Source organism: Azospirillum thermophilum (genome assembly GCF_003130795.1).
Lineage (GTDB): Bacteria > Pseudomonadota > Alphaproteobacteria > Azospirillales > Azospirillaceae > Azospirillum > Azospirillum thermophilum.
Map to the genome: position 1 here is coordinate 57,672 of NZ_CP029353.1, position 412,329 is coordinate 470,000.

General features: G+C 69.6%; 377 protein-coding genes, 3 tRNA genes, 22 pseudogenes and 1 riboswitch (2 of these 403 running past the window's edge). Of the genes and pseudogenes, 230 read left to right on the forward strand and 172 right to left on the reverse strand.

All coding sequences use genetic code 11. The features are described from left to right. Together DEW08_RS06325 and trpS are read right to left on the reverse strand one after the other, a co-directional pair. Positions 1-227: the 5' end (the start) of a pyroglutamyl-peptidase I gene (locus DEW08_RS06325; protein WP_109325400.1), read on the reverse strand. It extends 418 nt beyond the left edge of the window; only the first 227 of its 645 coding nucleotides appear in the window; it begins with the start codon at positions 225-227; its stop codon lies beyond the left edge, outside the window. 34 nt (positions 228-261) lie between these two features. Beyond that, positions 262-1,260, reverse strand: coding sequence for a tryptophan--tRNA ligase (gene trpS / locus DEW08_RS06330; protein ID WP_109325402.1), 999 nt, complete (start codon positions 1,258-1,260; stop codon positions 262-264). 219 nt (positions 1,261-1,479) lie between these two features. On the opposite strand from trpS, the gene DEW08_RS06335 reads away from it, so the two are divergent. Beyond that, the gene (locus DEW08_RS06335) at positions 1,480-1,677 is read left to right on the forward strand and encodes a type II toxin-antitoxin system MqsR family toxin (RefSeq protein ID WP_109325404.1); all 198 of its coding nucleotides are present in this window, start codon (positions 1,480-1,482) and stop codon (positions 1,675-1,677) included. Then, complete coding sequence (locus DEW08_RS06340) at positions 1,674-2,111, forward strand: type II toxin-antitoxin system MqsA family antitoxin (RefSeq protein WP_109325406.1); 438 nt, start codon at positions 1,674-1,676, stop codon at positions 2,109-2,111. Before DEW08_RS06335 ends, DEW08_RS06340 begins: the two co-directional genes overlap by 4 nt. Positions 2,112-2,239: 128 nt before the next feature. Here DEW08_RS06340 and DEW08_RS06345 read toward each other — a convergent pair whose 3' ends face one another. Further along, positions 2,240-2,494, reverse strand: coding sequence for a hypothetical protein (locus DEW08_RS06345; RefSeq protein ID WP_109325408.1), 255 nt, complete (start codon positions 2,492-2,494; stop codon positions 2,240-2,242). A 218-nt stretch (positions 2,495-2,712) separates the two neighbouring features. Between DEW08_RS06345 and icmH the strand changes: the two genes are divergently transcribed. From icmH to tagF, 3 genes are read left to right on the forward strand one after another with little or no spacing between them, the layout of a single operon-like run. Next, positions 2,713-4,074 carry a type IVB secretion system protein IcmH/DotU gene (gene icmH, locus DEW08_RS06350; RefSeq protein WP_245986433.1) on the forward strand — a complete coding sequence of 454 codons (1,362 nt, stop codon included), beginning with the start codon at positions 2,713-2,715 and terminating at the stop codon, positions 4,072-4,074. Positions 4,075-4,087: 13 nt separating this feature from the next. Next, positions 4,088-6,196, forward strand: coding sequence for a type VI secretion system membrane subunit TssM (gene tssM / locus DEW08_RS06355; RefSeq protein ID WP_245986435.1), 2,109 nt, complete (start codon positions 4,088-4,090; stop codon positions 6,194-6,196). Positions 6,197-6,239: 43 nt separating this feature from the next. After that, the gene (tagF, locus tag DEW08_RS06360) at positions 6,240-6,887 is read left to right on the forward strand and encodes a type VI secretion system-associated protein TagF (protein WP_109325428.1); all 648 of its coding nucleotides are present in this window, start codon (positions 6,240-6,242) and stop codon (positions 6,885-6,887) included. Between the two features lie 47 nt (positions 6,888-6,934). Here tagF and ybaK read toward each other — a convergent pair whose 3' ends face one another. After that, positions 6,935-7,414: a Cys-tRNA(Pro) deacylase gene (gene ybaK, locus DEW08_RS06365; RefSeq protein WP_109325430.1), complete on the reverse strand. Its 480-nt coding sequence runs from the start codon at positions 7,412-7,414 to the stop codon at positions 6,935-6,937. A 222-nt stretch (positions 7,415-7,636) separates the two neighbouring features. Between ybaK and DEW08_RS32090 the strand changes: the two genes are divergently transcribed. Beyond that, positions 7,637-8,230, forward strand: coding sequence for a helix-turn-helix domain-containing protein (locus DEW08_RS32090; protein ID WP_168220296.1), 594 nt, complete (start codon positions 7,637-7,639; stop codon positions 8,228-8,230). A gap of 15 nt (positions 8,231-8,245) precedes the next feature. Here DEW08_RS32090 and folE read toward each other — a convergent pair whose 3' ends face one another. Next, entirely contained in the window at positions 8,246-8,872 is a 627-nt protein-coding gene (gene folE, locus DEW08_RS06375; RefSeq protein ID WP_109329586.1) for a GTP cyclohydrolase I FolE, read from the reverse strand. A 314-nt stretch (positions 8,873-9,186) separates the two neighbouring features. Then, positions 9,187-9,579: a Co2+/Mg2+ efflux protein ApaG gene (gene apaG, locus DEW08_RS06380; RefSeq protein WP_109325463.1), complete on the reverse strand. Its 393-nt coding sequence runs from the start codon at positions 9,577-9,579 to the stop codon at positions 9,187-9,189. Between the two features lie 414 nt (positions 9,580-9,993). Here apaG and DEW08_RS06385 point away from each other — a divergent pair, with 414 nt between their 5' ends. The 3 genes from DEW08_RS06385 (at position 9,994) to DEW08_RS06395 (ending at position 11,928) form a co-directional block, all read left to right on the forward strand. After that, on the forward strand, positions 9,994-10,593 hold the full coding sequence (locus DEW08_RS06385; protein WP_109325477.1) for a GNAT family N-acetyltransferase: 600 nt from the start codon (positions 9,994-9,996) through the stop codon (positions 10,591-10,593). Positions 10,594-10,725: 132 nt separating this feature from the next. Next, positions 10,726-10,799, forward strand: a tRNA-Gly gene (locus DEW08_RS06390). Between the two features lie 58 nt (positions 10,800-10,857). After that, a complete protein-coding gene (locus DEW08_RS06395; RefSeq protein WP_109325479.1) occupies positions 10,858-11,928 on the forward strand; it encodes a site-specific integrase in 1,071 nt (356 codons plus the stop codon). An 8-nt stretch (positions 11,929-11,936) separates the two neighbouring features. Here the strand turns inward: DEW08_RS06395 and DEW08_RS06400 are convergent, their stop codons facing one another. From DEW08_RS06400 to DEW08_RS06415, 6 genes are all read right to left on the reverse strand, one after another. Then, the gene (locus DEW08_RS06400; RefSeq protein WP_109325489.1) at positions 11,937-12,434 is read right to left on the reverse strand and encodes a PIN domain-containing protein; all 498 of its coding nucleotides are present in this window, start codon (positions 12,432-12,434) and stop codon (positions 11,937-11,939) included. Beyond that, on the reverse strand, positions 12,435-14,936 hold the full coding sequence (locus tag DEW08_RS06405) for an N-6 DNA methylase (protein WP_109325491.1): 2,502 nt from the start codon (positions 14,934-14,936) through the stop codon (positions 12,435-12,437). It abuts the gene before it with no gap. Next, entirely contained in the window at positions 14,933-15,439 is a 507-nt protein-coding gene (locus DEW08_RS06410) for a hypothetical protein (protein ID WP_146214644.1), read from the reverse strand. Before DEW08_RS06410 ends, DEW08_RS06405 begins: the two co-directional genes overlap by 4 nt. Positions 15,440-15,620: 181 nt before the next feature. Beyond that, a complete protein-coding gene (locus DEW08_RS30635) occupies positions 15,621-15,884 on the reverse strand; it encodes a MerR family transcriptional regulator (protein ID WP_146214645.1) in 264 nt (87 codons plus the stop codon). Positions 15,885-16,317: 433 nt separating this feature from the next. Then, positions 16,318-16,962, reverse strand: coding sequence for a hypothetical protein (locus DEW08_RS30640; RefSeq protein ID WP_146214646.1), 645 nt, complete (start codon positions 16,960-16,962; stop codon positions 16,318-16,320). Between the two features lie 142 nt (positions 16,963-17,104). After that, a complete protein-coding gene (locus tag DEW08_RS06415; RefSeq protein WP_168220297.1) occupies positions 17,105-18,106 on the reverse strand; it encodes a M48 family metalloprotease in 1,002 nt (333 codons plus the stop codon). Between the two features lie 513 nt (positions 18,107-18,619). On the opposite strand from DEW08_RS06415, the gene DEW08_RS31060 reads away from it, so the two are divergent. The 3 genes and pseudogenes from DEW08_RS31060 (at position 18,620) to DEW08_RS06430 (ending at position 23,694) form a co-directional block, all read left to right on the forward strand. Further along, positions 18,620-19,144: a GGDEF domain-containing protein gene (locus DEW08_RS31060; protein WP_168220298.1), complete on the forward strand. Its 525-nt coding sequence runs from the start codon at positions 18,620-18,622 to the stop codon at positions 19,142-19,144. An 81-nt stretch (positions 19,145-19,225) separates the two neighbouring features. Next, positions 19,226-19,492: pseudogene (locus tag DEW08_RS06425) on the forward strand (transposase); the annotation flags it as partial. Positions 19,493-19,689: 197 nt separating this feature from the next. After that, complete coding sequence (locus DEW08_RS06430) at positions 19,690-23,694, forward strand: hybrid sensor histidine kinase/response regulator (RefSeq protein ID WP_109325496.1); 4,005 nt, start codon at positions 19,690-19,692, stop codon at positions 23,692-23,694. Positions 23,695-23,930: 236 nt separating this feature from the next. Here DEW08_RS06430 and DEW08_RS06435 read toward each other — a convergent pair. Next, a pseudogene (locus DEW08_RS06435) lies at positions 23,931-24,116 on the reverse strand (transposase); the annotation flags it as partial. A gap of 382 nt (positions 24,117-24,498) precedes the next feature. Between DEW08_RS06435 and DEW08_RS06440 the strand changes: the two are divergent. The 11 genes from DEW08_RS06440 to DEW08_RS06490 all read left to right on the forward strand — a co-directional run bounded on the left by DEW08_RS06440 (position 24,499) and on the right by DEW08_RS06490 (position 38,272). Beyond that, complete coding sequence (locus DEW08_RS06440) at positions 24,499-26,406, forward strand: PAS domain-containing protein (protein WP_168220299.1); 1,908 nt, start codon at positions 24,499-24,501, stop codon at positions 26,404-26,406. 1,054 nt (positions 26,407-27,460) lie between these two features. Next, complete coding sequence (locus DEW08_RS06445) at positions 27,461-29,161, forward strand: methyl-accepting chemotaxis protein (protein ID WP_109329592.1); 1,701 nt, start codon at positions 27,461-27,463, stop codon at positions 29,159-29,161. 14 nt (positions 29,162-29,175) lie between these two features. Continuing rightward, on the forward strand, positions 29,176-29,700 hold the full coding sequence (locus DEW08_RS06450) for a PAS domain-containing protein (protein WP_109325498.1): 525 nt from the start codon (positions 29,176-29,178) through the stop codon (positions 29,698-29,700). A 7-nt stretch (positions 29,701-29,707) separates the two neighbouring features. Further along, positions 29,708-30,040 (forward strand): hypothetical protein, encoded by a 333-nt coding sequence (locus DEW08_RS06455; RefSeq protein WP_181449431.1) that lies wholly within the window; start codon positions 29,708-29,710, stop codon positions 30,038-30,040. 114 nt (positions 30,041-30,154) lie between these two features. Further along, on the forward strand, positions 30,155-30,430 hold the full coding sequence (locus tag DEW08_RS06460; RefSeq protein ID WP_109325501.1) for a hypothetical protein: 276 nt from the start codon (positions 30,155-30,157) through the stop codon (positions 30,428-30,430). Between the two features lie 339 nt (positions 30,431-30,769). Next, positions 30,770-32,350, forward strand: a complete 1,581-nt coding sequence (locus DEW08_RS06465; RefSeq protein WP_168220301.1) for a diguanylate cyclase — start codon at positions 30,770-30,772, stop codon at positions 32,348-32,350. A gap of 988 nt (positions 32,351-33,338) precedes the next feature. Continuing rightward, positions 33,339-35,120: a ParB/RepB/Spo0J family partition protein gene (locus tag DEW08_RS06470; protein WP_109325503.1), complete on the forward strand. Its 1,782-nt coding sequence runs from the start codon at positions 33,339-33,341 to the stop codon at positions 35,118-35,120. A gap of 145 nt (positions 35,121-35,265) precedes the next feature. Continuing rightward, positions 35,266-35,820, forward strand: coding sequence for a hypothetical protein (locus tag DEW08_RS06475; protein ID WP_109325504.1), 555 nt, complete (start codon positions 35,266-35,268; stop codon positions 35,818-35,820). Between the two features lie 324 nt (positions 35,821-36,144). Then, positions 36,145-36,342 (forward strand): hypothetical protein, encoded by a 198-nt coding sequence (locus tag DEW08_RS06480; protein WP_109325505.1) that lies wholly within the window; start codon positions 36,145-36,147, stop codon positions 36,340-36,342. Next, positions 36,342-37,832 carry a methyl-accepting chemotaxis protein gene (locus tag DEW08_RS06485; protein WP_109325506.1) on the forward strand — a complete coding sequence of 497 codons (1,491 nt, stop codon included), beginning with the start codon at positions 36,342-36,344 and terminating at the stop codon, positions 37,830-37,832. Before DEW08_RS06480 ends, DEW08_RS06485 begins: the two co-directional genes overlap by 1 nt. Positions 37,833-37,936: 104 nt before the next feature. Continuing rightward, complete coding sequence (locus tag DEW08_RS06490; RefSeq protein WP_109325507.1) at positions 37,937-38,272, forward strand: hypothetical protein; 336 nt, start codon at positions 37,937-37,939, stop codon at positions 38,270-38,272. Positions 38,273-38,591: 319 nt separating this feature from the next. On the opposite strand, the gene DEW08_RS06495 is transcribed toward DEW08_RS06490, so the two are convergent. The 3 genes from DEW08_RS06495 to DEW08_RS06505 form a co-directional block, all read right to left on the reverse strand. Further along, positions 38,592-38,831: a hypothetical protein gene (locus DEW08_RS06495; RefSeq protein ID WP_109325508.1), complete on the reverse strand. Its 240-nt coding sequence runs from the start codon at positions 38,829-38,831 to the stop codon at positions 38,592-38,594. Beyond that, on the reverse strand, positions 38,828-41,284 hold the full coding sequence (locus DEW08_RS33120) for a bacteriohemerythrin (RefSeq protein WP_109325513.1): 2,457 nt from the start codon (positions 41,282-41,284) through the stop codon (positions 38,828-38,830). Before DEW08_RS33120 ends, DEW08_RS06495 begins: the two co-directional genes overlap by 4 nt. Before the next feature lie 731 nt (positions 41,285-42,015). Next, complete coding sequence (locus DEW08_RS06505) at positions 42,016-42,216, reverse strand: helix-turn-helix domain-containing protein (protein ID WP_342760757.1); 201 nt, start codon at positions 42,214-42,216, stop codon at positions 42,016-42,018. Positions 42,217-42,399: 183 nt separating this feature from the next. Here DEW08_RS06505 and DEW08_RS06510 point away from each other — a divergent pair, with 183 nt between their 5' ends. From DEW08_RS06510 to DEW08_RS06520, 3 genes are all read left to right on the forward strand, one after another. Beyond that, complete coding sequence (locus DEW08_RS06510) at positions 42,400-42,867, forward strand: helix-turn-helix domain-containing protein (protein WP_245986437.1); 468 nt, start codon at positions 42,400-42,402, stop codon at positions 42,865-42,867. A gap of 75 nt (positions 42,868-42,942) precedes the next feature. Beyond that, positions 42,943-43,557, forward strand: a complete 615-nt coding sequence (locus tag DEW08_RS06515; RefSeq protein WP_245986439.1) for a hypothetical protein — start codon at positions 42,943-42,945, stop codon at positions 43,555-43,557. Between the two features lie 99 nt (positions 43,558-43,656). Further along, positions 43,657-45,582, forward strand: coding sequence for a bifunctional diguanylate cyclase/phosphodiesterase (locus DEW08_RS06520; RefSeq protein ID WP_146214647.1), 1,926 nt, complete (start codon positions 43,657-43,659; stop codon positions 45,580-45,582). Positions 45,583-45,620: 38 nt separating this feature from the next. Here DEW08_RS06520 and DEW08_RS06525 read toward each other — a convergent pair whose 3' ends face one another. Together DEW08_RS06525 and DEW08_RS06530 are read right to left on the reverse strand one after the other, a co-directional pair. Next, entirely contained in the window at positions 45,621-46,025 is a 405-nt protein-coding gene (locus DEW08_RS06525) for a Ros/MucR family transcriptional regulator (RefSeq protein ID WP_109325526.1), read from the reverse strand. A 150-nt stretch (positions 46,026-46,175) separates the two neighbouring features. Further along, the gene (locus tag DEW08_RS06530; protein ID WP_109329594.1) at positions 46,176-46,559 is read right to left on the reverse strand and encodes a response regulator transcription factor; all 384 of its coding nucleotides are present in this window, start codon (positions 46,557-46,559) and stop codon (positions 46,176-46,178) included. A gap of 230 nt (positions 46,560-46,789) precedes the next feature. On the opposite strand from DEW08_RS06530, the gene DEW08_RS06535 reads away from it, so the two are divergent. The 4 genes from DEW08_RS06535 (at position 46,790) to DEW08_RS06550 (ending at position 51,525) form a co-directional block, all read left to right on the forward strand. Then, a complete protein-coding gene (locus tag DEW08_RS06535) occupies positions 46,790-47,077 on the forward strand; it encodes a helix-turn-helix domain-containing protein (protein WP_109325527.1) in 288 nt (95 codons plus the stop codon). A gap of 547 nt (positions 47,078-47,624) precedes the next feature. Next, positions 47,625-48,401 (forward strand): response regulator, encoded by a 777-nt coding sequence (locus DEW08_RS06540; RefSeq protein WP_168220302.1) that lies wholly within the window; start codon positions 47,625-47,627, stop codon positions 48,399-48,401. Continuing rightward, the gene (locus tag DEW08_RS06545) at positions 48,401-50,362 is read left to right on the forward strand and encodes a PAS domain-containing sensor histidine kinase (protein ID WP_168220303.1); all 1,962 of its coding nucleotides are present in this window, start codon (positions 48,401-48,403) and stop codon (positions 50,360-50,362) included. The genes DEW08_RS06540 and DEW08_RS06545 overlap by 1 nt, the downstream gene beginning before the upstream one ends. Positions 50,363-50,388: 26 nt before the next feature. After that, the gene (locus DEW08_RS06550) at positions 50,389-51,525 is read left to right on the forward strand and encodes an ATP-binding response regulator (RefSeq protein ID WP_109325531.1); all 1,137 of its coding nucleotides are present in this window, start codon (positions 50,389-50,391) and stop codon (positions 51,523-51,525) included. A 264-nt stretch (positions 51,526-51,789) separates the two neighbouring features. On the opposite strand, the pseudogene DEW08_RS06555 reads toward DEW08_RS06550, so the two are convergent. After that, positions 51,790-52,759: pseudogene (locus DEW08_RS06555) on the reverse strand (IS1595 family transposase). A gap of 113 nt (positions 52,760-52,872) precedes the next feature. Here DEW08_RS06555 and DEW08_RS06560 point away from each other — a divergent pair. The 3 genes from DEW08_RS06560 (at position 52,873) to DEW08_RS06565 (ending at position 54,399) form a co-directional block, all read left to right on the forward strand. Further along, a complete protein-coding gene (locus DEW08_RS06560; RefSeq protein ID WP_109325532.1) occupies positions 52,873-53,103 on the forward strand; it encodes a DUF6471 domain-containing protein in 231 nt (76 codons plus the stop codon). Between the two features lie 116 nt (positions 53,104-53,219). Next, the gene (locus DEW08_RS30645; protein ID WP_146214648.1) at positions 53,220-53,402 is read left to right on the forward strand and encodes a hypothetical protein; all 183 of its coding nucleotides are present in this window, start codon (positions 53,220-53,222) and stop codon (positions 53,400-53,402) included. Next, positions 53,389-54,399 (forward strand): DNA-methyltransferase, encoded by a 1,011-nt coding sequence (locus tag DEW08_RS06565; protein WP_109325541.1) that lies wholly within the window; start codon positions 53,389-53,391, stop codon positions 54,397-54,399. Before DEW08_RS30645 ends, DEW08_RS06565 begins: the two co-directional genes overlap by 14 nt. A 16-nt stretch (positions 54,400-54,415) precedes the next feature. On the opposite strand, the gene DEW08_RS06570 is transcribed toward DEW08_RS06565, so the two are convergent. After that, positions 54,416-55,075: a hypothetical protein gene (locus DEW08_RS06570; protein WP_181449432.1), complete on the reverse strand. Its 660-nt coding sequence runs from the start codon at positions 55,073-55,075 to the stop codon at positions 54,416-54,418. Positions 55,076-55,398: 323 nt separating this feature from the next. On the opposite strand from DEW08_RS06570, the pseudogene tnpA (DEW08_RS33715) reads away from it, so the two are divergent. Further along, positions 55,399-55,704: pseudogene (gene tnpA, locus DEW08_RS33715) on the forward strand (IS66-like element accessory protein TnpA); the annotation flags it as partial. A 118-nt stretch (positions 55,705-55,822) separates the two neighbouring features. Here the strand turns inward: tnpA (DEW08_RS33715) and DEW08_RS32115 are convergent. The 4 genes and pseudogenes from DEW08_RS32115 to DEW08_RS30655 all read right to left on the reverse strand — a co-directional run. Next, positions 55,823-55,990 (reverse strand): annotated as a pseudogene (locus DEW08_RS32115) (transposase); the annotation flags it as partial. 331 nt (positions 55,991-56,321) lie between these two features. Further along, the gene (locus tag DEW08_RS06585) at positions 56,322-56,762 is read right to left on the reverse strand and encodes a GyrI-like domain-containing protein (RefSeq protein WP_109325542.1); all 441 of its coding nucleotides are present in this window, start codon (positions 56,760-56,762) and stop codon (positions 56,322-56,324) included. An 894-nt stretch (positions 56,763-57,656) separates the two neighbouring features. Then, a complete protein-coding gene (locus tag DEW08_RS31065; protein WP_168220304.1) occupies positions 57,657-57,815 on the reverse strand; it encodes a hypothetical protein in 159 nt (52 codons plus the stop codon). 34 nt (positions 57,816-57,849) lie between these two features. Continuing rightward, complete coding sequence (locus DEW08_RS30655) at positions 57,850-58,263, reverse strand: DUF2288 domain-containing protein (RefSeq protein ID WP_146214650.1); 414 nt, start codon at positions 58,261-58,263, stop codon at positions 57,850-57,852. Positions 58,264-58,359: 96 nt separating this feature from the next. Here DEW08_RS30655 and DEW08_RS06600 point away from each other — a divergent pair. From DEW08_RS06600 to DEW08_RS06635, 8 genes and pseudogenes are all read left to right on the forward strand, one after another. Continuing rightward, positions 58,360-58,506, forward strand: a pseudogene (locus DEW08_RS06600) (transposase); the annotation flags it as partial. Positions 58,507-59,245: 739 nt separating this feature from the next. Next, positions 59,246-59,605, forward strand: a complete 360-nt coding sequence (gene tnpA / locus DEW08_RS06605; protein WP_146214651.1) for an IS66-like element accessory protein TnpA — start codon at positions 59,246-59,248, stop codon at positions 59,603-59,605. After that, a complete protein-coding gene (tnpB, locus tag DEW08_RS06610; RefSeq protein ID WP_109325547.1) occupies positions 59,602-59,955 on the forward strand; it encodes an IS66 family insertion sequence element accessory protein TnpB in 354 nt (117 codons plus the stop codon). The genes tnpA (DEW08_RS06605) and tnpB overlap by 4 nt, the downstream gene beginning before the upstream one ends. A gap of 58 nt (positions 59,956-60,013) precedes the next feature. Then, positions 60,014-61,399 (forward strand): annotated as a pseudogene (gene tnpC, locus DEW08_RS06615) (IS66 family transposase); the annotation flags it as partial. Between the two features lie 506 nt (positions 61,400-61,905). Further along, on the forward strand, positions 61,906-62,763 hold the full coding sequence (locus DEW08_RS06620) for a site-specific integrase (protein WP_168220306.1): 858 nt from the start codon (positions 61,906-61,908) through the stop codon (positions 62,761-62,763). Continuing rightward, positions 62,760-63,716, forward strand: coding sequence for a tyrosine-type recombinase/integrase (locus DEW08_RS06625; protein ID WP_109325550.1), 957 nt, complete (start codon positions 62,760-62,762; stop codon positions 63,714-63,716). The genes DEW08_RS06620 and DEW08_RS06625 overlap by 4 nt, the downstream gene beginning before the upstream one ends. A 258-nt stretch (positions 63,717-63,974) precedes the next feature. Then, a complete protein-coding gene (locus tag DEW08_RS06630) occupies positions 63,975-64,727 on the forward strand; it encodes a tyrosine-type recombinase/integrase (RefSeq protein ID WP_211107168.1) in 753 nt (250 codons plus the stop codon). Positions 64,728-64,848: 121 nt separating this feature from the next. After that, positions 64,849-65,058 (forward strand): annotated as a pseudogene (locus tag DEW08_RS06635) (transposase domain-containing protein); the annotation flags it as partial. Between the two features lie 125 nt (positions 65,059-65,183). Here DEW08_RS06635 and DEW08_RS06640 read toward each other — a convergent pair. Next, a protein-coding gene (locus tag DEW08_RS06640; protein ID WP_109325560.1) for an IS5-like element ISAzba5 family transposase occupies positions 65,184-65,941 on the reverse strand; the annotation gives its coding sequence in 2 pieces (ribosomal slippage) (positions 65,184-65,608 and positions 65,608-65,941; 759 coding nt in all). A gap of 233 nt (positions 65,942-66,174) precedes the next feature. On the opposite strand from DEW08_RS06640, the gene DEW08_RS06645 reads away from it, so the two are divergent. Further along, a complete protein-coding gene (locus tag DEW08_RS06645; protein WP_109325561.1) occupies positions 66,175-66,549 on the forward strand; it encodes a response regulator in 375 nt (124 codons plus the stop codon). Between the two features lie 323 nt (positions 66,550-66,872). Here the strand turns inward: DEW08_RS06645 and DEW08_RS06650 are convergent, their stop codons facing one another. Beyond that, a complete protein-coding gene (locus DEW08_RS06650; protein WP_168220307.1) occupies positions 66,873-67,238 on the reverse strand; it encodes a bacteriohemerythrin in 366 nt (121 codons plus the stop codon). 509 nt (positions 67,239-67,747) lie between these two features. On the opposite strand from DEW08_RS06650, the gene DEW08_RS32120 reads away from it, so the two are divergent. Further along, entirely contained in the window at positions 67,748-70,078 is a 2,331-nt protein-coding gene (locus DEW08_RS32120; protein WP_109325565.1) for a methyl-accepting chemotaxis protein, read from the forward strand. Between the two features lie 520 nt (positions 70,079-70,598). On the opposite strand, the gene DEW08_RS06660 is transcribed toward DEW08_RS32120, so the two are convergent. After that, positions 70,599-71,021, reverse strand: coding sequence for a hypothetical protein (locus tag DEW08_RS06660; RefSeq protein WP_146214653.1), 423 nt, complete (start codon positions 71,019-71,021; stop codon positions 70,599-70,601). A gap of 599 nt (positions 71,022-71,620) precedes the next feature. On the opposite strand from DEW08_RS06660, the gene DEW08_RS06665 reads away from it, so the two are divergent. After that, entirely contained in the window at positions 71,621-74,104 is a 2,484-nt protein-coding gene (locus DEW08_RS06665) for a response regulator (RefSeq protein WP_245986605.1), read from the forward strand. Between the two features lie 112 nt (positions 74,105-74,216). Here the strand turns inward: DEW08_RS06665 and DEW08_RS30660 are convergent, their stop codons facing one another. The 5 genes from DEW08_RS30660 to DEW08_RS06695 form a co-directional block, all read right to left on the reverse strand. Next, positions 74,217-74,678: an SPW repeat protein gene (locus DEW08_RS30660; RefSeq protein WP_146214654.1), complete on the reverse strand. Its 462-nt coding sequence runs from the start codon at positions 74,676-74,678 to the stop codon at positions 74,217-74,219. Positions 74,679-74,745: 67 nt separating this feature from the next. Next, complete coding sequence (locus DEW08_RS06675) at positions 74,746-75,057, reverse strand: PepSY domain-containing protein (protein WP_168220309.1); 312 nt, start codon at positions 75,055-75,057, stop codon at positions 74,746-74,748. Next, on the reverse strand, positions 75,050-76,267 hold the full coding sequence (locus DEW08_RS33125) for a methyl-accepting chemotaxis protein (RefSeq protein WP_281262051.1): 1,218 nt from the start codon (positions 76,265-76,267) through the stop codon (positions 75,050-75,052). Before DEW08_RS33125 ends, DEW08_RS06675 begins: the two co-directional genes overlap by 8 nt. Continuing rightward, the gene (locus DEW08_RS32135) at positions 76,219-77,124 is read right to left on the reverse strand and encodes a protoglobin domain-containing protein (RefSeq protein ID WP_146214656.1); all 906 of its coding nucleotides are present in this window, start codon (positions 77,122-77,124) and stop codon (positions 76,219-76,221) included. Before DEW08_RS32135 ends, DEW08_RS33125 begins: the two co-directional genes overlap by 49 nt. A gap of 50 nt (positions 77,125-77,174) precedes the next feature. Beyond that, entirely contained in the window at positions 77,175-77,435 is a 261-nt protein-coding gene (locus DEW08_RS06695; RefSeq protein WP_146214657.1) for a hypothetical protein, read from the reverse strand. A 1,408-nt stretch (positions 77,436-78,843) separates the two neighbouring features. On the opposite strand from DEW08_RS06695, the gene DEW08_RS06700 reads away from it, so the two are divergent. From DEW08_RS06700 to DEW08_RS06725, 7 genes are all read left to right on the forward strand, one after another. Beyond that, a complete protein-coding gene (locus DEW08_RS06700) occupies positions 78,844-79,953 on the forward strand; it encodes a hypothetical protein (RefSeq protein WP_181449433.1) in 1,110 nt (369 codons plus the stop codon). Positions 79,954-79,995: 42 nt separating this feature from the next. Beyond that, a complete protein-coding gene (locus DEW08_RS06705) occupies positions 79,996-81,192 on the forward strand; it encodes an IS256 family transposase (protein WP_085085269.1) in 1,197 nt (398 codons plus the stop codon). A gap of 948 nt (positions 81,193-82,140) precedes the next feature. Next, positions 82,141-83,049: an ArdC family protein gene (locus tag DEW08_RS06710; protein ID WP_109325578.1), complete on the forward strand. Its 909-nt coding sequence runs from the start codon at positions 82,141-82,143 to the stop codon at positions 83,047-83,049. Positions 83,050-83,069: 20 nt separating this feature from the next. Beyond that, positions 83,070-83,258, forward strand: coding sequence for a hypothetical protein (locus tag DEW08_RS31075; RefSeq protein WP_168220311.1), 189 nt, complete (start codon positions 83,070-83,072; stop codon positions 83,256-83,258). A gap of 359 nt (positions 83,259-83,617) precedes the next feature. Continuing rightward, on the forward strand, positions 83,618-83,893 hold the full coding sequence (locus tag DEW08_RS06720) for a DNA -binding domain-containing protein (protein WP_109325582.1): 276 nt from the start codon (positions 83,618-83,620) through the stop codon (positions 83,891-83,893). 122 nt (positions 83,894-84,015) lie between these two features. Next, positions 84,016-84,282, forward strand: coding sequence for a transcriptional regulator domain-containing protein (locus DEW08_RS30680; RefSeq protein ID WP_146214659.1), 267 nt, complete (start codon positions 84,016-84,018; stop codon positions 84,280-84,282). A gap of 7 nt (positions 84,283-84,289) precedes the next feature. Next, complete coding sequence (locus DEW08_RS06725; RefSeq protein ID WP_245986440.1) at positions 84,290-84,835, forward strand: DUF2285 domain-containing protein; 546 nt, start codon at positions 84,290-84,292, stop codon at positions 84,833-84,835. A gap of 160 nt (positions 84,836-84,995) precedes the next feature. Here the strand turns inward: DEW08_RS06725 and DEW08_RS06730 are convergent, their stop codons facing one another. Continuing rightward, positions 84,996-88,532: a DEAD/DEAH box helicase gene (locus DEW08_RS06730; RefSeq protein ID WP_168220312.1), complete on the reverse strand. Its 3,537-nt coding sequence runs from the start codon at positions 88,530-88,532 to the stop codon at positions 84,996-84,998. Between the two features lie 537 nt (positions 88,533-89,069). Between DEW08_RS06730 and DEW08_RS06735 the strand changes: the two genes are divergently transcribed. The 20 genes from DEW08_RS06735 to DEW08_RS06825 all read left to right on the forward strand — a co-directional run bounded on the left by DEW08_RS06735 (position 89,070) and on the right by DEW08_RS06825 (position 107,998). Beyond that, positions 89,070-89,321 (forward strand): helix-turn-helix transcriptional regulator, encoded by a 252-nt coding sequence (locus DEW08_RS06735; RefSeq protein WP_109325591.1) that lies wholly within the window; start codon positions 89,070-89,072, stop codon positions 89,319-89,321. A gap of 8 nt (positions 89,322-89,329) precedes the next feature. Beyond that, the gene (locus tag DEW08_RS06740) at positions 89,330-90,181 is read left to right on the forward strand and encodes a replication initiator protein A (protein ID WP_109325592.1); all 852 of its coding nucleotides are present in this window, start codon (positions 89,330-89,332) and stop codon (positions 90,179-90,181) included. Between the two features lie 211 nt (positions 90,182-90,392). Next, positions 90,393-91,046: a division plane positioning ATPase MipZ gene (locus tag DEW08_RS06745; RefSeq protein ID WP_109325593.1), complete on the forward strand. Its 654-nt coding sequence runs from the start codon at positions 90,393-90,395 to the stop codon at positions 91,044-91,046. 325 nt (positions 91,047-91,371) lie between these two features. Continuing rightward, positions 91,372-92,115, forward strand: a complete 744-nt coding sequence (locus DEW08_RS06750; RefSeq protein ID WP_109325594.1) for a hypothetical protein — start codon at positions 91,372-91,374, stop codon at positions 92,113-92,115. After that, positions 92,112-92,471 carry a hypothetical protein gene (locus tag DEW08_RS31080; protein ID WP_168220313.1) on the forward strand — a complete coding sequence of 120 codons (360 nt, stop codon included), beginning with the start codon at positions 92,112-92,114 and terminating at the stop codon, positions 92,469-92,471. Before DEW08_RS06750 ends, DEW08_RS31080 begins: the two co-directional genes overlap by 4 nt. Beyond that, positions 92,468-93,946 carry a type IV secretory system conjugative DNA transfer family protein gene (locus DEW08_RS06755; protein WP_168220314.1) on the forward strand — a complete coding sequence of 493 codons (1,479 nt, stop codon included), beginning with the start codon at positions 92,468-92,470 and terminating at the stop codon, positions 93,944-93,946. Before DEW08_RS31080 ends, DEW08_RS06755 begins: the two co-directional genes overlap by 4 nt. Beyond that, positions 93,943-94,314 carry a hypothetical protein gene (locus tag DEW08_RS06760; protein WP_109325599.1) on the forward strand — a complete coding sequence of 124 codons (372 nt, stop codon included), beginning with the start codon at positions 93,943-93,945 and terminating at the stop codon, positions 94,312-94,314. The genes DEW08_RS06755 and DEW08_RS06760 overlap by 4 nt, the downstream gene beginning before the upstream one ends. Then, positions 94,311-95,348: a CpaF/VirB11 family protein gene (locus DEW08_RS06765; protein WP_109325600.1), complete on the forward strand. Its 1,038-nt coding sequence runs from the start codon at positions 94,311-94,313 to the stop codon at positions 95,346-95,348. The genes DEW08_RS06760 and DEW08_RS06765 overlap by 4 nt, the downstream gene beginning before the upstream one ends. Then, positions 95,332-95,622: a hypothetical protein gene (locus DEW08_RS06770; RefSeq protein WP_109325601.1), complete on the forward strand. Its 291-nt coding sequence runs from the start codon at positions 95,332-95,334 to the stop codon at positions 95,620-95,622. The genes DEW08_RS06765 and DEW08_RS06770 overlap by 17 nt, the downstream gene beginning before the upstream one ends. A 54-nt stretch (positions 95,623-95,676) precedes the next feature. Beyond that, positions 95,677-95,958, forward strand: coding sequence for a VirB3 family type IV secretion system protein (locus DEW08_RS06775; protein ID WP_245986442.1), 282 nt, complete (start codon positions 95,677-95,679; stop codon positions 95,956-95,958). Between the two features lie 3 nt (positions 95,959-95,961). Continuing rightward, on the forward strand, positions 95,962-98,433 hold the full coding sequence (locus DEW08_RS06780; RefSeq protein ID WP_109325620.1) for a conjugal transfer protein TrbE: 2,472 nt from the start codon (positions 95,962-95,964) through the stop codon (positions 98,431-98,433). Further along, a complete protein-coding gene (locus DEW08_RS06785) occupies positions 98,430-99,344 on the forward strand; it encodes a TrbJ/VirB5 family protein (protein ID WP_109325621.1) in 915 nt (304 codons plus the stop codon). Before DEW08_RS06780 ends, DEW08_RS06785 begins: the two co-directional genes overlap by 4 nt. 3 nt (positions 99,345-99,347) lie before the next feature. After that, positions 99,348-99,542 (forward strand): hypothetical protein, encoded by a 195-nt coding sequence (locus DEW08_RS06790; RefSeq protein WP_109325622.1) that lies wholly within the window; start codon positions 99,348-99,350, stop codon positions 99,540-99,542. A 6-nt stretch (positions 99,543-99,548) separates the two neighbouring features. After that, positions 99,549-100,853 (forward strand): type IV secretion system protein, encoded by a 1,305-nt coding sequence (locus DEW08_RS06795; RefSeq protein WP_109325623.1) that lies wholly within the window; start codon positions 99,549-99,551, stop codon positions 100,851-100,853. Between the two features lie 6 nt (positions 100,854-100,859). Further along, positions 100,860-101,630, forward strand: coding sequence for a hypothetical protein (locus DEW08_RS06800; protein WP_109325627.1), 771 nt, complete (start codon positions 100,860-100,862; stop codon positions 101,628-101,630). Next, a complete protein-coding gene (locus DEW08_RS06805) occupies positions 101,627-102,577 on the forward strand; it encodes a TrbG/VirB9 family P-type conjugative transfer protein (RefSeq protein WP_109325628.1) in 951 nt (316 codons plus the stop codon). Before DEW08_RS06800 ends, DEW08_RS06805 begins: the two co-directional genes overlap by 4 nt. Beyond that, positions 102,574-103,578, forward strand: a complete 1,005-nt coding sequence (locus tag DEW08_RS06810) for a TrbI/VirB10 family protein (protein WP_109325629.1) — start codon at positions 102,574-102,576, stop codon at positions 103,576-103,578. The genes DEW08_RS06805 and DEW08_RS06810 overlap by 4 nt, the downstream gene beginning before the upstream one ends. 682 nt (positions 103,579-104,260) lie before the next feature. Next, entirely contained in the window at positions 104,261-105,982 is a 1,722-nt protein-coding gene (locus DEW08_RS06815; RefSeq protein WP_168220315.1) for a B12-binding domain-containing radical SAM protein, read from the forward strand. Positions 105,983-106,047: 65 nt separating this feature from the next. Next, a complete protein-coding gene (locus DEW08_RS06820) occupies positions 106,048-107,010 on the forward strand; it encodes a DMT family transporter (protein WP_109325632.1) in 963 nt (320 codons plus the stop codon). Then, the gene (locus DEW08_RS06825; RefSeq protein ID WP_181449434.1) at positions 107,003-107,998 is read left to right on the forward strand and encodes a dipeptidase; all 996 of its coding nucleotides are present in this window, start codon (positions 107,003-107,005) and stop codon (positions 107,996-107,998) included. Before DEW08_RS06820 ends, DEW08_RS06825 begins: the two co-directional genes overlap by 8 nt. A 446-nt stretch (positions 107,999-108,444) precedes the next feature. On the opposite strand, the gene DEW08_RS31665 is transcribed toward DEW08_RS06825, so the two are convergent. The 3 genes from DEW08_RS31665 to rpoH all read right to left on the reverse strand — a co-directional run bounded on the left by DEW08_RS31665 (position 108,445) and on the right by rpoH (position 110,388). Continuing rightward, a complete protein-coding gene (locus DEW08_RS31665; RefSeq protein WP_211107171.1) occupies positions 108,445-108,921 on the reverse strand; it encodes a M48 family metalloprotease in 477 nt (158 codons plus the stop codon). Further along, positions 108,909-109,415, reverse strand: a complete 507-nt coding sequence (locus DEW08_RS31670) for a M48 family metalloprotease (RefSeq protein ID WP_211107173.1) — start codon at positions 109,413-109,415, stop codon at positions 108,909-108,911. Before DEW08_RS31670 ends, DEW08_RS31665 begins: the two co-directional genes overlap by 13 nt. 76 nt (positions 109,416-109,491) lie before the next feature. After that, positions 109,492-110,388: an RNA polymerase sigma factor RpoH gene (gene rpoH, locus DEW08_RS06835; protein WP_109325633.1), complete on the reverse strand. Its 897-nt coding sequence runs from the start codon at positions 110,386-110,388 to the stop codon at positions 109,492-109,494. 292 nt (positions 110,389-110,680) lie between these two features. On the opposite strand from rpoH, the gene DEW08_RS06840 reads away from it, so the two are divergent. The 8 genes from DEW08_RS06840 (at position 110,681) to DEW08_RS06875 (ending at position 115,826) form a co-directional block, all read left to right on the forward strand. Further along, positions 110,681-111,166, forward strand: a complete 486-nt coding sequence (locus tag DEW08_RS06840) for an Hsp20 family protein (protein WP_109325636.1) — start codon at positions 110,681-110,683, stop codon at positions 111,164-111,166. A gap of 156 nt (positions 111,167-111,322) precedes the next feature. After that, positions 111,323-111,751 (forward strand): Hsp20/alpha crystallin family protein, encoded by a 429-nt coding sequence (locus DEW08_RS06845; RefSeq protein WP_211107175.1) that lies wholly within the window; start codon positions 111,323-111,325, stop codon positions 111,749-111,751. A gap of 70 nt (positions 111,752-111,821) precedes the next feature. Continuing rightward, on the forward strand, positions 111,822-112,478 hold the full coding sequence (locus DEW08_RS06850; protein ID WP_109325641.1) for an NADH dehydrogenase ubiquinone Fe-S protein 4: 657 nt from the start codon (positions 111,822-111,824) through the stop codon (positions 112,476-112,478). A gap of 12 nt (positions 112,479-112,490) precedes the next feature. Further along, positions 112,491-112,838, forward strand: a complete 348-nt coding sequence (locus DEW08_RS06855) for a hypothetical protein (protein WP_109325646.1) — start codon at positions 112,491-112,493, stop codon at positions 112,836-112,838. 27 nt (positions 112,839-112,865) lie between these two features. Then, positions 112,866-113,189 carry a hypothetical protein gene (locus DEW08_RS06860; RefSeq protein ID WP_109325647.1) on the forward strand — a complete coding sequence of 108 codons (324 nt, stop codon included), beginning with the start codon at positions 112,866-112,868 and terminating at the stop codon, positions 113,187-113,189. Positions 113,190-113,232: 43 nt separating this feature from the next. After that, on the forward strand, positions 113,233-115,095 hold the full coding sequence (ftsH, locus tag DEW08_RS06865) for an ATP-dependent zinc metalloprotease FtsH (protein ID WP_109325648.1): 1,863 nt from the start codon (positions 113,233-113,235) through the stop codon (positions 115,093-115,095). Positions 115,096-115,134: 39 nt separating this feature from the next. Continuing rightward, on the forward strand, positions 115,135-115,509 hold the full coding sequence (locus DEW08_RS06870) for an SPW repeat protein (RefSeq protein ID WP_109325653.1): 375 nt from the start codon (positions 115,135-115,137) through the stop codon (positions 115,507-115,509). Between the two features lie 38 nt (positions 115,510-115,547). Then, positions 115,548-115,826: a hypothetical protein gene (locus DEW08_RS06875; protein ID WP_109325654.1), complete on the forward strand. Its 279-nt coding sequence runs from the start codon at positions 115,548-115,550 to the stop codon at positions 115,824-115,826. 152 nt (positions 115,827-115,978) lie between these two features. On the opposite strand, the gene DEW08_RS06880 is transcribed toward DEW08_RS06875, so the two are convergent. From DEW08_RS06880 to DEW08_RS31520, 7 genes and pseudogenes are all read right to left on the reverse strand, one after another. Further along, a complete protein-coding gene (locus tag DEW08_RS06880; protein ID WP_109325655.1) occupies positions 115,979-116,797 on the reverse strand; it encodes a c-type cytochrome in 819 nt (272 codons plus the stop codon). Then, positions 116,794-118,418: pseudogene (locus DEW08_RS06885) on the reverse strand (cbb3-type cytochrome c oxidase subunit I). Before DEW08_RS06885 ends, DEW08_RS06880 begins: the two are co-directional and overlap by 4 nt. Further along, the gene (locus tag DEW08_RS06890) at positions 118,405-118,971 is read right to left on the reverse strand and encodes a cupredoxin domain-containing protein (RefSeq protein WP_109325656.1); all 567 of its coding nucleotides are present in this window, start codon (positions 118,969-118,971) and stop codon (positions 118,405-118,407) included. Before DEW08_RS06890 ends, DEW08_RS06885 begins: the two are co-directional and overlap by 14 nt. 12 nt (positions 118,972-118,983) lie before the next feature. Then, positions 118,984-120,426, reverse strand: coding sequence for a cytochrome c (locus DEW08_RS06895; protein WP_211107181.1), 1,443 nt, complete (start codon positions 120,424-120,426; stop codon positions 118,984-118,986). 10 nt (positions 120,427-120,436) lie between these two features. Further along, positions 120,437-121,117: a c-type cytochrome gene (locus DEW08_RS06900; protein WP_211107183.1), complete on the reverse strand. Its 681-nt coding sequence runs from the start codon at positions 121,115-121,117 to the stop codon at positions 120,437-120,439. A 150-nt stretch (positions 121,118-121,267) separates the two neighbouring features. Then, positions 121,268-121,429, reverse strand: a pseudogene (locus tag DEW08_RS06905) (ATP-binding protein); the annotation flags it as partial. Positions 121,430-121,432: 3 nt separating this feature from the next. After that, positions 121,433-121,621: a hypothetical protein gene (locus DEW08_RS31520; RefSeq protein ID WP_181449458.1), complete on the reverse strand. Its 189-nt coding sequence runs from the start codon at positions 121,619-121,621 to the stop codon at positions 121,433-121,435. Positions 121,622-122,249: 628 nt separating this feature from the next. Here DEW08_RS31520 and DEW08_RS30685 point away from each other — a divergent pair. After that, positions 122,250-123,293 (forward strand): hypothetical protein, encoded by a 1,044-nt coding sequence (locus tag DEW08_RS30685; RefSeq protein ID WP_146214660.1) that lies wholly within the window; start codon positions 122,250-122,252, stop codon positions 123,291-123,293. Positions 123,294-123,400: 107 nt separating this feature from the next. Here DEW08_RS30685 and mutS read toward each other — a convergent pair. Then, positions 123,401-126,044: pseudogene (gene mutS, locus DEW08_RS06910) on the reverse strand (DNA mismatch repair protein MutS). A 290-nt stretch (positions 126,045-126,334) separates the two neighbouring features. On the opposite strand from mutS, the gene DEW08_RS06915 reads away from it, so the two are divergent. Further along, complete coding sequence (locus DEW08_RS06915; RefSeq protein ID WP_109325657.1) at positions 126,335-126,844, forward strand: hypothetical protein; 510 nt, start codon at positions 126,335-126,337, stop codon at positions 126,842-126,844. A gap of 55 nt (positions 126,845-126,899) precedes the next feature. On the opposite strand, the gene DEW08_RS06920 is transcribed toward DEW08_RS06915, so the two are convergent. Continuing rightward, the gene (locus DEW08_RS06920) at positions 126,900-127,232 is read right to left on the reverse strand and encodes a hypothetical protein (protein WP_109325658.1); all 333 of its coding nucleotides are present in this window, start codon (positions 127,230-127,232) and stop codon (positions 126,900-126,902) included. 221 nt (positions 127,233-127,453) lie between these two features. After that, on the reverse strand, positions 127,454-127,777 hold the full coding sequence (locus DEW08_RS06925; protein WP_109325659.1) for a hypothetical protein: 324 nt from the start codon (positions 127,775-127,777) through the stop codon (positions 127,454-127,456). A gap of 277 nt (positions 127,778-128,054) precedes the next feature. Here DEW08_RS06925 and DEW08_RS06930 point away from each other — a divergent pair, with 277 nt between their 5' ends. Then, a complete protein-coding gene (locus DEW08_RS06930; RefSeq protein WP_109325660.1) occupies positions 128,055-130,895 on the forward strand; it encodes a [protein-PII] uridylyltransferase in 2,841 nt (946 codons plus the stop codon). A 4-nt stretch (positions 130,896-130,899) separates the two neighbouring features. Here the strand turns inward: DEW08_RS06930 and DEW08_RS06935 are convergent, their stop codons facing one another. Continuing rightward, complete coding sequence (locus DEW08_RS06935; RefSeq protein WP_245986444.1) at positions 130,900-133,383, reverse strand: ATP-binding protein; 2,484 nt, start codon at positions 133,381-133,383, stop codon at positions 130,900-130,902. Positions 133,384-133,588: 205 nt separating this feature from the next. On the opposite strand from DEW08_RS06935, the gene murJ reads away from it, so the two are divergent. The 3 genes from murJ to DEW08_RS06950 all read left to right on the forward strand — a co-directional run bounded on the left by murJ (position 133,589) and on the right by DEW08_RS06950 (position 137,214). Next, positions 133,589-135,166 (forward strand): murein biosynthesis integral membrane protein MurJ, encoded by a 1,578-nt coding sequence (gene murJ / locus DEW08_RS06940; protein ID WP_109325671.1) that lies wholly within the window; start codon positions 133,589-133,591, stop codon positions 135,164-135,166. Between the two features lie 90 nt (positions 135,167-135,256). Beyond that, positions 135,257-135,336, forward strand: a riboswitch (SAM riboswitch). 81 nt (positions 135,337-135,417) lie between these two features. Continuing rightward, a complete protein-coding gene (gene metZ / locus DEW08_RS06945; RefSeq protein ID WP_109325672.1) occupies positions 135,418-136,626 on the forward strand; it encodes an O-succinylhomoserine sulfhydrylase in 1,209 nt (402 codons plus the stop codon). Between the two features lie 72 nt (positions 136,627-136,698). After that, a complete protein-coding gene (locus DEW08_RS06950; protein WP_109325673.1) occupies positions 136,699-137,214 on the forward strand; it encodes a phasin family protein in 516 nt (171 codons plus the stop codon). 66 nt (positions 137,215-137,280) lie between these two features. Here the strand turns inward: DEW08_RS06950 and DEW08_RS06955 are convergent, their stop codons facing one another. Next, the gene (locus DEW08_RS06955; protein ID WP_109325677.1) at positions 137,281-138,231 is read right to left on the reverse strand and encodes an L-lactate dehydrogenase; all 951 of its coding nucleotides are present in this window, start codon (positions 138,229-138,231) and stop codon (positions 137,281-137,283) included. A gap of 586 nt (positions 138,232-138,817) precedes the next feature. Between DEW08_RS06955 and DEW08_RS06960 the strand changes: the two genes are divergently transcribed. Beyond that, positions 138,818-141,523, forward strand: coding sequence for a bifunctional acetate--CoA ligase family protein/GNAT family N-acetyltransferase (locus tag DEW08_RS06960; RefSeq protein WP_109325678.1), 2,706 nt, complete (start codon positions 138,818-138,820; stop codon positions 141,521-141,523). A gap of 60 nt (positions 141,524-141,583) precedes the next feature. Next, positions 141,584-142,138 carry a Uma2 family endonuclease gene (locus DEW08_RS06965; RefSeq protein WP_109325682.1) on the forward strand — a complete coding sequence of 185 codons (555 nt, stop codon included), beginning with the start codon at positions 141,584-141,586 and terminating at the stop codon, positions 142,136-142,138. A gap of 22 nt (positions 142,139-142,160) precedes the next feature. On the opposite strand, the gene DEW08_RS06970 is transcribed toward DEW08_RS06965, so the two are convergent. Beyond that, positions 142,161-143,150 (reverse strand): 2-hydroxyacid dehydrogenase, encoded by a 990-nt coding sequence (locus DEW08_RS06970; RefSeq protein ID WP_109325683.1) that lies wholly within the window; start codon positions 143,148-143,150, stop codon positions 142,161-142,163. A gap of 277 nt (positions 143,151-143,427) precedes the next feature. Here DEW08_RS06970 and DEW08_RS06975 point away from each other — a divergent pair, with 277 nt between their 5' ends. Both DEW08_RS06975 and DEW08_RS06980 read left to right on the forward strand, forming a co-directional pair. Next, complete coding sequence (locus tag DEW08_RS06975; protein WP_109325684.1) at positions 143,428-143,967, forward strand: SH3 domain-containing protein; 540 nt, start codon at positions 143,428-143,430, stop codon at positions 143,965-143,967. Between the two features lie 126 nt (positions 143,968-144,093). Next, positions 144,094-144,735 (forward strand): DUF2239 family protein, encoded by a 642-nt coding sequence (locus DEW08_RS06980; protein WP_109325685.1) that lies wholly within the window; start codon positions 144,094-144,096, stop codon positions 144,733-144,735. A 15-nt stretch (positions 144,736-144,750) separates the two neighbouring features. Here the strand turns inward: DEW08_RS06980 and DEW08_RS06985 are convergent, their stop codons facing one another. The 7 genes and pseudogenes from DEW08_RS06985 to DEW08_RS07010 all read right to left on the reverse strand — a co-directional run bounded on the left by DEW08_RS06985 (position 144,751) and on the right by DEW08_RS07010 (position 150,374). Then, the gene (locus DEW08_RS06985; protein ID WP_109325686.1) at positions 144,751-145,341 is read right to left on the reverse strand and encodes a DUF3501 family protein; all 591 of its coding nucleotides are present in this window, start codon (positions 145,339-145,341) and stop codon (positions 144,751-144,753) included. A 14-nt stretch (positions 145,342-145,355) separates the two neighbouring features. After that, complete coding sequence (locus DEW08_RS06990) at positions 145,356-146,516, reverse strand: heterodisulfide reductase-related iron-sulfur binding cluster (RefSeq protein ID WP_245986445.1); 1,161 nt, start codon at positions 146,514-146,516, stop codon at positions 145,356-145,358. Further along, positions 146,453-146,719: a hypothetical protein gene (locus tag DEW08_RS32140; protein WP_245986446.1), complete on the reverse strand. Its 267-nt coding sequence runs from the start codon at positions 146,717-146,719 to the stop codon at positions 146,453-146,455. Before DEW08_RS32140 ends, DEW08_RS06990 begins: the two co-directional genes overlap by 64 nt. Before the next feature lie 111 nt (positions 146,720-146,830). Then, positions 146,831-147,247 carry a rubrerythrin family protein gene (locus DEW08_RS06995; RefSeq protein WP_109325687.1) on the reverse strand — a complete coding sequence of 139 codons (417 nt, stop codon included), beginning with the start codon at positions 147,245-147,247 and terminating at the stop codon, positions 146,831-146,833. A gap of 180 nt (positions 147,248-147,427) precedes the next feature. After that, positions 147,428-147,859, reverse strand: a complete 432-nt coding sequence (gene irrA, locus DEW08_RS07000) for an iron response transcriptional regulator IrrA (protein ID WP_245986447.1) — start codon at positions 147,857-147,859, stop codon at positions 147,428-147,430. Positions 147,860-148,019: 160 nt separating this feature from the next. Beyond that, a pseudogene (locus DEW08_RS07005) lies at positions 148,020-149,416 on the reverse strand (NAD(P)H-dependent flavin oxidoreductase). Positions 149,417-149,636: 220 nt separating this feature from the next. Next, complete coding sequence (locus tag DEW08_RS07010) at positions 149,637-150,374, reverse strand: glycerophosphoryl diester phosphodiesterase (protein WP_109325688.1); 738 nt, start codon at positions 150,372-150,374, stop codon at positions 149,637-149,639. Between the two features lie 64 nt (positions 150,375-150,438). Between DEW08_RS07010 and DEW08_RS07015 the strand changes: the two genes are divergently transcribed. Next, complete coding sequence (locus tag DEW08_RS07015) at positions 150,439-151,473, forward strand: lysine-2,3-aminomutase-like protein (protein WP_109325689.1); 1,035 nt, start codon at positions 150,439-150,441, stop codon at positions 151,471-151,473. A 19-nt stretch (positions 151,474-151,492) separates the two neighbouring features. On the opposite strand, the gene DEW08_RS07020 is transcribed toward DEW08_RS07015, so the two are convergent. From DEW08_RS07020 to DEW08_RS07030, 3 genes are all read right to left on the reverse strand, one after another. Then, complete coding sequence (locus DEW08_RS07020) at positions 151,493-152,035, reverse strand: TspO/MBR family protein (RefSeq protein ID WP_109325690.1); 543 nt, start codon at positions 152,033-152,035, stop codon at positions 151,493-151,495. Between the two features lie 109 nt (positions 152,036-152,144). Further along, positions 152,145-153,344, reverse strand: a complete 1,200-nt coding sequence (mltA, locus tag DEW08_RS07025) for a murein transglycosylase A (RefSeq protein ID WP_109325691.1) — start codon at positions 153,342-153,344, stop codon at positions 152,145-152,147. Positions 153,345-153,363: 19 nt separating this feature from the next. Then, positions 153,364-154,035, reverse strand: coding sequence for a Tim44/TimA family putative adaptor protein (locus DEW08_RS07030; RefSeq protein WP_109325692.1), 672 nt, complete (start codon positions 154,033-154,035; stop codon positions 153,364-153,366). A 338-nt stretch (positions 154,036-154,373) separates the two neighbouring features. Here DEW08_RS07030 and DEW08_RS07035 point away from each other — a divergent pair, with 338 nt between their 5' ends. Both DEW08_RS07035 and secB read left to right on the forward strand, forming a co-directional pair. Further along, on the forward strand, positions 154,374-154,925 hold the full coding sequence (locus DEW08_RS07035) for an FxsA family protein (protein ID WP_109325693.1): 552 nt from the start codon (positions 154,374-154,376) through the stop codon (positions 154,923-154,925). A 144-nt stretch (positions 154,926-155,069) separates the two neighbouring features. Further along, positions 155,070-155,576, forward strand: coding sequence for a protein-export chaperone SecB (secB, locus tag DEW08_RS07040; RefSeq protein WP_109325694.1), 507 nt, complete (start codon positions 155,070-155,072; stop codon positions 155,574-155,576). A gap of 115 nt (positions 155,577-155,691) precedes the next feature. Here secB and rho read toward each other — a convergent pair whose 3' ends face one another. From rho to hemE, 4 genes are all read right to left on the reverse strand, one after another. Continuing rightward, positions 155,692-156,948 (reverse strand): transcription termination factor Rho, encoded by a 1,257-nt coding sequence (gene rho, locus DEW08_RS07045; protein ID WP_109325695.1) that lies wholly within the window; start codon positions 156,946-156,948, stop codon positions 155,692-155,694. Positions 156,949-157,220: 272 nt separating this feature from the next. Continuing rightward, positions 157,221-157,649 carry a protoporphyrinogen oxidase HemJ gene (gene hemJ, locus DEW08_RS07050; RefSeq protein WP_109325699.1) on the reverse strand — a complete coding sequence of 143 codons (429 nt, stop codon included), beginning with the start codon at positions 157,647-157,649 and terminating at the stop codon, positions 157,221-157,223. Positions 157,650-157,704: 55 nt separating this feature from the next. Beyond that, the gene (gene hemH, locus DEW08_RS07055; protein WP_109325700.1) at positions 157,705-158,760 is read right to left on the reverse strand and encodes a ferrochelatase; all 1,056 of its coding nucleotides are present in this window, start codon (positions 158,758-158,760) and stop codon (positions 157,705-157,707) included. Positions 158,761-158,920: 160 nt separating this feature from the next. Next, a complete protein-coding gene (gene hemE, locus DEW08_RS07060) occupies positions 158,921-159,946 on the reverse strand; it encodes a uroporphyrinogen decarboxylase (RefSeq protein ID WP_109329608.1) in 1,026 nt (341 codons plus the stop codon). A 467-nt stretch (positions 159,947-160,413) separates the two neighbouring features. Here hemE and DEW08_RS07065 point away from each other — a divergent pair, with 467 nt between their 5' ends. Genes DEW08_RS07065 through dnaQ form a run of 5 tightly spaced genes read left to right on the forward strand, consistent with a single transcriptional unit; the run spans position 160,414 to position 164,093 of the window. Beyond that, positions 160,414-161,316, forward strand: a complete 903-nt coding sequence (locus DEW08_RS07065; RefSeq protein ID WP_109325702.1) for a pyruvate, water dikinase regulatory protein — start codon at positions 160,414-160,416, stop codon at positions 161,314-161,316. Further along, positions 161,316-161,921: a Maf family protein gene (locus DEW08_RS07070; RefSeq protein WP_109325703.1), complete on the forward strand. Its 606-nt coding sequence runs from the start codon at positions 161,316-161,318 to the stop codon at positions 161,919-161,921. Before DEW08_RS07065 ends, DEW08_RS07070 begins: the two co-directional genes overlap by 1 nt. A gap of 14 nt (positions 161,922-161,935) precedes the next feature. Then, the gene (locus tag DEW08_RS07075; protein ID WP_109325704.1) at positions 161,936-162,775 is read left to right on the forward strand and encodes a shikimate dehydrogenase; all 840 of its coding nucleotides are present in this window, start codon (positions 161,936-161,938) and stop codon (positions 162,773-162,775) included. A gap of 6 nt (positions 162,776-162,781) precedes the next feature. Beyond that, entirely contained in the window at positions 162,782-163,426 is a 645-nt protein-coding gene (gene coaE, locus DEW08_RS07080) for a dephospho-CoA kinase (protein ID WP_109325705.1), read from the forward strand. Next, positions 163,419-164,093, forward strand: a complete 675-nt coding sequence (dnaQ, locus tag DEW08_RS07085; RefSeq protein WP_109325706.1) for a DNA polymerase III subunit epsilon — start codon at positions 163,419-163,421, stop codon at positions 164,091-164,093. Before coaE ends, dnaQ begins: the two co-directional genes overlap by 8 nt. 6 nt (positions 164,094-164,099) lie before the next feature. Here dnaQ and DEW08_RS07090 read toward each other — a convergent pair whose 3' ends face one another. The 3 genes and pseudogenes from DEW08_RS07090 to DEW08_RS07100 all read right to left on the reverse strand — a co-directional run bounded on the left by DEW08_RS07090 (position 164,100) and on the right by DEW08_RS07100 (position 167,647). Continuing rightward, positions 164,100-165,077 (reverse strand): quinone oxidoreductase family protein, encoded by a 978-nt coding sequence (locus DEW08_RS07090; protein WP_109325713.1) that lies wholly within the window; start codon positions 165,075-165,077, stop codon positions 164,100-164,102. A gap of 39 nt (positions 165,078-165,116) precedes the next feature. After that, positions 165,117-165,608, reverse strand: a complete 492-nt coding sequence (locus tag DEW08_RS07095) for a methylated-DNA--[protein]-cysteine S-methyltransferase (RefSeq protein ID WP_109325714.1) — start codon at positions 165,606-165,608, stop codon at positions 165,117-165,119. 22 nt (positions 165,609-165,630) lie between these two features. After that, positions 165,631-167,647: pseudogene (locus DEW08_RS07100) on the reverse strand (thioredoxin domain-containing protein). A gap of 214 nt (positions 167,648-167,861) precedes the next feature. On the opposite strand from DEW08_RS07100, the gene DEW08_RS07105 reads away from it, so the two are divergent. The 8 genes and pseudogenes from DEW08_RS07105 to DEW08_RS07140 all read left to right on the forward strand — a co-directional run bounded on the left by DEW08_RS07105 (position 167,862) and on the right by DEW08_RS07140 (position 175,661). After that, positions 167,862-168,113 carry a DUF6489 family protein gene (locus DEW08_RS07105; RefSeq protein WP_109325723.1) on the forward strand — a complete coding sequence of 84 codons (252 nt, stop codon included), beginning with the start codon at positions 167,862-167,864 and terminating at the stop codon, positions 168,111-168,113. Next, the gene (locus DEW08_RS07110; RefSeq protein ID WP_109325739.1) at positions 168,110-168,469 is read left to right on the forward strand and encodes a (2Fe-2S) ferredoxin domain-containing protein; all 360 of its coding nucleotides are present in this window, start codon (positions 168,110-168,112) and stop codon (positions 168,467-168,469) included. Before DEW08_RS07105 ends, DEW08_RS07110 begins: the two co-directional genes overlap by 4 nt. Positions 168,470-168,505: 36 nt before the next feature. Then, positions 168,506-169,840: a tRNA uridine-5-carboxymethylaminomethyl(34) synthesis GTPase MnmE gene (mnmE, locus tag DEW08_RS07115; protein WP_109325741.1), complete on the forward strand. Its 1,335-nt coding sequence runs from the start codon at positions 168,506-168,508 to the stop codon at positions 169,838-169,840. A gap of 92 nt (positions 169,841-169,932) precedes the next feature. Then, positions 169,933-171,798 (forward strand): annotated as a pseudogene (gene mnmG, locus DEW08_RS07120) (tRNA uridine-5-carboxymethylaminomethyl(34) synthesis enzyme MnmG). Beyond that, the gene (gene rsmG / locus DEW08_RS07125; RefSeq protein ID WP_109325742.1) at positions 171,798-172,412 is read left to right on the forward strand and encodes a 16S rRNA (guanine(527)-N(7))-methyltransferase RsmG; all 615 of its coding nucleotides are present in this window, start codon (positions 171,798-171,800) and stop codon (positions 172,410-172,412) included. The pseudogene mnmG and the gene rsmG overlap by 1 nt, the downstream one beginning before the upstream one ends. 61 nt (positions 172,413-172,473) lie before the next feature. After that, positions 172,474-173,270 (forward strand): annotated as a pseudogene (locus tag DEW08_RS07130) (ParA family protein). Next, positions 173,267-174,178, forward strand: a complete 912-nt coding sequence (locus tag DEW08_RS07135; RefSeq protein ID WP_109325743.1) for a ParB/RepB/Spo0J family partition protein — start codon at positions 173,267-173,269, stop codon at positions 174,176-174,178. Before DEW08_RS07130 ends, DEW08_RS07135 begins: the two are co-directional and overlap by 4 nt. Positions 174,179-174,287: 109 nt before the next feature. Beyond that, positions 174,288-175,661, forward strand: coding sequence for an esterase-like activity of phytase family protein (locus DEW08_RS07140; protein ID WP_109325745.1), 1,374 nt, complete (start codon positions 174,288-174,290; stop codon positions 175,659-175,661). A gap of 53 nt (positions 175,662-175,714) precedes the next feature. On the opposite strand, the gene holA is transcribed toward DEW08_RS07140, so the two are convergent. The 4 genes from holA to DEW08_RS07160 are packed head-to-tail and all read right to left on the reverse strand — an operon-like array spanning position 175,715 to position 180,454. Further along, positions 175,715-176,737 (reverse strand): DNA polymerase III subunit delta, encoded by a 1,023-nt coding sequence (holA, locus tag DEW08_RS07145; protein WP_109325746.1) that lies wholly within the window; start codon positions 176,735-176,737, stop codon positions 175,715-175,717. Positions 176,738-176,761: 24 nt separating this feature from the next. Continuing rightward, entirely contained in the window at positions 176,762-177,304 is a 543-nt protein-coding gene (gene lptE, locus DEW08_RS07150) for an LPS assembly lipoprotein LptE (RefSeq protein WP_109325747.1), read from the reverse strand. Then, complete coding sequence (gene leuS, locus DEW08_RS07155) at positions 177,291-179,858, reverse strand: leucine--tRNA ligase (protein WP_109325748.1); 2,568 nt, start codon at positions 179,856-179,858, stop codon at positions 177,291-177,293. The genes lptE and leuS overlap by 14 nt, the downstream gene beginning before the upstream one ends. Before the next feature lie 56 nt (positions 179,859-179,914). Next, positions 179,915-180,454: a DUF3576 domain-containing protein gene (locus DEW08_RS07160; RefSeq protein ID WP_109325749.1), complete on the reverse strand. Its 540-nt coding sequence runs from the start codon at positions 180,452-180,454 to the stop codon at positions 179,915-179,917. Positions 180,455-180,799: 345 nt separating this feature from the next. On the opposite strand from DEW08_RS07160, the gene DEW08_RS07165 reads away from it, so the two are divergent. Next, a complete protein-coding gene (locus tag DEW08_RS07165; protein WP_109325750.1) occupies positions 180,800-181,987 on the forward strand; it encodes a porin in 1,188 nt (395 codons plus the stop codon). Positions 181,988-182,295: 308 nt separating this feature from the next. Next, the gene (locus DEW08_RS07170; RefSeq protein WP_109325751.1) at positions 182,296-183,417 is read left to right on the forward strand and encodes a porin; all 1,122 of its coding nucleotides are present in this window, start codon (positions 182,296-182,298) and stop codon (positions 183,415-183,417) included. 108 nt (positions 183,418-183,525) lie between these two features. Here DEW08_RS07170 and DEW08_RS07175 read toward each other — a convergent pair whose 3' ends face one another. Beyond that, on the reverse strand, positions 183,526-184,101 hold the full coding sequence (locus DEW08_RS07175) for a hypothetical protein (protein WP_109325771.1): 576 nt from the start codon (positions 184,099-184,101) through the stop codon (positions 183,526-183,528). A 97-nt stretch (positions 184,102-184,198) separates the two neighbouring features. On the opposite strand from DEW08_RS07175, the pseudogene DEW08_RS07180 reads away from it, so the two are divergent. After that, a pseudogene (locus DEW08_RS07180) lies at positions 184,199-184,926 on the forward strand (YggS family pyridoxal phosphate-dependent enzyme). A gap of 16 nt (positions 184,927-184,942) precedes the next feature. Here the strand turns inward: DEW08_RS07180 and DEW08_RS07185 are convergent. From DEW08_RS07185 to ribA, 3 genes are all read right to left on the reverse strand, one after another. Then, positions 184,943-185,464: a L,D-transpeptidase family protein gene (locus tag DEW08_RS07185; protein WP_109325773.1), complete on the reverse strand. Its 522-nt coding sequence runs from the start codon at positions 185,462-185,464 to the stop codon at positions 184,943-184,945. 23 nt (positions 185,465-185,487) lie between these two features. Further along, positions 185,488-186,489 (reverse strand): hypothetical protein, encoded by a 1,002-nt coding sequence (locus DEW08_RS07190; RefSeq protein WP_109325774.1) that lies wholly within the window; start codon positions 186,487-186,489, stop codon positions 185,488-185,490. Between the two features lie 212 nt (positions 186,490-186,701). Then, positions 186,702-187,892, reverse strand: coding sequence for a GTP cyclohydrolase II (gene ribA / locus DEW08_RS07195; RefSeq protein ID WP_109325775.1), 1,191 nt, complete (start codon positions 187,890-187,892; stop codon positions 186,702-186,704). Positions 187,893-188,152: 260 nt separating this feature from the next. Here ribA and DEW08_RS07200 point away from each other — a divergent pair, with 260 nt between their 5' ends. Together DEW08_RS07200 and DEW08_RS07205 are read left to right on the forward strand one after the other, a co-directional pair. Further along, positions 188,153-188,683, forward strand: a complete 531-nt coding sequence (locus DEW08_RS07200) for a glycosyl transferase (protein ID WP_109325776.1) — start codon at positions 188,153-188,155, stop codon at positions 188,681-188,683. A 106-nt stretch (positions 188,684-188,789) separates the two neighbouring features. Next, entirely contained in the window at positions 188,790-189,476 is a 687-nt protein-coding gene (locus DEW08_RS07205; protein WP_109325777.1) for a response regulator transcription factor, read from the forward strand. On the opposite strand, the gene DEW08_RS07210 is transcribed toward DEW08_RS07205, so the two are convergent. Further along, a complete protein-coding gene (locus DEW08_RS07210) occupies positions 189,458-190,267 on the reverse strand; it encodes a hypothetical protein (RefSeq protein ID WP_245986449.1) in 810 nt (269 codons plus the stop codon). The genes DEW08_RS07205 and DEW08_RS07210 overlap by 19 nt on opposite strands. A gap of 392 nt (positions 190,268-190,659) precedes the next feature. Between DEW08_RS07210 and DEW08_RS07215 the strand changes: the two genes are divergently transcribed. The 4 genes from DEW08_RS07215 to DEW08_RS07230 all read left to right on the forward strand — a co-directional run bounded on the left by DEW08_RS07215 (position 190,660) and on the right by DEW08_RS07230 (position 194,133). Continuing rightward, entirely contained in the window at positions 190,660-191,565 is a 906-nt protein-coding gene (locus tag DEW08_RS07215; RefSeq protein ID WP_245986451.1) for a YcbK family protein, read from the forward strand. 199 nt (positions 191,566-191,764) lie between these two features. Next, positions 191,765-192,676, forward strand: coding sequence for a GGDEF domain-containing protein (locus tag DEW08_RS07220; RefSeq protein ID WP_109325779.1), 912 nt, complete (start codon positions 191,765-191,767; stop codon positions 192,674-192,676). 63 nt (positions 192,677-192,739) lie between these two features. Then, on the forward strand, positions 192,740-193,327 hold the full coding sequence (locus DEW08_RS07225) for a histidine phosphatase family protein (protein WP_109325780.1): 588 nt from the start codon (positions 192,740-192,742) through the stop codon (positions 193,325-193,327). A gap of 203 nt (positions 193,328-193,530) precedes the next feature. After that, on the forward strand, positions 193,531-194,133 hold the full coding sequence (locus tag DEW08_RS07230; protein ID WP_245986453.1) for a CGNR zinc finger domain-containing protein: 603 nt from the start codon (positions 193,531-193,533) through the stop codon (positions 194,131-194,133). A gap of 102 nt (positions 194,134-194,235) precedes the next feature. On the opposite strand, the gene xth is transcribed toward DEW08_RS07230, so the two are convergent. Continuing rightward, the gene (gene xth / locus DEW08_RS07235) at positions 194,236-195,030 is read right to left on the reverse strand and encodes an exodeoxyribonuclease III (protein ID WP_109325782.1); all 795 of its coding nucleotides are present in this window, start codon (positions 195,028-195,030) and stop codon (positions 194,236-194,238) included. A gap of 6 nt (positions 195,031-195,036) precedes the next feature. Further along, entirely contained in the window at positions 195,037-195,720 is a 684-nt protein-coding gene (locus DEW08_RS07240; RefSeq protein ID WP_109325783.1) for a fumarylacetoacetate hydrolase family protein, read from the reverse strand. Positions 195,721-196,155: 435 nt separating this feature from the next. On the opposite strand from DEW08_RS07240, the gene DEW08_RS07245 reads away from it, so the two are divergent. After that, positions 196,156-196,650 (forward strand): MarR family winged helix-turn-helix transcriptional regulator, encoded by a 495-nt coding sequence (locus DEW08_RS07245; protein ID WP_245986454.1) that lies wholly within the window; start codon positions 196,156-196,158, stop codon positions 196,648-196,650. A gap of 125 nt (positions 196,651-196,775) precedes the next feature. Here DEW08_RS07245 and DEW08_RS07250 read toward each other — a convergent pair whose 3' ends face one another. The 5 genes from DEW08_RS07250 to glnK form a co-directional block, all read right to left on the reverse strand. Next, positions 196,776-197,567 carry a gamma-glutamyl-gamma-aminobutyrate hydrolase family protein gene (locus DEW08_RS07250; protein WP_211107185.1) on the reverse strand — a complete coding sequence of 264 codons (792 nt, stop codon included), beginning with the start codon at positions 197,565-197,567 and terminating at the stop codon, positions 196,776-196,778. Positions 197,568-197,580: 13 nt separating this feature from the next. Next, complete coding sequence (locus DEW08_RS07255) at positions 197,581-198,231, reverse strand: LolA family protein (protein ID WP_245986456.1); 651 nt, start codon at positions 198,229-198,231, stop codon at positions 197,581-197,583. A gap of 131 nt (positions 198,232-198,362) precedes the next feature. Then, positions 198,363-200,879: a DNA translocase FtsK gene (locus DEW08_RS07260; RefSeq protein ID WP_245986457.1), complete on the reverse strand. Its 2,517-nt coding sequence runs from the start codon at positions 200,877-200,879 to the stop codon at positions 198,363-198,365. Between the two features lie 60 nt (positions 200,880-200,939). Beyond that, a complete protein-coding gene (locus DEW08_RS07265) occupies positions 200,940-202,214 on the reverse strand; it encodes an aminotransferase class I/II-fold pyridoxal phosphate-dependent enzyme (protein WP_109325787.1) in 1,275 nt (424 codons plus the stop codon). Between the two features lie 319 nt (positions 202,215-202,533). Next, positions 202,534-202,872 carry a P-II family nitrogen regulator gene (gene glnK, locus DEW08_RS07270; RefSeq protein ID WP_109325792.1) on the reverse strand — a complete coding sequence of 113 codons (339 nt, stop codon included), beginning with the start codon at positions 202,870-202,872 and terminating at the stop codon, positions 202,534-202,536. A gap of 346 nt (positions 202,873-203,218) precedes the next feature. Between glnK and DEW08_RS07275 the strand changes: the two genes are divergently transcribed. Then, positions 203,219-204,484 carry a UbiH/UbiF/VisC/COQ6 family ubiquinone biosynthesis hydroxylase gene (locus DEW08_RS07275; RefSeq protein WP_109325793.1) on the forward strand — a complete coding sequence of 422 codons (1,266 nt, stop codon included), beginning with the start codon at positions 203,219-203,221 and terminating at the stop codon, positions 204,482-204,484. A gap of 84 nt (positions 204,485-204,568) precedes the next feature. Here the strand turns inward: DEW08_RS07275 and DEW08_RS33720 are convergent. The 5 genes and pseudogenes from DEW08_RS33720 to DEW08_RS07300 form a co-directional block, all read right to left on the reverse strand. Continuing rightward, positions 204,569-205,573: pseudogene (locus tag DEW08_RS33720) on the reverse strand (methyl-accepting chemotaxis protein); the annotation flags it as partial. A gap of 1,037 nt (positions 205,574-206,610) precedes the next feature. Next, positions 206,611-207,147 (reverse strand): RNA 2',3'-cyclic phosphodiesterase, encoded by a 537-nt coding sequence (thpR, locus tag DEW08_RS07285; RefSeq protein ID WP_109325794.1) that lies wholly within the window; start codon positions 207,145-207,147, stop codon positions 206,611-206,613. A 20-nt stretch (positions 207,148-207,167) separates the two neighbouring features. After that, entirely contained in the window at positions 207,168-208,211 is a 1,044-nt protein-coding gene (locus DEW08_RS07290; protein ID WP_109325796.1) for an NADP(H)-dependent aldo-keto reductase, read from the reverse strand. A 14-nt stretch (positions 208,212-208,225) separates the two neighbouring features. After that, complete coding sequence (locus tag DEW08_RS07295) at positions 208,226-209,401, reverse strand: FIST signal transduction protein (protein WP_109325797.1); 1,176 nt, start codon at positions 209,399-209,401, stop codon at positions 208,226-208,228. Positions 209,402-209,409: 8 nt separating this feature from the next. Beyond that, a complete protein-coding gene (locus DEW08_RS07300; protein WP_245986461.1) occupies positions 209,410-209,994 on the reverse strand; it encodes an arylesterase in 585 nt (194 codons plus the stop codon). Positions 209,995-210,135: 141 nt separating this feature from the next. On the opposite strand from DEW08_RS07300, the gene DEW08_RS07305 reads away from it, so the two are divergent. The 4 genes from DEW08_RS07305 to ltrA all read left to right on the forward strand — a co-directional run bounded on the left by DEW08_RS07305 (position 210,136) and on the right by ltrA (position 216,189). Then, positions 210,136-210,924: an ABC transporter ATP-binding protein gene (locus DEW08_RS07305; protein WP_109329617.1), complete on the forward strand. Its 789-nt coding sequence runs from the start codon at positions 210,136-210,138 to the stop codon at positions 210,922-210,924. Between the two features lies 1 nt (position 210,925). Then, positions 210,926-213,502 carry an ABC transporter permease gene (locus tag DEW08_RS07310; RefSeq protein ID WP_109329619.1) on the forward strand — a complete coding sequence of 859 codons (2,577 nt, stop codon included), beginning with the start codon at positions 210,926-210,928 and terminating at the stop codon, positions 213,500-213,502. Between the two features lie 145 nt (positions 213,503-213,647). Continuing rightward, entirely contained in the window at positions 213,648-214,370 is a 723-nt protein-coding gene (locus tag DEW08_RS07315) for a Bax inhibitor-1/YccA family protein (RefSeq protein ID WP_109325799.1), read from the forward strand. 664 nt (positions 214,371-215,034) lie between these two features. Continuing rightward, entirely contained in the window at positions 215,035-216,189 is a 1,155-nt protein-coding gene (ltrA, locus tag DEW08_RS07325) for a group II intron reverse transcriptase/maturase (RefSeq protein WP_245986462.1), read from the forward strand. A gap of 344 nt (positions 216,190-216,533) precedes the next feature. On the opposite strand, the gene DEW08_RS07330 is transcribed toward ltrA, so the two are convergent. The 3 genes from DEW08_RS07330 to dnaK form a co-directional block, all read right to left on the reverse strand. Next, the gene (locus DEW08_RS07330) at positions 216,534-217,679 is read right to left on the reverse strand and encodes a GGDEF domain-containing protein (protein WP_109325801.1); all 1,146 of its coding nucleotides are present in this window, start codon (positions 217,677-217,679) and stop codon (positions 216,534-216,536) included. Positions 217,680-217,858: 179 nt separating this feature from the next. Then, on the reverse strand, positions 217,859-219,019 hold the full coding sequence (gene dnaJ / locus DEW08_RS07335; RefSeq protein WP_109325802.1) for a molecular chaperone DnaJ: 1,161 nt from the start codon (positions 219,017-219,019) through the stop codon (positions 217,859-217,861). A 153-nt stretch (positions 219,020-219,172) separates the two neighbouring features. Next, positions 219,173-221,089, reverse strand: coding sequence for a molecular chaperone DnaK (dnaK, locus tag DEW08_RS07340; RefSeq protein ID WP_109325804.1), 1,917 nt, complete (start codon positions 221,087-221,089; stop codon positions 219,173-219,175). Positions 221,090-221,717: 628 nt separating this feature from the next. On the opposite strand from dnaK, the gene DEW08_RS07345 reads away from it, so the two are divergent. After that, positions 221,718-221,921, forward strand: coding sequence for a hypothetical protein (locus DEW08_RS07345; protein ID WP_109325808.1), 204 nt, complete (start codon positions 221,718-221,720; stop codon positions 221,919-221,921). A gap of 96 nt (positions 221,922-222,017) precedes the next feature. Here the strand turns inward: DEW08_RS07345 and DEW08_RS07350 are convergent, their stop codons facing one another. Continuing rightward, entirely contained in the window at positions 222,018-222,512 is a 495-nt protein-coding gene (locus tag DEW08_RS07350) for a hypothetical protein (RefSeq protein ID WP_245986463.1), read from the reverse strand. A gap of 126 nt (positions 222,513-222,638) precedes the next feature. Between DEW08_RS07350 and DEW08_RS07355 the strand changes: the two genes are divergently transcribed. After that, entirely contained in the window at positions 222,639-223,523 is an 885-nt protein-coding gene (locus DEW08_RS07355; RefSeq protein ID WP_109325810.1) for a DUF1848 domain-containing protein, read from the forward strand. A 31-nt stretch (positions 223,524-223,554) separates the two neighbouring features. On the opposite strand, the gene DEW08_RS07360 is transcribed toward DEW08_RS07355, so the two are convergent. The 3 genes from DEW08_RS07360 to hrcA all read right to left on the reverse strand — a co-directional run bounded on the left by DEW08_RS07360 (position 223,555) and on the right by hrcA (position 225,740). Then, positions 223,555-223,920 (reverse strand): response regulator, encoded by a 366-nt coding sequence (locus tag DEW08_RS07360; RefSeq protein WP_109325811.1) that lies wholly within the window; start codon positions 223,918-223,920, stop codon positions 223,555-223,557. 110 nt (positions 223,921-224,030) lie between these two features. Next, positions 224,031-224,636: a nucleotide exchange factor GrpE gene (gene grpE / locus DEW08_RS07365; protein ID WP_109325812.1), complete on the reverse strand. Its 606-nt coding sequence runs from the start codon at positions 224,634-224,636 to the stop codon at positions 224,031-224,033. Between the two features lie 54 nt (positions 224,637-224,690). Continuing rightward, positions 224,691-225,740, reverse strand: coding sequence for a heat-inducible transcriptional repressor HrcA (gene hrcA, locus DEW08_RS07370; RefSeq protein ID WP_109325813.1), 1,050 nt, complete (start codon positions 225,738-225,740; stop codon positions 224,691-224,693). Positions 225,741-225,940: 200 nt separating this feature from the next. Between hrcA and rph the strand changes: the two genes are divergently transcribed. From rph to DEW08_RS07390, 4 genes are all read left to right on the forward strand, one after another. Next, positions 225,941-226,660 (forward strand): ribonuclease PH, encoded by a 720-nt coding sequence (gene rph / locus DEW08_RS07375; protein WP_109329620.1) that lies wholly within the window; start codon positions 225,941-225,943, stop codon positions 226,658-226,660. Between the two features lie 128 nt (positions 226,661-226,788). Beyond that, complete coding sequence (rdgB, locus tag DEW08_RS07380; protein ID WP_109325814.1) at positions 226,789-227,391, forward strand: RdgB/HAM1 family non-canonical purine NTP pyrophosphatase; 603 nt, start codon at positions 226,789-226,791, stop codon at positions 227,389-227,391. Further along, positions 227,379-228,545, forward strand: coding sequence for a radical SAM family heme chaperone HemW (gene hemW, locus DEW08_RS07385; protein ID WP_109325815.1), 1,167 nt, complete (start codon positions 227,379-227,381; stop codon positions 228,543-228,545). Before rdgB ends, hemW begins: the two co-directional genes overlap by 13 nt. Before the next feature lie 67 nt (positions 228,546-228,612). Next, on the forward strand, positions 228,613-229,104 hold the full coding sequence (locus DEW08_RS07390; RefSeq protein ID WP_109325816.1) for a dihydrofolate reductase: 492 nt from the start codon (positions 228,613-228,615) through the stop codon (positions 229,102-229,104). 78 nt (positions 229,105-229,182) lie between these two features. On the opposite strand, the gene hslU is transcribed toward DEW08_RS07390, so the two are convergent. The 4 genes from hslU to DEW08_RS07410 form a co-directional block, all read right to left on the reverse strand. Beyond that, entirely contained in the window at positions 229,183-230,502 is a 1,320-nt protein-coding gene (gene hslU / locus DEW08_RS07395; protein WP_109325817.1) for an ATP-dependent protease ATPase subunit HslU, read from the reverse strand. Positions 230,503-230,507: 5 nt separating this feature from the next. Beyond that, positions 230,508-231,071 (reverse strand): ATP-dependent protease subunit HslV, encoded by a 564-nt coding sequence (gene hslV, locus DEW08_RS07400; protein ID WP_109325818.1) that lies wholly within the window; start codon positions 231,069-231,071, stop codon positions 230,508-230,510. 171 nt (positions 231,072-231,242) lie between these two features. Further along, on the reverse strand, positions 231,243-232,175 hold the full coding sequence (locus tag DEW08_RS07405; protein WP_109325819.1) for a trypsin-like peptidase domain-containing protein: 933 nt from the start codon (positions 232,173-232,175) through the stop codon (positions 231,243-231,245). After that, on the reverse strand, positions 232,124-232,645 hold the full coding sequence (locus DEW08_RS07410) for a hypothetical protein (RefSeq protein ID WP_109325828.1): 522 nt from the start codon (positions 232,643-232,645) through the stop codon (positions 232,124-232,126). The genes DEW08_RS07405 and DEW08_RS07410 overlap by 52 nt, the downstream gene beginning before the upstream one ends. Before the next feature lie 135 nt (positions 232,646-232,780). On the opposite strand from DEW08_RS07410, the gene hisB reads away from it, so the two are divergent. Genes hisB through DEW08_RS07445 form a run of 7 tightly spaced genes read left to right on the forward strand, consistent with a single transcriptional unit; the run spans position 232,781 to position 236,963 of the window. Further along, on the forward strand, positions 232,781-233,404 hold the full coding sequence (gene hisB / locus DEW08_RS07415; RefSeq protein WP_109325829.1) for an imidazoleglycerol-phosphate dehydratase HisB: 624 nt from the start codon (positions 232,781-232,783) through the stop codon (positions 233,402-233,404). Between the two features lie 55 nt (positions 233,405-233,459). Continuing rightward, complete coding sequence (gene hisH / locus DEW08_RS07420; protein WP_109325830.1) at positions 233,460-234,104, forward strand: imidazole glycerol phosphate synthase subunit HisH; 645 nt, start codon at positions 233,460-233,462, stop codon at positions 234,102-234,104. A 2-nt stretch (positions 234,105-234,106) separates the two neighbouring features. Next, complete coding sequence (locus DEW08_RS07425) at positions 234,107-234,655, forward strand: GNAT family N-acetyltransferase (protein WP_109325835.1); 549 nt, start codon at positions 234,107-234,109, stop codon at positions 234,653-234,655. Further along, a complete protein-coding gene (gene hisA, locus DEW08_RS07430) occupies positions 234,652-235,407 on the forward strand; it encodes a 1-(5-phosphoribosyl)-5-[(5-phosphoribosylamino)methylideneamino]imidazole-4-carboxamide isomerase (RefSeq protein WP_109325836.1) in 756 nt (251 codons plus the stop codon). The genes DEW08_RS07425 and hisA overlap by 4 nt, the downstream gene beginning before the upstream one ends. Further along, positions 235,407-236,195 (forward strand): imidazole glycerol phosphate synthase subunit HisF, encoded by a 789-nt coding sequence (gene hisF, locus DEW08_RS07435; RefSeq protein ID WP_109325837.1) that lies wholly within the window; start codon positions 235,407-235,409, stop codon positions 236,193-236,195. The genes hisA and hisF overlap by 1 nt, the downstream gene beginning before the upstream one ends. Beyond that, a complete protein-coding gene (locus DEW08_RS07440; protein ID WP_109325838.1) occupies positions 236,188-236,568 on the forward strand; it encodes a phosphoribosyl-ATP diphosphatase in 381 nt (126 codons plus the stop codon). Before hisF ends, DEW08_RS07440 begins: the two co-directional genes overlap by 8 nt. A gap of 26 nt (positions 236,569-236,594) precedes the next feature. Further along, the gene (locus tag DEW08_RS07445; RefSeq protein ID WP_109329623.1) at positions 236,595-236,963 is read left to right on the forward strand and encodes a histidine triad nucleotide-binding protein; all 369 of its coding nucleotides are present in this window, start codon (positions 236,595-236,597) and stop codon (positions 236,961-236,963) included. Positions 236,964-237,068: 105 nt separating this feature from the next. Here DEW08_RS07445 and DEW08_RS07450 read toward each other — a convergent pair whose 3' ends face one another. Further along, positions 237,069-237,854 carry a metal ABC transporter permease gene (locus DEW08_RS07450; protein WP_109325839.1) on the reverse strand — a complete coding sequence of 262 codons (786 nt, stop codon included), beginning with the start codon at positions 237,852-237,854 and terminating at the stop codon, positions 237,069-237,071. Next, on the reverse strand, positions 237,847-238,629 hold the full coding sequence (gene znuC / locus DEW08_RS07455; protein WP_109325840.1) for a zinc ABC transporter ATP-binding protein ZnuC: 783 nt from the start codon (positions 238,627-238,629) through the stop codon (positions 237,847-237,849). The genes DEW08_RS07450 and znuC overlap by 8 nt, the downstream gene beginning before the upstream one ends. An 89-nt stretch (positions 238,630-238,718) precedes the next feature. On the opposite strand from znuC, the gene znuA reads away from it, so the two are divergent. Together znuA and dapB are read left to right on the forward strand one after the other, a co-directional pair. Next, entirely contained in the window at positions 238,719-239,708 is a 990-nt protein-coding gene (znuA, locus tag DEW08_RS07460) for a zinc ABC transporter substrate-binding protein ZnuA (RefSeq protein ID WP_109325845.1), read from the forward strand. Between the two features lie 56 nt (positions 239,709-239,764). Further along, the gene (gene dapB, locus DEW08_RS07465; protein WP_109325846.1) at positions 239,765-240,562 is read left to right on the forward strand and encodes a 4-hydroxy-tetrahydrodipicolinate reductase; all 798 of its coding nucleotides are present in this window, start codon (positions 239,765-239,767) and stop codon (positions 240,560-240,562) included. A gap of 43 nt (positions 240,563-240,605) precedes the next feature. Here the strand turns inward: dapB and DEW08_RS07470 are convergent, their stop codons facing one another. The 3 genes from DEW08_RS07470 to DEW08_RS07480 form a co-directional block, all read right to left on the reverse strand. Next, positions 240,606-241,496 (reverse strand): bifunctional transcriptional activator/DNA repair enzyme AdaA, encoded by an 891-nt coding sequence (locus tag DEW08_RS07470; protein WP_109325847.1) that lies wholly within the window; start codon positions 241,494-241,496, stop codon positions 240,606-240,608. Between the two features lie 100 nt (positions 241,497-241,596). Then, positions 241,597-242,085 (reverse strand): DUF2244 domain-containing protein, encoded by a 489-nt coding sequence (locus DEW08_RS07475; RefSeq protein WP_245986465.1) that lies wholly within the window; start codon positions 242,083-242,085, stop codon positions 241,597-241,599. A 115-nt stretch (positions 242,086-242,200) separates the two neighbouring features. Then, positions 242,201-242,623, reverse strand: a complete 423-nt coding sequence (locus DEW08_RS07480) for a hypothetical protein (RefSeq protein ID WP_109325853.1) — start codon at positions 242,621-242,623, stop codon at positions 242,201-242,203. A gap of 203 nt (positions 242,624-242,826) precedes the next feature. Between DEW08_RS07480 and nth the strand changes: the two genes are divergently transcribed. Together nth and DEW08_RS07490 are read left to right on the forward strand one after the other, a co-directional pair. Next, a complete protein-coding gene (gene nth / locus DEW08_RS07485) occupies positions 242,827-243,555 on the forward strand; it encodes an endonuclease III (RefSeq protein ID WP_245986608.1) in 729 nt (242 codons plus the stop codon). A gap of 95 nt (positions 243,556-243,650) precedes the next feature. Continuing rightward, entirely contained in the window at positions 243,651-244,511 is an 861-nt protein-coding gene (locus tag DEW08_RS07490) for an alpha/beta fold hydrolase (RefSeq protein ID WP_109325854.1), read from the forward strand. A gap of 103 nt (positions 244,512-244,614) precedes the next feature. Here the strand turns inward: DEW08_RS07490 and DEW08_RS07495 are convergent, their stop codons facing one another. Further along, positions 244,615-245,160, reverse strand: coding sequence for a bactofilin family protein (locus DEW08_RS07495; RefSeq protein ID WP_245986467.1), 546 nt, complete (start codon positions 245,158-245,160; stop codon positions 244,615-244,617). Here DEW08_RS07495 and DEW08_RS32145 point away from each other — a divergent pair. After that, a complete protein-coding gene (locus DEW08_RS32145) occupies positions 245,159-245,329 on the forward strand; it encodes a hypothetical protein (RefSeq protein WP_245986469.1) in 171 nt (56 codons plus the stop codon). The two genes, DEW08_RS07495 and DEW08_RS32145, sit on opposite strands and share 2 nt — an antisense overlap. 255 nt (positions 245,330-245,584) lie before the next feature. Here DEW08_RS32145 and DEW08_RS07500 read toward each other — a convergent pair whose 3' ends face one another. From DEW08_RS07500 to DEW08_RS07510, 3 genes are all read right to left on the reverse strand, one after another. Then, a complete protein-coding gene (locus tag DEW08_RS07500; protein WP_109325856.1) occupies positions 245,585-246,262 on the reverse strand; it encodes an EI24 domain-containing protein in 678 nt (225 codons plus the stop codon). Positions 246,263-246,407: 145 nt separating this feature from the next. Beyond that, positions 246,408-247,664 carry a beta-ketoacyl-ACP synthase II gene (gene fabF / locus DEW08_RS07505; RefSeq protein WP_109325857.1) on the reverse strand — a complete coding sequence of 419 codons (1,257 nt, stop codon included), beginning with the start codon at positions 247,662-247,664 and terminating at the stop codon, positions 246,408-246,410. A gap of 16 nt (positions 247,665-247,680) precedes the next feature. Then, the gene (locus DEW08_RS07510; RefSeq protein ID WP_109325859.1) at positions 247,681-248,169 is read right to left on the reverse strand and encodes a winged helix-turn-helix transcriptional regulator; all 489 of its coding nucleotides are present in this window, start codon (positions 248,167-248,169) and stop codon (positions 247,681-247,683) included. Between the two features lie 158 nt (positions 248,170-248,327). On the opposite strand from DEW08_RS07510, the gene DEW08_RS07515 reads away from it, so the two are divergent. The 4 genes from DEW08_RS07515 (at position 248,328) to DEW08_RS07530 (ending at position 251,650) form a co-directional block, all read left to right on the forward strand. After that, the gene (locus tag DEW08_RS07515) at positions 248,328-249,323 is read left to right on the forward strand and encodes an adenosine kinase (RefSeq protein ID WP_109325860.1); all 996 of its coding nucleotides are present in this window, start codon (positions 248,328-248,330) and stop codon (positions 249,321-249,323) included. 76 nt (positions 249,324-249,399) lie between these two features. Beyond that, positions 249,400-250,317, forward strand: coding sequence for a sulfite exporter TauE/SafE family protein (locus tag DEW08_RS07520; protein WP_109325861.1), 918 nt, complete (start codon positions 249,400-249,402; stop codon positions 250,315-250,317). Further along, positions 250,317-251,078 (forward strand): TIGR02186 family protein, encoded by a 762-nt coding sequence (locus tag DEW08_RS07525; protein ID WP_109325866.1) that lies wholly within the window; start codon positions 250,317-250,319, stop codon positions 251,076-251,078. The genes DEW08_RS07520 and DEW08_RS07525 overlap by 1 nt, the downstream gene beginning before the upstream one ends. 65 nt (positions 251,079-251,143) lie before the next feature. Continuing rightward, complete coding sequence (locus tag DEW08_RS07530; protein WP_109325867.1) at positions 251,144-251,650, forward strand: universal stress protein; 507 nt, start codon at positions 251,144-251,146, stop codon at positions 251,648-251,650. Between the two features lie 25 nt (positions 251,651-251,675). On the opposite strand, the gene DEW08_RS07535 is transcribed toward DEW08_RS07530, so the two are convergent. From DEW08_RS07535 to DEW08_RS07545, 3 genes are all read right to left on the reverse strand, one after another. After that, the gene (locus tag DEW08_RS07535; protein WP_109325868.1) at positions 251,676-253,130 is read right to left on the reverse strand and encodes a fused MFS/spermidine synthase; all 1,455 of its coding nucleotides are present in this window, start codon (positions 253,128-253,130) and stop codon (positions 251,676-251,678) included. A gap of 81 nt (positions 253,131-253,211) precedes the next feature. After that, positions 253,212-253,529 (reverse strand): hypothetical protein, encoded by a 318-nt coding sequence (locus DEW08_RS07540; RefSeq protein WP_109325869.1) that lies wholly within the window; start codon positions 253,527-253,529, stop codon positions 253,212-253,214. After that, a complete protein-coding gene (locus tag DEW08_RS07545; RefSeq protein WP_245986470.1) occupies positions 253,526-254,905 on the reverse strand; it encodes an adenylate/guanylate cyclase domain-containing protein in 1,380 nt (459 codons plus the stop codon). Before DEW08_RS07545 ends, DEW08_RS07540 begins: the two co-directional genes overlap by 4 nt. Positions 254,906-255,009: 104 nt before the next feature. On the opposite strand from DEW08_RS07545, the gene DEW08_RS07550 reads away from it, so the two are divergent. Next, positions 255,010-255,564, forward strand: a complete 555-nt coding sequence (locus DEW08_RS07550) for a NifU family protein (protein WP_109325883.1) — start codon at positions 255,010-255,012, stop codon at positions 255,562-255,564. A gap of 75 nt (positions 255,565-255,639) precedes the next feature. Here the strand turns inward: DEW08_RS07550 and DEW08_RS07555 are convergent, their stop codons facing one another. After that, positions 255,640-256,713, reverse strand: a complete 1,074-nt coding sequence (locus tag DEW08_RS07555; protein WP_109325884.1) for a polysaccharide deacetylase family protein — start codon at positions 256,711-256,713, stop codon at positions 255,640-255,642. Positions 256,714-257,152: 439 nt separating this feature from the next. Between DEW08_RS07555 and tsaB the strand changes: the two genes are divergently transcribed. After that, positions 257,153-257,860, forward strand: coding sequence for a tRNA (adenosine(37)-N6)-threonylcarbamoyltransferase complex dimerization subunit type 1 TsaB (tsaB, locus tag DEW08_RS07560; protein ID WP_109325885.1), 708 nt, complete (start codon positions 257,153-257,155; stop codon positions 257,858-257,860). After that, on the forward strand, positions 257,857-258,339 hold the full coding sequence (locus DEW08_RS07565) for a GNAT family N-acetyltransferase (RefSeq protein ID WP_109325886.1): 483 nt from the start codon (positions 257,857-257,859) through the stop codon (positions 258,337-258,339). Before tsaB ends, DEW08_RS07565 begins: the two co-directional genes overlap by 4 nt. On the opposite strand, the gene DEW08_RS07570 is transcribed toward DEW08_RS07565, so the two are convergent. After that, the gene (locus DEW08_RS07570) at positions 258,336-258,590 is read right to left on the reverse strand and encodes a sulfurtransferase TusA family protein (protein WP_109325887.1); all 255 of its coding nucleotides are present in this window, start codon (positions 258,588-258,590) and stop codon (positions 258,336-258,338) included. The genes DEW08_RS07565 and DEW08_RS07570 overlap by 4 nt on opposite strands. 90 nt (positions 258,591-258,680) lie before the next feature. On the opposite strand from DEW08_RS07570, the gene DEW08_RS07575 reads away from it, so the two are divergent. From DEW08_RS07575 to DEW08_RS07585, 3 genes are all read left to right on the forward strand, one after another. Then, entirely contained in the window at positions 258,681-259,097 is a 417-nt protein-coding gene (locus DEW08_RS07575; protein WP_109325888.1) for a Ros/MucR family transcriptional regulator, read from the forward strand. Between the two features lie 380 nt (positions 259,098-259,477). Further along, complete coding sequence (locus DEW08_RS07580) at positions 259,478-260,299, forward strand: GNAT family N-acetyltransferase (RefSeq protein WP_109325889.1); 822 nt, start codon at positions 259,478-259,480, stop codon at positions 260,297-260,299. A gap of 7 nt (positions 260,300-260,306) precedes the next feature. Next, on the forward strand, positions 260,307-261,158 hold the full coding sequence (locus tag DEW08_RS07585; protein ID WP_109325890.1) for a lysophospholipid acyltransferase family protein: 852 nt from the start codon (positions 260,307-260,309) through the stop codon (positions 261,156-261,158). Positions 261,159-261,237: 79 nt separating this feature from the next. Here DEW08_RS07585 and DEW08_RS07590 read toward each other — a convergent pair whose 3' ends face one another. After that, positions 261,238-261,726, reverse strand: a complete 489-nt coding sequence (locus DEW08_RS07590; RefSeq protein ID WP_109325891.1) for a GlcG/HbpS family heme-binding protein — start codon at positions 261,724-261,726, stop codon at positions 261,238-261,240. A 451-nt stretch (positions 261,727-262,177) separates the two neighbouring features. Here DEW08_RS07590 and miaB point away from each other — a divergent pair. The 22 genes and pseudogenes from miaB (at position 262,178) to DEW08_RS07690 (ending at position 283,576) form a co-directional block, all read left to right on the forward strand. Continuing rightward, positions 262,178-263,535 (forward strand): annotated as a pseudogene (gene miaB, locus DEW08_RS07595) (tRNA (N6-isopentenyl adenosine(37)-C2)-methylthiotransferase MiaB). 56 nt (positions 263,536-263,591) lie between these two features. Then, positions 263,592-264,596 carry a PhoH family protein gene (locus tag DEW08_RS07600; protein WP_109329627.1) on the forward strand — a complete coding sequence of 335 codons (1,005 nt, stop codon included), beginning with the start codon at positions 263,592-263,594 and terminating at the stop codon, positions 264,594-264,596. Further along, positions 264,596-265,165, forward strand: a complete 570-nt coding sequence (ybeY, locus tag DEW08_RS07605; protein WP_109325892.1) for an rRNA maturation RNase YbeY — start codon at positions 264,596-264,598, stop codon at positions 265,163-265,165. The genes DEW08_RS07600 and ybeY overlap by 1 nt, the downstream gene beginning before the upstream one ends. Next, complete coding sequence (locus DEW08_RS07610; RefSeq protein WP_109325893.1) at positions 265,162-266,094, forward strand: hemolysin family protein; 933 nt, start codon at positions 265,162-265,164, stop codon at positions 266,092-266,094. Before ybeY ends, DEW08_RS07610 begins: the two co-directional genes overlap by 4 nt. A 197-nt stretch (positions 266,095-266,291) precedes the next feature. Then, on the forward strand, positions 266,292-267,839 hold the full coding sequence (gene lnt, locus DEW08_RS07615; protein ID WP_245986473.1) for an apolipoprotein N-acyltransferase: 1,548 nt from the start codon (positions 266,292-266,294) through the stop codon (positions 267,837-267,839). A 112-nt stretch (positions 267,840-267,951) separates the two neighbouring features. Next, positions 267,952-268,452: a helix-turn-helix domain-containing protein gene (locus tag DEW08_RS07620; protein ID WP_109325899.1), complete on the forward strand. Its 501-nt coding sequence runs from the start codon at positions 267,952-267,954 to the stop codon at positions 268,450-268,452. Positions 268,453-268,673: 221 nt separating this feature from the next. Beyond that, a pseudogene (gene metK, locus DEW08_RS07625) lies at positions 268,674-269,842 on the forward strand (methionine adenosyltransferase). An 88-nt stretch (positions 269,843-269,930) separates the two neighbouring features. Next, the gene (trmB, locus tag DEW08_RS07630) at positions 269,931-270,653 is read left to right on the forward strand and encodes a tRNA (guanine(46)-N(7))-methyltransferase TrmB (RefSeq protein WP_109325900.1); all 723 of its coding nucleotides are present in this window, start codon (positions 269,931-269,933) and stop codon (positions 270,651-270,653) included. A 365-nt stretch (positions 270,654-271,018) separates the two neighbouring features. Further along, positions 271,019-271,504, forward strand: coding sequence for a ribosome maturation factor RimP (rimP, locus tag DEW08_RS07635; protein ID WP_109325901.1), 486 nt, complete (start codon positions 271,019-271,021; stop codon positions 271,502-271,504). A 66-nt stretch (positions 271,505-271,570) separates the two neighbouring features. Continuing rightward, positions 271,571-273,103, forward strand: a complete 1,533-nt coding sequence (gene nusA / locus DEW08_RS07640) for a transcription termination factor NusA (protein ID WP_109325902.1) — start codon at positions 271,571-271,573, stop codon at positions 273,101-273,103. Between the two features lie 116 nt (positions 273,104-273,219). After that, complete coding sequence (locus DEW08_RS07645; RefSeq protein WP_181449436.1) at positions 273,220-273,906, forward strand: RNA-binding protein; 687 nt, start codon at positions 273,220-273,222, stop codon at positions 273,904-273,906. Between the two features lie 21 nt (positions 273,907-273,927). Then, positions 273,928-276,684, forward strand: coding sequence for a translation initiation factor IF-2 (gene infB, locus DEW08_RS07650; protein WP_109325904.1), 2,757 nt, complete (start codon positions 273,928-273,930; stop codon positions 276,682-276,684). Positions 276,685-276,765: 81 nt separating this feature from the next. After that, complete coding sequence (locus DEW08_RS07655; protein WP_109325905.1) at positions 276,766-277,065, forward strand: type II toxin-antitoxin system Phd/YefM family antitoxin; 300 nt, start codon at positions 276,766-276,768, stop codon at positions 277,063-277,065. Then, a complete protein-coding gene (locus DEW08_RS07660; protein WP_109325914.1) occupies positions 277,062-277,439 on the forward strand; it encodes a type II toxin-antitoxin system VapC family toxin in 378 nt (125 codons plus the stop codon). Before DEW08_RS07655 ends, DEW08_RS07660 begins: the two co-directional genes overlap by 4 nt. 30 nt (positions 277,440-277,469) lie before the next feature. After that, positions 277,470-277,988, forward strand: a complete 519-nt coding sequence (gene rbfA / locus DEW08_RS07665) for a 30S ribosome-binding factor RbfA (RefSeq protein ID WP_109325917.1) — start codon at positions 277,470-277,472, stop codon at positions 277,986-277,988. Beyond that, entirely contained in the window at positions 277,978-278,916 is a 939-nt protein-coding gene (gene truB, locus DEW08_RS07670) for a tRNA pseudouridine(55) synthase TruB (protein WP_109325918.1), read from the forward strand. Before rbfA ends, truB begins: the two co-directional genes overlap by 11 nt. 16 nt (positions 278,917-278,932) lie before the next feature. Beyond that, positions 278,933-279,202: a 30S ribosomal protein S15 gene (gene rpsO / locus DEW08_RS07675; RefSeq protein WP_109325922.1), complete on the forward strand. Its 270-nt coding sequence runs from the start codon at positions 278,933-278,935 to the stop codon at positions 279,200-279,202. Between the two features lie 73 nt (positions 279,203-279,275). After that, a complete protein-coding gene (locus DEW08_RS30690; protein ID WP_146214661.1) occupies positions 279,276-279,473 on the forward strand; it encodes a hypothetical protein in 198 nt (65 codons plus the stop codon). A 148-nt stretch (positions 279,474-279,621) separates the two neighbouring features. Beyond that, positions 279,622-280,149, forward strand: coding sequence for a hypothetical protein (locus DEW08_RS07680; protein WP_146214662.1), 528 nt, complete (start codon positions 279,622-279,624; stop codon positions 280,147-280,149). Beyond that, positions 280,146-280,307 carry a hypothetical protein gene (locus DEW08_RS31085; protein WP_168220316.1) on the forward strand — a complete coding sequence of 54 codons (162 nt, stop codon included), beginning with the start codon at positions 280,146-280,148 and terminating at the stop codon, positions 280,305-280,307. Before DEW08_RS07680 ends, DEW08_RS31085 begins: the two co-directional genes overlap by 4 nt. After that, positions 280,288-282,399 (forward strand): polyribonucleotide nucleotidyltransferase, encoded by a 2,112-nt coding sequence (pnp, locus tag DEW08_RS07685; protein WP_109325924.1) that lies wholly within the window; start codon positions 280,288-280,290, stop codon positions 282,397-282,399. The genes DEW08_RS31085 and pnp overlap by 20 nt, the downstream gene beginning before the upstream one ends. Positions 282,400-282,688: 289 nt before the next feature. Further along, positions 282,689-283,576: a DMT family transporter gene (locus tag DEW08_RS07690; protein WP_109325934.1), complete on the forward strand. Its 888-nt coding sequence runs from the start codon at positions 282,689-282,691 to the stop codon at positions 283,574-283,576. Positions 283,577-283,597: 21 nt separating this feature from the next. Here DEW08_RS07690 and DEW08_RS07695 read toward each other — a convergent pair whose 3' ends face one another. From DEW08_RS07695 to DEW08_RS07730, 8 genes are all read right to left on the reverse strand, one after another. Further along, positions 283,598-286,150 (reverse strand): hybrid sensor histidine kinase/response regulator, encoded by a 2,553-nt coding sequence (locus DEW08_RS07695; protein WP_109325935.1) that lies wholly within the window; start codon positions 286,148-286,150, stop codon positions 283,598-283,600. 213 nt (positions 286,151-286,363) lie between these two features. Next, positions 286,364-287,005, reverse strand: a complete 642-nt coding sequence (maiA, locus tag DEW08_RS07700; protein ID WP_109325936.1) for a maleylacetoacetate isomerase — start codon at positions 287,003-287,005, stop codon at positions 286,364-286,366. Positions 287,006-287,081: 76 nt separating this feature from the next. Further along, positions 287,082-288,032 carry an MBL fold metallo-hydrolase gene (locus DEW08_RS07705; RefSeq protein ID WP_109325940.1) on the reverse strand — a complete coding sequence of 317 codons (951 nt, stop codon included), beginning with the start codon at positions 288,030-288,032 and terminating at the stop codon, positions 287,082-287,084. Between the two features lie 26 nt (positions 288,033-288,058). Continuing rightward, positions 288,059-288,760 (reverse strand): ABC transporter ATP-binding protein, encoded by a 702-nt coding sequence (locus DEW08_RS07710; protein WP_109325948.1) that lies wholly within the window; start codon positions 288,758-288,760, stop codon positions 288,059-288,061. Between the two features lie 14 nt (positions 288,761-288,774). Further along, a complete protein-coding gene (locus tag DEW08_RS07715) occupies positions 288,775-289,599 on the reverse strand; it encodes an ABC transporter ATP-binding protein (protein ID WP_245986610.1) in 825 nt (274 codons plus the stop codon). A 20-nt stretch (positions 289,600-289,619) separates the two neighbouring features. Then, positions 289,620-290,567: a branched-chain amino acid ABC transporter permease gene (locus tag DEW08_RS07720; RefSeq protein WP_109325951.1), complete on the reverse strand. Its 948-nt coding sequence runs from the start codon at positions 290,565-290,567 to the stop codon at positions 289,620-289,622. Positions 290,568-290,571: 4 nt separating this feature from the next. After that, positions 290,572-291,447 carry a branched-chain amino acid ABC transporter permease gene (locus tag DEW08_RS07725; protein WP_109325952.1) on the reverse strand — a complete coding sequence of 292 codons (876 nt, stop codon included), beginning with the start codon at positions 291,445-291,447 and terminating at the stop codon, positions 290,572-290,574. 186 nt (positions 291,448-291,633) lie between these two features. Next, positions 291,634-292,800 carry an ABC transporter substrate-binding protein gene (locus tag DEW08_RS07730; protein WP_109325953.1) on the reverse strand — a complete coding sequence of 389 codons (1,167 nt, stop codon included), beginning with the start codon at positions 292,798-292,800 and terminating at the stop codon, positions 291,634-291,636. Positions 292,801-293,293: 493 nt separating this feature from the next. Between DEW08_RS07730 and paaX the strand changes: the two genes are divergently transcribed. The 5 genes from paaX (at position 293,294) to DEW08_RS07755 (ending at position 297,547) form a co-directional block, all read left to right on the forward strand. Next, on the forward strand, positions 293,294-294,259 hold the full coding sequence (gene paaX, locus DEW08_RS07735; protein ID WP_109325954.1) for a phenylacetic acid degradation operon negative regulatory protein PaaX: 966 nt from the start codon (positions 293,294-293,296) through the stop codon (positions 294,257-294,259). Positions 294,260-294,522: 263 nt separating this feature from the next. Further along, positions 294,523-295,551 carry a diiron oxygenase gene (locus DEW08_RS07740; RefSeq protein WP_109325960.1) on the forward strand — a complete coding sequence of 343 codons (1,029 nt, stop codon included), beginning with the start codon at positions 294,523-294,525 and terminating at the stop codon, positions 295,549-295,551. A 129-nt stretch (positions 295,552-295,680) separates the two neighbouring features. After that, positions 295,681-296,733, forward strand: coding sequence for a 2Fe-2S iron-sulfur cluster-binding protein (locus DEW08_RS07745; protein WP_109325962.1), 1,053 nt, complete (start codon positions 295,681-295,683; stop codon positions 296,731-296,733). 119 nt (positions 296,734-296,852) lie between these two features. Further along, complete coding sequence (locus DEW08_RS07750; RefSeq protein ID WP_109325963.1) at positions 296,853-297,149, forward strand: type II toxin-antitoxin system HigB family toxin; 297 nt, start codon at positions 296,853-296,855, stop codon at positions 297,147-297,149. A gap of 2 nt (positions 297,150-297,151) precedes the next feature. Further along, complete coding sequence (locus tag DEW08_RS07755) at positions 297,152-297,547, forward strand: helix-turn-helix domain-containing protein (protein ID WP_109325964.1); 396 nt, start codon at positions 297,152-297,154, stop codon at positions 297,545-297,547. A gap of 19 nt (positions 297,548-297,566) precedes the next feature. Here DEW08_RS07755 and DEW08_RS07760 read toward each other — a convergent pair whose 3' ends face one another. Further along, the gene (locus DEW08_RS07760) at positions 297,567-298,583 is read right to left on the reverse strand and encodes a fumarylacetoacetate hydrolase family protein (protein WP_109325967.1); all 1,017 of its coding nucleotides are present in this window, start codon (positions 298,581-298,583) and stop codon (positions 297,567-297,569) included. Positions 298,584-298,671: 88 nt separating this feature from the next. Continuing rightward, entirely contained in the window at positions 298,672-299,796 is a 1,125-nt protein-coding gene (locus DEW08_RS07765) for a homogentisate 1,2-dioxygenase (protein ID WP_109325968.1), read from the reverse strand. A gap of 142 nt (positions 299,797-299,938) precedes the next feature. On the opposite strand from DEW08_RS07765, the gene DEW08_RS07770 reads away from it, so the two are divergent. After that, on the forward strand, positions 299,939-300,517 hold the full coding sequence (locus tag DEW08_RS07770) for a MarR family winged helix-turn-helix transcriptional regulator (RefSeq protein WP_109325969.1): 579 nt from the start codon (positions 299,939-299,941) through the stop codon (positions 300,515-300,517). Positions 300,518-300,520: 3 nt separating this feature from the next. On the opposite strand, the gene DEW08_RS33130 is transcribed toward DEW08_RS07770, so the two are convergent. Next, on the reverse strand, positions 300,521-301,186 hold the full coding sequence (locus tag DEW08_RS33130) for a phenylacetic acid degradation protein PaaY (RefSeq protein ID WP_109325970.1): 666 nt from the start codon (positions 301,184-301,186) through the stop codon (positions 300,521-300,523). Between the two features lie 249 nt (positions 301,187-301,435). Here DEW08_RS33130 and DEW08_RS07780 point away from each other — a divergent pair, with 249 nt between their 5' ends. From DEW08_RS07780 to DEW08_RS07790, 3 genes are all read left to right on the forward strand, one after another. After that, the gene (locus DEW08_RS07780; RefSeq protein WP_109325971.1) at positions 301,436-303,094 is read left to right on the forward strand and encodes an FAD-dependent oxidoreductase; all 1,659 of its coding nucleotides are present in this window, start codon (positions 301,436-301,438) and stop codon (positions 303,092-303,094) included. Positions 303,095-303,124: 30 nt separating this feature from the next. Further along, complete coding sequence (locus DEW08_RS07785) at positions 303,125-303,319, forward strand: DUF2783 domain-containing protein (protein WP_109325972.1); 195 nt, start codon at positions 303,125-303,127, stop codon at positions 303,317-303,319. 368 nt (positions 303,320-303,687) lie between these two features. Continuing rightward, positions 303,688-305,283 carry an ABC transporter substrate-binding protein gene (locus DEW08_RS07790; protein ID WP_109325973.1) on the forward strand — a complete coding sequence of 532 codons (1,596 nt, stop codon included), beginning with the start codon at positions 303,688-303,690 and terminating at the stop codon, positions 305,281-305,283. 40 nt (positions 305,284-305,323) lie between these two features. Here the strand turns inward: DEW08_RS07790 and DEW08_RS07795 are convergent, their stop codons facing one another. From DEW08_RS07795 to DEW08_RS07815, 5 genes are all read right to left on the reverse strand, one after another. Next, on the reverse strand, positions 305,324-305,800 hold the full coding sequence (locus DEW08_RS07795) for a 3'-5' exonuclease family protein (RefSeq protein WP_109325974.1): 477 nt from the start codon (positions 305,798-305,800) through the stop codon (positions 305,324-305,326). A 13-nt stretch (positions 305,801-305,813) separates the two neighbouring features. After that, positions 305,814-307,658, reverse strand: coding sequence for a DUF294 nucleotidyltransferase-like domain-containing protein (locus DEW08_RS07800; protein WP_109325975.1), 1,845 nt, complete (start codon positions 307,656-307,658; stop codon positions 305,814-305,816). Positions 307,659-307,809: 151 nt separating this feature from the next. Then, complete coding sequence (locus DEW08_RS07805; protein WP_211107187.1) at positions 307,810-309,519, reverse strand: cation acetate symporter; 1,710 nt, start codon at positions 309,517-309,519, stop codon at positions 307,810-307,812. After that, positions 309,519-309,821 (reverse strand): DUF485 domain-containing protein, encoded by a 303-nt coding sequence (locus tag DEW08_RS07810; protein WP_109325976.1) that lies wholly within the window; start codon positions 309,819-309,821, stop codon positions 309,519-309,521. The genes DEW08_RS07805 and DEW08_RS07810 overlap by 1 nt, the downstream gene beginning before the upstream one ends. Before the next feature lie 218 nt (positions 309,822-310,039). Further along, positions 310,040-310,585, reverse strand: a complete 546-nt coding sequence (locus DEW08_RS07815) for a DUF1178 family protein (RefSeq protein WP_109325977.1) — start codon at positions 310,583-310,585, stop codon at positions 310,040-310,042. Positions 310,586-311,089: 504 nt separating this feature from the next. Between DEW08_RS07815 and DEW08_RS07820 the strand changes: the two genes are divergently transcribed. After that, a complete protein-coding gene (locus DEW08_RS07820; protein WP_109325978.1) occupies positions 311,090-311,734 on the forward strand; it encodes a class I SAM-dependent methyltransferase in 645 nt (214 codons plus the stop codon). A 36-nt stretch (positions 311,735-311,770) separates the two neighbouring features. Here DEW08_RS07820 and DEW08_RS07825 read toward each other — a convergent pair whose 3' ends face one another. The 4 genes from DEW08_RS07825 to DEW08_RS07840 all read right to left on the reverse strand — a co-directional run bounded on the left by DEW08_RS07825 (position 311,771) and on the right by DEW08_RS07840 (position 314,000). Then, positions 311,771-312,607 carry a carbon-nitrogen hydrolase family protein gene (locus tag DEW08_RS07825; RefSeq protein WP_109325979.1) on the reverse strand — a complete coding sequence of 279 codons (837 nt, stop codon included), beginning with the start codon at positions 312,605-312,607 and terminating at the stop codon, positions 311,771-311,773. After that, positions 312,604-312,867, reverse strand: a complete 264-nt coding sequence (gene grxC / locus DEW08_RS07830; RefSeq protein WP_109325980.1) for a glutaredoxin 3 — start codon at positions 312,865-312,867, stop codon at positions 312,604-312,606. Before grxC ends, DEW08_RS07825 begins: the two co-directional genes overlap by 4 nt. A 118-nt stretch (positions 312,868-312,985) precedes the next feature. Continuing rightward, the gene (locus tag DEW08_RS07835) at positions 312,986-313,720 is read right to left on the reverse strand and encodes a ComF family protein (RefSeq protein ID WP_109325985.1); all 735 of its coding nucleotides are present in this window, start codon (positions 313,718-313,720) and stop codon (positions 312,986-312,988) included. Positions 313,721-313,733: 13 nt separating this feature from the next. Further along, the gene (locus tag DEW08_RS07840) at positions 313,734-314,000 is read right to left on the reverse strand and encodes a flagellar biosynthetic protein FliQ (protein ID WP_109325986.1); all 267 of its coding nucleotides are present in this window, start codon (positions 313,998-314,000) and stop codon (positions 313,734-313,736) included. A 111-nt stretch (positions 314,001-314,111) separates the two neighbouring features. Here DEW08_RS07840 and DEW08_RS07845 point away from each other — a divergent pair, with 111 nt between their 5' ends. Continuing rightward, the gene (locus DEW08_RS07845) at positions 314,112-315,029 is read left to right on the forward strand and encodes a methyltransferase domain-containing protein (RefSeq protein ID WP_109329633.1); all 918 of its coding nucleotides are present in this window, start codon (positions 314,112-314,114) and stop codon (positions 315,027-315,029) included. A 6-nt stretch (positions 315,030-315,035) separates the two neighbouring features. Here DEW08_RS07845 and DEW08_RS07850 read toward each other — a convergent pair whose 3' ends face one another. The 3 genes from DEW08_RS07850 to DEW08_RS31090 all read right to left on the reverse strand — a co-directional run bounded on the left by DEW08_RS07850 (position 315,036) and on the right by DEW08_RS31090 (position 316,871). Further along, positions 315,036-315,803 carry a sulfite exporter TauE/SafE family protein gene (locus DEW08_RS07850; RefSeq protein ID WP_109325987.1) on the reverse strand — a complete coding sequence of 256 codons (768 nt, stop codon included), beginning with the start codon at positions 315,801-315,803 and terminating at the stop codon, positions 315,036-315,038. Between the two features lie 128 nt (positions 315,804-315,931). After that, positions 315,932-316,561: a general stress protein gene (locus tag DEW08_RS07855; protein ID WP_245986475.1), complete on the reverse strand. Its 630-nt coding sequence runs from the start codon at positions 316,559-316,561 to the stop codon at positions 315,932-315,934. 151 nt (positions 316,562-316,712) lie between these two features. After that, positions 316,713-316,871: a hypothetical protein gene (locus DEW08_RS31090; RefSeq protein WP_168220318.1), complete on the reverse strand. Its 159-nt coding sequence runs from the start codon at positions 316,869-316,871 to the stop codon at positions 316,713-316,715. A 99-nt stretch (positions 316,872-316,970) separates the two neighbouring features. Between DEW08_RS31090 and DEW08_RS07860 the strand changes: the two genes are divergently transcribed. Next, positions 316,971-317,534 carry an ankyrin repeat domain-containing protein gene (locus DEW08_RS07860; RefSeq protein WP_109325991.1) on the forward strand — a complete coding sequence of 188 codons (564 nt, stop codon included), beginning with the start codon at positions 316,971-316,973 and terminating at the stop codon, positions 317,532-317,534. A gap of 51 nt (positions 317,535-317,585) precedes the next feature. After that, positions 317,586-318,569, forward strand: a complete 984-nt coding sequence (locus DEW08_RS07865) for a CobD/CbiB family cobalamin biosynthesis protein (protein WP_109325992.1) — start codon at positions 317,586-317,588, stop codon at positions 318,567-318,569. A gap of 36 nt (positions 318,570-318,605) precedes the next feature. Here DEW08_RS07865 and DEW08_RS07870 read toward each other — a convergent pair whose 3' ends face one another. From DEW08_RS07870 to DEW08_RS07885, 4 genes are all read right to left on the reverse strand, one after another. Continuing rightward, complete coding sequence (locus tag DEW08_RS07870; RefSeq protein ID WP_109325993.1) at positions 318,606-320,009, reverse strand: DEAD/DEAH box helicase; 1,404 nt, start codon at positions 320,007-320,009, stop codon at positions 318,606-318,608. 312 nt (positions 320,010-320,321) lie between these two features. Beyond that, positions 320,322-320,828, reverse strand: a complete 507-nt coding sequence (locus tag DEW08_RS07875) for a GNAT family N-acetyltransferase (RefSeq protein WP_109325994.1) — start codon at positions 320,826-320,828, stop codon at positions 320,322-320,324. Continuing rightward, the gene (gene mscL, locus DEW08_RS07880) at positions 320,825-321,316 is read right to left on the reverse strand and encodes a large conductance mechanosensitive channel protein MscL (RefSeq protein WP_109325996.1); all 492 of its coding nucleotides are present in this window, start codon (positions 321,314-321,316) and stop codon (positions 320,825-320,827) included. The genes DEW08_RS07875 and mscL overlap by 4 nt, the downstream gene beginning before the upstream one ends. A gap of 80 nt (positions 321,317-321,396) precedes the next feature. Next, on the reverse strand, positions 321,397-321,858 hold the full coding sequence (locus tag DEW08_RS07885) for a MarR family winged helix-turn-helix transcriptional regulator (RefSeq protein WP_109326003.1): 462 nt from the start codon (positions 321,856-321,858) through the stop codon (positions 321,397-321,399). A gap of 82 nt (positions 321,859-321,940) precedes the next feature. On the opposite strand from DEW08_RS07885, the gene DEW08_RS07890 reads away from it, so the two are divergent. Beyond that, complete coding sequence (locus DEW08_RS07890; protein WP_109326004.1) at positions 321,941-322,354, forward strand: VOC family protein; 414 nt, start codon at positions 321,941-321,943, stop codon at positions 322,352-322,354. 95 nt (positions 322,355-322,449) lie between these two features. On the opposite strand, the gene secA is transcribed toward DEW08_RS07890, so the two are convergent. Next, positions 322,450-325,176 carry a preprotein translocase subunit SecA gene (secA, locus tag DEW08_RS07895; protein ID WP_109326006.1) on the reverse strand — a complete coding sequence of 909 codons (2,727 nt, stop codon included), beginning with the start codon at positions 325,174-325,176 and terminating at the stop codon, positions 322,450-322,452. Between the two features lie 266 nt (positions 325,177-325,442). On the opposite strand from secA, the gene trpB reads away from it, so the two are divergent. From trpB to DEW08_RS07915, 4 genes are read left to right on the forward strand one after another with little or no spacing between them, the layout of a single operon-like run. Next, positions 325,443-326,660, forward strand: a complete 1,218-nt coding sequence (gene trpB / locus DEW08_RS07900) for a tryptophan synthase subunit beta (RefSeq protein WP_109326007.1) — start codon at positions 325,443-325,445, stop codon at positions 326,658-326,660. Continuing rightward, a complete protein-coding gene (gene trpA, locus DEW08_RS07905; protein WP_211107189.1) occupies positions 326,657-327,517 on the forward strand; it encodes a tryptophan synthase subunit alpha in 861 nt (286 codons plus the stop codon). Before trpB ends, trpA begins: the two co-directional genes overlap by 4 nt. A gap of 30 nt (positions 327,518-327,547) precedes the next feature. After that, on the forward strand, positions 327,548-328,549 hold the full coding sequence (gene accD / locus DEW08_RS07910) for an acetyl-CoA carboxylase, carboxyltransferase subunit beta (protein WP_109326008.1): 1,002 nt from the start codon (positions 327,548-327,550) through the stop codon (positions 328,547-328,549). Positions 328,550-328,575: 26 nt separating this feature from the next. After that, a complete protein-coding gene (locus tag DEW08_RS07915) occupies positions 328,576-329,931 on the forward strand; it encodes a bifunctional folylpolyglutamate synthase/dihydrofolate synthase (protein WP_109326009.1) in 1,356 nt (451 codons plus the stop codon). Positions 329,932-329,970: 39 nt separating this feature from the next. Here DEW08_RS07915 and DEW08_RS07920 read toward each other — a convergent pair whose 3' ends face one another. Next, positions 329,971-331,998, reverse strand: coding sequence for a hypothetical protein (locus DEW08_RS07920; RefSeq protein WP_109326011.1), 2,028 nt, complete (start codon positions 331,996-331,998; stop codon positions 329,971-329,973). Positions 331,999-332,112: 114 nt separating this feature from the next. Here DEW08_RS07920 and DEW08_RS07925 point away from each other — a divergent pair. Then, positions 332,113-332,189 (forward strand) — tRNA-Arg (locus tag DEW08_RS07925). Between the two features lie 149 nt (positions 332,190-332,338). On the opposite strand, the gene DEW08_RS07930 is transcribed toward DEW08_RS07925, so the two are convergent. The 7 genes from DEW08_RS07930 to DEW08_RS07960 all read right to left on the reverse strand — a co-directional run bounded on the left by DEW08_RS07930 (position 332,339) and on the right by DEW08_RS07960 (position 341,681). Beyond that, entirely contained in the window at positions 332,339-332,923 is a 585-nt protein-coding gene (locus DEW08_RS07930) for a hypothetical protein (RefSeq protein WP_109326012.1), read from the reverse strand. A 36-nt stretch (positions 332,924-332,959) separates the two neighbouring features. After that, positions 332,960-333,292: a hypothetical protein gene (locus DEW08_RS07935; protein ID WP_109326013.1), complete on the reverse strand. Its 333-nt coding sequence runs from the start codon at positions 333,290-333,292 to the stop codon at positions 332,960-332,962. Between the two features lie 489 nt (positions 333,293-333,781). Further along, positions 333,782-336,253 (reverse strand): DNA topoisomerase (ATP-hydrolyzing) subunit B, encoded by a 2,472-nt coding sequence (gene gyrB / locus DEW08_RS07940; protein WP_109326016.1) that lies wholly within the window; start codon positions 336,251-336,253, stop codon positions 333,782-333,784. Between the two features lie 100 nt (positions 336,254-336,353). Then, on the reverse strand, positions 336,354-337,562 hold the full coding sequence (recF, locus tag DEW08_RS07945) for a DNA replication/repair protein RecF (protein ID WP_245986476.1): 1,209 nt from the start codon (positions 337,560-337,562) through the stop codon (positions 336,354-336,356). Positions 337,563-337,632: 70 nt separating this feature from the next. Further along, positions 337,633-338,766 carry a DNA polymerase III subunit beta gene (gene dnaN, locus DEW08_RS07950; RefSeq protein WP_109326017.1) on the reverse strand — a complete coding sequence of 378 codons (1,134 nt, stop codon included), beginning with the start codon at positions 338,764-338,766 and terminating at the stop codon, positions 337,633-337,635. 156 nt (positions 338,767-338,922) lie between these two features. Beyond that, entirely contained in the window at positions 338,923-340,608 is a 1,686-nt protein-coding gene (locus DEW08_RS07955) for a hypothetical protein (RefSeq protein WP_245986477.1), read from the reverse strand. Between the two features lie 179 nt (positions 340,609-340,787). Next, on the reverse strand, positions 340,788-341,681 hold the full coding sequence (locus tag DEW08_RS07960; RefSeq protein WP_109326027.1) for an SDR family oxidoreductase: 894 nt from the start codon (positions 341,679-341,681) through the stop codon (positions 340,788-340,790). 85 nt (positions 341,682-341,766) lie between these two features. Here DEW08_RS07960 and DEW08_RS07965 point away from each other — a divergent pair, with 85 nt between their 5' ends. Next, the gene (locus tag DEW08_RS07965) at positions 341,767-342,615 is read left to right on the forward strand and encodes a tetratricopeptide repeat protein (RefSeq protein WP_181449437.1); all 849 of its coding nucleotides are present in this window, start codon (positions 341,767-341,769) and stop codon (positions 342,613-342,615) included. A 65-nt stretch (positions 342,616-342,680) separates the two neighbouring features. Here DEW08_RS07965 and DEW08_RS07970 read toward each other — a convergent pair whose 3' ends face one another. The 5 genes and pseudogenes from DEW08_RS07970 to DEW08_RS07990 form a co-directional block, all read right to left on the reverse strand. After that, positions 342,681-343,094 carry a hypothetical protein gene (locus DEW08_RS07970; protein WP_109326029.1) on the reverse strand — a complete coding sequence of 138 codons (414 nt, stop codon included), beginning with the start codon at positions 343,092-343,094 and terminating at the stop codon, positions 342,681-342,683. A gap of 185 nt (positions 343,095-343,279) precedes the next feature. Then, entirely contained in the window at positions 343,280-343,948 is a 669-nt protein-coding gene (locus DEW08_RS07975) for a glutathione S-transferase family protein (RefSeq protein WP_109326030.1), read from the reverse strand. Between the two features lie 73 nt (positions 343,949-344,021). Beyond that, a complete protein-coding gene (locus DEW08_RS07980) occupies positions 344,022-344,486 on the reverse strand; it encodes a GNAT family N-acetyltransferase (protein ID WP_109326031.1) in 465 nt (154 codons plus the stop codon). A gap of 242 nt (positions 344,487-344,728) precedes the next feature. After that, a pseudogene (gltB, locus tag DEW08_RS07985) lies at positions 344,729-349,275 on the reverse strand (glutamate synthase large subunit). A gap of 129 nt (positions 349,276-349,404) precedes the next feature. Beyond that, positions 349,405-350,865, reverse strand: a complete 1,461-nt coding sequence (locus DEW08_RS07990) for an NAD(P)-dependent oxidoreductase (RefSeq protein WP_109326032.1) — start codon at positions 350,863-350,865, stop codon at positions 349,405-349,407. Between the two features lie 407 nt (positions 350,866-351,272). On the opposite strand from DEW08_RS07990, the gene DEW08_RS07995 reads away from it, so the two are divergent. Next, a complete protein-coding gene (locus DEW08_RS07995) occupies positions 351,273-352,073 on the forward strand; it encodes an undecaprenyl-diphosphate phosphatase (protein WP_109326033.1) in 801 nt (266 codons plus the stop codon). A gap of 12 nt (positions 352,074-352,085) precedes the next feature. Here the strand turns inward: DEW08_RS07995 and DEW08_RS08000 are convergent, their stop codons facing one another. Further along, a complete protein-coding gene (locus DEW08_RS08000; protein ID WP_245986480.1) occupies positions 352,086-353,288 on the reverse strand; it encodes an MFS transporter in 1,203 nt (400 codons plus the stop codon). 209 nt (positions 353,289-353,497) lie between these two features. Beyond that, a complete protein-coding gene (locus DEW08_RS08005) occupies positions 353,498-354,496 on the reverse strand; it encodes a complex I NDUFA9 subunit family protein (RefSeq protein WP_109326034.1) in 999 nt (332 codons plus the stop codon). Positions 354,497-354,777: 281 nt separating this feature from the next. Here DEW08_RS08005 and DEW08_RS08010 point away from each other — a divergent pair. The 10 genes from DEW08_RS08010 to DEW08_RS30695 all read left to right on the forward strand — a co-directional run bounded on the left by DEW08_RS08010 (position 354,778) and on the right by DEW08_RS30695 (position 362,609). Continuing rightward, positions 354,778-354,864 (forward strand) — tRNA-Leu (locus DEW08_RS08010). A 115-nt stretch (positions 354,865-354,979) separates the two neighbouring features. Then, positions 354,980-355,606, forward strand: a complete 627-nt coding sequence (locus DEW08_RS08015) for a ribonuclease D (RefSeq protein WP_109326035.1) — start codon at positions 354,980-354,982, stop codon at positions 355,604-355,606. Between the two features lie 289 nt (positions 355,607-355,895). Further along, complete coding sequence (locus tag DEW08_RS08020) at positions 355,896-356,894, forward strand: KpsF/GutQ family sugar-phosphate isomerase (RefSeq protein ID WP_168220393.1); 999 nt, start codon at positions 355,896-355,898, stop codon at positions 356,892-356,894. A gap of 25 nt (positions 356,895-356,919) precedes the next feature. Next, positions 356,920-357,690 carry an LPS export ABC transporter periplasmic protein LptC gene (gene lptC / locus DEW08_RS08025; RefSeq protein WP_245986481.1) on the forward strand — a complete coding sequence of 257 codons (771 nt, stop codon included), beginning with the start codon at positions 356,920-356,922 and terminating at the stop codon, positions 357,688-357,690. Further along, positions 357,687-358,667 (forward strand): LptA/OstA family protein, encoded by a 981-nt coding sequence (locus tag DEW08_RS08030; protein WP_245986482.1) that lies wholly within the window; start codon positions 357,687-357,689, stop codon positions 358,665-358,667. The genes lptC and DEW08_RS08030 overlap by 4 nt, the downstream gene beginning before the upstream one ends. Positions 358,668-358,729: 62 nt before the next feature. After that, a complete protein-coding gene (gene lptB, locus DEW08_RS08035; RefSeq protein ID WP_109326040.1) occupies positions 358,730-359,548 on the forward strand; it encodes an LPS export ABC transporter ATP-binding protein in 819 nt (272 codons plus the stop codon). Between the two features lie 16 nt (positions 359,549-359,564). Further along, the gene (gene rpoN, locus DEW08_RS08040) at positions 359,565-361,172 is read left to right on the forward strand and encodes an RNA polymerase factor sigma-54 (RefSeq protein WP_109326041.1); all 1,608 of its coding nucleotides are present in this window, start codon (positions 359,565-359,567) and stop codon (positions 361,170-361,172) included. A 122-nt stretch (positions 361,173-361,294) separates the two neighbouring features. After that, on the forward strand, positions 361,295-361,888 hold the full coding sequence (gene hpf / locus DEW08_RS08045) for a ribosome hibernation-promoting factor, HPF/YfiA family (RefSeq protein WP_109326042.1): 594 nt from the start codon (positions 361,295-361,297) through the stop codon (positions 361,886-361,888). Positions 361,889-361,922: 34 nt separating this feature from the next. After that, positions 361,923-362,381 (forward strand): PTS IIA-like nitrogen regulatory protein PtsN, encoded by a 459-nt coding sequence (gene ptsN / locus DEW08_RS08050; RefSeq protein WP_109326043.1) that lies wholly within the window; start codon positions 361,923-361,925, stop codon positions 362,379-362,381. Between the two features lie 72 nt (positions 362,382-362,453). Continuing rightward, complete coding sequence (locus DEW08_RS30695; protein ID WP_245986484.1) at positions 362,454-362,609, forward strand: Uma2 family endonuclease; 156 nt, start codon at positions 362,454-362,456, stop codon at positions 362,607-362,609. 161 nt (positions 362,610-362,770) lie between these two features. Here DEW08_RS30695 and ubiG read toward each other — a convergent pair whose 3' ends face one another. Next, complete coding sequence (gene ubiG / locus DEW08_RS08055; protein WP_109329647.1) at positions 362,771-363,493, reverse strand: bifunctional 2-polyprenyl-6-hydroxyphenol methylase/3-demethylubiquinol 3-O-methyltransferase UbiG; 723 nt, start codon at positions 363,491-363,493, stop codon at positions 362,771-362,773. A gap of 227 nt (positions 363,494-363,720) precedes the next feature. Between ubiG and DEW08_RS08060 the strand changes: the two genes are divergently transcribed. Genes DEW08_RS08060 through ptsP (DEW08_RS08070) form a run of 3 tightly spaced genes read left to right on the forward strand, consistent with a single transcriptional unit; the run spans position 363,721 to position 368,362 of the window. Then, positions 363,721-364,956, forward strand: coding sequence for an aspartate kinase (locus DEW08_RS08060; protein WP_109326050.1), 1,236 nt, complete (start codon positions 363,721-363,723; stop codon positions 364,954-364,956). Between the two features lie 26 nt (positions 364,957-364,982). After that, complete coding sequence (locus tag DEW08_RS08065) at positions 364,983-366,047, forward strand: NAD(P)H-dependent flavin oxidoreductase (protein WP_109326051.1); 1,065 nt, start codon at positions 364,983-364,985, stop codon at positions 366,045-366,047. Between the two features lie 2 nt (positions 366,048-366,049). Continuing rightward, on the forward strand, positions 366,050-368,362 hold the full coding sequence (gene ptsP, locus DEW08_RS08070) for a phosphoenolpyruvate--protein phosphotransferase (protein WP_109326054.1): 2,313 nt from the start codon (positions 366,050-366,052) through the stop codon (positions 368,360-368,362). 97 nt (positions 368,363-368,459) lie between these two features. Here the strand turns inward: ptsP (DEW08_RS08070) and DEW08_RS08075 are convergent, their stop codons facing one another. Beyond that, a complete protein-coding gene (locus DEW08_RS08075) occupies positions 368,460-369,995 on the reverse strand; it encodes an NADP-dependent isocitrate dehydrogenase (protein ID WP_109326055.1) in 1,536 nt (511 codons plus the stop codon). A 356-nt stretch (positions 369,996-370,351) separates the two neighbouring features. On the opposite strand from DEW08_RS08075, the pseudogene DEW08_RS31680 reads away from it, so the two are divergent. From DEW08_RS31680 to DEW08_RS08100, 6 genes and pseudogenes are all read left to right on the forward strand, one after another. Beyond that, positions 370,352-371,326, forward strand: a pseudogene (locus DEW08_RS31680) (helix-turn-helix domain-containing protein); the annotation flags it as partial. Positions 371,327-371,614: 288 nt separating this feature from the next. After that, on the forward strand, positions 371,615-372,757 hold the full coding sequence (ispG, locus tag DEW08_RS31685) for a flavodoxin-dependent (E)-4-hydroxy-3-methylbut-2-enyl-diphosphate synthase (RefSeq protein WP_168220394.1): 1,143 nt from the start codon (positions 371,615-371,617) through the stop codon (positions 372,755-372,757). 150 nt (positions 372,758-372,907) lie between these two features. Then, positions 372,908-374,281 (forward strand): glutamyl-tRNA reductase, encoded by a 1,374-nt coding sequence (hemA, locus tag DEW08_RS08085; protein ID WP_109326066.1) that lies wholly within the window; start codon positions 372,908-372,910, stop codon positions 374,279-374,281. Then, positions 374,256-375,329: a peptide chain release factor 1 gene (gene prfA, locus DEW08_RS08090; protein WP_109329649.1), complete on the forward strand. Its 1,074-nt coding sequence runs from the start codon at positions 374,256-374,258 to the stop codon at positions 375,327-375,329. Before hemA ends, prfA begins: the two co-directional genes overlap by 26 nt. Beyond that, positions 375,326-376,198 carry a peptide chain release factor N(5)-glutamine methyltransferase gene (gene prmC, locus DEW08_RS08095; protein WP_109326067.1) on the forward strand — a complete coding sequence of 291 codons (873 nt, stop codon included), beginning with the start codon at positions 375,326-375,328 and terminating at the stop codon, positions 376,196-376,198. Before prfA ends, prmC begins: the two co-directional genes overlap by 4 nt. Positions 376,199-376,481: 283 nt before the next feature. Continuing rightward, complete coding sequence (locus tag DEW08_RS08100) at positions 376,482-376,916, forward strand: DUF4167 domain-containing protein (RefSeq protein ID WP_109326068.1); 435 nt, start codon at positions 376,482-376,484, stop codon at positions 376,914-376,916. A 129-nt stretch (positions 376,917-377,045) separates the two neighbouring features. Here DEW08_RS08100 and DEW08_RS08105 read toward each other — a convergent pair whose 3' ends face one another. Further along, positions 377,046-377,810, reverse strand: coding sequence for an MOSC domain-containing protein (locus tag DEW08_RS08105; protein WP_109326069.1), 765 nt, complete (start codon positions 377,808-377,810; stop codon positions 377,046-377,048). 105 nt (positions 377,811-377,915) lie between these two features. Continuing rightward, complete coding sequence (locus tag DEW08_RS08110) at positions 377,916-378,455, reverse strand: NUDIX domain-containing protein (RefSeq protein ID WP_245986486.1); 540 nt, start codon at positions 378,453-378,455, stop codon at positions 377,916-377,918. A gap of 243 nt (positions 378,456-378,698) precedes the next feature. Here DEW08_RS08110 and clpB point away from each other — a divergent pair, with 243 nt between their 5' ends. The 3 genes from clpB to DEW08_RS08125 all read left to right on the forward strand — a co-directional run bounded on the left by clpB (position 378,699) and on the right by DEW08_RS08125 (position 382,283). Then, complete coding sequence (gene clpB / locus DEW08_RS08115; RefSeq protein ID WP_109326070.1) at positions 378,699-381,305, forward strand: ATP-dependent chaperone ClpB; 2,607 nt, start codon at positions 378,699-378,701, stop codon at positions 381,303-381,305. Positions 381,306-381,466: 161 nt separating this feature from the next. Further along, complete coding sequence (locus DEW08_RS08120; protein WP_109326071.1) at positions 381,467-381,751, forward strand: DUF1272 domain-containing protein; 285 nt, start codon at positions 381,467-381,469, stop codon at positions 381,749-381,751. Between the two features lie 85 nt (positions 381,752-381,836). Further along, complete coding sequence (locus tag DEW08_RS08125; protein WP_109326084.1) at positions 381,837-382,283, forward strand: SH3 domain-containing protein; 447 nt, start codon at positions 381,837-381,839, stop codon at positions 382,281-382,283. 92 nt (positions 382,284-382,375) lie between these two features. On the opposite strand, the gene DEW08_RS08130 is transcribed toward DEW08_RS08125, so the two are convergent. Beyond that, positions 382,376-384,841 (reverse strand): methyl-accepting chemotaxis protein, encoded by a 2,466-nt coding sequence (locus DEW08_RS08130; RefSeq protein WP_109326085.1) that lies wholly within the window; start codon positions 384,839-384,841, stop codon positions 382,376-382,378. Positions 384,842-385,113: 272 nt separating this feature from the next. On the opposite strand from DEW08_RS08130, the gene DEW08_RS08135 reads away from it, so the two are divergent. The 5 genes from DEW08_RS08135 (at position 385,114) to rpmB (ending at position 390,124) form a co-directional block, all read left to right on the forward strand. After that, positions 385,114-386,961 carry an ABCB family ABC transporter ATP-binding protein/permease gene (locus DEW08_RS08135; protein WP_109326086.1) on the forward strand — a complete coding sequence of 616 codons (1,848 nt, stop codon included), beginning with the start codon at positions 385,114-385,116 and terminating at the stop codon, positions 386,959-386,961. Positions 386,962-386,981: 20 nt separating this feature from the next. Further along, a complete protein-coding gene (locus DEW08_RS08140; RefSeq protein WP_109326087.1) occupies positions 386,982-387,533 on the forward strand; it encodes a biliverdin-producing heme oxygenase in 552 nt (183 codons plus the stop codon). 73 nt (positions 387,534-387,606) lie between these two features. Further along, positions 387,607-388,647 carry a methylmalonyl Co-A mutase-associated GTPase MeaB gene (gene meaB / locus DEW08_RS08145; protein WP_245986488.1) on the forward strand — a complete coding sequence of 347 codons (1,041 nt, stop codon included), beginning with the start codon at positions 387,607-387,609 and terminating at the stop codon, positions 388,645-388,647. A 206-nt stretch (positions 388,648-388,853) separates the two neighbouring features. Then, a complete protein-coding gene (locus DEW08_RS08150) occupies positions 388,854-389,675 on the forward strand; it encodes a phasin family protein (RefSeq protein WP_109326090.1) in 822 nt (273 codons plus the stop codon). A 149-nt stretch (positions 389,676-389,824) separates the two neighbouring features. After that, entirely contained in the window at positions 389,825-390,124 is a 300-nt protein-coding gene (rpmB, locus tag DEW08_RS08155; RefSeq protein ID WP_109326091.1) for a 50S ribosomal protein L28, read from the forward strand. 186 nt (positions 390,125-390,310) lie between these two features. On the opposite strand, the gene DEW08_RS08160 is transcribed toward rpmB, so the two are convergent. After that, positions 390,311-390,907 carry a regulatory protein RecX gene (locus DEW08_RS08160; protein ID WP_109326092.1) on the reverse strand — a complete coding sequence of 199 codons (597 nt, stop codon included), beginning with the start codon at positions 390,905-390,907 and terminating at the stop codon, positions 390,311-390,313. Positions 390,908-391,023: 116 nt separating this feature from the next. Here DEW08_RS08160 and DEW08_RS08165 point away from each other — a divergent pair, with 116 nt between their 5' ends. The 5 genes from DEW08_RS08165 to DEW08_RS08185 all read left to right on the forward strand — a co-directional run bounded on the left by DEW08_RS08165 (position 391,024) and on the right by DEW08_RS08185 (position 395,907). Then, the gene (locus DEW08_RS08165; protein WP_109326096.1) at positions 391,024-391,827 is read left to right on the forward strand and encodes an ABC transporter permease; all 804 of its coding nucleotides are present in this window, start codon (positions 391,024-391,026) and stop codon (positions 391,825-391,827) included. 176 nt (positions 391,828-392,003) lie between these two features. Beyond that, positions 392,004-393,161 carry an aspartate aminotransferase family protein gene (locus tag DEW08_RS08170; RefSeq protein WP_211107191.1) on the forward strand — a complete coding sequence of 386 codons (1,158 nt, stop codon included), beginning with the start codon at positions 392,004-392,006 and terminating at the stop codon, positions 393,159-393,161. Then, positions 393,158-394,078, forward strand: coding sequence for an ornithine carbamoyltransferase (gene argF / locus DEW08_RS08175; protein WP_109326103.1), 921 nt, complete (start codon positions 393,158-393,160; stop codon positions 394,076-394,078). The genes DEW08_RS08170 and argF overlap by 4 nt, the downstream gene beginning before the upstream one ends. A gap of 183 nt (positions 394,079-394,261) precedes the next feature. Beyond that, positions 394,262-395,209 (forward strand): Hsp33 family molecular chaperone, encoded by a 948-nt coding sequence (locus tag DEW08_RS08180; protein ID WP_109326106.1) that lies wholly within the window; start codon positions 394,262-394,264, stop codon positions 395,207-395,209. Between the two features lie 80 nt (positions 395,210-395,289). Further along, positions 395,290-395,907, forward strand: a complete 618-nt coding sequence (locus tag DEW08_RS08185; protein ID WP_245986489.1) for a hypothetical protein — start codon at positions 395,290-395,292, stop codon at positions 395,905-395,907. Positions 395,908-396,012: 105 nt separating this feature from the next. Here the strand turns inward: DEW08_RS08185 and ahcY are convergent, their stop codons facing one another. Next, positions 396,013-397,311: an adenosylhomocysteinase gene (ahcY, locus tag DEW08_RS08190; RefSeq protein ID WP_109326107.1), complete on the reverse strand. Its 1,299-nt coding sequence runs from the start codon at positions 397,309-397,311 to the stop codon at positions 396,013-396,015. Positions 397,312-397,590: 279 nt separating this feature from the next. On the opposite strand from ahcY, the gene DEW08_RS08195 reads away from it, so the two are divergent. Further along, complete coding sequence (locus tag DEW08_RS08195; protein ID WP_109326109.1) at positions 397,591-399,159, forward strand: DUF4062 domain-containing protein; 1,569 nt, start codon at positions 397,591-397,593, stop codon at positions 399,157-399,159. An 11-nt stretch (positions 399,160-399,170) separates the two neighbouring features. Here DEW08_RS08195 and ptsP (DEW08_RS08200) read toward each other — a convergent pair whose 3' ends face one another. From ptsP (DEW08_RS08200) to DEW08_RS08235, 8 genes and pseudogenes are all read right to left on the reverse strand, one after another. Beyond that, positions 399,171-400,949, reverse strand: coding sequence for a phosphoenolpyruvate--protein phosphotransferase (gene ptsP, locus DEW08_RS08200; RefSeq protein ID WP_109326110.1), 1,779 nt, complete (start codon positions 400,947-400,949; stop codon positions 399,171-399,173). Next, positions 400,939-401,286: an HPr family phosphocarrier protein gene (locus DEW08_RS08205; protein WP_109326111.1), complete on the reverse strand. Its 348-nt coding sequence runs from the start codon at positions 401,284-401,286 to the stop codon at positions 400,939-400,941. The genes ptsP (DEW08_RS08200) and DEW08_RS08205 overlap by 11 nt, the downstream gene beginning before the upstream one ends. Before the next feature lie 6 nt (positions 401,287-401,292). Then, entirely contained in the window at positions 401,293-401,691 is a 399-nt protein-coding gene (locus DEW08_RS08210) for a PTS sugar transporter subunit IIA (RefSeq protein ID WP_109326113.1), read from the reverse strand. Positions 401,692-401,867: 176 nt separating this feature from the next. Then, positions 401,868-402,805, reverse strand: a pseudogene (gene rapZ, locus DEW08_RS08215) (RNase adapter RapZ). Next, positions 402,802-403,260, reverse strand: coding sequence for an HPr kinase/phosphorylase (locus tag DEW08_RS08220; protein ID WP_109326114.1), 459 nt, complete (start codon positions 403,258-403,260; stop codon positions 402,802-402,804). The pseudogene rapZ and the gene DEW08_RS08220 overlap by 4 nt, the downstream one beginning before the upstream one ends. Positions 403,261-403,376: 116 nt before the next feature. Continuing rightward, complete coding sequence (locus DEW08_RS08225) at positions 403,377-403,763, reverse strand: hypothetical protein (RefSeq protein ID WP_245986490.1); 387 nt, start codon at positions 403,761-403,763, stop codon at positions 403,377-403,379. A gap of 151 nt (positions 403,764-403,914) precedes the next feature. Beyond that, complete coding sequence (locus DEW08_RS08230) at positions 403,915-405,693, reverse strand: stimulus-sensing domain-containing protein (RefSeq protein ID WP_109326115.1); 1,779 nt, start codon at positions 405,691-405,693, stop codon at positions 403,915-403,917. After that, positions 405,665-406,360, reverse strand: a complete 696-nt coding sequence (locus DEW08_RS08235; RefSeq protein ID WP_109326120.1) for a response regulator transcription factor — start codon at positions 406,358-406,360, stop codon at positions 405,665-405,667. The genes DEW08_RS08230 and DEW08_RS08235 overlap by 29 nt, the downstream gene beginning before the upstream one ends. A 354-nt stretch (positions 406,361-406,714) precedes the next feature. On the opposite strand from DEW08_RS08235, the gene DEW08_RS08240 reads away from it, so the two are divergent. The 5 genes from DEW08_RS08240 to DEW08_RS08260 all read left to right on the forward strand — a co-directional run bounded on the left by DEW08_RS08240 (position 406,715) and on the right by DEW08_RS08260 (position 411,986). Further along, positions 406,715-407,461, forward strand: a complete 747-nt coding sequence (locus tag DEW08_RS08240; protein WP_109326126.1) for a HugZ family pyridoxamine 5'-phosphate oxidase — start codon at positions 406,715-406,717, stop codon at positions 407,459-407,461. Positions 407,462-407,807: 346 nt separating this feature from the next. Next, positions 407,808-409,631 carry a phosphoenolpyruvate carboxykinase (GTP) gene (locus DEW08_RS08245; RefSeq protein WP_109326127.1) on the forward strand — a complete coding sequence of 608 codons (1,824 nt, stop codon included), beginning with the start codon at positions 407,808-407,810 and terminating at the stop codon, positions 409,629-409,631. Between the two features lie 257 nt (positions 409,632-409,888). Continuing rightward, positions 409,889-410,749: a flagellar motor stator protein MotA gene (motA, locus tag DEW08_RS08250; RefSeq protein ID WP_109326129.1), complete on the forward strand. Its 861-nt coding sequence runs from the start codon at positions 409,889-409,891 to the stop codon at positions 410,747-410,749. 14 nt (positions 410,750-410,763) lie between these two features. Then, a complete protein-coding gene (locus tag DEW08_RS08255; protein ID WP_109326130.1) occupies positions 410,764-411,723 on the forward strand; it encodes a lipid II:glycine glycyltransferase FemX in 960 nt (319 codons plus the stop codon). 56 nt (positions 411,724-411,779) lie between these two features. Next, on the forward strand, positions 411,780-411,986 hold the full coding sequence (locus DEW08_RS08260; RefSeq protein WP_109326131.1) for a hypothetical protein: 207 nt from the start codon (positions 411,780-411,782) through the stop codon (positions 411,984-411,986). Between the two features lie 13 nt (positions 411,987-411,999). Here the strand turns inward: DEW08_RS08260 and DEW08_RS08265 are convergent, their stop codons facing one another. Further along, positions 412,000-412,329, reverse strand: the end of a protein-coding gene (locus tag DEW08_RS08265) for a M23 family metallopeptidase (protein WP_245986492.1). 894 nt of this gene lie beyond the right edge of the window; 330 of the gene's 1,224 nt are visible here — the last part of the coding sequence; the start codon falls outside the window, past its right edge; its stop codon occupies positions 412,000-412,002.

A 412,329-nucleotide genomic window follows, 5' to 3' on the forward strand; every position in this document is an offset into this window, starting at 1 on the left:
ATCTGGACGAAGTCGGTGCGCGGCGACAGGGCGAAGCAGAGGACGGCGGCCGGCCGCTGCTCCTCGACCAGGGCGGCGAGACCCTCGCCGCACCGGTCGTATTCGACGGGCAGGATGGCCGTGACCACCCCCGGTTCGCCGGCCAGCGCCTCCATCACGAGGGCCGTCGGGTTGACGGCATGCTCGCCGAAGGGCTCGAAGCCGGTGAGGAGGAGGGGTGCGGTCACGGCATTCCTTTGGCCGGATCCTGCCGGTGGAGCCTTACGGCCGCAGCAGGCCGATGATGTCCTTCACGTCGTTCAGGTTCTTCTCGGCGATCGCCGCGGCCCGCTCGCCGCCCTTGCGCAGCAGCCGGTCGATCTCCGCCTTGTCGGCCAGCAGGTCCTTCATGCGCCGGGTGATCGGGGCGAGCTTGGCGACCGCCAGATCGACCAGCGCCGCCTTGAAGCCGGAGAACTGGGCTCCCGCGAACTGCTGCACGACCTGCTCGCGCGTCTGGCCCGCCAAGGCGGCGTAGATCGTGACGAGGTTGTCGGCCTCCGGCCGTTTCTCCAGGTCGGCGACGGTGTCGGGCAGCGGCTCCGGATCGGTCTTCGCCTTGCGGATCTTCTGCGCGATGGTGTCGGCGTCGTCGGTCATGTTGATGCGCGAATACTCGGACTCGTCCGACTTCGACATCTTCTTGGTGCCGTCGCGCAGCGACATGACGCGCGTCGCCTCGCCCAGGATCTGCGGCTCGGGCAGCGGGAAGAACTCGGTCTCGTAGCGGCGGTTGAAGGCGCCGGCGATGTCGCGCGCCAGTTCCAGATGCTGCTTCTGGTCCTCGCCCACCGGGACGTGGGTCGCCTTGTAGAGCAGGATGTCCGCCGCCATCAGCACCGGATAGGCGTAGAGGCCGAGGTTGGCGAGGTCGCGCTGCTTGCCCGCCTTCTCCTTGAACTGGGTCATCCGGTTCAACCAGCCGATCGGCGCGTGGCAGGACAGGATCCAGCTCAACTCCGAATGGCCGGGCACGAAGGACTGGTTGAACAGGATGTTCTTGTCCGGGTCGATGCCGGCCGCGATGTAGGCGGCGGTGACCTCGCGGATGTTGTTGCGCAGGACCTCGGGATCCTGGTCGATGGTCAGCGCATGCAGATCGACGACGCAGAAGATGCACTCGAACGAATTCTGCAGCTCCACCCAATTGCGCAACGCCCCCAGATAGTTGCCGAGGTGAAGCTGCCGGGTCGGCTGCATGCCGGAGAAGATGCGGGTCACGGGGGATCTCTCGCTCGAAAACTCTGGAAGGCCGGTGTTATCGCGCCGCAGCGCCGGATGGTCAAGGCACGGCGGGACCGCCGTTTCACGAGACGCCACCTTAAAGGTGTTGCAGCACCACCTTCAGGGTGGCTATCTCGAAGGCCATGGAGAAGCGTCGCCCGACCTACGACCTCGAAGCCTTCAAGGCGGCCATAGGACGCGCGCGCTCTGGGCTTCATGATCGCGGACATCGTCGCCACGATCGCCAGCATGGAGCGGCGGCACTTCTTCAAGTCCATGACGTCCCACGCCGATCATCGCGAGTGGCAGGACGTCTACCATGTCCCCTTCAATGACGTCGTGATCTACACCAAGTTCCGCGTGGATGTCCTGACCGGGTTCCGGATCTTGTCCTTCAAGGAGAAAGGCCAATGATCGATCATCCCGAAACCATGATTTCCGATCGTGGGCGCGTGCTGCGCCGGGGCATCCGGCATGTGACCGTAACCTGCAAGGGTCTGTCGAAGACCATTGAGCAGCCGGGATACTATCCGGATGATCCTGTGGATTTCGACGACGCCATTCTGGTTGGAAGCGATCTGGAGCCGGGCGACGTCGCCCTGCGCGAACTGAAGGAGATCGCCGACCGCATCCCCCGGCCGGAGACGGTCCGGCGCATCCGTACCAAGCTTGGCCTGTCGCAGAAGGCGGCGGGGGCGATCCTGGGCGGCGGGCCGAGCGCCTTCGACAAGTATGAGCGGGCCGAGGCGGAGCCGAGCCAGGCGATGGGCAACCTGCTGCGGCTGCTGGACCGGCATCCGGAACTGCTGCAGGAGCTTCGCGCGGAAATGCCGGACGAGCATCGCTGACCCACGGACCGGAGGACGGCGGAGCGCGCGGGACGCGCGTCCGCCTCCTCGGCCGAAACTGCCGTGCGGCAGAAGCTGCCGCGGCGGCGGGGACAAAACGACCTGCCGCCGGTCCCCGTCGGGCGTCCCTACCAGACGATGGACACCGGCGGCTTGTAGGCGGAGGCGGCGAACATGGTGCGCACCGCCAGCTCGATCTTGATCTGGGCCTCCGACCTCTTCACGAAGGACAGGTCGATGTCGCCCAGCGGTTTCACCAGGCAGCCCGAGCGGCTGAGGCTGCGCAGGGCCGCCTGGGACTGGACGCTCTTCTCCTCGGGAATGGCGGTGACGGTTGCGAGACCTTCGGGCGGTCGGACCACGTACAAATCGAATCGGGCCATGCGTGTCTCCGTTCGGGAAATGACCGCCGGGCCATCGCAAGTACCGGGCCAATCGAAGGCGGGCCGATCGAAGGCGGGCAGGCCGCGGACCGGCCCGACACCGGACAGCCGCCCGGACCATTTCCCTTCGCCGCGACTGCCCTGCTATACCATGCGCCGATGAGGGGGAGCCGCCGGATCGGGGATGGCGGCCCAATCCAGGCAACAGGCGGGCTGGAATGGGTTTGGGGGACGAGTTGGGCGGGCGCGGCGGGACCGGGACCGCGGCGGACGAGAGGGCGCAGCGTCACGTCATGGGGGCGGTGCCCGCCTTCCTGCGGGCCGGGCGCGCGGATGGGCGGACGGCGGCATCGGCGCCGGCCGCCCCGCCGGGGCCGCCCCCGCCGGCGGTCGAGGGACCGCTGAACCCGCTGCTGAGCGCCGCCGGCCGGTTGCTCGACCTTGCCGCCCATCTGCGCGACCGCGAGAGCCAGGAGGATCCCGACGGGGTGCGCCGGCTGGCGCTGGCCGAGTTCCGGCGGTTCGAGAGCGCCTGCGCCACGGCGGGCGTCTCGCCGGAGGGGGTGCGGGTCGCCCGCTTCGCCCTGGCGGCGCTGCTCGACGACGTGGTGCGCGCCACCCCGTGGGGCGCCGCAGCAGGAGCCTGGACCAGAGAGGGGACCAGGGAGGGAATGCAGGACGGGCCGGTCGCGCCGGCCGACCGCTTCTTCGAACTGCTCGACACCATGTTGGGCGACCCGCGCCTGCACCTGCAGGAGCTGGAGCTGTTCTATGTCTGCCTGTCGCTGGGCTTCGAGGGGAAGTACCGCGACCGGCCGCGCGGCGCCCACGAGCTGGCCCACCTGCGCGACGCGCTGTTCCGCGTCCTGCGCCGCGCCCGCGGCGAGCATGGCCGCGAGCTGTCGCCGTCCTGGCGGGGGCTGGCCGGGCGCGACCCCGCCGGACGGTTCCGCCCGCCGGCCCCGGTGGCGCCGCCCTGGGCGGCCTGGGCCGGGGCGGCGGTGGTCCTGATCCTGCTTTACGGCAGCCTCGCCGGGTCGCTCGCCCGTCAGGCCGAGCCGGTGGCGGGCCGGCTGGCCGCCCTGCTGCCCGAGCAGCCCATCGAGATCGCCCGCGTCGCCCCGCCGCCGCCGCCCACCGCCGGGCCGGCGCTGATCGCCCGGGTCAGCAGCCTGCTGGGACCGGAGCTGCGCACCCGCGCGGTCGAGGTGCTGGCCGGCGAGGACGGCGCCCTGGTCATCCGCATCCCGGCGGCGGCGATGTTCGCCACCGGCAGCGACGCCATCAAGGCCCGCCACCGCGCCATCGTCGACCGCGTCGCCCAGGCCCTGGGGCCGGAGGGCGGGCATGTCGTGGTGGTCGGCCACACCGACGACCAGACCCCGCGCACCGGCCGCCTGTCCACCGCGCAGGCCCTGACCGAGGCGCGCGCCGAGGCGGTGCGCAAGCTGCTGGAGCGCTATCTCGGCGCCTCCCGCGTCACCTCCGAAGGGCACGGCGACAGCGAGCCCATCGCTCCGAACGACAGCCAGGCCGGCCGCGACGCCAATCGGCGGATCGACGTCCGCCTCTATCCGTAAGCAGGGACGACCGATGCGCTTCCCCCGTTTCCGTCCCGGATCCGTCCGCCCCTCCCTCCGCCCCCGCGTCGCCGCGGCGCTCCGCCCGGTGCTGGAGCGCGTGAGGGCCGGCACCCTCCTCCCCGTCCCCGCGGCAGCGCAGGGCGGCCGGCGCCGGCGCCCGTCGCGCGGCGGGCTCAGCCCGATGCCGGCGCGCCGGCGCTGGACGCTCTCGCTGCTGGCGGCCCTGGGCGCCGGTCTCGTCGGCTGGCTTCTGCTGTCCGCCGCCGGGGCCAGCGGCGTCCCGCGGCTGCTTCCCCTTCTGGTGGCGCTGGCCGGCTGGGCTCTGTGGAACCGCCGCGTCGACGGCGAGGAGCGGGCCGCCAACGCGCGGCTGGTGGAGGATCTCGCCGCTGCCGGCGATCCGGAGCTGCGCGCCTCGCTGGACGAGCTGGACATCGTGCACCGCCGGATGGACGCGGTGCTCGCCCGGCTGAGGACGCAGCGCTTCGGAGCCGGCTGGGGCTCCCGCTGGGGAGGCCGCTATCTCTACCAGCTTCCCTGGTACCTGGTGATCGGCGCCCCCGGTTCGGGCAAGACCACCGCGCTGGCCGCGTCGCGGCTGGGCGCCCCGCTGGCCGATGGCGGTGAGGCCCAGCCGATCGCCAACCTGGGCGGCACCCGCCAGTGCGACTGGTGGTTCACCGACCATGCGGTGCTGATCGACACGGCCGGCCGCTACACCACCCAGGACAGCCGGAGGGCGGTCGACGGGCGGGTGTGGTCGGGGCTTCTCGACCTCGTCAAGGCGCACCGGCCGCGCCAGCCGATCAACGGCGCGATCGTCACCGTCTGCCTGCCCGACCTCGCCGCCTGGACGGTCGGCGAGCGCCAGGCCCACGCCCTCGCCCTGCGCCAGCGGCTGAACGAGCTGCATGCCCAGCTCGGCCAGCGCGTGCCGGTCTATCTGCTGGGCACCAAGGCCGACCTGCTGGAGGGCTTCACCACCTTCTTCGACCCGCTCGACAGCACGGAGCGGTCGCAGGTCTGGGGCCTGACCCTGCCGGCCGGACAGGCGCCGGGCGATCTTCCGGCAACCGTCCGCGCGCTGTTCTCCGGGCTGGTCCGCCGGCTGGACGACCGGCTGCTGGAGCGCCTGCACCAGGAGCCGGACATCCGCCGCCGCACCGCCGTCTTCGCCCTGCCCCAGCGGGTGGCCGGGCTGGAGCCGGCGCTGGCCGAGCTGGCGCAGATCGTCTTCACCGCCCCGCCCGGCGAGGAGCCGCCGCTGCTGCGCGGCATCTACCTGACCAGCGCCACCCAGGCCGGCACCCTGCCGGCGACGGCGCTGGAGGACCCGCCCCGCCCCTATTTCCTCGACCGGCTGCTGCCCGAGCTGGTGTTCCCCGAGGCCAATCTGGCCGAGGTCGACCGCCGGCTGGAACAGGAACGCCGCCGGCGCGCCCGCCTGTCGGCCGGCGGAGCGCTGGCCGCCACGCTGGCGCTGGCGCTGTTCTGGCTGAACAGCCACGCCGGCAACAGCGCCCTGCTGGCCCGCGCCGACGCCGCGGTCGGCCAGGTGGAGGCGCTCGTGAAGACGCTGGACACCCCGCCGCGGTCGCTGTCGCGGGTGGACGATACCGACATGGCGGCGATCCTGCCCGTGCTGGACGCCCTGCGCAGCCTGCCGGCCGGCCATGCCGAGCGCGGCTCCTGGCCGGCGGTGACGCTGACCGGCGGGCTCCATCAGGGGGAGCGGCTGGCCGGACCGGCCGAGGAAGCCTATCGCCGGGCCCTGCGCAGCCTGTTCCTCGCCCGCATCGTGCTGCGGCTGGAGGAGCAGCTCCGCACCAACTGGGCACGGCCCGACCAGCTTCGCCTCGCCCTGCGCGCCTATCGCATGATGGGCGGGCAGGATCCGCTGGACCGCGCCTTCCTCGCCGAATGGCTGGCGCTCGACTGGCAGCGGACCTTGCCCGGCCCGGCCAACGACGAGAGGCGGCGGGCGCTGGGCGACCATCTCGCCACGCTGTTCGAGGTCGGCTTCGCCCCGATCCCGGCCGACGAGCTGCTGCTGTCGCGCGTGGCGGAGGTGCTGGCCCAAGCCGACCAGCCGAAGGGACCCGTGCGGGCGGCTCCCTGACGCAGCGGGACGGAGACGCAGCGGTAAGGATGGGGCACGCCGCATGACCAGCCCCTTCGTCGTCGGCTTCCACGGCAAGCTGCCGGCCCGCGGCGATTTCGTCGGGCACGGGCTGCCGCGCGGGGTGCTGGAGCCGTGGGACCGCTGGCTGTCCACCGCCCTGGCCGAGGCCGGCCGCCGGCTGGGACGGAGCTGGGAGGGGCTGTTCGCCGCCGCACCGGCCTGGCGCTTCGCGCTTGCCCCCGGCCTGTGCGGCTCGCTGCCGCTGGCCGGCATCCTGATGCCCAGCAGCGACCGGGTCGGCCGGCTCTACCCCCTGACCATCGCGGCCGCCCTGCCCCGCCCGATGGCGCTGGCCGAAGCGCCGGTCGCCTGCGCCGGCTGGTTCGCGCGGGCGGAGGCGGTGGCGGCCGACGCCTGCCGCGGTGCCGACGTGGAGGGGCTGCCCGCCCGCCTCGCCATCCTCGGCCCGCCGGAGCCGAAGCGGCCGGCGGCCGATCCTGCCACGGTGGTCGAGGCGCTGGCCGGCGGGCCGCTGCCCGAGGATGCCAGCCTGTGGTGGACGCGCGGCGGCGGATGCGTCGCCCCGTCCTTCCTGGCCTGCCGCGGCCTGCCCGGGAGCGCCCGGTTCGCCGCCCTGCTGGACGGCGCCTGGACGCGCTGGGGCTGGCAGGATGTGGACGGGGGATGACCCGGCCGGCGCATCCTTGCCTGCCTGTCCTTACCTGATGCCCGTTCTCAGACGATGATCCGGCAGATCGTCCCGCGGGTCGCCCGCGCGAGGTCGGAGGGCGCCAGCAGGATCTGCAGGCCGCGCCGGCCGCCGTTGACCACCATCTCGGCGAGCGGTCCGGCGCTCTGGTCGATGAAGGTGGGAAGCGCCTTGCGCTGGCCGAGCGGGCTGATGCCGCCGACCATGTAGCCGGTGGTGCGTTCGGCCAGCGCGGGGTCGGCGAGGTCGGCCTTCTTGGCGCCCGCCGCGGCGGCCATCGCCTTCAGGTCGAGCTTGGCCGCCACCGGGATGACGGCGCAGGCCAGCCCCCTGGGCTCCAGCTGCACGATCAGCGTCTTGAAGACCATCGCCGGATCGAGGCCGAGCGCCGCCGCCGCATGCATCCCGATGGCGTCGGCCGCAGGATCGTACTCGTACTCCATCAGCCGGAAGGCGACCCCCGCCGCCTTGGCCGCCGTCACCGCCGGTGTGCCTTTCGCCGCCATGCTTCCCTCTCCGATCTTCCGGAGAATGCTAGCATTTCAACACCGCGCACGGGAAAGGGCGTTGCACCCCTTTCGGCAGCGCGGCCCTGCCGCATTGGGCCGACGGCTCAGCCCAACGCGCGTTGGACAGGTCCGGCCGCCGTCGCGATGCTGCGGCCCTCGAAGGCCTCGCCCCCGCTCCGGCCTCCGCACCGATTCGGCCCCGCCTCATCCCGGAGACCCATGGTTCCCCGCACGCTGCTCGTCGTCGTCACCGATCCCGCACTCGCCGGCCAGGTCCGCGGCGTGCTGGACTCCCGGCTGAAGCCCGGCGACGGTGCGCATGCCCTCCGCATCCTGGCGGCCGACGGGCTGGATGGTGCCTCGGAGATGCTGACCGCCCAGCGTCCGCCGCTGATCCTGCTGCCGGTCAGCCCGCCCGACGGGCCGGAACTGGCGGGCGTCACCCGCTTCCTCGCCGAATCGCCGGCCACCAAGATCATCGCCCTGGTGCCGACCGACCATCGGGTTCTGGCGGTGCGGGCAGTCGCGCGCGGCGTGCATGAGGTCTGCCGCGTCCCGGTCGACGGGGAGGAGCTGGTCCTCGTCGTGGAGCGCGCCTTCCAGCGCGCCGACCTGGAGCTGGAGAGCCGCCGTCTGGAAACGGGGGACGCCCCGCCCACCCTGCGCCTGCTGCGCGAGGTGGCGGAGCGGCGCGCCCTGCTCGACGCGCTGGCCCGCACCGGCGGCAACCTGTCCGCCGCCGCCCGCGCGCTGGGCGTCAGCCGGCCGACCCTCTACAGCCTGCTGCGCCAGCACGGGGTCAGGACGGATTGAGGGGAAGCGCCCCGCTCAGTCCGCGCGGGACGAGGGGTTGCCGATCATCGTCAGGAATTCCCGCCGGGTCGACGGGTCGGTGCGGAAGGCGCCCAGCATGCGGCTGGTCACCATGGTGACGCCGGTCTTGTGCACGCCGCGGGTGGTCATGCACTGGTGCTGCGCCTCGATCACCACGGCGACACCCTCGGGCTGCAGCACCTCGTCGATGGTGTTGGCGATCTGCGCCGTCATCTTCTCCTGGATCTGCAGGCGCTTGCCGTAGGCCTCGACCAGCCGGGCGAGCTTGGAGATGCCGACCACGCGGTGGCGCGGCAGGTAGGCGACATGCGCCTTGCCGATGATCGGCACCATGTGGTGCTCGCAGTAGGACTCGACGCGGATGTCGCGCAGCACGACCATCTCGTCATAGCCGTCGGTCTCCTCGAAGGTCCGCTGCAGCAGTTCCACCGGGTCGATGGAATAGCCGGCGAAGAACTCCTCGTAGGAGCGCACCACGCGGTCCGGCGTGCCGAGCAGCCCTTCGCGCGCCGGGTCGTCGCCGGCCCAGCGGATCAGCGTGCGCACCGCTTCCTCCGCCTCCGCGCGCGAGGGGCGGACGATGTCGGGGGCGCCGCGCCGGCTGTGGCCGGGGCCGCGCAGGACGTTGTCGACAAGCGGAGTCTTGGGTGCCGTCACGGGATCCCTCTTCCATATCTGAGCCGCGAACTCGGACATTCGTGTGTGAACCGGTGGCGTCGCCGGTCGCGGCTATGGGTGTCTCTTCTGGTCTCTATTCTACCCCGGGGGGCGCTGAACCGGTCTCTGTACGAGGCCGGGCCGGAGCCGGATCATAGGGCTGCACGGGAAATCTGTCAGGCGTCGCGCGCCGGGCCCCCGGCAGGTAGCCATGGCGCTGCGCCATATCAAGGGGCTGGTCACGGGCCCGGCAAGCGCTGTTCGCTGGGGTCTGCCCCTCAGTTCAGCCGCATCGGCTGGTGGGGGCTGTCCAGCGAGAAGGCGGGGATGTCCACGTCGAAGCTGCCGCCGTCGTCCGTTTCCATGCCGTAGCTGCCGACCATGATGCCCGACGGGGTGGGGAGCGGGGTGCCGCTGGTGTATTCGAAGGATTCGCCCGGCTCCAGCACCGGCTGTTCGCCGACGACGCCGGGGCCGCGCACCTCCTGCACGCGGCCGAGCGCGTCGGTGATCCGCCAGTAGCGGGTGCGCAGGGTGACCGTCTCCTCCCCCTCGTTCTCGATCCGGACATGGTAGGCCCAGACGAAGCGGTTCTCCGCCGGGACCGACTGGTCCTCCAGATAGACGGGCTGGACGGTGACGCGGATGGCGCGGGTTACGGCGGTGTACATGGCATCCAAACTCCTGGGCCCGCAGAATACCGGCCGGCGTCGCCCACTGTCCAGACCCGGACAGTCGGCGGGGCCTCGAGAGCGGCGCTATCCTATGGCGCGGCCAAGGGAAATGGCCTGTCGGGCACAATGATCAGCAATGCAGGGACGAGGGTGCAACATGGTCTTGCGACGGGGGGAGTCGATGATATATGCCGATCCAGTCGCAACGGCCAAAGAGCCTTGTCCATGTCTCGTCCGCATGCCCTTCGCATCCGACGACGGTGCTTCGCCCCGCAGATCGCGGGTGCGGCCGTCCTTGGGTCGCGTGCGGACGCCAAAGGTGCCGGTCCGGTCTGACGGACCACCGGCTTCCCCCGGCGGCGGCGCGATCCGCCCAACAAGACCCTTCTTCCGCCGGGACCCAAGCCAGACATGATCATCACCCAGGAAGCGCCCAAGCACGCCTGCGCCATCGAAGCCCTGCTCGACCGGAGCTTCGGCCCCGACCGTTTCACCAAGACCGCCTACCGGCTGCGCGAGGGCGTCGATTCGATCCCCGAGCTGAACCTCGTCGCCATCGAGCATGACGAGTACGGCAACGAGATCGTCGAGGGCACGATCCGCTATTGGCCGGTGACGGTCGGCGGGATGTTCAAGACGATCATGCTGGGGCCGATCGCGGTGTCCGACCGGCTGCAGGGCGGCGGGCTGGGCAGCAAGCTGATCCGGCTGAGCCTGAACAAGGCGGCCGCACTCGGCCACCGCTCGGTGATCCTGGTGGGCGACGCCCCCTATTACGGCCGCTTCGGCTTCTCGCGGGAGCTGACGCTGGGCATGCAGATGCCGGGCCCGGTGGATTACAGCCGGCTGCTGGGCCTGGAGCTGGTGCCGGGCGCGCTGGCCGGCGTCGCCGGCATGATCGGCAAGGCCGAACCGGCGAGCAGCGCCGACAGCCTGGTCGAGGTGACCACCGCGCTGGCCGCCCCCCGCCCCTATACCTTCGGCCGGCGCTGCCGCGACCAGAACGCCTGACCCGGTTTGGCCACCGGCGCCGGGAGGGGAGACCGCGGATCGGCCGGTGGTCCCGGGCCGGCGATCCCGGCGGGATCTTTGGCGATCAAAGGCTTGATTCCGGCGGAACACCCCCCTATAAACAGGGGCGTCGCGGGTGTAGCTCAATGGTAGAGCAGAAGCTTCCCAAGCTTACGACGAGGGTTCGATTCCCTTCACCCGCTCCAATTTCCTGGCCATTGTCGTGACAATATGTGACACTCCCTCTGTCACGGAGGGTGCCCCATGGCCACGATCTGGGAACGCGGACCGTACCAGTACTGCGTCCGCATCCGCCGCAAAGGCGTTTCGGAAACCAAGACGTTCGAGACCCGCCGCGAGGCCGAGGAGTGGGCCCGCATCATGGAGGGCAAGGTCACCGGCGACGAATTCGTCGACCGGAGCAAAGCCCGTGACACGACGCTGTCACAAGCCCTCGACTGGTACGCGCGGGTGATCGTCCCCAAGACGCCACGGTCGGCCAAGGTGAAAATGAGCCAGGTCGCCTACTGGAAGGCGAGTCGATTCGCCGACTGGTCGCTGCTGTCGCTCCGCCCCTGGGACCTTCTGGACTGGCGCCGCGAGGTCCTGGACGAGGACAACGCCGAGGACGGCGGCCAGATCGGTCCCGAGGCAGCGTTCAGCGCGCAGACCTGCGTGCACCGGTTGAACCTGATCTCCCACCTGTACGGCCAGTGGACGCTCATCCATCAGGTCGCCATCGAGAACCCGGTGGTCCGGGGCGTCCGCCCGACGCTCGACAACGGCCGCAACCGCCGCCTGGACCCCGAGCCTGACCAGAACGGCAAGACCGAGGAGAATCGCCTCTACGCGGTGTGCGACGCGTCCAAATCGACGTGGCTCGGGGCCGCGGTGCGGATCGCGCTGGAGACCAGCATGCGGCAAGCGGAACTGGCCGGGCTCACCGGCGACCGCGTTCACCTTGAGGGCCCTCACCCTCACGTCGATCTGCCGCGGACCAAGAATGATCGCCCCCGGCGCGTGCCGTTGAGCACGCGCGCCGTCGCGGCGTTCCGCTCGCTGCTGCCGGACGGCGTGAGCGCCATCGGCAAGCGCCGGGTCTTCCCCATCGAGACGCCGCGCGCCATCGGACACGCGTTCCGCACCGCCGTTAAGGAAGACCAGTTCCCCGACCTGCGCTGGCATGACCTGAGGCACGAGGCGATCAGCCGGCTGTTCGAGAACACCGACCTGCGTGACCACGAAATCATGGCCATCACCGGGCATCTCTCCCCGGAAATGCTGAAGCGGTACAGCCATCTGCGGTCCCACCGTCTGGCGTCGCGCCTTGGTTGAACCAATTTTCAGACGCGCAGCACGCGTAACTCAGGCACGGCTGCGCCGATGATTTGAACGAAATCCGTATCACCCGTAACCACCACCAGGTTCCGTTCGACCGCCTGCGCGGCAATCCAAAGATCGTTTTCGTCGATCTGCAGCATCGCCGCCGTCACATGATCTGCCCAGCCTTCGACCCATCGCGGTATCCGTCGCCTCACATCGAGCCGCTGCAAAGCCACGCTGGATTTGACGTGCGCGAACGCTTCCGCCGTATGGCGCCCGATCTCGGCAAGCGGATGCTCCTCCGCCTTCTCGATGCACGCTTCGATATGGGACAGAGGCCGTCCAGCCGCCCGCGACAAGGCGAGGCCAAACCGAAGTTCCGCGATCGTGACGGCTGACACAAGCTGTGGAGCGCCCGCATCCAGGTCGGCAATGGTCGTGCGAACCGCATGATGGTTCGGCCGGCCCGCGTCATAGAGGACCGAGACGAGGTTGGTGTCGAGCAGATAGGCGTCCATTCAGCCAAGATACCGCTTCAAAAGCACAACCTCCTCCTCCGGAGCTGGCGTGAACACATCGAGCACCCAGGGACCGCGATTTTGACCGATGAGCGGTCCAAGGTACTCGTGAAGCGGAATGAAAGCCGTGAAGTCAGCAGGAATCCACCCAGTGAAGGGGTGGGAAACCCTCCGCTCATGTTCATGGCCTCGGAAAAATTCGAAAAGCCGGCGTTCAAGCCGGGGCGGCAAATCGTACGCTTTCAGGACCTCAGCATCGACTTCGACGAGAAGTCGGTTCAGATAGCGCCCCTCATCTTCAGAAAGCAGGGCATGGTCGCGACCAACCGCCAGCGCTTCACGGTAGCGCTCAACCGCCTCCACCACGCTGCCGTACCTACCCCGCTTGGGTACGGGCAGCCGCTTCAAGAGTTCGTTCGTGAAGTGCTGGTTGGAGGCGTGTTCGCTCAGGAAAGCGTTTGCCAGCGGCCCGTTCAGGATCGCTTCCAACGCCTCCGCCGGTAACGACGGTGACGTTGGCCAGAGGCCAAAAAACGCTTGGGATGCGACAAGCCCCTCCGTGTCATAGGCCGCCGCAATCCGCCACGGCCCGCCGCGCGATAGGCGCGCGACGTTCATCAAGACCTTCGGCCTGTCCCAGGCTCGGGTCAACGGCCCGGGATACAACGCAGACTCTGGAGTCATATCGAGGTAGACGGGTCTGTTCAGCTCGAATTGCCGCAGGGAATCGGAAGGCCTGAAAACACCCCGAGCGAAACCACTTCTGGGCTGGGCGCTGACGCCAGCCCTTTGGTCGCGCCACTGCAAACCACGATAAACATCCGCGAACTGTCCAAGGCGGGGGTAGCGCTCCAGGTGTTCCCAAAGTTCGTCGAGTTCACCGATCCACAGGTCACCCTTTCGCACAGACTTGGTTCGACGCCGCTCCGCGCTGAGCTTCGCGGTGTTCAGGAACGCATCGCGATCACGATCTTCAACGACGGCTGACAGCAGCTTCGTTGGGCTTGGTCCTGTATCGGTCCGCCGTTCGCTCGCCACCAGCACGGCAGCTTCGAAGCCGGCCCGCTGGAACACGCGATCAGGCAAAGACGTCAACTCAACACGTCCGTAAAGATCAGCAACTTGCTGACGAAGTTCCGAGTACTGTTTTTGCCGCAAGAAACCTTGTGGCAAGACGAACCCGATGGCCTCCGGATGCGCGTCCAGCACCGTGCGAAGGACGGCCATCGGTTTGGAGTGGGATTTCGCAGCCATGTCCGAGTACGCGCTGCGCTCGTCGGCATCGAAATCCTCCCAAGGAGGGTTGCAGAGGATCACCGTGGCTCGCGCGGCTTCCTTGGCGAGCGCGGCGGGCCGAAACAGATCGGCCGGCTTGATCTTCCAACCGTTGGCGTTGGGGTAATCGGCCAAAATCAGCGAGAGGGTGGCGACCTCACAGGCGAAGGTGTCGATTTCGGCGCCTCGGATACGGGGCACCAGAAAGGCATGACGCTGCTCGCCGGTCAGATCTTCCGGAAGCAGATCGCGCAAATGGCGAAGCGCCGCGACGAGGAACGTTCCGGCTCCAGTAAATGGCTCGAAGACAGTCAGTTCGTTCAAGTCGAAACGGCCGAGATCCAGTCGCCCGACAACGTATTCGGCCACTTGACGCGGTGTGCTGTGCGTGCCGAAGCGCTTGCGTGTGTCGGCTGTTACAAGCGTGTTCTCGTAAACGAAGGCCAAGCTGTCCGATGAAATGTTCCGGAAACTGATGGCGTCGCGCAGCAGGACCCACGCGGCGGCCACGGACTCAACCGGGACGCCGGCTGCGGCCGACGATGCGAATTGGTCGAGATTGTAGTACGCCTCGATACCCTTCAAGACCTCGTGAACCGACGCCTTTCCCCACGACAAGGCATCCGGATGGCCACGATCAAGGAGAATTTTTGCCGCCAAAAGCCGGAAGGTCGTTCGAAACGCCGCCTCTTCCAGTTCGCCGTCCAGCCCCTTCAGAAGCTGCGTGATGACGCGCTCAAGGAGTCTATCGAGCTTCTCCTCAACTTCACGCTCGATGGCCGGAATCAGACCGAGGTCGACGAAATCGAGCTGGTAGGCGACTTGATTGTGGCCCAGCGACTTCGCCCGATGGACGGCCTGAGGCCGCCAGTGTTCCGCGTTGCGGTGAAAAAGGTCAGGAAGAGCATCGATGCCGACGCGCTCAATGAGACGTGGAGGACCTTTCGCGCCGACGCGCCACACGCCGACATCGGACTGCCCAATCGAAAAGAGAATGGGCGCTCCAAGAGCGCGACGGCTGGCGATGGACGCCTCGTCGTCCGCCGAGATGACGCCGAAAGCGGCGGTCCGGTAGGATTCGGGTACCTGGGTGAACGCTGCGAGGTCGACACGCCGCTGATCGCCACCAGCGGAGAGGACATCCGCGAAGCTGTAGTCACGGATGATCGCATCGGCACGGTAGCCGAGGTCCAGCAACGCCCTTTCGATCGTGCGGAGCGCATTCATGGCCGCCCTCCTTTGGGCTGGCGCACTTTGACGGCGGAGCTTGTTCCACCTTGAACCGCAAGGGCGGGGAAGAGCGGCAGCTGCGTCACCGGATCGGGCAGACCGATCCCCTGGGAAAGCACCGCCAGATGGCGGTCAAGCCGCAGCAGGATGGCGTCCTCATGCGCCGCGGCAACGTCCCGAGAGGACAGAAGTTCGCATCTTTGAAGGTCATAAATCGCAAGCGTTGCGCCCCACAGCATAGGAAACGAAGCCCCGTCCAGGAGCTCGCGCGCGGTCCCCAGGAGCTCGCGATGCGCCTGCAACTCGACATGAAACCTTGTCCTCAGGACCACCGCCAATCGGAGCAAGAGCAATGTCTTCCAAGAGAACTTTGCTTCGCTGCCGCGCTTTTGCGCAGGCACGTCCGGCTGGATCAGGGCACGCCGGACCGTCCACTCGCGGAGCTGATCCGCTGAGAGCCCGGTCAAAGCAGGCACCTCACGAGTTTTGACCAGTCGCACGCAAACCCTCCCAGGAATGGGTCTCAAACCCATTCTTCAGAACGGGTATCATGCCCGACCTGTTCCGTAAAGCTCGGCTTGCGCATGCAAGGCTTCTCGACCGCAGTCCCCTCAAGCCTTCGCTGTAGCGTAGGATCCGCACCCGCTATCGGTGACACTTCTCCGGACGCTCTGGCGCCGGTCATCCAGCGCTTTTCTTCAGGCGCCGCGCAACCTCTTCTGCCTTCGTCGGACGGCCAGGACGGCGTGGCACGCCTGATCGTTCGGATGGGTCAAATCGGGCTTGCCATTCCTGCACGATGCGCAGCGACCAGCGGGGGCCGCGCAGCTTGGGGACGCGCGTCGCCGGAGGCAGAGTTTCTGGGCTGGAGCTCAAGCGGTTGTAGATCGTCTGCTTCTTCAGGCCGAGGATGACGGCCAGATCGGCAACGGTGAGCCAAGTCATGTCTGGTGGAATTCGGGAGGCCATCAGACACTCCGTAACCTTGATTCGGAGGTGGTTTTAAGCCATGGCGACATGACGTCATCATCGGCGCGTGCAAGCTTGGCTTTATTCTTGGTTCGTGAGGCTCGGATTTGGAGGGGCTGCCATCACTGGGCGTGAAGAAAGAAGCCTTGCCGCTTAAAATCGCGAAAAAGGAACCGGCATCGCAGACACGTGTCCACATAGCCTCTTGGATGCGGACCCTATTCATTGAAGAGGCGAAACAATAGTTCCAAGACACAGCTTTTACATGGGAGTGTGCGGGCCTGCGCGTCCTTCGGACCGGGGCACTGGTAGTGCCATAAAGCCACGGCAGGCCGCGTTTCGACCCATGCAGGTGACGCTTGGCGTCGTACCGCCATGCCGTGGCAGGGCGCGCCTTCGGCCCATGCGGTCACAATCTTCTGAACAGGGCCGGATCCCTGTGTGCGGAGACCGCGGCCAACAAGCGGTTTCCGCCATTCGGCGCTCCGGACACAAACGCATGCGGCAGCCGACCGGGACGGTCTTCCAGAACCATCACGATGAATACCCGTGACGGTTGGTCGATCTTGGTGAACCGGTCGCCAATCAAGATGTTTGCCGAACGCCCGAACATCAACGACCCTCCAACAGGCGCGCGAGTTCGTCGATGAGATGACCGCAGCGTTCCGGCGGAAGATGCCTTTAACTGGCCGCCATGGCTTGCAGCGCGGCGTATCCAAACGCCGTGAAGTGGGCGTGGGGGAAAACCCGATCCGTTTCGACGATCGTCACCAACCCGCGCTCCAGCATGCTCTGCACGGCGGCGGTGAGTTTCGGTTCGCCCTTGCTCCGGCCGGTCACCCATCGCTTCAGAAAGAATGCCGTCTGCGAGCCGCAGCGGTTCCGACCAGCGGCTCATGAACGCGCGGCGGATCAGATCGCGTTCGGCCGGAGTGAATTCCACGGTGTTGGTTATGGCCGCGACCGATAACACTCGGGCGGCATCAGGTCCAGCGGCGCTCACAAAACCACCCGGTTCGGCAAAAGACAACGCGATAGACTGCCCAAGCCGCACCAGCGATTCCGCCGCGGAGCGCCGGCCGGGTCCGGCCGGCGCCGATGGAAGCGGCGCGCCGGCCCGGGACGTCGGACGGCCGCACCGCACCCAAGTGTTCATCTGGACAGTTCGCCTCGGCCAGATGGACTGACGCAAGGTGTCAGCGAACCGACTCCCGAGACGGATGGGCGCCGGGGTATCTCCGGGCAGCCAGGAGACGTTCGACGTGCCGCTTGCGCTCCGCCGGCGTCGGGTGGGTGCGCGTCAAGCGCCAGACGCCGTGCCGCACCACCTCCGCACCCGGAAGGCGCTTCAGCGCGTCGGCGCTCCGCCACAGCACGTCGCCGACGTGCACGCCGACCCACGCGGCCACGGCCAGCGTCAGGCGGGCGCCGTGCGTTTCGCCGCCGCGCGGCAGGAGCAGGGCCGCGACGGCGGTCAGGGCGCCCACCACCGCGCCGCGGTAGTGCTCTCGGGTGAGCGGCACCGGCCCCTCGCCGCTGGCGCCTTCGAGCCGAGCGATCAGGTCGATCCCCTCGTGGGCCGCTTCGGCGCCAGCGACGCGTAGCGCCGTCTCGTCGGCCTTCAGCTCCTGCCGGCGTCCGACCCAGAGGCGGTAGAGGACCAGTCCCCCACCGACGCAGGCCACGCCGACGGCGATCGTCGCCGCCCCCTTCACCTGCGGGATGCTCGGGATCCCGACGATGATCTCCGGGATCGCGGCCAGCACCGCGAGCAGCGGTCCGGCGTCCCGGACGACGGCCGCCATCACGGCGGCGAGCGCGACGGCCGCCGCGCTCACCGGAACGGCGACGACGATCAGGAGCAGCACGAACGCCGCGCACAGGGTGCCAGGAAGCCGGAGGAACAGCGCGATGAACGCGCTGACGACCTCGTGGATGAACCCATCCCGGTGCAGGACGTGGGACAGCTCGTGGCCGACGACGAAGCGCAGGGCGCGCGGCGTCGGCCCGTGCAGCCACGGCTCCGGGATGCCGACCCGCCCCCCGTCGACCAGTCCGGCATGGGCGAATGGTCCCCGGTCGAAGACCTCGGGATCGCAGGCGTGGACGGCCGGCGGGCGCGCGATGCCGAGCGCCCGGCACTGCTCGGCGACCTCCCGCAGCATCCGGTCCTCCGCCACGTTCCGGCTGCCGTCCAACGGCCTCCCGTGGGCGCGGAACCGTGTCTCCAGAGCCCGGCGTCCGGTGTCGATCCGGGACCACAGCACTCCCACGTACACGGCCGCCGGTGTTCCGGTGGCTACCAGCCATGGCGGCGGGTTGCCAAGCTGCCCATCCGTCGCGGCGCTGACGGCCAGCCACGCCAGGAGCGACGACGCGAGCCCTGCGGCCGCCACGACGAACAGGAGCACCGGCCACGTCCTGGGCATGCTCGCCTGCACCCGGAGCGCGTGGAGGACCTCGCGGCACGAGGTGCCGGAGCCGCCGGTCGCGCCGTGTGGACGGATTCCGCCCGCTTCCTTTCCGATCGTCTGCGGCATGATGCCCCCAGGTTGCCGTGTCCGGCGACGATACCCGATCGTCGAAGGGGGGTGAAGCGGCTCCGTAACGCGCCTCCGACAGACGCCGCCCTGAGGCCCGGAACACCGGTGCTTGAGGCGCCCCGATGGGGGGCGGCACGGCACAACGGCGCGGCGGCCACTGGGCTTCCGATGACCGGGTTGCACAACCGCTGCTTCCTGGCCGCGATCCAGCCGGTCCTGATGGGCAGCCCCGGCTTGGCTGGCGCGCCGCTGACGGCGGTGTTGCTCGACCTTGACCTCTTTAAGGCCCTGACCGACGCTTGGGAGCGCGCTGTCGGCGACGACGTGTTCGGCGCCCTTGCCCGCTTTCGCCTGGCCCAGGTGCGTCCGTGTGACATCCCGGTCCGCCTCGGCGGGGAGGAAATGCTGGTCCTGCTTCCCGGCGCCGCGGCCGGGCACGCCGAATCCTGCGTGGATCGCTGGCGCGCCGGCTTCTCCGTCCAGAGCCTGAAGACGCTGGGAAAGCGCCTGTCCGTCACATTCTCGGTGGGAGCGGCGGCCGTCCCGGCCGACGCGCAGGACTGGAACGACCTCGTGCACCGGGCCGATGTGGCGCTCTACCAGGCAAAGGCGCTGGGCCGGTGTCAAACGACATCAGGAACCGGTCCTTCCGCGTTTTCGGTGCAGCGTGAATGCATTTATGGGCAGCAGTGAGCACATAGAGGAAACGGTATCCCTTTTCTGAGTGCTCTGATTTCCTTGTCAAAATCGCTGCGATCACTGCTCCCGCCCGGTCTCATCGTCGATCTGGAACGCAACTGCCCCATCGACCTGCTGCCCGACCGTCACGCGGAGACTGTGGCGGCATGGTGGAAAGCCCATCCCGAGGTGGAGGTCGTAGCCCGCGACCGCGCCGGCGCTTACGCCGACGGCATTCGGGCCGGCGCTCCGAACGCCGTCCAGGTCTCTGATCGCTGGCATCTTCTGCGCAATCTCGGTGATGCTCTGGCCGGGGTTCTCGACCGCCATCATCATGATCTGCGCATGGCCAGCAAAGCGGCAGCGGGAGCGGCCATGGGAAATTGGCCTCCGCGCTGTGACGGGGTCGAAGCCGTCCTGGCCGCTCCACGTGTGGGCCCTCATTGTTCCTTGTGCAGCGGGGCGGCGTACACCCGTGCATTGGCGCATCCGTTCCAACCGCCTCGTCCAAAGCGTTGTGCGATGATAGGCGCCACCGCCGGAGCTCTGGGAGAATTGCAATGCCCGTATACCGCCGCCTTCTGCTGGTCGTGCTCGCGTCCATGGTCCCGTTGCTGGGCATCGAGATCGCCAATCTCGCGCACGGCCGCGCCGAGCGCGAGGCGGAGATCGGGCAGCAGGCGATGCGGTTGCTCGACCTGCTGAGGAGCGAGCAGGAGCGGATCGTCGCGGGCGCGCGCGACGTCCTCGTCACGCTGGCCGAAACGGGGCTTGCCGGCGACGGTCTGGCCGCCTGCCAGCCGGTCATGGACCGGCTGCGGCGGCGGCTTCCCGCGCATCTGTCGATCGAGGTGGCGGATGCGGCCGGCGAGGTCCGCTGCGCCACCGACGCGCACGCCGGCGGCGCGTCCATCGCGGACGAGCCCAGCTTCCACGAGGCGCTGCGCTCGGGCCGGCCCGCCATCGGCGTCGGGGAGGTCCGCCACTGGCGCGGCGGCGGGAACACCCTGACGCTGCCGTTCCGCATGGCCGTCGGCGCCGGCGGCGGCGCGCCGGACGGGGTGGCGACGGTCCGGCTCGACACGCGCTGGCTCGAGACGAGCCTGGCCGGCAAGCCCATGCCGCCGAACGCCGCGATCCTCCTGGCGGACGCCGGCGGCACCATCCTGGCGCGGGCGCCGGTCCGCCCGGAACTGGCCGGGACACCGCTTCCCGAGCGCTACCGGGTCTTTTACGAAGGGGACCGTCGGGCCGTCTTGGAGACGACGGGCTTCGACGGCGTCCGGCGCGTCGTTGCCTACGCCCCGCCGGCCGAGGGCGCCTCGGGGCTGATGCTGGCCGTCGGCCTGGACAAGGAGGCCACGCTGCGTCCGGGCGACGTGGCGGCGCTGTGGTCGTTGGGGCTGTTCGCCGGCGTGCTCGTGCTCGGCGCGGCTGGCGCGGCCTGGGGGCTGCGCGCGCACGTCCGGACACGCGAACGGGCGGACCGGGCCACGATCAAGATGGCCAGGGTGCTCGAGAGCACCACCGACGCGGTGTTCGAACTCGACGGCGATTGGCGCTTCACCTTTGTGAACGCGCGGGCCCGGGCGCTGCTGCCGGCCGACGGCGAACCGATCGGACGGACTCTCTGGGAGGTGATGCCGGCGGCGCGGGACACCCCGGCCTGGGCCGCGCTGCACGACGCGGCCGGGCGCCAAGCGCCGGTGGCGTTCGACCTGTTCGGGCCGTGCGACGGCCGTTGCTATGCGGTCCGCGCCTTCCCGTCGAATGGCGGGCTGGCCGTCTTCTGCCACGATGTCACCCACCGCAGGGAGGCCGAGGCGGAGCGCGACCGCCTGCTGGCCGACCTCGAAGCCAGGAGCCGGGAGCTGGAGCAGCAGCGCCGGCTTCTGCAAGCGGTGCTGCGCGCCGTCCCGGTCGGGCTGATCGCCGTCGAGGCGCCCTCCGGACGGCTTCTCGTCCACAGCGACGCCACGGAGCGCATGATCGGCCATCCCGTCTCTGCCGACGGAGGCCTCGCCGGATCCGCGCGCAGCGGCGCCCTGCACGAGGACGGCACCCCGTACCGGCCCGCGGAGTACCCGCTCGCCCGCGCTCTGCTCGCGGGTGAGGACGTCCATCTCGAGGAGATGGTCTACCGGCGCGGCGACGGCCGGATCGCCACCTTCGCGGTCAGCGCCCTGCCGGTCCGCGACGAGCGCGGCGCCGTCGTCATGGCCATCAGCGCATTCGTCGACCTCACCGAGCGCAAGGCGGTGGAGAGCGCGCTGCGCCACAGCGAGGAGCGTCTGACCCTGGCGCTCGACTCCGCGCGCGCCGGCACCTTCGCGTGGGACCTCACGACCGGCGCCATCGTCTGGTCGGCGGAGAGCTACCGGCTGCTCGGCCTCAGTCCCGACCGCGACGAAGCCACCTACGCGAGCTGGGAGCGCGTCGTGCATCCCGAGGACGTCGGACGCGTCATGGGCTACATCCGGCGGCGCCTGGCCGAAGGCCGCACCGACGCACAGGCCGACTACCGTGTTCTCCATCCCGACGGCGCCGTGCGCTGGATCGAGATCACCGGGCGGATCAGCTATGACGCCGCCGGCGCGCCGGTGCGCATGGTCGGCCTGAACATCGACGTCACCGAGCGCAAGAGCGTCAACGAGGCGTTGCGCCGCAGCCGCGAGCACCTGCGCCTGGCGCTCGCCGCGATCGGCGCCGGAGCGTGGGAGTGGGAGCCGCGCACCGATCGCTGGCTCTGGTCCGAAGCGGTCTTCGCGCTGCGCGGCCTCGACCCGGAGCGGGATACCCCGTCGCACGCGCTGTGGATGGCCGGCTTCCACCCCGACGACCGGTCGATGATCCAGCAGGTGGTTCAGCGCACCTTCGCCGAGCGGCGCACCGAGTGGACCGCCGAGGCGCGCATCGTCCATCCGGTGCGCGGCCTGCGATGGATGCTCAGCGTCGGCGCGGCGCTCTACGGCGCCGATGGGGAGCCCGAGCGCCTGCTCGGCGTGTGCATCGACATCACCGAGCGCAAGGCCGCGGAGGAGGATGCACGGCTGGGCCAGCAGCGGGTTGGCCTCGCGCTGGCGGCGGCGCGGGCGGGAACCTTCGACGTTGATTTCGCGACCGGCAGCTCCGTCTGGTCCGAGCAGACCTTCCGCATCCTCGGCCTTGATCCAGGCCGGGACCGGCCGTGCGCCGACACCTGGGCGGCGCTCCTCCACCCCGACGACCGGGCCGAGGTTCTTGCGGCGCGCAGCCAAGCACTCAGGGACCGCGTTCAGGATCTGCGCATGACGTACCGAATCGTCACGCCGGCGGGCGATGTCCGCTGGATCGAGGCGGCGGCGCACGTCCTGTACGGGACCGACGGCGCGCCGGCACGCCTGACCGGCATCGACGCCGACGTGACCGAGCGCCGCCGGATGGAGGAGGAGCTGCGCCGCGCCAAGATGGCGGCGGAGGAGGCCGACCGGGCGAAATCGCGCTTCCTGGCGGCGGCCAGCCACGATCTGCGCCAGCCCCTGCAGTCGCTGTTCCTGTTCGCGGCCGGACTGCACGGCCGTGTGCAGGACGAACGCGGCCGTCACGCCCTGACCATGATCGAGCGCAACCTCGAGGCGCTCAAGGGGTTGCTGGACAGCCTCATGGACATCTCGCGGCTCGACGTTGGCGTGATCCGCCCGGTGATCGAGGACTTTGCTCTGGGGCCCCTGCTTGAGCACAGCGGCGCGTCGTTCGCGCCGGCCGCCCAGGCCAAGGGGCTCCGTCTGGTGGTCGAGGGCGCCGGCGACGTCGTGGTGCGCAGCGACCGCCATCTGCTCGGCCGCATGATCCGCAACCTGGTGGAGAACGCCATCAAGTACACCGACGCCGGAACGGTCCGCCTCGGCTGCCGCGCCGACGGTCGGCACGTCGCCATCGAGGTCGCCGACACCGGAGTCGGCATCCCGCTCGAACAGCGGGAGCGCGTGTTCGAGGAGTTCCACCAGCTCGCCAACCCCGCCCGCGACCGGAACCGGGGGCTGGGTCTCGGCCTTTCGATCGTCCGGCGCCTGTCGACGCTTCTCGATCACCCGGTGTCCGTGCGGTCCGAACCCGGACGGGGATCGGTCTTCAGCATCCTGGTGCCCCTCGGGGAGCCCGCTGCCGTGCGCGCCGCGCCGGTGCCGGACGCGGTTCTGGTGAGCGCCGGCGGACGGCTGGCGGTGCTGGTGGACGACGAGCCCGACGTGCTGTGGGGGCTGCGGGAGATGTTCCGGGACTGGGGATACGACACCGTGGCCGGCACCTCGATCGCCCAGGCGCTCGAACGGCTGGCCGAGGACGGCCGGACGCCGGCGGTGGTCGTTGCCGACTACCGGTTGGGCGAGGACGGCACCGGCCTCGACGCGGTGCGCCGCCTGCGCGAACATGTTGGTTCCGCTGTTCCGGCGGTGATCCTGACCGGGGAGACCACCGAGGCCGTGCGGCGGGAGGTGGCCGAGGCCGCCGCCGGGCTTGCGATCAAGCCGGTGACGCCAAGTCAGCTTCACGAGACCCTGCGCAGACAGCTCGGTGAGGCCGCGTAAGCCCATCGGAACCGTGGTGCGTGTCGCACCGCTTCAGCGTCCGGTCGGTGCCATGTCGCCGTATCCACGAGCGTCGTGACCGCTCCAGCACGCTGAAGATCCGGCGCAATGCCTCGGCATCGCGATCAACGCGCAGCCGCCCCCCGCCGAGGCCGGTGGCATCATGCCGGAGACAGCCGGCACGGCCCCCGCCAGTTCCACCGGCGCGAACACGGGCGTGGCTTCGATCGGGGGACCAGCAGCCGGCGGCGCCAGCGGAACAACAGGCTGGGATCGACGCCGCAGCGGCGCGCGACCAACGACACGCTCATCCCCGGCGCGCAGGTCTCCGCCACCAGCCGTTCCTTCTCCGCCTCCGGCCAGCCCCGCCGGCGCGGAGCCGCCTCGACGATCTCCATGATCAACGGAGCGCTCGCCGTCATAGGGACAGCACCAGGGCTATCCCCGGAACCAGGAGCGCTCACCCCGTCCTCTCCGGCAAGACGGCGCGACCACCGCCCCAACGCCCAGCGGTCGATCCCAAGAACCTCAGCGTCAGCCCGCTCTCCGGCTACACCTGCACACGCTGCCGCCAGAATGCCTTCCGATCCGCCCCCGACATGCCGTTCTTCCGCTGATCTGCGGCCAGCGGACTATTTCATGAACCCGCACGGGCAAGGACGTGGCGTCCGACACCGCATACCCTTAAGCTGGGTTGCGCCCACGATCAACGTGATACTGGTTGCCCCTGACATGGGCAGGTACGATGCGGCCAACGTTGCTCTCGGCGGCAACCGAAACCAAGGGGACCCAAAGGGACGATCAATGCTTCCAGAGTGCGCACGGATCGATTTTGAAGCTGTGATCGAGGCGTCACCCAATCCCTACATGCTCCTCGACCGTGAGTTGCGGTGCGTCTGGGCCAATACCGCGTATCTGCGGGCCACGGGGCGGGAGCTCACGAGCCTGTTCGGCCACACCATCTTTGACGCGTTCCCTCCCGGCTCCCATGACCCTGATGGCGCGAGCGAGGCACTGCTCCGAGCCTCGCTCAACCGGGTGCTTCAAACCGGCCGACCCGACGCGCTGGCCCTGATCCGCTACGCCATTCCAGCCGCCGGTGATGCCGTCTTCGAGGACCGCTACTGGAGCGCCACCCACACCCCCATCCTCGACGGGCAGGGCACTGTCCGCTTCATCCTCCAGCAGACGAACGACGTTACCGAGCTCCAGCGCCTGCGTATGGCCGCCGGAACGGAAGCCGCCCGTGGAATGCCGGCCGGGGCGGCGGTGATCGAGGCCGGCCTCTTTCAGCGGGCGCAGGCTGTTCAGGAGGCCAACCTCACGCTGGACACGGAGCGCCGGTACCTTCGTGAGCTCTTTCGCCAAGCTCCGGGTTTTGTCGCCGTCCTGAGCGGCCCCGGGCACATTTTTGAGCTCGCCAACGACGCCTATTGCCGGCTCATCGGGCGCACCGACATCATCGGCAGGCCCGTGCTCGAAGTGCTGCCGGAAGTCCGGGAGCAAGGCTTCATCGCGTTGCTCGACAGCGTCCGGGAAGCCGGTCGCCCCTTCGTTGGACAGGACATGCACCTCCAGCTGCGGCGACGGCCCGATGCGCCGCTCGAGGATGTCTACCTGGATTTTGTGTACCAGCCCATCGTCGGGCCGGACGGGGCCGTTTCCGGCATCTTTGTGCAGGGCAACGACGTGACGGAGCGCTGGCGATCGGAGAAGGCGTTGCGCGAGAGCGAGGAGCGCGCCCGTCTGCAGCTGCTCGAGGTGGAGACGCTCTACCGGACAGCTCCCATCGGCTTGGGTCTGTTTGATCGCGAGCTCCGCTTCCTGCGGGTCAACGAGGCGCTCGCGGCCATGAACGGGCCGTCGGTCGACGAGCATCTCGGACGCTGCGCCTGGGAGGTTGTTCCGGCTCTGCGCGCTGTGGCCGAACCACTGTTCTGCCGTGTTCTGGAAACCGGGGAACCGGTGCTCGGGATCGAGCTGCGCGGCACAACGCCAAGCCAGCCCGGCGTCGAACGCGTTTGGATCGAGGATTTCTATCCGGTGAAGAGGCCGGACGGCACGCTGATGGCCATCGGTGCCATCGTCCGCGAGGTGACGGAGCAGAAGCGCCTGGAGGAACGGGAGCGCCTGCTCACGGCCGAGCTGCGGCACCGGTTGAAAAACCTGTTCATGATGGTCGAGGCGCTTGCCCGCCAGACCGCCCGCACCACGTCCGCGCTGCCGGAATTTCTGGACCGCTTTCTCGGGCGGGTCCGTGCCCTCGCTGCCGCGCAGGATCTGCTGGCCAGCGGTCCGATCAACGCGGCCGTATCCTTGCAGGCCTTGATCGGCACGGCGCTCGCCCCTTTTGTCGGTGCCGACGGGCGGGTGCGCATGGAGGTGAACGACACGGCCGTCGCCGCGGACGTCGCCTCGAATTTGGCCTTGGCGTTGCACGAACTGGCGACGAACGCGACCAAGTACGGCGCGCTGTCCGTGCCCGGCGGGCGGGTTTCCCTAAGCGCACGCGTCGAAAAGACGGAGGGCGGGCACGAGCTCTGCATCGAATGGCGAGAAGCTGGAGGGCCGCCCGTGCGGCGTCCACAAGGCGCGGGTTTCGGCTCGCAACTGCTCGAGCGCGTGATCGTTGCCCAGCATCGGGGGCGCGTCGCGAGGCACTGGGAAAATTCAGGGCTGATCTGTTGCGTCTGCCTTCCGGTGCAGGATTGAAACCGCCACAACCGCGTCGCGCGGCGGCCCGTCGCAGGCGGTGGCCAAGGGATCGGATCTCTCCCGAAAGACGATGAGGCCAGCCGTCATCGGCCACCCTGTGCACCACGCCGTGATCCTTGAGATGACCGTCGAGAGCGACCACTGCCGCCCCGCACCGACGCGCGTGTCGGCGGTCAGCGAGATCGCCATGTCTCGGGACGCTGTCGCGCCGGCGGCAAGCCCGCCAACACCGGGACGATGCCGGTGCGGCGATCACCCTTGCCGCTGACGAGGAAGCAACTCACCATCCCGCCATGGCCGACCCCTTCATGGTCCTGTCATGCGCTTTTCATGTTCACGGACGCTGAACACTGAGAGCCTGGGCAAGGCGGAGACGCGGATCCATACGGACCGCTCCTTCGAACACGTGCCATTCCCCGTCGCATCAAGCGGCGACGGAAAATCCGGTCCGCCGGTGCAGCGGTTACCGGGCGCGTGGCGCCGGCTGCGCACCCCGCTGCCGTCGGCCGCCATGGTGATCGACTCCGCCGTTGGGGCGGTAAGGGCTTTCGGGCATGTCGTGTTGCGGGCACAGCCGGGATCGGAAGGGAACCGCGGACGCCATCGTGGAAGCTGTCCGACCCACGCGGCCGGCCGTGTTCAACAGTCGTCCGGCGCCGCACCGCGGTCACCGGTTCTGCATGGATGAGGTATAGATCGACAAGGCTGACGCAGGATTGGCAAGAACAGAATGTTAACGAGTTTTAACGTCGACAGCGTAGGCGTTGGTTAACGACTGCATTTCTTGCATATTTTTGCCGCAATCGACGATATTGTTTGCGCCTTGGTTCATTCTATGCTAGAGTTCTTCTGGCGATTAGGTTGGAGGTTCTGCGCGATGTCAATGGATAGCCTGCGCCTTTTGCGTGCCCCCCCCGCACACGCGCGCGGCCACGCCACCCAAACGCCGGGCCGCCGGTAGCGATCGGGCAAGGCTTCGTTCGAGCGAGCCGGCCGGTCCGTCCGGAGCCGGTCCTCGCGGCATCGTTCCGTTTGCGTGTGGGTCGTCCACATGCTGAACACCCCTCGGACCATCCGCCTTGCGACGCGCGTGACCGGCACCGCCTTGCTCAGCCTTCTTTTCCTGTCGGGAGTGGTCGTCGTTGTGGTGAGCCTCACCCTCCAGCGGCACTTGACCGTACTGGCAAGCCAGCGCCTGGAGGAGAACCTGAAGGTTGCCCGTGAACTGCTGTTGTCCCAAGGGGACGGCTTCCGCTCCGAAGGCGGGGCTCTCTGGGTTGGCACGCGCAAGCTCAATGGCGACAGCGCGCTGCTCGACCGCCTTGTGAGCGCGGTGGGCGGTGTCGCCTCACTGTTTCATGGCGATGTCCGCGTGGCCACCACGATCATGAATGAGGGAAAGCGTGCGGTCGGCTCCCAACTCGCGCAAGGCCCCGTGTACGAGACCGTGATCAAACAGGGGCGGGGGTTCCGCGGTGAGGCCGTCGCGCTTGGCACGACCTACATGACGGCCTACGATCCCATCCGCGATGCGTCCGGCTCGGTCATCGGCATTCTCGTCGTCGCCGTCGCGAAGGACCAGTTCTTCGCCGCCATCGACGATGTGATCGGGACCGTGGTGCTGGTCGCCCTGCTCGTGACGGTCAGCGTCGCCGCCGCCGTCTTCCTGGTGATGAGGGCGACCTTCCGGCCGTTCGACGCGATGCGCCGCGTCATGCTCGACATCTCGGAAGGCCGAACCGAACGGATCACACCGTGCCTGGAACGCGGCGACGAACTCGGTGACATGGCGCGCACGGTGGAGGTTTTCCGGGAGAACCTTGTGCGCATGGAACGTCTGCGCGCCGAACAGGAAGATCATGAGCGGCAGGCGATCATCGAGCGCAAGCGCGCGATGCTGACCATGGCCGATGCCATGGAGCAGCGGGTCAAGGGCATGATCGCCGCCATCGGGCGTCAGATCGAAAGCCTGCGCCTGGCCTCCGGCTCGATGTCTGCCGAAGCGCAGCAGACCAGCGTCCAGAGCACCGCCGTTGCCGGCGCTTCGCAGCAGGCCTCGGCCAACGTGCAGACCGTGGCGGCCGCCACGGAGGAACTCAACGCCGCCAGCCATGAGATCGGGCGCCAGATCGAACGGTCGACCGACATCGCCCGTTTGGCGGCCGACCGCTCGCAGCGAACCGACGAAATCGTCAAGGGATTGTCCGTGGCCGCCGGCCGCATCGGCGAGGTGGTCACCATGATCCGGGGAATCGCCGGGCAGACCAACCTGCTGGCGCTGAACGCCACCATCGAGGCGGCGCGCGCCGGCGAGGCCGGCAAGGGTTTCGCCGTGGTGGCGCACGAGGTGAAGAATCTGTCCAGCCAGACCGCGCGCTCCACCGATGAAATCGCTCAGCAGATCGCCGTGGTGCAGGAGGCGACCGAAAAGGCGGTGGCGGCCATCGAAGAGATCGCGGGCACCGTCCAGGAGGTTCATCAGACCTCCTCCTCCATCGCCGCGGCCATTCAGGAGCAGCATGCCGCCATCTCCGAGATCAGCCGCAACGTCCAGCAGGCCGCCGCCGGAACCGAGGAGATCAACAGGCGCATCGCTGGCGTCTCGACCGGCGCGCAAGGCACGTTGCAGGCCGCCACCATCGTCACCTCCGCAGCGGATGAACTGGTCCGGCAATCCGAACGGCTGGAACGTCAGGTCGAGGACTTCCTCAACGAGGTCCGCCAGTCCAATCGCCTGAGCGAGGCGGCGTAGCCGGGGACGACAGCATGATGGCCAAACACGCACCCTTGACCGGCTGTGAGCGGACCTTCGATCCCGGAGACGTGATCGTCACAAAGACCGACCCGAAGGGCCGGATCACCTATGCCAACCGCGTTTTCCTGCGGCTGTCCGGGTATGAGGAGCGCGAGGTGATCGGAGCGCCACACAACCTCCTGCGCCACCCGGAGATGCCGGCTTGCGTGTTCAAGCTGCTGTGGAGCACGATCGCCGCCGGCCGGGAGATGTTCGCCTACGTGAACAACAGGGCCAAGAACGGTGATCACTACTGGGTGTTCGCCCATGTGACGCCGAGCGTCGACGAGACCGGCGCCATCGTCGGTTATCATTCAAACCGCCGGGCTCCCCGCCGCGACGCGATCTCGGTGATTCGGCCGCTTTATGAACGGTTGCTGGCCGAAGAACGCCGCCATGGCCACCGGCGGGACGCCATGGCCGCCTCCACGGCTGCGTTGCTCGACTTTCTCACGCAGAACGGCACGACCTATGACGCGTTTGTCTTCTCTGTATAGGTCAGGGATGCTCACCGCCGCCACGGCGGCCGTGCTGCTGGGTGCCGCCCTGTGGGGAGCGGCCTCGAGCGCCGTTCCTTTGCCGATGGTCATCCTCAACGTCGGCCTCGCCGCCACGCTGCTCGCCGCCTTTTTCTTCCAGTGGCGGGTGGGAGAGGCGGTCAAGGCGGCGACCGCGGTGTGCCGCCAGGCGGCCCGCGGGAGGTTCGAAGCGCGCCTCGTCGGCATGCGGGAAGGCGGAGAACTCGGCGCCCTGTTCGACGCCATCAACGACTGCCTCGATCCGGTGGACGCCTTCGTCCGCGAGGCCACCGCCTCGCTGGAGGCCAGCCTTTCTTGAAACGACTCCTTTCTGTGCTTTTGTAAGGAGTGCGTGGGACTGTGATCTGCTTCACATGAGGCTGTTGCGCTGTGAGGAGTGGAAATGCCGGTCAAACCGGGGCGAGGCGGTGAGATGGGCGAGATGCCGCGGCCTGCGGACGCCCGCGGCACGCTCGGCGGCCGTGGCGGCGGCGCCGGCTCCAACGAAGCCGATGTCGGTGAAGCCTTGTCCTCATTGATTGCATTGTGCGAGCGCGTCATCGCGGAGAAGCTCCGGGCCGGCGCGGATGCGGCCGCGCTGGAGGACGCCCTGGCGGTGCTCAAGACGCGGCTCTCTGCCGTCGTGCGCCTGTCAGGAGAAGGCACCGATGGTGAGGACGCCACGGCGAGATCCGGGACTGAGTTGTAGAGCGCCACAGTCGCGGCGTCGCGCGACGTCCCGCCCTCGTGGATGTCAGCGGGCGTCCGCACGCCACTCCGTTTCCGGGTGCCGCCACGCTCCAGCTGTTCCAGACCAGCGCCTGTGTCCGAAGGAGCGCGGCGGGCTCATCGGCGCGTAGCCAGCACCTCGGACGCGCCGTCCCCGAGGGCAACCTCTTGTCGGCCGGCCGGAGTTCGGGGAAGGTCGGGGAATGATGACATTCCAAATGGATTTGCTTATTCTGCGCCGCCGGCTCCGTCTCGGTGACCGATCCGGCAACACCGAAGAACCATCATGCTTCAAGCCCTTCACACTGGGACGCTCAGCGTGACCGCCGCCATGGTCATGACGGCGGTGGCCGCTTTGATGGTCCTGATCAGCGCAACCAGAAAATCATACCCCGGCTTTCGCCTTCTTTCGTTGGGGCATGCGCTTCTCGCCATCGGTTTCATTCTATCGGCTTTCCGGGATGGCGTGCCTTCTTGGTTGCCAGTCATCGTGGCAAACTATCTGATTCTCACAAGTGCGGCTTTAAAGTTCGACGGTATCTGCCTGTTCTACGACGGGTGGTCCGCGCGCTCCAGCACCATAAATCATGCTGTTTCCGCCGTGGCAACGCTCGTTCTTGGTTACTTTCTGTACATCGACCCCAACATCAATGCCCGCATAACGGCCGTCAGCTCGGCATATTCCGTCATTCTGGCCCGCACCGCCGCTGTCCCCTTCCGCCAAAAGAAAATCGAGATATCGGCGGTGGACTGGGTGATCCCTTTCGCTCACTCTCTGCTGATTGTGATTCTGGGGTGGCGCACCTACATGGCCGCGACAAGCGATCAGATCATTGACTTCATCAACGGCGATTTGCTTTTCAGGCTGACACTCATGGCGGCCATATTGGCTGCGTTCATGAGCTTTGCAGCATACCTCATGTTGGCCCATCGCCGTATTGAACGCGAACTGATCGAAGCCCGGAACCAAGCGGAAACCCTGTCACGCACGGACAGTCTGACCGGCTGTTGGAACCGGCGGCACTTCGAAGAGCAGTTGCAGCGCGAGTTCGAGCGCGCGGCCCGTTATGGAACCGCGGCCTCCCTTCTCATCTTTGACATCGACCACTTCAAAGCCGTGAACGATGGACACGGGCACGACATCGGCGACGTGGTGCTCGAGGAGGTGGCCGGGCGGATGCGGCATTCGTTGCGTGCAACCGATCTGCTCTGCCGATGGGGGGGTGAGGAATTCGCCATACTTGTTCCGACCCCGCTCCCCAAGGCGCGTGCCCTCGCTGAGAAAATCCGAGCCCGGATCGCCGAAGAGCCCGTCGCTCCGGTCGGTTCGGTGACGGTCAGTGCCGGCGTTGCCGAGCTTGAGCCAGGTGAAAGCACGGAGCGCTGGATGCGCCGGGCGGACCGGGCGTTGTACCGCGCCAAGGCGTTGGGCCGCAACCGCGTCGAACAAGACCCAGGCGAAGAGAGCGTGGGTTCCTTGGACCGTTTGCAATGGTCGGCCAGCTTTCACAGCGGAGAACCCGCGCTGGACGCTCAACACAAAAGTCTCTTCGAGATCACCAATCGCCTCATGGCCGTCGGCTCTGATGACACATCACATGCAGCGGCCGCTGCCATCTTCGATGTGCTGTCGGACGACTTGCGGCGTCATTTTGCCTATGAGGAAAGCCTGCTCGTCAGGATCGGCTACAAATATATGGACGCGCACAAGGCCGAGCATGAGCGACTGCTGTCACTGATAGGCAGCATTATTGCCCGCCACGAGGCTGGACTTGTAAGCACAGCGGACGCGGCTCACGCGATTTCCAAGGACGTGATCTTTGGGCACATACTGTCTGAGGATAGAAATTACTTCTCGGCGCTCTGCGACGCGGCCGAAAAAAGCGCATCGACCGTCTGATCCGGATCAGAGCGGGTCGGGGATGCGTGACGCCTGACGACGGGCGGACTGGGTCCAGAATGCCCGTTGGTCCCACGGCCGCCGGGCGAGCTGACCATGACAACGCCGCCCGCGTTCATCGCCTGGGCGCGGGTGGCCACGGGCGGCAACGCCCCAACAGTTCGGCTGGGCTGAGCGCGTCCGGCAAGCAATTTCGTAGGCGAAGGGAGCCTTGCGCGCTCGGGCCGCCGCTCCGGACAGCCCGAATGGCCGGCTTATGGTCAAACGGTTCCCCCGGTTTCCTGGGACGTTCCAGGGGGCGGCGCAGCGGTTCCGCCCACCACGCCGCCAAGGGGATGTGCCTGTCTGTCGGCCGCGTGGTCCGGATCATCGGCTTCGGGATGAGATCGTCCCAACCGAAGCAACGTGCACGCGTCCTGGGGAGAACCGCCACGCCGGTTTGAGTGCGCCTCCGTTCATGGAACGTCGGTCCAGGGTGGCCGGATCCACGCGCGCCGGCCATCTGGACGTTCGACCATCGCGTGGGCTTCACCCTCCTTCCCCGCCGCCCGGATCAGGCGGACGGTTGCCGAACCGGGGGATGATGGCACGCGGTGGTCCGGCCGCCGCACGATGATCCCGCCAGATCAGGGTCAACGTGTCAGCCGCCACCGAACCCGTGTCTCACGGGTGGGGCGGCGTGGTCAGCGCACAGGCCCCCTTGCGCACGATGGTTTTGCCGGCTGACGCCGACTCTTGTGATCCGGTGCCGGCATAGGCCGGCGCCGGCTCCCTTGTGGGGGAAAGAGGGCGTTGCCGCTCTCTCCCCCGCGAGGGCCGCCTGTTGCCGGGCAGGGCCGCCGGCTCAGGGCACGGCACGTGCCCCTCGCCCAGGCAACCCGGCCCGGCGCGCCGTCCCTCGCCCCCCACTCACCCACCGCTCGCGCGGCCCCGGGAAGCAGCAGCGGCAGTGCTGCTGCTTCGCAGCTTCAAGAGAGGGAAGTGAACCATGAGCACCCAGCAAGTTCCCCTGTCCCAGCTTCTTCCGCCGACATCCAACCCGCGCAAGCGCATCGACCCCGCCGGCATCGAGGGGCTTGCGTCCTCCATCCGAACCGACGGCGTGCTCCAGAACCTCGTGGTGCGGTGCCTCAAGGGCGACCGCTTCCGCGTCGTGACCGGCGAGCGCCGCTACCGGGCCTTGAAACTGCTGGAGAGCCGGGGCGAGATCGGCGCCGACTACCGGGTGCCGGTCGAGGTGCGGCACGGGCTGAAGCCCGCCGACGCCCGGCGGATCGCCCTGGTGGAGAACGTGCAGCGCGAGGATCTCGACGCCATCGACGAGGCGGACGGCTTCGCGGCCCTGCTCCAGAAGGGCGCCACGCTGGACGACGTGGCGGCGCAGACGGGTTTGAGCACCACCACGGTGAAGCGCCGGCTCGCGCTGGCCGGGCTGTGCGCCGAGGCCAAGCAGGCGGTGCGCGAGGGCTCCATCGGGCTCGGCATCGCCGAGGCGCTGACGCTGGGCACCCACGAGCAGCAGCGGCGCATCCTCGCCGACATCGAAGACGGCATCTGGTTCGACGCCGACGATGTCCGCGCCCGGCTCATCGAGGAGAAGCCGTCCGTCGCCATGGCGGTGTTTCCGCTGGAGCGCTACAGCGGCACCGTCACCGCCGACCTGTTCGCGGAAGCCGAAGCCACCTACTTCGATGACGCCGAGCAGTTCCACGCCTTGCAGCGGCAGGCGGTGGAAGAGATGGCGGCGGAACGGGCGAAAACCGCTGCCTTCGTGGACGTGTTCGACACGCATGGGGTGCCGTGGTGGCACTACCGCGCGGCGCGGGATGGGGAGAGCGGCGGCGTGGTGATCAACCTGACGCCCGCCGGCCGGGTCGAGGTGCGCGAGCGCTTGGTGCGCCATGAGGTGCAGCGCGCCGTCGCGGCCGAGACGCGGGAGAGCCCGCTGACGGTGCGTCGGGAGCGCTCGGAATACCCGTCCTGGCTGGTGCGCCACATGGCCGCGCACAAGACGCTGGCGGTGCAGACGCTCCTGGTCGCCGCCCGGCGCACGGCCAAGCGGGTGGCCGTGGTGCTGCTGATGCGGGGTGTCGACGGTCATCACGGCCGGGTGTCGGTGGAGGCGCACCCCGCCTTGGCGCTGTTCGCGGGCGAGGACGGCCGCCCCCGCAGCCACGACGCCGTCGAGGCCGCGGCGGCGTACTTCGAGCGCCTGCTGGGCCTGGAGCCGGCCGGGGACGACGAACCGACCTACGGGCCGCGCAGCCGGGGCGCCTGGGAGCGGCTGGTCGGGGATCCGAAGGACGGCGCCGACCTGTACGAGCGGGTCAAGCGGCTGAGCGACGAGGACCTGGATGGCCTGCACCTGCTGCTGACCATTCTCGCCTTCGGCCAGGGCGACCTGGACGCCATCGATCGCGGCGACAGCCTGTTCAACCGGGTGGCCCGCGACCTCGGCGCCGACATGCGCGACTGGTGGCGGCCGGACGAGACGTTCCTGGGCGGGCGCACCCGCGACCAGCTCAGCGCCATCGCGGTGGAGAGCGGCGCCGCCGCCACTCTGGGACGGCTGTCGGATTACAAGAAGGCGGGTCTGGTCGCCGCTCTAGCGAAGCACTTCGAGCGCTCCGCCGCGGTGCCGGACGGCGCCCCGGACTGGCAGGTCAAGGGCCGCGACTGGCTGCCCGACGCCATGCGGTTCGGTGCCGAACCGGATACGGAAGGCGACACCACGCCGGATCGCGCGCCGCCGGCCCTTGCCGCTGAATGAGCCCTCGCCGCCGCTCCCCGCGCGGGAGCGGCGCTTTCCCAACACCTGCCAAGAGACGAGGTGTGCCATGGCGAGGATATCCCGCCGTACTTTGCTGGTTGGCGCCGCCGCGACCCCGGCGTCCGCCTTGTTGGACTCGGCCCCTGTGGTCGGGAGTGAAGACCCCGCCGTCGCGCTGTGGCGGCAATGGCGCGCGGCGTGCGCCGCCGCGGACGCGGCGAACGCTGCCGCCAGCCGGATCGAGGCCGATCTGATCGCGCGGGTCGGACCGCCGCGCGTGCTGTGCGCCGTGCGGCGCATGGAGGTGCCCGGCGGACCAGCGGTCGAGGCGCCCCTGTACGCATCGAGCGAGGCCGACATCGACCGGGCCGTCGCCCGGGGGCTCGTCCCGGACGAAGCGGCGGACGCTCTGAAGGCGGACTTGGCGGCGCGCCGCGCGCGGTGGGCCGCGGCATGCGCCGCGAGCGGCCTGGAGGCTGCGGCCGAACGGGAGGACGAGGCGGCGCGCCGCGCCGACGCGCTCGCCGCCGCTCTCGAACGCACGCCCGCCGCCTCCCCGGCCGGGCTCGCCGCGAAGCTCGCCGTGGCCGCCAACCTCTGCGAGCCCGCCGGCGGCGGCCGGGGCGAGCCGCCCTGGGCGCTGATCGTGGCGGCGCTGTCCGACCTGGACGCCCTGATGCTCGCGCCGCCCCGCGCCTGAAGCCGGGACCCGGGCCGGTTCCCCGGCCGGCCCGGGCTCCCAAGAGCGCGGGCATGGGCGGGCATGGTGAGACGGACACCAAGCCGGAGGGCGCCGCCCCCGAAGGCAGTGTCCGTGGGCCGGCAATCGTCGCGGCTCCCGCACGGAGCAGACTTGCGCCACCAACAAGGACCAGCGAAGGTTCCTTGGTGTGCAGACATCAACCAGGACGGGCAAAGGTTTGGCCCGTCGCAGCACCGTTCACGAAATCATCACGATTGCACCACCAAAATGACGCGGCCCCATCGGGCACGGCGATGCGGCCGGACGAAGCTGGGAGGATGCATGCGCCTTCTGAAGGATCTTCCGATCTCGCGCAAGTTCGGCCTTGTGGTGACCGTGCTGGCGCTGGTCGCTCTGGCCATCGCGGCGTTGGGCGTGCAGGCGATGCGCACCTACGACGGGTACGTCGCGGCGATCGCCAACGCGTCCGCCCGCGCTCTGGCGGGCGAGCGGATGAACGGCCTGGTCTGGCGGTGGTGATGGACTCGCGCGGCATCTACATGGCCCGCGATGCCAAGGAGGCGGAGAAGTACGCCCCGGCCCTGCTGGCCAACCTGGCCGCCATGGAGCGTCTGATGCAGGAATGGACGGCGATCACCCCCGCCGCGGAACGCCCCCGCCTCCAGGAGATCACCGTTAAGGTGCGCGAGTTCATCGCCTTCCGCACCGAACTGGTCCGCCTCGCCCGCACAGTGGCCACCGCCGACGCCCGTGCCTACGGCGACAACGACGCCAACCGCGCCAACCGGCAGGCGCTGAACGTCCGGCTGCAGACGCAGGCGGCGGCCGACAACGCCGGCATCGCCCGGCTCAGCGCCGAGTTGGAAGCGTTCCAGGCCGTCATGAAACGGCTGCTCATCGCGGTACCGGCGGTCGGCATCCCACTGGCCATACTGCTGGCCAGCGTGCTGGCGATCCGCATGATGGTCAACCCGATCCGCCGCATGACGGCGGCCATGCAGGAACTCTCCGCCGGACGGCTGGAGGCCGCGGTGCCCGATGCCGCGAGCGGCGATGAGATCGGCGCGATGGCGCACGCTTTGTGCGTCTTTCGCGACGCCATGCGGCGCTCCCTCGATCTCGCACAGGAGCAGCGACGCACGGCGGAGGAGCGGCTGGCCCGCTCGCAGGCCATCGTCGCGCTGGCCGACCGCTTCGAGCGCGAAGCCGGCGGCGCGCTGAGGGCGGTGCGCACCTCGGCCGAGCGCATGCGCAGCACCGCCAGCGGTATGACCGCGACCGCCCAGGACACCAGCGCCCGCGCCGAGGACGTGGCGCGCGCGTCGGAGCAGGCCTTGGCCAACGTGCAGGCGGTCGCCGCCGCCACCGGGGAGCTGTCGGCGTCGATCGGCGAGATCGGCCGGCAGGTCGCCACCTCCACCGAGATCACCCGCCACGCCGTCGGCGAGGCGCGGCGCGCCGACCGGCAGGTGCACGGCCTGACCGCCGCCGCCGAGACGATTGGCGAGGTGGTGGAACTGATCGCCTCCATCGCCGGGCAGACCAACCTGCTGGCGCTGAACGCCACCATCGAGGCGGCGCGGGCCGGCGAGGCCGGCCGCGGCTTCGCCGTGGTGGCGAACGAGGTGAAGTCCCTGGCCACCCAGACGGCCAAGGCAACGGAGGAAATCTCGACCCAGATCGCCGGCATCCAGCGCGTATCCACCGAGACGGCGGCGGCGATCCGGTCCATCGGCGAGGTCATCCACCGCATCGACGGCATCGCCACCGCCATCGCCTCGGCCATCAGGCAGCAGGAGGCCGCGACCGGCGCGATCGACTGCAACATCCAGCAGGCCGCGCAGGGCACCGAGCGGGTGAGCGCCACCATCGGCGGCGTCAACGCCGCCGCCCGCCAGACCGACGCCGCTGCGCGCGAGGTTCTGGACGCCGCCTCCAGCCTGTCGGCGCAGGCCGATGCGCTGCGCGGCTTGGTGCACGGCTTCCTGGACGGCGTAAAGGCCGCATGACGCGCGTGCCCTCCCGCCCCGGCCCGCGCGCCGCCGACCGCCCCCAGCGGCGTGGGAAGGCTGCCGCCCGGCGCCGCCAGCAAACGACCGAGGAGACCCGTTCGATGCGTCAGCTTCCGATCGACTGCCGAATCCTGTTGCCTGGCCCCGACGGCGCCGTCACGGTGCTCATCGACATCCTGGCCGGAGCCGACACCGGGGTCTGGTTGCGCGCGCAGACGGGACACGGTCCCCGCAGGCGCCATTGCGGCGCGGCCGTGTGGCGGCGCGGTCGCTGGTGCTCCGTCGCAAGCGGTCCGGGGTTCCAGCCGGGCGCCGTGCTGCGCGATGCCCTCACTCGAGGATCGTGGGTGAAGGCGCCGCCACCGCAGAGTGCCGGGAGCGTTCTGGCGCTGCTGCGTTCCGTGGCCGCCCTCATCCCGGCCGACGCGCCCCGCTGACCGCCGCTCCGGACGGTGCGGCCGGGCAGACCTTTTCCCTCCCCTGAACACGGTCATGCGTGTTCGGGGGCGGATCGACCGGGCACAGCCTCCGGCGGCTGGAACCGAACGGTGTGGCGCGCGCTCCCTTGGCGGCGGCATTCGGCCTTTGGACAGCCCGTCATGGCTGTCAGCGCCCGCCCTGCGCTCGTCGTTCCGCAAGCCCGTCCGACGGCGAGCGGTCGCCGCTGGCCGGCGTCCGCCCCAGCGTCGTTCCGCGGCCGCCGTCTTGGACCGCGTCTCGTGCGCCGCGCGGACGGCATCGAGGCGATGCCGTCCCTCACCCTTCCGGGGAGCCGGGCGGTGGACGCGGGGCCTCGGCAAAACCCGCGATCAGCCGCGCCCACCGCAGCGCTTCGGCCTCATCGTCGGGCGCGAGGAACGGAAAGATCCGCCGCAGCGCGGCCAAGGCGGCCGGGCCGCTCTCGGCAACGGCGGCCCGGATGGTTCTGGCTTCGTCCTCGGTAACCATGAACATGGTCGGTGTTCCGCTGCTGATGATCCGCGTGGCGGTGTTCACGCCGCCTGGCGGCGCCGGATGTGCAGGGCAGCATCCTTGTCGTGCTTCATGATGTGGTCCTTCAACCAGCCGGTGACGACACCGAACAGGGCGGTGCCGGCGGTTCCGTCCTTGGCCTCGACCCGCCGCTTCACCCCCTCCAGGGTGCGCAGGAAATCCTCGTGCGCCGCGCGGTGCGCGGCGTAGTCCGGGCAACCGGCCTCGCGCATCGCCCGTTCCTCCTGCTCGAAATGCGCCGCCATGAGGTGCGGCAGCGTCTCCATCAGGTCGCGGGCCACGGCCTCGCCGTCACCGACCATCGCGCGGGCGTAGAAGGCGTTGATCCGCTCGAACATCTCCCGGTGATGGCGGTCAAGCTCGGGAGAGCCGACGCACAGGGTGTCGTCCCATTCGACGAGGCGCAGGTCCGCCGTGTCCGACCGCACCTGGCCGAGAAAGCGGCGGACCTCCTGGTCCAGCACGTTGCCCTGACGGGCCAGTTCGCTCGCCGCCTCGAGGGTCTGCTCGGCCGCGCGCCCGGTGTCGCGCGACTCCGCCTCAACGTCGCCGATGGTGCGCGACACCTCCCGGGTGCCGAGCGCCGCCTGCTCGACGTTGCGGGCGATCTCGCCCGTGGCCGCGGTCTGTTCCTGCACCGCCGAGGCCACCGATGCGCTGATCCCGCTCATGTCGGCGATGACCGCGGCGATCGCCGCGATGGCCTGGACCGCGTCCGCCGTGCCGCCCTGCACGGTGGCGATCTTGGCGGCGATCTCCTCGGTGGCCCTGGCCGTCTGCGTGGCGAGCTGCTTGACCTCCGACGCCACGACGGCGAAGCCCCGGCCGGCCACGCCGGCGCGCGCCGCCTCGATGGTGGCGTTCAGCGCCAGCAGGTTGGTCTGCCCGGCGATGGAGGCGATCAGATCGACGATCGCACTGATGCCCCCGACGTTCGCCGACAGCGTCCGGATCAGCCCCGTGGTGCGCCGGGCCTCGGCGTCGGCTTGGTCGGCAACGCACCGGGAGCGCTCCATCTGGCGGGCGATCTCCCCAATGGACGTCGCCAGCTCTTCGGAGGCGGCGGCGACGGTCTGCACGTTGCCCGACGCCTCCTCGGCGGCGCCCGCCACGGTGGTGGCCCGGGCGCTCGTCTGCGCGGCGCTGGCCGCCATCCGCCGCGACGTTTCCTGGAGTTGCACCGCCGCCGCTGTCACCGCCTGGACGACCGAGCCGACCTGGGCCTCGAACGCGTCGGCCATGGCGCGCAACGCCGCCCTGCGCTCCTCCTCGGCCCGGCGTTTCGCCTCCTCCTGCTCCTCGCGCAGCCGCTCGTTGGCAAGCAGGCTGTCCTTGAAGACCTGAAGCGTCGCGGCCATCTGCCCGACCTCGTCGCGGCGGCCCACGCCGGGAATGACGGTGGACTTGTCCCCGTCGGCAAGGCACCGCATGGCCGCGGTGATGCCGACCACCGGCGCGGCGATGCTCCGGCCGATCAGGAAGGCCAGGAGTCCACCGGCCGCGGCGCCGGCAAGGGACAGGACGAGAATCAGCGCCTGCGTGGCGCCGATCAGCGCGTCGGTCTGCCGCTCGACCGTGCGTTCCTCCGCGATGCCGCTGTCGCGGATGAAGCCGACATCCGCAGCGATCTCGTCACCGGCCGTGCGCATCTCGGTGTTGACGAGCCGGTCGAGATCGCCGCCCAGCGCCACAGCCCGCTGAAAGGCCTGGCGGTACGTGGCGGTGAGCGCCACGGCATCGCCGGCCAGCGGAGCGTGCGCCGTGTCCCGCGTGGCAGCGCCAAGCGCCGCGAGGGCGCGGCCGAGGTCGGCGAACCGCTGTTCCGCCGCCCTGGCCGAGTCGCCGTCGTGGCGGGCCAGCGTCTTGTTGGACGCAAGCCGCGCCAGCAGCGAGGTTTCCAGTGCGGCCGTGGCTGACGCCGCGGCGTCGGCATCACCGCGCGTCTCGGCCGCCGCGCGCAGCGACTCCAGCAACTCCTGCAACCGCGCGCCCGCGGGGTCGAGCACATCTTTGATGAGCGCGTCCTGCTCGCGCCTCCAGGCGACCACCCGCTCGAAATCGGCGGCGTAGGTCTCGAACCGGGCCTTGCTGGCCCTCAGCCTGGACAGCCGGTCGGGGTTTTGGACGCTGGCCAGCCCCGTGTCGTAGTCCAGATGCAGCTGCGCGATGGTCCCGCGCGCGGCCTGGGCCTTGTCCTCCTGGCCGGTGTGGGCGAACTCGCGGACGTTGCGGCGCATGTCGAGCACGCCGCGGTCTATGTCGCGCGCGACGGCGACGATACCCACCCTCTGCGCGTACGTGGCGAACCCCTCGTGCACGGCGGTGAAGGACAGGTACCCCTTTGCCGCCAACCCGGCCAAGAGCGCCAGCACGCAGGCGAAGCCGGTGAGGATCTTCACCCGGATCGTCAGGTCGGCGAACGTCGGCGCAACGGCACGGGAAGACGCGAAAGCCATGATCAACACTCCTGTGACCAACGGGGGCGCCTGGCAGGCCGTGGACGCTGCCGGCCCAGCGCGCGTCTGGCGCGGGCCGGGTTCGATGGCCTGCCGCTCGGTGGCCGGCGGTCTTCGGGGAAGGCCCGAAGCCAGGACGCATCGCCGTGCTCGGGACCCCGGTGCCTCTGCCGTTCAGCTGAGCGCATCACCTCTTACAAAAAGGTAAAATGCACCTTTCCGCCTATGCCTCGAAGCGTGCGGCGAGAGGCCGCAGCCCGCCGGCCGCACCCCGACGGCTCCCGACCACGCACGGAAACGGTTGCCCTCCGCTTTCGGGGGTATGGGGGAGAACGCGCGGCGTCGCCATCCTGCGCCCGAGGGCGTAGGGGCACGCAAGGGGCCATTCTCCGGACTGTCCGGCCGCCCCGGCGGCGGCGGGCCGGACGGTCCGCGCCGAGGCCGGCCCGCTCCGGGGTAACGGTGGAAGGCGCCGCGTGATGTCCACCCGGATCGCCTCGAGACCGGCGGCAAGCCGCGAGAGGGCGGCGGGATCGGCTTCGTGCGCCTGCGTCCGGCGGGGGGGCCGACCAATCGCTGGACAGATCGGCCCCGGTCAGGCGGACCAGGCGCGCCCGCGTGCGGGGCGTCGGGAGGCGGGGATCCGGAGCGGCATGACCACGGCCTCACGCCGGGCAGCCCTGCGGCGTGTTGGGAAGGGGCATGGCGCCCGGCCTGGCGTGCTCGCGGGCCTACGGCGACGCGGTCTCCGGTGGCCCGTCGTCCAGCAGGCGCCCCGGGCCGACCCCGAGCGCGTCGGCCAGCGCCCTGAGCACCGTGACCGTCGGGTTGCGCGCGCCGCGCTCGATGCCGCTGATGTAGGTGCGATGCAGGCCCGACTCGAAGGCGAGCTCCTCCTGCGACCAGCCGCGCGAACGCCTGATCCTCTGCACGTTGAGCCCGACCTGCCTGCGGATGTCCATCCCCGCAGGAAGCCGGCGTGCAGCCTATTGGTCTACAGACTATGAGTAACATTTTCTTAGGAGCCGCACGCTACGGTCTCGCCGCGCACAGCCATGGCGGGTATAAGGGGTGACGTGAATCCCGCGCGGTCTGCCCAACGAAGGAGGTCGTTCGTGCCCACCACACCGGAGCGCAAGCACAAGGGGCGCGGCCGGGTGCCGAAGGCCGGCAGCGGCCTGGACCGGGTCGACGCGCACATCGGCGGCCGGCTGCGGCTGCGCCGCACGCTGGTCGGCCTGTCGCAGACGGCACTCGGCGAGCGGGTTGGCGTGACCTTCCAGCAGATCCAGAAGTACGAGCGCGGCGACAACGGCATCGCCGCGTCGCGGCTCTGGCAGTTGGCCGAGGTTCTGGACGTCCCCGTCGGCTTCTTTTTCGACGGCATGCCGGCGGGAGGCCGCCACGCCGCGGCGGATCCCGTCCCGGACACGCCGATGCCGCCGCTGGGGCGGCGGGAAACCCTGGAGTTGGTGAAATGCTATTACCGGATCAAGGACCCGCGCGTGCGCCGGAGGGTGTTCGACCTCGTCAAGGAACTGGTCGGCGCCCTGGAGGGCATGCTGACGCCCGACCCGCCCTGACGCGCGGGCCCGATGCCCGGGCCGTCGCCCGCTCCGGCTCGGCCGAACGCCGGCCCATGCCGAACGGAGGCGGCCGTGTCCCCTAACGGGCGTGCCCCGCGCCGGAGCCGGGCGGCCCACCGCGCCGGGCTGGCCGCGGCGGCCCGCCTGCTGGCCGCCGCGTCGGATGGACCGCCGGCGGATCCGCTCGTCGCTCTGTGGCAGGGATGGCGGGACGCCTTCGCGTCCTCGAACCGGTTGTGCCGGCGGGCCCAAGCCCTGGAACGGGAGCTGTTGGGCCGGATCGGCTTTCCGCGCGTCGAGATCCCCGTGGACGATCCGGAACGCCCGCTGGTGCCGGCGACCGACGCCCGCCAGATCGATTGGGTGCTGGGAAAGACGCCCGCCACCCGCGCCTTGCGCCGCCGGCTGAAGCGCGAACTCGCCGCGGCGCAGGCGCGGTGGGCCGCCGAAGCCGAGGCCTGCGGCCTCACCCGGGCCATGGAGCAGGAGGCCGACGCGGACCGGCGCGTGGCCGAGCTGCTGGCGGCGGCGGCCGGCACGCCCGCGCGCTCGCTCGCCGGCGTCGTCGCCAAGCTCGCCATCGCGGCGCAATGGAGCGCGCGGGAGCCGGAGGCGGACGGCGGGCCCTGGGACGTCATCTGCGGCGCTCTCAGCGACCTCACCGCGTTGATGACCGATCGGCGCTAGAAGGCCGCGCCCTGGCGTTGGGCCGGTGCCCGCGCGTCGCGGCGGGAATACGGTTGGGGTTGGGCCGCCGCGGCGCGGGGTTGGGAGGCACGGACTCACGTGGTGGGGAACACCTGCGGCCTTGTGGCCGTGCTGGAGGGGGCGGCGGTGGCGGTGACCGTCGCCGCCCTGAGCGCGACGGCCTTTCTCGATCACCGGGGCACTCGGGCGGCCGCCGAGCGGGATCTCGCCCAGCGCACCGTCCTCGTGGCCGAGCACGTCCGGGCCGTGCTCCGGTCCGACCTCCTTCTGCTCGGGCGGGTCGCCGACCGCTTCGCCGGGCGGCCCTTGCCGGTGCCCGGGACGGCGGACGCCGACCGCGACGCCCTGCGGGCGATGCTCGGGGAGGCCGGCGGCATCGACGCCCTGCGGGTGTACGACGCGCGTGGCGACGCGGTGCTGTCGACCGCCGAAGACGATCCGGAGCCCATCACCCTCGCGGCCCCCGCGTGCGCCGCGGCGGCCGCGGCTAGGGATCGGGTGTGCCTCGAGGCCCCCGGACGGGGCATGAGCGGCGCCTACGTCGTGGTGCGGCGTCTGGAGGACGCCTCGGGCGCCTTCCACGGCTTGGCCGCCGCCACCGTTGCGGCGACGCGGTTCGCCGCCGTCCATCACCGCATCGCCAGGGGCGAGGGCGCTTCGCTCGCGGTCTGGACGCGGGAGGGCAACGCGATCGCCCGCGCCGCGCCGCCCGAACCGGACGCGGCGCCGGGGTGGCCGGACGCGCTCTGGGAACAGGCCCGCGTGGCCGGGGAGACCGGTGCGTTCGAGTTCGCCTCCCCGACCGGCGCCGCGGCATGGCTGTATGCCGTCCGCCGCGTCGAGCCGGAGGGTCTGGTGGTGGCCGCCGGCCGGCCGCTGGATGCGCTGTTCGCGCCCTGGCGGTCGCGGACCCGGCTGCTCTGGGGATTCGCCGGCGGCGGCGTGGCGCTCAGCCTGGTGCTCAGCGCCCTCGTCCTGCGCAGCGCGCGCCGCGAAGCCGACGCTTTGCGCGACGCCCGGCGGGCCGTGCGGGAGAGCGAGGAGCGCTTCGCCGTGGCGGTGGCCGCCACGACGGACGGCATCTGGGACTGGGACCTGCGCACCAACAAGGTCCGCCGGACGGCCCGGATGAAGGCGCTGTACGGCTTGGCCGACCATGAGATGGGCGAAAACCCGCGGGAGTTCTGGGAGCGCCTGCACCCGGTCGACGGCCCGAACCTCCGGGCCGCCGTGCAGGCGCACCTCGAGGGGCGCTCCGAGCAGATCGAGGTGGAATGCCGGGTCCGCCACAAGGACGGCTCGTGGCGGTGGCTGTTCGTCCGCGGCCGGGGGCTGTTCGGCGCCGATGGGGCGCCGTTGCGCTTGGTCGGCATGATGACCGACGTGACCGAGCGCCGGGAGCGCGAGCTGCGGGTGCAGGCCGCCCACCGGGAGGCCGAGGCGGAGCGGGAGCGCGCCCGGCACGCGGCCAACCACGACCCGCTGACCGGACTGCCGAACCGCGCGTACCTGAGCGAGCGCCTGAGCGCCCTGGCGGAGGCTGCGGCGCCGGATGGCGTCCGGCAGGCCGTGATGCTGCTCGATCTCGACGACTTCAAGGCGGTCAACGACACGCTGGGGCACCCGGCCGGCGACGAGCTGCTGCGGATCGTCGCCGACCGCCTGCGGAGCTGCCTGCGCGACGGCGATTTCGTGGCGCGGCTGGGCGGCGACGAGTTCGCCGTCCTCGTGCGGACCGTCTGCGGGCCGGCCTGCGGCACGCGGGCGCTGGCGGAGCGCATCGTCGCCGTGGTGGGCCGGGACGTCGTCGTCGCGGGCCGGCCGGTGCGGGTCGGATGCTCGCTCGGTGTTTCGGTTTGGCAAGCGGCCGACCTGGAGCCCGAGGAGGCGATCCGGCAGGCTGACGTGGCCCTTTACCAGGCCAAGCGCGCCGGCAAGAACCGTGTGGTCTTCAAAGGATGCGGCGACGTCGCGCATCCCGGGGGCGGCAAAGGCCCGGCCTGACCGGCGCCGCACCTCCCGTCCGCTTGTCCGTCGCCCCTCTATGGGGTGAGCGGCGCGTGCCGGCGGGTTCGGCCGAGCCCTCGCGCCTTGGCGGCGGCGGACCGTTCCGCCGCGTAGGTCGGGGCGGTCATCGGGTAGGTGTCGGGCAGGTGCCAGCGCTTCCGGTACTCGTCGGGCGTCAAGCCGTAGACGCTCCGCAGGTGGCGCTTGAGTGTTTTCAGCGGCTTTCCGTCTTCCAGGCAGATGATGTAGTCCGGCGTCACCGACCGGCGGACCGGCACGGCCGGCGTGCGCTCGGCGTGCGCCGCTTCGGCCGGCGTGCCGAGGCCTGCCAGGGTCCGGCGCACGGCCGCGATCAACGCCGGCACGTCATCGGTTTCCACACGGTGGCTGCGCACGTAGGCGGCGACGATCCTGGCCGCGTGCTCGATCACTTCGGTCATGGGGCGGTGCTCTCCGGGCAAAGACGGCATACCAGGGTATAGCGGTGTGCGTGCGGATTCGACAAGACCATGCATCAAGAACGGCTTTTGGCTTCGGCGAACGCGTCGTCGCCACGCGCCGTCCGGGCTGCCGGGGGCCGTCGGACGGCGTCATGGCCTGTCCAGCACGGCACGCAACGCGGCAAGGACCGGCTGCGGGCGCATCGGCTTGGCCATGATGACGGTGGTCCCCGGCGTGCCGTTCTCCAGCCCGGTGAGACGGCCGTCGTCCGGGTTCGCCGTCATCACGATCACCGGCAGGGATGGGCGCGCGGTGCGCAGCCGGCGAACCAGCGCCCCGCCGTCCAGGTGCGGCATCTGCAGGTCGGTCAGCAGCACGTCGGCCGGGTCATCGGCCTCCAGCGCGAGGGCGCGCGCGCCGTCGGGGACCACCGTCACCCGGTAGCCAGCCTCCTCCAGGATGTCGCGGAGCGCCCAGGCGACCAGCGCATCGTCTTCAGCCACCAGAACATGAACGGGCTTCGCGTCAACCATGACCATCACCTCCAGTCCCGATCGGGAGGCCGCGTCGGGGATCGTGGAGCGCCACCCGTGACGGGCCATGCAGCGCGCATGGGCTCACGGCCCTCCGCGTGCCGGGAGACGCCACAGCCGCAAGGCGCCGCTCCGCCGCCCGCGCCGAGTATAGCCGCCCGCCTTTGTCGAGGCGACTAAAATAGTCGTCTCTGTGGCGCCTGGCGCGCGCATCGGGGATGTGATCCGGGATGATCACATCGAGACAGATCCGAGCCGCGCGGGCGCTTCTCGGGTGGACGCAGGAGACGCTGGCCGACGCGGCCCTGGTCGCCCTTACGGCGCTCAAACGGCTGGAGTCGGACCGTCTTGGCGTTCGCGACACGACGCGCGATGCCGTGCGCAAGGCGCTCGAGGAGCACGGCGTCATCTTCCTGTCCTCGGCCCGCGGCGTCGGCGTCATGCTGGTCGACCAGCATGACGATGCCTGCGCCACGCGCCCCACCGAGCCAACCCTCCCGGGGCGACAGCGCGGCTGACCGGCCACCGCGCTGGCTCAACGCCGACGGCAACGCTCGGTCGATGCCCGACGCGGCGTTCCGCAAGGCCGCAACGCCACGGACGCGTCTTCGGTCCGATTGGTGCCGCCGTTCGAATCCGGGCCGGATGCCGTGCCCGTCCCGAACGCCGCGCCGTCAGCCCGGACGCGCTGCTGGCGGCTTTTCGCCGCAGGCAAAGGGCGAGGGGCCATGGCACCGGCGTGCCCGGTACAAATAACGGCTCGCGACGGGCGTCATCGCGCACTGTCGTTTGTGCACATACACTGCGGATATGCCGTTTGTGAGCCGCAAAGCCAATCGGCGTAAAACCAATGTTAAGAGTCTGCGGCAGATGATGCTGGGCAGAGCTTCACGCCGGTCAACATGGTGGCCTTCCGGCAATCGTGCACCCGATCGTCGTTTTGGTGAGTCCTCTGAAGCGGTCGCGCGCCAGTTCCCGCATGGCCTCGAAAAGCACTGGTGATTGCCCGGCCCTTGTGGCGGCGGATGCGAAGAAATGTCGTTCTTTTTCGGGAGGCATCGAAGAATGGGAAAGGACTGCGGTCCGCAAGAACAGCGCAAGACCATTCTCGTCGTCGACGATGAACCGGACGTCCTCGGCGTCGTCGCCGCCGATCTGCGCTACGCCGGGTTCGAGGTCCTGTGCGCCAGGGGTGGGGACGAGGCAATGGCCCTTCTCCGGACGCACCCGGTGCAGGTCGTCGTCTGCGACATCCTGATGCCGGGCATGAGCGGGCTCGATCTCCTCAGGGCCGTCCGGGCGCTCGGGCCTGGCCGCGCCGCCGTTCCGTTCATTTTCCTCTCCGCGCTGGACTCGCGTGAGGACGTCATCGCCGCCCGGCGGTTGGGCGCCGATGGCTACCTCACCAAGCCGGTCGACTTCGACCTGCTCACGGCCACCGTCGAGTCTCACCTGGCGGCGGTGGAACGGATCGCCGTGGCCGAGCGGGCGGCGGCCGACGCGGTGGAGAATCGTCTGAAGGAGCGGCTGCCTCCGGACGCGCTCGCGGCACTCCGCCTTGCCTTGGCGGAGGCGTTCACGCGGGCGGCCGACGGCACGGCACCCACATCACCCGCTCTGGTCGACGACGCGCCGGTGTCGGCGGCCGTGCCCGGCGGCGACCCGGTCCACGTTTCCCTCCTGGCGCCACGCCGTGGGAAATGGGAGCGGCTGTCCTTGACCTATCTGATGCACCTTGCCGACGCGATGGCCGAGGAGGACGGCATCGACGTCAGCATCGAAAGCGACGGGGTGCGGGTCTACACGTCCAAACCGCACGACCACGAGATCGAGCTGTTCTGATGCCGCAGGCGCAGAAGGTGATGCCCGCCGCCCCGGATGCGGGCGCAGGATGGGCGATTCTCGACGCGATGTCCGGTCGGGTCTGCCTTGTGGACGCCGACGGCCGCGTCGTCGCGGCGAACCGGGCCTGGCAGGCCGACGGCGGGCGGCGGGATGGGGCCGCCGGGTGGCCGGTCGGCTCGCGCATCGCCGACCTTGATGAGGCCCATGGCGGGCCGGACGTGCGGGACGCGGTGGGGCTCGTCCTGACCGGCACGCGGGAGCGCGCGACGCTGGAAATCGACCATTGCTGCGGAACCGACACCTGCTGCCTGTTCGTCATCACGGGCGCGCGTCTGGGCGGCGGTCCGGCCGCGGTGGTCGAGTGCATCGACGTCTCGGAGCAGAAGCGGCTCGCCCGCGACCTCGCGCGGCAGAAGACGTACCTGCGCCAGATCATCGACCAGATCCCGCACTTCATCTTCGTGAAGGACGCCGAGGGCCGCCACCTTCTGGCCAACCGGCCGTTCGCCGAGGCGATGAACCTGAGCGTCGAGGCGTTCGAAGGGCGCCGCCACGACGACTTCCCGCACCGCCCCCGCCACGAGAACGCGGCCTACAGCAAGGACGACCTCACCGTCCTCGACACCGGGCGCCCCCTGGTCGTGCCGGAGGAGGCGTTCACCGACGCCTTCGGCCGGCACCGGCTGCTGCAGACCACCAAAGTGCCGTTCCGCGGCCTGGAGGGCGAGCCGACCTGCGTGCTCGGCATTTCCGTCGACGTCACGGAAACCCGCCGCATCGAGCGCGAGCTTGCCGCGTACCGCTCGCGCCTCGAACGTCTGGTGGAGGAGCGGACCGCCGACCTGGAGCGCTCGCGCGCCGTCTTGCGCTCCCTGCTCGATTCGATTCCGGACATGATCTTCTTCAAGGATCGCGACGGACGCTACTTGGGCTGCAACACGGCGTTCGCGGCCTTCGCCGGACGGCCCGAGGCCGCGCTGGCCGGGAAGGACGACGCCGAGCTCTTCGCCCCGTGGATGGCGGACGGATTCCGCGCCGCCGACCGCGAGGTGCTCGCCCAGGGACGGTCGGAGCGCCGCGAGGAGTGGATCGCGTTTCCCGACGGCAGCCGCCGGCTCGTCGAGACCGTCAAGGCTCCGTTTTTCGGGCCGGGCGGCGATGTCCTCGGGCTGGTCGGCGTCGCCCGCGACGTCACCCTGCGCCATGAGGCCGAGCTCCGCCTGATGGAAAGCACGCGTGCCCTGGAGGACGCCCTCCGCCGCCAGAAGGAGCTCAACGAGACGCAGCGCAAGTTCGTCGCCATGGTCAGCCACGAGTTCCGCACGCCGCTGGCCATCATCGACGGGGCCGCGCAACTGGTTCTGCGCCATGGCGCCCGCATGGGGCCCGGCACGGTCCGCGACCATCAGGAGACGATCCGGGCGGCCGTCGCCCGCGCGCGCCATCTGATCGAGACGACGCTGGCCGCCGCCAGCCTCGATGCCGGGGCGATCCGCTTCACGCCGGGGCCGGTCGATCTGCACCGGATGCTGGAGGAGCTCGTCGCGCAGCGCGCCTCGCTGTCCAAGGATCACCGGATCGCCCTTCGGATCGAGGACGGGCTCCCCGTCATCCAGGGTGACCAGCGTCTGCTGCATCAGGTCTTCAACAACCTGCTGAGCAACGCGGCGAAGTACTCTCCGGCCGGCGGCGGCATCGAGGTCACCGCCCGCCCCGACAGGAACGGCGCCGTGGTCGAGGTCAGCGACCACGGCGTGGGCATCCCGGAGGACGAGCAGGGCAAGGTCTTCGAGCGCTTCTTCCGGGCCAGCACGTCCGCCGGCATTCCGGGCACCGGCCTCGGCCTCAATGTGGCCAAGGAACTCGTCGCCATGCACGGCGGTGACATCGCTCTGGCCAGCGGCGGCGGCACGACCACATTCCAGGTCCGCCTGCCGCTCGCCGCGCCGCGGCGTTGACGCAACCCCTAAACCACCAGGCCATCATGGATCTTGCATTCCCCGCCGACGACACGGGTTCCAACCTTGATGAGGGCGCTCCCCGGCATCCGCCGCGGACCATCCTGGTCGTCGACGACGAACCCGATCTCGTCGCCGTCGTCGCCACCGAGCTCCGCTGCGCGGGCTACCGTGTGCTGACCGCCGCCAACGGGCGCGACGCCCTGGAACGCCTCGGCCGCGAGCCGGTCGATCTGGTGCTGGCGGACGTCTCCATGCCGGTGATGGGTGGCCACGAGCTGCTCCGGATCGTGCGCAGCGAGCACCTGGGTCTGGCCGACCTGCCGTTTCTCTTCCTGTCGGCCCTGGCCGACCGCAACGACGTCATCGCCGGGCGGCAGCTCGGCGCGGACGACTACCTGACCAAGCCGGTCGACTTCGACCTCATGCTGGCCGCCATCGCGGCGCGCCTCGCCGCGGCGAACCGTGGCGCCGAGCGGCGGCGCGCCGAGGTTGAGGAATTCCGCCTCGAGATCCTGAGCCTGCTGCCGCACGAACTGCTCACGCCGCTGACGCGGATCCTGGGATGGGCGTCCTTGGGCAAGCGCTCGGCCGAGCGCTGCGCCTGCGACATCCCGGAATGCCTGTCCATTGCCCAGGCGCTCCAGGAGATCGACCTCGGCGCGCGGGCGCTGCACCATCTGGTGGAAGGCTCGATCGAGCTCGTGCGCATCCACGGGCAGCCCACCCGCGAGCGCCAACCGACCGAGATCGGCGACCTGGTGCTCGGTGCGGTCAACGTCGCCAAGGCGCACGCGGCGGAGGCCGGCGTCCACCTTTCCGCCGAGATTCCCGACGGTCTGCCCGAGATCGACACCGATGCCCACCTGCTCGGCAGTGCCCTGTGTGCGCTGCTGAGCGAGGCGAGCAAGGGCATGCTGCGCGGCGATACGGTTGCGGTGCGGATCGCCTGGGCCGATGCCCGGCTCGACATCGTGATCGAACGCCGGAGCACAGCCTACCCCGGCCGCTGCGGCATGACGTCTCTCGGCATCGGCTCGGCGCTGGCCGCCGCCGCCGCCAAAGCCCTCGGCGGCACGTTCGCGACCACGCCCGTCGAGGGTGGCGATGTGTCGACGCTGACGCTGCCCGGGCCGTCCGGTGCGCCGCTCCGATCCGCATGACCGTCCTTGCCGGCGACCGCCGGCTCAAAAGACGGCGAGCATGGCGGCCTCCGGCGCGAACCGGCGCCGGTCGCTTCGAATTCGGGTGTTGGCGACGCGAATGCCCGGGCAGCGGGCTCACCGCGGCGGACCGGCTCATGGGCCGCCGACGGCGCCATGCGCAACGCAAGGGCGGCGGACGCACCCGGCACCTGATGAGAACAATGACCATCATGAGGGCCCACCTGAGGACAACCAACGGAGGGCGCGCCCATGCGGGGCTGATCACGCCGCCCTGGTGCGCTGCCAGTAGCCGCAGAAGTCCACCGAGGGGCCGTTCCTCGTCACCAGCCCGACCACGGCGCGGAACTGTTCGCCGTTGCTCTCCCGGCGGTGATCCTCGCGGAACGCCGCTTCCTGGGCGTAGCGGTACAGGTAGATGCCGCTGATGTGGTGGTAGTGCCCGATCTCGGCGCGGCGGATGCGCGAGAAGAAGGCCTCCGCGCCGTTCGTGCAGGCGCCGTCCGCGCTGTAGGCTTCCTGGTGGTTCACCCGGTGCATGGTGTAGCGGGCGTGCAACTCGTTCCAGGCCGGGGACTCGTCGGCATGGACGGTGGTGCCCTTGGCGACGCGGGTGCGGATGAACAAGGTGGCCGCGTCCTCCGAGGGGAACACGCCCGTCACCGTGCGGCCGTCGCGCTCGCGGATGGTCACCACGCAGCGGCGCTTGCCGGTCTGGTGCTCGGCAAGGCGGCGGTCCTTGCGATCCTCCTTGCGGTTCTCCGGGCGGATGTGCCCGCCGAAGTGGGCGCCGTCGATCTCGGCTTCCCGATCCGGGCCGCCGACCACGGCGCCGCGGATCTCTGCCGCCATCGCCTCACGGATCTTGTGGGCCAGCACGAAGGCGGTCTTGTACTGCACGCCCAGGTCACGCGACAGCGCCAGCGCGCTCTTGCCCTTCACCTCGTTGACGAAGATCACCACGGCGGCGAGGTAGAGCTGGAGCGTCAGCTTGTTGGAAGGCGAATAGGGTGTCGGAGGTGAGGGAGAAGTCCTTGCAGCGCCAGCGCGGAGCGCCGTTCGGCCGGCGGCAGTCGTACACCGCGTCGCTGCCGCAGGCCGGGCACACCGGGCGGCCCTGGGTCTCGGGCCAGCGGATCGCCGCGAAAACCACCTCGGCTTCCTTGTCCGACAGGCGCAGCACCTTCGCGAGGCTCAGCGTGCGGGCGGCGGAGAGGAGGAAGTGCTGCGGCATGGATGTCATATTCGTCGATTTGATAACGAATGCGTTATCCTTTGAACGCACGCTTGTCAACGCAAAAAGCAACGGATACGTTATTCAGAGAACGGATTCGTTGAGGTGCCGCGATGGACTCGAAGGACGATTGGGCCGACCGCAGCAAGCGGTTCTTCAAGGCCGAGTTGAAGCGCCGGGACGTGACTTACGACGAGCTGGCCCGCCGACTGTCGGAGATGGGCATTGAGGAGTCGGAAGGCTCGGTTGCCATGAAGATCAACCGCGGGACCTTCCCAACGTGGTTCTTCCTCGCTAGCATGAAGGCGATAGGGTGCCCGGCCGTGCGGGTGGAGGACGTTTGAGCGTTCGCGTTTGTTCCGGTTCCCTCTGGACAAACGGACTACCTTTGTTCACCCTATTGACGTGTCCGGTTGGATCTGTCAAATTGACGTCAAGACGTCAATGGCCGGAGGCCGAAATGGGCAGCCACACACCCAGCGAAGCGTGCGCTTCCACCTTGAAGCCGACACTCAACCTGAGAGTTGAGCCGGAAATGGCGCGAGAATTCCGTGTCGAGGCCGCCCGGCGTGGCATGCAGCAGAACGAGCTGTTTGAGGAAATGTGGAAGCTCTACAAGGATGCCCAGCATGGCGCCGCTTGATGCTGCCTTCGGCGCGACCGCGCCGGTTGCAAAGCCCTTTCGTCACGACACCGTCCGCCATGCCCTTCTGGAACGTGAAGCCGAGGCGTGGGACGCCTTGCGTGAAGTTGACAGGTTTCCCGTGCGTCGCCCCTGCGATGGGGTGGCGCTGGCCAATGGCAACGCGCTGGAATGGCTGGACAGGGTTCCCGAAGACTCCATCTCCGGCATCGTCACCGATCCGCCCTATGGTCTGATCGAGTACGAGGACAAGGATCATTCCAAGCTCCGTGGAGGCCGGGGAGGTGTCTGGCGCATTCCTCCCGCCATCGGCGGAGCTGAACGCTCGCCGGTGCCGCGCTTCACCGTGCTCACGGATGCCGACCGAAAGCGCCTGGAAGGGTTCTTTCAGAGCTTGGCCGAACGGGCGCTCAAGGCGTTGGCTCCAGGCGGGCACGTCATGATCGCGTCCAATCCGCTGCTGTCCACCACGACCTTCGCCTGCTTCGAGCGGGCGGGCTTCGAGAAGCGCGGCGAGATCATCCGACTGGTGCAGACCTTGCGCGGGGGTGATCGCCCGAAGGGAGCGGAAGGCGAGTTCTGCGATGTGACGGTGATGCCCCGGTCCTGCTGGGAACCTTGGGGACTATTCCGCAAGCCGATCAGCGAGAAGACCGTTGCCGCCAATCTGCGGCGCTGGGGAACCGGCGCCTTGCGCCGCGTGTCGCCGACCGAACCTTTCCGCGATGTGATTGAGTCGGCCCCTACCCGCGCCAGCGAGCGGGAGATCGCCGACCATCCATCGTTGAAGCCACAGAAGTTCATGCGGCAGGTGGTGCGGGCGGTGCTGCCCCTTGGGATCGGCGTGGTCTACGACCCCTTTGTGGGAGGGGGATCGACGCTCGCCGCCGCCGCACGCGTCGGATACAAGGCTATCGGCACCGAACTGGACCCGGATTACGCGGTGCTGGCGTGCCGTGCCATTCCGCGCCTGCGCAGCATCCATCCCGAAGACTGAGGCCGAAGGGCCGGGATCATAGCAAGGTCGGTTCCGCCCCCGCTTTCCCCTTCTTCTTGGCCTGCTTCGGAGGCGTCAGGCGATAGATCCATTTTTGCCGGAGCGATGCGACGCCAGCCTTGTGAAGGGTGGCCGTGCGGGTTCCCAACTTCCCTCTGGCATTCTCCCGAAAATCAGCCTCGGTGACGTAGGCGAGGTAGACTTCCGTGAACCGCATCGGTGCCCGCTCGACCGCCGGTTCCGTCTTGTTGTCCGTCTCATAGATGAAGACGCACATCCATTGCTCGCGCGCGCCATGGGTATCGACAGCGCCGCCCTTCTTTCGAGTGCTCTTGATCTCAATGCCATGGACGCCCGATTTGGTCGAGTCGTTGGGGTACATGCCCCGCTGCACGAGGTCCGGGTGCCCGTTGAAATACTTGTTCTCCACCAGCACCCGAGAATGGCGGGCCAAGCTGGCGGTGATCATGTCCGAGATAATCCCCGACATGGCAGCGGGCCGGAGCATATCGTCAAGCCTGCTGAGCCCCTTGCCCTGCAATCGCTCGTTCACGTCCTTGAAAAAGTCGTACACGTCCTGCATCGCCATGGCGAAGTCTTCGACGCGCAAGGAGTAAGGCAGGTCGGCATGGTGGTTGAGGGCGTCGGCTACGACCGTTTCGCGTTTGATCGGCATCTGGCAATCGTGGAATGTGTGACGATTGCTCACCTTTACACTGACTCGCCGCCCGGTGGTAGGGGCTACTGCAGCTCGCCTTCGTTCGCAGCAGGCCCTTGGCCCCCTCGGTCAGGGGTGTAAGTGTAAGACACGTGCGTCGGCGGTGGCGGGTGCTACATAATTCCAGGCAAGACGGCCGGGCGACGGTGTGAACGATCGTAAGCGCTACGAGCGCGCCCTTCTTCCTGAGTCCGGTTCCGTGACCGAGATTGCGCGCCGGTTCACGGGACACGGAGGGTGCGATGGAAGATGGCGTCAGGCTTCATCCCCGACTTGAAGCCATGGATGAAGGCAGGCCGTATCGGCGGGTCGAGGTGATCACGGGACGTCGGCAGCGACGCTCGTACACGGTGGAGGAAAAGACGCGCATCGTGGCGGAGAGTGCGGCGCCGGGCGCCAACATCTCCGAGGTGGCGCGGCGCAACGGGGTGAACCGTGGCCTGCTCACGGTCTGGCGTCGGGAGGCGGGCACCGTCCCGGAAGCGGCCCCGGCGCAGACGCCGCTGTTCGTCCCGGTCACGGTGGGCGACGCCCCCATGCCCACTTCCCCGGAGGACCGGCGTCCGGCGGCTCGGGAGACGGCGCCGGACCGCATCGAGATGGACCTGCGCAGCGGGCGGCTGGTGTTCCACCGTTCTCCCGATCATTCAATTCGGGAGACTCGCTCCGCCCTGATCCCGCCGGAAGGTGAGCCAGAACACCGCTTACGACGTAGAACAGGCCGTCCAGCATGCGCCGCATGTCGGTGGTGCGCGGCCGACCACCGGGCTTGGGCGGCGGGATCAACGGTTCAAGGAGACGGAACTGGTCATCGCTGAGCGCCTGGCCGGCCCCAAAGTCCCCAACCAGAGCGCGATCCGAGGGTGTCCACATCGGCGGTCTCCAGACGGGAAAATCCCTTTCCGAACAGCCGACGCCACCAGCCGTCACCGTCGCTCAAACAAAGTGGGCGCGGCTTTCAAAACGGGCTGTGAGGCTTGCCCAGAGGTGCGGGACAGATTGTCCGTCTCTACATTGAATTGAAACAACCGATAAGCAAGCGCAGTTGCTGAGGGTGATTTGTTCTTTTCCTCCGTCATGGCTGGAAAGGTCCATGTCGTTGTTGGCACCCCAAAACTCATAAGTGTAGTTTTTATCGACAGGAACATAATAAAGATTTTCTTCTAAGTTTTGTCATTGTGGACATTCGGAAAACGCGCGCTATTCACGTATGCGCGACCCCGATTTGTATCTCGATGCGGTTATCCGCAGATTCCGGACCGTGCCAGCCGTGGTAAACTTCACGGCTTTCGCTGCTGGCGCGTAGCCCGGCCACCGCCATAGCTTGCAACAAGGGTTGATAGCCGCCAGTGAACAGCTTGGACAGCGGCCCTTCGTACATCAGGCGAGCGCAACGCAATGCCGGGAGTGCTGGCAGTTCGTCGCTGACCACGGGCAAGCAAAACTCCAGCTCGAATACAGTGTGTGCGTCCTGGGGCATGGACTGCGCAACAAAAAGCGGTGGCCCGTTGATCACGAGCTGGCGCGCCATCGCCTCGGCGCACAAGGCTTCGTAGGCCAGCGCGGCCTGCTCGCCAATCTGTGGAATGGTCATCCGGCCTTTGCGCCGTAGCACTGCAATGGCTTCGGTCGTATGAATGTCCATGATTCTCTCCTTATTGATATGATTGCAAGGTCATGGCCGGCCTCGGTTCAGCCGAACCCAAGCTGGCATGCGACCAGGGCCACATGTGATAAGGCACGGAAGGGCCTTGCGCGGCCCGAGCTCGCCGGCACGCTGGAGGCAGACGGGCGCACACCGACCGGCCATAGCGCCATGGTCCAGTCCGAACCCTGAGCTACCATAATCTGACCGGCTGTCTCATTCGCGTTGACACGTACCGCTACGTCTGCTGGCTGAGCAGTTCGGCGCCGAGCCCACGGAGGTCCGACAGTTCCTGCGTGGCGAACTTAATTCCGCGCGCACCCACGAGTTGGCCCAGGGCATGCGAGCTGCCGGTCTGCCGGTCTGCCGATCGCGCCGGAACGGCCCGTCTCACGCAATTCTGTCCGAGCCCGATGATTGCAGGCCGCCACACCTACTCCTCTTGTTCGAGGAAGACTATCACGCTCCGTGTGATGTTGGTAGGATCGGCTCAATCGGGGAATGGGAGTAGGAGCCGTGACCGAACCTCTAAAGCTCTCACAGGATACGGACCTCTCCGTCGTAATGCCCAGGCTTGGGAGGTTGACGGGCTTCGATCTCGCAAGGCTCTGGGGGGCCAGTCACTTGGCCCTATCGCGCGAGACAGACCCCGCCGAAGCCGACCAACTGTCCAGGGGGCTTGATGCCATACGGAAGGCCATTGAACAGCGCCTCCCTCCATAATCGGTTGCAGGCTTTCCCGTTCCGACGGCCCTTGGGACTCCGGCAAGTTGGAGCGAAAATCCGAGAGGGCATGACCGTCGCCGCCGGATCGTGCTTCGCCCGTCCCCACCACCGCCTCCGGAATGCGGAGCGCAGCACCCGGCTCCGCTCCGCACTACAGGCGAGGAACAACTACTCGCCTTCCATTCGGCGGGCCGCCAGCGCGGCCAAGTCGCTTTCCAGCATCGCATGAAAGCGCCGAAGAACGGCCCGGCGCTGTGGCTGCACGTCAGCCTCGATGATGGCCCTCGCGATCATCGGCAGCATCGCCCGAGCGTCGTCTTCTGGCATGGTCCATCCACACAGCGGCTTCACGGCTTCCACCTCACTGCTGCAAGGAAGGAAAGCCTCCTCCGTGAGGAGGCTGCCGGTTGCGCATGGCTTGGATGGGGCTTGGTCGTCTCCTCAATTGCTCGGCAACTGGAGCAATGACCGAAAGCACGTCGTCCCGTGACAGGCCGTCCCTGCGCAGAATGGCTTGACCGACGGGATCGTTCAGAAGGTCGAGGACGCGGGAAAGCCACGTCATCGCTGTGTCCTCCTCGTGTTCTAATTGCAGTCTGCTTCCGAGTGTCTGCCAGAAGACCGGTTCGGTCTCCGCCAGCAGCGGGCCGAGATGGGTAAGCCTTGAGCCGGTTTCAACCTTCTCGCCTGCGCGAAAGCGGTAGAGGACTGCAGGAGGGCGTTTTTCTCCCATCGTCCCATTGAACCGCGCCCCAGTGTGTCGTTTCACGGCCATGCCCACGCTGTTCCTCACGAGTGGGTCTGATGTGGTGGTCCCCGTTTCCCGGACAGTCGGCTAGGCTTGGTTCGCCCAGGATGAGGAACGGACCCGATGACGGGGAAACGGAAGCGGGATTCGGCGGAGTTCAAGGCGAAGATGGCGCTGGAGGCGATCTGGGGCGAGCTGACGGTGTCGCAACTGGTCGCCAAGCCCGGCGTCCGTCATCTCACCGTGATCACCCGCCTGCACCGCGATGCCGAGCGGTACGAGCCGGCACCGGCACGCACCGCGCGGGCCATGGGGCGACGTGGGTGAAGGGGCGCGGCTGCCCACGCTGAACGAGCGGCTGGCCGATCCGGCGACCGTGTGGCAACGGGCAACGAAGCGGCGTTGCTACGGCAAAACGGAGCGCCGCCTCGACCTCGACTCGGGCACGGTGCTCCGGCACCGCCTCGGTCGTCAGCTGGCGATCCGTTGGGCGCTGGTGTGCCGGCGACGGCGAGAAACCGCCGCAGGCGTTTTTGAGCACCGATCCCGTCGCCGACCCGGTGGCGATCCTCGGCTGGTTCGTCCAAAGGTGGCGGGTCGAGGTGACGCTGTCCGAAGTCCGTCGCCACCTCGGGGCGAGACACAGCGGCAATGGTCCGACCTGGCGATCCTGCGCACCACGCCGGCCCTGCTCGGCCTGTTCTCGCTCGTCACGCTGTGGGCGGACCGGCTCGCCGCCGACCGGACGGCGTGCGCTGGTATAGCAAGGCCGAGCCCACCTTCCGTCATACGCTCGCCTTGGTTCGCCGCAAGCAGTGCACCGAACCGACTTTCGCAACGTCAAGGCAGAACCGCGACAACGCCGAAATCCCGAACAGTAAGCGGTGTTCTGGCCCCACCTTCCGGCGGCATCAGGGCGGAGCGAGTCTCCCGGATCGAATGATTGGGAGAACGGTTTGTGTCTACGCTCGACCTTACGCTTGACCCGGAGCCCGTGCGGGTGCGCCGCATGGAGGTGATCACGGGCGATGTGGGCCGCCGGATCTGGTCGCCGGAGGAGAAGGCGCGGATCCTGGCCGAGGCGGCGGTGCCCGGGGCTGTGGTCTCCGAAGTGGCCCGGCGTCATGGACTCCGGCCCCAGCAGGTGTTCGGTTGGCGCCGGGAAGCCCGCGCCGCCGGCCGCTTCCAGGAGGAGAGCATAGTGTTCGCGCCGGTGGTGCTGGACAGCACGCCGTCCTCCGCCACGCCGATGCCGAAGGAGCCGCCCGTTATTGAGGTGCAGATCGGCGATATGGTGGTGCGCGTGCCCGCCGGCATGGACAGCGCCACCGTCAAGGCGGTGCTGCGCGCCGTGAGGGCGACGCGGTGATTGGCCTCGAGGGCGCGGTGCGGGTGCTGGTCGCCGCCAAGCCGATCGATTTCCGCAAGGGCATGGACGGACTGGCCGCCCTGGTGCAGCAGCAACTGGGAGCCGATCCCTTCAGCGGGGTCGTCTACGTCTTCCGCGCCAAGCGAGCGGACCGGGTGAAACTCTTGCACTGGGACGGCACCGGCCTGGTCCTCATCTCGAAGAAATTGGAAGCCGGCCAGTTCCGCTGGCCGGCGATCCGCGACGGCGTGATCCGCCTGACCCCGGCCCAGCTCTCGGCGCTCGTTGAAGGTTTGGACTGGACCCGGGTGCGCGGTGTGCGGGTGCCCCGGCCGACCACGGCCGGCTGAGCTGCGACACAGCGACTCGGCTACCGCTTTGGGGGCGAAGACTGCGAGTGGCGCCGCTATGCTGGTGGCCGTGACGACCGCGCCCGACCTCCTGCCCAGCGATCCCAACGAGCTGCGCGCCCTGCTGCTGGCCGAACGTGCCCGGCATGCCGCGGAGCTGAGCGCGGCCCGCTCGCGAGCTGAGGAGGAAATCGCCCGGCTGCGCCAGATCATCCGGGAGCTGCAGCGCCATCGCTTCGGCCGCCGGGCCGAGCGTCTTGATCCGGACCAGCTGGCCTTGGCGCTGGAGGACCTGGAGCAGACGCTGGCCGCCAAAGAAGCCGAGCCCGCTGGCTCCGCGGCGAGCAAGCCGGCACCGTCGCCGGCACGGCGCACGGTGAACCGCGGCAACCTGCCGGCCGATCTGCCGCGCGAGGAGATCCTCATCGACGTCGCCGACAAGACCTGCCGGTGCTGTGGCGGCGCGCTGCATCCCATCGGCGAGGATGTCTCACAGCGCCTGGACCTCGTCCCGGCCCGCTTCCGGGTGCTGGTGACCCGCCGGCCCAAGTACGCCTGCCGCCGCTGCGAAGAGGGCGTCGTGCAGGCCGCGGCGCCGGCGCGCATCGTGGACGCCGGCATCCCCACCGAGGCGCTGATCGCCCACGTGCTGGTGTCCAAGTACGCCGATCACCTGCCGCTCTACCGCCAAGCCCAGATCTATGCGCGCCAGGGCGTCGATCTGGACCGTTCCACCCTGGCCGACTGGGTCGGACGGGCGGCTTGGTACCTGCGGCCCCTGCACGAGCGGCTGCTGGCCAACCTGAAAGCCTCGGGCAAGCTGTTCGCCGACGAGACGACGGCGCCGGTGCTCGATCCCGGACGGGGCAGCACCAAGACCAGCCAGCTCTGGGCGTACGCGCGCGATGATCGCCCCTGGGGTGGACCGGAGCCGCCGGCGGTGGCCTACGTCTATGCCCCGGATCGCAAGGCGGAACGCCCGGTGGCGCACCTGCGGGGATTCACCGGCGTGCTCCAGGTTGACGGCTATGCCGGGTATCGCAAGCTGTCCGAGGCCGGGGCTGTGCGCCTCGCGTTCTGCTGGTCGCATGTCCGCAGGGGTTTCTACGATCTCCAGACCGGCGGCTCGGCGCCGATCGCCAGCGAAGCCCTGCTGCGCATCGCCAAGCTGTACGCGGTGGAGGCGGAGATCCGCGGCCGTGACGCCGAGGCGCGCCGCCGGGAGCGGCAGGCCCGCACGGCGCCGCTGGTTGCCGAGCTGAAGACGTGGCTGGAGAAGCAACTCGCGGCGGTGTCGCGCAAATCGACGCTGGCCGAGGCGATCCGCTACGCACTCAGCCGCTGGGAGGGGCTGACGCTGTTCCTCGACGACGGCCGGGTGGAGATCGATAGCAACAGCGTGGAGCGCTGCATCCGCCCGCTGGCCCTGACGCGCAACTATGCGCAGCCGATGATTATGTGCAGGTCGCCGGCGGAACTGATTGCAGGGTACGCCGGGACCGGAGTCTGCTGCGCATAATCCTCGCGTTCTCCTGGAGGTTCTTCCCTCCCAGGAGATGATCATGGATGACGACGCCGTCCTGCACCCGCAGACGCGAGCCATGTTGACGGCAGCGTACTTGAGCCGTTCATCGCGGACTACCGCACCCACCTGCGCCAAGGGCGCTACGCGCGCAACACCCGACGCGTCTATCTGTGCTGCATCGCGCATTTCGCCCGCTGGCTCGGGGCCGAGCGGATCGAACTGAACGCCATCACCGAAGAAACCGGCGAGCGCTTCGTTGCCGATCACTTGCCGCGGTGCGAATGCCCGCCGCCGGTCCGGCGGACACCCCACGAGATCAAAGCCGCCCTCGCTCATCTGCATCGCATCCTCCAGGCGAGTGGAGCCGTTCCGGCCGGTCATTCCCCGGCCACATTGAGGCCGAGCTTGCAGCGTTCGACCGTTACATGGATGCGCTCTGCGGCCTGGCCGCCAGCACGCGCCGGCAGCGAGTCCAGATCCTCGCCCGTTTCCTGGTATCCCGGTTCGGCTCCGCCCCGGTCGATCTGAAGGCTGTCAGCGTGAGCGACATCCGTCGGTTCGTGTTGGAGAGCGACAAAGCCCGCAGCACCGGGACCGTCAATGTGATCGCGGGGGCGCTGCGCTGCTACCTGCGGTGCCGGACGCTGGCCGGGCAAGAGGTCGGAGCGTTGGCCGCGGCGATTCCCCGTGCCGCGAACTGGCGGCTCGCCGCGCTGCCGGACGTGTTCTCCCAAGCCGAGATCGACCAACTCCTCGCATCCTGCGGCAACGGCGTCCCATCGGGCAAGCGCGCCTATGCCATGCTCCGTTGCCTGATCGACCTCGGGCTACGGAGCAGCGAAGTCGCCCGACTTCGCCTCGACGATATCGACTGGCAGGCGGGGACGCTGCGGGTGGCCAAGGGCAAGTCCCGCCGGGCCGACGTTCTCCCACTGCCGCCGGCGACCGGCCATGCCATCGCCGACTACCTGCAGGCCGAACGGCCGCAGACGACCAACCGGGCCGTGTTCGTGCGCCACGTCGCCCCGTTCGACGAACCGATCAAGGCGAACGCCGTGCGCAACGCCGTCATCGCGGCCTACCGCCGATGCGGCTGGACAGCATCGCGCACCCATGTCCTTCGCCACAGCATGGCGAGCCGGCTCCTGCATCGGGGAACGCCGCTCAAGGAAATTGCCGACCTCCTGCGGCACCGAAGCCTCGACACGGTGGCGATCTACGCCAAGGTGGACTTGGTGCGGTTGGCCGCGGTGGCCCTGCCCTGGCCGGGGAGGGCACCATGACCGCGTCCATGCAGTCCCTGGTCCAGGAATATTTGGATGAGCGTCGGCGCCTTGGATACGCGCTCTCCGTGCCCGGAACGCAGTTGATGGCGTTCGCCCGGTTCGCCGACCGGTCCGGCCATCGCGGCCCCTTGACCGCCGACCTCGTTCTTGCCTGGGCGCGGGGCGAGGCGACGCGCGCCACCCCGATCACCTGGGCCAGACGCCTGGAGATCGTCCGGCCATTCGCTCAGCATCGAGCCCGGATCGAACCCGGCACGGAGGTGCCGGATGCCGATGTCTTCGGCCGCGGGCACCGCAGGCTTGCCCCGCATATCTACACCGACGCGGAGATCGTGGACCTGCTGGCCGCAGCCCGCCGTCTGCCCCCGGAAGGAATGCTGCGGCCGACCACCTACGAAACCCTCTTCGGACTGATCGCCGCCACGGGGCTGCGGCTGTCCGAGGCGCTGCACCTGTGCTGTTCCGACCTGGACCTCGGCCAAGGCCACCTGACGGTACGTCGGACCAAGTTCTGCAAGTCCCGGCTGGTGCCCCTGCACCCGTCCACCATGGACGCCCTGACCCAATACCTGGCGGTGCGGCAACGCCACGTCCCGCCGGTTCCGGAAGCTCCCTTGTTCGTGTCGCTGTCCGGCAACGGCTTGCCCACAAGTACGGTTCACCACGTCTTCATGCGCATCCGTGCCGACCTGGGGTGGATCGCACGGGGTGGTCACCCCGTACCGCGCATCCACGATCTCCGGCACACCTTCATCTGCCGCCGGGTGATGCTGTGGCACGAGCACGGGACGGACATCGACAACGCCATGCTGGCGCTTTCGACGTACGTTGGGCACGTCAAGGTGTCCGACACCTACTGGTATCTCAGCGGGGTTCCGGAGCTGATGGGCATCGCCGGGCAGCGCTTCGAGCGGTTCGCCTCGCCACCCGGGGGGGCCCACCATGGCTGAGTCCGCACCGGCCCCGTCATTCGCGACGCTTCTCCAGCGCTTCTTCACCGAGCATCTCGTGCATCACCGCGCCGTCAGCCCGCGAACGGTGGCTGCTTACCGTGACACGTTCCGATTGCTGCTTCGGTTCGCCGAGACGCGGCTCGGCAAGACCCGACGGCGATCACCCTGGCCGAACTCAACGACACGCTGATCCTGGCCTTCCTAGACGACCTGGAGGAAAATCGCGGCAACGGATCGCGCAGCCGCAACGCCCGCTTGGCCGCCATCCGAAGCTTCCTCAAGTACGCTGCCCACCATGACCTGTCCGCCCTGGCGGTCATCGAGCGGGTCCTGGCGGTGCCCATGAAACGCTTCGACCGCCCGATGCTCGGCTTCCTGTCCCGCGACGAGATGCAGGCCATCCTGGCCGCTCCCGACACGCGAAGCTGGGTCGGCCAGCGGGACCAGGTTCTGTTCACCGTGCTCTACAACACCGGAGCGCGGGTGTCGGAGGTGCTGGCCGTGCGCGTCGGGGACGTTGTGCTGGACGGCTCGCTTTGCGTTCACTTTCACCAGGGCAAGGGGCGCAAGCGGCGCACGGTTCCCTTGTGGCGATCGACCGCCACCCTGGTCCGCACCTGGACAGGCCGGCTGGGCGCCGTGGCGGCGAGCGCACCGCTGTTCCCGAACCGGGGCGGGACCGCGATGACCCGCTCGAACGTGACCCAACGCCTTGCGACGTACGTCGGAGCGGCGGGCAAGACCATGCCGTCGTTGCTGGACCAAGCCCGCTCGATCACGCCGCACACGATCCGCCACACCACCGCCATGCACCTGTTGCAGTCCGGAATCGACATCACCGTGATCGCGCTGTGGCTGGGCCATGAAAGCCCGGCGACCACGCACATGTACATTGAGGCCGACCTGTCGATGAAGGAGCGCGCCCTCGACCGACTGCAATCGCCGAACACCGACGGGCCGAGGTATCGGCCGCCCGACCAGCTGATGCAGTTTCTCCAGAACCTCTGATTATGCGCAGTCCGGCAGACTGAGAAATGCTGGCGGAGGCGGAAAACTCCGCAGTGCCGCCAGCGACCTGCGCATAATCATCGGCTGCGCATAGTTACGGTTATGCAAATGTATCCATAAGCGTAAGAATGCACTGTTCGCCGGCAGTGACGGCGGCGGCGAGCACTGGGCGACGATCGCCTCGCTGGTGGAAACCTGCAAGCTCAACGGCGTCGATCCGCAGGCGTGGTTCGCCGACGTGCTGACCAAGCTCGCCGGCGGCCACCCGATCACCAAGCTCGATGAACTCCTGCCCTGGGGCCATGCCCGGCAGGAACCCGCCGTGGCCTGAGAACACCGCTTACCCCGAACAAGCTCTTGGATCGGCTCATTCACGTCGCCGGCCGAACGCCCTAAACGTGCAAAGACCAGATAAGGTGCAACGGCACAGACCAGCATGTCGCCTAGGGTCCGGACTCATAACCAGTATGCGACGGTTGCCACGATGTGGACGGCGGCCATGAAGTTGGTGGCGGACCGGTCGTAACGGGTGGCGATGCGCCGGAAATCCTTGAGGCGTCCGAACATGCGCTCGATGACGTTGCGGTTCCGGTAGAGGTAGGGAGAGAAGCAGTTTTTCCAGCGCTTGTTGGCGCGTGGCGGAATGTTGGGCGCGGCCCCGGCCTCTTCGATCTTCCGGCGAACAGCGGCACTGTCGTAGCCCTTGTCGCCGTGCAGGAGATCGGTGGCGGGCATCCGGTCGAGCAGACGATCGGCGGCGGTGCAGTCGGCAACCTGACCACCGGTCAACAGGAAGGCGAGCGGCCGACCGCGCGGATCGCTCAGGGCGTGGATTTTGGTGGTTCGCCCGCCACGGGACCGGCCGATGGCCTGGGCACGCTCCCCCCTTTGCCGCCGCTTGCCGAACGATGGGCGCGCACCGCCGTGGAGTCGATCATCACCTGGGCCGGTGGGCCACCCGCCGCTGCCAACGCATGGAAGATGTCCTCCCACACGCCCTTGGCCGCCCAGCGGACGAAGCGGTTGTAGAGCGTCTTGCGGGGGCCGTAGACCGGTGGAGCATCCGCCCAGCGCCCGCCCGACTTCAGCACATGGACGATCCCGCTGATCACACGGCGATCATCCACGCGCGGCTTGCCTCGGGTGTCGCGCGGAAGGTGCGGCTCAAGCCGCTCAAACTGCTCCACCGTCAACCAGAACTGACCGTCGCTCATCACAAAGCCCCTTTCCAGGGCGTTGAATCATAACGGTGCCCTGCAGGAAAGGCTCTTTATGGGTCCGGACCCTAAAGCGGTATGGCGTTCGTTTTATCGATCTCATGTAGCCAATCAGCGATTCAATTTGTTCATTCACCTATCAAGCAAGGTAAGCCTATAAGCCTCCAATTGGGGATTAGGGACAAATCCGCCTTATCCCTTGGAGTTTTGTCGCGCTTGGAGTTCAGGCAATGGTCGTGCATGACCAACACATTCTTATCGTTGATGATGAAGCTATGGTGTTGATGAGCTTGGCGGATGTGTTGAGAAGCGCCGGGTACAGAGTCTCCATGGCTCACGACGGCCTTGAGGCTTGGGCTGTTTATCAGAACGAGTCTGTGGACTTGCTTATTACCGATATGCAGATGCCACATATGGGCGGCTACGATCTAATCCAGAGCGTCCGCGCGATCCGTCCTGACCAGCCAGTTATCGCCATGACGGCGTACTGCAACATGCTGCCCAGGGAGGAACCGGGCCGTTTGGCGATCCTCTGGAAGCCTTTCTCGTCCGCCAAGCTTTTTACTTTCGTTGGCAATCTGCTGAACGTCCAAAGTGCGGCCTAGATTTGGCAATGGGGAAGGGCTGTAACCGCACATAGGTCCAGAGGACTGGACTGTTGGCCCAGAAGCGGAACCGCTCCCCACCTCACCAAACCGGGTGGTGACGTAGGCAGGGAGGCATTCTGCGGACGCGCCGCCTGTCTCACGTCCGTAAGCGTCCCCCTTTGGGCTGTAACCTCGGCACTCTGGCCGGGGGTGAAGGCGGTGAGGTGGACATGCGTCCGGCAAACGCATGAGCCGGTGTGGTGCCTCCGGCGCCACCGTCGACAACAGGCACGCCGTGTGCGCGCCGGCCATCGGCCGGCGGTTTCGGGCCGTTGCCCCAGTCAGAGGCAGTCCCTCGCCTGCCGGCGGAGCCAGTCGAGCAGGTCGCGGTCCTCCTGGAAATGCTCGACGAGCCAGCAGCGCAACATCAGCGCCGCGTCGCACAGCGATGGCCCATCGGTCGCCTGCGCCCGCAGGCGCAGGACTCCGGCGAGGAACCGGCGATGATCGGCGAGGTGCTCGCCGGCCCGCGCGTATGCGGTTCTGCGGATCAGCCGCCCTTCGGTGCGGAAATGCAGGGCGGCGCTGTGATGCACGGTGTCGAGGAACGCCCGTTCCAGATCGAGCGAAGCCCGGCCGAGTAGGGCGTGGACGAGGTCGTTGTGAAGGGTGAGGAGCTCCCGGTGCTCGCCGTCCAGTTCGGACACGCCGCATTTATCGTCCATGGACCAGGCAATCGGCTTCCAAACGGCATCCAGAGCCAAGGCGGACGTCACAATTGCAGCGCCGCGTGTTTCAACGCGATCAGTATGGGCAACAATCGACCGGTCCGGCAATTCCGCGAGCGCGTTCCCGGACCGTACATGGCACCAAGCCGCGGTCTGCGCCGTGCACGATGTCCCACAGCTGCCCCGCACAACAAGACAGGGGCGGACCGTCCATCGCTACGCCCCCCACGATGGTTCGCGCAGCGGCGCGTGGCCGGCCAACGGCATCCGCATCCTCGGCCCCTGCGCCGGCATCCGGGTTCGCCAAGGCCATTGACACCACCGGCGCTATGGGCGAATTCGCCGCACCCGTTCCGCAGGGCCGGCCATCGACGGTTCGGCAATGTTTTTTTTAAAATGCTTCCAAATTCACCGCGGCGATGGAAGCGCACACGCACGCGAGCCATGCGTCTCAGCCATCGCCCCACCGGGAAGGCCGACGCACATCCATGTGGAGCATCGTACAAAACCTGCGCATCGCCACAAAGCTCGCCGGCAACGGCATCGCCGTGGTCGTCATGGTGACGGCGATGGCGGCCGGCGGTTACACCGCCTTCGACGCGGTCCGGACCGACACCGGGCTGTCGCAGCGCGCCGCGGGCGTGGCCGTGACCACGCAGGAAATCCAGGCGACGTTCCAGGCGGTGGCCTACGCCAACCTGACCGTGGCAACCGCCGGCAGCGAGGCCGACGTCGCGCGTCCCGCCGAGACGGCCCGGGCGCAGCGCGCGCGCAGCCTCGAGCTGATCGACCGTCTGGTGGAGCTGGCCGCCCGTCCGGAACGGAAGGAGGCGCTGCGCCAAGCGCGCGGCATGCTCGTGCGCTACGGCGAACTGAGCGACCAGGGAACCGCCGTGCGCCTGGCCTACCTCAAGGCCCTGAACCTGGACTACCTCGCCGGAAAGGGAGCGCTTGAGCGAACGCTGGCGGGCCTCGTCGCTGCCACCGATCCGGACAGCCCCGCCGGCGCGGCCGTCCGCACCTACGAACTCGGCGTCACCGGCGTCATCGACGCCTTCACCGCGTTCCTGATGGCGGGCGCCGACGGCGACCTGCAACGCACCGCCAACGCCCGGGCCGCTCTCGAGGCGCCGGCCGGGCAACTGGCGGCCCTGACCGCGACCTACCCGCGGCTTCAGGAGCTGCTGGACGCGCACCGCACGCTGGGCTCGGCCATCGACAGGACGGCCGCCGCCCGGCAGGACAGTGATCGCGTGTGGTTCGGCGAGGCGCGTCCCCTGCGCTTGAAGACTCAGGACCTGCTGGCCGACATCGCCGCCGCAGCGCAGGAGCTGTCCGCCGAACTGGCGGCGCGCACGGTCGCCACCGTCGACACCGCCTGGCGGCAGACGCTCGGCGCGGCCGTCGCCGCCGTCGCTCTCACCATCCTGCTGAACGGGCTCCTCTACCGCCTGATCGCCACGCCGGTCAAGCGTCTCACCGCAACGATGACGGCGCTGGCGCGCGGCGACACCACCGTCGCGGTGCCCGCCGTCGGACGCGGCGACGAGATCGGCGACATGGCGCGGGCGGTTGAGGTGTTCAAACGCAACAGCGTGGAAAACGAACAGCTCCGCAGCGTCCAGGAGCGCGAGCGCGAAGCCGCCGAGCAGGCGCGCCGCCGCGCGCTGGAGACGATGGCCGAGACGGTCGAGCGGGAAACGCGGGCGGCGGTCAACGAGGTCGCGGACCGCACCCGCGACATGAACGACAGCGCCGAAACCATGGCCCGGTCGGCCGCGCAGGTGAGCGCAAACGCCCAGTCGGTCGCCGCCGCCGCCGAGCAGGCGTTGGCGAACGCCCAGACGGTCGCCAGCGCGACCGAACAGCTGACCGCGTCGATCGGGGAGATCAGCGGGCAGGTCGCGCACGCCACCGCGGTCAGCCGGGACGCCGTCGAGCAGGAGCGGCAGACGCAACGCGCCATCCGCACGCTCGGCGACGCGGTGACCCAAATCGGCCAAGCCGCGACGCTGATCAACTCCATCGCCTCGCAGACCAACCTGCTGGCGCTCAACGCCACCATCGAGGCGGCGCGGGCCGGCGAGGCCGGCCGCGGCTTCGCCGTGGTGGCGAACGAGGTGAAGTCCCTGGCCACCCAGACGGCCAAGGCCACCGAGGAGATATCGACCCAGATCGCCCAGGTGCAGGCCGGCACCGCGGCCGCCGTGACCGCCGTGGACGCGATCGGCCGCGCCATCCGCGACTTGGATGGGGTCAGCGGCGGCATCGCCGCCGCCATGGAGGAGCAGGCGGCGGCGACCCGCGAAATCGCCCGCAACATCGCCGAGACCGCCCACGCGGCGCAGGAGGTGTCAACCCGCATCGCCGCCGTGTCGCGCGAGGCCGCGAGCGCGGAGGAACGGGCATCGACTGTGCACGCCGTCACCACGCAGGTGGCGAGCGGCATCGATGAGCTGCGGCGCGTCCTGGTCCGCGTGGTCCGCACCGCCACCGCCGACGTCGACCGAAGACGTGAGCCTCGCTACGCCGTCGATCGCCGCTGCCGTGTCGAAACCGGCGGGCATGCCGAGGAGGTTCTGGTGGAGAACGTCTCCAAGGGCGGCGCCACCGTCGTTGGAGCGCGGCTGCTCGCAACCCAACGCTCCGGCCGCCTCCATCTGTGTGACGGCGTGCCAGCCATTGCGTTTGAGGTGGTCGCCACGAACGGCGAACGCCAGCACCTGCGCTTCCTGGAGGACCAGCGCACCCGCGCCGATGTCGAGCGCTGCATCGCTGGGCTGGTCCGCGGTTTGGCGGGCGCCGGCGCGGCCGCTTAGGCATCGTGGGGCGGCGCGCGAGGGGCGTCCCCAGGGACGGCTTGCTCGACGCCGCTCTCCGCGCTCCGGGGGCAACCGCCTCCGGAGAGCACGCTCCGGCAACCCGGACCGTGCCCCGAACGGCCATGATGCTCATGATCAGAGACGTCTATGGCAAGCGTGCAAGGGCGGCGGCGGACGCGAGGCTACGCGTTCGACGAGTCGCTCGTGTTCGTGCTGCGCGACAAGATCGCCTCGGCCATGGAGTTCTGCCGGAGCCCGCGGTCTTCCGACACAACGCACGCCATGCACTGAACCGATGCCGGCGACCGTTGGCCGGTTTCCGCGGCGACGGTGCCGCCAGGATGGAACGCGAACCGCCGTCCCCGAACGGAGGCTTTCGCGTCGCTGGGGGATGGCCGGGGCCGGATCGGCCGGCACGGCCGGCCGCGTCCCGCGGTTCAGCCTTGCACGGGCACAGGGAAATCCGCGCCGCGGGCCGCCCGCCTCCACGCGGACCCTGACCGTCCTTGGCGCCCTTTTAGGCCGCCGAAGACAGCAGGGGCACCACCGCTCCCTCGAACATCCACCGGTGCGCCTGGGTGTAGGGGACGGAACAGGTCCGGGGAACAACGAAGATGCGGACCTGGTCATCGGCCTTGGCGGCGAGCATGGCGTCGGCGAAGGCACGGGCCCACGCCCAGTCCTGCATGAGGATCGCGCACCGTTCGTGTCCGCAGTCGCGCGCCAGCCGCATGATGTCGGTCACCACGGCGGGGCGGAAGCCGTCGGCATGGAAGGCGCCGATCTCGATGAGGCTGACCCATGGGCGCCCGGTCCGCGACAGCTCGAGGCACAGGGCCTCCACGGACGCCGCAAACTCATCCCGCTCCCGCAGCGCCGGAGCGCCGTCCAGGCGGATGCGCAAACCCCATGGCTCGCGTTCGGCGGTGCATCGGTTCATCCTTGGCTCGACTCCTTCAATCGAACGGCGCCGGGCAACCGCGGTCCGGGCCGGCGGCCCGCACGGCGGCTTGGCTGTGATGGCTCGCGGGCGGCGACCGCAAAGGCCGCAAGGAGGCCCGTCAGGGGATCGGGACCGTCCAGATCGCCTGGGGAGGTGCCGCCGTGCGCAGGCTGGCAGAACATTGCATAACGTTTGGTAAAACCGCCACCCTTGCCGCGACCCAGTGCCGAAAACGAAGCCATCGTGCGGTCGGGCGTCTCCGCCGGGCTGCTGTCGTCCCGCCGCGCGCAACACCGTTGTCGCGCGCGGCGACGGCTCCGGCGGAGGATCCGGTCGGCGCGGCGGCCCAGCCGTCCACAGCCGGCCGTTCCGGCAAGCGGTCAAGCCAGGGTGCTCATCCATGCTGGGCCGGAGGCCGGCACCGGGGTCCCCGCGCCGCCGCAAGGCGCGCCCACCGTGACGCACGGCGGCGGCGAATACGACCACCGGCGGGTGGAACCGGGCGCGGTCATCGGCTATGCCTGTGGCTTCCCTCCGCGGATGCACGGTGTTTCGTCATGAAGGAACCGGACAGGACCCCGCGCGCCTTGACGCGCATGCTTTCCGCCGCCGTGGTCATTCCCCTCCTGCTGGCGGCCGTCCTGGGCTGGCACGGGTACACGCAGGCGCAACGCGAGGCGGCGGCGGCGGCCGACCGCAGCGCGCGCGTCCTGGCCGACCATCTGCGGGCGCTCCTGCAGGTCCACGTCTTCGCCACGTCGCGCACCGCCTCCCGCCTGAGGGACGGCAGCCCGGACCGGCCGGCGACGCCGGACGCGCTGCACGCCATGCTCGTCCGCTTTGCGTCCGAGTCTCCCGAACTGGTGGCGCTGACGGTGATCGACCCGGACGGGCGGCCGGTCGCCAGCAGCGTCGACCGGGTCCAGCCGGATCTCTCCTTCGCCGACCGCGCCTATTTCACGGCGTTGCGCGACGGCGGCCCGCCCACCCTGATCGCCCGGCCGGTGACGGATCGCGTGACCGGCGTGACCATCCTGCCCTTCGCCCGCCGCATCCAGGGCCCCGACGGCGCCTTCGGCGGCGTCGTCCTGTCGGCCCTGCCGGTCGCCCCGCTCGTCGAGTTCTTCCGCACCACCGGGGAGACCGAGGGGCGCTCCGTCACCGTGGCGCGGTCCGACGGCACCGTGCTGCTGCGCGAGCCGGAGACGACCACCGGCGTCGAGGCCATGGACCGCGCCAGCGGGTTCATGCGGACTATCGCCGCAGCACCGCAGGGAGGCACCTACCGCACCGAGTCGGTGCTCGACGGCATCGAGCGGCTGCACGTGGTGCGCCCGGTCGCCGGGCACGACGTGTACGTCAGCGCCGGCATCGAGACCTCGGCCATCCTCCGTGCCTGGGTGCGCGACAGCGGCCCGCTGGTCGGGCTGACGCTGCTGGCCGGGCTGGCGCTGGCCGGGACGGCCGGGGTGGCGCTGCGCCGGGCGCGCGGCGAACTGGCCGCCTATGCGGAGCTGCGCGCCGAGGTGCGGCGCCGCGAGGCGGCGGAGCACGCGCTGCGCCAGTCGCAGAAGCTGGAAGCGGTCGGGCAGCTGACCGGCGGCATCGCGCACGACTTCAACAACCACCTCCAGGTCATCGGCGCCAACCTGCAGCTGCTGCGCGGCCGGGCGCTGGACGGCGACGCGCTGTCGCTGGTCGGCAACGCGCTGGCCGGCGTGGACCGCGCGGCGACGCTGGCCTCGCGCCTGCTCGCCTTCGCGCGGCGCCAGCCGCTCAGCCCGACGGTCGTCAACCTGGGCCGCGTCGTGCAGAGCATGACCGACCTGCTGCGCCGCACGCTGGGCGAATCCATCGAGATCGAGACCATCATCGCCGGCGGCCTGTGGAACACCAGCGTCGACGTGAGCCAGCTGGAGAACGCCATCCTGAACCTGGCGGTCAACGCGCGCGACGCCATGCGGGGCCGCGGCAAGCTGACCATCGAGGCCGGCAACGCCGAGCTGGACGAGGCCTACGCCGCCCGCCACGCCGAGGTGACGGCCGGCCAGTACGTGCTGGTCGCCGTCAGCGACACCGGCGCGGGCATGCCGCCCGAGGTGCTGGAGCGGGTGTTCGAGCCGTTCTTCACCACCAAGCCGGCGGGCAAGGGGACCGGCCTGGGGCTCAGCATGATCCACGGCTTCGTCAAGCAGTCGGGCGGGCACGTGAAGGTCTACAGCGAGGTCGGGCAGGGCACCACGGTCAAGATCTACCTGCCTCGCGTGAAGGCGGCGGAGCAGGAAGTGCAGGGCCGGGGCATCGAGGTGCGCGGCGGCACCGAGCGGGTGCTGGTGGTGGAGGACAACCCCGACGTGCGCGCCGCCGCCGTGGCGCTGGTGCGCTCGCTGGGCTACCGCACGATCGAGGCGGTGAACGCGGAGGCCGCGCTGAACCTGTTGGACAGCGGCGCCAGGGCGGACCTGCTGTTCACCGACGTGGTCATGCCCGGAACGATCAACACGCGCGACTTCGCGCGCCGCGCGCAGGAGATCTGCCCGGACCTGAAGGTGCTGTTCACGTCGGGCTACACCGCCAACGCCATCGTTCATCACGGCCGCCTGGACGAGGGCGTGTCGCTGCTGAGCAAGCCCTACAGCCGTGAGGCGCTGGCGGCCAAGCTGCGCCAGGTGCTGGACGCGCCAGCCCCGATGGGGCCTGGCGCCGCAGTCCCCGCCGCGCCGGGGCGGCGAACGGTCCTGGTGGTGGAGGACGACGCGCTGGTCCGTCTGACCACGGTGGAGATGCTGGGCGACCTCGGCCACGACGCGCTGGAGGCGGCCGACGCAGCCGAGGCGCTGGAGGCGCTGGGCCGGACGGCGATCGACGTGCTGCTGACCGACGTGGGCCTGCCCGGCATGTCGGGCAGCGATCTGGCCGACGAGGCGCGGCGGCGCAAGCCCGGCATCGCGGTGGTGATGGCCACCGGGTACGGCGGCTTCACCCACCCCGGCGCTGCCACTCTGCCCAAGCCGTACAGCCGTGAAGGCCTCCAGCGCGCCCTGGCGGAGGCCGTCCGATTGATCCGTTGGACAGCCTAGAGGCCGGTGGGCGCCATTCGGCAACACGGGAGCCCGGCCCGCCCGTGTCCGCGCCGTAAGGTCGTCGCCTGCGGCGGGGTGTCGCCGACGCACCCGCCCATGCCGGTCGACGTCATGCGACCACCGGGGCGACGGCGACATGGTTCCCCATTGCCCCGGCGTGGACGGCGAAGCCCGGCACCCACGGCGACACGACGCCCCACGCGCTGGCCGCCAGGTTCATCACCATCTCCCAGACGGCGAAACGTGCGGCGGTCGCCAGCGCGACAATGGCCGCACCGGTGATCCAGGCGGCTTTCAGCGGCCCACCGATGCCGGTTCCCGGTCGGGCCACAGCCCCGTCCCGGCGATGTCGCCGGTTCCCCCACTGCCGCCGTCCGGCAACACAGGCCGTGCGCACGCCGGCCGCCTCGAAGCCACGCGTCTGTTTTCCAGGCGCGGTCGCGTTTTTCAGGACGGCGCGGGGGCCGGCGCCGTTCCCGAGTCGGCGGCCGGCGTCGGCCGGCAACCGTGCGGCACCTTCAGCCAAACCCGCCCGCTGTTTCTCAGGCCGAAGCGAGGCGATGCGGACCACCCGTCCGCATCGGGCCCGCCGGCTTCCGCCCGGTGGGCAACGGCCCATCCGATGACCGCACCGCCTCTCAATCAGGCTCTTTCCTGAGGATTTCGCCGGTGCGGGCGTCCACAGACATCTCCCATCGCAGCCCTTCGGCATCACGCGCCGTCACCTCGTAGAGCTTGTCGCTCTTCCGTTCGATCTCCCTGACATCTCCAAACCCCAGAGACGACAGATGCTTGAGGAGCATGGTGACGTCCATGAACGGCGGTGCTGGGGGGACAGGCGCGGTCTGCGCGTGGGCGAACGTGCCCGAGGCCAGGACGGCGACCAACGCGGTCGCGAGGAGCCTTGAATTCGTCACGGTGTGTCTCCTGGTGGCGTTTGGATCAGCCATGGACACTACGGGTCCCAAGCTGAACCGACGATGAATGAGGAACGCCATCAAGCGAGGCCGGTTCGTGGCACGACGCGGCGGCGTGCTGGCGGTACTGCCGCCCCAGCTGGTCGAGCGCACCGATCACGCGGCGCGAAGACTCTTCGAGCCGGGACATCTTCGATGCGGCGAGGGCGCCGTCGCCGTTGGCCAACGCGCTCAGAACCTCCCGTCCAACCCTGTGAACCTCGCGGTGTGGCTCGGCCAGGGCCTTGAAGGCGGGCAGCTCCATCATGACAAGGTCGCTCACGTTGTCGTACCACGTGCCCAGGCGGCACGTGTGGTGGGTGCTCAGCGTCGCCGGCTCGATCTGAGCACGGCCCGCTGCGGCGGCGCATATCCTGTCCACGAACACCCTGTGGTCGTTCTTGGTCGCCTCGACGAGGCGGTCGGTGCTCCGCAGGGCGATCCGGTTCACCTCGGCGGTGGACAGGCCCTCGCCGTCGAAGCGGGCGTGTTGGAAGCCGTCGGAGACGGCGACCACGGTCGCGTCCACCCGCACCCCGTGCTCCGGGATCACGAGCCTGAGATGAGTCCCGATGCCGCCTACCCCCTCGGCAGCGAGCATGGCGCCCTGTTCCGACAGGTCATAGACCAGGGCAGGCACGGTCCGGCCGGCCATGTGGATCTCCGCGTCGAGCAGGACGGCGCGCCGGTTCTCGCGCCGCCGGTCGGCGATGGTGGACGAGGTGCGCACCGCCTTGATCAGCATCCCCCGCATGGAGTCCATCAGCTCGTCGAGGCGCGCGGCGCTGTCGCGCACGGCGCCGGCCGAGCGGTTTGCCTTGGCGACGCTCGCCTTGACCGACGCCATCTGGCGGTCGACGTCCTCCGCCCGGTTCGCCGTGACGCCGACGTTCCGGGCGATCTCGCTGGTGGCGGCGGTCTGCTCCTCGACCGCCGAGGCGATGGTCGCCGCGATCTCCTCCATGCTGCCGATGGCCGCCGCGACGTCGTCCATCAAGCCGGCCGTCTGGCGCGCCACCTCCTGAATCGTCGCCACACGTCCGGCAATGTCCTCGGCGGAATGGGCCGACTGGTTGGCGAGGCTCTTGACCTCCGACGCCACGACGGCGAAGCCCTTGCCGGCCTCGCCGGCCCGCGCCGCCTCGATGGTGGCGTTCAGCGCCAGAAGGTTGGTCTGCGCGGCGATGGCGCCGATGATCTGCACGACCTGTCCGATCTCCTCGGCGGCCGTCCCCAGCCGCCCGACGACGTCCCGCGCCCCCGCATCCGTGCCACCGCCTCCCGGGACGTCGATGCCGCGCCGCCGACCTGCACCGAGATCTCCGCGATGGAGGCGTGCAGCTCCTCGGCCGCCGCGGCGACCGTCTGGGCGGACGCGAGCACGCTGTTCGCCGCGGCGGCGGCGGCGTCCGTGTCCCGGTCCACGGCCGCCGCCGCGTCGGTCATGCTGCGCGCGCTGTCCGCCAGCGCCGCGGTGAACGCGGTCACGGTGTCGACGGTATCGGCCACTTGGCGGTCGATGTTCTCCACCATGCGCTCGGCCTCGGCGCGCTGGCCGCGCACCGCCTCGCCGGTGTGCGCGGCGATGGCGAACGCCATATCGAGCAGCGCGCTGCCGGTCAGGGCCTTCACCAGGCGCGCGCGCTCCGTGCGTCTCGTCTTCGTCTGAAACACGCGCGCGTCGCCGCGGATCACTCGGTCGAGAAGCTCCCCCAGCACGAAGGCGTGACTGGAAACGTACCATTCGATGGGCAGATCGATGGCCTGGTGCGCCGTCCCGATCCGCACGACCGATGCCCGGTAGGAACCGTCGAAGGCGCCGTCGAACAGCAGGTCCCAATGACGGATCTGGGCCGCTTTGACGGCATCGACCGTCGAGGCCCGGGCGAACAGCGGCGCCAGCTCGGGCCGTTGTGGCGTGCGGCGGTAGAACTCGTCCAGAATGTCGGCCAGCACAGGCATGATGGCCGCCTTCGATGAACGGACGAGGGCGGCCGTGTCCTCGTCGATCTCCAGGTAATCGAGAATCGCGCCCCAGGGAGCGCTGGTCTGTGTCCACATCTTCAAAGCTCAAATCCGGTGGTGGGTATGACTCAACCAATGCGCCGCGTTCACGGGGTGGAAGGCGCACGCTCCGTCGGTTCGGCGATCGTCAGCCGCGCCGGAATGACGGCGGCGAAGGTGGACATGAAGTGGTCGTAGCCCACCTGCTCCGGACGGTGGCCCTGCCTCAGCGTGTCCGCGAGGGTGTCGCCAAGGCGCCGAAGGTCTTGGCAGAGCTGATGGACGTAAGCGGCGCGGTTCAAGGCAATGACTTTGATTCTCTCGGTGTCGTCGTCCAATCGCTCGCCGTTCAATTCGAAAACCGGCATCGCCATCTCCCTGGACCCCGTTCACATGAATGATGCACGACCCGATTGCGCCGCAACGCAATGCATGGCGAGCTGGCGCAGATGTATGTCGAAAGAAACACAAATCAATTACTAATAAAAGAGTCTAAAAAGCTTGTTTCATTTATGGTTTATAATGGTGAACCAGCTTGCCTCCCCATCCGCAACCCCGGAGGCAATGCCGGGCAGACCGTGGCCCGAACGCCCTCATGGCCGAGCGCCCGCTCGCGTGCCGTCCTCCGGCGCTTCGGGACCGTGGACGCACAAAGCGTGAGCCAATCCTCCACGAGCCGGGTGCCGGGCACGCGCCGTGGGTGTAGGGAGGGGCACCGGGTGCAGCATGCCCTTTCGTTCCCAAGCCGCCGCGCCGGGAAAACGCGCCGGCGCTTGGACGACGGGGAGCGAGGCGCGCTGCTCGTGGTGTGGGGCACGGCCCTCCGCGCCTCCGAGTGATCGGGGAAGCAGGATCATGCCGGAGGAGATCTGGTGCCAGTGTGAGAACCGCTCCCCTTTTCCCCATGTGAGATCCGGAAGACCCGGCATGCCGCCGGGCGAAGCGTCCGGGCGCACCGTCGCCCTGCCCTTGGTGCGACAAAATGCTCCCACTCTTTCAAGTTGCGCTTAAATGGTCATTAACCGTCCCAGCGGTTTCATGGACGAAGACGCCGTCGCCAACGCCGAGGGCAACCAAAAGACCTCGTTCCGGGAGAGCCAGCCGGTCTTGCAGGAGCGTTTCCTTAAAGCAATTCCCGTTCGTGATGGTGCGAAAGCGGCCCTTCGTTGTCGCGTGGCGCGTTCCGCGTCGAAAATGCTTGGTTGGTTTCCTCTTGGCGCAGCGGGAAAGTCATGAGTACGCCGATGACCCGACCGGTCCGAGCCGAGGACGGCACGCGCAGCGGCGCCGGCGTCTTCGTGCCGGCACGATTGGTCGGGCCTTTCTGACGGCACCATGGACACGCGGCCACCTCGGGCACCGCTTCCCTGCCAGGAAGCAGGGGCACGGGATGCCGTTGTTCTGGTCGGGCGCCTGGAGCGGGGCCCCGGCGAGGGATGATGACCAAGTGCCCACCACCACACTCGATCAGGCGCCGGCCGACCGGAATCAGGCGCGCGCTCGGGCGGTAGAGGAGGTCGCCCTTGGGATGTGCAATCTTCTCCGATGCGGGCGGGCGTGGCTCGGCCCCGGCGCGCGGCGCCCCAAGGTGAGGCTGGGCCACGGTTCCCCGCGGGCGCCGGCCCCCGGCGTCCGTGCACAAGCTGTCCACCCCAACGGCATCCGCCCCCGACCGGCAAAGCCCAGAAGAAAAGGACACTCATGCGGACGCGACGTCATTGTGACGCGATATCGCCGATCCTGGAGCAGATTTTATACGGCGGATCCAGCGTATCGATGAACCTGCTGTCCATCACCCGGACCCTGCCGGACACGGCCCATCTGTTTCGGACCCGGGGCTTGAACCGGGCCATCCTGTTCAAATTTCCGAATTTCGACGAAAGCCAAGGCGACGGCCAGGACTTCCTGAACGGCGATGCCGGGAGCGCGCCGGGCAAGCGCCCGGTGGAAACCGGCATCTACATTCCCTACGACGAACACCAATGGGAAGCTGGCGGCTTTGCCATTTATCTGCGTTCCCGCAACAGCACCGTCCTTCTGGAAGAGCACTTCGGATCCGAAGCGGTCGAGCGGACAATCGTTCACAACGACCTGAGTCTCCTCTCCCTGATCGACGACATCCCCTCGTTGGACGCCTTTTTGCTGAAGACCTGTTTCGAAGCCAGAAAGATCCGGGTCGACGGGCGCTACTGGCAGATTGCCGCGGAAGAAGAGGCCCAATTGCGCCGGCTGATCAGCCGGCGGGTGGAACCGATCGTGCGCAAGGCCCTCTGCGGCGGCCATGACGCCACCATCGACCGATTCCTGAACGCGATCTGGGCGCCGGACCTGGAGGAGGCCGGGCAGTTCGTGGCGGCCTTCGGCATCGATCATTCCGAAGCCGACGCCATCTTCAGTGCCTGGAAAGGAATCACCTTCTACGAATACCAGCTTCGCCGCATCGCGCCACGGGTGCGCACGATCATCGCATGGCTGAAATCCCGGGATTGCCTGCCGGCCGACCTGAAGACGCACCGCCCTTACGATGAACAGCTGCTGATGCACATCGAACGCTGCGGGGCCATGCTGAATACAACGCTGCTGGACATCCGCCAGATCCTGGGCGAGTACGAACGGAGCTTCAACGCGCTGCTGCATGGACACCCGGCCCCTTTCCGCGAATTCCTGCGCGCGATCCGTTCACGCTATTGGCTGCTGGGCTACTGCGTGTCGGCGCTGACCAGCGTCGTGCATCTGGACAACCGCTGCATGAAGAACACGCCATCCGGCTGCGTCCCGCGAGGTGGTGTACGAGCTGTGGGTAAGCGGCCCGCCGAAGCGCCCCCAAAAGCTGGCGTAGGCGGGCCGCTTATCCACAGCGGGGCGGTCATCGAAGATCTCCGGTAGGTTCGGGTTGCAACACCTTGAACGCTGCTGGAGAGAACCTCGATGACCATGGACAGAATGGCGCTTCACGAGCTTCTGGAGAAGGGCTCGGATACGGATCTTCTGCGCGAAATGATCGGCTACGTCGCGCAGAGCTTGATGAACCTGGAGGTGGACAGCCTGTGCGGCGCCGAGCATGGCGAACGCACAGCCGAGCGCGTCAACCAGCGCAACGGCTACCGGGAGCGGGCCTGGGATACCCGGGCCGGAACCATCCCCTTGCAGATCCCCAAGCTGCGCAAGGGCTCCTATTTCCCTGGCTTTCTCGAGCCGCGCCGGACAGCGGAGAAGGCGCTCACGGCGGTCATTCAGGAAGCCTACATCCAGGGCGTCTCGACGCGCAGTGTCGATGAGCTGGTCAAGGCCATGGGGATGACCGGCATCTCCAAGAGCCAGGTCAGCCGCTTGTGCGCTGACATCGACGAGCGGGTGCAGTCCTTCCTGAACCGACCACTGGAGGGTGACTGGCCCTACCTGTGGATCGACGCCACCTACGTGAAGGTGCGCGAAGCCGGGCGCATCGTCTCGGTGGCGGTGATAATCGCGGTGGCCGTGAACACCGATGGGCGGCGCGAGGTGCTGGGCATGGACATCGGGCCTTCCGAGGCTGAGGTGTTCTGGACCAAGTTCCTGCGCGCGCTGATGCGGCGCGGCCTGCGCGGCGTGAAGCTGGTCATCTCGGACGCGCATGAGGGCCTCAAGGCGGCCGCCGCGAAGGTGTTCGGGGCGGCGTGGCAGAGGTGCCGGATCCATTTTTATCGCAATGCGATGGCACACGTGGCTGCACCGCAACGCGCGATGGTGGCAGCGGCGATCCGCACGGCTTTCGCCCAGGAGACCGCCAAGGCCGCCCACCGGCAATGGCGCCAAGTCGCCGATAGCCTGCGCGAGCGCTTCCCCAAGCTTGCCACGCTGATGGACGAGGCCGAACACGACGTCCTCGCCTACATGGACTTCCATCCCGACCATTGGACCAAGATCAGCTCGACCAATCCCCTCGAGCGCGTCAACGGCGAGGTCAAGCGGCGCACCGACGTCGTCGTCATATTCCCCAATGAAGCGGCGATCTTCCGACTGGGAGGGGCCATCCTGCTGGAGCAAAATGATGAGTGGGCGGCCAGCCGCCGCTACATGAGCTTGGAGACCATGACGCCGTTGGGGCATACTGACGTCTCCAGGTTGTCCGCTGTGGCAACCTGATCCGGCCCAACCTGCCGGAGAGCGATGACAAACCACTTCGCTCGTACACCACGTGCCGGGGCACGATCCGCCATCCCGTCATGTCGATTTTGAAACCCTGAATCGCCTGCTGCACCAATTCGACGTGGCTTTGGATCGGCGCCGGGAGCAGACATCGATTTTTTAGGTGGTAGGGAGCGGGGCGGCGCCGAGGCTGGGCGGACGCCGCCCCAAGGCTCAAGGACCGTTCAACCGCGGTGCGCGCTTCGTCCCCGCTTGACGGACACAGCCCTGCCGGGCACTGCCGCGGCGTGCAGCGGCCCTTCCACGCTCCGGCCTCCGCACGCCCAGAACCGATCCCACGCCCGGCTCGCCGATGCCGCCACCTCCGACGGGCTTTGGGACGTGCGTCGGTCGGGCTGATCCGGGACACCGGCGTGGCGAGCGCCACAACCTAAGGCTGCACCGTGCAAGGCTTGTTCGGCCACTCGTCGCGAGCCGACCGGCCAATGGCGGCCCGACGGTGCGAGGCGAGCGGGACCGCGCCGGCGGGCTGGGCGCTTTCCGGCCAGTCCTGCGACTCCTTCGCGATGACGGGGGTTCCGCCGTGGGCCGGTCGGGCGCCTCCGCCGCTGCGCGTCGGACCGGGCTCTAGGGGCTGGCGCCCCCCGAGCCGCGGCGGAGCCGCGTCTCGGCGCCGGCGCGTGACGATCCCTGGCGCAGGTCCCAAGGATCGGCGCCTCCGGTGCCGCCGAAGCGGGGAGCCGAGGGGCGCCGCCCCTACGCCCCGCCGGCCCCGCCGCCTACGGCGGAGCAGGGCTGCCCGGCCCTGCCGGGGCTGGAAGCCCGTCCGTGCCGCGCGGCCCGGCCCCGCCCGCCGGCAGGGCCTCCCCCGTACCCCGGTCTCGCCGACGGGCAACCGTGCAGCAGCCAGCGCGCTGCACGGCAGCCCAACGAGGGGAGACCGACATGACCGCTTCCGCACACGACCGCACCGACGTTTACACCCGCGTCACCAACCGCATCCGCGCCGACCTGGAGAAAGGCGTGCGCCCTTGGATAAAGCCGTGGGACGCCGGCCACGCCGCCGGCCGCATCACCCGGCCGCTGCGCGCCACCGGCCAGCCCTACCGGGGCATCAACACCGTCATGCTGTGGATGACCGCCATGGAGCGCGGCTATGCCTCGCCGTTCTGGCTGAGCTACCGGCAGGCGCAGGGGCTTGGCGGACAGGTGCGCCGGGGCGAGCGCGGCACGCTGGTCGTCTACGCCGGCACCGTCTCCCGGCCCGAGCCGAACGAGGAGGGAGAGGACAGCGAACACGAAATCCATTTCCTCAAGGGTTACACCGTGTTCAACGCCGAGCAGGTGGACGGCCTGCCCGAACACTTCCGGGCGCACGTGCCGGAGCCGAAGGAGCCCATGCTGCGCCTGGAGGCGGCGGAGCGCTTCTTCGCCGCCACCGGTGCCGACATCCGCACCGGCGGGACGCGGGCCTACTACGCCATCGGCTCGGACCACATCCAGATGCCGCCTTACGAAACCTTCCGTGACGCCGAGAGCTTCGCCGCCACGCTCGGCCACGAGACGGTGCACTGGACCCGGCACCCGTCGCGCCTCGACCGCGACCTCGGGCGCAAGCGCTGGGGCGACGAAGGCCACGCCGCCGAGGAGCTGGTGGCGGAGATCGGGAGTGCCTTCCTGTGCGCCGACCTCGGCATCACCCCGGAGGTGCGCGAGGACCACGCCGCCTACATCGCCTCCTGGCTGGAGGTGCTGCGCAACGACACCCGCGTCATCGTCAGCGCCGCGGCGCACGCCCAGCGCGCCGTCGATTATCTGCACGCCCTCCAGCCGCCGGTGCGGCCGGCGGCGTGACCGCCGGCCCGGGAGTCGGCGTGATCGGCACGCCGGTTCCCGGCACCGGGCCGGTGTCCGTTCATCACGTGATGCTGAAGAATACCCAGAAAGTTAAGCTAAACCCTGCCGAATGCGCCGTTGGCGGCGGACCGCCGGACAACATTTATGGAGACGGCGCAACGCCGCCGTTTCGGATTCAGGGGCTTCTGAACGCGGGGAATGGTTGAGGTGGTTGGAGGGCAAGTCCACGAGATCGCGCCGACGCACCGTGCGCGCCACCGCCAGACGGCCGACCATCACAACCGGAGCCTTGCGCTGGCCCCGTTCCTCCTGCGGGATGCCCTTGGCTCGGCGCCGCCGGCGGGTGTCCCTGGCCAGGCCGCCGGGCATCTGTCCATCCGCGGGAGGGAGCCGGATTGCGGGGCACGTCTCCACGGTCTACATCTCCCACGCGGAGCGAGCCAAGCCGGCAAACGGTGGCGGGCTGCCAAGCCGCGGCCCCGGTTCGGGGCGTGCCCACATGCACAAGCATGACAACCACCCTCACTCCGGTGCAGAACCACACGCAAAGGGGAAAGACCAGCCGATGACGACGCCGCAGCTCGAACCGCCGGTCACCGACACGCCGCCCCCTTCGGACACCCTGACCGACTACGACCGCCTGCATCTGGTCACCTATCTGCGCCTGCTCGACGCCGAGGCGGACGGCGCCGACCCCGACGAGGTCGCCCGCATCGTGCTGCGCATCGACCCTGCCCGTGAGCCGGAACGCGCCCGGCACGCCCACGCCACGCATCTGGCGCGCGCGCAATGGATGTCCCGGGTCGGCTACCGGCACCTTCTCCAGCAAGGCATGCACTGATCCGCATCGCCGCTTTTTTGCGGAAAGCCGGCGTTCCGGACCGCCGGATCGGCCGCTCCCGTCGAAGTACGCCGTTCCCGCCGCCGCGCTACGCCATCGTCGCCATCGCAATTTGATGGTAGGTGCTCACCTTTCGAGTCGAGCGCAACCAGACGCTGCGCGCGAGCGACGACATCATGACGGCAAAGAACGACTGGCGCACATCGGCCGCTTACCAGTATGCCCTGCTGATGCCTGTTTCCTGCTGGGCGTGGGAGTTCCTGCGCCGCAACCGGAAGTATCAGGCGGACGCGGCCGCCGGCCGCCGGCGCGGCCCGGCCGGCGAACCGGACCGGGCGTGCGACTGGGGGTTGCACTGTCCTGGAAGACCCGGACAAGAGCGGCGCTGACACGCTGGTGTTCTGGCGGCCCGAGATGATGCCGGCCCTGGTCCGGCTGTCCCCGGAGCCCGGCCCCTACGCCGGGCCGCTTCCCGGCTTCGATCCCTGGTGGGGAGCGTCGCGCCAGGCCATCCTCGACACGGGCAACGGCTTCCACGTCGCGCTGGCCGACGGGCCGCGCGAGCGGCGCTTCTGGATCGAGGGCAAGCGGCTTCCCAAACGCGGCACGCCGCTGCGGGCTCTGATCGCACTGGATCGCGACCTGGACGCCCAGGTGGCCGCGCTCCGCCGGTTCCGGGACGCGGTGGCGGATCCCGCCGCGGCGCCCGACCTGACGCCGTACCAGACCCGCATGCTGATGCGCATCCTCCAGGCGCTCGACGCCCACCTCGACGGCGCCAGCGTGCGGCAGACGGCGGAGGCGCTGTTCGGTGCCGCGCGCGTCAAGGACGACTGGTACCGAAACGCCCCCTTGCGCGACCAGGTGCGCTACCTGATCCGGCGCGGGCATCACCTGATGGACGGCGGGTATCGCGATCTGCTGCGGCGGATGTTGCTGTAGAAGAGCGTCCTCGTCTGGACCGGCAGCCTGCCTCCGCAGGCCGTCCCCGTGCCGCGTCCTTCACGGTCGACGTCCCTCAGCCGCGCAACCGGCCATGCCCAAAGTCCAAGACGCGGCACGGGCCGCGCCTCCAGCAGCCCCCACCAAAGCCGATCAGGGCTCAGACGAGGGCTTGGCCTGAGGTCTGCCTTCGGCTGAGATCGGATACGGCCTGTGGAAGGGCTTTCACTGGAATTGGCGTCGGCATGGGCTCGCCCTGTACGCGCTCGAGGAAGGTTTCCGGGGTGATACGCGGCAGTCGGCCGCTTTCGGCATCGGAAAAGTGAGGCAACCCCGCCCAAAGGGCTTCGTCTCCGATCATGAAGAAGCGGTGCTTGGCACGGGTCAGGGCGACGTTGAGCAGGTTGGGCTTGCTGGCGGCCCATCGGGCAGCCCCGACGCTGTTCCGGTCGCACCCCAGCACCATCAGGACCACGCTTTCCTCCTTGCCCTGGAACGTGTGGACCGTGCCGATGCGCGCCTTGCACCAGTCCTTGAGGTCCCCGGCGTTGGGCCGTCCGTCCGATGGCCATCGCTCCAGATCGGTGATCGCGTCGAACAGCGCCTGCTTGATGCGGCGGAACGGCGAGATGATGTAGAGGTCGGGCAGCGCTGTCGTCCGCCGGTACAGCGTCTGCACCGCCCGGCTGACAAGCTCCACCTGGTCTGGAACCACCTGCTTGGCGAGCGCGACGCCGCCCAGGCAGACCCACGCGCTCGGCCCCAGGTCCAGAGTGCCGGCTGGAGGCAGGCGGCTTTCCGGCGTGTCGGGGTCGAAGAAGATCATCTTGTTCTGGTAGGCGATGGCGTTGGCGACGGTGAACATCGGATCCACGCACCGCCGATGGACCCGCAGCGGACTGCCGATCCACTGCATCTCCCCGCCGACGGGCACCAGCGCCCCCAGGCTGTTGGCCGCGTCGGCCAGGGTCTGGACCGAGGCTTGGTGGGGCGCCATGCGCGCCGCGCGCGTCAGGCCGGCGTCCCGGGCGAGCGCATCGATCAGCCGGATCGGGACCGTGAACACGGGTTCGATCTGCATCGGGTCGCCGACGACCACCGCCCGCTTCGATCGCCACAGGGCGCCCACGGCCGCCTGGGGTACGGCCTGCCCGGCCTCGTCGATGAACAGCCAGCCTATGCTGTCCGGGCCCAACTCCTGGAACTGCGCTCCGATGGACGCAAAGGTGCTGGAGACCACCGGCACGACCATGAACAGGCTTTGCCAGATGGCCAGGGCGTCGTCGCGGTCGCTGGGCCGCGTCCCCGACAGCAGTTTGCTGACGGCGACGACATTGCCCCCGAAGCCGCCGTTCGGTTGCAGGACCTCCGCCAGCCAGGCCTCGTGCAACCCCAGCGCGGCGGCGAACAACCGCGAGCGCAGCAGGTTCAGGGTGTCGTCACGCCACAGCCCGTCGATCTGCCAGCGGTCCTGCTCCAGGTCGTCGTCGGTGGAGGGGAAGCGCACCCGCGGGAAGGCCTCGGCCAAGTCCCGCCGCTCCGCCTGCAAAGCGTGCCACTCGCCGCGCCGGTGGGCGAGCGCCGCTTCCGCGTCGGCAAGCTCCGTCCGGGCGGACGCCAGTCGCGCCTCGGCCCTGTCCTGGCGCTCCTGGGCATGGTACAGGCGGTCGAGCTGGCCTTTCATCTGCTGTCTTATGCCGTCCAGCTCGGCCTTGCGGCGGCGCTCCCGCTCGGGCCGAAGCCAGCGTTCCCACCACCTTGGGCGGTCCGCCTCGATCACGCGCTCGTTTTCGCGCAGCACCTCAAGCTGCCGGTCGCACAGGCCGATGTCCTTGCTCAGACGGCCCAGTTCGGTCTCGGCCCCGGCCACGGCCTCCCGCGCCTGCCCAAGCGCCGACTCCGCCGAAGCGATGAACGATTCCAGAGTCTGGCCGCGCAGCCGGACCTCGACAAGCTCCGCATAGCGCTCCAACGCTTCGACGCGCTGCGACACGGCCCGGTCGGCCGCATGGAACGCGTCGCGGGCGGCGGCGAAGGTTGTCCGGTCGGCGCTCTTTCGCCAGGTCCACACCGACTGGTGCAGCTCCGGGTCGAACCCGTTGGGACGGGGTTCCTTCCTGCTGCCATCCTGGCCGAGGCCGTTCGAAAAGCGGCTGCGGTTGGCCTTCTTGCCCAGGGCCCCGGCGATCAGGCCCCACGGGATGTCGTCGCCCCGGCCGTCCTTGCCCGAGAGGTCCAGGTAGCCGCGCTTGCCCGCATAGGCCGCCATGTTGTGGGCGATGGTCTGAAGATACCGGACCTTGGCGCCGCCGTTCTCGTCGCGCCACGCGGTCCGCCCGAGCGCCTTGGACTTGGGGAGGTCGCGGGACAGGTTCTCGACGGCGGCGTTGTTGGAGGAGGCCACCACCATCTCGAAACCGGTCAGCTCCTCGCACAAGGCGCTCACAGAACAGCTGGTGCGGTCACGGAATTCCACCCGCCGGCTCCCGGAGAAAGCCATCTGCGGCGACGGCAGGTCGGCCAAGGCCCGGGCGCGGCGGGTGATCACGTCAGCGAAGACGTCGCGCAGCAGCGTGGTCTTGCCGGTTCCCGGCGGGCCGTTGACCGAGAAGACCCCGCCCTCGTCCAGCCGGTCCAGCAGGCTGTTGACGGCGAATTGCTGCATCAGGCTCATGGCGTGGGCGGGCTCGTCCGGCCAATGGCCCGCGGGCAAGCGGCTGGGCGTAAGAGTCTTGCGGATGTGGGCGCGGCCCTTCGCGCTGTAGAGGTCGAGGCGGCGCTCCTCGGGTATGGGGGAGAGATAGGCCTCGAGCGCGGCGCAGGTCTCCTGCCGCTCCAGGGATCGGATGGCTCTGGCGATGTCCCTGGCGAAGAAGCTGTTGAGGATGTCGATCTCCAGGTCGGCCTCGTCCCCCTCGGACTCGTCGTCCTCATCGGCGCGCACGGCTTCGCGGGATGCCGCGGCGGCACCCTCCTTCTTGCGGTTCTCGACGCTTTTCGCCCGGATGACCAGAATGGGTCGGTCCGCCCCCAGCGCGTCCAGGCTGAAGCCGGCCCAGCGCTGAAACAGCGCCAGCAGGGTCTTCAGCTCCTCGCCCGACAGGGGCGCCGCGGTCGGCCCGCCGGCCGGGCCGTCCGTCCCGTCCTCTCCGCCCGGTGGGGGCGCCCCGCCCGCCGCCCGCGCCGAGCGGAACTGCTGAAGGTCGAGCTTCAGCGTTTCGGTGCTGCCTTGGAAGGCATCGAAATCCAGGCCTGTCAGTCCCTCCATGCGGACACGGCCCAGCGCCCAGGGGGCGGTCGAGACCGACACCTCCTCCAGCAAAGGCTCGCCGGACGGGCCGGCCTTGACCTTCGCCATGCACGTCGGGCCTTCCAAGTCCCCCCGTTCGTCCTGGTCGAGCTCTTCCTGCTCGGACAGGGCACCGCGGACGACACCGGTCAGCACCGATGTGTCGAAGATGCCGAGATAAACGTCGAAGCCGACCAGCTTGCGCCCACGTGGAACCCTGAATGACCAGAGACCGTCCGTTCCGTGCGGCAAGTCTTGAAGCGACCAGCTCCGCACCGCCCAATCGGCATCCCTGGCCTCCAGCACCTGCTTCTGCAGGTCGAACGGGATGAAGAACTCGACCTTGTGCCAGAAACGGAGGACGCGGACCATGTCCAGGGCGGTTGGGCGATCTTTCGGTGAAAGCATCTTTGTTCCAGTCATCCCTTCTACTCATCCCGGAAAACAGTGCTCCACCGAGCCAAACCTCAGCCGCGAGCGTCCATATGCCGGAGTATGCGCCTGCGATCACTTGCCAGGCTCCGAACGTCTTGAAATTGCTTGTCCGAGGCAGGCGTCACGTTCTTGATCTGCCTCGCCATACTATGCAACTTGCCGGAGACGGTAAAGCCGCGATGGATATCGAGGACGGGAGTCGAATGGGCCGGCTTGAGCAGTTCGCGCAGCACTGCCAAACGCCATTCCCGATCCTGATCCGGAAATCCGGATCGCCGCCGACCCGTCGGCGTCTCGCCGTCCTCCGGGCAAGATTGTTGTCCATTATGCCTTGCGCCGGCGCTTGGGAGGCCCCGACACCAAGCGTTTCCAAGGTGTTGGGTACGGGCCCGCCGGGGGACTCGCCCTCGCAAGGTCTTTCCCCTCCCTGACCATGCGTCCGCTTCGCCATCGTGCTCCACGACGCGCCCGCCTGTCCGGTGGGCGCCCGCAGCACACGGAGACGGACGAATGGACGACAAGACCGGCGGTCTGCCGCCGCGCTTCCTGCGCACGCCCGAGGCCGCGCGCTTCCTCGGCCTGTCCGGCCGGACCCTGGAGAAGCACCGCGTCTACGGCACCGGCCCGCGCTACCGCAAGATCGGCGGCCGGGTGGTCTACGCCGTCGAGGATCTGAGGAACTGGGCCGACCAGGGCCTGCGCACCTCCACCTCCGACCCCGGCGCCGGCACCGTGCGGCCGGCCAAACCGGCGAACCGTTGAGCCGCGCCATGGACGGGGTCTTCCCGATCGGTGACCGGCCGATGCAGCTCGACCTGTTCGTGGCGCTGCCCGGCGACATGGCGGTGCGCGACCAGCAGGACCTGATGGCGCACCCGTTCTTCTCGCTCGCCAAGTCGAAGCGCACCGCGCCCATCGACTACGCCGCGGGCGACGTGCGCATCCGCGTCGAGGGCACGGCCGAGCACGGCCTCGCCACCATCTGGGACGCCGACGTGCTGATCTGGGCGGCCAGCCAGCTCGTCGAGGCGCGTGACGCCGGCCTGCGCACCGCGCGCCTACTCAGCGCCACGCCGCACCAGATCCTCACCTTCACCGGCCGCGGCACCTCGCGGCGCGACTACCAGCGCCTGCGCGCCGCCCTCGACCGGCTCCAGGCGACCACGGTGGTCACCAACCTCCGCCAGCCCGACCTGCGGCGCCGGCACCGCTTCTCCTGGATCAACGAGTGGAAGGAGCGCGCCGACGCCGCCGGCCGGCCGCTTGGGCTGGAGCTGATCCTACCGGACTGGTTCTACCAGGGCGTCCTCGCCGACGCCTTCGTGCTCACCATCGGGCGGGAGTACTTCGGCCTCACCGGCGGCATCGAACGCTGGCTGTACCGGCTGGCCCGCAAGCACGCCGGCCGCCAGCCGGACGGCTGGGCCTTCGACTTCCGCCACCTGCACGCCAAGTCGGGCAGCCTCGCCCGTTTCGCCAACTTCGCCATCGACCTGCGCACCGTCGCCCGGCGCCAGCGGCTGCCGGGCTACCGGCTGGCCGTCGAGCGCCGGCCGGACGGCGGCGAACGGCTGCGCTTCGCGCCGCAGATTTATCCACAGACGCGGGGGATAAACCGGTGACACCGCTCGTGCTATCGGGTGTGCAAACGCTCGTGCCATCGGGTGCACGGCACTCGTGCTATCGGGTGCACGGACCCCATCCAAGCCCCTGGTCTACAGGGCCGATTCGCGCCCTTAACCTATCTAACAGAGAGTCTAACAAGTCTTTGTTGGTGGGCCGCGGGGATGCCGGGGAGAACCGGACCCACGCCACGGCCCGGGGAGCGGCGTCATGATCGTGGCGCTCGTGAACCAGGCCCGCGGTGCCGGGCGGACGACGCTGGCCGTCCATCTCGCCGGCGAGCTGGCGCTCCGGGGCAAGCGGGTGGCGCTGCTCGACACCGACCGGTGCTCCGGTGCCTTGGAGTGGGCCGAATGCCGGCGGCGCAACGGTCTGCCGGCGCTGTTCGAGACCATCGGCATCCCCAGCCCGCACCTGCGCTGTGGCGTCTGGGGCCTGCACGCCCGTTTCGACCACGTGGTCATCGATACCCCGGCGGCGTCCTCCGCGGCCCTGCGCGCGGCGCTGCTGGCGGCGGACACCGTGCTGGTGCCGACGCACCCCGAACGGGACGCCGTGGGGCGCTGCGCCGCCACCCTGCAGCTGGTGATCGAGGCGCTGGCGGTCGAGCCGGCCCTGACGGCGTCGGTGGTCCTGACGCATGCCCCCGCGGGCCTTGAGATCGAACCGGGCACCGAGATGACCGTCTGCGGCCTGCGTCTGCCCGTGGCCGCCGCGGCGGTGGGCGAGCGGATGAGCTTCGCCATGAGCCGGGGCACCGGGCTGCTGGTGCAAGAGATCGACTTCGTCGGGCCGGCCGAGGTCGATGTCCGGCGGCTGGTCGATGAGGTGTTTGGCCGCGTCCCGACGGGGAAAACGGACTGAGCGGGGCGGGGCCAGGGTGGTTTCGGAACCGGGCGTGGTGTGGCGTAGGAACGGCGGCAAAGACAGGCGACTGGCGGTCGCCGGAAAGAATAGGAAGTGGTTGTTTGGGAAGTAAGAAAGCAAATTCAGCAAGATAAAAGAGCGTCTACGCCGTCGTTTCGTCCCATTCCAGATCAGCGGCTTATCTGTATTCCAGAGATATTTGGGAATGCGGGCGCATTCAAAGCGTCGATCCTCTTAACTCATTCGAGATGTTGAGAAAGAGCGGCGCGCGGCTCAACGATGACCATGCCGGACGTGCGTTCGGTGATCTGTGGGGTGGAGCATGGGAAAGCGGTTCGGCCTGTTCGGCGGCATCCTCGACGACGACGGCTTCAAGGCGCGCATGAAGGCGCTGGCCGACCGCGGCCGCCGCCTGACGCGCGCCTACACCCGCCGGCCGATGCAGAAGGTCCGCGTCAAGGGCGCGCCGCCGCAGGCCGGTCCCTACGCCCGCCCGGTGATGGTCAAGGTGCTCTACCACGACCGCGCCCGCGGCGCCTACCCGAACACCGTCGCGGCGCTGGCCAACTACCTCGCCAAGGAGGGGCCGCTGTTCGACCGCGACCGGCTGGGCATCGACACCGCCGAGATCGTGGACGCCTGGTCGGCCGACCGCCGGGTGTTCCACCTCATCGTCAGCCCGAACGACGGGCACCGCATCGACGACATGGTCTCCTACGGCCGCGACGTCGTTGCCGCCTGGGAGCGCCGGGTCGGTCCCCTGGAGTGGGTGGCCTCCGTCGAGAGCAAGCCCGACATGGCGCACGCGCAAGGCAACCAGCACCTGCACATCATGGTGCGCGGCGTCCAGCACGACCGCGACCTCCACCTCGACCCGGACGTCGTCTCGCGCTGGCTGCGCCATGACGCCGTCGAGGTGACCACCGACCGCCTCGGCTACATGACCGAGCGCGAACGCCGCGACGTCGAGCGCCAGCTCGTCGAGATGCAGCGGCTGCGCGAACAGCAGCGTGGCCGCGAGGCCGGGCGCGACGACCTCCACGACCTGGGAGGGCACGAGCTGTGACCGCTCCCATCGTCCGCGTCGCAACCCTGCTGCTGGTCTGGCTCGCCGCCGTCTTCGCCATCACCGAGCTGACGGGATGGCTGTTCGCTTGGCCGGCCGCCTTCGGCGGGTGGCGCGTCGGTTCCATCGCCCTGTACGGACCCGGCCAGTTCCTCGGCTGGCGCGGGCTGCTGGCCCCCGGCCACCGTTGGATCATCGATGGTGCCGCCGTGGTGTCGGGCCTCTGCGCGCTGGCGCTGGCCGTCCGCGTCGTCCTCGACCTGCGCGGCACCCGCCGGCCGGGGTTTGGCTCCGGCCGCTGGGCCACGCGCACCGACGTGCGCCGCAGTGGCCTGCTGGGAGGGGGACGGCGATGACCGACCGCTCCTCCGTCATCCTCGGCGCCTATGGCCGGCACCTGCTGCGCGAGCGCACCATGCAGCCGGTCCTCGTCATCGGCCCGACCGGCTCGGGTAAGACCACCACCACCGTGCACCCGACGCTGCTGGCGGCCTGGGACGAAAGCGCCGTGGTCTGGGACTTCAAGGGCTCGGTCACCGAGGACACCAGCCGCGCCCGCACCCGCTTCGGCGACGTCATCGTGCTCGACCTCGCCCGCCGGGGTGGCTCCCGCTACAACCCGCTGATGGCGGTGCGGCCGGAGCCGTACCTCGTCCCCGACTGCCAGCACGCCGCCCGCGTTCTCACCGAGGGCGAGCAGGAGGGGCACTGGCGCAACGCCGCCTTCTCCTACCTCACCGGCGTCTTCGTCTACCTCCTCACCGCAGCGGCCGATTCCGAGAAGTCGCTGGCCGGAGCGCGGCGGCACATCCTGCTCGGCGACGACGGGCTGACGCTCATGCTGGCCGAGGGCATCCACCCGACCGCCCAGCGCGCCGCCCAGGAGCTGTGGGACAAGAGCCTGGCGCTGGCCGAGGAGCGCGGCACCGGCGAGGGCGAGGGCAAGGGGCGGCCGGGCGGCGGCTCCGCTCCCCCCGACAAGAGCCTGCACTACCGGAAGTCGGTCTACGTCACCGCCTCGGTGCTGCTGGCCGAGTTCGAGGACCCGGTTATGGAGGCCCAGACCGCCGTCAGCGACTTTTCGGTCTCCGACCTCGTGGCCGGCGAGCGGCCGGTCACCCTCTACATCGTCGCCCGCCCGCTCGACGCCCGGCGGCTTCGCCGGGTGTTCAAGCTGATTCTGACGCAGATGGTGGACTTCCTCACCATCGACCGGGCACTGGCTGATGACGGCCGGGCGCGGCGCTGGCGGCTGCTGGTCGTGCTCGACGAGTTCCTGCAGTTCCACCTCCGCGAAGCGGCGGAGTGGATCAAGTACGTCCGCGAATACGGCATCCGCCTGCTGCTGCTGGCCCAGAGCCTGTGGGAGGTCGAGGAGGAGTACGGCCGCGGCCTCACCGCCAACTGCCGGCTGGTGGTCTTCCGCCCCAACTCCTCGGACGAGGCCGAACGGATCAGCCGGATGGTCGGCGAGGCCATCGAGGAGGTGCCGACCCGCTCGACCTCCAAGGGGTTGCTCGACCTCTTCCCCACCGTCAGCCGCGGCGTGCGGGTGGACCGCCGGCCGGTGTTGCCAATGCACGAAGCGCTGGAGATGGGCGGGGACGACCTGATCGTCTTCGGCTACGGCAAGCCGATCCGCGCCACCCGCCTGCACCCCTACGCCGATCCGCGCTGGCGCCCGCTCTACGGCCGCGCCACGGCGGCCTGGACTCCCAACCCGGACGCCAACCGCTGGTTCGGCGCCGTCGGCCCGGCCGCCGAGGGCGGCATGCCCGACGCGCCAGCGGCGCCCCGGCGTCCCGGCAAACCCCCGAGGCTCTGGACATGACCGACACGCCCGACACCACCGCCACCCGCCCGATCTCCGCCCGCGTGCCGGTGCCGCTGGCCGACCAGATCGCCCTGGTGCAGACCCGGCAAGGGTTGCGCACGCTGAGCGACGCGGTGATCCACGTGCTCGACAAGGGGCTTGACGCCATCGCCAACGAGCGGGCGAAGACCGAGCGGCTGGAGGCCACCATCGCCCGCATCGACGACCTGATGATCACCGTGGTCGCGGTGCTCAACCTCGTGCACGACCTCGACCCGGCGGATGTCGCCGCGACCAAGGCGGCGGTCCAGGAGCAGCTCGGCCATCCCCGGCGCAAGGGTTCCGAGGTGCGCGACGGCTTCCACCCGAAGGAGGCCGGCGCATGACCGAACTGGTGGTGATCGACGAGCCGGCGCGCCGCGAGATGCTGCTGCTGGCCCTGCGCCGGCTGATGGACGGGCTGTTCGGCGACCTGCTGTCCCGCGAGGACGTCGCCAACGTCCTGGTGCTGCCGCCCCGGCGCGGCTCCACCCGCTGCCGTGTCATCGTGAAGAACGGTCCGTCCCCGGAGTTCGTCCGCGAGGCCGACCCTGACCAGGTGCGCCGGTTCCTGGCCTACGTCGCCGGCTTCCAGCGCAAGGAGCTGCGCCGCGACCGCCCGACCCTCGACGTCACCCTGCCGGAGACCGGCGAGCGCATCCACGCCGATATCGAGCCGGTCACCACCGGCCCGGCCTGCTCGATCCGCAAGCCCTATCGCGGCCGCATCACGCTCGACGACTGGGTGCTGTCCGGCGCCGCGACAACACTCCAGGCGCGGCTCCTCCGCCGGCTGATCGACGGGCGCCGCACCGTGGTGATCGCCGGCGACGTCGACACCGGCAAGACGACGCTGCTGCGCGCCTGCCTGGAGGAACCGGCCTTTGCGCACGGCCTGCCGGCGGTGCTCCAGGACCCCTATGAGTTCGAGCCGCCGTGCCCCTTTGCCTACGCCATGGTCGCCGACCCCTGGGCCGAGCCGCCGGTCACCCTGGAGACGCTGGTCGCCAACGCCCTGCGCGTGCCAATGACGCATCTGGTATTGGGCGAGGTGCGCCGGGCCGAGGCGCGGCAGATGGTGGTCGGCTGGACCACCGGGCACCCGGGGCTGTGCACCGTGCACGCCGGCTCCGCCTGGGACGCGCTCGACCGCATCGCCCAGATGGTCGGGCTGGGCGGCATCACCATGGACGCCCTGCAGATGCGCTGGATCGCCAAGGCGGTGCACGCGGTGGTGCACCTCGCCCGGGACGGCACGGGCAAGCGCTTCGTCAACGAGATCGTGCGGGTCGAGCGCTTCGACCCGGACCGGGGGTTCGTCCTCCGCCCGCTGGGGGCGGGGGAGCTTGACGGTGGAGGTGAGCATGCGGAGCTTGCGTGACGCGCGCCGGCGATTGGCCCTGGCGCTGGTGCTGGCGTGGGCGGCGCGGCCGGCACACGCCCAGGTGATCGCCAACCTCGGCGCCGAGCTGCTGTCCTGGCAGGCGGTGTTCGACGCCAACTTCATGCCGATCGCCGTCACCGCCGGGCTGCTGCTGGCGCTGGTCGCGGCGATGTTCTCCCGCATCGCCGGGGTGGTGGTGTTCGTCTTCACCGTCGCCGGCGCCGCCGCCTACGGGGCGCGTGACGCCATCATCGCGCTGGCGGGGGGCTGAGGCATGGGCACCCCGCTTCCGCCTCCGTCTTTCCCGGATGGCTGGGAGAAACCGGTGCGCCGCACCTCGGTGCGGCCGACCAAGATGCCGCTCGGCGTGCCCATGGAGCTGCTGGCCATCGCGATCTGGCTGGCCGCGGAGCTGTGGCTGGCGCTCGGCGCCATCCCGCAGGCGGTGGCGGGGTTCCTGCTGGTTTTTCTGACGGCGCGGTATCTCACCCGCCGCGATCCCTGGTGGCTGGAGATCGTCCGCCAGAACGCCTCGGCCTGGCTGCTGCGGGCGCTGCGCACCCGAGGCCGCTCGCTGTTCCTCTCCTCCTACCGCGCCCCGAGGTGAGGCATGCTCGACGTGACTGCCTTCGGCGACGGTTTCGACGCCTTGTCCCGGCACCTGCCATGGGACTGCTTCGTCTGGCCCGGCGTGGTGCTGCTGGAGGAGGACGGCGCGCTGATGGCCGTGGTGGAGTACGGCGGGCGCGACCAGGACGGCCAGGATCCGGCCGAGCGGATGCAGACGGCACTCGCCGCCGGCAATGTGCTGTTCCCTTTTACCGGCGGCTGGACCTTCCATTTCGAGATGCAGCGGCGCGAGGTCGGCGGCTACCCGCGCTCCACCGGAGCGCACCCCGTGTCCGAGCTGATCGACGGCGAGCGCCGCGCCCGGCTGGACGCGAGTGGTCGCCAACTGCGCACCCGCACCTTCGTGGCGATCACCTACACGCCGTCTCGGCCCACCACGCGCACCGTGGCGTCCTGGTTCACCCGCAACCCGCCGGAACGCGCCCGGCCGGACGTCATGCGTGACCACGTCGAACCGTTCCGCCAACTGGTTCTCCAGTTCGCCAGCCTGCTTGGCCGCGCCGTGGGCTGGGCGCGCATGCTGGACGACGACGGCGTGCAGACCGTGCTGCACAACTGCGTCTCGCCCGTCCACCAGACCTACGTGGCGGCACCCGACATCCCCGGCTTCCCGATCAAGGCCAATCTGGTGGACGTCGGATTCAAGCCCGGCTCGTTCCCGGCCTGGAGCAACGGCGCGGAGAATTGGCACGTCCGCGTTCTCGGCATCGGCGGCTACCCCAGGGTCAGCCACCCCGGCCTGCTCAACGTGCTGGACAAGCTGCCCTTCGAATTCCGCTGGTCGGTGCGCTTCGAGGCCATGGACCACGTGCAGGCACGCGGCGTCTTCGCAGCACTCTGGCGCAAGCACGACGACACCTCCTATGACTGGCGCTCGGTGCTGCTGCGCGCCGTCGGCGGCTACGCCGCCCTGCGCCACGACCCGGTCGGCGTCATGGAGGCGCTGGAGGCCGAGGCGGCACGCCTGGAAGCCGAGCAGGCCGGCACTAGCTCGGGCTGGATGACTCCCACCGCCGTGCTGTGGGGCCGTTCGGTCGAGGAGGTGGAGGAACGGCGGGACGAACTGGTCAAGGCGCTGCGCACGCTGGGCTTCACCGTCATTGAGGAGACCTGGGGGGCCGAACGCGCGTGGTACGGCACGCTGCCCGGCCACGTCCGCCCCAACCCGCGCAAGGTGCCGCTGACCCAGGTCCAGCTCGCCGACTTCCTCATCCTCTCCTCGGCCTGGGGCGGGCCGGAACGCAACCCGCACCTCAAATGCGACCCCCTGATGCAGTTGGAGGCCGAGGGCGGCACGCCGCTGAGGTTCGACATCCACCAGGGCCAGGACGGGGCGGCGCTGGTGATCGGCCCGCCGCGCACCGGCAAGTCCACCGTGCTGGCCTTCATGGGGCACCAGTTCCTCGCCCGCGTTCCGAATGGGCGCGTTGTATGGATCGACGTCGATGCCACCGAGAGCACGTCGCTGGTGGCGACCTGGGCGGCCGACGGCGAGTTCCTCTCCATGGGCTCCGGCGACGGCGCGCTCGGCGACCTCGCCTTGCAGCCGCTGGCCGACGTGGACACCCCGAATGGCTTTGCCTGGGGGCATGGCTTCGTCATGGACCTGCTGCGCCTGCAAGGCGTGTTGGCGCCGGGCAACCTCTCGGCCGCCGAGGCGGGCGACGCGGTGGACGCGGCGCTGCACCTGCTGGCCGTCTCGCCGCCCGGAGAGCGCACGCTGTCGCACCTCGCCCACCTGGTGCAGGACAACGCCGTCCGCGTGGCGCTGGAGCCCTATTGTCGGGGCGGCCCCTACGGTGATCTCGTCGATGCCGCCGAGGATCGCTTCCTCGGCTCCGCCTGGACCACGGTGGACATCGGCGCGCTGATCGACCGCGGCCCCGGCGCCGCCCCGGTGATCAAGGCGCTGTTCCGCCGCTTCTACCGCCTGTTCGAGGATGGACGGCCGACCCTGTTCCTGGTGGACGAGGCGTTCAAGGCGCTGAAGCACCAGCCGGCCGAGCTGGACGAGCTGCGCCGGCGCGGGCCGAAGAAGAACGTCGCGCTGGTGCTGGCCACCCACCAGCTCGACGACATCGAGGGCTCGGCCATCGCGGCGATGCTGAAGACCATCCAGGTCCTGGTGCTGCTCGCCGACCCGAACGCCGCCAAGCGGAGCATCCTGCGCGACTGGGGCCTCAACGCCACCCAGGCCGCTCAGGTCGCCCGCGCCATGCCGCGCCGCGACGTCTTCTTCAGGACGCCGGAGGGCAGCCGCTTGGGGCAGCTCACCCTCGACCCGGCGGCGCTCGCCGTGTGCGGCTGCGGCGGGACCGCCCACAAGCGCCGCGCCTTCGAGCTGAGGACCGAGGTCGGGCCGCAGCGCTTCGCGGCCGAGTGGCTGCGCCGCAACGGCCTGACCGAGGCCGCCGACACCCTGGAGACGCTTCATGAGGGAGAGACAACATGAGGACCAGCACCCTGCGCGCCGCCACGGCGGCGCTTGCCCTCACGGTCGGCCTGACCGCCGGCCCACCCCCGGCCCATGCCTTCCTGGGCGGGCTGCTCAACAGCTTTTTCGGCGGCGGCGGCGGTGGCGGCTGCTTTTCCGAGAAGAGCGACGGGCTGTTCGGCACCGCGCTCTCGGCGGTCGCCGGCTACGTCACCGGCGGCCCCGCCGGCGCCGTCGTCGGGGCCGGGTCCAGCGTGATGGAGAACGGGCCGGGCGGCGGGAACAAGGCCGCCGGCTGCCCGATCGTGGAGAGCCGGCCGCGCATCGTCGAGGAGATGGTCCAACGCCAGGAGGTCGAGATCATCGCGCAGACCGCGCACATGCTGACCCAGATCGACAACATGATCCGCATGCGTACCCTGGCCGACCTCGATACGCGGGTCGACGTGGCCGTCCGGCTTGGCGACGCCCGCCGCGCGGCCGGCCTGGTGGGCCGGGTGCTGTGGAGCCTGGACGACGTCGGGCAGCAGTTCGCCGACCTCTACCCCGACGCCTTGCCGGAGGGGATGAGCGCCGCGGCCCTGGCGGAGCACCAAGCCGAGCAGGCGCGTCTCGCCCGGGACGCCAGCCGGGCGAGCAAGCTGGTCTCGGCCGACGTGATGACCGGGATCGAGGACTACCCGGCGCGCGCCCGGGCGCTCATGGCGGCACTCAAGGCGTGCGACGGCCAGACCTGCGCCATCGACGCCGGCGCCCAAGCCACGCTGCTCAACGCCGAGGTCGCCGGCCAGCTCCTGATGATGCAGGCGGCCCACCACCGGGCGGCGGAAGCCCAGCTCGACTACGAGCAGGCCGCCGTTGAGCGGGCGCGCCAGCACACGCGCATCAACTGGCAGGGCCTCGACACCTACGGCTTACCGGGGAGCTGAGCCATGGGCATCCGGCATGTTCTCCTTGCTCTCGGTGTCATGCTGTTCGTCAGCATCATCGGCGCCGTGGCCCTGGTGCTTTACGTCCGCTCCGACACGGGAGCTTCGGCCCTGGAGCGGCTGGAGCGCAGCAACCCGGCCTGGGAGGGCATCGGCCGCTACGGGGCACCGCTGCCGGCCCGCCCCGTGCGGGAGTGACCCGCCATGGACGTCAGCGCCCTCTCGGTCGTCCTGCACCAGCTCACCGCCGCCGTGGTCACCGGCCTCGGCCTGCTCGGGCCGGACGTGCAGACCGCCCTGCGCCTGCTGATGATGCTCTCCTACACACTGGCGCTGCTGCTCTGGCTGTTCGAGGGCAAGGCGGCGGTGCACGGCCCCTTCCTGCGCATGCTGCTGAAGTTCGCCGCCATCGGCGCGCTGGTCGAGTGGTTCCCCGCCGGCTCGGCCGCCCTGATGCAGGCCGCCGCCCAGCAGGGGCTCAACCTCGTGCCGGGCGGCGGCTTCTCCCTCGACGACCCCGGCTACATCGCCCACCTCGGCATCCAGGCGGTGATCCCGCTGATGCAGCGCGTCAAGGAGATGCTGGGGCCGGTCGATTTCTTCCTGAACTTCGTCGAGATCGTCATCTTCCTGCTCGCCGCCTTGGTGGTGATCGTCAGCTTCTGCATCCTGGCCATCCAGGTGTTCCTCGCCTTCCTGGAATACCGGCTCTTGTCGCTGGCCGCCTACCTCGCCATCCCCTTCGCCGTGCTGGGACCGACCAGCTTCGTCGCCGAGCGCGCCATCGGCTATATTGCGGCCACCGCGCTCAAGCTGCTGGTGCTCGGCTGCATCATCGCCATGTGCGCCTCGACCCTGTTGGCGCTGACCTTCACCGGCACGCCGACGCTGGCTCAGGCCTTCGGGGTGGCTGTGCTGGCGGCGGCGATCTTCGTGCTCGCCATCAAGGCGCCGCGCGCCGCCGCCGGCCTGGTCAACGGCGGCCCGGTGATGGACGGCGTCACGGCGCTGGCAGCACTCTGGACCGCCGGCTGGCTCGGCATGCGCGCCATGGCTGGTGCTGCAACCGCCGCCACCGGGGCGCCCGGCAGCCTCGCCGTCGGCGCCTCCGCGGTGTGGAGCGGTCTGCGCTACGCCGTTGGCGGCGCGACCGCATCCGTCGGGAGCACCGGCGGCGGTGCTGGTGGCGGAACCGTCAGTGGCTCCGCCGGCGCTTCAGGGGGGCGTCGCTACCCGGCCGGCCGCTTCGGCGGGTCCCGGGCTTCGGCCCCGCGCGGCAGCGGCTGGGAGCAGCCGATGACCGACGCCCAGCGCGGTGAACTCGACCGCCTCGCCGCAGGCCGCACCTATGACCCGACCCTCACCCGCGGGCAGGCCAGCCGGCTCATCGAACGCTGGGGCGGCGAAGCCTCCTGGCTGGGCCGCACCGCCTCCAACGCAACCGAACGGCCGCAGGATTCGCCGGGCAAGCCGTCCGATCCGGACCGTCCGGCCGACAAGGGAGATTGATCCGTGATGAAGGAGCGCGTCGTCAACGTCTACGACCCGCCGCCGGCGGCCGTGCCCGACAGCGCGAAGTACCTTGCTGCCATGACCTACCGCGCCAGCCGCGAGGCCAAGGCGTTGCGCCTGAAGCGCTGGTATTTCGGCCTGACGGTGCTCGGCCTGTCCTGGGGCACGCTGATGACCTGGGACAACCTGCGCATTGCGGGCAAGCTGGTGGAGATTGCCAGGTACAAGCCGGTCTACCGCGTCGAGCAGGCGATGGACGGCCACCAGCGCCTCGTGCTGCTGGACAACACCCTCACCGTGTCCAAGGGCGCCCGGATCAACGCCGTCCAGTGGTTCGTGCGCTGGCAGCGGCAGATCGGCACCGACCCGGTGGTGCTCGCCAGGGACCGCGCCGCCGCCCGCGCCCGGCTGGTCGGCGGCGCGGAGCGCAAGTGGGACTCCCTGCTGGCGGCCGACCTCAACCCGGCCGAGGGTTGGACGCGCGACGTTGCCGACGTCCGCGTCCAAGAGCGCGAGACCGACCCGAAGACTAGCGCTACCGCCTTCTACGTGGTGTGGACGGAGACGGTGTACCGGGACTTCAAGCCGCGCTCGAAGACACTGATGAGCGCCGCCGTGGTCACCGTGGACGGTCCCTCGCGCGACGGTGCCTTGGACGGCGTGTCGATCTCCGGCTTCTCCGAGCCCAGCGGCACACCTCTGAAGACGGAACCGAAGGATTCCTCGAAACCGATCCCACATGCCTCGCCCGAGACGACGGAGCCCCAGCCATGAGAGTCCCTGTTCCTTTGCTGGCGTTGCCGCTGCTGGCCGCCTGCGCCACCGACGGGACACCGTCGGATTTGGCGGCGGAGGTCCCGGCGCCCCGGACCTACACGATGGCCGATCTGCGCATTCCCCGGACGCAGATGGAAGAGGAGCGGCGCGAGAAGCCGGCACCGCGGCCGTCGCGCGCACAGACCCGCAGTTGGGTCGGGCAGGCCAACGAGGCGGCGCTCGACCTGCCGACGCTGACCTGCTTCAAGGGCAAGAGCTGCGAGTACTGGTACCAGAGCGACCTGCAGTACCTCGTCTACATGGCCGAAGGGAACCAGACGCTGGTCTGCCTGAAGCCGGGCGAGGTGGTGCGCGACATCGTCGCTCCCGGCGCCCAGGTGTGGATCCCGCACCAGCCCTACAGCTTCGGCAAGGGCGCGCAGCGCACCGAGTGCATCGCCTTCATGCCGCGCCGCGCCGGTCTCAACCACCAGATCTCGATCTTCACCAGCGAGCGCAAGTACGACCTCAACGTCGAGACGCACAAGCGCACCCACCATGTCGAGGTGCGCTGGCGTTATCCCGAGGACTATCTCGCCACCCTGAACGGACAGCCGGTAAACGTTCCGGCCACCGACCGCCGCGACCGCACCACCGAGCTGGCGTACCGGGACCGGCGCTGCACCTACACGCTGGACGGCGACACCCCCGAATGGCGGCCGGTGCCCACCGCCGACGGCCAGCCGCCGGTGTGCGACGACGGCGAGGTGACGGTGATCAACTTCACCCCCGGCGCCCTCGGTGCCAACGGCGCGCCGGTGCTCTGGCGCATCGGCGCCGACGCCACCCGCATCCCGGTTCAGTACGGCCGCATGAACGCCACCTACCGCGTTGCCGGCATCCACGACCACCTGCTGCTGGCCCTCGGTGCCCAGGAGGTGCACATCCGGAGGACCCGCCCGTGACCGCGACCAACGATACTCCTCAGCCGTCGTTGGTAGACCCGCTCGCCCGCCACCGGGTGGTAACCTCCGGCCCGCACGTGCTGCGCATCCTGCTCGTGGCGGCCATCATGATCGGACTCGGCTTGGCCGCCTACATGCTGGGCCGCAGCCAGGGGATCGACGTGCCCAGAGTGCTGGGCAGCCTGGAACTGCCGCGCGGCGAGCCGAAGCTGCCGAGCTACGAGGACATGGCGCCGAAACCCGCGCCGGCTCCGCCGCCGGCCCCCCGCTTCGAGAAGAAGGACCCGCCGCCTCCGTCGGCGCGACCGCAGGCCAAGGCCGCGCCGACGGAGGACGAGCTGCGCAAGAAGGCGATGGAGGCCGGTGTGGGCGGCTGGAGCCGCAAGGAGGACAGCAAGGGCGTCGAAACCGCCGTACAGGCCGCGTCATCGGACTTTGCCGCCGGATCCGACTGCTTCGTGCCGCCGGGCACGCCCATCCCCCTGCTGACGGTAAACCGGGTGGTGACCGAGCGCGGCGGCATCGTGACCGCGCGGGTGACACAGGACGTCTGGGATGCCGGCTTCTCCTGCTTGGCGGTGCCGGCCGGCTCGGTGGTGACGCTGGACGTGGGGAGCGGCGTTACCAAGGGGCAGAAGCGCATCGAGGTGGCCAACCCGGTGATCACCCGGCCCTGGCCGCGCAACGACACGGTGCGCGTTGCCGCGGTCGGAGCGGACGCCACCGGTGCCGCAGGGCTGGCCGGCTCGGTCCAGGTGCCGTGGTTCCAGACCGGACTGCTGATCGCCGCCAGCGCCGCGGTGGATGCCGGGGTGGCGGCGCTGACCGGTGGGGGCAGCCTGATCGGAGGTGTCCTCGGGCATGCCATGGACCGTCCGCTCGACAAGGCCGCCAAGGACCTGCTCGACCGGGCGCCTGTCATCACTCTGGACGCCGGGGAGCCGGTGCTGCTGCTGTTGCGTGGTGGCCTGAAGGCCGACGAGTTCGGCCGTGGACACTGAGAGCTCCGCCGTCACTTCGGGTAGGTGTTCAATGGGCCGGCAGCAGGATTGTCCGGCCCGTTGCTCTGGAAGCGTTGCGTTATTTTGACGCATCAAGTTCCTTTAGCGCACTGGATGGCTGGGAGCACGGCAACACCGATGAAATGCACATTCTGCATCGAGCGACCGTGTCCGCCCGTGTTGTCTGGCTTCCGGCGATGAAAAAGCGATCGAGCAGGCGCTTTTCATTGGAAAAATCTTACTGTCAAAGACAGTTCCTAAACTGAAGCAAAACTTAATTAGGTAACTAACGCTATCATGCGTTAGTATGTTCTATGCGTTGATGAATATACTCTATTACGGATCGGATATTGACTCAATAATATGGGGTGGCAGAGTAGTCCCGCGCCGACTCTGAAGGATTCCCGATGCATCATTGGGAGCGGACCAGGCGAACCCCAGAGGGAGATAATCATGGACAGCGAACTGATGCTTTGCGAGCGTGAAGACGTCCGGGACGAACACGTGGACACCGATGTGGTGGCCGAGAGCGTGGAGGAGATCATCAAGGAAGACAATCTTCCCTGATCATCGTCCGGAATCCGGGGGCATCGGTTCGATGCCCCCGGCGACCGCATGGGGACACCTACCTGGAACGCAGGCGGATCCGGGAATCGTTCGCGCAATCGGTTGGAGCGGTGACATGGCGACGGATATTCTGCTGATCAATCCTCCCTACCGAATGGTTCCGCCGTTCACCTACGACCGGTACGAGCAGATTGATCCGCCAAGAAATCTGGCCATCCTTGCGGCTTGGCTGGAAGCATCGGGCGTTTCCGTGGAAATTCTCGATGCGCCCGTGCTGGAAATGTCGTTCGACGACATTGCCCAGATGATTCGCCAGCGGCGGCCCAGAATCATCGGCATTACCAACCGTTCCACGTCCACCTTCCCGATGGTTCAGCGCGTGGCTTCCATTGCGAAGGCCGTATCGCCGGAGGCGCCTGTCATCGTTGGCGGCACCTATGTTTCCTGGATGCCGGAGGAGGCGCTCAGCAACTGCCGCGACATCGATTACCTGGTCATTGGGGAGGGGGATATTCAGACCCCGGAACTTGTCACCAGGCTTCTCGATGGCAGAAGCGTTCATGACATCGCCGGCTTGGCCTATCGCGACCCGAGTTCCCCCCAACACATCAAACGAACCCCACCCGCGCGCGTTGTCGAGGACCTGGACCAGATTCCGTTTCCGGCCTATCACCTTGTCCCCATAGAGAAATACGTGGGCCGTGGCGAGCGTTACATCCTTTCGCTCACGCGTGGCTGCATCTTCCATTGTGAATACTGTACGTCATCGTTTGAAAGGGGGCGCGTTCGCAGCCACAGCGTTGCAAAGGTGATGTCCGAGCTGCGTTGGGCTTACGAAAAGGGATTCCGCTATTTCTATTTCTTTGATGACATTCTGACGGTGGACCGGGAGCGGATCGTCGAACTGTGCGATGCCATTATCGGCTCCGGCCTGTCATTTCCATGGCATTGCCTGACCCGAAGCGAATATGTCGACGAGGCTCTGCTTCACAAGATGAAAGCGGCGGGCTGCGACCGCATCGCCTACGGCGTGGAAAGCGCGAGCGCGTCGTCTCTGGCGTCGTTCCGCCGACGCGTTAAGAAAACGCGTGAGGCATTTGCCCTGACCCGCATGGCCGGGATCCGCTCGATCGCCTTCGCGGTCTTTGGGTTTCCGGGGGAAACCTTCGCGGACCAGATCGCGACCATCCGCTGGTTGCGGGAACTCAACCCGGGCATGGTGCGCGATTTCACCTACAAGCCGTACCCCGGCACGCCCCAGTACGCGAATCCGGAGAAATTCGGTATCCAGATTTCGGATCGGAACTTCGTCCGCTGGTCACAGCAGGATGAACCGGTCCATCGCACCGAGCATCTGAGCGAGGAAGAGATCATCGAGGTCCGCGTTCTGTGCAGTTACATTTTCCGCAGCCAGGGGCAACTGCAGGGCGGCGTTCGCTATCGCCGGAAGAAGAAGGTCGTGATGGTGCGGGTCGAGAATGGCGCGCTCATCTACAATCATTACAAGGCGGACGAAGAGAGGCGGGTTGACCTCTATCTCAATTGCCTCAGGGTCAGCGCCCTGTACTTCGAGGTGATGCTCCATTGTGACGGTTACCACAACGTTCCCGCCATTACGGAGATCATCGCCAAACTCTTCAATCTGGACAGGGATGGCGCGTATCGGAAGGTGCGCCACGTGGTCGAGCATGCCAGCCAGCATGGCATGCTGGAGGAGATGCCGGCCTTAGCCCCCGCCTTGCCGGACGGCGTGGATGCCACCCCGCCGGATGGCACGGAAGCGGCGGTTCGTCTCCCGGCCGAGGACCGCATCCTGTCCGCGCCGGGGCTTGGCTGAGGTACGCCGCGCCACGATGCGCCCCCTCCATCGCGCAGGCACAATCGAACCAGCATGAGAATGCCATGACGGACCTGCTCACCGGCAGTCTTCACAAACGGGCGGGGATCTTTCTTGTCGCCGCCGCCGCCTTGCTGTGGGGAACAGGGGGGGTGATCGCCAAGATGCTGTTCGGCATGGCGGAGATCACGCCACTGACGGTTGGCTTCTTTCGCCTCGCGCTTTCCGTGCCGGCCCTGGTTCTGGTGGGGTGGACCTTGTTCGGACGGGGCGTTCTGCGGATCGATGGCGCGCGATCGGGCCTTCTGGCGGTGAGCGTCGCCATGGCGTCCTACCAGGTGTTCTATTATGAGGCGGTGCATCGCGCCGGTGTGGCCGTGGCTACTCTGGTAACGTTGTGCCTCGCCCCCGTGCTGGTGGCCCTGCTGTCCACGATCTGGCTTCGCGAGCCGTTTACGGCGGCCATCGCCCGTGCCTTGGTGCTGGCTCTGGCCGGCACCACGATGCTGGTCGGCTTCCCCGCCGGTGACGGGGCATCGTCGCTGACGGGAATCGCCATGGCGGGCGGGGCCGCCTTGAGCTACGCGGCCCTGACGGTCGCCGGCCGGTCGATCGCCCACCAATGCCATCCCGCGCAGACCATCATCATCGGCTTCGGCGGCGGGGCGCTGTTGCTGCTGCCGTTTGCGCTCGCGCAAGGTCTCACCCTTGCCTACACGGCGCCGGCCTGGTCCTTGCTTCTTTATCTCGGCCTGGTGCCGACGGCGCTTGCCTATGTGCTTTTCTTCACGGGAATGCGGACGACGCCGGCCACCGTCGCCAGCATTCTCAGCCTGATGGAGCCGCTGACCGCAACCGTGCTTGCCTGGGCGCTCTTCGGAGAGCAGCTCAGTGTTTTTGGTCTGGCTGGCGGAGCCCTGCTTCTCGGGGCACTGCTCATGCTGTTCAGAAACGAGGAGCGCAGCGCATCGTCGCCGGGTGCTGCGAAGCGGAATGGGGACCGGCCGACAGGGGACAACCATGCCTGACGCCGGCGGAAAGGCCCCTCTGCGCTGGGATGCACACGCCTGCGTGCCACTGTGTGCCGGGGCCGAACTGGTGGCGCTCGACCGCCACCGCCGCGCCGGCTTTGCGTTCGTATCGCTCAACGTCGGCATGGACATGACGACGTGCCAGGGCGTCGTCGAAACGATTGCGCGGTTCCGGCACTGGCTGAAGCGTCATTCCGATCGTTTCGTGGTCGCCCATTCCCTCGAGGATGTCATCACCGCCCATGAGAGCGGGCGACTGGCCGTCGCATTCGATGTCGAGGGCGCCGTTCCCCTGCTGTCGGACGAGGCGCTTGTGCATCTCGTCGCCGATCTCGGTGTGCGGCAGATGGCCCTTGTCTACAACCGCAACAATGCCGTCGGAGGTGGTTGCCACGACGCGGACGAGGGGCTGACGAAGCGGGGAAGATGCCTCGTCGCAGCCCTCAACGCCGCCGGCATCGTCCCGGATTGCGCGCACGCCGGGGAGCGGACGACGATGGACGTCATGGAAGCTTCCGCCACACCGGTCATCTTTTCTCACGCAAACGTAAGAGCGCTGGTCGATCACCCGCGCAACGTCACCGATCGTCAGATCGACGCCTGCGCGGCCACCGGCGGCGTCATCGGCATCAGCGGGTTCGACCTGCTTCTCGGCCGCCCGGCCGACGCGGTTTCGGCGATGGCTGAGCATGTGGATTACGTGGTTCAACGCGTCGGTCCCGATCACGTCGGGCTTGGGCTCGACTATGTGTACCAAGTGGGCGTCGATCCCTTGCCGGCCGGCATCGATCCAGCGTACTGGTGGCCTCCCGAAGCTGGGTATGGAGGGGAGTGGACCGGCAGTCCGCCGGAAACGGCCGACGCCCTCGCCGAGGCGTTGGCCACACGCGGCTATAGCCATGTCGCCGTGTCGAAGATTCTCGGCGGCAATTTCCTCAACGTCGCGCGTAGGAACTGGAAGGCTGGCGGGGCTGCGACCGACTGATCGGTGGCATCTTCGGGCACGCCATGGACCGCCCGCTCGATGGGGCCGCCAAGGATCTGCTCGCCTGGGCTCCCGTCGTTTCCATGGATGCTGGCGCGAACCTGTGCTGCTGCTCTTGCGCGGTGGTATGAGGGCAGACCGTTTCGACGGGGGTTGCTGAACGGGCAGTCGGAGGTCCGTGACGCTGCCCGAACCGTCTACGGAACTCGTTGACAGGCGTGGCCGCTTTGGATGAGCGCGCCTTCCATCCTGCGATGGCTGAAGGGCGCCGGACGCCGCTATGCGTGGATCGACGCCCCCTGACCTGGAGCAGTTCCCTGAAGGGGCGTCGATGCCGAGCGGAGCTGGGGCATGCTCTCGCTCGGCCGATGGGGCGTTTGGACGCACCTGTACTCTGTTGAGCGTTCGACATCCCGTTCATAAAGACGATGTGCTGGAATTGCCCCTCAGTACCAGTAGCCGCTGACCCGATACCGTGGCCGGCGGTGAACGTGGGCGAAAGGCACGTGGATCGGCAGGTCCTCCAGACTTGGCAGGACCGGCGGCGGGGTGCGGAGTTCCAGAAGGCGGCGCACCCGCTCACGCGTATCGGGGTGGGTGCGCAGCAGCGACGGGCCGCCACCGCGGCCGCGGTGCCCCGCGAACAGCACCCGTTCCCAAAAGCGCCCTTGCAGCCGTTCGATGCGGTCGAGCGCCGAGGCCACGCCCTCCGGGTCGCCGGTCAGGTGGGCGGCGTCCAGGTCGGCGTCGAACTCGCGGGTGCGCGACAGCGCCAGCTGCAGCAATGCCCCGGCGGTGGGCGCCAGCGTCAGCAGCAGCACCAGCAGCCAGGGTAACGGTTCCCGCTCCATCAGCAGCAAGGGCAGATTGAGCAGCAGCAGCACAAGGCCGAAGAGCGCCATGAAGCGGGTCAGGCCGGCCATCGTGTTCGCCAGCCCATCACCCACAGGTCGTTGTTGCGGATGTGGCTGACCTCGTGCGCCAGCACGCCCGCCAGCTCGCGCAACGTGAGCGCGCTCAGCAGTCCATCGGCGACGGCGATGGCCGGCTGCTCGCGGCTGCCGACGGTGAAGGCGTTCAGCACCGGGCTGGGGATGTAGTACAACTCCGGCACCACAGGCAGCCCGGCGCGGCGCGCGATCGCCTCCGTCACCTCATGGAGGCGCGGCGCCTCATGGTAGGAGAGGCGGCGGGCGGCGAACATGCCGAGCACCAGCCGCGGGGATACCCGGGGGCTGAACAGGAGGCTGAGCGCGCCGGCCGCGAACGCCCAGGCCACGCCGTCTCCACCAGCCACCACCCAGCCGCACAAGGCCAGCAGCACCGCCATGCCGCCCAGCAGCAGGGCGGAGTGCAGCACGTTGGTCAGCTTGTGGCGGCGGCGGATCTCGGCCACCGCAGCGTCGGTCCGGATCATCGGTTGCCCATCATGTCGGGAGCGGCGGGGACGATGTCACCCGCCAGAACGATCCGCCGCCCCGTGGAAACCGCCGTCAGGCGGTCTCCCGTGCGGTCGGCATCTCGTTCGACAGCGCCAGCACCCGGCGGGCAACCTTCTCGAAGGCGCGCTCATCGATCTGGCGGATCCGCTCCCGGCTGACGCCGTACACGCCGGCAAGTTCCTCCAGGGTTTGCGGCGATGCGGAGAGCCGCCGGGCGGTGAGGATGGCCTGCTCGCGCGGGTTCAGGACCTCGGCCATGGCCCGCCGCAGCAGCGCTTGCCGCCGGTCGGCCTCGCTCCGCTCCGCGAGCTGGTCTTCGACGCTCGGGCGCTCGTCGGCGAGGAAGTCCTGCATCTGTCCGCTTCCGTCGGCCGACACCGGCGCATTCAGCGACGCGACGGGCTGCACGAGGCGCCGGTTCACCTCGACCACGTCGGTTTCGGGAACCGCCAGCGTGCGCGCGATGTGGGCCACGCTCTCCGGCTTCAGGTCGCCGCCGCCGTACTCTCCAAGCTTGCGCTTCAGCCGCGACAGGGCGAAGAACAGCTTCTTCTGCGCCGCTGTGGTTCCCAGCTTCACCAAGCTCCAGGAGCGCAGGATGTATTCCTGGATGGACGCTTTGATCCACCACATCGCGTAGGTGGACAGGCGGAAGCCGCGCTCGGGCTCGAACGCCCGCACGGCTCGCATCAGGCCAAGATTGCCCTCGCCGATCAGGTCGGGCAAGGGAAGCCCGTAGCCGCGGTAACCGGCGGCGATCTTCACCACCAGGCGCAGGTGGCTGGTCACCAGACGGCGGGCCGCCTCGACGTCGCCGTGCTCGCGCCAGGCGGTCGCCAGCACGTATTCCTCCTCGGCGCCGAGGATCGGGCAACGGTGAACCTGATCGATGTAGCGGGACAGCGAAGGGCCGGACGGCAGGGCCGGCAGGACGGCAGCGGTGCTCATGTCACATCCTCCAAAAAGCGATATGACGACACTCTCCCGGCCCCCGTTCCGGGCAGCCGGCGCCTCCGTTCCAAAGAGGCAGGCAAAATGTACACGCGCCGTTTGTGAAGTCAACGGCTTGCCGCCGGGCGGCGAGGTACGCTGATGGTGCATCGGTCCGAAGGTCCCCCCTTGAACGGAGGCGTGGCTTTTCCTAACTCACAATCCGCCGGGCGCCTGGAAGGGGTCTGGCCGACCGAGCGCCACGCCGTGGCGCGCTCGTATCCATGTTGCTCATGAGGAGGATGTGGCTATGGGCACCATCGACTTTGCCCCCCTGTTCCGGTCGACCGTGGGGTTCGACCGCCTGTTCGACCTGCTCGACGGCGCCACGCGCTTCGAGACGGCGGACAACTACCCGCCCTACAACATCGAGAAGACCGGCGAGGACGCCTACTGCATCACCATGGCGGTGGCCGGCTTCGGCCCGGAGGATCTCTCGATCACCGCGCAGCCCAACCTGCTGGTGGTTGCCGGCCAGAAGGCCAAGCAGGACGACGTCAAGTACCTGCATCATGGCCTCGCGACCCGCGCCTTCGAGCGCCGCTTCAACCTGGCGGACTACGTGCAGGTCAAGGGCGCCAGCCTGGAGAACGGCCTGCTGTCCGTGAACCTCGTCCGCGAGATCCCAGAGGCGATGAAGCCGCGCACCATCCAGATCGGTCACGCGCCACAGCCGAAGGCGATCGAGGCCAAGGTGGGCGAGACCCAGACGGCGGAGAGCAAGAAGGCGGCCTGATCGCGCAACGGCAAGCCGCCGGCCCGGCCCACGCGCGTGGGCTGGGGATGACGGCGCGCGAGCAGGCGAATTCGCATGATGGAGGTTGATATGAGCGTACGCGATCTCATTCCCTGGGGCCGCGAACGGAGCCCCAGTGTGCGGAGCGGCGAGGTCATGGATCCCCTCCTCTCGCTGCACCGCGAGATGAACCGGCTGTTCGACGACGTGTTCCGGAGCTTCGACGGCCGTCTGTCGTCCGCGGGGTTCGGCGGCATGGGCTGGCCGCGCATGGACGTCGTCGAGACGGACAAGGAGTACCGGGTCACCGCCGAACTGCCGGGTCTGGAGGAGAAGGACGTCGAACTCACCGTCCAGGACGGCATGCTGACCCTGAAGGGCGAGAAGAAGGCGGAGTCCGACGACCAGGGCCGTCTGCACGGCGAGCGGTTCTACGGCCGCTTCCAGCGCTCGTTCTCCGTGGGGCCGGACGTCGATGAAGAGCGGATCAGCGCTTCGTTCAAGAACGGCGTGCTGACGGTCGTTCTGCCCAAGACGCCGGAGACGGCGAGCAAGGCCAGGCGCATCCCCATCAACGCGCACTGACCCGACAGGGCACGCCGCCCGTCCGCACGACGGGCGGCGTGCCGGCGTCACCCGGATTGGGGAGGGTGTCATGTGGAGAAGCGACGAGACGATCAATACGGCAAATCATTCCTTTGAGCATGTGACGTGGACATTCGGCCCGCAGCGGGGGCGCGCGCTTCAGCCCCAGGCGGCCAACGACGGAACGCCGGCGGTGCGGTCATCGGACCTGCGGGCCGACGCCATCGCCATCATTCGCCAAGCCGGCCGGAGTCCCACCAGCGCGGGTCGCGCCGGCGCCTGTGATTGGGTGCTGAGCTTCCAGCCGTGCTCGGCCCAGTTCATCGAGCCTTTGATGGGCTGGTGCGGCGGCGACGATCCGTTGCGGCACGTGCACTTGCGCTTCCCCAGCCGACAGGCGGCGGTCGGCTACGCCGAACGCCACGGCATCGCCTACGAGGTGAGCGAACCGCCGCCCGAGCGCGGTGCGGCCTTCCGCTGTCCCGAGGACGCCACCGGGTTGTGGAGGCAGTGGATGGTGGAGTGCTTGGACACCTTTGAAACCGGCGCCCAATGGTGGGGCGATGCGGGGCCGGATGAGCGGCTGGTCTCAACATTGGACCGCTGGGAACAACTGGCCCGCGGCCGTGAAGGGGGGGAAGGAACCGCCACCCGGGGTTTCCCGGCCAACCATGTGCCGGCAAACGCCGACCCTCGTAAGCGTGCCAACGCGATTGACGCCGCGTGACGGAGGCCGGCCATGCGCATGCCCGACCCGTGGAATTGGATCCGCTGGATCGATCCGGAAGACCGACGGCCGATCAGCCCCGACGCGGAACACCTCGTCCGCTGGGGCGTGACGGTGGCGCTGTGCCTGTTCCTCGCGTCGCTGTATCCGCCCGAAGCGGTGCCGGTCATGCTCGGCGGCTTCCTGCTGCTGGCCGCGCTGGCGGCCGCAGTTGCGGCCGGCCTGCGTGGCGAGCCCTTGTTCGCGCCGCATTTCACCCGCTGGGACGAGGCGGCGGCCTCGGCGGCGCTCGGCCTGCTCGCGTGGAATGGGATGGAGCTGCTGCGGGGCTTGTTCCCGGCCGTCGCCGGCGGCCCATGAGGTGCATACTGTGGAACGGAGGAAACGATGAGCAAGCGTCTTGGTGTGCTGATCGCCGCGTTGGCTGCGTGCGGATGCGCTGCCGTCGCGCATGCCTGTCCGGGCACGGCGGGCGACGCCGCGCAGCATGTCCTGGATCCCGTGCCCCCCGCTCTGCGGACGCTGGCCGACAGCGTCGCCGAGGGCGGCTACTCGGGGTTCCGCACCGTCGGCGGCAGCGGTGACCGTGTCGAAGCCATAGCCAAGCGGAGCGGCTTCCCCGTGCGGGTCGCAATCCACCTCAAGACCGGCACCATCCGGGAAATCCGCGATGGCGACAGTCGAGCGAACCAGATGGCCAGCGGCGAATGACGCCAGCCAGCCGCGGGTGCGCCGGCAATGAATCGGAGGCTCCATGGACAAGAAGACCCAGTTCAACGTCTGGTTCCTGATCATGGCCTTTTTCGGCGTGCTGGCCTTCCAGCACGTCTGGCACACGGCGCGCACCGTGGCGACGATCCCCTACAGCCAGTTCGAGCAGCTTGCCCGCGACGACAAGGTGGCGGAGGTGGTGGTCACCGAGAACCACATTCACGGCCGCCTGAAGGAACCGCTGCCGGACGGCCAGACGCAGTTCGTCACCCGCAAGGTCGAGCCCGATCTGGCGCGGGCTCTGGCGTCCGAGGGCGTGACCGTGATCGGGGCCACTGAGGAGACGTTCATCGGCCAGGTGCTGTCCTGGGTGCTGCCGGTTTTGGTGTTCTTCGGCCTGTGGATGCTGCTGATGCGCCGCTTCGGACCCGGCGGCATGGGCGGTGGTTTCATGCAGATCGGCAAGAGCAAGGCGCGAATCTACATCGAAACCGACACCAAGGTGACCTTCGACGACGTCGCGGGCGTGGACGAGGCGAAGGAGGAACTGCGCGAGATCGTCAGCTTCCTCAAGGACCCGGCGACCTACGGCCGGCTCGGCGCGCGCACGCCCAAGGGCGTCCTGCTGGTCGGCCCACCCGGCACCGGCAAGACGCTGCTGGCCCGCGCCGTGGCCGGTGAGGCCGGGGTGCCGTTCTTCTCGATCAGCGGCTCGGAGTTCGTCGAGATGTTCGTCGGCGTCGGCGCGGCGCGCGTGCGCGACCTGTTCGAGCAGGCGCGCGCTAAGGCGCCGGCCATCATCTTCATCGACGAGCTGGACGCGCTGGGCCGCGCCCGCGGCGCCTACCCCGGCGGCGGCCATGACGAGAAAGAAACCACACTCAATCAGCTTCTCGTCGAGATGGACGGCTTCGACCCGCGCGACGGCCTGATCTTGCTCGCCGCTTCCAACCGCCCGGAGATCCTCGACCCGGCGCTGCTGCGCGCCGGCCGCTTCGACCGGCAGGTCTTGGTGGACCGTCCCGACAAGGCGGGCCGGGCGCAGATCTTGCGCGTGCACCTGAAGAAGGCCAAGCTCGACTCCGCCGTGCGGGTGGAGGAACTGGCGGCGCTGACGCCCGGCTTCAGCGGCGCCGATCTCGCCAACCTGATCAACGAGGCGGCAATCATCGCCACCCGCCGCGGCGGCGAGGCGGTGGCCATGGCCGATTTCACCGCCGCGGTCGAGCGCATCGTCGCCGGCCTGGAGCGGCGCAACCGCCTGCTCAACCCGTTTGAGCGCAAGGTGGTGGCGTACCACGAGATGGGGCACGCGCTGGTCGCACTGTCCCTCACGGGCACCGACCCGGTGCACAAGGTGTCAATCATCCCGCGCGGCGTCGGCGCGCTGGGCTACACCATCCAGCGCCCGACCGAGGACCGCTTCCTCATGACGCGCGAGGAACTGGAGAACAAGATGGCGGTGCTGCTCGGCGGCCGGGCGGCTGAGCATATCGTCTTCGGCCATCTCTCGACCGGGGCGGCCGACGACCTCGCGAAGGTAACGGACATCGCCCGCGGCATGGTGGTGCGCTACGGCATGTCCGACGCGCTGGGGCACGTCGCCTACGAGACCGACCGCTCCTCGCCGCTGCTGGGGCCGGTTCCCGGCGGCGGCATGGCGGAGCGCCGCTACAGCGACGAGACGGCGCGTGAGATCGACCGGGAGGTGCGCGGGATCGTCGACACCGCGTTCCAGCGCGCCGTCGACATCCTGACTCGTCGGCGTGCCGACCTGGAGCGCAGCGCCGCGCGCCTGCTCGAGAAGGAGACGCTGGACGAGGTCGACCTGCGCTCGCTCATCGGCACAGCAGCGTCGGAACCGGCTCCGTCCCGGCCTCCCGCCCCTTCGGGGGCCGGGGCGTGATTAGCCCGACAGGGGCCATGTCAGACCATGGAGGGAAACATGACGTACGCTACGTGGAAGGAACGGAACGACAAGGGTGTTGTGGACATCGTGAACCTCGTGCTCGGCGCGGTGCTGTTCCTGGCGCCGTGGCTGTTCGGCTTCGCCGACCAGATGGCGCCGGCGTGGAACGCCTGGGGCACGGGCGTGGTGATCGTCGCGCTGGCGGTCGCCGCGATCTTCGCCTTCGCCGTGTGGGAGGAATGGGCGAACCTGCTGGTCGGCCTGTGGGCCGTCGTGTCGCCGTGGGTGCTCGGCTTCGCCGGCAACGCCCAGGCGATGTGGAGCCACGTGGCCATCGGCCTGGTGGTCGCCCTGCTCTCGGCAGGGATGGGATGGTACGCCCACCGCAACCCGCCTCGGGCAACGGCATGATCGCGGAGGGATGAGGTCAACCAAGGAGTGATGAAGCCATGCGTTCGCTGATTTGCGGTGTGCTCTCGGCCGCGCTCGCTCTGGGTGCGGCCAGCCCCGCCCTCGCGGCGCGCAACGCGCAGCAGGCCGCCGATGAGGTGCGCTACACCGATGCCGTCAACACGCTCTCCGGCTACGCGGCCAGCCACCGGTACTCGGACCTGAGCAACGTGACGCGGCGGGGCGACCGCATCGAGGCGACCGCCGTCAGAGGCGGCAAACCGGTGAAGCTCCGCATCGACGTCACGTCCGGCGAGGTGCAGGAGCATCAGGGCTGACCGCCCGCGGACCGGGGCGCCCGCCGCCCCGGTCCGGGGTCTCGGAAGCGTCCACTTCCGGCACGGGTCAGGCGGGCACGAGCGCGCTTTCGATCGCCGCCGGCAGCCGGTCCGGCGCAAACGGCTTGTGCAGAAGGTGGAAGCTCAAAAGATCACTCGTTCATTGTGGTGTGCACGAGCGTCGGCGGTTGAGAGGCATACCATTCGGCCGCTTCGTCCATCTCCTGCGGGGTCATGCGCCGGGCGACGTTGCGCATCTGTTGGCTGATGTCGTTGCGCCGACTGCCCGAAGCGAAGGCCTGCAACTGTGCCTTGATGTAGGCGGCCGGCTGCCCCTCGAGCCAGGGGCTGCCGGTCTTGTTGTCGAGGGCGCCGTGACACGAGCCGCAGGGCGCGATGTTGCGCAATGGGGCGCCGTTGATGACGATCCGTGGCGCCGGCCGGTCCTGGTCGGGATGGTACCCGGGCAGCTTTGGAAGATACGCGTAGTAGGCCGCGAGATCGGCCATGTCCCGCTCGGAGAGGTTCACCGCAAAGGGTGTCATGATCGCGTTGACCCGCGCACCGGTCTTGAAGTCCATCAGTTGCTTGTAGACCACGGCGGCGTACTGCCCGGCGAGGTTGGGCGAGTCCGCGCGGCTGACGCCGGTCGGGCCATGGCAGATGGCGCATTGCTGCGCCAGCGTCGCGCCGCGGCCGACCGCTTCCGGCGCCGCCGCCTCGGGCAACGCGGAGGTGACCACCACCCGGGTGAGTTTGCCGTCCGGCTGGACGGGCGCGGCGCTCGACGGTGCTTTGGGGACGCCGGCGGCGCTGCAGATCGCGTCCCACAAGCCGGCGAGCTTCAGATCCGGCTGAGCATAGGGCAACAGCACGAAGCCGCCCAGCGCCGTCACCGCGAGAATCCCCAGGGTGATGCCGACGCTGCGCGAAAACCATGGGTTCTTCGGCGTGAACAGGTCGTCGCTCATGGGCTGGCTCCGACATAGACCGCCGGCACGGAGGTGTCCGGACGCAAGGCGAGCTGGGCGATGGGAAAGCCGTAGTTCGTTACCGTCAGTCCGACCATCAGGGCGAGCCAGAGGGCGTAACTGTTGAGAGCGGCCGGGATCGAGACCGGCGGGTGCACGGCGACGGCGAAGCGGTACGCGCCCGCGTCTTCCCGTGGCGCCCGATGCGCGCGGAGGAGAACAAGCAGGAACAGCAGCCCGGACCCGGCGAGGATGAAGCCGCCGACCGCGGACATCGTGACGGAAATGGCCTGCGGCGCCACCGCCGGATCCGCGTAGTCGAAATAGGCCATGCGCCGCGGCATGCCGAGGATGCCGACCCAGTGCCAGGGGAAGGTCGTCACGATCATGCCGGCGAACCACAGCCACAGCTGGAGGCGCATCAACCGGAGCTCAGGGAGGGCCCGGCCGGTGAGGTGCGGCCACAGGTCGTAGGCGATCGCGAAATACATGATCACGATCGCGCCGCCGAAGATCAGGTGGAAATGCCCGGTGATCCACTGCGTGTTGTGGATGGTCGTGTCGAGCTGATAGCTCATGTTGATGAGCCCGCCCGCACCGCCGAAGCCGAGCAGGACGAAGGAGAAGGCGACGGCCAGCATGATCGGGTTGGACCACGGCAACGCCCGGACCCAGCCGAGCGGCCCCCTCCCGCCCCGCAGGCGCGCCGCGATCTCGATCGAGGCGCAGATGGTGAATACGGTCAGCAGCGTCGGCAGGGCGACCAGCGCGGTGAAGGCCGAGTGGATGAACTTGAAGCCCGCCCCGACCTGCGGGTCGGCGAAGGTGTGATGGATGCCGATCGGCATGGCGACGACGAGGAACAGGATGAAGGAAATCCTGGCCATCGTATCGCTGTAGATCTTGCCGCCGATTGCCCGTGGCACGATCGTGTAATAGGCGATGTAGGTCGGCACCAACCAGAAATAGACGATGGCGTGCAGCGTCCACGAGAAGAAAACGCGCGCCAGTCCGGCGTCGATCGTCGACTTGAGCCCGAAAGCCACCGGCAAGATCTGAAACAGCAGTTCCAGGGCGGCCCCCACCGAGGTCCAGGCCCACAGATACGCTCCCGCAACGTTGGCGAACATCGGCAGGGGCACCGGCGCGCCGGGGTTGGCCTTCTTCCAGATGTGCAGGTTGATCAACATCAGGGCAACCCAGAACCACGAGCCGACCACCACCAGGACCACCCCGAGGTAGTAGAAGGGACTCCCGATCAGGGGGGATAGAAGGTGTAGAGCACCGACGCGCGCCCGAGCGAGACCGGAACCATGGCGGTGATTGCGCCCACCACGATCAGCCAGAACCCGGCCCAGGCCCACCGGCGGCCGATCAGCGGCTGCTTCAGCGCCACCTCGCTGATGGCGTAGCCAAATCCCATGGCCACCAGGGTCGGAAACACGTAGCCCATGACGGTGCCGTGCGCGGTCAACGACCGGTAGTACCACTCCGGATTGCTGATCCAGGTGTGCAACGGGCTGCGGATGAACATCTGCCAGGCGCCGAGCAGCAGAGCGAGCCCGAACACCGCGAAGGCGAGCCAGAAATGGGCGAGGACGAGGCGTTTACTGATCAACACAGGTGAGCCTCCGCTTGTCGGCGCTCAGGGACAGGAACTCGGTCTTGTCGACGACCTTCACCTTGGCCCATATGCCTTCGTGGCCGACACCGCAGAACTCATGACACGGCATCAGCCGCTCGCCGGGCGTGCTGAAGCGGGCGGGGATCGCGGACACGTAGCCGGGGACCAGCATGGTGTTGATGTTGGTCCCATGAATGAGAAAACCGTGGACGACATCGGGGCTGGTCGCCCGGAACACCACGGGGGTATCCGTCGGCACAACCATGCATTGGGGTGTGAAGCTGTACTGCTGGCCGATGACCCGGACCGTCACCGACCCATCGGGCTCGACGGCGCTGCCGAGGTTGCTCTCCACGAATTCGCCCGCGAGGTGCAGCGTTGCCGGCTCGACCGTCTCGACCCTGGCCTGGGGCATGGTGGCTTGGTGGATGCCGGCGAAGGCCGCCAAGCCGGCGAGCAGCACGATGATGGCGACCGACAGCGTCGCCCAGCGCCGCTCGACGCGTTCGGCGACGTGGGCGCCTTCCGGGGCATGGCCGTGCATGGTCATCGGCGCTCTCCATCATGGCCCCCGGGGTAGGAACACGAACAGGTAGAAGGCGAACCAACACGCCACGACGATGGCCGTCGCGATGGCGGCCAAAGTCACGGCGCCCCTGGGGCCGGCGCGCACAATGCCACCGACCTCGTCGGTCTCGGCGGCTTCATCGCGTTCGCGCAGGGGAGGAGAGTTCAGCATGGCATCAGTCCAGGGAGGCGGAGCGAAGCTGGTTGGCGTCTTGGGCGCTGACGGCCGCGCCGCGGTTGCCCCAAGAGGTGCGGATGTAGGTGACCACCGCGGCGACCTCATTGTCCGAAAGGGATTGGGCGAACGGCGGCATGCCGTACGGCCGCGGGTTGCCGGCCGTGCCGGGGGATAGCCCCCGTTCAGCACCATGCGGATGGCGTTCACGGCCGAGGACATCTGGATCGACTGGTTGCCGGCGAGCGGCGGATAATGCGGCGGCTTTCCTTGTCCCTGCGTGCCATGGCAGCTGGCGCATTGTCCATCGTAGACCGTTTTGCCCAGCGCCAGCAGAAGGCTGCTCTCGGTCGAAGGGACGCTGGAGGTTGCCGGTGGGGCGACCTCCTGGCCGAGGCTCTTCAGGTAGACCGCCATCGCCCGGGTGTCCTCGGGGGTGAGGTATTGCAGGCTGTTGTAGGTGACCTCGGCCATGGGGCCATAGACCACGCCACGCTTCGAGACGCCGGTCCGCAGCAGGTCGGAGATGTCCTCGATGCTCCAGTCCCCGAGCCCGGCCTCCCGGTTCGAGGTCAGCGACGGCGCGTACCAGTTCTGCATGGGGATGAGGCCACCCTGGAAGGCCTGTGACTCCGAGCTTCCGCCCAGCGCGTTGATGGCGGTGTGGCACATGCCGCAGTGGCCAAGCCCCTCGACGAGGTAGGCGCCACGGTTCCATTCCGCCGACTGGCTCGGGTCGGGCTTGAACTCGCCCTCGCGGAAGAACAGCGTCCTCCAGCCGAGGATGAGTTGGCGGTTGTTGTATGGGAATTTCAGGTCGTGCGGCCGGTTCGGCTGCTTCACCGGAGGGACCGACATCAGGTACGCATAGATCGCGTCGCTGTCCTCCCGGGTCACCTTGGTGTAGGAGGCGAACGGCATGGCGGGGTACAGCAGGCCGCCGTCCGGCGAGCGGCCAGTGTGCATCATTCCATAGAACTGGTCGGCGGTCCACGTGCCGATACCGGTGTCCGGGTCCGGCGTGATGTTCGACGTGAACAGTGTGCCGAAGGGGGTCGGCATCGGCCGGCCGCCGGCGAAAGGCCTGCCTTCGGGGGCCGTGTGGCAGGCAATGCAATCACCCGCCCGGGCGAGGTACTCGCCCGTGGCGAGCATCACGGCGCCCGGCTTGCCCGCAGGAGCGGGTTGCGCCAGTGCTCCGCCCGCCGTCACGAGGGCTGCGACCAGCGCCGGGATCGTCTTATGAAGAGGCCTGGGCACCATACACCTCCTCTCAGTGGGCTTGGCTGCCGCAGGCGAACGGCAACGCGTAGGACCCCCGTGGCGGGGGCCGCCGCTCGGCCGGGGCCGGCCGCGACGACAGCCACGCCGCGATCGCCGTCACGTCACCTTCGGTCAGGCGTGCGGCGACCGCCTGCATGCAGTCCGGCGCCAGGGCCGTGCGGGTCCCATAGCGCCAGCCGCCGAGCTGGGCGCTGATGTAGCTTGGGCGCAGGCCGAGCAGGCCCGGGATTCCCGGCTCCATCCCGGTGAGGGTCGAACCGTGGCAGCTCGTGCACGCGGGAATGTTGCGGCTTGCGTCCCCCTGCGTCACCAGGGTCCGGCCATGGGCGAGAATGTCGTCGCCGACGGTCGGGGGAGAGGGTGGCGGCAGTGGCGGGTTCAAGCCGGCGAAGTGGTCGGCCATCTCCTTGAGGTAGGCCTCGGGAAGGAATTCCAGGAGATAGTTCATGGGCGGGTAATGGCGGCGCCCATTTCGAAACGCCAACAGCTGGTTGTGGAGGTATCCGGCGGGTTTTCCGGCAAGCCGGGGAAAGTACGGATCCTTTGTTCCCTCGCCGACGGCGCCATGGCAGGGCGCGCAGGCCCGAACACGCTCGGCCATGGTGTCGGGCGGGCTTTCGGGGGTCTCGCCACGTGCCGGAGCCAAGGTCGACAGCGCCAGGGCGGTCACGGCTGCCCCGAGGCTGATCCTGAGCGGCGCCACCCGTCGGCGCTGTTCAGCCTCCCTGCTAGGGAGAATCCGATCATGCATGGACAGCTGCCTTTTAGGTTGGACGCGTCTCATCACCATGGCCGGCTGGAGCGTCATTGATGAACCATGTCAAAACGGTCTGTATCCGGTCTCAGTTCCGGGGCGCGCGAGGTTCTGTTGCAAAATTGGATGGTGGGCGCGGAGATTCAGCAACGCCGTCGACATCTTGGCGTCCCCGAAGACGCTCGGCCATTCGGCAAAGGCCAGGTTGGTGGTGACGATCACCGAGGTCTTCTAATAGAGCCGGCTCATCCGACCGTATTTGCTGGCCAGCTTCTCGATGAGCCGGCGCACGGCGTCGGCCCGGTTGGGGCTCTCGCCCAGAAAGCGCACCTCGCCCGAGCGCCCGGGCTCGGCCACCGCGACGGCGATCGTCTCTTTGTGCGTGTCCATGGCGACAACCACCCCGCTATTCTGCTCCATGGCTCGCCTCCTGTGTCTGAGGCAAGGCGCCGGCCCACCCGGCGCAACCCTCGTTCGCGACATGACGTGAGACGAGCCACCTTCAGCTCAGCAGGGCCATGGGATCTAGAGCGCCTCCGACTTCACAAAACCGAGGTGATCCGGCGCGGAGTATCGCGGCGGGGGGCGTGACAATTTGTGACACGGCGGTCGGTAAGAAGAAGTAGGAAATGGTAACAGACGGTAACAAATTCCCTTTTATAAACAATAGGTTCTCGGATTCTGCAAGGCTTGAGAAGGGCCAAAATCCGCTTCCCAAGCTTACGACGAGGGTTCGATTCCCTTCACCCGCTCCAAGTTCCGGTCTCCGGATCGCAGGTGCCCCGCCCGGTCGAGCGGGGCTTTTTTGTTTCCGACGAGTTTCGGGCGATAGCCTCCTCACATGCCATACCTGTGCGCATCACGGCCTCAGAAGCTAACCCTAAGATGCAGATGTTACTCAGTGTCGATGTTCAAGGAGCACTGTTCTCCGAAATAGGCACATCTTAGTTATATTCTAGTATTTCATACAATTTTTCTAACGTCATGAATTGACTTTTCCCTTTTTGATGGCACAATGTTCATATTTGCATAGATAGCGGTGTTAGATGTGATCACGAATATCAATGGGACGCGCCCAAAAGTAACATTTGTAGAACAGGATGCACCGATTGAAGAGTACGGTCGAGCTCTGTACGCAGTTGCTCGTTCTGTACTCCGCGCTCATTTGGATGCCTTAAGTAATGAGGATCTAACAGACCTGAACACGCCGCTGGTAGACGTAAGGATGAGGCAGTTGGCCAAAGTCTGCCGTCTTGACCGTGATCTCGGAATGCGCGGCGATGGCTTTGAATGGGCTGTTCACGAGGCTGTCCTCGGGAAAGAACCGAGGGTGATGGAGCCTCTATCTGCGGCTATGCATCGTGCATCTCAGTTTCTGAAAGATGTTGAGCCAAACTCGTTGATGTTTGGTCAAGAAAGAGCAAGATATTTGGGATTTACAGAGGCTATTGTTGATGAAGCAGGGACAGATGCATATTTACTACCAGAAGGCAGCGGTCGGCCATTCAAGTTTGGGCCTTGGGTAGCTACTGCCGCTGCAGGAAAAGCAGCGGAGCCTCATCTACCTGAGCGCATCAAAGCTATATGGAAGACTGATTTGTTCCTTTCTGGTGAAGGAAACCCTAGGTACTTGGCCGCGACCGTCAAATCCAATTTTGCCCAGCTAGAAGGTGGACGGGGTCTCAGGATAGGGATTGTTCCCGAATCTCCTATCAATAATCAAAGTGGTGTTAGATATAGTAATAATCATAAGCTTTGGGTTGTTAGTCTCGCAGATCCTAACGGTTTCATGGGACTTTTTAATGACGCATATATGGCAGTAGGCAGAGCCCTTTGCACACTCGGTAAACAATCACAACCACCATATTATACAAAACCCAGTGCAAAAGCGCAGAAAGTGCAGATTCAACTTGAAAGATACCCAGATGCAACAGTTCTTGAAATCGAAGATGCTTTAGATGAAGCAGCGCAACAAAAACTCGTTTCTGTTAAAAACCAACTTGTTCGCGTTAACGCTCCAGACTGGCTCCACATCAAAGCCATGGCCCCTAGAATTATTACAGCTAAGCCAAAATTCGACAGAATAGACTAGTAAAAAACACACAAACTGGGGCTCCTGAAAGTAACAGAGCTTCCGGGGAATCCTTACCCGCAGCATGCCCCGGCCGCCGTCTCCGCAGCCGCCGGGGCGCCGTTGCGTTACCGCACCAGTCCGCGCAGGCGGTACAGTTCCTCCAGCGCCTGGCGGGGGGTCAGGCTGTCGGGGTCGATGGACTTCAGGGCCTCCTCGACCGGCGAGGGGCCGGCGGGGGGTCGGCCTCGGGCGCGGCGGCCGGCGGGGCTGGCGCTTCAACGCCGCGCTGAACAGCGGCAGATCCTCGGCCAGTCGGTGGATGGCGGCGTTCTGGTCGCCCGACTCCAGCAGCTTCAACACCGCCTCGGCACGCGCCACCACCGCAGGCGGCAGGCCGGCCAGCTTGGCGACGTGGATGCCGTAGCTGCGGTCGGCAGCCCCCGCCGTCACCTCGTGCAGGAAGACCACGTCGCCCTGCCACTCCTTGATCCGCATGGTGTGGCAGGACAGCGCCGGCAGCTTGGCCGCCAGCATGGTCAGCTCGTGATAGTGGGTGGCGAACAGAGCCCGGCAGCGGTTGACGTCGTGCAGGTTCTCCACGCAAGCCCAGGCGATCGACAGGCCGTCGAAGGTCGCCGTGCCGCGGCCGATCTCGTCGAGGATCACCAGGGCGCGCGGGCCGGACTGGTTCAGGATGGCCGCCGTCTCCACCATCTCCACCATGAAGGTCGACCGGCCGCGGGCGAGGTCGTCGGCGGCGCCGACCCGGCTGTAGAGCCGGTCGACCGCCCCGATATGGGCATGGTCGGCCGGAACGAAGCTGCCCATCTGGGCCAGCACCGCGATCAGCGCGTTCTGCCGCAGGAAGGTCGACTTGCCGGCCATGTTGGGGCCGGTCAGCAGCCACAGCCGGTTGTCGGGGGCGAGGTCGCAGTCGTTGGCAACGAAGGGGCCGGCGTTGGCGGCGTCCAGCACCGCCTCCACCACCGGATGACGGCCGCCGCGGATGCTGAAGGCGACGGTGTCGTCCACCTGCGGCCGGGTATAGCGGCGCTCCACCGCCAGTTCGGCCAGCGAGGTCGCGACGTCGAGCGCCGCCAGCGCGTGGGCCGCCTGGGCGATGGTGTCGGACTGGTCGCAGACCAGCGCCACCAGCTCGTTGAACAGCTCCATCTCCACCGCCAGCGCCCTGTCGGCCGCCTCGGAGATGCGGCGCTCCAGGTCCGACAGCTCCACCGTGCCGAAACGGACGGCGTTCGCCATGGTCTGGCGGTGCATGAAGACCTCGCGCCCCTGCCCGCTCATCAGCTTGTCGGCATGGGTCGCGGAAACCTCGATATGGTATCCCAGCACGTTGTTGTGCTTGACCTTCAGCGAAGGCACCCCGGCCAGCCCGGCATATTTGGCCTGCAGGCCGGCGATCAGGCGGCGGCTCTCGTCGCGCAGGGTCACCAGCTCGTCCAGCGCATAGGAATAGCCCTGGGCGATGAAGCCGCCGTCGCGCGCCAGCAGGGGCAGCTCCGGCGCCAGCGCTTGCGTCAAGCGGCCGACCAGCTCCGTATGGTCGCCCAGCCGGCGGTCCAGCTTGCCGAGCCCGTCCGGCAGCGGGCCGATGCGGCCATCGGCCAGCAGGGCGCGGACCGTCGCCGCTTGCGTCAACCCGTCCCGGATGGCGGCGAGGTCGCGCGGGCCGCCGCGCCCCAGTGCCAGGCGGGACAGCGCGCGCTCCAGCTCCGGGCAGCGGCGCAGCGTCTCGCGCAGGTCGGCGCGCAGCCGCTCCTCGGCCAGCATGAACTCGACCATGTCGAGCCGGCGGGCGATGGCGGCGGGGTCGGTCAGCGGGGCCGAGAGATGGGCGGCCAGCAGCCGGGCGCCGGCGCCGGTCACCGTGCGGTCGATGGTGGCGAGCAGGCTGCCCCTGCGCTCGCCCGTCAGGGTGCGGGTCAGCTCCAGGTTGCGGCGGGTGGCGGCGTCGATCTCCATCACCGCGCCGGGGCCGACGCGGCGCGGCGGCGACAGGCGGGGGACGCGGCCCTTTTGCGTCAACTCGACATAGGCGACCAGCGCGCCGGCCGCCGCGACCTCGGCCCGGCCGAACTGGCCGTAGGCGTCGAGCGTGCCGACGCCGTAGAGCGACAGCAGGCGCTGCCGGCCGTTCTCGCTGTCGAAGCGCGGGTTGGGCTGGACGGTCAGGCGGGACTTCCACTCCGCCCACAGCTCGAACAGCTCCTCGACTTGCGTCAACTTCTCGGGGACCAGCACCTCCTGCGGGTCGAGCCGGCCGAGGGCGGCGGCAAGGCCGGGACGCTCCACCGGCTGCACCACCAGTTCGCCGGTCGACAGCTCCAGCCAGGCGAGCCCCAGCCCGCCCGCGACCTCCGCCACCGCGGCCAGCCAGTTGGAGGAGCGGGCGTCGAGCAGGCTGTCCTCGGTCAGGGTGCCGGGAGTGACGATGCGGATCACGCCACGCTTCACCACGGACTTGCTGCCGCGCTTCTTCGCCTCCGCCGGATCCTCCATCTGTTCGCAGATGGCGACGCGGAAGCCCTGGCGGATCAGGCGCTGCAGATACGACTCGTGGCTGTGGACCGGCACGCCGCACATGGGGATGTCCTCCCCCAGATGCTGGCCGCGCTTGGTCAGGGCAATGTCCAGCGCGCGGGCGGCGTTCACCGCGTCCTCGAAGAACATCTCGTAGAAGTCGCCCATCCGGTAGAACAGCAGGCAGTCCGGGTGGGCCTGCTTGATCTCCAGATACTGCGCCATCATCGGGGTGGCGCCGTCCGGGATGGCGGTCTCGGGCGTGGAGGCGAGGGTATCGGACACGGGCGGACAGACCGGGTTCTTGAGGACGGGACGCCGGCACCCTAGCACGGGGCGGCGGGGCGGGACAAAGCGCCGCGCAGCACCACGTTCCGTTGCCGGGGGAGGATGCGGGGCCTAGACTGTTAGCCCCCATATAATGGCCATGTCCACAGGACATATAGTGGCCATGTCCACAGGACAGGCCGGGCTCATATGGTGGGACGAGAGCCGTTTCGCGAGGGGAGGATCATGCCATGACGCAAGCGGTAGAGACGGGCGCCACCCGGGAGATACGCGAGATCGTCGCCCTGTTCGATACCCGCGCCGGCTTCGACCGCGCGGTGGCGGCCCTGCTGCAGGCCGGGTTCGACCGGTCCGACCTGTCGGTGCTGGCCAGCCACAGCTCGCTGGAGGTCGCCGACTCCAAGCCGGCCAAGCCGCGGGACGAGGCGCTGACCGGCCTGGTGGGAGAGCTGAAATACGCCTTCCCGCTGACCACCGCCGGGCTGATCGCCATCGTCGGCGGTCCGATCGAGGCGGCGCTGGCCGCCCTGGTCGCGGCCGGTCTCGGCGGCGTCGCCATCAAGGACTACCTCGACGAGCTGACCAGCCATCCGAAGACCGACGAGTTCACCCGCGCGCTGGAGGCCGGCGGCGTCATCCTGTGGGTGACCGTCGCCGACGAGGCGGCCGAGGCGCGGGCGACGGAGGTGCTGGAGCGCGAAGGCGGACGCAACGTCCACCTGTCGACCCGCGAGGGATAGCGGCAACGGGTCCGGCGGCGGGTCAAGCAACGGAGTCGAGGGACCGGGACGCGGCTCAGGCGCTCATGTCGACCATCGAGCCGCGCCGGGTCTCCTTGCCGGTCAGCTTGCGCTTGAGATCCTCGGCGATCTCCTTCTCGATCGCCTCCCGCTTGGCCGGATCCATGGTCTTGAGATCCTCCTCCGACAGGCGGTGGCTGGCGAGCCACGCCTCGCGGATGCGCTGGGCCGGCGTCTTGCGGATCTCGGCCAGGAACGCCTCGCTGGCGCCGGGCTTGGCCGCGGCGGAACTCTCGCCGGCTGTCTGCCCAGCCGTTCCCTGCCCGGCCGTCCGCTCCGCAGGGCGGGTCTGGGCGTAGGGGTTGGAGCCATAGCTGGAAATCTGCATCGCTGCCTCACCATCGGCGACGGATCTGCCGCATCCGGCGGGCGATGCCGCCGGTGCAACGACAGGCTGTGCAGATTTCGGGCCAGGACCGCGGACCTTGCGGCACAAGGGTCCGGCCCTGCGACACGTGTGGATGCGGCGGCGGAACCCCGCCGGGCGGCAGGATCTGCCGGGACGTTTTTTCCTGGTCCGAGGCTATGCGGTGCGAAGCGACGGGCGGGTCAGGCGGCTCGGGCGCGGCTGCCGTCCCGCCGTCGGGCGACAGGCCGCAGGCCATGGGTCCTGAAGGCCGCCTGGACGATGGCGGCCCAGCCCATGCGGATCACCGCGATCTTGCAGGCCCGCCCCACCGCGGGGCTGGCGACCAACTCGCCGGCCTGGGCCAGCAGGGCGTCGTGCAGCGCGTAAGGATGCAGCGCCGCCACCCGTTCCAGCCGGGCCATCAGTCCGGACGGGCTGTGATGTCCCACCCGCCGCTCCGCCTGGAACAGCGCGTCGCCGAGGGCGGCCAGTTCCCGCCGTGCCAGATCCGCGTCGCCGCCCATCCTCGCCCTCCCCCACCGCTGCAGGACCCAGACTGGCGCCGGCGGCGGCCAAGCGCAGTGACGGCCGTCACAGGGCGTACCGTCGGGGACGCATGTCGGGGACTCACGTCGGGGGCCGGGCAGAGCACAGGACCGGACGAATCGCATGGCTGGACTGTGCGTGCGGGCGGGTGGTTTTGCCGGTATAGTCCTGCCACCATCATGGGTCCGTCCCTCGATGTCTGACCGAAGGCGCCCCCCGCCGGGACGCCGAACGCCGAAGGTTGACACCTTGCCGATGCTCTCCGCCCGTGCCGCCGCCCCGGCGCCCGCTCCCGCCATCCGGAACAAGCGCGCCATCATCTCCCGCCGCAAGCTGTCCGGAGACCTGGAAGAGCTTCTGGCGACGCATGGCACCGGCGAGGGGCTGCGGCCGGCGCTGATCGCCGCCCTGCGCGGCACGCTGGCCGCCGGACGGGCGGAGATCCGCGCCCGCTTCGATGCCGAGGGCTCCGGCGAGAGCTGCGTGCGGGAGACCTGCTACCTCGCCGACCGGCTGGTCGGGACGCTGGCCGACTTCACGGTTCAGCACATCTTCCCCTCCGCCAACCCGACCGCCGGCGAGATCTTCGACATCGTCGCCACCGGCGGCTACGGCCGCGGCGAACTGGCGCCCTGCTCCGACATCGACCTGCTGTTCCTGCTGCCCTACAAGCGCACGCCGCGGGTGGAGCAGGTGGTGGAGTACATGCTCTACATCCTGTGGGACCTCGGGCTGAAGGTCGGCCATGCGGTGCGCAGCGTGGACGAGTGCATCCGCCAGTCCAAGGCCGACGTCACGATCCGCACGGCGGTGCTGGAATCGCGTTATCTCTGGGGACCGGGCAAGCTGTTCGGCGAGCTGCGCCGCCGCTTCGACAAGGAGGTGGTGGCCGGCTCCGGGCCGGAGTTCGTCGAGGCCAAGCTGGCCGAGCGCGACAACCGGCACCTGAAGATGGGCGACAGCCGCTATGTGCTGGAACCCAACCTGAAGGACGGCAAGGGGGGCCTGCGCGATCTGCAGACCCTGTTCTGGATCGCCAAGTACCTCTACCGCGTCGAGGGGGTGGACGAGCTGGTCGGCAAGAAGGTGCTGACCCCGGAGGAGGCACAGCGCTTCGCCAAGGCGCAGAACTTCCTGTGGACCGCGCGCTGCCACCTGCATTACCTGACCGGCCGCCTGGAGGACCGCCTGACCTTCGACGTGCAGTCGGAGATCGGCGCGCGCATGGGCTACACGGAGCATGCCGGCACCAAGGGCGTCGAGCGCTTCATGAAGCACTACTTCCTGGTCGCCAAGGACGTCGGCGACCTGACGCGCATCTTCTGCGCCGCGCTGGAGGCGGAGTCGAAGCGCCCGCCCAAGTTCAACATCCTGCGCCTGGCCGCCCTTGCCCGCCGCAAGGACGTCGACGGCTTCATCGTCGACGGCGAGCGGCTGAACGCGCGGGACGAGCGGCAGTTCAAGGACAACCCGATCGACATGATCCGGCTGTTCCACACCGCCCAGCAGCACGACATCGACATCCACCCGGCGGCCCTGCGCGCCATCACCCGGTCGCTGTCGGCGATCGGGCCGAAGCTGCGCGCCGATCCGGAGGCCAACCGGCTGTTCCTCGACATGCTGACCGGGCGCAAGGACCCGGAGATCACGCTGCGCCGCATGAACGAGGCCGGCGTGCTTGCCCGCTTCATCCCCGACTTCGGCCGGGTGGTGGCGCAGATGCAGTACGACATGTACCACGTCTTCACGGTGGACGAGCACACGCTGTTCGCGCTCGGCATCCTGCACAAGATCGAGGCGGGCGAGCTGAAGGACGAGCTGCCGCTGTGTTCCGACGTGATCCACAAGGTGGTGTCGCGGCGCGCGCTCTATGTCGCGCTGCTGCTGCACGACATCGCCAAGGGGCGCGGCGGCGACCATTCCGTGCTCGGCGCCCGGGTGGCGGAGAAGCTGTGCCCGCGGCTGGGGCTGACCGCGGAGGAGACGGAGACGGTGGCCTGGCTGGTGCGCTGGCACCTCGCCATGTCCTTCACCGCCTTCAAGCGCGACCTGGAGGACGAGAAGACGGTGCGCGACTTCGTCTCGCTCGTCCAGTCGCCGGAGCGGCTGCGGCTGCTGCTGGTGCTGACCGTCGCCGACATCCGGGCGGTGGGGCCGCAGCGCTGGAACAACTGGAAGGCCACGCTGCTGCGCGAGCTCTACAACCGGTCGGAGGAGCTGATGTCCGGCGGCATGTCGGGCGAAGGACGGGTGCGCCGCATCCAGGCGGCCCAGGCGGCCCTGCGCGCCGAGCTGACCGACTTCGACGACGCGGCCTTCGACGCGCACCTGACGCTGGGCTATCCGGCCTACTGGCTGGCCTTCGACGCCGAGACGCTGGCCCACCACGCCCGTCTCGTCCGCGACGCCGAGCGGGAGCAGCGGCCGCTGACGGTCGACACCCGCATCGACCGCGGCCGGGCGGTGACCGAGGTCACCATCTACGCCACCGACCACCACGGCCTGTTCTCCCGCCTTGCCGGGGCGCTGGCGGCCTGCGGGGCCGACATCGTGGACGCCCGCATCTTCACGATGACCAACGGCATGGCGCTCGACGTCTTCTCGGTGCAGGACGCGGCGGGCGGCGGCGCCTTCGAGAGCGGCGACAAGCTCGCCAAGCTGTCGGTGATGATCGAGCGGGTGCTGTCCGGCCACCTGAAGCCGCTGCAGGAGCTGGCCACCCGGCGGACCACCGCCTCCAGCCGCACCCGCGTCTTCCACGTGCCGCCGCGCGTGCTGATCGACAACAACGCCTCCACCACCCACACGGTGATCGAGGTGAACGGGCGCGACCGGCCGGGGCTGCTGTACGACCTGACGCGGGCGCTGTCGAACCTGACGCTGCAGATCTCCTCGGCGAAGATCTCGACCTTCGGGGAAAAGGCGATCGACGTCTTCTACGTGAAGGACGTCTTCGGCCTGAAGGTGACGCACGAGGCCAAGCTGGCGAAGATCAAGGAGCGGCTGCTGCACGCGCTGGCCGACCCGGCCGGCGACGTTCCGCCCCCCGCCGCCGTCAAGCGCACCCGCCGCCGCCCGGAAACGGCGGAGGGCTGACGCTCTACGCCACCCGCTTGGGGTCGCGCGCGACGAGCGGGGGAACGGGGACGGCCGGCACCACCTCCGCCAGGGCGGCGCGCAGCTCCTGTGCCGCGACCGGCTTGTGCATGACGCGGAAATCGCCGGCCTCCGCCTCCTGAACACGGGCGGGGGCCGTGTCGCCGGTCACCAGGATGCCGGGCACCGGACGGCCGAGCAGGTTGCGCACGTCGCGGATCGCCTCGGTCCCGGTCCGGCCGCCGCGCAGGCGGTAGTCGGCCAGGATGGCGTCGGGGCCGGCGCCGCGGCTCGCCTGGTCCAGCGCCTCGGCGCAGGATTCGGCCAGCAGGACGCGGTAGCCCCACTCCTCCAGCATGGCGCAGAGCCCCTCGCGCACGATCTCGTCATCCTCCACCACCAGGATGGTGGCGGTCGCCCGCCGCTCCGCCGGGCCGGCGGCGGGCACGGCTGCGGCGGCCGGCGCCGCCGCCAGCGGCACCTCCACCATGAAGACCGAGCCGCGGCCGGGCTCCGAGCGCAGCGTGACCCGGTGCCCCATCATCTGGGCGAGGCGCCGCACCACCGCCAGCCCGAGGCCGAGGCCCTGGTCGCGGTTGCGCCCGGCGTTGCCGACCTGGACGAACTCCTGGAAGATGTCCTCCTGCTTGTCGGCCGGGATGCCGATGCCGGTGTCCCACACCTCGATCCGCAGCCGGTCGCCGCGCCGCCGGCAGCCGACCAGCACCCGGCCGGTGTCGGTGTAGCGCAGCGCGTTCTCCACCAGGTTCTGCAGGATGCGGCCCAGCAGCATGGGGTCGCTGTGGACATGGGCCGAACAGGGCATGATGTGCAGGATCAGCTTCTTCTGGACGGCTACCGGCCGGCTGTTGGCGCCGATGCGGTCCAGCAGGTCGTTGACCGGGAAGTCCGCCGGTTCCGGCGTGATCACCCCGGCCTCCAGCCGCGAGACGTCGAGCAGCCCGTCCAGCAGCATCTTCAGGGCGCCCAGCGCCCGGTCCATGGTTCCCAGCACGTTGCGGGTCATGGCGTCGGTGGCGCGGGCCGACAACACCTCCATCAGCAGCATCAGCGACTGCACCGGTTGACGCAAGTCGTGGCTGGCGGCGGCGAGGAACTTGGACTTCGCCACGTTGGCGCGGTCGGCCTCGCGCCGCGCCTCGGCCAGCTCGGCCTGGATGCGCTTGTGCTCGGAGATGTCGCGGACGATGGCGATCAGGTTGACGAGACGCCCCGCCTCGTCCCGCACCGGCGAGGCGCGCAGCTCGAGATGCGTATCGACGGTGCCGGGGGAATGGAACTCCACCCGCTCGTCCCGCCCCACCGCAACGGCGGCGCGCAGCGGCTCCAGTGCCGCGGGGTCGGACACCGCCAGTTCCAGCGCGTTCAGCGCACCCTGGCCGGACAGGATCTCGGAGGGCAGGCCCATCAGCCGCTCGAAGGCGGGGTTGGCGTAGACGATGGGCATGCCGGTCCTGGTGGCGTCGGCGATCAGGATGCCGTCGCCGCTCCAGGCCATGGCGCGGTTGCGCACGCGAAGCGCCCGGTCGGTGCGGCGGCGCCAGCCGAGCTCGACGACGAAGCCGACGGTGAACAGCAGGATCACCGCGGTGGTGGCGATCGCCAGCGCGACGTAGAGGCGGGCGTTCTGCCGCCACGGGCCGAACACCTCCTCCACCGCCTCGCCCACCACGGCCACCAATGGATAGCCGAGGGCGGTGCGGTAGGCCAGGATGCGCTCCACCCCGTCCACCGGGCTGACCGCCCGCAGATGGCCGCTCGGCCTGGCGGTTTCGGCCTGCCAGACCTCCGGCGCCGCCAGATTGCGGCCGGCAACCTCGCTGTTCAGCGCATGGCGGGCCAGCACCGCCCCGTCGGTGCGCACCAGCGCCACCGAGGCGCCGGGCTGCAGGCCGAGCACATTGTAGAAGCGGCTGAAGGCGTCGACCGGGATGTCCGCCACGGCGACGCCGGCGAATTCGCCCTGCGGCCCCTCCAGCCGGCGGGACACCGGGATCAGCACGTCGCGAGTGTCCGGCGCCACATAGGGCAGCCCGATGACCAGCGACCGCCGCACCGCCTCCTGATGGGCTCGGAACTCCTCGCGGTCCTCGACCGGCGCGCGGAAGGCCGACCGGCCGGACGCCATGGTCAGCATGCCGGCAGGGTCGTAGACGCGCACGGCCACCACCAGCCCCTCCTCGAACGCCCGGCGGGAGGGAAGCTGCATGGCGCGGTTGCGTTCCGCATGCGCCACGAGATCGAGCAGGAGGTCGTCCACCCGGCGGAAGGTGGCGACGGCATGCTCCTCGACCAGCCGGGCGAGCACGGCCGTCTTCTGGTGCGCGGCCAGGTCCAGCAGCCGCTCCTCGCGGCCGAGCCGGTCCATCAGGATCCACCACAGCGCGACGATGGCAAGGGCGACGGCGAACGCGGGAAGCACGAGCCTCGCCTCGACCACCCGCGACTGGGTCACACCGCTGCGCACATATGCCCCCAAGAAACGAGACCGGCCATCGCCCTCTGCGACGATCCGTGGTCATAGGCCGGACGCAGGATGCAGCAATGAGGGTATCGGCGCAACGGTATCGCCGGATGAGTAGAGCGTCCGAAGGGTCGCACCACCGTCGCAACCCCCTCCTTCCGAAGGAGGGCTAGGCGCGGGCCGCCCCGCGGGTCTATATCCGGGCGGCATGAGCTTCGCACGCGCCATCGCCACCGTCGGCGGCCTGACCCTGCTGAGCCGGCTGGCCGGCTTCGCCCGCGACATCCTGACCGCCGCCGTCCTGGGGGCCGGCCCGGTGGCCGACGCCTTCTTCGTGGCGCTGAAGCTGCCGAACCTATTCCGCCGCCTGTTCGCCGAGGGGGCCTTCGGCGTCGCCTTCGTCCCGCTCTTCTCCGCCGAGCTGCAGACGCGCGGCCGGGCGGCGGCGGTGGCCTTCGCCGAGGAGGCGCTGGCCATCCTGCTCGCCGCCCTGATCCCCTTCACGCTGGCGGCGGTGGCGGCGATGCCCTGGCTGATGCACGGCCTCGCCCCCGGCTTCGTCGACGAGCCGGAGAAGTTCGGGCTGGCCGTCGACATGGCGCGGCTGACCTTTCCTTACCTGATGCTGGTCTCGCTGGTGGCGCTGCTCGGCGGAGTGCTGAACGCGCTCGACCGCTTCGGCCCCTTCGCCGCCGCGCCGATCGCCTTCAACCTGACGCTGGTCGCCGCGCTGCTGGGCGCGCCGCGGCTGGGTCTGGAGCCGGGCAAGGCCATGGCGGCGGCGGTGACGCTGTCGGGGGTGGTGCAGCTCGTCTGGATGGCCTGGGCCTGCCGCGGCGCCGGGGTGGTGCTGCGGCTGGCCCGGCCGCGGATGACGCCGGGGATGCGGCGCCTGTTCCGCCTGGTCGGGCCGGGCGCCATCGGAGCCGGCGTCATGCAGATCAACCTGTTCCTCGGCATCGTGCTGGCCTCGCTGCTGCCCTCGGGGGCGGTTTCCTACCTCTATTACGCGGACCGGCTGAACCAGATGCCGCTGGGCGTCATCGGCATCGCCATCGGCACCGCCCTGCTGCCGGTCCTGGCCCGCCACGCCGCGGCGGGGGACGAGCCGATGGTCCGCCACTACCTCAGCCGGGCGCTGGAGTTCAGCCTGCTGCTCGGCCTGCCGGCGGCGACCGCGCTGGGGGTGGCGGGGCTGCCGATCGTCTCGGTCCTGTTCGAGCGCGGCGCCTTCGGTCCGGAGGAGGCGCGGGCGACCGCCTGGGCGCTGGCCGGCTACGCCGTCGGCATTCCGGCCTACGTGATCGTGAAGTCGCTGAACGCCGCCTTCTTCGCCCGCCACGACACGGTGACCCCGGTGCGGGTGGCGGTGGTGGTGACGGTGGTGACCGCGCTGCTCGCCGTGGCGCTGCTGCCGGTGATGGGCCATGTCGGCATCGCGCTGGCGACCGGGCTGACCGCCTGGCTGGACGTTGCCCTGCTGGTCGGCGCCATGAAGACGCGGGGCCACTGGTCCTTCGACGGGCGGCTGGGCCGCCGCGCCCCGCGCATCGTCGCCGCGGCGGTCGGCATGGGGGCGGCGCTGGGCGCCGGCTCCGCCCTGCTGGCCCCGTGGCTCGGCGCTCCCTCCACCGCGGTACGCTTCGGCGCGCTGGCCCTGCTGGTCAGCGGCGGCATGGCGGTCTACGGGCTGCTCGCCCAGATCCTGGGAGCGACCGACCTCGCCGACCTCAGGACCATGCTGAAGCGGGAGCCCGCCGAAGCGGTCCGTCAGGACGCGCTGTAGAACCGTCCGGAACCACGGTCCCTGCCGCGGCTTCGCGGGATCAATCCACCCGCATCGAGCGCTTGACGCCGGATCCGCCCGGTCGTAAAAGCACGATCACGTGGTGATTTGGTCGACCGGCTTGCGGGCCACGTAAAACAACCCGCTAAAAAGGTCCGAGCCGCGTCCCGCGCCTCGACCCGAACGGTCGGGGCGTTATTTGTTTATGGCCGGCTCCGCCCCACCGGCGTCTTGATGGGGACCATCGCGGCATGGCACGCACCGATCATCGCAACCCGACCGTCGCGGGGCTGCGCCCCCGCTCCAAGCTGGTCCATGGCGGCATCCGCCGCTCGTCCTTCGACGAGACCTGCGAAGCGCTGTACCAGACCTCGGGCTATGTCTACGGCTCGGCGGAGGAGGCGGAGTTCGCCTTCGCAAACGACGGCACCCGCCACGTCTATTCGCGCTTCCGCAACCCGACCACCGCCATGTTCGAGGACCGGCTGGCCGAGTATGAGGGGGCCGCGTGGGCCTACGCCACGGCCAGCGGCATGGCCGCCGTCCACGGCGCGGTGATGAGCGCGCTGCGGGCCGGCGACCGGGTCGTGGCGCCGAGGTCGCTGTTCATCTCCTGCTACTGGATCGTCAAGGAGCTCTGTCCCCGCTTCGGGGTCGAGGCCGTCTTCGTCGACGGCACCGACCTCGCCGCCTGGGAGGAGGCGCTGTCGAAGCCCGCCAAGGTGGTCTTCCTGGAGACGCCGTCCAACCCCGGGCTGGAGGTGGTCGACCTGCAGGCGGTCTGCGACCTCGCCCACAAGGCGGGCGCCGTGGTCGTCGCCGACAACGCCTTCGCCACCCCGGTGCTGCAGCGGCCGATGGAGTTCGGCGCCGACGTGGTGATCTATTCCGCCACCAAGCACATCGACGGGCAGGGCCGCTGCCTGGGCGGCGTCATCCTGGCGAAGGACGGGAAGTACGGGTCGGAGGTCATCCACCCCTTCCTGCGCCACACCGGCCCGACCATCGCGCCCTTCAACGCCTGGCTGCTGCTGAAGTCGATGGAGACGCTGGAGCTGCGCGTCCAGGCCCAGTCGGCCTCCGCCCTGCAGGTCGCCCAGTTCCTGGAGGGCCATCCCAAGGTGGCGCAGGTGCTGTACCCCACCCTGGCCAGCCACCCGCAGCACGATCTGGCGCGCCGGCAGATGACCGGCGGCGGCACCATGCTGTCGGTCTTCCTGAAGGGCGGCAAGCAGGAGGCCTTCGCCACGCTGAACGGCCTGCGGATGGTGATGATCTCCAACAACCTCGGCGACTCCAAGAGCCTGATCACCCACCCGGCGACCACCACCCATTCCAAGCTGAGCGACGAGGAGAAGGCGACCGCCCGCATCGAGCCCGGCCTGCTGCGCCTGTCGGTCGGGCTGGAAGATCCGCAGGACATCATCGAAGATCTCGACCGCGCGCTCGCCGAGGCGTAAAGCTGGTCCCGGAACGTTTTGCTGCACTGCAGCGTTGACGTCCGGGATCCTTCAGCGAGCGAGGCAAGCGGCATGGCACGACGGAACTCCGGCAACGGCCATCCTGTGGAGCGGATGGCGGCAGTGGCCGGCGCAATGGCGCAGACCGGTGTCCGCACCGGCGAGATGGGCGTGGCGGCGGCGCAGACCATCGGCTATCGGACGGCCATGATGGCGGCGGCGCTCAACAACCCCTCGGACCTCGCCAACCCGGAGTTCATCCGCATGGGGGCGGAGAAGGTGGAGGCGGCGATGGAGGCGGCCAGCGCCGTCACCAAGGGCCTCTACGAGCTGAACAAGGCCTGGGTCGTCCTGATGACCGGCCAGACGGAGGCGGCGATGGCCGCCTTCGGCCAGCTCGGGAACTGCCGGTCCCCCGGCGATCTGCTGGCGATCCAGAGCCGGTCGGTCGGGGTGGCGGTCGATGCCGGCATCCATGCCAGCCTGAACTTCCTGGAAGCGGCCTCGGCGCTGGCCAGCGCCGGGATGAACCCGGCCTACCGCAAGGTGCGGGCCAACGCCAAGCGGCTCGGCCGCCGGCAGGCCTGACGGGCGAGGGTGACGGGCCGGGGGTGACGGGCCGGGGGAGGCATCCCCTCCCCCGCCGGGCGTCCCTCACTTCGCCCATCCCATGCGCTGCTCGACGCCGGTGGCCGCCTCGCGCAGGATGGTGGCGCTGCGGTTGAGCGCCGTCTCCTCCTCCGCCGACAGCGGCGGCATCACCGTGTCCACCACCCCGCGGGAGCCCAGCACCCGCGGCAGCGACAGCGTGACGTCGCGCACGCCGGCCACCGCGTCGGTCAGGGTGGAGCAGGTCAGCACCGCCCGCTCGTCCCCCGCGATGGCCGCGATGATCCGCGCGATGCCGCTGCCGATGCCGAAGGCGGTGTGGCCCTTGCCTTCGATGATGCGGTAGGCGGCGCGGCGCACGCCCTCGTCGATGGCCGCCCGGTCGGCGTCGGTCAGCGGATGGCCGAGCTGGGCGGCGCAGCGCTCCACCGGCATGCCGGCGGCGGTCGCCCCCGACCACAGCAGAACCTCGGAATCGCCATGCTCGCCCACCACATGGGCATGCACCGACTTCGGCGTCACCCCCAGCCGGGCGCCGAGCAGGGCGCGGAAGCGCGCGGTGTCGAGCACCGTGCCGGAGCCGATCACCCGGTGCCGCGGCAGCCCGCTGATGTGGGTGGCGATGTGGGTCATCACGTCCACCGGGTTGGTGGCGACGAGCAGGATGGCCTCCGGCGCCGCCGCCAGCGCCGCCGGGATCACCTGTCCGAAGACGCGGGCGTTGCGTTCCAGCAGGTCGAGCCGCGTCTCCCCCGGCTTCTGGCCGACGCCGGCCGCCAGCACGACGACCCCCGCCCCGTCCAGCGCCTCGTAAGGACCATGGCGCACCGTGGTCGCGCGGGCGAAGGGAACCGCATGGGCGATGTCCTGCGCCTGGGCCATGGCCAGCTTCTCGTTGGCGTCGACCAGCACCACCTCGCTGGCGCCGCCGCTGGTGACCAGCGCATAGGCGGCGGTGCTGCCGACGAAGCCGGCCCCGACGATCCCGACCTTCATGCTGCCTTCCTCCTTGCCTTTACCGATCCTGCTGGACCGTTCCCGATCCTGCTGGAACGGACAACAGAAGCTTGGCCCCGCCCTCCCGACCTCGGCAAGCCCCTTTCCCGGAAGGGCCGCCATCATGCGCATGAGGCGGTGACATTTTCGCGCACAATGCACAATCCGCCCGTTTCCCGTTCCGCACCAACGGCTTGCCGCAATCATTCGTATACGTCTGTCGTGCATGGATTGCACAACCGGCACCGGCGCGCGCGGCAGCGCCGGCGGGACGGCCCGCGCCACCGGGGCGGCGGCACGGAAGGCAACGGAACGGGGATGAGGATGATGGAAGAGCTTAAGCCCGGCCCTGGGAACGGGGCAAGAACGACGCGAAAAAGGGGTGCCCTTCCCCAACGGAAAGGGGAAGGCGCGACGAATCGCCCTCTTGTCGATTGGTCATACCATCCTTAATGTTGCGGCGCAGCATGACGGTTGGCCGAAAGGTTTGCCGTAATCGTCACCAACCCCCGTCGGCATCGGCACGCTACAGTCCTGGGCGTCCCTGTGCGCAGTCGTCAACCGCAGTCACCAACCGGGCCCGGCCATGACCGTTCGCAATCTCGACCGCCTGTTCAAGCCCGCCTCGATCGCCCTGATCGGAGCCAGCCGCAAACCGAACACCATCGGCGCCGTGGTGGCGCGCAACCTGTTCCAGGCCGGCTTCGACGGGCCGATCATGCCGGTCAACGCGACGGAGCGCGCGGTCGAGGGGGTGCTGACCTACAAGAGCGTGGAGAGCCTGCCGATCACCCCCGACCTGGCGGTGATCTGCACGCCGGCCGACGGCGTGCCGGCGGTGGTGGACGCGCTGGGCAAGCGCGGGACGAGGGCGGCCATCGTCATGTCCGGCGGCTTCAGCCCTGAGCAGACCCAGGCGATGCTGGACGCGGCGCGCCCGCACCTGATGCGCATCCTGGGGCCGAGCAGCCTGGGCGCCATGGTGCCCGGCCGCGGCCTGAACGCCAGCGTCAGCCCGGTGGCGCCGAAGAAGGGCGACGTCGCCCTGGTGGCGCAGAGCTCGATGGTGGTGACCTCGATCGCCGACTGGGCGACGTCGCGCGGCATCGGCTTTTCGCACCTGATCTCGCTGGGCGACCGCGGCGACGTCGATTTCGGCGACATGCTCGACCATCTGGCGGGCGACGCCACGGTGCGCGCCATCCTGCTGTATGTCGAGAGCATCAACAACGCCCGCAAGTTCATGTCGGCGGCCCGCTCCGCCGCCCGCCAGAAGCCGGTGATCGTCATCAAGGCCGGCCGGTCGGAGGAAGCGGCGGAGGCCGCGGCCTCGCACACCGGCGTGCTGGCGGTGTCCGACGCCGTCTATGACGCCGCCTTCCGCCGCGCCGGCATCCTGCGGGTGAACGACCTGGCCGAGCTGTTCGACGCCGCCGGGACGCTCAGCACCGGCGTGCCGATCACCGGCGACCGGCTGGCCATCCTGACCAACGGCGGCGGCATGGGCGTGATGGCGACCGACCGGCTGATCCAGGCCGGCGGCCGGCTCGCCACCTTCTCGCCGGAGACGCAGGAGGCGCTGGCCAGGCTGCTGGGCTCCAGCCCCGGCGAGGGGGCGCGCGGCAACCCGCTGCGCATCGGCGCCGACGCCCCGCCCAAGCGCTATGCCGAGGTGCTGAACGTCCTGATGCAGGACACCAGCAACGACGCGGTGCTGGTGCTGCACTGCCCCTCCGCCCTCACCGACCCGGAGACGATCGCCCAGGCGGTGACGGAGACGGTGCAGGCGAACAAGAGCCGCCGCCATCCCGTGCTGACGAGCTGGATCGGCGACCAGTCGGCGACGGAGGCGCGCAAGCTGTTCACCGCCAGCCGCATCCCGACCTATGACGGGCCGAGCAACGCGGTGCGCGCCTTCATGCATCTGGTCCGCTACCGGCGGAACCAGGAGCTGCTGATGGAGACGCCGCCCTCGGTGCCGGAGGATTTCCAGCCCGACGACATCGCGGTGAAGCGCATCGTCGCCCGCGCCATCGCCGAGAAGCGCGAGTGGCTGAGCGAGTATGAGGCCAAGCGCGTGCTGGCCGCCTATGGCGTGCCGGTGGTCGACACCCGCGTCGCCGAGACGCCGGAGGAGGCGGCCCACGCCGCCGAGGTGATCGGCGGCCCGATCGCGCTGAAGATCCTGTCGCCGGACGTTACCCACAAGTCGGACGTCGGCGGCGTGGCGCTGCACCTCCACGGGCCCGACGCCGTGCGGGCGGAGGCGGAGGCGATGCTGCAGCGGGTGCGGGAGATCGCGCCCGAGGCCCGCATCGAGGGCTTCACCGTGCAGGAGATGGCGCTGCGGCCCGAGGCCTACGAGCTGATCGTCGGCATGACGGAGAACGACCTGTTCGGCCCGGTCCTGCTGTTCGGCCAGGGCGGCATCGGGGTGGAGGTGGTGGAGGATTACGCGCTCGCCATGCCGCCGCTGAACATGAAGCTGGCGACCGACCTGATGGGCCGCACCCGCATCTGGCGCCAGCTCCAGGGCTACCGCTCGCGCGCGGCGGTCGATCTCGACGCGGTGGCGCTGACGCTGAACAAGGTGTCGCAACTGGTCGTCGACGTCCCGGAGATCGCGGAGCTGGACATCAACCCGCTGCTGGCGGATTCCGAGGGGGTCCTGGCGCTCGACGCCCGCATCAAGGTCGGCGTGCCCGCCCTGCCCGGCGCCAAGCGGCTGGCCATCCGGCCCTATCCCAAGTCGCTGGAGGACCGCATCACCATCAAGGACGGCCGGCAGTTCCTCGTCCGCCCGATCCTGCCGGAGGACGAGCCGCTGGTGCACAATCTGGTGGAGAACCAGACGGCCGAGGATCTGCGGCTGCGCTTCTTCGCCCCGCTGAAGCGGCTGTCGCACCAGGCGGCGGCCCGGCTGACCCAGATCGACTACGACCGCGAGATGGGGCTGATCGCCGTCGGCCCGGATCCGCAGACCGGCGAGACCATCATGTACGGCGTGGTACGCATCACCGCCGATCCGGACAACCTGCGCGCCGAATATGCGGTGATGGTGCGGTCCGACATGAAGGGCCAGGGTCTGGGCTACATCCTGATGAACAAGATCCTCGACTATGCCCGCTCGCGCGGCATCAAGGAGGTCTATGGCGAGGTGCTGCGCGAGAACACCAACATGCTGAACATGTGCCGCACCCTGGGCTTCATCCGGAAGGAGAACCTGGACGAGCCCGGCGTGGTGGAGGTGCGCATCGAGCTGGGCGGCGGCATCGGCGCCGCTGCGGAGTAGTGGCGGCGGAGTAGCGGCCGCCGGGTAGCAGTTGAACCACCGTACGGGAGTGCCATACTCATGGGCATGAGCGATCCGGCGCGCCCCCTGATGACCGTTGAGGAGTTCCTCGTCTGGGACGACGGGACCGACACGCGCTATGAGCTGATCGCCGGCCGGCCGGTGGCAATGGCCCCGCCGTCGCCTTTCCATGGCGCCCTGGCCGCGGCGATCCTGACGCAGTTCGCCAGCCGGCTGCGTCCGCCGTGCCGGACGATTTCAGAGGCCGGCATCGCGGTCGCCGACCGGTCGGACAGCTATTTTCAAGCCGACATGGCGGTCACCTGCCGACCGTTGGAAGCCGGCATGACGCAGGTCCCCGACCCTGCGGTGATCGTCGAGGTCCTCTCGCCCTCGACCGAGGCGACCGACCGCGGCGTGAAGCTGCCGGCCTATCGCGAGATCCCGTCGGTCCAGGAAATCCTGCTGCTGTCCTCGACCAGGAAGCGGGCCGAGCTGTGGCACCGGCGGGACGGGGAGTGGCGGGTGCAGGACATCATCGGCGACGGCGTCCTGCAGTTCGGCTCGCTGGACGTCGGGATTTCCATGGCGGCGCTGTACGAGGGGCTGCTGTAGCCCCCCGTCCCACAGGCCTTCCTTACAGCAGCGTCTCGATCACCCGGTCGGGCGGGGTGTGGCCGTCGGCGAAGGTGCGGATGTTGATCACCACCTTCTCGCCCATGTCGATGCGCCCCTCGATGGTGGCGGAGCCCATGTGCGGCAGCAGCACGACGTTGTCGAGCCGCAGCAGCTTCGGGTTCACCGCCGGCTCATGCTCGAACACGTCGAGGCCGGCGCCGGCGATCTCGCCCTTCGACAGCATGCGGGTCAGCGCCGTCTCGTCGATCACCTCGCCGCGCGAGGTGTTGACGATGTAGCAGTGCGGGCGCAGCAGCTTCAGCCGGCGCTCGGACAGCAGATGGTAGGTCGCCGGGGTGTGCGGGCAGTTGATCGACACCACGTCCATCCGGGCCAGCATCTGGTCCAGGCTTTCCCAGTAGGTCGCCTCCAGCTCCTGCTCCACGTCGGGGTGGACGCGGCGGCGGTTGTGGTAGTGGATCGACATGCCGAAGGCCCGCGCCCGGCGGGCCAGGGCCTGGCCGATGCGGCCCATGCCGAGGATGCCCAGCCGCTTGCCGGAGATGCGGTGGCCCAGCATGGTGGTCGGACCCCAGCCCTTCCACTGGCCGGAGCGCACCAGCCGCTCGCCTTCCGCGACGCGGCGGGCGACCGCCAGCAGCAGGGCCATGGTCATGTCGGCGGTGTCCTCGGTCAGGACGCCCGGCGTGTTGGTGACGACGATGCCGCGCTCGCGCGCCGCCTTCAGGTCGATGTGGTCGACGCCGGTGCCGAAGGAGGCGATCAGGCGGAGCTGCGGGCCGGCCGCCTCGATCACCCCGCGGTCGATGCGGTCGGTGACGGTGGGCACCAGCACGTCGGCGATCTTCACCGCCTCGGCCATCTGGTCCTGCGTCAGCGGAACGTCGTCGGGATTGAGCCGGGTGTCGAACAGCTCCATCATCCGCGTCTCGATGACGTCCGGCAGCTTGCGGGTGACGACAACGAGCGGCTTCTTCTTGTCGGTCATCGACGGGCCTCCCTATCCGGCCTCAGCAGGGCCTTCCGCTTGCCATACCAAGCGGTTGCCGCACTGTCCAGATGACTGTGACGATCGGGCGCCCCCATGGCGGACGGAATTGCGCGGGGAACGCGCCCGCAGGCCGGCCGTGACAAAGGATGGGGGGGCGGCGACGTGCCCGCCGGTCGGCCTTGCCGCGGAAGCTTGCCCCTAACTATAGTGCGCGCAACACGCGGGCGTCCGCCCCGTTTTTCCCCCATTCCGTCCCTGCCGATCGGATCCGCCGGTGCCGCCGCTTCCGTCCGCCTTCCGTCCCGTGCTCGCCAGCCTGCTGCTCGCCGTCGTCCTGCTGTCCGGTCCGGGCGCTCCGGCGGCGGCCGAGGGCAGGCGCGAGAAGGACCCGACCCACGCGTCGGGCCTGCCGATCCCCCGCTTCGTCACGCTGCGCGTCGGCGAGGTCAACCTGCGCTCCGGCCCCAGCAGCAGCTATCCCATCGAGTGGGTGTTCACGCGCAAGGAGATGCCGGTCGAGGTCGTGCAGGAGTTCGACACCTGGCGCCGCATCCGCGACTGGGAGGGCAGCGAGGGCTGGGTCCACCAGAGCGCGCTGGCCGGCAAGCGGGGCGCCCTGGTCACCGGCCAGACCCGCCAGCTCCGCAAGGCGCCGCAGCCCGACGCGCCGGTGGTGGCGCGGGCGGAGCCCGGCGTCATCGGCATGCTGAAGAAGTGCCAGGGCGACTGGTGCGAGATCGACATCAAGGGCTATCGCGGCTGGCTGCAGCGGTCGGAGTTCTGGGGAACCTATCCCGGCGAGAAGATCGAGTAGCCGCGGCGCCCCGTCCCGTCCCGGGTTTCATCCGGGTGTTATTGACATTGTATTTTACCCGGGCGATATAGCACCCCATCACCGCCCCGCCCGCCCGCCGGCCGCGGCCTTTTCGGAGATGGGTCCATGGATACGCCGACACCCTCACCCCGCTACATCGCCTTCGCCGGCCAGCGCCGGATCGCCTGCGGCAGCCCCGCGGAGGTGGCGGTCGCAGTCAAGCGGCATGGCGAGACGCAGGGCGTGCTGGTCTTCGACGCCGTGACCAGCGCGCCGGTGGAGCTCGATCTGCGCGGGACGGAGGCGGAGGTGCTGGCCCGGCTGGAGCCGGCGGTGCCTGCCAATCCCGATCCGGCCCATCCCGATCCGACCAAGCCCGATCCGGCCAATCCCGGTCCTGCCAAACAGGGTCCGGGCCGGCCGAAGCTGGGCGTTGTTTCACGTGAAATCTCGCTGCTGCCGCGCCATTGGGATTGGCTGAACGGCCAGCCGGGCGGCGCCTCGGCGACGCTGCGCCGTCTGGTGGATGAGGCGAGGCGCGGATCCCAGGGCAAGGACCGTCTGCGCCGCAGCCAGGAGGCCGCCTTCCGCTTCATGACCGTCATGGGCGGCGATCTGCCGCACTATGAGGAGGCGACGCGCGCCTTCTATGCCCGCGACCATGATCGCTTCGCCGCGCTGATCGCCGGCTGGCCGGAGGATATCCGCAGCCATGTCGAGGCGCTGGTCGGGGCGGTCATCGCCGCCGAGCGTGAGGCGGACGCCTGATCCGCCCCATGCGGGTCAGGCGAAATCCCCGGCCAGGGCCGCCCGCACCGGCTCCGGCATCACCGCGAGGTGGCCGTAGTCCGGGTGGGTGATGCCGACGACGATGCGGGCGCCGGGGGTGCGGAAGGCGGCGGCCTGGGCGTCGGTGAAGTCGAAGTGCAGGAAATGGACGGAGGAGGTCTTGCCCTCCGCCGTCGTCCGCTCGACCTCGGCCTCCGGCCGGGCGGCGATGGTCTCGCCGTTCAACTCAATGCCGACATGGCGCTCGATGCCGCCGAGCCGGCTCAGTAGGGCATGGCGGCGCACCGGGTCGTCGATCTCCAGCATCAGGGTGGCGACCAGCTCGCGGCCCTTGGGGATCAGCGGGTTGTAGGCGTGCAGCTCGTCGGCGATCTGCTCCTCGCCGCCCTTCTCGATGTGCAGCATCTCGTGCACCTGCTGCCACATCGTGTCGTAATTCTCGAAGCAGAGGGTGGCGAAGGGGCCGACGGCCAGCCGGCGGCTCCGCTTGATCTCCACCATCGCCTTGCGCCGGGCGGCCCGCTCGCGGGCGTACTGCTCCATCGGCAGGATGTCGGCACGGGTCAGTTCGGTCCTGGCGGCCATGGTCCCTCCCCTTCTCAGTCGGCCAGCCCATAGGCACGGGCGAAGATCTGCAGCGGGTGCAGCAGTTCGGGGACCTGCTGTGTCGCTCCCGCCCCGCCCTGCCGCTCGATCCCCTGGCGGATGTGAGCGCCGGCCAGCGGGCATTCGGAGGCGACCATGGCCTTGCCGGCCTTGGCCGCCTGGGTGGCGACCGGCTTGCCGACCTTGAGCGCCGTCGGGAAATTCTCCGTCATGATGCCCCAGGAGCCGCCATGGCCGGAGCAGCGTTCGATCACCTTCAGGTCGGCCTGCGGGATCAGGCGGAGCATCTCCGCCGCCTTCTGCCCCATGTTCTGGGCGCGGGCATGGCAGGCGATGTGCAGCGAGACGCCGCCCGGCACGGGCTGCAGCCCCTCGGCCAACCCTTCGCGGCGGGCGATGTCGACGATGTATTCGCTGGCGTCGAAGGTCGCCTGGGCGAGCCGCTCCACCGCGGAGCGATGCGGAGCGTCCTGCGGGACGATCAGCGGCCATTCCATCTTCAGCATCAGGGCGCAGCTCGGCACCAGGGCAACGATGTCGTAGCCCCGGTCGATCCAGGGGGCCAGCGCTTCGGCCACCTTGGCCGCCTTGTCGTTCACCCGCTGCAGGTCGCCCTGTTCGAGCTGCGGCATGCCGCAGCAGGCGGGATAGACGACCTCCGTCTCCACCCCGTTGCGGGCGAGGATGCCGCGCATCGCCATGCCGATGGCCGGGTTGTTGTAGTTGGCGAAGCAGGTGGCGTAGAGCACCGCCTTGCGCCTGCCATAGGCGGGAGCAGCGGTGTTGAGGGGCGGCGGATCGGCCTTGGCCCGCATGACCAGGGTCCTGCCGTGGAACTCCGGCAGATGCGCCTCGCGGTGGACGCCGGCGACCTTCTCCAGCAGCGGCCGGGTCAGCCCGTTGCTCTCGGCCGACGCCCAGTTGGCAAGGGCGGCGACCGGCCGGGCGAGCGTGCCGTTGCGGTCGGTCTCGGTCAGCTGACGCAGGGCGAAGGGCACGCCGGTCTTCTTCGCCTCGACCGCGCGGTAGCGCAGCATCAGGTGGGGGAAGTCGAGCGCCCAGTCGTGCGGCGGCACATAGGGGCACTTGGTCATGAAGCACATGTCGCAGAGCGTGCAGGCATCCACGACCGGCTTGAAGTCCGCGGACGGCACCCCGCCCAGCTCCGCCTCCCCGCCGCGTCGACCAGATCGAACAGGCGGGGAAAGCTGTCGCACAGATTGAAGCAGCGCCGGCAGCCGTGGCAGATCTCGAAGACGCGGCGCATCTCCGCGTCCAGCTTGGCCTCGTCATGGAAATCGGGATCGCGCCAGCCGAGAGCGTGGCGGACCGGAGCCTCGAGGCTGCCTTCGCGCATGGGCGGGTCCTCGCGAGCGATGGTCGGACGGTGGGGGTCGGGCGGTGGGTCGAGCGGCGGGCGGGATGGCCGGGACGGCAAGGCGCCGGCCCGGCCGTTCCGGGAGTCCGGTCAGGCGAGCGTATCGAGCGCCTTCTGGAAGCGGCCGGCGTGGCTCTTTTCGGCCTTGGCCAGGGTCTCGAACCAGTCGGCGACCTCGTCGAACCCCTCGTCGCGGGCGGTCTTCGCCATGCCCGGATACATGTCGGTGTACTCGTGCGTCTCGCCGGCGATCGCCGCCTTGAGATTGGCCGGGGTGTCACCGATGGGCAGGCCGGTGGCGGGATCGCCGACCTCTTCCAGGAATTCCAGATGACCGTGGGCATGGCCGGTCTCGCCCTCCGCGGTGGAGCGGAAGACGGAGGCGACGTCGTTGTGGCCTTCGATGTCGGCCTTCTGGGCGAAGTAGAGATAGCGCCGGTTGGCCTGGCTCTCCCCGGCGAACGCAGCCTTCAGGTTCTCTTCGGTCTTGGTGCCTTTGAGCGACATGGCGACTCCTCCGGACGTTGGACGTCCGGTCCGCCTTCCACCGCGGTGGGTTGGCCACTCCGGCGGTAGGGCAACCGGGCGCACTCCGGATCTTGTCACCAACTGTTTGTCAGGTCAACAGTTTGGAAGAGGTCTAAATCGCCGGTCAAGCGGCTGTCGTGCAAGACGGCCGGCGGAGCCTTACTCCGCCGCTTCGTCCGCGATGAGCCGGACGATGACGTCCACCCGTGCGATGCGGGTGCCGGGCGGCGGCGCCGGCAGCTTCTGCACCAGCAGATGGTCGCCGGGGATGTCCTCCAGCCGGCCGGTGCTCTCGTCGAAGAAATGGTGATGGTCGCTGACGTTGGTGTCGAAGTAGGACTTGCCGGACTCCACCACCACCTCGCGCAGCAGGCCGGCGCCGGTGAACTGGTTCAGGGTGTTGTACACCGTCGCCAGCGACACCCGCAGGTCGGCGGCCAGCGCCTCGCCATGGAGCTGTTCGGCGGTGATGTGGCGGTCGCAGCCCTCGAACAGCAGGCGGGCGAGCCCGAGACGCTGGCGGGTCGGCCGGAGGCCGGCTCCCTGCAGTCGGTCGAGGGCGTGCTTGTAGGGGCGGTTGCCGGTCATCATGATATCTGCACCGTCTACCGGTGGCGGAGGTTGGTCCGGGACGTCATGTCCCGGATCTGTAACAGATTAGAACGGTTTGCGTTCACGGCGCAAGGAACTGTTCGCGCCTGCCGCAATCCCGGTCCGGACGGTTTCCCATCCGGACGGGTCCGTCCTGTCGTCAGTAGCCGGTGCTGATCCGCTCCACGAGCTGCTTCACCGTCGGGATGAAGCCGTCCTTGTAGTAGGGATCGGAGGCGAAGCGGTAGGCGTTGTGCCCGGCGAACATGAGCTGGTTCTCGCAGTCGTCGGTGTGGCTGACCGCCTGCAGGGTCTTCTGGATGCAGTAGGAGCGCGGGTCGGCCTTCTTGCCGGTCGTCCCCTCCTCGTTCTGCGCCCAATTGGAGAAGTTGCAGGCCGACAGGCAGCCCATGCAGTCCACCTGGTCGTGGTGGATGCGCTCCGCCTGCTCCGGCGTCACGAAGACCAGCGTGCTGTCGGGGGTCTTCAGCGCGGTGGTGAAGCCCTGGGAGACCCAGCCCTCGGCCCGCACCTTGTCGGTGGCGCTGACGTAGACCGGGCGGCCGCGCGGACCGACGGGGAATTCGGCCGAATGTTCGCCGACCGGCTTGGGCAGATAGGCGATCTGCCGCTCCGACCGCGCCATCAGGTCCATCAGGAAGGGGTTCTTGACGGCGGAGGAGTAGAATCCGGTGGGCGAGAAGCGGTTGAGGAAGACGTCGCCTTCCTGCAGCGACAGCAGCTTCCTCTTCCAGGCGGTGGAGATCGGGCTCTCCTGCGTCAGCAGCGGCCGGGTGCCGAACTGGAAGGCGACGGGCCCGAGGTCGGGGTTGTCGAGCCAGTCCTCCCACTCCGACAGCCACCAGACGCCGCCGGCCATGATGACCGGCACGTCGTTCAGCCCGAAGCTGTTCATCATCTGGCGCAGCGCCAGGACGCGGGGAACGGATCCTCCGGCTTCTTCGGATCCTCGGAGTTGGACAGGCCGTTGTGGCCGCCGGCCAGCCAGGGATCCTCGTAGACCACGCCGCCCAGGAAGTCGCGGAACTTGTGGTAGGCGCGCAGCCACAGCGCCCGGAAGGCGCGGGCCGACGAGACGATCGGGTAGTAGTGGACACCGTAGCGCACGGCGATCTCGGCGACGCGGTAGGGCATGCCGGCACCGCAGGTGACGCCGTGGATCATGCCCTTGGCGCCTTCCAGCACGCCGTGCAGGATGTTCTCGGCCCCGCCCATCTCCCACAGCACGTTCATGTGGATGCGGCCCTGGCCGTTCGACGTCTCGTGCGCGATGCGCGCCTGGGCGATGCCGCCCTGGATGCCGAAGTCGATCAGCTCCTCATGCCGCTCGCGGCGGGTCTTGCCGTGGTAGATCTGCTGGATGAGGTTGCCGTTCTCGTCATAGCTGTCGGCGTTCACGCCGGAAAATGTGCCGACACCGCCGGCGGCGGCCCAGGCGCCGGAGCTCTCGCCGTTGGAGACGGCAATCCCCTTGCCACCCTCGACGAGCGGCAGAACCTCCCGGCCGGACATCAGCAACGGCTTCAACGCCTTCAACGAACCCTCCAAAGCCGAACGCGCCCGCCCGCGACGGGCGCCGGATCACCACAGGACTTATCGCAGGACGACACAAAGCCCCGCCGGGTGATCATGCCGCCCGCGGTGCCGCCTCCGATGCCGAACTATATATGAGGAAAACCGTGCACCTTCGAGCGGATTCCGAGTCCCCGGCAAAAAAGCGTCCTTGTCGGAGCCGATTCCCGCCTTGGGTGCGACGCTAAGTCGCCAGCTCGGCGGCGAGCCGCCCCGGCGCGTCGGTGAACAGGCCGGCCACCCCCCAGTCGAACAGGGTGCGGGCGCGCGCGGCGTCGTTGACCGTGTAGGCCAGCACCGGCCGGCCGGTGGCGCGGTAGGCGGCGACGCTGTCAGCGGTCTGGCGGTCCTGGTGGACGTTCAGCGTGGCCGCGCCGATCCGGTCGGCGATGGCCGCCCAGTCGGCCGGCGGGTCCCACAGCAGATAGCCGCGCGGGACGGCGGGAGCCAGCTCCAGCGCCACCTCCAGGCAGGGCACCTCGAAGCTGGAGACCAGCAGCGGCCGGTCGGAGGGCCACAGCCGTTCCAGCATCGCCATGGCGGCGCGGGCGGTCGGGACATCCTGCCCCGGATAGGGCTTGATCTCCAGATTGAGGCCGAGGCCGAGGCTGCGGGCCAGCTCCAGCGCCTCCTCCAGCGTCGGGACCGGTTCCCCGGCGAAGCGGGGGTCGAACCAGCTCCCGGCGTCGAGCCGGCGCAGGCCGGCGAGGTCGAGCGAGGGAACCGGGCCATTGCCGCTGGTGGTGCGGTCCAGCGTGTCGTCATGGATGATGACGGGCACGCCGTCGCGGGTCAGCATGACGTCCAGCTCGATCCAGGCGGCACCCTGGCGGGCGGCTTCGCGGATCGAGGCCAGCGTGTTCTCGGGCGCGGAGTCCTTGGCGCCGCGATGGCCGATCAGGCGGGGAAGGGTCGACAGCATGGGTCCTGCGGGAGTATGAGCGGTCCCTTTGCTATGGCCGATTTCGGCGAAGCGGGAAAGAGCCATGAAGACTGCGCACAGCGTCACCGATCTGGTCCGGGCCGGGCTGATGTCGCCGGAGGCCGGCGAGGCCGTCGCCGCGGTGGCCGACCGCTATGCCGTGGCGCTGACCCCGTACCTGCTCGACCGGCTGGCCGGCGCCGGGCCGGACGACCCGCTGTACGCGCAGTACGTCCCCTCCCCCGAGGAGGCGTACACCGCGCCGGAGGAGCGCGAGGACCCGATCGGCGACGGGGTGCGCAGCCCGGTGAAGGGCATCGTCCACCGCTATCCCGACCGGGTGCTGCTGAAGCCGCTGCACGCCTGCGCCGTCTATTGCCGCTTCTGCTTCCGCCGCGAGATGGTCGGCCCCGGCGGCGAGGCGCTGACCGGCGGGGAGCTGGAGGCGGCGCTGGACTATATCCGGACCCACCCGGAGATCTGGGAGGTGGTGATCACCGGCGGCGATCCCTTCCTGCTGTCGCCGCGCCGGCTGCACGGCATCGTCGAGGCGCTGTCGGAGATGCCGCATGTCGGGGTGGTGCGGCTGCACAGCCGCATTCCCGCCGCCGATCCCGGCCGCGTCACCGGCGAGCTGGTGGCGGCGCTGAAGGCCCCGGATCTGGCGACCTGGGTGGCGGTCCATATCAACCATGCCGAGGAGCTGACGGCGGAGGTGTGCGCCGCGCTCGCCCGGCTGGTCGATGCCGGCATCCCGCTGGTCAGCCAGACGGTCCTGCTGAAGGGAATCAACGACCGGGCCGAGGTGCTGGAGGCGCTGTTCCGCGGGCTGGTGCGCAACCGGGTGAAGCCCTATTACCTGCACCATCCCGACCTGGCGTCGGGCACCAGCCACTTCCGGCCGACGCTGGCCGAGGGGCAGGCGGTCGTCAGGGCGCTGCGCGGCCGCGTCTCCGGCCTCTGCCAGCCGACCTACGTGCTGGACATCCCCGGCGGCCACGGCAAGGCGCCGGCCGCCCCCGCCTGGATCACGCCGGACGGCGGGGACGGCCACCGGGTGGAGGACTTCACCGGCCGGATCCACCGCTACCGGGGCTGAGGAGCGGCAGGGGAAGCGGTCAGCGCGGCCAGAGGGCCGGCGTGCCGAACAGCATGTCGGGGTTGATCAGCGCGTTGTGCACCCCGACGACCGAGGCGAAGCCGGTCCACAGGATCAGCGGCACCCAGATCAGCGCGATCCGCGCATCGTCGCGCCGGACCAGCAGGATGCAGGCCACCGTCAGCACGAAGAACAGGATCGTCCACGCCGCGGCGAGGATCGGACTGCCCAACGTGAAGTAGACGAAGCTGAACGTGGCATAGATCACCCAGGTGACCGCCTGCAGCGCGATCAGCGGGCCGCGGTGGCGGATCGCCGCGCCCCGCTGCAGCAGGCGGATGCCGCCCCAGATCTGGAAGACGTTGAGCGAGAACCACATCACCGGGAACACCCAGCCGGGCGGCTGCCAGGGCGAAGGCTGATGTCCGGGGAAGGGCTGCGTTCCCCGTTCGACGAAGCCCCAGGCATTGACGATCAGCCAGAACAGCAGGGGCTGCCACCAGGAGACGCGGACGGCGGGGACGGGGGCGCCGGACGGCGCGGCATGGGTCGTGTCGCTCATGGCGAGCGAAATGGTCCGGCGGCGGCCGCGGTCAAGCTCGGGCGGAATGCCGCAGGAGGAAGGTGGCGGAGGGCTGGCGGCGGGGACTTGGCGGCGGAGGATCGGCGGATCAGCCCGCCGGGGCGGCCGGCGGCACCGTCACCGTCTTCGGCAGCAGCAGGAAATAGCCGCCGGCGCTCTTCATGACGCCGGCCTTGCGCTCCGCGTCGGCGCCGTGGCCCCAGAAGACGTCGCCCCGCACCGGGCCGCGGATGGCGCCGCCGGTGTCCTGCGCCACCAGCAGCCGGCGCAGCCGCTGCGCCGGGTCGAGCGGATCCTCGGCATCCAGCCAGACCGGCACGCCGTAGGGGACGAATTTCGGGTCGACGGCGAGGCTGCGCTCCGGCGTCAGGGCGACCCCCTGGGCGCCGGTCGGCCCCTCCCCCTTCAGCTCCTGGAAGAAGACGTAGGAGGGGTTCCTGTTCATCAGGGCCGGCGCCTCGGCCGGATTGGCCTGCAGCCAGGCGCGGATGGTCTGCAGCGAGACCTCCTCCCGCTTCAGGATGCCGCGGTCGATCAGCTCCTTGCCGATCGCGAAGTACTTGTGGCCGTTCTGCGCGGCGTAGCCCACGCGCATCTCCGCCCCGTCGGGCAGCCGCACCCGGCCGGAGCCCTGGATGTGCAGGAAGAAGGCGGCGATCGGGTCCTTCAGCCAGACCAGCTCCAGCCCCTTGCCGCGCAGCGCCCCGGCCTCGATGGCGGCGCGGTCCTCGAAGGGCTTGAGGCGGCCGTCGACCACCCGGCCGGCGATCCGCTCGCCCTTCCAGCGATCGGCGAAATCGGCGAGCTCCACCATCACCAGGTCGGGCGGCCGGCGGTAGAGCGGGACGGGATAGGCCGGATCCGGCTTGCGGCTGCCCTCCAGCTCGACCTCGTAGTAGCCGGTGAAGAGGCCGCGGCGCTCGCCGTTGTTGCCGGCGGCGTAGGGGATGAACCAGGTCTCGAAGAAGCTGCGGGCGCCGGCATCGTCCCCGGCCCTGAGATCGGCCAGCCGGGCGCAGGGAGCCTGCCAGTCGCCGGCGGTGCCGGCGATGCCGCCCGGTCCGACCGGCCGGTCGGCGGGAAGCGACTTCATCCTGGCGCAGGAGCGGGCGAAGGCGGGCAGCGCCTCCGCCATCCGGTCGGCGGTCCAGCCGGGCAGCTCGGCATGGGAGACGCGGGTCAGCGTCAGCGCATCGAAGGGCGGAGGCGTCCTGGCCTCCTCCTTCGGGCCGCAGGCGGCGAGCGGCAGCGCGAGAACGATTGCGGCGGCGAGCGCCCGGCGGAGCATCAAGGCGGGACGACCGCGGTCAGTGGACGGTGCGGGTCTCCACCAGCGCCCAGTTGGGGTCGCTGGAGCGGGTGTTGCGGGCGAAGGTCCAGATGTCCACCGCCTCGACCACCGCGTTCGGATCGCCGTCGACCACGGCGCCGTTGCGGTCGCGCTGCACGTTCATCTGGTCGGACACCAGGCGGACGGTGACCCGCGCGGTGCGGCCGTCCATGCGGGCCTCCTCCACGTCGGCCTCGCGGACCCGCTCGATCCGGGTTTCCAGCGTCTCGCCGGCCGCCTGGCGGTCGCGGATGGCGCGGGCGAAGTTGTCGTAGACGTCGTCGGCCAGCAGCGGGCGCAGCGTCGCGGTGTCGCCGCGGGCGAAGGCGTCCACGATCATGGCGAAGGCGGCCTTGGCGCCTTCCAGGAAATGCTTCTCGTCGAAATTCGGATCGTTGGCCTTGATCTGGTCCAGCGCCGCGGCGAGCGACAACGGCTCGTCCGGGGAGACCGGCGTCTCGGGCCGGGGACGGTTGCGCTCCGGCAGGGTCACGACGTTGTCGGGCATGCCGGGACGCGGGGTGAAGGGGTTCGGCCGCTGCCGCTCCTCACCGGTGCGGCGGCCGAGCACGCTGCGCAGCCGGTAGACCAGGAACGCCGCGATCATCGCGAATATGACGATCTCGATGAACACGAACCCATCACCCATCGTGAAATCCTTCCGGGACTGTTGCGCCCTTTTCGCCGGCCGTTTCCGTTTCCCCGGCCTTTTCGCCGGCGGACCGTCCGGCGGTCCGGCCGCATCGACCGCGACAACCGCCCGACGGCGTCTGGACCCTCCGGCCCGGCGACATTACGTGTAGCCTGTTGCGGCACCACCTTGTCGCGGCACACTGGGCACCGGCCTGACGGACGCCCAGCCGGCAGGAGGATCGGGCGCCGCCCGCACTTGCCGACCAAGACGCCCGGCCGGTCATCGCGGGATGGCTGCCGGACGTCTTACCCTGGTGTAGATAGGGCCTTGACGCCCAAAGAGCAAGGACAGCCATGAACCCCCTTCTGTCGATTCTCCTTCTGCCGGTCGTGGAAATCATCGGCTTCATCGTGGTCGGCGACTGGATCGGCGCCGGGCCGACGATCGGCCTGCTGATCCTGTCCCTGCTGGTCGGCAGCGCCCTGATCCGCCGCCAGGGCGTGGCCGCGGTCGGCCGGGCGCAGGGAGCGATGCAGCGCGGGGAGACGCCGATGGGGGCCGTCTTCGACGGGTTCTGCAAACTTGTCGCAGGGGTGCTGCTGGTCATCCCGGGATTCGTCACCGACATCCTGGCCCTGATCCTGCTGATCCCGCCGGTGCGCCGCGGGCTGGGCCTCTGGCTGCTCGCCCGCCTCGCCCGCAGCGGCAGCTTCCAGATGTGGAGCAGCGGGACCGTCTGGCGCGACCCGCCGGATGCCGGCGAGGCGCGGCGCCCGCCGCCCGGGGTGATCGACGTCGATTACCGCGACGTGACGGCCGACGAGCGCGACGGGCGCCGCGACGGTCCCGACGGCCCGGCGCTCAGCGATTCCCGCTGGGGGCAGGACCGCAGGGACGGCCGCTGATCCGCCGTCCGGCCCGTTTCGCGGACCCGCTTTCCATTGTGGGGGCGGGCGATCCGTGATAGCCAGCGCGGTCTGGGAACAGACCTTCAACCCGAACCATACCGCGCCAGTCAGCGCCGGCGCGGTCGTTCCAGGAGTTCACGCATGTCCGATCAGCCGACCAACGGCGCCGACCAGAACCAGGCGACCTCGCTGCCGATGAACATTCTGACGCAGTACACGAAGGACCTCTCCTTCGAGAACCCGAACGCTCCGCACAGCCTGCTGCCGGGTCAGCAGCAGCCGCAGGTCAACATCGGCGTCGACGTGCAGGTCCAGCCGATGGGCGAGGACGTCTACGAGGTGGTGCTGGGCCTGCGCTGCGAGGCCAAGCAGGCCGAGGCCACCGCCTTCCTGGTCGAGCTGTCCTACGCCGGCCTGTTCCAGCTTCCCGGCCTGCCGCAGGAGCATCACCGCCCGGTCCTGATGATCGAGGGACCGCGGCTGCTGTTCCCCTTCGCCCGCGCCATCGTGTCCAACATGACCCGCGACGGCGGCTTCCCGCCGCTGCTGATCAACCCGATCGACTTCGCCGACCTCTACCGCCGCCAGATCCAGGGCGGCGAGGGCGAGGGCGAGGGTGAGGGCGGAGCCCAGGACACCGCCTTCTAAGGCACCGCGTTCTGATCCGACGCGGCCTCGGTCCGGAAAAGACGAAGGGCGGGAAGCGACATGGCTTCCCGCCCTTTTCCTTTGGACCCGATGGCGGGGGCGGCAGCCCCCGGTCCTACTGGTTCATGCTCTCGAAGAACTCGGAATTGCTCTTGGTGTGCTTGAGCTTGTCGACCAGGAAGTCGACCGCGTCGGTGACGCCCATCGGCATGAGGATGCGGCGCAGGATCCACATCTTCGACATGGTGCCCTTGTCGACCAGCAGCTCCTCCTTGCGGGTGCCCGACTTGGAGATGTCGATGGCCGGGAAGGTGCGCTTGTCGGAGAGCTTGCGGTCCAGCACGATCTCGGAGTTGCCGGTGCCCTTGAACTCCTCGAAGATCACCTCGTCCATGCGGCTGCCGGTGTCGATCAGCGCGGTGGCGATGATGGTCAGCGAGCCGCCCTCCTCCACGTTGCGGGCGGCGCCGAAGAAGCGCTTGGGCCGCTGCAGCGCGTTGGCGTCGACGCCGCCGGTCAGCACCTTGCCGGAGCTCGGCACCACCGTGTTGTAGGCGCGCGCCAGGCGGGTGATGGAATCCAGCAGGATGACCACGTCGCGCTTGTGCTCGACCAGGCGCTTGGCCTTCTCGATCACCATCTCCGCCACCTGGACGTGGCGGGTCGCCGGCTCGTCGAAGGTGGAGCTGATGACCTCGCCGCGCACGCTGCGCGCCATGTCGGTCACCTCCTCCGGCCGCTCGTCGATCAGCAGGACGATCAGGTAGGCCTCGGGATGGTTGGTGGCGATCGAGTGGGCGATGTTCTGCAGCATCACCGTCTTGCCGGTGCGCGGCGGCGCCACGATCAGCCCGCGCTGCCCCTTGCCGAGCGGGGCGACCAGATCGATGATCCGGCCGGTCAGGTTCTTCTTGGTCGGATCCTCGACCTCCATGCGCAGCCGCTCCTCCGGATAGAGCGGGGTCAGGTTGTCGAAGTTGATGCGGTGGCGGACCTTGTCCGGCGCATCGAAGTTGATGGTGTTGACCTTGAGCAGGGCGAAGTAGCGCTCGCCGTCCTTGGGCGCCCGGATCTGACCTTCCACCGTGTCGCCGGTGCGCAGGCCGAAGCGGCGCACCTGGCTGGGGCTGACGTAGATGTCGTCGGGGCCGGGCAGGTAGTTGGCCTCCGGCGAGCGCAGGAAGCCGAAGCCGTCCTGCAGCACCTCGAGCACGCCGTCGCCGTAGATCGGGATGTCGTTCTCGGCAAGCTGCTTCAGGATGGCGAACATCATGTCCTGCTTGCGCAGGGTACTGGCATTCTCGATCTGCAGTTCCTCCGCGAACGCCAGGAGTTCGGCGGGGCTCTTGCACTTCAGCTCTTGGAGATGCATGGGGGAGATGCCTACGAAATCAACATGCAGGGGGGAGTGCCAGGAGTCCCGGGCCGGGTGCTGGCGCGCCGGCAGGAGCATGGGGATGGCTGAACGGGCCGAGCAGAAGGGACTCGCCAACCACCGTGCCCCGATCTGAGCAGGGACGGAACGGCAGATATGCGTGAGGGGTGCCACGGGGCTGACGACCCCGTGGGTTTCACATGGTTACCGGATCGCAAAGCGCAAGTCAAACGAAAGCACGACCACCGTCTCGCCGGCCGCTTCCCCGTTCAGAAGGGCTTCACGATCACCAGGATGACGATGCCGATCAGCAGGACGGTCGGGATCTCGTTGACGATGCGGTAGAAGCGGTGCGGCCGGATGTTGCGGTCGGCCTCGAAGTCGCGGCGCCAGCGGGCCAGCAGCATGTGGACCGCGGTCATGCCCAGCACCAGCAGGATCTTGCCGTGCATCCAGCCCTGGCGCAGCCAGGCCGGCTCCAGCACCAGCATCCAGATGCCGAACAGGTAGGAGGCGATCATCGCCGGATTCATGATGGCGCGCAGCAGCCGGCGCTCCATCACCTTGAAGGTCTCCGACACCTCCGACCCCGGCGCGGCGGAGGCGTGGTAGACGTACAGCCGCGGCAGATAGAACAGCCCCGCCATCCAGGCGACGATGCTGATCACGTGCAACGCCTTGATCCACAGGTACAGCACCGCTCTCCCCTTCCCTTGCCTGTCGCTCGCCCGGTCCTATCCCGGCTTTCCCGCCTCAGCGGCCCTGCTGCGGGCAGCCGCTGAAGCCGGCCGGGCAGATCTGTCCGCCGTTCTGGGCGCAGACCGGCTTCGGCGAGGCGACCCCCTGGCGGACCAGCCGGGCCAGCCCCTCGATGAAGGCCGGATGCGTGCCGACGGTCGGCACCCGCTCGAAGTACGGCACCCCGGAGTCCTTGGCGAGGTGCCTGTACTCCACCTCGATCTCGACCAGCGTCTCGGAATGCTCGGAGACGAAGGCCATCGGCACCACCAGGATCGGCACGCCGTCGCGCCCGGCCCGCCGGATCTCCTCGTCGGTGCTGGGGCCGATCCACTCCAGCGGGCCGACGCGGCTCTGATAGCAGTTGACCCAGTCCAGATCCTCGATGCCGAGCGCCGCCGCGATCGATTCCGCCGTACGCTCGCACTGCCACTGGTAGGGATCGCCGCCGGCCACGACCTTCTTCGGCAGCCCGTGGGCGGAGAACAGCACCCGCGGCCGGCCATGGGCCTTGGCCCGCTCGTAGAGCGGCCGGATGATGTCGGCCGAGGCGTCGACGAATCCCGCCTGGGTCGGATAGCAGCAGATCAGCCGGGTCGGCGCGTCGAGCCCCACCGTCCTCGCCGCCTCGCGCCACACCCGCTCGCTCGACGCCGTGGTGGTCGTCGAGAATTGCGGATAGAGCGGCAGCAGGATCACGAGGTCCGGGTTGTAGTCCTTCACCCGCGCGGCCGTCTCGGCGCTCATCGGGTGCCAGTAGCGCATGGCGATGAAGCACTTGGCGCTTACCCCGGCGGCGGCCAGCGCCGCATCGAGGGCGGCCGCCTGCGCCTGGGTGTTCTCCAGCAGCGGCGACTTGCCGCCGAGCTGCGCGTAGATCGCCGCCGCCGCCTTGGCCCGCCGGCCCGAGATCAGGCTGGCGATCAGGAAGCGGAAGGGATTCGGCACCCGGATGATCGCCGGATCGGCGAACAGGTTGAACAGGAAGGGCCGCACCGCCTCCGGCGCATCCGGACCGCCGAGGTTGAACAGCACCACGGCGACGCGGGGGGTGGAAGCGGGTGCGGGCATGCTCGGCGGTGCGGACGACATCGGTCGGGCGTCTGTTCGGTTGGAGGACCTGGAAGGGAGGCACGGCAGCGCTGAGGCTCCGGACCGCTAAACTGGAGCGTCGGCGCCCCGCTGTCCAGTCCCCCCTCGTTCAGGCCGCCCCCGCCGGACGCCCGGAGCTTCAGGCGCCCTCCGGCCAGGAGCGCAGCAGCGCCGCCAGCTCCGCCACATGCTCGGGCGGCGTGGTCTGGATCACGCCATGGCCGAGGTTGAAGATGAAGGGCCGGGCGGCCAGCGCCTCGAGAATCTCCGCCGCGGCGCCGCGCATGGCCTCGCCGCCGACGGCCAGCAGGATCGGATCCAGGTTGCCCTGCACCGGGACGCGGTTCTGCAGCGTGCGCGCCGCCCACACCGGCGAGACGGTGGTGTCGAGCCCGACCGCGTCGACGCCGCTGTCGGTGACATAGTCCTCGTAGGCGAGGCCGGCGCCGCGCGGAAAGCCGATGACCGGCACCGTCGGGTGGCGCTGCTTGATGAGTGCGACGATCCGCCGCGTCGGTTCGATGACCCAGCGGCGGAAGGGGCCGGGGGGAAGCACGCCCGCCCAGCTGTCGAAGAGCTGCACCGTCTCGGCCCCCGCCTCGATCTGGGCGCAGAGATAGTCGGCGGTGACCTCGACGATCAGGTCGATGAGGCGGGAGAATCCGGCCGGATCGCCGTAGGCCCAGCGCTTGACGTGGGCATACTCCTTGGAGCCGCCGCCCTCGACCATGTAGCAGGCGATGGTCCAGGGCGCGCCGGCAAAGCCGATCAGCGTCGTCTGCTGCGGAATCGCGGTGGAGAGGCGGCGCACCGTCTCGTAGACCGGCGCCAGCCGCTCGTGGAAGCGGTCGCGCGACAGCCGGGAGAGATCGGCGACGCTGCGCACCGGATCGAGCTTCGGCCCCTCCCCCTCCAGATAGTCGAGCGGCTGCCCCAGCGCGTGCGGCACCACCAGGATGTCGGAGAACAGAATCGCCGCATCCATCCCGTAGCGGCGCAGCGGCTGCAGCGTCACCTCCACCGCGAAGTCGGGGTTGTAGCAGAGGTCGAGGAAGCTGCCCGCCTTCGCCCGCAGCTCCCGGTATTCCGGCAGATAGCGTCCGGCCTGGCGCATCAGCCAGAAGGGCGGACGCGGACGCGTCTCCCCGGCCAGCGCTGCCAGCATCGGCTTGAGGGGTCGGGCGGCGGTGTCGGTCGGTTCGATGGGGGCAGAGGACAAAGCGGGCTTCCCTGGTCGGCGCGTCCGGGCGACGCGAATCTCATCCATACTCACTAAGCTTTTTAAGAAGAGATAGGAAGTGGGGGTGATGGATCGCTGTGGATAACGGTGATCCCCGCTCGCCCCGGATTCATCCACAGATTCTCGACCGCGTCCGCGAGAGTCGCAGGGCCTGTGGACGGGTTCGGGGGCTACCCGCGGGAACGGCGGAAATGCTATATCTCGGAGCCTGGGAATCCCGTGGATAAAGATTGCGGCTGCGCCGGATTCTCCCATCTTCCGAACAGGACCGCAGGGTTTGTCCGCACGGGGGTGGTCACGGGGGCGACCGGTACCGGTTCGGTGGGTGAAAACGGCAGGGGTCCGGTTGTCCACAGGATGGAGCCGGCTTCTCCACAGCATGTTGGGGATCGATGAAAGAGTTCCACCTACATCTCGTGTCCGATGCGACCGGCGAAACGATCAACAGCGTGGCCCGCGCCTGCGTGATCCAGTTCGATTCCGTGCGCCCGATCGAGCATTTCTGGAATCTGGTCCGCACCGACCGGCAGCTCGACCTCGTGCTGGAGGGGATCAGGGACAATCCCGGCCTCGTCATGTTCACCCTGGTGGACGAGACGCTGCGCCGCCGGCTGCAGGACTATTGCCGGGAGATGGCCGTCCCCTGCATCCCGGTGCTCGATCCGCTGATCAACGCGCTGGCCGCCTATCTCGGCATCGAGTCCCAGCGCCAGCCCGGCCGCCAGCACATGCTGGACGCGGAGTATTTCGGCCGCATGGACGCCATGGACTTCGCGCTCGCCCATGACGACGGCCAGTCCACCTGGGACCTGCACGAGGCCGACGTGGTGCTGCTGGGCGTGTCGCGCACCTCCAAGACGCCGACCTGCATCTATCTCGCCAACCGCGGCATCAAGGCGGCCAACATCCCCATCGTGCCGGGCTGTCCCCTGCCCGCCGAGCTGGACAAGCTGACCCGGCCGCTGATCGTCGGGCTGACCAAGGACCCCGACCGGCTGGTGCAGATCCGCCGCAACCGGCTGAAGCTGCTGAACCAGAACGAAAGCTCCACCTATGTCGACCCCGAGGTGGTGCGCAGCGAGGTGACGGAGGCGCGGCGCATGTACACCCGGCGCGGCTGGCCGGTGATCGACGTCTCCCGCCGTTCGATCGAGGAGACCGCGGCGGAGATCATGATGCTGCTGGCCCGGCGCCAGACCGGCGGGCTGCCCCCCGGCGCCCTCGCCGATCTTCCGAAATCCGGACTGCCACTGTCTGATGGGCCCAAGTCTGATGGGCCGAAGGGAATCGGCTGATGGCGGCCGCACCGACGGTGGTCCTGGCCTCCGGGTCGAAGACCCGCGCCGCCATGCTGGAGAAGGCGGGGGTCCGGGTCATCCTCGACGCCCCGCTGGTCGATGAGGAGGAGGTCAAGCTGGCCGGCCGCGCCGAGGGCGTGCCGCCCGAGGATGTGGCCGAAGCGCTCGCCGAGCTGAAGGCGCAGCGGGTCACCCGCCGCCACCGCGGCGCGCTGGTGATCGGCGCCGACCAGATGCTGGAATGCGACGGCGTCTGGTTCGACAAGCCGACCGGCCGCGATGCGGCGCGCGAGCAGTTGCAGGCCCTGCGCGGCAAGACGCACCGGCTGATCAGCTGCGCCGTCGTGGTGCGCGACGGCCAGCGCCTGTGGCACCAGATCGACCGGGCGCGACTGGCGATGCGCCCCTTCAGCGACGCCTTCCTGGAGCAGTATCTCGACGCCGCGGGCGAGGACGTGATGCACTCCGTCGGCGCCTACCAGCTCGAGGGGTTGGGAGCCCAGCTCTTCCAGCGGGTCGAAGGCGACTTCTTCACGATCCTGGGCCTGCCGCTGCTGCCGCTGCTCGGCTTTCTCAGGGTCCATGGCGTGGTGACGGAATAGGGACCGCAACTCCGATGATCATCAGTGCGAAGGCGACGCTGGCCGGTGTGATGGGCTGGCCGATCGGTCATTCCCGCTCGCCGCGTCTGCATAACTACTGGTTGCAGCAGTATGGCATCGACGGCGCCTATGTGCCGCTCGCCGTTCCGCCGGAACGCGGCGAGCAGGCGATCCGCGCCCTGCCCGCGCTGGGCTTCCGCGGCTGCAACGTGACGGTGCCCTACAAGGAGCTGGCCTACCGCACCGTCGACCGGCTCGACCCGATGGCGGAGCGCATGCGGGCGGTGAATGCCATCGTCGTCGCCGGGGACGGATCGCTGGAGGGCCGCAACACCGACGGCTTCGGCTTCCTGGAGAACCTGAAGGCCGGTTGCCCGGACTGGTCGGCCGCGGCCGGGCCGGCGGTGGTGATCGGCGCCGGCGGGGCGGCGCGCGCCGTGGTGGTCTCGCTGCTCGACGCCGGGGTGCCGGAGGTGCGGCTGGCCAACCGCACGCGGGCGCGGGCGGAGGAGCTGGCGGCGGAGATCGGCGGCGCCGTCACGGTGGTCGACTGGGTTTCACGTGAAACGGCGCTGGAGGGGGCCGCCCTGCTGGTCAACACCACGACGCAGGGCATGGCCGGACAGCCGCCGCTGGATCTCGACCTGCGCGCCCTGCCCGTCACCGCCGTCGTCAACGACATCGTCTATGTGCCGCTGACCACCCCGCTGCTGGCCGCCGCCGCGGCGCGCGGCAACCGGGTGGTGGACGGCATCGGCATGCTGCTCCACCAGGCGCGGCCGGCCTTCGCGGCCTGGTTCGGTGCCGAGCCGCAGGTGACGCCGGAGCTTCGCCGTTTCGTCCTGGAAGGATAGGCGGCGATGATCGTGCTGGGGCTGACCGGCTCCATCGGCATGGGCAAGAGCACGGCGGCGCGCATGCTCGCCGGCATGGGGGCGCCGGTCTGCGATTCCGACGCGGTCGTGCATGGGCTGCTCGGCAAGGGCGGTGCCGCGGTGCCGGCCATCGCCGCCGCCTTCCCCGGTTCGGTGGTCGACGGGGCGGTCGACCGGCGGGCGCTGGGCGCCGCGGTCTTCGCCGACCCCGAGGCGCTGAAGCGTCTGGAGGCCATCCTGCACCCGCGGGTGCAGGAGGCGCAGCGCCGCTTTCTCGGCCGTGCCGCCCAGCGCGGCGTGAAGGTGGCGGTTCTCGACATCCCGCTGCTGTTCGAGACCGGCGGCGAGCGGCGGGTCGACCGCACGGTCGTCGTCTCCGCCCCCTATCCGGTACAGAAGGCGCGGGTGCTCGCCCGCCCCGGCATGACGGCGGAAAAGTTCGCCGGCATCCTGGCCCGCCAGACGCCGGACGTGGAAAAGCGCCGCCGCGCCGACTATGTGGTGCCGACCGGCCTCGGCCGGCTGGTGACGCGCCGCGCGCTGCGTGCCATTGTGAGGGACATCAGGACCGCCCGCGGCCGGCACTGGCCGCCGCGGGGATATCAGCCAGGGTGGAAACCGCATGCGTGAGATCGTTCTCGACACCGAAACCACCGGGTTCAAGCCGGAGGAAGGCCACCGGCTGATCGAGATCGGCTGCATCGAGCTGGTCAACCACGTGGCGACCGGCCAGCGCTTCCATGTCTACATCAATCCGGAACGCGACGTGCCGCCCGACGCGGTCGCCGTCCATGGCCTGACCGAGGAGTTCCTGGCCGACAAGCCGGTCTTCAACGACGTGGCGGCCGACTTCGTCGCCTTCATCGGCGACGCCAAGCTGGTGATCCACAACGCGGCCTTCGACATGGCCTTCCTGAACTGGGAGCTGCGGATCGCCGGCTATCCGACGCTGGCGGCCGACCGGGCCATCGACACGCTGATCATGGCGCGACGGAAGTTCCCCGGTGCCCCGGCGACGCTGGACGCGCTGTGCAAGCGCTTCGGCGTCGACAACTCCAACCGGACGCTGCACGGCGCGCTGCTCGACGCCCAGCTCCTGGCCGAGGTCTATCTGGAGCTGCTGGGCGGCCGGCAGGCCGGCCTTGCCCTGGCGGCCGGTCCGGCGGCGAAGGCCGGCGGCGTGCGCATCGACCGCCCTTACCGCGAGGCCCGTCCCCACGCCGCCAGTGCCGACGAGATCGCCGCCCACGCCGAGCTTCTGAAGAAGCTGAAGAACCCGGTGTGGGCGACGGAGTAAGGGTCCTCAGGGCAGCAGCACCGTCGAGCCGGTGGTCTGCCGCGACTCCAGCGCCCGGTGGGCCTCGGCCGCCTCGCGCAGCGGGTAGGTCTGGCGCACCAGGATCTCGACGCCGCCCGCCCGAACGGCACCGAACAGGTCGGCGGCGCTCGCCATCAGATCCTCGTGCTTGGCGGTATAGACGAACAGCGTCGGGCGCGTGACGTAGAGCGAGCCCTTGGCCGCCAGGACCTGGAGGTCGAGCGGCGGCACCGGGCCGGAGGCCGCACCGAACAGCACCATCAGCCCGCGCGGCCGCAGGCAGTCCAGCCCGTCCATGAAGGTGGTCCGGCCCACCCCGTCATAGACCACCGGCACGCCCTGCCCGTTGGTGATGTCCTTCACCCGGGCGACGAAGTTCTCCCGCGTGTAGACGATCGGGTGATCGCAGCCGTGCGCCTTGGCAAGCTCCGCCTTCTCGTCGGTGCTGACGGTGCCGATCACGGTGGCGCCGAGATGCTTGGCCCACTGGCAGAGCAGCAGCCCCACCCCGCCGGCCGCCGCCTGCACCAGGATGGTGTCGCCCGGCTGGACGACGTAGCAGCTCCGCAGCAGGAACTGCGCGGTCATCCCCTGCAGCATCATGCCGGCGGCCTGGCGGTCGTCGATCCATTCGGGCAGCGGCACCAGCCGGTCCTCCGGCATCAGCCGCGCCTCGGCATAGGCGCCCATCGGGTTGGCGGCATAGGCGACGCGCTCGCCGACCTTCAGCGTGGTGACGCCCGGCCCGACCGCCTCGATCACGCCGGCCCCTTCCATGCCGATCACGGCGGGGAAGGACGGCAGCTTGTAGACGCCGGAGCGGTGATAGGTGTCGATGTAGTTCAGCCCGACGGCGGTCTGGCGCAGGCGCACCTGGCCGGGGCCGGGCTCGCCCACCTCGACCTCCTCCCAGCGCAGCACTTCGGGTCCGCCGTGCTCGTGGATGCGGATGGCATGGACCATGACGATGGAATCCCCTGATGTCTCGGATTGCGGGACCGGTCAGAACAGGGCCGGCTGGATCATTGCCGGGGCCGCCGCGGCCGGGGCGTGGCGCCGTTCGAGATCGAGCAGCCACGCCTTGGTCCTCAGCCCCGACCCGCCGGAATAGCCGCCGGCCGATCCGCCGGACCCCAGGATCCGGTGACAGGGAATGATGATGGGGATCGGGTTGGCTCCGCAAGCGCCGCCGACCGCCCGCGGTGCGCTGCCGAGCGCGCGGGCGACGTCGCCGTAGCTGAGCGTCCCGCCATAGGGGATCGCCAGCATCGCCGCCCAGACCTGCTGGCGGAAGGGCGAGCCCTTCGGCGCCAGCGGCAGGTCGAAGCCGTGCAGCCGTCCCGTGAAATAGGCGTCGAGCTGCCGGGCGGCCTCGGCGAGCAGCGCGTCGGGCTCCTCGCGCACCGCCCGTCCCCAGTCCACCGCGACGATGGCGCCGCCGTCGCTGGTCACGGTGAGGTCGCCGAGCGGGCTTGGGACGGTCAGGCTTGCCATGGCGGTCTCTTCCGATGGGGCGTCAGCGCGCGGCGAGGGCGGAGTCGAGCCCGGCGCTGTCGGTCACCGGGGCCGAGCAGGTCATGCCCCGGCAGACATAGGCGGTGGGCCGGCCGTCCTGCATCCCCTTGCCCCGCGCCGGATGTCCGGCGGGAAGCCCGGTCCCCGGCGGCAGCACGGTCAGGATGCGGTTGGGGATGGAGCGGCCGAGCACCGTCCGGCGCAGCGCTGCCGTCTCCGCCGCGTCGGGCGGGCCGACGATGACGATCTGCACCGGCTCGGCCAGGAGCTCGACCGCGTTGAGGAAGGTCGGCAGCGGGAAGAAGTTGCGCGCCAGCTCGCCGGAGAAGGCGGCGGCGAGCGCCTCGGCCCGCTCGCGCCAGGCGTCCTCGCCGGTGCGGTGGAACAGCGTCGCCAGCACGGCCAGCATGGTGCCGTTGCCGCTGGGGTGGCGCTGTCATGGGCGGACTTGGTGCGGACGATCAGCCCCTCGGCATCGTCGGCGGTGAAGAAGTAGCCGCCCGCCTTGCGGTCCCAGAAATGCCGGTCGAGCACCGCGACCCAGCGCCGCGCCTGCTCCAGCATCGCCGCATCGCCGGTCGCCTCGACCAGGGCGAGCGCGGCGCGCGCCATGTGGGCGTAGTCGTCCAGCATGCCGGGATGCTTGGCCTGCCCGGCCCGCCAGCTGTGGCTGAGGCGGTCGTCCCGGCCGAGACGGTCGCGCACGAAGGCGAAGGCGCGCTGCGCCGCCGCGATCCACTCCGGCTCGTCGAGGGCCAGCCCGGCATGGGTCAGCGCCGCGATCATCAGGCCGTTCCAGTCTGCCAGCACCTTGTCGTCCCAGCCCGGCCGGACGCGGCCCGCGCGCTCCGCCAGCAGGACGGCGCGGCTGGCGGCGAGCCTGGCTTCGGTCGCCGGGTCGGCCAGCTCCAGACGGTGGAGCCGGTTCAGGATGGTGTGGCCTTCCCAGTTGCCGTGGCGGGTGACGTCGTAAACCTGCTTGAACAGCGCGGCGTCGGCGCCGAGCAGCCGGTCGATCTCCCCCTCCGTCCAGACATAGAAGCGGCCCTCCTCCCCCTCGCTGTCGGCGTCGAGCGTCGCGGCGAAGCCGCCGCCCTCGGCGATCATCTCGCGCAGCAGCCAGCCGACCGTCTCGCGGATGCGCGTCTCCAGCAGCGGGTCGCGCGTCTCCTGCCAGACCAGCGTCATGAGGTCGAGCAGCTCGGCATTGTCGTAGAGCATCTTCTCGAAATGCGGGACCAGCCACAGCTCGTCCACCGAGTAGCGGGCGAAGCCGCCGCCGAGATGGTCGTAGATGCCGCCCTGGGCCATGTGGGTCAGGGTGCTGGTCACCGCCTCGCGGTAGGGCTCGCGCCCGGTGCGCTGCCACGCCCGCCACAGCAGCTCGAACAGCGGCACCTGCGGGAACTTCGGCGCATGGCCGATGCCGCCGTGGACAGGGTCGACCTCGCGCACCAGCCGCTCCGCCACCTGGTCCAGGACGGCGAGGTCGATGGTCCCGGCGGAGCGGTTCTCCGCCAGGCCCGACAGCGCCTCCCTCAGCGCGGTGACGTTGCGGACGACCTTCTCCGGTTCGCTCCGGTAGGCCTCGGCCACGCCGCGCAGCACGTCGGGGAAGCCGGGCCGGCCGTAGCGCTGGCTGGGCGGGAAATAGGTGCCGCCCCAGAAGGGTTCGCCGTCGGGCGTCAGGAACATGGTGAGCGGCCAGCCGCCCTGCTGTCCGAGAAGGGCGAGCGCCGACTGGTAGATGTGGTCGACGTCCGGCCGCTCCTCCCGGTCCACCTTGATGTTGACGAACAGCTCGTTCATCAGCCCGGCGATGGCGGGGGTCTCGAAGCTCTCATGCGCCATCACGTGGCACCAGTGGCAGGCCGCATAGCCGACCGACAGCAGCACCGGCTTGTTCTCGGCCCGGGCGCGGGCGAAGGCCGCCTCCCCCACGGCATCCAGTGGACCGGGTTGTCCTTGTGCTGCAGCAGGTAGGGGCTGGTCTCCAGACCCAGAAGGTTGGCCGCCATGGTCTTTGTCCAGGATTGCGTCGTCGGGCAATAACGTGGCGCGGAGGTGGCGTTGCACCAGTGCCTCCTATCTGTATAGTGGGTCATGAGCCGCAGCACGGCTCAACCATAAAGTTTCTGGCATATAGGCTCCGGCCCGAAGCCCTGGCGCCGACCCGCCTTCCCGGCAGGTCTGCCCGCCCTCCGACCCCTTCGACAGACGGGAGGCGATCCCATGAAGATCACCATCGATATCGACTGCACGCCGGACGAGGCCCGTCACTTCCTCGGCCTGCCGGACGTGAAGCCGATGCAGGACGCCATGATGAAGGAGATCCAGGAGCGGATGCGCGCCAACCTTCAGGCGATGGACCCGGAAACCATGCTGAAGACCTGGCTGCCGGCGGGCATCCAGGGCATGGAGCAGATGCAGAAGATGTTCTGGAACCAGATGGCCGCGGCCATGGGACAGGAAGGACGAAAGTGAGCGATCCGAAGCCGTATTTCGAAGCGCATGTCTTTGTCTGCACGAACCGCCGGCCCGATGGGAACCGGCGCGGCTCCTGCGCCGCCAAGGGGTCGGAGAAGCTGCGCGACTATATGAAGGCCCGTGCGCGGGAGCTGGGGTTCGATGGCCGCATCCGGATCAATTCCGCCGGCTGCCTCGACCGCTGCGAACTGGGGCCGACCATGGTGATCTACCCGGAAGGCATCTGGTACAGCTTCCACAGCAACGCCGACATCGAGGACATCCTGCAGATTCACCTCGTCGAGGGCAGGCGGGTCGAGCGGCTGATGCTGACCCCCGACCAGCAGACCCTGCGGCCGGAGCAGCAGGGCTGAGCCCGGCGTGAGCGGACCTCAACCCGACCGGATGCGATGACCGCAACGATCTTCGCCCTCGCCACCGCCCCCGGACGTTCCGGTGTGGCGGTGGTTCGCATTTCGGGTCCCGGCGCCGCCGGGGCCCTGGCCGCCCTGACGCCCGGCAAGCCGCTGCCCCGCCCGCGCGAGGCGACGCTTGCCGCCCTGCGCCACCCCGTCGGCGGCGAGCTGCTGGACCGCGCGATGGTGCTGCGCTTCGCCGCGCCGCGCAGCTTCACCGGCGAGGATGTGGTGGAGCTTCATCTGCATGGCGGCCGCGCGGTGGTTGCCGGCGTGGTGGAGGTGCTGGCGTCCCTGCCCGGCCTGCGCATCGCCGAGCCGGGCGAGTTCACCCGCCGCGCCTTCGAGAACGGCAAGCTGGACCTGACGGAGGCCGAGGCGGTCGCCGATCTGGTGGATGCCGAGACGGCGGCGCAGAAGCGCCAGGCGCTGCGCCAGATGGAGGGCATGCTCGGCCGGCTCTATGACGGCTGGCGGGAGCGGCTGACCCGCGCGCTGGCCCACATCGAGGCGGCCATCGACTTTCCCGAGGAGGACTTGCCGGGCGGCGTCGCCGATGCGGTGCGTCCGGTGCTGGAGACGCTGGCGGCCGGGATCCGGACGCATCTCGACGATGGCGGACGGGGCGAGCGGCTGCGTGAGGGGCTGCATATCGCCATCGTCGGCGCCCCCAACGCCGGCAAGTCGAGCCTGCTGAACGCCCTCGCCCGGCGGGAGGCGGCCATCGTCTCCAGCCGTGCCGGCACCACCCGCGACGTGATCGAGGTGCATCTCGACCTCGGCGGCTATCCCGTGGTGCTGGCGGATACCGCCGGACTGCGCGAGGCGGCGGCCGACGAGGTGGAGGAGGAAGGCATCCGCCGGGCGCGCGACCGGGCGGCCCGCGCCGATGTGAAGGTGGCGGTGTTCGACGCCACCGCCCTGCCCGCCCTCGACCCCGCCACCCTGGCGCTGGTCGACGCGGACACCGTGGTCGTACTGAACAAGACCGATCTGGCGGAGCCGCCGGCGGTCACCGTCGCCGGACATCCTGCCGTCGCCCTGTCCGCCCGCACCGGGGCCGGGCTGGCGACGCTGGAAGCGGTGCTGACCACCTTCACCGCCGACCGGCTCGCCGGCAGCGGTGCGCCCGCGCTGACCCGCGCCCGCCATCGCGCCGCGCTGGAGGAGTGCTGCGAGGCCCTGCTGCGGGCCCTCGCTGCGCCGTTGCCGGAGCTGGCGGCGGAGGATGTCCGGCTGGCCAGCCGGGCGCTCGGCCGCATCACCGGGCGCGTCGATGTCGAGGACCTGCTGGACGTGATCTTCCGCGACTTCTGCATCGGCAAGTAGGGCCGCTGTTTCACGTGAAACATCGGTGAGACCGCCCGGATCCCGGACGCCGGACTTGGCGTGGCGGGGCCGCTTCGGGTATGGTCCCGCCCATGCGCACATTCGATGTCATTGTTGTCGGCGGCGGACATGCCGGATGCGAGGCTGCGGCTGCGGCCGCGCGCATGGGCGCCCGCACGCTGTTGCTGACCCACAAGGTCGAAACCATCGGTGAGATGTCCTGCAACCCCGCCATCGGCGGGCTGGCGAAGGGGCATCTGGTGCGGGAGATCGATGCGCTGGACGGCGTGATGGCCAAGGCCATCGACCGCGGCGGCATCCAGTTCCGCATCCTGAACCGCAGTAAGGGCCCGGCCGTCCGCGGACCGCGCGCCCAGGCCGACCGCAAGCTCTACCGGCAGGCCATGCAGTCCCTGCTCGCCGGGCAGGAGAATCTGTGGATCGAGGCCGGCGGGCGGAAGACCTTCACCTGGACGAGGACGGCCGTCTCTGCGGCGTCGTCACCGCGGCCGGCGAGACGATCGGCGCCGGTGCGGTGGTGCTGACCACCGGGACCTTCCTGCGCGGCCTGATCCACATCGGCGAGGAGCGCGTGCCGGCCGGCCGGGTCGGCGAGGCGCCCTCCATCGGCCTGTCCGACACGCTCGCCCGACTGGGCTTCCCGCTCGGCCGGCTGAAAACCGGAACGCCACCGCGCCTCGATGGCAAGACCATCGACTGGAACGCGCTGGAGAAGCAGCCGGGCGACCTGCCGCCCCCGCCCTTCTCCTACCTGACGGAGCGGATCGACACGCCGCAGGTCGATTGCGCCATCACCTGGACGACGCCGGACGCGCATGCGCTGATCCGCGGGAACCTGCATCGTGCCCCGATGTACTCCGGCCAGATCACCGGTACCGGCCCGCGCTATTGCCCGTCGATCGAGGACAAGGTGGTGCGTTTCGCCGACAAGGAGCGCCACCAGATCTTCCTGGAGCCGGAGGGGCTGGACGACGACACCGTCTATCCCAACGGCATCTCGACCTCCCTGCCCCGCGACGTGCAGCTCGGCATCATCAAGAGCATGCCGGGTCTGGAAAAGGCGGTGATGCTGCGGCCGGGCTATGCCATCGAGTATGACTATGTCGATCCGCGGGAACTGAAGCCGACCCTGGAGACCCGGCGGGTCGCCCGCCTGTTCTTCGCAGGCCAGATCAATGGCACCACCGGATATGAAGAGGCGGCGGCCCAGGGGCTGATGGCCGGGATCAATGCCGCGCTGGCGGCGGGTGGCGGTGGACGCAGCTTCGTTCTCGACCGTGCCGACGCCTATATCGGCGTGCTGATCGACGATCTGATCAGCCGGGGCACCAACGAGCCCTACCGCATGTTCACCTCGCGCGCCGAGTACCGCCTGCTGCTGCGTGCCGACAATGCCGACCAGCGGCTGACGCCCAAGGGGCTCGCCATCGGCTGTGTCGGCGCGCAGCGTCGCGATGCCTATGGCGCCAAGGAGGCGGCCCTGTCGGCGGCCCGCGGACTGGTGCGCTCGCTGAACGCCACGCCGGCCGAACTGCTGCGCCAGGGGGTGCCGGTCAACCAGGACGGCGTGCGCCGCACCGTGGCCGACCTGCTGCGCTATCCCGACATCGACCTCGCCACCCTCACCCGCCTGTGGCCGGAGCTGGCGGCGATCCCGGCGGACATCGTCGAGCAGATCGAGATCGACGGCAAATATGCCGGCTACCTCGACCGGCAGGAGGCCGACATCCGCGCCTTCCGCAAGGACGAGGCGCTGGAGCTGCCGGAGGATCTGGATCCGGACAGGATCGGCAGCCTGTCAGCGGAAATCCGTCAGAAGCTGAAGCAGTCCCGTCCTGCGACGCTGGGGCGGCGGCGCGTATTCCGGGATGACGCCGGCGGCGCTGGTCGCCCTGCTGCGCCACGTCAAGCGGCGCGATCTGAAGGTGGCGATCTGATGACCGGGTTCGACGCGACGCGCTTCCAGGACGCCACCGGTGTTTCACGTGAAACAGTGGAGCGGCTGGCTGCCTATGAGGCGGTGCTGCGCAAGTGGCAGCCGAAGATCAACCTCGTCGGCCCCTCCACCCTCCCCGACGTCTGGAAGCGCCACTTCCTCGACTCCGCCCAGCTCTTCCCGCTGCTGCCGCCGCAGACGCGCGTCCTGGTCGATCTCGGCAGCGGTGCCGGCTTCCCCGGCCTCGTGCTCGCCCTGCTCGGTGTGCCCGAGGTCCACCTGATCGAGAGCGACGCCCGCAAGGCGGCGTTCCTGCGCGAGGCCGCCCGGCTGACCGGTACGCTGGTGACGGTGCACAACAAGCGGATCGAGACGGTGCCGCCGATCGAGGCGGACGTGGTCACCGCCCGCGCCCTGGCGCCGTTGGCGGACCTGATCGGCTGGGCCTATCCCTTCCTGGGAAACCGCGGAACAGGCCTCTTCCTCAAAGGCCAAAATGTGGAGGAGGAATTGACCGATACCACCAAATCTTGGAAGATGCGGGCCGAACGTTTTGACAGCCGCAGCGACCCGACCGGAACCATCCTGCGTGTGAGTGGGATCGATCGTGCCTAAGCCCGCGACTCCGCCCTCTTCTCACCTCCAGGCCAAAAGCCAGGCTTTCCGAGAGGCAGACATGTCCGTTGCCACCGGTTCCACCGCCCGCGTGATCGCTGTTGCGAACCAGAAGGGCGGCGTCGGCAAGACCACCACCACCATCAACCTCGCGACCGCGCTCGCCGCCATCGGCAAGCGCGCTCTGGTCATCGACCTCGACCCGCAGGGCAACGCCTCCACCGGCCTCGGCATTCCGCGGTCGGAGCGCAAGGTCGGCATCTACGACGTGCTGTTCGACGGCCTCGCCCTGCAGGATGCCGCCGTCGTCTCCGCCGTGCCCAACCTGTCGGTCATCACCTCCTCGGTCGACCTGTCGGGCGCCGAGATCGAGCTGGTCGGCGCCAACCGCCGCGAGTTCCGCCTGCGCGAGGCGGTGGAGCGCAGCGCGCTGGAATATGATTACGTGCTGATCGACTGCCCGCCGGCGCTCGGCCTGCTCACGCTGAACGCGCTGGTCGCCGCCCATGCGGTGATGGTCCCGCTGCAGTGTGAATTCTATGCGCTGGAAGGCCTCAGCCATCTCGTCCGGACCATCGAGCGGGTGAAGCGCAGCTTCAACCCGGGGCTCGACATCCACGGCGTCGTGCTGACGATGTTCGACAAGCGCAACAACCTCTCCGACATGGTGGCTGCCGACGTCCGCGGCTTCTTCGGGGAGAAGGTCTATGACACGGTCATCCCCGCAACGTGAAGGTCTCGGAGGCACCGTCGCACGGCAAGCCGGTGCTGCTCTACGACATGCGCTGTTCGGGGGCGCAGGCTTACATCCACCTGGCCGGCGAGGTGCTGCGCCGTGAGAAGAGACTGAGCGCATGATCGAGGACGCGAAGAAATCCGAGACCGGCGGCGCCCGCCGCTCCAGCCTGGGCCGTGGCCTGTCCGCCCTGTTCGGCGAGGCGACGGAGGACTACACCGCGCTCGACAAGGTCCGCCAGTCGAAGCAGGTGCCGATCGAGTTCGTGCACCCCGGACGCTACCAGCCGCGGCGCAAGTTCGACGAGGAGGCGATCCAGGGCCTCGTCGAGTCGATCCGCGACAAGGGCATCCTGCAGCCGCTGCTGGTCCGCCGCGACGGCGACGATGCCAACAGCTACGAGCTGATCGCCGGCGAGCGCCGCTGGCGCGCCGCGCAGATCGCCGGGCTGCACGAGGTGCCGGTGGTCATCCGCGACCTCAGCGACCGCGAGGCGCTCGAGATCGCGCTGATCGAGAACATCCAGCGCCAGGACCTCACCCCTCTCGAAGAGGCGGAAGGCTACCGCCGCCTGATGGAGGAGTTCGACCACACGCAGGAGGATCTGGCGAAGGCCGTCGGCAAGAGCCGCAGCCACGTCGCCAACATGATGCGCCTGCTCGCCCTGCCCGACCCGGTGAAGAGCATGGTGCAGGACGGCGCGCTGACGGCGGGCCATGCCCGCGCCCTGCTGACCGCGTCCGACCCGGCATCGGTCGCCCGCGAGGTGGTCAAGCGCGGCCTGAACGTCCGCCAGACCGAGGAGCTGATGCGCGGCGATTCCGGCAAGGCGAAGAAGGCCTCCGCCGGACCCGCCGCCGATTCGGCGCTGCGCGACGTCGATCTGGTGAACCTGGAGGAGGAGATCTCGGCCCGCATCGGGCTGAAGGTCGCGATCAACCCCCAGGGCAAGCGCGGGACCATCACCATCCACTACCAGACGCTGGACCAGCTCGACGACGTGCTGCGGCGGCTGGGCGGCGAAGGCTGAGCCGGGCCGCCGGAAAACTGTCATCCGGCTGCAAAGAGCCTGTCATCGACCGTCCCTAAACAGGCGGCGCCGGGTCCGCAGGACCCGGCCAACCAGAGAGGGACAAACGATGAAGAGCTTCCGGGCACTCTGCCTCGCCGGGCTGGCGACCGCCGCCCTGGCCTGCGGCACCGCCAACGCGCAGCAGGCCTTTCCCGCCAGTCTCGACGGCCACGCCTATCTCGACGCCAAGAGCTTCGTCGCCGCCCCGGCCGATGCACCGGAGATGCTGAAGACCTCGGGCAAGTTCACCGCCGACACCCGCAAGCGCGTCGACCAGATCGGCGGCATCGAGGGGGTGACCTCGCTGTCGGCGCCGGGCGTGCCGCGCAGGACCGGGATCAGCCTGCCCTTCGAGGGGCAGCCGGTGCAGGGCTTCTCCGGCATCAAGTCTCTGGGCAACGGCGAGTTCCTCGTGCTGACCGACAACGGCTTCGGCAGCAAGGCCAACTCGCCGGACGCCATGCTGATGCTGCACCGCCTGAAGATCGACTGGGCCAAGGGCAGCGTCGAACGGCTGGAGACCATCTTCCTGCGCGATCCCGACCGCAAGGTGCCCTTCCTGATCACCACCGAGGCGACCAGGGAACGCTACCTGACCGGCGCCGACTTCGACATCGAGAGCGTGCAGCCGGTCGGCGACAGGCTCTATTTCGGCGACGAGTTCGGTCCTTACGTCATCGTCACCGACAAGACCGGCAAGGTGCTGTCGGTGCATGAGACGGTGATCGGCGGCAAGCCGGTGCGCTCGCCCGACCACTACGCCGTCGGCACCCCCGGCGCTCCCGGTCCGGTGATGTTCGAGGCGCGCCGCTCCAAGGGGTTCGAGGGCATGGCAGCCTCGCCGGACGGCAAGACGCTCTATCCCCTGCTGGAAGGCGCCCTGTGGAACCCCGAGGCCAACGCACCGGAGACCCATGAGGGCCGCGAGTTCCTGCGCATCGCCGAGTTCGACGTGGCGAGCAACAGCTTCACCGGCAAGAGCTGGAAGTACAAGCTGGAGGTCAACGGCCACGCCATCGGCGACTTCAACATGATCGACGCCACCACCGGCCTGATCATCGAGCGCGACAACCTGGAAGGAGAGCCGTCGAAGGCCTGCCAGGGCGAACCGAAGCCCGACTGCTTCAACGTGACGGCGAAGTTCAAGCGGGTCTACAAGATCGACTTCTCGCAGGCCGACGCGGACGGCTTCGTCAAGAAGGTCGGCTATATCGACCTGATGGACATGCGGGATCCGAAGAAGCTCGCCCGCCTCGGCGACCGGAACGGCACGCTGACCTTCCCCTTCTTCACCATCGAGAATGTCGACGTGGTGGACGCCGAGCACATCATCGTCGGCAACGACAACAACCTGCCCTTCTCCAGCGGCCGGGCCATCGGGCAGAACGACCACAACGAGTTCGTGCTGCTGCGCGTGCCGGAGCTGCTGGCGGCCAAGTAAGGATGGACGAGCGCCCCGCGATCCGGCCCCGGGTCGCGGGGACCGCCCGCCCCCTACCGCCGCGCCAGCGAGGAGAGCTGGAACAGGACGCGGGCGCAGATGGTCTGGTCGGGCATGTTGGTGCGCTTGCAGTCGGCCTCGGCCTCGACCAGGCGCTCCAGCGCCTGACGGATCAGCGGCAGCGACCAGCGGCGTGCCTGGCCGACCAGCCGGGTCTTCAGCTTGAAGAACACCGGCGGGCGGATGGCGTCCACCGCGGCCTCCGCCGGCTTGCCGGCCGCCACCTGGGCGGCGATCAGCTGCAGGCGCTGGAAATGGCGCTGCGCCCCGCGCAGGATCGGCACCGGCGAGGTTCCCTCGGCGAAGAGCCGGCCGAGCGAGCGGTCGAGCGTCGCGAAATCACCGTCGGCGGCGGCCCAGATCGGCTCGTCCATCGACAGGGCGGCGCTGTCGCCGATGCAGGCCTCGGCATCCTCAAGCCGGACACGTTTGGCGTCGCCCATATAGAGAGCCAGCTTCTCCATCTCGCCGCGCGCCACCATGCGGTCGCCGACGAGATTGCCGGCGAGGAAGGACAGCGCCTCCTGATCGGCGGTCAGCCCGTGCTCCTGCAGGATGTCGGCGATGACGCGGCCGAGCGACGCCTCCTCCTCGACATAGCAGGGGATGGCGGCCCCGGTCTCCGCCCCTTCGAACAGCAGCCGCAGCTTCGACCGGGTGCCGAGGTCGCCGGCCTCCACCACGACGAGGCTGTCGCCGGGCGGCGGCGAGTCCAGGAAGGCGGTGAAGGCGGCAGCGCAGTTGTCCTCGGCATCGCGCACGCGGATCAGCCGGCGCCCGCCGGTGAAGGAGATCGCGGCGGCCTCGTCGGTCAGCCGGGCGGGATCGTCGGCGATGGCGCGACCGAGGAACTCGGCGACACGGAAGGGGTCGGACAGGTCGGGGACGACGGTACGGCCGAGCGTCAGGGCGCGGTCGCGCACCAGGCCGGCGTCGGGACCATAGAGCAGCACCGCCCGGACCTTTGGATCCGGGCGCCGCAGGAAACCGTCGATCGCCTTGGCTTGAAGCTTCACGGGAGCGGTCTCCGCCCGCCGCGGTCAGGAGCCGCGGCCAAGGAACATCGCGACGCGGGTGGTGATGTCGTTGGAGATCTCGGACAACGCCCGGTCATAGGCATTCTCGACCGTCAGCAGGCCGGCGTAATGCTGTTCCAGGATGTTGTAGCTGATCATCGACCGGGCGCTGGACTGGAACACCACCTGCCCCGTCGCGGTGTCGACCAGACGGTAGGGGGCGGTGACCATAAGCTGGGCGCGGATGGCCGAGGCATCCTTCTGCAGCGCCAGCTTCTGTTCGTAGGCCGTCAGCGAGGTGTCGAGCCGGTAGCGCGGGTTGCCCGGCCGGCTCGATTCGTAGAAGCGGTCGATCAGCAGGTTGCGCAGCTTCTGGCCTTCGCGGTCCGGGATGGGCGCGATCTCGACCGTGTTCAGCTTCTCCGCCGCGCCGGCCCCGACTCCGGCACCGCCGTAGAGGGGCTGGAAGCCGCAGGCGGAGGCCGCCAGGGAAGCCGCCACCAGGACCAGGGCGCGAAGCCCCTGCCCCGGGCGGCGGCGGATGCTGTTCCGGTCAGACGACGACATTGATCACCCGGTTCGGGACGACGATGACCTTGCGCACCGGCTTGCCGTCCAGCGCGCGCTGCACGTTGGGATCGCCGAGAGCGGCCTGCTCCGCGGCGTCCTTCGCCATGTCGCGCGGCAGTTCCAGCGTCGCGCGCAGCTTGCCGTTGACCTGGATGGCCATGGTGACGCTGTCCTCCACCACCAGGGCGGGGTCGGCCTCGGGCCAGGGCTCGTCGGCCAGCAGCGTGTCGTGGCCGAGCTGGACCCACAGCTCCTCCGCCAGATGCGGCATCATCGGGCCGACCAGCCGGACGGTGGCCTCGAACCCTTCGCGCAGCACCCAGGCCTCGCCCTCGCCCGAGCCGTCGAGCTCGCCGAGCGCGTTGGTCAGCTCGCGCACGCGGGCGACCGCCTTGTTGAAGCGGAACTTGTCGAGATCCTCCGACATGCCGGCGATCGTCTTGTGGATCAGGCGGCGGGCCTGCTCCGCCCGCGGGCTCAGGCCGGCGGGGAGCGGCGTGCCGGCCGGCGGCAGGGCCGGCGCCTCGGTGATCATCCGCCACAGGCGGTTGATGTAGCGCCAGGCGCCGTCGATGCCGGCTTCCGTCCATTCCAGGTCGCGTTCCGGCGGGCTGTCGGACAGCATGAACAGGCGGGCGGCGTCGGCCCCGTAGGTGCCGATGATGTGTGCCGGGTCCACCACGTTCTTCTTGGACTTGGACATCTTCTCGACGCGGCCGACCACCACCGGGGCGCCGGTGTCGGCGCGCACCAGATCGCCCGATTCGGCCTTCTTCAGGTCGGTCGGCGCCAGCCAGGCGCCGGTCGCGGCGTCCTTGTAGGTCTCGTGGTTGACCATGCCCTGGGTGAAGAGGCCGGTGAAGGGCTCCTCCAGGTTCAGGTAGCCGCAGGTCTTCAGCGCCCGCGTCCAGAAGCGCGCGTAGAGCAGGTGCAGGACGGCATGCTCGATGCCGCCGATGTACTGGTCGACGCCCAGCCAGTAATCGACCGCGCCGCGGGTGAAGGCCGCCGTCTCCACCTTCGGCGAGCAGAAGCGGGCGAAATACCAGCTCGACTCGATGAAGGTGTCGAAGGTGTCGGTCTCGCGCACCGCCGCCTTGCCGCAGGTCGGGCAGGTCGTGTGCTTCCAGGTCGGGTGGTGGTCCAGCGGGTTGCCGGGCTTGTCGAAGGTGACGTCGTCGGGCAGGACGACCGGCAGATCCGACTCGGGCACCGGCACGATGCCGCAATCCGGGCAGTGGATGACCGGAATCGGGCAGCCCCAGTAGCGCTGCCGGGACACGCCCCAGTCGCGCAGGCGGTACTGGGTGGTGCGCTCGCCCTGCCCCGCCGCCTCCATGCGCCGGCCGACCTCCTGCTTGGCCGACTCGACGTCGAGCCCGTCCAGGAAGCGGGAGTTGCGCAGGACGCCGGGGCCGGTATAGGCCTCGTCCCCCACCGCGAAGGTGGCCGGATCGGCGTCCTCGGGGATGACGACGGGCCGCACCGGCAGGCCGTACTTGCGGGCGAAGTCGAGGTCGCGCTGGTCGTGCGCCGGGCAGCCGAAGATGGCGCCGGTGCCGTATTCCATCAGCACGAAGTTCGCGACATAGACCGGCAGGGTCCAGTCGGGATCGAAGGGGTGGACGACCTTGAGCCCGGTGTCGTAGCCGCGCTTCTCCGCCGTCTCGATCGCCTCCTCGCTGGTGCCGGAGCGGTTGCACTCCGCGATGAACTCGGCCAGCTCGGGGTTGCCGGCGGCCAGCTCGGCGGCCAGCGGATGGTTGGGGGAGATGGCGGCGAAGGACGCGCCGAACAGCGTGTCAGGCCGGGTGGTGAAGACCTCCAGCCCGTCCGCCCGGCCGGCGACCTCGAAGCGGAAGCGCACGCCGGTGGACTTGCCGATCCAGTTCTCCTGCATCAGGCGCACGCGTTCGGGCCAGCGGTCCAGCGACTCGAGCCCCTTCAGCAGGTCGTCGGCGAAGTGGGTGATCTTCAGGAACCACTGGGACAGCTTGCGCTTCTCGACCAGGGCGCCGGTGCGCCAGCCGCGGCCGTCGATCACCTGCTCGTTGGCCAGCACGGTGTTGTCCACCGGGTCCCAGTTGACCCAGGACTCCTTGCGGTAGGCCAGCCCGGCCTTCAGGAAGTCCAGGAACATCTTCTGCTCGTGGCGGTAATACTCCACGTCGCAGGTGGCGACCTCGCGGTCCCAGTCGATGGACAGGCCCATCGTCTTGAGCTGGGCGCGCATGGTCGCGATGTTCTCGCGCGTCCAGGCCGCGGGATGGACCTTCTTCTCCAGCGCGGCATTCTCCGCCGGCAGGCCGAAGGCGTCCCAGCCCATCGGGTGCAGGACGTTGAAGCCCTTGGCGCGCTTGAAGCGCGCGATCACGTCGCCGATGGTGTAGTTGCGGACGTGCCCCATGTGGATGCGCCCCGACGGATAGGGGAACATCTCCAGCACATAGTATTTCGGCCGGCTCGTGTCCTCGTGCGCGGTGAAGCAGCCCTTCCGCTCCCACACGCCCTGCCACTTCGCCTCGGTTTCCTTGACATTGTAACGCGACATGATCGCGACGCCGTTTCCCGTTGGTTAGGCTTTCGTCGGAAGAAGTGCCGCGGCGCTCAGCGCGCGGCGGCGTTCTGCGCGACGCGAAGCTGGCGGGCGCGGGTCAGCACCGCGTCCTCGAGAGTGCTGGCGGTGTCGGCGCCGACGGAGGTGTCGCGCCAGTCGTTGCCGACCTTCTGCTGCTTGAACACGGCGACCCGCACGCCGTCGGCGCGGAGCTGGCGGTCGAGGATGTAGAGGTTGACCTTGAAGCGCTCGTTCGGGGTGTCGGGCGGGGAGTACCAGTCGGTCAGGATCACGCCGCCGAAGGGATCGGCCGAGGCGATCGGCATGAAGGACAGGGTATCGAGCGAGGCGCGCCACAGGAAGCTGTTGACGCCGATGCCGTTGGCCGCGGCATCCTGGTCGCCGCCGCGCTTGTTCTTGCCGAACAGGTTGATGCCGCCCTCGGTGCCGAGCAGGCTGCCGAACTTGTACTCTTTCTTGATCTGCTCCTCGACCGTTTCGGTTTGGCCGCCCCAGCTGGAGCAGCCGGCCACGGCGAGCGAAGCGGCCAGCATTGCAGGAACGAGGCGGACGGGGAAAGAGCGGCGCATGGTGATGGGACCCGGGTCGAGATCAAGGGGGTACCGCGCGCGCGAATAGCGCGGAGTGCCGGTGAAAAGACCATAAAAACACCGCCATGCGCAACAGCGGATGCGCTGCCCCGCTCACGCCCGGCATTTTGCGGCGGCGTCCGCGCTGTTGCGGCACACCTTTATATAAGGGCCGCCAACGGGTGCCGGCGGGCGGAAAACTGTGGTGCGTCAGACACACTGTCCCCCCATTGCAGCATTCTTCGCCATTTCCGGCTTGCTGGTTCGGGCTGCGGTGCGTACGAAAGCATCAGCCAGGATGTCAACCAGGCTGAAACATCTGCTGCCAGGATGGAGGCAACAATCATGAACCGTTATCTGCTGGCTGGCTCCGCCGCCGTTGCCCTCGCCCTGGGTGCTGGCGCCGCCAACGCCCAGGCCAAGTTTGAAGTCAAGGTCGGCGGCGACGCCTACTTCGAAGCCGGCTTCGTCGATCAGGACCGTGACCAGGGCCTGCGCTCGACCGAGTTCCGCAACCGCATGCGTCTGGTCGTCACCCCGACCGCCAAGGCCGACAACGGCCTCGAGTACGGCGCCCGCCTGCGTCTGCGCTCGGTTGGCGGCGGCAGCGCCGGCCGCACCACCGACAACGACCGCGCGTACATCTTCGCGCAGGGCACCTTCGGTCAGGTCCAGCTGGGTGTGGTCAACTCCTTCAACGACCAGACCTACATCACCTCTCCGCAGGACTACCTGCCGCTCGGCATCTATGACGGCGTGACCGCCTGGATCGGCGGCGCCGCCACCGGCAACGCCCCGCTCTTCCGCGGCGCCGACATCGGTGGTGGCCTGGCTTCCCTGAACGGCAGCCTGCTGGCCCAGTCGCTGACGGTCGAGAACAACGCGACCAAGCTCGTGTACATCTCCCCGCGCTTCGCCGGGTTCCAGGCCGGCTTCAGCTACACCCCGCGGAACGACAGCTCGAACACCGACGTCAACCGCGTGAAGCCGGTCATCAGCAGCAACTACAACACCACCTTCACCGACCTGGTCGAGGTTGGCGCCAACTACGTCAACAACTTCGGTGGCGTGGACTTCAAGGCCAGCGCCGGCTACTTCTGGGGCAAGGCCGCCGACGACGTCGCCGGCACGAACCTCAAGAACCTGAACGCCTGGCAGGTCGGCGCCCAGGTCGGCTACGCCGGCTTCACCGTCGGCGGTGGCTACCTCGACTACGGCAAGTCGGGCCAGAACGACGTGACCGGCCTGTTCACCGAGTCGGCCCGCGTGTGGACCGCCGGCGTGCAGTACGCCACGGGCCCGATCGTCGTCGGTGCCAACTACAAGGAAGGCAAGGACGCCGGCGATGTCGCCATCCGTGGCAATCGCAAGCTGCAGGTCGTCGAAGTGGGCGTCGGCTACACCGTCGCTCCGGGCCTGACCCTGCAGGCTCAGTACGACTACTTCAAGGTCGACACCGACCTGTCGACCGCGACCGTCGACCGCGACGACAAGGGCAACGTCGTCATGGTCCGTTCGGTCCTGGCGTTCTAATCAACGCCTGGTCGTTTCGAAGAGGGGGGCGGTGGCTTCGGCCACCGCCCTTCTTTTTTGTGCGTCGGCAATGGGCACAGTGATGTATTCATAGGCATCATATGGTCCACTAATACGGCAGATCTAGATTTCTGTTGTTTTTCAATGGCTTATCTGTGTGTCTGAAAAGTTACAGGTGTGTCGGGACTAAGCTGAAGCGACACATTCTCCCTTGTCGCCCGGTTTGCCGAAGAGTTAAGTGGGGAAGGTCAAAGACAACCATGCCGCCCCCTGGCACCAGGGGTGCTCCGCAGAAGGACTGTTTACCCATGAAGCGTTCGCTCACTCTCGGCTGCGCCGCCATCGCCCTGGCCGCCACCTGCGGCACCGCCTCTGCCCAGAAGTTCGACGTCATGATCGGCGGCGACGCCTACTTCGAGGCCGGCTTCGTCGACCAGGACCGTGACCAGGGCCTGCGGACCACCGAGTTCCGCAACCGTATGCGTCTGGTCGTCACCCCGACCGCCAAGGCCGACAACGGCCTGGAGTACGGCGCCCGCCTGCGCCTGCGCGCGGTTGACAACGGCACCGGCGGCCGCACCACCGACAACGACCGTGCGTTCATCTTCGTGTCCGGCGCCTTCGGCACCGTCCAGGCCGGCACGATCAACGGCCTGTCGGACGAGTACGGCGTCATCGGCCCGAACCCGGACGGCGTCCAGGGCTCGCCGGACGGCAACTGGGCGGCCTTCTACGCCGCCACCGATCGCCGTGGCGTGTCCGTCGGCCTGCCCTACGTCATCGGCAGCCTGCGCACCCTCGAGTCGGGCGACGCTTCGACCAAGGTCATCTACCTGAGCCCGAGCTTCAGCGGCTTCAAGCTGGGTGCCGCCTACACCCCGACCGAGGGCTCCAGCAACACCAACGTCAACCGCGTGAAGCGCACCAGCTCGAACTTCCGCGACATGGGCGAGGTGCAGGCCACCTACACCGGCGAGTTCAGCGGTGTCAGCATCGAGGGCAGCGCCGCCTACCAGTTCGGCAAGGCCGACGCCCCGACCAACATCGAGGACCTGTCCTCGGTCCATGCCGGCCTGAACGTCGGCTACGCCGGCTTCAAGCTGGGCGGCAGCTATGCCTACAGCGGCAAGAGCGGCTACGCCAAGGGTTCGACCGGTCTCGACAAGCAGCAGGTCTGGCTGGTCGGCGCCCAGTACACCACCGGCCCGCTCATCCTGGCCGCCACCTACACCGACGCCCGCGGCGCCGTTGGCCTCGGCCTGACCGGTGCGGCGAACAATGCCCGCACCCACCTGTGGCAGGCCGGCGTGACCTACACCGTGGCCCCGGGCCTGACCACCGGCCTGGAGTACAGCTACGTCGACAACAAGCAGGGCACGCTGAACAACGACGCCAACATCATCATGTGGGATACCCGCTTCGCCTTCTGATCCGGCGAACGGACACCGCAAGAGCGAACGGCGGCGGAGAAATCCGCCGCCGTTTCGTTTTGTCAGGCCCCTTATCCGGCCCCGGACGCAGCGTTCGGGCGTCCACGCTCAGCGTGGGCCTGAGTCGCACATCGTCAGCAGCAGCGACGCCTCGAGCGGTACCCAGACCACGACGATGCGCTCGCTGTCCTTGTGGGCGAAATAGGCGAGGCTCAGCGGGTCGGTGAGCGCCTTGGGCTTCAGTCCCTCGACCCGGTAGCCGACCTTGCCGAAGCCGGTCATGGTGGCCTGGACGATGGTTTGGGCGGCCGTCTGGTCTCCCTTCGCGAACTCCCAGCCGAACTGCTCCTGCCGGGTGCAGCGGCGGCCATACTCCTTCAGCAGGTCGTCGAGGAAGCCGCGGTAGGTGCCGTCGTCGCCCAGCGGAAAGGGCGGCACGTCGAAGGTGACGCGGGTCATCGGCGAGACGGCCATGGTGGGCGGCGCCTTGGCCCCATCCGACGGCTTGGGATCGGCCTGTTTGCCCGCCGCCGGCTTCTGGGCGTCGCCCTGTTTCTGGGCCTGCTTGCCGGTGCCGGGCCTGGCGTCCTCCGCCGGGGCGGGGCCGGCGAAGGCGAGCCCCAGCGTCAGGGCGACGGCCGGCAGAACGGCCCGCCGGAGCGGGCGGCGAAACCACGTCCACATGGGATGGTCTCCTCGGGGTACTTGCGTTTCAATGGGTGGTCCGGTACCACGCCCGCGGCCCCCTGTATACCCCGGGCCGCTCTGGGAGAGCCCCGCCATGTCCTTGACGCACAGCACCGAATCCGACGCCGGCGCCGCCGATGCCGCAAGCGTGACCGCCCGACTCGGCGCCGTCCGCGAGGCGATCGCCGAAACCTGCCGCTCCTGCGGGCGCGAGGCGGGCGCGGTGACGCTGGTCGCCGTCTCCAAGACCCATCCGGCCGAGGCGGTGGAGGAGGCGCTCGCCGCCGGCCAGCGCGTGTTCGGCGAGAACCGCGTCCAGGAGGCCAAGGCCAAGTTCCCGGCGCTGAAGGAGCGGGTTCCGGAGCTGGAGCTGCACCTGATCGGCCCGCTGCAGACCAACAAGGTCAAGGATGCGGTGGCGCTGTTCGACGTCATCCAGACGCTCGACCGGCCGAAGCTGGCCGAGGCGCTCGCCGCCGAGATCGCCAGGACCGGCCGGCGGCCCCGCCTGCTGATCGAGGTGAACACCGGCGAGGAGCCGCAGAAGGCCGGCATTCCCCGCGCGAGGTGGAGGAGTTCCTCGCCGCCTGCCGCGACCGCTGGTCCCTGCCGGTCAGCGGCCTGATGTGCATCCCGCCGGTCGACGAGGAGCCGGCGATGCATTTCGCCCTGCTGTCGGAGCTGGCGCGCCGCCTGGCATTGCCCGAAATCAGCATGGGGATGAGCGGCGATTTCGAGACTGCGATCCGCTTCGGCGCCACCCATGTCCGGGTCGGCACCGCCATCTTCGGCGCCCGCCCCTACCCGGCCGCCGAGGGCTGACCCGCCCGGCCGGCGCTCAGGCCGCCGGGTCCGGTGCCGGGTCCAGCACGGTCAGGGCCGAGCCCGGCCCGCAGGCCTTCAGCACGGCCAGCAGGTCGGGCAGCGGCAGGGCGACGCAGCCCTGCGTCGGCCCCCAGTCCGGCCGCGCGACATGGAAGAAGACGGCACTGCCCTGCCCCGGCACCACCGGGTCGTCGTTGTGGCCCATCACGACGATGACGTCGTAAAGCCCGTCCTCGCGCCACAGCTCCTCGTGGCTCGCCGGGTAGGGCCGCCTGACCGGCCGGTTGTAGGCGGGATCGGCCGGGTCGTCGCACCAGCCGTCGTCCGGCGCGATCGCCTGGGTCGGCAGGTCCGTCTCCGGCCGTGCCAGACGGTCGGCCCGCCACAGCACGCGGCGCAGGGCGAAGCGCCCGACCGGCGTCGCCCCGTCCCCCTCCCGCTTGTCCGCCCGCACGCCGCCGCGGCCGAGCGCGCAACGCAGCGTGCCGCCGGGCCAGACGAGCCGGCCGTCGGGGTGGACCGTGAGTTCGACCATGGGACCGTTCCGCAAGCTAAGGGTCAGCCGGACACGCGGACGGCGGGAGCCGCCGCGCCCTGACCCGCAGCCTTGCGCGTCTGCTCGTACTTGGCAAGGTTGCGCATCATCGTCTCGGACAGCATCTCGGGCGACACCGGCGCCACGCTGTTGCCGGCGGCGGGGGGCAGCGGCCGGGCCGCGTCGGCCTTGGACGGCGTGGCGGAGCCCGGAAGGGGTGCCCGCGCCTGCGCGGCGGCGTGCTTGGCCTGCATGGTGTTGGCGAGGTTGGTGTCGCGGGCCGGCATCCGGGTCGGGTGCGGGACGACCGGGCCGTCCTGCCCGGCGAGCTGCGCCGCCAGCATGGTGTTGGCCGGGGTGGCGGCCGCCGTGCGGGCAGCCTGGACCGCCTGCTGTCCCGCCGGTGCGCCCTGTCCGGCGGAGCCGGTGAACAGGCGGATCGGCTGGTCCGGCTGGCGGGAGGACGCCGTTTCCTTGGTCGCCGCGTCCTTCATGGCAGCCTGGGCCGCGGCGCCCTGGGCGCCTTGGGCGGCCGCGGCCTGCGCCGCGGCTTGAGGCGCTCCCGCCGCCGCTGCCGCCGGGCCGGAGCCGGCGGCGGCAAGATTGTCGTGCAGCCCGCCGGCGGCGGCCACGGCGGTGCCGTCCCCCTTGCCGGCGGAAGGGGTGTCGCCGCCCATGCCGAGCGCGCTCATGACCTGGTCGCCGATGTCCTTGCCCTCCGCCTGCTCGACCATCGCGTTGACGACGGCCCCGGCGGCGCCGAGCGGCCCGCCGAACAGGATGCCGCCCATCACGCGGGCGGCCGGCTGGATGGTGTCGCCGGTGATCTCGCGATAGATCGTGCCGATGATCGGCAGGTGCTGCAGCGGGTTGATGACGTCGAGGAAGTCCCAGAAGGACATGTCGCCCTTGATCTCGACGGGCTCGCTGTCGCGGCTGGGGGGAACCGTCAGGGATGGGGCCGGCTCGCGCTGCACCGTCCGGGCGGCAGACGTGCTGTCGAAGGTGGTGGCGTCGATGGCCATGGGCGGTCTCCCGTCGAAGGTCCACCGTCAGGACAGCAAGCGCCGTGCCAGTTTCCGGAAGCCGGGATCCGGCCTTTTGCCGACCGTCGGGGGCGGAGTCGGCGGGCGGATGCGGAATCCGATTCCGGGCCATGGCGCCACCCGGCAGAAGCTGCCGGGCGCCCGCCGGTCCGCGGGCCGTTCCTGCCGGGCGGCGGGGCTTGGCCGGCTGCTCAGAACATGTGGCCGCTGCGCTCCGCCTTGGTGCGCAGATAGGCTTCGTTGTGGCCGTTGGCGGGGAAGATGTGCGGCACCCGCTCCACCACTTCGATCCCGCAGCGGGCGAGCTGGCGCAGCTTCTCCGGGTTGTTGGTCATCAGCCGCACCGCGGAGAAGCCGAGCTGCCGCAGCATCTCCGCCGCCGGCAGATAGACCCGCTCGTCCGCCTCGAAGCCCAGGATCTCGTTGGCGTCCACCGTGTCGAAGCCGAGGTCCTGGATGCGGTAGGCGCGCAGCTTGTTGACCAGCCCGATGCCGCGCCCCTCCTGCGCCAGATAGAGCAGGACGCCGCTGCCCTGGCGGGCGATCTCGGCGATGGCGCCGCGGAGCTGGTCGCCGCAGTCGCAGCGCAGGCTGCCCAGCAGGTCGCCGGTGAAGCATTCGGAATGCAGCCGCGCCAGCACCGGCTGGTCGGGCGCCGGCTCGCCGATGACGATGGCGAGATGCTCCGGCCCGCCGTCGGCCGGGCGGAAGGCGTAGATGCGGGTGTTCTCGGCCCCGCTCAGCGGCACGCGGGCGTCGGCGACGCGGCGCAGGGTCCGCACCACATGGACGCGGTAGTCGTTGACGTCGCGGGCGCCGACCAGCAGCCGGTCGATGCGCCCGGCCCAGCCGGCGGCCGTTCCCTGCACCCCCGCCGCCCTGGCGAAGATCGCGGCCGGCAGCAGCCGGGCGAGCCGCGCCATCTCCACGGCCGCCGCGGCGAAGGAGCCGGGTTCGGCCGGCGCCGCGGTCAGGCCGGGGGGCAGCCTGCCCTCCGGATAATGTTCGGGATCGGCCAGGGCGCGGATCTGCTCCGGCGTCAGACCGCCGGGGGCGGCCAGCATGACGGCCCCGGCCGTCCCCGGCCGGTCGTCCCCGGCCGTTCCCGGCCGGTCGTCCTGGATCAGGCCGAGCACGACGGCCCGCCGCCGGGTCACGGCCAGCATCGGCTCCCCGCCGGTCAGCCGCTTCAGCCGGGCGACCGCGTCGTTGGGCACCGACTCGACGGAGACCACGGCGCCGACGCCGCCATCGGCTGTCGCCACCACCACCTCCTCGCCCCGGCGCAGGGCCGCCAGCGCCCGGTCGACCGCGCGGACGACGGCCTCATCGATGGGCTGGGCGGGGGTTTGGGCGGGTTCGGAGGGCAGATCGGCAAGCATGGTCAGCAAAAGCCCGATGGGAAAGGCAACAGATGGGGGTGCGAAGTGCCGAAGCAAAGCGCAGGTGGCGCAGCCCTGTCCAGCAAATCCCGCGCGCCGCACCGTTTCCGCCGGCGCAACGATTGGCGGCCGGCGGCGGCCGGCGGCGGTCCGCCGGGGCACGACCGGGGGCCGGCGGTGAAAGGAGAGGTGCGCCGATGCTGCGATGCATTATGGTGCGCGTCCGGCGCCGACACGAGCCAGGGAGGAAAAACACCAAGATGCCGGACTGCGCGGTCTCCCACATCCTGATGCCGGCCGACCTGCCGGCCGACGCCTATGCCCTGCGCATGGCTGAAACACTGCATCGTTGCGGTTACGAACCGGTTGCGCACCGCCTCGCCCCGCCGCGCCGCGCGGTGGACGGATCGGCGACGCTGGCGGCCGACCTGCTGCTGGAGCGGATTCCGGATGGGTCGGCGCTTCTGTTCGACGGCGGGCTGCTGCCCACCCTGGCCGGGCTGCTGCCGCTCGACAGCCGGCGGCTGCGCTTCGTCGCCCTGATGGAGCGTCCGGGGTGGGAGGAGGCGGGGCCGGCCGCCGCGGCGCGGCGCCATCTGGAGCAGGCGGCGCTGGCGCTGACCCGCTGCGTCGCCGTGCCGGACGGGGATGCCGCCCGGGCGTTGGCGCCGCTCGGCCTGCCGGCGGATCGCCTCGTCGTGGCGCCGCCGGACGAGGCCGGTGCGGCGATGCTGCTCGCCCGGCTGCAGGGGCCGGGAACAGCCGGCTCCGCGCCGGCCGACAAGGCTTAGGACAAGTCTCGCGTGCGCGTGCTAAGGTCCCGCCCCGCCGTCCGGGAGGGTTCTGCAACCGGGGCCGGTCCGGCGGCCGTGCCAATCCGATGGTGACCAGCAACGAATGACCGCGGCCAAACGCATCCTGCTCGTCGACGATGACGACGTCCTCCGCCAATCGCTGGCCGAACAGATCCAGCTTCTGGACGGGGTCGAGACGGTGGAGGCGGGCGACGGCGCCACGGCGCTGGAGGCGGTGCGGTCCGGCGGCCTTTCCGCCATCCTGCTCGACAGCGGCCTGCCGGACATGGACGGCCATGCCCTGTGCCGCCGGCTGCGGCAGGACGGGGTGCGCTGCCCGATCCTTCTGCTGACCGCCCCGGGAACCGAGGCCGATGCGCTGGCGGGCATCGAGGCGGGGGCGAGCGACCAGATCGCCAAGCCCTTCCGGCTGGGCGTGCTGATCGCGCGGCTGACCGCCCAGCTCCGCCAGTTCGAGCAGAGCGAGGAGCCGGCCATCGCCATCGGTCCCTACCGCTTCCAGCCCACGGCGAAGCTGCTGCTCGACGAGGCGGCCGACCGCCGCATCCGCCTGACGGAGAAGGAGGCGGCCATCCTCAAGCACCTGTACCGGGCGGGGGAGACGGTGGGGCGCGAGGCCCTGCTGGGGCAGGTGTGGGGCTACAATGCCGGGGTCACCACCCACACGCTGGAGACCCACATCTACCGGCTGCGCCAGAAGATGGAACGCGACCCGTCCAACGCCGAACTTCTGGTGACGGAACCCGGCGGCTATCGCCTGGTGCCCTGACCGGCCCCGCGCAGCGGGCCGCCGAGCGACCCCGAGATCCCCGCCCGCGGCAGGGCCGCCCCGGCGCCGCCCGGCCCGGCCCCGCCCCGTCCGGCGATGGTCGGAACGGCCGGGTTGGCCAGCCAGCGGAAACGCAGGCCGTCCGGCGGGACGCCGCGCTTGCCGATCCCGCCGCCCCACAGCCCGCGCCCGCGCGGCACCACCGGCAGAAGCCGGATCTTGCGCCCGACGATGGCGAGCCGGCGGCGCCAGTGCGCGACCGACTGGGCGGAGGTGCCGACCCGCCGGGCGATCTCCTGGTCGGAGAGCAGGGCACTGCCGGGATCCTGCAGATGGTCGAGGATGGCGCGCCGCTTGTCGGCGCTGCTGTGGCGGGAATGCTTGCGCTCCAGCGCCTTGCCCATGTCCCACAGCTTGTCGGCGGTCTCGCGCGCCAGCTTGCGCCAGCGCCGCGCCTCGTCGCGGTGACGTTCCATCTCGCCGACCGTGCGGTCGAGCTGCCGCTTCAGCCCGGCCACCTCGCGCTCCAGGTCGCGCACCTGACGGCGCAGGCCGTCCACCAGTTCGCCGGGCGGCGGGGGAGGGCTGGGCGGCGCCTGCTCCGCCGGCGACGCGGCGGGGCCGGGCGGCGGGTCCGGCGCACGGGCGGGACGGGCACCTTCGGCGAGGTCGCGGAAGGACAGCCCGGCGCGCGACAGCATGATGCGCGCAGCCCGCAGGGCGGACAGCGCTTCGCCCTGGTGGTCCGACTCGGCCATGGCGAGGACTTTGGCGAGCTTGTCTGGATCCATCCGTCGGTGGCTGCTTCCGGAGCCGTTATCTGGAGCCGCCGTCAGGGGGCGCTGCGATTCGGCCGTGACCTTACCACATCCCGTTGGTGGCGGCACCTCCACATATTGAGGGTTGATCCGGACGATCAGCTTCCCTCTGAAGAGACCGCCGCGGACTCGCCTTCCGGTGGAGACGGAAGGCGGACGGCAACCCGCGGGCTGCCGGGCGACCGGCCGCGAAACTCCGAAGGTACCCGGCGGGCCGCCGGTCGGGCAGGGCCGCCGGGGGCCGGGCCGGGGGTGGTCCCCGCGCCGGCCGGTCTCGCGGCTTTCAGGACACGGGCAGTGGCGATTCGCCTCCCGTCCTGCATTGTCACAGTGCCCTCTTGTGACAATTCTGGTACAAGGACCCGATGCAACCGCGTTGGGGGACGGGGGTGTCGATGCGGGGGTCGCTGCGTGCCGTCTTTGCCTGCCTGCTCGCAGCGATCGCGCTGGCGGGATGCGCTTCCACCCCTGGGACCGGCGGGCTCGGCGACGGTCCGCGCTCCGTCGTCCTGACCCATCCCGGCAGCGGAGAGATGGTATCCGTCACCTACTGGCGCCCCGGCGGCTATGACGCCGATGCGTTGCGCCAGATCTCCATGCTGTTCCGCGACCGCCGCACCGGAGAGGTGGTGCCGGTCGACCCCGCGCTGATCGACATGCTGGTGGAGCTTCGCCAGCGCTGCGGCGCCGCCTCCGACATGCCGATCCGCGTGACCTCCGGCTACCGCTCGGCCGCCACCAATGCGGCGCTGGCCCGCAGCAACGGCAATGTGGCGGAGAACTCCTACCATATGCGCGGCCAGGCGGCCGACTTCTCCATCCCCGGCGTCGCCCCCTCCTGCCTGGGCGAGGCGGCGGCGGAGATGCGGCGCGGCGGCTATGCCGTCTATCCGCACACCGGCCATGTCCATGTCGATACCGGCCCCTTCCGCACCTGGACGCCGAAGGGCGGGGAGCCGCGCACCAGCCCCGCCATCCTGGAGGCGAAGGCCTCGCCACGGCCGAAGCCCGCCGCCGCCCCGCCGGTCCAGGTCGCCGACGTCCCCGCTCCAGCTCCCGAGCCCGCCCCGCCGCCGGCCCGCCAGGCGGCCGCCGCCGTTCCGGCCGCCGGTGCCGCCGCCAAGACGAAACCGGCCGAGCCGCCGCGCACCGGCACCGTCCGCGCGCCCGCACCGCCGCCGGACCTGACGCGCGTGCGCTATGTGCTGGCCCAGTTGAAGCAGCAGCCGGCCCCCGCCCCGCGCGGCACGAAGGACGGCGTGAAGCCGTGACCGGGCGGGCCCGGCCGGGCTTTTTCCATTGCGTCAGGTGGGGTTCGCGTCCATAAGTAGTATTACCTGATGACGCTGGTATGCAGCCGTGGCGACCATATCGGACACTACCCCATCTGACGGTTGTGAGTTGGCCGATGCGGTGACCTCGCGGCCGGCATCGCCCCCCTCGTTGCCTCCTTCTCCATCCCTGTCCACAATGTCCGCTGGTCCGCCGGGCGGCGCGCAGCTCGGCGACGTGCTGGACCGGATCCCGGTCGGCGTGCTGATCCATCGCGAGACGGGCATCGTCTACGCCAACCAGGAGGGCGCGCAGCTCCTCGTCGGGCCGGGGCGGTCGCCGCTCGGCCGCAACCTGCTGGAGTTCGTGGAGCCGGCGGAGCGCGCCGCCCTGGAGACCGCCTTCCTCGACTGCCTGCATGGCGGCGTTCCGGTGCGGACGATGGACGTCACGCTGCTCGGACCGGGGGCGGGACCGGACGGCCACCCCATCCGCACGCAGGTCAGCATGGCGCCCCTGCCGTGGGATGGGCCGGCCGTCGCCTATGTCGTCGTGACCGACGTCACCACCCTGAAGGAGAACGAGGACCGGCTGCAGGTGCTGGCGATCACCGACCCGCTGACCGGCCTGTTCAACCGCCGCCACTTCATGGAGCTGGCGGAAAGCGAGCTGAACCGCTCGCGCCGCTATGGCGGTCAGGTCAGCCTGCTGTCGGTCGACATCGACCACTTCAAGCACATCAACGACGCCTTCGGCCACGCCATCGGCGACCGGGCGCTGAAGGCCTTCGCCGACGGCTGCCGCTCGATGCTGCGGACCAACGACATCTTCGGCCGCATCGGCGGCGAGGAGTTCGCCATCCTGCTGCCGGAAACCGGGGCGGATGCCGCCCGCGCCGCGGCCGAGCGGCTGCGCGAGACGATCGCCGGACTGCGGGTGCCGGCCGGCCGCCGCACCATCCACTTCACCATTTCCGCCGGCGTGTCGAGCTGCCGCGACGGCGACCGCACGCTGGACGCCCTGCTGTCGAGCGCGGACAAGGCGCTGTACCGGGCGAAGCATGGCGGGCGCAACCGGGTGGTGGTCGCCGCCGACACGCCCGCCCCGTAACGGCTACCGCGTGACACCCGCCGCGTGACACCTGCCGCGCAACTCCCCTCCATCCGGATCGCCATGACCGACCTGATCATCGTCCGCCACGGCCCGACCGCCTGGAACGCCGAAGGCCGCATCCAGGGCAGCATCGACCAGCCCCTGTCGGAAGCCGGCCGGGCGCGGGTGGCCGGCTGGCGCCTGCCGCCGGAGGCCGGGGAGCGCGTCTGGTACGCCAGCCCGAAGATCCGGGCGTGGGAGACCGCGCGGCTGCTCGGTCTCGACCCGCTCCCCGAACCGCGGCTGGTCGAGATGAACTGGGGCGACTGGGAGGGAATGCTGATCGCCGACCTCCACGGCTCCGGCCTGCTGCCGCGGCGGCGCGACCGGCTCGGCCTCGACTTCCGGCCGCCGGGCGGCGAAAGCCCGCGGGCGATGCAGGACAGGCTGCGCCCCTGGCTGGCGGAGGTGGCGGCGCAGGGACGCCCGGCCGGGGCGGTGGCGCACAGCGGGCTGATCCGCGCGCTCTACGCGCTCGCCACCGGCTGGGACCTGGTGGCGGAGCCGGCGCACGGCCTGCGCGACGGCTGTGCCCACCGTTTCGCCCTGGCGCCCGACGGAACGCCGTCGGTGCTGGCGCTGAACCTGCCGCTGGAGCCCGGGGGCTGATTCCTCCTGGCCGGTCAAGTAACCTCCCAAATGAATGTAACCAAGTTACCATTCGTTCGCCAATATTCCGAACGTCAACCGGTATCCGTCACAAAACGTTTCTTTTATAGCGCGCACGGGGCGGTTACTGTTTTCCCATGCGTAAATCTTCCGTTCTGTCTGGACCGAGCGAACGTCCGCTCTTCTGCGGCGACCATCCGGCCATGGACTTCCTGAATACCGGCGCCGGGAGCCGCGGCGCGGCGCGGGAGTGGCTGTCGACCGGCCGGGACCTGCTGGCCTGGCTGGACGCGGCCGGTCTGCTGGCGCCGGAGCAGTTGGGGGTGTCGCTGGGCGACGGGGCCGAGGAGCTGCTGGACGACGTGGCCCACCGGGCCCGGTCGCTGCGGGAGTGGTTTCGCGGCTTCGTCCAGAGCCATGCCGGGCGCCCGCTGACCGCCGCCGACGTGCGGGATCTGGCGCCGCTCAACGCCCTGCTGGCGACCGACGACGCCTTCCGCCGCATCGAGGCGGCCGGACGGCCGGAGGACGGGCGCGGCCATGACCATGGCGAGGGGGCCGGCGTCCTGCGCTGGCGCAACCGGCGGCGCTGGCGCGGGCCGGACGTGCTGCTGCTGCCGATCGCCGACTCGATCGGCGACCTGCTGACCGGCGAGGACTTCACCCTGGTCAAGCAGTGCGAGGGCGAGGGCTGCGGCCTGCTGTTCCTCGACCGCACCCGGGCCAAGAGCCGGCGCTGGTGCAGCATGGCGCTGTGCGGCAACCGCGCCAAGGTCGCCGCCTTCCGCGCCAAGCGGCGCGGCTGACCGCTGCCGGACGCCATCCTTACCTGACGCCATCCTTACCTGAAGGCGCCGCCGCCGGGGTGCGGGCACGCCCGGCGGCTGGCCCTGCGCGGCCTGCCGGTCTCAGAGGTCGAGATCGACCAGGACCGGCACATGGTCGGACGGCTTGGGCTCCCAGCCGCGGGCCTCGCGCAGGATGGCCTGGCCGCGCAGCCTGTCCGCCAGCGGCGGGGTGACCCAGATATGGTCGAGGCGGCGGCCGCGGTCCGATACCGCCCAGTCGCGCGCCCGGTAGCTCCACCAGCTATAGAGCTTTTCGGACGGCGGGACGAAGTGGCGCACCGCGTCCACCCAGCCGGCCGAGGCCTGCATGGCCGCCAGCTTCTCCACCTCGACCGGCGTGTGGGAGACGACGCCCAGCAGCTCCTTGTGGCTCCACACGTCGCTCTCCAGCGGGGCGATGTTCAGGTCGCCCACCAGGATCATCGGCTGGTCGGGAGAGCGGTTGCTGCGGAACCATTCCGTCATCTCGTCGAGGAACTGCAGCTTGTGGGCGAACTTGTCGTTCACCGCCGGGTCGGGGATGTCGCCGCCCGCCGGGATGTAGACGCAATGCAGCTCCACCCCGCCCGGCAGCCGCGCCAGGGCATGGCGGCAGTCCTGCCTGCCGCACCAGTGCTGGACGTCGTTCGATTCGAAGGCATGCTTCGAGAGGATGGCGACGCCGTTGTAGCTCTTCATCCCGTGGATGTGGGTGTGGGCGTAGCCGCGCTCGACGATGGGGGCCAGCGGGAAGTCCGCGTCCACCACCTTGGTCTCCTGCAGGCAGATGACGTCCGGCTGCCGCTCGTCGATCAGACGGAGCAGCAGGTCCAGCCGCATGCGGACGGAGTTGATGTTCCAGGTCGCGATGCGCATCGGGGATCAGCCGATCGTCACGGTCAGGGTGCCGACGCCCTCGACGGCGCCCTCCAGCCGGTCGCCTGCCTTCACCGGGCCGACGCCTTCCGGCGTGCCGGTGTAGATCAGGTCGCCGGGCTGCAGCTCGACGAGGCCGGAGAGGCAGGAGACCGTCTCCGCCACCGACCAGATCAGGTCGGACAGGTCGCCTTTCTGGCGCAGCTCCCCGTTCACCGACAGGGTGACCGCGCCCGTCGCGGGGTGGCCGATGTCGGCGGCGGTGCGGATCGCGCTGCAGGGGGCGGAGCGGTCGAAGCCCTTGCCCATGTCCCAGGGCTTGCCTTCCTTCTTCGCGGCGTTCTGCAGGTCGCGCCGGGTCATGTCGAGCCCGACCGCATAGCCGAACACATGCTCCAGCGCCGACTCGACGGGAATGGCGCTGCCGCCGCGGCCGATGGCGACCACCAGCTCGACCTCGTGGTGCAGGTTGGAGGTGGCCGGCGGGTAGGGGATGGTCGCCCCGTCCGGCACGATGGCGTCGGCCGGCTTGGTGAAGAAGAAGGGCGGCTCGCGGTCGGGATCGGCGCCCATCTCGCGCGCGTGGGCGGCATAGTTGCGGCCGACGCAGTAGATGCGGCGGACGGGGAAGGGGGCGCCGCCGGTCACGGGAACGGCAGGCTGGGGCCACAGGGGGATGGCATAGGCCATGGCAAGGGCTTCCTCAGGTGGGGCAGGGCGTTCGACGCCGCCCAAACACCTACCGGAAAGCCCGCCCACCGGAAAGACCGGCCGCGCAATGCCCGGCGGGGGCGGTGGGGGCAGACCGCCGACTCGGAGGCCGGCCCCTGGGGCGGGACCGGTCGAATCGGGGTCCGGACACGAAGACGCCCGGCCTGGGGGGGACCGGGCGTCGGAAGCTCCTGTCTCGGAACCCGCGTGCGGCAGGGGAAACCACGAACGGGCGACCGTTCTGCACGGCCACTTCTTGAAAGAAAAGGTGGCGTGTGATTTTCCTGCAACCAATGCATAATATGCAAGTCAGCTATGCGAGCTGCATACAAGATGCGTATCTTGCTGACAAACAGGGCACTTGCCCGCATTTTATCAGCGCATAAGACAGTTCATTCAACCATGGCATTCCCGGTGACAGACAACGAGCGCTCCACCCCCGCCGACCGGCGTTCCCGCCTGCGTCCTGGCAAGAACGGCAAGCTGGCGCTTGGCCCCCTTCCGGAGCTGGTGGGCTACAATCTGCGCAAGGCCCAGGTGGCCGTGTTCCAGAGCTTCCAGAACGCCGTCGCTCCCCACGACATCACGCCCGGCCAGTTCGGCGTGCTGATCATGATCCGGGAGAACGAGGGACTTTCCCAGTCCGACCTCGGCACCGCCGTCGGCATCGACCGCTCCACGATGGTGGCGGTGATCGACCGGCTCGAGTCCCGCGGTCTCGTGATCCGCGCCCCCTCGCCGAACGACCGCCGCTCCTACGCGCTGCGCCTGTCGCCCGAGGGGCAGAAGCTGATGGACGAGCTGATCCCGCGCGTCCAGGCCCATGACCAGGGCATGGTCAAGGACCTGTCGCCGGAAGAGCAGGCGCAGTTCATCGACTTCCTGCGCCGGGTTTCGCGCAGCAAGTAAGCGTCCCGACCCGCGAGTCGCGCGCCGTGCCGGATCCGCTCCGGCGCGGCGCTTTCGCATGTCCGCAAGGCGGCTTGACGGGCTCGCAGAACTCCGCGGCGGGCGATGCGCAGCGGTGCCGGTCCTCAGGAGCTCCGGCCGGCGGCGCGCTGCCGCGCCGAGTCGCCGAAGGCGCGGAAGAGGGCGGTCGACAGCGGGTTCTCCCGGAAACGCCATTCCGGGTGCCACTGCACCGCCAGGGCGAAGGCCGGGGCGCCGGTGACGCGCACCCCCTCGACCAGCCCGTCGGGGGCCGTCGCCTCCACCGCCAAGCCCCCGGCCAGCCGGTCGATGCCCTGGCTGTGCAGGGAGTTCACCCGGACCTCCGCCATGCCGTCCGCCAGCCGCGACAGCAGCCCGCCGGGTGTCAGGCGGACGGCGTGGGCGGGGGCGTACTGCAGCTCGACCGGGCTGTCCGGATCCTCGCGATGGTCGAGGTGGCCGGGCAGTTCCTGCACCCGCTGGTGCAGCGTGCCGCCCAGCGCGACGTTCAGCTCCTGGAAGCCGCGGCAGATGCCGAGCAGCGGCACCCCGGCCTCCAGCGCCGCGCGGATCAGCGGCAGCGTGGTGGCGTCGCGGGCGGGGTCATGCAGCGTGCCGGGGGCGCTGGCCGGGCCGCCGTACAGCTGCGGTTCGACGTTGGACGGGCTGCCGGTGACCAGCAGGCCGTCGAGCCGCGCAATCAGGTCGGCGATGTCGATGCCGTCGCCCAGAGCGGGAATCAGCAGGGGCAGCGCATCCGCCCCGTCCGAGACGGCGCGCACATATTTGTCGCCGGCGACGTGGAAGGGATGCTCGCCCAGCCTGCGCATGCAGGCCGGGACACCGATCAGGGGCTTGCGCCGGCCGGGCATGGAGCTGGACGGGGGCATGGGCATGGGCGGGCCGGCCTCAGTTGCCGCGGCCGAAATCGTTGCCGCGCTTGGGTTCACGGAAATAGAACAGGTCGCGGTCCAGCGGCAGGCCGGTCCGCGGGTTCAGCAGCGCCACCTCGGTGGTCAGCCCCTGGGCGTCGAGCACGCGCCATTTGCGAAGCTGCAGCGGCCGGTCCTCGAACACCAGGGTCAGGGTGCCCTTGCCGGGATCCTTGGTCTCCACCAGCGAGACCTCGACGACGCCCGGCGCCTGGAAGACGTCGGTCACCGTCACGTCGCCGGACAGGCGGATGTCCTTGCGCAGGATGAAGTCGGCCAGCGTCGACCCGATGGGCGCGCTCGACTGCTGCTGCATCTCGCCGTCCCAATAGAAGACGAAGGTTCCGTCGGCGACGATGAAGTCCTTCACCGGCGGGTCGTAATCCAGCCGCATCTTGCCCGGCCGCGACAGATAGAAGGTGCCGGAGGTCTGCGAACCGCTGGGGGCGGCCTGGACGAACTTGGACTGCAGCGTGTGGACGCTGTTCAGATACTCCTCGACCTGCGCCAGCGTGGTCTGCTGCTGCGCCGTCAGCCTGGCCGGGGCAGGGGCGGCGAGGGCCGGGGGCGCCGCGGCGGCGCCAAGGCCGAGAGCGAGACAGACGGCGAGGAGGGGTCGACGAAGCACGGTCGGATGATCCTTGCAGGGGAAGGGTCCGTCGGGGGCGGGCCCGGACGGAGGGGCCATGTCGGAGATGGGCGCTGCCGCTTCGGGATCCAAGTAAGGATGGGAAAAGGGGGTAAGGGCGGGCGGTATCCTTACTCGTCGATGTCGCGGGCCAGCACCTCGCGCTTGCCGGCGTGGTTGGGCTTGCTGACGACGCCTTCCGCCTCCATCCGCTCGATCAGCCGGGCGGCGGAATTGTAGCCGATGCGGAGCTGGCGCTGGATGAAGCTGGTCGAGGCCTTGCGCTCGCGGCAGACCACCGCGACCGCCTTGTCGTAGAGGTCGTCGCCGGATCCGCCGGCGAGGCTGCCGCCGCTCCCGCCGCCATCGCCGCCGCCCGGCTCCTCGTCCTCCTCCAGCACGGCGTCGACATAGCTCGGCTCGCCCTGCGTCTTGAGGAACTTGACGATCTGCTCCACCTCGCCGTCGGCGACGAAGGGGCCGTGGACGCGGGTGATGCGGCCGCCGCCCGCCATGTAGAGCATGTCGCCCTGGCCGAGGAGCTGCTCCGCCCCCTGTTCGCCGAGGATGGTGCGGCTGTCGATCTTGCTGGTGACCTGGAAGCTGATGCGGGTCGGGAAGTTGGCCTTGATGGTGCCGGTGATGACGTCGACCGACGGACGCTGCGTCGCCATGATCAGGTGGATGCCGGCGGCGCGCGCCATCTGGGCGAGGCGCTGGATCGCCGCCTCGATGTCCTTGCCCGCCACCAGCATCAGGTCGGCCATCTCGTCGACGATCACCACGATGTAGGGCAGCTCGGTCAGGTCGAGCGGCTGCTCCTCGAACAGCGGCTTGCCGGTGTCGGGGTCGAAGCCGGTCTGCACGCGGCGGGTCAGCGACTCGCCGTTGGCGCGGGCCTCGCGCAGGCGGGCGTTGTAGCCCTCGATGTTGCGGACCCCCAGCTTGGACATGTTGCGGTAGCGGTCCTCCATCTCCCGCACCGTCCACTTCAGCGCGACGACCGCCTTCTTGGGGTCGGTCACCACCGGGGTCAGCAGGTGCGGGATGCCCTCGTAGACCGACAGCTCCAGCATCTTGGGGTCGATCATGATGAAGCGGCAGCGCTCCGGCGGCAGCCGGTAGAGCAGCGACAGGATCATCGTGTTGATCGCCACCGACTTGCCCGAGCCGGTGGTGCCGGCGACCAGCAGGTGCGGGAAGCGGGCGAGGTCGGCCACCACCGGCTGGCCGCCGATGTCCTTGCCCAGCGCCAGCACCAGCTTGCCGTTGTTCTTGTCGAACGACTCGGCCGACAGCAGCTCGCGCAGCAGCACCGTCTCGCGCTTGGCGTTGGGCATCTCGATGCCGATCACGTTGCGGCCGGGGACGACCGCGACGCGCACCGAAACGGCGCTCATCGAGCGCGCGATGTCGTCGGCGAGGCCGATGACGCGCGACGACTTCACGCCCGGCGCCGGCTCCAGCTCGTACAGCGTGACGACCGGGCCGGGATGGACCTTCTGCACCTCGCCGCGCACGCCGAAGTCGGACAGCACGCCCTCCAGCGTGGTGGCGTTGCGGCGCAGCGCCTCCTCGTCGAGCTGTTCGCCGCGCGCCCCGGGCGGCGGCGTCTGCAGCAGGTCGAGCGGCGGCAGCTCGTAGCCGTCGTCCGCCTCCTCCAACTGCAGGGCGGTCTGGCGCGGGTCGCGGCGGGCGGCCTCCAGCCGCGGATCGGCCTTGCGGCCGGCGGCGGGGGCGGCGTTGCGCGGTTTCTCGTCCGACAGGCGTGGGGCGACGATCTCGGGCTCGGGCCGGATGTCGCCCTCGACGCCGCGGCCGGGCACGTCGTCGAAGCTCGGCACCCGGCGCGACCGCAGCAGGGGCTCGCGCCGCGGCGCCTCCTTCTTCTGCCCGTCCTTCGGCCGGGCGGCCTCGGCCTCCGCCGCGGGCTTGCGCCCGATCAGCAGCGCCGCCGCGCGCAGCAGCAGCCGGCCCAGCAGGGCGAGCAGCCGGATCGAACCGACGGCGAAGCCGCGCAGGCTGACCAGCCATTCGGTCAGCGACAGACCGGCCGCCAGGAACAGGATGAAGCCGCCGGCGCAGGCGGCGACGGTTGCGACCATCGGCTCGCCATGGCCGCCCAGCATCAGGTTGTTGACGCCGCGCAGCAGCACCTGCCCGATGCTGCCGCCGGGATGGGCGGCCAGCGGGTCCGGCGATTCGACCGTCAGCCCCTCCAGCGCCATGGCGACCAGCAGCACGCCCCACAGCGCCAGCACGGTGCGGTAGAGCGGGTGGCTGATCGTCTTCTGCGCGCCGAGCCGCCAGCCCCAGAACATCGGCACCAGCGCCAGCAGGAAGGAGGACCAGCCCAGCGACTGGATCAGCAGGTCGGCCAGCCAGGCGCCCGGCGCGCCGAACAGGTTCTGCACCTTCGCCCCGGCGGCCGGGACGCTGTTCCACGACGGGTCGGACGGGTCGTAGCTGCCGAGCAGCACCATCAGCAGAAGCCCGAACAGGCCCAGCAGGAAGCCCACCGTCTCCCGCACCCGCGCCAGCACGAAGGCGCGCATGGCGGGGGAGAAGAAGGGCGGTTTTTCCTGCCGTCCGGCCGACTTCGCCGGCTTGGCGTTCGCACCACGGGTGTTGCTAGCGGATCGGGCCATCAAGATGTCTTGCTGTGACGGGTAACGGGGCGCCCCGCGGGGGCGGAGCGCCGGTGCTGGTCAGCCCAGGATGCGCGCGATCGCGGCGCAGGCCTGGCCGATCGTCTCGGCATCCTGCACCAGGGCCACGCGGATGAAGGGCGCGCCGGGGTTCGGCTCGCCGGGGGCGCAGCGGGTGAGGTAGGCGCCGGGCAGCACGCGGATGGCGCCCTCCGCCCACAGGCGGCGGGCCGCCTCCTCGCCGTCGCCGACCTCCAGCCACAGGAAGAAGCCGCCGTCCGGCCGGTAATAGCCGTAGCGCCCCTTCAGCGCCGCCTCCGCCGCATCGAACTTGGCGCGGTAGGCCGCGCGGTTCTCCTCGACATGCGCCTCGTCGCGCCACAGCGCCGCGCTGGCCGCCAGGACGGGCAGCGGCATGCCGGCGTTGGAATAGCTGCGCAGGCGGGAGAAGCGGGCCATCAGCTCCGCGTCGCCGGCCACGAAGCCGGAACGCAGGCCGGCGGCGCTCGACCGCTTGGACAGGGAATGGAAGACCAGCAGGTTCGCCCAGGGACGCGCCGGATCGCCGCCGGCCAGCCCGGCCGCGACCTGCAGGGCCCCGACCGGCGGCGTGTCCAGGTAGATCTCGGCATAGCACTCGTCCACCGCCAGGATGAAGCCGTGGCGGCGGGCCAAGCCGATGGCGCGCGCCAGATAGGCGGCGTCGGCGGCGGCCCCCTGCGGGTTGGCCGGGGTGCAGAGATACATCAGCGCCGTCCGCTCCAGCAGGTCGGGCGTCAGGCTGTCGAGGTCGGGCAGGAAGCCGGTTTCGCGGGTGGCGTCGAGGAAGACCGGCTCCGCACCGGCCAGCAGCGCCGCCCCCTCGTAGGGCGCATAGAAGGGATTGGGCATCAGCACCGCCGGCTGCCGTCCGGCCTTGCTCTGCGGCACGGCCAGCAGGGCCAGCAGGAACAGCGCCTCGCGCGTGCCGGAGACGGGAAGGACGCAGCGCTCGGCATCGAACAGGCCGGCGGGCAGGGCATAGCGGCGGGTCAGCCAGTCGCCGACGGCGGCGCGGAACTCCGGCGTGCCGTTCACCGGCGGATATTTGCCCCACAGATGGGCATTGGCGCGCAGCGTCTCGTCCAGCAGCGGCGGGGTGGGGTGCTGCGGTTCGCCGACCGACAGCAGGACCGGCGGAACGTTGGCGCGCGGGGTCACGTCGGCGAGCAGCGCGGCCAGCCGGGTGAAGGGATAGTCGCTCAGCCGGTCGAGCCGGTCGTTGCCGGGCGCCCCGTCGCTGCCGGGCGCAAGGATACCGCTGGGGGCCGTTTCGGTGGGGGCCGCCGTCACCATGCCGCCGTCGCTCCTGTGTTGGGCGTTCGCGTACGGTGGATCGCCCGTACGATTCGGCCCCGATCCTATCGGCGGCGGGCACCCCGCACAAGGGAACAAAACCGGGCGGGGATAAGCATTGGAGGCGGCCGCCGGCCGGTCCCCGCCAGCGTGCGCGAGGCATCCTCCCGGTCCGGGAAAGTCGAGCGGGACGCATCCGAAGACCAGCGGCGGTCCCGGCGAAGACGAACCGCCGGCGGAGAAGGCCGGCGGTCGGCGGTCCGTCCCGCCGGATGGACGGACCCGACTGGCCTTCTGCCGTCCGTTACAGCGGACTCCCTTACAGGGCCTCGGCGTTCGTCTCGCCGGTGCGGATGCGTACGGCCTGGGCGATTTCCAGCACGAAGATCTTGCCGTCGCCGATGCGGCCGGTGTTGGCGGCCTTCTGGATCGCCTCGACCACCTGCTCGTACTGCTCGTCCGAGACGGCGACCTCGACCTTCACCTTCGGCAGGAAGCTCACCGAATATTCGGCGCCGCGGTAGATCTCCGTCTGGCCCTTCTGGCGACCGAAGCCCTTGACCTCGCTCACGGTCAGGCCCTGGATCCCGAGCGAGGTCAGCGCTTCGCGCACTTCGTCGAGCTTGAACGGCTTGATGATGGCCATAACCAGTTTCATGTGGCTTCCCCTAATCAGCGTTGTCCCGGCCCGTGGCCGCCCTGCCGTCCGGTGCCGCCCCGCCCGTTGGCGGATCGTCAGCCGTCCTGGTGCGAGCGTGTTCGCCCCGTCCGCAAAAATCAACGGTTTCAAGAACCGTGCCGGTTGAATAACTTCGGCGGCGGGCGGAATTTTGGCGCGAACCCCGCTCAAAGATACGCCATCTGCCCTGTTTATGTGCAGCGACAATCGGTCCGGTGGTGCCTCGGCGGTGACGCTGGACAAGCGGCGGAGACGAGACAATTGTCTCTGCGCGAAAAGGAGCGCCGCCCCGGACGGCGGCGCGCAGGAGAGAGGCAGCATCGACATGGCCGAATCGGCGAGGACGGCGTCCGGTGGGGACCAGACCGGCGTGGTTGCGACGGAAGTCGTGGTGCTGGGCGGCGGGCTTGCCGGGCTGACCATGGCGGCGGCGCTGGCCACCGCCGGCGTTCCGGTGGCGTGCATCGACCAGGACAGCCCCGACCGCAAGGCCGGCGACGCGTTCGACATCCGCACCACGGCCATCGCCTATGCCTCGATGAAGGTGCTGGAGGGGTCCGGGGTGTGGCGGCACATGGAGCCGCAGGCCGGGCCGATGCTGGACATCCGCATCGCCGACCAGTTCTCGCCCCTCTTCGTGCATTACGACCACACTGAGCTGGCGATCGACGGCGAGCACCGGCCCTTCGGCTGGATCGTCGACAACAAGGACATGCGCCGCGCCCTGTTCGCCCGCGCGGCGGAGCTGCCCAACCTCGTCCATCTGGCGCCGGCCCGCGCGGTGGCGGTGGAGCGCGACCGGACCGGCGCCCGCGTGACGCTGGAGGACGGCCGGGTGGTGACGGCGCGCCTGGTGGTGGGGGCCGACGGCCGCCGCTCGATGGCGCGCGACGGGGCCGGGATCAGGGTGCGGCGCTGGGCCTACGACCAGAGCGCCATCATCTGCACCATCGGCCATTCCGAACCGCACAACGGCGTGGCGGTGGAGCATTTCCTGCCCAACGGCCCCTTCGCCGTGCTGCCGATGACGGGGAACCGCTGCTCCATCGTGTGGAGCGAGAAGTCCTCGCTGGTCGACATGTACCTGAAGATGCCGGAGGAGCAGTTCATCGAGGAGCTGCAGCGCCGCTCCGGCGGCTATCTCGGCGAGATCGAGCTGCTGACCCGGCGCGAGGCCTGGCCGCTGTCGGTGCTGCTGGCCGAGCGCTTCATCGCCGAGCGGCTGGCCCTGGTGGGGGAGGCGGCGCACGCCATCCACCCCATCGCCGGCCAGGGCCTCAACCTCGGCCTGCGCGACGTGGCGGCGCTGGCGGAGGTGATCGTGGACGCCCACCGGCTCGGGCTGGACGTCGGCAGCCCGGCGGTGCTGGAGCGCTTCCAGCGCTGGCGCCGCTTCGACACCGTGCTGCTGGCGGCGGTCTGCGACGGGCTGGTCCACCTGTTCTCCAACAACATCGGCCCGGTGAAGCTGGCGCGCGACGTCGGCATGGCGGTGGTCAACCGCCTGCCGCCGGTCAAGCGCTTCTTCATGCGCCATGCCATGGGGATCGTCGGCGAGCTGCCGCGGATGATCCGCGGGCTGCCGCTGTAGGGCCGGACGCCTCCCGCGCAATGAAGAACGGGCCGCCCCCGTCGGGAGCGGCCCGTCTGCCTGTCCGGCGGCTGACGGATGGGATCAGGCCGCGCGGATGCCGGACAGGAAGGTCTCGACCTCCTGGCGCAGGGTGGCCGCCTTGCGCGACAGGTCGTCCGACGCGTTCAGCACCGCGTTGGCGGCGGAGCCGGTCTCGGTGGCGGCGCTGCTCACCTGCACGATGTTGCTGCTGACCTCCTCGGTGCCCTGGGCGGCCTGCTGCACGTTGCGGGTGATCTCGCCGGTGGTGGCGTTCTGCTCCTCGATGGCGGCGGCGATGGCCGAGGCGATCTCGCTCATCGTGCCGATGGTCGTGCCGATGCCCTGGATGGCGGTCACCGTGCTCTGCGTCGCCATCTGCACGCTGGCGATCTGGCTGGCGATGTCCTCGGTGGCCTTGCTGGTCTGGTTGGCCAGCGCCTTGACCTCGCTCGCCACCACGGCGAAGCCCTTGCCGGCCTCGCCGGCGCGGGCCGCCTCGATCGTCGCGTTCAGCGCCAGCAGGTTGGTCTGGCTGGCGATGTCCTGGATCAGCTTCACCACGTCGCCGATGCGCGAGGTGGCTTCGGCGAGGCTGCGCACCGAGCCGCCGGTGTCCTGCGCCTCGCGCACCGCCTGCACGGCGATCTCGTTCGACCGCGAGACCTGACGGCTGATCTCCTGGATGGAGGCCGCCATCTCCTCGGTGGCCGCCGCCACGGTCTGCACGTTGGCCGAAGTCTGTTCCGCCGCGGCGGCCGAGGCGGAGGCCTGCTGGTTGGTCTGGTTGGCCAGCGACGCCATGCTGCCCGCCGTGGAGCCCAGGTCGTTGGCGGCCGACGCCACCTCGCCCAGCACGTCCGACACCTTGCGGTCGAAGCTGCGGATCATCTGCTCGATGGCGGCGGTGCGCTGCTCCTTGGCGGCCTGCTCGGCGGCCTGTTCGGCCTCCAGCCGCTCGCGCTCGATGGCGTTGTCCTTGAAGACCTGGACCGCCTTCGCCATGCCGCCGATCTCGTCGCCGCGCTCGCCGCCCTCGACCGCCACGTCGAGCCGGCCGGAGGCGAGGCTGTGCATCACCCCGGTGATCCGCTCGATGGGGCCGGCGATGGTGCGGCGGACCAGCAGGATGGCGGTGCCGAAGCACAGGACCAGTCCGACGACGGCGACGCCGAGGATCCAGTTGCTGGCCGACGCCACGTCGGCCGACGCCTGGTCGGAGGCGGCCTGCGCGGCCTTGTCCAGCTTGTCGATCATCGCGCGGTACTGCGCGCGCGAGGTCAGGTATTCGGGGTCGAACCGGTCGACGATGATGCGGTGGGCCACCTCGTCGTTGTTCTTCAGCGCCTCGGCCTTCACCTCGTCGGCGGTGCGCTGCAGGCCCTCCAGATGCTGCCGCAGCGACCGGAGGTCGGCCGCCAGGGCGGGAACGGCGGCGGCCACCTTGTCCAGCCGCTCGAACATGCCCTTCATGTCGCTGTCCAGCGCGCTGACCGCCTCCCGGATCTTCGCGGCATCGTCCTCGATGACCATCGCGTAGATGTCGCGCGACGTGACGTTGAGGAGCGAGTTGGAGCGGGCGAGCCACAGGGATGCCGTCGTCTCGCCGTCGAGCAGCCGGCTGTAGATCTGGTCCAGTTCCCTGACCTTCAGAACCGCGGTACCGGAAAGTCCGATCGCAAGCGCTGCCATCAGCGACAATGCGATAAGGATTTTATTGACGATGCGAACATTGGCCAGCGTCATCGGAATATGCCTTGTCTATGAACGACAATAGATTTCCGAGGATAGTCCTGCAGGTTTTAAACTCGTTAAAATTCTGGACGGACCGATGTCTTCAGCCGTCTATGGGAGAAGACAATTGAGTGGATCGGGCGGTAAGGGGATACACATCCTATACATGCAGTATCCATCGGCATTCGTCAAAATGTGACAACCCGGGCCGATGATCGGGACGGCAGACGACAAATTGTCACGTACCGTCGGAGGCCGGACGGGAGGCAGGGAGGGCGGAACGGCGGCCGGCGCAGACGTGGCCTGCAGCCGATGCATCGCTGCCGGAGAGCATGCCCGCGGGTCGCTGGCCCGGAGATCGCTGGCGTCCCTCAGCCGAGCGGATACTCGCCGATCGCCTCGTAGACCGGCCCGGTGCGGCCGAGATGGCTGCGGTAGAGGGTGAAATGCTCCATCCGCACCGGGCCGGCGCGGAACAGGCCGCGGTCGGACAGGAAGCGGCCGATACGCTCCTGGGGGGCGTCCTTCAGCCGGGCCAGCGTGACGTGGGGAGAGAATTTCCGCTCCTCCGCCGGGACGCCGGCACGCACCAGGGCCGATTCCACCTTGGCCTGCAGGTGGGACAGCGCCTCGCTGCGCTCCACCCCGGCCCACAGGATGCGGGCGTTGCGGCTGTTGCCGAACACCCCCACCCCGTCCAGGACCAGATCGAAGGCCGGCGCCTGCACCGCCGACAGGGCGGCGGCGATGTCCGCCGCCTGGTCGTCCGGCACCTCGCCGATGAAGCGCAGGGTGAGGTGCAGGTTCTCCGGCTCGGTCCACCGCGCTCCCGGCACCCCGCCGCCGAGGCCGGCGAGACGCTCGCGGACATCCTCCGGGAAGTCGAGCGCGGTGAACAGACGTATCATGGGAAAGGACCCCGGAGGCTTTACGGGCAGGGATCGGGCAGCCGGTCGTGGACGGCGTCGATCTCCTTCAACAGCTCGTCCGGCAAGGTGACGTCGACCGCCGCGATGTTGGACTTCAGATCCGCCATCGTCGTCGCCCCGATCAGCGAGGAGGCGACGAAGGGCTGCCGCAGCGTGAAGGCGATCGCCATCTGCGCCGGCGACAGGCCGTGGCGGCGGGCGATGTCCAGATAGGCGCGGGTCGCCGCGTCGGCGTTGACCGTGGCATAGCGCGACGCGCGGTGGTCGATGGCGCGGCGGCTGCCCGGCGGCAGCGCGCCGTCGAGATACTTGCCGGTCAGCGTGCCGGCCGCGAGCGGCGAGTAGGCCAGCAGCCCGACCTCCTCGCGCAGGCCGACCTCGGCCAGCGCCTGCTCGAAGGTCCGGTTCAGCAGGTTGTAGGCGTTCTGGATCGAGGCGACGCGCGGCCCGTGCCCCAGCTCGGCCGCCCGCAGGAAGCGCATGACGCCCCAGGGCGACTCGTTGGACAGGCCGACATGGCGGATCTTGCCGGCCTTCACCAGCTCGTCCAGCGCTTCCAGCGTCTCCTCGATCGGCACGCCGTCGGCCTCCGGCCGGTGGGTGTAGCCGCGGGTGCCGAAGCGGTTGGTGACGCGGTCGGGCCAGTGGAGCTGGTAGAGGTCGATGTAGTCGGTCTGCAGCCGGGCGAGGCTGGCCTCCACCGCGGCGAACAGGTTGGCGCGGTCGAGCCGGGAGGCGCCGCCGCGCACCCAGCCGAAGCCGCCGCCCGGCATGCCGATGATCTTGCTGGCGAGGATCACGCGGTCGCGCCCGCCGCGGCTGCGGAACCAGGTGCCGATGATCTCCTCGGTCCTGCCGTAGGTGTCGGCGGTGGGCGGCACGGCGTACATCTCCGCCGTGTCCCAGAAGGTCACGCCCTGGTCGAGCGCGTAATCCATCTGGGCGTGGCCCTCGGCTTCGGTGTTCTGGCGGCCCCAGGTCATGGTGCCGAGGCCGATGGCGCTGACCGACAGGCCGGTGCGGCCGAGCGGACGGTATTGCATGGGATCGGATTTCCCTACAGGAACAGGGTGAGGACTCCGGTATAGCCGTAAAGCCGCTGATGGGAAATCTCGCCGGCAGCGTAGAATCCCACCAGCGGGATCGGGCCGAAGGCCTCGCGGATCAGGGCCAGCTCGTTGTCGCCGCTGCCGAACAGGCTGGGGCCGCGGGCGATGCAGCTCACGTAGATGGCGCCCTTGGGCCGGGTGCTCACCCGTTTCTTCAGCGCCGCCAGCATCCGGCGCATGTCGGCCTCGGCGCTGGCGCGGTCGCGGCGGGTGAACAGGATGGGCTGGCCGGTCCGCACCTCCTCGGCGATGGAGATCCAGCCGGCGCGCGGGTCGATGGCGACGAGGTCGCGGACCAGATAGTCGCCGGTGTCCGACCCGGTGATCGGCAGGCCGGCGAAGATCAGCCCGGCGACGCGGGGCAGGTCGGCGGCGAGGTCGGGGCCGATGTCCTGCTTGAAGATCTCCAGCGCCGGGCGCCCGTCGATCTCCAGCACCTTGTCGCCGTCGGCGGCCGTGATGCTGCGGGCCGGGCCGATGGGGACGCAGCCCTGGGTGTGGGCGGTGGCGACCGGCAGGTCGGGGGCGAACAGCACGCCCGAGACGCCGCCCTCCGCCACCGGGCCGGCGGTGCCGGCCCCCGTGCCCGTGCCGCCGGGCATGGTGAATTGCGGGAAGCTGCCGCGCGACGCGCTGAGCCCGCCGACCAGGAAGCTGCCGGTCTCCTCCGACAGGGTGCTCACCAGCCCGGCGAGGTTCTTGGTCCGCGGGTCGGCATGGACCAGCGCCAGGGAGGAGCCGTGGCGGTCGAGCCAGGGGCCGGCCTTGCGGCGCAGCGGCTCCAGCCCCTCCGTCAGCATGGGGAAGAGGTGGAAGCTCTCCGGCGGCAGGCGGGCGGCCATCACCGCCATGCCCGGCTCGTCGAACAGGGTGTGGCCGTTGGCGCAGACGCCGATGCCGGTGGTGCCGACCCAGTGCGGGATGCCGGTCACCCCGCGCAGCAGCGTGACGATGCTGGTCGCCTGGTCCGCCAGCGCGTCGGTGAGGTAGAGGAAGCCCAGGGTGCAGCCCTCGACCGGGCCCAGCGACTCGAGGCAGGACTTCACGGTCGGCCCCCAGTCGCTTCCCGCGGCGGCCGCCGCCTGGAAGGTCGCCTCGTCAGCCGGCGCAGGCGTCGTCGTCATGGGCAGTCTCAGCCTCCGGTCCGGTTGACGCTGTCGAGCAGCCGCGTCACGTGCGGCAGGATACGCTCCACGATGATCGAGACGCCTTTGGCATTGGGATGAATGCCATCGGGCTGGTTCAGCGTCTGGTCGGTCGCCACCCCATCGAGGAAGAAGGGGTAGAGCGCCGCGCCGTACTGCCCGGCGAGGTCCGGGTAGATGGCGTTGAAGCGCTCGCCGTAGGCGCGGCCCAGGCTGGGGGCGGCGAGCATGCCGGCGACCAGGGTCGGGATGCGCTTCTCGGCCAGCGTCTTCAGGATGGCGTCCATGTTGGCGCGCGCCTGTCCGGGGTCGAGCCCGCGCAGCATGTCGTTGGCGCCGAGCTCGACGATCGCCGCGTCGGGCCTGTCGGCCAGCGCCCAGTCCAGCCGGGCGAGGCCGCCCGCCGTGGTGTCGCCCGACACGCCGGCATTGATGACCGTCACCGCATAGCCCTTCGCGGTCAGCGCCTTCTGGAGCTGCGCCGTGAAGCCCTGCGGTTCCGGCAGGCCATAGCCGGCGGTGAGGCTGTCGCCCAGCGCCAGCAGCTTGATCGGCTTGTCGCTTGCCGCCATCGCCCGTCCGCCCCCTCCGGTCAGCGGCGACAGGCCGCCCGCCAGGACGGCGGCGGCAAGGGCGACGGCCAGTCCGTTGAAACGACGGCGTGCGGAGCCATATGGCGGAAGTCCTTTTCGCTCGTTCGTGAGGCGCATTTGATGTCCCGATCCGATCGTCCGGCCGCTTCCGCCGCCAGCACGTCCGCGCTGGTGGATCTCGATGAGGTCCACCTGACATTGGACAGCGGGGCCGGACCCGTCAACATTCTGCGGGGGGTCAGCCTGCGGGTCGGTGCCGGCGAACGGGTTGGCGTCGTCGGCCCCAGCGGCTCCGGAAAATCCACGATGATGATGGTGATGGCCGGGCTGGAACGGCCGTCCGGCGGCGCCGTGCGGGTCGCCGGCCACGACCTCGGCCGGCTGGACGAGGATGGGCTGGCGCGGTTCCGCCGCGATCATGTGGGCATCGTCTTCCAGGCTTTCCACCTCGTGCCCACCATGACCGCGCTGGAGAACGTGGCGATCCCGCTGGAGTTCGCCGGCGTGCGCGACGCCTTCGACCGCGCCCGCCAGGGGCTGGAGGCGGTCGGGCTCGGCCATCGCGTCACCCATTACCCGGGGCAGCTCTCGGGCGGCGAACAGCAGCGCGTGGCTCTTGCCCGCGCTTTCGTTGCGGAGCCGAAACTTCTTCTGGCGGACGAGCCGACCGGCAATCTGGACATCGACACCGGCGCCACCATCGTGAAGCTGCTGTTCGACCTTGCCGAGCGGCGCGGCACCACGCTGGTGCTGATCACCCACGACCCGGCGCTGGCGGCGCGCTGCGACCGCACCGTGCGGCTGGTCGACGGCCGGATCGTCGATGACCGCACGGCTGCGGAGGATGGCGCCGCCGCGCAAGACGGGCTGGCGGCGCCGGCCGGCCGCGTCCGCGTGGCGGGGGAATGAGATGAGCTCCCTTGCCGACTCCGCGGCAGGATCCCGGGCGGGGTCGCTGGCGCTGGCGCTCCGTCTGGCGCGGCGGGAGCTGCGCGGCGGGCTGAAGGGGTTCTGGATCTTCCTGTCCTGCCTGGCGCTCGGCGTCGCGGCCATCGCCGCGGTCCAGTCGGTGTCGCGCAGCATCCTCGACGGCCTCGCAGGCGACGGCCGGGCGATCCTCGGCGGCGACGTGGCGATCCGCCAGCTCTACACGCCGCCCAATCCCGAGCAGCGCGCCTTCCTGGTCTCGTCGGGCCGGCTGTCGCAGTCGGTCGAGATGCGCGCCATGGCCCGCGCCCCGGATCAGGCGGGAGGCGGCGAGGCGCGCTCCTCCCTGGTCGAGCTGAAGGCGGTCGACGATCCTTACCCGCTCTACGGCGACCTGACGCTGCGCGACGGCGGCAGCCTGCGCGACGCGCTCGCGCTGCGCGACGGGCGCTGGGGCGCGGTGGTCGAGGACGGCGTGCTCGACCGTCTCGGGCTGAAGCTTGGCGACACGGTCCTCGTCGGCGACGGTGCCTTCACGCTGCGCGGCGTCATCAGGCGCGAGCCGGACCGCGCCTCCTCCAACGCCTTCTCGCTCGGGCCGCGGCTGATGGTGGCGCTGGGGTCCATGGAGGCCACCGGGCTGCTGCAGCCGGGCAGCCTCGCCTACTGGAACAGCAAGGTCGCCCTGCCGTCCGGCAGCGACCCGGCGGCATGGCAGGCGGCGCTGAAGGAGCGGTTTCCCGACGCGCCGTGGCGGGTGCGCGACTATACCAACGCCTCCCCGCAGGTGGAGCGCTTCATCGGGCGGATGACGCTGTTCCTGACCCTGGTCGGCCTGACCGCCCTGCTGGTCGGCGGGGTCGGGGTGGGCAATGCCGTGCGCAGCCATCTCGACGGCCGCGCCCGCACCATCGCCATCCTGAAATGCGTCGGGGCGCCGGGCGGCCTCGTCTTCCAGCTCTATCTGGCGCAGATCCTGATCCTGGCGGCGCTCGGCATCGCCGTCGGGCTGGCGCTGGGGGCGCTGGCGCCGCTCGCCTTCGGGCGGCTGCTGGAGGATCTCCTGCCGGTGACCGCCCGCATCGGCGTCTATCCCGGCGCGCTGGCCGTCGCGGCGGTCTATGGCGTCCTGACGGCGCTGACCTTCTCGCTGTGGCCGCTCGGCCGCGCGCGGGAGGTGCCGGCCGGCGCCCTCTTCCGCGACGTGATCTCCCCGGCCGGCGGCCGGCCGCGCTATCCTTACCTGATCGCCATGGCGCTGGTCGCCGCGGCGCTCGCCGCGCTGGCGGTGGCGACGGCGCAGAACAAGCTGTTCGCCGGCTGGTTCGTCGCCGGCTCCATCGCCAGCTTCCTCGCCTTCCGTGGGGCGGCGTCGCTGGTGATCGCCGGCGCCGCGCGGGTCGGACGGCCGCGCCGGCCCGGGCTGCGGCTGGCGCTGGCGAACCTGCACCGGCCGGGCAACCCGACCGGGCCGGTCGTGCTGTCGCTCGGCCTCGGCCTGACGGTGCTGGTCGCCATCGCGCTGGTCGAGGGCAACTTCTCCCGCCGGGTGACCGAGACGATCCCCAAGGACGCGCCGGCCTTCTTCTTCGTGGACGTCCAGCCCGACCAGCGCGACACCCTGCGCGAGCTGGTGGCCGGGGTGCCCGGCACCGGCGGGTTCGAGGCGGTGCCGAGCCTGCGCGGCCGCATCGAGAGCGTGAACGGCACGCCGGCGGAACAGGCGCTGAAGAGCCCCGACCAGGAGTGGATCCTGTCGGGCGACCGCGGCGTCACCTACTCGGCCGGCCTGCCGCGGCAGTCGACCGTGGTGGCCGGCTCCTGGTGGCCGGCGGACTATGCCGGGCCGCCGCTCGTCTCGATCCACCAGAGCGTCGCCGACGCCTTCGGGATCGGCCCGGGCGCCAGGCTCGGCGTCAACATCCTCGGCCGCACCATCACGGCGGAGGTCGCCAACGTCCGCGCCGCCGACTTCACCACCCTGTCGATCAACTTCGTCATGGTCTTCGCCCCCGGCACGCTGGAGCGGGCGCCGCAGACCTGGATCGCCACCGTCCGCGCCACGCCCGAGGCGGAGGCGGCGGTGCAGCGCGCGGTGCTGCAGCGCTTCCCGAACGTGACGATGGTGCGGGTTCGCGACGCGCTGGACACCGTCAACACCATGCTGGCCGACATCGGGACCGCGGTGCGGGTCACCGCCGCCATCACGCTCGCCGCCGGCATGCTGGTGCTGGCCGGGGCGGTCGCCGCCGGCCACCGCCGCCGGGTCTACGACGCCGTGGTTCTGAAGGTGCTGGGGGCGACGCGGGGCGACGTGCTGCGCGCCTTCCTGCTGGAATACGGGCTGCTCGGGCTGGTCACGGCGGCCATCGCCGGGGTGATCGGGACGCTGACCGCCTGGGCGGTGCTGCGCTTCCTGATGCATTGGGACTGGGTGTTCCTGCCCTCGGCGGTGCTGTCGACGGCGCTGCTCAGCACCGCGGTCACGCTGGCCTTCGGCTTCTACGGCACCTGGCGGGCGCTCGGCCAGCCGTCGGCCCCGCTGTTGCGCAACGAGTAGCGGGACAAGGCGGGCACCGTGCATGATCGGAAGATGAAACCTTTGTCATGCAACGGCTTCGCTTCCGATTCCTGTTGATCAGCATAGCTGCCTCGCCAATATGACAGGGCAACGGGAATTACCATTTCCATCCGAGGGTACGACCATGGCTGACCCGACCTTTAACCGATACGCGACCGCGGGCCGCGCGATAGATCGGGGCTACTTCGACGAAGGCCTGCGGCAGCACATGCTGCGTGTTTACAATTACATGGGTGTTGGTCTGGCGGTGACGGGCCTGATCGCCTTTCTCGTCTCGACCAGCCCCGCCCTGATGGCCACCATCTTCGGCACGCCGCTGAAGTGGGTGGTGATGCTGGCCCCGCTCGCCTTCATCATGGTGCTGTCCTTCGGGATCAACCGCCTGTCCTTCGCGTCGGCCCAGATGGTCTTCTGGACCTACTGCGGCGCGATGGGCCTGTCGATGGCGTCGATCTTCCTGGTCTTCACCGGGGCGTCGATCGCGCTGACCTTCTTCGTCACGGCGGCCACCTTCCTGGCGATGAGCCTCTACGGCTACACCACGAAGGCCGACCTGTCGAAGATGGGCTCGTTCCTGATGATGGGCGTGATCGGCATCGTGATCGCCAGCCTGGCGAACATCTTCTTCCAGTCGCCGGCTCTGCACTTCGCGATCTCGATCATCGGCGTGCTGGTCTTCACCGGCCTGACCGCCTATGACACCCAGCGCATCAAGGAAGAGTATGCCGAGGGCTACGACCACGAGACCAGCGGCAAGCTGGCCCTGATGGGCGCCCTGACGCTGTACCTGGACTTCGTCAACCTCTTCCAGTTCCTGCTGCAGTTCCTGGGCCAGCGCGACGACTGACCCTCGTCCCGCTCCCGCCGGAACACCGGACCGCCCGGAGGCACCCGCCTCCGGGCGGTTTTCTTTGTGCGCCCAGCATGGGCGCGTTCTTGAGGGTGTAAGTCCCTCCGTAAGCTGGTCACGGCGAACGAAGAGAAGCGCAACTGCGGAAGGGCAACCGACCGTGGGAAGGAAGCGTGGATCGCAGCTGCGGGCCGATGAACAAGAACCGGATATGAGGCGGTGCCGACCAGGGCGAGCGGGCATGGAACCGCGAAGCTCTTGTGACCAAGGGTCGGTGGCGTAAATCCGGCGGTCGTGCAGCGAAGGAACGCGTTCTTACCTGGGGAGATCCCGCCTTGCGCCTGAAAGGGCGACGGCGTCGAGCCGGAGCGGGAAGTCAGCAGAGGCCATAGTAGGCGAGGCGCGAGCCGGACCGAAGGGCCGAACGAGGGAGAATGGAGTCCACCCGACGATGCGTGAGGCCATGCGTCAGATGCCGGAGCGATCCGGGAGGCGGGAGAGGAGGACGGGTGAAGCCCGTCCGGAGGCCCGTCGTGACGAAGCCGAGCGCCCGCGCCGGGACACGGACGCCATGGGGCCGGGGCTGCTGGATGCGGTCCTGGCGCGAGAGAACCTTCTGCGAGCGTTGAGGAAGGTGCGGGCCAACGGGGGTGCAGCGGGAGTGGACGGCCTGGACATCGACCAGACCGCCGCACTGCTGAAGAGCCGCTGGCCGGCGATCCGCGACAGCCTGCGGGAGGGGACGTACCGGCCGCAGCCGGTGCGTCGCGTGATGATCCCGAAACCTGGGGGTGGCGAGCGCGAACTCGGCATTCCCTCGGTGACGGACCGCCTGATCCAACAGGCGATGCTGCAAGTTCTCCAGCCGATCCTCGATCCCGGCTTCAGCGACCACAGTTACGGCTTCCGTCCCGGCCGGAGTGCGCACGACGCCGTCCTTGCGGCGCAAAACTTCGTGCAGTCCGGCCGGCGGATCGTCGTGGATGTGGACCTGGAGAAGTTCTTCGACCGGATCGACCATGACCTTCTGATCGACCGTCTGTCCAAGAGGGTCCCGGACCCGGCCATCATCCGGCTGGTGCGGGCCTACCTGGATGCCGGCGTCATGGAGGACGATGGGGCGGTCGCACGGCGTCGGACGGGTTCCCCGCAAGGGGGACCGCTGTCGCCGCTGCTGGCCAATCTGATCCTGGACGAGGTGGACAAGGAACTGGAACGCCGGGGCCATGCCTTCTGCCGCTACGCCGACGACTGCAACGTCTATGTGCGGTCGCGTCGGGCGGGAGAGCGGGTGATGGCCCTGCTGCGGCGCCTCCATGGCCGGTTGCACCTGACGGTGAACGAAGCCAAGAGCGCCGTGGCCCCCGTCTTCGGCCGCAAATTCCTCGGCTATGCCTTCTGGGCCGGACCGAAGGGAGAGGTCAGGCGGAGGGTCGCCGACAAGGCGATCACGGCGTTCAAGGACCACATCCGCGACCTGACGCCCCGGCTGACGGGACGGTCGATGGCCGCGGTGGTGGCGAGGCTGCGCGATTTCCTGCTGGGCTGGAAAGCCTACTTCCGACTGGCGCAAACTCCAAAGGTCCGGCGAACGCTGGACGAATGGATACGCCACCGGCTGCGGGCCATTCAGCTCAAGCAGTGGAAGCGGGGGAAGACCATCTTCCGGGAACTGACGGCCAGAGGGGCCAAGCCCGCCGTCGCCCAACAAATCGCGGCCAATGGCCGACGCTGGTGGGGCAACAGCGGCAAGCTTCTCAATGCAGTCCTCACCATCAAATGGGCAGACCAACTCGGACTGCCCAGGTTCGCATGACCTCAATCCCCCGAACCGCCCGGTGCGGACCCGCATGCCGGGTGGTGTGGCAGGGGTGCGACCTTCTCGGGTCGCCCCCTATGCCGATTCGGCGGATGCCGCTGGCCGCGCCGGTTGCAGAAGCCGGCGGCCGATCGACGGGGATGGGTCCGATCCCGGCGGTCCGGAAGCGCGGGCAGCAGCCTGAGCGTCTGCAGCGGCAGGATCAGGAGAATGAGGATCCTGTCCATCCTCTTTGCCCTCCGTACGCGGCGGGGCGGTGGACCATCCACCACCCGTCCGCACGGGCGGGTGTAGCCCGGCAGGGGAAGATGGCCGGCGGGCAAGACCGCGCGGTTGCCCGGTCAGGCGGCCGGCTTGCAGCAGGTGCCGCTGCTGACGACCCTGTCCTTGCCCGACTGCTTGGCGTGGTACATGCGGTGGTCGGCCAGCTCCACCAGCGCCTCCCAGCTCTGCGGCCGGTCGGTCAGCACCTCCGCCACGCCGATGCTGGCGGTCTGCGGCAGGCCGTCGGGGCGTACCCCCAGCCCGTTGCGGCGCAGCCGTTCCACGGCGATCACCGCCCCGTCGCGCGGGGTGTTGGGCATGATGACCAGGAACTCCTCGCCGCCCCAGCGCACCATCACGTCGGACTGGCGCAGCATGGCCCGCACCGCGTCGGCCGCCCGGCGCAGGACGCGGTCGCCCTCGTCATGGCCGAAGCGGTCGTTGACGGCCTTGAAGTTGTCGAGGTCGACGAAGGCGACCGACAGCGGCTGGTCCGACCGCTGGGCGTGGGCGAACTGCAGCTTCAGCAGCTCGTCCCCGACCCGGCGGGAGAAGGCGCCGGTCAGCATGTCATGGGTCGCCTGATCCAGCAGCGCCGTCATGAAGTGGAGCTGGCTCATCGCCGCCAGGGTCGCCACCACGGCGATCAGGGCGAGCAGCCACAGGGCGCTGAGGTAGGAGGGGAAGGGCAGGATCAGCGAGCCGTACATGCCCGCCGCCAGATGCGCGGCCAGCATGGGCAGGGCGAAGATCGCGCCTTCCACCGCCGTCAGGGGGAAGACGCTGAGCCCGGCGATCATCACGAAGGGCAGATAGCCGTAGCCGGCGACCACCGCCTCCGCCAGATCGTTGTGGCCCTGCCCGTAGAGCAGGGGATGCGACAGGATGAAGAACAGCGTCGGGATGGCGAACAGCAGGCACAGCCGGCGCCAGGCGGCGGGAAGATCCTCGCAGGGGCGCCGGTCGAAGGCCAGCATCAGGAAGGCGGCGCTGGCGCCCAGCCGGAGGCTGGCGAGCTTCGCCCACAGGGGCCAGTCGAAGATGGTGAAGTCGATGGCGATCCACAGCGGCGTCAGCAACCCGAAGACCATGGCGACCATGCGCACGCGGGACTGGATCATCGCGGCCCGGTGCCGGTTCAGGATCGGAGTCTGGCCGAGCGGGATCAGCAGCCCGCGCAGCTCCTCCGGCGTCATGTCGCCAATGATCAGGGATCGGAACATCGTCTCCGGTGAATACACACGCATCGGCGCGGGGGCAACGTGATTTCCTCAACGGGATGTGGGTGTTAGGGTCGCACCCTCCCCCGCCGACGGATGCTGCGCCGCACTCGCCAAAAGAAAAGGGGGAGCCGCCCCCGCAGCTCCCCCGTCTCGTGCCAGACCACGCCGGCCGGACCCGGTCAGTCCTTCAGATCCTCCCAAAGTTCCTTCACCTTGGCGAAGAAGCCCTCGGACTGCGGATGGGACCCTTCCTTGCCGGCGGTGTCGAACTCGCGCAGCAGTTCCTGCTGGCGCTTGGTCAGGTTCACCGGGGTCTCCACCACCGCCTGGATGTACATGTCGCCGCGCTGGGTGCTGCGCAGCACCGACATGCCCTTGGACTTGATGCGGAACTGGTGGCCCGACTGGGTGCCCGGCGGGACCGTCACCTTGGTGCGCGTCCCGTCGATGGTCGGAACCTCGACCGAGCCGCCCAGCGCCGCGGTGGTCATCGGGATCGGCACCCGGCAATGGATGTTGGCGCCGTCGCGCTGGAAGATCGGGTGCGGGGCGATCGCCAGGAAGATGTAGAGGTCGCCCGGCGGCGCGCCGCGCAGGCCCGCCTCCCCCTCGCCGGCAAGCCGGATGCGGGTGCCGTCCTCGACGCCCGCGGGGATGTTGACCTGAAGGGTCTTCTCCTTGCGCAGGCGGCCGGCGCCGCCGCAGCTCTTGCAGGGGTCCTTGATGACGCGGCCCTGGCCGTGGCAGCCGGGGCAGGTGCGCTCGATGGTGAAGAAGCCCTGCTGGGCGCGCACCTTGCCGTGGCCCTGGCAGGTCGGGCAGGTGACCGGCTGGGTGCCGGCCGCCGCCCCCGACCCGTTGCAGCTGTCGCACTGGACCGAGGTCGGCACGCGCACCGTGGTCTGCGTGCCCTTGAACGCCTCCTCCAGCGAGATCTCGAGGTTGTAGCGCAGGTCCTGGCCGCGGCTGGAGGCCCCGCCGCCGCCGCGCCGGCCGCCCATGAACTCGCCGAACATCTCGTCGAAGATGTCGGCGAAGCCGCCGGCCCCGCCGAAGTCGAAGTTGAAGCCGCCGGCTCCGCCGCCGAAGCCGCCGGCCCCGCCGCCGCGCCCGTTCTCGAAGGCGGCGTGGCCGAAGCGGTCGTAGGCCGCGCGCTTCTGATCGTCCTTCAGGACGTCATAGGCTTCGCTGATTTCCTTGAACTTCTGCTCGGCGTCCTTGTCACCCTGGTTGCGGTCCGGGTGGTACTTCATCGCCATCTTGCGGTAAGCCTTCTTCAGCTCGTCCGCGCTGGCGCCCTTCTCCACACCGAGCAGCTCGTAATAATCCTGTTTCGCCATGGGCCCCGACCGCCTCACATCGTTCCATCACCAAACGGCCGGCCATTCACGGGCCAACCGGAAACCGCCGCCCGGACAGACCGCCGGCCCGCCGCCGGAACAGGCGACGGGCCAACGGTCACAGGCACGGAACAGACCCGGACTGGCGTAGCGTTACGCCGACTTCTTCTTGTCGTCCTGGACTTCCTCGAAGTCGGCGTCGACCACGCCCGGCTCGTTGGGAGCGGAGGCGCCGGCCTCGCCCTCGGCACCCGGGGCGGCACCCTGGCCGGTCTTGTAGATCGCCTCGCCCAGCTTCATCGAGGCCTGGGCCAGGGCGTCGGTCTTAGCCTTCAGCGTCTCGAGGTTGTCGCTCTCCATCGCCGACTTCAGCTCGGCGATCGCCGCCTCGGCGGCCGACTTGTCGGAGGCCGGGATCTTGTCGCCGTTCTCCTTGATCGTCCGCTCGGTGGTGTGGATCAGCGCGTCGGCATGGTTGCGGGCGTCCACCAGCTCACGCCGCTTCTTGTCCTCGGCGGCATGGGCCTCGGCGTCCTTGACCATCTTGTCGATGTCGGTGTCCGACAGGCCGCCCGAGGCCTGGATGCGGATCTGCTGCTCCTTGCCGGTGGCCTTGTCCTTCGCGGTGACGCTGACGATGCCGTTGGCGTCGATGTCGAAGGTCACCTCGACCTGCGGCACGCCGCGCGGGGCCGGCGGGATGCCGACGAGGTCGAACTGGCCGAGCAGCTTGTTGTCCGCGGCCATCTCACGCTCGCCCTGGAAGACGCGGATGGTCACCGCGTTCTGGTTGTCCTCGGCGGTCGAGAAGACCTGGCTCTTCTTGGTCGGGATGGTGGTGTTGCGGTCGATCAGGCGGGTGAACACGCCGCCCAGCGTCTCGATGCCCAGCGACAGCGGGGTGACGTCGAGCAGCAGGACGTCCTTCACCTCGCCCTTCAGCACGCCGCCCTGGATGGCGGCGCCGATGGCGACCACCTCGTCCGGGTTCACGCCGCGGTGCGGCTCGCGTCCGAAGAACTGCTTCACCGCCTCGGTGACCTTCGGCATGCGGGTCATGCCGCCGACCAGGATCACCTCGTCGATCTCGCTGGCCTTCAGGCCGGCGTCGCGGAGAGCGGCCTTGCAGGGCTCGATCGTGCGCTGGATCAGGTCGTCGACCAGGGCTTCCAGCTTGGCGCGGGTCAGCTTGATGTTGAGGTGCTTCGGCCCGGTCTGGTCGGCGGTGATGAAGGGCAGGTTCACCTCGGTCTGCATCGAGGAGGACAGCTCGATCTTGGCCTTCTCGGCGGCCTCCTTCAGGCGCTGCAGGGCCAGCCGGTCCTTGCGCAGGTCGATGCCCTGCTCCTTCTGGAACTCCTCGGCGAGATACTCGATGATGCGGCTGTCGAAGTCCTCACCGCCGAGGAAGGTGTCGCCGTTGGTCGACTTCACCTCGAACACGCCGTCGCCGATCTCCAGCACGGAGATGTCGAAGGTGCCGCCGCCGAGGTCGTAGACCGCGATGGTGCCGGCACCCTTCTTCTCCATGCCGTAGGCAAGGGCGGCCGCCGTCGGCTCGTTGATGATGCGCAGCACTTCCAGGCCGGCGATCTTGCCGGCGTCCTTGGTGGCCTGGCGCTGGCTGTCGTTGAAGTAGGCGGGAACGGTGATGACCGCCTGCGTGACCTTCTCACCCAGGTAGTTCTCGGCCGTCTCCTTCATCTTCTGCAGGATGAAGGCGCTGATCTGGCTCGGGCTGTACTTCTTGCCGTGGGACTCGACCCAGGCATCGCCGTTGTCGCCGGGAATGATCCTGTAGGGAACCAGCCCCTGGTCCTTCTTGGTCAGCGGATCCTCGAAGCGGCGCCCGATCAGGCGCTTGATCGCGAAGAAGGTGTTCTCGGGGTTGGTCACGGCCTGACGCTTGGCCGGCTGGCCGACCAGACGCTCGCCGTTCTGGGAAAAGGCGACCATCGACGGCGTGGTGCGGGTGCCTTCGGCGTTTTCGATCACCTTGGCGCTGCCGCCTTCCATCACGGCGACGCACGAGTTCGTGGTGCCGAGGTCGATGCCAATGACTTTGCTCATGTTCAGCCTCTTATGTTCGGCAGATGCGTGGCGGCCCGTCGCTTCCGGCACCGCCGCGATCCCCATGGGTCGGTGGAACGGTTTGGATGAGAACACGACTGTTGGCGCAGATATAGGCGGGCCTGTTTCGGGCTGCAACGGCTCCCTGCCCCTTCAACCGGCAAAAGCCGGAAAAGGCATAGGCCGCCCGGCCGGCCGACCGGCCGCCGCGACCCGGCGGACCGCCGGAAGAACTCTCTTCGAAATGGAATACGGCAGTATGCAGTAGCCCGGCTGTATATACCCGGGTACTCAGCTTGCTTTAGTCGCTTAACCGTTAAGTATACAAGACTATGAACAGGATGGAGGCGGCAATCCGGTTACCTTAACCTTTCATTAACAAGCAACCGAGTGCATTTATGCAGGGAATCAATTGGCGGTTGCTGTAGCTATTCCTTGTCACGAGATTCAATTAGTGAAAACCCGAAAGTTTTATGATATCTCCATTGGGAGTAGGAACGCTCCTGTTGGGCGGCCAAGGCATCCGGCTCCATCCGGCCCGGTGCTTCGGCCGGCCGGCCGGTCGTGTTCCACCCGGAGTGCCTAGAAGGGGCATCGGGCTCGACCAAGCGTTTCAAGGGGAACCGCGATGACGGAAGATCGGCGCGACGTGGCTTTAGCGATCAAGTCCTGCCTGGACAGCCTGCAGGACGATGCCGTCCGGTGCCGGCTTGACGATCTGGCGCGGTTCCTCAGCCTCGCCGCCATGGCCGCGGAAGAGGCGGCGTGCCAGCTCGACACGCGTTCGGTGCATATGAAGGCCCTGATGGCCGGCAGCGCCGGTCACTGCTGATCCGCGTCCGGATGCGCGGCCCCGTCGGCGGCCCCCGCCGCCGGCTCGGGCAGCGGGCGGCGCCGGGAAGGACCGGGGGCCCGCGTCATCCGGCGATCACAGAATCTCCGCGTCCCGGACCAGCCCGTCGACCTGGCCCAGCATCACGGCACAGGATTCGTCGCCGTCCAGGATGGCCGGCAGCGCGACGCTGAACATCGCGACGCTCGCCCTGCCATCGCGGTCGCTTCCGATCAGCCACAGGTAATGGACCTCGGCGCGGCCGTCCTCTTCGGTATGCATCACCGCCTGCGCGATGACTCCGTCCCGGTGGGGCTCGACGGTGCGGTCGCCGGCGCGCGGATCGTCCGGCCGCACGAAACGCAGGGCCATCTCCTGCAGGACGGCCTCCACCCCGCCGGAGTCCGGACGCGGCGTCACCCGGTCGGTGACCAGCCGCAGCACCCCGCCGGCCGGCGGCGGCGGGCGGAAGGCGGCGACCGCGTGGCCCTCATGCTCCTCGACCTCCATGCTCCAGTCGGCGGGCAGGCGGAACCGCACCACGTCGTTCCAGCCGATCTCCCGCCCGTCCCGGGCCTGCCTGTTCGTCACGGCGTCCTCCTCCTGTCCCTCTTCGCGCCGCCGCCTGCGCGGCCGCTCCGCCGGGCGCACTGTAGAGCGATGCGGCCCCGGCGTCCCAGGCTTGATAAGGACCGGGCGGCTCCCCATGCTGGAGCGATGATCGTCTCCGCCAGCTACAAGACCGACATTCCCGCCTTCTACGGCCGCTGGTTCCTCAACCGGCTGGAGGCGGGATACTGCCGCATGGTCAATCCTTACGGAGGCCAGACCTACCGCATCGACCTGACGCGGCCGGCGGTGGACGGCTTCGTCTTCTGGACCAAGAACCTCGCGCCCTTCGCCCCGGGGCTGGAGGAGGTCGCCCGCCGCGGCTATCCCTTCGTCGTGCAGTACGGCATCACCGGCCTGCCGACGCTTCTGGAGCGCTCGGTGCCCGACTGGCAGCGCAGCGCCGAGCAGATGGACTGGCTGCGGGGACGCTGGGGGCCGCGGGCCGCGGTCTGGCGCTACGACCCCATCGTGCTGACCGATGCGCTGACCCCGGCCCGGCATCGCGAGACTTTCGCCCGGATCGCCGCCCGGCTGCGCGGCGTCACCGACGAGGTGGTGGTCTCCTTCCTGCAGCCCTACCGCAAGACCGCGCGCAACCTCGCCGCCGCCGGCATCGCCTGGCGCGACCCGGATCCGCAGGAGAAGCGCGCGCTGCTGGCCGATCTGGCGGCGGTCGCCGCGGAGCATGGGATGGCGCTGACCCTCTGCACCCAGCCCGCGCTGCTGGAGGTGCCGGGCACCGCCGCCGCGCGCTGCATCGACGGGGAGCGGATGTCGGACATGGCCGGGCGGCCGCTGGCGGCGCGGGAGAAGGGCAACCGTCCGGGCTGCCTGTGTGCCGAAAGCCGGGACATCGGCGATTACGACAGTTGCCCGCACGGCTGCGTCTATTGCTATGCGGTGGCGAACCGGTCGGCGGCGCAGCGGCGATTCGCCGCGCATGATCCGGAGGGTGAGTTCCTTTTCGCGCGCCTGCCCGCGGACCGCTGAACCGTCTTGCGGACAGGCTGCCGAACCGCCCTTACGGGCAGACCTTGCGCACCGTCTCCACCAGCTTTTCCGGGTTGAAGGGCTTGACCAGCCAGCCGGTGGCGCCGGCCTCGCGGCCCGCCGTCTTCTTGGCCGGGTCCGCCTCGGTGGTCAGCAGCAGCACCGGCGTGGCGCGGTTGGTGGCGCTCGCCCGCACCGCGCGGGTCAGCGCCAGCCCGTCCATCCCCGGCATGTTCAGGTCGGTGATGATGCAGTCGAACTTCTGCCGGTTGACCAGGGCCAGCCCGGCCCCGCCGTCCACGGCTTCCGTCACGCTGTAACCGGCCCGCGACAGGGTGAAGGTCACCATGTCGCGGATCGTCTTGGAGTCGTCGACGGTCAGGATGCTCTTCGGCATGGGGGAAGCCTTTCACAGCGGAGCGCCGGGGCGCCACGCCGAAAGGCGTAAGCCCATCGTGCCGCCGCGTCAACCGCCGGACGCGGCGGCCCTTTTCCCGCGGCCCGGCCTCAGGCCTTGGTATCGACGTGCTGCGCCCCGCCGTCGCCCTTGGCGACGCCGACCATCGCCTCGCGCAGCAGGCGGCCGTGGATGGTGTAGCCGGGCTGCAGCACCTGGATGACGGTGCCGGCCGGCTTGCCGGTGTTCTCGATCTCGAACATCACCTGGTGGAAGTTCGGGTCGAAGGGCTCGCCGCTCGGATCCAGCTTCTTGATGCCGGCACGGTCGAAGGCGGCGAAGAGCTGGCGCTCGGTCGCCTCGACGCCGACCGCGAGGCCCTTCAGCATCTCGTCCTTCTCGCGGCCCTCGGCCGGGACGGCCTCCAGCGCGCGGCGCAGGTTGTCGGCCACCGACACCAGCTCCTTGGCGAAGCTGGAGACGGCGAACTTGCTGGCGTCCTCGCGGTCGCGCTGGGCGCGGCGACGGGTGTTCTCGGCCTCCGCCATGGCGCGCAGAAGCTGGTCCTTGAGGCTCGCGACCTCGGCCTCCAGCTGGGCGACGCGGTCGCCGGCGGCCGGAGCCTCTCCGGCGGCGGCGGTCGCGGCGTCGGCGGGGGCGGCGGTCCCGGTCGGGTCCACCGCGGCGTCGGCGGGCTTGTTCTGCTCTTCGCTCATGGGTCTCTCGGTGTTCTTCTTGTCGATGGAAAAGGCGGGTGTGAAAAGACGTCCTCAGCCGACGAGCCGGCTGATGACCTTGGCGGTATAGTCCACCAGCGGAATGATGCGGGCGTAATTGATGCGCGTCGGGCCGATGACCCCGATGGCGCCGATCACCTGCTCCCGGCTGTTCTGGAAGGGCGAGATGATCAGCGAACAGCCGGAATGGTTGAACAGCACGTTCTCCGCCCCGATGAAGATCTGGACGCCGTCCCCCTGTCCGGTCGCCTCGATCAGGCGCAGCATGGCCTCCTTGGTCTCCAGCGCCTCGAACAGGGCGCGCACGCGCTCCAGGTCCGACAGCGCCGTGACGTCCTCCAGCAGCCTGGCCTGGCCGCGGACGATGAGCTGCCCGCCGCCGCCGCCCTGCGAGCCGCCGGCCCCGGCCCAGGTGGCCAGCCCCTCGGCGACCACGCGGCGGGACAGCTCGTCGAGCTGGGTCCGCTGTTCCTGGATCTCGCGCGTCACCTCCTGCCGCGCCTCTTCGAGCGTGCGGCCGACCAGCTTGGCGCTGAGATAGTTGGAGACGGTCTGCAGGGTGGAGGTCGGCAGGCCGACCGGCACCTCGATGACGCGGTTCTCGACCAGCCCGTCCTCGTTCACCAGCACGACCAGCGCCCGGCCGGGGCCGAGCGAGACGAACTCGATGTGCTTCAGCGGCCGGTCGGTCTTCGGCGCCACCACCAGCCCGGCGCAGTGCGACAGGCCGGCCAGCATGGTCGAGGCCTCGTTCAGCACGTCGGACAGCGCCCGGCCGGAGGAGGCGCATTTCGCCTCGATCGACTCGCGCTCGTCCTCGGTCAGCGAACCGATCTCCAGCAGGCCGTTGACGAACATGCGCAGGCCGGCGTCGGTCGGGATGCGGCCGGCCGAGGTATGGGGGGCGTAGAGAAGCCCCTGCTCCTCCAGATCGGCCATCACGTTGCGGATGGTCGCGGGCGACAGGACCATGCCCAGCCGCCGCGAGATCGTGCGCGATCCCACCGGCTCGCCCGTCGCCACATAGGCGTCGACGATCTGCCGGAAGATCTCGCGGGATCGTTGGTTCAGCTCGGTGATCATGGTCCGGACGGGTTGTCGTTGGGCCGCGCAACGCGCGCGTCCGAATTTAGGCAGGTCAGGCAGCCGAATCAACGGATGCGCCCCCGCCGGCCCCGGAAGAGGGCACTTCGCGCAAACGGAGCGGCCTTGCGGGCTGGACGCGCCGGGTCCGAGCCGATAGCCTGCGGGCCGTTTTCAACTGAACCCATCGGATGATTGCCATGCGCCCCTCCGGCCGCGCCCTCGACCAGCTGCGCACCATCTCGCTCGAACCCGGCTTCAGCAAATATGCCGAGGGCTCCTGCCTGGTGCGGTTCGGCGACACGCATGTGCTGTGCACGGCCAGCGTGGACGAGACGGTGCCGCGCTTCCTGAAGAACACCGGGCTCGGCTGGGTCACCGCGGAATACGGCATGCTGCCGCGCTCGACCCACAGCCGCACCGACCGCGAGGCGGCCAAGGGCAAGCAGTCAGGCCGCACCCAGGAGATCCAGCGGCTGATCGGCCGGGCGCTGCGCGCCGTCGCCAACCGCTCGGCGATGGGCGAGAAGCAGATCAAGATCGACTGCGACGTCATCCAGGCCGACGGCGGCACCCGCACCGCCGCCATCACCGGCAGCTACGTCGCCCTGCACCTCGCCTTCCAGCACCTGCTTCAGATCGGCGCGATCAAGAGCATGCCGCTGACCGACCAGGTGGCCGCGGTGTCCTGCGGCATCCACCAGGGCAACGCCGTGCTCGACCTCGACTATGCCGAGGATTCGACCGCCCAGGCCGACGCCAACTTCGTGCTGACCGGCCGCGGCGGCATCGTCGAGGTGCAGGGCACCGCCGAGGAGACCCCCTTCAGCGAAGCCCAGTTCAACGAGCTGATGGCGCTGGCCCGCAAGGGCGTCGACGAGCTGGTCGCGTTGCAGAAGACCGCGCTCGGCATCAAGTAAGGATCGCGCAGGTAAGGATAGGGTCCGGGAGCGGAGGCGGGGACGGCCGCCGGCCTGCCCGTGCTCCGCCCGGCCGCTTCACGCCGCCGCCGCATGACGTTGCAGGTTCGTACAAGGAAATCAAAGGTATGGCTTCCATTCCCCGCCGCTTCACCGGCGACACGCTCGTGATCGCCAGCCACAACAAGGGCAAGGTGCGCGAGATCGCCGACCTGCTCGGTCCTTACGTGCGGACCTTCACCACGGCGGGCGAGCTCGGGCTGCCGGAGCCGGAGGAGACCGGCACGACCTTCATCGCCAATGCGGAGCTGAAGGCGCGGGCCGCCGCCGCGGCCGGCCACGTCGCGATGGCCGACGACAGCGGTCTGGTGGTGCCGGCGCTGGGCGGCGACCCCGGCATCTACTCCGCCCGCTGGGCCGGGCCGGAGAAGGACTTCGCCATGGCGATGCGCAAGGTGGAGGAGGGGCTGGCCGGCAAGACCGACCGCAGTGCCTGTTTCGTCTGCGCCCTGACGCTCGCCTGGCCGGACGGGCATGTGGAGTCGGTGGAAGGCCGCTGTTCCGGCACGCTGGTGTGGCCGCCGCGCGGCGACAAAGGTTTCGGTTACGATCCGATGTTCGTGCCGGATGGCTTCGACATCACGTTCGGTGAGATGGAGCCGGCCAGGAAGCACGAGATGAGCCACCGGGCCGACGCCTTCCGTCAACTGGTCGACCGATGCTTCCGCTGAGCGGCGATCCCGGCTTCGCGATCTACGTCCACTGGCCCTTCTGCAAGTCGAAGTGTCCCTACTGCGACTTCAACAGCCATGTGCGCGAGCGGGTGGACCACGAGCGCTGGCGTGCCGCGCTGTTGCGGGAACTCGATCATTACGCTGACGTAACGGGTGGTCGCCGCGTCACCTCGGTCTTCTTCGGCGGCGGCACGCCGTCGCTGATGGAGCCCGCCACCGTCGCCGCCCTGCTCGACCGCGTCGCCGCGCGCTGGCCGGTGGCCGACGGGCTGGAGGTGACGCTGGAGGCCAACCCGACCTCGGTGGAGGCCGAGAAGTTCCGCGCCTTCCGCACCGCCGGGGTCAACCGGGTGTCGCTCGGGATCCAGGCGCTGGACGATGCGCCGCTGCGCTTCCTCGGCCGCCGGCACAACGCGGCGGAGGCGCTGGGCGCCATCGGGCTGGCGGCGAAAAGCTTCGATCGTTTCTCTTTCGATCTGATCTACGCCCGTCCGGGACAGAGCGTCGCCGACTGGGAGGCGGAGCTGAAGCGGGCGCTCGACCATGCGGTCGGGCATCTGTCGGTCTACCAGTTGACGATCGAGGAGGGGACGGCCTTCCATCCGCTGCACGCCCGCGGTGAGCTGGTCCTTCCCGACGACGAGCTGGCCGGCGACCTCTACGAAGCGACGCAGGCCGTACTGGGAGCGGCCGGGCTGCCGGCCTACGAGATCTCCAACCATGCCCGTCCGGGCGAGGAGAGCCGGCACAACCTGACCTACTGGCGCTACGGCGACTATGTCGGCATCGGGCCCGGCGCCCATGGCCGGCTGACGCTGGACGGCGAGAAGCGGGCGACCCGCGCCCACCGCGCCCCGGAAATCTGGCTGGAGCGGGTGGAGCGCGACGGCCATGGCGCCGCCGCCCCCGACCCGATCGAGCGGGCCGACCGCGGCACCGAGCTTCTGATGATGGGCCTGCGGCTGACCGAGGGCGTGCCCCGCGCGCGGCTGGTCGAGGAGGCGGGCTGCGACCTCGACGGCGTCGTGGATGCCGGCGGGCTCGCCCGTCTGGTCGCCGGCGGCTTCCTGGAGGTCACCGACAGCCATGTCCGCGCGACCTACGAGGGGCGCCAGCGGTTGAACGGGGTGCTGCGGGCTCTGCTCGCCTGACCGAACCGCGGGCTCCGCTCGCCTGACCGAACCGCGAGCCCTGCTCGCCTGACCGACGGGGGGACGGATGCGCATCAGCCTGGTGGTGGCCGCCGCCGCCAACGGCGTCATCGGCCGCGATGGCGACCTGCCCTGGCGCCTGCCGGGCGACCTGAAGCGTTTCAAGGAGCTGACGCTCGGCAAGCCGGTGCTGATGGGCCGGCGCACCTGGGAGTCGCTTCCCCGCCGCCCGCTGCCGGGGCGGGAGAACCTCGTCGTCAGCCGCAGCGCAGCCCCCGGCGAGCGGGACGGCGCCCGCTGGTTCTCCGGGATCGCCGGGGCCATCGACCATGCCCGCGCCGGCGGAGCGGACGAGCTGTGCGTCATCGGCGGTGCGGAGATCTTCCGCGAGACCCTGCCGCTCGCCGACACGCTGCACCTGACCCGCGTCGAGCGGGCGGTGGAGGGCGACACGCTGATGCCGCCGCCCGGCCCCGGCTGGGTGGAGCGGGAGAGCGGTCCCCTGCTGGAGGAGAACGGGCTGCCCTACCGCTTCATCGAGTACCGGCGCGGGGGATAGCGCGGTCCGTCCTGCCGGATCTTGCGGATCCTGCGCGGGTCACCCGGACGGACATCGATCCGGGTGACCCCTGCCGCCTTACAGGATGAACTTCGACAGGTCGGCGTTCCTGGCGAGGCTGCTGACCCGCTCGCGCACATAGGCCGCGTCGACCGTCACCGTCGTGCCCGGCCGGTCGCTGGCCGAGAAGCTGACCTCCTCCAGCAGCCGCTCCAGCACCGTGTGCAGGCGGCGGGCGCCGATGTTCTCGACGCTGCCGTTGATCTCCGCCGCCAGACGGGCCAGCTCGTCGATGCTGTCGTCGGTGAAGACCAGCTCCACGTCCTCGGTCTTCAGCAGGGCCTTGTACTGCTTGATCAGGCTGGCTTCCGGCTCGGTCAGGATGCGCTTGAAGTCGTCCTGCGACAGGGCCTTCAGCTCGACGCGGATGGGCAGGCGGCCCTGCAGCTCGGGCAGCAGGTCGGACGGCTTGGCGACGTGGAAGGCGCCCGAGGCGATGAACAGGATGTGGTCGGTCTTGACCGGCCCGTGCTTGGTCGAGACGGTGGTGCCCTCGATCAGCGGCAGCAGGTCGCGCTGCACGCCCTCGCGGCTGACGTCGGCGCCGCCGCGGTTCTCGGAACGGGCGGAGATCTTGTCGATCTCGTCGAGGAAGACGATGCCATTCTGCTCGACCGATCGGATCGCCTCCGAGACGACCTTTTCCTGGTCCAGCAGCTTGTCCGACTCCTCGGCGATCAGCACGGTGTGGCTCTCGGCCACCGTCATGCGGCGCGGCTTGGTCCGGCCGCCCATCATCTTCCCGAAGATGTCGTTCAGGTTCAGCATGCCCATCTGGGCGCCCGGCATGCCGGGGATGTCGAAGGTCGGCATGCCGCCCGGCGGGGCGGTGTCGGCGACCTGGATCTCGATCTCGCGGTCGTTCAGCGTGCCTTCGCGCAGCATCTTGCGGAACTTGGCGCGGGTCTCGGCGCCGGCGTTGTCGCCGCACAGCGCGTCGAGCACCCGCTCCTCTGCCCGCAGCTCGGCCTTGGCGACGACCTCCTTGCGCAGGCGCTCGCGGGTCATGCCGATGGCGATCTCCACGAGGTCGCGGACGATCTGCTCCACGTCGCGGCCGACATAGCCGACCTCGGTGAACTTGGTCGCCTCGATCTTCAGGAAGGGTGCCTGCGCCAGCTTGGCGAGGCGGCGGGCGATCTCCGTCTTGCCGACGCCGGTCGGGCCGATCATCAGGATGTTCTTCGGCAGCACCTCCTCGCGCAGCCCTTCGGGGAGCTGCTGGCGGCGCCAGCGGTTGCGCAGCGCGATGGCGACGGCGCGCTTGGCCTCGTGCTGGCCGACGATGTAGCGGTCGAGCTCGGAGACGATCTCGCGGGGGCTGAAAGCGGCGGTCATGGTGGTTACAGCTTTTCGAGGGTGACGTTTTCGTTCGTGTAGACGCAAATGCCGGCGGCGATCCTCATCGCCTTGCGGGCGACCGCCTCGGCATCCATGCCGTCGATGTCGATCAGCGCGCGCGCCGCCGACAGGGCGTAGGACCCGCCGGAGCCGATGCCGATCAGCCCGTCCTCCGGCTCCAGCACGTCGCCGTTGCCGGTCAGGACGAGGCTGACGGACTTGTCGGCCACCGCCATCATCGCCTCCAGCCGGCGCAGGTAGCGGTCGGTCCGCCAGTCCTTCGCCATCTCGACGCAGGCGCGGGTGAGCTGGCCCGGATACTGCTCCAGCTTCGCCTCCAGCCGCTCGAACAGCGTCAGCGCGTCGGCGGTGGCGCCGGCGAATCCCGCCATCACCGTGCCGCCGGCCAGCCAGCGCACCTTGCGCGCGTTGGACTTCATCACCGTCTGGCCCACCGACACCTGTCCGTCGCCGGCGATCACAACCTGCCCGTCCTTGCGGACCGAAAGGATGGTGGTGCCGTGCCACTGGATGGGGTCGTGTGGGTTTGCTGAATGGGACGTCATGCTCGACCGTCTGTGAACAGGGAAAGGCCCGGCCCTCCTCAGGGCACCGGGAGCCCGGAACACCACCGCGCCGCCGCGCCGCCCGGGGCCTGTCGCAGGTCGTCCCGGGCCGGTTCCGTCCGGGCATCCGGTCCCGGGCATCCGGTCTATGTGGGAGGGGCCGGACCCCCGTCAAGATTCGTCGTCGGGATAAGCCGGTGCGGTGTGACGACGCAGAGGTGTGGCCCCGGGGGGCGCCTTGGCCGTCCGGGGCAGGGGATCGGCGGCGAAGACCGTCACCTCCATCCGGCGCAACGCCCCGGCGACCGGCAGATAGGGGACGAGCCCCGGCACACCCCGCGCCGTCCGGTCGCGGCCGGGTGCGGCGATGCCGAGCAGCAGTCCGTCGCGGTCCAGCAGCGGCTCCCCCGCCCCGGCCTGCACCCCCTCGAGGTCGGCCTGGATCAGCAGCGTCCCCGAGCGCGGATCCTCGCGCAGCGAGCCGACGATGCCCGGCGTCTCCGCCTCGCCGCCGCGGGTGAGGGCGGTGACCGGCTCGCCGACGCGCGCCGGGCCGGTGCGGACGGCCAGACCGGTCAGCCGCGCCGGCACCCGCACCAGCGCCAGGCCACTCGCCGGGTCGCGCGCCTCCACCGTCCCGGCCAGCGTGACGCCGGCGGCCGGACTGACCGGCAGGGTGGCGGCCGCTCCGGCGGCCAGGGTCAGGAGCAGCGACTGGCCGTCGGCGGTGCCGATCACCAGCCCGATGCCGCTCTCCCGCCCGTCTCCCACCCGGACCTGCGCGCGGCCGGCCCGGCCCGCCGGGTCGGGGGACGGGGAGGGCGGCTGCAGCGACAGCGGCCCCGCCGCACGCGCCGCCTCGGCTGGTAGACGCACGTCGTTGGGCGCTGCGTCTACCAATCCGGCCGACGCGGCGGGACCGCCGCGCGCCACCGCGGCGCGGAAGCCGGGATCGGCGGCCAGCCGGCCGGCTGCGTCGGCGAAGGCATCCTCCATCAGCGCGATGTCGCCCTGCGGCACGCCGCTGTCCCGTTCCGCCGTGCCGCTGGTGGTCAGCCGATGGACCGGCCGGCCGCTGCGCGCGTCGTAGACGGTCCAGTCCACCCGCAGGCTGCCGGTCCCCGATACCCCTTGTCCGCCCCGGTCAGCCAGTGGGAGCGGCGGCACAGCTCCAGCCGCACCTCCTTCAGGTCGCCCTGGACGGTGAAGGCGGCGCGGCGGTTGCCGCTCTCCGGCGCATCGGGGCCGCCGATCCGGCCGACGACGTCGAATCCCGCGGCGCCCAGCATCTCGTCGAACCGCTCCTCGAAGGTGGAGCCGCGCCGCATGTTCTGCCCGCTGGTCCAATGGACCCGCTCATAGGGCGGGGCACAGTCGATGCCCCAGACATAGCGGCCGATCTCCATCCCCCGCCGCATCGACCCGATGGCGAGCTCGGCGAAGCGCAGCGGCTCGGCCGTTCCCGGCGCCAGCGGTGCGGCGCCCTGCGGCACAGGTGCCGGCCCGGCCGTCCGGCAGCCGGCGAGCAGGAGGACGAGCAGGAGAAGACCCGGCGGGCAGGGAAGGGTGGGCATAGTCCGTTATGCGCGTATGGCGTGTATTTCATGCTATCGCATGCACGTCCCCGCGACAACGGGGCGCTCTCGCAGTTGCGGCAAAAGCCCTGCCGCACGCTGGCGCGTCCCGGTTCTTCCTGCTACATAAAAATCATGGACCAGAGCCCTGCCAACGGCGGCCGCCGCGCCTCGATCGAGCGGAACACCACCGAGACCCGCATCCGGGTCGCCGTCAACCTCGACGGCACCGGCGTCTATGACGTGAAGACGGGGGTCGGCTTCCTCGACCATATGCTGGAGCAGCTCTCCCGGCACAGCCTGATGGACCTGACGGTCCTGGCGGACGGCGACCTGCACATCGACTACCACCATACGACCGAGGACACCGGCATCGCCATCGGCATGGCGGTGTCGAAGGCGCTGGGCGACCGCAAGGGCATCGCGCGCTACGGCCATGCCTACATCCCGATGGACGAGACGCTGACGCGGGTGGCCCTGGACTTCTCGAACCGGCCCTACCTGATCTGGAAGGTCGCCTTCACCCGCGACAAGATCGGCGACATGGACACCGAGCTGTTCCGCGAGTGGTTCCAGGCCTTCGCCATGGCGGCCGGCGTGACGCTGCACGTCGAGACCCTCTATGGCGAGAACAACCACCACATCGTCGAAAGCTGCTACAAGGCGCTGGCCCGCGCGCTGCGCGCCGGGGTGGAGACCGACCCGCGCAAGCGCGACGCCGTCCCGTCCACCAAGGGCGTGCTGGGCGGGTCCCTTTAAGACTTTCCAAGCGCCCGGTTCCTGACGCCGGGCCAGGATCAAGGTTCGGGCAAGCATGGAAACCGTTGCGCTGATCGACTACGGCTCCGGCAACCTGCGCTCCGCCGCCAAGGCGATCGAGCGGGCGGCCGGAGCTGCGGAGTCCTCCTATTCGGTCCTCGTCACCTCCGACGCCGACGCGGTCCGCCGCGCCGACCGCGTCGTGCTGCCGGGCGTCGGCGCCTTCGCCGACTGCAAGCGCGGCCTCTCCGAGGTCCCCGGCATGCTGGAGGCCCTGGAGGAGGTCGTGCACCGCCGCGGCCGGCCCTTCCTCGGCATCTGCGTCGGCATGCAGCTCATGGCGGAGCGCGGGCGCGAGTATGGCGTGACGGAGGGGCTGGGCTGGATCAAGGGCGAGGTGTGCAGGCTGGAGCCCGCCGATCCTACGCTGAAGATCCCGCACATGGGCTGGAACGAGCTGCAGGTCAGCCGGCCGCACCCGCTGCTGGCCGGACTGCCGGCCGACGCGCACGCCTATTTCGTGCATTCCTACCAGTTCAAGGCGGCGGACCCGGCCGACGTCATCGCGACGGCCGACTATGGCGGCCCCTTCGCCGCGGTGGTCGGGCGCGACAATCTGGTGGGGACGCAGTTCCACCCGGAGAAGAGCCAGGCGACCGGGCTGGCGCTGATCGCCAACTTCCTGACCTGGCGGATCTGACCATGGCGGAGATCGCCATCGAGCGCGTCGAGACGCTGAAGACCGGCGACCTGCACGACCTGTGCGACGCCGCCGACGACGCCATCAAGGCGGGCGGCGGCTTCGGCTGGGTCGAGCCGCCGCCGCGCGACGTGATGGAGCGCTACTGGAAGGGCGTCCTGGTGGTGCCGGAGCGCATCCTGTTCGTCGCCCGGCTCGACGGCGTGATCGCCGGCTCCGCCCAGCTCGTCAAGCCGCCGCGCAACAACGAGGCGCAGGGTCACGCCGCCAGCCTGACCACCGCCTTCGTCGCCCCCTGGGCGCGCGGCCACGGGCTGGCCCGCCACCTGACCAACGCGGTGGAGGACGAGGCGCGGGCGCTGGGCTTCCGCGTCCTGAACCTCGACGTGCGCGAGACGCAGGAGGCGGCCATCGCGCTCTATGAATCCCTCGGCTTCCGGCGCTGGGGCACGCACCCCTTCTACGCCCTGGTCAAGGGCCGCCGCCTGGCCGGCTATTTCTACGCCAAAGAGTTGACCCCGGACACGCCACAGGACGAGACGCAGCCATGATCATCTACCCCGCCATCGATCTCAAGGACGGTGCCTGCGTCCGCCTGCTGCGCGGCGAGATGAGCCAGGCGACGGTCTTCAACACCGATCCCGGCGCGCAGGCCCGGCTGTTCCAGTCGCAGGGCTTCCGCTGGCTGCATCTGGTCGACCTCAACGGCGCCTTCGAGGGCAAGCCGGTGAACGGCGAGGCGGTGGAGCGCATCCTCGCCAACGTCACCATCCCGGTGCAGCTCGGCGGCGGCATCCGCGACCTGAAGACCATCGGCATGTGGCTGGACAAGGGCGTCAGCCGCGTCATCCTCGGCACGGTGGCGCTGCGCGACCCGGCGCTGGTGAAGCAGGCCTGCCAGGAGTTCCCCGGCCGGGTGGCGGTCGGCATCGACGCCCGCGAAGGCTATGTGGCGGTCGCCGGCTGGGCGGAGACGTCGGACATCAAGGCGCTGGACCTCGCGCTGAAGTTCGAGGACTGCGGCGTCGCCGCCATCATCTACACCGACATCAACCGCGACGGCGCCATGGGCGGCGTGAACGTGGAGGCGACGGCCGACCTCGCCTTCCACCTGACGACGCCGGTGATCGCCTCGGGCGGCGTGTCCTCCATGGCCGACCTCGAGGCGCTCAAGGCCGAGGAGGATACCGGCATCGAGGGCGTCATCTGCGGACGCGCGCTCTATGACGGCCGCATCGATCCGCAGGAGGCGCTGGCCCTGCTCTCCGCCCCCGATGCCCAGGACGCCGAGGAAACCGACTGATGCTGAAGATGCGCGTCATCCCCTGCCTGGACGTCAAGGACGGCCGGGTGGTGAAGGGGGTCAACTTCGTCGATCTGGTGGATGCCGGCGATCCCGTCGAGCAGGCCCGCGTCTACGACCGCGAAGGCGCGGACGAACTGACCTTCCTCGACATCACGGCCAGCCACGAGAACCGCGACACCATCTACGACGTGGTGCGCCGCACGGCCGAGCAGGTCTTCATGCCGCTGACCGTCGGCGGCGGCGTCCGCACGGTGGAGGACATCCGCAAGCTGCTGCTGGCCGGCGCCGACAAGGTGTCGATCAACACCGCCGCCATCCACCGGCCGGAGTTCGTGCGCGAGGCGGCCGAGAAGTTCGGCGCCCAGTGCATCGTCGTCGCCATCGACGCCAAGCAGGTGTCGCCCGGCCGGTGGGAGATCTTCACCCATGGCGGTCGCAAGGCGACGGGCATCGACGCCATCGAGTGGGCCAGGCGCATGGAGTCCTACGGCGCCGGCGAGATCCTGCTGACCTCGATGGACCGCGACGGCACCAAGAGCGGCTTCGACCTGGCGCTCACCCGCGCGGTCGCCGACTCGCTGCGGGTGCCGGTGATCGCATCGGGCGGCGTCGGCACGCTCGACCATCTGGTGCAGGGCATCCGCGAGGGGCACGCCACCGCCGTGCTCGCCGCCTCGATCTTCCATTTCGGCACCTACACCATCGGGCAGGCCAAGGAGGCGCTGGCCGCCGCCGGCATCCCGGTGCGTCCGGCCCGCAAGGCGGAGGTGGCGGCCAATGGCTGACGACAAGAAGGCGGACGACAAGAAGTCCGAGAAGGCGGCCAAGCCGGCGGCGCCGACCGGCGAGGTGCTGGACCGGCTCTATGCCACCGTCCAGTCGCGCAAGGGCGGCGACCCGGAAGCCTCCTACACCGCCAAGCTGTTCAGCCGCGGCACCGCCAAGATCGCCCAGAAGGTGGGGGAGGAAGCGGTGGAGACCGTGCTGGAGGCGGTGCGCGGCGACAAGGCCGCCATGGCGTCGGAATCGGCCGACCTGCTCTATCACCTGATGGTCCTGTGGGCGGACGCCGGCCTGGAGCCCGCCGAGGTGTGGGACCGGCTGGCCCAGCGCGAGGGCATCAGCGGCATCGCCGAGAAGAAGGCTCGCAAATCGTGATCGTCCTTGAGAAGGTTCATCACCCCATGGCCAAGGCTTACGACAGCAACAACATCTTCGCCCGCATCCTGCGCGGCGAGATCCCCTGCAAGAAGGTCCACGAGACGCCGTACTCGCTGGCCTTCCACGACATCAACCCGCTGGCGCCGACCCACGTCCTGGTGATCCCCAAGGGCGCCTACGTGGACATGGACGACTTCACCGCCCGCGCCAGCGACGCCGAGATCGCCGACCTGTTCCGCGCCGTCGGCGACGTCGCCCGCGAGCAGGGCGTGGCCGAGCCGGGCTACCGCCTGCTGTCCAACTGCGGCGCCGACGCCCACCAGGAGGTCCCGCACCTCCACATCCACATCTTCGGCGGCCGTCACCTGGGCCGGATGCTCGACAAGGGCTGATCCCGACAGGGCCGGTTCGTTCCGGTTATGTAATGAAAAGGGCGCCGGGGGCTTCTCTCTCCGGCGCCCTTTTCGTTGGCGTCCCGTCCGTCGTCGGTGCCGGGCCTAGGAGCGGACCGGCACCAGCGCCCCGGCCAGGAACAGGGCGGCGGCGGCGACCACCACGCTGGGGCCGCCCGGCAGGTCCCAGCGCAGCGAGGCCATCAGCCCGCCGAGCACGGCGGCGACCCCGAACAGCGAGGCCAGCGCCGCCATCGTCTCCGGCCTGCGGGCGAAGCGGCGGGCGGCGGCGGCGGGGATGATCATCAGCGAGGTGATCAGCAGGATCCCGACGATCTTCATCGCCGCGGCGATCACCAGCGCGATCAGCAGCATGAAGGCCAGCCGCAGCGCCTCCACCGGCATGCCCTCGACCCGCGCCAGATCCTCGCTGACGGTGATGGCGAGCAGCCGGCGCCACAGCAGCAGGATGCCGCCCAGCGCCACCGCGCCGCCGCCATAGATCCAGGCGAGGTCGGCGGTGGTGACCGACAGGATGTCGCCGAACAGATAGGCCACCAGATCGACGCGCAGCGTCTCCAGGAAGGCCAGCGCCACCAGGCCGAGCGACAGCGAGCCGTGCGACAGGATGCCGAGCAGCGTGTCCGAGGCCAGCGTCCTGCGCCCCTGCAGCGCCACCAGCGCCAGGGCCAGCGACACGCAGACCGCCACCACCCCGATCATCGGGTTGACCCCCAGCAGGAAGCCCAGCGTCACCCCCAGCAGGGCGGAATGGGACAGCGTGTCGCCGAAATAGGCCATGCGCCGCCACACCACGAAGGAGCCGAGCGGTCCGGCGACCAGCGCGATGCCGCAGCCGGCGGCCAGCGCCCGCAGGACGAAGTCATCCATGGCAGCAGCCCCCCTCGGTCGTCCTGACCAGCGAGCCGTCGTCGGCATGGGCGTGGTCGTGGTGGTGCAGGTACACCGCCAGCTCCGCCGCGTGGCCGCCGAACAGCGAATGGTATTCCGGGTGGCGGCTGACGTCCTCCGGATGGCCGGAACAGCAGACATGGCCGTTCAGGCAGACCACATGGTCGGTGCGCGCCATCACCGTATGCAGGTCGTGGCTGACCAGGAGTACGCCGCAGCCGCTCGCCCGGCGTACGGCATCGATGCGCGCGTACAGCTCCGCCTGGCCATGGACGTCCACCGCCTGGTCCGGCTCGTCCAGCACCAGCAGATCCGGCTCGGCCAGCAGGGCGCGGGCCAGCAGCACGCGCTGCATCTCGCCGCCGGAAATCGACTGCACCGGCTGGTCGGCCAGCCGCGCGACCCCCGCCTGCTCCAGCGCCGCGGTCATCCGTCCGGCCGTCACCGGCCGCCACAGGGCGAGGAAGCGGCGGACCGTCAGCGGCAGGGTTGGGTCCACCGCCAGGCGTTGCGGCATGTAGCCGATCCGCAGGCCCGGCCGCCGCCGGACGCTGCCGGACGACGGCTTCACCAGCCCCAGCAGGGCGCGCACCAGCGTGGTCTTTCCGGCGCCGTTCGGCCCGATCAGCGTGACGACCTTGCCGGGCTGGACCGCGACGTCCACGCGGTCCAGCACCTGTCGGCTGCCGAAGCGGACGGACAGCCCCTCGGCCCGGATCAGGGGCTCCGATGGGGTCAGGGGAGACGTTGACATGTTACGTTATAACGTGACAATTGTGCCGGTGTCCTTGCTATGCGCCCATCGGGGGGCGCCTGTCCAGCATGACGAAGGGAAAAGCACCCATGCGCGGTCTCGCACTGTCTGCCGTTCTGTTGCTGTCGCTCGCCTCCGCCGCCCGGGCGGAGGGGCCGAAGGTCGTCGCCTCGATCAAGCCGATCCACTCGCTCGTCGCCTCGGTCATGCAGGGGGTGGGGGAACCCGCCCTGCTGGTGAAGGGGGCCGGGTCGCCCCACACCTATGCGCTGAAGCCGTCCGACGCCAAGGCGCTGTCCGCCGCCGACCTCGTCGTCTGGGTCGGGCCGGAGCTGGAGGGCTTCCTGGAAAAGCCGCTGAAGAGCAACGCGCCCAAGGCGACGGTCGTCACGCTGATGGAACAGCCGGGCATGCTGCTGCTGGATGCCCGCGAGGGCGGCGCCTGGGAACCGCACGACCACGGCCATGCCCACGAGCACGGCCACGGCCATGATCACGGCCACGACAAGAAGGCGGCGGGCAAGGCCGGCGGCCACGACGACGACCATGACCACGACCATGACGAGGTCAACACGCATATCTGGCTCGACCCGGCCAACGCCAGGCGGATCGCGGCGGCGGTGGCGGAGGCGCTGGCGGTGCGCGACCCGGCCAATGCCGAGACCTACCGCACCAACGCCGAGCGCACCGGCGCCCGCATCGACCAGCTCGATGCCGAACTGAAGGCCGCGCTCGGCCCGGTGGCGCGCAAGCCCTTCGTGGTCTTCCACGATGCCTACCAGTATTTCGAGGCGCGCTACGACCTCGGCGCCGTCGGCTCCATCACCGTCAACCCGGAGCGCCGCCCGTCGGCCAAGCGGCTGTCGGCGATCCGCGCCAAGATCAGCGGGCTTGAGGCGGCCTGCGTCTTCGCCGAACCGCAGTTCGAGCCGGCGCTGGTCAGGACCATCATCGAGGGCACCAAGGCGAAGACCGGCGTGCTGGATCCGGAAGGGGCCGATCTGGCCGACGGGCCGGACCTCTACTTCACGCTGATGCGCAACCTCGCCGCCGGCCTGCGCGGCTGCCTCGGCGCTTAAGCGCGGCTCCTTCCTGTGCTAGACCCTGCTTCACAGGCTTGAAGCAGGAGGCGGTCATGAAGATCGGGGTCGTCGGGTGCGCGGGGCGCATGGGGCAGATGCTGGTGCGCGAGATCGCGGCGACGCCCGGCTGCACGCTGGCCGGCGGAACGGAGCGGGTGGGCGGTCCGGCGCTGGGCAAGGACATCGGCACGCTGGCGGGGATCGACCCGCTGGGGGTGGTGGCGATCGAGGATGCCGCCGCCCTCTTCGCCGAGGCCGACGCGGTGATCGACTTCACCAGCCCCGAGGCCACCATGCGCCATGCCGCGCTGGCCGCCCAGTCCGAGACGGTGCTGGTGGTCGGCACGACCGGGCTCACCCCGGCGCAGCAGGCTTCGCTGGTCCAGGCGGCGACCCACACGCCGGTGGTGCAGTCGCCCAACATGTCGCTGGGCGTCAACCTGCTGATGGTGCTCGTCGAGCAGGTGGCCCATGCGCTGGGCGACGACTTCGACATCGACATCCTGGAGATGCACCACCGCAACAAGGTGGACGCCCCCTCGGGCACTGCGCTCGGTCTCGGCCGCGCGGCGGCCAAGGGGCGCGGCGTGGCGCTGGAGGATGTCTGGCAGAAGGTGCGCGACGGCCACACCGGCGCCCGCCCGCGCGGTGAGATCGGCTTCGCCACGCTGCGCGGCGGCGACGTGATCGGCGACCATACGGTGGTCTTCGCCGGCGACGGCGAGCGGGTGGAACTGACCCACAAGGCGTCGGGCCGCGGCATCTACGCCAAGGGCGCCGTCCGCGCCGCCCTGTGGGCCCGCGACAAGACTCCCGGCCTCTACAGCATGCGCGACGTGCTGGGCGTCTGAGACCGGAGCCGTCTTGCGCCGGCCGCATGAGCCGGCGGCCTCCTCACTCCGCCGCGGCGCGCCCCTGTTCCCAGGCGAGCAGGGCGCGCTTGCGCGGAACGCCATAGCGGTAGTTGTGGATGACCCCGGACTTCTGGATCACCCGATGGCAGGGGATCAGGACGCAGACCGGGTTGCGCCCCACCGCCGCCCCCACCGCCCGCATGGCGGTCGGCTGGCCGATGGCGCGGGCGACATCCTCGTAGGACACCACCGCCCCGGAGGGGATGCGCAGCAGCGCCTCCCACACCTTGATCTGGAAGTTGGTGCCCTTCATCAGCAGCCGAAGCGGCTGCGGACCGCCCGGCTCCGGGCCGCCCTCCTCCCACCGGAAGGCGCGGGCGGCGACCGGCCGGGTGGCGTCGGCATCCTCGACCAGCCGGGCGGCCGGCCAGACCGAGGCCATCTCGGCCAGCGCCCCGTCCCCGTCCGCCTCCTCGACGAAGCTCAGCCAGCAGACGCCGCGCTCCGTGGTGCCGACCAGCGACGGGCCGAAGGGCGTCTCGTGCACGCCCCAGCGGATGGTCAGCCCGCCGCCCAGCGCCTTGTACTCGCCGGGGGTCATCGCCTCGCAGGCGACGAACAGGTCGTGCAGCCGCGACGGCCCCGACAGCCCGACGTCCAGCGCCACGTCGAGCACGCTGTGGTTCTCCGCCAGCAGCCGCTTGGCGGTGTCGAGCGTCAGGAACTGCAGGAAGCGCTTCGGGCTGATGCCGGTCCAGCGGGTGAACAGGCGCTGGAAGTGGAAGGGGCTCATCCCCGCCACGGCGGCGAGGTCCTCCAGCGAGGGCTGGGTCTGCCAATGCTCCACCAGATGGCGGATGGCGGCGGCCATCGCCCGGTGGTGCTGCGCGTCGGTCGCCGCATGCCGGAGCAGGGTATCGGTGCTGTCCATGGCGAACGGTCCTCTCGCTGGGATTGGGGCGGAGAGCATGACGGCCGGCGGCGGCCGGGCCAACCCGCTTCTTGCGCTGCCGTCCTAACCTGCGCCGCGCCTACTCCGCGGGTGCCGGCGGGCAGGGCGGGGCGCGCCAGGCCCGCAGCGCGTCGTTCAGGGCGCGGGCGAACTCCGCCCGCTCCTCCGGCGACAGGAAGGCGCCGACCTCGACCGACTGGCCGTGCGAGGACAGCGTCACCTGATGGCGCCGCGACGGCCGGTCGTCCACCCGCACCCGCAGCCAGTAGGGCTGGAAGGTCCAGTGCCGCTCCGGCGCCTTCCAGGCGACGCGCTGGACGGTCAGGTCCCGCTCGGTCAGGCGGACCCGTTCGTACAGCCGCGCATCGCGGTAGTTGACGCGGAAGGCCAGCCACAGCACCAGCACGTCCAGCCCGCAGAAGGGCACCACCGGCCAGGCGCCGGCCGCCAGGCAGATGCCGGCCACCATCAGGTTGATCAGGATGACGGCACCCATCAGCAGGCGGAAGCCGCCCCGCCCCAGGCTGCGGTGGGGATGCAGGATGGCGTCGAAGAGGACGCGCGGCATGCCGGTGACGCTCATGGAGCGCAGGGGACTGGAACGCTCATGGTGCTAAGGTAATGCGAATCGGGCCGGCGCAAAATGGTCGGGCAACAGCGCGGAAGGGGAGGTGGCCGCGGCATCACGCCGCGCGCGACACCAGCGGCAGCGCTCCGCCGTAGAGCACCCAGTCCATGGCGCTGGTGCAGTGGTCCGGCGTGATCTCGGGCACGACGAAGATGCGCACCTGATCGTCGGTGCCGGCGGCGATCATCGCGTCGGCGAAGCGGCAGGCCCAGGTCCAGTCGGTCATCACCAGCGCCATGCGGACATGGCCGCAGTCGCGCCCCAGACGCATCAGCCGGACCACCACCTCCGGCCGGAACCGGTCGACCTGGAAGCCGTCCAGCTCCAGCAGGCTGGACCACGGCGTTCCGCGTCCGGCCAGGGCGAGGCAGGCCTGCTCCACCCGGCGGGCCATCTCGTCGCGCTCTTCCAGCGACAGTTCCCCTTCCAGGTGGACGTGCAGTCCCCAGGTCGGGGTTTCGATGGACACGGCACCCATTCCCGCTCTCCAACCGCTCCGCGCCATCCGGCCTGCTCTTGATCCGGCCGGAATCAGACAGGGATGGCACCCAGTGTATCAGAGTCTTTTGATATAGGGACTATTCCTTCCGGGCAATCAGCGAAAACCCTCATTTGGCGACAGGAAGAAACAATGCGCGGAGGCTTTGCCCCGGCCGGCGGGGGCCGTTATGCTTGCGCTCCATGAAGCCCGCCGCCGTCCAGGAGTTCTTCCGCCGCCTCGCCGCCGCCAATCCGGAGCCGAGGAGCGAGCTGGAATACGTCAATCCCTACACGCTGCTGGTCGCCGTCGTGCTGTCGGCCCAGGCGACCGACGTCGGCGTGAACAAGGCGACCGGCCCGCTGTTCGCCGTCGTCCGGACCCCGCAGCAGATGCTGGAGCTGGGGGAGGAGGGGCTGCGCGGCTACATCAAGACGATCGGCCTGTTCAACACCAAGGCCAAGAACGTCATCGGGCTGTCGGAGATCCTGCTCCGCGACCATGGCGGCGAGGTGCCGCGCGACCGCGAGGCGCTGGAGCAGCTTCCCGGCGTCGGGCGCAAGACGGCCAACGTGGTGCTCAACGTCGCCTTCGGGGAAGAGACCATCGCGGTGGACACCCACATCTTCCGCGTCGGCAACCGCACCGGCCTCGCCCCCGGCAAGACCCCGGACGCGGTGGAGGCGAAGCTGCTGAAGGTGGTGCCCAAGCCCTACCGCCGGCACGCCCACCACTGGCTGATCCTGCACGGCCGCTATGTCTGCAAGGCGCGCAAGCCCGACTGCCCGGCCTGCCCGGTCGCCGACCTCTGCGCCTACAAGGACAAGACGGGCCAGAACGGGACGGGCCAGAACGGAACGGGCCAAAACGGAACGGGCAAGACGAAGACGGCCAGGGCCAAGGCGGCCATCCCGACCGAACCGGCCGCCTGAGGCCCGTCCGCCGGCACGGTCCCGGAACCGTCTCCTCCCCCGCCCGGTTTCCACCGGTGACGGGTCCCGGCAGGAACGGGGAGGGAGGATCGCTGGTGTTCGAGGGATTCCGACTCGAGTCGGTCGCGCTGCCCGGGGCGACCCTGCGCGTCCGCCACGGCGGGTCCGGCCCGCCGGTCCTGCTGCTGCACGGCCATCCCCGCACCCACGCCACCTGGCACCGCGTCGCCCCGCTGCTGGCCCGCCGCCACACCGTGGTCTGTCCAGACCTGCGCGGCTTCGGCCGGTCGTCCAAGCCGCCCGACAGCCCCGACCATGCCGGCTCCTCCAAGCGGGCGAAGGCGGCGGACGGGGTGGCCCTGATGCGGCACCTGGGCTTCGGGCGCTTCGCCGTCGCCGGCCACGACCGCGGCTCCTACACCGCCTTCCGCATGGCGATGGATCATCCGGAGCGGGTCACCCGCCTCGCCGTGCTGGACGGCGTGCCGATCGTCGAGGCGCTGGAACGCTGCGACGAGCGCTTCGCCCGGGCGTGGTGGCACTGGTTCTTCTTCGCCCAGCCGGACAAGCCGGAGCGCGCCATCCTCGCCGACCCGGACGGCTGGTACGGCGGATCGCCGGAGGCGATGGGGGAGGAGGCCTACCGCGACTACCGCGCGGCCATCCATGATCCGGCGACCGTCCACGGCATGATGGAGGATTACCGCGCCGGCCTCGGCATCGACCGCCGCCACGACGAGGAGGACCGCGCCGCCGGCCGCACCCTGCGCTGCCCGGTGCTGGCGCTGTGGTCCCGGCGCGACGACCTGGAGGCACTCTACGGCGACGTGCTGGCGGTCTGGCGGCCCTGGGCGCCCGACCTGCGCGGCCATGGCCTCGACTGCGGCCACCACATGGCCGAGGAGGCGCCCGAGGCGCTGGCGGATGCCCTGCTCGGGTTCCTGGCGGGGCGGTGACGGCAAAAAGCCCGGCGCGGCGGGGGCCGCGGCCGGGCTTCGATGCCGTTGCGGAGCGTTTGGCGGCGTTTGCCGCCCCTCCGCATCCTTACCTGCGGACCTCTTACGAGGCGGTGGCGGCCGCCAGGGCCGGCTCGGCCGCGGGGGTGGCGGCCGGGGCGGCTGCCGCCGGCTTGGCCGCGCCGAGGATCTGGATGTCGCCGACCAGCTGGCCGCCGGCTTCCACCGCCAGCTCGCCATACTTGATGGAGCCGGTGATCTTGCCGGTGGCGCGCACGGTCAGACGGCCGCGGACCGACAGCTCGCCCTCGAAGCGGCCGCCGATGTCGGCCTGGTCGATCTCCACCGAGCCCTTGAACAGGCCGCCGTCGGCGATCTCGATGTTGCGGCCGTCGCGCAGCTTGGCCTCCACCGTGCCTTCGACGACCAGCACGTCGCAGGAGCCGATCTCGCCCGACAGGGAGATGTCGCGGCCGACGATCAGGCGGCGCTGCTCGGTCGCCGGGGTGGCGGGAGCCGGAGCGGCTGCGGCGGCCGGGGTGGCGGCCGGGGCGGCGGCACCGCGCGGCACGGCACCGGGGACGTCGACGACGCGGCGCGGGATGTCCGTCTTCATGCCGGCGGCAGGGGTGGTCGGGGGCTTCGGCATGCTGGTGTTCATCGCGGATCCCTTGTCGGAGCTTCTTTCGGAGCTGCTGTCGGAGAACGGTTCGCCGGGCATCGTGCGCATGGGCGAGGGAGCGGCCGGAACCGCGCCGGGCAGGGTGCCCAGCGGTGAGGCGCTGGTCGGGGCGTGGGCCGCCAGGCCCGGAGCCTGACCCGAAGACTGGGCGGGCGCCTGGGGCGGCGCCTGGTTCGGTACCGGAGCCTGCCTGGCCGCGTCGGCACCGTCTGCCTTCGGCGCCCCCGCGGGTGGAGTCTTTCGTCCGAACAGCATGAAGATCGATCCCCCAATCGAGTGAATGTGGCTGGGATGAAGGCTGGACTTCAAGGCGTCATCGGATGACGGCGTCATCCTCCGGTCTGCCCGAAGACGAAAAACCCGGAGGGGCCCAGGGGCGGGCGTAACACGGTCATCCGCCCTGCCGCAAGGGGCCTCTCATGGACTGGAAGACATGGACCATGAAGGCGCTGGCGACCACGGGCACCAGCAGGTTGACGAACGGAATTGTCGAAAGAAAGGCGATGATGACCCCGGCCGAAAAAGGTTTCAACGGCTTGGCGCGGCGCAGATCCCGCGCCTCGCGCGCACCCATCCGGCGGATCGCCACCAGTTCGAAATACTCCCGTCCCAGCAGATAGCCGTTCACGACATAGAAGACGACGAGGTTCAACCCCGGCGCCATCAGGTAGAGCGGCAGCGCCAGGATGTTGACCCCCAGCACCACGGCGAGGAAGCGCAGCCCGGTCAGCAGCTCCTCGGTCAGGCCGGTGCGGCGGGGCGCCGGCAGATGGGGATAGTGGCGCGCCTCCACCCGCTCCAGCACCTCGTCCAGGAAGAAGCTGGACAGGACGCCGACGGTGGAGGGGAACAGGATCCAGGCCAGCACCAGCACGACCAGCCCGCCCAGCAGGTCGAGCATCCAGTCCACCCAGGCATAGCCGGTCAGCGGCGTGTGGAACAGCGCCCACCAGACGGCGGCGGCGAGCAGCCCGTAGGCCGCCGCGGCCGACAGCACGCCGATCCACACCACGCGGCGCGACCGCGGGTCGGTGAGCTGGTTGAAGGCGAGGATCAGCGCGCGGATCATCCGGGAGGCCTGCTGACGTGGAGGAGGGCCGCGGCCCCGGACGGGGCCGGCGGCAGCATATCTACGCCGTCCCGCCCGGCACTTCCAGGACCGGTCCCCTCTTTTTGGGCCCCCTCTTTTTGGCTTGCCGTCCTTTCAGCCGCGTTTAAGCCGGAGCACTGAAGACCAGCGCCGCGTTGGTGCCGCCGAAACCGAAGGAGTTGGACAGGACGTGGCGGATCCGCCGCTGCTTCGGCTGCAGGGGAACGAGGTCGAGGTCGCAGCCCTCCGACGGCGACTCCAGGTTCAGGGTCGGCGGCGCCACCTGGTCGCGCAGGGCCAGGATGGCGAAGATCGCCTCCACCGCCCCGGCCGCCCCCAGCAGATGGCCGGTCGCCGACTTGGTGGAGGACATCGAGAGCGCCCGCGCATGGTCGCCGAACAGCCGCTTGGCCGCCGCGATCTCCACCGGGTCGCCCGCCGGGGTCGAGGTGGCGTGGGCGTTCACGTAGTCGATGGCGTCGGGCGCCAGCCCGGCCCGCTTCACCGCCGCCCGCATGGCGCGGAAGGCGCCGTCGCCGTCCTCCGCCGGGGCGGTGATATGATAGGCGTCGCCCGACAGGCCGTAGCCGGTCACCTCGGCGAGGATCCGGGCACCGCGGCGCCGGGCATGCTCCAGCTCCTCCAGCACCAGCACGCCGGCGCCCTCGCCCATGACGAAGCCGTCCCGGTCGCGGTCCCACGGGCGGGAGGCGCGCTCCGGCGTGTCGTTGAAGCCGGTGGACATGGCGCGGGCGGCGCAGAAGCCGGCCAGCCCCAGCCGGGAGATCGCCGCCTCCGTCCCGCCGGCCAGCATCACGTCGGCATCGTCGAAGGCGATCAGCCGCGCGGCGTCGCCGATGGCATGGGCGCCGGTGGCGCAGGCGGTGACCACCGCATGGTTCGGCCCGCGGAAGCCGTGGCGGATCGACACGTGGCCCGCGGCGAGGTTGATCAGGTTGGACGGCACGAAGAAGGGGGAGATCCGGCGCGGCCCCTTCTCGTGCAGGGTCAGGGCCGACTCGGCGAGCCCCGGCAGGCCGCCGATGCCCGAGCCGATCAGCACGCCGGTGCGCTCCTGCCCCTGTTCGTCCGCCGGGCGCCAGCCCGAGTCGGCCACCGCCTCCTCCGCGGCGGCGAGCGCCAGCAGGATGAAGCGGTCCATCTTGCGCTGGTCCTTGGGCGGAACCAGCCGGTCCGCGTCGAAGGCGCCCTCCCCGTCGGCCGGGACATGGCCGGCGATGCGGCAGGGCAGGTCGGCCGCCTCCACCCCCCGGACGGCGCGGATGCCGCTGCGCCCGTCCAGCAGGGCGCCCCAGCTCCGCTCCACCCCGGCTCCCAGCGGCGTCACGGCGCCGAGGCCGGTCACCACGACTCGTCTCATTCCATTCGTCCTTTCGTCAGTCTTCGCGGCCCGGACCGGTTTCCGGACCGGGGGCTCGGTCGGGGGCGGCCGGCGCCAGCTCCACCTTGATCCCTTCGGCCGTGATCGGCCGTCCGGTATTGCGGTCGATCAGCACCGGCTCGACCAGCTCCCCCGTCTCGGTCGAGCGGATGCGGAAGGCCCCGGCCGGCATCAGCCAGCGGTTTCCCCAGTCGGCCATGGCGATCAGAACCGACAGGAAGTCGCGTCCCTTGCCGGTCAGCCGGTACTCGTGGCGCGGCGGATGGTCCTGGTAGCGGATGCGCTCCAGCAGTCCGGCCTCCACCAGCGTCCGCAGCCGCCGGGTCAGGATGTTGGGGGCGATGCCGATCCCGCGCTGGAAATCGTCGAAGCGCGTCTGCCCCATCGAGGCGTTGCGCAGGATCAGGATCGACCACCAGTCACCCACCTGGCTCACGCAGCGGGCGATCGGGCAGGAGGAGTCGTCGAGGCGTGTGCGTCGCATGGCGCGACCATTCCACAGTCACTTTCATGATGCAAGCCACTCGTGCCGCGCCGCGCTTGTGAACGGTCGTGCCGCGGCTATACTCCGCGACCGGCGCACGCGCTCTCCCCGCCCCAACCCCTTCCGTCATCCCCCCTTCAGTCATTCAAGGAGTGCCCATGGTTTCGGCCGCCTACGACGTCACCGGCATCGGCAACGCCATCGTGGACGTGATCGCCCACGCCGACGACGCCTTCCTCGCCACCAACGGGATCGAGAAGGGGGCGATGACCCTGATCGACACCGCCCGCGCGGAGGAGCTGTACGGCCGCATGGGTCCGGGCATCGAGGTGTCCGGCGGATCGGCCGGCAACACCATCGCCGGCGTCGCGCTGCTCGGCGCCAAGGCCGCCTATGTCGGCAAGGTCGCCGACGACCAGCTCGGCCAGGTCTTCCGCCACGACATCCGCGCCTCGGGCGTCCATTTCGAGACGGCGCCGCTGCAGGGCGGCGCCCCGACCGCCCGCTGCCTGATCCTGGTGACGCCGGACGCCCAGCGGTCGATGAACACCTATCTCGGCGCCTGCGTCGAGCTGGGGCCGGAGGATATCGACGAGGCGCTGATCGCCGCCTCGCAGGTCACCTACCTGGAGGGCTATCTCTGGGATCCGCCCCGCGCCAAGGAGGCCTTCCGCAAGGCGGCCGGGATCGCGCACGCCAACGGCCGCAAGGTGTCGCTGTCGCTCTCCGACAGCTTCTGCGTCCACCGCCACCATGCGGAGTTCGTCGATCTGGTGGAGAAGCACGTCGACGTGCTGTTCGCCAACGAGCATGAGATCGGCGCGCTCTACGGCACCGACCGGTTCGAGGACGCGCTGGAGGCGGTGAAGCGGCTGGGCAAGGTCGCGGCCCTGACCCGCAGCGAGAAGGGCTCGGTCATCGTCACCAACGGCTCCGTCGTCGAGGTCCCGGCCGAACCGGTGGAGCATGTGGTGGACACCACCGGGGCGGGCGACCTCTATGCCGCCGGTTTCCTCTACGGCTTCACCCGCGACCTCTCCCCGGCCGTCTGCGGCCGGCTGGGCGCCATCGCGGCCGGCGAGGTGATCAGCCATGTCGGCGCCCGTCCGGAGGCCGACCTGCGTACGCTGGCGGTTGCCAAGGGGCTGCTCTGACCCTTAAGGGGGGAGGGGCGGCGTACTCCTCCCCCCGCTCTTCCTTGGGGCCGTACGCTGGGGTAAGCTGCTACCCATGCAAGTGTACCTGCCGATCGCCGAGATGTCGGTCAACGCGCTGCTCGTGCTCGGCATGGGTTGGCTGGTCGGATTCCTGTCCGGCATGTTCGGCGTCGGCGGCGGTTTCCTGCTGACCCCGCTTCTGATCTTCATCGGCGTTCCGCCGGCCGTCGCGGTCGGCACCCAGGCGAACCAGCTCGTCGCCGCCAGCGTGTCCGGCGTGCTCGCCCACTGGCGCCGCGGCAACGTGGACGTCAAGCTCGGCGTGGTGATGCTGGTCGGCGGCGTGATCGGCACCGCGGTCGGCGTCTGGATCTTCGGCATCCTGCAGCGGATCGGCCAGATCGACGTCGCCATCGGCCTGTCCTACGTCGTCTTCCTCGGCGTCATCGGCGGCATGATGCTGGTGGAGAGCAGCCGCGCCGTGCTGCGCCGCCGCGCCCCCACCGCCAGCCGCGGCAAGCTGCACCGGCACATCTGGCTGCACGGCCTGCCGATGAAGATGCGCTTCCAGCGCTCCAAGCTCTACATCTCGGCCCTGCTGCCGGCGGGGATCGGCGCGGTCGGCGGCATGCTGGTGGCGATCATGGGGATCGGCGGCGGCTTCCTGCTGGTGCCGGCGATGATCTACCTGCTGAACATGCCGACCGGGCTGGTGGCCGGCACCTCGCTGTTCCAGATCATCTTCACCACGGCGATGGCGACGCTGCTGCAGGCGGCGACCAACCAGACGGTCGACGTCATGCTGGCCCTGCTTCTGCTGATCGGCGGCGTCATCGGCGCCCAGTTCGGGACCAGGGTCGGCACGCGGCTGCGCGGCGACCACGCGCGTCTGATCCTGTCCTGCATCGTGGTGACGGTCGCGGCGAAGCTGGCCTGGGATCTGGTGGCGGTCCCCGCGGATCTCTATACGCTGACGGTCGGGGCTCCCTGATGGGCCGCCGCCTGCTGATCCGGATCGCGGCGGGGCTGTGCGGGCTGCTGGCCGGCGTCACGCTGGCCGCCAACGTCTGGGGCCAGCAGCTTCTGGCCGACCTGTCGAGCCACCTGATCGCCATCACCACCGGCTTCACCGGCACCGAGGTCGTGCTGTTCGGCACCACCGACGGGGCGGGCGACGTCGCCATCGTGGTGACCGGCCCGCGCGTCCCGGCCGTCGTCCGCCGCAAGGACCGCGTCGCCGGCATCTGGGTCAATACCGAGAGCCTGCGGTTCGAGCAGGTGCCGAGCTTCTACACGGTGGCGACCAGCCGCCCGCTCGACCAGCTCGTCGGACGCCCGGTGCTGGAGCGCCACCAGATCGGGCTGCCGCACCTGCAGCTCGGCCCGCAGGCCGAGGGGCTGCCGCCGGAGGAGGTCGCCGCCTTCCGCGCCGCGCTCATCCGCAACAAGCAGCGCGCCGGGCTCTACGCCCTCGCCTTCGGGCAGGTCGCCTTCCTGGGCGAGCGGCTGTTCCGCACCAACATCTATTTCCCGGCCAACGTGCCGACCGGACTCTACAGCGTGGAGGCCCTGCTGATCCGCGACGGCGAGGTGGTCAGCGCCCAGACCACGCCGCTGGTCGTCTCCAAGATCGGCTTCAGCGCCGAGGTGTTCGACATCGCCCGCCATCGCCCGGTAACCTACGGCATCATCGCCGTGGTGGGGGCGATCGCCGCCGGCTGGCTGGCCGGGGCCGCCTTCAGAAGAGTTTGAGCTCGAAAAGCCGTATAAGAACAATCTCGCAGGACGTCAGTGCGTCAGGTTTGGGAGGATGAGACATGACCGACACCACCGCGTCGCCCGATCCGGCTCCGGACGCGAAGCCGGTGCGTATCTTCCTGGTCGTGGTCGACGACAGCCCGGAGCTGAAGGTGGCGCTGCGCTATGCCTGTCTGCGCGCCCGCAAGTCGGGCGGCAAGGTGGCGCTGCTCTACGTCATCGAGCCGGGCGAGATGCAGCATTGGGGCGCCGTCGAGACCCTGATGCGCGAGGAGCAGCGCAACGAGGCGGAGCAGAAGCTGCAGAAGCTGGCGCGCGAGGTCAACCAGCTCACCGGTGCGCTTCCGGCGCTCTATGTCCGGGAAGGCAACCGCCGGGACGAGGTGCTGGCCCTGATCGACGAGGAACCGAGCATCTCGATCCTCGTGCTCGCCGCCGGCACCGATCCGGAGGGGCCGGGCCCGCTGATCACCTACTATACCGGCCGCGGCCTGACCCGCCTGCGCATCCCGCTGACCATCGTGCCGGGCGGGCTGAAGATCGAGGACCTGGACCCGATCACCTGAGACCGGGAAACAGGCGGCCGGGGCGTCACCCGCCGTAGAGGGCCCGCAGGCCGCGGCGGTCGATGTCGCTGAGATCGTCGGTCAGCACCGGCCCGCCGGCCGTCTCCGCCGCCGCCAGGCTTTCCAGGATGCGGGCGGCCGGCGTCTGCACCCGTTGCGGCGCGTTGCGCAGGGCCTCGCGCATCGCCTCCGCCGTCCGCGGCTCCCTGGTCGCCAGCAACAGCCAGTTGCCCCGCCCGGCCTCCGCCACGAAGACGGAGGGCAGGACCGCCGCCTGGGTCGCCGCCAGCGGGCCGACCAGCGCGTCGCGGTCGAGCGGGGCGGCGACGTTCATCGCCACGATCCCGCCGGGCGCCAGCCGCCGCTCCACCGCCGCGAAGAACTCGCGGGTGGCGGTGAAGAAGGGGATCAGCGCCGTGGCGTAGAGGTCGACGACGATCAGGTCGTAATGGCCGCGGTCGCGCTCGACGAAGCGGCGGGCGTCGGCGACGGCCACCCGCACCTCCGGCGGCAGCGCGAACCTCTCCCGCGCCACCGCGACCACCTCCGGGTCCAGCTCCACCCCCAGCAGGTCGCTGTCCGGCCAGGACCGCCGGATGCCGGTCGCCGCCGCCCCGCCGGCAAGGCCGAGGATCAGCACCCGCCGCCGGCCGGCCGCGTCGGTGCCGGCCAGCGCCGGCAGGGCCGGGAACAGGTCGTAATAGAGGCCGGTCGGCCCGCCGTCCCTGCGCAGCCGCGACTGGGTCGCCCAGGTGACGTTCAGGTGCAGGCGGATCTCCTGCGCGTCCTCGCGGACCATGATCGTGTTGTCGGGGGTCTCGCGGTAGAGCGCGAAGCCCTGCCCCTCGCTCCAGCCCGCGCCCCAGCCGGCCAGCAGCCCCAGCGGGGCGAGCGCCAGGGTCCCGGCCGCCCGCGTCCGTCCCGCCGCCTCCAGCGCCAGGGCGGCGGCGGCCAGCGCCGGCGGCACGGCGGCCACCCCGTAGCCGAGCGACACGCCGAGGTCGGGGATGGCGTAGAAGGCGGCGAAGAAGGTGCCGCCGATGCTGCCGACCGTTCCCACCGCATAGACCCGTCCCGCCGCCGCCCCGCCGGCCAGCGCGCTGAGCCCGGCGCAGAGCGGCGACACCATGGCCAGCACGAAGGAGGGCAGGGCGAGGATCGTCATCGCGCCGAAGACCGCGCCTTCCGCGGCGTTCAGCCGCTCCGCCGCGTCGGCCAGCATCGGCCTGCCGATCCAGGGGGTGAGCGCCGCCGCCGCCGTCCCGGCGATCAGGGCGGCACGCAGCGCCGGCACCGCCCGCGGCCCGTCGCCCAGCCGCCCGCCGATCCAGTAGCCGGCCGCCATGAAGGCCATCACCACGCCGATGACCGCGCCCCACTGGTGGACCGAATAGCCGAAATGCGGGGCCATCAGCCGTCCGCCCAGGATCTCCAGCATCATCAGCGACCAGCCCGCCGCGAAGGCGCAGGCGGCCAGCACCGGCGTCCCGGCCCGCGGCCGGCCGGGGGCGGGGCGGGCGCCGGGGCGAAGGTCGGGGCGGGGCCGTCGGTGTCGGGCACGTCAGTCCTCATGCTCGGTCCATTTCCTCACGTCGGCCCGGCGGCGCTGCAGGCTGAGGCCGCTCGCCAGCTTGGCGAGTAGAAGCACGGCGGCGGCGATAGCGACGACCTTCAGGTTGTTCAGCAGCAGGTCGGTCAGGAAGACCATGTAGGCCTTCACGAACTGCAGTCCGGCGCCGAGCCCGGCGGTGAGCCCGTCATTCACCACCCGCGGCAGACCCGGCGTCCCGGCCAGCCCGATCCCCACCGCCACGGCCGCCGCGGCGCCGATGCGCGACCGGCGGACGCCCCCGCGGCGCGGACGGTGGGGCGGCGTCATGGCGGCCCCGCCCCCGGTGCCCCGCCTGCCGGCAGGGCCGGGTGGGGATGGGGATGCGGGTGGGCGGTCCCCGCCAGGCCGAAGACCGCCACCGGATCGCGCAGCCCCTTCACCGGATGGGCGCCCAGCGGCGCCAGCACATGGCGGGACCGCCCGCCGGGGGGAAGGGCGGCGGCCACCGCGGCGGAGGCCAGCACCCGCTGCCCCAGCCGCTCGCACAGCCCCTCGATCCGCGTCACCAGATTGACCGCCGGCCCGATGATGGTGAAGTCGAGCCGGGTGGCCGAGCCGATGTTGCCGTACATCACCTCGCCGAGATGCAGCGCGATGCCGCATTCCAGCACCGGCTGGCCCCAGGCCGCCCGCTCGGCGTTCTGCTGGTCCATGCGGGCCAGCGCGTCGGTGGCGGCGTCGAGGGCCGCGGCGGCGGCGCGCGCGCCGTCGGAGTCGCCGTCCTCCAGCGGGAACAGGGCCAGCATGGCGTCGCCGACGAACTTCAGGATTTCGCCGCCATGCGCCTCCACCGCGCCGCCCATCGACTCGAAATAGCCGTTCAGCAGGGCGATCAGCTCCTCCCGCGGCAGCCGGTCGGCCAGCGGCGTGAAGCCGCGCAGGTCGCAGTACCACAGCACGGCGCGGACATTCGCCCCGGTGCCGCGGCGGATGTCGCCGGACAGGATGCGGGCACCCGTCCGGTGGCCGACATAGGTGTCGAGCACCGTCGCGGCCAAACGCCGCAGCACCATCGCCTCCAGCACCGCCCCCAGCGCCGGCAGGGCGGCATCGAGCAGGGCGAGATCCCCGGTGGAGAAGCCGCCGGGCCGGTCGCTGGCGAAGCTCATGGCGTTGCGCCGGCCGCCGGTGAACAGCAGGGCCATCGCCACATAGTCGGTGGCGCCCTGCGCCCGCAGCTCGCCCAGGATGGGATAGGGCCAGGGCGGCTCCATCACCTCCAGCCGGTAGCGCAGCCCCTCCGCCTGGTCCTCGATCAGGGCGGCGAAGGGGTTGGTCAGGTAGGCCTCGGTCACCTCCGTGCCGTGCGGGCGGGTCACCGTCTCCACCGCCTGACGGCCGCGGCGCCAGTAATAGAGCATGGAGCGGATCTGCGGATGCAGGAGCTGCAGCGCCCACACCCCGCGCCACAGCGGCACCCCGGCGTCGATCAGGCGGCGGCAGAAGGCGTCGACCAGGGCGGGGATGTCCGGCACCTCCCGCCCCTCGCGCAGCAGCCAGTCGATGATGGCGGCCGGGTCGCGGGCGGCAGGCGGGGCGGGTAATGGAGCAGGCAGTGGAACGGGCTGGGCGGAGGCGGCCTCCGGCACGCCGGCGCCGTCCGGTGCGGACGCAGGCAGCAGCTCGGCGGGGGCGGCGGTCACGGCGGCAAATAACCCCAAAGACGTGGTGCTTGATCTGGCATCGGATTCTGCCCAAGTTTGCCCTGCGCCGCCAGTGATCTTCGGCGCCGACGGAGGATAGCACCATGTTCATTCAGACCGAGCAGACGCCCAACCCGGCGACTCTCAAGTTCCTGCCCGGGTGCGACGTGCTCGGGCGCGGGACCGCCGACTTCCCGACCCGGGAGGAAGCCGCCCGCTCGCCGCTCGCCGCCCGGCTGTTCGAGATCGACGGGATCGCCGGCGTCTTCCTTGGCGCCGACTTCATCACCATCACCAAGACCGACGCCAGGGACTGGTTCCTGCTGAAGCCGTCGATCCTCGGCGTGATCATGGAGCATTTCACCGCCGGCCGGCCGGTCCTGCTGGAGGAGGCCGGCGACGGCCACGCCGCGGGCAATGCCGAGGACGCCGAGATCGTCGAGCAGATCAAGGAGCTGCTGGACACCCGCGTCCGCCCCTCGGTGGCGCAGGACGGCGGCGACATCACCTTCCACGGCTTCGAGGAGGGGGTGGTGTATCTGTCGATGAAGGGGGCCTGCGCCGGCTGCCCCAGCTCCACCGCGACGCTGAAGGCCGGCATCGAGAACATGCTGCGCCACTACATCCCGGAAGTCGTCGAGGTTCGCGCCGTGCGCTGAGCGCATCGGTTCGCGGCTGCCGGAAAGGCCCCCCGTTCCCCGCCGGGACGGGGGGCTTTCTTGTGGGTGGCCGAGTTATTCCGGGATCAGGAACTGCACGCCCAGCCAGCGCCAGCGGCCCTCGCCGGCCGGCAGGGTGCAGTTGACGCGGGCGCGGCCGGGGGGAAGCGGGTCCTTGATGCGGACCTCCACCCGGTCCTCGGCCACCCGCTCCAGCACGGTGCGCCCCTGTCCGGCGGCGAAACAGGCGAGCCGGCTGCTGTCGCCGATCCCGTCGCCGATCGTGAAGCCCAGCGGCGGCGGGTTGACCGTCACCAGCGGGTCGTCCGGCGTCAGGTCGGATACCGGCAGCGGCAGCGCGTTGGCGGCCAGCCGGAAGCGGTCGACGCTGCCGTAGGCCTCGTTCATCACGAAGCGCGGCAGGCCCCAGGGATCGGCCTGCGGATAGAGCACGCCCGACTGCTGCCCGAAGGCGGCGGCATAGCCCAGGTCCTTCACCACGTCGCGCACGGCCAGCGAGTACTCGCCCTGCGGATAGGCGAACAGCGCCGGGCGCTGGCCCAGCTCCGCCTTCATGCGGTCGGCCATGCGGCGCAGGTCGGCGGCGATCTCGCCGGGGCTGCGCGGCACCAGCGACTGGGTGGAGGTGCCGAGCGCGCCGATCGTCACGCCCGCCGCGGCGAGCTGCCGGATCTCCGACCAGCTCATATGGTTGGGGGAACCGCGGTCCACCGCATCCGTCGCGACGAACAGGGTGAAGGGCAGCCCCGCCGCCTTCAGCCGCGGCCAGGCCTCCTGGAAGGCGGAGCGGCTGGCCTCGTCGATGGTGATGGCGACGGCGCGGTCGGGCAGCGGCTTGCCGCCGCGCAACGCCTCCAGGATGCGCGGCAGCGGCAGCACCTGGTAGTCGCCGCTGGTCAGCTCCTCCAGATGCGCCTCGAACTGGTCGATGCGGATGCTGACGGAGGGGGTCTGGTCCTCGCCGAAGCGGTCATAGGCGAAGACCACCGCGCTCGGCATGGCGGCGTCCGCGGCGGCGGCGCGCCCGGCCGCCGGCATGAAGGCGGCCCACAGGCCCATCGCGGCGGCGACCATCCTGGCGGCGCGGCCGAGGAAGCCCGGGCGGAACAGCCGGGGGCCGGGCGGCATTGCACGAAAAGGCGTTGGGCGAAGCAGCATGGCGGCCCACTGGAGGCAACGGGGAAGACGGCCGCTCGTGGCCGGGCCTGCGGTCCGGGCGCGCGGCAGGGCAGGGGGCGGCCGGTGCCGCTCCCTGCCCGGACATCGATTCTCCTGGTGTGGCACAGCCTTGTGTCGTGGAACAAGCGCGCCGGACAGCGCAGCGGCGAAGCGTCGGCGGGCGATGCGCGCGTGCAACATACGGTTCGCGGCCGAACGGATCGCGAACCGGCCGCCGCCTCGCCGGGCGGGCGGGCGGAGCGGGTTGCGGAGGAGCCGCGCAGCCGCCAGATTGTGCGGTATCGCGCGCAAGGGGATGCGCAAGCGGGCCTGCCCCGCGACGCCTGGAATGCAAGGGGACATCGATCATGGAAGCACGAAGCCTGTCCGGCGCCGGTGGTCCGGCACGATGAAGGTGCTGGGGCTCGACACGGCCACGGCCGGCTGTTCCGCGGCCCTGTGGGACGACGCCCGCCCCGGCGGCCCCGTCGCCGCCCGGCGCAGCGAGCCGATGGCCCGCGGCCAGGCGGAGGTGCTGGTTCCCATGGCCCAGGCCGTCCTGGCCGACGCCGGGGTGGACTTCGCCGACCTCGACCGCATCGCGGTCACCGTCGGGCCGGGCGCCTTCACCGGCCTGCGCATCGCGCTGGCGGCGGCGCGCGGCATCGCGCTGGCCCACGACCTGCCGGTGATCGGCATCACCACCTTCGACGCCATCGCCCACGGGCTGGCGGCGGAGGAGCGGGCCGGCCGGCCCGTCCTCGTCGCGGTCGACAGCCGGCGGGCGGAGCCTTTCCTGCAGATGTTCGACGCCGCCCTGCAGCCGGTCGGCGATCCGGCGATGCCCGCCCCGGCGGAGATCGCCGGCTGGCTGGCCGCCCTCCATCCGGACGGTCCGCTGCTCGTCGCCGGGGACGGCGCGGCGATCCTGCGGCCGCTGCTGGACGGGCGGCCCGACACCGCCTTCGCCGCCGGCAGCGGGATGCCCGACGCGGCGGTGGTCGCGGCGCTGGGCGCCGCGCGGCCGGCCGGGCTGCCGGCCGAGCCCTTCTACCTGCGCCCGCCCGACGTCACCCTGCCGAAGGGGGCCGCCGGCGCGGTCGGAACCGGCGGATGAGCGGAGCGGTCACCCTGCAGCCGGCCGGCCCGCTGGAGGCGGGGGTCATCGCCGCCCTGCAGCGGGCCTGCTTTCCCGACGACCCGTGGGACGCCGCCTCGATCGCCACGCTGGCCGGACCGCCCGGCGGCTTCGCCGTGCTGGCGCTGGCGGGGGAGCAGCCGGTCGGCTTCGTGCTGGCCCGCGTCGCGGCGGAGGATGCGGAGATCCTGGCCATCGGCGTGCTGCCGGAGGCCCGCGGCGGCGGGCTCGGCCGCCGGCTGGTCGAAGCCGCGATGGAGGGGGCGGGCCGGCTGGGGGCCACCGCGCTGTTCCTGGAGGTCGCCGAGGACAACGACGCGGCCCGCGCGCTTTACAAGACTTGCGGATTCTATTCGGTGGGCCGGCGCCCCGGTTACTACAGGCGGGCGGACGGACGCGTGGCTGCACTTGTGCTGCGCCACGCCGTCACTGGCCCGTCACTCCCGGCCGGCCATTAATTTTTTTTCACCCGCAGGCGGTGGACGCCGGCCGGGTCGTCCGGCGTCTCGGCCCCGACGGCTAGAATGGTATGGCCCAGCTCGGCCAAGGATCGTGGAACATTTTCCAAGGGTTCGCCCGCATTCAGCCGGACTTCGAGGGTCTGGCCCACCGCCATCCGCTCGACCAACAACTTTGTCTTCACGAACGTTAGCGGGCACACCTCGTTGGTGATGTCCAAAAACAAGTCGGCGGAGTTTTCCTGGCTCACTGGTTCCTCTTTACGAGCAAAGGATGGATATTGCGCGGCGCAGAAAACCACTTTATATGGAGAGGAGTCAAAGCCTCGGAGCAAGCTTACATGAGCACCGGTTCCCCCTCCAACGCGTTGTTGTCTCTGACCACGGAGATCGTCGCGGCGCACGTCTCGAACAATACAGTGGCGGTCGGCGATCTTCCGACGCTGATCGAGCAGGTGTACAAGTCGCTCGCCAACGTCGGTGTCGAGCCGACCGTCACGGAAGAGCGTCCGCAGCCCGCCGTGCCGATCAAGAAGTCGGTCACTCCGGACTACATCGTGTGCCTGGAGGATGGCAAAAAGCTGAAGATGCTGAAGCGCCATCTGAAGACGGCGTACAATATGACGCCCGAGGAGTATCGCGACCGCTGGGGGCTGCCGGCCGACTATCCGATGGTCGCTCCGAACTACGCGCGCCAGCGCAGCTCGCTCGCCAAGCAGATCGGGCTGGGCACCCGCGCCCGCCGCGGCGCGGCCTGAAACGGGCCGCGGTCACCCGACGCCGGCCTCGCGCCGCCCCCGCGGCATCCGGCCGGTCGAGGTGCCGAAGCGCGTCGGGGGATGGCTGGGGAGGGACGGGGCATCGCCGGCCGGCAGTCCCCGGATCGCGGCCGGCCGGGCGTGCTCCGCTCGGCATCCGCGTGAGCGCGGAGCCCGCAGGGCGGCGGCGCCTGGTGCGCGATGGCCCGCCGGCCCGTCCGGGCGGCCACGACGATGCGGTTGACCGGTGGCGGGCTTTTTGTGGTATCCCTTGCGACGCGAACGCAACCCGAACCGCGGCCCTGATGGTGCAGACGCCATCGCGTGCGCCGCGGGGGCAGCGCTCCGCATCGTCGCGAACCATGGCAGCGAACCGTCGCATGGCTGACACCAGCATTGACCAGGGCAGTTCGTCCGATCTGCGCATGGGCTCCCTCGAAGTGCGTCTGGCGGAGTCCGACGCCGAGATCGACTGGGCGCAGGCGCTGCGCTACCGCGTCTTCTACAACGAGATGGCGGCCGTGCCCTCGCCGGAGATGGCGGCGCGCGAGCGCGACTTCGACCCCTTCGATCCCGTCTGCGACCATCTGCTGGTCATCGACCACGACCGCGGCAACGGGCCGGAGTCGGTGGTCGGCACCTACCGGCTGATCCGCCGCCCGGCGGCGGAGAGGGCCGGCCGCTTCTATTCCAGCGACGAGTACGACATCAGCCGCCTCGTCGCCTATGAGGGCGAGGTGCTGGAGCTCGGCCGCTCCTGCGTCGATGCCGGCTACCGCACCCGCGGCAGCATGCAGCTGCTGTGGCGCGGCATCGCGGCCTATGTCTTCCAGCACGACATCGCGCTGATGTTCGGCTGCGCCAGCCTGCCCGGCACCGACCCCGGCGCGCTTGCCGAGCCGCTGTCCTACCTGCACCACCACCATCTGGCGCCCGAGCCGCTGCGGCCGGTCGCCCTGCCGGAGCGTCACGTCTCCATGGACCTGATGGAGCGCGACCGCATCGACCCGAAGCGGGCGCTGACCATCCTGCCGCCGCTGATCAAGGGCTACCTGCGGCTCGGCGGCTTCGTCGGCGACGGTGCCGTGATCGACCACCAGTTCAACACCACGGACGTCTGCATCGTGGTGAAGACCGACCTCGTCACCGACAAGTACTACAAGCATTACGAGCGGCGCAGCCGCGACGGCCAGACGGGCTGAGGCCGCCATGACCGCGACGCACCGGGCGCTCGGCTCGGCCGGCCGGGGCGCCCTGCGGCTTGCCGTCTACCTGGGCTGGACGCTGCTGCTGATCCCGGTGCAGGCCTTGGCCGTGTGGCTGAAGCTGCCGCTGCGCCACCGGCTGCCGCGCTTCTATCACGCGGCCTGTGCGCGGATCATCGGGCTGGACGTGCGGGTGCGCGGCCGGCGGGTGGAACAGGGGCCGGTCCTCTTCATCTCCAACCACTCCTCCTACCTCGACATCACGGTGCTGGGCTCGGTGATCCCCGGCTCCTTCGTGGCGAAGAGCGAGGTCGCCGGCTGGCCCTTCTTCGGGCTGCTCGCCAAGCTGCAGCGGACCGTCTTCGTCGAACGCCGGGCACGCAGCGAGGTGCATCGCCAGCGCGACGACATCGGCGCGCGCCTGGACGCCGGCGACAATCTGATCCTGTTCCCCGAGGGCACCTCCAGCGACGGCAACCGGACCCTGCCCTTCAAGACGGCGCTGTTCGCCGTCGCCGCCCGCCGCATCGGCGACCGGCCGCTGACGGTCCAGCCGGTCAGCGTCACCGCCACCCGCCTGGACGGCATCCCCATGGGCATCGCCTTCCGCCCCTTCTACGCCTGGTACGGCGACATGGACCTCGCCCCGCACCTCTGGCAGGTCGTCAAGCTGGGCGGCATGACGGTGGAGGTGGAGTTCCACCCGCCGGTGACCATCGAGGATTTCCCGAGTCGCAAGGCGCTGGCCGACCACTGCCAGCGGGCCGTCGCCCAGGGCGTCGCCCATGCCGTCTCCGGCCGCCACCCCGATCCCCTGCCCGGCGACGCGGTGCCGGCCGACCAGGGCGCCCATTGAAGGGGTGAGCAGAGGAGGATGCAGGGCGGCCGGCGCCGCCGGACATGAGCGACGGCGCCGCGCCTGATCCGACCTCTTCTCAAAGACCGCCGGCTCCGGCCTTCGCCACCGCCATGTCGTTCTCGACCGAACTGCCGCTGACGCCGACCGCGCCGATGATCGTGCCGGCCTTGTCCCGGATCAGCTCGCCGCCGCCGAAGATGGCGAGACCGCCGTTGGTCACCTCGATGCCGTAGAGCGGCTGGCCGGGCTTGGCGAGATCACCCAGATCCTTGGACGACATGTTGAACAGCCGGGCCGTCTTCGCCTTGCGGATCGAGATGTCGATGCTGCCGAGGAAGGCGCCGTCCATGCGGCTGAAGGCCTTCAGGTTGCCGCCGGCATCGACCACCGCGATGTTCATCAGCGTTTCCTGCTGCCTGGCCTTCGCTTCCGCCGCCTTGACCACCTTCTGGGCCTGTTCGACCGTGATGTCGCCGGGCAGGGCCAGCTTTGACGGATCCTCCGCCGAGGCGACGCCGGCAAGCAGCGTCGCCGCAGCAAACGCCGCGAGCGCATGTTTCAGCATTTTATGCATATCCTATTCAGGTTGGCTTGAGACTTGTTCTCATTGAAAACTGCCAAGAGAAATGGCAGGCCAATATTTGGCTACCTCTAAAAACTCGATGTCAATGCGACAATGGGAGCATGAAATTTACCTGAGCATATTGCTATGGAATTTAAAGGTGAACTTCCATGGCGCCATGATGCGTGCGACAGTACTTGATTGGCGCGGCAGCAACCTGATTGCGGCAGCCGCGGCAACGTGTGGCTGTCGGACGGGTGTCGGAGGCGGGCAAGAGCTGCCGTGCAGCCCGATTGACTCGAATCCGCCGCCCCGTGCTACCATATGGCGGAAGGCGACGCCGGGGTTCGGCGGATCGCGCGCCGCGGGTTACCGATTCGGCGCGCCTTTTCGTATTTGTGCGGAAGGGAAAGGGTTGAGCAAGAAGCTGTTCATCAAGACCTGGGGCTGCCAGATGAATGTCTACGACTCCGCCCGGATGGCGGACGTCCTGGCACCCCTGGGTTACCGGCCGGTGGACGATCCGGACGGCGCCGACATGGTGATCCTCAACACCTGCCACATCCGCGAGAAGGCATCCGAGAAGGTGTTCTCGGAGCTGGGCCGTCTGCGCCAGATGAAGGACCGCAAGGAAACGGCCGGCGACGGCCGCATGATCCTGGCGGTCGCCGGCTGCGTCGCCCAGGCGGAGGGCGAGGAGATCGTCGCCCGCGCGCCCTTCGTCGACATGGTCTTCGGCCCGCAGACCTACCACACCCTGCCGGAGATGGTGGCCAAGGCCAGCCGTGCCGCCGGCAGCGTGCTGAACACCGATTTCCCGGCCGAATCCAAGTTCGACTTCCTGCCGGAGGAGGCGTCGTCGCAGGGCGTCAGCGCCTTCCTCGCGGTGCAGGAGGGCTGCGACAAGTTCTGCACCTTCTGCGTGGTCCCCTACACCCGCGGGGCGGAGTTCTCGCGCCCGGCCGACCAGATCCTGGCGGAGGCGCGGCGTCTCGTCGCGGCCGGCACGCGCGAGATCAACCTGCTCGGCCAGAACGTCAACGCCTGGCACGGCGACGGGCCGGACGGCGCCACCTGGGGCCTCGGCCGGCTGGTCCGCGAACTGGCGGAGATCGACGGGCTGGAGCGCATCCGCTACACCACCTCGCACCCCGCGACATGGACGACGACCTGATCCGCGCCCATGCCGAGGTGCCGGCGCTGATGCCCTACCTGCATCTGCCGATCCAGTCCGGCTCCGACCGGGTGCTGGCGGCGATGAACCGCAAGCACACCGCCGACGACTACCGCCGCATCATCGACCGGCTGCGCGCCGCCCGCCCGGACCTCGCCATGTCCGGCGACTTCATCGTCGGGTTCCCCGGCGAGAGCGACGCCGACTTCGCCGAGACGCTGCGGCTGGTCACCGACGTCGGCTATGCCCAGGCCTATTCCTTCAAGTACAGCCCGCGCCCCGGCACCCCGGCCTCGGTGGACGACCGCCAGATTCCGGAAGAGGTGAAGGATGCCCGGCTGGCCGCCCTGCAGCAGCTTCTCAACGCCCAGCAGCAGGCCTTCAACCACGGCTTCGTCGGCCGGACGGTGCCGGTCCTGTTCGACCGCAGGGGCAAGCATGACGGCCAGCTTCTCGGCCGCAGCCCTTATATGCAGTCGGTCCATGCCGAAGCCGGTTCCCGGCTGTTGGGAGAGATCGTGGAGGTGCGGGTCGACGCGGCGCATCCCAACAGCCTGTCCGGCAGCGTGGTCACCGGCGAGTACCGCAGCGGCCGGCAGGGCATGACCGGCGTCCAACCCGTGGAGGCGACCGCTTGAACGGCCTGTCGGACCGGCGCATCGATCTGCAGTTCGACGACAACCGGCTCCTGCCGATGCTGTATGGTGAGCATGACCGCCACCTTGCGCGCATCGAGAACCAGCTCGGCGTTTCGCTGATCTCCCGCGGCAACGTCCTGACCGTCTCCGGCCCCGCCGACTCGGCGGAGGCCGCCCGGTCGGCGCTCGACGCGCTCTACGAGCGGCTGAAGCGCAACATGCCCGTCGGCGCCGCCGAGGTGGACGCCGCGGTGCGCATGGCGACGGCCGACGGCGGGGAGGAGGCGCGCGGCCAGAACCTCGCCACCATCACCCGGGCGGAGATCGCGCTGCGCACCCGCCGCCGCGGGCCGATCACCCCGCGCTCGCCGACCCAGGCCGCCTATCTCCAGGCGCTGGCGGAAAGCGAGCTGGTGTTCGGGCTGGGGCCGGCCGGCACCGGCAAGACCTATCTGGCGGTGGCGCAGGCCGTGGCCCTGCTGACCAGCGGCCAGGTCGACCGCATCGTGCTGTCGCGCCCGGCGGTCGAGGCGGGCGAGCGGCTGGGCTTCCTGCCCGGCGACCTGAAGGAGAAGGTCGATCCTTACCTGCGCCCGCTCTACGACGCGCTGCACGACATGCTGCCGGCCGAGCAGGTGAAGAAGCGGCTGGAGTCCGGCGAGATCGAGATCGCGCCGCTCGCCTTCATGCGCGGCCGCACGCTGGCCAACGCCTTCGTCATCCTGGACGAGGCGCAGAACACCACGCCGATGCAGATGAAGATGTTCCTGACCCGCCTCGGCGAGGGCGGGCGCATGGCGGTCACCGGCGACATCTCGCAGATCGACCTGCCCTCGGGCACCCGGTCGGGCCTGCGCGACGCGCTGGACATCCTGCGCGGGGTGGAGGGCGTGCGCTTCGTCCACTTCACCGACGCCGACGTGGTCCGCCACCCGATGGTCGCCCGCATCATCCGCGCCTACGACGCGGCCGACGCCCGCGCCAAGGCCCCCCGCAGCCAGCGTCCGGAACCGGCCGCCCCCGCCGCCGCTGACGACCCCGAGGTGGAGGGCACGCCGTGATGACCGTCGACGTCTCGGTGACGCGCGAGGCCGGCGACTGGCCGGAGGACGCGGACTGGCAGGCGGAGCGCGCCGCGCTGGCGGCGCTGGCCGCCGCCTGGGACGAGGAGGAAGGCCCGGCCGAGCTGTCGGTCGTGCTGGCCGACGACGCGCTGGTCCACCAGCTCAACCGCGACTATCGCGGCAAGGACCGGCCGACCAACGTCCTGTCCTTCGCCCTGACCGAGGCGGAGGAGCCGGAGGCCGAGGGCGCGCCGCTGATGCTGGGCGACGTCATCCTCGCCTTCGAGACCGTCGGGCGCGAGGCTGCCGAACAGGGCAAGTCGCCGGCCGACCATATGACCCACCTTGTGGTGCATGGCGTTCTGCACCTGCTCGGGTATGATCACGAGACGGACGACGAGGCCGAGGAGATGGAGGATCTGGAAACCCGGATCCTCGCCACCCTCGGCATCGCCGATCCTTACGCCGCACACCGATCCCCCGGCGGAATCGATGCCGACGTCAGCGAAACGGATGTCGGCGAGACCGGCGGGGTACCGAACCACGACGAACCACCGGACCGATGAGCGAGACCTCCGACAGTCGCACGCCCCGTGAAGACGGGGCCGAAGACCACAGTTCCCTGGGCCACCTGTTCAAAGGCTGGCTCCGCACCGTCTGGGGAGGGCGCGGCGATACGTCGCTGCGTGCGTCGATCCAGGAACTGATCGAAGACCTGGACGACGAGGAGGCATCGCTGGGCGCCGGCGAGCGGGCGCTCCTCACCAACATCCTCAAGCTCCGCGGCCGCCACGTGTCCGACGTGATGGTCCCCCGCGCCGACATCGTCGCGGTCGACATCGACACCCCCCTGCCCGACCTGGTGCAGCGGCTGGCCGAGGAGGGGCATTCGCGCCTGCCGGTCTTCCGCGAGACGCTCGACGACGTCGTCGGCATGATCCACATCAAGGACGCGCTGTCGCTGGTCGCCGGCCGGCGGCCTCCCGGCGCGACCGGCGGCGAGCTGAAGGACATCGTGCGCGACGTGATGATCGTCGCCCCCTCGCGCCCGGTGCTCGACCTGCTGGTGGAGATGCGGCAGAACCGCCGCCACCTCGCCCTGGTCGTCGACGAGTTCGGCGGCATCGACGGCCTCGTCACCATCGAGGATCTGGTGGAGGAGATCGTCGGCGAGATCGAGGACGAGCACGACGAGGACGCGGCCCCGCGGCTGGTCGAGCGTCCCGACGGCAGCCTGATCGCCGACGCCCGCCTGTCCATCGAGGATTTCGAGGAGCGCGTCGGCCCCGTCCTGACCGAGGAGGAGCGGGAGGACATCGACACGCTGGGCGGCCTCGTGGTCTCGCTCGCCGGCCGCGTGCCGGGCCGGGGCGAGCATCTGGTCCACCCCTCGGGGGTCGAGTTCGAGGTGGTCGATGCCGATTCCCGCCGGCTGAAGCGGGTCCGCATCCGCAACGCGCCGGCCTCCAGCACGGTCCTCGCCGAAACCGGCTGATCCTGCGACCGGCCGGCGAAACCTAAACCCGGGCGCAACCTTCCTGCGCGATAACAACTTGCGCGCTGTCGCCGCCGTCCCACCTATGGGCGGCGCCGTTCGCGCGTGCCCGTCGGGAGTGATTCTCCTTGTCCGCCAGCGAGACGATGTCTGTTCCCGCCCCCCTGTTCGGCCGCCTGTCGGCCCGGCTTGCCGCCTTGTCCGGCTGGCGCCGGCTCGCCGTCGCGGCGGCGCTGGGCGGGCTCGCCACCTTCGCCCTGCCGCCGGCCGATGCGGTTCCGCTGCTGCTGATCGCCTTCCCGGGGCTGCTCTGGCTGCTCGACGGGGTGCGGACGGGGCGGGGGGCCTTCGCCACGGGCTGGGTCTTCGGGTTCGGCCACCATCTCCTCGGCCTCTACTGGGTCAGCGCCGCGCTGTTCACCGACATCGGGCGCTTCTGGTGGGCGCTGCCGCTGTCGGCCGCCGGGCTTCCGGTGCTGATGGCGATGTTCAGCGGCGGCGCCGTCTGGCTGTTCCATCGGCTGCGCAGCCGCGGCATGGCGCAGGGGCTGGGGAGGCCGCTGCTGTTCGCAGCCTGCTGGGGCCTGTTCGAGTGGCTGCGCGGCCACGTCTTCACCGGCTTCCCCTGGAACCTGATCGGCTATTCGTGGGACGGCGTGCTGCCGGTCCTGCAGAGCGTCTCCCTGTTCGGCGTCTATGGGCTGGGGCTGCTGACCGCGCTGGTCGCGGCGCTGCCGGCGGTGCTGGCCGATCCGCTGGTGCCGCGCGCACGCGGAGCCGCCGCCGTCGCCGCCGGCCTGACGCTTTTTGTCGCACTCGGCCTGTGGGGCGCCTGGCGTCTCGCCGGGGCGTCGGCCGAAACCGTGCCGGGCGTGCGGCTGCGGCTGGTCCAGGCGGCCATCGACCAGCGCCTGAAATGGGCATCGGGCGAGCGCGAGCGCAATGTCCAGCAGCATCTCCAGCTTTCGGCGGCCCAGCCGTCGCAGTCTTCGTCCGCCCGGCCGGCGCAGCCGGTCACCCACGTCATCTGGCCGGAAACGGCGGTTCCCTTCTTCATCGACCAGGATGCGCGGCTGCGGCAGGTCCTCGGGTCCGTGGCGCCGCCGGGCGGGCTGGTCATCACCGGCGCGCCCCGCACCACCCTCGATGCGGGAGGGGAACGGCGGTACTACAATAGTATGATCGCCATTGATGGCAGCGGCGCGATCGACGGCAGTTTCGACAAGTTCCACCTGGTGCCCTTCGGAGAATACATGCCGCTGCGGCGCTGGCTGCCGGTCGGCGCGATCGCCGGAAACGGAGCCGAATTCTCTGCCGGCCCGGGGCCGGTGACCCTGGATCTGAAGGGCCTGCCGCCGGTCAGTCCGTTGATCTGCTACGAGGGAATCTTTCCTTCTGCGGTTTTGGATACCGGTCATAGGCCGGATTGGTTGCTGAACCTGACCAACGATGCGTGGTACGGCGAGACCGCAGGACCCCATCAACACTTCGCGATCGTGAGGTTGCGCGCGGTTGAGGAAGGGCGGCCGCTGGTCAGGGTTGCCAATACGGGTATTTCCGGGGTGGTGGACGCCTATGGACGTGTGACAGCATTGCTTGGGTTGGGCGAGCGGGGTTTTGTCGATGCGGACTTGCCGAAAGCGCCAGCCGGGGTGACGCTGTTCGGCCGCATTGGAGATACGACTTTCGCTCTATTGCTGGCGGGTTGTTTTCTTGCCGGTTTGCGCGCTCGCAACGGGCGTTGATGCAACTGCCGGACAATGCGCAGTACCCGCAAAGAGCGCGAGGAGCGCAGGCTTGACTGCATACCCGGATATGTCGTATTAAAGATTCACAACTCTAACAGGGACAGTTGAGATGCCAGCTACAGCAACCGCAGGAGCGCCGCGCGGCCGTCGCGCGTCCGCCGGCCGCCCGAAGACCGGGAAGCCGAACCCCATCGACGTGCATGTCGGATCGCGCGTCCGCCTGCGCCGCACCCTCCTCGGCATGAGCCAGGAGAAGCTGGGCGAGGCGATCGGCCTGACCTTCCAGCAGGTCCAGAAGTACGAGCGCGGCGCCAACCGGATCGGCGCGTCGCGCCTGTTCGACCTCAGCCGCGTGCTGGACGTTCCGGTCTCCTTCTTCTTCGACGACATGCCGGCGGACGCCGCCTCGGCTCCGGTCGATGACGAGGACGGCGGCGAGGGCGCCGAGGAGCGGAGCGCCGGCGCCTACGAGCCGGATCCGATGGCCAAGCGCGAGACGCTGGAACTGGTGCGCGCCTACTACCGGATCAACGACCCGTCCGTGCGCAAGCGCCTGTTCGAACTGACCAAGGCGGTTGCCAACGCCGCGACGGCGGAAAGCGCCGAGTGATGCTGGCCGAACGGGGGGTTGCGATTCACGGCCGCGCCCCCCATTCGGATGCAGCCTCCACGGATAGACAGCGGCATTTTTGATACCCGGCGCGGCCGGGAGTCCGCTTGACCCGGTGGGAAAACCTTGTCAAATACGACTTGGATCGGTGTCGAGCGGGCGCTGTACCGATCTGTCATTTTGACTTGTGAAATAGCGCACCGCATATATCCGAGGTTGCCGTGGCCAAGCTCAACTACGTCTTCACCAGCGAGTCCGTGTCCGAAGGCCATCCGGACAAGGTTTGCGACCGCATCTCCGATGCCATCGTCGATTTGTACCTCTCGCACGACCCCTACGCCCGCGTGGCGGTGGAGACGCTGGCCACGACCAATCAGGTCGTCCTCGCCGGCGAGGTGCGCGGTCCGTCCTCCATCACCCCGGACCTGTTGGTCGAGGTCGCCCGCGCGGCGGTGAAGGACATCGGCTACGAGCAGGACGGTTTTCACTGGGAGAAGATGGACGTCAAGTGCTTCGTCCATTCCCAGTCCGCCGACATCGCGGTCGGCGTCGATGCCGCGGGGAACAAGGACGAGGGTGCCGGCGACCAGGGCATCATGTTCGGCTATGCCTGCAACGAGACGCCGGCGCTGATGCCGGCGCCGATCTACTATTCCCACGCCATCCTGAAGTCGCTGGCCGAGGCGCGCCACTCGGGAGCCGCCCCGCAGCTCGGCCCCGACGCCAAGAGCCAGGTCACGCTGCAGTATGAGAACGGCAAGCCGGTGCGCGCCACCGCGATCGTCGTCTCGACCCAGCATGCCGATGGGCTGAGCCAGGAGGAGGTGCGCGAGATCGTGCGCCCGCACGTCCTGAACGTGCTGCCGGCCGGCTGGATGTGCGACGAGGAGAGCTTCTACGTCAACCCGACCGGCCGCTTCGTCATCGGCGGCCCGGACGGCGACGCCGGCCTGACCGGCCGCAAGATCATCGTCGACACCTACGGCGGTGCCGCCCGCACGGCGGCGGCGCCTTCTCGGGCAAGGACCCGACCAAGGTCGACCGCTCGGCCGCCTACGCCGCCCGCTATCTGGCGAAGAACGTCGTCGCCGCCGGCTTGGCCGACAAGTGCACCATCCAGGTGTCCTACGCCATCGGCGTGTCGAAGCCGCTGTCGGTCTATGTCGACACCCACGGCACCGGCAAGGTTGACGAGGATCGCCTGTCGCAGGTCCTGCAGCAGCTCGTCGACCTCAGCCCGCGCGGCATCCGCACGCATCTCGGGCTGAACAAGCCGATCTATGCCCGCACCGCGGCCTATGGCCATTTCGGCCGCGAGCCGGAGGCGGACGGCGGCTTCTCCTGGGAGAGGACCGACCTCGTCAACGACCTGCGCGCCGCCTTCTTCTAAGCGCAGCCACCGTCGACCAGACCATGCAGGGGCCTTGCGGCCCCTGCACTCGTTTCCGGAACCTGTTTTCCTACGGCCTTTTCCTCCGATGACCGACGACCATTCCGGCTCCGCCACCAGCTCCTCCGGCCGCCTCTACGGCCGCCGGAAGGGCCGCCCGCTGCGCAAGTACAAGTCCTCGCTGATCGACACGCTGCTGCCGTCGATCGCCCTGCCGGTGCCCGGGCCCGGTGACCGCATCGACCAGCCGGCCGCCCTGTTCGGCCGACCGGTCCGCGACGTCTGGCTGGAAGTCGGATTCGGCAGCGGCCATCACCTCGCCTGGCAGGCGGAGCACAACCCCGACATCGGGCTGATCGGGGCGGAGCCCTTCGTCAACGGCGTCGCCGGGCTGCTGGCGATGGTGGAGAAGGCCGGACTGCAGGATACGGTCCGCGTCCTGCCGGACGATGCCCGGCCGCTGCTCGACGCCCTGCCGGACGCGTCGATCGGCCGCGCCTTCGTGCTGTTCGCCGATCCCTGGCCGAAGAAGCGCCATTGGGAGCGCCGCTTCATCGGCCCCGAGAACCTGCCGCGGCTGGCCCGCGTGCTGAAGGACGGGGCCGAGCTGCGGCTGGCCAGCGACGACATGGGGCTGGTGCGCTGGATGCTGGAGCATACGGTGAAGGACCCGAACTTCGAGTGGACCGCCCGCGGTCCATCCGACTGGCGCGTCCGCCCGTCCGACTGGCCGCCGACCCGCTACGAGGAAAAGGCGATCGCCGCCGGCCGCAAGCCGGTCTTCCTGCGCTTCGTCCGCAAGGCGCGGTAAGAAAGCAGAATAGGAGGTATCGTCTCCATCGGATCGGTCCCCGATGGACGACAGCCCGAGGTGAGCGCAGCGGCATTCCTTCCTCCGGCACGCGGCGGTACGTCCGGACGTCCGGGCGCTTGCCGACGGATAGAGACGGTAGATCCATCGATGCTGTCGCAGGATGGCCCGGCCACAACCGGATTCCGCTTGCAGCAAATCGAATCCCGACTATATTCGACTGCAAGAACCCATACGGATCGGCGGCCCGGGAAACTGGGCCGTCGGGACGCTTTGCGGGTGGGCCTTGGCCCACTTATTTTTTTATCAGCGTGTGGAATCCTGCGGGCCGGTCCGAATCCGGCCGCTGGAACAGGTCAGGTGGAATGGACGCAGTCGAACGCATCGAACAGATCATCACTCCGACGGTCGAGGGCTTGGGCTACGAGGTCGTGCGGGTGCAGCTGTCCGGTAGCAAGAGCGCGGTTCTGCAGATCATGGCCGAACGCACCGACGGCGCACCGATGACGGTGGAGGACTGCGCGGACATCAGCCGCTCGGTCTCCGCGGTGCTGGACGTCGAGGATCCGATCAAGGCCGCCTACACGCTGGAAGTCAGCTCGCCCGGCATCGACCGGCCGCTGACGCGCCTGAAGGACTACGAGCGGTTCGCCGGCTTCGAAGCGAAGCTGGAAAGCCGCGTCGCCGTCGACGGGCGCAAACGCTTCAAGGGCATACTGAAGGGCGTCGAGGACAACCTCGTGTGCATCGATACCGAACAGGGAGCCGCCAAGCTGGAATTCGACAACATCCTGCGCGCCAAGCTGGTTCTGACGGACGACCTGATCCGCGCCAGCCAGGGCCAGGGCTGACGTCGTCCCGGCGGGCCTCAAGAGCGCCTCTCCCGAGACCTAATGCCGATCCAGGAAGTGTGACGGATGGAACTGCTGCAAGTCGCTGACGCGGTCGCCCGCGAAAAGAACATCGACCGGGACGAGGTCCTGGATGCGATGGAGCAGGCGATTCAGAAGGCTGGACGCTCGAAGTACGGCCACGAGCACGACATCCGCGCGCGCATCGACCGCAAGACCGGCGACATCCACCTGAACCGCTACCTGGAGGTGGTGGAGACGGTGGAGAACGAGGCGACCCAGGTGACGCTGGCCTATGCCAAGCGCCGCAAGCCCGACATCCAGGTCGGCGACTTCCTGGTCGACCCGCTGCCGCCGATCGACTTCGGCCGCATCGCCGCGCAGACCGCCAAGCAGGTCATCGTCCAGAAGGTGCGCGACGCCGAGCGCCGCCGCCAGTTCAACGAGTACAAGGACCGCGTCGGCGAGATCGTCAACGGCCTCGTCAAGCGCGTCGAGTACGGCAACGTCACGGTCGACCTCGGCCGGGCCGAGGCCATCCTGCGCCGCGACGAGCTGCTGCCGCGCGAGCACTTCAAGAACGGCGACCGCGTCCGCGCCTACATCTTCGACGTCCGCGAGGAGCCGCGCGGCCCGCAGATCTTCCTGTCCCGCACGCATCCCATGTTCATGGCGAAGCTGTTCGAGCAGGAGGTGCCGGAGATCTACGACGGCATCATCGAGATCCGCGCCGTCGCCCGCGATCCCGGCTCGCGCGCCAAGATCGCCGTGCTGTCGAAGGACAGCTCGATCGATCCGGTCGGCGCCTGCGTCGGCATGCGCGGCAGCCGCGTCCAGGCGGTGGTCGGCGAGCTGCAGGGCGAGAAGATCGACATCATCCCGTGGGCGAACGATCCGGCGACCTTCGTGGTCAACGCGCTCGCCCCGGCCGAGGTCGCCAAGGTCGTGCTCGACGACGAGAACAAGCGCATCGAGGTGGTGGTGCCCGACGACCAGCTTTCGCTGGCGATCGGCCGCCGCGGCCAGAATGTCCGCCTCGCCTCGATGCTGACCGGCTGGGACATCGACATCCTGACCGAGCAGGAGGAGTCGGAGCGCCGCTCCGAGGAATTCCGCTCGCGCTCCGGTCTCTTCATGGAAGCCCTGGACGTCGACGACGTCATTGCCCACCTGCTGGTGGCGGAGGGCTTCACCTCGGTCGAGGAAATCGCCTTCGTCGACACCGACGAGCTGGCGGAGATCGAGGGCTTCGACACCGACGTGGCGGAGGAGCTGAAGCAGCGCGCCCTGAACTTCCTCGAGGAGCAGGACGTCCGCATGACCGAGAAGCGCAAGGCGCTGGGGGTCGAGGACGCCATCGCCGACCTCGCCGACTTTACCCCGACCCAGCTCGTCAAGCTGGGCGAGAACGGCGTGAAGACGCTGGACGACCTCGCCGACCTGTCGGGCGACGAGCTGCGCGAGATCCTCGGCAAGGATGCCCTGACCGAGGAGTCGGCGAACGACGTCATCATGGCGGCGCGCGCCCACTGGTTCGGCGAAGAGGGTGGCGAGGGGGCTGCGGCCCCGGCGGCGCCCACGGACGGGCCGGCGGCGTGATGCGACCCAGCCCGCGGGGCCGGAAACGGTGCCGCGGGACTGGTCTGTGAGAGTTGGGCTGGCGTGGCCCGGACCTCGGGTGTAAATCCCTGGGGTACGGGTCTCCCACGGCAAGGATGACTGGGCTGGACGACGCGATGGAACCGGTGGAACCGGATTCGACTCCGCTGCCGGCGGACGAGGAAAAGGGGCCGCTGCGCCGCTGTGTCGCCACCGGCGCGGTGCAGCCCAAGGACGGCATGATCCGTTTCGCCGTCTCCCCCGACGGGGAGCTGGTGCCGGATCTGGAAGAGACGCTTCCCGGCCGCGGCCTCTGGCTGTCGGCCGACAGGCCCGCCCTGGCGAAAGCCATGGCGAAGTCGCTGTTCTCCAAGGCCGCCCGGCGCGCCGTGCGCGTGCCGGACGACCTGGGGGAGCGGCTGGAGAGGCTGCTGGAGCGGCAATGTCTGGATGCGCTGGGCCTCGCCCGGCGCGCCGGGCAGGCTCTGGCAGGGTATGAGAAGGTGCGCGAGTCGCTGCGGAACAACCAGGTCGGCCGGACGGGGGTACCCCCGGCCCTGCTGGTCGAGGCCGCGGACGGATCGCTGGACCAGCGTGGCAAGGTCACGGCGCTCGCGCCCGACCTGCCGGTGATCGATCTCTTCGACTCGGCGGTGCTCGCCGCCGCGTTGGGGCGCGATCACGCCGTGCACGCCGTCGTGGCGCGCGGGCGTCTGGCGAAACGGCTGGCCCGCGACGCGGGGCGGCTGAAGGGATTGAAGGGCTTGGCCACCGGCGACGATGCCGGCCGGTCGGGAATGTAACGTCTGACCATTCGGGAACCGATGACCGACAGCAACGACCAGGACCAGAAGAAAGTCTTGCACCTCTCCGGCTCCACCAAGGGCAAGCTGGAGTTGAAGAAGCCGGTCGAGACCCAGGTCCGGCAGAGCTTCTCCCATGGCCGGTCAAAGGCGGTGACCGTGGAGGTCAAGCGTAAGCGTCACGTCGAGAAGGGCTCGGTGCCCGGCGTGGCCGACGGCGGCGCCGCCGCCCGTCAGGCCGCCCAGGGCATCCCGATCCGCGGCGTTCCCGGCCAGCGTCCGCGCGGCGGTTCCGGCGGAGCCGTGCGCCAGCTGACCCGCGAGGAGCGCGAGGCCCGCCTGCGCGCCCTCCAGGGGGCGGTGCGCGACGAGGAACAGCGCCGGATCGAGGCCGAGGAGGAGGCGATCCGCGAGGCCGAGGCCGAGGCGGTGGCCGCCCTCCAGGCCGAGCAGGACGCCGTCGTCGAGGCGGAGCCGGAGGTCGAGGAGGAGCCCGAGTTCCTCGACGCCGAGACCCTGCGCAAGCGTGAGCTGGAAGAGCTGCGCCGCATCCAGGAGGAGGAGCGCAAGGAGGCCGAGGAGGCCGAGCGCCGCCGCCAGGAGGAAGAGGCCAAGCGCAAGGAGGCCGAGGAGGCCAAGCGCAAGGAGGCCGAGCCTGCCGCCCGCGGCGGTGCCGCCGCCCGTCCCGCGGCTCCCGGTGCCCGTCCGGCCGCCGGTGCGGCCCGTCCGGCCGCCGAGGCTCCCGCCCGTCCCCCGGTCGGCGGCGTCGCTCCGCCGCGCGCCGACGACGAGGAGGACGACCGCTCCCGCGGCAAGGCCGGCAAGGGTGCTGCCAAGGCTCCGGCCGCTCCGGCCCGCAAGGGTCCGGGCGCCGACCGCCGCAAGAGCTCCAAGCTGACCGTCTCGCAGGCGCTGAGCGACGAAGGCGGCGAGCGCACCCGCTCGCTGGCCGCCGTCCGCCGGGCCCGCGAGCGTGAGCGGCTCCGTCAGATGAGCCGCCAGGAGGTTCAGAAAGTGACCCGAGATGTCGTCCTGCCGGAAGTGATCACCGTGCAGGAGCTCGCGAACCGCATGGCGGAGCGCGGCGCCGACGTGATCAAGTCGCTGATGCGCATGGGCGTGATGGCGACCATCAACCAGACCATCGACGCCGATACGGCGGAACTGGTCGTGGCCGAGTTCGGCCACCGCGTCCGCCGCGTGTCCGAGGCCGACGTCGAGGTGGGCCTGCGCGGCGACGAGGACGTGCCGGAGCTGCTGGTCGCCCGGCCCCCGGTCGTCACGATCATGGGCCACGTCGACCACGGCAAGACCTCGCTGCTCGACGCGCTGCGCCAGACCGACGTGGTGTCGGGCGAGGCCGGCGGCATCACGCAGCACATCGGCGCCTATCAGGTGCAGCTCGAGTCGGGTGCGAAGATCACCTTCATCGACACGCCGGGCCACGCCGCCTTCACCGAGATGCGTGCCCGCGGCGCCAACGTCACCGACGTGGTCGTGCTGGTGGTCGCCGCCAACGACGGCGTCATGCCGCAGACGGTCGAGGCCATCCGCCACGCCAAGGCGGCCAACGTGCCGATCATCGTCGCCATCAACAAGATCGACCTGCCCGACGCGAAGCCCGAGCGGGTCCGCCAGGAGCTGCTGCAGCACGAGCTGGTGGTCGAGGAGATGGGCGGCGACGTGCTCGACGTCGAGGTGTCGGCCAAGGGCAAGCGCAACCTGCACAAGCTGGAGGAGGCCATCCTCCTGCAGGCGGAAATCCTCGAGCTGCGCGCCAACCCGAACCGCGCCGCAGAGGGCGTCGTGATCGAGGCCAAGCTGGAGCGCGGCCGCGGCTCGGTCGCCACCGTCCTGGTCCAGCGCGGCACGCTGAAGGTCGGCGACGTGTTCGTCACCGGGTCGGAGTGGGGCCGCGTCCGCGCCCTCATCAACGACCGCGGCCAGAACGTCGAGGTGGCCGGTCCGGCCGTCCCGGTCGAGGTGCTGGGTCTCAACGGCACCCCGATGGCCGGCGACGACTTCACCGTGGTGGAGAGCGAGGCCCGCGCCCGCGAGATCGCCGAGTTCCGCCAGCGCAAGAAGCGCGAGGCCGCCAACGCGGCGACCGCGCGCGGCTCGCTGCAGGACATGTTCAGCCGCATCCAGGCCGGCGAGGCCAAGGAACTGCCGGTCGTCATCAAGGGCGACGTGCAGGGCTCGATCGAGGCCATCGCCAGCTCGCTGGAGAAGCTCACGGCCGAGAGCACCGAGGTCAAGGTCCGCGTCCTGCACAACTCGGTGGGTGCGATCAACGAGTCGGACATCACGCTGGCCAACGCGTCCAACGCGATGATCATCGGCTTCAACGTCCGCGCCAACCCGCAGGCCCGCGACCTCGCCAAGCGCGACGGCGTGGAGATCCGCTACTACTCGATCATCTACAACGTGATCGACGACGTGAAGGCGGCGCTCACCGGCCTGCTCTCGCCGACCCTGCGCGAGCGCTTCATCGGCTACGCCGAGATCCGCGAGGTGTTCAACATCACCAAGGTCGGCAAGGTGGCGGGCTGCATGGTCACCCAGGGGGTGGTCAAGCGCGGTGCCGGCGTCCGCCTGCTGCGCGACAACGTCGTGATCCACGAGGGCACGCTGAAGACGCTCAAGCGCTTCAAGGACGAGGTCAAGGAAGTCCGCGAAGGCTACGAGTGCGGCATGGCCTTCGAGAACTACGACAACATCCAGGCCGGCGACATCATCGAAGCCTTCGAGATCGAGGAAGTCGCCCGCGAGCTGTAAGCCGACGATCCGCCCGCCCCGCCCCGGTTCCCTGCCGGGGCCGGGCGGGCGTTTCGCTTTGATGCGCAGGAGGATGGCGTCATGGACCGCATCCCACTGTCCGAGGCCGACGGCCATCTGGCCGAACTGGTGGACCGGGCCTCGCGCGGCGAGGAGATCGTCTTCACCAGGGACGGCGTGCCGGCGGCGAGGCTGGTTCCCGTCGAAGATGCCACGGGTCGGGACGCCAGCCACCGGGAGCGCAAGCTTGGCTTGGCAAAGGGCCGGATCTGGATCGCGGACGACTTCGATGCCCCTTTGCCGGACGATCTCCTGAAGGCGTTCTACGGCCTGGAGCCGGACGAACCCTGGCCGGACGGTTGGGAGGACAAGCCGGCGTGAGGGTGCTCCTCGACTCCCACTCGCTTCTGTGGTCGTTGGAAGCGCCGGACCGCCTGCCGAAAGGGGTGCTGACCCTATTGATGGACGGCAGCATCCCCGTCTACGTCAGCATCGTGACGCTGTGGGAACTGCAGATCAAGGCGGGAACTGGAAAGCTCCGCTTGCCGCCGAATCTTTCGGACCTAATAGAGGCGAGCGGTTTCGATCTGCTGGGGGTGGCTGTCCACCATGTCACGCAGCTTGGGATGCTCCCCCTCCACCACCGCGACCCCTTCGACCGGATGCTGGTCGCCCAGGCGACGGCGGACGGAATGACCCTGGTGACGGCCGACCGGATGGCGACGCTGTACGACGTTCCGGTGCTCTGGTCCTGAACCGGCAGTTTGACGAGAAAGACGAAGACCATGGCGAGCAAGCATCGCGGCGCATCGACCGCCGGCAAGCCCCCGTCCCAGCGGCAGCTGCGGGTGGGCGAGGAAATCCGCCACGCGCTGGCCGACCTGTTCCGGCGCGGCGACTTCCACGATCCGGAACTGGCGGAGCTGAACGTCACGGTGACGGAGGTGCGCATCAGCCCCGACCTGCGCAACGCCACCGCCTTCGTCACGCCACTCGGCGGCGGGCACATGGACGAGGCGCTGCGGGCGCTGCGCCGCTCGGCGCCCTTCCTGCGCGGCCAGATCGCCCGCGCCATCAACCTGCGCCATGCCCCGACGATCGGCTTCGAGGGAGACACCTCCTTCGACTACGCGCACCGCATCGACACCATCCTCCACAGCCCGGAAGTCGCCCGCGACCTCGCCCCGCATGACGGCGGCGACGAGGATGACCGCCGGGACGAGGCGGAGGATGAGGACGCCGGCAACGAGGATTCCGGAAGCGACGACACCGGCGCGGCGGAAGGGCAGCGTCGTGGCTCGTAAGCGCAAGGGCGAGCCGATCCATGGCTGGGTCGTGCTCGACAAGCCGGAGGGGCTGACCTCCACCCAGGCGCTGTCGCGGGTGCGCCGCCTGCTGAACGCCGAGAAGGCGGGGCACGGCGGCACCCTCGACCCCATCGCGACCGGCGTCCTGCCCATCGCGCTGGGCGAGGCGACCAAGACCGTCTCCTATGCCATGGGCGGCGAGAAGACCTACAGCTTCACCGTCCGCTGGGGCGAGCGCACCACCACCGACGACCGCGAGGGCGAGGTGATCGACCGCTCCGCCGTCCGCCCGGCCGACGAGGCGATCCGCGCGGCGCTGCCGGGCTTCCTCGGCGAGATCTCGCAGGTCCCGCCGCAGTTCTGCGCCATCAAGATCAACGGCGAGCGCGCCTACGACATCGCCCGCGAGGGGGATGCGGTGGACCTCGCCCCCCGCACCGTGCGCATCGACCGGCTGGAGCTGGTGGACCGCCCCGACCCCGACCACGCCGTGTTCGAGGTCGATTGCGGCAAGGGCACCTATGTCCGCTCGCTCGCCCGCGACCTCGCGGAAATGCTGGGCACGGTCGGGCATGTGACCGTGCTGCGCCGCCTGCGTGTCGGGCCTTTCACGCTCGACGGGTCGATTTCCCTGGACGAACTGGCCGCCTTGGATCATGGTGCGGCCGTCGAAAGACTTCTGCTTCCGATCGAGACCGCGCTGGACGACATCCCGGCGCTGGCCCTGACGGACGCCGAAGCGCACCGACTGAAACACGGTCAGACGGTGGCACTCCTCACCCGGCAGGACCGCGAGCGTCTCGATACGCTGCGCGGATCTCTCGGAGAGGACGCCATCGTCCTTGCGCTGTCCGCCGGCAGGCCGGTGGCGCTGGCCCGTGTGGAGGGGGCGGAGGTCCGTCCGGTGCGTGTTCTCAACCTCTGATTCCTAGGAGACCCCGATGTCGATCACGCCCGAGCGCAAGCAGGAACTGATCAAGGAATATTCCCGCGGCACCAACGACACCGGCTCGCCCGAGGTCCAGGTCGCCATCCTGTCGGAGCGCATCCGGAACCTGACCGAGCACCTGCAGGGCCACAAGAAGGACTTCCACTCCCGCCGTGGTCTGCTGGTCATGGTCGGCCAGCGCCGTCGTCTTCTCGACTATCTGAAGAAGAAGGACAACGGCCGCTACGCCGCGCTCATCGAGCGCCTGGGCCTGCGTCGCTGACGCGTTTCCGAAAAGCGTTGACCCGTGCGAATCGGGTGTGATTCCCTGATTCGCATGGTTTATGGAGGGTCCGATGGCATCTGCTCAGCGGACCGGTTGGATAGAGGGGTTTTCGAAGCTCCTTCCCAACTGGAAGATTCGGAACAATTCACCGCCGTTCTCGGCTACCGAATATCGGAAGGCCGATCAGGTGAACCGACGCCATAACAAGGCCGCCATGGAGCGTGTTTTCCAGCGCATCGAGGAAAGCTGCGGCGAGCCCAAGAAGTGACTGCTTTTCGGTAGGAAAGGGCGGGCGGTGGAAATCACCGTCCGCCTATTTCTCATCCCACGGATGCCTGTATGGATATTGCGGCCCCTGACATCACAGAGAAAATCGAGGAACGCCGTGACCTTCTGGCGGCGACTGCCCAATATGTGTGCCGGGATCTCAATACGAGCGTGCGCAATCGCCGGGGGATGTTGGGGAGTTATACTATTTCAATATAAAAAATTTAGAGTACATTTCAACTCGTTACTTCGAATCGGTCGACCGGTTCAAGAAAGACAATGATATTGAGAGCAGCCTGATCAACAAGCCCAAGCAGGCTGCGTTGATGGTGGCGCACATCCTGCGGGAACAGCCTATCCTGGCGCAGAAAAATGTTCCCGACACCGTGCATCTTTCTTTCGCCAACAGTTGGTATGCCTATATTGTCGCACTCGACCTGATTGGTGTCGACGTCGATACGGTGGATGATGGCGTGGCGTCGGAACTGCAATTTCATTTGAGGAATAATTTCGACAGCATGTCCGGAGCCGTGTTCGAACGTACGACGATCCTGATGATGGATCTGGTCATGCGGGCCTATGGACGCCGCGCCCGCTGGTCGGGCGGAGCGGCGGGCTCAAGCTTGGCCCGGCGACTGTGGCCGCAGCGGCGCAAGGCGAGGACGGGCGGCTGGTGACCGTTCTGGACGCGGGCAGGGACCGGGTGGCCGACATCTCCGGTTCCCGCCTGTTTCTCTGCGAGGTCTTACGACTGGTGGCCTCGGCCCAAGCCGGCAATCCGGCCGTCTTGGGTGTCGGATGGAAGGAAAAGCAGCATGTTCAAAGTCTACCGTAAAGAAATCGAGTGGGGCGGGCGCAAGCTGACGTTCGAGACGGGCAGGATCGCCCGTCAGGCCGACGGTGCCGTTCTGGTCACCTATGGCGAGACTACCGTCCTGTGCACGGCCGTCGCCGCCAAGTCGCCGAAGCCGGGCGTCGATTTCTTCCCTCTGACGGTCAACTACCAGGAGAAGGCCTTCGCGGCGGGCAAGATCCCCGGCGGCTTCTTCAAGCGTGAAGGCCGCCCGACCGAGAAGGAGACGCTGGTCAGCCGTCTGATCGACCGGCCGATCCGTCCGCTCTTCGCCGACGGCTTCCGCAACGAGACCCAGGTCATCTGCACCGTGCTGAGCCACGACCTGGAGAACGACGCGGACATCGTGTCGATGGTCGGCACCTCGGCCGCCCTCACCCTGTCGGGCATCCCCTTCCTGGGTCCGATCGGCGCCGCCCGCGTCGGCTATGTCGACGGCGAGTATGTGCTGAACCCGACCATGGACGCCATCGAGGGCTCGGCGCTCGACCTCGTCGTCGCCGGCACCACCGAAGGCGTGCTGATGGTCGAGTCGGAAGCCAAGGAGCTGACCGAGGAGGTCATGCTCGGCGCCGTCATGTTCGGCCACAAGAACTTCCAGCCGGTCATCCAGGCGATCATCGACCTCGCCGAGGAATGCGCCAAGGAGCCGTGGGACCTGCCGGAGCCGGCCTACGACCGCGCCGCCCTCAAGGCGAAGCTGCGCGAGACCGTCGGCGCCGACGTCGAGGCGGCCTACACCGAGACGGTGAAGCAGGTCCGCTACGAGAAGATCGGCGCCGCCAAGGCCAAGGCGGTCGAGGCGCTGGCCGAGTCCTTCGAGGCCCAGGCGATCGCCTCCGAGTTCAAGGAGCTCGAGGCCGACATCCTGCGCGGCGCGGTGCTGAAGACCGGCCGCCGCATCGACGGCCGTGACACCAAGACCGTCCGCCCGATCGTGTCCGAGGTCGGCGTGCTGCCGCGCGCCCACGGTTCCGCCCTGTTCACCCGCGGCGAGACGCAGGCCCTGGTGGTCACCACGCTCGGCACCACCCAGGACGAGCAGATCATCGACGCGCTGGAAGGCGAGTACCGCGAGCACTTCATGCTCCACTACAACTTCCCGCCCTACTCGGTGGGCGAGGCCGGCCGCATGGGCTCGCCGGGCCGCCGCGAGATCGGCCACGGGAAGCTGGCGTGGCGCGCCATCCACCCGCTGCTGCCGTCGAAGGAAGAGTTCCCCTACACGCTGCGCGTGGTGTCGGAAGTCACGGAGTCCAACGGCTCCTCCTCGATGGCGACGGTCTGCGGCTCGTCGCTGTCGCTGATGGACGCCGGCGCTCCGCTGCCCCGTCCGGTGGCCGGCATCGCCATGGGCCTGATCAAGGAAGACACCGGCTTCGCCGTCCTGTCGGACATCCTGGGTGACGAGGATCACCTGGGCGACATGGACTTCAAGGTGGCCGGCACCGAGAAGGGCGTCACGGCGCTGCAGATGGACATCAAGATCACCTCGATCACCGAGGAGATCATGAAGATCGCGCTCGCCCAGGCCAAGGACGGCCGCCTGCACATCCTCGGCGAGATGGCGAAGGCCCTCACCGGCGCCCGCGAGGGTGTCAACGAGAACGCCCCGCGCATCACCGTCATCACCATCCCGAAGGAGAAGATCCGCGACGTGATCGGCTCCGGCGGCAAGGTGATCCGCGAGATCGTCGAGCAGACCGGCGCCAAGATCGACATCGAGGACGACGGCACCGTCAAGGTGTCGGCGGTCGACCAGAAGAAGTCGGACGCCGCCATCGACTGGATCAAGGGCATCGTCGCCGAGCCGGAACTGAACGTGGTCTATACCGGCAAGGTCGTGAAGGTCGTCGATTTCGGCGCCTTCGTGAACTTCCTGGGCTCGCGCGACGGCCTCGTCCACATCTCCGAGCTGGCGCAGCAGCGCGTCGGCAAGGTGTCGGACGTCGTCAAGCAGGGCGACGAGGTGAAGGTCAAGGTCATCGGCTTCGACGACCGCGGCAAGGTCAAGCTGTCGATGAAGCAGGTCGACCAGGCCACCGGCGAGGACCTGACCAAGAAGGCCGAGTAACCGGCCGGCAGGATATCCGGTCCTTCCCCGCAGGGGCGAAGGACCGGTCCGGAGGAAAGGCGCCGCAAGGCGCCTTTTTTCGTGCCCATGGGCCGGACGCAGGGCGGCCCTGCGGCTGTTCGGGCGCTAAAGTTCTTCGTCTGTTCACGCCTCGCCTGTATCTTCCGGCGCGAACTCCCGTTCCCGCCCCCGAAACCCTGCGTAGGCGACCCGTGCCCCCCTGTCTGCCCGTCCTTGCATCCCGCCGTGCGGAGTCGCTTCGTCCGTCGTCCTGCCGGGGCCGGCGGCCATGCTGACCGCTCATATCGCGGCGCTGGGGGCGGCGCTCTGCTGGGCGGCGGGCGGGCTGATCGCCATCGGGCCGGTGCGGGCCATCGGGTCGCTCGCCTTCAACCGGCTGCGGCTCGCCATCGTCGGCGCCGGGCTGACGGTCGCCGCCAGCGTCATGGGCGTCTGGCACACGCTGGAGGCGGAGGCGGCGCTGCGTCTGGCCGCCTCGGCGCTGGCCGGCATCGTGATGGGCGACTTGGCGCTCTTCTGGTCGCTGTCCCGGCTGGGGCCGCGGCGCAATGTCGTGATCTACGCCACCAACGCGCCGCTGACCGCCCTGCTGGGCTGGCTGGTGCTGGGCGAGACGCTGGGGCCGACGACCGTCCTGGGGATCGGCTTCGTCACCATGGGCGTGATGCTGGCGGTCGCCCTGCGGTCCGGCAACGGCCATGCCTGGGAGGCGGTGCAGGGCAGCCTGCTGGCCGGCGTGGCGGTCTGCCTGGTGGCGGCGCTGGGGCAGGCGACCGGCTCGATCATCGCCAAGCCGGCGATGGCGACGGGCGTGCATCCCATCGCGGCGGCGGCGGTCCGCACCGTCACGGCCGCGGGCGCCATGCTGGTCCTCGGCCTGCTGTTCCGCGAGCGCATGGCGGCGGGCGGCAGCCTCACGCCGCGCATCGCCCTGCTGACGGCGGTCAACGGCTTCATCGGCGTCGGCATGGGCGCCACGCTGATCATGGTCGCGCTCAGCTACGGCAATGCCGGCGTGGTCGCCACCCTGTCGGCGATGAGCCCGGTGCTGATCCTGCCGATGCTGTGGGCGTTGACGCGGCAGCGGCCGGGGCTCGGCGCCTGGGTCGGGGCGGCCATCGCGGTCGCCGGGGTCGGGCTGATCGTCAATCGCTGAGCCGATCGGCCGTCCGGCGCGTCACCGGGCGGGTTCGGCGGGGGACAGCGCCTCGTCCAGCGCCGTCATCGCCCGGTGCAGGGCGGCCTGGATCTCGAGCGTCAGCGCGGGAGCATCCGGCCGGTCCTGCTCGCAGGCATGCTGCAGCGAGCGGCTGATGCGCGAAAGTTCCACCAGTCCCAGATTGCCGGCCAGCGAGACCATGGCGTGGGCATCGAAGCCGGCGCTCTGCCGGTCCCCGGCCGAGCGGATGCGTTCGACGCGGCTGGTCAGCTCGGACAGCGTGCTGGCGACGAAGCGGGGCAGCGCTTCGTCGCCCAGCGTCTCGGCCAGCGCGTCGAGCACCGACCGGTTCAGGACCGGCTCGGCCGGCGCCGGGGCGGGCTGCGGAATGGCCTCGGCCGCCGCCTCGCCGCCGGCGTCCCGGCTGCCCAGCCAGCGGTCGACCGCGGCCAGCAGGGCCTCGCGCTCGATCGGCTTGGTCACATGGTCGTTCATGCCGGCGTCGATGCAGAGCTGGAGCTGTTCGGCCAGGGCATTGGCGGTCAGGGCGATGATCGGGATGCGGCTCCTGGCGTCGGCCAGCGAACGGATCGTCGTGGTGGCCTGCAGCCCGTCCATCCGCGGCATCTGCATGTCCATCAGCACGAGGTCGAAGGCGCCCTTCTCCACCGCTTCCACGGCGGCCAGCCCGTCCTCCACCACCTCCACCGTGTGGCCGGCCTTGCAGAGGATGGAGGAGGTGACGATCTGGTTCATCGGCACGTCCTCGGCCAGCAGGATCCGGCCGGTGCGCCGCGGTAGCGGTCCCGCCGGGCTGGCGGCGCTCCGCACCTCGTCGGCCAGCGGCAGCGGCAGCTCGAACCAGAAGGTGCTGCCGATGCCCACGCTGCTCTCGAAGCCGATCCGGCCGCCCATCAGCTCCGACAGCTGCTTGGAGATGATCAGGCCCAGGCCCGTGCCGCCGAAGCGCCGCGTGGTGGACCGGTCGCCCTGGCTGAAGCGCTGGAACAGGCTGGCGCGGTCGGCGACCGGGATGCCGGGGCCGGTGTCGCTGACCGAGAAGCGGACGCGCGTCACGCCCTGGCCGCCACCCGTCCCGTCCTCCGGTCCCGGATCGAGCATCCCGACCGAGACGAGGACCGAGCCGCGCCCGGTGAACTTGATGGCGTTGCCGACGAGGTTCAGCAGGATCTGGCGGATGCGCGCCTCGTCGCCGCGGACGTAGCGCGGCACCGCCTTGCCGATGGCGAGCTGCAGCAGGAGCCCCTTCTGCGAGGCGGCGTTGCTCATCAGGTCGCGGCAGTCGCGCATCAGCCGGTGCAGGTCGAACGAGCGCTCGTCGAGGTCCAGCCGCCCCGCCTCGATCTTCGAATAGTCCAGGATGTCGCCGATGATCGCCAGCAGCCCGCGCCCGGCCTCGCGCTGCAGGGCGACATACTGGCGCTGCTCGGCCGTCAGTTCGGTGCCGAGCAGCAGGTCGGCGAAGCCGATCACGCCGTTCAGCGGGGTGCGGATCTCGTGGCTCATCGCCGCGAGGAACTCCGACTTCACCCGGTTGGCCGCCTCGGCGTCGGACCGGGCGTCCTGCAGCTCGTCCTCGTAGCGCTTGCGCTCGGTGACGTCGCGGGCGGCCCCGACGATGGTGAAGGTGCCGTCGGTGTCCAGCGCCGGCCGCATGCTGGCCTCGACCCAGGCGAAATGGCCGTCGGCATGGCGGATGCGCGCGGTGATGGTGATGGGGGCGGAGGCCGCCTCCATGCCGGTGAAGGCCAGCGCCGCCGTCTCCAGGTCGTCGGGATGGATCAGCGCCGTCAGCGGCCGGCCGGTCACCGCCTCCGGCGCATAGCCCAGGATCTCGCGGACGGACGGGGAGACGTAGGCGACCGTGCCATCCGCCCGCATCACCACGATGATGTCCGTGACGTTGTCGGCGAGCAGCCGGTAGCGTGCCTCGCTCTCCGCCAGCCGCCGTTCGGAATCGCGGTGGCGCTGCTCGCGCAGCAGCAGGCCGCCCAGCACCAGCGTGCCGAAGGGAATGCCGGTGAGGAAGGCCAGGGCGGTCCGGCGGAACACGCCTTCCGCGACGTCCGCCGGCAGCAGCACGACGGTGCTGAGCGAGCACAGCGCCATGAGAAGGCCGAGAACCGGCAGGTCCCACCAGCTCACCGGCCGGCCGCGGCGCCGGATCCAGGCGGTGAAGGCGATGCCCGCCGCCGCCGCGATGACCACGGAGGTGGCACCCGCCACCATGCCGGCCCCGCCGACCCAGATCCGATAGAGCATCGCGATGGCGGCGGCGAGCACGGCCGACAGCGGGCCGCCGAACAGCGCCGCCAACCCGACCAGCGCCGTGCGGCCGTCGAAGAACAGGTCGCCCCGGCCGAAATGGATGGGGTGGGTCATCGAATAGACCGCCGTCAGCCCCATCAGCACGCCCATGGCGAGCTGCGGCATCGCCATCCCCAGGTGGCCCGGCCGCCGGACGATGTAGGTGTAGGCCAGCACGACGAAGGCGCTCGCCGCGATGTTCTCGGCAAGGCTGTATGCGATCGAAGGTGTATCGCCCAGCATCGTGTGGCTGCCCGTCCGCCCTTTCAGTCCGCCTGTTCCTGCCGGACGGCGCGCGGCGCGTCAAGGTTGCGCCGCACGCGGCCGACAGGAACCGGCAGTATATAACACGGCGAAACGCCCAAGAATGGTTAACGCACGGTCACTCTCAACAACTTTGTCCTGTGCCGGACTTCGGTTCCACGCCTCGCTCCGCGCCTACGCCTACGCCTACGCCTACGCCTCCGCGTCGGGCTGGCGGGCAGGGGCCGCCTCGGCGAAGGCGGGCAGGGCCTGGCAGGCCGCCTCGATGCGCGTCAGCGTGGGGTAGGCCTCCAGCGGGCAGTCCAGCCGCCGGGCGTTGGCCATCTGCGGCACCAGGAAGACGTCGGCCAGCCCCGGCTCGTCGCCGTGGCAGAACCGCCCGGTGCGCGCGTCGCCGGCAAGCTGCGCCTCCAGCGCGGTCAGCCCGACCGCGATCCAGTGGCGGTACCAGCCGTCGACCTCCTCCTGGCTGTGGCCCAGGGCGGATTTCAGATGCTGCAGGACGCGCAGGTTGTTCAGCGGGTGGATGTCGCAGGCGACCGCCAGGGCGAGGGCCCGTACCCGCGCGCGGTCCAGCGGGTCGGCCGGCAGAAGCGGCGGGGCGGGGTGCGTCTCGTCGAGATACTCGATGATCGCCATCGACTGGGTCAGCAGCCGGCCGCCGACCTCCAGGGCGGGGACCAGATGCTCCGGGTTCAGGTCGGCGTAGGGCGCGGCCTTCTGCTCGCCCCTGCGCAGGTGGATGAAGGCCTGCTCCGGCTTCAGTCCCTTCAGGTTCAGCGCGACGCGCACCCGATAGGCGGCGGAGGAGCGGAAATAGCCGTAGAGCTTCAAGGGTCGCAACTCCCGAAATGGCGAACGCCCCCGCCGGGACGGCAGGGGCGGCGCGGGACCAGGAAAGGGGGGCGGGTCAGCCCTGCAGGGCCTCCCACATCTCGCGATCGCGCTCGGCGGTCCAGATGCGCGGGTCGCGGATGCCGCCCGCCTCGTCATAGGCGCGCGAGACGTCGAAGGGCAGGCAGTGCTCGAAGATCACCCACTGGCCGAAGCGCGGCTGCAGGACCTCGCGGGTGCGGGCGAAGGCGTTGCGCAGGTCCGCCCCCTGCTCGCGCGCCTGCTTGACCGAGCCGTACATGCTGGTGAGGAAGTCGCGCGTGCCGCGGATCGCCTCCCGGCACAGCTCCGGCGTGGTCAGCGCGTCGCCGCGGCCGGGCACCAGCGCGCGCGGCTGCAGCTCCGCCAGCCGGTCGAGCGTGTGGGGCCAGTCCTCCAGATAGGCGTCGCCGGTGTAGGGGGTGGCGCCATACTCCACGAGGTCGCCGGAGAACAGCACCTTGTCGTCCGGCAGCCAGACCACCGTGTCGCCCTTGGTGTGGCCGCGGCCGAGCTGCATGATCTCCACCCGCTTGCCGCCCATGAACAGCGTCATGCGGTTGTCGAACACGATGGTCGGCCAGGTCAGGCCGGGGATGGTCTCCGCCGCCTGGAACAGGCGCGGGAAGCGGCCGAGCTCCGACTCGTAGTCCTGCTGGCCGCGCTCGACGATCAGGTCGTAGGTGTCGCGGCTGGCGATGATGTGGTCGGCCCCATAGCCCGAGGCGCCCAGCACCCGCACGGCGTGGTAGTGCGTCAGCAGCACGTACTTCACCGGCTTGTCGGTGACGGTGCGGACCTTGGCGATCACATCCTCGGCCATCCGCGGGGTCGCCTGGGCGTCGATCACCATGACGCCGTCGTCCCCGACGATGACGCCGGTGTTGGGATCGCCCTCGGCGGTGTAGGCGTAGGCGCCGGGGGCCAGCTCCGTGAAGCTCACGGTCTTGGCGTTGAGGTCGCCGGTGGAGGCGAAGGCTTTGGACATGGTCTCTCGTCCTCTCGGTTCTTCTTCTAGAGTCCCAGATAGGCCTGGCGGACCCGCTCGTTGTCGAGCAGGGCGGCGCCCGTGTCGTGCAGCACGATCTCGCCGGTCTCGATGACGTAGCCGCGGTCGGCGATGGCGAGCGCCGCATGGGCGTTCTGCTCGACCAGCAGGATGGTGGTGCCCTCCCGCTTCAAACGCTGGACGGCGTCGAAGATTTCGGCGACCAGCAGCGGGGCGAGGCCCATGCTCGGCTCGTCCAGCAGCAGGACGCGGGGCTTCGCCATCAGGGCGCGGCCCAGCGCGACGATCTGCTGCTGCCCGCCCGACAGGGTGCCGGCCGGCTGGTCGCGCTTCACCTTCAGGACCGGGAACAGGGCGTAGAGCCGCTCCAGATCCTCCTCCGGCCTGCCGCCGCGGCGGTAGGCGCCGAGCCGCAGATTGTCCTCGACCGTCTGCGGACCGAAGAGCTGCCGGCCCTCCGGCACCTGGACGATGCCCTCGGCGACGCGGCGGTGGGCCTTCAGCCGGGTGATGTCCTGCCCGTCGAACTTGATGGTCCCGCTGGTGGCGGGGTGGACGCCGGACAGCGTGCGCAGCAGCGTGGTCTTGCCGGCGCCGTTGGCGCCGACCAGGGCGACCAGCTCGCCTTCGCGCACGGTCAGGCTGGCCGACTTCAGCGCGTGGATGCGGCCGTAATGGCTGTTCAGCCCGTCGATTTCCAGAAGCATGCTCCGCAACCCCCTTACGGTGCCGCGCCGAGATAGGCGGCGATGACGTCGGGGTTCGCCGCGACCTCCGCCGGGGTGCCCTCGGCCAGCTTGCGTCCGTGGTTCAGGGCGGTGATCCGGTCGGAAATGCCCATGACCATCTTCATGTCGTGCTCGACCAGGATGACGGTGATGCCGGTGGCGGCGACCGTCTTGATCACCTCGTCGATCTCGCGGCTCTCGGTGGCGTTCAGGCCGGCCGCCGGCTCGTCCAGCAGCAGCATCTTCGGCTCCGCCGCCAGCGCGCGGGCGATCTCCAGCCGCTTCAGCGCGCCATAGGGCATGGCGGCGGCGTCGGCCGCGACGTATTTGCCGAGCCCCACCTGCTCCATCAGCGCGGCGGCCCGCTCGCGCGCCTCGGCGTCCTTGCGGACCAGCGAGGGGAAGCGGAACAGCGCCGGCAGCAGCCGGGTGTTCAGGTGCAGGTGCCGCCCCACCATGACGTTCTCCAGCGCCGTCATGTTGAAGAAGATCTGCAGGTTCTGGAAGGTGCGCGACATGCCGCGCGCCGCGAGCCGGTAGGGCGCCTGGCCCGACACCTCGGCCCCGTCGAACAGCACCCGCCCGCCCGACGGCTTGTAGACGCCGGTGATCAGGTTGAAGAGCGTCGTCTTGCCGGCGCCGTTCGGCCCGATGATGGAGTGGATGTCGCCGGCCGCCACGGTGAAGCTGAGGTCGCCGATGGCGAGCAGCCCGCCGAACTCCCGGCTGAGATTCTCGACCCGCAGCAGGGGCGGGCCGCTGCGCCGGGCGGCGGGCGCCGCCTCCAGCGGGATGTCCTGGTTCGCGATCATGTTCATGCCCGCCTCCGCCGTGCCGCTCATGCCTGTCTCCGCTGCGCGAAGAGTGCGGCCAGCGTCGGCAGCAGGCCCTTCGGCATGAACACCATGGTCGCCATCAGGATCGCGCCCAGCACGATCTGCGAGTAGTCCTGGAAGACGGTCAGCGCCTGCGGCAGGACGGTCAGCACCACGGCGCCGACCACCGCCCCGAAGGTCGAGGCCATGCCGCCGAACACCACCATGGTCACCAGCTCGATCGACTTGAAGAAGTCCGCCTTGGCCGGGGTGATCAGGCCGGTGTAGTGGGCGAACAGGCTGCCGGCCACGCTGGCGAAGACCGCCGACAGGACGAAGACCATCACCTTGAAGCGCGCGGTGTCGACGCCGACCACCTCGGCCGCCACCTCCGACCCGTGGACGGCGCGCAGCGCGCGGCCGACCGGGCTGTCGATCAGGTTCAGCGACAGCCAGACCACCGCCACCAGCAGCACCCCGACCACCCAGTACCAGACCTTCTCGCCGTAGAGCTCGACGCCGAACAGCCTGAAGCTGTCCACCATCATGCCGTCGGGGCCGCCGGTCAGGCCGGTCTCGGTGCGCAGCACGATCGACACGATGATGCCGATGCCGAGAGTCGCCATGGCGAGATAATGGCCCTTCAGCCGCAGGATCGGCTTGGCCACCGCGAAGCCCAGCAGGCCGGAGGCGGCGGCCCCGGCGAGCAGGGCGGCGAGCGGCGGCCAGCCGTAGCTGGTCACCAGGATGCCCGAGGCATAGGCGCCGATCCCGAAGAAGCCGGCATGGCCCAGGCTGATCTGCCCGGCATAGCCGATCAGCAGGTTCAGCCCGACGCAGACGATGGCGTTGAAGCCGGCGAGGATCGCGACGTCCAGGTAGAAGTTGTTGGTCAGCACCAGCGGCAGCGCCGCGACGATCAGGGCGAGGGCGAGAAGCCCGGTCAGCCGTCCGTTGAGCAGAGTGTTCATGGCGTCAGACCCGTTCCGTGCCGCGCTTGCCGAACAGGCCGCTCGGCATGAAGAGGAGGACGGCGAGGATGATCACGAAGGCGACCGCGTCCTTGTAGGCCGACGAGATGTAGCCGGCGCCCAGCGCCTCGGCGACGCCGACGATGATGCCGCCGACCACCGCCCCCGGCCCGTGGCCGAGCCCGCCGAGCACCGCGGCGGTGAAGCCCTTCAGCCCCAGCATGATGCCCATCTCGCTGTAGGAGAAGGTGATCGGCGCCACCACCGCGCCGCCGACCGCACCCAGCGCCGCCGACAGCGCGAAGGAGGCCAGCACCACCTTCTTGACGTCGATGCCGACGAGCTGGGCGGCGAGGCGGTTGTGCGAGGTGGCGAGCATGCCCTTGCCGGCCAGCGTCTTGTTGAAGAACAGGCCGATGGCGACGATCAGGACGGCGGCGCAGCCCAGCACCCACAGCGACTGCGGCTGCATCGAGGCGCCGAGGATGTGGATCGGCGTCTCGCCGGAGAAGGCCTCCAGCCGCTTGAAGTCCTTGCCCCACACCAGCTCGGCGATGCCGCGCAGGAAGATCGAGGCGCCGATGGTGATGATGATCAGCGTGACGGTGGAGGCGTCGCGCGCCTGCTCCACCGCGAACTTGGCGACCAGCACGCCCACGACCATGGCGCCGCCGCAGCCGATCAGGATGGCGAGCGGCAGCGGGACGCCCGTCGCGGTCAGGGTGGCGGCCGCCATGCCGCCGATCATGATGAACTCGCCCTGGGCGAAGTTGATGACGTGGCTGGCGTTGTAGATGATCGAGAATCCCAGGCCGGCCAGCGCGTAGATCGCGCCGATGGTCAGCCCGGACAGCAGATATTGCAGCAGATCGGCGAACATGGTGGCTTTCCGGTGTCCGTCTCCCGGCCGGGGAGAGGGGCCGGGGAGAGGGAAGGGGGCCATGCGCAACGTCGGATCCCATGCAGCATCGGATCCTGCGCGGCATCGGACGGGGGAAGGGGCGGAGGGACCGGACCGTCCGGCCGCCCGCGCGCTCCCTTCCCCGATGCCCTCAGGCGGGGCGGGTCACTTCACCAGCGACCAGTCGCCCTGCTTGACCTCGACCATGTGGAAGGCGTCGAGCGACAGGCCCATGTGGTCCTTGGGCGACATGGTCACGGTGCCGCCGGTGCCGACATAGCCCTTGGTCTGCTCGATGGCGTCGCGCAGCTTCGCCTTGTCGGTGCCGCCGGCGCGCTTGACCGCGTCGAGCGCGATCATCAGCCCGTCATAGGCATGGCCGGCGAAGGTGGAGACCTCGCTGCTGAAGGCCTCCTCGTAGACCTTGGTGAACTCGGTCACCACCTTCTTCTGCGGGTCGCTGTCGGGAAGCTGGGCGGCGACGACCAGGCCGGCCGCCGGCAGGCGGACAGTCTCCGCGGCACCGCCGGCCAGGCGGATGAACTCCTTCGACGCCACGCCGTGCGACTGGTAGAGCGGCAGGCTGATGCCGAGCTGGCGGTAGTTCTTGGTCACCACCGCCGGCCCCTGGCCGAGGCCGAAGACCAGCACGGCCTGGGCCGCCGCGTTGTTGCGGATCTTGGTGAGCTGGGCGGTGACGTCGGTGTCCTTGGCGCCGTAGGTCTCGTCGGCGACGACCTCGATCCCGCGCTCCTTGGCGACTGCCAGCGTCTGCTCGCGCCCCGACTTGCCGAAGCCGGAATCCTCCGAGATCAGCGCCAGCTTGGTCAGCCCGCGCTTCTTCATGTCCTCCATGACCTTCTCGGCGGCCATGCGGTCGGTGTGCGGGGTCTTGAACACCCACTTCTTGACCGGCTCCACGATCACCACCGCGCCCGCGAGCGAGATGAAGGGGGTTTCCGCCCGCTCGACCAGCGGGACGGCGGCCATGGTGGTGGCGGTGGTCGTGCCGCCGACGATCACGTCGACCTTGTCGCTCTCCAGCAGTCGCTTGGTGAAGGAGGCCGCCTTGTCCGCCGCCCCGCCGTCGTCGTAGACGGTGAGCTGGACCGGCCGGCCGTTCACGCCGCCCGCCTGGTTGACGCGGTCCACATACAGCTCCAGCACGCGCTTTTCCGGATCGCCGAGGAAGGAGGCCGGTCCGGTCGCCGAGACGATGGCGCCGACCTTGATCGGATCGGCGGCGGACGCCGTGCCGGCCATGACGCCGACCACCAGCGCCGCGGTGGCGGCCATCGTTGCGGACAAGCTGCGGAGCAAGCGACTGCGCATGGTTTCCTCCCGTTTTGCGGTGCCCCGGCTTGGTTGCGCCAGGGACGATTTGCGATGCATAATGTTTCAAACGAAATTATTTAGGAAGCAAAATCTGGCCGCCTCTCCGCTGTTTTCCGGAGTCCCCTCGCTGTTCCCGGAAGGATTGTGTCGCGATCGGGCTGACCAAACGGGAAACCGTACCATGCGTAAGGCTTTGCGCACCAAGCACATGACACATTTTCCTTTGATAAGCGGACGTTAGTGTATCACATTAAAGCTTGTCAAACGGATTTTCCGTCGCATCCGCGACTTCGCGGCCGGTCCGGCACCCGTCCGGCGTCCGATCTCTCCGGGGTGGCGGCGGCCGAGACGCCGAGCCGGCCGAGGGTGCGGACTGTGGTCACGAACCCCGCCGTCCCGTATAACGGCCCATCCGCAACCGCCTTGTCCCCCGGGTCCGGCCCCGCCCGCCACCGGTCCCGGACCAGTCCCAGGGAAGACCCCGCTCCCCATGCCCCGTCCCCGCCGCACCGAAGATCTTGCCGCCCCGCTGCTCGACGCCATCGCGCCGCGGGCCAAGTCGCTGATCATCACCGTCTATGGCGACGCCGTGCTGCCGCACGGCGGCTCCGCCTGGCTCGGCAGCCTGATCGACCTGATGAGCCATTTCGGGTTGAGCGAGCGGATCGTCCGCACCTCCGTCTTCCGGCTGTGCAAGGAGGACTGGCTGACCAACACCCAGATCGGCCGGCGCAGCTTCTACCGGGTGACGGAGAGCGGGCTGGAGCGTTTCGCCGCGGCGGAGCGGCGCATCTACGCCCCGCTGGTCCGCGCCTGGGACCGCGGCTGGCACCTGCTGATGGTGCCGCCCAACGCGCTCGACGCCGAGACGCGGGAGAAGCTGCGGCGGGAGCTGGTCTGGCAGGGCTTCGGTGCCGCCTCCCCCACGGTCTTCGCCCATCCGAACGGGGACGAGGGGGCGATGCACCGGCTGCTGGCGGAGCTGGGGGTGGCCGACAAGGTGGTCCACATGAAGGCCACCCACGACCGGGCCGGCGGCTTCGGTGCCCTGCGCGAGCTGGTGCGCAGCTTCTGGGACGTGGATCAGCTCGAGCATGACTACGTCGCCTTCCTGGATCACTTCCGTCCGGTCTGGCAGTCGCTGGAGGGGGTGGAGAGCCCGGACCCGCGCATCGCCTTCCTGGTGCGGACGCTGATGATCCACGACTTCCGCCGCATCCTGCTGCGCGACCCGATGCTGCCGCCCGACCTGCTGCCGCCGGATTGGCCGGGGCAGGAATCGCGCATGCTGACGCGCAACCTCTACCGCCGGCTGCTCGGCCCCTCCGAGGCCTATCTGATGTCGGCGCTGACCACCGCCAACGGGCCGCTGCCGGAGGCGCAGCCCGCCTTCTACGCCCGCTTCGGCGGGCTGGCCGAGGGCGAACCCGGCCTGGCGCTCGAACGGGCCGGCTGAGCCGGGCCTCGCGCGAAAGCGATACAGCCAATCCGATAATCGCGGAGACTTTGCATCTCCACTCTCGGCCCGAGGGTGGGGTTCCTTGCCTTTGGTCAAGGCAAATCGCGGAAAGGGTGCGACAGGCTGCCGCAGATAAAGCGATACAAAAATCTTCCAGACGACGGAAAGTATGTGTCATATGGAAACCACACGGCGCCGACGACCGCCCGAGGGCGGATCCCAACAAAGCGCGCCGACCCGTCGAAGGAGGAAACGCCCCGATGTCCAGCAGCTACACCCAGATCGCCAACACCATGGAGTTCCCGCCGGAGACTCCGCAGCCGAACGTCTACCCGCTCTCCTGGGTCTCGCAGACCAAGAAGCTGGAGGAGGTCTACGCCGCCGCGGTGCGCGAGAACTGGGATCCGGCCAAGCTGCCCTGGGACACCTTCGATCCGTCGCGCTACAGCTGGGAGGAGCGGGAGGCCATCGCCTACTGGTGGACCATCCTGTCGGTGTTCGACGCCTCCGCTCCCCCGGTCTTCGCGCACGCCCTGATCAAGACCTACGAGGTGCATGAGGAGGATCCCGTCCGCCGCTGCTTCTTCTCGGTGACGCGCGACGAGCAGAACCACGAGCAGATGTGCGGCCTCGCCATCACCAAGCTGCTGGAGGCCACCAGCCCGCTGACCTACGAGCCGAAGACCGACCTCGGCCGCCGGCTGAAGAAGAACGCCCATTGGCTCTACTACAATGGCGGCCGCTACTGGGACGGCTACAAGAAGGCGGTTCCGAAATACTCGCTGGCTGTTCTGTTCAGCTCCTTCCTGATGGGCGAGATCGCGGCGGCGACCATCTTCCACCAGATGGCGGCGGGCTGCACCGAGCCGGTGTTCAAGGAGGCCTTCCGCAACATCGGCCGCGACGAGGGCCGGCACATGGCCATCTGCATGTCGGTGATGGAGCGCGACTATCCCAACCTGGCGATGGAGGACCGCTCGGTCATCACCAAGCAGATCCGCGCCGGCTACCTGTTCCTCTCCGCCGTGCTGTTCGAGCCGCCGCCGGAGTTCTGGGACCTGCCGTCCGACTTCATCGCCACCCAGCGCGAGGCGGAGGAGGTCGCGCGCAAGGCCGGCTTCCACATCCCGACCTACGAGGCGAAGAAGGAGAACTGGCGCAACGCCATGCTGAACCTCAAGGGTGTGCTCGACCGCTACGGCATCCCCTTCCCGGCGATCCCCGAGGTCGGCATCACCGGCGAGGAGGTGCGCGACGTCGACATGGAAGAGATCATTCCCGTCTTCTGAACGGCCGGTCTTCCGGCCGGGACCGCGCGGCCGGGAGGCAGGTTGTCTCCGACCATCCCCCTTGGCCGGCGGGCACCGCGTCCCGCCGGCCGTCCTTTTCCACCGTCCCGTTCTTTGAGGAATCGCCCGGTGAGCCGCATCCGTCTTCATCCCTCGGGCCGTACGGTCGAATGCCGCGACGGCGAAACCGTCCTCTCCGCGCTGGAGCAGGCGGGCTACGCCCTGCCCAACAACTGCCGGGCCGGCGCCTGCGGCGAATGCAAGGTCAAGGTGCTGGGCGGCCAGTTCGACCAGGGCATGGTGCTGGACATGGCGCTGTCCCAGGCCGAGCGGAAGGACGGCTACGGCCTGATGTGCATGGCCAAGCCGATCTCCGAGGAGCTGGTGATCGAGTTCGGCACCGCCGACGCCCAGCCCAAGCTGTTTCCCCCGCGCGAGGACGTGCCGTTCGTCGTCACCGACCGCATCCAGCGCACCCCGCGCATCACGGAGCTTCGCCTGCGTCCGCTCGGCAAGCCGCTGCGCTACTGGCCGGGCCAGTACGTCATGCTGGGCGACGCCGCGGCCGGCGTGCCGCCGCGCTGCTATTCCATCGCCAACGCCCCGCGCCCCGACGGCGAGATCGTGCTGCAGGTGACCAGGGTCGACGGCGGCCCGACCAGCAGCTGGATCCATGACAGCCTGACCTTCGGCAGTCAGGTGAAGCTGTCCGGCCCCTACGGCACCTTCATCGGCGACCCCTCGGTGGAGAGCCCGGTGCTGTGCATGGCCGCCGGTTCCGGCCTCGCCCCGATCCTGGCGCTGACCGACGCGGCGCTGCGCCGCGGCTACCGTCCGCCGGTGACGCTGCTCTTCTCCGCCCGCACCGAGGCGGACGTCTACGAGCGGGGTCTGCTCTCCTTCTGGCAGGCCCGGTACCGCAACTTCCGCGTCCAGACCACGCTGACCGGGGAGGAGCGTCCGGGCTTCCTGCACGGCCGCATCCCGGCGGTGCTGCCCGGCCTGTTCCCCGACCTGTCGGCCCACAGCGTCTTCGTCGCCGGCAGCCCGGCCTTCGTCGAGGACTGCGTCGCCGCCGCCCGCGCGCTCGGCGCGAAGGACGAGCTGATCCACAGCGAGGGCTACGTCTCCCAGTCCATCCCGCAATCGCCCCCGGCCGAGCGGCTGATGGCGGTCGGCTGACGCAGCCCCGCCGGCACGCAGGTAAGGATACGCCCGGACCGGTCGGTCCGGGCGTATCCGTGTTCGCCTGGTCCGGTGTCCAGTTGTTCCCAAATGTGGAACTTGTTATAGTCCCGACCATGCAGATCATCGCCCGGCGGACGCTGAAGCAGTTCTGGGACCGCCACCCGCAGGCGGAAGCGCCGCTTCAGGCATGGTATGCGCAGGTCAGGAGCGCCGATTGGCAGTCGCCGGCCGACGTCAAGCGCGAGTTCGGCACCACGGTGGATTTCATCGGCGACAACCGCGTCATCTTCGACATCGGCGGGAACAAGTACCGCCTGATCGTTCATGTGGCGTATCGCTTCAAGCGTGTCCTGGTGAAGTTCGTCGGCACGCACAAGGACTATGACTGCATCGATCCGGAGACGGTGTGACCATGGATATCCGTCCGCTGAAGACCGAAGCCGACTACGACTGGGCCCTGCGCGAGATCGAACGGTATTTCGAGGCCGAGCCGGAACCGGGGACGCCCGACGCCGACCGGTTCGACCTGCTGGCCCTGGTGATCGAGCGTTACGAGGACGAGCACTGGCCCATCGAGGCGCCGGACGCTCCGGCGGCACTGCGGGCGCGGATGGAGCAGACCGGAAAGCGCCAGAAGGATCTGGCGGAGCTTCTCGGCTCGAAGGCCCGCGCGTCGGAGGTGATGAACCGGTACCGCCACCTTACGCTGGAACAGGCGTGGCGGCTGCATCGGGAATGGCGGATCCCGGCCGAAGCCCTGATCCGCCCCTACCCGTTGCGCCGGCGGCCCGGTCCGCCCGCCGCCTGAGCCGCCGCACGGCCGAGGGTCACGCCCCCTCGTACTTCACCACCTCCTGGTCGATGGCGCCGAAGACGCTGACGCCCGCCGCGTCGAACAGCTCGATCCTGACCCGGTCGCCGAAGCGCAGGAAGGGGGTCTTCGGCTTGCCGCCGTCGATCGTCTCGATGGTGCGCAGCTCGGCCAGACAGGAATAGCCCACGCCCCCCTGGTCGACCGGCTTGCCCGGCCCGCCGTCCAGCTTGTTCGACACGGTGCCGGAGCCGACGATGCTGCCCGCCACCAGGCTGCGGGTCCTGGCGACATGGGCGATCAGCGTCGGGAAGTCGAAGGTCATGTCGATGCCGGCGTTCGGCTTGCCGAACAGTGCGCCGTTCAGGTGGCTGACCAGCGGCAGATGGACCTTCCCGCCGTCCCAGGCGTCCCCCAGCTCGTCCGGCGTCACCGCCACCGGCGAGAAGGAGGAGGCGGGCTTGGACTGGAAGAAGCCGAAGCCCTTCGCCAGCTCCGCCGGGATCAGGTTGCGCAAGCTGACGTCGTTGACCAGCATCAGCAGCCTGATGTGGTCCTTCGCCTGCTCCACGCCGGCGCCCATCGGCACGTCGTCGGTGATGACGGCGATCTCCGCCTCGAAATCGATGCCCCACTCCTCGCTCGCCGCCGGGATGGGATCGGTCGGGGCGAGGAAGCCGTCGGACGCCCCCTGGTACATCAGCGGATCGGTCCAGAAGCTCGGCGGCATCTCCGCCCCGCGGGCCTTGCGCACCAGCTCCACATGGTTGACGTAGGCCGAGCCGTCCGCCCACTGGTAGGCGCGCGGCAGCGGCGAGGCGGCGGCCGTCTGGTCGAAGGGCTGTCCCGCGGCCGGGTCGGCGTTCAGCGCGCGACAGGCCTCCTCCAGCCGCGGCGCCGCCTCCGCCCAGCGGTCGAGCGCCGCCTGGAGGGTCGGCGCCACCTCCGGCACCGGGCGGCAGCGGGAGAGGTCCCTCGACACCACGACCAGGGTCCCGTCGCGCCCGCCCGCCTTCAGACTTGCCAGCTTCATCGTCTCTCTTCCCTCCGTTGGTCTTCTTGTCCGGCTTGTTTTCCTGTCCGGCCTGCTGCCCGGCCCGGTCGATGGGGCCGGCGCCGTCCTACTTCGCCTTCCAGCTGTCGACGTAGCCCGGCCATTCCGTGGCTTCCATCGCCTCGTGGACGTCCAGCGGGTCGCGGGTGTCGATCATCACCGCCACCTCGTCCGTCTCCTTGCGCGCATAGTTCTGCGCCGTCTCATAGGCCTTGGGGTGGGGCCCGTGCGGGAAGCCCGAGGGGTGGAAGGTCACCATCCCCGGCCTGATGTTGTCGCGCGAGAAGAACTGGCCGCGGTGATAGAACAGCACCTCGTCGAAATCCTCGTTCGAGTGATAGTAGGGCAGCTTCAGCGCCTCCGGGTCGGACTCGATCGGCCGCGGCACGAAGGTGCAGACGATGAAGCGGTTGGCGATCCAGGTGCTGTGGGCCGACGGCGGCAGGTGGTAGCGGTGGCTCATCAGCGGCCGGATGTCGCGCCAGTTCAGCCGCACCGGGGCGAGGTCGCCGTGCCAGCCCACCGCGTCCAGCGGGTTGAAGGGATAGACCATTTCGCTGATCCGGCCGCGCGACTTGATGCGCACCACCGTCTCGCGCTCGCTCTTCTGCGCCTGGAAGGCGTCGTCGAGCTGCGGCACGTCCAGCACCGCCGGGTCGAAGATGGCGTGCGTGCCGACCAGCCCCTTGTGGGGCAGCTTGTAGGCGTCGCCGGTCGCCTCCACCATCAGCACGGTGACGGCCTCCTCCGTCTCCAGCCGCCAGGCGGTGTTGCGCGGCAGGACGACGTAATCGCCCTCGGCCACCGGCAGATGGCCGTAGTCGCAGTAGAGATGGCCGCCGCCCTGGTGGAAGAACAGCAGGTCGTCGCCGTCGGCGTTGCGCACCAGATGCTCCATCCTGCCGCGGAAGCGCCACAGCCGGATCTGGGTCGCGCCGTTGCCCATCAGCGGCGGCGCCGACAGCGGGCAATCCAGATTCTGGTCGACCCGGTTCAGGTCGAAGGCGCGCGGACGCAGCGGCCCGTCGAAGCGGGTCCAGGCGGTCGGCGGGTGGGCGTGGTGGAACTGGGTGGCGGGGCCGAAGAAGCCCTCGCGCCCGACCTCGCGCTCATAGGTGCCGGCGGGAAGGCGGACATGCGCCTGCCGCGTCGCGGTGCCTTCCACCTTCGGGAACGAAATCCAGGTCTTCATGCGGTCCTCCCCCGGTACGGATCCCGTCTGCGGGGATCCTGACGATGGCGTTTGCGCTCCAATCTAGTTTCATCTGAAACTGTTGCAAGCACAAAATTCCCCGTCAGGATGGTATCGCTCAACCGAACCGAAGCCCGACGCCATGCCCTCCGGCCGCCCTCCGCGATCCGACGCCAAATCCGCCCCCCGTCCCGCCGTCCCCGACGAGGCTGCGGGGCCGGAGGTCCTGCCGGAACTGCGGCTGACCCGCTTCCTGCCCTACCGCCTGTCGGTCCTGGCCAACACGGTCAGCCACACGCTGGCGAAGCTCTACGAGAAGCGGTTCGGCATCACCATCCCGGAATGGCGGATCATCGCCGTGCTGGGCGGGGGCGAGACGCTGAGCGCCGGAGAGATCGCCCAGCGCACCGCGATGGACAAGGTGCAGGTCAGCCGCGCCATCAGCCGCATGCTGGAGTCGGCGCTGATCCTGCGGGAGTCGGGGACCAGCGACCGGCGCAAGGCGCTGCTGACCCTGACGCCCAAGGCGCTGGCGATCTATGCCGAGATCGTCCCGCTGGCGCTGGCCTATGAATCGGACCTGACCGGCGCCCTGTCGGACGAGGAGGCCGCGATGCTGGACCGCCTGCTGACGAAGCTGCAGTCGCGGGCGGACCAGCTTGCGCCCGGGCCGGCCGGCCGCCCGGCGGGGGAAGAGCCGGCGGGGGAAGAGGAGGAGTAGGGGTCAATCCCCGCTCGTCTGCCCCTCCTTCGTCTGGTACAGCGGCTGGGCGGTTCCGGCATCGACGCGCGGACGGTCGGCTTCCACTTCCTCCAGCGGCGCGCAGGCGGCCATGGTGGCGAGCGAGCGGACGGTCAGGCGCTGGTATTCCGCCGTGCCCTCGGCCTTCCAGGCGATCTCGCGCTCCGACAGGGGGCGCACGACCTTGGCGGGAAGCCCGGCGGCCAGCATGCGCGGCGGCACCTCGAAGCCCGCCTTGACGAAGGCCATGGCGGCGACGATCGCCTGCTCGCCGATCACCGCGCCGTCCATCACCACCGCGTTCATCCCGACCAGCGCGCCGCGCTTCACGACACAGCCGTGCAGGACGGCGCCGTGGCCGACATGGCCGTCCACCTCCACCACCGCATCCTGGCCGGGGAAGGCGTGCATGGTGCAGTTGTCCTGCACGTTGCTGCCCTCCTCCAGGATGATGCGGCCGAAGTCGCCGCGCAGGCTGGCGCAGGGGCCGACATAGCAGCGGGGGCCGATCACCACGTCGCCGATCAGCACCGCCGTGGGATGGACGAAGGCGGTGGGGTGGATCACCGGGATCACCCCGTCGATGGCATAGACGGTCGGGCGCAGCGGGCTGCGGGCGTCCGTGCCGGGATTGCGTGGATCTGGCATGGCAATTCCTCCCTTGGCCGGCCCACGATACGGGGCCGTATTGCCTTTTCCCGGCACTCTACACCGACGCCGGTGTGAAGCGACACCGATTTTCCGTCAAACGAGCAATTCCTGTATCGCGTCGCCCTTTCCCTTGCCTTTGGTGCGGGGCAGGCGAACTGTTTGACAGGCGGCCTTTCGCTCTATTAGTATCATTTGAAACTATATCGCGCGAAACAAAAGCGCGGCCGCATCCGGGGGAAACGCAGCATGCACGCCACCTACAGCTATCCAAAGTATCCTTACCTGCAGTCGGACGAACAGCGCACCGGAACCGTGCGGCGCCATCCCGTCGTGGTGGTCGGGGCCGGGCCGGTCGGGCTGACCGCCGCCATCGATCTGGCGCAGAAGGGCGTGCCGGTCGTCGTGCTGGATGCGGAGGATACCGTCAGCGTCGGCAGCCGCGCCGTCTGCTACGCCAAGCGGGCGCTGGAGGTGTGGGACCGCCTGGGCGTCGCGCAGCGGATGGTCGACAAGGGCGTGGTGTGGAAGATCGGCAAGGTCTTCAACGGCGACTCGCTGGTCTATCAGTTCGACCTGCTGCCGGAGCCGGACCACAAGATCCCCGCCTTCATCAACCTCCAGCAATATTACCTGGAGGATTACCTGGTCGCCGCCGCCCAGGCGGAGGAGCGGGTGGACCTGCGCTGGCTGTCGCGCGTCCTCTCGGTCCGGCAGGAGGACGGCCATGTGGTGCTGCAGGTGGAAACGCCGGACGGCGTCTATGCCCTGCAGGCCGACTATGTCATCGCCTGCGACGGCGCCAAATCCTCCATCCGCAAGATGCTGGGGCTGGACTTCGTCGGCGAGGTGTTCCGCGACCGCTTCCTGATCGCCGACGTGGTGATGAAGGCCGATTTCCCGGCCGAACGCTGGTTCTGGTTCGACCCGCCCTTCCACCGCCGCCAGTCGGCGCTCCTGCACATGCAGCCCGACAATGTCTGGCGCATCGACTTCCAGCTCGGCTGGGACGCGGATCCCGAGGAGGAGAAGAAGCCGGAGCGCGTCATCCCCCGCCTGAAGGCGATGCTGGGCGAGTCGACGCCGTTCGAGCTGGAGTGGGTCTCGGTCTACACCTTCCAGTGCCGCCGGCTGGAGCAGTTCCGCCATGGCCGCATCCTGTTCGCCGGCGATTCGGCGCATCAGGTCTCGCCCTTCGGCGCCCGCGGCGCCAATTCCGGCGTGCCCGACGCCGACAACCTCGCCTGGAAGCTGAAGCTGGTGCTGGACGGGGTGGCGCCGGACAGCCTGCTCGACAGCTATTCCGACGAGCGGGTGGAGGCGGCGAAGGAGAACATCCTGAACTCCACCCGCTCCACCGACTTCATCACGCCGAAGAGCGAGGTCAGCCGCACCTTCCGCGACGCCGTGCTGGCGCTGGCCGGCGAGCTTCCCTTCGCCCGCTCGCTGGTCAATTCCGGGCGCCTTTCCACCCCCACGACCTATCTGGCAAGTCCGCTCAACACGCCCGACGCGGACGCCTTCGCCGGCCGGATGGTGCCGGGCGCCCCGGCGACCGACGCGCCGGTCGAACGGCAGGGACAGGCCGGCTGGCTGACGGAGATGCTGGACGGCCGCTTCGTCCTGCTCTACGCCGCCGGCGACGGGCCGGTCCCGGCGGAGGTGGCGGAGCGGCTGGACGCGCTGGCCCGCGGGCCGGTCCCGTTCGCCTGGCATGCCGTCACCGACCGCCGCCGCGGCTCCCACCCGAACGAACTGGTCGACAGCGCCGGCCGCTTCCGCGAGCGCTATGACGCCACCCCCGGCACCGTCTACCTGATCCGTCCGGACCAGCATGTCGCCGCGCGCTGGCGCGCCTTCGACGCCGCCGCCGTCGGGGCCGCCCTGAACCGCGCCATCGGCCGCTGACGCCCCTTTTCCCGCTCACGGAGTCGCCTCATGGCCACCCTCGCCACCGAAAACCGCTTCGCCAGCCCCGACGACTTCTATCAGGCGCTGATCGACACCCACCGCGACCTGACCGCCGAACAGAGCGCTGCGCTCAACGCCAAGCTGATCCTCCTGCTCGCCAACCATATCGGCGACATGGAGGTGCTGACCGAGGCGCTGCGCCTCGCCCGCAAGGGGGTGTGACCCCGCGCCCGGCCGGGGCGGGATGGCGGGGACCGGCCGTTTTCCCGCCATGCTTGTCCCGTCCCGGCCGGCCGGCTACTCTTCCCGCATCACCACCCGACCCGCGCCCCCGGCTTCCCCCGCGTTCCATCCTCGCATTGTGCAGCCCCTGCACAAGGGATGTACACGAACGGCGGGCCGCAACCCGTTGACCGGCAACGGAGAAAGCGGCCTCGACGCCATTGTGCGCCGGGAGGACTCCGCACAACGCGCCCGATCCGGCACGACGGGCGTCCGGCTTGACAGGGGGGCGAGGGCGGTTCGATCCTCGTTGCAACGCGGGCCAGGGGCATTCCGTCCCTCGCCCGGCAACAGGGAGACGACAGGGAATGCAGAGCTTCGCCCGCGGCCTTCTCGGAGCCGCCATGGTTGCGCTTGCCACCGTCCCGGCGCCGGCGCTCGCCGACACGCCGAAGGACGCGCTGGTGATGGCGTGGCAGTTCGACGACATGATCACGCTCGACCCGGCGGAGGCGTTCGAGATTTCCGGCCTGGAATACGTCTCCCAGACCTACAACCGGCTGATCCAGTTCGACGTCAAGGACGTCAGCAGGATCGAGGGCGACGCCGCCGAGAGCTGGACCGTCTCGCCGGACGGCAGGACCTTCACCTTCAAGATCCGCGACGGCATCACCTTCCATTCCGGCAACCCGCTGACCGCCGAGGATGTCGCCTACAGCTTCCAGCGGGCGGTCAAGCTGAACAAGGGACCGGCCTTCATCCTGAACCAGTTCGGCCTCACGGCGGCGAACGTCGACCAGAAGGTCCGCGCCACCGACAAGGCCACCCTGGTGTTCGAGATCGACCAGACCTACGCCCCGACCTTCGTCCTCTACAGCCTGACCGCCGGCGTCGCCTCCATCGTCGACTCGAAGCTGCTGAAGAGCAAGGAGAAGGACGGCGACTTCGGCGCCGCCTGGCTGAAGACCGCGTCTGCCGGCTCCGGCCCCTACATGCTGAAGCAGTGGAAGGCGAGCGAACTGCTGAGCCTGGAGGCCTATCCGAAATACTGGCGCGGTGCCCCCGCCCTGAAGCGCGTGCTGATCCGCCACATCGCCGAGCCGGCGACCCAGCGCCTGCTGCTGGAGAAGGGTGACGTCGACGTGGCGCGCAACCTGCGTCCCGAGCAGTTCGAGCCGCTGAAGGCCAACAGCGCCGTCCGGCTGGTGCAGGCGCCCAAGGGCACGCTGTGGTACCTCAGCCTCAACCAGAAGAACCCGGCGCTCGCCAAGCCGGAGGTGCGGCAGGCCTTCAAGTACCTCGTGGACTATGAGGGCATGGGCAAGACCATCATGAACGGCCAGGGCATCGTGCATCAGGCCTTCCTGCCCAAGGGCTTCCTCGGCGCGCTGGACGACAACCCCTACCGCTACGACCCCGCCAGGGCGAAGGAGCTGCTGGCCAAGGCCGGCTATCCCGACGGGCTGACCGTGTCGATGGATGTGCGCAGCACCTCGCCGACCCAGGACATGGCCCAGGCCATCCAGGCCAGCGCGGCGGCGGCCGGCGTCAAGATCGACATCCTGCCGGCCGACGGCAAGCAGGTGCTGACCAAGTACCGCGCCCGCAACCACGAGCTGATGATCCAGCAGTGGGGGGCCGACTATCAGGACCCGCACTCCAACGCCGACACCTTCGCGTCCAACCCGGACAATTCCGACACCGCCAAGACCAAGCCGCTGGCCTGGCGCAACGCCTGGGACATTCCGGAACTGACGAAGAAGACCGCCGCCGCGGTGGTGGAGAGCGACGCCGGCAAGCGTGCCGCCATGTACCAGGAGCTTCAGCGCCAGGTGCTGGAGGACTCGCCCTTCGTCATCATGTTCCAGCAGGTCGAGGTGATCGCCGAGCGCAACAGCGTCTCCGGCCTGATCTGGGGGCCGAGCTTCGACTCCAACTACTACTGGAAGGCCACGAAGAAGTAAGGATACCGGCCCCTCCCCGGTGGGGCGAGGGGCCGGCCCGTCACCGCTCCGTCAGCCGCAGATAGGCCAGCGCGGCGACCAGGGCGGTGCCGTAGGCGTCGCCCCGGGGGCGCAGGGGCAGGTCGAGGTCGCCGATCAGCCGGTCGAGCCGCAGGTCGATGGCCCGCTTGCTCGGCGTCCGCGACTTGCGGTCGTAGAACAGGCTCGACACCTCGATCCGCTCGCCGGGCAGCGGCGCACCCAGCAGCCGCTCCACCAGCCCGGCGCTGAAGTCGAGGAAATAGCCGACCAGCGGCCGGTCGCCGATCAGGGCGCGGAGCTGCTCCACCCCCTCGGCCGCTGCCGGGCCGGTGCCGAGGGCGACGACCAGCGCCCGGCTGGTCAGGACGCGGTTGCCGTGCAGCGGGATGGCGGCGACCACCCGCGGGGCGGCGGTCGCCGGGTCGAAGCTGGTCGCCTCGCAATGCAGCGCCACCAGCTCGCGCGGCGCCTGCGGGTCGGAACGGTCGGGTGCCACGGCCTGCGCCCCCTCAGTGGTTCAGGCGGAAATGGTAGGCGATGGTCTCCTTGAAGCTCTTGACCAGGGCGAGGCAGTCCTTGAACTGGTCGCGGTCGAGCTTGCCCATCTCCTCCGGCCGGACGGAGTTGTCGATCTCCCCGTCGCCGGCGGCGTCGATGCGGGCATGCATCCGCAAGGTGGAGAGGAAGGCGAAGGCGTCCGCCAGCTCGCCGGCCATCTTGCGGTTCAGCACGCCCTTGTCGGCCAGCGCCCAGATGCGTTCGGTGGTGTTGGTCTCCGCCATGTGCTTTTCCAGGGCGAGCGCCCGGATGCCGTGGACGATGGGGAAGATGGCCGCCTTCTTGATGTCCACCGGCTCGCTGCGCCGCCGCTCGAACAGGCTGGCGAACAGGCCGGACGGCGTGTCGAAGGCCAGCGCCGGGCGGGCGAAGTGGGTGAAGAACATCTGGTTGTCCTGCAGCCGGCCCAGCAGGTAGCCCTTCGCCTCCTCCAGCAGCGACGCGTCGCCGGCCACCGCCGCGGCGTCGTAGAAGATGGCGAGGTTCATCTGCGCCGCCTCGTCCGGCCGGTGGATCCAGTGGAAGACGGCGTCCTTGTAGGCGGCGAGCGGCCGCGTCCACTCCGGGTTGGACAGCATGATGTTGCCGGGACAGGGCGGATAGCCGAACTCGACCAGTCGGCGGGTGAACTCCGCGGTGACCCGGCCCAGCTCCTGGCAGTCATAGCCGTCGCGCAGGATCAGCCCGTTGTCCTGGTCGGTCTTCAGAAGCTGCTCGCCGCGCCCCTCGCTGCCCATGACGATCAGGCAGGAGTTGGCCAGCAGATCCGGCGGGGCGAGAAGCTCGAACAGCTTGCGGAAGATGCGCCGGTTCAGCTCCGTCACCAGGTCGGCGATGAAGGAGACCTTGACGCCGGTCGCATGCAGCGTGCGGATCAGCCCGACGATGGCGTGGCTCGCCTCCCTCAGGTCATCCGGACTCGTGGCATGCTCCACCTGCAGCCCGATGACCTGCGAGTGGTTGGAGAGGACCGCCAGCAGGTCGCTCTGCCCCAGCAGCCCGACGATCCTCCCCTGCTCGGTGATCACCAGCCGGCGGACGGCATGCTTGGTCATCAGGATCAGGGCGGTGAACAGCAGGTCGTCGCGGTCGAGCGTCAGCAGCTCGTAGTTGGCGAGTGGCCCGACCGGCGCCTCCACCGGCCGGCCGTCGAGCACGACGAGGTCGCGCAGGTCGGTGCCGGTCAGGATGCCGACCCGCTCCCCTTGGGCGTCCCTGTCGCGGACCAGGACGCTGCTCGCCCGGTGCGTCTTCATGGCGGCGGCGGCCTCGCGCAGGCTGGCGGTGCCCTCGACGAACAGCGGCGGGTGCAGATAGGCCTGCCGGATACGGGCCATGGTCAGGGCCGCCATCTCGCGGTTCGACCGTTCGCTGGCGAGCGCCGTCATGCGCTGGGCGAAGTCCTGCACGATCACCTCCCCGAAGTCCGGATAGTCGCGGGCGAGATCCTCCAGCACCGCGCGGGGGATCAGGTGGCACAGGCCGGGCTCCACCGCGACGAGGCTGCGCGGCTGCCCGCCGCCGTAGAGCGCCTGGAGGTCGAAGCGGTCGCCGGGACCGTAGACCGCGGCGATCTCCCCGCCGCGCCGTTCCTGTATCGTCCCCTGCACCACGACGAACAGCACGTCCGCCGCCTGGTCGCGCGGCAGAACCACCTCGTCCCGGCCATAGACCCCGATGTCGAGGGCGCGCGCCAGCCGCTCCCGCCCCGCCGCGTCGAGCCGGTCGAAGGGCGGCAGGTCGAAATCGAAGGGGATGGCGTGGGCTGTCGCGGCCTGGGATGGCTGATCGGTCATCGGCAGACCCGTTCTCCGTCGCGGTGAGGATCTCAAGGGGGCGGAGGCATCAAGAAGACGGCAAAAAAAGACGCCCCAGGGGATGACCCCTGAGGCGCCGGGAAGCCTACACCCGCTCCGCGCGAGGCGGAAGCGGGTGCGACGATTTTGATTAGTGGGCCGAGGCGCCTTCCGCACCCAGGCCGGTCTGCGACCGGATGTACTGGGCCTCGAAGTCGCGACGCTCCTTCTGGGCCTGCTCGCTGTTGTCGGTGATCGAGAAGAACCAGATGCCGACGAAGGCGAGCGCGATCGAGAACAGGCCGGGGTTGTCGTAGGGGAAGATGGCGGCCGGGTTGCCCAGCACGGCCTTCCACACGGTCGGGCCCAGCACCAGCATGGTGACCGAGGAGACCAGGCCGATGGTGCCGCCGATGACGGCGCCGCGGGTGGTCATCTTGCCCCAGAACATCGACATCAGCAGGATCGGGAAGTTCGCCGAGGCCGCGATGACGAAGGCGAGGCCGACCATGAAGGCCACGTTCTGGTTCTCGAAGGCGATGCCGAGGAAGATCGAGACGATGCCGATGATGACCGTGGTGATCTTCGACACGCGGATCTCGTCGGCCTCGTTGGCGCGGCCCTTGGCGAAGACCGAGGCGTAGAGGTCATGGGAGACCGCCGAGGCGCCGGCCAGCGTCAGGCCCGCGACCACCGCCAGGATGGTGGCGAAGGCGACCGCGGCGATGAAGCCGTAGAAGAGGGAGCCGCCGACCGCGTTGGCGGTGTGGACCGCCGCCATGTTGGTGCCGCCGATGATGTTGGCGACGACCGCCTTGGCACCGGCCGCCGGGGCCTCCTTCAGGAAGGGATAGGCACCGTTGGCGTCGGGGGCCAGGATCATCAGGATGGCGCCGAAGCCGATGATGAAGGTCAGGATGTAGAAGTAGCCGATGAAGCCGGTCGCATAGAACACCGACTTGCGGGCTTCCCGGGCGTCGGCGACGGTGAAGAAGCGCATCAGGATGTGCGGCAGGCCGGCGGTGCCGAACATCAGCGCCATGCCCAGCGAGATCGCCGAGATCGGGTCGGTGATCAGCGCGCCCGGCGACATGATCGCCAGGCCCTTCGGGTGGATGTCCACGGCGGCCTTGAACATCGCCTCGGGGCTGAAGCCGAACTTGGCGAGGATCATGAAGGCCATGAAGGAAGCGCCCGACAGCAGCATCACCGCCTTGATGATCTGCACCCAGGTGGTGGCCAGCATGCCGCCGAAGGTCACGTAGCCGATCATCAGCACGCCGACGATCACGACCGCCCAGATGTAGTCCATGCCGAACAGCAGCTGGATCAGCTTGCCCGCACCCACCATCTGCGCGATCAGGTAGAAGGTGACGGTCGCCAGCGAGCCGCAGGCGGCCAGCGTGCGGATCGGCGTCTGCTGGAAGCGGTAGGAGGCGACGTCGGCGAAGGTGTACTTGCCGAGGTTGCGCAGCCGTTCCGCGATCAGGAACAGGATGATCGGCCAGCCGACCAGCCAGCCCACCGAGAAGATCAGCCCGTCGAAGCCGTTGGCGTACACCAGGCCGGCGATGCCGAGGAAGGAGGCGGCCGACATGTAGTCGCCGGCGATGGCGAGGCCGTTCTGGAAACCGGTGATGCCGCCGCCGGCGGCGTAGAAGTCCTTCGCCGACTTCGTGCGGCGGGCAGCCCAGTAGGTGATGCCCAGCGTCAGAAGCACGAAGATCAGAAACATGATGATGGCTTCCCAATTGGTAGCCTGTTTCTGAACCGCGCCTTCGATGGCCGCCGCGAACACGGTGCCGGGGAGCAGGGTGCCGGCCGCAGCCACGGCGGCGACCCGGTTGATCATCGACCGCATCACTTCGACTCCTCCAGGATCTGGCGGTTCAGTTCATCGAATTCGCCGTTGGCCCGATGGACGTAGATGCCCGTCAGGATGAAGGCGGAGACGATGGTGAAGACGCCGACCGGAATGCCCCAGGTGGTCACGCCCGAGCCGATGGGCGTGCCGAGGAAGCCCTTGCCGAAGGCGACCAGCAGGATGAAGCCGAAGTAGATGACCAGCATGGCGATCGAAAGCGTCCACGCAAATGCAGAGCGCCTCGCCACCAAGTCCTGGAACTTCGGGTTATTCAGAATTTTTTGCGCATTTTGATTCATGTGCGTCCCCTCACGAGTGCCGAGCTTACGTTCGACATTCCTTTTAGACACTCGGGCTGTGCAACCGTGTACGCCCTGGATCCGACTGCTTCTTTGATACAGATCAGGGCGGAGTGCACCCCCGACCATGGTCGGTGGGGGTGCGCACAATCAGTGTGAGGAAACGCTTGAGTTTTGCAAACAGTCAGTTTTCCCAGCTATTCCGCGCGCCGTCCCGGTCAGGAATCGGTGCGCGGCAGCCAGGGGATGCGTTGAAATGTCACACCTTCGTCCCGCAGTTCCTCGACCTCCTCGGCGGTGGCTTCGCCGTAGATGCCGCGCGGGTCGGTCTCGCCATAGTGGATCCGGCGCGCCTCTTCGGCGAATCGCTCGCCGACATAGTCGCAGTTCTGCTCCACCACCCGGCGCAGCTCGCCGAGCTGGCGCATGACCTCGGCCACCGCCTGGCGCTGCGCGTCGTTCGACGGCACCGGCAGGGAGGCCAGCCTGTTCTGTCCCTCGCCGGCGGGGACGGGGACGGGGACGGGGACGGGGGCGGCGGGGGCGGCCGGGACCGGGCCGGCGGCGGGCGGCTGTTCCGCCTTGTCCTTGCGGCCCAGTCCCTTGGCGATCCGCGGGGCCATGGGGGCCTTGGTGATGGTGCTGTCGCCGCAGATGGGACAGGTGATCTGGTGCGCCGCCGCCTGCTCCTCGTAGGCGGCACCGTTGCGGAACCACGCCTCGAACCGGTGGTCCGAGGGACATTTCAATTCGAAGAGGATCATGTCCCCGTCGGATGCTCCGTAATCCTGCGGCGTGGGCCGGACGCCGCGCCTGTTGCGTCACGCAGACGAGACCCCCCTAGTTCAGCACGCCGGCCCGGCCGCCGTCAAATCGTCAACCGGCGAGTCGGCGGCGCCGGTTTGGGCGCATCGTGCAGCCACGTCCGGGCGCCCAATAGCGTGGAGGCAACTTTTCCTTTTCCACGCCAAGGGCTTGACGGCAATCGTTCGCACGCACCCATTGTGCATCTCCTGCACGATCCGGCCCGTCGCGCAACGCCGGGCACCGCCGGCGGCATGGCAGCGCGGTGGCGGGTGGTGGAGGAAGGACGCAGGTCGGGCGATGATGCCGGACAGGCTAGCCGGCCGGCCGCGCCGGGGCAAGACCGTCAGGGAACGCAAAGGCGGCCGGGGATCCGCAATCGGAGTTGCACGGTGCCGGCGGGCGTTGCAGGGTCGGCCCAACCCGCCGTTCCGGATCCCGACAAGCCTGAGGATGGCCGTCCCATGCCGCAACCCGCGTCCCAATCCCTGCATGCCGCCCTGCAGCCGCCCTCGCCCTGGATCGCGCGCTTCGCCCCGCTGGTGGCGGCCCGCGGACCGGTGCTCGATCTCGCCTGCGGCGGCGGGAGGCACCTCCGGCTGTTCCACACGCTGAACCATCCGGTCGTCGGCATCGACCGCGACCTGCGCCCGGTCGCCGACCTCGCCGGCACGCCGGAGGTCGAGCTGCTGGAGGCCGACCTGGAGGCCGACCTGGAGGCCGGCGCGTCCTGGCCGCTGCCGGCGGAGCGGCGCTTCGCCGGGATCGTCGTCACCAACTACCTGCACCGGCCGCTGTTCCCGGCCATCCTGGAGGCGCTGGCGCCGGGCGGGGTGCTGCTCTACGAGACCTTCGCGGTCGGCAACGCCCGCTTCGGCCGGCCGAGCTCCCCCGATTTCCTGCTGCGCAACGGCGAATTGCTGGAGCTGGCCCGCGGCCGGCTGCAGGTCGTCGCCTACGAGCATGGCGAGGTCGCCTCGCCCAAGGCGGCGGTGGTGCAGCGGATCTGTGCCGTCAAGGATCTGGAGCCCGGCGCCGGGCTGGGCGGCGATCCGGAGCCGCGGCCGCTGCCCGCCGCAGCCTCCACCCCCGTGCCGAACGCCGAATAGCCGGCCATACAGCCGGGCGCGGAGGGGCGGCGCCGGTCAGAAGCCGGCGCGCACCGTCTCGAAGCCGCGGTCGTGGGTCAGGGAGGGGACCATGCGCCGCGCCTCCTCCACCCGCGCCATGTCGAGTTCGGCCAGGACGAAGCCGACCTTCTCCCCGGCATCGGCCAGCACCTCGCCCCAGGGGGCGACGATCAGCGAATGGCCGTAGGTCTGGCGGCCCTGGTCGTGGGTGCCGGTCTGGGCCGGGGCGAGGACGAAGCAGCCCGTCTCGATGGCGCGGGCGCGCAGCAGGACATGCCAGTGCGCCCGCCCGGTCGGCACGGTGAAGGCGGCCGGCGAGGCGAGGATGTCCGCCCCCGCCTTGGCCAGCGCCCGGTGGAGGTACGGGAAGCGCACGTCGTAGCAGATGGTCATGCCCAGCCCGCCCCAGGGGGTGCGGGCGAGCACCGCATGCTCGCCGGGGCGGAAGGTCGCCGATTCGCGATAGCTCTCGCCGCCCTTCAGGTCCACGTCGAACATGTGGATCTTGTCGTAATGCGCGACGGCTCGGCCCTGGGCGTCGAACAGGTAGCTGCGGTTGGCGACCCGCCCGTCCTCCAGCAGGACGCCCAGCGTCCCGGCCAGGATCCAGGCGCCGGTCTCCCGCGCCAGGTCGGAGAAGAAAGGGATGGCGGGATGCTCGGCCGCCGTGCGCACCCGCTCCATGGTCTTGGCGCGGCCCTGGACGATCCAGCCGACATTCTCCGGCAGGGCGATCAGCTCGGCGCCGGCGTCGCGGGCGCGGCGGACGAGATCGCCCGCCGCCTTCAGGTTCGGCTCAAGCTCCGTGCCCGCGTTCACCTGGACGCAGGCGGCCTTGAGGATGGCGCTCATGCACCGAGTCCCAGGACCGGGTCGAGCTTGCCGGCGCGGTCGAGCGCGTGGATGTCGTCGCAGCCGCCATAGGGCTTGCCGTCGATGAAGATCTGCGGAACGGTCGTGCGCCCCTCCGCCCGCTGCACCATCTCGTCGCGCCGGCCGGGATGCATGTAGAGGTCGATCTCCTCGTAGGACACGCCCTTGCTGTCCAGCAGCCTCTTGGCGCGCGAGCAGTAGGGGCAGAAGGGGGTGGTGTAGATGACGACCTCGGCCATGCGGCAGGCTCCTGCGCTGTCTGAAACGGTTATAAGAAGAATAGGGACATCCCGCCAGATGTTCACCCCCGCCCCCTTTTGACGCGGCCCTGCGGCGGGCGCCGGGCTCTTCACCCCCTCAGCTCTTCACCACGCGGGCCAGCGTCAGCAAATCCACCCGCGCCGCCCCCGCCCGGCGCAGCACGGCCGCGCATTCGGCCAGCGTCGCCCCGGTGGTCAGCACGTCGTCCACCAGCACCACCCGCTTGCCTGCGACCTGCGCCCCGCGGCGCAGCGCGAAGGCGCCCTTGACGTTGCGCGCACGGCCCAGCCGCCCCAGCCCGCCCTGCGTCCGCGTGGCGCGGCGGCGCAGCAGAAGGTCCGGCACCGTCGCCACGCCAATTCGTTTCGACAGCGCATTGGATATCAAAGCTGCTTGATTATAACGCCTGCGGAACAATCGCCAGCGGTGGAGCGGAACCGGAACGATCAGGTCGGCGTCGCGCAGGATCTCGGCACCGGCGCGGGCAAGCCAGGTGGCGTAGGCGCCGGCGGCATGGATGCGGTCGCCATGCTTGAAGCCCAGCAGCAGCGGGCGGCTGCCGTCGTCGTAGACCAGCACGGCGCGGGCGCGGTCGAAGGGCGGCGGGTTGGCGAGGCAGGCGCCGCACAGCGTCTCCTCCGGCACCGCGAAGTCGAAGGGCAGGCCGCAGCAGGCGCAACAGGGCGGGGCGATGAAGGTCAGCCGCGTCCAGCAGGCGGCGCACAGCCCGCCCTGCCGGTCCACCGCCGTGCCGCAGGCGAGGCAGCGCGGCGGCAGCAGCGCGTCCAGCAGCAGGCCGAGCAGCGAAAGGGCGCGGCGGGCGAGGCGCATGGGCCGTCCCCCGTCACTGGAGCATGGCGATCCGCTCGAAGATCACGAGCGTGTAGTCGCGCAGCGCGATGTAGATGGCCGGGGCGGTGATGAACAGGATCAGCAGCGTGCCGAAGATCTTCAGGTCCTGCTGCAGGGTCGATTCGTTGATGTTGGTCACCGACTGGAAGATGGTCATCACCAGGCCGACCGCGGCGGTGATCGCCAGGGTGGGGAAGGTGATCTTGATGATGACGATCAGCGCCTCGTAACTGACGCCGATGGCTTCCTGGATGCCCATCTGGCTGCCTTTCGCCCTGCCGGTCCCCGGGGGATGAGGGGGCCGAGTGTAGCATGTCCGCCGGGTCCCGCCGATGGTTGTAGGACGGTGGGGCTGGTCTATATTGCGGACATGACGACTTCCGACAGCATGACGGTCTTCGACCGCGCCCTGGTCCGCCGCCGCCGCGACCGCGCCGCCGCCGGCTTCCCCGACCATTCCTTCCTGTTCGAGGAGGTGGCCGACCGCCTCGCCGACCGGCTGGAGGACGTGAGGCGCGGCTTTCCCCTGGCGCTCGACCTCGGCAGCCATGACGGGGCGATGGCGCGGGCGCTGAAGGGGCCCGGCGGCTGGCGCAAGGGGATCGAGCGGCTGGTCGCCTGCGACCTCTCCCCCGCCTTCGCCCGGGCCGCCGGCCGGTCGGCCGATGCCGCCGTCGCCGCCGACGAGGAGGCGCTGCCCTTCGCGCCGGAGAGCTTCGACCTCGTCGTCTCCAACCTCAGCCTTCATTGGGTGAACGACCTGCCGGGCGCCCTGGTGCAGATCCGGCAGGCGCTGAAGCCCGACGGCTTCTTCTGCGCCGCGCTGCTGGGGGGCGAGACGCTGACCGAGCTGCGCCGCTGCCTGTACGAGGCGGAGATGGCGGTGGCGGGCGGCGTGTCGCCGCGCGTCTCCCCCTTCGCGGAGATCAAGGATGCCGGCGCGCTGATGCAGCGGGCCGGCTTCGCCCTGCCGGTGGTGGACGGCGACACGCTGACCGTCACCTACTCCGACGCGCTGGCGCTGATGCGCGACCTGCGCGGCATGGGCGAATCGAACGCGGTGCTGGCGCGCCGGAAGGTGCCGGCCAGCCGCGCCCTGCTGTTCGAGACGGCGCGGCGCTATGCGGAACTCCATGCCGAGCCGGACGGACGCATCCCGGCGACCTTCCAGGTGCTCTACCTCGCCGGCTGGTCGCCGCACGAAAGCCAGCAACAGCCCCTCAAGCCCGGCTGCGGCGAGGTCCCGCTGGCCGAGGCGCTGAAGGGGCAGGCGGGCAAGCTGCCCTGATCCTCCTCAGGCCACCAGCTTCCAGGCCATCCAGCCCAGCACCCCGGCGTTCACCAGCATGATCGCCGGGGCGGCGCGGGCCACGGCGCTGCGCCAGGTGCGGCCGGCGAGATGGCCGGCCAGCCCGACGGCCAGCAGGCTGGGCAGCGTCCCGAGGGCGAAGGCGAGCATGCCGAGCGCCCCGGTCAGGGCGCTGCCGCTCGCCGCCGCCACGGCCACCGCGCCATAGAGCAGCCCGCAGGGGATGAAGCCCAGCGCGACGCCCAGCCCATAGCCGCGCCAGCCCGTCGGGTTGCCGAACAGCGGCCGGGCGAGGCGGGACACCCGGTCGCCCCACCAGCGCTGCAGCGGCGACTCGACATGCGGCAACCAGGCCGTCAGGCCCCGCACCGCGTAGCCGAGGAAGAACAGGGCGGCGAAGACCAGCAGCGCCACCGACAGCCAGCGCAGCCCGGGCAGCGCCCCGACATGGCCGGCCACCGACGCCGCCACGGCGCCGATCAGCGCATAGCTGGTGGCGCGGCCGAGATGGTAGGGCAGCACCGCAGCCCCGGCGAGCCGGTGCATCTCGCTCATCCGCGAGGCGGGAACGCGTTCCAGCCGGGCGGTGACCTGCGCCAGCACGAAGGGACCGCACATGCCGGCGCAATGGGTCGAGCCGCCGACCAGCCCGGCGGTCAGCAGAGCCGCCAGCAGCCCGCCGTCACGGTCGATGACGAGGGAGCACTGGTTGAGCGCGGTGTCGAGCAGGGTGACGGCGGAAGAGGCGTCCAAGGCCGGCGGCTCCGGGTGGAGGAAGGACGCGCCCTGGATAGCGCAAAGGGCCGGGCAGGGCGATGACCTGCGTCAAATCGCCCCGTCCCGGCCCCTTCGGGTCCCCATCCTTACCTGTCGCCGGATCCTTACACGGAGCCGGTCTGCGGCACGTCATGCACCTCGGCCGGCTTCACCGCGTGGCGGTTCAGGATCTCCAGCGCCCGGCGCTCGCGGTCGGCGTCGCGCAGGTTGACCCACAGCAGGATGCCGCCCTTGTCGAGCTGCTGCAGCATCGGCTCGTTGCGCTTGTCGCTCAGCCATTGGGAGAGGAAGCTGCCGGCAGCGCCGCCGCCGGCCCCGGCCGCCGCGGCGGCCGCTGCGGCGGCCAGCGCCGTCCCGCCGGTCGCCAGCACGGCGCCGGTCGCCAGGATGGCCCCGACATAGGCGGGGAAGCCCGCCGCCACGCCCTGCAGGCTGCCGGTATCCTCGGGCGAGACGAAGGACTGGCGCGGCGCGTTCGGGTCGTGGGCGACCTGTTCCACATGCCTCGGGACATCGCCCAGCCGCTCGCGGATCGTCTCGTCGTTGGCGAGCAGGCTCAGCTCGTGCCGCTCGAAGCCGCCGAGCGACAGCTCGTCGATCGCCTGCTGCAGCGCCTCGCGGCTGTCGAAGATGGCGACCGCCTCGCGGACCTGCCCCTCGGTCCAGCCGGACTGCGGAGCCGCCACGCCGCTCTGGCCGGACACGGTCATGCCGGTTTCGGGATTCTCGATCATCGTCCTGCCTCCGCCATCATCCTGTCTGGGCCATCTGTCTGGGCCATCATCCGGCCTGCGCCGGTTTCCGGCGCTGCGCCGCGCAGGAGTCCCCCTGGTGCGCCCGTACAAGCCGGGCAAGCCGACATCCGGCACAGCGGCCTCCAGGGCTCTAACCTGCGGGCGCGGCGGAGGTTCCGCCCGGCGCCGCCGGCGGCAGGCCGCGCGGCTGCGGCATGGCGGACAGGAACCACCAGAGGCCGAGCGCGATCAGCAGGACCTTGACCGCCAGGAACAGGGCGATGTGCCGGGCGAGCGGGTTGCGGAACATGGAATGGAACCTCTGCTTGTGGAACGGGGTGGCTGGTCAAGCAGCCGGCCTTGCGGCTAGTATCCCGCCACGCCTGGATTGAAGGAAGGGACGTCCGCCATGAAGCGGCTGCTTCTCGCCCCTGCTGTTGTCTGTGGGCTCGCCCTGGGGCTGAGCGCCCCGGCCCATGCCCAGATCAGCCTGTTCTCGGAGCCTTCGATGATGAAGGCGGTGACGCAGAACGACACCGCGACGCTGAAGGGCCTCCTTCTCAAGGGGGAGAATCCGAACCAGACCGACATCAACGGCCGCACGCCGCTGCAGATCGCCATCGGCGCCGGCAACAGCGAGATGGTGCGCCTGCTGCTGGACGGCGGCGCCCAGGTCAACCGCGCCGACAAGGCCGGCAACACGCCGCTGCTCGCCGCGGCCGAGGCGGGCGACGCGACCGTCGTCGACCTTCTGCTGAAGAAGGGCGCCAAGGTGGACCAGGACAACCGCGAAGGCCTGACCCCGCTGATGGCGGCGGCGCGCGGCGGCCGGGCCGACATCGTGGACCGGCTGCTGAAGGCCGGCGCCAAGGTCGACCGCGCCGACTTCACCGGCCGTACCGCGCTGACCTGGGCGCAGGAGGGGCGCAACGCCCGCGTCACCACGCTGCTGCGCGGCGCCGGCGCCAAGTAGGATCGGAACCCAGCCAGGACCGGAACGGAGCAAGGATCGGAAGGGCGGTCGATGCTGAACAGCGCCTTCGGCGGCCCGGGACCGCTTCTCCTCCTGCTGCTCGCGCTGGCGATCGACGCCGCGGTCGGCGACCGGCTCGACCGCATCCTGCCCGACCCCGCCGCGCTGGCCCGGCGCTTCTGCCTGTGGGCCGACGCGCGGCTGAACCGGGCGGAGCGGGGGCCGACCACCGTGCTGATCCGCGGCGCGCTGGTCGTGCTGGCCCTGCTGGCCGGCGTCGCCGTCCTCGGGCTGATCGTCGAGTGGATCGGCGGCCAGGGGCGCGGCTGGATCCTGGAACTGGCGGTGGTGCTGTGCGGGGTACGCGGCCGGGCGGCCTGGACCCGGGTGCGGGCGGTGCGCCGGGCGCTGGAGAGCGGCGGGTTGGCTCCCGGACAGCAGGCGGTGCAGCCGCTGACCCGCCGCCATGCCTACAGCCTCGACGAACATGGGATCGCCCGCGCGGCCATCGAGGCGGCGGCCCGCGCCTTCGACCGCAAGCTGGTGGCGCCGATATTCGGCTATCTGCTGCTCGGCGTGCCGGGCCTGCTGGTGTGGACCGCCATGGACGGCGCCGACGCGGCGCTGGGCAGCCCCGGCATCCGCCACGAGCGGTTCGGGCTGACCGCGGCCCGGATGGACGATGCGCTGAACGCCCTGCCGGCACGGTTCGCCGCGCTGCTGCTCGCCGCGGCGGCCCCCTTCATCGGCACCGCCTCGGCAGGAGGGGCGGTGCGGACGCTGGGCCGGGATGCCCGCAAGCACCCCTCTCTGAACATGGGATGGCCGATCGCCGCGATGGCGGGCGCGCTCGGCCTGTCGCTGGCCGGTCCGCATCGCGACGGCGGCGTGGTGATCACCGAACCCTGGATCGGCGACGGCCGGGCGAGGGCCACCGCGGCCGACATCGGCCGGGCGCTGGCCCTTTATGCCGTGGCGGCGCTGATCCTGGTCGGTCTGGTCGCTCTGCTGGTGTGGGGGGTGGCGGGGCTCTGAGGCCCCGCCCGCCCTATCCTTACCGGATCGTCCCGCTTACCAGCTCTTGGCGCGGGCGGCGCCGGCCGGCTTGCCGGTGCCGCGGCCCTGGTCGCGGCGGGCATGACCATGGTCGGGGCGGCCATGCTCCGAGCGGCCATGGCCGTTGTGGCCGGCGTGGCCGTGGCCGGCATGCTCCGGACGCCCGCCTTCCGGACGGAAGCTGCGCGGCTGGCCGTTGCCGTCGCCCTTGCGGTGCCAGGGCTTGCTGCCCGACGGCCGGCCGGCGCGGTTGCCCATCGGAGGCCGGCTGCTGTTGCTGAACGGGCGCTGCGGCTCCAGCCCCGGGATCACATGGATCGGCAGGGTGGACTTGGTGAAGCGCTCGATGCGGAACAGCGTGTCGCGGTCGGCCCGGCCGGCGAAGGAGATGGCGACGCCCGACGCCCCGGCGCGGCCGGTGCGGCCGATGCGGTGGACATAGTCCTCGGCCGAGCGCGGCAGGTCGAAGTTGATGACGTGGGTGATGTCGCGCACGTCGATGCCGCGGGCGGCCACGTCGGTCGCCACCAGCAGGCGGACCTGGCCGTTGCGCAGCCGCTGCAGGGTGCGGTTGCGCTTGGTCTGGTCCATGTCGCCGTGGAGCGCCGCGGCGGCATGGCCGGCCTGGGCCAGCTCCTCCGCCAGCGTGTCGGCGTCGCGCTTGGTGGCGGCGAAGATGATCGCCTTGCCCACCTCGTCCTGTTCGGCGAAATGGTGCAGCAGGCGCCGCTTGTGATCGAGGTCGTCGACCTGGTGCAGCCGCTGCTCGACGTTCACCGAGGTGGCCTGGCTCTCGACGGCGACGCGCTCCGGGTCACGCAGCAGGTTGCCGGCGAGCTGCGCCATGCGGCGGTCGAGCGTCGCGGTGAACAGCAGGGTCTGGCGGGTCGGCGGGCAGCACTTGGCGATCGTCTCGACGTCGTCGAGGAAGCCCATGTCGAGCATCCGGTCGGCCTCGTCGAGCACCAGCACCTCGACCCCTTCCAGGTCGATGCGGCGGCGCGACACGTGGTCGAGCAGACGGCCCGGCGTGGCGACCAGCACGTCCACCGGCCGCGACAGCAGGCGGAGCTGCTCGCGGTAGGGCATGCCGCCGACCACGTCGACGATGTTCATGCGCAGGCCCTTGGCATAATTGCGGGCCGCGTCGGTGACCTGCTTGGCCAGCTCGCGCGTCGGCGCCAGCACCAGCATGCGCGGGGCGGCGATGCCCAGCCGCGGCAGCTCGGCGATGCGGGTCAGGGCGGGCAGGACGAAGGCGGCGGTCTTGCCGGTGCCGGTCTCGGCGGTGGCAAGCACGTCGCGGCCGGCCAGCGCCGGCGGAATGGCGGCCGCCTGGACGGGAGTCGGCTCGCTATAGCCGAGCGCTTCCAGGGCCGAGAGGACGGAGGGATGCAGACCGAGTTCGGAGAAAGACAATGCGGACAACCTTCTCAAGCCATGCCGACACGCCCCCGCGCACCCCGACGGTAGGCGGTGGGAGAGCCGGCGATCTTCGCCGGGAGGAGGTCGGAAGAGGGAGAGGCGTCTATCCGAAGCGGGGTCCTTCAGCCCCCGTACCTCGGGGGTCCTGCCCAGCATATGCAAAGCGCGTCTCGCTCAAGAGACGCACGAGCCTCCAGCGATCAGGCGGTGAACATAGTGTGTTGCGCCGCAAGATCCAAGCCCCTTCCGACCCGGCTTCGGCGGGGGAGCCATGCAATGCCGGGCAAAGCCGGCCAGCGCCGCGGGTCAGTCCCCGGCGGGGCGGAGGAAGCGCGCCCGCAGCTCCTCGTCATGGTAGGTGCCGCCGACCAGCAGGGCGTGGCGCTCCACGCCGTAGAGGCGGAAGCCCAGCCGCTCGTAGAAGCGGCAGGCCGGCCGGTTGCCGGCGGCGACCGCGAGCTGCACGACCTCCACCAGCCCGGCGGCATGGTCGAGCAGGGCGGTCACCAGCGCCTCGGCGACGCCGGTGCCGCGGTGGCCGGGGCGGACATACATCCCCCACAGCGTCGCCTTGTGCCGCTGCTTCGCCCCGCTGCGCAGCAGCAGCCCGACGGTGCCGGCGAGCCCGTCGCCGGTCTCGGCGCCCCACACGGGGTTGCCGGTCAGGCGGTCGCGGAAGAAGGACAGGGGCCGGGCCGCCTCCTCGGCATGGTCGGCGCCGAAGGCTTCCGGATGGACGAGCAGCCCTTCCAGCCGCAGCGCGCGCCAGGCCTCCGCGTCCGCGGCACCGAGGCGGCGGATGCGCGGGCTCATGCCCCGCCGCCCGGCCGTCCGGCCCTGTCGGGGCTTGCCGGATCGGGTCTGGCCGGATCGGTGCCGGCCGGATCGCCCTTCGCCATATCCTTCAGCGCGTCGCGGATCTCCGCCAGCAGGATCTCCTGCCGCGGCGTCTCCTTCTTCTTCTCGGCATGGAGGAAATGCAGGCGGTTGACCTGCCGGACCACCAGGAACAGCGCGCCCGAGACGATCAGGAAGTTGATCAGCGTGTTGATGAAGCGGCCGTAGTTGATGGTCGCCGCCCCCGCGGCCTCCGCCGCCTGCAGCGTCTCGTACCGACCGCCGGACAGGCTGACGAAATAGTTGGAGAAATCGATGCCACCCACGATCCAGCCGATCGGCGGCATCAGGATGTCCTTCACCAGCGAGTTGACGATGCCGGTGAAGGCGGCGCCGATGATGATGCCGACCGCCAGCTCCACCACGTTGCCGCGGCTGATGAACTTCTTGAATTCCTCGAGCATCCGTCTCTTCCCCCGGGGCCTGCCTGCGCACAGCCTAGCTGAAACGCCGCAGGCCGGGGGTGTGATCCGGCCGCCGCGGGTCAGGCCGGCTGCATGGCAGGCTTCGACAGGGCGAGGAGCAGGTCCCGCAGGGTGTCCGGACCGCCGGCCGTCAGCCCCGCCTCGATCTCCGCATGGGTCTGCCGCCAGACCGGCAGGGCCTGCAGCAGCAGCGCATGGCCGGCCGGGGTCAGGGCCATCCGCCGTTCCCGGCGGTCGCGCGGGTTGGCGAGCGCCTCGACGAGGCCCCGGCGTTGCAGCGGCTTCAGGGCGGCGGTGAGGGTTGTGCGGTCCATCGCCAGCAGCGGCGCCACCGCCCCGATGGTCGGCGGCTCCGGCCGGTTCAGCGCCATCATCAGCGAGAACTGCCCGTTGGTCAGGTCGAAGGGGCGGAAGGCCTCGTCGAAGCGGCGGGCAAGGGCGCGGGCGGCCCGCTGGACATGCAGGCACAGGCAGGCGTCGCGGACCTGCAGGGTGGCATCGTACGGCACGGCGTTTGACATGGCCCAATTATGTTGATATCAACGTTTCCTGTCAACAAGGCCCGCCCGCCCGTCGGGGGCCGGCGGAGAAATGGGAGGAGACATGCAGGTCCAGTCCTATCTGTTCTTCGAAGGCCGCTGCGACGAGGCGCTGGCGTTCTACGGCCGGGTCCTGGGGGCCGAGACGGTCGAGCTGATGCGCTACAAGGATGCGCCGGAGCCCTGCCCGGAGGGCGCGGTCGCGCCGGGTTCGGACGACAAGGTGATGCACGCCGCCTTCCGCGTCGGCGACAGCCTGCTGATGGCGTCGGACGGATCCTGCTCCGGCCAGCCGAGCTTCAGCGGGATCGCCCAGACCCTGACCGTCGGGGACGAGGCGAAGGCCGCCGAGGTCTTCGCCGGTCTGGAGGATGGCGGCACGGTCGTCATGCCGCTCGGCCGGACCTTCTTCTCCCCATGCTTCGGCATGGTCACCGACCGGTTCGGCGTGATGTGGATGGTGATCGTCCAACCCTGATCCCGGCCCTTCGACGGCAAAAAGCCCCGCCGGGCGGACCGGCGGGGCTTTTCCTTGTGCGGACCCGCAGCGTGGGCGGGTGAAGCGCCCGCCGGTCAGGCGAGGCGGCCGTGGCAGTGCTTGAACTTCTTGCCCGAGCCGCAGGGGCAGGCCGCGTTGCGCGGGGTGTTGGCCATCACCTCGGGCGGCAGGGGCTGGTCCTCGCCGCCGCCCGCGGGCAGGGCGGCGCTGCGGCGGACCATGCCCTCGGGCAGCGCCTCCTCGCCGGCCAGGGCCAGCGCCGGGTCGTTGCGGCCCTCGTGCATCTCCTGCATCTGGCGGGCGAACAGCTCCTCCGGCGAGGGCGACATGCGGATCTCGACATGCATCAGCACCTGGGTGACCTGCTCGCGCAGCGCCATCAGCATGCTGTCGAACAGCTCGAACGCCTCGCGCTTGTACTCGTTCAGCGGGTCCTTCTGCGCATAGGCGCGCAGGTTGATGCCCTGGCGGAGATGGTCGAGCTGGAGGAGATGGTCCTTCCATTCCTGGTCGAGGATCTGGAGGAGCAGGCTCTTCTCGACATGGCGGATCGTCTCGGCGCCGTAGTTCGCCACCTTCTCCGCGTATTTGCGGTCGGCGGCATCGCGCACCCGCTCCTCGATCTCCGGCTCGGCGATGCCCTCCTCCTTGGCCCATTCATGGACCGGCAGGTCGAGGCCGAGGATGCGGTTGCAGGCCTCGTGCAGGCCGTCGATGTCCCACTGCTCGGAGTAGCTGTTGGCCGGGATGGCGGTGGCGACCATGTTGGCGATGATCTGGTGCCGCATCTCGCGGATTTCCTCCGCGATGTCGTCGGTCTCCATCACCTCGCGGCGCTGCTCGTAAACGACCTTGCGCTGGTCGTTCATCACGTTGTCGAACTTCAGCAGGTTCTTGCGGATCTCGAAGTGATGCGCCTCGACCTTCTGCTGAGCCTTCTCCAGCGCCTTGTTGATCCAGGGGTGGATGATCGCCTCGCCTTCCTTCAGGCCAAGGCGCTGCAGCATGCCGTCCATGCGCTCCGACCCGAAGATGCGCATCAGGTCGTCTTCCAGCGACAGGAAGAACTTGGAGGCACCCGGATCGCCCTGGCGGCCCGACCGGCCGCGGAGCTGGTTGTCGATGCGGCGGCTCTCATGCCGCTCGGTGCCGACGACGTAGAGGCCGCCGGCCGCCTTGACCGTCTCGCGCGCCTCGGCGACCTCGGCCTCGATCTGCCTGATGCGGGCCTCGCGCTCCGGGCCTTCCGGCAGGTCGGCCAGCTCAACCGCCACCCGCATCTGGACGTTGCCGCCGAGCTGGATGTCGGTGCCGCGGCCGGCCATGTTGGTGGCGACCGTCACCGCGCCCGGCCGGCCGGCCTGGGCGACGATGTAGGCCTCCTGCTCGTGGTGGCGGGCGTTCAGCACGTTGTGCGGGATCTTGCGCTTCTTCAGCAGGTCCGACAGCAGCTCGGACTTCTCGATCGAGGTGGTGCCGACCAGCACCGGCTGGCCGCGTTCCCGCGCCTCGCCGATCAGGTCGATGATGGCGTTGTACTTCTCGGACGCGGTCCGGTAGACCTCGTCGTCCATGTCCTTGCGCTGGACCGGCAGGTTGGTCGGCATCTCGACCACCTCCAGCCCGTAGATCTCGGCGAACTCCGCCGCCTCGGTCATCGCGGTGCCGGTCATGCCGGCCAGCTTGGGATAGAGGCGGAAGTAGTTCTGGAAGGTGATGGAGGCCAGCGTCTGGTTCTCGCGCTGGATCGTCACCTTCTCCTTGGCCTCCAGCGCCTGGTGCAGGCCTTCGGAATAGCGCCGGCCCTCCATCATGCGGCCGGTGAACTCGTCGATGATGATGACCTTGTCGTCCTTGACGATGTAGTCCTTGTCGCGCTGGAACAGCATGTGGGCGCGCAGCGCCTGCTGGGCATGGTGGACCAGCGCCACGTTCTGCAGGTCGTAGAGCCCGCCCGTCTTCAGCAGCCCGGCCTCGGCCAGGAGCTGCTCCATATGCTCCTGCCCGGCCTCGGAGAAGCTGACGGTGCGGTGCTTCTCGTCCTTCTCGTAATCCTCCGGCTTCAGCATCGGGATCAGCCGGTCGACCTGGACATACATCTCGGACGAGTCGGTGGACGGGCCGGAGATGATCAGCGGGGTGCGCGCCTCGTCGACCAGGATCGAGTCGACCTCGTCGACGATCGCGTAGTTGAAGCTGCGCTGGACCATGTCCTCCAGCCGGAACTTCATGTTGTCGCGCAGATAGTCGAAGCCGAACTCGTTGTTCGTGCCGTAGGTGATGTCGGCGGCGTAGGCGGCGCGCCGCTCGTCGTCGTCCAGCCCGTGGATGATGCAGCCGGTGGTCAGGCCGAGGAAGCGGTAGATCCGGCCCATCCAGTCGCTGTCGCGCTTGGCGAGGTAGTCGTTGACGGTGACGACGTGGACGCCCTTGCCCTCAAGCGCGTTGAGGTACACGGCCAGCGTGGCGACCAGCGTCTTGCCTTCGCCGGTGCGCATCTCCGCGATGCGTCCCTGGTGCAGCACCATGCCGCCCATCAGCTGCACGTCGAAATGGCGCTGGCCGAGCACCCGCCTGGCCGCCTCGCGCACGGTGGCGAAGGCATCGGGCAGGATGTCGTCCAGCGACTCGCCCTTGGCAAGCCGGTCCCGCAGCCAGTCGGTCCGGCCGCGCAGCGCCTCGTCGGACAACGGCGAGACCTCCGCCTCCAGCGCGTTGATCCGCTGGACGGTCTTGTGGAGCGCCTTGACGTTGCGGGAATTGGCGGTGCCGAAGATCTTGCGGGCGAGAGCACCGAACATGAAGAACCTCGAAGGGGTAAAGGCTGGGCATGGGCCTGGATTGCGACCGGTCTCACATAGGGCCGCCGCAACTTCCTGTCAACGAAACCCGCCCGGCGCCGGGGCTGTCATGCGGCCGCAAGGGGGTGTCCGGACGGGTTGCCCCGCCCCTTTCGCGTCCCATCTTGCCGATGGCGGCAGGCGGGTGCTTCAAATCCCCGTCCCGGGCCGCTATGGTGGCGCCTTCCCAAGGCGCGGCAACCCCGCATCAGGCAGTCCTCACGGCGATGACCAGACCCAACACCTATCGTTCCGGTCCCGACGACCGCGGCCATTTCGGCATCTATGGCGGACGCTTCGTCGCCGAGACCCTGATGCCCCTGATCCTGGAGGTCGAGCGGGCCTACAACGAGGCGCGCAACGACCCGGCCTTCGAGGCCGAGATGCGCGGGCACCTGAAGCAGTATGTCGGGCGCCCCAACCCGCTCTACTACGCGGAGCGGCTGACCGAGAAGCTCGGCGGCGCCAGGATCTACTTCAAGCGCGAGGAGCTGAACCACACCGGCGCGCACAAGATCAACAACTGCATCGGGCAGATCCTGCTGGCCCGCCGCATGGGCAAGAAGCGCATCATCGCGGAGACCGGCGCCGGCCAGCACGGTGTCGCGACCGCCACGGTCTGCGCGCTGTTCGACATGCCCTGCGTCGTCTACATGGGCGAGACCGACATCGCCCGCCAGCAGCCCAACGTCTTCCGCATGAAGCTGCTGGGGGCCGAGGTGCGCTCCGTCACCTCCGGCGCCAAGACGCTGAAGGACGCGATGAACGAGGCGCTGCGCGACTGGGTGACCAACGTCGCCGACACCTATTACCTGATCGGCACCGCGGCCGGCCCGCACCCCTATCCCACCATCGTCCGCGACTTCCAGTCGGTGATCGGCGAGGAGGTGTGGACCCAGATGATGGAGCTGGAGGGGCGGCTGCCCGATTCGCTGGTCGCCTGCGTCGGCGGCGGCTCCAACGCCATCGGCCTGTTCCATCCCTTCCTCGACGAGCCGACCGTCCGCATGGTCGGCGTCGAGGCGGCCGGGCGCGGCATCGACAAGGGGCCGCTCGACCATGCCGCCTCGATCACCGGCGGGCGTCCGGGCGTCCTGCACGGAAACCGCACCTACCTGCTGCAGGACGAGGACGGGCAGATCATCGAGGGCCACTCGATCTCCGCCGGCCTCGACTATCCGGGCGTCGGGCCCGAGCATGCCTGGCTGAACGACATCGGCCGCATCGAGTATGTGTCGGCCACCGACGACGAGACGCTGGAGGCCTTCCAGCTCTGCGCCCGGACCGAAGGCATCATCCCCGCCCTTGAATCCGCCCACGCGCTCGCCGAAGTGGTGAAGCGCGCCCCGACCCTGCCGAAGGACCACCTGATGGTGCTGTGCCTGTCGGGCCGCGGCGACAAGGACATCTTCTCCGTCGCCAAGCATCTGGGAGTCGAGCTGTGAGCGCCCAATCCACCAACGGCCGGGCCATCACCGAAGGCCGCATCGCCCGCCGGTTCCAGGCGCTGAGGGCCGAGGGACGCGCCGGGCTCGTCACCTTCATCACCGCCGGCGACCCCGATGCCGGGACCTGTCAGGCGCTGCTGAACGGGCTGCCGGGGGCGGGCGCCGACCTGATCGAGCTGGGCCTTCCCTTCACCGACCCGATGGCCGACGGCCCGGCGATCCAGGCGAGCTCGCTGCGCGCCCTGCATGCCGGGGCGAGCACGAAGCGGACGCTGGAGCTGGTGCGGAACTTCCGCCGGGGCGACGCCGACACCCCGATCATCCTGATGGGCTATTACAACCCCATCTACTCCTACGGCGTGGACAGGTTCCTGGCCGATGCGGTGGAGGCCGGGGTCGACGGGCTGATCATCGTCGACCTGCCGCCGGAGGAGGACGAGGAGCTGTGCCTGCCGGCGCTGAAGGCGGGCGTCAACTTCATCCGCCTCGCCACCCCGACGACCGACGACAAGCGGCTGCCGGCGGTGATGGCGAACACCTCGGGCTTCGTCTACTACGTGTCGATCGCCGGCATCACCGGCACCGCCAGCGCCGCCAGCAGCGACATCGGCGCCGCGGTGGCGCGGCTGAAGCGCCACACCGACCTGCCGGTCGCCGTCGGTTTCGGCATCAAGACGGCGGAGCAGGCGGCCTCCGTCGCCCGCCTCGCCGACGCGGCGGTGGTGGGCTCCGCCATCGTCACACGCATCGCCGACAGCCTGGACGCCGCCGGCAAGCCCAAGGCCGGCCTGGTGGAGGACGTGCTGGGCTTCGTCGCCGGGCTGGCCCAGGGGGTTCGCGCCGCCCGGGGCTGACCGGACGGTGCCAAGGAGTTTCAAGAGACTATGAACTGGCTTACCAACTACGTCCGCCCGAAGATCCGCGCCCTCTACACCCGCAAGGAGGTGCCGGACAACCTCTGGCACAAATGCCCGAGCTGCGAGGCGATGCTGTTCCACCGCGAGCTGGAAGAGAACCTGCACGTCTGCCAGCATTGCGGCTTCCATATGCGGCTCGACCCGGTCAAGCGGCTGGCCTCGATGTTCGACGAGGGGCAGTACGAGACGGTGGAACTGCCGAAGTCGATCGTCGACCCGCTGAAGTTCCGCGACCAGAAGCGCTACACCGACCGCCTGAAGGAGGCGCAGACCAAGACCGGCCGGGGCGACGCCATCGTCGTCGGCTCCGGCCCGATCGGTGGCCAGCCGTCGGTGGTCGCCGCCTTCGACTTCGGCTTCATGGGCGGCTCGATGGGCATCGCGGTGGGCGAGGGGCTGCTGACCGCCGCCCGCAAGGCCGTCGCGGCGAAGGCGCCGCTGATCGTCGTTCCGGCCTCGGGCGGTGCGCGCATGCAGGAAGGCATCCTGTCGCTGATGCAGATGCCGCGCACCACCATCGCGGTCGAGATGGTGAAGGAGGCCGGGCTTCCCTACATCGTCGTGCTGACCGACCCGACCACCGGCGGCGTCACCGCCAGCTTCGCCATGCTGGGCGACATCCACATCGCCGAGAAGGGCGCGCAGATCGGCTTCGCCGGTGCCCGCGTGATCGAGAGCACGATCCGCGAGACCCTGCCGGAAGGCTTCCAGCGTTCCGAGTATCTGCTGGAGCACGGCATGGTCGACATGGTCGTCCACCGCCGCGACCTGCGCGACACGCTGGCCCGCGTCATCGGCCTGCTGATGCGCAAGTCCCTGGCCGAGGACGGCTTCGTCGAGGTGATCACGCCGGAGGCCGACCTGCCGGCCATCGCCCAGGCGGGCGTCCAGCCGGGTAGCCCGGCCGGCGTGCAGGCCGGGGCCGCCCAGCCGGAGCCGGCGCGCGCCGCTTCCGAACAGCCGGCCTGACGCGCGGGCGGGGGAGGGTCCGGACGATGACGACCGATGCGACCGCGACCGATGGTGCCGCCGCCGACGGGACCGTGAAGCCCCTGAAGCCGGCGGATCCGGTGCTGGACCGGTTGAAGGCCCTCCATCCCAAGGTAATCGACCTGTCGCTGGACCGCGTGAAGCGGCTGCTGGCGGCGCTGGGCAATCCGGAGCGGAAACTGCCGCCGGTCGTCCATGTCGCCGGCACCAACGGCAAGGGCTCCACCATCGCCTTCCTGCGCGCGATGCTGGAGGCGGCGGGACACCGCGTCCACGTCTACACCTCGCCGCACCTCGTCCGCTTCAACGAGCGCATCCGGCTGGCCGGCCGGCTGATCGACGACGGGGCGCTGGCCGCCCTGCTGGAGGAGGTGGAGCAGGCCAACGACGGCAACCCCATCACCTTCTTCGAGGTGACCACCGCCGCCGCCTTCCTCGCCTTCTCCCGCGTGCCGGCCGACGTGGTCCTGCTGGAGACCGGGCTGGGCGGCCGGCTCGACGCCACCAACGTGGTGGACCGTCCGGCGGTGACCGCCATCACCCGCCTGTCCTACGATCACCAGCAGTTCCTCGGCGAGACGCTGCTGGAGATCGCCAACGAGAAGGCCGGCATCTTCCGCCGCGGCGTCCCGGCCGTGCTGTTCCCCCAGCCCGCCGCGGAAGCCCAGGGCATGCTGGAGAAGCGCGCCCGGCTGAAGAAGGTGCCGATCTATCCCTGGTCGGTAACCCCGACCGGCGACGGGTTCCGCTTCGAAAGCGGCAAGCGCAGGCTGGACCTGCCGCGCCCGGCCCTGCCGGGGCCGCACCAGATCGTCAATGCCGGCGTCGCCATCGCCTGCCTCGACCACCTGCCCCTGGCGGTGGACGACGAGGCGGTGCGCCGCGGGCTCGCCACGGTCGAATGGCCGGCGCGCCTGCAGCGGCTGGTCCGCGGCCCGCTGGTCGGGATGCTGCCGCCCGGCTGGGAGCTGTGGCTCGACGGCGGCCACAATGATTCCGCCGGCGAGGCGCTGGCCCTGCAGGCCATCGAGTGGCATGCCGAGGATCAGGACCGGCCGTTGCTGATGATCTACGGCATGCTGGAGACCAAGGACCCCTACGGCTTCCTCGCTCCGCTGGGCGCCTTCGTCACCGCGCTGCGGTCCGTCGGCATTCCCGGCGAGCCTTCCAGCCTGCCGCCGGAGGAAACCACCGAGGCGGCGCGCATCTGCTCGATCGTCGATTCCGCTCCGGCCGACAGTGTCGAGGCGGCGCTGGCCGATCTGATCGGGGCGCGCACCGCCGCCGGCAAGGGGCCGGCCCGCGTGCTGATCTGCGGTTCGCTGTATCTGGCCGGCGTGATCCTGGCCGGGAACGGCTGAGCGGACGGGGCCGAACGCGCCCGGGCCGGGGGCGGGCGCCTATTTCCGGCGCTTGCCGTCCAGCTCCAGCATGCCGCGCAGTGCGGCAAGGGTCTTCTCCAGCGCGTTCTGCTCGTCCCTGTCCGCCATGGCCCGATCCGACATGGCCTGATCCGACATGGGCGGGCCGTCGTCCATCGGGCGCGGCGGCGCGTCCTTGATCAGGTCGAGGATCGGATCGTCCTCATCCTCGTCCGGGTCGGGCGCGGCCGGCGGCCGGCGCGCCGGCGGAGCCCCGGCGCGGGCGGCTCGCCGGGTGCGCTCGTCTTCGGCATCCTCATCCTCGACGAGCGCGCGCAAGGCCCGCATCGCCTCTTCGATCTCGCGCTCCTGCTCCGACAGGGGAGCGGCGGCGGGCTCGTCCTCGCCGGTCTCCTTCTCCCAGTCCGGGCTGGTCTGCCACTCCGGTTCAGGGTCCGGCTGTTCAGGCTCTGGCATCCGAAGGTCGGGCCAGGATTCGGGCATCCGGGTCCGGGCCGGCTCCGGCGGAGGCTGCAAAGCGGCCGGGACGTCGCGCTCGCGCGGCTTCGCCGGCTTGTCGGCGGGCCGGGCGAGGCCGGGCGGCGCGCGCGGCGGCTCGGGCGGGCGCACCGGCTCCTCGGCCAGGGCCGGCGGTGTCATCGGGAGGGCTGGCGGGGGGGCCGCCTGTCCGGGCTCCGCCGCCGCCGTCTCGATCATCCGGCGCAGGGCGGCCAGCGTCCGCTCCATCGACTCGTCGTCATCCTCGGGCAGACTGGAGTCGCGGACCGGACGCGGTGCCGGCCGGGGCGGGGGCGCCAGCGGTTCCGGGGGCGGCGGTTCGGCGGTCGGCCGTGGCGAGGGCGGCGTGAGGACGGGATCGTCGTCCTCATCCAGAAGGTCCGGCTCGTCCGGTTCGGCGAAGCGCGGGCCGAAGCGGGGGCGCGGCGCCTCCTCCCGCGGCTCGTCGCGCCGCGGGCGGGCGGGCGGCGGATCCTCGGGCCAGGCATCGTGGCGCTTGTCGGGATCGCGGATGGCGAAGGCGAGGATCTCCTCGTCGGACGGTTCCTCGTCATCCTCCTCGCCATCACTCCCTGCATCATTCTCGGAGACGTCGGGCAACAGCTCGTCGGCCGGATCGTCCTCGAAGTCGCGGCGGACCAGCGCCTGCGGCGTGAAGGCGCGCAGGGGCGGCGGTTCCGCAGCCTCCGTTGCCTCCTCGGGCGCCTCCTCGTCCCTGTCGGGGGTGGCGAGGTCTTTCGGCTCGTCGCGGACGGGCATGGGGACATGCCGCTCCGGGAAGGGCGGTGGCTCCGTCTCCTCCTCGGCTTCGGCGGCGCGCTGCTCGAAGAGCCGGCGCATGGCGGCCAGGGTCTCGTCGAACGGGATCTCCTCCGGCGGGCGGCGCGGTGCCGCGGTCTTGCGCGAGGAGGGCTTTTCCGGGCGGGATGGGGCGTGACGCGACGGCGGGGGCGGCGGGGGCGCCTCGTCCGGCGTGTCGTCGCTTTGCGACAGCAGACGGGCCGCCATGTCGGCGAGCGACACCGGCTCCCATAGGGGAAGGCGCCCCTCCGCCGGGCCATCGGCGATCAGGTCGTCCAGCGAGACCTCATCGATCGAGGGGGGCGGGGGAGCCGGCGGCGGCGGCGGCAGGGCCGGCTGCCGGGCGTCCGCCCGCGGGGCGGGGGACGGGAGGGGGCCGGCATGGGCGGCGTGACGCTCGTCCGGATCGTCGTCATCCAGGTCTTCTTCATCCGGCTCCGGGCCCTCCGGGTGGCCGGAGGCGCTGCGCGCGGCGTTCAGCAACCCCTGGAGGGCGGCCATGGAAGCATCGAAGGACGGCTCTGCCGCCGCCTGTGCCGCTGGTGACGCCGGCCGGTCGGGTAGGGCCGGCCGGGTCTCGACATCACGGGAGTCGCATTGCGAGCAACGGTAGTGCGGCGCGATCGACAGGACCGGATAGCTCGGCCCGAAGCGGCGGACCAGCATGCCGAGCGGCAGCCTGCCGCCATGCCCGCAGGCGCGGCAGCGGATATCCACATCTCCGTCGATGTCGCGAAGGTAAAGCATGCGAGCCATGGTGCGCGCAGTATACGCACCCCCGCCCGCCATGCCCATTCGATTCCGCCCCACCGCTTTTGCCGCTGAACAGCGCCGCGATCCATGCTATAAGCGCGCCCACGTGCGTCCGTAGCTCAGCAGGATAGAGCACAGGATTCCTAATCCTGGGGCCGTGGGTTCGAATCCCGCCGGGCGCACCACTTGCCTCATCAAGCCACTGCCAGAGCTGGGAGACCGGCGGGACCACCGGTTCCGGAACCTCCTCGTGGTACATGCTGGTGGCCGGTTGCCGACCGTTTGAACAAGCCGATACCGCATCGGAGCGATCGGGGCTTATCGTTCTGCGGGCTCAGGGCAGCTCCTGAACGATGTCGCTGTCGACCGCCACCAGACGACATGGCTCCTGGGATACGGCGTCGCAGGCCGCAACGGCCTCTGAAATCGCCTCGTCAATGGTCTTGCGATTTGTCGTGAAGCGATAGGCACGGGACGACATGGCGAAAGCCCCGTGAAGCCACCGTGTCGGCTTGGCCCAATAGTCCGCAAGCCCCCGATGAAGCTGGGACGTCTTGACCCCGCCCCTTTCGACGACCTCGTACGATGGAACCGCGGGAAGCCCGAGATCGTCGCGCATGGTTTGGTGCAGGTCCCGGACCACGGCCCGGTCGACCATGCCGGCCGGCCGGTTCATCCAGTCCTTGACCTCCTCAACCATCTCTTTGCGCGTCGAACGACACGCCCGGAAGGCATGATTGATGGCGGCGCGGCCGAGCGTGTCGCGCTTCTCCAGAAACTGTCCGAGCACGCACTCCTGATAGCTGTCCTTGGTCGCCTCATACCGGGCCTGCTCCGCGCATCCGCTCAGCACTGCAAGCAGCGCTGCAGCGAGGACAGGCCGGCAGCGCTTGCCGTTTTCGAGGTGCAACCGCGTCACCAGTCCGGCCCTCCGCCAAGCCGACCTCGCCGCACGCTATTCCTGCATGGCTTGCTCAAGGCGGTCGCGGCGCGTGTTGCTCATCGGCATCCCTGCGCCCCGATTTGGGCTTTTCTCTCTGGCGGCATTGCGCAGTTCCCTGACCCCGATCGCCACGTCGGGATTGAGGAGTCCCGTCCCGATCCCCGTCGCCACGCTTCCGATGCGGGTCGCCGTCCCCGCAATGCCGGTCGCGGTTCTGGCACCGGCCGCCGCCATACCCTCGACCGGTCGGCCGGCATAGTCCACCGCATGCTGCGCGACCGGAGGCGCGACATCCATGGCCGCCTTCGTCCCGGGATGGCTGTAGATCTGCTCGGCCGTTCCCATCCCATTGGCGCCCGGGACCGAGCGCGGGGAGTGGCCGCGGTATCGCTCGCCGTACGCCGCCTCAACTGGTCAAGCTTGCTCTTCGCCTGACCCTCGACAGTATTGGCCTCGGCGGAAGCGGCCGTAGGGGACGACGAGCAGGCCTGAGCGGATAGCGGAAGCAGGACAACGGAAGACAGCAGCATGAGAAGGAAGGAGCTTTTCATCCCGGTCACTCCGAATGAAGCCACCCTGACACCAGGATTTCATAAGCAACTTTGTTTGTCCGTGCTCAGGCGGCCATCATCCGATTGCTCCCGGAGCAAGGCTCCGACGGATGAACTACCCGAAAGAAGCAGGCAAGTCGGCGGCCGCCTTCCGCTTCCGCGTGGTTTTCCCGACCGAGCCGCCTGGACGGCCGAAGACCGGGCCACCGGCCGGGACCAGTTCAAAAAGAAAGGGACGGAGCCTCATGGCCCCGCCCCCTTCGCTTTCCGATCCCCGTCCCGCTCAGACGTCCAGGTTCGCCACCTTCAGGGCGTTCTCCTGAATGAAGTCGCGGCGCGGCTCCACGATGTCGCCCATCAGGGTGGAGAAGACCTCCTCCGCCTGGTCGGCGTGGCTGACGCGGACCTGCAGGAGGGAGCGCTTCGTCGGATCCAGCGTGGTCTCCCAGAGCTGGTCGGGGTTCATCTCGCCCAGCCCCTTGTAGCGCTGGATCGTCACGCCGCGGCGGCCGAGCTCCATCACCGCGTCGAACAGCGAGACCGGGCCGCTCAGCGTGCGCAGCTCCTTCTGCTTCTCGAAGGCCCGGCTGGGCGTGCCGAAATAGCGCTTCAGGTCGCCGGCCAGGGAGTCGAGGCGGCGGGCCTCGGCACTCTTCAGCAGGTCGCCGTCCAGCAGGTGGCGGTGCGTCACGCCGCGGCGGGTGCGGACCAGGGCATAGCCGCCCTGGGGCAGAAGCTCGCCGCGCCAGCCGCCTTCGGCGTCGAGGGCGTTCAGCCGCTCGGCCACCGTGTCGGCGGCGGCCTGCGCCCGCTCCGGCTCGTTGGCGAGGACGGCGGACAGGGCGCCGGTGACGGCGGCCTGCTCGGCCACGCCCTGGTGACCGGCCTTGCGCGCCAGCGTCTCGATCGGGCCGCGGGCAGTGCGGGCCTTCTCCACCAGCTCCTTCAGCGGGGCGCCGTGCAGGATCGTGCCGTCCTCCAGCGTCACCGACAGGTCGCCGAGCGCCGCCTCGACCAGATATTCCTCCAGCGCCCGATCGTCCTTCAGGTACCGCTCCTTGGCGTTGCCGCGCTTGACGCGGTAGAGCGGCGGCTGGGCGATGTAGAGATAGCCCCGCTCGATCAGCTCCGGCATCTGGCGGAAGAAGAAGGTCAGCAGCAGCGTGCGGATGTGGGACCCGTCCACGTCCGCGTCGGTCATGATGATGATCTTGTGGTAGCGCGTCTTTTCGGCGTTGAACTCGTCGCGGCCGATGCCGGTGCCCAGCGCCGCGATCAGCGTGCCGATCTCCGCCGAGGACAGCATCTTGTCGAAGCGCGCCCGCTCCACGTTCAGGATCTTGCCGCGCAGCGGCAGGATGGCCTGGAACTGGCGGGAGCGGCCCTGCTTGGCCGAGCCGCCGGCCGAGTCACCCTCCACGATGAACAGCTCGGACAGCGCCGGGTCGCGCTCCTGGCAGTCGGCCAGCTTGCCGGGCAGCGAGGCCATGTCCAGCGCGCCCTTGCGCCGCGTCAGCTCGCGCGCCTTGCGCGCCGCCTCGCGGGCGGCGGCGGCCTCGACCACCTTCTGGACGATGCGCTTGGCGTCGGCCGGATGCTCCTCGAAGAAGAGGGCCAGCGCCTCGCCCAGCACCGCCTCGACCACCGGACGGACCTCCGAGGAGACCAGCTTGTCCTTGGTCTGGCTGGAGAATTTCGGATCCGGGACCTTCACCGACAGGACGCAGGTCAGCCCCTCGCGGGCATCGTCGCCCGACAGGTTGACCTTCTCCTTCTTCGCGATGCCGGACTCGTTGGCGTAGTTGTTGATCGCCCGGGTCAGCGCCGCGCGGAAGCCGGCCAGATGGGTGCCGCCGTCCTTCTGCGGGATGTTGTTGGTGAAGCAGAGGGTCGTCTCGTGGTAGCTGTCGTTCCACTGGAGCGCGCATTCCACGGTGACGACGCCGCCATGCTCGGTCGGCCGCTCCGCCTTCACGGTGACCGCCGGCTTGTGCAGCGGCACCTTGGAGCGGTCGAGGTAGGTGACGAACGCCTCCAGGCCACCGTCGTAATGCAGGTCGAGCACCTTCGGCTCCACCCCGCGCGCGTCGGTCAGCACCAGGCGGACGCCGGAGTTGAGGAAGGCTAGCTCGCGCAGCCGGTGCTCCAGCGTGGCGTAGTCGAACTCGGTGTTGCTGAAGGTCTCCTTGGACGGCAGGAAGGTGACCTCCGTACCGCTCAGCAGCTTGCCGCCCTCCAGGGCCGGGGCCGGGCCGACGTCGGCCAGCGGGGCGTCCGGCACGCCGTGGCGGAAGCGCATGGTCCAGGTGCGGCCGTCGCGCCAGATGCGCAGGTCCAGCGTCTCCGACAGCGCGTTGACCACCGAGACGCCGACGCCGTGCAGGCCACCCGACACCTTGTAGCTGTTCTGGTTGAACTTGCCGCCGGCATGGAGCTGGGTCATGACGACCTCGGCCGCCGACACGCCCTCTTCCGGATGGATGGCGGTGGGGATGCCGCGGCCGTTGTCGCGCACGGTCACCGAACCGTCGGCGTTCAACTGAACCTCGACCCTGTCGCAATAGCCGGCCAGCGCCTCGTCGATGGCGTTGTCGACGACCTCGTACACCATGTGGTGCAGACCGGAACCGTCGTCCGTGTCGCCGATATACATGCCCGGACGTTTGCGGACGGCGTCGAGCCCACGCAAGACGGTGATCGACTCGGCCCCGTAGTCCTGCTGCGGGAGGTCGTTCTTCAATGCTTCCTGTGCCATGCTGCGACTATAACAGATTGCGTTCGGTTTTCGGCGGTTAAGCATCCGTGAAGCGGCGTTTTTTCCGGCCTCCGGCGCTTTTTTCGGGGCGGTCGGCCGCCTATCCGGGGCGCACGCGGGCGTCCTCGATGTGGAAGCGGCTGGCATTGAGGCCGAGCGGGGCGAAAACGGCTTCATCCGTGCCCGTCATCCAGGCCTGGGACCCCATCGCCAGGATTTCGTCGAACAGGGCGCGCCGCCGCTCGGGGTCGAGATGGGCGGCCACCTCGTCGAGCAGCAGGATGGGCGCCGCCCCGCGTTCCGCCGCCATCAGCCGGGCGTTGGCCAGCACGATGGCGATCAGCAGCGCCTTCTGCTCGCCGGTGGAGCACAGCGCCGCCGGCATGTCCTTGGCGGCGTGGCGCACGGCGAGGTCGCTCTTGTGCGGCCCCACCGCGGCGCCGCCGCTGTCGGCATCCTGGCGGCGGCTGTCGCGCAGCGCCTGGCGCAGCGCGTCCTCGGCGGCCAGCGCCGGCCCCTCGTCCAGCCAGCGCTCCACCGTACCGGGCACGGCGAGCTCGGCGCCGGGGAAGGGGCCGACCGCGCGGGCACAGGCGGCGCGCAGCCGCTGCACCAGGTCGCGGCGGGCGGCGGCGACGGCGACGCCGGTGGTCGCCATCTGGTCCTCCAGCCCGCCGAGCCAGCCGGGATCGAAGCAGCCCTCGCGCAGCAGCCGGGCGCGCTCGCGCATCGCATGCTCGTAGCGCGACAGGCGGCCGGCATGGGCCGGGTCGAAGCCGAAGACCAGCCGGTCGAGGAAGCGGCGGCGGCCGCTCGACCCCTCGATGAACAGGCGGTCCATCTGCGGGGTCAGCCACACCATCGCGACATGGTCGGCCAGCGCCGTCTGGCTCTTGGCCGGATGGCCGTCGATGCGCACGACGCGGCGGTCGCGCTCGACATGGGGATGGGACGTGGCGGAGCCGGAGGCGGCGGAACCGGAGGCGGCGGTGACCTCGCGGCCGGTGCCGATCTCCACCGGGCCGGCCGGGGTGTCCAGCACCGCGGCGACCGCCCAGCCGGCGCCGGGCGGGGAGCCGATCCGCTCCACCTCCGCCAGCTTCGCGCCGCGCAGGCCGCGGCCGGGGGCGAGGAAGCTGACGGCCTCCAGCAGGTTGGTCTTGCCGGCCCCGTTCGGGCCGATCAGCGCGACCGGACGCCGGTCGGGCTCCAGACGTGCGCCGTCATAGCCGCGGAACCGCGTCAATGTCAGGCGCGTCACCGCCAGCGCATCGGGGCGGGCGGCAGGGATCTGTCTGGCTTCGAGCAATGGGTCCGTTCCGCTAGGCGGGGGACGGTCCCCCGCGCCTCAACCGGGAGCCGGCGGGCTCCCGGCCTCCTCACACGCGCATCGGCATCAGGACGTAGAGGGCGGCTGCGTCGGCGACATCGCGGATGATGGTCGGGGACGCCGCGTCCGCCATCGTGAAGCGGGCGCCCTCGCCCTCGATCTGCTGCGTGATGTCGAGGAGATAGCGAGAGTTGAAGCCGATTTCCAGGGGGCCTTCCTGGTAATTCACCTCCAGCTCCTCCGTGGCGCTGCCGGATTCGGGGCTGGTGGCGGACAGGGTCAAGGTGCCGCGCGTCAGCGACAGCTTCACGGCCCGGCTCTTTTCCGTCGAAATCGTGGCGACGCGGTCGACGGCGGCGGCGAACAACTTGGCGTCCACCTCCATCACCTTGTCGTTGCCGACCGGAATCACCCGCTCGTAATCGGGGAAGGTGCCGTCGATCAGCTTGGAGGTGACGACGACGGAGTCGAAGCCGAAGCGGATCTTGTTGTCGGACAGCGAGATCTCGATGCGGTCGGCCGCCTCGTCGATCAGCTTGCGGATCTCGCCCACCGTCTTGCGCGGGACGATGACGCCCGGGATGCTGGCGGCGCCGTCCGGCAGCGGCATCTCGACCCGCGCCAGGCGGTGGCCGTCGGTGGCGACGGCGCGCAGCACCGGCAGCTCCGCCCCGCCGCCGACCTTGGCCTGGGCGGCGTGCACGTAGATGCCGTTGAGGTAGTAGCGCGTCTCCTCGGTGGAGATGGCGAAGCGGGTGCGGTCGATCAGCGTCCGCAGGTCCGACGCCGCCAGCTCGAACCGGTGCTTGAGGTCGCCGCCGGAAAGCTGCGGGAAGTCGTCCACCGGCAGGCAGGACAGCTTGAACTGCGAGCGGCCGGAGCGCAGCGTCAGGATCGAGCCGTCGCCGCCGATGTCCAGCTCCACCTGGCTGCCGTCGGGCAGCTTGCGGACGATGTCGTAGAGGGTATGGGCCGGGGCGGTGGTGCCGCCGGCGCGGGCCACCGAGGCGGGCACCGTCTCGACGATCTCCAGGTCCATGTCGGTGGCGGCCAGCGACAGCTCGCCATCGCTCGCCCGCAGCAGGACGTTCGACAGGATCGGAATGGTGTTCCGCCGTTCCACGACGCTCTGCACGTGACCCAGGGACCGGAGAAGGGCGGCGCGTTCGATGGTGATGTTCATGCTGTCGTCGTCTCGGCAGGTCGTTGCGGGCGGGTGGTTTTCCGATTCGCAGCCGCTCCCGGCCGGTCCGGCGGCCCTGAGCGGGCGCGCATGATACCACAAGGATGATTTTGCCGAACCAAATTCCTGCGGCCCGGCCTGCGCTTTGCGGGGCGGTCAGCGTGCCCGAGTCTCGTGCAGCCGCAGGGTCGCCACGAGGTCGGTGCTCTGCCAGTGGCGGGAGCGGGCGAGCTCGCGGCGGATGGCGGCGACGAAGGCGTCGATCACCGCCCATTCCTCCTCGGCGATGGCCGGCACCTGGTCGAGATAGGCGTGCACCACGCGGTGCAGCCCCTGGCTGACCGGGCTGATCCAGGCATCGACGCTCTCGCCGATGGCCGCCATCAGCCGGCGGATGCGCAGCAGGTGGGCCATGCGGTGGTGCGGCTTCTCGTGCTCTTCGGTCTTCATCGCCTGGACGAAGGCGACGCGCCCGGTCTCGACGGCGAAGAGGCGCAGCGACTTCAGCTCCGGGTTGGCGTAGCCGGCATTGCCGAGATACCGGCCCCAGCGCCATACCAGCTCCAGCAGCCAGACGACGTCGTCGTGGTCGGGCACCGGGGTGTGGCGGGCGACCATCGCCGCCTGCATGCGCGCGGCCAGCGCCGGCATCACCGTCCCCGTCAGGGCGCGACCAACCTCGGCGAGCTGGGCGCGGATGGCCGGCCCGGTGGAGCGGTTCGCCAGGAAGCCGGTGCCGGTCAGCGCGGTCAGCGACTGCTCGAACCGGTCGACCGCCTCGGCCAGCAGGGCGCGGGTGGCGCCGTTCACCAGCAGGACGCCGCCGTGGCGGATGTCCATGTCGCCGAACATGCCCTCGACCACATCCAGGATGGTGGCGGTCGCCCCGTGGAAATGGCCGAGCAGGGCGCGCAGCAGCGGGTGCGACTCGCGCAGCGCCGGGCCGCCATGCTCGCGCACATGGCGCAGGAACACGTCGTAGCGCCGGCCGACGTTCAGGCCGTAGAGCGGGGCGAACCACGCCAGCGGCTGGGACTGGTCGCGGAAGGGCAGGCCGAGGTCGCGGATGCGCCGGACGAAGCCGACCATCAGCGCCGACTGGCAGTCCACCTCGGCGGCGGAGGGGAGGGAGCCCTGGCGGATCTCCGCCATCTCCCGCCGCATGCGGTCGAACAGCGGCAGCAGCACCGCGTTGTGTTCCAGCACCGTCCGGATGAAGCCCAGCAGTTCGCCGTCGATCGGCGCCTTGCGGCCGAGATAGAGGGTGCGCAGCCGGGCATCGTGCAGCGCCTCCTCGTTCGCGAGGGTCAGGAATCGGTCGGTGGCGCCGCGGTCGGCGGCGAGCCGCAGCAGGAAGTCCACCGCCTCCCGCCGCATCCGCTCGCGCATCTCCAGCGCCGCGGGGCTGGCGAGCACGGCGTCCAGCATCTCCTCCCGCGCCATCTCGTCCAGACTGCTCTGCACCTCGGCGGCGAGGCCGGGGAAGGCGTACTGCGTCAGCGCCGCCCAGACACCGCCCATGTCCACCCGCTGGATCAGGGCCGGCACCACCTCCGGCGCGCGGAACAGGACATGGTCGTCGACCAGGAAGGGCTCGAACAGGCCGGTGAAGAGGCGGCGCGCCTTCATCGGGCGCAGCCGGTTGAAATGATCCACCAGGGCGTCGCGCAGGTGCCGGGCCCGCTCGCCGTTCGGGGCGGCGGCGCCGTCCACCGCCTCCAGCACCGACCGGATGGCATGCATCGGGATGCGCGCGACGACTTCATCCATCTGGCGGCGGAAGGCCTGCCGGTCCTGGCTTGCCGCCGCACCGTCGCCGGCCGGGAATGACGTGCCGTTCATGCCCCCACAACCTCGCAAGACAGCGGTGGTCGATAGAAACATGATCGGAAGAGATTATTAAATATCCTTTGCCAGAGCAGAGAGTGTCCGGCGCGGTTGGTACAACTATCCGGATATGACTATCCTTCGGTATCGAAGTATTTCCTTGTTCGGCTATTCGAAAGACGGGCGTCGGCCGGTCAAGCTGTGGGCGGCCCATCCCGTTCGGCCGCGAGCTGGGCGCGCAGCCCGGCGCGATAGTCCGGGTAGGCGAGGGTGACGCCGAGCTGGCGCTTGATCCGGTCGTTCCTCACCCGGCGCGAGTCGGCGTAGAAGCTGGCGGCCATCGGCGACATCTCCGCCTTCTCGAAGGGGACCATGGGGGGCGGTTCGACGCCCAGAAGCTCGCAGGCATAGGTCACCACCTCGTGCGACGGGCAGGGCAGGTCGTCGGCGACGTTGTAGACGGAGCCCGGCGAGGGCCGCGCCACCGAGGCGCGCAGCACCGTCGCGATGTCCTCGACATGGATGCGGCAGAAGACCTGTCCCGGCTTGTCCACCCGCCGGGCGGTGCCGTCGCGCACCGAGTCGAGGGCGCTGCGGCCGGGTCCGTAGATGCCGGCCAGCCGGAACAGGTGCATCGGCACGCCGTACTGGCGGTAGAGCGACAGCCAGCCGCGCTCGGCCTCCACCCGGCGTTTCTGCCGCTCGCCGGTCGGGCGCAGCCAGGCCGCCTCGCTCACCCATTCCCCCTTGGTGTCGCCGTAGACCCCGGTGGTGGAGAGGTAGCCGGCCCAGTCCAGCGTGCGCAGGTTCGCCAGATCCGCGGCGTGATGGTCCAGCACCGGGTCGCCCTTGGCATCGGGCGGGATGCTGACCAGCAGGTGGGTGGTGCCCTCCAGGGCCGCCGCCGCGTCGGCCAGCGGACGGTCGCGGTCGAAGGGAAAGGCCTCGATCCCCCCGGCCTCCAGCGCCGCGCGCTTGTCCTCGCCCCGGCAGGTGGCGGCGATCCGCCAGCCCTCGGCACGCAGGCGGTCGGCGAAGACGCGGGCGCTGTAGCCGGGGCCGAAGACGAACAGGCGGGGAGACGGCATGGCGAGGTCCTTGGTCGCGGAGACGCCGGGCCGGCAGCGGCTGGCCCTTGCGTCGGGGGCGGTCCTGGCGGAGTGTAGGGCGGCCATGATCCGAAGCAACGCTTACCTGACGCTTGCCCTGCTGTCGCTGCTGATCGCCGCGCCCCGGGCAGCCCATGCCGACCAGGCAACGAACCGCAACAGCCAGATCGCGTCCTGTGCGGCGCTGGCCGAGAGCCGGCCCGAGGAGGCGATGGAGACCGCGACCCGCTGGCAGCAGGCCGGCGGCGGCGACCTCGCCGGCCTGTGCCAGGCCCTGGCGCTGTTCCACCAGGGAGCTTTCAAGGAGGCCGGCAGCCGGCTGGAGGAACTGGCTCCCCGGCTGGGCAGGGACGATCCCAAGGCGGCGGCCTCGATCCTCGGGCGGGCCGGCTGGGCCTGGCTGCGGGCCGGCGACCAGACGCGGGCGGAGCGGCTCTATACCGATGCGCTCGCCAGGCAGCCGGGCGACGTCGACCTGCTGATCGACCGTGCCTTCGCCCGCGCGGAGGCCGAGCGCTACTGGGACGCCGTCGCCGATCTCGACGCCGCGCTGGTGAAGGATCCGTCGCGGGCCGACGCCTGGCTCTACCGGGCTTCGGCGCACAAGGCGCTGATGAACAGCCGTCAGGCCCTCGGCGATATCGCGCGGGCGCTGGAACTGAAGCCCGGCGATCCCGAGGCGATCCTGCTGCGCGCCAACGTGAAGGCGATGTCCGGCGACTTTACCGCGGCCCGCGAGGATTGGGTCCTGCTGAGGCGAATCGCCCCGGACAGCGAACAGGGCCGTGCCGCCGCCGCCAACCTGGAGCGGCTGGCGAAACTGGAGGCCTCGGGCACCGTGAAGCCGGCGAAGCCGGGCAAGCCCGCCGATCAGAAGGCGCCGGCGGACCCGCAGGCGAAACCGCAGCAGTAGAATGGATGGGCCGGACAGGATTGTGCCGCGTCCGGTGAGCGGACCCGGAGGGTGTACATCGTCTGTCAGGCGAGTTTGGTCGCCAGGATGGTCATGATCTGCTCGATCTTGCGGTTCAGTTCCGCATGATTCTCGTTCATGACCTGGACGATGGACCTCTGGCCCGCCTCAAGACTGGTTTGACGGTCCTGCAGGGTCTTTTGACTTGCGAAAAGGCTCTGCTGTCCCTGCTCCAAGGCCTTCTGTCCCTGCTCCAGGGCCTTCTGTCCCTGTTCCAAGGCCTTCTGACCCTGTTCAAGATTGTCCATGCGCCCCTCAAGGAGGCCCATGCGGCCTTCGAGGCCGTCCATGCGCCCCTCGAGCCGATCCATCCGGCCTTCCAGCGCGACCTGTCCCTCGCGGAGGGAGTGCTGGCCGGATTCGAGGGAAACGAGGCGGCGGTCGATGGACTGGCCGAGCGTGGTGATCGCCTCGATCACGGCATCCTTGGAGGCGTATCCGCTTGAACGGCCGGACCCTGCACCGCCCTGGGAGGCGGTTGCGGGTTTGGTGGGCCGGGCCGGAGACGTCGCCATGAAGAGCCCCCTAGAGAAAGCCGGAATCGATATCGCCACACGGTTGTATGGTGGCCCGGCGTCCTCTGTCAAGAATGGGGCAGCGGCCGTCAGAAATCCAGATCCGCGTAATGCCTGGGCGGCGGGCAGCCGGCGATGTTGTCGGCCAGGATGGCGCGGAAGCTGGGGCGCGACTTGATGCGGGCGTACCAGTCGCGGGCCTCCTGATGGCTGTCCCAAGGCACGTTGTCGACATAGTCGAGGCAGGACAGCGCTGCCGCCGCGGCGATGTCGGCCACCGTCAGGGCCGGCCCGGCCAGCCAGGGGCGGCGCTCGGCGAGATAGGCGATGTAATCGAGATGGTAATGCACGTTCGCCAGCCCGGCGCGGATGGCCGGAGCGTAAGGATGGCCCTGGCCGGACAGGCGCTTGATCAGCTTCTCGCCCACCAGGTTCTCCGTCACCTCGCGGTCGAACTTGTGGAGGAACCAGTCGGCGATGCGGCGGACCTCTGCCCGGTGGGGGATGTCGCGGGGCATCAGCGGCGGGTCCGGATAGGCCTCCTCCAGATACTCCATCACGGCAAGACCGCCGGCGACGACGGTGCCGTCCTCCTCGACCAGCACCGGCGGCTCGCCCGACGGGTTGAGGGCGAGGAACTCGACCCGCCGTTCCCATGGCTTCTCGATCACCGGCTCGAAGGGGATGCCCTTCTCGGCCAGCATGATCCGCGCGACGCGGCACAGGGGGTGGAGCGGGTGGTGGTACAGGATCCTCATGGCGGGCGGGACTTTAGCGCAACGCAGCAAGCGAAAACAGCCCACGCGTAGGGGCGGAGCCTGCCTCCTTCGACTAGCCGGCGCGCGACATTCGGTAGAGGACCAGGGGCTCCGCCTCCCCGGACGGGGTGGTTCCGGGCGGGGGAACGGGGGTCCAGCCCTGGTTCTCGTAGAAGGCGCGCGCGGCCGCGTTGCGCGCCGCGCAGGAGAGCAGGGCCGTTCCCTCCAGCCGGCCGAGCGCCTCGCGCAGCAGGGCGGACCCGATGCCGCGGTTGCACCAGCCGGGGTCGATGAACAGGGCGTTGATGAAGCGGTCCGGCCGGTCGATGGAGACGAAGCCGACGACCCGGCCCTCCACCTCGGCCACCAGGACCTCCTCGTCGTGGACGCAGGCGTCATAGTCTTCGAGCCGGAAACGGTCCGGCGGCTGCCAGGGGAAGGCGCGGCGCCGGCCGTTCAGGAAGATCTCGGCGCAACGCGGCGCGTCGCCGGCAACGGCGGCCCGTATCGCGATGCGGAAACCGTCCGTCTTCGGCATGCGCTGCCTTCCCGTCTCCTGTCGTTCCCGGCCGCGTCGGCGAGGCCGCCGGAGGGAGTTGCCGACACTCCTGCGGAAGCCTAATGCAAAACACCCGGTGGCGAAATTGTTCCGCTTGTCCCTGAGACGAAGGTCTAAAGAGGACCGGCGGAGGAAGGCCCGAAGCCGGTCGGCGGGCGATCCTCCAAAGACAAGCGGCGGCCCGGTTTCCCGGACCGCCGCCTTGGCCTTCGCCTTGACCCTTACTCCGCCGGAATGGCCCGCGGCAGCGTGACCGGGACAGGCAGACGGCTCAGCATCTCCTTCGGCACGACCTGCCAGAACTTGGCGACCTCGCGCTCCCAGTCGTTGAGGATTTCGGCAGCGAAACGGCTCTGCGTCTCGGCCACATGCTCTTCGATCAGCGAGCGGAGCTGCGCCTCGTAGTGCGGCACCTCGACGCGCTGGTAGACGACGCTCTCCTCGTTGATGTGCAGCGGCAGCTGGTCGTCCGCGTCATAGACATAGGCCATGCCGCCGGTCATTCCGGCCGCGAAATTGTCGCCGACACGGCCGAGGATGACCGCCGTGCCACCGGTCATGTACTCGCAGCCGTTGGAGCCGCAGCCCTCGACCACCACGGTGGCGCCGGAGTTGCGGACCGCGAACCGCTCGCCGGCCTGGCCCGCGGCGAACAGCTTGCCGGCCGTCGCCCCATAGAGGACCGTGTTGCCGATGATCGTGTTCTTGTGCGACTCCAGCGGGCTGGAGGTCGGCGGACGGACCACGATGGTGCCGCCCGACAGGCCCTTGCCGACATAGTCGTTGGCGTCGCCCATCACCTCCAGCTTGATGCCCTGCACCGCGAAGGCGCCGAGCGACTGGCCGGCCGTGCCGCGCAGGCGGACGGTGATGTGGCCCGGCTGCAGTCCGAACATGCCGAACTTGCGCGTCACCATCGAGGACAGCCGCGTGCCGATGGCGCGCTGCGTGTTGCGGGCGTTGTAGGCGAGCTGCATCTTCTCGCCCTCCTCGAACAGCGGCCGGGCATCGGCGACGATGCGGGCGTCCAGCGTGTCCGGCACCTCGTTGCGGCCCTGCAGGGTGCAGTAGCGCGCGTTCTCGCCAGGATCGACCTGCGCCAGCAGCGGGTTGAGGTCGAGGTCGTCGAGATGCTCGGCGCCGCGGCTGACCTGATGCAGCAGGTCGGTGCGGCCGATCACCTCGTTCAGCGTCCGGAAGCCGAGGCCGGCGAGGATCTCGCGGGCCTCCTCCGCCAGGAAGGTGAAGAGGTTGACGACCTTCTCCGGCGTGCCGACGAACTTCTTGCGCAGAGCCTCGTCCTGCACGCACACGCCGACCGGGCAGGTGTTGGAGTGGCACTGGCGCACCATGATGCAGCCCATGGCGATCAGGCTGGCGGTGCCGATGCCGAACTCCTCCGCGCCAGCATGGCGGCGATGACGATGTCGCGGCCGGTCTTCAGGCCGCCGTCGGTGCGCAGCCGGACCCGGTGGCGCAGGCGGTTCAGCGTCAGGACCTGATGCACCTCCGACAGGCCCATCTCCCAGGGCAGGCCGGCATACTTGATCGAGGTCTGCGGGCTGGCGCCGGTGCCGCCGGAATGGCCGGAGATCAGGATCACGTCGGCATTGGCCTTGGCGACGCCGGCAGCGATCGTTCCGATACCGGAACGGCTCACCAGCTTCACCGTCACCTTCGCATCCGGATTGATCTGCTTCAGGTCATAGATGAGCTGGGCCAGATCCTCGATCGAGTAGATGTCGTGGTGCGGCGGCGGGCTGATCAGCATCACGCCGGGGGTGGAGTGGCGCAGCCGGGCGATCAGCTCGGTCACCTTGAAGCCGGGAAGCTGGCCGCCCTCGCCGGGCTTGGCGCCCTGGGCGACCTTGATCTCCAGCTCGCGGCACTGGTTCAGGTACTCGGCGGTGACGCCGAAGCGGCCCGAGGCGACCTGCTTGATGGCGGAGTTCCAGTTGTCGCCGTTCTTGTCCGGGCGGAAGCGCGCCGGATCCTCGCCGCCCTCGCCCGAGTCGGACTTGGCGCCGATGCGGTTCATCGCGACGTTCAGCGTGCCGTGCGCCTCCGGCGACAGGGCGCCCATCGACATGCCCGGCGTGATGAAGCGTTTGCGGATGGCGGTGATGCTCTCCACCTCGTCCACCGGAACGGCCGGCTTCATCGAGCGCAGCTCCAGCAGGTCGCGCAGCTGCATCGGCGGCCGCTTGTTCACCTGCTCGGAGTACTTCTTGAAGGTGGTGTAGCTGTCGTTGGTGACGGCCTGCTGCAGGGTGTGGATGATCCCGCCCTCCCAGCCGTGGCGGTCGCCCGACTTGCGGAAGCGGTAGAAGCCGCCGACCGGCAGCGCCACGACCTCCTGGTCGTAGGCCACGGCGTGCTGCTCCAGCACCTTCTTCTGGATGCCGTTCAGGCCGATGCCGGAGATGCGGCTGACCATCGCCGGGAAATGCTCGGCGACCAGCGCGCGGCTGAGGCCGATGGCCTCGAAGTTGCCGCCGCCGCGGTAGCTGCTGATGACCGAGATGCCCATCTTGGACATGATCTTCAGAAGGCCGTCGTCGACCGCCTTCTTGAAGTTGGTCATGCACTTCTCGAGCGACAGGGCGCCGAACAGGCCGCGGCGGTGGCGCTCGGCGATGGCCTCCTGCGCCAGATAGGCGTTGACCGTGGTGGCGCCGACGCCGATCAGCACGGCGAAGTAGTGGACGTCCAGGCCCTCCGCCGTCCGCAGGTTCAGCGAGGTGAAGGTGCGCAGGTTGGAGCGGATCAGGTGGGTGTGGACCGCACCGGTCGCCAGAATGGCCGGGATGGCGGCCCGCTTCGGCCCCATCGCCTCGTCGGTCAGGATGACGTGGTTGGCGCCGCCGCGCACGGCATCCTCGGCCTCCTGGCGGATGCGGCGCAACGCGTCGCGCAGCGCGTCGTGCCCGCCGTCGATCGGGAAGGTCGCGTCGATCACCGCCGCCGTGTCGCCCATATAGTCGCGCATCGCGCGGAACTCGGCGGTGGTGAGCACCGGCGACTCGAGCTGCAGCAGGCGGGTCTGGCTCTCGTCCTCGTCCAGGATGTTGCCGAGGTTGCCCAGCCGCGTCTTCAGGCTCATCACCCGGCGCTCGCGCAGGGAGTCGATCGGCGGGTTGGTGACCTGGGAGAAGTTCTGGCGGAAGAAGTGGTGCAGGCCGCGGTACTTGTCCGACAGCACGGCGATGGGGCTGTCGTCGCCCATCGAGCCGATGGCCTCCTTGCCGTCCTCCACCATCGGATGGAGGATCAGCTCCATGTCCTCCATGGTGATGCCGAAGGCCATCTGGCGGCGGCGCAGCTCCGCCTTCTCCATCTCCGACGGCTCGCCCTTCAGCGAGGCGGTCTTGACCAGCTCGTCGAGGTGGGTGGTGTTCCTCACCCACTTGCCCCAGGGCTTCTGGGCGGCGAGGTGGTCCTTCAGTTCGCGGTCATGGAACAGGCGGCCTTCCTGCAGGTCGACGGCGATCATCTCCCCCGGGCCGAGGCGGCCCTTCTCGACCACCTGGCTCTCGTCGATCTTCACCATGCCGGTCTCCGAGCCGGCGATGATCAGCCCGTCGGTGGTGATGGTGTAGCGCATCGGGCGCAGGCCGTTGCGGTCCATGCCGCCGACGACCCAGCGGCCGTCGGTCATGGCGAGCGCCGCGGGGCCGTCCCACGGCTCCATGACGGAGTTGCAGTACTGGATCAGCGCCTTGTGGTTGTCGGGCGTGGTCTGCGAGCTGGTCAGCGCCTGCGGCACCAGCATCATCTTGACCATCGGGGCCGAGCGGCCGGCGCGCACCATCACCTCGAACACCGTGTCGAGGGCGCCCGAGTCGGAGAGGCCGACGCCGATCACCGGCTTCAGGTCCGCCATGTGGCTGCCGAACACCGGATGCTCCATCCGGGTCTCGTGCGCCTTCATCCAGTTGACGTTGCCCTTCAGCGTGTTGATCTCGCCGTTGTGGGCGAGCATGCGGAAGGGCTGGGCCAGCGGCCAGGTCGGGAAGGTGTTGGTCGAATAGCGCTGGTGGTAGATGGCGAAGTCGGACTCGAACCGCTCGTCGAGCAGATCGGGATAGAAGGTGGTGAGCTGTTCCGCCAGGAACATGCCCTTGTAGATGATCGAGCGGGCGGACAGCGAGCAGATGTAGAAGTCGTTGATCTGCTCGGCCTTCACCGCCTTCTCGATGCGGCGGCGGATGATGTAGAGGTCGAGCTCGAACTGTTCGTCGGACACGCCCTTGCTGTTGCCGACGATGATCTGCTCGATCTCCGGCCGGGTGGCGTTGGCCTTCTCGCCGATGATGTCGACGTTGATCGGCACCTGGCGCCAGCCATAGATGTAGTAGCCGAAGGACAGGATCTCGGTCTCGACGATGCAGCGGCAGGCCTCCTGCGCGTCGAGGCTGATGCGCGGCAGGAAGACCTGGCCGACCGCCAGCTTGTTGTCCGGCGCGCGGTGGCCGATGACCTTGACGTGGTCCTTGAAGAACTTCTGCGGCACCGCGACGTGGATGCCGGCACCGTCGCCGGTCTTGCCGTCGGCGTCCACGGCACCGCGGTGCCAGACGGCCTTCAGCGCCTCGATGCCTTTCTCGACCACCGAACGTCGGGGCTTGCCGTCGATCGCGGCGATGAAGCCGACGCCGCAGGCATCGTGCTCATCCTCCGGATTGTAGGCGTTGGCAGTGGTCAGCGCCGCGGCGTTGGCACGGTACTCGGCGACGAACTGCTCACCCTGGTTCATCTCGGTGGTCATCGGTGGACCCTTTCAGTCGAATGTAGCTGCGGGGGCGTCACCCCCGCCTTCCGCCGGAGGCATCCGGCCTCCGGAACCCGCGATCCCCGGGGCGCATCCGGCCCCGGGACCTTCGAAACGGCGGCGGCCCTACTCGGCCGCGACCGCCAGCGTCTCCGCCTTCGCCCGGGCGTAGGCGTGCATCGCGTCCGCCGCGTCGCGGCCGTCGCGGATGGCCCACACCACCAGGCTGGCGCCGCGCACGATGTCGCCGGCGGCGAAGACGCCGTCCAGGCTGGTCATCTTGGTGCGGTGGTCGACCAGCAGGGTGCCCCAGCGGGTCACCTTCAGGTCCGGTTCGCCGAACATCTCCGGCAGATCCTCCGGCTCGAAGCCGAGCGCCTTGATCACCAGATCGGCCGGCTCGGTGTATTCGGAGCCCTCGATCACCTGCGGGGTCTGGCGGCCGGTCGCGTCGGCGACGCCCAGATGGATGCGCACGGCGCGCACGCCGGTCACCACCTCGGCACCCCCGCGCGTCTCACCGGTGAAGCCTTCGGGCGCCACCTGCCAGACGAACTCGACGCCCTCCTCCTCGGCATGCGCCACCTCGCGCTGCGAGCCCGGCATGTTCTTGCGGTCGCGGCGGTAGAGGCACTTGACCGAGGTCGCCCCCTGGCGGATGGCGGTGCGCACGCAGTCCATGGCGGTGTCGCCGCCGCCGAGAACCACCACCTTCTTGCCGGCGGCGTTCAGCGAGCCGTCGTCATAGGCCGCGACCGTGTCGCCGAGCCCGACCCTGTTGGAGGTGGTGAGGTATTCCAGCGCCGGCACGATGTTCTTCAGGCCGCTGCCCGGCCCCTGGATGTCGCGCGCCTTGTAGACGCCGGTGGCGACCAGCACGGCGACATGCTTGGCGCGCAGGTCGGCCATGGTGGCGTCGCGTCCGACCTCGAAGTTCGGATGGAAGACCACGCCGGCGTCGGCCAGCAGCTTCACGCGGCGCTCGACGACCGTCTTCTCCAGCTTGAAGCCGGGAATGCCGTAGACCAGCAGACCGCCCATGCGGTCGTAGCGGTCGTAGACATGGACGGCGTAGCCCTTGGCGCGCAGTTCCTCCGCCGCGGCGAGGCCCGCCGGGCCGGCGCCGATGATGCCGACCGACAGGCCGAGCTCGTGCGAGGGCTTGCGCGGCTTGACCCAGCCGTTATCCCAGGCGGTGTCGTTGATGTACTTCTCGACCGATCCGATGGTGACCGCGCCGTGGGTCGACTGCTCGATGACGCAGTTGCCCTCGCACAGCCGGTCCTGCGGGCAGATGCGACCGCAGATTTCCGGGAAGTTGTTGGTGGCCTGGCTGACCTCGTAGGCCTCTTCCAGCCGCCCTTCCGACGTCAGCTTCAGCCAGTCGGGGATGTTGTTCGAAACCGGGCAATGGACCTGGCAGAAGGGAACGCCGCACTGCGAGCAGCGGTTGGCCTGCTCGTTGGCGCGCTCGTCGGAGAAGCGGGCGTAGATCTCGGCGAAATCCTGGCGGCGTTCCGCAGCCGGGCGCTTGTCGGGCATCCGCTGCGCGGTGTGCACGAAGCCCAACATCCTCTGGTTCGCCATGACCCCTGCTCCTTCTGCGCGGTCCCCGGTGCGGGGAGCGATGCGTGCCGGCCCGGTCAGTTCCGCGGCCCGGCCCCGATGAAAACGAACGTCCACGCACGCAGTGGACGAGCGTCATATAACGCATGCGCAAAAGCTGCGCGAGCAAAAAATCGCCGATAGGTAACGCGTACTGTCCTTTTTTGCGGGGCGCTCCGAATCGTCAGTTGAGAACCAGTCGCAGTTTTAAAATGACGAAAGAAAATTAGTCCCATAACGGACCTATCGCGAATTTCGAGGTACCGAAGCGTCGTCGTCGCCACGGACGGGGCAGCCTGCTATAAGCCCCGGCGTGCCCCGCTGCAGAGCCGGCCGCCCGACCCTATCTACCGGGGCATGCTCCAAACCTGCCAGGGGCCAAGCGCCGCATGTTCATCGACCAATATCTCGACGCGATCCTGCTCGGCCTGATCGAAGGGCTGACGGAATTCCTGCCGGTGTCCTCCACCGGCCATCTGATCATCCTGGACGAGCTGCTGGGCTTCCAGGGCCCGCCGGGCAAGGTGTTCGAGGTGGTGATCCAGCTTGGCGCCATCCTCGCGATCTGCACGGTCTATTTCGCCCGCCTGTGGCGGGTGGTGACGGGACTGAAGGACGATCCCGGCGCGCAGCGCTTCGCCACGGCCGTGCTGCTGGCCTTCCTGCCGGCCATGATCCTGGGCGCCGGGCTGCACGGCGTCATCAAGAGCGTGCTGTTCAACCCGACGGTGGTCAGCGTGGCGCTCATCCTCGGCGGCATCGCGATCCTGGTGCTGGAGCGCTTCCTGCCCGACCCGCGCTACCACCAGATCGAGCGGTTCCCGGCGCCGCTGGCGCTGAAGATCGGCCTGTGCCAGTGCCTGGCGCTGGTGCCGGGCGTGTCGCGGTCGGGCGCCACCATCCTCGGGTCGCTGCTGATGGGGGTGGACCGGCGGACGGCGGCGGAGTTCTCCTTCTTCCTGGCCATCCCGACCATGGCCGGCGCCACCGTCTACGACCTCTACAAGAACTGGAGCGTCATGACGCTCGATTCGAGCGCGCTGATCGCGGTCGGCTTCGTCACCGCCTTCGTCGCGGCGGCGCTGGTGGTCAAGACGCTGGTGGATTTCGTCGGCCGCTACGGCTTCGCGCCCTTCGGCTGGTACCGCATCGCCATCGGCACGGGCATGCTGGCGTTCCTCTATCTGTAAGGGGACGGCCCCTCAGCCTCGTGGCCGCGGCACCGCCCGGCCCGAGGCCAGGGCGATGATGACCGCGAAGGCGGCGATCATCGCGAAGGCGGTGCCGACGCTGCTGGCCTCGGCCACGAAGCCGAACAGGGCGGGGCCGGCCAGCACGCCGGCGTAGCCCAGCGTCGCCACCGCCGCGATGGCGCGCGAGGCCGAGCCGTCCTCCGCCGCGCCGGCGGCGCTGAACAGCACCGGGACGACGTTCGACAGTCCCAGACCGGTCAATCCGAAGCCGATGATCGCCGTCACGGGGCCGCCGCCCAGCAGGGTGAGCGCCAGGCCGGCCGCCGCCAGGACCGAGCCGATCCGCACCAGCGTCACGCCGCCGAGATGATGCCGCAGCCAGTCGCCGCAGAAGCGGCCGGTCGCCATGGCGCCGGAGAAGACGGCGAAGCCGAGCCCGGCCAGGCCGGCGGCCGCGGCAAGGCTGTCGCGCAGGTAGATGGCGCTCCAGTCCAGCACCGCGCCCTCGCTCATGAAGGACAGGAAGGTCAGGGCGCCGAGCAGCAGCGTGCCGCGGTCGGGCAGGGCGAGGCCGGAACCGGACGGGCCGGTCGCGTCGGCGGCGCTCGGCAGGAAGCGCGACTGCAGGGCGAGGAACAGGACGAGGAGAAGCCCGGCGATCAGCCCGGCCTGGGCCGCCGGCGGCAGGACCTGCAGAAGCAGGCCGCCGAGGCCGGCGCCGACCAGCCCGCCGAGGCTCCACATCCCGTGCAGCGACGACATGATCGGCCGGCCGAGCCGCCGCTCCACCAGCGCGCCGTGGGCGTTCATCGCCACGTCCATGGTGCCGCCGGCGGCGCCGAACAGGAACAGCACGGCGGAGAGCGACAGCAGGTCGGGCATCAGGCCGGGCAGGGGGAGCAGCACGCAGAACAGCAGGGCGGTGACCCGGATCACCGGCGCGCTGCCGATCCGGCCCAGCAGCGGGCCGCTGGCGATCATCGCCGTCAGCGCTCCGGCGGCAAGGCAGAGCAGGGCGCCGCCCAGCACCGCGGCGCTGAGGCCGAGCGACTCCTTGATCAGCGGGATCTGGGTGGCCCAGACGCCGAAGACGGTCCCGTTGAGGAGGAAGGCGGCCACCGTGGCCCAGCGGGCCGAGCGGGCGTCCTCCACCTCGACGTCCCGGCCATGGCGCAAGCCGGCCCGTCCCGAGGTCGCCTGTTCGCTGGTCATGGAGTTCCCCTCGCCAGAGTGTCTCGCTTCTTGGTTGTCTCTCCCGCCGGTGCGGCGGCGAGTGGACTACCGCGAGATGCGGCAGGTGCCCCTGGAAATCAAGCCGGCGCGGGAGAGGGCTGCGGCGGACGCAGGGCGGCGCAAAGAAAAACCCCGGCCGCGGGGCCGGGGCTTCCGTCATGGATGGCCGCGAGACGGCCGGAAGGGGGTCAGCGGGCGCTCGGGTACTTCTCGTGGACGCTGACGTCGCGGGTCAGCGTATTGTAGCGGCCGCCGACGATGAAGCGGGACAGGTAGGTCGGCAGGATGATCTCGCAGGTGCCGAGCTCGGTGATGCCAAGCTCCTTGAAGCCGGCGGCGGTGGGGGAGACGACGTTGTCGCGCTTCATCAGCTCCACCTGGTCGCGGGTCAGCGCCGGGGCGAGCAGCGGCACCTTCTCCAGCAGGCCGCCCAGCGTCCCGGCGAGGTTCCAGGGGACCGGGACCAGGAAGCGCCTGCGGCGCACCGTGCTCAGCGTCAGCTCCATCAGCTCGCGGAAGCTGTAGGTGCGCGGACCGCCCAGCTCGTAGGTGTGGCCCTGCACGCCGTCCAGCTCCAGCGCCGCGACGATGGCGTCGGCGACGTCGCCGACATAGACCGGCTGGAAGCGGGTCTTGCCGCCGCCGATCAGCGGCAGCGCCGGGGCGATCTGCGCCATGGCGGCGAAGCGGTTGAAGAACTGGTCCTCCGGCCCGAAGACGATGCTGGGGCGCAGGATGGTGGCGCCGGGGAAGGCGGCGAGCACCGCCTTCTCCCCCGCGGCCTTCGACCGGGCGTAGGCGGAGGGCGAGTTGGCGTCGGCGCCGATCGCCGAGACATGGACCATCCGCGCCGCACCCGCGGCGGCGGCCAGGCGGGCGATGCGGCCGGCGGCGTCGACGTGGCAGGACTGGAAGGTCTGGGAACCCCGCTCGTAGAGCACGCCGATCAGGTTGATGACGATGTCCGCCCCCTGCACGGCGCGGGCGACCGACTCGTCCTTGGTGACGTCGGTGGCGAAGGGCACGATCTGGCCGACCGAGCCGGACGTCTTGAGGAACGACACCTTGCCGGGGTTGCGGGTGGCGACGCGGATGACGGCGCCGGACTTGGCCAGACGCCGGATGAGGTGGCGTCCGATGAACCCGACACCGCCGAACACCGTGATAACCTGAGTGCGATAGGACATCGACCTTCTCCCGTGCCGTCTGGCCAACCAACGCCGCCCCGCAGGCGCCGTCCCGGACATCTCCGGCGCGTCCCGCGCCACCGGTTCGGCGGATGCTTATATAGAAACCGCCCCTGTCCCGCTAGACCTCGCCGCAGATGTCCCGCGGGTGTGGCGATGGGGCGCGCCGCGGAAGGGCCGCCCGGGCGGCCCGGGGAAAAAAGATAGGGGGCGGCGGAAAAAGATCAAAAAAACCTGTTGACGCCCTCCCGCCAGCCGGCTACATAAGCGGCCCACACCGAGCCCAGGTGGCGGAATTGGTAGACGCGCAGGTTTCAGGTACCTGTGGCAGAAATGTCGTGGAAGTTCGAGTCTTCTCCTGGGCACCATTTTCTACCCGGCTGCGCCGCATGCTTCGATCCCCCTCGGGGGCAAGGGAAGCAGAGCGGCGTTCGTCGTTTCTGGGGTCCGCGGCCGGGGGCCTAACCCTTGCGGGACGCGACCATGCCCATCGACCTTCACGACGGTGACCTGCCGGACGGCCTCGATCTCGCCGCCCTGGCCCGTGACAACGCCATCGCCATCGACACCGAGACGATGGGGCTGAACCCCCACCGCGACCGGCTGTGCCTGGTGCAGCTCTCGCCCGGCGACGGCACGGTCCATCTCGTGCAGTTCCGCAAGGGCCGGTACGACGCCCCGAACCTGAAGCGCCTGCTGACCGATCCCGGCGTGACGAAGCTGTTCCACTTCGCCCGCTTCGACGTGGCGATCCTGCAGGCCTATCTCGGCATCGTCTGCCAGCCGGTCTACTGCACCAAGGTGGCGTCCAAGCTGGTGCGCACCTTCACCGACAAGCACGGGCTGAAGGACCTGGTGAAGGACCTGCTGGGGGTGGAACTGTCCAAGCAGCAGCAGTCCTCCGACTGGGGCGCCGACGAGCTGACCCCCGACCAGATGAAGTATGCCGCCTCCGACGTGCTGCACCTGCACGACCTGAAGGCGAAGCTGGACGTCATGCTGGCGCGCGAGGGGCGCACCCACCTCGCCAAGGCCTGCTTCGACTTCCTGCCGGCGCGCGGCGCGCTCGACCTCGGCGGCTGGGACGAGCCGGACATTCTGGCGCACTGACCGCCTCTTCCCCGAAAGGCGGGGCCCAAAAGGCGGTGGGCCCGAACGGCGGGGGGATGGAATAGGCTGCCCGCCCGGGCGTTGATTTGACCCGGGGCGCGCCGGTGGGCATACTGCCGCCGCGACGCCCCGGCCGAAGGCGCCGCGGGGCCGGCCGACTGCCGGTCCCCGGGATGGCGCGCCGGGATGGCCCCGGGTGGCGCCGGCCGCCGGCCATGATGCTTTGGCAAGACCTCTTCAAAGGGCAGTTGCAGCCTTGACCAGCTTGATCGACAACCCGTCCGTCCGTCTGTCCGGTGCGGCGTCGGAAGAGACGCTCGCCACCGCCGTCGAGGATCGCGACCTCGCCAGCGCCACCCGCGTGCTGCGGCTGGAGGCCGAGGCGCTGACCGAACTGGCGGCCAGCCTGGACGGCGCCTTCATCCGCGCGGTGGACACGCTGGCCGGGATCTCCGGCCGCGTCGTCGTCACCGGCATGGGCAAGTCGGGCCATGTCGCGCGCAAGATCGCCGCGACGCTCGCCTCCACCGGCACGCCGGCCTTCTTCGTCCATCCGGGCGAGGCCAGCCACGGCGACCTCGGCATGATCGCCCGGATCGACGCGGTGGTGGCCCTGTCCAATTCCGGCGAGACGAAGGAGCTGTCCGACGTCATCGCCTACACCCGCCGCTTCGGCATTCCCCTGATCGGCGTCACCCGCCGGGCCGGCTCCTCGCTGGCCGAGCAGTCGGACGTGGCGCTGATCCTGCCGCCGGTGCCCGAGGCCTGCCCGCTGGGCCTGGCGCCGACCACCTCCACCACGATGATGCTGGCGCTCGGCGACGCGCTCGCGGTGGCGATGCTGGAGCGGCGCGGCTTCTCCGCCGCCGACTTCCGCGAGTTCCACCCCGGCGGGCAGCTCGGCAGCGCCCTGCTGAAGGTCTCCGACCTGATGCACAAGGGCGGGGATCTGCCGCTCTGCCGCTTGGAAACGCCGCTGTCCGACGTCATCTTCGAGATGACCGCGAAGAGGCTGGGCTGCGTCGGCGTGCTGGACGGGGACGGGACGCTCGCCGGGATCATCACCGACGGCGACCTGCGCCGCCACCTGAAGCCGGAACTGCTGGCGGAGCGGGCGGACAGCATCATGTCGCCGCGCCCCAAGACGATCCGCCCCAAGGCGCTGGCCGTCGAGGCGCTGCGGGAGATGAACGACAAGCAGATCACCACCCTGTTCGTGATCGAGGCCGACCGCCGGCCGCTGGGCATCGTGCACATCCACGACTGCCTGCGCGCCGGCGTCGCCTGACCGGAACAGCCGGAGGGATTGAGCAATGACCGCCCGCGCCGACGACCGCGCCGAGACCACCGGACAGGACGCCGGCCGCGACGTGCTGCGCGCGGTGCGGCCGGGGACGCCGCCGCGCTCCCGCCCGGCGGACAGGGCGGCCGACGCGCCGGAGGGCGACGGGATGCGGGTGCACCGCCGCCGCACCACCCGGCCGGTCAGCCGATTCTACAGCCGCTTCGTCACGGCGATGAAGTTCGCGCTGCCGGCGCTGGCGCTGGCGATGGTGGCTCTGCTGGCCGCCTGGCCGTCGCTGACCACGCCGCCGCGCTCGCGCCTCGCCGCCGACAAGGGCCAGCTCGAGATGATCAAGCCGCGCTACCTCAGCGCGGACGAGAAGAACCAGCCCTATTCCGTCGTCGCCAGCCGTGCCGACCAGTCCGCCAACCAGCCGAACATCATCGAGCTCGACCAGCCCGAGGCCGAGATGACCGAGAATGACGGGAGCTGGGTGACCATCAAGTCGGAGAAGGGCTGGTACAACCAGGACACCGGCATCCTGAAGATGCGCGGCAGCGTGCATGTCCTGCGCGACGACGGCCGCGAATTCACCACCGAGGAAGCCGACACCGACGTCCGCAAGGGCACCGCCTGGGGCGACAGTCCGGTGGTGGGGCAGGGGCCGCAGGGCGAGATCAACGCCCAGGGCTTCCGCATGTCGGACCGCGGGAAGACGATGATCTTCCTCAACCAGGCCAAGGCCGGGGTCCAGTCGAACGTCCAGTCCAGCGAGCCTCCGGGAGGGAAAAAGCGGTGAGCGCAGCAGTCCATTCGGTTCCCCGCAGCCTTCGCGCCGTCCTCCATGCGGGGATCGCGGCGCTCGCCCTCCTGCTCGCCTCTCCTGCCGCCGCACCCGCGCAGGCCCTGCCCGGCATGGGCGGCAAGGATGGCGGCGGCAAGGATGGCGGCAAGCAGCCGGTCGAGATCAACGCCGACCAGGCGATCGAATGGCACCAGGACGTCCGGGCCTATGTGGCACGCGGCAACGCCTCGGCCAAGCGGAACGACTCCACCGTCTTCGCCGACGTGCTGACCGCCTACTACCGCGAGGTGCCGGGCAAGGGCAACGAGGTGTTCCAGCTCCTCGCCGAGGGCAACGTGCGGATCATCAGCCCGAACCAGCAGGTCTTCGGCGACCGCGGCATCTATGACGTGGACAAGAAGATCGCGGTCGTCACCGGCAGCAACCTGAAGCTGATCACGCAGAAGGACGTGGTGACCGCCCGCGACAGCCTGGAATATTACGAGGACCGCGAGCTGACGGTCGCCCGCGGCGACGCCCTGGCGGTGCGCGGCACCGACCGCATGCGCGCCGACGTGCTGATCGGCAGGCTGAGGAAGATGCCCGACGGCTCCACCCAGATGGAGCGGATCGACGGCTCCGGCAACGTGGTGGTGACCACCGCCACCGACGTGGCGCTGTCCGACAAGCTGGTCTATTCGGTGGCCGACAACACCGCCGTGCTGATCGGCAACGTCAAGATCACGCGCGGCGACAACCAGTTGAACGGTGAAGCCGCCGAGATGAACATGAACACCAAGGTCAACCGGGTGATCTCCGGCCCCGAGGCCGGCCGGGTCAACGCCCTGCTGATCCCCGGCCAGCAGCCCGGCGCCGACGGGCAGGCCAGGGGTGGTTCGTCGAAGGGCGGGGCCGCCGGCGGGAAGGGCTCTGCCGCCGACCCGGTGGCCGCCCCCGCTGCCGCTCCTGCCCGGACCCCGGCCAGGCCCTGACCCCGGCCCGGGCGTTTCCGGTCCCCTCCCTTCCGGCCCCCTTTCCCCCGGTAACGTGAACGATGACCATGGACCTCGACGGTCGGCTCCCCGGCGACGACGCCGGCCATCTGCGGGCCGATCCCGCTGACCGGCAGGGCACCGCCCCGCCGCCCCCCTCGGAAGGGCTCGTCGCCCTGCATCTGGGCAAGTCCTTCAAGAAGCGGCCGGTCGTGCGCGACGTGTCGGTCAGCGTGCAGCGCGGCGAGGCGGTCGGGCTGCTGGGGCCGAACGGTGCCGGCAAGACCACCTGCTTCTACATGATCACCGGCCTGGTGGCGGCGGACAGCGGGACCATCCTGCTGGACGGGCAGGACATCACCGGCCTGCCGATGTACCGGCGCGCCCGGCTCGGCATCGGATACCTGCCGCAGGAGGCGTCGATATTCCGCGGCATGACGGTCGAGAACAACATCCGCTCCGTGCTGGAGGTGGTCGAATCCGACCGCGACGCGCGCGAGGCGATGCTGGACGAGCTGCTGGCGGAGTTCTCGATCACCCACCTGCGGCGCGCCCCCGCCCTGGCGCTGTCCGGCGGCGAGCGACGCCGCGTCGAGATCGCCCGTGCGCTGGCCGGACAGCCGCACTTCATCCTGCTGGACGAGCCGCTGGCCGGCATCGACCCGATCGCGGTGAACGACATCCGCGAACTGGTCGGCCACCTGCGCGACCGCGGCATCGGCGTGCTGATCACCGACCACAATGTGCGGGAAACGCTGGACCTCGTCGATCGGGCATACATTTTGCACGACGGTGTGGTATTGATGGAGGGAGAGCCGTCGGAGATCGTGGCGCACAAGGATGTGCGCCGGGTCTACCTCGGCGACCGGTTCAGCCTCTAGCCGTGGTTCCCTCCCTATGGCGCTTGCTCAACGTCTCGACCTTCGACAAGCCCAGACCCTCGTGATGACGCCGCAGTTGCAGCAGGCGATCAAGCTGCTGCAGCTGTCGAACATCGAGCTGTCCGACTTCGTCGACCGCGAGATCGAGCAGAACCCCCTGCTGGAACGCGACGGCGGCCCGGCCGAGGCCGGGCTGGAGTTCGGCGGGTCCGAGGGGGGAGCCGGCGGCGAGGCCGGCGGCGGGGAGGGTTCCAGCGGAGGCCCCGGCGAAGGCGGCCTGAACGGCTGGGAGGAGCAGGCACCCCCGCCGCCGTCGGACGGGCGGACGCGGGACACGGTGGAGATGACCTCCTCCGACACCATGGCGACCGGGGCCGAGGCGCCGCTCGACACCAATTTCGAGAACGACTACGCGGACGACCGCTTCTCCGACGGGACGGACGGCTCGTCCGACGTCTACGGCCAATGGAACGAGCGCGGCGGGCGCGGCGGCTTCGAGGACGACGAGCGCGACCTGGAAGCGACGCTGACCGGCCAGAAGAGCCTGCGCGACCACCTGACCGAACAGCTCAAGATCGACCTTCCGGCCCATGGCGACCAGCTCATCGGGCTGGCGCTGATCGACATGCTGGACGAGGCCGGCTGGCTGCCCGGGCTGGACATCCCGCAGCTCGCCGCGCAGCTCGGCTGCACGGCGGAGCGGGTGGAGCGGGTGCTGGCCGCCTGCCAGCGCTTCGACCCGCCGGGCATCTTCGCCCGCTCGCTGAAGGAATGCCTGGCGATCCAGCTTCGCGAGAAGAACCGGCTGGATCCGGCGATGGCCGCCCTGCTCGACAATCTGGAACTGCTGGCCGCCCGCAACCTGCAGGCCATCATGAAGGTCTGCGGGGTGGATGCGGAGGACGTCGCCGACATGGTGGCGGAGATCCGCAAGCTGAACCCGAAGCCGGCGGTCGCCTTCGACCATACCCCGGCGCAGCTCGTCACCCCGGACATCCTGATGCGCGCCGCCCCCGGCGGCGGCTGGCTGATCGACCTGAACCCGGACACTTTGCCGCGGGTGCTGGTCAACCACCGCTATTTCACCCGCGTTTCCGGAGCCGCGCGCAACAAGGCGGAGAAGGAATACATCTCCGAGCGCTTCCAGTCGGCCAACTGGCTGGTCAAGTCGCTGCACCAGCGGGCCACCACCATCCTGAAGGTGGCGGGGGAAATCGTGCGCCAGCAGGACGCCTTCTTCATCCACGGCGTCTCGCACCTGAAGCCGCTGATCCTGCGCGACATTGCCGAGGCGATCGGCATGCATGAAAGCACGGTCAGCCGCGTCACCACCAACAAGTTCATGGCGACCCCCCGCGGCGTGTTCGAGCTGAAGTATTTCTTCACCTCCGCGATCCAGGGCGCCGACGGCCAGGCCTCCCACTCGGCCGAGGCGGTGCGCCACCGCATCAAGACGCTGATCGACGCGGAAAAGCCCGAGGACGTGCTGTCCGACGACAAGCTGGTGGAGATCCTCCGCGCGGAAGGGATCGACATTGCGCGCAGGACTGTCGCGAAGTATCGTGAAGCGATGAAGATCCCGTCATCGGTGCAGAGACGCCGGGCGAAGATGTCGCGAATGTAGCAGTACCGGGATTGGGGGTGTTCGTTGACAGTCTTTGAACCCGGCACTATGGTCCCGGCCCGCAGGTGGCGGCACGCCGTCTTCTCCCGTCCTTAAGCGGACCAATTTGGAAACGTTCCAACATGCAACTCACCGTAAAAGGCAAGCAGCTTGACGTCGGCGATGCCCTGCGCACCCACGTCGCGGACAGCCTGAGCGCCATCGTCGGCAAGTACTTCAACAAGCCGATCGAAGCCAACGTCGTGCTGACGCGCGACGCGCACCTGTTCAAGGCCGATATCCAGGTCCATGTCGGCCGCGGCATCGTGCTGCAGAGCAATTCCGAGGCGACGGAGCCCTATCCGGCCTTCGACACCGCCTGCGACAAGCTGGCCAAGCGCCTGCGCCGCTACAAGAGCCGCCTGCGCAGCCACCACCCGGTCGAGAACGGCCAGGAGCCGGTGCCGGCCCGTTACCAGATCCTGGAGGCCGAGAAGGACGAGCATCTCGACGGCGAGGACACCGCTGCCGCCGACGCCGCGCAGCCGGTCGTCGTCGCCGAGATGGAGACCACCATCGCCACCCTGTCGGTCAGCGAGGCCGTGATGCGGCTCGAGCTGGCCCAGGCTCCGGCCCTGATGTTCCGCAACGGCGCCCATGGCCGGCTGAACATGGTCTACCGCCGCGCGGACGGCAACATCGGCTGGGTCGATCCCGCGGAGAAGGCCGGCGCCTGACCGGGCGCCGACCCCACCCATCGGTCCGAAGCGCATGCTCGACCTCATCACGCCGCACGCCATCCTTCCGAACCTCAAGGCCGGCAACAAGAAGCAGGCCTTGCAGGAGATGGCCCGGAAGGCGTCCGAGCTGATCGGCCAGCACGAGCGGGCGATCTTCGACGTCCTGTTGGAACGGGAACGGCTGGGCACGACCGGCGTGGGGCATGGCATCGCCATTCCCCACGGCAAGCTGCCCGGCCTGGACCGCGTCCACGGCGTCTTCGCCCGTCTCGAACGGCCCATCGACTTCGACGCGATCGACGACCAGCCCGTCGACCTTATCTTCCTTCTCCTCGCCCCGGAACAGGCGGGGGCAGACCATCTGAAAGCGCTGGCCCGGGTTTCCCGGCTGCTGCGCGACCAGTCCATGTGCGAGAAGCTGCGCGGCTCCGAATCCGCTGACGCGATCTATGCCCTGCTGACCCAGCAGGAAGCCAGCCATCCCGGATAAGGCCGGGCGGGGCGGCCGCTTTCCTCACCGGTGCCATGGCAGGGGCGGCGCGGTCGCGCTATAGTCCTTGCCATGCCCGACGCGCTGCGTGAGCCCTGGATCACCCCGGACGATTACCTTGCCGCCGAACGGACGGCGGAGGTCCGCCACGAATATGCGGACGGCGAGGTCTTCGCGATGGGGGGCGGTCCCCTTCGGCACAACGAGGTCGCGCTGAGCATCCCGTGACGCGAAGGACAACAAGTATCTTGAGCTGGCCGTCATGGCAGGCGCATGGGCGATCAGCTCGGGCGACCAGGACCTGCTCGTCCCGAATCCGTTCCAGGACATCCGGACCCTGACGCCCGAGGCCCATCTTCAGAGCGTATGCAAGCGGGTATGAAGGCCCGTCACACCCGCTCCGCCCATCCCATGTAGTTCACGTCGAGGTCGCGCGGGTTCAGGCGGAACTCGTCGCTCAGCGGGTTGTACGTGACGCCGGTCAGGTCGCGTACGGCAAGCCCGTACGCGCGTACGACGCCGGCGACCTCCGACGGGCGGAGGAACTGGCGCCAGTTGTGGGTGCCGCGGGGAAGCCAGCGCAGGATGTACTCCGCCCCGACGATGGCCAGCGCGAAGGATTTCGGCGTGCGGTTCAGCGTGGCGAGGAACAGCACCCCGCCGGGGGCCAGCAGATCGGCGCAGGACTTCACGAACAGCGGCACGTCGGCCACATGCTCGATCACCTCCATCGCCAGCACCACGTCGAACCGCTCGCCGCCGGCTGCCAGGGCCTCGGCGCTGGTGGCGCGGTAGTCGACGGCGACGCCGGTCCCGGCCGCATGGGCGGAGGCGGTCAGGACGTTCTTCTCCGACGCGTCGATGCCGACGACGGAGGCGCCCATGCGGGCCATCGGCTCCGCCAGCAGGCCGCCGCCGCAGCCGATGTCGACCACGCGCAGGCCGGACAGCGGCTGCGGGCCTTCCGGGTCGCGGCCCAGCCGGCGGCATACGGTGTCGCGGATGTAGGCGAGGCGCAGAGGGTTCAGCCGGTGCAGCGGCTTGAACTTGCCGGCGGGGTCCCACCATTCCGCCGCGATGGCCGAGAAGCGGGCGACGTCCGCCGGGTCGATGGTGCCCCGCTTCCGGTCCCCTCCGCGGACAGGGCATCGGCGGTGGCGGCGGTTCCGGCGGTCGCGTTCATTGCAGGGTTTCCGTAGAATGGTTGTGCGCAGGTGCAACGAGGCATCCTTGCCTCGCTTCGGCCGAGAGAGTATGGATACGCGGCCCCGCGCCGGCAACGGTGGAACGGGGGGCGCGACACGCCGGCCTCGCGGCCCGGCAAAATATGGTGTGAGGTATGGCGCGGATCGTCCTGAAGTTCGGCGGCACGTCGGTCGGCGACATCGACCGTATCAAGAACGTGGCCCGCAAGGTCGAGCAGGAGGTCAAGGCAGGCCACCAGGTGGCCGTCGTGGTGTCGGCGATGTCCGGCGTGACCAACCAGCTCGTGAAATACTGCAACGACATCGACAAGCTGCACGACGCGCGCGAGTACGACGCCGTCGTCTCGTCGGGTGAGCAGGTTACCTCCGGTCTGCTGGCGATCGCGCTGCAGTCCATCGGCATTCCGGCGCGCTCCTGGGCGGGCTGGCAGATCCCGATCTACACCGACGACACGCACTCCAAGGCGCGCATCGTCTCCATCGACACCGCGCAGCTCGAGAAGAGCATGGCGACGGGCGAGGTGGCGGTGATCACCGGTTTCCAGGGCGTGACCAAGGACGGGCGCCTGTCCACGCTCGGCCGCGGCGGCTCCGACACCTCGGCGGTGGCGGTGGCGGCGGCGCTGAAGGCGGACCGCTGCGACATCTACACCGACGTGGACGGCGTCTACACCACCGACCCGCGCATCGTGACCAAGGCGCGCAAGCTCTCCAAGATCACCTACGAGGAGATGCTGGAGCTGGCGTCGCAGGGGGCGAAGGTCCTGCAGACCCGCTCGGTCGAGATGGCGATGAACCACCGCGTGCGCGTGCAGGTGCTGTCGAGCTTCGAGGCGGCGGCGGGCAGCTCGCTTCCCGGAACCCTGGTTGTTGACGAGGACGAGATCGTGGAAAAGGAAGTTGTGAGCGGCATCGCCTACAGCCGCGACGAGGCGAAGATCACCCTGATCGGCGTTGACGACCGGCCGGGCGTCGCGGCCAGCATCTTCGGCCCGCTGACCGACGCCGCCGTCAACGTGGACATGATCGTCCAGAACGTGTCGGAGGACGGCAAGTCCACCGACATGACCTTCACCGTCGGCAAGGCCGACCTCGCCCGCGCCGTGAAGGTGCTGGAGGACGCCAAGGAGCACCTCAACTTCAAGCGGCTGGTCTCCGACGCCAACGTGGTGAAGGTGTCGGTGATCGGCGTCGGCATGCGCAGCCATGCCGGCGTGGCCCAGCGCATGTTCAAGGCGCTGGCCGACAAGGGCATCAACATCCAGGTCATCTCCACCTCCGAGATCAAGATCTCCGTCCTGATCGCCGAGGAGTATGCGGAGCTGGCCCTGCGCGCGCTCCACACCGCCTACGGGCTGGACGCGGCCTGACCGGCAATGACGAGGGAGGAGCGGCGATGACCGATCAGTCCGCGCGCGCTCGGCTTGACCAGCTCTGGGCGCGTGGCCGCGCCTTCCTCGGCACCGGCACCGCCATCATGGGCGGTGCGATGAGCTGGGTGTCGGAACGGCACCTGGTGTCGGCGATCTCCAACGCCGGCGGCTTCGGCGTGCTGGCCTGCGGGTCGATGACCCCGGACCTGCTCGCGGCGGAGATCGCGGCGACGCGGGCGATGACCACCCGGCCGTTCGGCGTCAACCTGATCAACATGCATCCCGACCTCGACCGGCTGATCGACGTCTGCCGGGAGCAGGCGGTCGGGCATGTGGTGGTCGCGGGCGGCCTGCCGTCCGGCGCCACCATCCGCCGCATCAAGGACGGCGGGGCGCGGGCCATGGGCTTCGCCCCGACGCTGGTGGCCGGCCGCCGGCTGGTGAAGCAGGGCATCGACGCGCTGGTCATCGAGGGGATGGAGGCCGGCGGCCATATCGGCGCCGTCTCGACCACCGTCCTGGCGCAGGAGATCCTGCCGGAGCTGCGCGAGGTGCCGGTCTTCGTGGCCGGCGGCATCGGGCGCGGCGAGGCGATCGCCTCCTTCCTGGAACTGGGAGCGGCCGGCGTGCAGATCGGCACGCGCTTCGTCTGCGCCAGCGAATCGATCGCCCATCCCAACTTCAAGCAGACCTTCATCCGGGCCGCGGCGCGCGACGCGCAGCCGTCGGTCCAGCTCGACCCGCGCTTCCCGGTGATCCCCGTGCGCGCGCTGGTCAATGCCGGCAGCAAGGCCTTCGCCGACCTGCAGCGCGCGGTGATCGCGCGGGTGGATGCCGGCGAACTGACGCGCGAGGCGGGCATCCTGGAGATCGAGCATTTCTGGGCCGGCGCCCTGCGCCGCGCGGTCGTGGAGGGCGATGTCGAGACCGGCTCGCTGATGGCCGGGCAGAGCGTCGGGATGGTCACGCGCGAGCAGCCCGCCGCCGAGATCGTGGCGGAGCTGATCGGACAGGCCGAGAAGGCGCTGGCGGGCCGGCCGCCGGATAAGGCAATGTGGGAGGCACCCGCGGTTCTCGGAGCGGCATGACGATGAGCAGCACCCTCGACACCGCCTACGGCAGTTCGGATCCGAACGGAACGGGCTACGGTGGCGGTGCGTCGTCGCGCCGCCTGCTCGCCCGCCTGCGCGACGTGATGGCGGGGTCCGGCTCGGGACAGGAGCGGCTCGACAAGATCGTCACGCTGATCGCGGCGGAGATGGGGGCGGACGTCTGCTCCTGCTATGTCATGCGGGCCGGCGAGGTGCTGGAGCTGTTCGCCACCGAGGGCCTGAACAAGTCGGCCGTCCACAACACCCGCCTGCGGGTCGGCGAGGGCATCGTCGGCGACATCGCCGGGCAGGCCCGGCCCATCGCGCTCGACAACGCGCCGTCCCATCCCAGCTTCGCCTACCGCCCGGAAACGGGCGAGGATCCCTTCTTCTCGCTGGCCGGCGTGCCGATCCTGCGCGGCGGCAAGGTGCGCGGCGTGCTGGTCATCCAGCACAAGGACCGCCGCCGCTTCAGCGAGGAGGAGGTCGAAACCCTCCAGACCGTCGCCATGGTGGTGGCCGAGTTGGTCGCCCAGGGCGAACTGGTCAACCCCCAGGAAGTCTCCTCCACCGGCGATCCCGCCCTGCTGCCCGCCCGCCTGTCCGGCACGGCGATGAGCGGGGGCCTCGCCATGGGGCTGGCGGTGGTCCACCGTCCGCAGCTCACCATCCGCCAGATGGTCGCCGAGGATACCGAGGCCGAGCTGGAGCGGTTCGGCACGGCGCTGACCTCCATGCACAGCGCCATCGACGACCTGCTGGCGGCGGCGGCGCTGGCCGGGCTCGGCGAGCCGAAGGACATCCTGGAGACCTACCGGATGTTCGCGGAGGACCGCGGCTGGCTGTCGCGCATCCGCGAGGCGATCCGCATGGGCCTGACCGCGGAGGCGGCGGTGCAGCAGGTGCAGAACGACACCCGCGCCCGCATGAGCCACCTGACGGACCCCTACATCCGCGAGCGGCTCCTGGATTTCGAGGACCTGACCAACCGGCTGCTGATGCACCTGTCGGGCAAGGGCTCCGGCGCCGATCTCGGCACGCTGCCCGACGACATCATCCTGGTCGCCCGCTCCATGGGGCCGGCGGAGCTGCTCGACTATGACCAGCGGCGGCTGCGCGGCCTGATCCTGGAGGAAGGGTCGCCGGCCAGCCATGTCTGCATCGTGGCGCGGGCGCTGAACATTCCGGTCGTCCAGGCGAGCGAGGCGCTGAGCCGGATCGAGCCGCTGGACCAGCTCATCGTCGACGGCGACCACGGGCAGGTCTATGTCCGCCCGGCGGAAGACATCCAGATGGCCTTCGCCGACGCGATGGCGCTGCGCAGCCGCAAGGAGCAGATGTATGCGGAGATCCGCGGACAGCCGTCGCTGACCCGCGACGGCGCGCCGATCTCCATCCAGCTCAACTGCGGCATGATCCTCGACCTGCCGCACCTGAAGGCGAGCGGGGCCGAGGGGATCGGGCTCTACCGCACCGAAATCCCCTTCATGGTCCGCTCGTCCTACCCGGACGTGCATACCCAGACCGACCTCTACGCCCGCATCATGGACGAGGCGGGCGACAAGCCGGTGGTCTTCCGCACGCTGGACGTCGGCGGCGACAAGGTGCTGCCCTACATGGCCGCCGGGAACGAGGAAAACCCGGCGCTCGGCTGGCGGGCGGTCCGCATCGGGCTCGACCACCCGTCGCTGCTGCGCCAGCAGCTCCGCTCGCTGCTGCGCGCCGCGGCGGGGCGGCCGCTGTCGGTGATGTTCCCGATGATCGCCGAGGTGGCGGAGTTCGATGCGGCGCGCCGGCTGCTCGAGCTGGAACTGAAGCGCCTGGAGACGCAGGAGCTGGAGCCGCCCAGCCGCCTGCGCGTCGGCGCGATGCTGGAGGTGCCGTCGCTGCTCTGGCAGTTGCCGTCGCTGCTGCCGCGCATCGACTTCCTGTCGGTCGGCTCCAACGACCTGACGCAGTATCTGTTCGCCGCCGACCGCGGCAACCCGCGCACCGCCACCCGCTACGACCCGCTGTCGCCGGCCATGCTGTGCGTCCTGCGCCGGCTGGTCGATGCCTGCGCCCATGCCAAGGTGCCGCTGAGCATCTGCGGCGAGATGGCGGGCCGGCCGCTGGACGCGATGGCGCTGATCGGCGTGGGCTTCCGCACCCTGTCGATGTCGCCGCCCTCGGTCGGCCCGGTCAAGACGATGCTGCGCTCGCTCGACGTGGCGGCGCTGCGCGAGTACATGGCCGGCCTGTTCAACGTCGGCGACCACAGCGTGCGCGACAAGCTGCGCAGCTTCGCCAAGGACCACGGCGTCCAGATCTGATGGATCCGACGGCGGATCCGATGACGGGGCGGGGCGGATCCGGGGAAGCCGGAACCGCCCCGGCGTCTTATTGGCCCCTGTTATTGGCCCCTGCCGTCTACTGGCCCTGGCCGAGGCTGAAGCCGGGCTTGCCGTCGAACAGGTAGAGATTTTCCGTCTTCACCACGTCGATGCCGGCGGCCAGCAGGCGGCCGACCATCTGGGCGGCCTGGGCCGGGTTGGCGGCCATGGTGCCGGCCGGCATGAAGCGGCAGCGCCAGTGGTCGGTGCAGAAGGTCTCCGGCAGCCCGTCCGGCCACACCTTGACGCCGCGGTTGGTGATCATGGTCAGCGCCAGCGCCCCGCCATAGACCTGCCGGATCGCCGTGGCGAGCCCGTCCGGCGTGCCGCGCCAGTCGATGAAGACGTCGACGCCGACGAAGCGCTTGTCGGGCCGCGCCGGGCGGCTGACCAGCGGCACGGCGATCGGCTTGGCCGCCGCGGCATAGCTGGCCGCCCGCAGCGTGCGGGGGGCGAGACCCAGCCGGCCGATCACCGCGCGGGCGAAGTCCTGCGTCCCGACCAGCCGGTTCGAGACGCCGTCGCGGTGGACGTCGGCGGTATGGATGCCGTCCTCCAGCGTCGCCAGCCAGGCATTGTGGATGCGTTCCGCCACGTCGCCCTGGCCGATATGGACGAGCATCTGCACGGCGGCCAGCAGCAGGCCGGAAGGGTTGGCGCGGTCCTGCCCGGCGATGTCCGGCGCGCTGCCGTGGATCGCCTCGAACATGGCGCAGTGCGCGCCGATGTTGGCCGAGCCGGCGAGCCCGACCGAGCCCGCGACCTCCGCCGCGATGTCGGAGAGGATGTCGCCGTAGAGGTTGGGCGTCACCACCACGTCGAAGCGCTCCGGCCGCTCGGCCAGCCGGGCGGCGCCGATGTCGACGATCAGGTGCTCGCGCTCGATGTCGGGATAATGGGTGCCGATCTCCTCGAACAGCCCGTGGAACAGGCCGTCCGTCATCTTCATGATGTTGTCCTTGGTCATGCAGGTGACCTTCCGCCGGCCGTGCGCCCGGGCATACTCGAAGGCATAGCGCACGATCCGCTCGGTCCCCGGCCGGGTGATCAGCTTCAGGCACTGGTAGACGTCGGCCGTCTGCCGGTGCTCGATCCCGGCATAGAGATCCTCCTCGTTCTCGCGGACGATCACCACGTCCATCCCGGGATGGCGGGTGGCGACGAAGGGGGCATAGGCGGTGCAGGGCCGGACATTGGCGAAGAGGCCGAGCGTCTTGCGGATGGTGACGTTCAGGCTCTTCACCCCGCCGCCCTGCGGGGTGGTGATCGGCGCCTTCAGGAAGACCCGCGTGCGGCGCAGGCTTTCCCAGGCGTCCGGCCCGATGCCGGAGCTGACGCCGCGGGCATAGACCGCCTCGCCGACCTCGATGGGCTCGGGCGCGATGCGCGCGCCGGCGGCGTCGAGCACCGACAGGCAGGCGGTCATGATTTCCGGACCGATGCCGTCGCCATGCGCGACGGTGATGGGAACGGCGGTTCCGGCGCCGGTCGCCGCCTGGGCAGGGCTCTGGGGGGAAACGCGGCTCTCGACGGGCTCGACCGGCTGGGGGGCGGTCCGCGTGATCATGGTCATGGCGCTGTCACTCCGGCTGAACTGCTCAGGCTCAAGCTAAGGGTGCAGGCTTCATGCGTGAAATTGATTGAGTAACTATGGAACATTGAAAAATTCAATGCTCCTGGTGCCCGTTGTGCCACGCCCCCGAAACCTCGAAGGGACGGCGGGTCATTCCCATTGCGTCCGTCCGGCGGCTGTCGTACGCATGCAGGACGACCGCCCCCGGTGCGGACCGCGACGATACGGCGTTTCTCATGGCCAAGCGCAAGGTTTTCCAGGACTTCGACCCCTCCGTTCCGACCGGTCCCAGCGTGGCCGATACGTTGCGGGAAACCCGGCAGAGCCTGGGTTACCAGTTGCAGGATGTCGCGACGATGCTGCGCATCCGCTATCCCTACCTGCTGGCGATCGAGGAAGGACGGTTCCAGGATCTGCCGGGCACCACCTATGCGGTGGGCTTCCTGCGGTCCTATGCCGAGTATCTCGGACTCGATCCCGAGGCCATCGCCAACCGCTACAAGGAAGAGGCGGTGGGCGCGGCCCGCAAGCAGGAGCTGTATCTGCCGACCCCCGTGCCGGAGGGGCGCATCCCCGGCGGCACGGTGCTGCTGGGCACGCTGGTGCTCGCCGGCATCGTCTATGGCGGCTGGTATTATCTGTCGGCGACCGACCGGTCGGTGGTCGATCTGGTGCCGGCCCTGCCGGACCGGCTGGTTTCGCTGCTCGACACGCTGCCGCGCAGCGGACAGCAGGCCGCGGAGGCGCCGCGCGGGAGCGAGGCGCCGGCCGGCGGCGGGTCCCAGGCGGTGGCCGGCGCGCCGGTCCCGGTGACGCCGCCGCCCAATCCCGCCCCCACCGCGCCGGCCCCGGTTCCGGCCCCGACGGCGAGCGCCCCCGCCCCGTCGCAGACCCCGCCCTATCCGGTGTCGAACGTACCGCCGCCCGCCCCGCCGCCCGCGGCCCCGGCCCCGGCGACGGTCGCCGCGCTGCCGCGTCCGCCGGCCCCGCCCGCCGCCGCTCCGGCGCCGGCCATCACCAACGTGCCGCCGCCGCCCGCCGAGGACGAGGAGGCCGAGGGAGCGACCCAGGAGCCGACGCCGATCAATCAGCCCGCCGCGCCGCCGCCGCCGCCGGCCCCCCGTGCCGCCGATCCGGCGCAGGGACCGACCAAGGCCTACGGGCTGCAGAACCAGTCCTCGCGCCTCACGCTGCGCGCGACGCAGGAGAGCTGGGTGCAGGTGCGCGACGGCAGCGAGATCGTCTTCACCCGCGTTCTGAAGCCGGGCGACACCTATCGCGTTCCCGACAAGCCCAACGTGAAGGTGCGCACCGGCAATGCCGGCGGTCTGGTCGTGGTGGCCGACGGGGTGGAGAGCCCGCCGCTCGGCTCCGTCGGGCAGGTGCTGCGCGACGTGACCCTGGACGGCCACGGGTGGTGCGCGCCGGCGCGCGCTGATCCTCCGCCACGGGTTTCCCTTGAAACCGGCGCAGGGAAGCGCACTTCTGGCCTGATCCTTCTGGCTTGGTCCGGGCCGCGCTATAACGGTGTGGTCCGGGGTCGGCCCCCGATCCCACCTGCCGATTCCACCGGCCGTGTCCGCCCGCCGTTCCGGGCCATCGCTTCGAGGCTGAAAGCCATGTCCGTGCGTGCCTATCGCCAGATCCTCCGCCGCAAGTCCCGCCAGATCCGGGTGGGCAACGTGCTCGTCGGCGGCGACGCACCGATCTCCGTGCAGACCATGACCAACACGCCGACCACTGACGTGAAGGCGACGGTCGAGCAGATCCAGGCGGCGGAACGGGTCGGGGCGGACATCGTCCGCGTCTCCTGCCCCGACCGCGAGTCGGCGCTGGCGCTGAAGGACATCGTGCGGCAGGTGAAGGTGCCGATCGTCGCGGACATCCATTTCCACTACAAGCGCGCCATCGAGGCGGCGGAGAGCGGGGCGGCCTGCCTGCGCATCAACCCCGGCAACATCGGCTCCGCCGAGCGGGTGCGCGAGGTGGTGAAGGCGGCCAGGGACCATGGCTGCTCGATGCGCATCGGCGTCAATGCCGGCTCGCTGGAGCAGGACCTGCTGGAGAAGTACGGCGAGCCGTGTCCCGAGGCGATGGTCGAGAGCGCGCTGAACCACGCGAAGATCCTGGAAGACAACGATTTCTTCGAGTTCAAGATCTCGGTGAAGGCGTCCGACGCCTTCCTGGCGGTCGCCGCCTACCAGGGCCTGGCCGAGGCCTGCGACTATCCGCTGCACGTCGGCATCACCGAGGCGGGCGGCCTGCGCGCCGGGACGGTGAAGTCGTCCATCGGGCTCGGCATGCTGCTGTGGTCGGGCATCGGCGACACGCTGCGCGTCTCGCTGTCGGCCGACCCGGCGGAAGAGGTGCTGGTCGGCTACGACATCCTGAAGTCGCTGGGCCTGCGCCGGCGCGGCGTGACGGTCATCTCCTGCCCGAGCTGCGCGCGGCAGAACTTCAACGTCATCAAGACGGTGGAGCTGCTGGAGCAGCGCCTCGCCCACATCACGACGCCGCTGACCCTGTCGGTGATCGGCTGCGTGGTGAACGGCCCCGGCGAGGCGCGGGAGACCGACATCGGCCTGACCGGCGGCGGCAACAACACCCACCAGATCTACCTGTCCGGCGTCACCGACCACCGGCTGAAGGACAAGGACATCGTCGACCATCTGGTCGGGCTGGTCGAGAAGAAGGCGGCGGAGATCGAGGCGGCGAAGGCCGCCGCTCCGGCCGGACAGGACGCGTCCGCGGCGGCGGAATAGCGGGGCTTCCATCGCGGCCCGCAGCGCGCAATCGTCGGGCGGGCGGCAATTCCTCTCCCCTGCGTCCGGAGAGTAAGGGTAGGGTGGGGGCCAGTCAGACAATCCAGACCGGGCGCTCCGTCGCCCGAGGCGGCTGAGACCTGTTCCGGCGTGACCACATCCTACCTCGTCATCGGTGCCAACCACCGAACCTGTTCCGGCACGGTGCGCGACCTGCTCTCCACCGAGGAGGTGGAGGTGCCGGCCCTGCTGGAACGGCTGCGCGCCGCCGGACTGACGCAGGCGGTCTGGCTCAGCACCTGCGACCGCATCGAGGTGCTGGCCGTCCATGACCGGCCGCAGGAGGCTGCCCTGGCCGTCGCGTCGGTCATGGCCGAGCGGGCCGGGCTGCCGACCGAGGATCTGGCCGACCAGCTCTACACCCATGCCGGCGTCGATGCCGTGCGCCACCTGTTCGCCGTGGCCTGCTCGCTCGACAGCCAGATCGTCGGCGAGCCCCATATCCTGGGACAGGTGAAGGCGGCGCACCGCATCGCCGCGGCGGCGGGGCTGAGCGGCCCGGCGCTGGAGGCGGTACTGCAGGCCGCCTATGCCGCGGCCAAGCGGGTGCGCAGCGAGACGCCGATCGCCGAGGGGGCGACCTCGCTGGCCGCCGCCGCGGTGCAGGTGGCGCGCGATCTCCACGGCGACCTCAAGCGCTGCGGCGCGCTGCTGATCGGGCTCGGCGACATGGGCGCGCTGGTTCTCGACGGCATGCGCGAGGCCGGGCTGGCGCGGCTGACCGTCGCTTCGCCGGTCGACCGGCGGGCGGAGGCCGCGGCACGGCGGCTCGACGGGCATTTCGCCCCATGGGCGGAGCTGGACGCCGCGCTGGCCGGTGCGGATATCGTGGTGACCGCGGCGGGGCTGGGGCGCTATATCCTGTCGGTCCCGATGATGGAGGCGGCGTTGAAGCGCCGCCGCCGCCGTCCGGTCTTCGTGGTCGACGCCGCCGTTCCGGCCGATGTCGACCCGGCGGTGAGCGGGCTGGACGGCGCCTTCGTCTACGACCTGGGCGACCTGGAGCGCGTGGCGCTGCAGGGCCGGGTCGGGCGCGAGGCGGCGACCCAGGCCGCCTGGGCGATCGTCGACGACGCGGTGCACGGCTTCGTCCGCGAACGGGCGGAACGGGCGGCGGTGCCGGCGGTGGCGGCGCTGCGGGCGCGGTTCGAGGCCGAGCGGCTGCGCGTGCTGGCGGAACACGCCAATCTGGACGCGGCGGCGGCGACCCGGCTGCTGGTCAACCGGCTGCTGCACGGTCCGTCGGAGGCGTTGCGCGCCCTGGCGGCGGACCGCGACGGGGCCGGGCTGGCGGAGCGGGCTTCGGCCGAACGGCTGTTGTTCCGGCTGTTCCGGCTGGACATGGCGGCCGAAGCCGATCCGGGCGCGCCGGGGTCGGACAGGATGGATGAGGCAGGACCGGGAAGCCCCCGGGCCGATCTGGACGAGGATGAGCGACGTGAGCCTGGACGAGAAGTTCAATAAGGTCATGGCCCGCCATGACGAGTTGCGCGATGCGCTCGCCGCGGGGCTGGCCGATTCCGGGGAGTTCGCCCGGCTGTCCAAGGAGTACGCCGACCTGACCCCAGTCGCCGAGGCGATCGCCGAGCTGAAGAGGGCACGGACGGAGAGCGAGGATCTCGCCCAGATGGCGGCCGACCCGGCCGGCGACGCCGAGATGAGGGCGCTGGCCGAGGAGGAACTGCAGGCGCTTACCCGGCGCATTCCCGAGCTGGAGCGCCAGGTGCAGATCGCCCTGCTGCCCAAGGACGAGGCGGACGAGAAGAACGCCATCCTGGAGGTGCGCGCCGGCACCGGCGGCGAGGAGGCGGCGCTGTTCGCCGCCGAGCTGTTCGACATGTACCGCCGCTATGCCGGGCTGCGCGGCTGGCGGTTCGAGACGATGGACATCAGCGAGACGGGCATCGGCGGCTACAAGGAGGCCACCGCCAACATCACCGGCCGCGGCGTCTTCGCCCGGCTGAAGTTCGAATCGGGCGTCCACCGCGTGCAGCGCGTGCCGGCGACCGAGGCGCAGGGCCGCATCCACACCTCCGCCGCCACCGTGGCGGTCCTGCCGGAGGCGGAGGAGGTGGACATCCACATCGACGAGAAGGACCTGCGCATCGACGTCTTCCGCGCCTCCGGTCCCGGCGGCCAGTCGGTCAACACCACCGACAGCGCGGTCCGCATCACCCACCTGCCGACCGGCATCGTGGTCAGCCAGCAGGACGAGAAGAGCCAGCACAAGAACAAGGCCAAGGCCCTGAAGGTGCTGCGCGCCCGCCTCTACGAGAAGGAGCGCATGGAGAAGGATGCCGCCCGCGCCGCCGACCGCAAGAGCCAGGTCGGCAGCGGCGACCGGTCCGAGCGCATCCGCACCTACAACTTCCCGCAGGGCCGCGTCACCGACCACCGCATCAACCTGACGCTCTACAAGATCGATAAGGTGATGGCCGGCGAGGCGCTGGACGAGCTGATCGAGGCGCTGATCGCCGAGGACGAGGCCGCCCGCCTGGCGGAGCTGGGGTGAGCGGGCCGTCCGCCAGCCTGCGCGCGCTGCGCCGGTCCGCCGAGCAGCGCCTGCGCGATGCCGGCGTCGAGACGCCGGAACTGGACGCCCGGCTGCTGATCGAGCATGGGCTGGGCCTGACGCGGGAAGAGGTCGTTCTCAACCCGGAACGTTCCGTTTCCGAACTGGATGCTGCCCGCGTGAGGGCGCTGGTCGAGCGGCGCGCGGCGCGGGAGCCGGTCGGGCGCATCGTCGGCCAGCGCGCCTTCTGGACGATCGAGCTGGCGCTGACCCCCGACACGCTGGAGCCGCGGCCGGACACCGAGACGGTGGTCGAGGCGGTGCTGGCGCTGCTGCCCGACCGCAAGGCGCCGCTGCGGCTGCTCGACCTCGGCACCGGGACCGGCTGCATCCTGCTGGCCCTGCTTGCCGAGCTGCCGAATGCCACCGGCCTCGGCATCGACGTCAGCCCGGGCGCGGCGAAGGCCGCGGCGCGCAACGCGGCGCTGAACGGGCTGGCGGAGCGGGCCGTCTTCCGCACCGGCGACTGGGGCGCCGGGCTGACCGGGCGGTTCGACGTGGTGGTCTCCAACCCGCCCTACATCCCGAGTGCCGACATCGCCGGGCTGCAGCCGGAGGTGCGCGACCATGACCCGCTGCGCGCGCTGGACGGCGGGCCGGACGGGCTGGAGCCGTACCGGATCATTGCCCGGCAGCTTCCCGGCCTGCTGGCGCCCGGCGGCATCGCCGCGCTGGAGGTCGGGCAGGGGCAGGCGGGCGAGGTGGCGCGGCTTCTCGCCACAAGCGGGCTGTGCGAAATTTCGGTCCTGCGCGATCTTGGCGGCGTGGAACGATGCGTTCGCGGCCGAAACGGTCTCCCGGTCGGCTAATTCACCAAAAAAGGGGTTGGATTGGCAGAGTTTAGCGATTAGGGTGCCATCAGATGACGCCGATCCCAGGGGACAGTCCCCGGGCCTCGGGTCCATCCCCCGGTGCGGGAGCCGGGTGATGGGGTTCCGATGGTCTGCCGCAGGTGGCGGGTGCGTCGTTCGTTCCCCGAGACCGATCCGTGGAAGCTGTCCGCGGCGGACCCGGTGGCTGGGCTTCGGCCCGATGGGCCGCCGGAGGAAAGACGGGGACTCCGACTCTCTTACATGGGGCTTCAAGAGCCGAATGAGACAGGGACCGAACTCCAGGCGCTCGCGTGGTCGTGGCAATGGCGGCGGGGGCGGCGGTGGAGGCGGCGGCGGGGGCGGCGGGAACCGGCGCCAGAACGTTCCGCTGCGTCACCAGACCTTCGACAGCAACGGCCCGGACGTCCGTATCCGCGGCAATGCATGGCAGGTCCACGAGAAGTACCTGACGCTGGCGCGTGATGCGGCGTCGTCCGGCGACCGGGTGCAGGCGGAGAACTATCTGCAGCACGCGGAGCATTACTTCCGGATCATCAACCAGATCCAGGAAGCCGAGAACCGTCAGCGCGGCGGTCAGCCGGCCAACGGCCAGGGCCAGGCCCAGAACGGCGCCGGCGGTTCCGACGAGGACGAGGGCGCCGAGGGCGAGGACGAGCAGGAACCCGCGGACGAGCGGGCGCCGCTGACCGCCTGACCTGCCGCCCGGCGCCGTTCCGGCCGCTCCGGCACACCGATCGCACGGCCTGTCCATCCCTTTCCGCCCTGCAATGGCGGGAAGGGCGGGACAGGCCTTCGGTATTGGGGAAAGCCGCTTTGCGGGGACTCAGTCCAGCAGGACGGCGTCGCCGGGCGCCACCATCCCGCCCGTCACGACCCGGGCGGCAATCCCGCACTGGCTGTTGCCATAGCCCCGTTCCAGGATCGGCAGCAGCGTCAGGTCGCGCGTGCCGGTGACCGGGTTCACGTCGCTGCCCGGCCGGTAGTCGCACCCCCGCACCACCTGCAGCCTGGCGCCGCCGACCGTCAGGGTGCGGCCGACCCACTGGCGCTCCACCCACGGCTCGAACCCGTCGAAATGCAGGTTGGCCCGGAAACGGTTGGGGTCGACCGGCTGCTTGGCCACCCGCTCCTCCAGGTCGCGGACGCTGGCCAGGTTCAGCAGCAGGACCGGCGCGTCCTCATGGAGCGGGAAGGCGCCGCCGGGGCCGGCATCCACCAGCTTCGGCAGGCCGGGGGCGGCGCCGGCGAGATAGGCGGCGAAGAACTGCTCCACCAGCATGCAGCCCATCGCCTGATCGAGCCGGCCGCGCGACACCGGCTTTCCGGCGCGGCGGATCACCAGGCCGGAGGTGTCGGCATCGAACTCGCTCTCCAGCAGGGCGAGCTTCTCCGCCCGGTCCAGCGTGAAGAAGTCGTCGGTCGGGCGCCAGCCCTGCCGGTCGGCGTCCTGGGCCGCCGGCCCGGTCAGCAGGCCGTAGCGGCGATCGAAGGGAAGGGCCTGTCCGGCGGTCAGCGTGACGGAGGGCAGATCCTGGCCGCTCAACCCGCGCACGGGATAGCGGCGAATGGCGGTGATGATGGTGTTCATTGCACTGCACAATGGTAGGACCAGATCGGTCCTGTCAACCGGTCGTCATGACTATTTTGTCAGATCTGGCATTCTGGCAGGTCTGGTTCGCAACTATTGCAAAGTTTACCAGTATTCGGCTTTCGGGGTGCCGTTCAGAAACTCCTCGAGACGCCGCCGCGTGGCCGCGGATAGGTCCTGCGGCAACCGGTCGAGCGGGAAGAAGCGCGCCTCCAGGATCTCCACCCCATCGGCCCTGGGCGTGCCGCTCCAGGACCGGGCGACGAAGACGGCGACATGGTCGCTCGCGCCGTAGCGGAAGCGGGCGAACAGCCCGTCGGGATGGGGATCGAACTCCGCCTCCAGCCCGATCTCCTCGCGCACCTCGCGCCTGACGGCGGCGGCCAGCGTCTCCCCCTTGCCGACCCCGCCACCGGGAAAATGCCAGCCGCCGACGTAGCTGTGGCGGATCAGCAGGATGCTGCGGCCGTTCGGCCCGTCCCCCGGAGGTTCGTTCCCAGCCTGGCTGTCCCCGGCCGGGCCATCTCCGGCCGGGCCATCCAGGATGATCGCCCGCACCCCCATGGTCAGCGGCCGGGTCAGCCGGTGCCACAGGTTGCGGCCATGCCAGGCGAGGCGGAGCGCTTTCGGGAGGAGGAACGGCACGGCGGCTCGGCTGTCGGTGGAAGGAAGCGGCCGTAGCCTACGGTCCGGACGGTCTGGATGGAGACGGGTTTATGGGCTACCACAATCGTTGGCGACAGCAAATAACCATGTGGAAAAGGTGGTCTTGCAACCGCGGACCGCCTTCCCACATCTACCGCAGCATCCTTGCGGATCGCACAAAGACGTGGATCGAGCGGACCGGGCTGCCCAGCGGACGGTCTGCGAAGAAGGGGGATCGAGCCTATGGATTTCGAGAAGTACACCGAGCGCAGCCGCGGCTTCGTCCAGTCTGCGCAGACCCTGGCGCTGCGCCGCGGGCACCAGCGCCTGACGCCCGAGCACCTGCTGAAGACCCTGCTGGACGACAAGGAGGGGCTGGCGGCCAACCTGATCCGGGCGGCCGGCGGCGACCCGGCGCGCGCCCTGTCGGCGGTCGAGGCCGAACTCGACAGGCAGCCGAAGGTCGAGGGCAGCGGCGCCGGGCAGGTCTACCTGTCGCCGGAGCTGGCCCGCGTGTTCGAGCAGGCGGAGCAGGTGGCGGAGAAGGCGGGCGACAGCTACGTCACCGCCGAACGGATCCTGCTGGCGCTCGCCATGGCCGACGGCACCCCGTCGGGCAAGGCGCTGAAGGCGGCCGGCGTGACGCCGCAGGCGCTGAACCAGGCGATCAACGACGTCCGCAAGGGCCGCACCGCCGACACCGCCTCGGCCGAGCAGGGCTATGACGCGCTGAAGAAATATGCGCGCGACCTGACCGAGTCGGCGCGCTCCGGCAAGCTCGACCCCGTCATCGGGCGCGACGAGGAGATCCGCCGCACCATCCAGGTTCTGGCTCGCCGCACCAAGAACAACCCGGTGCTGATCGGCGAGCCGGGCGTCGGCAAGACCGCCATCGTCGAGGGCCTCGCCCAGCGCATCGTCAAGGGCGACGTGCCGGAGGGGCTGAAGAACAAGCGCCTGCTGGCGCTCGACCTCGGCGCGCTGGTCGCCGGCGCCAAGTACCGCGGCGAGTTCGAGGAGCGGCTGAAGGCCGTGCTGGAGGAAATCCAGGCGGCGGCCGGCGAGATCGTCGTCTTCATCGACGAGCTGCACACGCTGGTCGGGGCCGGCAAGTCGGAAGGCGCGATGGACGCCTCCAACATGCTGAAGCCGGCGCTGGCGCGCGGCGAGCTGCACTGCGTCGGCGCCACCACGCTCGACGAGTACCGCAAGTATATCGAGAAGGACGCGGCGCTGGCCCGGCGCTTCCAGCCGGTCTTCGTGTCGGAGCCGACGGTGGAGGACACCATCTCCATCCTGCGCGGCCTGAAGGAGCGCTATGAGGTGCACCACGGCGTGCGCATCACCGACGGTGCCATCGTCGCGGCGGCCACCCTCTCCAACCGCTACATCACCGACCGCTTCCTGCCGGACAAGGCCATCGACCTGATCGACGAGGCGGCGAGCCGCCTGCGCATGGCGGTCGACAGCAAGCCGGAGGAGATCGACGAGCTGGACCGCCGCATCATCCAGCTCAAGATCGAGCGCGAGGCGCTGAAGCGCGAGTCGGACGAGGCGTCTCGCGCGCGGCTGGCCAACCTGGAGGGCGAACTGGCCGACCTGGAGCAGGAATCGGCCGAGCTGACCGCCAAGTGGCAGGCGGAGAAGGACAAGCTGCAGGGCTCGCAGAAGCTGAAGGAGGACCTGGAGAAGGCCCGCACCGAGCTTGAGCAGGCCCAGCGCGACGGCAACTGGGGCCGGGCGGGCGAGCTTGCTTACGGCATCATCCCGGCGCTGGAGAAGACGCTGAAGGACGCGGAGGAGAGCGCCTCCAGCCGGATGCTGAACGAGGAGGTGCGCGACGCCGACATCGCCAGCGTGGTCAGCCGCTGGACCGGCGTGCCGGTCGACAAGATGCTGGCCGGCGAGCGCGAGAAGCTGCTGGCGATGGAGAGCAGGCTGAAGAGCCGGGTGGTCGGCCAGGAGGAGGCGATCGTCGCCGTTTCCAACGCCATCCGCCGGGCGCGCGCCGGGCTGCAGGACCCCAACCGGCCGATCGGCTCCTTCCTGTTCCTCGGCCCCACCGGCGTCGGCAAGACCGAGCTGACCAAGGCGCTGGCCGAGTTCCTGTTCGACGACGAGACGGCGATGGTCCGGCTCGACATGTCGGAATACATGGAGAAGCACTCGGTCGCCCGCATGATCGGCGCCCCCCCGGGCTATGTCGGTTACGAGGAGGGCGGTGCGCTGACCGAGGCGGTGCGGCGGCGGCCCTACCAGGTGGTGCTGTTCGACGAGGTGGAGAAGGCGCACCCCGACGTCTTCAACGTGCTTCTGCAGGTGCTGGACGACGGCCGCCTGACCGACGGGCAGGGGCGGACGGTGGATTTCCGCAACACGGTCATCATCATGACCTCGAACCTCGGCTCCGAGGTTCTGGCCAACCAGCCGGAAGGCCAGGATTCGAGTGCCGTCCGCGACGAGGTGATGGAGGTGGTGCGGGCGCACTTCCGGCCGGAGTTCCTGAACCGGCTGGACGAGATCCTGCTGTTCCACCGCCTGGACCGCAGCCATATGGGCGGTATCGTCACCATCCAGCTCGGCCGCCTGACCAGGATGCTCGCCGACCGCGAGATCACGCTGGAGGTGGACGAGGCGGCGACCCGGTGGCTGGCCGAAGCCGGCTACGACCCGGTCTATGGCGCGCGTCCGCTGAAGCGGGTGATCCAGCGCGAGCTGCAGAACCCGCTGGCCACCCTGATCCTGGAAGGCCGCGTCAAGGACGGCCAGACGGTGAAGGTCGGGGCGGAAGGCGGCGACCTGACCATCGACGGCCAGCCGGTCTCCACGCTGGTGCGCCGGGCGGGGTAAGGCCGCACCCGCCGGCCGCAGGCAAGGAAGCCCTTCCCTCCCCGGGGGAAGGGCTTTTTCTTTGGCGGGATTTTTACGGTTGCTGGCGTTTGCGCCGCTCGTGCCGGTGGAGGGCGGCGGCTATCCTGGCGCCCGTCCTGACGGTTTCGCGAGGCCCATCGATGCTTGCCCTGCGCCCCAACTGCGAGTGCTGCGACCGTGACCTGCCGCCGGAGTCGCGGGAGGCCTATATCTGCTCCTTCGAATGCACCTTCTGCGCCGGGTGCCGCGACGGCGTGCTGGGCGGCGTCTGCCCGAACTGCGGCGGCGAGCTGGTGCGGCGGCCGGTGCGGCCGGCTGAGAAGCTCGCCGGAAACCCGGCCTCGACCGAGCGGGTGGTGAGGGCGGGCGGCTGCGCGGCGGCCGTTGGGGGCGGCGCCGGTCAGGCGGTCATAAAAAGCGCATGACCGGTCTCGCTGCACCGCGGTGGCGCCCCCGGCCGGTCATCCTGTATTGTCCGGCCGACGTTTCGTGACCCCCAAGGTGCAGCACATGGTCCGGTTTCCGCGTTCCCTCGCCCTGGTCGCCGCTCTGGCGACGCTGGTGACGGGCTGCCTGCCGCGCGAGCGCATTCCCAACCCGCCGGAGGTCCGCACCGCGCCGGCCGGCCCGGGCATGGTGCCGGTCCATGGCGAGTGGGTGGCCGACAAGGCGACGCAGCTCCGCTCCCAGCCGTCGCCCGGCGCGCCGGTGGTCGCCAGCATCGGCGCCGGGCAACCGGTGAAGGTGGTCGGGCGCATGAGCAACAGCGACTGGATCGCCGTGCAGACCGGTGGCAGCACCGCCTATGTCCGGCTCTTCCAGCTCCGGCTGAAGGGCAGCGAGCCGAGCGGCAGCCGCGGCACCACCACGACGCTGGCCAAGCCGGTCGACAACTCCGGCCCCTCCGTCAAGGCGGCGCCGCGCGGCAAGATCTCCGCCAACCCCATCGCCAACTGATCGCCAGCCGATCGGCGGGCGCTCGAAAGGAAAGGGCGGCGACCGGTATCCCCGGCCGCCGCCCTTTTTCATGCACCGCGACGGAGCGGCGTTCAGAACTCCTTCCAGTCGTCGTCGTCGCTGCTGCTGCGCTTCAGGACGGCGGCGGAGCTGGCGGCAGCGCCATGGTTGGTGCCGGCATGGCCTGCCGCGGCCGGCTTCGCCGCCGGACGGGCAGCCGGCTTGTGCGAGGCCTGCTTGACCGGGGCCGGCCGGGTCGGGGCGATGGCGCGGCGGACCGGCTGGGGCTGGGCGTGCGTCGCCAGCGCGGCGGCGGTCTGCTCCAGCCTGAAGAAGCCGATCAGCGACTTGAGGTCGGTCGCCTGACCGCTCATCGCCTGGGCCGCGGCGGTGGTCTCCTCGACCAGCGCCGCGTTCTTCTGCGTCATCTCGTCCATCTGGGCGACGGTGGCGTTGATCTCGTCCAGCGCCGTCGCCTGCTCCGAGGAGGCCGCGGCCATCTCGGAGATCAGCGAGGCGACCTGCTGCACGCCCGACACGATGCCTTCCAACGCGTCGCCGGCCTTCTTGACCAGATCCACGCCGTCCTTCACCTGGCTGTCGCTGTCGAGGATCAGCGCCTTGATCTCCTTGGAGGCCTGGGCGGAGCGCTGGGCGAGCTGGCGGACCTCCTGCGCCACCACGGCGAAGCCGCGGCCGGCGTCGCCGGCGCGCGCCGCCTCCACCGCGGCGTTCAGCGCCAGCAGGTTGGTCTGGAAGGCGATCTCGTCGATCACCCCGATGATGTCGGTGATCTTGCGCGAGGCGTCCTCGATCCGGCGCATCGCCTCGATCGCGCTGGTGGCGACGCCGCCGCCCGACTCGGCGGCCGAGCGGGCTTCCGTCGCCATGACGTTGGCACGCTGGGCATTGTCGGCGTTGGAGCGCACGGTGGCGCCCAGCTCCTCCATGCTGGCGGCGGTCTCCTCCAGCGAGGAGGCCTGCTGCTCGGTGCGCTCGGCGAGGTCGGCGGAGCCCAGCGACACCTCCGACGCGGCGGACGCGATGGTCTCCGCCGCCTGGCTGATCTGGCCGACGATCTCCGCCAGCTTGGTCGAGGTGGCGTTGACGTCGGTCTTCACCCGCTGGAAGGCGCCCTGGTAGTCGCGGGTCACGCGCTTGTTCAGGTCGCCCTGCGCCAGTCCGCTCAGCACCTCCGCCAGATCGGCGATGACGCTTTCCACCGTGTCGGTCAGGCGGTTGATGCCTTCCGACATGGTCCGGTAGAAGCCCTCCTTGCCGGTCAGGTCGATGCGGCGTTCCAGGTCGCCCTTCGACACAGCGTCGATCAGGCTGGCGATCTCCTCGCCGATGGCCTTCTCGCGGGCGCGCTGGGCCTCGTCGGCGCGCCGCTCGGCCTCCAGCCGCTCGCGCTCCGCCTCATCCATGCGCTTCTTCTGGATGGCGTTTTCCTTGAAGACCTGGACAGCCTTGGCCATCTCGCCGATCTCGTCCCGGTCGGACAGGGCCGGGATGTCCACCGTCAGGTCGCCGGCCGCCAGTTTCGTCATGGTGCCGGTCATCGCGGTCACCGGCCGGACGATCGACCGGGCGACCGACCAGGCGAGTCCCAGCCCGATGACCAGGGCCAGGACCGCCAGCACGACGTCGGTGGTCATGGTGCGTTCCATGTCGGCCTCGATGTCGGCCTGCATGGCCTTGCGGGCCTCGGTCTGCATCGCGACCGTCTTGCCCGACAGCTCGCCGAAGTCGGAGGCCTCCTTCGCCATCACCTCGAAGGCGAGACGCTGGGTCTCCATCACCGCGGCGGCGACCTGCTCGAAAGTGGCGACATACTGGTCGGACAGCGTGTCGGCCTCCTGGGCCAGCCGCTTGCGGGCCGGATGCTGCAGCCGGTCGGCCAGCGGCCGGATCAGGGCGTTGAAGGCCTCGTTGCGCGCCTTGACCTCGCCGACCAGCTTGGCGCTCGGCTCGTTCAGGAAGCGCAGGGCCGCGAGACGGGCGGACAGCAGCTTCTCCTGCGCCACGCCGGCCATGGCCGCCGCCTCGGTGTCGCCCTCGGCCATGGCGCTGGCGGCGATCTGCTCCAGGTTCGCCGTCGCCTTGGTGCCGATCGGGGTCAGCTGTTCCGTCACCAGCCGGTCCCGCTTCTCCCGCGTTTCGATCAGCTTGCCGAAGTTGGCGTTGTAGCTTTCGAAATACTGGATCATCCGTTCGATGTTGGCGCGGCGGGCAGGATCCGAGGTCGCATCGCGGGCGGCGCGCAGCTCCTGCCCCAGCGTGCGCTGGCTCTCCTTGACGATGGCGATCTGCTCGCCGCTGCCGGTGAAGGAGTAGTTCTGGACGGCGCGCCGCATATGCGCCAGGGTCGAGTCGATATCGGAGATCCGCAGCGAGTTGTCGGAGATGCCGACGTAGCGGGTGAGGGCGGCGTCGGCCGAGGAGAGGGCGCGTACGCCGACCACGACGACGAGCCCGAGCAGCGCAAGGATCAGAAGGAAGCCGAAGTAAATCCGCGTCCCTACCTTGAAGCGGCCGGCGAAACTGGCGGTCTGCATGATCGATAGCCCTGCTGGATCGTGACTTGCGGTTCGGCCGCGACCCGCGACCGGCAGGGCAAGGTAAGGCGGTTTTGGTTGCGAGACCGTTGACGAGCTCCACGATTTCGGCCCCGCGTCCAACCGCCGCATGGCGGAAAGCGGGACAAAAAGAGCGCATTATTTGTGACCGAAAGAATTGTGCCCCTTTGACGCCGGAGGATCGGCGCCTAGGTTAGGCCGGTTGGCCGCCCCGCGGGCGGCCCTGCCTTGTCCTGACACCGTCGAAGACCATGCGCCGCACCCTGCCGCCCCTGTCCAGCGATCCCAAGGCGTTGCCGCCCTCCGGCGATCTGCGGGCCATCCGTTCGCTGCTGCCCTATATCTGGCCGCGCGAGTCGCTGGAGATGCGGCTGCGGGTGGTCGCGGCCGTGCTGCTGCTGATCGGGGCGAAGGTCGCCACCGTCTATGTGCCGATCCTCTACAAGCAGGCGGTCGACGCGCTGAGCCCCGCGGCGGGGGCCGCGGTGACGGTGCCGCTGGGGCTGATCCTGGCCTACGGCTTCGCGCGGGTGTGCTCTCTGGTCTTCGCCGAGCTGCGCGACGCGGTCTTCGCGCGGGTGGCGCAGCGCACCATCCGCAAGGTGGCGCTCAGCGTCTTCCGCCACCTGCACGCCCTGTCGCTGCGTTTCCACCTGGAGCGCCAGACCGGCGGGCTGACCCGCTCGCTGGAGCGCGGGACGCGGGCCATCGAGTCGCTGCTGCGCTACACGCTGTTCTCCATCGCGCCGACGCTGGTGGAGATCGGGCTGGTCTGCGTGATCCTGTGGCGGATGTTCAACGGCTGGTTCGCGCTGGCGACCTTCGTCACGGTGGCCGGCTACATCCTCTACACCTTCTTCGTGTCGGAATGGCGCATCCAGTTCCGCCGCGAGATGAACGACACCGACAGCAAGGCCAACACCAAGGCGATCGACAGCCTGCTGAACTACGAGACCGTCAAGTATTTCGGCAACGAGGAGCATGAGGCCCGCCGCTACGACGCGGCGCTCGCTTCCTACGAGCAGGCGGCGGTGCGCAGCCAGCAGAGCCTGTCGCTGCTGAACATCGGCCAGTCGGCGATCATCTCGGTCGGGCTGGCCCTGGTGATGGGCATGGCGGCGCGCGGCATCGTGACCGGCAGCATGTCGCTCGGCGACTTCGTGCTGGTGAACACCTATCTGCTGCAGCTCTACCAGCCGCTCAACTTCTTCGGCGTCGTCTACCGCGAGATCAAGCAGTCGCTGACCGACATCGAATCGATGGTCACCCTGCTGTCGGTGGAGCGCGAGGTGGCCGACCGGCCGGACGCGGCACCGCTCGCCATCGACGGCGCCGAAATCCGCTTCGAGGGGGTGGAGTTCGGCTACGACCCGCGGCGGCCGATCCTGAAGGGCGTCAGCTTCACCGTGCCGGCCGGACGGACGGTCGCCATCGTCGGCCCGTCCGGCGCCGGGAAATCGACGATCAGCCGGCTGCTGTTCCGCTTCTACGACGTCAACGGCGGCCGCGTCCTGATCGACGGGCAGGACATCCGCGAGGTGACGCAGGTCAGCCTGCGCGGTTCCATCGGGATCGTCCCGCAGGACACGGTGCTGTTCAACGACACCATCTTCTACAACATCGCCTACGGCCGGCCCGGCGCCACGCCGGCGGAGGTGGAGCGGGCGGCCCGGCTGGCCCACATCCACGATTTCATCATGGCGCTGCCGGACGGCTATCAGACCACCGTCGGCGAACGCGGGCTGAAGCTGTCGGGCGGCGAGAAGCAGCGGGTGGCGATCGCCCGCACCATCCTGAAGAACCCGGCCATCCTGCTGTTCGACGAGGCGACCAGCGCGCTCGACACCCATACGGAACGGGAGATCCAGGCCAACCTGCGCGAGGTCAGCCGCGGGCGCACCACGCTGGTCATCGCCCACCGCCTGTCCACCGTGATCGACGCCGACGAGATCCTGGTGCTGGAGGCCGGGCGGGTGATCGAGCGCGGCCGCCACGCCGACCTCCTGGCCGCCGGCGGCGCCTATGCCGCGCTGTGGGCGCGCCAGCAGGAGTCGGCGCAGGGGCCGGCGCTGATCCCCGGCGTCCTGGCGCCGACCTGAAGCGGGAAAGGGCGGACGCCATGGGACCCGCGAGAGAGGCGCTGCGCGCCGCGACCGAGGAACTGCACGGCCGGCTGGACCATGCAGCGCTGCTCCTGCCGCTGACCCGCCCGGACATCACGCTGGAGCAGTACCGCGCGGCGCTGGCCGCCCTGTGGGGCTTCCACGCGCCGGTGGAACGGGCGCTGGGCGGGCCGCAGGCGGGGGAGGCGCCGCGCATCGCCCTGCTGCGCGCCGATCTCGCCGACCTGGGACTTATGGCGGACGCGCTGCCGGTGGTGACCGATCTGCCGCCGCTGGACGGTGCGCCGGCGCGGCTGGCGGCCCGCTACGTGCTGGACGGCTCGGCCCATGGCGGGCGGGCGATGCTGCCGGGCATCACCAGGGCGCTGGGCTGCGACCGGGATCGCGGGGCGCGCTTCCTGGCGTCCGCCGGGCTGGACATGGCGGGGGCGTGGCGCGGCCTGCTGGTCCGGCTGGAGGAGGAGCTGGCCGATCCCGAAGCGCTGCGCGAGGCCTGCGCCACCGCCGTCGCGCTGTTCGCCGCGCTGGAGCGCTGGGTGCGACGGTAAGCGCCGCCCCGCCCCGCCGCGCGGCCCGCCGGAGGGCTTTATCGCGCGGGCGAGCGAGGGTAGGGTGGCGGCCATGAGCAAGACCGCCTCTCCCGATCCCGTTCCGCCCCCCGGTCGAACCGCAGCCCCCGTCGCTCCGCAGGATGCCGCCGCGCTGGCCGGGGCGGTCCGCCGGGGAGACCGCCGGGCGCTGGCCCGCGCCATCACGCTGATCGAATCGACGCGCGCCGACCATCGCGCCACCGCCGACGCCCTGCTGGAGGCGCTGCTTCCGCACACCGGCAACTCGGTGCGCATCGGCATTTCCGGCGTGCCGGGAGTCGGCAAGTCCACCTTCATCGAGGCCTTCGGGCTGCATGTCATCGGGCTGGGCCACAAGGTGGCGGTGCTGGCGGTCGATCCCTCGTCCCAGCGCACCGGCGGCTCGATCCTCGGCGACAAGACGCGGATGGTGGACCTGTCGCGCGAGCCCGACGCCTTCATCCGCCCCTCGCCCGCCGGGGCGACGCTGGGCGGCGTGGCGCGGCGGACCCGCGAGGCGATGCTGATCTGCGAGGCCGCCGGCTTCGACGTGATCGTGGTGGAGACGGTGGGCGTCGGCCAGTCGGAGACGGCGGTGGCCGACATGGTGGACCTGTTCATGCTGCTGCTGCTGCCGGCGGGCGGCGACGAGCTGCAGGGCATCAAGAAGGGCATCGTCGAGCTGGCCGATCTGGTGGTGGTCAACAAGGCGGACGGCGACCTCGCCACCACCGCCCGCCACACCGTCGCCGATTACCGCCACGCGCTGGCCCTGCTGCGTCACGGCGAGTGGCGGGTGCCGGTGCTGAGCTGCTCCGCCGTGCAGAAGGCGGGGATCGACACGGTGTGGACCACCATCGGCGAGCACCGCGCGCTGACGGAGGCGAACGGCCAGCGGGCCAGCCGCCGGGCCGAGCAGGCGCGGGCCTGGCTGTGGAGCGAGATCCGCGAGACGCTGCTCGACCGCTTCCGCGCCCATCCCGCGGTGCGGGCCGAGCTGCCGGCGCTGGAGGCCGGCGTCACCGAAGGCGCCGTCATCCCGACCGCCGCGGCGCGTGCCCTGCTGTCGCGTTTCCTGGGCGACGGCGCGTAGGCCGCGGGTCCGCCACAAGGAAGACGGTTATGTTGCAATGCAACATTCCTGTTGCATTGCGTCCCTCCGCTGCCTAGAGTGGCCAAGGCGGGAAAGGAATGCCTGTCGCAGGCATTTGGGCGTCGTCGGCCCGCAGTCTCCCGGGTTCGCCGGAGCGGCCTTTCCGCTTCCGCCAACCTTTGTCCAATTCCGGAGGGGGACACGCCATGGCCACCAACTTCCTCGACCTGCTGACGCAGGCCGGCTCGCTCGCCAAGACCAACGCCGGGACCGGCGCCGCCAAGTCGGCGCGTGTCGCCGAACTGGTCCAGGACGGCTACCGCCGCTGGTTCGAGGGGGTGACCGCCTCGGTGGAGGATGCCCAGCGCATCGCCGCCGGCCTGAGCAAGGCGCGCACTCCGGCCGATCTCGCCGCGCTGCAGCGCGAGTGGCTGACCGCCTCCCAGGCCCGCGTCGCCGAGAGCGTGCGCGTCTTCCTCGACGTCTCCACCAAACTGGCCGCCGAGGTCGCGGCCGTGCCGGTCGCCGAGGCTCCCGCTGCCAAGGTTGCCGTTGCCAAGGCTCCCACCGTCAAGGAGCCGGCCGCCAAGCCGGAAGCGCCCAAGGCCGCCGCGCCGAAACCCGAAGCTCCCAAGGTCGAAGCTCCCAAGGCTGAGGCTCCGAAGGCCGAAGCCGCCGTCGCTCCCAAGGTCGAGCCGGTGAAAGCGGAGCCGGTCAAGCCTGTCGAGCCGAAGGCGGAGCCCGCCAAGACCGACCCCGTGAAGACCGTCGCCGCGGCGCCGGCGCCGGCGCCCGTCAGGAAGGCGGCGGCGAAGAAGGCCGCTCCGAAGGCGGCCGCTCCCGCGCCGGCCCCGGTGGCTGCCGCTCCGGCGCCCGCTCCCGTCGCGGCGAAGGCCGAGGCGCCGAAGCCCGCGGCCGTGAAGGCCGAAGCCGCCAAGCCCGAGGCGCCCAAGCCTGAGGCGTCCAAGGCCGAGGCGCCCAAGACCGCCGCTCCGGCTCCCGCCGCCAAGATGCCTGCCGGCAAGTAAGCCACGCGACACGCGCGCCGCGTCCTCCGGAAAACGGCAGAAAGACTCAGGTTGACGCGCGCGCGTTTGTTCGACTATATAGCGGCCTCCTTCGGGCGGCCCGTCCGCCCGGAACCGGGTTTCATTTGCAAAAATAAAGGATCAGTCCGATGGCACGTCGGTGCTCCGTGACCGGCAAGGGCACGCAGTTTGGCAACAACGTCAGCCACGCCAACAACAAGAACCGTCGCCGCTTCCAGCCGAACCTGCAGGAGACGTCGCTGCTGAGCGATGCCCTGGGCCAGATGGTTCGTCTGCGCCTGTCGGTGAACGCGATCCGCTCGATCGAGCACAAGGGCGGCCTCGACGCCTTCCTGCTCGACGCCAAGGACGCGCTGCTGTCCACCGATGCCCGCCGCCTGAAGCGTCGTATCGCCAAGGCGCAGGAGAAGGTGCAGGCCGCGGCCTGAGGCATCGACGGATCGGGGGGCTCCATGTCTCCCCGGTTGGTCTGCTGACGCGGAGTCCCGGACTCCGCGCAAGGGTTTGAAAGCCCGGTACAGGACGAATCCGACTCCCGGTTCGAGAGCGGCGCGCGAAGCCCCAGTCGGCTTCGCGCGTTTCGTCGTGCGCGCGCCCGGCGGGCGCGTCGTCCGTCAGTCCGTCTCCAGCGAATCGGGATCCTCCGCGTCCACCACCCGCCGGGCGACGTCGTAGGCGAAGCCGGCGCGGCCCAGCGCCGCGAGGTCCTTCTCGCGATGGGCGGCCCGTGCCTCCTGCAGGCGGTAGGGGCCGAGACGGCGGCGCCGCGCCAGCGCCAGGGCGGCGGAGATGTCCAGCTCCGATCCGATGTCCTCGCGCAGCGTGTCCAGCGCCTTGTCCGCCTCGTCGCGGTCGATGCCCTTGGCTGCCAGCTTCTGCGCGATGGCGCGGGTCGAAGCGCCGCGGCGGTGCAGGCTTTCCGCCCGCATGCGGGCATAGGTCCCATCGTTCAGCAGACCGCTGCGACGGTAGCGGGCGAGAAGCTCCTCCACCCAGCGGGCCCCCTCCTCGCGGTCGGTGCCGTGCGCCGCGGCGGAGCGCTCCACCTTGCGCATCAGGATCCGGCGCAGGTTGTCGGTCGAGCTGGCGAAGCGCTGCAGGTAATGGAGCGCGGCATTCTCCAGATACTGCGGGGTGACCCGCTTCGGCGGCTTCGGCCCGCGGGGCGGCGCCGGGGAACGTCCGCGGCGGGTCGGATCGTCGCTGGTCATGGCTCTTTCCCCGTGTACGACTGTTTGCCCCGACATGGCTGTTGCCTGTGTGCTGCCGGTTGCCGGATGGCTGCCGCCACCGTACAGTCCGGCCCGTTGCTGTGGATCGTGGTGCGATGACTCATCCTCTCCCTCCCATGCCCCGCGTGGTCGGCTCCGTCAACTGGGTCGGCGTCTGGACGCTCTACGCCCGCGAGGTCTGGCGGTTCCTGAAGGTCCACCAGCAGACCATCTGGGCGCCGGTGGTGACCACGCTGCTGTTCTACGCCGTCTTCGCCCTGGCGCTGGGCGGTGCCGTGCGGATGATCGGCAACACCCCCTACATGGAGTTCCTGGCGCCCGGCCTGATCATGATGGCCATGGTGCAGAACGCCTTCGCCAACACCTCCTCGTCGGTGGTGATCGCCAAGGTGCAGGGGAACATCGTCGACATCCTGATGCCGCCGATGGCGCCGCTGGAACTGGCCTTCGGCTTCGTCATGGGCGGGGTGACGCGCGGCCTTGCCGTCGGGCTGGTCACCGGGCTCGCCATCTGGGCCTTCGTGCCGCTCAGCCTGCCGCATCCCGGCTATGTCCTGTTCCATGCGGTGGCGGCCTCGATGCTGCTGTCGCTGCTCGGGCTGGTCGGCGGCATCTGGTCCCAGAAGTTCGACCATATCGCGGCGGTGACCAACTTCGTCGTCACGCCGCTGTCCTTCCTGTCGGGCACCTTCTATTCGGTGGACACGCTGCCGCCGCTGTTCTGGTGGATCGCCCATTTCGATCCATTCTTCTACATGATCGACGGCTTCCGCTACGGCTTCATCGGCCGGTCGGACGGCACGCTGGGCGTCGGCATCCTGGTGATGATCGGCATCAACGTCGCCCTGTGGTGGCTGGCCTGGCGGATGCTCAAGACGGGCTACAAGCTGAAGGCGTGACCGCCGTACCGGAAACGGGTGGACAGGCGTTTTTGCAGCCCCGATGCGAGCAAAAACGCCCCTCATTTCGTTGACAGGGCCTGACAATCTCCGGATATTTGCCGCTTCCCGGCGGGCAGGTGCCCATCCGGGCTTTTCTGCTTATTTGGGAGGCATCAGCCGTGATCCCCGTCGTCATGCCCACTTATTCCCGCATCGATGTCGTGTTCGAGCGGGGCGAAGGTCCGTATCTCTACGCGACCAACGGGCGACGATACCTGGATTTCGCGGCGGGCATCGCCGTCAACGCCTTCGGTCATGCGCATCCCTACCTGATCCAGGCGCTGACCGAGCAGGCGCACAAGCTGTGGCACACCTCCAACCTGTTCCGGGTCGCCGGGCAGGAGACGCTGGCCACCCGCCTGACCGACCTGACCTTCGCCGACACCGTCTTCTTCACCAACTCGGGCGCCGAGGCGTGGGAATGCGGGGCGAAGCTGATCCGCAAGTATCATTACGAGACCGGCAACCCGCAGAAGACCCGCATCATCACCTTCGAGCAGGCCTTCCACGGCCGCACGCTGGGCGCGGTTTCCGCCGCCAAGCAGGAGAAGCTGGTGAAGGGCTTCGGCCCGCTGCTCGACGGCTTCGACCAGGTGGCCTTCGGCAACCTGAACGAGCTGCGCAACGCCATCACCCCGGAGACCGGCGGCATCTGCGTCGAACCGATCCAGGGCGAGGGCGGCATCCGCACCGGCTCCGCCGACTTCCTGCGCGGCCTGCGCCAGGTCTGCGACGAGTTCGGGCTGCTGCTGTTCTTCGACGAGATCCAGTGCGGCATGGGCCGGACCGGCAAGCTGTTCGCCCATGAGTGGGCCGGCGTCACCCCGGACGTGATGTGCGTCGCCAAGGGCATCGGCGGCGGCTTCCCGCTCGGCGCCTGCCTCGCCACCGAGAAGGCGGCCTCTGGCATGGTCGCCGGCACCCACGGCTCGACCTACGGCGGCAATCCGCTCGCCATGGCGGTGGGCAACGCCGTGCTGGACCTGATGATGGCGCCGGGCTTCCTCGACCAGGTGCAGGCGACGTCCGGCCTGCTGCAGGGCAAGCTGGAGCAGCTCATCAAGGCCAATCCGGGCGTCTTCGCCGAACTGCGCGGCATGGGCCTGATGCTGGGCATCAAGTGCGTGGTGCCGTCCGGCGACGTGGTCGCCAAGGCGCGGGAGAACGGGCTGCTGCTGGTCCCGGCCGGCGACAACGTCTTCCGCATCCTGCCGCCGCTGAACATCGGCGAGGCCGAAGTGAACGAGGCGATCGCCATCCTCGACAAGACCGCCAAGGAGTTCGCGGCATGAGCACCGTCCGGCATTTCCTCGACGTCGACCGGCTCGATTCGCGGACCGTCCGCCAGATCCTCGACCTCGGCCGCAAGATCAAGAGCGACATCGACGGCCACCGCCAGCTTCTCGCCAGGAAGACGCTGGCGCTGATCTTCGAGAAGCCGTCGACCCGCACCCGCGTGTCGTTCGAGGTCGGCATGCGCCAGCTCGGCGGCGACGTGGTGGTCCTGAAGCCCGACGACATGCAGCTCGGCCGCGGCGAGACCATCGGCGATACCGCCCGCGTGCTCTCCCGCTATGTCGATGCGGTCATGGTCCGCACCACCGGCGAGGAGCGGGTGCATGAGCTGGCCGAATACGCCAGCATCCCGATCATCAACGGCCTGACCGACCAGTCGCACCCGACCCAGATCATGGCCGACCTGATGACCTTCGAGGAGCATCGCGGTCCGATCGGCGGGCGCACGGTGGCCTGGATCGGCGACTGCAACAACGTGGCGGTGAGCTGGGTCCATGCCGCGGTGCGGCTGGATTTCGAGATCCGGCTGGCCTGTCCGCCGCAGTACGGCCCGTCCCAGGCGCTGCTGGACTGGGCCAAGGCCGAGGGCAGGGGCCGCGTCGTGGTGATGGAGGACCCGAAGGAGGCGGTGCGCGGCGTCGAGTGCGTCATCACCGACGCCTGGGCCTCGATGCACAACACCGACGTGGAGGAGCGCGCCGCCATTCTCGCTCCCTACCAGGTGAACGAGGCGCTGATGGAGCTGGCGCATCCGGAGGCGTTGTTCATGCACTGCCTGCCGGCCCACCGGAACGAGGAGGTGACCGACGGCGTGATCGACGGCCGCCATTCCGTGGTGTGGGACGAGGCGGAGAACCGCCTGCACGCGCACAAGGCCATCCTGGTCTGGTGCCTGCTGGACGGCGCCGTCTGATAGAAACCCGGGGCGGGGCCGGTCGAGGCCGGCCCGGCATGACTGCCGTGCAGCCGCCCCGGCCTTGATTTGTTCCGGCCCGCCGCCGATTTATCGGAGCTGTTGCCGCTCCGCCGGCTTTTCCGGCCGGACAAACTCGTGCCGGGTGGCTTTCCCCCGGACGTTCACCTCAAGGACAGTTCCATGGGCGATCCCTCCGTCCTCCCGCTGAACGACGACCTCGTCCAGCCCTTCCAGATCGAAAGCTCGCAGCTTCGCGGCCGGATCGTGAAGCTCGGCCCGACCCTGGACGAGATCCTGGCTCGCCACGCCTACCCCGACACCATCGCCCGCTTCCTGGCGGAGACGATGACGCTCGCCGTGCTGTTGTCGAGCATGCTGAAGTATGACGGCATCTTCACGCTGCAGACCAAGGGCGACGGCCCGGTGAAGCTGATGGTGGCCGACATCACCTCGGTCGGCGACATCCGCGCCTATGCCCAGTTCGACGAGGCCGAACTGGCCAAGGCGGAGGACGACGCACTGATCGCGCCGGCCCCGGCCCTGCTGGGCAAGGGCTACATCGCCTTCACCGTCGACCAGGGGCCCAACACCGACCGCTACCAGGGCATCGTCGAGCTGTACGGCAAGACGCTGACCGACTGCGTGCAGCACTATTTCCGCCAGTCGGAACAGATCGACACCGGCCTCGCCGTGGCCGTCGACCGGATGATCAACCCGGACGGCAGCAAGGGCGGCTGGCGCGCCGGCGGCATCATGGTGCAGCGTCTGCCGCAGGACCCGACCCAGGCGGTGTTCTCCGCCGGGAAGGAGGACGACTGGCGCCGCGCCATGGCCCTGCTGTCGAGCACCAGGGGCGAGGAGCTTCTCGACCCCGACCTGCCGGCCGAGCGGCTGCTGTTCCGCCTGTTCCACGAGGACGGCGTGCGGGTGTGGGACCCCTCGGCCCTGCGCTTCGGCTGCCGCTGCTCGCGCGAGCGGGTCTCCACCATGCTGGCCGGCCTGCCGCGCGACGAGGTGGAGGAGCTGAAGGTGGAGGATGGCCGCGTCGAGGTGACCTGCCAGTTCTGCTCCACCGCCTATCACTTCGACGACCGGGACCTCGACCGGGTCTATGAGGCGCGGGGGTGACATCCCATCGTGACCGGATGCGTCCGGCCTCGGGCGCGGCTATAGTGCCGCGCCTTTTTCTTTTGTGAACCGGAGCGACCATGGTGTTCCGCCGTATTGTTGCCCGCCGGACCGTGCTGGCCGCCGGCCTCGCCGCGCTGACCCTGTCCGCTTGCCAGAGCACGCCGCAGCGACCGGCCCCGCGGGCGATCGACTTTTCCAACTTCGCGCCCATCGTGCTGAACGCCGGCAGCATCGACGTGGTGAGCGCCTATCGCCCGTCCGGCGGCAAGCATGTGGAAGACCGCGTGCCGCTGCCGCCGGCCGAGGCGGTGCGGCGCTGGGTCGGCGAGCGGTTGCAGGCCGCCGGCGGGCCGGGCCGCGTGCGGGTGACCATCCGCGACGCCGGCATCGTCGAGGTGGCGCTGCCCAAGACCGAGGGCGTCAAGGGCTATTTCACCAACGATCAGGCCCAGCGCTATGACGGCCGGATCGAGGTGGAGGTCGCCGGCGAGGTGCCGGATGCCGGGCCGGGAACCGCATCCTTCCGCGGCATGACCCGCTCCACCGTCACCTATTCGACCACGGTGGCCGAGAACATCTCGCTCGCCGACCGCGAGGCGACCCTGCAGGATATCACCCGGCGGATGATCGAGGATCTGAATGGCCGGCTCGATGCCGGCATCCGCAAGGATCTGGCGCCGATGGTCCGGCGCTGATCCGGCCGCAGGACGGCAGGCAACGCAAAAGGGCCGCCCGATGGGGCGGCCCTTCGCGTTTTCGGCGGGCTGGATCCGGCCGGATGGCCGGACCCGTGCTCCGGATCAGTAGCGGTAGTGGTCCGGCTTGAACGGGCCGGCGGCGTTGACGCCGATGTAGGCGGCCTGCTTGTCGGTCAGGGTGGTCAGCTTGGCGCCGATCTTGTCGAGGTGCAGACGGGCGACCTTCTCGTCCAGGTGCTTGGGCAGCACATAGACCTTGCGCTCGTAGTTCTGGTGGTTGGTCCACAGCTCGATCTGGGCCAGCACCTGGTTGGTGAAGCTGGCGCTCATCACGAAGCTGGGGTGGCCGGTGGCGCAGCCCAGATTCACCAGACGGCCCTGGGCCAGCACGATCAGGCGCTTGCCGTCGGGGAAGACGACCTCGTCGACCTGCGGCTTGACCTCTTCCCACTTGTAGTTGCGAAGGGCCTCGATCTGGATCTCGCTGTCGAAGTGGCCGATGTTGCAGACGATGGCGCGGTCCTTCATCTGGCGCATGTGGTCCAGCGTGATGACGTCCACGTTGCCGGTGGCGGTGACGAAGATGTCGCCCAGCGGGGCGGCCTCGTCCATGGTCACCACCTGATAGCCTTCCATGGCGGCCTGGAGCGCGTTGATCGGATCGATCTCCGTCACCAGGACGCGGGCGCCCTGCGAGCGCAGGCTGGCGGCCGAGCCCTTGCCGACGTCGCCATAGCCGGCGACCACGGCGACCTTGCCGGCCACCATCACGTCGGTGGCGCGCTTGATGCCGTCGACCAGCGACTCGCGGCAGCCGTAGAGGTTGTCGAACTTGGACTTGGTGACGCTGTCGTTCACGTTGATGGCCGGGACCTTCAGCGTGCCCTTCTTCATCATCTCATAGAGACGATGGACGCCGGTGGTGGTCTCCTCCGACAGGCCGCGGACGTCGTCCAGCATCTCCGGATACTTGTCGTGCATGATCTGGGTGACGTCGCCGCCATCGTCCAGGATCATGTTCGGGGTCCATCCGTCCGGACCGCGCAGGGTCTGCTCGATGCACCACCAGAACTCCTCCTCCGTCTCGCCCTTCCAGGCGAAGACCGGGATGCCGGCGGCGGCGATGGCGGCGGCGGCCTGGTCCTGGGTCGAGAAGATGTTGCAGGAGGACCAGCGCACGGTGGCGCCCAGCGCCGTCAGCGTCTCGATCAGCACCGCCGTCTGGATGGTCATGTGCAGGCAGCCGACGATGCGCGCGCCCTTCAGCGGCTTCGAATCACCGAACTCCTCCCGCAGAGCCATCAGGCCGGGCATCTCCGTCTCGGCGATGGTGATCTCCTTGCGGCCCCACTCGGCGAGGCTGATGTCCTTGACCTTGTAGTCGGTGAAGCTGGCGGCCATGGGGCGTGTCTCCTGAACGGACGGATGGCTGAAACGGCGAAGGGCGGCCTCGGGACCGCCTCTTGCCAGCAGGGTGTATCAGCGCAGCCGTTAGGGTGCAAGCATAAAGATATCTTTATGTATGGATGGCGACAGGGTGGGGCGGGTGGACGCGGACCCGGATCACCCGCATGAGTAACATATCATTGAATACATACGTCACCAGGTAGCGAGCCGTTGATGAGGTCAGGGAATTTTTATAAAATGACGATCTAAACTATCCTAAAGAGGGTTGTCACGATGTCTGCCATTTTCAACAAGAAATTCCAGATATTCGTCAGCTCCACTTACAAGGATCTGATTGAAGAGAGGGATGTCGTTTTCAAGACGGTGGTCGATCTGTTGCACATCCCTCTCGGCATGGAGCGCTTTATATCTTCGGCAGGTGATAAGATTAGCTACATAAAGAAGCAGATTGATCAGGCTGACTACTTTTTTCTCATTCTCGGGGTGAGGTACGGAGAAAAAGAAAAGTCATCCGGGAAAAGCTATACGGAGCTGGAGTATGAATACGCGCTCAGCCAGAAAATCCCGGTGATCGCCTTCGTGATGACGGAAGAGGCCCGCAAGGAGTCTATTTCAAGAAATCCGTCCATCATCGACGGAGACGATACGGAAGCATTCATTCGTTTCCGAAACAGGGTTCAGGCGGACCCGATTGTGATGCCCTGGAAAGATCGGAGCGAACTGGCGGTTTTCTGTCAAAGGGCGCTGATCCATCATTTCGAATTCACGCCTCGTCCCGGATGGGTGCGATTCAACGAAGTTGACCAGATCCTCAAGCAGAACATGAGCGAGGTCACTTCGAGACTGGCATTGGCTGAAAGCTCCCTGTCGGCGACGCTCAAGGAGAAAGACGATGCTCTGAAGGAAGTCGCGACACTCAAGAAGAAGATATCAGAGAACAGCATTTTGACGGATCGCGTCGTAGCCGAGAGTATGGTGCGGAAGCTGAAAATTGAATTCGATCGGATAGACGAGAACGACTGTACTGATGAGGAGTCGAGAAACAGACTCTATGAGCTCTTGTCTCAGTTCGAAGAGCTGGTCCTTTCGACCAAGGATCGCCCCCAATTCGTGCAGGCGTCGATGATCGAGGAGGTTGGTGACCTGTGCCGGAAAAACGGTATGGGCGGGCTTGCTCTCTGGCTGTATGAGCAGGCCTTGGAGCGCGACCCGGGCAGGTATAGTGCAAAAGTTGAGCTGTACAGTTTGATGACTGAAATGGTTCCGCAGAGGCGCGACGAGGCCATTGAATTCTACAGGAAACTCGATTCGGGAACAAGCGAGTATCAGCTCAAGAGAATATTCGATTCGCTCATAAGGGCTGATCGGTACTCGGATCTTGAACAGATCTGCTCTTTGCTTCTTGAAAGGCTCGGACCGTCAGGGGACCCCAACAGGCGCGTGCTCCTGCTGAAGAACCGAGCTGTTGCACGGAAGAACATCGATCAGTTTTCCGAGGAAATGCAGAGGCTCAGCGAGGAAGATATGGATGAAGCGCTGAAGATCTCTCCTGATGATGAAAACACACTGTCAACCTATGCTGCGATACTTCTTCGGTCGAAGAAGTGGCGGGAGGCGGCGATCAGGTTCAAGACGCTGATAGATATCGATCCGAACGATATGCGATATTACATCAGTCTCGCCAAAGCCCTCAAAGGGCTGCGCAGGTTTGATGAAATCGACACTGTGCTGGAGGTCGCCGCATCGAATGCCAGAGGGCATGACGACCTGGAAAAGATCGCCGCTGCGCGTCGGGAAATCGGCGTCAGGGAAGTGCAGCCGCTTCCGAACCTGGTTCTATAGGCGGCGGCTCCTCACGCCACCGTGTTGAAATCGTCCAGCAGGGCGGCGATCCGCCCGCTGTCGCTCTGGTCCATGATGACGCGGGCGCGGCGGGCGGCTTCGATCACGTCCAGGGAGCGGATGCGCTGCTTCACCTTGGGGATCGAGGGCGGCGACATCGACAGCTCGCGGACGCCGAGCCCCAGCAGCAGCGCCGTGTAGCGCGGATCACCGGCGATCTCGCCGCACACCGACACCGGGATGCGGGACCGCAGCGCCGCCTCCACCGTGAACTGGATCAGGCGCAGCACCGCCGGATGCAGCGGGTCGTAGAGCGTCGCCACCTGCTCGTCGCTGCGGTCGATCGCCAGCGTGTACTGCGTCAGGTCGTTGGTGCCGATGGCGAAGAAGTCGGCGGCATAGGCCAGCGCGTCGGCCGACAGGGCGGCGCCGGGGATCTCCACCATCACCCCGACCGGCGGCAGCGGGTCGGCGATGGCGGCGCCGCGGCGGCGCAGGCGGCGGGCGACCTGGCCCATCATTTCCCGCACCTTCTGCACCTCCGACACGTTGCAGATCATCGGCAGCAGGATGCGCAGGGGGCCGTGAGCCCCGGCGCGCAGCATGGCGGCAAGCTGCGTCTCCAGCAGCTTGGGCTCCCGCAGGCCGAGCCGGACGGCACGCAGGCCGAGCGCCGGGTTGGGCGGATCGCCGTAGCGTCCCGCCATCCAGCCGGCCAGCTTCTCGCCGCCGACGTCCATGGTGCGGGCGGTGACCGTACGGCCGCCCATCCCCTCGATGATCGAGCGCAGCACCTCGTACTGTTCGTCCTCGTCGGGGAGCTGGTCGCGGTTCATGAACAGGAACTCGGTGCGCAGCAGGCCGATGCCCTGCGCGCCGTTCTCCAGCGCATGCTCCAGGTCGCGGGGCAACTCCAGGTTGGCCTGCAGCGTGATGGCGGTGCCGTCGCGGGTGACCGCCGGCAGCTTGCGCAGACCCTTGAGCTGCTCGCGCTCGCGCTCGCGCTGGGCGCGGCGGACGCCATACTCCTCCAGCATCTCGGGCGTCGGATCGATGATGACCCGGCCCTGGATGCCGTCGACGATGACGGGGGTGCCGTTCTTCAGCCCGGCCAGCAGTCCGGCGGCGCCGAGCACGGCGGGAAGCCCGAGCGAGCGGGCCATGATGGCGGTGTGCCCCTCCGCCCCGCCCAGCACGGTGGCGATGCCCGCAACGATCCGCGGGTCGAGCAGCGCCGTGTCGGCGGGCGTCAACTCCTCCGCCAGCACGATGCTGCCGGGAGGCAGGTGGGAGAAGGCCTTGAATTCCTGCCGCATCAGGTTGCGGGTGAGCCGCCGGCCGACCTCGCGCACGTCGCCGATGCGGGCGGCCAGATAGGCGTCCGTCATGCCGGCGAAGCTCTCGGCGATGCTGGCGATCTCCGCCTGGATGGCGGCCTCGGCATTCACCCTCTGCTCGCGGATGCGCTTTTCCGCCCCGCGGGTCAGGCGCGAGTTGGTCACCATCTGCAGATGGGCGTCGAGCAGGAAGCCGATCTCCTCCGACGCCGAATCGGGCAGGACCAGCGCCTTGGACTTCAGCTTGCGGATCTGGCGGCGCGCCTTGGCGGCAGCCTCCTGGAAGCGGGCGACCTCGGCCTCCACCTCCTCGGGCGGGAGGGTGTATTCGGGGATGGCGACGGCGCCGCTTTCCACCACATGGGCGGGGCCGATGGCGATGCCGGGCGATACGCCGAGCCCGCGCAGCGTCCTCGCCGGTCCGGCCGCGCCGGCCGGTGTCTCAGTCTTCATCGAACTTGCGGATGATCAGGTCTGCCAGGGCCGCGATGGCCGTTTCCGCGTCCCGGCCATAGGCGCACAGCTCCACCGACGTGCCGGGACCGGCGGCCAGCATCATCAGGCCCATGATCGATTCGCCGGAGACCACCGTCTCCCCGCGGCGCACCTCGATTTCGCAATCGAAGGTCGCAGCCAGCTTGACGAACTTGGCCGAGGCGCGGGCGTGCAGGCCGCGCTGGTTGGTGATGGTGACGGTCTGGCAGGCCTCGGGATTTCCGCCGTCGCGGTCGCCGGCGGGGGGGCCGGCGGTAGAACCGGCGGCCGGTTCCGTCTGATCGGTGTCGCTCATGGATGGTCAGTCCGACAGCAGGGAGGAGGCCACGTTGATGTACTTCTGCCCCGCGTCGCGGGCGGCGATCACCGAATGGGCGAGGGACTCGTTTTTGCGGACGCTGGCCAGCTTGATCAGCATCGGCAGGTTGACCCCGGCGATCACCTCGACCTTCGCCTTGTCCATGATGGAGATGGCGAGGTTGGACGGGGTGCCGCCGAACATGTCGGTCAGGACCACGACGCCCGACCCGTCGTCCACTTCGGCGACCGAGTTCAGGATGTCCTGCCGGCGCTGTTCCATGTCGTCTTCCGGGCCGATGCACACCGCGCGCACCTGCGGCTGTTCGCCCACCACATGCTCGAGCGCGGCGATGAACTCTTCGGCGAGCCGCCCGTGGGTCACCAGAACCATGCCAATCATGGGATGTCCTTCAAGGTTGGATCCTCCCCAGGGGTCTTGATCGTCGTTTCGGTCGTCATGGTCGCCTTGGAAGGGGCCGTATGCAGGGGGAATTGTCCAGCTGGCAAATCGTCTCGTCCCATTCGTTCCTTATCGGGGTGTCTCGCATCATGGTGACGGATCCGGGTCTTGTGTCGTCAGCCCTGCCGCGCGCCGGTCCGGTCGGCCTCGCGCCGTTCCAGCTCGCGGTGGCTGATGGCGACCTTGATGTCCATCTCGCGGATCCAGGCGGCCAGCCGCTCGGCCACGAAGACGGAGCGGTGCTTGCCGCCGGTGCAGCCGATGGCGATGGTCAGATAGCTCTTGCCCTCCTGGGCGAAGCGCGGAAGCAGCGGGCGCAGCAGGCCGGTCAGCCCGCGGAAGAAGGCCGGGAAATCCGGGTCGCCCTCCACCCGCGCCGCGACCGCCGGATCCAGCCCCGTCAGGGGCGCAGCTCCGGGTCGTAATGCGGGTTGGTCAGGAAGCGCACGTCGAACACCAGGTCGGCCTCGCGCGGGAGGCCCTGCCGGAAGGAGAAGGAGGTGACGAAGACCTGCAGCGCCGGCTGGGCGTCGCGCTGGAAATGTCCGGACAGGATGCGCCGCAGATCGTGAATGGAGAGTTGCGTCGTGTCGATGGTGACGTCGGCGCGCTGCTTCAGCGGATAGAGCAGGGCGCGTTCGCGCTGGATGCCGTCGGGCACCGGCCGGTCGGTCGCCAGCGGGTGGCGCCGCCGCGTCTCGGTGAAGCGGCGCTGCAGCACCTCGTCGCCGCAGTCGAGGAAGACGAGGCGCACGTCGAGCTCCGGGTGCGCCGCCAGCTCGTCCAGCTCGTCGAGGAAGGCCTGGGCGGAGAAATCGCGGGTCCGGCTGTCGATCACCAGCGCCACCGGGCGGCGGCGCGGGTCGGCCTGCTGCAGCAGGGCGGAAACCAGCGACAGGCGCAGGTTGTCCACCGCCTCGTAGCCGAGGTCCTCCAGCGCCTTCAGCGCCACCGACAGGCCGGCGCCCGACATGCCGGTGATCAGCACGACGCGGCCGCGCTGGGGCTGGGATTGGGAATCCGTCGTCGTATTGTCGGTTGGCTGGGTCGTCATGGGAACACCGGGACCTCTCCCAGCCGGTCTTCCCGGACGGCGGCGGCGGCGACGCGCAGCTTGGCGGGCGTCGAGGCGTCGAAGGGGGCGAGCGCCAGGCGCGGCACCGGGCGGTCGAGCAGGCGGACGACCTCCGGATCGGGCAGCCGCTCCACATGGCCGTGGGGGACGAGGTCGACGACCAGCCCGACCGGGGCGGATGCCACATGGGGCACCGGCAGGATGCCGACCCCGCGCACCTCCAGCAGCCCGGCCAGCCGCTCCGGCGCGCGGGCGGCGACCGTTCCGTCCTCGCCGCCGCCGGCAACGAACAATTCTACGCGGTCATCGGCGACGAGTTGCGCCCCGCCGTCGATCAGCCGCAAGGCCAGGTCGGATTTTCCGCTGCCCGAGGCCCCCCGCAACAAAATACCGATGCCGGAGACCAGGACGCAGGTGCCGTGGATCGTCACCATGATCCCGCGAAGGTGAGACGTACTGCGGGTTCTGTCAATGGTATGCTCTGGGTGGCTATGCTCTGGGGGATGACGGCGGGACATGCGGGCGAAACCGCTTGCGAGCACCTTTTCCCTTACGATCCCGCCTTGCTTCCGGCCGGCTGGGGGGCGGTGCGCCGGATATCCTCCAATTCGCGCACCAGCGCGTCGCGGCGGCGCACCATCTCCTCGACGTCGTCGAGGTCGGCGGCCTCCAGGCAGGCATCGCGGAAGTCCTTCTCGCGCTTCAGCCTGGTCAGCAGGTCCTTGTAGCTCTCGGCGATCCGCGCGAGGTGCTGCTGTGCGCCCTGCAACGCTTCGGCGAGCTGCGTCCGCTCGGCGGCGGACGCGCGCATCATGCGGGCGAGGTCGCTCTGCTGCTGCCCGGCGTCGCGGATCAGCCGGGCGAGCCGGTAACGACGGAAGTCGATCACCTGGGCTGGGGCAGTGTGGTCGGGCAGGTGCTGGGCGGGCGGGGACATGAGGGACCCTCCGGATTGCCTGAGGCCAGCCGACGAGCCCGGAAGCGTCCAACCGATGCTGCGATCGCACTATGACCTTCGACAGCATCGCGCTCCGCCAGAGGTTTGTCCACCTTTTCCGCAAATCCAGTGCAACTTTCCTAAGACAGGACTATGAGCTGGGCAACCGGACGATAAAGGTGGCGCCGGCTGCTCTACCTTCGGCGGTGGGGCGGTTCGTCGCAGCGATGGTGCCGTCATGCGCCTCGACGATCTGCTTGGAGATCGACAGGCCGAGGCCGGAATGGGTGCCGAACTTCTCGCCCGCCGGCCGTTCGGTGTAGAAGCGCTCGAAGATCGCCTCCTCCTTGCCTTCGGGAATGCCGGGGCCGTCGTCGCTGACCGTCACCTCCACCATGCCGCCGGTCCGGCGCGCCGACAGCCGCACCGTGCCGCCGGGGGGCGAGAAGGACAGGGCGTTGGCGATCAGGTTCTGGAAGACCTGGGTCAGCCGTCCCTCCAGCCCGGGGACCACCAGCCGCTCCCCCGGCGTCAGGTCGAGCTGGATGCGCGGCGCCGTCGGATCCGCGTCCTCGTCGCCGTCCGCGCCGGCGACGGGATCATGCATCTCCGCCAGCATCCCCAGCATGGCGCCGAGGTCGACCGGCTCCAGCTCGGCCCGCGACAGCTCGGCGTCGAGCCGCGAGGCGTTGGAGATGTCGCTGATCAGGCGGTCCAGCCGCTGCACGTCGTCGGCGATGATCGCCATCAGGCGGGCCCGCCGGTCGGGGTCTGAGATGCGGTTGGCCGTCTCCACCGCGCTGCGCAGCGAGGTCAGCGGGTTCTTGATCTCGTGCGCCACGTCGGCGGCGAAGCGCTCGATGGCGTCCATGCGCGCCCACAGGGCGGCGGTCATGTCGCGTAGCACGCCGGACAGCTCGCCGATCTCGTCGCCGCGGGCGGTGAGGTCGGGGATCTCGGTGTGGCGTCCGTGGCCGGCGCGCAGCCGGTCGGCCGCCTGGGCGAGCCGGCGGATCGGCCGGGCGATGGTACCGGCGAGATAGAGCGACATGGCGACCGTGACCAGCAGCGACACGGCGAAGACCCGCAGGATGTCGAAGCGGACGGAGCGTATGGCGCGGTCGATCTCGCCGCCGCCGCGGCTGAGCAGCACGGCCCCCAGCACCTCGCGGTAGCGCTGCACCGGCACCGCCACGGTCAGCAGAAGCTCGGGCTCGCCGCTCGTCGCCTCGACCCGCCAGGCAGTGGCCGCCGTCTCGCCGACGAGCGCGCGCTCCACGTCCGGGGTGGGCGCGTCGGGGGCCTCGCGGTAGAGCGGCAGGTCCTCGCGGCTCGGCACCACGTCGATCAGGCGGCTGTACAGCTCGTTGATGGCGCGCGACAGCGCATCGCCCGGTGCCGGCTGCGGCAGCTCGCGGATCTCGATGCCGCCCATGGAGCCTGTCAGCACCCGGCTGTCCGACAGGGTATGGCCGTCCACGCCGTAGAGGCGGGTGCGGGTCGCCGTCGCCTCCACCAGGCGGCGGACCATCTGGCGCGCCAGTTCCGGCGACAGCTCGTAGGTCTCGCGCCCGCCCTCCTCGCCGGGAATGTCGGAGGGGATGAAGTTGCGCTGCACCGCCCCCTCGCCCAGCGCCGACGCGAAGATGCGCGCCTCGGTCGCCAGCGCCTCCAGCTCCGCCTGGATCAGCCGGTCCTGGTAGCGGCCGAGATAGAGCAGCCCCGCCGCCAGCAGCAGCAGCGCCAGCACGTTGACCGCCAGGATGCGCAGGGTCAGCGGCGAGATGCGCCGGCGCGGGCGGGGCCGCCGCTCGCCGTTGCGCTCCTGCGGGGTGGCGGGCGTCCCCTCGCGGCCGCCGCGGGGGCGGGCGGGCGGCACGGCGCGGCGGGCCGGCGGGCGGCTATTCCTTGTATCGGTAGCCGACGCCATAGAGCGTTTCGATCTGGGAGAAATCGGGGTCGATCGCCTTGAACTTCTTGCGCAGCCGCTTGATGTGGCTGTCGATCGTGCGGTCGTCGACATAGACGTGCTCGCCATAGGCGGCGTCCATGAGCTGGTCGCGGCTCTTCACATGGCCCGGCCGCTGGGCGAGCGCCTTGACCAGCAGGAACTCCGTCACCGTCAGGTCGATCGGCTGCCCCTTCCACTGGCAGGCATGACGGGCGCTGTCGAGCAGCAGGGGGCCGCGGGTCAGCACCTGGACGGGATCGATCGTCTCCGGCTCGCCGCCCAGGGCGGACCGGCGCAGCAGGGTGCGGATCCGCTCGATCAGCAGGCGCTGGGAGAAGGGCTTCCTGATGTAGTCGTCCGCCCCCATGCGCAGGCCCATCAGCTCGTCCAGCTCGTCGTCCTTGCTGGTCAGGAAGATGACCGGCATGCGGCTGGTCTGGCGCAGCCGCTGCAGCAGCTCCATCCCGTCCATGCGCGGCATCTTGATGTCGAGCACCGCGAGGTCGGGCGGACGCTGGGTCAGCCCGCGCAGGGCCTCGGCCCCGTCGGTATAGGTGCGCACCTCGAACCCCTCCGCCTCCAGAGCGATCGACACGGAGGTCAGGATGTTGCGGTCGTCATCCACCAGGGCGACGGTCTGCGGCATGGGAGCGTTCTACCTCCTCTCTCACGGGAAAAAACGAAAGCATCGTGACGGATTCGGGGTGCTTCCGAGGTGAATCTGACCCCCGATTGCGGCAGGCCCGCGGCATCGGCGGCAGTTTTCGCTTTTCCCGCGACATTCCTATGGTCCAATATGGCACCAATGTGACGCCGGGGAAACGGCGCCGCACGGGAGAGCGCACTCGCAAAGGGCATGAGGTCCACTGATTCTTCGAAAGCCGTGCCTTCGGCCAAGGCGGACGGCGCCCCTTCCCTATCCGAGGGGGACAAACCGGCCGGGACCGTTCCGACGCCGTCGCCGGCGGGAGAGGCCCCGGGCGACCGGGCGCGCCGTGTCATGCGGTCGGTCGACCGCGCGGCGCTGACGACCCTGCAGCGGCCGGACGGGCAGGGGGCCGGCTGGCCCTATCCCTCGCTGGTTCTGGTGGCGCTCGACCATGACGCGGCGCCGATCCTGCTGATCTCCGGACTGGCCGACCACACCCGCAACATCGCCGCCGACCCGCGGGTCGGGCTGCTGTTCGACGCGACCCAGGGCATGGTCCAGCCGCTGGCCGGCGCCCGCGTGTCCGTCCTCGGCCGGGCGGAGCGCACCGACGATCCCCGCCATCGCGCGCGCTTCCTCAACCGCCACCCGGACGCCGCGGTCTACGCCGGCTTCGGCGACTTCGCCGTCTACCGGATCGCGGTGGAGCGCGCGCACCTGGTCGCCGGTTTCGGCCAGATCCATTGGATAGCCTCCGGCGACCTGCTGATGCCGAATGTGCCGCTTGCGCTGGCCGAGGCCGAGCCTGATATCCTCGCGCACATGAACGCCGACCACGCCGACGCCATCGCGCTCTATGCGACCGCCCTGCTCGGCCTGCCGCCCTCCGGTCCCGGAGCGGCGGATCCGTCCGCCGCGCGCTGGGTGATGACCGGGATCGACCCGGAGGGGTGCGACCTGCGGCACGGGGCCGCGGTTGCCCGGGTTGACTTCGATCAGCGCGTATCGGATCCCCATGACGCACGACGGGTCCTGGCCGGGCTGGCCCGTCGGGCGCGCCAGAAAGGAGCCGACCCCCGGATGGGGCAGCCGGCCTGAGACCAGCCGATCCACCAGGCCGAGCACAATAACGGCCAAGCAACCAACCAGACGCCGCACAAGCGGCGCAAAACCAGCGCAACCAGGAGATCATATCAGTGGACCATAACGGACCGACCCGTTTTCCGTCCGGGCCATCAGCCCTTGGACCACCATGTCGTGGCGACGCCGGGAGAGGCTTCTCGCGGCGGTGATGCTGAACAGGCGGTCGCGACCGCCACTGATCGACCATGGACAAGTCTTCGGCCGGACCGGCCTGTATTTCCGGGCCTGCGGGCGCCAGGGGGGCGCAGCGCAGGATGGAACCCCGGCATGCCGGTTCCGGTGACGACGTGAGAGGCAGACGATGACTGGAACCACGCGGACGCGGAACAAGAAGCTCCTGGCCTGGGTCGAGGAGATCGCCAACAAGTGCAAGCCCGAGCGGGTGCACTGGTGCGACGGCTCGCAGGAAGAGTATGACCGGCTCTGCGCCGAGATGGTGGAGGCCGGCACCTTCATCAAGCTGAACGAGGCCAAGCGCCAGAACTCCTACCTCTGCCGGTCCGATCCGGGCGACGTCGCCCGCGTCGAGGACCGCACCTTCATCTGCTCCGAACGGCAGGAGGATGCCGGCCCGACCAACAACTGGGTCGCCCCGGCCGAGATGAAGGCCAAGCTGGACGGGCTGTTCGAGGGCTGCATGCGCGGCCGCACCATGTATGTGGTGCCCTTCAGCATGGGCCCGCTGGGCTCCGACATCGCGCATATCGGCGTGCAGATCTCCGACAGCCCCTATGTCGCCGTGAACATGCGGATCATGACCCGCATGGGCCAGAAGGTGCTGGACGTGCTGGGCGACGGCGATTTCGTGCCGTGCCTGCATTCGGTCGGCGCCCCGCTGGAGCCGGGCCAGAAGGACGTGCCGTGGCCCTGCAACGCCGAGCACAAGTACATCGTCCACTTCCCGGAGGAGCACTCGATCGTCTCCTACGGCTCGGGCTACGGCGGCAACGCGCTGCTCGGCAAGAAGTGCTTCGCGCTGCGCATCGCCTCGTCGATGGGCCGCGAGCAGGGCTGGCTGGCCGAGCACATGCTGATCCTGGGCGTCGAGAGCCCGACCGGCGAGAAGACCTATGTCGGCGCCGCCTTCCCGTCGGCCTGCGGCAAGACCAACTTCGCCATGCTGGTCCCGCCGAAGGATTTCGAGGGCTGGAAGGTCCGCACCATCGGTGACGACATCGCCTGGATCAAGCCGCAGCCGGACGGCACGCTGCGCGCCATCAACCCGGAGGCCGGCTTCTTCGGCGTGGCGCCGGGCACCAGCGTCAAGTCGAACCCGAACGCGCTGAAGACGTTGGACCACAACGTCATCTTCACCAACGTCGCGCTGACCGACGACGGCGACGTGTGGTGGGAAGGCCTGACGGACGAGCCGCCGGCACACCTGATCGACTGGCAGGGCAAGGACTGGACCCCGGGCTGCGGCCGTCCCGCCGCGCACCCGAACTCGCGCTTCACCGCGCCGGCCAGCCAGTGCCCGTCCATCGATCCGGAGTGGGAGAACCCGGCGGGCGTTCCGATCTCCGCCTTCATCTTCGGCGGCCGCCTGTCCAAGACCTTCCCGCTGGTGTTCGAGGCGTACAACTGGCGCGAGGGCGTCTACTGGGCGGCGACCATGGGCTCGGAGGCGACCGCCGCCGCCGTCGGCCAGGCCGCCATCCGCCGCGACCCGTTCGCCATGCTGCCCTTCTGCGGCTACAACATGGCCGACTACTGGAACCATTGGCTGTCGATGGAAGGCAAGGTGGAGAACCTGCCGCGCATCTACCGCGTCAACTGGTTCCGCAAGGACGAGAACGGCAAGTTCGTGTGGCCGGGCTTCGGCGACAACATGCGCGTCCTGAAGTGGATCGTCGACCGCGTCCGCGGCCGGGCGCCGGAGCCGGCGAAGAGCCCGTTCGGCTATTCTCCGCGCTACCAGGACCTGAACTGGTCCGGCCTCGACTTCTCCGAGGACAAGTTCCGCAAGATCATGGACATCGACCGGAAGGAAGCCGAGGCGGAGGCCCGCGACCAGGAGGAACTGTTCAACCGCTTCGGCACCCACCTGCCGGGCGAGATCGAGCAGCAGCGCGTCGAACTGCTGAAGCGTCTGGAAGCCTCGCCGGACGTCTGGCGCATCGGCTGACCGCCGCGACACCGGGCTGAACGGGGAGGGGGCCGCCTGCAGGGGCGGCCCCTTTTCCGTTCCGGCGCATCGCCGCGGCAAGATCCGGATACTGTCTCCGCCGGGCTACTCCTTTCGTGACAGTCCCCGCTGCGCTGGGTAGAGTCCGTGACCTGTCTGCGACACCGCATGATCCGGGGCGGCGCGTTTACCGAACCTCAAGAGGTTTGGCCGTCACTGGTTCCGCGGCGTGCCTGGACTCTGGAGGATTGACCCGCATGTTCGTGATCATCGGCTTCGTCACCGTGCTCGGCTGCGTGTTCGGTGGCTATGCCATGGCCGGCGGCCATCTCGGCGTGCTGTGGCAGCCTTTCGAGTTCGTGATCATCCTCGGGGCTGCGCTCGGCGCCTTCTTCATCGGCAATCCAAAATCGGTGGTTTCCCACACCGGCAAGGAAATCGGCCACCTGTTCAAGGGACCGAAATACAAGAAGGAGGACTTCCTCGAGCTGCTGACCATGATGTACCAGGTCTTCAAGATCGCGAAGACCAAGGGCCTCCTGGCGCTCGAGCAGCATATCGAGAAGCCCGAGGATTCTCCGCTCTTCCAGCAGTTCCCCAAGTTCTACGGCGACCACCACGCCATCTCCTTCCTCTGCACCTACCTGCGGCTGATGTCGCTCGGCGCGGACAATCCGCACGAGCTGGTCGACCTGATGGACGAGGATATCGAGACGATGCACCACGACCACCAGCGGGTCTCCGACGCCATTCAGAACGTGGCGGACGGCGTGCCGGCGCTGGGCATCGTGGCGGCGGTGCTGGGCGTGATCCATACCATGGGTTCGATCACCGAACCGCCGGAGGTGCTGGGCAAGCTGATCGGCGCGGCGCTGGTCGGCACCTTTTCCGGCGTGCTGTTCGCCTACGGCTTCTTCGCGCCGATGGCCGCCGGCCTGAAGCACATCTACAACGCCGAGGGCAAGTACTATCAGGCGATGAAGACCGGCCTGATCGCCCACCTCTCCGGCTATGCCCCGGCCATCTCGGTCGAGTATGCGAGAAACGTGCTTGAACCCGAATACAGGCCGACCTTCGCGCAGGTGGAAGAGGCGACCGCCGCCTTGCCGCCGGCCTGATCCGGGCGCCGCCCATGCCGGTCACCATCGCCTGGAACGAAGGCACCATGGGGGAGTGGGCCGCCCTTTGGGAGCGCGTCGCCCGCTCCACCCTGCCGCAGAGCTTCGCCTATGCCCAGGCGATGGGCCGTACCCACGGCTATGTCCCGCGCCTCGGTGTCATCCGGCAGGACGGGGAGCCGGCGGGCATCCTGCAGCTCCTCGAACGGCGGCAGCTCAAGCTGTTCACCCAGCGCCAGATGCACCGCGGCCCCCTGTGGCTGGACGGCGCGGTGCCGGAGGCCGGCGTGCTGGAGGAGACCTTTCGCCTCCTGCGCAAGGAATGCCCCGATAATCCATTGAGCCGCGCCAGCCTGCTGCCGGAGCTGCCGGCCGGGGACGGGGCGGCGGCGCTGCTGTCGCGGTGCGGCTTCCGGCGCTTCGGCCCCGGTTACCGCACCGTCTGGCTCGACCTGTCGAAGAGCGAGGAGGAGCTTCGCGCCGGCCTTGCCCGCGACTGGCGCCAGCGGCTGAAGGGCGCCGAGAAGGCGGGGCTTCTCCTCGATTTCGACTGGGAGGCGAAGAACCTGCCCTGGCTGATGAAGCAGGAGCACGAGCAGGCGCTGGCCAAGCAGTTCCGTCCGATGACGGGGGCGCTGGCGGTGCGGCTGCGCAACGCCATGGTGAAGGGCGGCGGAAAGACGGACGGCGCGCTGATGACGGCCGCCTTGCAGAACGGCAGGACCGCGGTGGCGAGCGGCCTGTTCTTCCGCCACGGCAATGCCGCCACCTATCAGGTCGGCTGGTCGAACGAGCAGGGGCGCAAGGCCGGTGCCATGCGGCTGATCCTGTGGCGTACGGCGCTCGCCTTGAAGGAGCGCGGGGTGCGCTGGCTCGACCTCGGCGGCATCAATCCCGAGACCGCGGCCGGCGTCACCGAATTCAAGCTGGGAACCGGCGGCGAGGCGACCGAGTCGGCCGGCCTCTACCGCTGACCCGCCATCGGGGGTAAGCTGTCCGGCAGGTCAGGCCGGAGCCAGGAGAAGCCGTCATGTCCAGGACCCTGCCGTCGAAGCCGCCGGCCGCCGGCGTTCCCGCCGCGGAGCCGGACGTGCCGGCCGACGTCGCCATCGAACGCGCCATGCAGCAGAAGCCCAAGGCCATGCAGATGCGCGAGGCCCTGCAGAAGCTGCTGGAGAACGAGGACAGCGCGCGCCAGCTCGTCGGCGCGCTGCGCAACATGATGAATCAGAGCTGACGGCCGGCGCCGCTCAGCAGCTCGTGGCCGTGGTGCAGCCCTTCTCCTCCGCCGGGGCGGGGGTGCGGGCAAGCTGCAGGCTGCTGCGGGCCGTCTCGAAAGCCTTGTCGAGCGTCTTCATGGTCTGCTCGAAGGCTTGCAACTCGCGTCCGGCCAGCTTCTCGCCGGTGGGGAGGTCGATCGAGCGCGGGTCGACCTGGTGGTTGGCCTTCAGCACCTCGTAATGCAGGTGCGGGCCGGTGGACCGTCCGGTGGTGCCGACATAGCCGATGACGTCGCCCTGCTCGACGCGCGCGCCGCGCTGCGCACCCTTGGCGAAGCGGCTGAGATGGGCGTAGGCGGT

Bases quoted from the DNA above. Each gene is read 5' to 3' on its own strand.
- DEW08_RS06765 (WP_109325600.1), top strand. From the start codon at position 94,311: ATGACCGAACTGGTGGTGATCGACGAGCCGGCGCGCCGCGAGATGCTG.
- DEW08_RS07860 (WP_109325991.1), top strand. From the start codon at position 316,971: ATGAAGCGGCTGCTTCTCGCCCCTGCTGTTGTCTGTGGGCTCGCCCTG.
- hemE (WP_109329608.1), bottom strand. From the start codon at position 159,946: ATGCTGGCAGCGCTGGCCGGGGAGACGCGTCCGCGTCCGCCCTTCTGG.
- DEW08_RS06840 (WP_109325636.1), top strand. From the start codon at position 110,681: ATGGGCACCATCGACTTTGCCCCCCTGTTCCGGTCGACCGTGGGGTTC.
- DEW08_RS07065 (WP_109325702.1), top strand. From the start codon at position 160,414: ATGAAAGAGTTCCACCTACATCTCGTGTCCGATGCGACCGGCGAAACG.
- DEW08_RS07935 (WP_109326013.1), bottom strand. From the start codon at position 333,292: ATGGGAACGGCCGAGCAGATCTACAGCCATCCCGGGACGAAGGCGGCC.
- DEW08_RS06695 (WP_146214657.1), bottom strand. From the start codon at position 77,435: ATGCCGGTTTTCGAATTGAACGGCGAGCGATTGGACGACGACACCGAG.
- thpR (WP_109325794.1), bottom strand. From the start codon at position 207,147: ATGATACGTCTGTTCACCGCGCTCGACTTCCCGGAGGATGTCCGCGAG.
- DEW08_RS07090 (WP_109325713.1), bottom strand. From the start codon at position 165,077: ATGGTCCATGCCATCCGCATCCACGAGCACGGCGGACCCGAAGTGCTG.
- DEW08_RS07230 (WP_245986453.1), top strand. From the start codon at position 193,531: ATGGACTTCCTGAATACCGGCGCCGGGAGCCGCGGCGCGGCGCGGGAG.
- DEW08_RS31665 (WP_211107171.1), bottom strand. From the start codon at position 108,921: ATGGCCGGCCTGACCCGCTTCATGGCGCTCTTCGGCCTTGTGCTGCTG.
- DEW08_RS07610 (WP_109325893.1), top strand. From the start codon at position 265,162: ATGAGCGAGACCTCCGACAGTCGCACGCCCCGTGAAGACGGGGCCGAA.
- DEW08_RS07290 (WP_109325796.1), bottom strand. From the start codon at position 208,211: ATGCAATACCGTCCGCTCGGCCGCACCGGCCTGTCGGTCAGCGCCATC.
- DEW08_RS07990 (WP_109326032.1), bottom strand. From the start codon at position 350,865: ATGGCGAACCAGAGGATGTTGGGCTTCGTGCACACCGCGCAGCGGATG.
- dnaK (WP_109325804.1), bottom strand. From the start codon at position 221,089: ATGAGCAAAGTCATTGGCATCGACCTCGGCACCACGAACTCGTGCGTC.
- DEW08_RS06860 (WP_109325647.1), top strand. From the start codon at position 112,866: ATGAGCAAGCGTCTTGGTGTGCTGATCGCCGCGTTGGCTGCGTGCGGA.
- DEW08_RS07835 (WP_109325985.1), bottom strand. From the start codon at position 313,720: ATGCGCCTCGCCCGCCGCGCCCTTTCGCTGCTCGGCCTGCTGCTGGAC.
- rsmG (WP_109325742.1), top strand. From the start codon at position 171,798: ATGACCGGGTTCGACGCGACGCGCTTCCAGGACGCCACCGGTGTTTCA.
- glnK (WP_109325792.1), bottom strand. From the start codon at position 202,872: ATGAAACTGGTTATGGCCATCATCAAGCCGTTCAAGCTCGACGAAGTG.
- DEW08_RS06930 (WP_109325660.1), top strand. From the start codon at position 128,055: ATGCTCTCCGCCCGTGCCGCCGCCCCGGCGCCCGCTCCCGCCATCCGG.
- DEW08_RS08225 (WP_245986490.1), bottom strand. From the start codon at position 403,763: ATGTCCCCGCCCGCCCAGCACCTGCCCGACCACACTGCCCCAGCCCAG.
- apaG (WP_109325463.1), bottom strand. From the start codon at position 9,579: ATGTACACCGCCGTAACCCGCGCCATCCGCGTCACCGTCCAGCCCGTC.
- DEW08_RS08235 (WP_109326120.1), bottom strand. From the start codon at position 406,360: ATGCCGCAGACCGTCGCCCTGGTGGATGACGACCGCAACATCCTGACC.
- ptsP (WP_109326110.1), bottom strand. From the start codon at position 400,949: ATGAAGACTGAGACACCGGCCGGCGCGGCCGGACCGGCGAGGACGCTG.
- meaB (WP_245986488.1), top strand. From the start codon at position 387,607: ATGAGCAAGACCGCCTCTCCCGATCCCGTTCCGCCCCCCGGTCGAACC.
- DEW08_RS06560 (WP_109325532.1), top strand. From the start codon at position 52,873: ATGGACTCGAAGGACGATTGGGCCGACCGCAGCAAGCGGTTCTTCAAG.
- rpsO (WP_109325922.1), top strand. From the start codon at position 278,933: ATGTCGATCACGCCCGAGCGCAAGCAGGAACTGATCAAGGAATATTCC.
- DEW08_RS07200 (WP_109325776.1), top strand. From the start codon at position 188,153: ATGCCGGACTGCGCGGTCTCCCACATCCTGATGCCGGCCGACCTGCCG.
- DEW08_RS06345 (WP_109325408.1), bottom strand. From the start codon at position 2,494: ATGGCCCGATTCGATTTGTACGTGGTCCGACCGCCCGAAGGTCTCGCA.
- DEW08_RS06405 (WP_109325491.1), bottom strand. From the start codon at position 14,936: ATGAATGCGCTCCGCACGATCGAAAGGGCGTTGCTGGACCTCGGCTAC.
- DEW08_RS07915 (WP_109326009.1), top strand. From the start codon at position 328,576: ATGACGACCGATGCGACCGCGACCGATGGTGCCGCCGCCGACGGGACC.
- DEW08_RS06870 (WP_109325653.1), top strand. From the start codon at position 115,135: ATGACGTACGCTACGTGGAAGGAACGGAACGACAAGGGTGTTGTGGAC.
- DEW08_RS07600 (WP_109329627.1), top strand. From the start codon at position 263,592: ATGCTGTATGGTGAGCATGACCGCCACCTTGCGCGCATCGAGAACCAG.
- DEW08_RS30690 (WP_146214661.1), top strand. From the start codon at position 279,276: ATGGCATCTGCTCAGCGGACCGGTTGGATAGAGGGGTTTTCGAAGCTC.
- DEW08_RS07755 (WP_109325964.1), top strand. From the start codon at position 297,152: ATGGATATCCGTCCGCTGAAGACCGAAGCCGACTACGACTGGGCCCTG.
- DEW08_RS07730 (WP_109325953.1), bottom strand. From the start codon at position 292,800: ATGCGCAGTCGCTTGCTCCGCAGCTTGTCCGCAACGATGGCCGCCACC.
- hpf (WP_109326042.1), top strand. From the start codon at position 361,295: ATGCAACTCACCGTAAAAGGCAAGCAGCTTGACGTCGGCGATGCCCTG.
- hemW (WP_109325815.1), top strand. From the start codon at position 227,379: ATGCTTCCGCTGAGCGGCGATCCCGGCTTCGCGATCTACGTCCACTGG.
- fabF (WP_109325857.1), bottom strand. From the start codon at position 247,664: ATGAGACGAGTCGTGGTGACCGGCCTCGGCGCCGTGACGCCGCTGGGA.
- DEW08_RS07440 (WP_109325838.1), top strand. From the start codon at position 236,188: ATGGCTGACGACAAGAAGGCGGACGACAAGAAGTCCGAGAAGGCGGCC.
- DEW08_RS07175 (WP_109325771.1), bottom strand. From the start codon at position 184,101: ATGTGGACGTGGTTTCGCCGCCCGCTCCGGCGGGCCGTTCTGCCGGCC.
- nusA (WP_109325902.1), top strand. From the start codon at position 271,571: ATGGAACTGCTGCAAGTCGCTGACGCGGTCGCCCGCGAAAAGAACATC.
- DEW08_RS06470 (WP_109325503.1), top strand. From the start codon at position 33,339: ATGAGCACCCAGCAAGTTCCCCTGTCCCAGCTTCTTCCGCCGACATCC.
- DEW08_RS08245 (WP_109326127.1), top strand. From the start codon at position 407,808: ATGACTGGAACCACGCGGACGCGGAACAAGAAGCTCCTGGCCTGGGTC.
- DEW08_RS07515 (WP_109325860.1), top strand. From the start codon at position 248,328: ATGGTTTCGGCCGCCTACGACGTCACCGGCATCGGCAACGCCATCGTG.
- DEW08_RS07820 (WP_109325978.1), top strand. From the start codon at position 311,090: ATGCCGCAACCCGCGTCCCAATCCCTGCATGCCGCCCTGCAGCCGCCC.
- ptsP (WP_109326054.1), top strand. From the start codon at position 366,050: ATGAGCAGCACCCTCGACACCGCCTACGGCAGTTCGGATCCGAACGGA.
- pnp (WP_109325924.1), top strand. From the start codon at position 280,288: ATGTTCAAAGTCTACCGTAAAGAAATCGAGTGGGGCGGGCGCAAGCTG.
- DEW08_RS07210 (WP_245986449.1), bottom strand. From the start codon at position 190,267: ATGGATCCAGACAAGCTCGCCAAAGTCCTCGCCATGGCCGAGTCGGAC.
- DEW08_RS07710 (WP_109325948.1), bottom strand. From the start codon at position 288,760: ATGCTTCTGGAAATCGACGGGCTGAACAGCCATTACGGCCGCATCCAC.
- motA (WP_109326129.1), top strand. From the start codon at position 409,889: ATGTTCGTGATCATCGGCTTCGTCACCGTGCTCGGCTGCGTGTTCGGT.
- DEW08_RS06750 (WP_109325594.1), top strand. From the start codon at position 91,372: ATGGGAAAGCGGTTCGGCCTGTTCGGCGGCATCCTCGACGACGACGGC.
- rpoH (WP_109325633.1), bottom strand. From the start codon at position 110,388: ATGAGCACCGCTGCCGTCCTGCCGGCCCTGCCGTCCGGCCCTTCGCTG.
- DEW08_RS07390 (WP_109325816.1), top strand. From the start codon at position 228,613: ATGCGCATCAGCCTGGTGGTGGCCGCCGCCGCCAACGGCGTCATCGGC.
- DEW08_RS06825 (WP_181449434.1), top strand. From the start codon at position 107,003: ATGCCTGACGCCGGCGGAAAGGCCCCTCTGCGCTGGGATGCACACGCC.
- secB (WP_109325694.1), top strand. From the start codon at position 155,070: ATGTCCGATCAGCCGACCAACGGCGCCGACCAGAACCAGGCGACCTCG.
- DEW08_RS07010 (WP_109325688.1), bottom strand. From the start codon at position 150,374: ATGCTGTCGACCCTTCCCCGCCTGATCGGCCATCGCGGCGCCAAGGAC.
- DEW08_RS06850 (WP_109325641.1), top strand. From the start codon at position 111,822: ATGTGGAGAAGCGACGAGACGATCAATACGGCAAATCATTCCTTTGAG.
- DEW08_RS07105 (WP_109325723.1), top strand. From the start codon at position 167,862: ATGAAGATCACCATCGATATCGACTGCACGCCGGACGAGGCCCGTCAC.
- DEW08_RS06890 (WP_109325656.1), bottom strand. From the start codon at position 118,971: ATGACCATGCACGGCCATGCCCCGGAAGGCGCCCACGTCGCCGAACGC.
- DEW08_RS07530 (WP_109325867.1), top strand. From the start codon at position 251,144: ATGACCGACACCACCGCGTCGCCCGATCCGGCTCCGGACGCGAAGCCG.
- hemH (WP_109325700.1), bottom strand. From the start codon at position 158,760: ATGCCCGCACCCGCTTCCACCCCCCGCGTCGCCGTGGTGCTGTTCAAC.
- DEW08_RS06720 (WP_109325582.1), top strand. From the start codon at position 83,618: ATGACGACGCCGCAGCTCGAACCGCCGGTCACCGACACGCCGCCCCCT.
- DEW08_RS07205 (WP_109325777.1), top strand. From the start codon at position 188,790: ATGACCGCGGCCAAACGCATCCTGCTCGTCGACGATGACGACGTCCTC.
- DEW08_RS07260 (WP_245986457.1), bottom strand. From the start codon at position 200,879: ATGGCCCGATCCGCTAGCAACACCCGTGGTGCGAACGCCAAGCCGGCG.
- murJ (WP_109325671.1), top strand. From the start codon at position 133,589: ATGAGCTTCGCACGCGCCATCGCCACCGTCGGCGGCCTGACCCTGCTG.
- DEW08_RS07445 (WP_109329623.1), top strand. From the start codon at position 236,595: ATGGCCAAGGCTTACGACAGCAACAACATCTTCGCCCGCATCCTGCGC.
- DEW08_RS07520 (WP_109325861.1), top strand. From the start codon at position 249,400: ATGCAAGTGTACCTGCCGATCGCCGAGATGTCGGTCAACGCGCTGCTC.
- leuS (WP_109325748.1), bottom strand. From the start codon at position 179,858: ATGTCGCGTTACAATGTCAAGGAAACCGAGGCGAAGTGGCAGGGCGTG.
- DEW08_RS08150 (WP_109326090.1), top strand. From the start codon at position 388,854: ATGGCCACCAACTTCCTCGACCTGCTGACGCAGGCCGGCTCGCTCGCC.
- DEW08_RS07995 (WP_109326033.1), top strand. From the start codon at position 351,273: ATGTTCATCGACCAATATCTCGACGCGATCCTGCTCGGCCTGATCGAA.
- DEW08_RS07075 (WP_109325704.1), top strand. From the start codon at position 161,936: ATGATCATCAGTGCGAAGGCGACGCTGGCCGGTGTGATGGGCTGGCCG.
- DEW08_RS07780 (WP_109325971.1), top strand. From the start codon at position 301,436: ATGCACGCCACCTACAGCTATCCAAAGTATCCTTACCTGCAGTCGGAC.
- DEW08_RS07645 (WP_181449436.1), top strand. From the start codon at position 273,220: ATGACTGGGCTGGACGACGCGATGGAACCGGTGGAACCGGATTCGACT.
- DEW08_RS08075 (WP_109326055.1), bottom strand. From the start codon at position 369,995: ATGACCATGATCACGCGGACCGCCCCCCAGCCGGTCGAGCCCGTCGAG.
- DEW08_RS06340 (WP_109325406.1), top strand. From the start codon at position 1,674: ATGATCGATCATCCCGAAACCATGATTTCCGATCGTGGGCGCGTGCTG.
- icmH (WP_245986433.1), top strand. From the start codon at position 2,713: ATGGGTTTGGGGGACGAGTTGGGCGGGCGCGGCGGGACCGGGACCGCG.
- DEW08_RS07590 (WP_109325891.1), bottom strand. From the start codon at position 261,726: ATGCTGAAACATGCGCTCGCGGCGTTTGCTGCGGCGACGCTGCTTGCC.
- hrcA (WP_109325813.1), bottom strand. From the start codon at position 225,740: ATGATCACCGAGCTGAACCAACGATCCCGCGAGATCTTCCGGCAGATC.
- metZ (WP_109325672.1), top strand. From the start codon at position 135,418: ATGGCACGCACCGATCATCGCAACCCGACCGTCGCGGGGCTGCGCCCC.
- DEW08_RS07275 (WP_109325793.1), top strand. From the start codon at position 203,219: ATGGCCGAATCGGCGAGGACGGCGTCCGGTGGGGACCAGACCGGCGTG.
- DEW08_RS06700 (WP_181449433.1), top strand. From the start codon at position 78,844: ATGAACCTGCTGTCCATCACCCGGACCCTGCCGGACACGGCCCATCTG.
- DEW08_RS06805 (WP_109325628.1), top strand. From the start codon at position 101,627: ATGAGAGTCCCTGTTCCTTTGCTGGCGTTGCCGCTGCTGGCCGCCTGC.
- DEW08_RS06875 (WP_109325654.1), top strand. From the start codon at position 115,548: ATGCGTTCGCTGATTTGCGGTGTGCTCTCGGCCGCGCTCGCTCTGGGT.
- infB (WP_109325904.1), top strand. From the start codon at position 273,928: ATGACCGACAGCAACGACCAGGACCAGAAGAAAGTCTTGCACCTCTCC.
- DEW08_RS07525 (WP_109325866.1), top strand. From the start codon at position 250,317: ATGGGCCGCCGCCTGCTGATCCGGATCGCGGCGGGGCTGTGCGGGCTG.
- coaE (WP_109325705.1), top strand. From the start codon at position 162,782: ATGATCGTGCTGGGGCTGACCGGCTCCATCGGCATGGGCAAGAGCACG.
- DEW08_RS07190 (WP_109325774.1), bottom strand. From the start codon at position 186,489: ATGGCCATCGACGCCACCACCTTCGACAGCACGTCTGCCGCCCGGACG.
- mnmE (WP_109325741.1), top strand. From the start codon at position 168,506: ATGACCGCAACGATCTTCGCCCTCGCCACCGCCCCCGGACGTTCCGGT.
- DEW08_RS07845 (WP_109329633.1), top strand. From the start codon at position 314,112: ATGACGACTTCCGACAGCATGACGGTCTTCGACCGCGCCCTGGTCCGC.
- DEW08_RS06530 (WP_109329594.1), bottom strand. From the start codon at position 46,559: ATGGTTGACGCGAAGCCCGTTCATGTTCTGGTGGCTGAAGACGATGCG.
- hslU (WP_109325817.1), bottom strand. From the start codon at position 230,502: ATGACCGCCGCTTTCAGCCCCCGCGAGATCGTCTCCGAGCTCGACCGC.
- DEW08_RS06625 (WP_109325550.1), top strand. From the start codon at position 62,760: ATGACCGCGTCCATGCAGTCCCTGGTCCAGGAATATTTGGATGAGCGT.
- DEW08_RS07360 (WP_109325811.1), bottom strand. From the start codon at position 223,920: ATGCCGAAGAGCATCCTGACCGTCGACGACTCCAAGACGATCCGCGAC.
- DEW08_RS08180 (WP_109326106.1), top strand. From the start codon at position 394,262: ATGGGCGATCCCTCCGTCCTCCCGCTGAACGACGACCTCGTCCAGCCC.
- rdgB (WP_109325814.1), top strand. From the start codon at position 226,789: ATGGCTTCCATTCCCCGCCGCTTCACCGGCGACACGCTCGTGATCGCC.
- DEW08_RS06645 (WP_109325561.1), top strand. From the start codon at position 66,175: ATGGTCGTGCATGACCAACACATTCTTATCGTTGATGATGAAGCTATG.
- DEW08_RS07480 (WP_109325853.1), bottom strand. From the start codon at position 242,623: ATGGGTGCCGTGTCCATCGAAACCCCGACCTGGGGACTGCACGTCCAC.
- DEW08_RS07695 (WP_109325935.1), bottom strand. From the start codon at position 286,150: ATGCTGGGCGATACACCTTCGATCGCATACAGCCTTGCCGAGAACATC.
- DEW08_RS06570 (WP_181449432.1), bottom strand. From the start codon at position 55,075: ATGCCGATCAAACGCGAAACGGTCGTAGCCGACGCCCTCAACCACCAT.
- DEW08_RS08210 (WP_109326113.1), bottom strand. From the start codon at position 401,691: ATGATTGGCATGGTTCTGGTGACCCACGGGCGGCTCGCCGAAGAGTTC.
- DEW08_RS08100 (WP_109326068.1), top strand. From the start codon at position 376,482: ATGAGACAGGGACCGAACTCCAGGCGCTCGCGTGGTCGTGGCAATGGC.
- DEW08_RS07715 (WP_245986610.1), bottom strand. From the start codon at position 289,599: ATGAACATGATCGCGAACCAGGACATCCCGCTGGAGGCGGCGCCCGCC.
- gyrB (WP_109326016.1), bottom strand. From the start codon at position 336,253: ATGGCACAGGAAGCATTGAAGAACGACCTCCCGCAGCAGGACTACGGG.
- DEW08_RS07170 (WP_109325751.1), top strand. From the start codon at position 182,296: ATGAAGCGTTCGCTCACTCTCGGCTGCGCCGCCATCGCCCTGGCCGCC.
- DEW08_RS06855 (WP_109325646.1), top strand. From the start codon at position 112,491: ATGCGCATGCCCGACCCGTGGAATTGGATCCGCTGGATCGATCCGGAA.
- DEW08_RS06565 (WP_109325541.1), top strand. From the start codon at position 53,389: ATGGCGCCGCTTGATGCTGCCTTCGGCGCGACCGCGCCGGTTGCAAAG.
- grpE (WP_109325812.1), bottom strand. From the start codon at position 224,636: ATGAGCGAAGAGCAGAACAAGCCCGCCGACGCCGCGGTGGACCCGACC.
- hisA (WP_109325836.1), top strand. From the start codon at position 234,652: ATGATCATCTACCCCGCCATCGATCTCAAGGACGGTGCCTGCGTCCGC.
- DEW08_RS08170 (WP_211107191.1), top strand. From the start codon at position 392,004: ATGCCCACTTATTCCCGCATCGATGTCGTGTTCGAGCGGGGCGAAGGT.
- DEW08_RS07720 (WP_109325951.1), bottom strand. From the start codon at position 290,567: ATGAACACTCTGCTCAACGGACGGCTGACCGGGCTTCTCGCCCTCGCC.
- DEW08_RS06845 (WP_211107175.1), top strand. From the start codon at position 111,323: ATGGATCCCCTCCTCTCGCTGCACCGCGAGATGAACCGGCTGTTCGAC.
- DEW08_RS06895 (WP_211107181.1), bottom strand. From the start codon at position 120,426: ATGGTGCCCAGGCCTCTTCATAAGACGATCCCGGCGCTGGTCGCAGCC.
- DEW08_RS07920 (WP_109326011.1), bottom strand. From the start codon at position 331,998: ATGCTTTACCTTCGCGACATCGACGGAGATGTGGATATCCGCTGCCGC.
- DEW08_RS31065 (WP_168220304.1), bottom strand. From the start codon at position 57,815: ATGCCAGAAGACGACGCTCGGGCGATGCTGCCGATGATCGCGAGGGCC.
- DEW08_RS06540 (WP_168220302.1), top strand. From the start codon at position 47,625: ATGGGAAAGGACTGCGGTCCGCAAGAACAGCGCAAGACCATTCTCGTC.
- lptE (WP_109325747.1), bottom strand. From the start codon at position 177,304: ATGTCGTCGTCTGACCGGAACAGCATCCGCCGCCGCCCGGGGCAGGGG.
- DEW08_RS07030 (WP_109325692.1), bottom strand. From the start codon at position 154,035: ATGGGTGATGGGTTCGTGTTCATCGAGATCGTCATATTCGCGATGATC.
- DEW08_RS06740 (WP_109325592.1), top strand. From the start codon at position 89,330: ATGGACGGGGTCTTCCCGATCGGTGACCGGCCGATGCAGCTCGACCTG.
- DEW08_RS06660 (WP_146214653.1), bottom strand. From the start codon at position 71,021: ATGAACCGATGCACCGCCGAACGCGAGCCATGGGGTTTGCGCATCCGC.
- DEW08_RS08120 (WP_109326071.1), top strand. From the start codon at position 381,467: ATGCTTGCCCTGCGCCCCAACTGCGAGTGCTGCGACCGTGACCTGCCG.
- DEW08_RS07330 (WP_109325801.1), bottom strand. From the start codon at position 217,679: ATGTTCCGATCCCTGATCATTGGCGACATGACGCCGGAGGAGCTGCGC.
- DEW08_RS32145 (WP_245986469.1), top strand. From the start codon at position 245,159: ATGCTGGTGTTCATCGCGGATCCCTTGTCGGAGCTTCTTTCGGAGCTG.
- rpoN (WP_109326041.1), top strand. From the start codon at position 359,565: ATGGCGCTTGCTCAACGTCTCGACCTTCGACAAGCCCAGACCCTCGTG.
- ribA (WP_109325775.1), bottom strand. From the start codon at position 187,892: ATGCTTGCCGATCTGCCCTCCGAACCCGCCCAAACCCCCGCCCAGCCC.
- DEW08_RS07750 (WP_109325963.1), top strand. From the start codon at position 296,853: ATGCAGATCATCGCCCGGCGGACGCTGAAGCAGTTCTGGGACCGCCAC.
- DEW08_RS06985 (WP_109325686.1), bottom strand. From the start codon at position 145,341: ATGGCCGCCAGGACCGAACTGACCCGTGCCGACATCCTGCCGATGGAG.
- DEW08_RS31670 (WP_211107173.1), bottom strand. From the start codon at position 109,415: ATGATCCGGACCGACGCTGCGGTGGCCGAGATCCGCCGCCGCCACAAG.
- DEW08_RS08125 (WP_109326084.1), top strand. From the start codon at position 381,837: ATGGTCCGGTTTCCGCGTTCCCTCGCCCTGGTCGCCGCTCTGGCGACG.
- dapB (WP_109325846.1), top strand. From the start codon at position 239,765: ATGAAGATCGGGGTCGTCGGGTGCGCGGGGCGCATGGGGCAGATGCTG.
- DEW08_RS07620 (WP_109325899.1), top strand. From the start codon at position 267,952: ATGCCAGCTACAGCAACCGCAGGAGCGCCGCGCGGCCGTCGCGCGTCC.
- DEW08_RS08195 (WP_109326109.1), top strand. From the start codon at position 397,591: ATGTCTGCCATTTTCAACAAGAAATTCCAGATATTCGTCAGCTCCACT.
- DEW08_RS06455 (WP_181449431.1), top strand. From the start codon at position 29,708: ATGCTCACCGCCGCCACGGCGGCCGTGCTGCTGGGTGCCGCCCTGTGG.
- DEW08_RS06965 (WP_109325682.1), top strand. From the start codon at position 141,584: ATGGGCATGAGCGATCCGGCGCGCCCCCTGATGACCGTTGAGGAGTTC.
- DEW08_RS07470 (WP_109325847.1), bottom strand. From the start codon at position 241,496: ATGGACAGCACCGATACCCTGCTCCGGCATGCGGCGACCGACGCGCAG.
- DEW08_RS31090 (WP_168220318.1), bottom strand. From the start codon at position 316,871: ATGTTCCGCAACCCGCTCGCCCGGCACATCGCCCTGTTCCTGGCGGTC.
- DEW08_RS30635 (WP_146214645.1), bottom strand. From the start codon at position 15,884: ATGACTTGGCTCACCGTTGCCGATCTGGCCGTCATCCTCGGCCTGAAG.
- DEW08_RS07165 (WP_109325750.1), top strand. From the start codon at position 180,800: ATGAACCGTTATCTGCTGGCTGGCTCCGCCGCCGTTGCCCTCGCCCTG.
- grxC (WP_109325980.1), bottom strand. From the start codon at position 312,867: ATGGCCGAGGTCGTCATCTACACCACCCCCTTCTGCCCCTACTGCTCG.
- tssM (WP_245986435.1), top strand. From the start codon at position 4,088: ATGCGCTTCCCCCGTTTCCGTCCCGGATCCGTCCGCCCCTCCCTCCGC.
- DEW08_RS07855 (WP_245986475.1), bottom strand. From the start codon at position 316,561: ATGATCGAGAATCCCGAAACCGGCATGACCGTGTCCGGCCAGAGCGGC.
- DEW08_RS06545 (WP_168220303.1), top strand. From the start codon at position 48,401: ATGCCGCAGGCGCAGAAGGTGATGCCCGCCGCCCCGGATGCGGGCGCA.
- DEW08_RS06710 (WP_109325578.1), top strand. From the start codon at position 82,141: ATGACCGCTTCCGCACACGACCGCACCGACGTTTACACCCGCGTCACC.
- lptC (WP_245986481.1), top strand. From the start codon at position 356,920: ATGACCGCCCGCGCCGACGACCGCGCCGAGACCACCGGACAGGACGCC.
- xth (WP_109325782.1), bottom strand. From the start codon at position 195,030: ATGCGCATCGCGACCTGGAACATCAACTCCGTCCGCATGCGGCTGGAC.
- mltA (WP_109325691.1), bottom strand. From the start codon at position 153,344: ATGCTCCGCCGGGCGCTCGCCGCCGCAATCGTTCTCGCGCTGCCGCTC.
- DEW08_RS33130 (WP_109325970.1), bottom strand. From the start codon at position 301,186: ATGCCAGATCCACGCAATCCCGGCACGGACGCCCGCAGCCCGCTGCGC.
- DEW08_RS07825 (WP_109325979.1), bottom strand. From the start codon at position 312,607: ATGAGCGCCATCCTCAAGGCCGCCTGCGTCCAGGTGAACGCGGGCACG.
- DEW08_RS32090 (WP_168220296.1), top strand. From the start codon at position 7,637: ATGGTTCCCCGCACGCTGCTCGTCGTCGTCACCGATCCCGCACTCGCC.
- DEW08_RS06915 (WP_109325657.1), top strand. From the start codon at position 126,335: ATGACGCAAGCGGTAGAGACGGGCGCCACCCGGGAGATACGCGAGATC.
- DEW08_RS07865 (WP_109325992.1), top strand. From the start codon at position 317,586: ATGCTGAACAGCGCCTTCGGCGGCCCGGGACCGCTTCTCCTCCTGCTG.
- DEW08_RS07425 (WP_109325835.1), top strand. From the start codon at position 234,107: ATGGCGGAGATCGCCATCGAGCGCGTCGAGACGCTGAAGACCGGCGAC.
- ybeY (WP_109325892.1), top strand. From the start codon at position 264,596: ATGACCGTCGACGTCTCGGTGACGCGCGAGGCCGGCGACTGGCCGGAG.
- DEW08_RS31520 (WP_181449458.1), bottom strand. From the start codon at position 121,621: ATGGAGCAGAATAGCGGGGTGGTTGTCGCCATGGACACGCACAAAGAG.
- DEW08_RS08220 (WP_109326114.1), bottom strand. From the start codon at position 403,260: ATGGTGACGATCCACGGCACCTGCGTCCTGGTCTCCGGCATCGGTATT.
- DEW08_RS06785 (WP_109325621.1), top strand. From the start codon at position 98,430: ATGAGGACCAGCACCCTGCGCGCCGCCACGGCGGCGCTTGCCCTCACG.
- ybaK (WP_109325430.1), bottom strand. From the start codon at position 7,414: ATGGCGGCGAAAGGCACACCGGCGGTGACGGCGGCCAAGGCGGCGGGG.
- DEW08_RS08105 (WP_109326069.1), bottom strand. From the start codon at position 377,810: ATGAACACCATCATCACCGCCATTCGCCGCTATCCCGTGCGCGGGTTG.
- DEW08_RS07495 (WP_245986467.1), bottom strand. From the start codon at position 245,160: ATGCCGAAGCCCCCGACCACCCCTGCCGCCGGCATGAAGACGGACATC.
- DEW08_RS06385 (WP_109325477.1), top strand. From the start codon at position 9,994: ATGATCATCACCCAGGAAGCGCCCAAGCACGCCTGCGCCATCGAAGCC.
- DEW08_RS07410 (WP_109325828.1), bottom strand. From the start codon at position 232,645: ATGCCCACCCTTCCCTGCCCGCCGGGTCTTCTCCTGCTCGTCCTCCTG.
- DEW08_RS07475 (WP_245986465.1), bottom strand. From the start codon at position 242,085: ATGCCGCGCGTCCTCTTCGACGCCATCCTGCATCCCCACCGCAGCCTG.
- ispG (WP_168220394.1), top strand. From the start codon at position 371,615: ATGTCCGTGCGTGCCTATCGCCAGATCCTCCGCCGCAAGTCCCGCCAG.
- DEW08_RS06800 (WP_109325627.1), top strand. From the start codon at position 100,860: ATGAAGGAGCGCGTCGTCAACGTCTACGACCCGCCGCCGGCGGCCGTG.
- DEW08_RS06745 (WP_109325593.1), top strand. From the start codon at position 90,393: ATGATCGTGGCGCTCGTGAACCAGGCCCGCGGTGCCGGGCGGACGACG.
- znuC (WP_109325840.1), bottom strand. From the start codon at position 238,629: ATGTCAACGTCTCCCCTGACCCCATCGGAGCCCCTGATCCGGGCCGAG.
- hisF (WP_109325837.1), top strand. From the start codon at position 235,407: ATGCTGAAGATGCGCGTCATCCCCTGCCTGGACGTCAAGGACGGCCGG.
- DEW08_RS07965 (WP_181449437.1), top strand. From the start codon at position 341,767: ATGATCCGAAGCAACGCTTACCTGACGCTTGCCCTGCTGTCGCTGCTG.
- DEW08_RS07725 (WP_109325952.1), bottom strand. From the start codon at position 291,447: ATGTTCGCCGATCTGCTGCAATATCTGCTGTCCGGGCTGACCATCGGC.
- DEW08_RS07840 (WP_109325986.1), bottom strand. From the start codon at position 314,000: ATGGGCATCCAGGAAGCCATCGGCGTCAGTTACGAGGCGCTGATCGTC.
- DEW08_RS08255 (WP_109326130.1), top strand. From the start codon at position 410,764: ATGCCGGTCACCATCGCCTGGAACGAAGGCACCATGGGGGAGTGGGCC.
- DEW08_RS07875 (WP_109325994.1), bottom strand. From the start codon at position 320,828: ATGAGCCCGCGCATCCGCCGCCTCGGTGCCGCGGACGCGGAGGCCTGG.
- DEW08_RS07810 (WP_109325976.1), bottom strand. From the start codon at position 309,821: ATGAATCAAAATGCGCAAAAAATTCTGAATAACCCGAAGTTCCAGGAC.
- DEW08_RS07555 (WP_109325884.1), bottom strand. From the start codon at position 256,713: ATGCCGCCCGGCCCCCGGCTGTTCCGCCCGGGCTTCCTCGGCCGCGCC.
- DEW08_RS08060 (WP_109326050.1), top strand. From the start codon at position 363,721: ATGGCGCGGATCGTCCTGAAGTTCGGCGGCACGTCGGTCGGCGACATC.
- DEW08_RS06795 (WP_109325623.1), top strand. From the start codon at position 99,549: ATGGACGTCAGCGCCCTCTCGGTCGTCCTGCACCAGCTCACCGCCGCC.
- paaX (WP_109325954.1), top strand. From the start codon at position 293,294: ATGCCCCGTCCCCGCCGCACCGAAGATCTTGCCGCCCCGCTGCTCGAC.
- DEW08_RS07450 (WP_109325839.1), bottom strand. From the start codon at position 237,854: ATGGATGACTTCGTCCTGCGGGCGCTGGCCGCCGGCTGCGGCATCGCG.
- DEW08_RS08130 (WP_109326085.1), bottom strand. From the start codon at position 384,841: ATGCAGACCGCCAGTTTCGCCGGCCGCTTCAAGGTAGGGACGCGGATT.
- DEW08_RS07690 (WP_109325934.1), top strand. From the start codon at position 282,689: ATGCTGACCGCTCATATCGCGGCGCTGGGGGCGGCGCTCTGCTGGGCG.
- DEW08_RS06980 (WP_109325685.1), top strand. From the start codon at position 144,094: ATGGATACGCCGACACCCTCACCCCGCTACATCGCCTTCGCCGGCCAG.
- DEW08_RS06665 (WP_245986605.1), top strand. From the start codon at position 71,621: ATGCTTTCCGCCGCCGTGGTCATTCCCCTCCTGCTGGCGGCCGTCCTG.
- DEW08_RS06550 (WP_109325531.1), top strand. From the start codon at position 50,389: ATGGATCTTGCATTCCCCGCCGACGACACGGGTTCCAACCTTGATGAG.
- DEW08_RS07890 (WP_109326004.1), top strand. From the start codon at position 321,941: ATGCAGGTCCAGTCCTATCTGTTCTTCGAAGGCCGCTGCGACGAGGCG.
- DEW08_RS07770 (WP_109325969.1), top strand. From the start codon at position 299,939: ATGCCCTCCGGCCGCCCTCCGCGATCCGACGCCAAATCCGCCCCCCGT.
- DEW08_RS07790 (WP_109325973.1), top strand. From the start codon at position 303,688: ATGCAGAGCTTCGCCCGCGGCCTTCTCGGAGCCGCCATGGTTGCGCTT.
- DEW08_RS07135 (WP_109325743.1), top strand. From the start codon at position 173,267: ATGATCGAGGACGCGAAGAAATCCGAGACCGGCGGCGCCCGCCGCTCC.
- DEW08_RS07305 (WP_109329617.1), top strand. From the start codon at position 210,136: ATGTCCCGATCCGATCGTCCGGCCGCTTCCGCCGCCAGCACGTCCGCG.
- hisH (WP_109325830.1), top strand. From the start codon at position 233,460: ATGGAAACCGTTGCGCTGATCGACTACGGCTCCGGCAACCTGCGCTCC.
- DEW08_RS07070 (WP_109325703.1), top strand. From the start codon at position 161,316: ATGGCGGCCGCACCGACGGTGGTCCTGGCCTCCGGGTCGAAGACCCGC.
- DEW08_RS07510 (WP_109325859.1), bottom strand. From the start codon at position 248,169: ATGCGACGCACACGCCTCGACGACTCCTCCTGCCCGATCGCCCGCTGC.
- hisB (WP_109325829.1), top strand. From the start codon at position 232,781: ATGGACCAGAGCCCTGCCAACGGCGGCCGCCGCGCCTCGATCGAGCGG.
- DEW08_RS06730 (WP_168220312.1), bottom strand. From the start codon at position 88,532: ATGCTTTCACCGAAAGATCGCCCAACCGCCCTGGACATGGTCCGCGTC.
- DEW08_RS08230 (WP_109326115.1), bottom strand. From the start codon at position 405,693: ATGGCGTCGGCTACCGATACAAGGAATAGCCGCCCGCCGGCCCGCCGC.
- DEW08_RS06525 (WP_109325526.1), bottom strand. From the start codon at position 46,025: ATGACCGAAGTGATCGAGCACGCGGCCAGGATCGTCGCCGCCTACGTG.
- DEW08_RS06485 (WP_109325506.1), top strand. From the start codon at position 36,342: ATGGACTCGCGCGGCATCTACATGGCCCGCGATGCCAAGGAGGCGGAG.
- DEW08_RS08165 (WP_109326096.1), top strand. From the start codon at position 391,024: ATGACTCATCCTCTCCCTCCCATGCCCCGCGTGGTCGGCTCCGTCAAC.
- DEW08_RS07740 (WP_109325960.1), top strand. From the start codon at position 294,523: ATGTCCAGCAGCTACACCCAGATCGCCAACACCATGGAGTTCCCGCCG.
- DEW08_RS06970 (WP_109325683.1), bottom strand. From the start codon at position 143,150: ATGACCGACAAGAAGAAGCCGCTCGTTGTCGTCACCCGCAAGCTGCCG.
- rho (WP_109325695.1), bottom strand. From the start codon at position 156,948: ATGCATCTCCAAGAGCTGAAGTGCAAGAGCCCCGCCGAACTCCTGGCG.
- DEW08_RS08015 (WP_109326035.1), top strand. From the start codon at position 354,980: ATGCCCATCGACCTTCACGACGGTGACCTGCCGGACGGCCTCGATCTC.
- DEW08_RS06585 (WP_109325542.1), bottom strand. From the start codon at position 56,762: ATGGACATTCATACGACCGAAGCCATTGCAGTGCTACGGCGCAAAGGC.
- DEW08_RS07760 (WP_109325967.1), bottom strand. From the start codon at position 298,583: ATGAAGCTGGCAAGTCTGAAGGCGGGCGGGCGCGACGGGACCCTGGTC.
- znuA (WP_109325845.1), top strand. From the start codon at position 238,719: ATGCGCGGTCTCGCACTGTCTGCCGTTCTGTTGCTGTCGCTCGCCTCC.
- rimP (WP_109325901.1), top strand. From the start codon at position 271,019: ATGGACGCAGTCGAACGCATCGAACAGATCATCACTCCGACGGTCGAG.
- hslV (WP_109325818.1), bottom strand. From the start codon at position 231,071: ATGACGTCCCATTCAGCAAACCCACACGACCCCATCCAGTGGCACGGC.
- DEW08_RS32120 (WP_109325565.1), top strand. From the start codon at position 67,748: ATGTGGAGCATCGTACAAAACCTGCGCATCGCCACAAAGCTCGCCGGC.
- DEW08_RS06460 (WP_109325501.1), top strand. From the start codon at position 30,155: ATGGGCGAGATGCCGCGGCCTGCGGACGCCCGCGGCACGCTCGGCGGC.
- DEW08_RS07980 (WP_109326031.1), bottom strand. From the start codon at position 344,486: ATGCCGAAGACGGACGGTTTCCGCATCGCGATACGGGCCGCCGTTGCC.
- DEW08_RS07015 (WP_109325689.1), top strand. From the start codon at position 150,439: ATGAAGACTGCGCACAGCGTCACCGATCTGGTCCGGGCCGGGCTGATG.
- DEW08_RS08260 (WP_109326131.1), top strand. From the start codon at position 411,780: ATGTCCAGGACCCTGCCGTCGAAGCCGCCGGCCGCCGGCGTTCCCGCC.
- DEW08_RS07225 (WP_109325780.1), top strand. From the start codon at position 192,740: ATGACCGACCTGATCATCGTCCGCCACGGCCCGACCGCCTGGAACGCC.
- rpmB (WP_109326091.1), top strand. From the start codon at position 389,825: ATGGCACGTCGGTGCTCCGTGACCGGCAAGGGCACGCAGTTTGGCAAC.
- DEW08_RS33120 (WP_109325513.1), bottom strand. From the start codon at position 41,284: ATGGCTTTCGCGTCTTCCCGTGCCGTTGCGCCGACGTTCGCCGACCTG.
- ahcY (WP_109326107.1), bottom strand. From the start codon at position 397,311: ATGGCCGCCAGCTTCACCGACTACAAGGTCAAGGACATCAGCCTCGCC.
- DEW08_RS07805 (WP_211107187.1), bottom strand. From the start codon at position 309,519: ATGCGGTCGATGATCAACCGGGTCGCCGCCGTGGCTGCGGCCGGCACC.
- DEW08_RS06445 (WP_109329592.1), top strand. From the start codon at position 27,461: ATGCTGAACACCCCTCGGACCATCCGCCTTGCGACGCGCGTGACCGGC.
- DEW08_RS06925 (WP_109325659.1), bottom strand. From the start codon at position 127,777: ATGGGCGGCGACGCGGATCTGGCACGGCGGGAACTGGCCGCCCTCGGC.
- DEW08_RS30645 (WP_146214648.1), top strand. From the start codon at position 53,220: ATGGGCAGCCACACACCCAGCGAAGCGTGCGCTTCCACCTTGAAGCCG.
- DEW08_RS06675 (WP_168220309.1), bottom strand. From the start codon at position 75,057: ATGGCTGATCCAAACGCCACCAGGAGACACACCGTGACGAATTCAAGG.
- DEW08_RS07250 (WP_211107185.1), bottom strand. From the start codon at position 197,567: ATGCCCATGCCCCCGTCCAGCTCCATGCCCGGCCGGCGCAAGCCCCTG.
- DEW08_RS06955 (WP_109325677.1), bottom strand. From the start codon at position 138,231: ATGAAGGTCGGGATCGTCGGGGCCGGCTTCGTCGGCAGCACCGCCGCC.
- DEW08_RS08205 (WP_109326111.1), bottom strand. From the start codon at position 401,286: ATGAGCGACACCGATCAGACGGAACCGGCCGCCGGTTCTACCGCCGGC.
- ftsH (WP_109325648.1), top strand. From the start codon at position 113,233: ATGGACAAGAAGACCCAGTTCAACGTCTGGTTCCTGATCATGGCCTTT.
- DEW08_RS07160 (WP_109325749.1), bottom strand. From the start codon at position 180,454: ATGCGCCGCTCTTTCCCCGTCCGCCTCGTTCCTGCAATGCTGGCCGCT.
- argF (WP_109326103.1), top strand. From the start codon at position 393,158: ATGAGCACCGTCCGGCATTTCCTCGACGTCGACCGGCTCGATTCGCGG.
- DEW08_RS07550 (WP_109325883.1), top strand. From the start codon at position 255,010: ATGTTCATTCAGACCGAGCAGACGCCCAACCCGGCGACTCTCAAGTTC.
- DEW08_RS07585 (WP_109325890.1), top strand. From the start codon at position 260,307: ATGACCGCGACGCACCGGGCGCTCGGCTCGGCCGGCCGGGGCGCCCTG.
- DEW08_RS30695 (WP_245986484.1), top strand. From the start codon at position 362,454: ATGCCCGACGCGCTGCGTGAGCCCTGGATCACCCCGGACGATTACCTT.
- DEW08_RS06950 (WP_109325673.1), top strand. From the start codon at position 136,699: ATGGCACGACGGAACTCCGGCAACGGCCATCCTGTGGAGCGGATGGCG.
- DEW08_RS07705 (WP_109325940.1), bottom strand. From the start codon at position 288,032: ATGTCCAAAGCCTTCGCCTCCACCGGCGACCTCAACGCCAAGACCGTG.
- DEW08_RS06790 (WP_109325622.1), top strand. From the start codon at position 99,348: ATGGGCATCCGGCATGTTCTCCTTGCTCTCGGTGTCATGCTGTTCGTC.
- DEW08_RS07300 (WP_245986461.1), bottom strand. From the start codon at position 209,994: ATGGCGGCAAGCGACAAGCCGATCAAGCTGCTGGCGCTGGGCGACAGC.
- clpB (WP_109326070.1), top strand. From the start codon at position 378,699: ATGGATTTCGAGAAGTACACCGAGCGCAGCCGCGGCTTCGTCCAGTCT.
- DEW08_RS07885 (WP_109326003.1), bottom strand. From the start codon at position 321,858: ATGTCAAACGCCGTGCCGTACGATGCCACCCTGCAGGTCCGCGACGCC.
- DEW08_RS06440 (WP_168220299.1), top strand. From the start codon at position 24,499: ATGCTTCCAGAGTGCGCACGGATCGATTTTGAAGCTGTGATCGAGGCG.
- DEW08_RS07035 (WP_109325693.1), top strand. From the start codon at position 154,374: ATGAACCCCCTTCTGTCGATTCTCCTTCTGCCGGTCGTGGAAATCATC.
- DEW08_RS07310 (WP_109329619.1), top strand. From the start codon at position 210,926: ATGAGCTCCCTTGCCGACTCCGCGGCAGGATCCCGGGCGGGGTCGCTG.
- rbfA (WP_109325917.1), top strand. From the start codon at position 277,470: ATGGCGAGCAAGCATCGCGGCGCATCGACCGCCGGCAAGCCCCCGTCC.
- DEW08_RS07140 (WP_109325745.1), top strand. From the start codon at position 174,288: ATGAAGAGCTTCCGGGCACTCTGCCTCGCCGGGCTGGCGACCGCCGCC.
- DEW08_RS08000 (WP_245986480.1), bottom strand. From the start codon at position 353,288: ATGACCAGCGAACAGGCGACCTCGGGACGGGCCGGCTTGCGCCATGGC.
- trmB (WP_109325900.1), top strand. From the start codon at position 269,931: ATGACCGACGACCATTCCGGCTCCGCCACCAGCTCCTCCGGCCGCCTC.
- DEW08_RS06920 (WP_109325658.1), bottom strand. From the start codon at position 127,232: ATGCAGATTTCCAGCTATGGCTCCAACCCCTACGCCCAGACCCGCCCT.
- accD (WP_109326008.1), top strand. From the start codon at position 327,548: ATGAACTGGCTTACCAACTACGTCCGCCCGAAGATCCGCGCCCTCTAC.
- tagF (WP_109325428.1), top strand. From the start codon at position 6,240: ATGACCAGCCCCTTCGTCGTCGGCTTCCACGGCAAGCTGCCGGCCCGC.
- DEW08_RS06450 (WP_109325498.1), top strand. From the start codon at position 29,176: ATGATGGCCAAACACGCACCCTTGACCGGCTGTGAGCGGACCTTCGAT.
- trpB (WP_109326007.1), top strand. From the start codon at position 325,443: ATGACCAGACCCAACACCTATCGTTCCGGTCCCGACGACCGCGGCCAT.
- DEW08_RS08135 (WP_109326086.1), top strand. From the start codon at position 385,114: ATGCGCCGCACCCTGCCGCCCCTGTCCAGCGATCCCAAGGCGTTGCCG.
- DEW08_RS07765 (WP_109325968.1), bottom strand. From the start codon at position 299,796: ATGAAGACCTGGATTTCGTTCCCGAAGGTGGAAGGCACCGCGACGCGG.
- DEW08_RS06705 (WP_085085269.1), top strand. From the start codon at position 79,996: ATGACCATGGACAGAATGGCGCTTCACGAGCTTCTGGAGAAGGGCTCG.
- tnpA (WP_146214651.1), top strand. From the start codon at position 59,246: ATGGAGGTGATCACGGGCGATGTGGGCCGCCGGATCTGGTCGCCGGAG.
- DEW08_RS08065 (WP_109326051.1), top strand. From the start codon at position 364,983: ATGACCGATCAGTCCGCGCGCGCTCGGCTTGACCAGCTCTGGGCGCGT.
- DEW08_RS07815 (WP_109325977.1), bottom strand. From the start codon at position 310,585: ATGATCCTCTTCGAATTGAAATGTCCCTCGGACCACCGGTTCGAGGCG.
- DEW08_RS06400 (WP_109325489.1), bottom strand. From the start codon at position 12,434: ATGGACGCCTATCTGCTCGACACCAACCTCGTCTCGGTCCTCTATGAC.
- DEW08_RS07220 (WP_109325779.1), top strand. From the start codon at position 191,765: ATGTCCGCTGGTCCGCCGGGCGGCGCGCAGCTCGGCGACGTGCTGGAC.
- rph (WP_109329620.1), top strand. From the start codon at position 225,941: ATGCGCCCCTCCGGCCGCGCCCTCGACCAGCTGCGCACCATCTCGCTC.
- DEW08_RS07575 (WP_109325888.1), top strand. From the start codon at position 258,681: ATGAGCACCGGTTCCCCCTCCAACGCGTTGTTGTCTCTGACCACGGAG.
- DEW08_RS08185 (WP_245986489.1), top strand. From the start codon at position 395,290: ATGGTGTTCCGCCGTATTGTTGCCCGCCGGACCGTGCTGGCCGCCGGC.
- DEW08_RS06490 (WP_109325507.1), top strand. From the start codon at position 37,937: ATGCGTCAGCTTCCGATCGACTGCCGAATCCTGTTGCCTGGCCCCGAC.
- DEW08_RS06880 (WP_109325655.1), bottom strand. From the start codon at position 116,797: ATGAGCGACGACCTGTTCACGCCGAAGAACCCATGGTTTTCGCGCAGC.
- DEW08_RS07315 (WP_109325799.1), top strand. From the start codon at position 213,648: ATGGCTGACCCGACCTTTAACCGATACGCGACCGCGGGCCGCGCGATA.
- dnaJ (WP_109325802.1), bottom strand. From the start codon at position 219,019: ATGGCGAAACAGGATTATTACGAGCTGCTCGGTGTGGAGAAGGGCGCC.
- DEW08_RS07185 (WP_109325773.1), bottom strand. From the start codon at position 185,464: ATGGTCGAACTCACGGTCCACCCCGACGGCCGGCTCGTCTGGCCCGGC.
- DEW08_RS07565 (WP_109325886.1), top strand. From the start codon at position 257,857: ATGAGCGGAGCGGTCACCCTGCAGCCGGCCGGCCCGCTGGAGGCGGGG.
- DEW08_RS06780 (WP_109325620.1), top strand. From the start codon at position 95,962: ATGCTCGACGTGACTGCCTTCGGCGACGGTTTCGACGCCTTGTCCCGG.
- DEW08_RS07215 (WP_245986451.1), top strand. From the start codon at position 190,660: ATGCAACCGCGTTGGGGGACGGGGGTGTCGATGCGGGGGTCGCTGCGT.
- DEW08_RS06820 (WP_109325632.1), top strand. From the start codon at position 106,048: ATGACGGACCTGCTCACCGGCAGTCTTCACAAACGGGCGGGGATCTTT.
- DEW08_RS06430 (WP_109325496.1), top strand. From the start codon at position 19,690: ATGCCCGTATACCGCCGCCTTCTGCTGGTCGTGCTCGCGTCCATGGTC.
- DEW08_RS07020 (WP_109325690.1), bottom strand. From the start codon at position 152,035: ATGAGCGACACGACCCATGCCGCGCCGTCCGGCGCCCCCGTCCCCGCC.
- DEW08_RS06735 (WP_109325591.1), top strand. From the start codon at position 89,070: ATGGACGACAAGACCGGCGGTCTGCCGCCGCGCTTCCTGCGCACGCCC.
- DEW08_RS06770 (WP_109325601.1), top strand. From the start codon at position 95,332: ATGCGGAGCTTGCGTGACGCGCGCCGGCGATTGGCCCTGGCGCTGGTG.
- DEW08_RS06815 (WP_168220315.1), top strand. From the start codon at position 104,261: ATGGCGACGGATATTCTGCTGATCAATCCTCCCTACCGAATGGTTCCG.
- DEW08_RS06395 (WP_109325479.1), top strand. From the start codon at position 10,858: ATGGCCACGATCTGGGAACGCGGACCGTACCAGTACTGCGTCCGCATC.
- DEW08_RS08140 (WP_109326087.1), top strand. From the start codon at position 386,982: ATGGGACCCGCGAGAGAGGCGCTGCGCGCCGCGACCGAGGAACTGCAC.
- DEW08_RS32140 (WP_245986446.1), bottom strand. From the start codon at position 146,719: ATGCGCGAAGGCAGCCTCGAGGCTCCGGTCCGCCACGCTCTCGGCTGG.
- DEW08_RS07540 (WP_109325869.1), bottom strand. From the start codon at position 253,529: ATGACGCCGCCCCACCGTCCGCGCCGCGGGGGCGTCCGCCGGTCGCGC.
- DEW08_RS06535 (WP_109325527.1), top strand. From the start codon at position 46,790: ATGATCACATCGAGACAGATCCGAGCCGCGCGGGCGCTTCTCGGGTGG.
- DEW08_RS07500 (WP_109325856.1), bottom strand. From the start codon at position 246,262: ATGATCCGCGCGCTGATCCTCGCCTTCAACCAGCTCACCGACCCGCGG.
- DEW08_RS06760 (WP_109325599.1), top strand. From the start codon at position 93,943: ATGACCGACACGCCCGACACCACCGCCACCCGCCCGATCTCCGCCCGC.
- DEW08_RS06620 (WP_168220306.1), top strand. From the start codon at position 61,906: ATGGATGCGCTCTGCGGCCTGGCCGCCAGCACGCGCCGGCAGCGAGTC.
- DEW08_RS07800 (WP_109325975.1), bottom strand. From the start codon at position 307,658: ATGACCGATCAGCCATCCCAGGCCGCGACAGCCCACGCCATCCCCTTC.
- DEW08_RS07295 (WP_109325797.1), bottom strand. From the start codon at position 209,401: ATGACGACGACGCCTGCGCCGGCTGACGAGGCGACCTTCCAGGCGGCG.
- nth (WP_245986608.1), top strand. From the start codon at position 242,827: ATGAAGCCCGCCGCCGTCCAGGAGTTCTTCCGCCGCCTCGCCGCCGCC.
- DEW08_RS08160 (WP_109326092.1), bottom strand. From the start codon at position 390,907: ATGACCAGCGACGATCCGACCCGCCGCGGACGTTCCCCGGCGCCGCCC.
- lptB (WP_109326040.1), top strand. From the start codon at position 358,730: ATGACCATGGACCTCGACGGTCGGCTCCCCGGCGACGACGCCGGCCAT.
- DEW08_RS08005 (WP_109326034.1), bottom strand. From the start codon at position 354,496: ATGTCCTATCGCACTCAGGTTATCACGGTGTTCGGCGGTGTCGGGTTC.
- ptsN (WP_109326043.1), top strand. From the start codon at position 361,923: ATGCTCGACCTCATCACGCCGCACGCCATCCTTCCGAACCTCAAGGCC.
- dnaQ (WP_109325706.1), top strand. From the start codon at position 163,419: ATGCGTGAGATCGTTCTCGACACCGAAACCACCGGGTTCAAGCCGGAG.
- DEW08_RS07095 (WP_109325714.1), bottom strand. From the start codon at position 165,608: ATGGCAAGCCTGACCGTCCCAAGCCCGCTCGGCGACCTCACCGTGACC.
- DEW08_RS07240 (WP_109325783.1), bottom strand. From the start codon at position 195,720: ATGGCCTATGCCATCCCCCTGTGGCCCCAGCCTGCCGTTCCCGTGACC.
- DEW08_RS07345 (WP_109325808.1), top strand. From the start codon at position 221,718: ATGACGGAAGATCGGCGCGACGTGGCTTTAGCGATCAAGTCCTGCCTG.
- DEW08_RS30655 (WP_146214650.1), bottom strand. From the start codon at position 58,263: ATGGCCGTGAAACGACACACTGGGGCGCGGTTCAATGGGACGATGGGA.
- tsaB (WP_109325885.1), top strand. From the start codon at position 257,153: ATGAAGGTGCTGGGGCTCGACACGGCCACGGCCGGCTGTTCCGCGGCC.
- DEW08_RS08240 (WP_109326126.1), top strand. From the start codon at position 406,715: ATGCGGTCGGTCGACCGCGCGGCGCTGACGACCCTGCAGCGGCCGGAC.
- DEW08_RS07655 (WP_109325905.1), top strand. From the start codon at position 276,766: ATGGACCGCATCCCACTGTCCGAGGCCGACGGCCATCTGGCCGAACTG.
- DEW08_RS07975 (WP_109326030.1), bottom strand. From the start codon at position 343,948: ATGAGGATCCTGTACCACCACCCGCTCCACCCCCTGTGCCGCGTCGCG.
- DEW08_RS07960 (WP_109326027.1), bottom strand. From the start codon at position 341,681: ATGCCGTCTCCCCGCCTGTTCGTCTTCGGCCCCGGCTACAGCGCCCGC.
- DEW08_RS06960 (WP_109325678.1), top strand. From the start codon at position 138,818: ATGACCGTTCGCAATCTCGACCGCCTGTTCAAGCCCGCCTCGATCGCC.
- mscL (WP_109325996.1), bottom strand. From the start codon at position 321,316: ATGCTCGAGGAATTCAAGAAGTTCATCAGCCGCGGCAACGTGGTGGAG.
- irrA (WP_245986447.1), bottom strand. From the start codon at position 147,859: ATGATGACCGGCAACCGCCCCTACAAGCACGCCCTCGACCGACTGCAG.
- DEW08_RS06995 (WP_109325687.1), bottom strand. From the start codon at position 147,247: ATGTCGCTCAAAGGCACCAAGACCGAAGAGAACCTGAAGGCTGCGTTC.
- DEW08_RS07265 (WP_109325787.1), bottom strand. From the start codon at position 202,214: ATGGTGACGGCGGCCCCCACCGAAACGGCCCCCAGCGGTATCCTTGCG.
- DEW08_RS06335 (WP_109325404.1), top strand. From the start codon at position 1,480: ATGATCGCGGACATCGTCGCCACGATCGCCAGCATGGAGCGGCGGCAC.
- dnaN (WP_109326017.1), bottom strand. From the start codon at position 338,766: ATGAACATCACCATCGAACGCGCCGCCCTTCTCCGGTCCCTGGGTCAC.
- DEW08_RS07955 (WP_245986477.1), bottom strand. From the start codon at position 340,608: ATGAACGGCACGTCATTCCCGGCCGGCGACGGTGCGGCGGCAAGCCAG.
- DEW08_RS07355 (WP_109325810.1), top strand. From the start codon at position 222,639: ATGATCGTCTCCGCCAGCTACAAGACCGACATTCCCGCCTTCTACGGC.
- DEW08_RS32135 (WP_146214656.1), bottom strand. From the start codon at position 77,124: ATGTGGACACAGACCAGCGCTCCCTGGGGCGCGATTCTCGATTACCTG.
- secA (WP_109326006.1), bottom strand. From the start codon at position 325,176: ATGTTCGGTGCTCTCGCCCGCAAGATCTTCGGCACCGCCAATTCCCGC.
- DEW08_RS07785 (WP_109325972.1), top strand. From the start codon at position 303,125: ATGGCCACCCTCGCCACCGAAAACCGCTTCGCCAGCCCCGACGACTTC.
- DEW08_RS06755 (WP_168220314.1), top strand. From the start codon at position 92,468: ATGACCGACCGCTCCTCCGTCATCCTCGGCGCCTATGGCCGGCACCTG.
- DEW08_RS31060 (WP_168220298.1), top strand. From the start codon at position 18,620: ATGACCGGGTTGCACAACCGCTGCTTCCTGGCCGCGATCCAGCCGGTC.
- DEW08_RS06480 (WP_109325505.1), top strand. From the start codon at position 36,145: ATGCGCCTTCTGAAGGATCTTCCGATCTCGCGCAAGTTCGGCCTTGTG.
- DEW08_RS07580 (WP_109325889.1), top strand. From the start codon at position 259,478: ATGGCTGACACCAGCATTGACCAGGGCAGTTCGTCCGATCTGCGCATG.